General features: G+C 38.1%; 390 protein-coding genes, 1 tRNA gene, 6 pseudogenes and 2 riboswitches (1 of these 399 only partly in view). Of the genes and pseudogenes, 233 read left to right on the top strand and 164 right to left on the bottom strand.

The features are described from left to right. The first annotated feature begins 478 nt into the window (after positions 1-478). The 6 genes from rpmH (at position 479) to DBO93_RS18630 (ending at position 5,095) form a co-directional block, all read left to right on the top strand. The gene (rpmH, locus tag DBO93_RS18655) at positions 479-613 is read left to right on the top strand and encodes a 50S ribosomal protein L34 (protein WP_081150635.1); all 135 of its coding nucleotides are present in this window, start codon (positions 479-481) and stop codon (positions 611-613) included. 41 nt (positions 614-654) lie between these two features. Next, positions 655-1,011, top strand: a complete 357-nt coding sequence (gene rnpA / locus DBO93_RS18650) for a ribonuclease P protein component (protein WP_108457681.1) — start codon at positions 655-657, stop codon at positions 1,009-1,011. After that, positions 978-1,226 carry a membrane protein insertion efficiency factor YidD gene (gene yidD, locus DBO93_RS18645; protein ID WP_108457680.1) on the top strand — a complete coding sequence of 83 codons (249 nt, stop codon included), beginning with the start codon at positions 978-980 and terminating at the stop codon, positions 1,224-1,226. The genes rnpA and yidD overlap by 34 nt, the downstream gene beginning before the upstream one ends. A gap of 6 nt (positions 1,227-1,232) precedes the next feature. Next, entirely contained in the window at positions 1,233-2,879 is a 1,647-nt protein-coding gene (gene yidC, locus DBO93_RS18640; protein ID WP_108457679.1) for a membrane protein insertase YidC, read from the top strand. 204 nt (positions 2,880-3,083) lie between these two features. Then, positions 3,084-4,469 carry a tRNA uridine-5-carboxymethylaminomethyl(34) synthesis GTPase MnmE gene (mnmE, locus tag DBO93_RS18635; protein ID WP_108457678.1) on the top strand — a complete coding sequence of 462 codons (1,386 nt, stop codon included), beginning with the start codon at positions 3,084-3,086 and terminating at the stop codon, positions 4,467-4,469. A gap of 110 nt (positions 4,470-4,579) precedes the next feature. Continuing rightward, entirely contained in the window at positions 4,580-5,095 is a 516-nt protein-coding gene (locus DBO93_RS18630) for a hypothetical protein (RefSeq protein ID WP_108457677.1), read from the top strand. A 62-nt stretch (positions 5,096-5,157) separates the two neighbouring features. On the opposite strand, the gene DBO93_RS18625 is transcribed toward DBO93_RS18630, so the two are convergent. Then, positions 5,158-5,703 carry a sel1 repeat family protein gene (locus tag DBO93_RS18625; RefSeq protein WP_108457676.1) on the bottom strand — a complete coding sequence of 182 codons (546 nt, stop codon included), beginning with the start codon at positions 5,701-5,703 and terminating at the stop codon, positions 5,158-5,160. A gap of 151 nt (positions 5,704-5,854) precedes the next feature. Between DBO93_RS18625 and DBO93_RS18620 the strand changes: the two genes are divergently transcribed. From DBO93_RS18620 to DBO93_RS18535, 18 genes are all read left to right on the top strand, one after another. After that, entirely contained in the window at positions 5,855-6,298 is a 444-nt protein-coding gene (locus tag DBO93_RS18620; RefSeq protein ID WP_108457675.1) for a flavodoxin domain-containing protein, read from the top strand. 409 nt (positions 6,299-6,707) lie between these two features. Further along, complete coding sequence (gene mnmG, locus DBO93_RS18615) at positions 6,708-8,597, top strand: tRNA uridine-5-carboxymethylaminomethyl(34) synthesis enzyme MnmG (protein ID WP_108457674.1); 1,890 nt, start codon at positions 6,708-6,710, stop codon at positions 8,595-8,597. Between the two features lie 30 nt (positions 8,598-8,627). Next, positions 8,628-9,254 (top strand): 16S rRNA (guanine(527)-N(7))-methyltransferase RsmG, encoded by a 627-nt coding sequence (gene rsmG, locus DBO93_RS18610; protein WP_108457673.1) that lies wholly within the window; start codon positions 8,628-8,630, stop codon positions 9,252-9,254. 40 nt (positions 9,255-9,294) lie between these two features. Continuing rightward, complete coding sequence (locus DBO93_RS18605) at positions 9,295-10,095, top strand: ParA family protein (RefSeq protein WP_108457672.1); 801 nt, start codon at positions 9,295-9,297, stop codon at positions 10,093-10,095. A 14-nt stretch (positions 10,096-10,109) separates the two neighbouring features. After that, entirely contained in the window at positions 10,110-11,000 is an 891-nt protein-coding gene (locus DBO93_RS18600) for a ParB/RepB/Spo0J family partition protein (protein ID WP_108457671.1), read from the top strand. Between the two features lie 312 nt (positions 11,001-11,312). Further along, on the top strand, positions 11,313-11,705 hold the full coding sequence (locus tag DBO93_RS18595) for an ATP synthase subunit I (protein WP_239059043.1): 393 nt from the start codon (positions 11,313-11,315) through the stop codon (positions 11,703-11,705). Between the two features lie 17 nt (positions 11,706-11,722). Beyond that, on the top strand, positions 11,723-12,493 hold the full coding sequence (gene atpB / locus DBO93_RS18590; protein ID WP_108457670.1) for a F0F1 ATP synthase subunit A: 771 nt from the start codon (positions 11,723-11,725) through the stop codon (positions 12,491-12,493). A 172-nt stretch (positions 12,494-12,665) separates the two neighbouring features. Next, entirely contained in the window at positions 12,666-12,893 is a 228-nt protein-coding gene (atpE, locus tag DBO93_RS18585) for a F0F1 ATP synthase subunit C (RefSeq protein WP_077284459.1), read from the top strand. Between the two features lie 32 nt (positions 12,894-12,925). Further along, on the top strand, positions 12,926-13,396 hold the full coding sequence (atpF, locus tag DBO93_RS18580; protein WP_108457669.1) for a F0F1 ATP synthase subunit B: 471 nt from the start codon (positions 12,926-12,928) through the stop codon (positions 13,394-13,396). A gap of 14 nt (positions 13,397-13,410) precedes the next feature. After that, positions 13,411-13,944: a F0F1 ATP synthase subunit delta gene (atpH, locus tag DBO93_RS18575; RefSeq protein ID WP_108457668.1), complete on the top strand. Its 534-nt coding sequence runs from the start codon at positions 13,411-13,413 to the stop codon at positions 13,942-13,944. A 13-nt stretch (positions 13,945-13,957) separates the two neighbouring features. Continuing rightward, the gene (gene atpA, locus DBO93_RS18570; protein WP_108457667.1) at positions 13,958-15,499 is read left to right on the top strand and encodes a F0F1 ATP synthase subunit alpha; all 1,542 of its coding nucleotides are present in this window, start codon (positions 13,958-13,960) and stop codon (positions 15,497-15,499) included. A gap of 27 nt (positions 15,500-15,526) precedes the next feature. Next, positions 15,527-16,387, top strand: a complete 861-nt coding sequence (gene atpG, locus DBO93_RS18565; RefSeq protein ID WP_081179537.1) for a F0F1 ATP synthase subunit gamma — start codon at positions 15,527-15,529, stop codon at positions 16,385-16,387. A gap of 57 nt (positions 16,388-16,444) precedes the next feature. Next, complete coding sequence (gene atpD, locus DBO93_RS18560; protein WP_081150663.1) at positions 16,445-17,830, top strand: F0F1 ATP synthase subunit beta; 1,386 nt, start codon at positions 16,445-16,447, stop codon at positions 17,828-17,830. 56 nt (positions 17,831-17,886) lie between these two features. After that, positions 17,887-18,306, top strand: a complete 420-nt coding sequence (locus DBO93_RS18555; protein ID WP_108457666.1) for a F0F1 ATP synthase subunit epsilon — start codon at positions 17,887-17,889, stop codon at positions 18,304-18,306. A 404-nt stretch (positions 18,307-18,710) separates the two neighbouring features. Continuing rightward, positions 18,711-19,271: a cytochrome b gene (locus DBO93_RS18550; RefSeq protein ID WP_108457665.1), complete on the top strand. Its 561-nt coding sequence runs from the start codon at positions 18,711-18,713 to the stop codon at positions 19,269-19,271. Between the two features lie 33 nt (positions 19,272-19,304). Next, positions 19,305-19,865 carry a YceI family protein gene (locus tag DBO93_RS18545; protein ID WP_108457664.1) on the top strand — a complete coding sequence of 187 codons (561 nt, stop codon included), beginning with the start codon at positions 19,305-19,307 and terminating at the stop codon, positions 19,863-19,865. A gap of 183 nt (positions 19,866-20,048) precedes the next feature. Then, positions 20,049-20,558, top strand: coding sequence for a DUF3015 family protein (locus DBO93_RS18540; protein WP_108457663.1), 510 nt, complete (start codon positions 20,049-20,051; stop codon positions 20,556-20,558). Positions 20,559-20,891: 333 nt separating this feature from the next. After that, positions 20,892-22,511: a DUF4105 domain-containing protein gene (locus DBO93_RS18535; RefSeq protein WP_162533836.1), complete on the top strand. Its 1,620-nt coding sequence runs from the start codon at positions 20,892-20,894 to the stop codon at positions 22,509-22,511. Between the two features lie 136 nt (positions 22,512-22,647). On the opposite strand, the gene DBO93_RS18530 is transcribed toward DBO93_RS18535, so the two are convergent. Further along, positions 22,648-24,933, bottom strand: a complete 2,286-nt coding sequence (locus DBO93_RS18530) for a DPP IV N-terminal domain-containing protein (RefSeq protein ID WP_108457661.1) — start codon at positions 24,931-24,933, stop codon at positions 22,648-22,650. A gap of 284 nt (positions 24,934-25,217) precedes the next feature. Between DBO93_RS18530 and DBO93_RS18525 the strand changes: the two genes are divergently transcribed. Beyond that, complete coding sequence (locus DBO93_RS18525) at positions 25,218-25,706, top strand: acyl-CoA synthetase (protein WP_108457660.1); 489 nt, start codon at positions 25,218-25,220, stop codon at positions 25,704-25,706. A gap of 136 nt (positions 25,707-25,842) precedes the next feature. Continuing rightward, positions 25,843-26,877: a DcaP family trimeric outer membrane transporter gene (locus DBO93_RS18520; RefSeq protein ID WP_108457659.1), complete on the top strand. Its 1,035-nt coding sequence runs from the start codon at positions 25,843-25,845 to the stop codon at positions 26,875-26,877. Positions 26,878-27,134: 257 nt separating this feature from the next. Here the strand turns inward: DBO93_RS18520 and DBO93_RS18515 are convergent, their stop codons facing one another. After that, positions 27,135-29,474: a Tex family protein gene (locus DBO93_RS18515; protein ID WP_108457658.1), complete on the bottom strand. Its 2,340-nt coding sequence runs from the start codon at positions 29,472-29,474 to the stop codon at positions 27,135-27,137. A gap of 262 nt (positions 29,475-29,736) precedes the next feature. Here DBO93_RS18515 and glmU point away from each other — a divergent pair, with 262 nt between their 5' ends. From glmU to DBO93_RS18460, 11 genes are all read left to right on the top strand, one after another. After that, positions 29,737-31,098, top strand: coding sequence for a bifunctional UDP-N-acetylglucosamine diphosphorylase/glucosamine-1-phosphate N-acetyltransferase GlmU (glmU, locus tag DBO93_RS18510; protein WP_108457657.1), 1,362 nt, complete (start codon positions 29,737-29,739; stop codon positions 31,096-31,098). A 68-nt stretch (positions 31,099-31,166) separates the two neighbouring features. Then, complete coding sequence (locus tag DBO93_RS18505; protein WP_162533835.1) at positions 31,167-31,877, top strand: transporter substrate-binding domain-containing protein; 711 nt, start codon at positions 31,167-31,169, stop codon at positions 31,875-31,877. 87 nt (positions 31,878-31,964) lie between these two features. Next, the gene (locus tag DBO93_RS18500) at positions 31,965-32,726 is read left to right on the top strand and encodes a DeoR family transcriptional regulator (RefSeq protein WP_108457655.1); all 762 of its coding nucleotides are present in this window, start codon (positions 31,965-31,967) and stop codon (positions 32,724-32,726) included. Between the two features lie 13 nt (positions 32,727-32,739). Continuing rightward, the gene (gene glmS, locus DBO93_RS18495; RefSeq protein WP_108457654.1) at positions 32,740-34,572 is read left to right on the top strand and encodes a glutamine--fructose-6-phosphate transaminase (isomerizing); all 1,833 of its coding nucleotides are present in this window, start codon (positions 32,740-32,742) and stop codon (positions 34,570-34,572) included. An 810-nt stretch (positions 34,573-35,382) separates the two neighbouring features. Continuing rightward, entirely contained in the window at positions 35,383-35,934 is a 552-nt protein-coding gene (locus DBO93_RS18490; protein ID WP_108457653.1) for a DUF11 domain-containing protein, read from the top strand. A gap of 78 nt (positions 35,935-36,012) precedes the next feature. Beyond that, the gene (locus DBO93_RS18485; RefSeq protein WP_108457652.1) at positions 36,013-38,730 is read left to right on the top strand and encodes a DUF11 domain-containing protein; all 2,718 of its coding nucleotides are present in this window, start codon (positions 36,013-36,015) and stop codon (positions 38,728-38,730) included. Positions 38,731-38,865: 135 nt separating this feature from the next. After that, positions 38,866-44,751, top strand: coding sequence for a DUF11 domain-containing protein (locus tag DBO93_RS18480; protein WP_162533834.1), 5,886 nt, complete (start codon positions 38,866-38,868; stop codon positions 44,749-44,751). Positions 44,752-44,771: 20 nt separating this feature from the next. Further along, entirely contained in the window at positions 44,772-45,839 is a 1,068-nt protein-coding gene (locus DBO93_RS18475; protein WP_162533833.1) for an OmpA family protein, read from the top strand. A gap of 8 nt (positions 45,840-45,847) precedes the next feature. Beyond that, positions 45,848-52,888: a lamin tail domain-containing protein gene (locus tag DBO93_RS18470; RefSeq protein ID WP_108457649.1), complete on the top strand. Its 7,041-nt coding sequence runs from the start codon at positions 45,848-45,850 to the stop codon at positions 52,886-52,888. A 1,096-nt stretch (positions 52,889-53,984) separates the two neighbouring features. Next, entirely contained in the window at positions 53,985-54,683 is a 699-nt protein-coding gene (locus DBO93_RS18465; protein WP_108457648.1) for a PEP-CTERM sorting domain-containing protein, read from the top strand. A gap of 165 nt (positions 54,684-54,848) precedes the next feature. Next, positions 54,849-59,918, top strand: coding sequence for an SdrD B-like domain-containing protein (locus DBO93_RS18460; RefSeq protein WP_162533832.1), 5,070 nt, complete (start codon positions 54,849-54,851; stop codon positions 59,916-59,918). A gap of 372 nt (positions 59,919-60,290) precedes the next feature. On the opposite strand, the gene DBO93_RS18455 is transcribed toward DBO93_RS18460, so the two are convergent. Both DBO93_RS18455 and DBO93_RS18450 read right to left on the bottom strand, forming a co-directional pair. Beyond that, positions 60,291-61,343, bottom strand: a complete 1,053-nt coding sequence (locus DBO93_RS18455) for an alcohol dehydrogenase family protein (protein WP_108457646.1) — start codon at positions 61,341-61,343, stop codon at positions 60,291-60,293. After that, positions 61,343-61,861 carry a TetR/AcrR family transcriptional regulator gene (locus DBO93_RS18450; RefSeq protein ID WP_108457645.1) on the bottom strand — a complete coding sequence of 173 codons (519 nt, stop codon included), beginning with the start codon at positions 61,859-61,861 and terminating at the stop codon, positions 61,343-61,345. The genes DBO93_RS18455 and DBO93_RS18450 overlap by 1 nt, the downstream gene beginning before the upstream one ends. A 475-nt stretch (positions 61,862-62,336) precedes the next feature. Between DBO93_RS18450 and DBO93_RS18445 the strand changes: the two genes are divergently transcribed. Next, positions 62,337-63,050: a transporter substrate-binding domain-containing protein gene (locus DBO93_RS18445; protein ID WP_108457644.1), complete on the top strand. Its 714-nt coding sequence runs from the start codon at positions 62,337-62,339 to the stop codon at positions 63,048-63,050. A 268-nt stretch (positions 63,051-63,318) separates the two neighbouring features. Here the strand turns inward: DBO93_RS18445 and DBO93_RS18440 are convergent, their stop codons facing one another. The 3 genes from DBO93_RS18440 to gtfA all read right to left on the bottom strand — a co-directional run bounded on the left by DBO93_RS18440 (position 63,319) and on the right by gtfA (position 66,174). After that, positions 63,319-63,495: a hypothetical protein gene (locus DBO93_RS18440; RefSeq protein ID WP_182256436.1), complete on the bottom strand. Its 177-nt coding sequence runs from the start codon at positions 63,493-63,495 to the stop codon at positions 63,319-63,321. Positions 63,496-63,533: 38 nt separating this feature from the next. Further along, positions 63,534-64,568: a LacI family DNA-binding transcriptional regulator gene (locus tag DBO93_RS18435; RefSeq protein ID WP_108457642.1), complete on the bottom strand. Its 1,035-nt coding sequence runs from the start codon at positions 64,566-64,568 to the stop codon at positions 63,534-63,536. A gap of 130 nt (positions 64,569-64,698) precedes the next feature. Next, positions 64,699-66,174, bottom strand: a complete 1,476-nt coding sequence (gene gtfA / locus DBO93_RS18430) for a sucrose phosphorylase (protein WP_108457928.1) — start codon at positions 66,172-66,174, stop codon at positions 64,699-64,701. A gap of 380 nt (positions 66,175-66,554) precedes the next feature. Between gtfA and DBO93_RS18425 the strand changes: the two genes are divergently transcribed. The 7 genes and pseudogenes from DBO93_RS18425 to DBO93_RS18395 all read left to right on the top strand — a co-directional run bounded on the left by DBO93_RS18425 (position 66,555) and on the right by DBO93_RS18395 (position 75,021). Next, positions 66,555-67,928 (top strand): MFS transporter, encoded by a 1,374-nt coding sequence (locus tag DBO93_RS18425; RefSeq protein WP_108457641.1) that lies wholly within the window; start codon positions 66,555-66,557, stop codon positions 67,926-67,928. 384 nt (positions 67,929-68,312) lie between these two features. After that, the gene (locus DBO93_RS18420) at positions 68,313-70,733 is read left to right on the top strand and encodes a TonB-dependent receptor (protein ID WP_108457640.1); all 2,421 of its coding nucleotides are present in this window, start codon (positions 68,313-68,315) and stop codon (positions 70,731-70,733) included. Between the two features lie 479 nt (positions 70,734-71,212). Next, the gene (locus DBO93_RS18415) at positions 71,213-71,389 is read left to right on the top strand and encodes a DUF1328 domain-containing protein (protein WP_108457639.1); all 177 of its coding nucleotides are present in this window, start codon (positions 71,213-71,215) and stop codon (positions 71,387-71,389) included. 10 nt (positions 71,390-71,399) lie between these two features. After that, positions 71,400-71,648, top strand: coding sequence for a hypothetical protein (locus DBO93_RS18410; RefSeq protein WP_108457638.1), 249 nt, complete (start codon positions 71,400-71,402; stop codon positions 71,646-71,648). A gap of 246 nt (positions 71,649-71,894) precedes the next feature. Next, a pseudogene (locus DBO93_RS18800) lies at positions 71,895-72,050 on the top strand (DUF1328 domain-containing protein); the annotation flags it as partial. A 942-nt stretch (positions 72,051-72,992) separates the two neighbouring features. Beyond that, entirely contained in the window at positions 72,993-74,042 is a 1,050-nt protein-coding gene (locus tag DBO93_RS18400; protein ID WP_108457636.1) for a hypothetical protein, read from the top strand. A gap of 61 nt (positions 74,043-74,103) precedes the next feature. Then, positions 74,104-75,021: a surface lipoprotein assembly modifier gene (locus DBO93_RS18395; RefSeq protein WP_162533831.1), complete on the top strand. Its 918-nt coding sequence runs from the start codon at positions 74,104-74,106 to the stop codon at positions 75,019-75,021. On the opposite strand, the gene DBO93_RS18390 is transcribed toward DBO93_RS18395, so the two are convergent. Beyond that, the gene (locus DBO93_RS18390) at positions 75,018-76,358 is read right to left on the bottom strand and encodes a S8 family serine peptidase (protein WP_108457634.1); all 1,341 of its coding nucleotides are present in this window, start codon (positions 76,356-76,358) and stop codon (positions 75,018-75,020) included. The two genes, DBO93_RS18395 and DBO93_RS18390, sit on opposite strands and share 4 nt — an antisense overlap. A gap of 120 nt (positions 76,359-76,478) precedes the next feature. Between DBO93_RS18390 and DBO93_RS18385 the strand changes: the two genes are divergently transcribed. From DBO93_RS18385 to DBO93_RS18370, 4 genes are read left to right on the top strand one after another with little or no spacing between them, the layout of a single operon-like run. Further along, positions 76,479-76,970 carry an RNA polymerase sigma factor gene (locus DBO93_RS18385; protein ID WP_108457633.1) on the top strand — a complete coding sequence of 164 codons (492 nt, stop codon included), beginning with the start codon at positions 76,479-76,481 and terminating at the stop codon, positions 76,968-76,970. Next, the gene (locus tag DBO93_RS18380; RefSeq protein ID WP_108457632.1) at positions 76,967-77,284 is read left to right on the top strand and encodes a hypothetical protein; all 318 of its coding nucleotides are present in this window, start codon (positions 76,967-76,969) and stop codon (positions 77,282-77,284) included. The genes DBO93_RS18385 and DBO93_RS18380 overlap by 4 nt, the downstream gene beginning before the upstream one ends. Continuing rightward, on the top strand, positions 77,233-77,733 hold the full coding sequence (locus DBO93_RS18375) for a hypothetical protein (RefSeq protein ID WP_162533830.1): 501 nt from the start codon (positions 77,233-77,235) through the stop codon (positions 77,731-77,733). The genes DBO93_RS18380 and DBO93_RS18375 overlap by 52 nt, the downstream gene beginning before the upstream one ends. Then, the gene (locus tag DBO93_RS18370) at positions 77,730-78,254 is read left to right on the top strand and encodes a hypothetical protein (protein ID WP_108457630.1); all 525 of its coding nucleotides are present in this window, start codon (positions 77,730-77,732) and stop codon (positions 78,252-78,254) included. Before DBO93_RS18375 ends, DBO93_RS18370 begins: the two co-directional genes overlap by 4 nt. Before the next feature lie 206 nt (positions 78,255-78,460). Here DBO93_RS18370 and katG read toward each other — a convergent pair whose 3' ends face one another. The 19 genes from katG to DBO93_RS18275 all read right to left on the bottom strand — a co-directional run bounded on the left by katG (position 78,461) and on the right by DBO93_RS18275 (position 98,114). Continuing rightward, positions 78,461-80,632, bottom strand: coding sequence for a catalase/peroxidase HPI (gene katG, locus DBO93_RS18365; protein ID WP_108457629.1), 2,172 nt, complete (start codon positions 80,630-80,632; stop codon positions 78,461-78,463). 235 nt (positions 80,633-80,867) lie between these two features. Then, a complete protein-coding gene (locus tag DBO93_RS18360) occupies positions 80,868-81,017 on the bottom strand; it encodes an entericidin A/B family lipoprotein (RefSeq protein ID WP_108457628.1) in 150 nt (49 codons plus the stop codon). 84 nt (positions 81,018-81,101) lie between these two features. Beyond that, a complete protein-coding gene (locus DBO93_RS18355; RefSeq protein ID WP_108457627.1) occupies positions 81,102-82,079 on the bottom strand; it encodes a mechanosensitive ion channel family protein in 978 nt (325 codons plus the stop codon). A gap of 320 nt (positions 82,080-82,399) precedes the next feature. Further along, the gene (locus DBO93_RS18350) at positions 82,400-84,019 is read right to left on the bottom strand and encodes a diacylglycerol kinase family protein (RefSeq protein ID WP_108457626.1); all 1,620 of its coding nucleotides are present in this window, start codon (positions 84,017-84,019) and stop codon (positions 82,400-82,402) included. 60 nt (positions 84,020-84,079) lie between these two features. Then, entirely contained in the window at positions 84,080-85,018 is a 939-nt protein-coding gene (locus DBO93_RS18345) for a phospholipase A (RefSeq protein ID WP_239059042.1), read from the bottom strand. Next, positions 85,015-85,443: a hemerythrin domain-containing protein gene (locus tag DBO93_RS18340; RefSeq protein WP_108457625.1), complete on the bottom strand. Its 429-nt coding sequence runs from the start codon at positions 85,441-85,443 to the stop codon at positions 85,015-85,017. The genes DBO93_RS18345 and DBO93_RS18340 overlap by 4 nt, the downstream gene beginning before the upstream one ends. 342 nt (positions 85,444-85,785) lie before the next feature. Next, positions 85,786-87,729 carry a response regulator gene (locus DBO93_RS18335; protein WP_108457624.1) on the bottom strand — a complete coding sequence of 648 codons (1,944 nt, stop codon included), beginning with the start codon at positions 87,727-87,729 and terminating at the stop codon, positions 85,786-85,788. 29 nt (positions 87,730-87,758) lie between these two features. Next, on the bottom strand, positions 87,759-88,211 hold the full coding sequence (locus DBO93_RS18330) for a response regulator (RefSeq protein WP_108457623.1): 453 nt from the start codon (positions 88,209-88,211) through the stop codon (positions 87,759-87,761). Beyond that, positions 88,201-89,679 carry a sensor histidine kinase gene (locus tag DBO93_RS18325; protein ID WP_108457622.1) on the bottom strand — a complete coding sequence of 493 codons (1,479 nt, stop codon included), beginning with the start codon at positions 89,677-89,679 and terminating at the stop codon, positions 88,201-88,203. The genes DBO93_RS18330 and DBO93_RS18325 overlap by 11 nt, the downstream gene beginning before the upstream one ends. A gap of 72 nt (positions 89,680-89,751) precedes the next feature. Beyond that, positions 89,752-89,961 (bottom strand): histidine kinase, encoded by a 210-nt coding sequence (locus DBO93_RS18320; protein ID WP_108457621.1) that lies wholly within the window; start codon positions 89,959-89,961, stop codon positions 89,752-89,754. 44 nt (positions 89,962-90,005) lie between these two features. Then, entirely contained in the window at positions 90,006-91,334 is a 1,329-nt protein-coding gene (locus DBO93_RS18315) for a sigma-54 dependent transcriptional regulator (RefSeq protein ID WP_108457620.1), read from the bottom strand. 209 nt (positions 91,335-91,543) lie between these two features. After that, the gene (locus DBO93_RS18310; protein WP_108457619.1) at positions 91,544-92,068 is read right to left on the bottom strand and encodes a PepSY-associated TM helix domain-containing protein; all 525 of its coding nucleotides are present in this window, start codon (positions 92,066-92,068) and stop codon (positions 91,544-91,546) included. A 33-nt stretch (positions 92,069-92,101) separates the two neighbouring features. Next, positions 92,102-94,018, bottom strand: a complete 1,917-nt coding sequence (locus tag DBO93_RS18305; RefSeq protein ID WP_108457618.1) for a TonB-dependent receptor — start codon at positions 94,016-94,018, stop codon at positions 92,102-92,104. 10 nt (positions 94,019-94,028) lie between these two features. Beyond that, positions 94,029-94,427 carry a Rieske 2Fe-2S domain-containing protein gene (locus DBO93_RS18300; protein ID WP_108457617.1) on the bottom strand — a complete coding sequence of 133 codons (399 nt, stop codon included), beginning with the start codon at positions 94,425-94,427 and terminating at the stop codon, positions 94,029-94,031. Next, positions 94,424-94,927 carry a hypothetical protein gene (locus DBO93_RS18295; RefSeq protein WP_108457616.1) on the bottom strand — a complete coding sequence of 168 codons (504 nt, stop codon included), beginning with the start codon at positions 94,925-94,927 and terminating at the stop codon, positions 94,424-94,426. Before DBO93_RS18295 ends, DBO93_RS18300 begins: the two co-directional genes overlap by 4 nt. Before the next feature lie 9 nt (positions 94,928-94,936). After that, the gene (locus DBO93_RS18290; RefSeq protein WP_162533829.1) at positions 94,937-95,806 is read right to left on the bottom strand and encodes an FAD:protein FMN transferase; all 870 of its coding nucleotides are present in this window, start codon (positions 95,804-95,806) and stop codon (positions 94,937-94,939) included. A gap of 12 nt (positions 95,807-95,818) precedes the next feature. After that, entirely contained in the window at positions 95,819-96,370 is a 552-nt protein-coding gene (locus DBO93_RS18285) for an FMN-binding protein (RefSeq protein ID WP_239059041.1), read from the bottom strand. A 91-nt stretch (positions 96,371-96,461) separates the two neighbouring features. Next, positions 96,462-97,448 (bottom strand): DUF6662 family protein, encoded by a 987-nt coding sequence (locus DBO93_RS18280; RefSeq protein ID WP_108457613.1) that lies wholly within the window; start codon positions 97,446-97,448, stop codon positions 96,462-96,464. Between the two features lie 357 nt (positions 97,449-97,805). Next, the gene (locus DBO93_RS18275) at positions 97,806-98,114 is read right to left on the bottom strand and encodes a hypothetical protein (protein WP_108457612.1); all 309 of its coding nucleotides are present in this window, start codon (positions 98,112-98,114) and stop codon (positions 97,806-97,808) included. A gap of 193 nt (positions 98,115-98,307) precedes the next feature. Between DBO93_RS18275 and DBO93_RS18270 the strand changes: the two genes are divergently transcribed. The 5 genes from DBO93_RS18270 to DBO93_RS18250 all read left to right on the top strand — a co-directional run bounded on the left by DBO93_RS18270 (position 98,308) and on the right by DBO93_RS18250 (position 104,698). After that, positions 98,308-99,072: a SapC family protein gene (locus tag DBO93_RS18270; protein WP_108457611.1), complete on the top strand. Its 765-nt coding sequence runs from the start codon at positions 98,308-98,310 to the stop codon at positions 99,070-99,072. Positions 99,073-99,261: 189 nt separating this feature from the next. After that, complete coding sequence (locus DBO93_RS18265) at positions 99,262-101,148, top strand: hypothetical protein (protein WP_108457610.1); 1,887 nt, start codon at positions 99,262-99,264, stop codon at positions 101,146-101,148. A 200-nt stretch (positions 101,149-101,348) separates the two neighbouring features. Further along, positions 101,349-101,966 (top strand): YjaG family protein, encoded by a 618-nt coding sequence (locus tag DBO93_RS18260; RefSeq protein ID WP_108457609.1) that lies wholly within the window; start codon positions 101,349-101,351, stop codon positions 101,964-101,966. Positions 101,967-102,038: 72 nt separating this feature from the next. After that, on the top strand, positions 102,039-103,001 hold the full coding sequence (locus DBO93_RS18255) for an adenosylmethionine decarboxylase (protein WP_162533828.1): 963 nt from the start codon (positions 102,039-102,041) through the stop codon (positions 102,999-103,001). 101 nt (positions 103,002-103,102) lie between these two features. Further along, a complete protein-coding gene (locus tag DBO93_RS18250) occupies positions 103,103-104,698 on the top strand; it encodes a serine hydrolase (RefSeq protein ID WP_108457607.1) in 1,596 nt (531 codons plus the stop codon). 71 nt (positions 104,699-104,769) lie between these two features. On the opposite strand, the gene rsmD is transcribed toward DBO93_RS18250, so the two are convergent. Then, complete coding sequence (gene rsmD / locus DBO93_RS18245) at positions 104,770-105,360, bottom strand: 16S rRNA (guanine(966)-N(2))-methyltransferase RsmD (protein WP_108457606.1); 591 nt, start codon at positions 105,358-105,360, stop codon at positions 104,770-104,772. A gap of 176 nt (positions 105,361-105,536) precedes the next feature. On the opposite strand from rsmD, the gene ftsY reads away from it, so the two are divergent. The 5 genes from ftsY (at position 105,537) to DBO93_RS18220 (ending at position 112,437) form a co-directional block, all read left to right on the top strand. Beyond that, complete coding sequence (gene ftsY, locus DBO93_RS18240; protein ID WP_108457605.1) at positions 105,537-106,739, top strand: signal recognition particle-docking protein FtsY; 1,203 nt, start codon at positions 105,537-105,539, stop codon at positions 106,737-106,739. A 17-nt stretch (positions 106,740-106,756) separates the two neighbouring features. Next, positions 106,757-107,458, top strand: a complete 702-nt coding sequence (gene ftsE, locus DBO93_RS18235) for a cell division ATP-binding protein FtsE (protein ID WP_108457604.1) — start codon at positions 106,757-106,759, stop codon at positions 107,456-107,458. After that, the gene (ftsX, locus tag DBO93_RS18230; protein WP_108457603.1) at positions 107,448-108,422 is read left to right on the top strand and encodes a permease-like cell division protein FtsX; all 975 of its coding nucleotides are present in this window, start codon (positions 107,448-107,450) and stop codon (positions 108,420-108,422) included. Before ftsE ends, ftsX begins: the two co-directional genes overlap by 11 nt. A gap of 270 nt (positions 108,423-108,692) precedes the next feature. Then, on the top strand, positions 108,693-109,556 hold the full coding sequence (rpoH, locus tag DBO93_RS18225) for an RNA polymerase sigma factor RpoH (protein ID WP_108457602.1): 864 nt from the start codon (positions 108,693-108,695) through the stop codon (positions 109,554-109,556). Between the two features lie 262 nt (positions 109,557-109,818). Further along, positions 109,819-112,437: an EAL domain-containing protein gene (locus DBO93_RS18220; RefSeq protein ID WP_108457601.1), complete on the top strand. Its 2,619-nt coding sequence runs from the start codon at positions 109,819-109,821 to the stop codon at positions 112,435-112,437. Between the two features lie 22 nt (positions 112,438-112,459). Here the strand turns inward: DBO93_RS18220 and DBO93_RS18215 are convergent, their stop codons facing one another. Next, positions 112,460-113,380 carry a hypothetical protein gene (locus DBO93_RS18215; RefSeq protein ID WP_108457600.1) on the bottom strand — a complete coding sequence of 307 codons (921 nt, stop codon included), beginning with the start codon at positions 113,378-113,380 and terminating at the stop codon, positions 112,460-112,462. 155 nt (positions 113,381-113,535) lie between these two features. On the opposite strand from DBO93_RS18215, the gene tatA reads away from it, so the two are divergent. The 6 genes from tatA (at position 113,536) to hemB (ending at position 118,394) form a co-directional block, all read left to right on the top strand. Then, positions 113,536-113,784: a Sec-independent protein translocase subunit TatA gene (gene tatA / locus DBO93_RS18210; protein WP_108457599.1), complete on the top strand. Its 249-nt coding sequence runs from the start codon at positions 113,536-113,538 to the stop codon at positions 113,782-113,784. Further along, on the top strand, positions 113,784-114,152 hold the full coding sequence (gene tatB, locus DBO93_RS18205) for a Sec-independent protein translocase protein TatB (RefSeq protein ID WP_108457598.1): 369 nt from the start codon (positions 113,784-113,786) through the stop codon (positions 114,150-114,152). The genes tatA and tatB overlap by 1 nt, the downstream gene beginning before the upstream one ends. Then, positions 114,149-114,898, top strand: coding sequence for a twin-arginine translocase subunit TatC (gene tatC / locus DBO93_RS18200; RefSeq protein WP_108457597.1), 750 nt, complete (start codon positions 114,149-114,151; stop codon positions 114,896-114,898). Before tatB ends, tatC begins: the two co-directional genes overlap by 4 nt. Before the next feature lie 145 nt (positions 114,899-115,043). After that, the gene (locus DBO93_RS18195; protein WP_108457596.1) at positions 115,044-115,838 is read left to right on the top strand and encodes a TatD family hydrolase; all 795 of its coding nucleotides are present in this window, start codon (positions 115,044-115,046) and stop codon (positions 115,836-115,838) included. Then, entirely contained in the window at positions 115,831-117,276 is a 1,446-nt protein-coding gene (locus DBO93_RS19050) for a GGDEF domain-containing protein (RefSeq protein WP_239059040.1), read from the top strand. Before DBO93_RS18195 ends, DBO93_RS19050 begins: the two co-directional genes overlap by 8 nt. A 101-nt stretch (positions 117,277-117,377) precedes the next feature. Next, complete coding sequence (hemB, locus tag DBO93_RS18185; protein ID WP_108457595.1) at positions 117,378-118,394, top strand: porphobilinogen synthase; 1,017 nt, start codon at positions 117,378-117,380, stop codon at positions 118,392-118,394. Positions 118,395-118,583: 189 nt separating this feature from the next. On the opposite strand, the gene DBO93_RS18180 is transcribed toward hemB, so the two are convergent. Beyond that, positions 118,584-120,095 (bottom strand): guanosine-5'-triphosphate,3'-diphosphate pyrophosphatase, encoded by a 1,512-nt coding sequence (locus DBO93_RS18180; RefSeq protein WP_108457594.1) that lies wholly within the window; start codon positions 120,093-120,095, stop codon positions 118,584-118,586. A gap of 3 nt (positions 120,096-120,098) precedes the next feature. Further along, positions 120,099-121,364 carry an ATP-dependent RNA helicase RhlB gene (gene rhlB / locus DBO93_RS18175; protein WP_108457593.1) on the bottom strand — a complete coding sequence of 422 codons (1,266 nt, stop codon included), beginning with the start codon at positions 121,362-121,364 and terminating at the stop codon, positions 120,099-120,101. Positions 121,365-121,585: 221 nt separating this feature from the next. Between rhlB and trxA the strand changes: the two genes are divergently transcribed. The 4 genes and pseudogenes from trxA to fre all read left to right on the top strand — a co-directional run bounded on the left by trxA (position 121,586) and on the right by fre (position 125,796). Next, positions 121,586-121,912: a thioredoxin TrxA gene (gene trxA, locus DBO93_RS18170; protein WP_108457592.1), complete on the top strand. Its 327-nt coding sequence runs from the start codon at positions 121,586-121,588 to the stop codon at positions 121,910-121,912. A gap of 190 nt (positions 121,913-122,102) precedes the next feature. Then, positions 122,103-123,362, top strand: a complete 1,260-nt coding sequence (rho, locus tag DBO93_RS18165) for a transcription termination factor Rho (protein ID WP_108457591.1) — start codon at positions 122,103-122,105, stop codon at positions 123,360-123,362. A 190-nt stretch (positions 123,363-123,552) separates the two neighbouring features. Continuing rightward, positions 123,553-125,055 (top strand): 4-hydroxy-3-polyprenylbenzoate decarboxylase, encoded by a 1,503-nt coding sequence (gene ubiD / locus DBO93_RS18160; protein WP_108457590.1) that lies wholly within the window; start codon positions 123,553-123,555, stop codon positions 125,053-125,055. Between the two features lie 46 nt (positions 125,056-125,101). Next, positions 125,102-125,796: pseudogene (gene fre, locus DBO93_RS18155) on the top strand (NAD(P)H-flavin reductase). Between the two features lie 207 nt (positions 125,797-126,003). Here the strand turns inward: fre and DBO93_RS18150 are convergent. The 3 genes from DBO93_RS18150 to greB all read right to left on the bottom strand — a co-directional run bounded on the left by DBO93_RS18150 (position 126,004) and on the right by greB (position 129,001). After that, positions 126,004-127,248: an EAL domain-containing protein gene (locus tag DBO93_RS18150; RefSeq protein ID WP_108457589.1), complete on the bottom strand. Its 1,245-nt coding sequence runs from the start codon at positions 127,246-127,248 to the stop codon at positions 126,004-126,006. 579 nt (positions 127,249-127,827) lie between these two features. Next, complete coding sequence (locus DBO93_RS18145) at positions 127,828-128,412, bottom strand: VTT domain-containing protein (RefSeq protein WP_108457588.1); 585 nt, start codon at positions 128,410-128,412, stop codon at positions 127,828-127,830. Positions 128,413-128,527: 115 nt separating this feature from the next. Beyond that, the gene (gene greB / locus DBO93_RS18140) at positions 128,528-129,001 is read right to left on the bottom strand and encodes a transcription elongation factor GreB (RefSeq protein ID WP_108457587.1); all 474 of its coding nucleotides are present in this window, start codon (positions 128,999-129,001) and stop codon (positions 128,528-128,530) included. A 97-nt stretch (positions 129,002-129,098) separates the two neighbouring features. Between greB and DBO93_RS19160 the strand changes: the two genes are divergently transcribed. The 3 genes from DBO93_RS19160 (at position 129,099) to DBO93_RS18130 (ending at position 131,137) form a co-directional block, all read left to right on the top strand. Next, positions 129,099-129,230: a hypothetical protein gene (locus DBO93_RS19160; protein WP_275403660.1), complete on the top strand. Its 132-nt coding sequence runs from the start codon at positions 129,099-129,101 to the stop codon at positions 129,228-129,230. A gap of 192 nt (positions 129,231-129,422) precedes the next feature. Next, positions 129,423-129,974: a BON domain-containing protein gene (locus DBO93_RS18135; protein WP_108457586.1), complete on the top strand. Its 552-nt coding sequence runs from the start codon at positions 129,423-129,425 to the stop codon at positions 129,972-129,974. 176 nt (positions 129,975-130,150) lie between these two features. Further along, entirely contained in the window at positions 130,151-131,137 is a 987-nt protein-coding gene (locus tag DBO93_RS18130; RefSeq protein ID WP_108457585.1) for a diguanylate cyclase, read from the top strand. 411 nt (positions 131,138-131,548) lie between these two features. On the opposite strand, the gene DBO93_RS18125 is transcribed toward DBO93_RS18130, so the two are convergent. From DBO93_RS18125 to DBO93_RS18115, 3 genes are all read right to left on the bottom strand, one after another. Further along, positions 131,549-131,992: an MgtC/SapB family protein gene (locus DBO93_RS18125; protein WP_108457584.1), complete on the bottom strand. Its 444-nt coding sequence runs from the start codon at positions 131,990-131,992 to the stop codon at positions 131,549-131,551. Positions 131,993-132,186: 194 nt separating this feature from the next. Further along, positions 132,187-132,816, bottom strand: a complete 630-nt coding sequence (locus DBO93_RS18120; protein ID WP_108457583.1) for an OmpA family protein — start codon at positions 132,814-132,816, stop codon at positions 132,187-132,189. A 317-nt stretch (positions 132,817-133,133) separates the two neighbouring features. Then, positions 133,134-136,022: a pitrilysin family protein gene (locus tag DBO93_RS18115; protein WP_108457582.1), complete on the bottom strand. Its 2,889-nt coding sequence runs from the start codon at positions 136,020-136,022 to the stop codon at positions 133,134-133,136. Positions 136,023-136,176: 154 nt separating this feature from the next. Here DBO93_RS18115 and DBO93_RS18110 point away from each other — a divergent pair, with 154 nt between their 5' ends. Further along, positions 136,177-137,007, top strand: coding sequence for an SDR family NAD(P)-dependent oxidoreductase (locus DBO93_RS18110; RefSeq protein ID WP_108457581.1), 831 nt, complete (start codon positions 136,177-136,179; stop codon positions 137,005-137,007). A 6-nt stretch (positions 137,008-137,013) separates the two neighbouring features. On the opposite strand, the gene DBO93_RS18105 is transcribed toward DBO93_RS18110, so the two are convergent. The 3 genes from DBO93_RS18105 to DBO93_RS18095 form a co-directional block, all read right to left on the bottom strand. Next, positions 137,014-139,224: an adenylate/guanylate cyclase domain-containing protein gene (locus tag DBO93_RS18105; RefSeq protein ID WP_108457580.1), complete on the bottom strand. Its 2,211-nt coding sequence runs from the start codon at positions 139,222-139,224 to the stop codon at positions 137,014-137,016. 76 nt (positions 139,225-139,300) lie between these two features. Then, entirely contained in the window at positions 139,301-140,020 is a 720-nt protein-coding gene (locus tag DBO93_RS18100; protein ID WP_108457579.1) for a FecR domain-containing protein, read from the bottom strand. A 340-nt stretch (positions 140,021-140,360) separates the two neighbouring features. Further along, positions 140,361-141,296 carry a peptidylprolyl isomerase gene (locus DBO93_RS18095; RefSeq protein ID WP_108457578.1) on the bottom strand — a complete coding sequence of 312 codons (936 nt, stop codon included), beginning with the start codon at positions 141,294-141,296 and terminating at the stop codon, positions 140,361-140,363. Positions 141,297-141,476: 180 nt separating this feature from the next. Here DBO93_RS18095 and DBO93_RS18090 point away from each other — a divergent pair, with 180 nt between their 5' ends. The 14 genes from DBO93_RS18090 (at position 141,477) to DBO93_RS18025 (ending at position 156,208) form a co-directional block, all read left to right on the top strand. Next, complete coding sequence (locus DBO93_RS18090; protein ID WP_108457577.1) at positions 141,477-142,187, top strand: DUF445 domain-containing protein; 711 nt, start codon at positions 141,477-141,479, stop codon at positions 142,185-142,187. Between the two features lie 445 nt (positions 142,188-142,632). After that, a complete protein-coding gene (locus DBO93_RS18085) occupies positions 142,633-143,820 on the top strand; it encodes an amino acid aminotransferase (protein WP_108457576.1) in 1,188 nt (395 codons plus the stop codon). Positions 143,821-144,096: 276 nt separating this feature from the next. Next, entirely contained in the window at positions 144,097-144,501 is a 405-nt protein-coding gene (locus DBO93_RS18080; protein WP_108457575.1) for a VOC family protein, read from the top strand. A gap of 259 nt (positions 144,502-144,760) precedes the next feature. Next, complete coding sequence (locus DBO93_RS18075; protein WP_108457574.1) at positions 144,761-145,147, top strand: hypothetical protein; 387 nt, start codon at positions 144,761-144,763, stop codon at positions 145,145-145,147. Positions 145,148-145,670: 523 nt separating this feature from the next. Next, positions 145,671-146,294: a guanylate kinase gene (gmk, locus tag DBO93_RS18070; RefSeq protein ID WP_108457925.1), complete on the top strand. Its 624-nt coding sequence runs from the start codon at positions 145,671-145,673 to the stop codon at positions 146,292-146,294. Between the two features lie 74 nt (positions 146,295-146,368). Next, positions 146,369-146,644 (top strand): DNA-directed RNA polymerase subunit omega, encoded by a 276-nt coding sequence (rpoZ, locus tag DBO93_RS18065; protein WP_108457573.1) that lies wholly within the window; start codon positions 146,369-146,371, stop codon positions 146,642-146,644. A gap of 354 nt (positions 146,645-146,998) precedes the next feature. Continuing rightward, complete coding sequence (gene spoT / locus DBO93_RS18060) at positions 146,999-149,110, top strand: bifunctional GTP diphosphokinase/guanosine-3',5'-bis pyrophosphate 3'-pyrophosphohydrolase (RefSeq protein ID WP_108457572.1); 2,112 nt, start codon at positions 146,999-147,001, stop codon at positions 149,108-149,110. Positions 149,111-149,119: 9 nt separating this feature from the next. Next, positions 149,120-149,512, top strand: a complete 393-nt coding sequence (locus DBO93_RS18055; protein WP_108457571.1) for a RidA family protein — start codon at positions 149,120-149,122, stop codon at positions 149,510-149,512. Between the two features lie 74 nt (positions 149,513-149,586). After that, the gene (gene trmH / locus DBO93_RS18050; protein WP_108457570.1) at positions 149,587-150,297 is read left to right on the top strand and encodes a tRNA (guanosine(18)-2'-O)-methyltransferase TrmH; all 711 of its coding nucleotides are present in this window, start codon (positions 149,587-149,589) and stop codon (positions 150,295-150,297) included. A 21-nt stretch (positions 150,298-150,318) separates the two neighbouring features. Next, positions 150,319-152,418: an ATP-dependent DNA helicase RecG gene (gene recG / locus DBO93_RS18045; protein ID WP_275403659.1), complete on the top strand. Its 2,100-nt coding sequence runs from the start codon at positions 150,319-150,321 to the stop codon at positions 152,416-152,418. Between the two features lie 213 nt (positions 152,419-152,631). Beyond that, positions 152,632-153,420, top strand: coding sequence for a bifunctional demethylmenaquinone methyltransferase/2-methoxy-6-polyprenyl-1,4-benzoquinol methylase UbiE (gene ubiE, locus DBO93_RS18040; RefSeq protein WP_108457923.1), 789 nt, complete (start codon positions 152,632-152,634; stop codon positions 153,418-153,420). 4 nt (positions 153,421-153,424) lie between these two features. Beyond that, positions 153,425-154,066, top strand: coding sequence for an SCP2 sterol-binding domain-containing protein (locus tag DBO93_RS18035; protein ID WP_108457569.1), 642 nt, complete (start codon positions 153,425-153,427; stop codon positions 154,064-154,066). Between the two features lie 9 nt (positions 154,067-154,075). After that, positions 154,076-155,641: a ubiquinone biosynthesis regulatory protein kinase UbiB gene (ubiB, locus tag DBO93_RS18030; RefSeq protein WP_108457568.1), complete on the top strand. Its 1,566-nt coding sequence runs from the start codon at positions 154,076-154,078 to the stop codon at positions 155,639-155,641. 87 nt (positions 155,642-155,728) lie between these two features. Next, complete coding sequence (locus DBO93_RS18025; protein WP_108457567.1) at positions 155,729-156,208, top strand: DUF1456 family protein; 480 nt, start codon at positions 155,729-155,731, stop codon at positions 156,206-156,208. A gap of 42 nt (positions 156,209-156,250) precedes the next feature. Here DBO93_RS18025 and DBO93_RS18020 read toward each other — a convergent pair whose 3' ends face one another. Further along, complete coding sequence (locus DBO93_RS18020) at positions 156,251-157,267, bottom strand: diguanylate cyclase (protein ID WP_108457566.1); 1,017 nt, start codon at positions 157,265-157,267, stop codon at positions 156,251-156,253. A 117-nt stretch (positions 157,268-157,384) separates the two neighbouring features. Continuing rightward, positions 157,385-159,403 carry a DNA helicase Rep gene (gene rep / locus DBO93_RS18015; RefSeq protein WP_108457565.1) on the bottom strand — a complete coding sequence of 673 codons (2,019 nt, stop codon included), beginning with the start codon at positions 159,401-159,403 and terminating at the stop codon, positions 157,385-157,387. A 175-nt stretch (positions 159,404-159,578) separates the two neighbouring features. On the opposite strand from rep, the gene DBO93_RS18010 reads away from it, so the two are divergent. After that, positions 159,579-159,830, top strand: a complete 252-nt coding sequence (locus tag DBO93_RS18010; protein ID WP_108457564.1) for an accessory factor UbiK family protein — start codon at positions 159,579-159,581, stop codon at positions 159,828-159,830. Positions 159,831-159,874: 44 nt separating this feature from the next. On the opposite strand, the gene DBO93_RS19045 is transcribed toward DBO93_RS18010, so the two are convergent. The 6 genes from DBO93_RS19045 to ilvG all read right to left on the bottom strand — a co-directional run bounded on the left by DBO93_RS19045 (position 159,875) and on the right by ilvG (position 168,216). After that, on the bottom strand, positions 159,875-161,470 hold the full coding sequence (locus DBO93_RS19045; protein ID WP_239059039.1) for a DUF418 domain-containing protein: 1,596 nt from the start codon (positions 161,468-161,470) through the stop codon (positions 159,875-159,877). A 115-nt stretch (positions 161,471-161,585) separates the two neighbouring features. Beyond that, a complete protein-coding gene (ilvA, locus tag DBO93_RS18000) occupies positions 161,586-163,163 on the bottom strand; it encodes a threonine ammonia-lyase, biosynthetic (RefSeq protein WP_204100696.1) in 1,578 nt (525 codons plus the stop codon). Then, a complete protein-coding gene (gene ilvD, locus DBO93_RS17995) occupies positions 163,156-165,030 on the bottom strand; it encodes a dihydroxy-acid dehydratase (protein ID WP_108457562.1) in 1,875 nt (624 codons plus the stop codon). The genes ilvA and ilvD overlap by 8 nt, the downstream gene beginning before the upstream one ends. A 248-nt stretch (positions 165,031-165,278) precedes the next feature. Then, positions 165,279-166,202, bottom strand: a complete 924-nt coding sequence (locus DBO93_RS17990; RefSeq protein WP_108457561.1) for a branched-chain amino acid transaminase — start codon at positions 166,200-166,202, stop codon at positions 165,279-165,281. Positions 166,203-166,293: 91 nt separating this feature from the next. Next, complete coding sequence (ilvM, locus tag DBO93_RS17985; RefSeq protein ID WP_108457560.1) at positions 166,294-166,551, bottom strand: acetolactate synthase 2 small subunit; 258 nt, start codon at positions 166,549-166,551, stop codon at positions 166,294-166,296. Beyond that, on the bottom strand, positions 166,552-168,216 hold the full coding sequence (ilvG, locus tag DBO93_RS17980; RefSeq protein WP_108457559.1) for an acetolactate synthase 2 catalytic subunit: 1,665 nt from the start codon (positions 168,214-168,216) through the stop codon (positions 166,552-166,554). Positions 168,217-168,737: 521 nt separating this feature from the next. Between ilvG and DBO93_RS17975 the strand changes: the two are divergent. Beyond that, positions 168,738-170,254: pseudogene (locus DBO93_RS17975) on the top strand (YifB family Mg chelatase-like AAA ATPase). A gap of 39 nt (positions 170,255-170,293) precedes the next feature. Here DBO93_RS17975 and ilvY read toward each other — a convergent pair. After that, entirely contained in the window at positions 170,294-171,187 is an 894-nt protein-coding gene (ilvY, locus tag DBO93_RS17970) for an HTH-type transcriptional activator IlvY (RefSeq protein ID WP_108457558.1), read from the bottom strand. 170 nt (positions 171,188-171,357) lie between these two features. Here ilvY and ilvC point away from each other — a divergent pair, with 170 nt between their 5' ends. From ilvC to DBO93_RS17925, 9 genes are all read left to right on the top strand, one after another. Beyond that, positions 171,358-172,842 (top strand): ketol-acid reductoisomerase, encoded by a 1,485-nt coding sequence (gene ilvC / locus DBO93_RS17965; protein ID WP_108457557.1) that lies wholly within the window; start codon positions 171,358-171,360, stop codon positions 172,840-172,842. Between the two features lie 114 nt (positions 172,843-172,956). Continuing rightward, entirely contained in the window at positions 172,957-173,277 is a 321-nt protein-coding gene (locus DBO93_RS17960; protein WP_108457556.1) for a pyrimidine/purine nucleoside phosphorylase, read from the top strand. Between the two features lie 359 nt (positions 173,278-173,636). Next, positions 173,637-175,070, top strand: coding sequence for an OmpA family protein (locus DBO93_RS17955; protein ID WP_108457555.1), 1,434 nt, complete (start codon positions 173,637-173,639; stop codon positions 175,068-175,070). 59 nt (positions 175,071-175,129) lie between these two features. After that, positions 175,130-175,408 carry a hypothetical protein gene (locus tag DBO93_RS17950; RefSeq protein WP_108457554.1) on the top strand — a complete coding sequence of 93 codons (279 nt, stop codon included), beginning with the start codon at positions 175,130-175,132 and terminating at the stop codon, positions 175,406-175,408. Further along, on the top strand, positions 175,408-176,313 hold the full coding sequence (locus DBO93_RS17945) for a mechanosensitive ion channel domain-containing protein (protein WP_108457553.1): 906 nt from the start codon (positions 175,408-175,410) through the stop codon (positions 176,311-176,313). The genes DBO93_RS17950 and DBO93_RS17945 overlap by 1 nt, the downstream gene beginning before the upstream one ends. Before the next feature lie 7 nt (positions 176,314-176,320). After that, on the top strand, positions 176,321-176,911 hold the full coding sequence (locus tag DBO93_RS17940) for a sigma-70 family RNA polymerase sigma factor (protein ID WP_108457552.1): 591 nt from the start codon (positions 176,321-176,323) through the stop codon (positions 176,909-176,911). Between the two features lie 155 nt (positions 176,912-177,066). Further along, positions 177,067-177,894 carry a glucosaminidase domain-containing protein gene (locus DBO93_RS17935; protein WP_108457551.1) on the top strand — a complete coding sequence of 276 codons (828 nt, stop codon included), beginning with the start codon at positions 177,067-177,069 and terminating at the stop codon, positions 177,892-177,894. A 162-nt stretch (positions 177,895-178,056) separates the two neighbouring features. Continuing rightward, positions 178,057-178,248, top strand: a complete 192-nt coding sequence (locus DBO93_RS17930; RefSeq protein ID WP_108457550.1) for a LapA family protein — start codon at positions 178,057-178,059, stop codon at positions 178,246-178,248. 21 nt (positions 178,249-178,269) lie between these two features. Further along, positions 178,270-178,779 (top strand): hypothetical protein, encoded by a 510-nt coding sequence (locus tag DBO93_RS17925; RefSeq protein ID WP_108457549.1) that lies wholly within the window; start codon positions 178,270-178,272, stop codon positions 178,777-178,779. 61 nt (positions 178,780-178,840) lie between these two features. Here the strand turns inward: DBO93_RS17925 and proB are convergent, their stop codons facing one another. Further along, positions 178,841-179,938: a glutamate 5-kinase gene (gene proB, locus DBO93_RS17920; protein ID WP_108457548.1), complete on the bottom strand. Its 1,098-nt coding sequence runs from the start codon at positions 179,936-179,938 to the stop codon at positions 178,841-178,843. Between the two features lie 444 nt (positions 179,939-180,382). Between proB and DBO93_RS17915 the strand changes: the two genes are divergently transcribed. Together DBO93_RS17915 and DBO93_RS17910 are read left to right on the top strand one after the other, a co-directional pair. Next, positions 180,383-181,288 carry an acyltransferase gene (locus tag DBO93_RS17915; protein ID WP_108457547.1) on the top strand — a complete coding sequence of 302 codons (906 nt, stop codon included), beginning with the start codon at positions 180,383-180,385 and terminating at the stop codon, positions 181,286-181,288. Then, the gene (locus DBO93_RS17910; RefSeq protein WP_108457546.1) at positions 181,288-182,553 is read left to right on the top strand and encodes a mechanosensitive ion channel family protein; all 1,266 of its coding nucleotides are present in this window, start codon (positions 181,288-181,290) and stop codon (positions 182,551-182,553) included. Before DBO93_RS17915 ends, DBO93_RS17910 begins: the two co-directional genes overlap by 1 nt. Here the strand turns inward: DBO93_RS17910 and tesB are convergent. Further along, the gene (gene tesB / locus DBO93_RS17905) at positions 182,537-183,394 is read right to left on the bottom strand and encodes an acyl-CoA thioesterase II (protein WP_108457545.1); all 858 of its coding nucleotides are present in this window, start codon (positions 183,392-183,394) and stop codon (positions 182,537-182,539) included. The genes DBO93_RS17910 and tesB overlap by 17 nt on opposite strands. A gap of 255 nt (positions 183,395-183,649) precedes the next feature. On the opposite strand from tesB, the gene DBO93_RS17900 reads away from it, so the two are divergent. Further along, positions 183,650-183,904 carry a hypothetical protein gene (locus tag DBO93_RS17900; protein WP_108457544.1) on the top strand — a complete coding sequence of 85 codons (255 nt, stop codon included), beginning with the start codon at positions 183,650-183,652 and terminating at the stop codon, positions 183,902-183,904. 112 nt (positions 183,905-184,016) lie between these two features. On the opposite strand, the gene DBO93_RS17895 is transcribed toward DBO93_RS17900, so the two are convergent. Continuing rightward, on the bottom strand, positions 184,017-185,849 hold the full coding sequence (locus tag DBO93_RS17895; protein ID WP_108457543.1) for a hypothetical protein: 1,833 nt from the start codon (positions 185,847-185,849) through the stop codon (positions 184,017-184,019). A gap of 341 nt (positions 185,850-186,190) precedes the next feature. Then, positions 186,191-186,273, top strand: a riboswitch (cyclic di-GMP riboswitch). Between the two features lie 95 nt (positions 186,274-186,368). Continuing rightward, on the bottom strand, positions 186,369-188,153 hold the full coding sequence (locus DBO93_RS17890; protein ID WP_108457542.1) for a DUF885 domain-containing protein: 1,785 nt from the start codon (positions 188,151-188,153) through the stop codon (positions 186,369-186,371). A gap of 222 nt (positions 188,154-188,375) precedes the next feature. Between DBO93_RS17890 and DBO93_RS17885 the strand changes: the two genes are divergently transcribed. Next, positions 188,376-189,389 (top strand): GGDEF domain-containing protein, encoded by a 1,014-nt coding sequence (locus DBO93_RS17885; protein WP_108457541.1) that lies wholly within the window; start codon positions 188,376-188,378, stop codon positions 189,387-189,389. Here the strand turns inward: DBO93_RS17885 and DBO93_RS17880 are convergent. Further along, positions 189,386-189,853, bottom strand: coding sequence for a DUF523 domain-containing protein (locus tag DBO93_RS17880; RefSeq protein WP_108457540.1), 468 nt, complete (start codon positions 189,851-189,853; stop codon positions 189,386-189,388). The two genes, DBO93_RS17885 and DBO93_RS17880, sit on opposite strands and share 4 nt — an antisense overlap. A gap of 69 nt (positions 189,854-189,922) precedes the next feature. Next, the gene (locus DBO93_RS17875) at positions 189,923-190,234 is read right to left on the bottom strand and encodes a DUF3630 family protein (protein WP_108457539.1); all 312 of its coding nucleotides are present in this window, start codon (positions 190,232-190,234) and stop codon (positions 189,923-189,925) included. Between the two features lie 172 nt (positions 190,235-190,406). On the opposite strand from DBO93_RS17875, the gene DBO93_RS17870 reads away from it, so the two are divergent. After that, entirely contained in the window at positions 190,407-190,706 is a 300-nt protein-coding gene (locus DBO93_RS17870) for a cytochrome c (protein WP_108457538.1), read from the top strand. 60 nt (positions 190,707-190,766) lie between these two features. Here DBO93_RS17870 and recQ read toward each other — a convergent pair whose 3' ends face one another. Continuing rightward, positions 190,767-192,566, bottom strand: coding sequence for a DNA helicase RecQ (gene recQ / locus DBO93_RS17865; RefSeq protein ID WP_108457537.1), 1,800 nt, complete (start codon positions 192,564-192,566; stop codon positions 190,767-190,769). 289 nt (positions 192,567-192,855) lie between these two features. Here recQ and rarD point away from each other — a divergent pair, with 289 nt between their 5' ends. After that, positions 192,856-193,767 (top strand): EamA family transporter RarD, encoded by a 912-nt coding sequence (gene rarD / locus DBO93_RS17860; RefSeq protein ID WP_108457536.1) that lies wholly within the window; start codon positions 192,856-192,858, stop codon positions 193,765-193,767. 64 nt (positions 193,768-193,831) lie between these two features. On the opposite strand, the gene uvrD is transcribed toward rarD, so the two are convergent. The 6 genes from uvrD to DBO93_RS17830 all read right to left on the bottom strand — a co-directional run bounded on the left by uvrD (position 193,832) and on the right by DBO93_RS17830 (position 199,865). Beyond that, on the bottom strand, positions 193,832-196,006 hold the full coding sequence (gene uvrD, locus DBO93_RS17855; RefSeq protein ID WP_108457535.1) for a DNA helicase II: 2,175 nt from the start codon (positions 196,004-196,006) through the stop codon (positions 193,832-193,834). 142 nt (positions 196,007-196,148) lie between these two features. Then, positions 196,149-196,874 (bottom strand): HAD-IA family hydrolase, encoded by a 726-nt coding sequence (locus DBO93_RS17850; protein WP_108457534.1) that lies wholly within the window; start codon positions 196,872-196,874, stop codon positions 196,149-196,151. Positions 196,875-196,885: 11 nt separating this feature from the next. Beyond that, a complete protein-coding gene (locus DBO93_RS17845; protein ID WP_239059038.1) occupies positions 196,886-197,572 on the bottom strand; it encodes a DUF484 family protein in 687 nt (228 codons plus the stop codon). A gap of 13 nt (positions 197,573-197,585) precedes the next feature. Continuing rightward, entirely contained in the window at positions 197,586-198,416 is an 831-nt protein-coding gene (dapF, locus tag DBO93_RS17840) for a diaminopimelate epimerase (RefSeq protein ID WP_108457533.1), read from the bottom strand. A gap of 16 nt (positions 198,417-198,432) precedes the next feature. Further along, complete coding sequence (gene lysA / locus DBO93_RS17835) at positions 198,433-199,683, bottom strand: diaminopimelate decarboxylase (RefSeq protein WP_108457532.1); 1,251 nt, start codon at positions 199,681-199,683, stop codon at positions 198,433-198,435. An 11-nt stretch (positions 199,684-199,694) separates the two neighbouring features. Further along, the gene (locus DBO93_RS17830) at positions 199,695-199,865 is read right to left on the bottom strand and encodes a lipoprotein (protein WP_162533827.1); all 171 of its coding nucleotides are present in this window, start codon (positions 199,863-199,865) and stop codon (positions 199,695-199,697) included. Between the two features lie 110 nt (positions 199,866-199,975). Here DBO93_RS17830 and cyaY point away from each other — a divergent pair, with 110 nt between their 5' ends. The 5 genes and pseudogenes from cyaY to DBO93_RS17805 all read left to right on the top strand — a co-directional run bounded on the left by cyaY (position 199,976) and on the right by DBO93_RS17805 (position 204,747). Next, a complete protein-coding gene (gene cyaY / locus DBO93_RS17825) occupies positions 199,976-200,293 on the top strand; it encodes an iron donor protein CyaY (RefSeq protein ID WP_108457530.1) in 318 nt (105 codons plus the stop codon). A gap of 24 nt (positions 200,294-200,317) precedes the next feature. Next, positions 200,318-201,249 (top strand): annotated as a pseudogene (gene hemC, locus DBO93_RS17820) (hydroxymethylbilane synthase). Beyond that, positions 201,236-202,009, top strand: coding sequence for a uroporphyrinogen-III synthase (locus tag DBO93_RS17815; protein WP_108457529.1), 774 nt, complete (start codon positions 201,236-201,238; stop codon positions 202,007-202,009). The pseudogene hemC and the gene DBO93_RS17815 overlap by 14 nt, the downstream one beginning before the upstream one ends. A 51-nt stretch (positions 202,010-202,060) precedes the next feature. Beyond that, positions 202,061-203,551, top strand: coding sequence for a uroporphyrinogen-III C-methyltransferase (locus DBO93_RS17810; protein ID WP_108457528.1), 1,491 nt, complete (start codon positions 202,061-202,063; stop codon positions 203,549-203,551). Beyond that, positions 203,551-204,747, top strand: coding sequence for a heme biosynthesis HemY N-terminal domain-containing protein (locus DBO93_RS17805; RefSeq protein ID WP_108457527.1), 1,197 nt, complete (start codon positions 203,551-203,553; stop codon positions 204,745-204,747). The genes DBO93_RS17810 and DBO93_RS17805 overlap by 1 nt, the downstream gene beginning before the upstream one ends. Before the next feature lie 47 nt (positions 204,748-204,794). Here DBO93_RS17805 and arfA read toward each other — a convergent pair whose 3' ends face one another. Further along, the gene (gene arfA / locus DBO93_RS17800) at positions 204,795-204,998 is read right to left on the bottom strand and encodes an alternative ribosome rescue factor ArfA (RefSeq protein WP_108457526.1); all 204 of its coding nucleotides are present in this window, start codon (positions 204,996-204,998) and stop codon (positions 204,795-204,797) included. A gap of 165 nt (positions 204,999-205,163) precedes the next feature. Here arfA and DBO93_RS17795 point away from each other — a divergent pair, with 165 nt between their 5' ends. After that, the gene (locus DBO93_RS17795) at positions 205,164-205,850 is read left to right on the top strand and encodes a DUF2982 domain-containing protein (RefSeq protein ID WP_108457525.1); all 687 of its coding nucleotides are present in this window, start codon (positions 205,164-205,166) and stop codon (positions 205,848-205,850) included. A gap of 56 nt (positions 205,851-205,906) precedes the next feature. Here the strand turns inward: DBO93_RS17795 and DBO93_RS17790 are convergent, their stop codons facing one another. The 6 genes from DBO93_RS17790 to DBO93_RS17765 all read right to left on the bottom strand — a co-directional run bounded on the left by DBO93_RS17790 (position 205,907) and on the right by DBO93_RS17765 (position 214,247). Continuing rightward, the gene (locus DBO93_RS17790) at positions 205,907-206,539 is read right to left on the bottom strand and encodes a TetR/AcrR family transcriptional regulator (RefSeq protein WP_108457524.1); all 633 of its coding nucleotides are present in this window, start codon (positions 206,537-206,539) and stop codon (positions 205,907-205,909) included. A 90-nt stretch (positions 206,540-206,629) separates the two neighbouring features. Beyond that, entirely contained in the window at positions 206,630-209,749 is a 3,120-nt protein-coding gene (locus DBO93_RS17785; RefSeq protein ID WP_108457523.1) for an efflux RND transporter permease subunit, read from the bottom strand. Between the two features lie 11 nt (positions 209,750-209,760). After that, a complete protein-coding gene (locus DBO93_RS17780) occupies positions 209,761-210,948 on the bottom strand; it encodes an efflux RND transporter periplasmic adaptor subunit (protein ID WP_108457522.1) in 1,188 nt (395 codons plus the stop codon). Between the two features lie 400 nt (positions 210,949-211,348). Continuing rightward, on the bottom strand, positions 211,349-211,585 hold the full coding sequence (locus DBO93_RS17775; protein ID WP_108457521.1) for an RNA-binding protein: 237 nt from the start codon (positions 211,583-211,585) through the stop codon (positions 211,349-211,351). Positions 211,586-211,685: 100 nt separating this feature from the next. Continuing rightward, positions 211,686-212,384 carry an exonuclease domain-containing protein gene (locus DBO93_RS17770; protein WP_108457520.1) on the bottom strand — a complete coding sequence of 233 codons (699 nt, stop codon included), beginning with the start codon at positions 212,382-212,384 and terminating at the stop codon, positions 211,686-211,688. A gap of 15 nt (positions 212,385-212,399) precedes the next feature. After that, the gene (locus tag DBO93_RS17765; RefSeq protein ID WP_108457519.1) at positions 212,400-214,247 is read right to left on the bottom strand and encodes a putative nucleotidyltransferase substrate binding domain-containing protein; all 1,848 of its coding nucleotides are present in this window, start codon (positions 214,245-214,247) and stop codon (positions 212,400-212,402) included. A 316-nt stretch (positions 214,248-214,563) separates the two neighbouring features. Between DBO93_RS17765 and DBO93_RS17760 the strand changes: the two genes are divergently transcribed. The 5 genes from DBO93_RS17760 to DBO93_RS17745 all read left to right on the top strand — a co-directional run bounded on the left by DBO93_RS17760 (position 214,564) and on the right by DBO93_RS17745 (position 220,761). Then, positions 214,564-214,815 carry a DUF4212 domain-containing protein gene (locus DBO93_RS17760; RefSeq protein WP_108457518.1) on the top strand — a complete coding sequence of 84 codons (252 nt, stop codon included), beginning with the start codon at positions 214,564-214,566 and terminating at the stop codon, positions 214,813-214,815. Further along, positions 214,815-216,554, top strand: coding sequence for a sodium:solute symporter family protein (locus DBO93_RS17755; protein ID WP_108457517.1), 1,740 nt, complete (start codon positions 214,815-214,817; stop codon positions 216,552-216,554). The genes DBO93_RS17760 and DBO93_RS17755 overlap by 1 nt, the downstream gene beginning before the upstream one ends. 227 nt (positions 216,555-216,781) lie before the next feature. Then, positions 216,782-217,222: a hypothetical protein gene (locus DBO93_RS17750; protein ID WP_108457516.1), complete on the top strand. Its 441-nt coding sequence runs from the start codon at positions 216,782-216,784 to the stop codon at positions 217,220-217,222. A gap of 99 nt (positions 217,223-217,321) precedes the next feature. Then, positions 217,322-217,876: a hypothetical protein gene (locus tag DBO93_RS19220; RefSeq protein WP_343215936.1), complete on the top strand. Its 555-nt coding sequence runs from the start codon at positions 217,322-217,324 to the stop codon at positions 217,874-217,876. Beyond that, positions 217,876-220,761 carry a PAS-domain containing protein gene (locus DBO93_RS17745; RefSeq protein ID WP_343215954.1) on the top strand — a complete coding sequence of 962 codons (2,886 nt, stop codon included), beginning with the start codon at positions 217,876-217,878 and terminating at the stop codon, positions 220,759-220,761. Before DBO93_RS19220 ends, DBO93_RS17745 begins: the two co-directional genes overlap by 1 nt. Positions 220,762-220,826: 65 nt before the next feature. Here DBO93_RS17745 and DBO93_RS17740 read toward each other — a convergent pair whose 3' ends face one another. From DBO93_RS17740 to coaBC, 4 genes are all read right to left on the bottom strand, one after another. Then, entirely contained in the window at positions 220,827-221,486 is a 660-nt protein-coding gene (locus DBO93_RS17740) for a response regulator transcription factor (protein ID WP_108457515.1), read from the bottom strand. Positions 221,487-221,675: 189 nt separating this feature from the next. Next, the gene (locus tag DBO93_RS17735) at positions 221,676-223,148 is read right to left on the bottom strand and encodes an aminoacyl-histidine dipeptidase (RefSeq protein ID WP_108457514.1); all 1,473 of its coding nucleotides are present in this window, start codon (positions 223,146-223,148) and stop codon (positions 221,676-221,678) included. A 69-nt stretch (positions 223,149-223,217) separates the two neighbouring features. After that, positions 223,218-223,802, bottom strand: coding sequence for a nucleoid occlusion factor SlmA (slmA, locus tag DBO93_RS17730; RefSeq protein ID WP_108457513.1), 585 nt, complete (start codon positions 223,800-223,802; stop codon positions 223,218-223,220). Positions 223,803-223,953: 151 nt separating this feature from the next. Beyond that, complete coding sequence (gene coaBC, locus DBO93_RS17725) at positions 223,954-225,192, bottom strand: bifunctional phosphopantothenoylcysteine decarboxylase/phosphopantothenate--cysteine ligase CoaBC (protein ID WP_108457512.1); 1,239 nt, start codon at positions 225,190-225,192, stop codon at positions 223,954-223,956. Between the two features lie 84 nt (positions 225,193-225,276). Here coaBC and radC point away from each other — a divergent pair, with 84 nt between their 5' ends. The 6 genes from radC to rpmG all read left to right on the top strand — a co-directional run bounded on the left by radC (position 225,277) and on the right by rpmG (position 228,077). After that, entirely contained in the window at positions 225,277-225,957 is a 681-nt protein-coding gene (radC, locus tag DBO93_RS17720) for a DNA repair protein RadC (RefSeq protein WP_204100633.1), read from the top strand. Between the two features lie 42 nt (positions 225,958-225,999). After that, positions 226,000-226,323 (top strand): PilZ domain-containing protein, encoded by a 324-nt coding sequence (locus tag DBO93_RS17715; RefSeq protein ID WP_239059037.1) that lies wholly within the window; start codon positions 226,000-226,002, stop codon positions 226,321-226,323. Between the two features lie 71 nt (positions 226,324-226,394). Further along, positions 226,395-227,063, top strand: coding sequence for an AAA family ATPase (locus DBO93_RS17710; RefSeq protein WP_108457510.1), 669 nt, complete (start codon positions 226,395-226,397; stop codon positions 227,061-227,063). Beyond that, positions 227,050-227,436, top strand: coding sequence for a hypothetical protein (locus DBO93_RS17705; protein WP_108457509.1), 387 nt, complete (start codon positions 227,050-227,052; stop codon positions 227,434-227,436). The genes DBO93_RS17710 and DBO93_RS17705 overlap by 14 nt, the downstream gene beginning before the upstream one ends. Positions 227,437-227,673: 237 nt before the next feature. Beyond that, the gene (gene rpmB / locus DBO93_RS17700) at positions 227,674-227,910 is read left to right on the top strand and encodes a 50S ribosomal protein L28 (RefSeq protein ID WP_077284236.1); all 237 of its coding nucleotides are present in this window, start codon (positions 227,674-227,676) and stop codon (positions 227,908-227,910) included. Positions 227,911-227,921: 11 nt separating this feature from the next. After that, positions 227,922-228,077: a 50S ribosomal protein L33 gene (rpmG, locus tag DBO93_RS17695; RefSeq protein WP_070375415.1), complete on the top strand. Its 156-nt coding sequence runs from the start codon at positions 227,922-227,924 to the stop codon at positions 228,075-228,077. A 286-nt stretch (positions 228,078-228,363) separates the two neighbouring features. Here rpmG and DBO93_RS17690 read toward each other — a convergent pair whose 3' ends face one another. Further along, positions 228,364-230,106, bottom strand: coding sequence for a DUF885 domain-containing protein (locus tag DBO93_RS17690; RefSeq protein WP_204100632.1), 1,743 nt, complete (start codon positions 230,104-230,106; stop codon positions 228,364-228,366). A 125-nt stretch (positions 230,107-230,231) separates the two neighbouring features. On the opposite strand from DBO93_RS17690, the gene DBO93_RS17685 reads away from it, so the two are divergent. From DBO93_RS17685 to DBO93_RS17670, 4 genes are all read left to right on the top strand, one after another. Then, positions 230,232-230,723, top strand: a complete 492-nt coding sequence (locus tag DBO93_RS17685; protein WP_108457508.1) for a hypothetical protein — start codon at positions 230,232-230,234, stop codon at positions 230,721-230,723. Positions 230,724-230,772: 49 nt separating this feature from the next. After that, positions 230,773-231,708: a hypothetical protein gene (locus tag DBO93_RS17680; protein ID WP_108457507.1), complete on the top strand. Its 936-nt coding sequence runs from the start codon at positions 230,773-230,775 to the stop codon at positions 231,706-231,708. A gap of 1 nt (position 231,709) precedes the next feature. Then, positions 231,710-232,582, top strand: coding sequence for a bifunctional DNA-formamidopyrimidine glycosylase/DNA-(apurinic or apyrimidinic site) lyase (gene mutM, locus DBO93_RS17675; RefSeq protein WP_108457506.1), 873 nt, complete (start codon positions 231,710-231,712; stop codon positions 232,580-232,582). A 207-nt stretch (positions 232,583-232,789) separates the two neighbouring features. Beyond that, positions 232,790-233,116, top strand: coding sequence for a hypothetical protein (locus tag DBO93_RS17670; protein WP_108457505.1), 327 nt, complete (start codon positions 232,790-232,792; stop codon positions 233,114-233,116). A 215-nt stretch (positions 233,117-233,331) separates the two neighbouring features. Here the strand turns inward: DBO93_RS17670 and coaD are convergent, their stop codons facing one another. After that, positions 233,332-233,820, bottom strand: coding sequence for a pantetheine-phosphate adenylyltransferase (coaD, locus tag DBO93_RS17665; protein ID WP_108457504.1), 489 nt, complete (start codon positions 233,818-233,820; stop codon positions 233,332-233,334). An 89-nt stretch (positions 233,821-233,909) separates the two neighbouring features. Further along, positions 233,910-234,293 carry a nuclear transport factor 2 family protein gene (locus DBO93_RS17660; protein ID WP_108457503.1) on the bottom strand — a complete coding sequence of 128 codons (384 nt, stop codon included), beginning with the start codon at positions 234,291-234,293 and terminating at the stop codon, positions 233,910-233,912. A gap of 172 nt (positions 234,294-234,465) precedes the next feature. Between DBO93_RS17660 and DBO93_RS17655 the strand changes: the two genes are divergently transcribed. After that, positions 234,466-235,125 carry a TetR/AcrR family transcriptional regulator gene (locus DBO93_RS17655; protein WP_108457502.1) on the top strand — a complete coding sequence of 220 codons (660 nt, stop codon included), beginning with the start codon at positions 234,466-234,468 and terminating at the stop codon, positions 235,123-235,125. A 41-nt stretch (positions 235,126-235,166) separates the two neighbouring features. On the opposite strand, the gene DBO93_RS17650 is transcribed toward DBO93_RS17655, so the two are convergent. Continuing rightward, a complete protein-coding gene (locus tag DBO93_RS17650; protein ID WP_239059036.1) occupies positions 235,167-235,922 on the bottom strand; it encodes a 3-deoxy-D-manno-octulosonic acid kinase in 756 nt (251 codons plus the stop codon). A gap of 48 nt (positions 235,923-235,970) precedes the next feature. Here DBO93_RS17650 and DBO93_RS17645 point away from each other — a divergent pair. From DBO93_RS17645 to DBO93_RS17635, 3 genes and pseudogenes are all read left to right on the top strand, one after another. Next, positions 235,971-237,058, top strand: a pseudogene (locus DBO93_RS17645) (glycosyltransferase family 9 protein). 19 nt (positions 237,059-237,077) lie between these two features. Next, complete coding sequence (locus tag DBO93_RS17640) at positions 237,078-237,521, top strand: NUDIX domain-containing protein (RefSeq protein ID WP_108457501.1); 444 nt, start codon at positions 237,078-237,080, stop codon at positions 237,519-237,521. A gap of 98 nt (positions 237,522-237,619) precedes the next feature. Further along, on the top strand, positions 237,620-238,219 hold the full coding sequence (locus DBO93_RS17635; RefSeq protein ID WP_108457500.1) for a PepSY domain-containing protein: 600 nt from the start codon (positions 237,620-237,622) through the stop codon (positions 238,217-238,219). 22 nt (positions 238,220-238,241) lie between these two features. On the opposite strand, the gene waaA is transcribed toward DBO93_RS17635, so the two are convergent. Beyond that, positions 238,242-239,534, bottom strand: coding sequence for a lipid IV(A) 3-deoxy-D-manno-octulosonic acid transferase (gene waaA, locus DBO93_RS17630; RefSeq protein WP_108457499.1), 1,293 nt, complete (start codon positions 239,532-239,534; stop codon positions 238,242-238,244). A 174-nt stretch (positions 239,535-239,708) separates the two neighbouring features. Here waaA and DBO93_RS17625 point away from each other — a divergent pair, with 174 nt between their 5' ends. Next, positions 239,709-240,536, top strand: a complete 828-nt coding sequence (locus DBO93_RS17625) for a hypothetical protein (protein ID WP_108457498.1) — start codon at positions 239,709-239,711, stop codon at positions 240,534-240,536. Here the strand turns inward: DBO93_RS17625 and DBO93_RS17620 are convergent, their stop codons facing one another. Then, on the bottom strand, positions 240,537-240,965 hold the full coding sequence (locus tag DBO93_RS17620) for an Lrp/AsnC family transcriptional regulator (RefSeq protein WP_108457497.1): 429 nt from the start codon (positions 240,963-240,965) through the stop codon (positions 240,537-240,539). A 178-nt stretch (positions 240,966-241,143) separates the two neighbouring features. Here DBO93_RS17620 and DBO93_RS17615 point away from each other — a divergent pair, with 178 nt between their 5' ends. The 4 genes from DBO93_RS17615 to glpG are packed head-to-tail and all read left to right on the top strand — an operon-like array spanning position 241,144 to position 244,587. Beyond that, a complete protein-coding gene (locus tag DBO93_RS17615) occupies positions 241,144-242,358 on the top strand; it encodes a glycine C-acetyltransferase (RefSeq protein ID WP_108457496.1) in 1,215 nt (404 codons plus the stop codon). 2 nt (positions 242,359-242,360) lie between these two features. Next, the gene (gene tdh, locus DBO93_RS17610; RefSeq protein ID WP_108457495.1) at positions 242,361-243,389 is read left to right on the top strand and encodes an L-threonine 3-dehydrogenase; all 1,029 of its coding nucleotides are present in this window, start codon (positions 242,361-242,363) and stop codon (positions 243,387-243,389) included. Further along, on the top strand, positions 243,389-243,721 hold the full coding sequence (gene glpE, locus DBO93_RS17605; protein WP_108457494.1) for a thiosulfate sulfurtransferase GlpE: 333 nt from the start codon (positions 243,389-243,391) through the stop codon (positions 243,719-243,721). The genes tdh and glpE overlap by 1 nt, the downstream gene beginning before the upstream one ends. Beyond that, positions 243,721-244,587 carry a rhomboid family intramembrane serine protease GlpG gene (glpG, locus tag DBO93_RS17600; RefSeq protein ID WP_108457493.1) on the top strand — a complete coding sequence of 289 codons (867 nt, stop codon included), beginning with the start codon at positions 243,721-243,723 and terminating at the stop codon, positions 244,585-244,587. Before glpE ends, glpG begins: the two co-directional genes overlap by 1 nt. Positions 244,588-244,655: 68 nt before the next feature. On the opposite strand, the gene DBO93_RS17595 is transcribed toward glpG, so the two are convergent. Further along, on the bottom strand, positions 244,656-245,036 hold the full coding sequence (locus tag DBO93_RS17595) for a flagellar basal body-associated protein FliL (protein ID WP_108457492.1): 381 nt from the start codon (positions 245,034-245,036) through the stop codon (positions 244,656-244,658). A 355-nt stretch (positions 245,037-245,391) separates the two neighbouring features. On the opposite strand from DBO93_RS17595, the gene DBO93_RS17590 reads away from it, so the two are divergent. Both DBO93_RS17590 and ubiA read left to right on the top strand, forming a co-directional pair. Further along, positions 245,392-245,955: a chorismate lyase gene (locus tag DBO93_RS17590; RefSeq protein ID WP_239059035.1), complete on the top strand. Its 564-nt coding sequence runs from the start codon at positions 245,392-245,394 to the stop codon at positions 245,953-245,955. A 15-nt stretch (positions 245,956-245,970) separates the two neighbouring features. Further along, a complete protein-coding gene (gene ubiA / locus DBO93_RS17585) occupies positions 245,971-246,831 on the top strand; it encodes a 4-hydroxybenzoate octaprenyltransferase (protein ID WP_108457491.1) in 861 nt (286 codons plus the stop codon). Between the two features lie 223 nt (positions 246,832-247,054). Here the strand turns inward: ubiA and plsB are convergent, their stop codons facing one another. Beyond that, entirely contained in the window at positions 247,055-249,499 is a 2,445-nt protein-coding gene (gene plsB, locus DBO93_RS17580; protein ID WP_239059034.1) for a glycerol-3-phosphate 1-O-acyltransferase PlsB, read from the bottom strand. A gap of 260 nt (positions 249,500-249,759) precedes the next feature. Between plsB and DBO93_RS17575 the strand changes: the two genes are divergently transcribed. Further along, positions 249,760-250,251 carry an NYN domain-containing protein gene (locus tag DBO93_RS17575; protein WP_108457490.1) on the top strand — a complete coding sequence of 164 codons (492 nt, stop codon included), beginning with the start codon at positions 249,760-249,762 and terminating at the stop codon, positions 250,249-250,251. A 187-nt stretch (positions 250,252-250,438) separates the two neighbouring features. Further along, a complete protein-coding gene (locus DBO93_RS17570; protein ID WP_108457489.1) occupies positions 250,439-251,383 on the top strand; it encodes a response regulator in 945 nt (314 codons plus the stop codon). 130 nt (positions 251,384-251,513) lie between these two features. On the opposite strand, the gene putP is transcribed toward DBO93_RS17570, so the two are convergent. Further along, the gene (putP, locus tag DBO93_RS17565; protein WP_108457488.1) at positions 251,514-253,004 is read right to left on the bottom strand and encodes a sodium/proline symporter PutP; all 1,491 of its coding nucleotides are present in this window, start codon (positions 253,002-253,004) and stop codon (positions 251,514-251,516) included. Between the two features lie 353 nt (positions 253,005-253,357). Between putP and DBO93_RS17560 the strand changes: the two genes are divergently transcribed. The 6 genes from DBO93_RS17560 to DBO93_RS17535 all read left to right on the top strand — a co-directional run bounded on the left by DBO93_RS17560 (position 253,358) and on the right by DBO93_RS17535 (position 263,203). After that, positions 253,358-253,933 (top strand): RNA polymerase sigma factor, encoded by a 576-nt coding sequence (locus DBO93_RS17560; protein ID WP_108457487.1) that lies wholly within the window; start codon positions 253,358-253,360, stop codon positions 253,931-253,933. Beyond that, positions 253,930-254,973: a FecR domain-containing protein gene (locus tag DBO93_RS17555; protein WP_108457486.1), complete on the top strand. Its 1,044-nt coding sequence runs from the start codon at positions 253,930-253,932 to the stop codon at positions 254,971-254,973. Before DBO93_RS17560 ends, DBO93_RS17555 begins: the two co-directional genes overlap by 4 nt. A gap of 117 nt (positions 254,974-255,090) precedes the next feature. After that, positions 255,091-257,679, top strand: a complete 2,589-nt coding sequence (locus tag DBO93_RS17550) for a TonB-dependent receptor (protein ID WP_108457485.1) — start codon at positions 255,091-255,093, stop codon at positions 257,677-257,679. 412 nt (positions 257,680-258,091) lie between these two features. Then, entirely contained in the window at positions 258,092-261,061 is a 2,970-nt protein-coding gene (locus tag DBO93_RS17545) for a TonB-dependent receptor (RefSeq protein WP_108457484.1), read from the top strand. 521 nt (positions 261,062-261,582) lie between these two features. Then, positions 261,583-262,674: a hypothetical protein gene (locus DBO93_RS17540; protein ID WP_108457483.1), complete on the top strand. Its 1,092-nt coding sequence runs from the start codon at positions 261,583-261,585 to the stop codon at positions 262,672-262,674. 79 nt (positions 262,675-262,753) lie between these two features. Next, positions 262,754-263,203 (top strand): hypothetical protein, encoded by a 450-nt coding sequence (locus DBO93_RS17535; protein WP_162533826.1) that lies wholly within the window; start codon positions 262,754-262,756, stop codon positions 263,201-263,203. 10 nt (positions 263,204-263,213) lie between these two features. Here the strand turns inward: DBO93_RS17535 and DBO93_RS17530 are convergent, their stop codons facing one another. Next, positions 263,214-263,831 (bottom strand): hypothetical protein, encoded by a 618-nt coding sequence (locus DBO93_RS17530; protein ID WP_108457481.1) that lies wholly within the window; start codon positions 263,829-263,831, stop codon positions 263,214-263,216. Between the two features lie 195 nt (positions 263,832-264,026). Here DBO93_RS17530 and DBO93_RS17525 point away from each other — a divergent pair, with 195 nt between their 5' ends. The 16 genes from DBO93_RS17525 to DBO93_RS17450 are packed head-to-tail and all read left to right on the top strand — an operon-like array spanning position 264,027 to position 286,413. After that, entirely contained in the window at positions 264,027-264,659 is a 633-nt protein-coding gene (locus DBO93_RS17525; RefSeq protein ID WP_162533825.1) for a type II secretion system protein, read from the top strand. 40 nt (positions 264,660-264,699) lie between these two features. Then, complete coding sequence (locus tag DBO93_RS17520; RefSeq protein WP_108457479.1) at positions 264,700-265,410, top strand: type II secretion system protein; 711 nt, start codon at positions 264,700-264,702, stop codon at positions 265,408-265,410. Positions 265,411-265,459: 49 nt separating this feature from the next. Then, a complete protein-coding gene (locus DBO93_RS17515; RefSeq protein ID WP_108457478.1) occupies positions 265,460-265,966 on the top strand; it encodes a hypothetical protein in 507 nt (168 codons plus the stop codon). A gap of 31 nt (positions 265,967-265,997) precedes the next feature. Beyond that, positions 265,998-267,389 carry a hypothetical protein gene (locus DBO93_RS17510; RefSeq protein WP_108457477.1) on the top strand — a complete coding sequence of 464 codons (1,392 nt, stop codon included), beginning with the start codon at positions 265,998-266,000 and terminating at the stop codon, positions 267,387-267,389. Further along, positions 267,382-267,915: a hypothetical protein gene (locus tag DBO93_RS17505; RefSeq protein WP_108457476.1), complete on the top strand. Its 534-nt coding sequence runs from the start codon at positions 267,382-267,384 to the stop codon at positions 267,913-267,915. Before DBO93_RS17510 ends, DBO93_RS17505 begins: the two co-directional genes overlap by 8 nt. Further along, a complete protein-coding gene (locus tag DBO93_RS17500; protein WP_108457475.1) occupies positions 267,915-268,859 on the top strand; it encodes a type II secretion system protein in 945 nt (314 codons plus the stop codon). Before DBO93_RS17505 ends, DBO93_RS17500 begins: the two co-directional genes overlap by 1 nt. Beyond that, positions 268,856-270,217 carry a prepilin-type N-terminal cleavage/methylation domain-containing protein gene (locus DBO93_RS17495; RefSeq protein WP_162533824.1) on the top strand — a complete coding sequence of 454 codons (1,362 nt, stop codon included), beginning with the start codon at positions 268,856-268,858 and terminating at the stop codon, positions 270,215-270,217. Before DBO93_RS17500 ends, DBO93_RS17495 begins: the two co-directional genes overlap by 4 nt. Further along, positions 270,217-271,599: a type II secretion system protein gene (locus DBO93_RS17490; RefSeq protein ID WP_108457473.1), complete on the top strand. Its 1,383-nt coding sequence runs from the start codon at positions 270,217-270,219 to the stop codon at positions 271,597-271,599. Before DBO93_RS17495 ends, DBO93_RS17490 begins: the two co-directional genes overlap by 1 nt. Then, a complete protein-coding gene (locus DBO93_RS17485) occupies positions 271,584-276,470 on the top strand; it encodes a hypothetical protein (protein ID WP_108457472.1) in 4,887 nt (1,628 codons plus the stop codon). Before DBO93_RS17490 ends, DBO93_RS17485 begins: the two co-directional genes overlap by 16 nt. Positions 276,471-276,515: 45 nt before the next feature. Continuing rightward, on the top strand, positions 276,516-278,201 hold the full coding sequence (mshL, locus tag DBO93_RS17480) for a pilus (MSHA type) biogenesis protein MshL (protein WP_162533823.1): 1,686 nt from the start codon (positions 276,516-276,518) through the stop codon (positions 278,199-278,201). A gap of 4 nt (positions 278,202-278,205) precedes the next feature. Further along, on the top strand, positions 278,206-279,144 hold the full coding sequence (locus DBO93_RS17475; RefSeq protein WP_108457470.1) for a hypothetical protein: 939 nt from the start codon (positions 278,206-278,208) through the stop codon (positions 279,142-279,144). Next, the gene (locus DBO93_RS17470; protein WP_108457469.1) at positions 279,144-280,628 is read left to right on the top strand and encodes an ExeA family protein; all 1,485 of its coding nucleotides are present in this window, start codon (positions 279,144-279,146) and stop codon (positions 280,626-280,628) included. Before DBO93_RS17475 ends, DBO93_RS17470 begins: the two co-directional genes overlap by 1 nt. After that, positions 280,621-282,261, top strand: coding sequence for a GspE/PulE family protein (locus DBO93_RS17465; RefSeq protein WP_108457468.1), 1,641 nt, complete (start codon positions 280,621-280,623; stop codon positions 282,259-282,261). The genes DBO93_RS17470 and DBO93_RS17465 overlap by 8 nt, the downstream gene beginning before the upstream one ends. 12 nt (positions 282,262-282,273) lie before the next feature. After that, complete coding sequence (locus DBO93_RS17460) at positions 282,274-283,452, top strand: type II secretion system F family protein (RefSeq protein ID WP_108457467.1); 1,179 nt, start codon at positions 282,274-282,276, stop codon at positions 283,450-283,452. A gap of 54 nt (positions 283,453-283,506) precedes the next feature. Next, positions 283,507-284,286: a hypothetical protein gene (locus DBO93_RS17455; protein ID WP_162533822.1), complete on the top strand. Its 780-nt coding sequence runs from the start codon at positions 283,507-283,509 to the stop codon at positions 284,284-284,286. A 15-nt stretch (positions 284,287-284,301) separates the two neighbouring features. Continuing rightward, positions 284,302-286,413, top strand: a complete 2,112-nt coding sequence (locus tag DBO93_RS17450) for a cache domain-containing protein (protein WP_108457465.1) — start codon at positions 284,302-284,304, stop codon at positions 286,411-286,413. Between the two features lie 294 nt (positions 286,414-286,707). Here DBO93_RS17450 and DBO93_RS17445 read toward each other — a convergent pair whose 3' ends face one another. The 3 genes from DBO93_RS17445 to DBO93_RS17435 all read right to left on the bottom strand — a co-directional run bounded on the left by DBO93_RS17445 (position 286,708) and on the right by DBO93_RS17435 (position 289,788). Continuing rightward, complete coding sequence (locus DBO93_RS17445) at positions 286,708-287,271, bottom strand: lysozyme (protein WP_162533821.1); 564 nt, start codon at positions 287,269-287,271, stop codon at positions 286,708-286,710. Between the two features lie 522 nt (positions 287,272-287,793). Continuing rightward, complete coding sequence (locus DBO93_RS17440; protein WP_108457463.1) at positions 287,794-288,867, bottom strand: polysaccharide lyase family 7 protein; 1,074 nt, start codon at positions 288,865-288,867, stop codon at positions 287,794-287,796. A gap of 845 nt (positions 288,868-289,712) precedes the next feature. Continuing rightward, a tRNA-His gene (locus DBO93_RS17435) sits at positions 289,713-289,788 on the bottom strand. A gap of 214 nt (positions 289,789-290,002) precedes the next feature. On the opposite strand from DBO93_RS17435, the gene DBO93_RS17430 reads away from it, so the two are divergent. After that, entirely contained in the window at positions 290,003-290,545 is a 543-nt protein-coding gene (locus tag DBO93_RS17430) for a DUF1285 domain-containing protein (protein ID WP_108457462.1), read from the top strand. 7 nt (positions 290,546-290,552) lie between these two features. On the opposite strand, the gene hemN is transcribed toward DBO93_RS17430, so the two are convergent. The 8 genes from hemN to DBO93_RS17390 all read right to left on the bottom strand — a co-directional run bounded on the left by hemN (position 290,553) and on the right by DBO93_RS17390 (position 298,560). Further along, positions 290,553-291,923, bottom strand: coding sequence for an oxygen-independent coproporphyrinogen III oxidase (gene hemN / locus DBO93_RS17425; protein ID WP_108457461.1), 1,371 nt, complete (start codon positions 291,921-291,923; stop codon positions 290,553-290,555). A gap of 232 nt (positions 291,924-292,155) precedes the next feature. Further along, on the bottom strand, positions 292,156-292,656 hold the full coding sequence (locus DBO93_RS17420) for a DUF2489 domain-containing protein (protein ID WP_108457460.1): 501 nt from the start codon (positions 292,654-292,656) through the stop codon (positions 292,156-292,158). Positions 292,657-292,665: 9 nt separating this feature from the next. Next, on the bottom strand, positions 292,666-293,238 hold the full coding sequence (gene yihI, locus DBO93_RS17415) for a Der GTPase-activating protein YihI (RefSeq protein WP_108457459.1): 573 nt from the start codon (positions 293,236-293,238) through the stop codon (positions 292,666-292,668). Positions 293,239-293,903: 665 nt separating this feature from the next. Then, entirely contained in the window at positions 293,904-294,437 is a 534-nt protein-coding gene (locus DBO93_RS17410) for a VOC family protein (RefSeq protein WP_108457458.1), read from the bottom strand. 153 nt (positions 294,438-294,590) lie between these two features. Then, entirely contained in the window at positions 294,591-296,405 is a 1,815-nt protein-coding gene (locus DBO93_RS17405) for a PDZ domain-containing protein (RefSeq protein ID WP_108457457.1), read from the bottom strand. Between the two features lie 95 nt (positions 296,406-296,500). Further along, on the bottom strand, positions 296,501-297,361 hold the full coding sequence (gene purU, locus DBO93_RS17400; protein WP_108457456.1) for a formyltetrahydrofolate deformylase: 861 nt from the start codon (positions 297,359-297,361) through the stop codon (positions 296,501-296,503). Positions 297,362-297,449: 88 nt separating this feature from the next. Then, positions 297,450-297,692, bottom strand: coding sequence for a VF530 family protein (locus DBO93_RS17395; protein ID WP_108457455.1), 243 nt, complete (start codon positions 297,690-297,692; stop codon positions 297,450-297,452). 139 nt (positions 297,693-297,831) lie between these two features. Next, on the bottom strand, positions 297,832-298,560 hold the full coding sequence (locus DBO93_RS17390) for a glutathione peroxidase (RefSeq protein WP_108457454.1): 729 nt from the start codon (positions 298,558-298,560) through the stop codon (positions 297,832-297,834). Positions 298,561-298,889: 329 nt separating this feature from the next. On the opposite strand from DBO93_RS17390, the gene hutG reads away from it, so the two are divergent. Together hutG and DBO93_RS17380 are read left to right on the top strand one after the other, a co-directional pair. Then, a complete protein-coding gene (hutG, locus tag DBO93_RS17385) occupies positions 298,890-299,705 on the top strand; it encodes an N-formylglutamate deformylase (protein WP_108457453.1) in 816 nt (271 codons plus the stop codon). A gap of 9 nt (positions 299,706-299,714) precedes the next feature. Further along, positions 299,715-301,079 (top strand): formimidoylglutamate deiminase, encoded by a 1,365-nt coding sequence (locus DBO93_RS17380; RefSeq protein ID WP_108457452.1) that lies wholly within the window; start codon positions 299,715-299,717, stop codon positions 301,077-301,079. A 69-nt stretch (positions 301,080-301,148) separates the two neighbouring features. Here DBO93_RS17380 and DBO93_RS17375 read toward each other — a convergent pair whose 3' ends face one another. Then, on the bottom strand, positions 301,149-301,505 hold the full coding sequence (locus DBO93_RS17375; RefSeq protein ID WP_108457451.1) for a hypothetical protein: 357 nt from the start codon (positions 301,503-301,505) through the stop codon (positions 301,149-301,151). 230 nt (positions 301,506-301,735) lie between these two features. On the opposite strand from DBO93_RS17375, the gene ccoG reads away from it, so the two are divergent. The 3 genes from ccoG to DBO93_RS17360 are packed head-to-tail and all read left to right on the top strand — an operon-like array spanning position 301,736 to position 304,830. Then, positions 301,736-303,169 (top strand): cytochrome c oxidase accessory protein CcoG, encoded by a 1,434-nt coding sequence (gene ccoG / locus DBO93_RS17370; protein ID WP_220466068.1) that lies wholly within the window; start codon positions 301,736-301,738, stop codon positions 303,167-303,169. Next, the gene (locus DBO93_RS17365) at positions 303,169-304,146 is read left to right on the top strand and encodes a serine/threonine protein kinase (protein ID WP_108457450.1); all 978 of its coding nucleotides are present in this window, start codon (positions 303,169-303,171) and stop codon (positions 304,144-304,146) included. Before ccoG ends, DBO93_RS17365 begins: the two co-directional genes overlap by 1 nt. Positions 304,147-304,197: 51 nt before the next feature. Beyond that, positions 304,198-304,830, top strand: a complete 633-nt coding sequence (locus DBO93_RS17360) for a DsbA family protein (RefSeq protein ID WP_108457449.1) — start codon at positions 304,198-304,200, stop codon at positions 304,828-304,830. A gap of 173 nt (positions 304,831-305,003) precedes the next feature. Here DBO93_RS17360 and DBO93_RS17355 read toward each other — a convergent pair whose 3' ends face one another. The 14 genes and pseudogenes from DBO93_RS17355 to DBO93_RS17290 form a co-directional block, all read right to left on the bottom strand. Then, positions 305,004-305,669, bottom strand: coding sequence for a VTT domain-containing protein (locus tag DBO93_RS17355; protein ID WP_108457448.1), 666 nt, complete (start codon positions 305,667-305,669; stop codon positions 305,004-305,006). 153 nt (positions 305,670-305,822) lie between these two features. Next, the gene (locus DBO93_RS17350) at positions 305,823-307,937 is read right to left on the bottom strand and encodes a hypothetical protein (protein ID WP_108457447.1); all 2,115 of its coding nucleotides are present in this window, start codon (positions 307,935-307,937) and stop codon (positions 305,823-305,825) included. Positions 307,938-307,981: 44 nt separating this feature from the next. Then, the gene (locus tag DBO93_RS17345) at positions 307,982-308,635 is read right to left on the bottom strand and encodes a single-stranded DNA-binding protein (protein ID WP_108457446.1); all 654 of its coding nucleotides are present in this window, start codon (positions 308,633-308,635) and stop codon (positions 307,982-307,984) included. Between the two features lie 60 nt (positions 308,636-308,695). Then, positions 308,696-309,064, bottom strand: a complete 369-nt coding sequence (locus tag DBO93_RS17340; RefSeq protein WP_310733241.1) for a DUF3802 family protein — start codon at positions 309,062-309,064, stop codon at positions 308,696-308,698. Between the two features lie 144 nt (positions 309,065-309,208). Then, on the bottom strand, positions 309,209-310,003 hold the full coding sequence (locus DBO93_RS17335; protein WP_108457445.1) for a DUF1338 domain-containing protein: 795 nt from the start codon (positions 310,001-310,003) through the stop codon (positions 309,209-309,211). Positions 310,004-310,238: 235 nt separating this feature from the next. Next, a complete protein-coding gene (gene astD / locus DBO93_RS17330; RefSeq protein ID WP_108457444.1) occupies positions 310,239-311,711 on the bottom strand; it encodes a succinylglutamate-semialdehyde dehydrogenase in 1,473 nt (490 codons plus the stop codon). A 57-nt stretch (positions 311,712-311,768) separates the two neighbouring features. Then, positions 311,769-312,786 (bottom strand): annotated as a pseudogene (gene astA / locus DBO93_RS17325) (arginine N-succinyltransferase). Between the two features lie 71 nt (positions 312,787-312,857). After that, the gene (locus tag DBO93_RS17320; protein WP_108457443.1) at positions 312,858-314,072 is read right to left on the bottom strand and encodes an aspartate aminotransferase family protein; all 1,215 of its coding nucleotides are present in this window, start codon (positions 314,070-314,072) and stop codon (positions 312,858-312,860) included. 461 nt (positions 314,073-314,533) lie between these two features. After that, entirely contained in the window at positions 314,534-315,679 is a 1,146-nt protein-coding gene (locus DBO93_RS17315; RefSeq protein WP_108457442.1) for an HDOD domain-containing protein, read from the bottom strand. Between the two features lie 63 nt (positions 315,680-315,742). Beyond that, positions 315,743-316,363 carry an aminodeoxychorismate/anthranilate synthase component II gene (locus DBO93_RS17310; protein WP_108457441.1) on the bottom strand — a complete coding sequence of 207 codons (621 nt, stop codon included), beginning with the start codon at positions 316,361-316,363 and terminating at the stop codon, positions 315,743-315,745. Positions 316,364-316,494: 131 nt separating this feature from the next. Further along, positions 316,495-317,556, bottom strand: a complete 1,062-nt coding sequence (locus DBO93_RS17305) for a hypothetical protein (protein WP_108457440.1) — start codon at positions 317,554-317,556, stop codon at positions 316,495-316,497. Continuing rightward, on the bottom strand, positions 317,553-318,326 hold the full coding sequence (pxpB, locus tag DBO93_RS17300) for a 5-oxoprolinase subunit PxpB (protein WP_108457439.1): 774 nt from the start codon (positions 318,324-318,326) through the stop codon (positions 317,553-317,555). Before pxpB ends, DBO93_RS17305 begins: the two co-directional genes overlap by 4 nt. A gap of 2 nt (positions 318,327-318,328) precedes the next feature. Beyond that, the gene (locus DBO93_RS17295) at positions 318,329-319,078 is read right to left on the bottom strand and encodes a 5-oxoprolinase subunit PxpA (RefSeq protein ID WP_108457438.1); all 750 of its coding nucleotides are present in this window, start codon (positions 319,076-319,078) and stop codon (positions 318,329-318,331) included. A gap of 14 nt (positions 319,079-319,092) precedes the next feature. Beyond that, positions 319,093-320,301: a YcbX family protein gene (locus tag DBO93_RS17290; RefSeq protein WP_108457437.1), complete on the bottom strand. Its 1,209-nt coding sequence runs from the start codon at positions 320,299-320,301 to the stop codon at positions 319,093-319,095. 218 nt (positions 320,302-320,519) lie between these two features. Between DBO93_RS17290 and mpl the strand changes: the two genes are divergently transcribed. Together mpl and DBO93_RS17280 are read left to right on the top strand one after the other, a co-directional pair. Continuing rightward, positions 320,520-321,887, top strand: a complete 1,368-nt coding sequence (gene mpl, locus DBO93_RS17285) for a UDP-N-acetylmuramate:L-alanyl-gamma-D-glutamyl-meso-diaminopimelate ligase (RefSeq protein WP_108457913.1) — start codon at positions 320,520-320,522, stop codon at positions 321,885-321,887. 90 nt (positions 321,888-321,977) lie between these two features. Next, positions 321,978-322,640 carry a flavin prenyltransferase UbiX gene (locus tag DBO93_RS17280; RefSeq protein WP_239059033.1) on the top strand — a complete coding sequence of 221 codons (663 nt, stop codon included), beginning with the start codon at positions 321,978-321,980 and terminating at the stop codon, positions 322,638-322,640. Positions 322,641-322,849: 209 nt separating this feature from the next. Here the strand turns inward: DBO93_RS17280 and DBO93_RS17275 are convergent, their stop codons facing one another. Continuing rightward, positions 322,850-323,143: a hypothetical protein gene (locus tag DBO93_RS17275; protein WP_108457436.1), complete on the bottom strand. Its 294-nt coding sequence runs from the start codon at positions 323,141-323,143 to the stop codon at positions 322,850-322,852. A 284-nt stretch (positions 323,144-323,427) separates the two neighbouring features. Here DBO93_RS17275 and DBO93_RS17270 point away from each other — a divergent pair, with 284 nt between their 5' ends. The 3 genes from DBO93_RS17270 to DBO93_RS17260 all read left to right on the top strand — a co-directional run bounded on the left by DBO93_RS17270 (position 323,428) and on the right by DBO93_RS17260 (position 328,389). Next, positions 323,428-326,718 carry an amidohydrolase family protein gene (locus DBO93_RS17270; RefSeq protein ID WP_108457435.1) on the top strand — a complete coding sequence of 1,097 codons (3,291 nt, stop codon included), beginning with the start codon at positions 323,428-323,430 and terminating at the stop codon, positions 326,716-326,718. A gap of 259 nt (positions 326,719-326,977) precedes the next feature. Beyond that, positions 326,978-327,922 carry a DUF523 and DUF1722 domain-containing protein gene (locus DBO93_RS17265; RefSeq protein WP_108457434.1) on the top strand — a complete coding sequence of 315 codons (945 nt, stop codon included), beginning with the start codon at positions 326,978-326,980 and terminating at the stop codon, positions 327,920-327,922. Positions 327,923-327,969: 47 nt separating this feature from the next. Then, positions 327,970-328,389, top strand: a complete 420-nt coding sequence (locus tag DBO93_RS17260) for a GNAT family N-acetyltransferase (protein WP_108457433.1) — start codon at positions 327,970-327,972, stop codon at positions 328,387-328,389. 183 nt (positions 328,390-328,572) lie between these two features. Here DBO93_RS17260 and DBO93_RS17255 read toward each other — a convergent pair whose 3' ends face one another. After that, positions 328,573-329,340 (bottom strand): SDR family oxidoreductase, encoded by a 768-nt coding sequence (locus DBO93_RS17255; RefSeq protein WP_108457432.1) that lies wholly within the window; start codon positions 329,338-329,340, stop codon positions 328,573-328,575. Positions 329,341-329,455: 115 nt separating this feature from the next. Between DBO93_RS17255 and DBO93_RS17250 the strand changes: the two genes are divergently transcribed. From DBO93_RS17250 to DBO93_RS18730, 5 genes are all read left to right on the top strand, one after another. Further along, a complete protein-coding gene (locus DBO93_RS17250; protein WP_108457431.1) occupies positions 329,456-329,794 on the top strand; it encodes a winged helix-turn-helix transcriptional regulator in 339 nt (112 codons plus the stop codon). A gap of 317 nt (positions 329,795-330,111) precedes the next feature. Further along, positions 330,112-330,390, top strand: coding sequence for an antibiotic biosynthesis monooxygenase family protein (locus tag DBO93_RS17245; RefSeq protein WP_108457430.1), 279 nt, complete (start codon positions 330,112-330,114; stop codon positions 330,388-330,390). Positions 330,391-330,420: 30 nt separating this feature from the next. Continuing rightward, positions 330,421-330,789 (top strand): hypothetical protein, encoded by a 369-nt coding sequence (locus DBO93_RS17240; protein WP_108457429.1) that lies wholly within the window; start codon positions 330,421-330,423, stop codon positions 330,787-330,789. Positions 330,790-330,838: 49 nt separating this feature from the next. After that, positions 330,839-331,450 (top strand): DUF2238 domain-containing protein, encoded by a 612-nt coding sequence (locus DBO93_RS17235; protein ID WP_108457428.1) that lies wholly within the window; start codon positions 330,839-330,841, stop codon positions 331,448-331,450. A 9-nt stretch (positions 331,451-331,459) separates the two neighbouring features. Further along, positions 331,460-331,621, top strand: a complete 162-nt coding sequence (locus DBO93_RS18730; protein WP_162533820.1) for a hypothetical protein — start codon at positions 331,460-331,462, stop codon at positions 331,619-331,621. A 33-nt stretch (positions 331,622-331,654) separates the two neighbouring features. Here DBO93_RS18730 and DBO93_RS17230 read toward each other — a convergent pair whose 3' ends face one another. Then, positions 331,655-332,194: an NAD(P)H-dependent oxidoreductase gene (locus DBO93_RS17230; protein WP_108457911.1), complete on the bottom strand. Its 540-nt coding sequence runs from the start codon at positions 332,192-332,194 to the stop codon at positions 331,655-331,657. Positions 332,195-332,327: 133 nt separating this feature from the next. Between DBO93_RS17230 and rluF the strand changes: the two genes are divergently transcribed. Together rluF and DBO93_RS17220 are read left to right on the top strand one after the other, a co-directional pair. After that, a complete protein-coding gene (gene rluF / locus DBO93_RS17225) occupies positions 332,328-333,290 on the top strand; it encodes a 23S rRNA pseudouridine(2604) synthase RluF (RefSeq protein WP_108457427.1) in 963 nt (320 codons plus the stop codon). A 39-nt stretch (positions 333,291-333,329) separates the two neighbouring features. After that, complete coding sequence (locus DBO93_RS17220) at positions 333,330-333,950, top strand: FMN-binding negative transcriptional regulator (RefSeq protein ID WP_108457426.1); 621 nt, start codon at positions 333,330-333,332, stop codon at positions 333,948-333,950. 58 nt (positions 333,951-334,008) lie between these two features. Here the strand turns inward: DBO93_RS17220 and DBO93_RS17215 are convergent, their stop codons facing one another. The 3 genes from DBO93_RS17215 to uvrA all read right to left on the bottom strand — a co-directional run bounded on the left by DBO93_RS17215 (position 334,009) and on the right by uvrA (position 338,785). Beyond that, positions 334,009-334,920 (bottom strand): fused MFS/spermidine synthase, encoded by a 912-nt coding sequence (locus tag DBO93_RS17215; protein WP_108457425.1) that lies wholly within the window; start codon positions 334,918-334,920, stop codon positions 334,009-334,011. Beyond that, on the bottom strand, positions 334,913-335,590 hold the full coding sequence (locus tag DBO93_RS17210; protein WP_108457424.1) for a fused MFS/spermidine synthase: 678 nt from the start codon (positions 335,588-335,590) through the stop codon (positions 334,913-334,915). Before DBO93_RS17210 ends, DBO93_RS17215 begins: the two co-directional genes overlap by 8 nt. A gap of 351 nt (positions 335,591-335,941) precedes the next feature. Then, positions 335,942-338,785, bottom strand: a complete 2,844-nt coding sequence (uvrA, locus tag DBO93_RS17205) for an excinuclease ABC subunit UvrA (protein ID WP_108457423.1) — start codon at positions 338,783-338,785, stop codon at positions 335,942-335,944. A gap of 316 nt (positions 338,786-339,101) precedes the next feature. Here uvrA and DBO93_RS17200 point away from each other — a divergent pair, with 316 nt between their 5' ends. Further along, a complete protein-coding gene (locus DBO93_RS17200) occupies positions 339,102-340,466 on the top strand; it encodes an MFS transporter (RefSeq protein ID WP_108457422.1) in 1,365 nt (454 codons plus the stop codon). Between the two features lie 44 nt (positions 340,467-340,510). Here DBO93_RS17200 and DBO93_RS17195 read toward each other — a convergent pair whose 3' ends face one another. Continuing rightward, positions 340,511-340,966 (bottom strand): hypothetical protein, encoded by a 456-nt coding sequence (locus DBO93_RS17195; protein WP_239059032.1) that lies wholly within the window; start codon positions 340,964-340,966, stop codon positions 340,511-340,513. Positions 340,967-341,294: 328 nt separating this feature from the next. Here DBO93_RS17195 and DBO93_RS17185 point away from each other — a divergent pair, with 328 nt between their 5' ends. The 3 genes from DBO93_RS17185 (at position 341,295) to pssA (ending at position 346,847) form a co-directional block, all read left to right on the top strand. Continuing rightward, positions 341,295-343,325, top strand: a complete 2,031-nt coding sequence (locus DBO93_RS17185; RefSeq protein WP_108457419.1) for an NADPH-dependent 2,4-dienoyl-CoA reductase — start codon at positions 341,295-341,297, stop codon at positions 343,323-343,325. Positions 343,326-343,509: 184 nt separating this feature from the next. Then, a complete protein-coding gene (locus DBO93_RS17180; RefSeq protein ID WP_162533819.1) occupies positions 343,510-345,447 on the top strand; it encodes a methyl-accepting chemotaxis protein in 1,938 nt (645 codons plus the stop codon). Positions 345,448-345,515: 68 nt separating this feature from the next. Next, positions 345,516-346,847 (top strand): CDP-diacylglycerol--serine O-phosphatidyltransferase, encoded by a 1,332-nt coding sequence (gene pssA, locus DBO93_RS17175; RefSeq protein WP_108457417.1) that lies wholly within the window; start codon positions 345,516-345,518, stop codon positions 346,845-346,847. Between the two features lie 90 nt (positions 346,848-346,937). Here pssA and DBO93_RS17170 read toward each other — a convergent pair whose 3' ends face one another. Continuing rightward, positions 346,938-347,693: a transporter substrate-binding domain-containing protein gene (locus tag DBO93_RS17170; RefSeq protein ID WP_108457416.1), complete on the bottom strand. Its 756-nt coding sequence runs from the start codon at positions 347,691-347,693 to the stop codon at positions 346,938-346,940. A 111-nt stretch (positions 347,694-347,804) separates the two neighbouring features. Beyond that, positions 347,805-348,503, bottom strand: coding sequence for a 2OG-Fe(II) oxygenase (locus DBO93_RS17165; RefSeq protein WP_108457415.1), 699 nt, complete (start codon positions 348,501-348,503; stop codon positions 347,805-347,807). A gap of 177 nt (positions 348,504-348,680) precedes the next feature. On the opposite strand from DBO93_RS17165, the gene DBO93_RS17160 reads away from it, so the two are divergent. Together DBO93_RS17160 and ssb are read left to right on the top strand one after the other, a co-directional pair. After that, positions 348,681-349,076 (top strand): thioesterase family protein, encoded by a 396-nt coding sequence (locus DBO93_RS17160; protein ID WP_108457414.1) that lies wholly within the window; start codon positions 348,681-348,683, stop codon positions 349,074-349,076. A gap of 260 nt (positions 349,077-349,336) precedes the next feature. Beyond that, entirely contained in the window at positions 349,337-350,029 is a 693-nt protein-coding gene (gene ssb / locus DBO93_RS17155; RefSeq protein WP_108457413.1) for a single-stranded DNA-binding protein, read from the top strand. Between the two features lie 194 nt (positions 350,030-350,223). On the opposite strand, the gene DBO93_RS17150 is transcribed toward ssb, so the two are convergent. From DBO93_RS17150 to DBO93_RS17130, 6 genes are all read right to left on the bottom strand, one after another. Continuing rightward, a complete protein-coding gene (locus tag DBO93_RS17150; RefSeq protein WP_108457412.1) occupies positions 350,224-350,619 on the bottom strand; it encodes a hypothetical protein in 396 nt (131 codons plus the stop codon). A gap of 22 nt (positions 350,620-350,641) precedes the next feature. After that, positions 350,642-351,538 carry a TIGR01777 family oxidoreductase gene (locus DBO93_RS17145; RefSeq protein ID WP_108457411.1) on the bottom strand — a complete coding sequence of 299 codons (897 nt, stop codon included), beginning with the start codon at positions 351,536-351,538 and terminating at the stop codon, positions 350,642-350,644. A 306-nt stretch (positions 351,539-351,844) separates the two neighbouring features. Beyond that, positions 351,845-352,036 (bottom strand): hypothetical protein, encoded by a 192-nt coding sequence (locus tag DBO93_RS17140; protein ID WP_108457410.1) that lies wholly within the window; start codon positions 352,034-352,036, stop codon positions 351,845-351,847. Positions 352,037-352,208: 172 nt separating this feature from the next. Next, positions 352,209-352,727, bottom strand: a complete 519-nt coding sequence (locus DBO93_RS19155; RefSeq protein ID WP_275403658.1) for an anhydro-N-acetylmuramic acid kinase — start codon at positions 352,725-352,727, stop codon at positions 352,209-352,211. 7 nt (positions 352,728-352,734) lie between these two features. Next, on the bottom strand, positions 352,735-353,373 hold the full coding sequence (locus DBO93_RS19150; protein ID WP_275403657.1) for an anhydro-N-acetylmuramic acid kinase: 639 nt from the start codon (positions 353,371-353,373) through the stop codon (positions 352,735-352,737). Positions 353,374-353,389: 16 nt separating this feature from the next. Further along, entirely contained in the window at positions 353,390-354,784 is a 1,395-nt protein-coding gene (locus DBO93_RS17130; RefSeq protein ID WP_239059031.1) for a peptidoglycan DD-metalloendopeptidase family protein, read from the bottom strand. A gap of 167 nt (positions 354,785-354,951) precedes the next feature. On the opposite strand from DBO93_RS17130, the gene tyrS reads away from it, so the two are divergent. The 7 genes from tyrS (at position 354,952) to DBO93_RS17100 (ending at position 359,374) form a co-directional block, all read left to right on the top strand. After that, positions 354,952-356,151, top strand: coding sequence for a tyrosine--tRNA ligase (gene tyrS, locus DBO93_RS17125; RefSeq protein WP_108457408.1), 1,200 nt, complete (start codon positions 354,952-354,954; stop codon positions 356,149-356,151). 220 nt (positions 356,152-356,371) lie between these two features. Further along, positions 356,372-356,935: a DUF4136 domain-containing protein gene (locus DBO93_RS17120; RefSeq protein WP_108457407.1), complete on the top strand. Its 564-nt coding sequence runs from the start codon at positions 356,372-356,374 to the stop codon at positions 356,933-356,935. 64 nt (positions 356,936-356,999) lie between these two features. After that, positions 357,000-357,482 (top strand): hypothetical protein, encoded by a 483-nt coding sequence (locus tag DBO93_RS17115; protein ID WP_108457406.1) that lies wholly within the window; start codon positions 357,000-357,002, stop codon positions 357,480-357,482. Between the two features lie 160 nt (positions 357,483-357,642). After that, positions 357,643-357,966 (top strand): ribonuclease E inhibitor RraB, encoded by a 324-nt coding sequence (locus DBO93_RS17110; RefSeq protein ID WP_108457405.1) that lies wholly within the window; start codon positions 357,643-357,645, stop codon positions 357,964-357,966. A gap of 260 nt (positions 357,967-358,226) precedes the next feature. Then, complete coding sequence (locus tag DBO93_RS17105) at positions 358,227-358,517, top strand: hypothetical protein (protein ID WP_108457404.1); 291 nt, start codon at positions 358,227-358,229, stop codon at positions 358,515-358,517. A 98-nt stretch (positions 358,518-358,615) separates the two neighbouring features. Further along, entirely contained in the window at positions 358,616-358,768 is a 153-nt protein-coding gene (locus DBO93_RS18725; protein WP_162533818.1) for a hypothetical protein, read from the top strand. 264 nt (positions 358,769-359,032) lie between these two features. Next, positions 359,033-359,374, top strand: coding sequence for a hypothetical protein (locus DBO93_RS17100; RefSeq protein ID WP_108457403.1), 342 nt, complete (start codon positions 359,033-359,035; stop codon positions 359,372-359,374). A gap of 41 nt (positions 359,375-359,415) precedes the next feature. Here the strand turns inward: DBO93_RS17100 and DBO93_RS17095 are convergent, their stop codons facing one another. After that, entirely contained in the window at positions 359,416-360,111 is a 696-nt protein-coding gene (locus tag DBO93_RS17095; protein WP_108457402.1) for a tRNA (adenine(22)-N(1))-methyltransferase TrmK, read from the bottom strand. A gap of 151 nt (positions 360,112-360,262) precedes the next feature. Between DBO93_RS17095 and DBO93_RS17090 the strand changes: the two genes are divergently transcribed. After that, on the top strand, positions 360,263-360,646 hold the full coding sequence (locus DBO93_RS17090) for a PAS domain-containing protein (protein ID WP_108457401.1): 384 nt from the start codon (positions 360,263-360,265) through the stop codon (positions 360,644-360,646). Between the two features lie 78 nt (positions 360,647-360,724). Here DBO93_RS17090 and DBO93_RS17085 read toward each other — a convergent pair whose 3' ends face one another. Continuing rightward, positions 360,725-361,381 (bottom strand): TrkA family potassium uptake protein, encoded by a 657-nt coding sequence (locus tag DBO93_RS17085; RefSeq protein ID WP_108457400.1) that lies wholly within the window; start codon positions 361,379-361,381, stop codon positions 360,725-360,727. A gap of 5 nt (positions 361,382-361,386) precedes the next feature. Next, positions 361,387-362,859, bottom strand: coding sequence for a TrkH family potassium uptake protein (locus DBO93_RS17080; RefSeq protein WP_108457399.1), 1,473 nt, complete (start codon positions 362,857-362,859; stop codon positions 361,387-361,389). 207 nt (positions 362,860-363,066) lie between these two features. Between DBO93_RS17080 and DBO93_RS17075 the strand changes: the two genes are divergently transcribed. Further along, on the top strand, positions 363,067-363,234 hold the full coding sequence (locus DBO93_RS17075; protein ID WP_108457398.1) for a PLD nuclease N-terminal domain-containing protein: 168 nt from the start codon (positions 363,067-363,069) through the stop codon (positions 363,232-363,234). Between the two features lie 89 nt (positions 363,235-363,323). Here the strand turns inward: DBO93_RS17075 and DBO93_RS17070 are convergent, their stop codons facing one another. After that, positions 363,324-364,802: a carbon starvation CstA family protein gene (locus DBO93_RS17070; RefSeq protein WP_108457397.1), complete on the bottom strand. Its 1,479-nt coding sequence runs from the start codon at positions 364,800-364,802 to the stop codon at positions 363,324-363,326. A 378-nt stretch (positions 364,803-365,180) separates the two neighbouring features. On the opposite strand from DBO93_RS17070, the gene DBO93_RS17065 reads away from it, so the two are divergent. From DBO93_RS17065 to DBO93_RS17045, 5 genes are all read left to right on the top strand, one after another. Beyond that, positions 365,181-365,441: a hypothetical protein gene (locus DBO93_RS17065; RefSeq protein ID WP_108457396.1), complete on the top strand. Its 261-nt coding sequence runs from the start codon at positions 365,181-365,183 to the stop codon at positions 365,439-365,441. Between the two features lie 450 nt (positions 365,442-365,891). Beyond that, the gene (locus DBO93_RS17060) at positions 365,892-366,701 is read left to right on the top strand and encodes a DUF2306 domain-containing protein (protein ID WP_108457395.1); all 810 of its coding nucleotides are present in this window, start codon (positions 365,892-365,894) and stop codon (positions 366,699-366,701) included. A 276-nt stretch (positions 366,702-366,977) separates the two neighbouring features. Next, on the top strand, positions 366,978-367,727 hold the full coding sequence (locus DBO93_RS17055) for an ABC transporter substrate-binding protein (RefSeq protein WP_108457394.1): 750 nt from the start codon (positions 366,978-366,980) through the stop codon (positions 367,725-367,727). A gap of 635 nt (positions 367,728-368,362) precedes the next feature. Then, positions 368,363-369,112 carry a PRC-barrel domain-containing protein gene (locus tag DBO93_RS17050; protein WP_108457393.1) on the top strand — a complete coding sequence of 250 codons (750 nt, stop codon included), beginning with the start codon at positions 368,363-368,365 and terminating at the stop codon, positions 369,110-369,112. Between the two features lie 109 nt (positions 369,113-369,221). Next, a complete protein-coding gene (locus DBO93_RS17045) occupies positions 369,222-370,592 on the top strand; it encodes a class II fumarate hydratase (protein ID WP_108457392.1) in 1,371 nt (456 codons plus the stop codon). Positions 370,593-370,723: 131 nt separating this feature from the next. Here the strand turns inward: DBO93_RS17045 and DBO93_RS17040 are convergent, their stop codons facing one another. The 6 genes from DBO93_RS17040 to DBO93_RS17015 all read right to left on the bottom strand — a co-directional run bounded on the left by DBO93_RS17040 (position 370,724) and on the right by DBO93_RS17015 (position 375,156). Next, positions 370,724-371,356, bottom strand: a complete 633-nt coding sequence (locus DBO93_RS17040) for a trimeric intracellular cation channel family protein (RefSeq protein ID WP_108457391.1) — start codon at positions 371,354-371,356, stop codon at positions 370,724-370,726. An 11-nt stretch (positions 371,357-371,367) separates the two neighbouring features. Then, the gene (locus DBO93_RS17035; RefSeq protein ID WP_108457390.1) at positions 371,368-371,760 is read right to left on the bottom strand and encodes a rhodanese-like domain-containing protein; all 393 of its coding nucleotides are present in this window, start codon (positions 371,758-371,760) and stop codon (positions 371,368-371,370) included. A gap of 124 nt (positions 371,761-371,884) precedes the next feature. Beyond that, a complete protein-coding gene (locus DBO93_RS17030; RefSeq protein ID WP_108457389.1) occupies positions 371,885-372,862 on the bottom strand; it encodes a cobalamin biosynthesis protein in 978 nt (325 codons plus the stop codon). Then, positions 372,862-373,572 (bottom strand): 5'-methylthioadenosine/S-adenosylhomocysteine nucleosidase, encoded by a 711-nt coding sequence (gene mtnN / locus DBO93_RS17025; protein WP_108457388.1) that lies wholly within the window; start codon positions 373,570-373,572, stop codon positions 372,862-372,864. The genes DBO93_RS17030 and mtnN overlap by 1 nt, the downstream gene beginning before the upstream one ends. A gap of 131 nt (positions 373,573-373,703) precedes the next feature. Further along, entirely contained in the window at positions 373,704-374,363 is a 660-nt protein-coding gene (locus tag DBO93_RS17020) for a DUF2726 domain-containing protein (protein ID WP_108457387.1), read from the bottom strand. Between the two features lie 172 nt (positions 374,364-374,535). Then, entirely contained in the window at positions 374,536-375,156 is a 621-nt protein-coding gene (locus DBO93_RS17015; protein WP_108457910.1) for a dUTP diphosphatase, read from the bottom strand. A 119-nt stretch (positions 375,157-375,275) separates the two neighbouring features. On the opposite strand from DBO93_RS17015, the gene DBO93_RS17010 reads away from it, so the two are divergent. After that, complete coding sequence (locus tag DBO93_RS17010; protein ID WP_275403656.1) at positions 375,276-375,623, top strand: DUF2956 domain-containing protein; 348 nt, start codon at positions 375,276-375,278, stop codon at positions 375,621-375,623. A gap of 122 nt (positions 375,624-375,745) precedes the next feature. Here DBO93_RS17010 and DBO93_RS17005 read toward each other — a convergent pair whose 3' ends face one another. From DBO93_RS17005 to DBO93_RS16995, 3 genes are read right to left on the bottom strand one after another with little or no spacing between them, the layout of a single operon-like run. Further along, on the bottom strand, positions 375,746-377,065 hold the full coding sequence (locus DBO93_RS17005; protein ID WP_162533817.1) for a hypothetical protein: 1,320 nt from the start codon (positions 377,063-377,065) through the stop codon (positions 375,746-375,748). A 23-nt stretch (positions 377,066-377,088) separates the two neighbouring features. Continuing rightward, entirely contained in the window at positions 377,089-377,952 is an 864-nt protein-coding gene (locus DBO93_RS17000; RefSeq protein WP_108457385.1) for an outer membrane lipoprotein-sorting protein, read from the bottom strand. 10 nt (positions 377,953-377,962) lie between these two features. Then, complete coding sequence (locus tag DBO93_RS16995) at positions 377,963-380,560, bottom strand: MMPL family transporter (protein WP_239059030.1); 2,598 nt, start codon at positions 380,558-380,560, stop codon at positions 377,963-377,965. 164 nt (positions 380,561-380,724) lie between these two features. Here DBO93_RS16995 and DBO93_RS16990 point away from each other — a divergent pair, with 164 nt between their 5' ends. Next, positions 380,725-381,042 carry a metalloregulator ArsR/SmtB family transcription factor gene (locus tag DBO93_RS16990; protein WP_108457384.1) on the top strand — a complete coding sequence of 106 codons (318 nt, stop codon included), beginning with the start codon at positions 380,725-380,727 and terminating at the stop codon, positions 381,040-381,042. Positions 381,043-381,066: 24 nt separating this feature from the next. Here the strand turns inward: DBO93_RS16990 and DBO93_RS16985 are convergent, their stop codons facing one another. After that, a complete protein-coding gene (locus tag DBO93_RS16985) occupies positions 381,067-382,086 on the bottom strand; it encodes a helix-turn-helix domain-containing protein (protein WP_108457383.1) in 1,020 nt (339 codons plus the stop codon). Between the two features lie 133 nt (positions 382,087-382,219). On the opposite strand from DBO93_RS16985, the gene DBO93_RS16980 reads away from it, so the two are divergent. Continuing rightward, complete coding sequence (locus DBO93_RS16980; protein ID WP_108457382.1) at positions 382,220-384,115, top strand: beta-ketoacyl synthase; 1,896 nt, start codon at positions 382,220-382,222, stop codon at positions 384,113-384,115. Positions 384,116-384,333: 218 nt separating this feature from the next. Continuing rightward, positions 384,334-386,538 (top strand): diguanylate cyclase, encoded by a 2,205-nt coding sequence (locus DBO93_RS16975; protein ID WP_108457381.1) that lies wholly within the window; start codon positions 384,334-384,336, stop codon positions 386,536-386,538. A 109-nt stretch (positions 386,539-386,647) separates the two neighbouring features. Here the strand turns inward: DBO93_RS16975 and DBO93_RS16970 are convergent, their stop codons facing one another. The 3 genes from DBO93_RS16970 to folE2 form a co-directional block, all read right to left on the bottom strand. Beyond that, a complete protein-coding gene (locus DBO93_RS16970; protein WP_108457380.1) occupies positions 386,648-388,096 on the bottom strand; it encodes an FAD-dependent oxidoreductase in 1,449 nt (482 codons plus the stop codon). A gap of 27 nt (positions 388,097-388,123) precedes the next feature. Next, positions 388,124-392,584, bottom strand: coding sequence for a glutamate synthase large subunit (gene gltB, locus DBO93_RS16965; RefSeq protein WP_108457379.1), 4,461 nt, complete (start codon positions 392,582-392,584; stop codon positions 388,124-388,126). A gap of 671 nt (positions 392,585-393,255) precedes the next feature. Then, the gene (gene folE2 / locus DBO93_RS16960; protein WP_108457378.1) at positions 393,256-394,182 is read right to left on the bottom strand and encodes a GTP cyclohydrolase FolE2; all 927 of its coding nucleotides are present in this window, start codon (positions 394,180-394,182) and stop codon (positions 393,256-393,258) included. A gap of 345 nt (positions 394,183-394,527) precedes the next feature. Between folE2 and DBO93_RS16955 the strand changes: the two genes are divergently transcribed. Further along, positions 394,528-394,887, top strand: coding sequence for an Hpt domain-containing protein (locus tag DBO93_RS16955; RefSeq protein ID WP_108457377.1), 360 nt, complete (start codon positions 394,528-394,530; stop codon positions 394,885-394,887). Positions 394,888-395,070: 183 nt separating this feature from the next. Here DBO93_RS16955 and arcA read toward each other — a convergent pair whose 3' ends face one another. From arcA to DBO93_RS16940, 3 genes are all read right to left on the bottom strand, one after another. Continuing rightward, the gene (gene arcA, locus DBO93_RS16950) at positions 395,071-395,772 is read right to left on the bottom strand and encodes a two-component system response regulator ArcA (protein ID WP_108457376.1); all 702 of its coding nucleotides are present in this window, start codon (positions 395,770-395,772) and stop codon (positions 395,071-395,073) included. A gap of 285 nt (positions 395,773-396,057) precedes the next feature. Beyond that, positions 396,058-397,671, bottom strand: coding sequence for a HAMP domain-containing sensor histidine kinase (locus tag DBO93_RS16945; RefSeq protein ID WP_239059029.1), 1,614 nt, complete (start codon positions 397,669-397,671; stop codon positions 396,058-396,060). Between the two features lie 84 nt (positions 397,672-397,755). Next, positions 397,756-398,805, bottom strand: coding sequence for a methyltransferase (locus DBO93_RS16940; protein WP_108457374.1), 1,050 nt, complete (start codon positions 398,803-398,805; stop codon positions 397,756-397,758). A 238-nt stretch (positions 398,806-399,043) separates the two neighbouring features. Here DBO93_RS16940 and DBO93_RS16935 point away from each other — a divergent pair, with 238 nt between their 5' ends. The 5 genes from DBO93_RS16935 to DBO93_RS16915 all read left to right on the top strand — a co-directional run bounded on the left by DBO93_RS16935 (position 399,044) and on the right by DBO93_RS16915 (position 404,981). Next, the gene (locus tag DBO93_RS16935; RefSeq protein ID WP_162533816.1) at positions 399,044-400,336 is read left to right on the top strand and encodes a DsbA family protein; all 1,293 of its coding nucleotides are present in this window, start codon (positions 399,044-399,046) and stop codon (positions 400,334-400,336) included. A gap of 117 nt (positions 400,337-400,453) precedes the next feature. Continuing rightward, positions 400,454-400,695: riboswitch (Lysine riboswitch) on the top strand. Positions 400,696-400,775: 80 nt separating this feature from the next. Next, the gene (dapA, locus tag DBO93_RS16930) at positions 400,776-401,786 is read left to right on the top strand and encodes a 4-hydroxy-tetrahydrodipicolinate synthase (RefSeq protein ID WP_108457372.1); all 1,011 of its coding nucleotides are present in this window, start codon (positions 400,776-400,778) and stop codon (positions 401,784-401,786) included. Then, on the top strand, positions 401,783-402,532 hold the full coding sequence (locus tag DBO93_RS16925; RefSeq protein ID WP_108457371.1) for a 2,3,4,5-tetrahydropyridine-2,6-dicarboxylate N-succinyltransferase: 750 nt from the start codon (positions 401,783-401,785) through the stop codon (positions 402,530-402,532). The genes dapA and DBO93_RS16925 overlap by 4 nt, the downstream gene beginning before the upstream one ends. Positions 402,533-402,540: 8 nt before the next feature. Next, positions 402,541-403,803 carry a PLP-dependent decarboxylase gene (locus tag DBO93_RS16920; protein WP_239059028.1) on the top strand — a complete coding sequence of 421 codons (1,263 nt, stop codon included), beginning with the start codon at positions 402,541-402,543 and terminating at the stop codon, positions 403,801-403,803. 29 nt (positions 403,804-403,832) lie between these two features. Beyond that, positions 403,833-404,981: a succinylglutamate desuccinylase/aspartoacylase family protein gene (locus DBO93_RS16915; protein ID WP_108457370.1), complete on the top strand. Its 1,149-nt coding sequence runs from the start codon at positions 403,833-403,835 to the stop codon at positions 404,979-404,981. A 79-nt stretch (positions 404,982-405,060) separates the two neighbouring features. Here the strand turns inward: DBO93_RS16915 and yjgA are convergent, their stop codons facing one another. Further along, positions 405,061-405,579: a ribosome biogenesis factor YjgA gene (gene yjgA / locus DBO93_RS16910; RefSeq protein WP_108457369.1), complete on the bottom strand. Its 519-nt coding sequence runs from the start codon at positions 405,577-405,579 to the stop codon at positions 405,061-405,063. Positions 405,580-405,708: 129 nt separating this feature from the next. Here yjgA and pmbA point away from each other — a divergent pair, with 129 nt between their 5' ends. Beyond that, entirely contained in the window at positions 405,709-407,040 is a 1,332-nt protein-coding gene (gene pmbA / locus DBO93_RS16905) for a metalloprotease PmbA (protein WP_239059219.1), read from the top strand. 130 nt (positions 407,041-407,170) lie between these two features. Here the strand turns inward: pmbA and mgtE are convergent, their stop codons facing one another. The 12 genes from mgtE to DBO93_RS16845 all read right to left on the bottom strand — a co-directional run bounded on the left by mgtE (position 407,171) and on the right by DBO93_RS16845 (position 416,869). After that, positions 407,171-408,529, bottom strand: coding sequence for a magnesium transporter (gene mgtE, locus DBO93_RS16900; RefSeq protein ID WP_108457368.1), 1,359 nt, complete (start codon positions 408,527-408,529; stop codon positions 407,171-407,173). A gap of 507 nt (positions 408,530-409,036) precedes the next feature. Continuing rightward, positions 409,037-409,315, bottom strand: a complete 279-nt coding sequence (locus DBO93_RS16895; RefSeq protein WP_108457367.1) for an HPr family phosphocarrier protein — start codon at positions 409,313-409,315, stop codon at positions 409,037-409,039. A gap of 6 nt (positions 409,316-409,321) precedes the next feature. Next, positions 409,322-410,176, bottom strand: coding sequence for an RNase adapter RapZ (gene rapZ, locus DBO93_RS16890; protein ID WP_108457366.1), 855 nt, complete (start codon positions 410,174-410,176; stop codon positions 409,322-409,324). Positions 410,177-410,182: 6 nt separating this feature from the next. Further along, a complete protein-coding gene (gene ptsN, locus DBO93_RS16885) occupies positions 410,183-410,635 on the bottom strand; it encodes a PTS IIA-like nitrogen regulatory protein PtsN (protein ID WP_108457365.1) in 453 nt (150 codons plus the stop codon). A gap of 29 nt (positions 410,636-410,664) precedes the next feature. Continuing rightward, a complete protein-coding gene (hpf, locus tag DBO93_RS16880; protein WP_108457364.1) occupies positions 410,665-410,952 on the bottom strand; it encodes a ribosome hibernation promoting factor in 288 nt (95 codons plus the stop codon). 35 nt (positions 410,953-410,987) lie between these two features. Continuing rightward, entirely contained in the window at positions 410,988-412,493 is a 1,506-nt protein-coding gene (locus tag DBO93_RS16875) for an RNA polymerase factor sigma-54 (RefSeq protein ID WP_108457363.1), read from the bottom strand. Positions 412,494-412,553: 60 nt separating this feature from the next. After that, complete coding sequence (gene lptB, locus DBO93_RS16870) at positions 412,554-413,285, bottom strand: LPS export ABC transporter ATP-binding protein (protein ID WP_108457362.1); 732 nt, start codon at positions 413,283-413,285, stop codon at positions 412,554-412,556. Further along, positions 413,286-413,765 (bottom strand): lipopolysaccharide transport periplasmic protein LptA, encoded by a 480-nt coding sequence (gene lptA, locus DBO93_RS16865; RefSeq protein ID WP_162533815.1) that lies wholly within the window; start codon positions 413,763-413,765, stop codon positions 413,286-413,288. It abuts the gene before it with no gap. A gap of 31 nt (positions 413,766-413,796) precedes the next feature. After that, positions 413,797-414,363, bottom strand: coding sequence for an LPS export ABC transporter periplasmic protein LptC (gene lptC, locus DBO93_RS16860; RefSeq protein ID WP_108457360.1), 567 nt, complete (start codon positions 414,361-414,363; stop codon positions 413,797-413,799). After that, the gene (gene kdsC / locus DBO93_RS16855) at positions 414,360-414,905 is read right to left on the bottom strand and encodes a 3-deoxy-manno-octulosonate-8-phosphatase KdsC (RefSeq protein WP_108457359.1); all 546 of its coding nucleotides are present in this window, start codon (positions 414,903-414,905) and stop codon (positions 414,360-414,362) included. The genes lptC and kdsC overlap by 4 nt, the downstream gene beginning before the upstream one ends. Before the next feature lies 1 nt (position 414,906). Continuing rightward, positions 414,907-415,872 (bottom strand): KpsF/GutQ family sugar-phosphate isomerase, encoded by a 966-nt coding sequence (locus DBO93_RS16850; RefSeq protein WP_108457905.1) that lies wholly within the window; start codon positions 415,870-415,872, stop codon positions 414,907-414,909. Positions 415,873-415,888: 16 nt separating this feature from the next. Next, a complete protein-coding gene (locus DBO93_RS16845; protein WP_108457358.1) occupies positions 415,889-416,869 on the bottom strand; it encodes a calcium/sodium antiporter in 981 nt (326 codons plus the stop codon). A 528-nt stretch (positions 416,870-417,397) separates the two neighbouring features. Here DBO93_RS16845 and mlaF point away from each other — a divergent pair. From mlaF to murA, 7 genes are all read left to right on the top strand, one after another. Continuing rightward, on the top strand, positions 417,398-418,207 hold the full coding sequence (gene mlaF, locus DBO93_RS16840) for a phospholipid ABC transporter ATP-binding protein MlaF (RefSeq protein ID WP_108457357.1): 810 nt from the start codon (positions 417,398-417,400) through the stop codon (positions 418,205-418,207). After that, positions 418,204-418,980: a lipid asymmetry maintenance ABC transporter permease subunit MlaE gene (mlaE, locus tag DBO93_RS16835; protein ID WP_108457356.1), complete on the top strand. Its 777-nt coding sequence runs from the start codon at positions 418,204-418,206 to the stop codon at positions 418,978-418,980. The genes mlaF and mlaE overlap by 4 nt, the downstream gene beginning before the upstream one ends. 51 nt (positions 418,981-419,031) lie before the next feature. Then, positions 419,032-419,502: an outer membrane lipid asymmetry maintenance protein MlaD gene (gene mlaD / locus DBO93_RS16830; protein ID WP_108457355.1), complete on the top strand. Its 471-nt coding sequence runs from the start codon at positions 419,032-419,034 to the stop codon at positions 419,500-419,502. Positions 419,503-419,504: 2 nt separating this feature from the next. Continuing rightward, a complete protein-coding gene (locus DBO93_RS16825; RefSeq protein ID WP_108457354.1) occupies positions 419,505-420,143 on the top strand; it encodes an ABC transporter substrate-binding protein in 639 nt (212 codons plus the stop codon). 63 nt (positions 420,144-420,206) lie between these two features. Next, positions 420,207-420,503, top strand: a complete 297-nt coding sequence (locus tag DBO93_RS16820; RefSeq protein ID WP_239059218.1) for an STAS domain-containing protein — start codon at positions 420,207-420,209, stop codon at positions 420,501-420,503. Between the two features lie 24 nt (positions 420,504-420,527). After that, positions 420,528-420,785 (top strand): hypothetical protein, encoded by a 258-nt coding sequence (locus tag DBO93_RS16815; protein WP_108457352.1) that lies wholly within the window; start codon positions 420,528-420,530, stop codon positions 420,783-420,785. Between the two features lie 27 nt (positions 420,786-420,812). Beyond that, positions 420,813-422,075, top strand: a complete 1,263-nt coding sequence (gene murA, locus DBO93_RS16810) for a UDP-N-acetylglucosamine 1-carboxyvinyltransferase (RefSeq protein WP_108457351.1) — start codon at positions 420,813-420,815, stop codon at positions 422,073-422,075. Between the two features lie 79 nt (positions 422,076-422,154). Here murA and DBO93_RS16805 read toward each other — a convergent pair whose 3' ends face one another. The 4 genes from DBO93_RS16805 to DBO93_RS16790 form a co-directional block, all read right to left on the bottom strand. Next, on the bottom strand, positions 422,155-423,162 hold the full coding sequence (locus DBO93_RS16805; protein WP_182253924.1) for a trypsin-like peptidase domain-containing protein: 1,008 nt from the start codon (positions 423,160-423,162) through the stop codon (positions 422,155-422,157). Between the two features lie 378 nt (positions 423,163-423,540). After that, positions 423,541-424,221: a glucosaminidase domain-containing protein gene (locus DBO93_RS16800; RefSeq protein ID WP_108457350.1), complete on the bottom strand. Its 681-nt coding sequence runs from the start codon at positions 424,219-424,221 to the stop codon at positions 423,541-423,543. 360 nt (positions 424,222-424,581) lie between these two features. Then, positions 424,582-425,943, bottom strand: coding sequence for a Do family serine endopeptidase (locus tag DBO93_RS16795; RefSeq protein WP_108457349.1), 1,362 nt, complete (start codon positions 425,941-425,943; stop codon positions 424,582-424,584). A 119-nt stretch (positions 425,944-426,062) separates the two neighbouring features. Next, complete coding sequence (locus DBO93_RS16790; protein ID WP_108457348.1) at positions 426,063-426,515, bottom strand: DUF1043 family protein; 453 nt, start codon at positions 426,513-426,515, stop codon at positions 426,063-426,065. Between the two features lie 178 nt (positions 426,516-426,693). On the opposite strand from DBO93_RS16790, the gene zapE reads away from it, so the two are divergent. The 4 genes from zapE (at position 426,694) to rpsI (ending at position 429,903) form a co-directional block, all read left to right on the top strand. Then, positions 426,694-427,809, top strand: coding sequence for a cell division protein ZapE (gene zapE, locus DBO93_RS16785; protein WP_108457347.1), 1,116 nt, complete (start codon positions 426,694-426,696; stop codon positions 427,807-427,809). Between the two features lie 65 nt (positions 427,810-427,874). Continuing rightward, positions 427,875-428,846: a hypothetical protein gene (locus DBO93_RS16780; protein ID WP_108457346.1), complete on the top strand. Its 972-nt coding sequence runs from the start codon at positions 427,875-427,877 to the stop codon at positions 428,844-428,846. Positions 428,847-429,078: 232 nt separating this feature from the next. Next, positions 429,079-429,507, top strand: coding sequence for a 50S ribosomal protein L13 (gene rplM / locus DBO93_RS16775; protein ID WP_085330301.1), 429 nt, complete (start codon positions 429,079-429,081; stop codon positions 429,505-429,507). A gap of 3 nt (positions 429,508-429,510) precedes the next feature. Next, entirely contained in the window at positions 429,511-429,903 is a 393-nt protein-coding gene (gene rpsI, locus DBO93_RS16770; protein ID WP_081179230.1) for a 30S ribosomal protein S9, read from the top strand. 529 nt (positions 429,904-430,432) lie between these two features. Here rpsI and DBO93_RS16765 read toward each other — a convergent pair. Together DBO93_RS16765 and fusA are read right to left on the bottom strand one after the other, a co-directional pair. Further along, positions 430,433-432,436 (bottom strand): methyl-accepting chemotaxis protein, encoded by a 2,004-nt coding sequence (locus DBO93_RS16765; protein ID WP_108457345.1) that lies wholly within the window; start codon positions 432,434-432,436, stop codon positions 430,433-430,435. Between the two features lie 242 nt (positions 432,437-432,678). Then, positions 432,679-434,778 (bottom strand): elongation factor G, encoded by a 2,100-nt coding sequence (gene fusA / locus DBO93_RS16760; RefSeq protein ID WP_108457344.1) that lies wholly within the window; start codon positions 434,776-434,778, stop codon positions 432,679-432,681. A gap of 710 nt (positions 434,779-435,488) precedes the next feature. Between fusA and rpsJ the strand changes: the two genes are divergently transcribed. The 13 genes from rpsJ to rplX all read left to right on the top strand — a co-directional run. Next, a complete protein-coding gene (rpsJ, locus tag DBO93_RS16755; protein WP_070375080.1) occupies positions 435,489-435,800 on the top strand; it encodes a 30S ribosomal protein S10 in 312 nt (103 codons plus the stop codon). Between the two features lie 13 nt (positions 435,801-435,813). Then, the gene (gene rplC / locus DBO93_RS16750; protein WP_081151037.1) at positions 435,814-436,452 is read left to right on the top strand and encodes a 50S ribosomal protein L3; all 639 of its coding nucleotides are present in this window, start codon (positions 435,814-435,816) and stop codon (positions 436,450-436,452) included. Positions 436,453-436,467: 15 nt separating this feature from the next. Next, positions 436,468-437,073 carry a 50S ribosomal protein L4 gene (gene rplD / locus DBO93_RS16745; RefSeq protein WP_081151039.1) on the top strand — a complete coding sequence of 202 codons (606 nt, stop codon included), beginning with the start codon at positions 436,468-436,470 and terminating at the stop codon, positions 437,071-437,073. Next, positions 437,070-437,372 (top strand): 50S ribosomal protein L23, encoded by a 303-nt coding sequence (gene rplW, locus DBO93_RS16740; protein ID WP_108457343.1) that lies wholly within the window; start codon positions 437,070-437,072, stop codon positions 437,370-437,372. Before rplD ends, rplW begins: the two co-directional genes overlap by 4 nt. A gap of 12 nt (positions 437,373-437,384) precedes the next feature. Next, positions 437,385-438,209 (top strand): 50S ribosomal protein L2, encoded by an 825-nt coding sequence (gene rplB / locus DBO93_RS16735; RefSeq protein ID WP_081151042.1) that lies wholly within the window; start codon positions 437,385-437,387, stop codon positions 438,207-438,209. A gap of 28 nt (positions 438,210-438,237) precedes the next feature. Then, positions 438,238-438,513, top strand: coding sequence for a 30S ribosomal protein S19 (rpsS, locus tag DBO93_RS16730; RefSeq protein ID WP_081151044.1), 276 nt, complete (start codon positions 438,238-438,240; stop codon positions 438,511-438,513). A 10-nt stretch (positions 438,514-438,523) separates the two neighbouring features. After that, on the top strand, positions 438,524-438,856 hold the full coding sequence (gene rplV, locus DBO93_RS16725) for a 50S ribosomal protein L22 (protein WP_081151045.1): 333 nt from the start codon (positions 438,524-438,526) through the stop codon (positions 438,854-438,856). A gap of 11 nt (positions 438,857-438,867) precedes the next feature. Beyond that, complete coding sequence (rpsC, locus tag DBO93_RS16720; protein ID WP_081151047.1) at positions 438,868-439,566, top strand: 30S ribosomal protein S3; 699 nt, start codon at positions 438,868-438,870, stop codon at positions 439,564-439,566. An 11-nt stretch (positions 439,567-439,577) separates the two neighbouring features. Beyond that, positions 439,578-439,991, top strand: a complete 414-nt coding sequence (gene rplP, locus DBO93_RS16715) for a 50S ribosomal protein L16 (RefSeq protein ID WP_085301057.1) — start codon at positions 439,578-439,580, stop codon at positions 439,989-439,991. Continuing rightward, positions 439,991-440,182 carry a 50S ribosomal protein L29 gene (gene rpmC, locus DBO93_RS16710; protein ID WP_077287489.1) on the top strand — a complete coding sequence of 64 codons (192 nt, stop codon included), beginning with the start codon at positions 439,991-439,993 and terminating at the stop codon, positions 440,180-440,182. Before rplP ends, rpmC begins: the two co-directional genes overlap by 1 nt. Continuing rightward, the gene (gene rpsQ / locus DBO93_RS16705) at positions 440,182-440,433 is read left to right on the top strand and encodes a 30S ribosomal protein S17 (protein ID WP_108457342.1); all 252 of its coding nucleotides are present in this window, start codon (positions 440,182-440,184) and stop codon (positions 440,431-440,433) included. Before rpmC ends, rpsQ begins: the two co-directional genes overlap by 1 nt. A 361-nt stretch (positions 440,434-440,794) precedes the next feature. Beyond that, positions 440,795-441,163 carry a 50S ribosomal protein L14 gene (gene rplN / locus DBO93_RS16700; RefSeq protein ID WP_070375069.1) on the top strand — a complete coding sequence of 123 codons (369 nt, stop codon included), beginning with the start codon at positions 440,795-440,797 and terminating at the stop codon, positions 441,161-441,163. A gap of 12 nt (positions 441,164-441,175) precedes the next feature. After that, positions 441,176-441,455: the 5' portion of a 50S ribosomal protein L24 gene (rplX, locus tag DBO93_RS16695; protein ID WP_108457341.1), read on the top strand. The gene runs 35 nt beyond the window's last position; 280 of the gene's 315 nt are visible here — the first part of the coding sequence; its start codon is at positions 441,176-441,178; its stop codon lies off the right edge, out of view.

Here is a 441,455-nt window from a genome sequence, read left to right as displayed (position 1 = left end):
CAACCGACTCCTGATAAATACACTGCTTTTTGCGATTAATATCGTATAAATTAAAATGATAAAAAGCAGAACAGTAAAAAATTTAGATTTTTTATAATTCCCTATTATCACTATAGTTATCCACAACATCAATATTGACAAATCAATAAATAGCTTTTATTTTCAGTTATTTTTAATAATCTCAATAGAATTAGGCTTCTTGCTAATTTTTAATATCAAAATAGTGCTAAAAAAGTTTCGATATACTATTTAATTATTACCCAATAAACCGCAAAATTTTGATTTGAAAATGCATAATTGTTATAAAACTGTGGATATATTTTAGATCAAGACGATCAACATAAGATCTTTTGAAAAAAGCTAGAGAATAACCATTGACAAAGTCTCTTTCTCTATATAGAATTTCGCCTCATTTTTAGACCCAGTGTGCTCATGAAGGCTGTTTTGCCAGGGCAACAACAACAGACGGATTAGCGTAATGAAAAGAACATTTCAACCTAGTGTATTAAAGCGTAAGCGTAACCATGGCTTCCGTGCTCGTATGGCAACAAAAAACGGACGTGCTGTAATTTCACGTCGTCGTGCTAAAGGCCGTGCAAGCTTAAGTGCTTAATCTTTTAACTTGATATTTAAGTTAAAGGAATAGTAGCCGCTATGGTTACTTATGAATTTAATCGGGAGTCACGCCTGTTGACTCCCGGTCAATTTCAATCTGTTTTTTCCAAACCTCTTCGTTTTGGCTCTAGCCATATTACTATTCTTGTTACTCCAAATTCTGATAATAATAACCGTCTCGGTTTAGCCATTGCTAAAAAACGGGTTAAATTAGCTGTACAACGAAATCGTATTAAACGACAAATTCGCGAGAGCTTCCGTTTAAATCAACATAACCTCCCCCATATAGATATAGTCGTTATGGTGAAATCTGGCACTGACAAGTTAGAAAACAAAGAAATTAATCAGCAATTGGAAAAAATATGGCGCAAAGTAATTCAACGCCACAAAAAATAGCTATTACCCTAGTAAAAGCTTACCAGAGCTGGCTTAGCCCATTGCTCGGACCCCATTGTAGATTTGATCCAACATGCTCTTTTTACGCTATAGAAGCAATTAATCGCTTTGGTGTGATAAAAGGTTGTTGGTTAGCAGGCAAACGTATACTAAAATGCCATCCACTCAATGCGGGAGGACATGATCCCGTGCCACTATCAAAAAAAGAGAAATAAGACATTATGGAATCCCAACGCAGTTTTCTTTTTATTGCGCTTATGGTTGTTACCTATTTGCTATTTACCCAATGGCAAACGGACAATGCTCCAATTATTGAGCAACCAGCAGTATCTCAACAAACAATGCCAAGTAATACTAATGGCGATTTTGTTCCTGAATCATCAGCGACAGCAACGTCAGTAAGTAATGAAACTAAAGTTGTTAATGCAACAGTAATTTCAGTAACCAATGATGTTTTAGCACTTAAAATTGATACCAATGGTGGCGATATTGTTGAAGCTAAATTACTTAAGTTCGATACAGAACAAGGTAATGGCATACCCTTTACTATTTTGCGCAACGACAAAGATCGTTATGTTGCACAAAGTGGGTTAACAGGCGCTCAAGGTTTAGACCGTGTTATTCCAGGACGTCCTATTTATCAAACTTCTGCAACCACATATCAAGCCAATGCCAATGAACCTTTGGTAATTGATTTAAACTATGTTGATAACGCAGGGCTATCGGTAACTAAACGTTTTACACTGAACAATGATAGCTATGCTATTAATGTTGAATATATTATTGCAAACAACACTTCAAATGCTGCAAGTGTTCAAATGTATGCTCAACTAAAACAAACTACGTTAATTGACACGGGTAGTGGCTTAATACCGACTTACAAAGGTACTGCTTACTCGACAACTGAAGACGTATACGAAAAATACGACTTTTCTGATATTGAAGAAGCCGACTTAAATGTATCAACTCAAGGTGGCTGGGTTGCTATGTTGCAGCACTACTTTGTTTCTTCTTGGGTTCCTGAGAAAACAGCTGATAATCAATTATATACAAGATATTCAAGTAACAAAGATGCTGTCATTGGTTTTAAAGCTCCGGCAATAACAATTGAGCCAAATAGTACAGCTACAACTTCAGCTACTTTCTATGTTGGTCCAAAAGACCAAGACGTATTAGAAAAAATCGAAGAAAACTTAGACTTAACCATTGATTACGGTTTTTTGTTTATGATCAGCCAACCGCTATTTTGGTTACTGATTAAAATACAATCTATTGTGACCAACTGGGGTGTAGCAATAATTATCATTACCCTGATCGTTAAAGGCGGTATGTACCCGTTAACGAAAGCGCAATATACCTCAATGGCAAAAATGCGTGCTTTGCAGCCTAAAATGACACAGCTAAAAGAACGCTTTGGTGACGATAAACAAAAAATGTCACAAGCTATGATGGAACTTTACCGTAAAGAGAAAGTAAATCCAGCTGGCGGTTGTTTACCATTAATTGTCCAAATGCCAATTTTCTTAGCATTGTATTGGGTATTTTTGGAAAGTGTTGAATTACGTCATGCACCATTCATGCTTTGGATCCAAGATTTATCAGCACAAGACCCGTTTTACATATTGCCAGTATTAATGGGCGTTAGTATGTTCATTATGCAAAAAATGCAACCAATGACTGTGCAAGATCCAATGCAACAAAAAATAATGCAGTATATGCCAGTGATGTTTACTGTATTCTTTTTCTGGTTCCCGTCAGGCCTAGTACTTTACTGGTTAGTCAGTAATATTATTTCAATTGTTCAAATGAAAATAATATTCTCGGGCATCGAAAAGAAAAAAGAAAAAGAAAAGATCAAAGCGAAATAACATTATTTTTATCTCCTAAAAAGGTGGCTTAAGCTGCCTTTTTTTATGCCTAAAATATCTGGTGCTAATAAGAGTTAACATAGCTTAATACATAAACTTAAGTGAAAAATAAAAAACAAAACCACTGTACGCATTTCAAGCGCGTTGTTAACGGTTTATAATGTCGCCAATTAAGAGTATTCATCGATAACAGAGAACATACCTATGTCAGACCTTGCTTTTTCATCAAGCCAAAAAGAAACAATAGCTGCGCAAGCCACCGCACCTGGCAGAGGTGGTGTTGGCATAATCAGAGTTTCTGGACCTGAAGTTAAAAATGTCGCTCTAGCTATTCTAGGTAAAGTACCTGAATTAAGAAAAGCTGAATATCTCACCTTTAAAGATCGCAAAGGCGAAGCGCTAGACCAAGGGATTGCAATCTACTTTAAAGGCCCTAACTCTTTCACAGGTGAAGATATTTTAGAGTTACAAGGCCATGGCGGACCTATTATCTTAGATATGTTATTAAAAGAGATATTAGCATTACCAAAAGTACGTATGGCTGGTCCTGGCGAGTTTAGTGAACAAGCATTTCTCAATGACAAACTTGACTTAACACAAGCTGAAGCAATAGCCGATTTAATTAACTCAAGCTCTGAACAAGCTGCTAGATGCGCATTACATTCACTTCAAGGTGACTTTTCAAAACTGGTTCATAAAATGGTTAACGATACGATCCATTTACGCATGTACGTTGAAGCTGCCATCGACTTTCCAGAAGAAGAAATTGATTTTCTTGCCGATGAAAAAGTTGTGAACGATTTAAAAGCGATCATTACACAAGTAGCTGAAGTAAAAAGTAAAGCTCAGCAAGGCAGCATAATTAGGGAAGGAATGCGCGTAGTTATTGCTGGTCGACCAAACGCTGGTAAATCAAGCCTACTTAATGCACTAAGTGGTAAAGAGAGTGCAATAGTCACCGATATCGAAGGCACCACTCGCGACGTATTGACAGAACAAATTCATATTGATGGTATGCCCTTACATATTATTGATACAGCAGGTCTTAGAGAGAGCGCTGATAAAGTAGAACAAATTGGAATTGAGCGAGCATGGCAAGAAATAAAACAAGCAGATCGCGTATTGTTAATGATAGATTCAGCACAAGATGAAAAGGATGATCCTAAAGCTGTTTGGCCTGAATTTTTTGAAAAGCTACCAGCAAATATCGGATTAACTATTATTAGAAACAAAGCTGACATAAGCCAAGCAAAAACTGGCTACAGTGAAGCGAACACTACACCTACCATAACACTATCAGCAAAGACGGGTGAAGGGGTTACAGCGCTGACAGAGCACCTTAAACACATCATGGGTTACCAAGGTAGCACTGAGGGTGGATTTATGGCAAGACGACGTCATTTGGTTGCACTTGAACAAGCACACCAACATTTAGAAATAGGACTAGAACAATTAGAATCTTATGTTGCGGGCGAAATACTGGCAGAAGAACTACGGTTTTGCCAAGAAGAACTGAATAAAATTACCGGTGAATTCACAAACGATGATTTATTAAGTCAGATATTCTCATCATTCTGTATTGGAAAGTAATAAAATCAATAATGTGTTAAATTCATAAAAATTAATGATCACTCTATTTAAATAAAGCCATATTAGTGATTAAACTGGCGGTATTTAAAAGGCTTTTAACTAGGAAAAAAATGAAAAACTTACCCAAATTACTGATAGCGTCCTATGTTGTATTTATTAGCAATATGGCTAGTGCAGAAAATTTAAGCGTTGAAATCGTTCAATGTTCTGAAATGAAAAATAATCAACAAAGATTACAATGTTTTGATAGTTACGTTGCAAAAAATTCAACTTTAAATTCAGAAAATAAAATTGATAGCACGAGTAAGTTAGAAGTATCAACTATCAATACTAAAGCAGAAGGAGAAAAAGAATTAGTTTCATCTTTTGGTAAGGCCCATAGGTATTCAGAGAAAGAGCGTGAATTTGACGAATTTAAATCAACCATTAAAGTCGCAAGTAAAAATTTGCACAAAGATTGGGAAATTGAATTAGAAAATGGTCAAATTTGGTTACAAAAAGGTGGAGATAAACGAGCAAAATTCTCAGATGGCGATTCTATTATTATAACAAGAGGCGTTATGAATAGTTTTCAGCTTAAAAAAATAGGTACAAAACGTAGAATCAGAGTACGCAGAATTCTATAAATATAAGAACATGCAACCAGTATTAATGGCTGCATGTTCTAAAATCAAACTTAGTCTACGTATTAATCTATTGATGTAATACTTTGCTGATCATCAACAAAGTAGTAACCATTCTTAACTTCCATTTTTTTACAACGATAAGTTGGCTTTTTAGATCCTAATTCTTTTACATTTTTGCATTTTAAACGCTGACTCTTAGCACCATAAAGCGCTAAATATTCATTGCCTTCTGCTACTAATTTAACTAGATAATCTTTCGGTAACTTTTCTTGTAACATTATTAATGGTCTTTCCCATACCTCACTCTTTTGTTCGTTAGCAACAGTTAGCCAAGCATAACTTTTTAATAAGTCTTGCTGAGTACCTTGTGCATTAAGGTACATGGTACCAACCATATATTGAGACATTTTATCGCCTCTCTTTGCGAAAAGTTCTAGTTGAGGTAATGCTTGTTCAAAATCATTGTCTTTATATAATCTAATAGCCTGTTTAAGCTCTTTATTATAGCTACTTATATCAAGGGTATTACTTGCATAAGAAGCATTACTAAAAGTAACAACAGATAATAAAAGCATTGATATAATAAAATTAAAAGTAATTGTATTCATAGTGTCTTCAGTATTGATTTTTATATTACCTATATAATAGCTAACATGATGTTTCTATGTTTTTCAAATTGTAATATTGTGTGAATGTAGTGCTTAAAACAGACTAATTGGTTTAAATAAACCAGACTAAATAACTTAATAGAGGTAATAAATGAGCTCGTTTCAAATCATTGTTGGTAGCATGTTAGGCGGATCTGAATATGTTGCTGAAGCTTGTGAAGAAGTATTAATTGGTTACGGCCATCAAGTTGAATTGCATTTTCAACCTGATTTAGCTCAAATATCAAACAAAAATCAAACTTGGTTAATTTGTACTTCAACTCATGGCGCTGGTGATTACCCAGACAATATACAAGCATTCGCTACAGATATTGAAAATACCGATCTAGATCTATCCTCAGTTAAATTGCTCACGATCGCTATTGGTGATTCAAACTATGATACTTTTTGTTATGCAGGTAAAAATATAAATAAGTTATTATTATCAAAAGGTTGTATAGAATTATTACCATTAATTACTTTAGATATGAATGAAGATATTGATCCAGAAGAGCGATCACAAGCTTGGTTATCTGAAAACCAAGATCATTTATAATCGACTTACACATAACTTACTAACAATAAGTTACTGTAAATAACCGTATTGTGTATAAGTCTGGGTAAAAGCTATTAATTTTCTATTATTATTCAGTGTATAGAATTTAAGATTAATCACCCTGTGGATAACTAGCTGTTTTGATCATAGCTTATAAATGAGTTGATCAAGGTTTGATCACAACTATTAGTGGTAGTTAGTTAACTGTTTTTAATCAATAAAAAGCACTTATCAACAGAAAACAAGGATCCTAATAAGTAATAATAATAAGATCTTTAAATAGATCTTTATATATTATTTAACGATCAAGCTTAGATCTTTTCGTAAATTAGATCATTCCCCTTAGGCGAAAAAAGCGCTAAAATATCGCTCTTAATTTTTAAATAGAATAATCTAAGGTCATTAATTTATGTGGTATCAAGAGTCTTATGACGTAATTGTTGTTGGTGGAGGTCATGCTGGAACTGAAGCGTCACTTGCAGCTGCACGCATGGGATGTAAAACATTATTGTTAACCCACAACATTGATACGCTTGGCCAAATGTCTTGTAACCCAGCGATTGGCGGCATTGGTAAAGGTCATCTCGTTAAAGAAATTGATGCACTTGGCGGACTAATGGCCACTGCAGCAGATCACGCAGCGATCCAATTTAGAACCTTAAATGCTAGCAAAGGCCCTGCTGTTCGAGCAACTCGCATCCAAGCGGATCGAAATTTATACCGAAATTTTGTTCGTAATTATTTAGAAAACCAAGAAAATTTAACCATATTTCAACAACCTTGTGATGATCTGATTTTAGAAAATAATAAGATCGTAGGTGTATCAACGCAAATGGGCTTGAAATTTAAAGCTAAAAGCGTTGTGCTAACGGTAGGTACTTTCCTTGCAGGACAGATACACATTGGCTTAAACAATTACCAAGGCGGCAGAGCTGGTGACCCAGCAAGTGTTAACCTTGCAGCACGCTTACGTGATATGCCATTTCGAATTGATCGTTTAAAAACTGGAACACCACCACGATTAGACGCTAGATCATTAGATTTTTCAGTAATGGCCGAGCAACCAGGTGATGATCCACGTCCTGTATTTTCATATATGGGATCGGGTAACGATCATCCTGAACAAGTTTCATGTTTTATAACGCATACCAATGCTAAAACCCATGAAATAATAAAATCTGGTTTAGATAGATCACCTATGTACACAGGTGTTATTGAAGGTATAGGTCCACGCTACTGTCCATCAATTGAAGATAAAATACATCGCTTTGCAGAAAAAGATAGCCATCAAATATTTGTTGAACCAGAAGGGTTAAACACTCACGAGATTTATCCTAATGGTATATCAACAAGCTTACCTTTTGACGTACAAATGGATCTTGTTAGATCAATCAAAGGTTTTGAAAATGCTCACATAACCCGACCAGGTTATGCTATCGAGTATGACTTCTTCGATCCACGTGATTTGAAACAGACTTTGGAAAGTAAATTTGTTGAAAACCTATATTTTGCTGGTCAAATTAATGGTACTACAGGATATGAAGAAGCGGGTGCCCAAGGATTAGTAGCAGCCACCAATGCTGCTGCAAGGGTACAAGGTAAAGAAGAGCTGGTATTAACTAGAGATCAAGCTTACATGGGCGTTCTTATTGATGACCTAGCGACCTTAGGTACTAAAGAACCTTATCGTATGTTTACCTCTCGTGCGGAATATCGTTTATTACTCCGCGAAGACAATGCAGACATTCGCTTAACCGAAAAAGGACGATCGTTAGGTCTAGTGGATGATTTACGTTGGCAACGATTTAATGAAAAAATGGAAAATGTTGAACTAGAGCGTCAACGTTTACGTTCAACTTGGTTACAAAAAGATCACCCGGCTGTAGAACAAGTAAATAAATTACTGAAAACACCGTTAAGTCGTGAAAATTCTTTAGAAGATCTTGTACGACGTCCTGAAGTTAGATATGAAGATTTAGTTTCAATTGAAGGTTTAGGACCGGCAATTGCAGATAAACAAGCATCAGAGCAAATCGAAATTCAAATAAAGTATGCGGGTTATATTGATCGACAGCTTGACGAAATAGCAAAAAAGAAACGCCATGAGAATACTTTGATCCCACTAGATTTTGATTTTACCCAAATATCGGGCTTATCAAATGAGGTTGTTGCAAAGCTTTCAGATGCTTGTCCAGAAACTATTGGCAAAGCTTCACGCATTTCTGGTATTACTCCAGCAGCAATTTCGTTATTATTGGTTTATCTTAAAAAACATGGCTTATTACGCAAAAGTGCTTAAATAGTCAGCTTAAAAGAAAGATTTCGCCTTATGACATTGTCTGAACAACTCGTTGCTCTAATTAAAGAAACCTCACTTGAGGTTTCTACAGAGCAAGTTTCTTTACTTATCCAATATGTTGAATTATTAAATAAATGGAATAAGGCTTATAACTTAACCTCAGTGCGTGATCCAAAAGATATGATTATAAAACATATTATGGACAGCTTAATGGTTGGGCCGCTGCTTAAAGGTCAATCTTTCATAGATGTAGGCACAGGTCCTGGTTTACCAGGAATTCCACTCGCTATATTATATCCTGATCGAAAATTCGTATTATTAGATAGTTTAGGGAAAAGAATTACCTTTTTAAGACAAGTTGTTTTTCAATTAAAACTGCAGAATGTAACACCGGTTAAATCAAGAGTTGAAGAATATCATCCAGAACAACCTTTTGATGGTGTACTTAGCCGAGCATTTTCATCTTTAATAGATATGGTAACTTGGTGTGAACATTTAGTGGGTGATAATCATGGGCGATTTTTAGCATTGAAAGGTATTTATCCTCATGAAGAAATATCCGTTTTACCTAGTAATATAAAGCTTGAAAATAGTTATACTATTGTTGTTCCTCAGTTAGAAGGCGAACGCCATTTGATTGAATTGGTTAAATCATAAATAATAATAAACTTTTGATCAGAAAGTAATTGAGGTTCCTGTGGGAAAAATAATCGCGGTTGCAAATCAAAAAGGTGGTGTTGGTAAAACGACAACCTCGGTCAATCTTGCTGCTTCTCTAGCGGCAACTAAACGGAAAGTTTTACTGGTTGATTTAGATCCACAAGGTAACGCTACTATGGGTAGCGGTATAGATAAATATGAAGTACCGGCGACTTGTTATGAATTACTCATTGAGGAACGTCCATTCGATGAAGTCGTTTGTAGAAACACCGCAGGTGTTTATGATCTTATTGCTGCTAACAGTGATGTAACTGCTGCAGAAATAAAGTTGATGGAAGTGTATTCTAGAGAACATCGTTTAAAGAATGCGTTATCAAAAGTAAGAAAAGATTACGACTATATCATCATAGATTGTCCACCCTCTTTAAATATGTTGACGGTTAACGCAATGACCGCAGCAGATTCTGTTTTAGTACCAATGCAATGTGAATATTATGCTTTAGAAGGTCTAACAGCATTAATGGATACTATTTCACAATTAACAACAGTGGTTAATGGTAAGCTTCATATTGAAGGTATATTACGTACAATGTACGACCCACGTAATCGATTAGCTAACGATGTTTCTGAACAATTAAAGCGTCACTTTGGTGATAAAGTCTATCGTACGGTTATTCCACGTAATGTTCGATTGGCAGAAGCTCCAAGTTTTGGCGCGCCCGTTATGTATTACGATAAGTCATCTACTGGTGCAAAAGCTTATCTGGCGTTAGCAGGTGAAATTTTAAGACGTGCTGAACAAAAAAAACAACCTATACCGCAAGCAACTACTGAGTAGAAATAAGGAATATCATGAGTCAAACAAAACGTAGAGGTCTAGGTCGCGGTCTTGATGCATTACTAACTAAACCATCTGAAGATTCATCTGTAAATGCCAATGAAAAAACAGAATCAGCAAATAAAAATGCAGAATTACAAAATCTTCCCATAGAGCAATTGCATCCTGGTAAGTATCAGCCACGTAAAGACATGTCTGCAGAAGCATTAGACGATTTGGCTAACTCAATTAAAGCACAAGGTATTATTCAGCCGATTGTTGTGCGCCCTGTTAGTGAACATAGCTATGAGATTATTGCTGGTGAAAGACGCTGGCGAGCTGCACAGTTAGCAGAATTAGATACTGTACCTTGTTTGATTAAACATGTGCCTGATGAAGCAGCAGTGGCAATAGCGCTTATTGAAAATATTCAACGAGAAGATTTAAATGCAATGGAAGAAGCGATTGCATTAGAGCGTTTATTAATTGAATTTGAGTTAACGCACCAAGAAGTTGCAGACGCTGTTGGAAAATCAAGAACTGCGGTTACGAATTTATTACGTTTAAACAATCTAAACAGTGAAGTAAAAACGTTACTCGAACATGGTGATATTGAAATGGGCCACGCACGAGCACTGTTAGCATTAGATAATGATATTCAAACTAACACTGCACGTATTGTTGTAGCTAAAGAGTTAAACGTTCGTGAAACTGAAGCATTAATTAAGAAAGTGCAACAACCTGCTAAAGAAGTAGAAGAAAAGCCTGTAGATCCTAATACTAAAGCGCTTGAACAAAGTTTATCAGAAAAACTAGGTTCAGCCGTTATGATAAATCATAATAAAAAAGGCAAAGGTAAATTAGTTATTTCATACAGTGACTTATCTGAACTTGATGGGATAGTTTCTCGTTTTAATTCTTTTTAGAAAATATATTATGAATTGGGAAGATTCATAATATATTAATAGCTGTAATGACAAATTAATAATTTAAAAAAGACAATATATTGGCTGTTGTATTAGGAATTAAGCTATTCAAAGCTGAAGTTTCTATATTGTATAATACCTTAGTAGTAATTTATTCATTTAGCAGGACTAAATAGCAGAATATGTGGGCAAAGCATGCCCTATTATGTTGCATTCAATCTGTAATTAAGTATACTTGCACGGCTTTTTAAGGATGTAATATCAACTTTAAAAAACTGAAAGCATTACGAAAAAAATCGTACGGAGTTTCTGGTGAGTTTATTTATTCACAATACGTTAGCTAAACCAGGAAGAAAATTTGCCTTTATGCAAATTTTTGTAACGATAATCATTGTTTTGATTTGCAGTGTAGCAACATATTTTATTTGGGGATTATTCTATGCTCACTCAGTATTAACTGGTGGCGCAATAAGTATAATTCCTAATTTTGTCTTCGCTCATAAAGCATTTAAGTATGCAGGAGCAAGATCGTCAGAAAAGGTCTTAGATTCTTTTTACAGTGGCGAAAAATTGAAAATTGTATTAACGGCCGTTTTGTTTGCGCTAGCCTTCAAATTTTTAGCGATAGAGCCAATAGCTTTTTTCAGCAGTTTTTGTTTAGTAGTGGCTTTGCCGTTATTAACACCATTTTTGTTTAAACTTTAATCATTGGGATAATTAATATGTCTTCAAGTGCGGGAATTACCAGCCAAGAATATATTAAACACCATTTAACCAATTTATCTGTCGGTGAAGGTTTCATGACCGTTCACATAGATACACTTGGTTGGTCGGTGTTTTTAGGTTTGGTATTTATCATGTTGTTTCGTTCAGTTGCAAAAAAAGCAAGTACAGGTGTCCCTGGAAAGTTGCAATGTGCTGTTGAAATGATTGTAGAATTTGTTGATGATAGTGTTAAAAGTACCTTTCATGGTAATAACCCTGTCATCGCACCATTAGCATTAACCATTTTTGTTTGGGTATTGTTGATGAACTCTATGGATTGGGTACCGGTAGATTTAATACCGCGTATTTTTGAAATGTTCGGTGTTCATTACATGAAAGCCGTACCTACAACAGATCCAAACATGACCTTTGCTTTAGCATTGGGTGTATTTGTTCTTATCATTTACTATTCAATTAAAGTAAAAGGTATTGGCGGATTCATTAAAGAACTAACGACTCAGCCTTTCGGTCATTGGTCTCTTTACCCGGTTAACTTTATTTTAGAGATGGTTACTTTACTGGCTCGTCCGTTATCATTAGCACTTCGTTTGTTTGGTAACTTGTACGCTGGTGAATTAATATTCTTGTTAATTGCTACAATTGGTTTATTCCAATTGCCAGTACACTTTTTATGGGCAGCTTTCCATTTATTAGTTATCCCATTACAAGCGTTTATCTTCATGATGCTAACGATTCTATATTTGAGTCTAGCGCACGAAGATCACTAATTTGTAGGAAACAAGTTAGCACGAATTTATTCGGCCCTTTGGGGTGTAAGGCAGGATGCCTGAATTATTAAATTTTTTGCCCTTGTTACTCAAAAGGTAACAAGGACATAAATAACAGTTTCAACCTTAGTTTTTTAACTTTATAACTTTACTTAAATAATCGGAGATAAATATGTTATATATCGCTGTTGCTTTATTAATCGGTCTAGGTGCTCTTGGTACTGCGATTGGTTTTGGTTTACTTGGTGGCAAATTCTTAGAGTCTGCTGCGCGTCAACCTGAATTAGCACCTCAACTTCAAGTTAAAATGTTCATCGTAGCAGGTCTTATCGATGCTATCGCAATGATCGGTGTTGCTATTGGCTTATACCTATTATTCGCAGTTGGTGTTCCAGCTTAATTTAAACGCGAATTTGAATAGGAGATACATAAATGAATCTTAATATAACCTTACTTGGTGAATTAATCGCATTTATCGTATTTGTAATTTTTTGTATGAAGTATGTATGGCCACCAATTATTGGTGCCATAGAAGCTCGTCAAGCAATTATTGCTGATGGTCTTGCTGCTTCTGACCGTGCCGCTAAAGATCTTGAGCTTGCTCAAGAGAAAGCTTCAGCACAATTAAAAGACGCTAAAGCGCAAGCAGCTGGCATTGTAGAAGCTGCTAAAAAGCGTGAAGCTCAAATAATTGAAGAAGCTGCAGTTAAGGCACATGCTGAGAAAGATAAAATCTTAGCTTCTGGTCATGCAGAAATTGATACTGAACGTAACCAAGCAAAAGAAGAACTACGTCAACAAGTAGCTATTCTTGCTGTTGCTGGTGCCGAGAAAATTCTTGAGCGTTCAATTGATGCCGCTGCACATAGCGACATTTTAGATAAACTTGTAGCTGAACTTTAGAGGGAAATGAGCTTATGTCTGAATTGACAACCATCGCTCGTCCCTACGCTAAAGCGGCGTTTGATTTTGCTGTCGAGGCAAATGCAATTGAAAGCTGGTTAGAAATGCTAGTTTTCGCTGCAGAAGTTGCTAACGATGACACCATTAAAGAATATCTTTCTGGTGGCGCGTCAGTAGAACAATCACAAGACATATTTTTGAAAGTCTGTGATGTTCAACTTGATAGCAATGGCCAAAACTTAATTAAAGTTATGGCTGAAAATAAACGTTTATTGGTGCTACCACAGGTTGTTGCTCAGTTTCGCGAATTAAAAGCTGAACATGAGAAAACACTTTCTGTGGATGTAACTTCAGCTGTTGAATTAACAGCTGAACAAGAAACTACATTATGCGCTGCGCTTGAAAAGCGTTTGGCTCGAAAAGTAAAACTTACTTGTAAAATTGATGCAAACGTCGTCTCTGGCTTAGTAATAAAAGCTGGTGACATGGTAATAGATGGTTCAGTACGAGGTAAATTGAGCCGCTTAGCAACAATAATGCAATCCTAACGGGGAACAGAGTATGCAACTGAATTCCACTGAAATCGCTGAACTGATCAAGAGTCGTATTGAACAGTTTGACGTAGTTAGTGAAGCTCGAAATGAAGGTACTATCGTTTCTGTAACTGACGGTATCATTCGTATTCATGGCCTTGCAGATGTAATGCAAGGTGAGATGATTGAACTTCCTGGCAATCGCTTTGCTATCGCGTTAAACCTTGACCGTGATTCGGTCGGTGCGGTAGTTATGGGTCCTTACGCGGATCTAGCTGAAGGCGTTAAAGTAAAATGTACTGGTCGTATTTTAGAAGTACCAGTAGGACGTGGCTTATTAGGCCGCGTTGTTAATACACTTGGTGAACCAATTGACGGTAAAGGACCTATCGATAACGATGGTTTTGCTCCAGTTGAAATGATGGCACCAGGCGTAATCGATCGTAAGTCTGTTGATGAGCCTGTTCAAACAGGTATTAAATCAATCGATGCAATGATTCCAATCGGACGTGGTCAACGTGAGCTTATCATTGGTGACCGTCAAATTGGTAAATCTGCTATCGCATTAGATGCAATCATCAATCAGAAAAACACCGGTATTAAGTGTGTATACGTAGCTATTGGCCAAAAAGCCTCTACCGTTGCTAACTTAGTTCGCTCTCTAGAAGAGCACGGCGCGTTAGCTAATACTATCGTTGTTGTTGCTGGTGCTTCTGAAGCAGCTGCACTACAGTACTTGTCAGCATATTCTGGCTGTACTATGGGTGAATACTTCCGTGATCGTGGTGAAGATGCATTAATCGTATATGATGATTTGTCTAAGCAAGCAGTTGCTTACCGTCAAATTTCATTACTTTTACGTCGTCCGCCAGGTCGTGAAGCATACCCAGGTGACGTTTTCTATCTTCACAGTCGTTTACTTGAACGTGCTGCTCGTGTAAACGAAGCATACGTTGAACGTTTTACAAAAGGTGAAGTAAAAGGTAAAACAGGTTCTTTAACTGCCTTACCTATCATTGAAACGCAAGCGGGTGATGTATCTGCATTCGTACCAACTAACGTAATATCAATTACCGATGGTCAGATTTTCTTAGAATCTAACCTATTTAACTCAGGTATTCGTCCTGCTGTTAACGCTGGTATTTCTGTATCACGTGTTGGTGGTGCTGCTCAAACTAAAATCATCAAGAAGTTAGGTGGTGGTATACGTTTAGCATTAGCACAATATGCCGAGTTAGCTGCGTTTGCTCAGTTTGCCTCAGATTTAGATGACGCTACACGTGCTCAATTAGAGCATGGTCAACGTGTTACTGAATTAATGAAGCAAAAGCAATACAGCCCATTGTCAGTTGCTGAAACAGCTGTATCTTTATTTGCCGCAGAAAAAGGCTTTTTAAATGATATCGCAATCAACAAAGTTGTTGATTTTGAAGACGCACTACGTTCATACGTAAACAATGAACACGCTGAGTTGATGGCTACAATCAATGAAAAAGGCGACTATAACAAAGATATCGAGTCTGGTTTAGCGAAAGCGATTGAAGCTTTCAAAGCTACTCAAACTTGGTAATTTAGTTAACCTTTTCGGAGAATAGTCATGGCCGGTGGTAAAGAGATAAAATCGAAGATCGGAAGTGTAAAAAATACACAGAAGATCACCAGCGCGATGGAAATGGTTGCAGCTAGCAAAATGCGTAAAGCGCAAGATAGCATGGCTGCATCACGTCCATACGCTGAAAATATGCGAAATGTGATCGGTCACATCGCGCTTGGTAATCTAGAATATCGTCATCCATATATGGAAGAACGTGAAGCCAAGCGTGTAGGTTATATCGTAGTCTCAACAGACCGTGGTTTGTGTGGTGGTTTAAACATTAACTTGTTTAAGCAAGTACTTGCTGATGCTGGTAAACAGCAATCAGCAGGCGCCGAAGTTGAATTTGCCGTAGTGGGTTCTAAAGCTACTTCATTTTTCAACAATATGGGCGCTAAAGTCGTTTCACAAATTTCGGGATTAGGTGACAACCCTTCACTTACTGACTTAGTTGGTAGTGTAAAGGTGATGTTAAATGCCTATGACAATGGTGAGATAGATAGATTGTTCATCGTATATAACAAATTTGTTAATACGATGACGCAAAAACCGACAATCGATCAACTTTTACCTTTGCCTAAGTCAGATGATGACGCTATTAAGCATCGCTGGGATTACATTTACGAACCTGATGCTCAAGCAATACTTGAACATTTATTGGTTCGTTATACAGAATCTCAAGTATATCAAGGTGTGGTTGAAAACCTCGCATGTGAACAAGCCGCTCGTATGGTTGCAATGAAATCTGCAACTGATAACGCGGGTGACTTAATTGATGATTTACAATTGGTATACAACAAAGCTCGTCAAGCAAGTATTACTCAAGAATTGGGTGAAATTTGTGCAGGTGCAGCAGCGGTATAAGCAAAGGTTCTTTGTTTATTTTTTAGTAAATAAGAGCACAAGATTAGAGGATTAAACATGAGTACAGGTAAAGTCGTCCAAATCATTGGCGCAGTTGTGGATGTTGAATTTCCACAAGATGCTGTACCTCAGGTATATGACGCGTTAAACATAACTGAAGGTGACCTTTCAGGCTTAGTACTAGAAGTACAACAGCAATTAGGTGGTGGTGTAGTTCGTGCTATCGCTATGGGTTCATCAGACGGTTTGCGTCGTGGTCTGAACGTAGAAAACACAGGTAATAACATCCAAGTACCAGTAGGTACATGTACGTTGGGTCGCATTATGAACGTATTGGGTGAGCCTATCGATGAAGCTGGCCCAATCGGCGAAGAAGAAAAATGGTCAATTCACCGCGCAGCCCCAGCTTATGCTGACCAAGCGATGTCTAATGAACTACTTGAAACTGGTATCAAAGTAATCGATTTAGTATGTCCATTCGCTAAGGGTGGTAAAGTTGGTTTATTCGGTGGTGCTGGTGTTGGTAAAACCGTTAACATGATGGAACTTATTCGTAACATCGCGATCGAGCATAGCGGCTACTCAGTATTTGCTGGTGTAGGTGAGCGTACTCGTGAAGGTAACGATTTCTACCATGAAATGAACGACTCTAATGTACTTGATAAAGTATCGTTAGTTTACGGTCAAATGAACGAGCCTCCAGGAAACCGTTTACGCGTAGCGTTTACTGGTTTGACTATGGCTGAAAAATTCCGTGACGAAGGTCGTGACGTATTATTTTTCGTAGATAACATCTACCGTTATACACTTGCTGGTACTGAAGTATCTGCATTGTTAGGCCGTATGCCATCAGCCGTTGGTTACCAACCAACACTAGCTGAGGAAATGGGTGTTCTTCAAGAACGTATTACGTCAACGAAGAAAGGTTCAATCACTTCAATCCAAGCGGTATACGTACCAGCAGATGATTTGACCGATCCATCTCCAGCAACAACCTTTGCTCACTTAGATGCAACTGTTGTATTGAGTCGTGATATTGCTTCGCAAGGTATATACCCTGCCATTGACCCACTAGATTCTACATCTCGTCAACTTGATCCATTAGTAGTTGGTACAGAGCATTATGAAACTGCCCGTGGTGTTCAATCAACATTACAACGTTACAAAGAACTTAAAGATATCATCGCCATCTTAGGTATGGATGAGTTATCTGAAGAAGATAAATTAGCAGTGAATCGCGCACGTAAGATTCAACGTTTCTTATCTCAACCGTTCTTCGTTGCTGAAGTATTCACCGGTTCTCCTGGTAAGTATGTATCACTTAAAGACACTATCAGTGGCTTTAAAGGTTTACTTGCAGGTGAGTACGATGATTTACCTGAGCAAGCTTTCTACATGGTTGGTTCTATTGAAGAAGCAGCTGAAAAAGCTAAAAACATGTAATGAAGGCTGGTGACTAAAGGCTATTAAAGTTTGCAGTCACCAATTAGGAGGTCAAAATGGCAATACCAACTGTTAATCTGAATGTAGTAAGTGCTGAAGAGGAATTATTCTCTGGTAGCATTTCATCATTACAGATCACAGGTAGTGAAGGTGAGCTAGGCATTATGCCTGGTCATGCACCTTTACTGACCTCACTAAAACCAGGTATGGCAAGAATTGTTAAGGAAGATGGCGTAGAAGAAATTATCTATCTTTCTGGTGGCATGCTTGAAGTTCAACCAAATAACGTTACCGTGTTAGCTGATGTAGCAATACGCGTTGATGACTTGGATGAGCAACAAGCACTTGAAGCTAAAGAACGCGCAGAGAAGCACTTAAATGATCATGGCGGCGACGTCGATTATGCTGAAGCTGCTACTGAATTAGCTCGTGCTGTCGCACAATTACGTGTTATACAAGCTACAAGCAAAAAATAGCTAACACTAAGTTTTAGTGACTCATAAAGCGACTTTTACTTCGGTAAATAGTCGCTTTTTTATTACTTAAAATTTAAATTTATACTACAAATTAACGGCATATTTTTGTTATATATAATGAAAATAGCTGATTTATACGACTAGTCTAAAGTAACTGAGTCACTTATATCTTCTAGCACTTAGTTCAGTATAGATAAATCCCTTCAAAGCATTATTTTTAAACGACTACAATAATTTACAATTAAACTTTATCAATATAGTAAGCTCAGAACTAAGTAAAATATTTACGTCATCTTTAAATGAGCAAAATATGCGATAAAGCGCCATTTTACGCGCCCAAATTAATAGATATATTAAATGTTGATAGCTAAACTAAATAAAACAGATATCCATAAGAAGTAAAAATGAATAGTAATAAATTATTGTGGAGAAATAATTCACAGCAATACGGTGTATTGAGCAAATTATTACACTGGATTTCAGCATTAAGTGTCATTACTTTATTTGCTTCGGGTTATTGGATGGTTGAGTTAGATTACAGTAGTCAATGGTATATACGTGCACCCCATTGGCATGAAAGTGTCGGAATCCTTTTAATCGGATTAACATTATTTAGACTATTTTGGCGACGAATTGCAGGTTCACCTAGTTCAATAGTCAGTCACAGTAAAATTGAAAAGAAAGCTTCAGCTTTAATGATTTTTCTATTATATGCTGCTCTATTTTCTGTATTAATTTCTGGTTTTTTGATTACCAGTGCTAATGATAAAGCGATAGCTGTTTTTGATTGGTTTAACGTATCTCCTTTAGTGTTAGCGATAAAAAATCAAGAAGATATTGCCGGCTTAGTACATTATTACGTAGCATACGGGATAATTGTATTAGCAGTACTGCATGCAGCTGCAGCTTTAAAACATCACTTTTTTGATAAAGATAACACGCTTAAACGAATGACGAAGTCTTAGTACACACACTCATAAACAATTAAAGGAATGAAGATGAAAAAAATTATACTTGCGAGCGCTTTATTAGCCACAAGCACTTTAATGCCAGCTTTTGCAGCTGATTATATTATCGATACTGACGGTGCACATGCCTCAATAAATTTCGAAGCAAGCCATATGGGCTTTAGTGTGCTTGCTGGCCGTTTTAACGATTTTTCAGGCAACTTCTCTTATGATAAAGAAAATATATCAGCGTCAAAAATAACGGTTACTATTGATACATCAAGTTTTGACTCAAATCATGCAAAACGTGATAAGCATGTTCGCTCAGACGACTTTTTAGATGTTAGCAAATATGCAGAAGCTACATTTGTAAGTAACAAAGTGGTAGATAAAGGCGAAGGTAAATTGGCCATTGCAGGCACATTTACAATGCATGGTGTTTCTAAACCATTAGTTATTGACGCAGTAAGAATAGGTGAAGGTAATGATCCATGGGGCGGTTACCGTGCAGGATTTAGCGGTACGGCTACTATTGCAATGGCTGAATTTGGCTTTAAAAAAGATTTTGGTAAAGTTGATTTAATTCTCCATATTGAAGGCATTCGCCAATAGAATTTTGTTCTGATTAACAAAAGGGCTTAACGCCCTTTTTTAATGCGTAAAATTCAAAAAAATATAGTACTGCAAGATATCAATGGTAATAAAAGGATTAATCTATTGATTTATATGGTATTTATTTGTATTATGTTTTGGCTTTTATAAATCGCCTTAATAATAATAAAATATGGATATATCATGAATAAAACTAAAATATTAATAAGTTCTATAGCTATAGCTTTCTGTGCATCTTCTTTAAATGTATTAGCCGCTGATAAAACCCCTGGCTCTGGTCCAAATCCATTCTCAGACTGTGGTATTGGTGCTGCTCTATTTAAAGATACAAAATGGGCTGCGGTTACATCTAATGTAATTTGGGATATTGGTACAACAGCTGTTACTTCTGCTACAGCAAGTCCAGAAACATGTACTGGTGCAAATGTTATTGCTGCAAAATTTATTATTGATAATTATGATAATATCGTAGAAGAAATTGCTGAAGGTTCAGGTGATCATTTAGCATCTATGTATGGTGTTCTTGGCTGTGACGATAGTGTACAAACTGAAGTTACTGCCAATATTCGTAATGGTATGGTTCAAGCCATTAATCAAGCCGATTACCAAGAACAAAACTTGGTTCAAAAATCTTCTGCACTTTACAGCATAGTTAACAACTCAACTGTTGTTGGAAACTGCGCAGTAATTTAATGTAGTTTTTACCTCTAATAAATAGCTGCTTCTTAAGCAGCTATTTTTATGTCTGAATAAAACCTTATGCTACTAAGAATTATAATATTAGTTGTTACGAGTTATTGCTGTATTTTCAAAATATATGCACAAAATAACAGTATACCCGCCTACTCTAACGAACTAATAGAATCTATATCTACATCAGAAAAATGGCAAAAGCTTATTAAATTAACGCCTAGCTCTGACAGTGAAAATAGTAATTTTGTTATTCATTCACAACGTTTTTATTTTAGTGAACTTTCCTCATTAACAGCTAAAAAAGAGTTAATAAATACGCTTAACGCATTTACGTTGGCTGGAAATGAAAAAACGATTGCAGAAAACCCTCAATGTAGATTCCCTGCAAGGTATCATTGGCTGAAAAAGAAATTTGATTTATCTAATGTTAAAGCCGTCGTTTGTGATGACTTTCTTGCTTGGTCAAAGTTATCCTCAACACAATCATTGAGCCTGATTTTTGCTACTGGCTATCTGGGAAACCCAGCTTCTTATTACGGGCATACGTTATTAAAATTAAACACGAATAAAAGCCAAAAACTTAATTTATTAGAAACGAGTGTAAACTTTGGTGCGAAAGTTCCTAAAAACGAAGATCCAATAAGTTATATGTTAAAAGGGGTTGTTGGCGGATACGATGGAAGTTTTTCGCATTCAAATTATTACTTCCATACACAAAATTATCTTGAAAATGAATTGCGTGATCTTTGGGAATATAAATTAAACTTATCTCAAGACGATTATTATTTTTTGGTTGCTCATATTTGGGAGTTAATTGAACAAGACTATGTTTACTATTTCTTTGATGAAAACTGTGTCTATAGAATGTATGAACTTTTTACGTTATTTGACGATATCGAATTACCATCAATAAAAGCACCTTGGGTGATCCCGCAAGAAGTTATAAGAGCAATTAATTCGGCTACTTATAAAGATAAGCCACTTGTTACTAAAATTAAATATATACCGTCCAGACAATCCAGCTTTTATAATAAATATTGGCAATTAACATCAAATGAAAAGCTGTTAATTGCAAAAATAGTAGAAAATACCAAACAATTAAATTTATTAAACTCAGAAAAAATACTCAGAGAAACTAAGTTAAAAGTTTTGAGCACCTTGCTTGATTACTATCAGTATTTAATTTCCGTCGACAAAGAAAATATTAAGCGACATAAAAAATCATACACTCAAATTTTAGCTTACAGATATAACCTCGCTGCAGGAAAAGTAAAATTTGAAGATAAAGCACCTAAGTCTCCTCATTTAGCACGACCATCAAGTTACTTACAATTAGGTTTTATCCATAATCAAAAGCTTGGCAATGGTGTGGCGATAAAACTAAGGCCTGCTTATTATGATCAGTTAGATGCTGAAAGTGGTCACGTTAGAAACGGTGCGCTAAAAATGGGCGAGCTAGATCTTGAGTATATAAACTCTACTCTCGCTATTAGAAGCTTATCAATATTTGAAGTGGTTAGCGTGTCAAACCAGGCAACGGGTTTACCACAAGATGGTTATGACTCATGGAAGCTATATTTAGGCTTAAAAAAACAAGATGATGATTGTACAAACTGTGCAGACTTTACTTTTAAAGCTAATAAAGGTCTATCAATTCCAATACTCGATAATACAACAATAGGTGGATATATCGGAGGGGCTGTTGTTGAAAATTACTTAGATAGAGGTAGAGTGTATATTTCGAGTAATTTAACGTTAAATCAATCAATTAATAACGACTGGAACTTTTTTATTGATCTTGAGGCTAGAAAATATTTGGAAAACGAACAGGTCGCAAAATTTAGCGTTAAAGCTGAAACTCGTTACAGGGTCAAACTAAACAACGAGCACCTTGATTTTAGACTAATTTTAAGTAATCACGAAACTATGTTGAGTTTGGGGTATTACTGGTAAATTCTCTGAATACCGCTGTAATCTTGTGGTGATTATAAGTGGTTTTTATTATATTCAGGGATAGCATTTATATAATTAAAAAACCGATATCATTAACATATCGGTTTTTTAATAAAACGTGCTAGTAACAGATGAGTTATTTGCTAAAACTAAACTCTTTTGGTGGTGTTAACCCCATTAAGTGCTGAACAAAGTAATCCCAGCGCTTTCGCATCATGTAATGCTCTCTAGCAAAGCCATGACCACGATTAGGTAGCATTAGCATATCAAAGTCTTTATTCGCGGCTATTAATGCTTCTGCAACGATTAAGGTGTTATATGGCGGTACATTGGTATCTGTTGTTCCATGAGCAATAAGCAACTTACCTTTAAGGTTATCAACAATTAATTGATTTGCTTGGCTGTCGTAGTTTGTGGTGCCATCTTCATTTTTTACTAAAACGCCATGATATTTTTCACCCCATTCATCGGCATAATTTCTATTGTCATGATTACCTGCTTGAGAAACCGCCACTGAATAAAAGTCTGGATAAGTTAACAGGGCACGAGTTGAAGCAAATCCACCACCGGAATGTCCCCAAATACCAACGCGAGTGCTGTCTATCCAGCTATATTTCTCGGCGAGTTGTTTAATCGCAGCTACTTGGTCAGGTATCCCGCTATCGCCCATATTTTGATAGTAAAATTCATGGAAACTCTTTGAGCGACCAGGGGTACCTAAAGCGTCAATTTCGATAACGATAAATCCCAATTCGGCAATGGCTTGATTATCACCTCTTGCTGATCTGAAGTGGCGACCACGAATACTGCCCACTTGTGGACCTGGGTATAAATAATTTACCACAGGGTATGATTTGTTAGCGTCAAAATCGCTTGGCTTATACATCAAACCATAAATATTTTGTTCGCTATTTCTATCTTTTACGATGAAAGGCGTTGGTGCTTGCCATCCTGTATCAGTTAGCTTGTTAATATTCATTTGTTCAACAATAAAGCCAGATTTACTATGAGTACTGCGAATAAAGCTAGTTTCTGCTTCATTTGGCGTTGAAACACGGTCTAAAAAGTAATCTGCATTCTTACTTAAAGTAATTCGATGATGTTTTTTCTCTGGTGTTAATAAGGTTAAGTCTGAACCGTCTTTATTAATGCTGTATAGATAATGAAAATAGGGATCTCCACCCTCTTTACCCGCACCAGAAAAAATTAGCTTCCCTGTTTCTTGATCAATATTCAATAATGCTAATACGGTCCAATTGCCTTGTGTTATTTGATTTTTAATCTTGCCAGTTTCTGCATCAACTAAGTATAAATGTCCCCAATTTGTACGTTGTGAAAACCAAATAAATTCATTACTTTTATCTAGATATTTCCAGCTAATAGAACTGACACCTGACTCGAAAAAGCTCGTTGCTGTTTCAGTAAAAATTGTACGTACCTTGCCTGTCGTAGCATCAGCTATCTTTAGTGTTGCCGTTTTGTGATCACGCGTTGATGAAATAAAGGCGAAATGACTGCTATCGCTCGACCAATCAATATCTAATAAACTACCATCGCGAGCGGCAACATGGTCAGTTATGGTCGATCTGTGATCATCTGCAGGCATATCAAGCTTAACAACACTGGCTTGCTCAATATCGATTACAACACGATGAATTTTGAAAATATTTTTGTCACCTGGTAAAGGATATTTCCAAACATCGATAGTTGGATGACCTACAGCGGTTGAAACTATGCCCATTTCACCCACGTTGCGACCATCATGTTTAAAGGTGGTTAATTTTTTTGAATCGGGAGACCATTTTACTACCGGCTTTTTACCGCGAACCCACCCGGCATTATTTGTTGCATAACCAAAGTTTTCAATACCATCATTGGTTAGTTGTTTTTCACTATTATCGCTAAGGTTTCGTAGCCACAAATTATGCTCGCGAATAAAAACAGCTTGCTTGCCATTGGGAGCAATAAGTTCATTACTGTTAATAGCTTTTTTATTCAACTTACATAAGTAGTTTTGAATATTACACTGGTAAGAGACGCTATTGATTTTAAGCGAGATAAGTTTATCTGTGATGAAATCAACACGATCAAATGGTAACGCTTTCTGGTTAACTTCTTGTTCGCTGATACGTGCTAGTGCACGAGCAATTTTTTGATGATTAAAGGCTAATTTTTTGGCTTTTGTTTTAGCGTCAATGAGATAAAACTGCTTACCATTTTTTGTTTGGCTCTGGTAAATGAGTTTAGTATTGTCAGTCCAACTGGGGTTCTCAACGGTACCAAAAACTAACTTTTCAGTGTGTTTTGATAATTGGTGTTCAGCTTGTTGGTATTTTTCAATGTTGAGAGATTCGGCGCTAGCATTTAATGCCAAACACGTTATAACCACATTTGAATAGCCTATTTTTATCTTTGAAATCATGAATAACCTTTTATTGAATAGTTATAAAATAAAACTAAAATCATTCTACCACTTCTAATAACTTGGCTTTCAAAATAATCGTTCAGCACAATATTCTTTGCGATAATCAACCATTAAAGTGTTATCCACTCGCCGATTTCATTGCATATAGACTAAAGTCTACCGCATTTATTGCTTATTTTAGACTTAGGTCTAATTTATAAATCACCGCTGATTCTCTAGTGTAATAACATCATATATAGCTTTGATTGAAATTTGATTAAAGATATTAAACAGAGAGTGATATGTCTAACTTACTAAATCAAAGTGTCGAATCCGCACCGTTGTCATGGTTGCAGTCTAATAGTGGTGAATGGCAGTATTTTGTTGATAAAGTTTTAGTTGATGAAAGTTCCTCTTCTGTTTTTACACAAGATTATATTTGGTTAGTTTCTCAAGCTATCACTAGCCATAAAGTCAGTGGTTATCGTATCGCTAACCAGACAATGGAAAATTTTATTGAACAACTAGCTGGCGTTGAACAAGCGATTGTTTTTGGTGTGCCTCATGAGCACAAAGGAAATGCGCTTCATGTCTATATTGAATTGACTCATTCGGGTATTGAAAAAACGACTTTATCGAATGCTATTAATGCCAAGCTTGCTGGTGGTGTAGGTGAATTTGCACGTGCTGATGTTATAACATTCGTAGAAAAGCTTCCTGTTGATCAAAATAAAAGAATTTCTAGAAAAACACTTAAATCACAGTGTATTACAGTGAAATATGCAGCATAAAAAAATATAAAAATAATGATAACGGTTTATTAAAACTACAGATAATAAATACGTTATTGAAAACTTAATCGATAAAAACACCGCCAGAGCTTAGCTGTTGTTGCTCTAAGGTTAATAACACACGGGGAAAGTAAAAATGTTTAATAAGAAAAAGCTTTTATTAGCAACAGGTCTTTTAGCTATGGCTGGCAGCGCAAGCGCTGGTTATGAAATTAAGTTATCTGATAATGACACCATTACCTTTGGTGGCTATATAAAATTAGATACGCGTTATGTTGACGGTAACATTAACAGTATTACTAACGATTATTGGGTTGGTGCTGGTAATGTAGGTGATATTTCTCGCACTAGCTTTCGTGCAACCGAGTCTCGTTTTAACACTAAATATGTTCATGGTGATATCACTGGTTTTATTGAACTTGATTTTCATGGCGGCGGTGGTAACGAAATTGTATCGAACTCGGCTAGTCCAAGATTACGTCATGCATTTATTAAATATAAAAACATTTTAGTTGGTCAAACGTGGTCAACTTTTGTCAATACAAGTGCTTTAGCAGAAGCAGCTGATTTTGCTGGTCCACTAAATGCCGCCGCGTTTATTCGTCAAGGCCAAGTTCGCTATACCCAAGGAAATTTCCAAGTTTCGATAGAAAACCCTGAGTCAGATAAAGGTGATCCAACCCAAGATAAATTGCCAGATGTTATTGCTAAATATACCTTTAAAGGTGATTGGGGTAACGTTTCTGTTGCGGGTTTAGCTCGACAATTAAATACGCTCGGTGGTAATTCTGAGTCAGCATTTGGTTACGGTATTGCGGGTAATGTAAAAACCTTTGGTAAAGATGATATACGTTTCCAATTACATGGCGGTGAAACCGGACGTTATGTAGGCGTGGTAGCTGCTCGTGATTTAGTTGGTGAAGAAGTCGAAGAAACAACCTCATTTATGGTCGCTTACCGCCATTTCTGGAGTGACGACATTCGCAGTACAGCATTCTTCGGTAAAACGACAACAGAAGTTTCAGATGCCGACAGAAGACATTGGGGTGTGAATATCTTTAAAAACTATACTAAAGAATTATCATTTGGTTTTGAAGTAGGTAATTTTGAATCAGCAGATCAAAATGCCGATTCTGACTATGTACAATTTTCAGCTAAGTACGTGCTTTAGTTTACTATCTTGCGTTAGTTAACCTCCCAACCGAGGTTATTTATGGGGAAGCTTTTGCTTCCCCTTTTTTATGTTCAGGATGAACGGTATGTCACGATCACACGGATGTGAAAGAGTGACGATGTTCAGGATGAACGGTATGTCATAGTCACATGGATATGAAAAAGTGACGATGCTCAGGCCGCTCTAAGCCATCTTGATAATGGCTACAGCATTGTTAGGTAAAAGCTAATAATGCTGTAACTTAAATCTCAAAGCTATTTCTTCAACTTAGCAAAAGCGTCGGCAAAAGCATTACCCATGGCAGCATTATTATCTACTTTTGGCTGCTGTGTTCTGACTTTATTTTTGTGATGATTTGGCTTAGTATTTTTGTCATTATGAGGCGCTTTTTGCGACTTCTCAGTCGGCTGACTTTTCACTTGAGGTGTCGCTTCATCTAAACGCATGGTTAAACTAATGCGCTTACGTTGTGGATCAACTTCCATGACTTTAACTTTAACCACTTCACCCGCTTTGACAATTTCATGCGGATCACTAACAAATTTATCGGTCAGCGATGAAATATGTACTAAGCCGTCTTGATGGACACCAATATCGACAAAAGCACCAAAATTAGCCACATTTGAAATAATGCCTTCGAGTATCATGCCAACCTTCAAGTCGTTAATGGTATTAACACCTTCTTGAAACGTTGCCGTTTTAAACTCTGGTCGCGGATCACGCCCCGGTTTTTCTAACTCACTAATAATGTCTTTAACCGTAACTTCACCAAAAGCATCACTTACTAAGCTTTCAACATTAATTTTTTCTAACGTTGCTTTATTGCCTATAACATTATTGATGTCGGTGTTAAGTTGTTTTAATAGTTGCTCAACTAAACTATAGGTTTCAGGGTGAACACCTGAGAAATCTAACGGATTATTACCATTATTTATGCGTAAAAACCCTGCAGCTTGTTCGAAAGCTTTCGGCCCTAAACGTGCGACTTTTTTTAATTCATTACGGTTGTTGAATCGACCGTGCTCATCGCGAAAACTTACTACGTTATTTGCCATGGTTTTGTTTAAACCGGACACACGCATTAATAACGCTGCAGAAGCGCTGTTTAGGTCAACACCCACCGCGTTAACACAGTCTTCAATAACGTTGTCTAAGGTTTGGCTGAGCTGGCTTTGACTAACATCATGTTGATATTGTCCTACACCAATCGCTTTGGGATCTATTTTAACTAACTCTGCTAGAGGGTCTTGCAAGCGTCGAGCAATAGAAACAGCACCACGAATAGACACATCTAAATCTGGAAATTCTTTGGCGGCAAATTCAGATGCTGAATAAACCGAAGCGCCAGCTTCACTGACAATTACTTTGGTTGGTTTGTTGTTTTCTAGTTTAGTTATAACATCAGCAATCAGTTTGTCACTTTCGCGTGAAGCAGTACCGTTACCTATGGCAACTAATTCTACTTTATGTTGCTGACATAAGTTAACTAAAGTACGAACTGACTTATCCCAATGATTTTGCGGGGCATGTGGGAATATGGTGGCGGTTTGCAATAATTTACCGGTAGCATCGACGATAGCTAATTTACAGCCAGTTCGAAGCCCAGGATCTAAGCCTAAAGTTACTTTCGCACCTGCGGGTGCTGCCATCATTAAGTCGTTTAAGTTACGTGAAAAAACCTTAATCGCTTCTACTTCAGCTTGTTCTCGTAATTGTCCTAATAATTCTGTTTCTAAACTTTGGCTAAGTTTTACTTTCCACGTAGTTTGTACCACTTTTGTTAAAAACTCTGCTGCAGCTTGGCCCGTTAAGCGTAGATTGAAATGTTCAGTAATTATTTGTTGTGCGCTTGAAAATGCCCCTTCTTGCCCTGGGTCTGTATCAATATTTAATGATAAAAGTTTTTCATTACGACCACGTAACATGGCTAACATGCGGTGTGACGGTACCGATTTTAATAATTCTGAATGTTCAAAATAATCGCGATACTTTGCTGCTTCTTTTTCTTTGCCCTTTATCAATTTACTACACAAGTGAGCTTGCTTAAGTAAGTGACGGCGTAATTTTTGGATTAAATTGGCATCTTCAGCAAAACGCTCAACCAAGATGAAATGAGCCCCTTCAAGTACAGAAACTTCATCATTAAAGCCTTGCTCTTTATTAATGAAAGCCTTTGCTTCTTGTGTTGGGTCTAGTTGCCAGTTGTTATAAATCTTATTGGCTAAAGGCTCTAAGCCTGCGTTTATGGCAATTTGCCCTTTAGTTTTTCTTTTAGGCTTATAAGGTAAATAAAGGTCTTCTAAACGTGTTTTGTTGTCAGCATTATTAAGCTCATTGGCTAATGCTGGGGTTAACTTACCTTGCTGCTCAATGTTATTGATAATAACTTTTCTGCGATCAGCCAAATCACGTAAATAAACTAAGCGTTGCGCAAGATGGCGCAAATGATTGTCATCAAGTCCTTGGGTAACTTCTTTTCTATAACGAGCAATAAAAGGCACTGTCGCGCCTTCATCTAATAAGTTTATAGCAGCATTTATTTGGCTGGTTTTTACATCAAGTTCTGTGGCAATTTGCTCAGCAATGGGCATCATTTATATGGGATCCTAAATCTATAAAGGTCTTAGTTTTGTTGGCTTCATTATACACTCAATTACTTGTGAGGTGCGATACACCTTAAGAGGTTTTTTCAGGAGGATAAAAAGTCATAACTCCCAACAAGTTGTTAATATTATTTTTAATAGAGAAGCAGGTAATTTAACGTTACAATGTTGCTATACATTATCAAAAACTGATGAGTTTATGCTTACTCATCAACTTGATATAAGTAACTTTATAAATTTAATCGGATTAATTATGGCTCTCTCTGTTGTTATCTTAGCGGCAGGTAAAGGCACTCGCATGCGTTCTGCCTTACCTAAAGTTCTTCATCCCGTAGCTGAAAAGCCTATGGTGTCTCATGTAATTGACGCAGCGCGCCAAGTAGATAGTGAAAATATCTATTTAGTTTATGGCTTTGGTGGCGATGTGCTTAAAGCGAAAGTCACGGGTGATGATTTAACCTTTGTTGAACAAAAAGAGCAATTAGGTACAGGTCATGCTGTTGATATGGCATCACCATTTTTATCTGACGATGAAAATGTGCTGGTACTCTACGGAGACGTACCTTTAACCAAAGTTAGTACGCTGCAACGTTTAATCGCTGCTAAACCTGATCAGGGTATGGCGCTATTGACCGTGCATTTAGCAAACCCAACTGGCTACGGTCGAATTATGCGCGATAGTTCAGGCACTGTAGTGGGTATTGTTGAACAAAAAGATGCAAGCGCTGAGCAACTATTAGTCAATGAAGCGAATACTGGAATATTACTGGCTAATGGTGGCGATTTAAAACGCTGGTTAGCGAATTTATCAAGCGACAATGCACAAGGTGAATATTACTTAACTGACATTATTGCCGCTTGTCATCAAGAAGGTAAGCTTATTGCTACGGCTCATCCTGATAGCGAAATTGAAGTAGAAGGCGCAAATAATCGTGTGCAATTAGCGGGTTTAGAAAGAGCTTATCAACTCAGAAAAGCTGAAGAGTTAATGATTGCCGGCGCAAGTTTACGTGATCCTAATCGCATTGATATTCGAGGCAATGTTACCGTTGGTCAAGAAGTGGTGATTGACGTTAACTGTATTTTCGAAGGTAATGTTGATATTGCTGATAATGCGATTATTGGCGCAAATTGTATATTGAAAGATTGCAGTATCGGACAAGGTGCTGAAATTAAACCTAATTCAATGGTTGATGGAGCTATAATTGGTGATCTAGCTTCAGTAGGTCCATTTGCTCGTATACGTCCAGGCTCTGAATTAATGCGTGACTCTCACATTGGTAACTTTGTTGAGATGAAAAAAACTCGCTTAGGCGAAGGAGCAAAAGCCGGTCATTTAAGCTATTTAGGTGATGCTGAAATTGGCGCTCAGGCTAATATTGGTGCTGGTACTATTACCTGTAATTACGATGGTGTAAATAAAGCTAAAACTATTATTGGTGCTGGTGCATTTATCGGCTCAAATGCTTCGTTAGTAGCCCCTGTTACTATTGGTAAAATGGCAACAACAGCGGCAGGTTCGGTTATTGTTAAAAATGTTGATGATAACGAATTAAGTGTAGCCCGTGGCAAGCAGCGTAATATTGCCGGTTGGAAGCGACCTACTAAGAAATAAAACAAAGCATGAAAGGATCTTTTATAACTCTATTTTTGTTAAAGTTGGTTTTCATAAATCTTTTGTTTATGAATTGTGTTCGAGCTGATTCAGCTTTAATGGCTGTTGCAGCCGAACATCCTATGCTGCAATATCACGAAAATAATGAAGTAAAAGGTCCAAGCGCAGAAATCCTCAAATTACTATTACAACATAGTCAACTGCAAGCCCCGCTTGAACTATTGCCTTGGTCTAGAGCATATCAAACGGTATTAAATCGGGAAAATACTTTAGTTGTTAGTATGGTACGAACACAAGCGCGAGAAGATAAGTTTCATTGGCTGATTAAAGTTAGCGAACTTGAGCGTGGCTTTGTCTCATTGAAAAGTAGACCTGAAAACCGAATTGAAACCTTGAGTGAAGCAAGATCCAAAACCATCATTGTTATACGAGACAGTTATGGTTATCACTCATTAGTGAACTTAGGCTTTAGCGAAAAAACTAATCTTTATGTTGTGTCATCTTTAAAGCATGGGATCGCACTATTCTTATCAGGTAAAGTCGATTTAATTTTTACCGACCCTAATGTTTTAATCGATTTTTTTGCCGAGCAACAACAAAACGCTGAAGCGTTAATTTCTGTTCACGTTTTACCAGAAACACGTCGAGAGAGTTATATTGCTGCGAATATAAATACAGAAAGTGGCATGTTAGAAAAACTTAAATTGGCTGCTGGTAAGTTACTTACAGATCCCGGTTATCAATATTATTTGGCTTATAAAGCTTTGATAGAGGATTAGATCTTAGATAAATATTGTTTTTATTTTCAGCTTTTGTTCTAATAGCTAAGTTTTAAATCGAAACTTTTAAGAGTGTAAACGAAAGCAATGTCAAAACGAAATACCCAACAGCGTCGTCATACCATAATTGCAGAGTTAAGCAATTTAGGTGAAGTAAGTGTTGATAGCCTTGCAAAAATGTTTGATACCTCAGAAGTTACTATTCGTAAAGACTTAGCTGTTTTAGAAAATAGCGGTTTGCTACTACGCCGATACGGCGGAGCTGTGCCTTTACCGCATGAAATTACCGAACCTAAAACTGAAAAGCTTTCGAAACGAAAGATAATAATAGCAAAAACAGCGGCATCGCTTATTCGTGATCATAACCGCATTATTTTAGATAGCGGTAGTACAACATCAGCGCTTGTGCGTGAGTTAAGTGCTAAACAAGGTTTAGTGGTTATGACTAACTCATTGGCTATTGCGTCTGATTTACATGCGCTTGAAAATGAACCAACATTATTGATGACCGGTGGAACTTGGGACCCGCATTCTGAATCATTCCAAGGTCAAGTGGCCGAAAGTGTATTGCGCTCTTATGATTTTGATCAGTTATTTATTGGTGCTGATGGTATCGATTTAGCCCGTGGCACAACAACATTCAATGAGCTTTTAGGCTTAAGTCGCGTGATGGCGGAAGTATCTCGTGAAGTTATTGTTATGTTAGATTCAGAAAAACTTAATCGAAAAATTCCCAATTTAGAATTACCTTGGGAAAAGATTCACACGTTGATTACAGATGCAGATATGCCTGAAGACGTGAGAAGTGAAATAATTAAACAAGGCGTTAACCTCGTTATCGCCAGTTAAAAGGACAAAGAATATGTGTGGAATTGTAGGTGCTGTCGCACAGCGTGATGTAGCAGACATTTTAGTAGAAGGCTTAAAGCGATTAGAATATCGCGGATACGATTCTGCAGGTGTTGCCATAATTGATAACAATAACAACCTTATGCGCGCTCGTCGTTTAGGTAAAGTGCAAGAGCTTGCCGATGCATTACATGCTAATCCAATTGCTGGCGGTACAGGTATTGCGCATACACGTTGGGCAACTCATGGTGCCCCAAGTGAAATTAATGCTCATCCACATGTTTCGTCTGAAACTATTGCTGTTGTGCACAATGGCATTATCGAAAATCATGATAGTTTACGCACGCGCTTACAAGGTTTAGGTTATGTTTTTACTTCAGAAACCGACACTGAAGTTATTGCACATTTAGTTCACCATGAATTAAAAACTGCTGATAGTTTGTTAAGTGCAGTGCAAGTTACGGTAAAACAATTAGAAGGTGCATACGGCACTGTTGTTGTAGACACGCGCGATAAAGACCGTGTTGTAGTGGCGCGTTCAGGTAGCCCATTAGTTATTGGTTACGGTGTCGGTGAAAACTTTATCGCCTCAGATATGTTGGCATTATTACCCGTTACTCGTAAATTTTCGTTTCTAGAAGAAGGTGACGTTGCCGAAGTTACACGTTTTGAAGTTAATATTTTTGATACTGACGGCAAGCCAGTTGAACGTGAAGCGAAAGAGTCTGAAGTCAGTCACGATTCTGGCGATAAAGGCGAATACCGTCACTACATGCTTAAAGAAACCTACGAGCAACCAACAGCGATTCGCAATACTTTAGAAGGTCGCTTAATGGGCAATGTGCTAGATATCCAAACCTTTGGTGAGGGTGCTGATGCTATTTTTCAAGAAATTGAGCACGTACAAATTATTGCCTGTGGTACCAGTTATCATTCAGGTATGGTGGCGCGCTACTGGCTAGAAGCCTTAGCCGGTGTTTCATGTAATATCGAAATTGCCAGCGAATTTAGATATCGCCAATCACATGTACCGAAAAATGCATTATTAGTAACTATTTCACAGTCGGGCGAAACAGCGGACACCTTAGCGGCTCTTCGTTTAGCCAAACAAATAGGTTATCGCGCTAGTTTAACTATATGTAATGTTGCTGGTTCTTCATTAGTGCGTGAATCTGATTTAGCCTTTATGACTAAAGCAGGTGCTGAAATAGGTGTAGCTTCTACCAAAGCTTTCACTACCCAACTTGTGGGTTTATTAATGATGACCCTCGCTATTGGTCAGCACCACGGCATGTCACAAGAGAAGCAAAATGAAATTGCTCAATCATTAATGACATTACCGAATAAGCTTGAAGAAGTATTAGCACTAGCGGGTTCAATTGAAGACTTAGCTGAAGATTTTGCTGATAAGCATCATGCATTATTTTTAGGTCGTGGCGACCAATACCCAATCGCGATGGAAGGTGCACTGAAGTTAAAAGAAATTTCATATATTCATGCTGAAGCTTACGCAGCAGGCGAACTTAAACATGGACCATTAGCGTTAATTGACGCAGAAATGCCGGTTATAGTTGTGGCACCTAAAAACGATTTAATTGAAAAATTAAAATCTAATGTTGAAGAAGTACGTGCTCGCGGTGGTTTAATGTATGTGTTTGCTGATGCCAGTGCTAACTTTAGTAGCGATGACACCATGAAGGTTATTAACGTCCCCGTATGTGATGATTTAATTGCTCCTATCGTATATACATTACCGTTACAGTTATTGTCTTACTACGTTGCCATAATTAAAGGTACCGATGTTGACCAACCACGTAACTTAGCGAAAAGTGTCACGGTTGAGTAACTTGATACATTAATCACATAAAGTTGTGGTTTCTAAATAATATTGGAACTTCTTAAATAAAGTAGAAATTCCTAATTGATAATGAAAGCGACCTACTCTTTTTGAGTGGTCGCTTTTTTTTTAATTATCAGAATGTAAAACCCTGTCACCGTTAAGCACTGGACGTTATGGTTTGGAACACTACGTGCTAAACAATTAGATCTATGTAAAGACAAACGATTAACGCACTTTAGTATGCTGAGTTAGTTCGTATAGCTAAATATTTTTGATTAAGAGCTTCAGATGAAGATCTACATAGTTTAGCAACCTAATCGAGTCAAAAGAAAGAATCACTAAGCCGCCGGGCACCCCAAAATAAAAAAGTAGCTGATGTATTAGATCTGATGTCAGCCAACTTAATGTGTCGACTACTGTCGCCATCAACTTATCTAAAGTGTACTTAAGTCTCCTATCTTATCCTCAGCAAATATATCTGCATTTAATAATACTCGTAACGTCTAAAAATCATTCATTCTCATTATGCATCCGAAATTAATTTTTCAAATTCGCTTTCCATTTTGAATCGCAAAATGCGAATCATAATCTTCAATCAAGCTCCTGTTCAAGTTGGCTGCTATTTTTTCGATCCCTCATAAAAATAATTTAAATCCTTTCTATTCATATAGATAAGCCTGATAAAAAAAGCTCTGATTAACCATTTTTGTTAACTGGCACGGTAGTTGGGTAGTAGTAGGTGTAGATGCAAAAAAGTTACTAAGCATAAATCGAAATACACAACATCAGATCAAAACAAAATTTAGGAGTCTTATTGTGAATATAAATGACAATCAGCAATTTGTAAGAAAAATCAAATATGCCACTTCAGGAAAGTGGGCAAACGCTTTATTAACCGTGGTGTTAATGGCTTGGGTCGGTAACGTTGTAGCGGCACCTAAACTTCAGGGAAACCTCGAAGCCCTTCTAGTGGTTGCAGATGAAAACGGAAAGGAATCTTTTCGTGCTGCCGAGGCAGTTCTCCCAGGACAAGTTATTGAATATCGACTGCTCTATTCAAATGAAGGTGATGAAGTAATCAATAACCTGAAAGTTTTGGGACCTATACCTGAAGAGGTTGAGTATGTAGCTATGAGTGCTTCTTCAGCATCAAATGCAGAACTCGAAGCCTCAATTGATATGGGGATCACTTGGAGTTCTGAACCTTTGTATCGCACCGCATTAGATGCAAATGGTAAAGAGGTTCAGGAAGTTGTTCCTCCTTCTCAGTATCACCAAATTCGTTGGAGTTCTTTTGACGAATTAAAACCCGATGACTCTTTTCAATACACATACCGAGTGCGCGTAAAGGGCAATTTAGATCTTTAAGTGTCATGGAATAAATAATTTAGTAAGTACAAAACCTAGCCAATAAACGAACTGTTAAAAACAGAAAGAGGTAACAAAATGAGAAAATATAATTATCACAATACATTCAAGCGGAGTGCCCTGACAACAGGTATTCTCGCTGCAGGGGCATCGCTTTGCATGTCCACTACTGCTATGGCGGCTGCACCTGCAGCTGGCGCTGTGGTCGGTAACCAAGCAACAGCTACCTATACTGATGGCACTAACGAGACACGCACAGCGACATCTAACCTGGTTGAAACAATCGTTAAGCAAGTTGCCGGTGTTGATATTGAAGCTGACACTAGCAAATTGGTTGCTGTTGGGGGCACGGTATACTTCCCTCATACAATAACCAACACCGGTAATGGTAATGACATTTATGACCTAACAGATCTGGATGCTAATACCGGTACTATCACCTTCAACAGTCTTGAAGTTTATGCGGATGCTGATTTAGATGGTATTCCAGATGACTTTAATCCTATAAGCGTCACCCCAGCAATGCTGGCCGGTGAAAAATATGGGATTGTAGTTGCTGCTCAGGTTCCTTCAACAGTAACTTCAGCCGATGTTGAAACACTCACAATTGAAGCAAAAAGTCAGTTTGAACCAACCATTCTTGATTTCAATACAGATACGATCAGTGTTTCCGACAATGCGGTTATTGAAGTCACTAAATCAATGAGCGTGTCATCAGGTCCATCGCCAAGTTTAGCTGCATTTGATGTGGTGTTGACGTATACCAACAGTGGTAATGCAACAGCAACCAATGTGACGTTAAAAGATATTCTGCCAGAAGGAATGATGTACGCCAACAATAGTGGTAGTTGGAGTGGCGCTACCAATGGTGTTCTAACTGATACTGATGGTGCAAATGATGATCCTTTAGGAATCGACTATTCGTACGAAAGTGTTGCTAATCCAATTGCAGGGGAAGACATTCAAGTAGTTATTGCATCGGTTGCACCAGGCAGCAGTGGTACAGTTACTTTCAGAGTGAGCATAGATAGTGACTTGTCTCCAGGCGATATCAATAACTTAGCATCTTATGAGTATTACGATGGTGCTGCGGTACTTGCTCCAGTAAATACCAATACAGCTACTTATACCGTACTTCAGTCAGCAGCTGTTGTAGCAACTGACTCAGAAGGTACAAACAGTGCTTCAAATTCTGACGATGATGGTTCAGCTAACGATGTAGTTACTGAAATCGATGCGGCAAATCAAGGTGGCACCATTAAATTTTCCAATATCATTATGAACAATGGTAATGGGATAGATACCTTTGAATTGGCCGTTGGAAACAGCACCTTTCCGGTTGGAACTAGCTTTCAGCTTTATCAAGCAGATGGCTTAACGCCATTGACTGATACAAATGGTGACGGTGTTCCTGATACTGGTCCATTGGATTCAGATGTAACTAATGTCTCCACTGACGACGAACTTGAAGTAGTTTTAGTCGCTACATTGCCGATTGGAGCTTCAGGTAACAACAATGGTCTTGGTTATGATGTTGAGCTAACGGCTACTTCAGCTGTAGATCCAACTCAGTCTGATTTTGTCACTGATCATTTAAATGAAATTACTGCTAGCTCAGTCGATTTAACGAATGATGCGGCATTTGGTGATGCGGGTGCATTAGGTGAAGGTGTAGGCCCTGAAACGGCTGCTGTTAGCACTAATACTATTGAGCCAGGTGAGCAAACAAGCTTTACTTTGTTTGTTGCAAATACCAGTGCTGTAGCAGATAGCTATAACCTAGCTTTTGACGAAGCAAATGATTTTACAACTCCTACACTGCCAGAAGGTTGGTCAATTGTTTTTACTGACACTAGCGGGAATGTGATCACCAACACTGGTGTAATCAGAGCCGGTGAAAACCTTGAAATAACAGCAACTGTTTCTACACCTGATGGTCAGGCTCCGGGCACAGTTGATATTTACTTTCGTGCTCAGTCTTCAACATCTGGTGCATTTGACATAAAACATGACGCCGTAACTACCAATACTTTACGTTCTGTTGAGTTGAATATAAATGGTGCTGGTCAGGTTTTCCCTGGTGGTTCTCAAGTTTATCCACACACACTAGTTAACAACGGAAACGTTGCAGAAACTGATGGTTCTTTAGTGGCAACTAACACTGATTCAAACAGCGGTTGGGCATCGATAATCTACTACGATTCGAACAACAATGGCGTCATTGATGCAGGTGTTGACACAGTTGTAGATGATATTAACGACTTCGGTGGTATTGCTGCTGGTGGAAGTGTTCCTCTATTAATTAAAGTCATATCTCCAGCAGGCGCTGATCCTGGTGAAACTAATGTTTCTACTTTGACTGCAACTTTTTCAGGTGGCCCAACCGATAGTGCAGAGGATATTACCACTGTCATTACGGGTGACGTTGTACTGAACAAGCAGCAAGCATTAGACGCAAACTGTGACGGTATTGTTGAAGGCTCTTTTGGCCCTAACGTCTTGGCTGCATCTCCAGGTGAGTGTATTGCATATCAGATTATCGCTTCAAACAGCGGTTCTGAGTCAGTAACAAACTTAAACATCAATGATTCCACACCTAACTTTACGAGTTATGAAGATTGTTCTGACGCTGCTGGTTCTTGTCCTGCATCAGTATCTTCTTCAGGTACTGGAGCATTGAATGTAACTGCGCCAACCAATGGTTCAGCTGGAACGGTAGTCGCTACTATTTCAACGCTAAATCCTACTGAAAATGCTTCGCTGACGTTTACCGTTCAGGTAAATGATAACCCTTAAGGAGCAAGTTTACTCCTAGGTAAATTGGGGGCGGATTTCGCCCCACTGCGAACAACAATGAATAAGCCTCGCTTGGCAGTTAACAAGCTGCAAGCGAGCATTCTCACTCACAAAAAACATTCGAAGGAAAGTAAGATGAATCACTACAACGTAAAAGATGACCATACTAAAGCTTGCAGACAGAAAATTCTGTCGGCTTTAGTATGCTCATTTGTTTTTATTGTTTTGGTAACATTGCTTCCCTCTGCTTTAGTGTCGGCATCTTCTGGAAAAATGTCTAACATGCCAATGGCAGGAAGCACTATAGTTAACCAAGCAACAGCATGGTATTACCACACCAGATTGGGTGGAGTTGAATCAATTTCATCTAACACAACGACAGTTAATGTAATGCCTGTAAGAGGATTCAAATTAGAAAACGATCGACAACAACATAGTACTCAAGGCAATTGGGTAGTAATGAGTCATCGCCTGACCAATACCGGCAATATAGAATCTCTATTTGAGATGTATTGTGAAAATGGCGATAACGATGAATACAATTTGTTAGGTTTAGTCATTTATATCGACACTAATAGTAATGGCGTCATTGATGGCGCAGATATTAAATATGAAGTGGGCGAACAGTACATGTTGTCGCCTAATGCAAGTCTTGATTTATTATTGACTGGTCAAGTGCCAACAACCAGCACAAAAGGTATGTATGCAGAAGCTTATCTGGCGGCATTTATTCCAGAAACTGAGCTGATGTCGAGTATAATGGATACTGTTTGGGTGGAAAATGGTGCTGTGTTACGTTTTTTTAAAAAAAGTAACCAAGAGGAAAGAAAACCTGGCGAGATAATCGAATATCAATTAATCGGTACTAATGTGGGTAATGCGAGCATGGACCCTTTTGAGGTGATTATTGATGACAGTTCTGATCGTCGCGTATTAATTCGCGATAATATCCCACTTAGTACCCAGTTTGAAAGTATTCTAGAAGCTGGCACATCTCAAGTTCTTTATCACCTAGCTGGTACAGGTGAACACGTATATCAAACTAAACAACCTAGTAATAAAGGCATGATTGATGCTGTTGTTTTTGCTTACCAACAAATCCCTGCTGGCTACAGTTTTGATGTCAAATTTAGCGTAAAAGTGAATGAAAATGGTGGTAATGATATCAATAATATTGCTACTTCTTACTTTAATACTTTGGATGAAACGTTTGTTGTAGACAGTAATAAAGTTGTTGTTGAGCAGCCACCAGCGCCTGCTGAAATTGATTTCATGAACTCTGCATTTACCGGAACACAAGAAATTATAAACGCTGGTGATATGTTGTATTTAAAAGTAGAAGCAGCGGCATGTAACCTTGATGCCAGTGTCGCTGAGAGTTACCCCATAGATTTGCGCAGCCAGCTGTCAGGCGACTTGGAAAGAGGCTTTTATATTACCGAAACTGGACCAAACACAGGTACTTTCGTGGTTAAAGAAATACCTACATTAGCCTGGCCTGAAAATGAGCAAGTAGACAACAACTTTAATGTTGAAGTAACTCGTAATGACTTTTTAACCGCTCGTTGGGATACCTGTCCTGGTGTGCTATTGGAGACCCGATTGTTAGTTGACCCAGCTGGCATCGTATTTGATTCTCGTAACAATCAGCCAGTGGCTAACGCTCAGGTAGTTTTGCAAGGAATAAATCCTGATGGCTCCGTTTATGTACCTGAAGTATTTGATAGCGAAATGAATTTAATAAACAACTATTCTATGACCGATGCTAATGGTTATTATGAATTTCCGGTAGTCCCTGAAGGTGAATATCGCTTATTAGTTATTTCACCTGACGGACATCAATTTACGTCTACGTTTATGCCTGAAGATCTTTCTCCTGAACGCAGAATAGATGACTATGCATCTTATTTCGGTATGTTTACAATGAATGGAGTAGCCGGTCCTATCTATTACGATATTCCTCTAGATCCGGCTGGATTGACAGGATTGTTCGTTGAAAAATCTGTTTCACGTAATGTTGCGGCTGTCGGCGAAACTGTGCTTTATACCGTAAAAGTAACCAATAACACGATCTATGATTTATTTGATGTAAATATTGATGACTTTCTCCCTGATGGGTTTATTTATATGCCCGGTACGAGTTTGCAAAACGGCGAGTTGATTGCAGACCCAACGATTACCGATGGTTCACATATGCAATACAATGTGAGTTGGTTTGTGCGTGATACTTCAATCACATTCACTTATCGCACTCAGATAAGAAATAGTGCGCTACGAGGTGACGGCATCAATCGAGTTCGCGCCATTAATGACAACGCTGAATCCAATGTAGGCGTTGCCCAAGTCAAAGTCGAAGATGATGTGTTTAGTGATGAAGCCTTTATTATTGGTAAAGTGTATATGGATTGTAATCGTGACCGTATGCAGGGAATCGAGGAGCTTGGCATCCCCGGCGTTCGGTTATATCTGCAAGATGGTAGTTATGTTGTCTCGGACGTCGAGGGAAAATACAGCTTTGCTGGCTTACAGGCTAAAACTCATGTGCTAAGTATTGATAAAACCACTTTGCCAAATAATGCGGAAATGGTAAATCTGTCTAGCCGCAACGCTGGTGATGCTTACAGCAATTTTGTTGACGTCAAAAGAGGTGAACTCTTCCGCGCGGATTTTGCAGAAGGTTCTTGTACTAAAACTATGCTTGGCGAAGTTAAAGAACGTAGAGCACAGGGCGCTGTTCGTGTTGCTGAAGTTGAAGAAAGACTGAAAATAAACCTAAAGACAGATCCAGAAACTACCATTAGCGACCGTCGTAGTTTACCCAGTAGTGGTATTGTCAGTGGTGAAAGTCAGATGACAGGATTTAAGTCGCTAAACAAAAAAGCAACACTACCAACTAAGTCACTTATTCCTTCAAGTGCACCGGCAAAAGGCGACTCGGTTGACCTTGGAGAGTTAATTAAGGGACTTGATGCAACGCTCGGTTTTATAGATTTGAAAGACAATGATACTTTGGCGAGCAGCCAGCTTAGTATTCGAGTGAAAGGTGTTGCTGGAGCCGCACTACAATTAAGTGTTAACGGCGAAGTTCAAGACGCGAACCGTATTGGCCAGAAAGTGGTGATGAGCAGTACCGGTGTCGAAGCTTGGGAATATATCGCAGTGCGCTTACAGCCCGGTAAAAATGAGCTGAAATTGGCTCAACTTGATCAGTTTGATAATCAACGTGGCGAAAAAATTATTCAGGTTTCCGCTCCTGGTTCACTTGGCCGACTGGTTATTTCTAGTGAAATTGATGGTTCTCCAGCTGATGGGCATACTCCCGTTGTTTTAGCCGTGTCTTTAAAAGATGACAAAGACTTACCCGTATCGGCAAGAACGGCAGTTACACTAGAAAGTACATTGGGAGTTTGGGATGTAGAAGACCTTGACCCTAAAGAATCTGGCATTCAGACCTTCATTGAAGGTGGTACAGCACAGTTTGAATTGTTACCGCCAGATATGCCTGGAGAAAGCCTGATACGGGTTAGTAGTGGTATCACGGAGTCCACATTTGAACTGGATTTTTTACCTGACCTACGCCCATTAATGGTATCGGGCATCCTTGAAGGTGCTGTAGGAATGAGAACATTAGGTAGCGATGAAGTTACTCCTGCTTCTAAAAATGATGGTTTCGAAGAAACTATTGGTAGCTTTAACTTTTCCGGCGGAGATAAACTCGAAAAAGGAGCGCGCGCAGCATTATTTTTGAAAGGAAAAATTCTGGGTGAGCATTTACTTACCTTATCTTATGATTCAGATCGTGACGAGAATACTCGACTTTTCCGAGATATTCGTCCTGATGAGTTCTATCCTGTGTATGGTGACTCTTCAATTAAAGGCTTTGAAGCCCAGTCAACCAGTAAGCTATTTGTTCGCGTTGATAAAGGTCGTTCATACCTCCAGTATGGTGATTTCAGTACCAACACCAATAATGAAGCCAGAAGGTTATCAAATTTCAACCGTACTTTTAATGGCCTTCAGGGACACCTTCAAACCTCTAAAGTTGAAGTTAATGTATTTGCTTCGTATGACTACACTAGCCAGGTTGTTCGCGAATTCCAAGGTAAGGGAATTTCCGGTCCCTACCCTCTGGATAATCGTAATATGGTTCGTCAGAGTGAAATTGTGGAAATACTGGTTCGTGACCGTGAGCAGCCATCGTTAGTTTTATCGACTAAAACCTTGACCCGATTTGTAGACTACAGTTTGGATTTCTTTAGCGGTGATCTAGTTTTCCGTCAGCCAATTGCAAGTATCGACGCGGATTTTAATCCAGTCTATATCCGCGTTAGTTTTGAAGTAGATAGCGATCAAAAAACACATTGGGTTTATGGTGCAGATGGTCAATTCCAAGTAACAGACCAAGTTGAGGTTGGGATTTCTCATATTACCGATGAAAATCCTGAAAATAACTATCAACTAAGTGGTGCAAATACAACGCTAAAAGTAACCGATAACGATACCTTAATTGTAGAGTATGCACATTCTAAAACCGATATAGAAGGCGAAGGTTATGCAGCTAGGTTGGAATGGAAACATAGGAGTAAAAAGTTAGATTCACGTATTTATGCAGTAAGAAGTGAAGAAGATTTTATTAATCCTAATGCATCTGTTCGCTCTGGTCATGATGAAGCCGGTGCCCAACTTAGTTATAGAATCAATAAAAAGAATCGCTTAGAGAGTGAACTGCGTTTTACCGAAGATGTAATTACAGAGGATAAACGTCAGGGCGGCAAACTGTCTTTGCAAAGCCAATTGATAGATTCGGTAAGCCTAGAATTAGGTATGCGCTATGTCGAATCTTCGACGGTAGCAAAGAGCGATAATGAAAAATCGAGTAGTAGAGCATTGACCAGCGGCTTGGCAAAAATAACCTGGCAACCAGAGTCTATGCCTGAGGCGAGTATGTTTACAGAGTACGAGCAGGATCTGGCTGACTCTGATAGCAATCGAGCGCAACTGGGTGGTGAATATCAGGTCAGTAATCGAGGACGAGTTTATGCACGTCACGAATTGATTTCAAGCAGCAGTGGTGAATATGGGTTGGATGCTTCTGCTCGAAATAATAGCACCCAGATTGGACTCGATTTTGATTATCTAGATAATGGCCATGTGTTTAGCGAATATCGGGTGCGAGATGTTATTAGTGGAGGTGAAGCAGAGGCGGCTATAGGCATTAGTAATACATGGAAGCTAACCGAGGGTCTTAGTTTAAATTTGAGTTCTGAGCAGGTTCGTTCGCTTGAGGAAAGTGAAGAAGGTGAGAGTTTAGCCATTACAATGGGGCTTGATTATTCTGGTTCTGAGCGCTGGAAAGGTACTGGTCGTATGGAGGTGAGACGCAGTGAAACTTCTGAGAGCTTATTAAACACCTTCGGCGTGGCAATGAAATTGGATCATAGCTGGTCAGCTTTATTACAGAATACTCTGTCGATTCGTCGCAACTTAAATACCAGTGACAAGCTGACTGAAGACCGTTTACGTACCGGTATTGCTTATCGAAGTACAGATACCAATGAGTTATCTGGTATGGGGCGTTATGAATACAAAATTAGAGATGATGAAACCCAAAACACCATGCGCAAAGCACACATATGGACTACCCATGCTAACTGGCACCCTAGTCGTTCACTGACCTTAAGTGGTCGCTATGCGGGCAAATATGTAACAGAACAAGGCATCGATTATCGCAGTGATCACACAGCACATTTAATGAGTTTACGTGCTATTTACGATGTTACTGAACGTGTAGATGTATCGGTGATGGGAGGAGTGATCACTTCTGACGGTTTTAAAAACCAAAACAAAATGGCTGGTATCGAAGTGGGTTACTTATTAACCACTAACCTTTGGTTGTCGGCAGGTTATAACTTTTTTGCAGTGCAAGACAAAGAGCTACCCGATAGTGATTACAGCAGTTCAGGAGCTTATGTTCGCTTACGATTTAAATTTGATGAAGATGCCTTTGATTGGCTTAAATAAACATGGGCAAGGAGAAATATATGATGACTAGACTTTACCTTATTTGGCAGAAAACTCAGCAGCAACGGGCATTGATACTTATAGCCACAGTAGCTGTGTCTATGCTTAGCAGTTGCTCTAACACTACTAGATTGGTTGATGAATCAGCAAGCATCGCATTTGAAAAAGGCGTAACGATTACTGACAGTGCCTATCAGAACAGTCTAGAAAACTTGCACGCTTTACAAGAGCGTTTGCACAGACTAAGGATTGGAAGTACCACAATCAATAACTATCAACTTTGTAAAGCCAATGCTTGGCTTGATATGGCCTACACTGAATATACTGATAATGACAGGACGGGCGTCGCAATCGAAGCAAGACAGGAAGCTGAGAAAATTATCCAAGGGCTTGAGCAAGGTACAAAAAATCGTCATTACGAAACACCTATTTTAAATGCTAGCCAAAAGGTAAGGAAAGATCTTTGGCAGTTAGTGGATCAATGGCAAGACCGAAAAGACAATCAATGTGTCTCTTGCGATTTAGCGCGTTTAGAGGTCCAATTGGTTTGGGTCGGACATGAATATTTCGAACAGGGCTGGCGACACGCTTTAGCTGCGGAACAACAAGCCGAACGATATGCTCGCACGTTACTTGATAGCCAATCTCAATGTGTTCAAGCCGATATTATTGCAACACCTAACATGCCTAAGTTTGTTCATTTTTCGCTTGATGAACACCGTATTGATGATGTTTCTAAAAGCATTGTTAGAAGAATGGCAGAAAGCTTGCTTCTATATCCAAACCACAATATTCTTTTAATAGGTCATGCCGATTTTAGAGGGGCAGATCGTCATAATCTTCGGCTTTCTCAGCGTCGAGCAGAAAGTGTCGCCAAGGTGTTAACCGAATTTGGTGTCGAAAGGCAGCGAATTAATATCAAAGCCGTAGGTAGTTTGTTCCCTGTTCAAAAAGGAAACAGCCTTGAAGACTTAGCACGTAACCGTAGAGTGGAGTTGATACTTTTACCAAAACAATCAAAGCGTAGCGAAATCTCATCGGTTGATTTGAAAGTAGAGCCGTCAACCAAGTTAAAAAACAACGAGTAGGATGCACTATGAATGGCGTAACAAACCCACTTAATTTGATTAGGCTACTGACTTTTTCGTTATTTGTCTTACTTTCAGTATACTTGCCTAAAGTATTGGCAGCCGATAAAGTTTTTCCTCCGGGCTCAGTGATTATTAACATGGGAGTGCTTCCTCAAACTGCAGCTAATGGTTTGAAACCCTATGGATTGATTTATGAGTTAGCGGTAAATCAGCAAATTCCGGTCGATTGGTCTATTAGCCCTACTAAAGCTCAAGATGGCATTGATTTTACCGTTGATGGTGTCAACTATCGGGGTGGCTCATTTATCATAGCTGCGGACTTTGTTGCTGAGGCTAGCGCCATATTATCAACCTGGCAGGCTAAAGGTGTGGTGATTAGTTCACCGACTAGTAGCAGTTTTACAGCGCCTATTATATCCAGCATTACATCTTTTCCCAATGCAGTACTCGATTTAGACAGGGGATCACTGGTAGTACCTTATTATGAGAGCGCTGAAATTCCATCTAGCTCTTATCGCATGGGCTTACCTTCTGATTTAAATAGCTGTGATGATTTCTATGCCATGCCTCATGCTGATCCTGCCTGGGCGACGCATCAAAACTTGCTGCCGTTTATCGAAAATGGCGGCCATCTGTGGGCAGCTTGTCATGCTGTAAGTGTTCTTGAGAGTCTAGAAAATCCAGTTGATCCAACCGAGAACTTTCATTTTTTGAGTAATGATGGCTTGATTATTTTTGGCGATCACGAAGCAGGAACACTCCCTTATAGCCAAGCCATACCGAATAGCCCAATGGCTCAATATATGGGGAAAATAGATCTGGCTACGGAAAACGGCTCTGAACAAATTTACCTACCAGTGCCTGGAAGCGGCTGGCGTAGTACAACCAATATTGGGGTTTGGGACCCCGATCACCCCGATGTGCCCGCTAATAGCCCAGGCAAAGCAGTAAAGCTTGCTTGGGGAAGAGCATTTGGTGATTCCAATGCAGGTATGGTGATGTATGAAGGCGGCCACAGTCATGCCAAAGGGACAGCGGATGATGTCAACGCGCAAAGAGTGTACTTCAGCTCATTGTTGCATGCAGGTGTTGAGAAACGACCTAATATCGAAATGATTACTGCTGAACTGCCAAGCGACATAGATGAAGGTGACGCTATATCGCTTGGAGTTACGGTCACTGAAGGAAGTGGCCTTTACACTTACCAATGGAAAAGTACTTGTGGAGGCACTTTTTCTAATCCTAACGGTGCCACTACTACGTTTACTGCACCTGAAACGAATGTTGACATGCCATGTACGATTCGCGGTGTCGTTTCTGATGTGTGTGGTCGCACAAGTTACTATGCGAAAGGCGCAATAATTCATCCGGTTTTTTTATCTGACCTACAGATTACTAAAACAGATAATGCTGACCCTGTTGGCACGGGTGAAACGATCAATTATACCCTAACTGTTGTTAATGCTGGTCCGGACACAGCCCCAAATGTTGTGGTTATCGATGATCTTACTGCCACCAATACAACCTTTGTTTCAGCTAGCGGCAGCGGCTGGAGTTGCAATAATAATTCAGGGGTGGTCAGTTGTACCGTAACCTCATTGCCAGTTGGTACGTCGACAATTAATTTAGCGGTTACCGCTCCGGTGTTTGCAACCACAGTAAATAATACGGCCTCAGTCAGTTCTGACGCCACCGAAGTAGACCCTGCCAATAATAGTGCGACTGAAAGTACCGGCGTAAAAGCCAGAGTTGATTTAGCCATCAATAAGTTTATCGGTCCAAAACCGGAAGTGCTCGCTGGTGAAGATTATAGTTATTTTATGAATGTAGATAACGTCAATGGCGCTGAAGCTTCGACAGAAATAATTATGACTGATGTGCTTCCCGTTGGGGCTGAATATGTCAGTGCTAGTGGTATAGGTTGGTCTTGTGGCTATGATATATCGACTCGAACCGTTATTTGTACTCTACCTGGTGGGCTAGCCCCAGGTGGAACGGCAGATATCATTGAATTGGTCGTCACGAGTACAGAGGGTGGAGATTACGTCAACACTGCTTCAGTGGATGCTCCAGAGTCGTTTGATACTAACTCCACCAACAATAGTGATTCAGCAACCCGCACAGTAGCTGCAGTTACTGCATTGGAAATCAATAAGTTAATTAATAATGCTAATCCGGTTGATAATGAAGCCATCGTGTTTACATTGCTCTTGACCAATAATGGTCCAAGCACAGCAACTGACATACGTGTAACCGATCCGGTTCCACTTTATGTAGCCTCAGTACAAAGTGGATTTGATGGTGTCAGCAGTCCCGATAATGGCATCACAACGCCTAATGGTGGTAGTGTCGCATTAACCCAAACTAATAATGTATTGCAGTGGGATATTACCCAGTTAGATGTGGGTGAAACGGTAGCGCTTACTATTGATGCCACTTATCAACGTGCTACATTTCTACTCGGTGGTACAGTAGACGACGGTCTTGTTGAGAATGTCGCCACCATTTTTGAGTTCGGTAGCTATGGTGTACCTCAAGTCGTGGATCCTGACCTGTTTGACAACCTTGATACCGCTTCGGTAGGTAGCCCTGAAGCTGATGTTGGGGTTAGCAAAATAGCCACAAAAGATGCCACAGTGCCATCACCAATTTCGGTCTCAGAATTGGACAGAAATGACAGTTTTTCTTACGTCATTGACGTAGTTAATAACGGCTCTTCTGACTTGTCGATTCGATTGGCAGGTACATTGCAAACTGATTTACAAGTCGTTGATACCTTGCCCGAAGAAGTAACATTTGTCGATTTGACCAATACCGATGCAGCTTGGAGCTGTCTCACCGCAGGAGTACCTGTTACGGTTACATGTGATTACCGACCTTCAGCTGACGAAACTTTCGCAAACGGTAGTAGCTTACCGCCTATTGTGATCAATGCTATTGCCCCTGCCGATACTGGAGATCTGACAAATCAGGTGGCAGTGAAATATACCAATTCAGAAGTGAATGAAAGAGTAGATAATAACTCTGTGAATGACAGCTTTACCTTGGTAACGCCAGTAACGGCTCCACAGGTGGATCTTGCTTTAAGTAAGGTGGTTGATAACGCCACTCCGGCCATCGGTGAAACGGTGACCTACACTATCACTGTCGACAATACGACTGGGCCAGATGATGCTACTGGCTTACAGATCAGCGATACATTACCCGTCGGTGTTACGCAGTTAACGGCGACTGCCAGTGTGGGAAGTTATAACGGTGGCGTTTGGGCTATTGGTGATTTACCGTTTGGCAGTTCTGCAAACTTAATAATTACTGCAAAGGTGGACAATCCAGAGCAAATTACTAATACGGCTGAGATTACTGCATTTAATGAAGTAGACCCCACGCCTGAAAGTCCAAAATCGGCAGTGATTGATGTACCTGACGCGGATTTACAATTGACTAAAGTTGTGAGTGCCGCTCCAGTTGCTCCAAACAGTGCGCCTCTGACAGTCGGTCAATCAGTAGAGTTTACTATAACACTGGAAAACAACGGTTCGGTTGACGGCCTTGGTTCGCAGGTCGCAACCAATGTGGTAGTGACAGATGTGTTGCCTAATGGTTTGACTATTGTCGATGCAGGTACAGATATCACCACTTCCGTTGGCACAGCAACATTAGATGCTAGTGGTAGTGTTATTACTTGGAATATCCCTGCTATAGCGGTTGGTGCAGGTAATAAACAAGAGGTGGTGATTGTAGCCCGCGTTGATAGTAATGCAACGTTGGTTAATAACGCCTCGGTTACCGCTTCAGATCTGCACGATGCGATAACAGCTAATAATAGTGATTCGGCTACGGTGGATGTTATCGAAGCTGATTTGAACGTGACAAAGACTTTTGTCAATGATCGTGTGGTCTATCCGGGTGATACCGCGGAGTTTACCATTGAAGTGACAAACAACGGTCCTGATACAGCCACAGGTGTACAATTGCTAGATACTATGACACCAGGGTTATCAGTGACTGTGCCGGCTACTGATATTAGCGTTACTAGTGGTAGCTTCATTTACAATGCCAGTGCAGGCACCATTGACTGGACAGTTGGTACCGTCGCAATAGGTGTTACGCAAACCATGACAGTTAAGGCAAATGTTAGTCAAACAGGTACCTTGCGTAATAACGCTGAAATTAGTGCTAGCGATCAATCTGATGCCAACCCCAATAATAACTATGACGCTGTAACTGTGCTGAGTGGCGGTAATGCCGACTTGTTTTTAACCAAGCAAATTGATGATCCCTCAGTCACCATCGGTGATACGGTCACCTTCACCTTGGAAATAGTTAATAATGGCCCTGATTCGGCGACAAACATTGTGGTGCAAGATATCATGCCGAGCGATTTGTCAAACATCAGTGGTACGCCATCATCGGGTTTATTCAATTCCACCACCGGAATTTGGGATAGCTTCTCATTACTTAACGGTGAAACAGCCACTCTAGTGATAACCGCTCAGGTAGATGCATCAGGGCAATATAGTAATGTGGGTTTGATTTTGGGTTCTGATCAGGGTGATCCTGATGCCACCAGTGATATTGCCAAATCGTTGTATGAAGTATTCCCAGCGGGAACACTAAACCAGCTCAGCGGCTTTGTATACTACGATGCTAACGACAACGGCAGTCACGATGCTGAGGGGGCGGTCAATCAGAACACCTATGTCAAACTGGTTTCTGATCTCGACCCATATTATGCAGTTGAAATAGCCAGTGTAGACCCAAGTACCGGCGCTTATAGCTTCGATGGAGTGCCTGATGGTAGCTATCAACTGGTAGTAGATGACAATAATTTTTCTTCTGATGTCACTGCCAATGCTCCAAATGCTTGGGCATTTCGAACGCCATCCAATGGCCTTAACACTATTACTGTAACGGGAGCTGATATCAGCAATATTGATTTTGGATTATTGCCAGATATTCAATATGGCGTTCTGGCAGGTCAGGTGATCATCAATGAGGTGTTAACCCGCACAAAAAATGGTAACGATCAGTTTATTGAAATCAGCAATGTATCCGGCGGCCCTATTTCATTGGCGGGTTGGCAATTGGTAGACGGCAACATTTATGTTGATGATATCGATGGAGGCGACTCTTTAACCGGAGATGCAAATAATCCCAGTTATATATTTCCAAGCGGCGCGTCATTGGCTAATGGTGAGTATGCGGTTATTTGGTTAGGGCCTAATTCAGGTGATACTCAGGCACCCGCAGCTGGGTTTCAAGATTGGATGGATGTTAATGATAACTTAAACCGTGATGGTGATGAGTTGTGGTTAATTAACTCTTCATTAGGCCTAATTGATTATATTGCCTGGGGAGCCGGAAATGATTTAAATACCCCTCCACCGGCTTCGTTAAACGCGTGGAACACAGTTACTCAAGCAGAATTGGATGGCGTAGGCAAGGGACAGTCTTTAAGCTTGACCCGTGATTCTCTTGATGGCAATACCAGTGCTTGTTGGGAAATGACCACCAGTGATGATGCCAGTGGCCGCTGTTCAGCTTTTTTACCCACTATAATCGGCGATGATGATGCTGCTGCTGGTAGAACTTCTTCCGCCGGACTTAATAACAATGGCGTTACCTTCGTTCCTGCTACTATAGGCGTGATAGTCAGTGGTTACTTGTATAGCGATGCAAATCATAATGGTCAGTTCAACACTGACGAGATTGGAACTGCAGATAGTACCCTTGTGTTGTTCAACTTAGTCGATAATACCTGTATTTCGGTCATGACGAATAATGAAGGCTATTATGAATTTACATCGGTGGCAAATGGCGATTACCAAATCATATCTGCTGATGGCGAGGCTGTACCGACACCAGCCACCTGCCCGGTTGCTGAGTCAGACCCTAGCGGTACTGTTTCAACTACCACTAATACACGTGAGGTTACCGTTGCCGGTGTTACCATTCCAAATCAAAATTTTGGTGACTACAATGGAAGTATTGTGCGAGGTAATGTTTTTGTCGATAACGGGGCGGGCGCAGGTACTGCATATAACGGTATTTTGGATGGTGATGAGCAGGCAAGTGCTAGTGTGCCCATTGAGCTTCTCGACGGTACTACCGTATTGGAAAGCGTACTGACCGATGCGAGTGGAGGATTTGAGTTATGGGTGCCATCGACCTACAGTAATATCAGTATTCAGGCACAGACACCCAGTGGCTATATATCGGTTACAGAATCCGTTGGAAACAGTGGCGCAACAGTTGATACTGATCGCGATGTAATTAGCTTCACTGCACTAGCAGGCACGACCTATACCGACCTTGCCTTTGGCGATATAGCAACTCCAGCCTTTGCGCCAGATCATAAGCGTAGTGGCATTGCCGGAAGCTTTGTTGTTTTTCCTCATACTTTTACCAGTGAGGCTCCTGGTGATGTTAGTTTTAGTATTATAAATCCGGTAGCTACACCTGATATGAGTGGTTGGTCGGCGATTCTATATTTAGATGAAGACTGTGATGGTCAGTTGGCAGCATCTGATCCGGTGATTAATGGCAGTATTCAAGTTGATCCTGATACAAATAAACAAATTTGCACCATCGCTAAAGTATTAATACCCGCTATGGCAGACCCTAATGCGCAATATCTTATTGAAGTTAAATCTGACATGGCATTTACTGGTGCAGATATCGCTAATAATACCAGTGTGCGCTCAGATCTAACCACGGTAGGTTTAGCGTCAGAGGCGGGTTTAATTATTGTTAAGTCGGTTGATAAGACGAGTGCTTTACCTGGCGAAACCTTGGTATATACAATTATTTATCGCAATACCAGTCGGGAGCCGCTTGATAATATAGTGGTCTATGATTCAACACCCGTGTTTACACACTTTTTGTCCGCGTCTTGTATTACTCCGCTACCTACATCTATTAGTAATTGTGCAGTTACAAAAGCGCCAGCTGTCAATGGCTCTGGCTCAGTAGCGTGGACAATGACAGGAAAACTCGACCCAGATACTGAAGGAACAGTGGTCTATAAGGTAGGGGTAGACAATTAATCATATGGAAAAACAAGCGATAGCGAAAAATTTTTGACGGTTTATTGATTGAGGAGGAAGCCTTCGGCGAATATATGTTAGCGTTATGCAAATTATATATTCGCGTCAAAGCGCTCGATGATTAATATTTTATGTTGATTTATATAATAAGTGGTATTTAAAATATCACATGGCATCGATAACGCTCAAGCTTGTTTGAATAGTGCATAGCAAAACAAAAAGCTTTCAAAAAAGCAGTAAAACCTACAGTTAACTTCGTTTAACAACATATACTTTTTATAATTCACCCTTTTATTCAATAATAGTGAGGGTTGGTATTACCAAAAGCTCCGCAAATTAAAGCTATTTTTTGTTATCATTTTCCCGCGTTATCATATTAGCTTTTATCTAACTTTATTTGTAAAAAATGGCTGAAAGTAGTTGCTTTACATTTCCAATATTATTTATATACCACAACAGAAACTTTAATAGATTCTTAGTTGAAATTTTTGGTGTTTAATGGCGCCATAATTTCTACTAAAATAAACATATAGAAGCAGCCAATATAGGACTGCTTTTTTGTTACTGTATTTACTTTTCATAAACTTCGTTTAAATATTATAGAAGCATAAAATAAGTTGTAAAAAAATATGACACAACACACTTAGAATTGATATTTCATCAAAGAATATAGCGGATCAATTACACTAAAATCTTAATGTAAGGATACGTTATCAAAAGTTATCACTATTACTGATCTTAATATCAGTTATAGCTGTCCAAAACATAACTTAACTGAATGAAAAAAAAGGTTTTAATATAAATTGTCAGCTCTAATGTCATGGTTATAAAGTACTATTAATTTTCAAGGGAGACTGTCGAAAAATTTTACACATTTAAGTGATATATGTATAAAAAAAATTACACATAAAGTTAATTTGTTGATATTAAACGTTTAAATTTAAATAATACAATTGGTATGCTTTGTGCATTATCAGACTTTAGTGAATTAAAAGCTTTTTGAGGAATTAATTAGTTAATACTTAAGGATAACTTGAGTAATTAATGATTTTTAGATTTCGATATTTGTTAAATTTTTTAAATAAGGTAACTGATAATGTATAACAATAAAAACATTGTTCAAAAAGTAAAAAGCAGTATATGGAGCCGTGTCGTTTTAGGTGCAATGCTTATAGGTATGAGTATGTCGAGCCAAGCTAGCTTGGCTGGTTTTGATTTACAAGATAGCCCAGATATATCAGCTTTATCGCTTGAAACCACATACTTTGAAGAAACTGATGAATTTACTGCCAAAGGTTATGCAAGTGAACTTCATTATAATGGCCTTACGTACCAACTTGACGGCGATGGTAAAGATTACGTACTAGAGGCTAAAATTGATAATAATGGTGACTTTGAAAGTGGCAGTATATCAATAGGTGGTTGGCTTACCGGCAAAGACGGCTCAGGCAAAGGTATAGCCTTACCAGATGGCTACATGCGTTCACCTACTAATACTACCTTATTAACTGGCGTTCTTTCTCAATTCGGCTTTGAAAACTCAGGAACATTATACTTCCTATTTGAAATAACAGGCGGTGACGCTGCAGACTTCTTTGGTGGCATTAATAGCATTGGTGCTATTATCCTTGCAAAATCAGGTTTTTCTGGGGACTGGATGAGTAATTTTTCAAGTACCAGCGCACTATCTGATAACGGACTTCGTGTAGCAGTTCCTGAACCAACAAGCATGTGGTTACTTGGCTCGGGCATTCTTGGCCTAGCGGGTTTTTCTCGCCGCAAAAAAACTAAGTAAATTATAATAGTGGAATGCAGTCTTGGGTTTATTTGCACTGTATTCCACCAACACCTTTCTCAATTTAAAATATTGCTCTTCCTTTTCACTAAGTATTAAGGGTGAACTGTGACTAATGTTATTGAAAATATGAAATATTTTTTGAGCCAAATTTTGGAGCCCTACATGATAAATTTACACAAAAATCATCGCCTTTGGATAACCACTAGTGCAGTGTTAATGGCGTTAGCTGTACCAAAGTTATCAACAGCTGCGTTGCTGAACGACACATTAGAACTGACACAGATAAGCTATAATTTGCAGGATCCTACTACAACAAATTACCACGCTGTTGACAATACGTTGGTTGTTAATTCATTACCGGTATCACTTACATTACCAAACCTTCGCCCAATATATATCAATCCTGTTTCTGGTGGCGAAGAACACTTTATTATTAATATTAGCGTTGATGAAACCGGTGCCTTAATTGGTGGCAACCCAGGCCATGATTTATTTGTTTATGGTGAAGTTGATGTACCCAATGTAGGTACAGTATCGGGTGAATTACTTACCGGTGAGGTCAGTGCTTTTGGCTATTTCAATGCATCATCGAATAACGATATAGTAGATTTTAACTTTACGATCACTGGAGGATTACTGCAAAATTTATTTCCTACAGGCGTAGTTTCTGTCTCTCAAATAATGGAAACCTCAACCTTTAACGGTGATTTTACTGTTGATTTTGAAGGTGAATCTAAAGGTAACTTAGGTGGTATTCCTGCAAAAACCGCTATTATTGGTGACCGTGTATGGTCTGACCTTAATGCCGATGGTATTCAAAACTGTACCGATGGTGGCGCAAACGATAACAACTTCCCAGCTGATGGCATAATCGGTAATGCTGGCGATGCTGGCGCAGAATGTGATGCGGGTGTTGCTAATGTTACTGTTAATTTATTAACAGCTGGTTCAGATGGCTATTGTGGTTCAGGCGACGAAGCGTTTGTTGCTACTCAAGCTACCGATGCTAATGGTTTTTACTTATTTAATAGTGTTCAGCCTGGTTCTTATTGTGTATCAATAGTTAAACCGGCTGGCACTGAATGTACTACCGAGAATGTCGGTGGTGACAATTTAGTGGATAGCGATTTTGTTGACCAAGGGGATGGCACTTGTCAAACCGTTGATAACAACCAAAACCCTATTGTAGTTGTAGCCGGTGATAAAGACCTTTCTTTTGATGCGGGCTTAGTGGGTTCAAGTGCTTCACTTGGCGACCGTGTATGGAATGACCTTAATTTAGATGGTATTCAAAATTGTATCGATGGTGGTGCTAACAATTCTAGCTTCCCTGCAGATGGTATTCTAGGTAATTTAGGCGATTCTGGTACAGAATGTAATTCAGGTATTGCTGATGTAACCGTTAACTTATTGTCAACTGGCTCTGATGGCGTATGTGGTACAACTGATGAAATGATTGTTACGTCACAAATTACAGACAGCAATGGTTTTTACTTGTTTGATGATATTGCTCCTGGCAATTATTGTATCGCTGTAGTTAAACCTGCAGGCTATGAATGTACTGTAGACAATATGGGCAATGACGATGTTGCCGATAGCGATGTGGTTGCTCAAGGCGATGGTACCTGTCAGACGGTTTTTGCAAACCAAAACTCAATTGAAGTGATAGCCGGTAGCAATAACATTACTATTGATGCAGGACTTGTAAGTTCAACTGCAGCATTAGGTGACCGTGTATGGCAAGACCTTAACGGCAATGGTATTCAAGAATGTGCTGATACGAACGGTAATGGCATTGTAGGTGATACCGGTGATATGGGTACTGAGTGTGGCGCTGGTATTGCAAGTGTTGGTGTTTCATTACTAGAAAACCTTGATGGTGATGCAAGTTGTACTTCAGGTGATGAAGATGTAATTGCAAATACCACTACTGATGCAAATGGCTTTTACCTTTTCTCAGATCTTATAGCGGGTAACTACTGTGTAGAATATACGCTACCTAACGGTTATGTATATACGTTGCAAAATCAAGGTGATACAAACTTTGATAGTGATGCAGATGCGGTAACAGGCCGTACAGCTAACGTAGATATTTTGACTAATCAAACTAACTTATCTGTTGATGCCGGCGTTATTGCTCCAGCGTCTATAGGTGATACAGTTTGGAATGACCTTGACCGTAATGGTTTGTTTGTTGATGAATTTGGTGTTGCTGGCATAAGCGTAGAATTGTTTAATTGTAGTAATACTCAGGTAACCGACATTTATGGCAACCCTGTGCTTCCAACAGTTACTGACAGTAATGGCTTATACAACTTCGGTAACTTAAAACCGGGTGGATATACGGTTAAGTTTACTACCAGTGCTGGTCTTGAGTTTACTACTGCTGTTGTTGGTCCTGATGTAATGGATAGCGACGCAGAAAACTTCAACCAAGATGGCACTATGGGTACAACACGTTGTATTACTTTAGCCTCAGGTGAAAGCAACACGGATATTGATGCTGGTATACGTACAATTAATGAATCACGTATTGGCGACTTCGTATGGAATGACACCAATGCTAATGGTATTCAAGACCTTAATGAGTTAAGCAATGGTATAGAAGGTGTACCTGTTGAATTGATGATTTGTGGTGCTGATAACTTCTTAATTTCTACGGGTATAACGACTAATACCAACGCGAGTGGCTTGTACTTCTTTGAAGGCCTTTCTGCTGGTAGTTATGCAGTACAGTTTGATTTAGCTTATTTGACTCAAGCAGGATACATAGTTAGTCCACGCTTTACTGGTATGAGTACCGACGTAGATAGTGATGCTAATCCAAATTCTGGCGCGAGTGAATGTATAGAATTAGGCGTTAGAGACCAAAACCTGACATTGGATGCAGGCGCTTATTTACCGGCTAGTTTGGGCGACCAAGTATGGCTTGATAGCGATAACAATGGCGTGCTAAACAATGAAAATGGTTTAGATGGCGTAATGGTTGAGTTATTCGACTGTAGCAACAGCACTGTTATTGATATCTTTGGTAATGAAGTAACGTCTGTGTTTACTAATTCATCAGGTATGTACAATTTCACTGATTTGGTCCCAGGTGACTATAGAGTTAAATTTACGGCTCCATCAGGTTTAAGTTTTACTAATGCTAATGTTGGTATTGATGAGACTATAGATAGTGATGTAGAGAACTTTGACGGCGATATGGGTACAACCAGTTGTATTACGCTAGGTTCTGGTGAGCAAAATGTAGATGTAGATGCAGGTTTTGTTGCTCCAATAGCCCAATGTGCTTTAGATATTAATGCTACTTGTGCAATTATACCTTCACTGCAACCAGTTAACTTTGTTTGTAGTGATGCTAAGCCACTAGATACATTATCAATGATTTGGGATGGTCAAGATAATGTAAACATTGTTGCTTATTACGGTAAAACTGATAATACAGAGTTAACGACTCGTAGTAATGTTAACAATGGCGATGTGGTTACTATCAGCGGTTTTGCTGGTGCAGGTAATGACATTGATTGGGAAGTATTCAACGCTAATGGTGATAGCTTAGGTACATCTCGTTTCCATATGTCATGTTCTGACTCTGGTATGAATGGCCCTGAAGATTGTGGTGCTCCGCAAGGTAATAGTAAAAACAATGAAGCAGGCTTATTAAATAGCTGGTTACTAGACGGTTTAGCGGGTGAAAATGGTGTTGCGTTAGTATGTAACTCACCAACTGATCCAATTGCTACTGCGGAAACTTGTACTTATGAAATGCCTACTAATGCTTCGTGTGATAGCAAGCCTGTTAATGTAAGTTTACGTTATCTTGGTGGCGATTGTGTTATTAGCAACACTCAAGGTGGTAAAGCAGAATGTATCGTTGGTGGTACAGCTGGTGACAATGTTCGTATCAAAGTGAGCAATGGCAAAACAGGTAACAAGGCTAAAGTATTTCTTGATACCGTTCAGGCCAATGTAACTATTGGTGATGTTGTTACTGCAACCTCTGCAGCAGCTAATGAAAACGATTTTGATTCAAATACTATAATTGAAATCTTTAGCGCTACAGGTAACTTGGTACAAAAAGTAGCTATGCATACATCATGTTCATTACCTTTAAGTTTAGGTGACCAATATGGTGCAGTTGATTTAGTTGCTATGGATACCAAAAGTGGTCAATCAATATCTGCGGGTGTTGAAATGCTTTATAACTACACCATTGTAAACAACAGTACTGAACGTTTTGTTGATGAAGCTTCTGATAGTTTTGGACCGCTTGGATCTCTTGATCTAGCAGCTCAAGGTGGCAGTGCTGAATTGACTCGTACTCAGTTTGTTTTACCTGGTGTTGATAATGTCTTTAACAACACGCTAACAGTAACGGGTAACCTTAGACCTTCTGGTATAGCTTGTAGTGCTCAAGATACTGTTCCTCTAACGGTTGTAGTACCTGAAAAACCGCCAACACCAGAGCAAGTGCTGACTTGTAGTGACATTAAACCATTAACTGAATTATCAATGATTTGGAATGGCGCAAATGGTACAACAGTTACAACAGCTGCAGGCCAAGTGTTTGAAAATCTACAGGAAGGTAATTTGATTAACTTCATCGTTGATAGAGATGCTTATGGTAATGATTTTGCTGTTACGCTAAGTGGCGCTACTAGTGGTGAATCGGCATTCCATTTGTCATGTTCTGATGACTTTATGGATGGCTCTGATGACTGTGGTTCTGCACAAGGTAACAATAAAAACGATGATAACAGCCTAGTAAACAGCTTTGCATTAAATGGCATGACAGGTGAAACTGGCTCATTTAGCTGTGACTTAAACAATACAGGTGTTGTTGAAGCTGTTTTAGGTGCGCCAAGCAGTGGTTCAGTTGGTGCAGTTAGAGCAGAGTTTAAGGACTTAAAAAAGAAAGAATATAAGTTCTATATTCATAACGATAGTAATAAAGATGTTTTCATAGAAAGCATCTCTGTTGACTGGCCTACTTCTGTAAACGGTGATTTAGTCGAAATCAAGAATGGTGGAGATAAAATCTACGATACTGAAACACAGGCTTCACCGGTCACTGTGACTAGATGGGAAAAGTCACAAGATAAAAGAAAAATTAAGGCCGATGATAAAAAAGAGATCAAGATAAAGTTTGACGATAAGGTAGATAAAAACATGAATAAGTACTCAGTAGAGATTGAGCTAAGTACTGGTGAAGTAATTACCCTTATGTAAAAATGAATAATTAAATTTTTGATGATTAAAAAGTGCTCACATGAGCGCTTTTTTTTTGTGAAATAATTTATTTTTATATAAAGTTCTCTGCACTCTGCTTTTAGGTAGCATGACTTTATTTGTCCTGACCGATAACTTTGCCAACAAAGGGGGTACTGTTACCTTCAAGTAACAAGTCCGCCCTGTGATAAAGCAGCCATAGGCATCAATAATTGTCATATAACTTTTGCTCGCTATTGACTGACATTTATAACTATTTCGTTAACGTTAAAACTGCAGATAATATCTGTTTATATCAAATCACAGAGACTATCATTATTTATTGCGATACAGACGCCGTTACTAGAAAAACCATCCTTAAAAATATCGTTATTATTGAGATACTTTGAGAACAATTTTACCTGTGTGTTTCTTTTGTAAGAAAACTTCTTGAGCTGCATTTATTTCTTCTAATGGGAAAGTATCCGCAACAATTGGAAGAATTTGACCTTTCTCAATATAGGTAATTAATTTTTGGAATATGTCAGGGTTCAGTACTGTACAGCCGAAAAAACTTAAATCTTTTAAATAAAGTGTTCTGATATCCAAATCGACTAAGGCTCCGCCAATTGCACCAGATACAGCGTATCTACTGCCTGGTTTTAGCAATTGTAAAAATTGAGGCCACTGTTTTCCAGCGACTAGATCAATAACAACATCAATACTATTTTCACCAAAAGCTGCAATTAAGTCAGCATCTCGTGATATTACTCGATCTGCACCTAGCGCTAATAATTGTTTATTTTTACTTGGACTGGTGATAGCAATGACATACGCTCCACGAGCTTTGGCAAGCTGAATTGCAGCCGAACCAACACCACCAGAAGCACCAGATATTAACACGGTATCCTGAGAAGATACGTTAGCTCTGCTAAGCATATTTTCTGCTGTTGAATAAGAACAAGGGAATGACGCTAATTCGACATCGGAGAGTCGGCTATTAACTTTATAGGCATGTTTGGCTGCGACTACTGTATATTCTGCAAAACCGCCATCACATTCAGAGCCAAAGTACCAAGGCGAATTAAGAGCTTGGCTGTTGGCTTCGTTAAGGCAAGGCTCGATTAGAACGCGGTCACCTATTCGACTTGCACAGACATTATCACCTACGGCAACGATAATACCACAGACGTCAGCTCCTTGAATTCGAGGCAATGCTAACGCCGTACCAGACCAGCCAGCATCAGCGCTATTGCTATCACTTTTTGAATACCAAGCTGTACGAGTATTGATATCAGTATTATTTACTCCAGCGGCAGAAACCTGGATCAGTACATCATTTGAAGTAGGTGTTGGTACTGGAATATCACTACAATATCGGAGATTTTCGGCTCCTCCATGGCCAATAAGTTGGATTCCTTTCATTCTCTTAGGAATTATAGTCATTATTTATCCTCCTTTAAAAGTTGTAATAGCGTGTTTTGTGCAGATGTAACAGCTTTTCGTCCTAGCACTGGCCATGCGCTTGATACCCCTTCATGAAGTAAAAAAATAACCATCGCAAGATCGTTTCTTTTACTTTGTTGGCCTAGAAACTGAAGAACATCTTCTTTGTGCTTTTTAACTGCTTTATTTATAAGATCGTTATCTGGAAAGGCAGCAATAGCATTCATTGACAAGCAACCATGTGGTGCAAATTCATTCATCCATAGTTCAAGCTTATTAAAAATATGTAAAACTGACTCAATACCACGAGCAGGTGAGTCGTTAAGTAGAAAAGTAAGGTACCTTTGATGACGATATTCTAACGCACCTACGATCATCGCTTCTTTAGATGGGTAGTGCTTGTATAGCGTTCGTAAGCTGACCTTGCATGCATTTTTCAGTTGAGCAACGCTTGGTTCAGCAAAACCATATTGGCTAAACGAGTTTTCAAGACTGACAGTAATTTGTTCTCTAAGCATTAGGACTCTATAGGTAGAATGTTTATTCTACATTAAAGGTAGAGTAAACGTTCTACCCTGTCAATATTTTGTTTAGATAATAAGGGATTTGAAGTTGCTAAACGTTATTGAAAGTCTGATATCAATAACGTTCAAACAAATATAAAATAGGTAAGGTACTATATTTCAATAGCTTAAGCTTTATTGGTTGCTAGTCCTTTAGCTAAGAAATAGAGGAACTGTACCCGTGAACTTAGTCAGCATAGGCTAAGTCTTGTCGTAAATAAGTCAAAGGGGTACGGCAAAAGAACCGAGAAAGCGAAAAATGACATAAATAGGCAATCTGGGCTTTAAAAGATAGTGGTTGCCGTTTAGTAAGTGAAAGTTACGATTATTTATAATTTAGATTAATAAATTTTAGAAATTCCAGTATTAATCCAAATTTTGGTTATATAATAAAGATATAATTAATTAAGTTTTTTGGCACTATTAGCCTATGTTAAAAAATAATCCTATATTACCTGTGATTTTGCTATACCTTTTAATAGCAGCGACTGATGCTAATGGCACTGAAAAATATATATGTGCTACAACCCATTACCCTCCTTATTCTACTTTCGATAATTCAAAAAAAGTATTTACTGGCTCCGATATAAATATAATTCAGTCGCTATCCAAGAGTCTTAAAATCGACATTGAAATTGTTAATTTACCTTGGGCTAGGTTAAAAACAGAAATACCACAGAATAATTATGATTGTTTTTTTTCATTAGGAAAATTTCCTCATAGGGAGGAATATTTAGACTACACAAGCATACCTACACATGTGACAAAAATTGCAATATTTGCCCCTAAGGGCGATAAAGATATGAATTTAGATTTATCTAACAAAATAGTTGGTGTACATCGAGGTATAAATTTTCATTTGGATATCCCAAGCTTGCATAAACTAGATAAGGCAACTATTCATAAATTCCCGACAAATGACATTTTATTTGAAATGCTAGTGGAAGAAAGAGTCGATGCAATTGTTATGAGTCAAACTGTAGCTGAATACTTATTACAAACTCAACACCCTAATTTTAGGGTAGATGTTCATCATATTAAGAGTTATGAACTCCCTGTGTATTTAGCATTTAGAAAGGGAACGATAAATATTAATAAAGTAAATAAAGAGCTGAATAAAATAAAAAGCGCATCAAACCTCTAAAAGTATCTTTCTTTTTTAGTGCGAATAAGTCATTTAGCCTATAGAACGTATTCGACTTCAGGCTCAAACGACTACATTTATTACTTGCCTAAATAGTTATTTTCACCGACATTACGAAAATTAAACGTTATAACTATAGCCATTGATTTGTTAATGGTTTTTCGATTTAAGTTATGAATGTGAGTTAAAGCATCAATATAGAAAATTTAAATTTAGGCGAGCAATAGTCTTTTAGTCAACTTATTTGCTACACCTAAAACTATTTCAATTAAATAGCCAATTCTTTCTTAAATTCGTCACTTGGTATTTTTAACACATCAATCGCTATGTTTTGCATGGCCTGATAGTGATCTTTCATTGTTTCATCTACATTTACATAATTGAAATTTTGATGACGCCAAAAAGCAGTGGCACCATAAGCGGTAAATGCTTGAAGTGCTTTCACTTCGCTGTTTGCTAATGTGATATGTTTTTGATAGCCGGTTAGCAACTCTTTCCATGTTCTATATGATAAGAAATCACAACTGAGTTAGTCGCTCTATTAATGAAGAGCTCAGCAGCTTTAATGCCTTTTTCTTCACTATTTTGATGCACAGTAGTTATTGGTGGTGTCGAGCGTAAAGCTTCATCAATTCCGTCAAAGCCAACCACTCTAATATCTTCAGGAACCTTAAGACCCATTGCGTGAATTTCTTTAACTGCCGCCAAGGCAATAATATCACTCATGCAAAGTAAAACATCAGGACGAGGGATTGATGTTAGTGCTTCTTTAGCCGCAATTAATGCAAAATGATGATTACTTTTAGGAAGATTCCAAACACGATCTGATCTTAAATTAACATTCGAATCTTTAAGTGCTTGTCTGTAGCCATTTAAACGCTGATGAGAGATAGAACACATAGCATTACTAGATGTGGGTAATTCATATACACGACAAGTTAGATCTGACTCTAGTAGCCTTAAGCCTAATATAGCAACTTCATCATCGGTTGATTTAATAGCCAGTTTTGCAATCTCATAAGCCGCTTTTTCATTGTCTATTCCAACAGAAGCATTTCGGTCTATATCAAAGTCGGCAGTGACGACTTTTTTCGAGGTTACTCTTAGCTGTTCTATTAATTCAGGATTTCTAGGTGAGCCATAACAAATAAAGCCATCAACAAAATCAGCAACAGAATTAATGTTATCTGATATACCTGAAAACAAAAGTAAGTTAACTTTATTCTTTTCTAAAACCGACGACACACCCTTAACAAAGTCACTTGCTACAGGGTCTGTTACCATATATTCAAGGCTATCAGGCAGCACTAAAGCCACAATATTAGACTGACCTTTTCTTAACGATTGGGCTGCTTTATTTGGACCTGAATATCCTAATTTTTTGCACGACTCCAGAATATCAATGCGTTTGTTTTTGGATAGTTGGTCAGGTCTATTGAACGCATTTGAAACGGTGGCATTTGATACACCCAGTTCTTTAGCAACACTTTTAAGCGTCCAAACTTTCTTGTCAATCATGTTTACCTTTTACCGTTATTTTAATAAAAAATCAGCAACTATAGAGTTACTGATTAGTATACTACTGATTTTAAAATATAAAAAACGCTGTATTAATATCTATTTAGCATTATATGTAATACATCATTACTTAAGACAAGTTCAATAGGTTATTTAAGCTGATAGTACGAGAGCTATTATCTTCATTTATTTCAATATGTGCGTTATTTTCTACTAAATCAACCATTAGCGTGATGTTCTGCTGCTCGTATTTCCACGACATTTTCAATGTGGATTTTTCACTGACAATCGAAAACTCACCATTAAAAGCTGCACAATTATTACGTAATTGAATAAGTTCGATCATCGCTATGGTAAACGGTTTCTTTAGCGCTTCTTCAATATCGGTAATATCAAGGTACGGACGATTAATATCCCTACCAACATTCGAATTAGATAATAAGTCCATGGCATTTTTCTCAGCCAACAAACCTGCGTAATATACCTGCGGTGTTCCAGGTGCAAAAAACTGAATAGCTCTGGCAACTAAATAGTCAAAATCACTTTGGCCAAGTGCATCGTAATAAGTACAATTTACTTGATATAAATCGACATTACTCGCGGCGGCTCCTGTTGCTTTTTGGCTCTCACCAGCGCTGTTTAGGTGAATAGTTTCCACGAGATTATCAATTTCATGATTACTGAGTAAGCCTGGTTTACCATTCATAGGTCCCACATCAATGATACCGATGCCATCGTGTGTATCTAAAACGGTAATACAATTTTTGGGTGAAACATTTAACCATTTTGCTAGTGCAGTAAAGTCTTTAGTAAAAATGCTGTGTAACACTAAAGGCGGTAAAGCAAAGTCATATACTCGGTCAACTCGCTGTGCAATTTCAATTTGAGTTTGATAATAAGAATGAATTTCTACTAGAGTTTCAATACCTAAATCATTTGCTGCTTTACTTAGCTCATCAATGAACTCAAAGGTTTCATCTAGCATAAAGCAACTGGTGCCTGCTTTTTTCAGCGCATAACCTGCCGCATCTAAGCGGATCATTTTAATATTATTTTCAGAAAATGTTTTTAAAATACGAATTAAATATTCTTTACCTTTCTCTGATGTAATGTCTATATCTATTTGATTATCAGTAAACGTTGTCCAAAAATCGGCACTTTCATTATTAGGTAGCGCAAAGTTAGTAAAGCAACTGCCAGGCCTAGGGCGGTATATTTTGTCTGCTTCACTTTTACTTAAGCCGTCAGGGAACACTTTATCTTTTGTTAAAAACAGATCCCAATACGGAGATTTTTGACCATGCTGTAATACACTTTTAAATTCTTTAGACTTAGCCGACATGTGATTAACAATAAGGTCGGCCATTAATTCATGTCCTTCACCTAATGCTTTTATATCGTTCCAATTACCTAATCGGCTGTCAACTTGGGTGTGATCTATCGGGTCGAAACCTGCATCACTTCCGTCAATAGGGAAATAAAATGGCAATAAATGAATACCAGAGAATAAATCTGCTAGCTGATCATTTAAAATGTTGTTTAATGTTTTAGTGTCTGAACCGGTTAACCTATCAATGTAGGTGATTAGCTGAACATTATTTTTCATAACTTTACCATTTAATTTCAAGTTGCATCTTAATCGATTAAGGCTTATGTTTATATACTATGCAACTTTAATCAAGAATAATTTTTATTTTTTAAGTTGTTAAGATGATAAGAATAGAATACGCATTGAGTAAGGTGTTAATTTTTAGCTATTATTTTGCTAAAAGCCCTTTATTAAATCAATAGGATATAGCGAGTCTATATGCATTTGCTTCTTTATTTGATAAAGCGTTTTATAATTTTGGCTCAGTTAGCTTAAAAACTATCAACAATAAAAATCAATTGTATTGCATGGTCAAATATACACACTACAAAGCGTTAACTGTGCTGTTAACCTTTGCTTAGTGTGGTGTTAAGAGTGTAGTTTGGGGGATTATAATTATGACAACAAAATTTAATACGGAGCCATTATCTTTTAAAGAAAAGGTAGGTTATGGCATGGGAGATATGGCTTCAAACTTCTATATGGGGTTCTTTGCGCTGTTCCTGCTTTATTATTACACGGATGTGTACGGTATTTCTGCTGCTGCGGCAGCAACCATGTTATTAGTGACAAAAGTAATTGATGCCATTAGTGATCCTGCAATGGGCTTACTTGCTGATCGCACAACCACTAAGTGGGGTAAGTACCGCCCTTACTTGCTTTGGATGGCAATTCCTTATGCATTGCTTGGTTACCTTTTATTCTTAGGGCCTGAATTTGGTGACACCGGTAAATTAATTTTTGCTTACGTATCTTATTCATTGGTGATGTTGGCCTATACCGCGATTAATGTTCCTTATTCAGGGCTCATGGCGGTTATTCATCCTGAATCAGGCGAACGGACTAAAGCGGCACAATTTAGATTTATTTTTGCCTCAATAGGCTCGCTAGTGGTTGGGGCTTCCGCTAAGCCTTTAGTTGAGTTTTTAGGTGGTGGCGATGAGCTACTTGGTTTTCGCTTAACTATCATTTTATTTGCAGTGCTTTCCGTCGCCGTTTTTTGGTATACCTTTGCAGTTACCAGAGAAAGAGTAATGCCTAAAAAGCATGAGGCTAGTATCAAAGATGATATATCAACTTTATTAAAGAACAAGTCTTGGTTGATACTGGTTGGTACTGGGGTTTTTGTTGTTGTTGGCTTGGTTGCACGTTTTGCGTCAATCGCTTATTACACCAAATACTATATGAATGACGACGGAAGTAATGTGTTTTTGTGGATGGATCAAACCACATTTATTATTTCATGTGGTTTACTAGGGCAGCTATTTGGTGCGCTGATTACCCCTATGCTGGTCGCACGCTTTGAGAAACATAAATTAATGTTTGTTACTAATTTTTCCCATGCAATATTATTGTTTTTTGGCTTTACTATCTCCCCAGATAATGTCGCACTTACAACTATAGTTCACACCCTAGGGATTATTACCTTTGGTATTGCAATCACCTTGTTATTCACCATGTATACCGATTGTGTAGAGTACGGAGAGTGGAATACAGGTAACAATAGTGCAGGTTTAACGGTGTCAGCTTCTATGTTCTCATTGAAGTTTGGCTCTGCTGTAGGTGGTGCATTACCGGGTTTTATTCTTGCTGCATTTGGTTTTGTTGCTAATCAAACCCAAACATCTGAATCAATTGAAGGTATTCGTTACATGTTTAATATATTGCCCGCCGTATTCTTTTTGTTGGGAGCCGTGTTGATACTTTTCTATAAAATTGACCGTGCTCAATTAACACAAATTGAATGTGATTTAGCTGAGCGTCGCAGCTAAGCTAGCAAGGTTATATAATATAAAGGGCATAAGTGAAAATTTACTTATGCCCTTTATTCGTTAACAGCTTAAGTAATCAATAAGCTTGTATAGTAAAAGAACTGTATTTGAATAAACTGCCCCAGGCAAATACTGAGTTAAGACGTATAGCTATTCAAAATTGATCTACAATTCATAAACCAACAAAAGCTGCTAGTTGTTCTATCTAAAAATCATCTTAGTTATCAATAAATAATAACAATACAAAAATTAAATTTAAAAAGTGCTTGCAAAGTAATCACATTTTAAATAATAATTAACTTAATCGATTAAGTTAATTGCAGTATCAAACATAACTATTTTAATAATTAAAAACATACTATAAAAGCAACATGGGGTGACCAAATGCAACAGTTCACATATAAAAAATTACTATTGAGCACATTAACTTTAGCTATATGCTCAAGCTTAAGTGCCGCAGAAATAACCGATGAAGCCGCAGTAGAAAAAAAAGGCTTAGATTTTGAACGAATAGTTGTTACGGGTGCTGCAGGTAAAGGCTCTACAGTTATGGCATCAAGTGTCTCAGTAAGTAGCTTATCTGCTGACCAAATAGAAGTAACAACGCCGAGAAGTTCAGCCGAAGCCTTTAGATCAATCCCTGGTATTCGTTCTGAATCGTCTGGTGGTGAAGGTAACGCAAATATTGCTGTACGTGGTCTTCCTGTAGCTGCTGGTGGCGCAAAATTTCTACAATTACAAGAAGATGGATTACCCATTTTACAATTTGGTGATATAGCTTTTGGTAATGCCGATATTTTTCTTAGACTTGATAGTACAATGTCGTCAATCGAATCAATTCGTGGTGGCTCAGCCTCTACTCTCGCCACAAATGCTCCAGGCGGCATCATTAATATCATCAGTAAAACAGGTGAGTCTGATTCTGGCAGCGTAGCGACAACCATTGGTTTAGATTATGATCATACCCGTACCGATTTTGAGTTTGGCGGCGAGCTAAACGACAGCATGTATTTCCATCTTGGTGGTTTCTATCGTCAAGGTGAAGGACCAAGAGAAGCGGGTTATACCGGTAATAAAGGCGGACAAATTAAAGCCAACATTACTAAAGAATTTGATAAAGGTTACGTGAGACTTTATTACAAGTATTTGGATGATAAAACCATTGCTTACTTACCCATGCCAGCCAGTTCAAATGGCAAGTCAGTGGGTAGTTTCGACCCTTCATCTGATACGCCTCATTCGGCATATTTCACCTCAATATTGAGCACTGACGGTAATGGCAACCTTCGCCGTGCAGACATGCGTGATGGTATGAATCCAACGGTTGACTCTGTTGGTTTAGAAGCTGTATTTGACTTAGGTAATGACTGGTCGATTGAAAACAGATTTAGAACGTCAAGTACGAAAGGTAGTTTTACCTCGCCATTTCCTGAAAGCATTCAAGATAGCCAAACACTTGCTGATAGCTTAGCGGGTACAGGCGCGCAATTGACTTATGCTAATGGGCCTCAACAAGGTAGTGCTTATACTGGCGCTAACTTAATGCGTATTCATACCTTTGATGTTGAAATGAGCAACTTAGATTTTATGGTTAATGACTTAAAAATCTTAAAAACTATTGGTGATACCAACATCACTTTTGGTTATTACAAGTCATTACAAAATATCGAGCAATCATGGCTTTGGAATTCTTATTTATCAGAAGTGAAAGGCGACAACGCAGCACTTGTTAATGTTGCAGCGGCTGACGGTACAAGCTTTTCTGATAGTGGTTTAATTGCTTATGGTGTTCCAGCGTGGGGCAACTGTTGTACACGTAACTACGACCTTCAATATGATGTAACAGCACCTTATATTGCCATTAACTCAGTTTTTGGCGATTTTACTATCGATGCAAGTGTTCGTCATGACAGTGGTGAAGCCACAGGTACATATGCTGGTGCAGTGCAATCTGAAATAGACATGAACAGAGACGGCGAGATATCAGTGCCTGAAATGAGCGTATCTTCAGTAAATAATAGTGCGCCTTCTATTGTTAATTATGATTGGAGTTACACATCTTACTCAATTGGTGCTAACTACATTGTAAATGACGATTTAGCTGTTTTTGGCCGACTAAGCCATGGCGGTACCGCTAATGCTGACCGTTTAGCTTTCGGTAAAATTGCAGCTGATGGCTCAGTAGCCGATGAAGATGCTGTTGATGAAGTTGACCAATTCGAAGCCGGCATTAAGTTTCGCCAAGATAAACTATCGGTATTTGCGACGGCTTTCTTTGCTGAAACACAAGAGCAAAATTTTGAAGCAACAAGCCAAAAATTCTTTGACCGTGTATATGAATCATATGGTCTTGAGTTAGAAAGTGCTTACTACATTGGTGATTTTGACATTCGCGGTAATGTTACTTGGACTGATGCAGAAATCACCAAAGACGGTGTTAACTCAGCTTCAGTGGGAAATACTCCAAGAAGACAAGCTGACTTTGTTTATTCACTTACTACTCGCTATAACTTTGAGCAAGGCTCTGCGGGTCTTAGTTTAATAGGTACTTCAGAAGCTTATGCGCAAGATGGTGGTGATCAAAGTGCAGACGATATCCTTAAATTTGATGGCTACACGCAAGTAAATGCCTTCGCTCAATATTACCTTTCAGACACGTTTAGCATTGCTTTAAATGTTAATAATCTGTTTGACACTACAGGTATAACAGAAGCTGAAGAAGGTAACATTCCTGCGAATGATATTATCAGAGCAAGAACGATTAATGGCAGAACAAGTAGTATTACGCTTAAATACGACTTTTAATTTGTCATTAACAACGAAAGACACAATGCAGTAAGAACAAGCCCATTTTATATGGGCTTTTTTTTAGGTTTATTCACTGAATTGATAATAAAATTTTATAATATCAGTGTAAAGTCGCGATGATACTTATAGATTATATAAAGGTTTTATCTATTTAGTTTGTTAATGCCATATTAACTATACCAATACAAATAAATAAAAAAGTCATTATCTACCAGCATAATCATCTTGTTGTAAAAACACATCAACAGCCCTGATCCACTTTAATTAAAACAACCATGATGAGATTCCTACCTCTGCAAGTTATACAAACTTGTCTGTAAAAATTTCAATAGAATAATATAAAGTTATAAAGCTAATAATTTTAAATTATATTAATAATGATTATTAACAGTGACTTAAGTTATTTGTTAGGTTTGGCACGAATAAAGCATTAAGTACTACGTAGTTTGAAACTAAATTAATTCAAGGGGAATACTATGTTGAACTGGGCACTTACATTTTTAGTTGTTGCGATCGTTGCTGCAATATTTGGTTTTGGTGGTATCGCAGGAACAGCAGCAGGTATTGCTAAAATTATATTCTTCATCTTCGTTGTACTATTGGTTATCTCATTAATCGCTAATGCCATCCGTGGTAAATCACCAAAAATTTAAGGAAAAAATTATGACTTTTATAAAAAAATTATCAACAACAATGATCACACTTGTAGCGGTATTAGGTTTAGCCGCATGTACTGGCGACAAAGCGGAAACAGCGGGTGAAAAAGTAGATGAAATGGCACATGACGCTGGAAATGCTATGAAAGATGCAGGTGATAAAATGGGCGATATGGCCACTGATGCAGGCAATGCTATTGAAGATGCCTGTGAAGAAGCAAAAGAAGGTGTAAACGCTAAAGATACAGACTGTTAAGCGTTAATTCGATAATTACATCAAAAGGCCTATATAGGCCTTTTTTATTGCCTATCTGAACATTTATTCAAGTTATGTAGGTAAATATTTCACTTGTTTATATAGTTACTGTTCTATAATGAAATTGAGAAGCTCTCGTTAGTTAATATTTTTCAGTAGGTTATAAATAAAGCATATATTGGTACAAAAAACGCTTATGTATGTGTAGTTTGTAACTTATTAATTTGAGAAATATATTATGTTAAGTTGGGCATTCACTTTTTAGTTGTTGCTATTATTGCAGTAATATTCGATTTTGGTGGTATCGTTGGCGCAGCAGCGGGTATTGCTAAAATTATATTTTTTATTTTCGTTGTATTGTTGGTTATCTCATTAATTATCAATACAATTCGTGGTAAAACAAACCACCAAAAATTTAGGGAAAAACACATGACTTTTATTAAAAAATTATCAACCACACTTATTTTCTTTGTCGCAATGTTTGGCTTAACAGCTTGTAGTGAAAAAGATGCAGAAAAAGCAGGTGACAAAGTTGAAGAAGCCGTTAAAGGTGCTGGCAATATGGCTAAAGATGCTGGTGATAAACTAAATGAAATGAAAAAAGATGCCGGTAACGCACTTGATTCCGCGGGCGAAAAAGCAAGTGAAATGAAAGAAGATGCTGGTGAAGCGATTGAAGGTGCTGGCGAAAAAGTAAGTGAAATGGCAAGCGATGCGGGTCATAAGTTAGATGAAATGAAAACCAGTGTTAGCGATAAATTTGGTGGAATGAAAAAAGACGCAAGTAACGCCATTGAAGATGCTTGTGAAGAAGTTAAAGAAGGCGTAGACGCTGAAGATGACGATTGTTAATTATAGTTTGACCCGTCCTAGTATGGGTTGACAGTAATTGAATTAAAAAAGGCCTATATAGGCCTTTTTTTCGTTCAATAATAAAATAAATTTTACTCGGTTAACTGGTCGTTCCTAACCATTTTGATAACTACTCCTGCGTTACTTTGAAGATTGTTATTCATTTAAGAATATAGCTTCTGATATCAACAAACCCTCAATGTCAGCTAAAAGAGTGACAATTGCTGTTTTCATCGATGAAAACGACCACATCACCCCTTGTTTGGTTAAGTTTTCTAACTAGCAATCAAAGCTTAAAAAGGCTGGTTCAATGTTGAATACTTTCTGGTACTGAGTTCTTAAATCTTATTGGTTTATTTTTTACTTTTAATTATTGAAATATATGAATAAAAAATTAGTTTTAACTATTTTTTAAATTAATTTGGAATAAATATCACACGTTAGCCGTTATCTCAGTGTCATTAACATAAACAGACATTAGAGGAAGCAAACATGACTAAATTAAATAAAATTGCACAAGTATTGGTATTAAGTGGTATGAGTTGTTGGGTAAGTATCGCGCAAGCCGCTGATATTGAAATTAGCCAAAACACCCAAGTTAACCAAGAAACTAAAGTTTCTCAGCAAGTAGATAGTTCTGATAACTCAGCTCAAATGTCGACACAATCTGATACTTCAGTTGAAAGCGATACGCAAGCTAAGGCTAACAGTGAGGAAGCGAATGCTTCAGAGTCTGCGCCGAACGAAAATGAAGATCAGCCTTCGAGTAACGCAACGAATATCAGTACTGCAGGCGTTTTAGATAACAATAGTGAGTTGAACAATAGCCTATCAAATAATGTTGGCGAAAATATCAGTGTTATCTCTGGTGCGACAGCAACGTTAGCTCAGTCACTTAATCAAGTAACAAGCATAGCATTTCCAACGTTACCCGAAAGTGAAGTACCAGAAGAGTCTGACGCAATCACATCAAACGAAGCGTTAGCAACACCTGAACTTGCCGCATTAAATCCAAATATTGATAGCGCTACTTCTTTTGTTAACAGCTCAGCAGTAGCCACTCAACTTTCAGGCAATGTCGTAAACAATACCTTAGTAGATACAGCATCAAGCTTGAGTCAGTCACTTAGCCAAACAACAAGTGCAAATTTGTTAGCCTTACCAGAAAATGGCACAGCAGAAGAAACTGAAGAAGTTGTACCTAGTGAAACGATGATAACACCTGAAAATGTGGCCCTAAACCCTACTATTGATAACGCCAATTCATTTGCTAACACGTCGCAAGTATCTCAGCAAATATCAAGTAATGTGCAAAATATCGTATCGTTAGATGCTGCAGGTCAAACTACGCAAGTCATTGAGCAAACGGTGACCGCTAATGTTGCCGATGCCATCACTTCAAATACTCAAACGGCAATCACTGAAAACGTTAATAGCCAGATCAACAATGTTGTTACTGAGCAAATTAACACCGAGCTAGCTGCAGCAACGGCAGCTGAAGTCACTAATAGCTTGGTAAATAACTTAGATATTGGATTATAAATTTAAAAAATGCTTTAAGCGCGCCAGCAACCCTGGCGCTTTTTTATTTGAGGTGATTGAGATGAAATATATTTTAAGTAGTTTAGCGTGTGCAATAAGTATGCAACTATCGGCGGCAACGTCAGAGCCAGTAAGTGTTAAAGGTGAGGTTTCTTTAGGTATTATCAGTAACTCTGCGCTGAGTGTTGATGAGCTTGATGAGGTTTCTTCACAAGGCGATAGCGGCTTGGAAAAAACCGCAGCGGTTACCGGACTTTGGAAAATCAATGATAAAGCGAAATTAGCGGCTTCATATCGTTATAATGAACAAGATTACCAAGAGTTTGATGCTTTTGACTTAGCCTTACATCAAATTAGTGTTGATGGGAGTTATCAATGGCGTAAAAAAGATCTAGGTTTACGCTATGATGGCGCAAAAGCCAAACTAGATGGAGAGACGTTTTTAAATTTTCAACAAGCCAGCATTTACTTAGGTACTTTTCTTCAACCACAAACGTTTTTGCGTACTAGCGCCAAGGTTAAAAGTAAAAAGTTTGCGGTTATGTCTAACCGTAATGCCGACGGCTATGGTGCTAGTGCTGAATTGTTCCACTTTATTAACGACGGTGACATTATGTTTATGCTCGGCGTTAGTGCAGACAAGGAAACCGCTACTGATGCGCGATTTAATTATAGTGGTTATGGGGTGAACATTAAGCTTTCGCAAAAATTTGAATTATTTGGCTTAGCGCAAAAAGCTGCAATAGGCTGGCGCTTTCAATCGAAAGACTTTCAAGCATATAACAATGATGATATGCCCAGTCAGCTTGAATCGAAAGCAGATGAACATAGAAATATTTTTCAAGCGCAATGGCAATTAGAACTTAACAAACATCTAGCGCTGGTTAGTAAGCTTGAATATGGTGATTACCGCTCGCAACTTGATAGCCAAACCTATAGTCAAACAACCTCTTCATTGTCGATTAAAGTACAATTTTAGCGGCGTAATATCGCGCCTATACCGTAAATAGGGTCCTTGCCTTTAGGGCCCAAATCTACGGCTGATACATTTAGCTTATCTAATATTTTTTTCTTATCTTTACCATACGTTGCGGTTAAACAGGCTATTGCGGCTGTAACCTGTGGCGCGGCGATCGATGTACCAGACTCCCGACCAATACGTTGACCGCTTTTGGCGGTTAATACATTAACACCTAATGCCGAGTAGTCGACATAATCGCCTCGATTTGACCAACGATAAGCTTGTTGATTTTTGTCTATTGCACTAACCGCAATTACATCTTGATAAGCAGCCGGGTACATAGGCGGAGCCGCAGGGCCTTCATTGCCTGCAGCGGCAATGACTATAGCGCCTTTTGCGATAGCGGCGTTGAGTACACTATGTAAAATTTGATTATCAGGCCCAGCCAAACTCATATTAATCACAGTCACGTTTTGCTCTAGCAGCCAATTTATACCAGAGATGATGGCCGATAAAGTCGCGCCCTGGGCGTAATCTGATTGTTGATAAAATACTTGCGCGGAATATACTTTACCTTTCGGCAAAAGTGGTACTAATTGTTTACTTTCCCCGACCAATAAACTGGCGATTACGGTACCGTGTTGCACTGATGCATTTAAGTCATCAGGTAAAAAGGATTTTTCAGTAATATCAGCACTTTTAAAAGCACTATGTTTTGTGTCAATCGCACTATCAACTATGCCAACCTTTACGTCGAAATCACATGCTGGAATAGTGTTGTTTAGTGATTTAATGCTCTTATTGGCTAGGTTTACTTCAGGTAGACTCGCTCGATTTTGTACTTGATAAATATGGTTTCTCGCTAAACTAAGCGCTGTTTGGTCTGAGAGGATATTACTTAACGCTTGTTTAGAATCAAAGGCGGCGGGCACGCTAAAGCGCAGCAATGCCAGGCCTAACCCGGTATATCGATATTCTGAAATAATTTGTGCACCATGTTCAATTAGGTGCTTTTTGCTTATATTGTCAGCTAAAAGTAGCCATTGTCCTTGAACAGCCCGCCAACCATCTTCTACTTCAACATCAAACCAAAGACTTTTACCTGCGGTGGTTGTTATTGCTAATGTGGCTGGCAAAGCATTAAGAGGCTCTGTAATGACTTTATCAATGTCGGGTAAAGCACTTAGCGCAAAAGGTGCTAACACTGGCGGGTTATCTAATCTCCGAGTAATATCGTTTGCTGTGCGCTCTATAACACTAACTTGTCCAATAACATTACCTGTAGACAATTGTTGAGCAGGAATAAATGTACTAAAAGCAGTAAGAAACATGGCGGTAATGGTTAAGGTTTTCATGTTAATCTTGAGCCTCAAAAATAAGTGTGGTGTTAATAAAACGTTTCAACTGAAAATATATTTCCTTTTATGGAATAAAAAACTTTTACACACGTCTTCTTAAGTAAGAGGAGTAAAAACATGCATAAAACCATTGAAAACATACTACCAATGCTAAGACGCTTTGCCTACTCATTAACGGGGAATGCTGCTGATGCAGACGACTTAGTGCAAACTACGTTGGAAAAAATACTAACAAAAGGCGTGCCTGCTGAAGTTGATGTCACTAAATGGGCATTTAAAGTTTGTCGCAATGTATGGATTGATGAATACCGTGCTCGTAAAGTTAGACAAAATGCTGTGCTTAAGCCTGAATTGCAAGAACCAAAAAGCATGGATGAACAGCAAGTATTCGACAGCAAAGAAATGCTAGGCCATGTTAATGTAGCGATGAATACGTTACCTGACGAACAGCGTGCTATTTTATCTTTAGTCGCGGTACAAGGTATGTCATATAAAGAGGTGGCATCATCAATGGAAATCCCGGTTGGTACTGTGATGAGTCGGTTATCGCGAGCGCGTGCCGCATTAGTGGATATGATGAAACCTTATCGATTAGGAGCAGACGCATGAAAATAAGTGATGAAATGTTAAGTGCTTTTTTAGATGCGGAACTTAGCGAAGAAGATATGGAAGCCGTACGTTGTGCGCTGGAAACTGATGACGATTTAGTGATGCGCTTAGCTGAATTAGCACAGGTAGATCATTGGGTGGTAGAAAATTCGGCCATTATGGATACAACACCTGTTGCTGATGATTTGTTGCAACTAGCTAAAAAAATTGATAAAAAAATAGCGCAAGATAAACCTTCAGTGACAGGGGAAATGTTGTTAGTTTGTCACGTTGGAAAAGTATCAATAAAAGCATACAAAAACATTATGCTTTAGCGGCCGGCGTTGCCATGCTATTTGGTGTTGGTACTGTAACTTTGATGCAATCACAGCAACAATCGTCAGTCATTACCGCAGGGGTAGCGCAAGCCTTAGATCAGGTGCCGAGTGGTGAAATGTCAATAACAACACAAGGCGATGCAATAACGGCAAATTTAAGTTTTACCAACCATGCAGGCGATTACTGTCGTCAGTTTCAACACGTAAACGAGCAAAAAACTAGCGTTAATATTGCCTGTAAAGAAAACACGCAATGGCAGCTTAAGCTAACAGAAAAAGTAAATCTGGCAGAAAATTTGGCAGATTATCGTACGGCGTCCAACAATGCTCAACTTGATAGCGCTATTGACGATATGATCAAAGGACCTGCTATGGATAGAGCTCAAGAACAACGAGCTATTACTAATAATTGGCAAACAACTAAAAATAACCGAGGTGAAAAATGAAAACACTTATTACAATTATTTTGATGACTTTACTGGTAACAGCTTGTTCTTCAAAGCCGGATTACCGTCCTGCAAATAAAGGTTCAGTGGGTTATAGTGAGCAAAAAATTACTAACGACAGGTTTCGTGTGCAGTTTAAAAGTGTCTCAACTAGTGTTGCCGACGCCGCAGATTATGCTTTATTAAGATCTGCTGAACTCACTCAAGCACAAGGCTTTGATTGGTTTGTAGTAACCAGTAAAGAAACTTTTGTTGAATCTGAAAAAGTTGAACCTGCTTCAGCTATTGGTTTGTCACGCCAACAACGCATTGAGCGCCGTTGTGGTTTATTAACATGTGAAACATACTCTCGCCCAACTAACGAGATAGGTGTGTCATTTAGTAGTGCTAATAGCCGCAAAGAAGTACACAGTATTTTAGAGATTCGCATGGGCAAAGGCGTTATGACTAACGAGTCAGGCTACAATGCTGCAGATGTAGTCGAGAACTTATCTAAAAAGTTAGAGACAAACGATAAATAACATCGTTTATTCGTCTTTTATATCTATGACATCGGATAACGTTTGAATTAGTCTGCAGAATTTACGGCGTAGAGTTTATGAAGTAGAAATAGAAGAGCTAAAAAGGAATGTTTCTGCCAAACCTTATTTGGATAAAGTCTGGCAGAAAATTAATCCCCTACACTTAGGGTTACATTATTTGTGTAGGGGGCTGTTCTAAAGAAATATTATGCTAAATCGAAGCGATCAGCGTTCATTACTTTTACCCACGCCGCGACAAAGTCATGAACAAATTTTTCTTTATTATCATCCTGCGCATAAACTTCACTGTAAGCACGAAGAATAGAGTTTGAACCAAATATTAGATCAACACGTGTTGCTGTCCATTTAACTTTATCTGATTTACGTTCACGAATTTCATATAAGTTGTCGCCTACAGGCTGCCACTTATAGTTCATATCCGTTAAGTTCACGAAATAATCGTTTGACAATACACCTTCACTTTCTGTGAATACACCATGTTTAGTGCCACCGTGGTTAGTGCCTAACATACGCATGCCGCCAATTAATACGGTCATTTCATGTGCGGTTAATCCCATCAGTTGTGTACGATCAAGCATTAGCTCTTCCGCGCTAACTTTGTAATCACCTTTAAGCCAATTACGATATGCATCATGCAACGGTTCTAATACTTCGAATGAGTCGACATCAGTTAACTCATCTGTAGTATCACCGCGGCCAGGGGCAAAAGGTACAGTAACATCTACACCAGCAGCTTTAGCTGCCTGTTCAATACCAACATTACCGGCTAACACAATAACGTCAGCAATGCTGACACCGCTACTGACAGCAATACCTTCAAGCGTTGTTAATACTTTGCTTAGGCGAGCTGGTTCGTTACCTTGCCAATCTTTTTGTGGCGCAAGGCGAATACGTGCACCATTAGCACCACCACGTTTGTCAGAGTCACGATAGGTTCGTGCGCTATCCCAAGCGGTGGCAACCATGTCACTAATACTTAAGCCGCTGGCTGTTATTTTTTCTTTCACTGATTCAACGTCATAATCAGTCATACCAGCAGGTACAGGGTCTTGCCAAATCAGATCTTCTTGCGGTACTTCTGCTCCTAAATAGCGAACTTTTGGACCCATATCGCGATGGGTTAATTTGAACCATGCACGCGCGAAAACATCAGAAAAATATTCTGCATCATTAGCAAATCGCTCAGTTATCTCACGATAAGCTGGATCCATTTTCATGGCCATATCAGCGTCTGTCATGATTGGCATAGTGCGAACTGTTGGGTCTTCAACATCAACAGGTTTATCTTCTTCTTTAATGTCGACAGGCTGCCATTGCCAAGCACCAGCGGGGCTCTTTTTGAGTTCCCATTCGTGTTTAAGTAACATAGAGAAGTAACCGTTATCCCATTGGGTAGGGTTTGTTGTCCAAGCACCTTCAATACCACTTGTTACTGTGTCGCGGCCAATACCGCGCTCGGCTTTGTTGTTCCAGCCCGTGCCTTGTTCAGAAATGTCGGCGGCCTCTGGTTCTCTGCCAAGTTTTGATGCATCACCATTACCGTGACATTTACCTACCGTATGACCACCCGCAGTTAGTGCAACCGTTTCTTCATCGTTCATTGCCATACGCTCAAAAGTAACGCGTATATCATGGGCTGTTTTTAAAGGATCTGGATTGCCATCTACACCTTCAGGGTTGACGTAGATCAATCCCATCATTACTGAGGCTAGTGGGTTTTCTAAATCACGTTCGCCTGAATAACGGCTATTCTCACTGTCACTTGGCGCAAGCCATTCTTTTTCTGCACCCCAGTAAGTATCTTTTTCTGGATGCCAAATATCTTCACGACCAAATGCGAAACCAAAGGTTTTTAAACCCATAGATTGGTAAGCGATAGTACCGGCATAAGTAATTAAATCTGCCCAGCTAAGTTGGTTACCGTATTTCTTTTTGATCGGCCAAAGTAAGCGACGTGCTTTATCTAAATTTGCATTGTCAGGCCAAGAGTTTATCGGAGTAAATCGTTGATTTCCGGTTGCTGCACCACCTCGGCCATCAGCGATACGATATGTACCTGCAGCATGCCAAGTCATACGAATCATTAAACCACCATAATGTCCCCAGTCAGCAGGCCACCAATCTTGGCTATCAGTCATTAATTCGTGCAAATCTTTGTTTAGAGCCGCTATATCGAGGTTTTTCACTGTTTCGCGATAATTAAAATCTGGGGCCATTGGATTAGTTTTACTATCATGCTGATGAAGAATGTCGAGATTTAACGCTTTTGGCCACCATTGCATATTTGTCATTGAGCTTTCTGTCGCTCCACCGTGCATCACAGGGCATTTTCCACTAGCGGTTTTTTTATCATTCATATTAAATTTCCTTGGGTGAATTACTACAGATATATCAGGTCATCGGATTGTACGGCAGAGTTACTTAACGCGATCACATGGTTAGAAAAACTAGCAGTTAAACAATCGAATAATATAGACCTAAATTTATATCAAAAAGTTTCAGATAAATTGGTTTAAGTTGACTCAAATAATTAAAAGCGCCAGTGGTTAAGTGACGCTTAATATAGTTAATTATTTTCGTGCAAATAAGGTATTAACCATCAGCAGCATCTTGTACTGCTTCACCTGCACTTTCTATATCTTGTCCGGCACCTTCTATTGTGGCACAAGCACCTAAAGCGCTGCTCAGCAACAATACCGTTAAGATAGATTTTATGTGTGCATAGTATGTTTTTGCTTTCATTTTGCTTTCCTTTTAGGTTGTTAGCTTATTGTGATTAAAAATATTAAATTGTGCATTTTTGTTATTTAATTGAGTATGGCTCAATTAAGCATTTTTGCTGTCAATTTCGTTAGTAGTTGAGCTATTACAGCATTTTTTTGAACTCGCTTTATCATCACCATTTTTATCCGCCTTTTGGCTCAACATGGTATTTAATTTTTCACCACCTTTAGCACCAAAATCTAACGTTCTTATTGGGAATGGTATTAATATGTCAGCTTGTTCGAGCGATGATTTTATTTTTACTATCGCTTCATGTCTTGCTTTCATAAACCCGGTTTCGCCTGGATAATCTATCCAAAACCAAACTAATAAATTAATACTACTGTCTGCAAAGCTTTCTGCAAAAACTGCCGTTTCATCTTGTTTGATAATAAAGTCACACTCATTGAGTGCTTCTACAATAACCTCAGCGGCCACTTCAGGATCATCCGCGTAAGATATACCTACAGGTACTTCAATACGTCTTATGCCATTAATGCTGTAATTGGTTAGCACATTTCTAAAGAGTATTTTGTTTGGAATCACTTCCAGCTGTCCGAAAAAGGTTTCAACCAATGTATTGCGTAAATTGATGGTTTTAACGGTACCAAAAATTTCTTCTGTTTTTACAATGTCACCGATTTGAAATGGTTTTCTAATACCCATAGCAATACCAGCAATCAAGTTCTCGGTCATATCTTGAAAGGCAAAACCTATGGCTAAACCAATAATACCCGCACCGGCTAATAATGAGGTAACTGTGCCTTGTAAACCAAGAAAATCTAATGCCACAAATATGCCTGAAAGTAGCACAACAACTTTAATAATCGATGATAGCAAGTCAGCTATTTGTTTGGAGTCGAGGGCCTTTCTTAATACCTTTCGAGTAACATTTCCGACAATTCTGGCGATAATGGAAAATATAATCGCGATGAAAACTGCCACAACCATATTTGGCAGGTGCTGAATACCTGCCTCTAACCATAGTTGAAGCTTTTCGTTGATGAGTGGCCAGAATTTATCTAACTCAATTAATTTCATTGTTTTCCTTAATTTTCTTAGCGTGTGCTTTTAGTATTTTTATGTAAATTCAACTCTTTATTGAATGTCATCATCATCAGAATCAATTGGGATAATTATGCTGTTCATTGTTAGCCTCTTTATATGCCGTGGTTATTAAGATGTCATTAAAGATAATCAAGACTTATGCCAATCCATAAGCTACTGATATTGATATGTTAATTTTTTGTGTTGATCGATTAGGTAAAGAAGCCATGTAACTTTTACAGGGTAAATTGTTAAGCCTGCAATTTTGTGGTTAATTACTTTATAGCCTTATTAAATTAAGAGTAATGCTAACTTTATTCGTCATTACTTAAGATATTTAACGATTTTGGCATAACCTCTATATGTAAACGATTCGTTGAAAATACTTCTCCATCAATAACATATTCAAGTTCATGATCTGCAGTGATAACAATTTTCTTAGCATAGTTATGTTCACTTTGAACGGGCTGTGATTGCTCGGTAAGGCCAGACCAAGCTAATTCAGCTAAACTTAGTACATTATCAGTCATGTCTTGTTGAGGTGATATCCAAGTAACATCGAGTAAACCATCTTTAATATTCGGTGCACCTCTGCCTTGCGCTAATATCGTGGTGAATGGTGCGGCATTGGCGATAACTAAACTCGTTGTATCGACAGATTGTTCAGGGTGATCATCTATTTTTATTTTCAGGGCTAATACTTCATTGCTGTTTACTGCTTGGAAAAATGCTTGTAGGTATGCGAATTGACCACCGTTATTTTTCTCTTCTCGATTAGCACCAGTGATCATCTTGTTTTCAAAACCTAAACCTGCAAGCAGTAGCATTAAGTTTTCGTTGCATTTAGCACTATCAATTTTAGTTTTTTGACCCGCAATAATAACGTCGCATGCTGTGCTAAGCGGAATAAATTTTGAGCTGATGCCAAAAAGTACATGTGCAAGTGCGTTCGCTGTACCCATAGGTAAAATCCCCATGGTTATATCTGTTTCTACTAATTCTGTTGCTACTTCAGTTAATGTGCCATCACCACCGCTGGCAATAATAGTATTGGCCCCGTTTTTAATCGCTTGTTGGGTTAACGTTTTAGCAGAAATTTCTTTGGTTGTTTCTAAAATATTGCAAACAAAATAGGGGGATAATCGTTGAATCACTTCGGCTTTATTTTCCAGCCATTTACCACCGCCAGATACTGGGTTGGCGATTATCCAGATATTATTTTGTTTTGTGAATAAGTTATCTTTATTAAACTGTACTAATGCTCGCAGCTGCGCCTTATTCAACCCTGCAGTCGAGCGTATTCCTGTTATTTTTTCTAATGCTTGAGCAACGTTGAGCGATTTATTTTTACTTAATAAATAAGCTGCCATCACCAAAACTGATCTACCACGACCCAAAGCACAATGTATAACTACGCCATTAGCATTTGAAATATGGTTGTCTACCCAATGAACCGCTTTAAGTAACTCTTCTGACTTAGGACTTTTGTGATCTAATACAGGTAAATTATAATAAGCTAATTCTTCATTCTCGGCTGTCCAATCTAAACCATCGAACTCGGCAGTAACGTCCAGTATTGCACTGACACCTTGTTTTCTTAAATAAGGAATATCTGACGGAAAAAGTCGGCATGCCAAAAACAGGTTTTTCTCAATTTCTTGAATGGCAGGTACTTTGTCATATTTTCTCGCCCATGCGTTATACAGTTGTGTGCCTAATAAAAAAGGAATAAAAATCCAACGAATATAGAAAGGTATGCTGCCATTACTTTTTTTTCTGAAAATCCAAGGTAAATCGAAAATATAAGCTAAGCTAACTAGCGATAAAGACAGGCCAACCCAAGCAAAAATAACTTTAAAGTAGAGTGTGCTCGTTAATAAAAGTGCTAAAAATGCCAAAATGGCGCCAATAAGATAATATTTCACGATAAACATGCAATGACTCCTATTTTCGATCGCTGGTTAAGTTGGGCTAATAAATTAGATTAACTTTGCTTAAATAAACTTTAGTTGAACACCGAAGCCAATGCGTTGTTGATGACGATTATAATCGACTAACGAATCGCCATAGCCATTAAAATATTGCATTAAAAGCTCATACCTTTCACTTATTGGGTAAGAAAGGTTAAGTTCAATACTGCCTTTATTATTACTGGTTTTTAGGTTGTTTCTCATTAACGCCATGACATTGAAGTCGCCAAGCGTAGTGCCGTAACCGAACTCTGTATGGCCCATAAATGTGGTTATATCTGGGTTGTCATCACCAGTTGAGTCGAAGGGATCATCTTTTTCATCTTCCTTAATTCGATACCAAGCTTTTATGTGGTAAAAGGAATCTGCATCACTGAACATTGCTGATGCAAATAATCTATTCCAGCTTCGTGATCGTAAACCACTTTGACCATTAGATTGATGGCTTAATCCAAACCGAATTTGGTTGAATTTAAAACCCGCGAAAGTGAGCTCATTTCTCCACGAATAAAATAATTCGGGTTCATAATTAGTTTCTCTAAAGGGTTTTGAAGCTTCACCATTGTAAACTTGCCAATATGAAACCGCTGTAAAAGCCATGTATAAGCCAGAGGTGCTATTTTCTACTTGGTATAACGGTAACTTAACGCTGATTTGATATTTTGCTTCTATGTTGTCAACGTTTTCAGTACTTAAACCGCTAGCGCTGAGGGTATTTGGATCACTGACATAAGAGAAAGGCAATATATAATTTAGCCTATGTTGTGAAAATGCAAATGGATTATCAATGGCTTCACCTACAGCCTCGGAACGTTGGTCGAAAATTGACGTAAGCTCTAAATCATTAGCTTTGGTTTCAGCACTGATACCAAAGCTAATAAGCAAAGTCGCACTTATTAGTAATATTTTTTTCCAACTCAGCATTAGTGTTGAGTTGAAGTTATAGGTAAATTTTTTAATCAATTTGACATCTCTGCTTGATATTGAACAGCTAACTCTGTTTTTTGGCTAGCGCTTAAGTTTTTACCGGCCTGTTGAAAAAACTCTCTTTCTTCCTCAGCCAAGTGATGGAGCACTTTGTGTTGTAATGCTTTCATGGTTTTCAACCAAACGGGTGAATCCATATCTGTTGTTTCTAACTTTGCAATAAATTCGTCGATATCATGATGTTCAGCAATAGCATGTCGAGCGAGTTCTATTGTGCTATCGAGCTTCATCAATGGCATGTAAAAGTGACGTTCTTCGGCAATAGAGTGCTGTTTGAGTTGATGCTTTAAATCAACAAAAAAGTCGCGTCTACTAGCTGAATCACCGGTAGTGTCAACTAACGCTTTCATTAACAATCTTTGTTTTTCATGATCACTGCTCAGTGCGGCAAAAATATCCATAGAAGTACCTCGTTTTATTCATCGTTTAATCGATTACTAATACTCACAAACTTAATGAATAGATCACTTAGTGAGGTTTTTAAAACCGCCTTACTTAGGCAACTTTAGAGAACAGTAATTCGATATGTAAGAGGGTATTACACCCGCTGAAGTTAATTGATTTTATATAAGCGAGATACGTACCAATATTTTAATAACATTAAAGTGCTGTTTAATAAGACTTTTGTTGTTTTGTGAATTGTACTGAGTTTAGCGTGTTAGAAACATTTACACGTAGGTAGGTAATTATTTTAGGGTTGTTAAGGTCTAGAAGCCCTTAATTACGCAGCTATTTAAGGACTTTTAGATCAGGGCTTTTAAAATATCAAGATTAATGGGTTTTAATATCGCTTTATTAATACCTGCCTGTTTCAATGCCTGTTCAGGTACTGTTGCGCCACTCACTAATATTAGTGTTATATCTGGGTAAGTGTGTTTAATTGATTGAGCTAAATCGAGACCGTTGGCATCTGGTAGATGCAGATCAAGTAATACTGTCGTCCAGTTACTTTCGTTGTGCAGTAGGTCTTGGCATATTTGAGCTGTTTGTGCTTTTACTGCTTCAACACCTAGAGATTCAAGTAATAGTACGGTTACATCAGCGGCGTCTTCATCGTCTTCAACCACTAAAATTCGCTGTGCACTGGCTTGCAATATATTTGAGTTTGGTTGGTTTTCTACCATGAGATAGTTAGCTAAGCTTTGGTATAGCTCGTGTTTGTCTATTGGCTTGGCAACAATATGATTAAAGCCAAGTGCTAGTAACTCTTGTTTTACACCTTTCATGGTGGCAGCAGTAACAGCAACAATAGGGTTGTTAAAATCTAACGCTCTTAATTTTTGAATCGCTCGTTTGCCGTCTAATGTTGGCATGTGAATATCCATTAAAACAAGATCAAAACTATGACCTTTTTCACGAGCTAATTCACATTCTTCTATTGCTTGTAAGCCGTTGGATGCATAACTAACATTGAGGCCAAACGATTGACAAATATGACCAATTAATCGTCTGATATCATCCATATCATCAACGACTAATACCTGCCCTTGTAATGGCGTGAGTGTTAAAAATTCATGGGTTGAATGTTCTTGCTCAAAAGCCAGTAGCACTCGTTCTTGATTAACAATATCGCCAGGATCGATGGAAAATGTAAATTCGCTACCTTGATTTACAACAGATTGAACGTTGATTGAACCGCCCATATGCTGAATTAATTCAGTACAAATTGATAAACCTAAACCTGCACCTTGTTCTTTTCTTGATATAAAATCTTCAACTTGCTCAAAGGGCTTAAATATATTGCCTAACATATTCTCTGGAATACCTTGGCCTGTGTCTACGACTGAAAATTTCAGCATTTCTTTTTCATTGATTAGCTCAGTCCAAACACTTAACGAAACTTGACCTTTTTCGGTAAATTTAATGCCGTTATGAAGTAAGTTAATTATTACTTGGCGAAGGCGTACAGGATCGGAATATATTTCTAAAGGTAATGGGGTGCGCGCGTGCATTACTAATTTAAGGTTTTGATCTGTAGCATGCACTTGCATTAAGCAAAATATATCTGCGATGAAACTGTCTAAGTTAATGGTTGAAAAGTTGTATTCGAGTTTACCAACGGCAATTTTTGATAAATCCAGGACATTGTTTAACAAGCCTAATAAGTGTTTGCCATTATTGAATATAATATTGAGTTCAGTTTCAGCATTTGGTGCTTTATTACTGTTTAATAATATTTCGGTATAGCCGAGTATTGAGGTTAATGGTGTTCGAAGTTCATGACTTAAGTGTGCGAGAAACCTATCTTTTGATTGATTTTGCATTTCGGCGTTTATACGCTCAACCCGTTCATTTTCAATTTCTTGTCGAGCCAGGGCATACCTAATAGCACGAGCAAATCTTGAGGTGGTAATTTCACCCTTAACGAGATAATCAACAGCGCCAGCAGCTAACGCAGACTGATCAAGCGTCTCGTCTGATTGGCCTGTTAACATTATTATAGGTGTAGAACAGCCGGCTTTTGATGCTTTTTCTAATACCGTTAAACCATTGTATGCACCAAGCTGATAATCAAGCAGGCAAATATCATGCTTTCCAAGGTTAAGCTGCTCCAGTGCTTTTGTTGGATTGGTTACCCAGTCTATTTCAAATGTATGTGAGTCTAACTGATTCAGATATTCACTGGTGAGAATGTAATCATCTTCATCATCTTCAACAAGTAGTACACGAGCAACGGGTGTGGGCATATTTTTTATATTCATTGGCTTTTTATAATTTATTCATTGGGTAACTCAACAAATTCTATCCAATATTTACCTAGCGCTTTCATTAGCTCTACTAAACCTTCAAAGTTAACCGGTTTAGTAATATAAGATGCCGCGCCTAAGTTATATCCTTTAACTTTATCTTCTTCTTGTCCTGAAGTGGTCAGAATAACAACCGGTATATTTTGTAATTCTGCATCTGCTTTAATTTCTTTCAGTGCTTCTCTGCCATCTTTTCTTGGCATGTTTAAATCAAGCAGAATTAACCCCGGTCTTGGTGAGGTGGCAGGATCTGCGTATTTACCTTCTCTTCTGAGGTATTCGAGTAGCTCCACGCCGTCTTCTACACAATATAAGTTATTGCGAACTCTACTTTCTTGTAAGGCGTCTTGTGTTAATAAACGATCATCTTCATCGTCATCGGCCATCAAAATAGTGAAAGGTTTACCTTTACTACTTAGCATTAGTATCTTCTCCAGTTAAGTTAATTAAAGTGTTATTAACAGGAATTTCAATCCTGAATTGTGTTCCCTCACCCAATATACTGGTTGCTGAAATTTTACCGCCATGCCTTTCTACAATTCGCCTGCTTATGGCTAAACCAATCCCCGTACCTTTATATTCAGTTCTGGCATGTAGCCGTTGAAAAGGTACAAATATTTTATCGGCAAACTCTTGTTCAAAGCCAATGCCATTATCTTTTACGGTGATGATATGCCATTGCTCTTGAGCAATTTCTTGTTGGCAATATTGTATGATAATTATTGGCTTAACATCTTCTTTTCGAAACTTAATCGCGTTAGAAATTAAGTTTATAAAAAGGTGGTGCATTTGGCTCGCGTCAGCATTAATTTCGGGTAAATCATCCAGTAAAATTTTTGCACCGCTTTCTTCTATACTGATCTCTATGTCGCCAATGGTACTTTCAATAAGATGTTGTAAAGGCACATTGGTAAAAGGTTTTCCGCGAGTGGATATACGCGAAAACTCGAGCAAATCATTGATCAAATTTGACATTCGCTCGGCCGCATTTTTCATTCTGTTGATGTAATCAGCGCCCTTTTCGTCTAATGATTGTGCGTAGTTTGTTTGTAACCGGTCACCAAAAGCACGAATTTTTCTTAGCGGTTCTTGTAAATCATGTGAAGCTACAAAGGCAAAATCTTCTAGTTCACGGTTACTGCGTGATAACTCATCTGAATAAAGCGTGAGTTCTTTGGTTCGAGCAGCAACTTTTTGCGCTAATTCTTCATTTTGTTGTTCAAGTTGAAGACGATATTTTACTTCACTTTTGGTATTTAATCGGGCAAAAAAGGCTAAGCCTAAAAGTAATAAAGCACTGGTAATACCCGAAATAGCGAAAGTAACTTTTGCTTCTCGCTCAACTGTTGAAAGCACGGCAAATAAGGTGTTTCGGTGGTTTATCTCGAGTATTTTTATATATTCTAATTCGGCTCGTAACTCTTTATACAAGTTACGACCCGCACCTGTCATCACAAGTTTTAACGCGCGTTTTTCTTTGTCAGCGAGTGCTAATTCAACGGTCTTTTTTAATTCATTTGTTTTTTGCTCTACCAGTATCAGTAAAGCTGCAATTCGCTCTGTTTGTTCTGGTACTTCGGAGCGAAGTTTTCGGGTATTGGTAAGTTGATCGCTTAAGCTATCTAATGCATCTTCATAGGGGGTTAAATATTCTGGTATTTCAGTCAGTAAATAGCCACGCTGGCCTGTTTCAGCCATCAAAACTAAATTATGTAAGTTATTTATTTCCCCTATAATATCTCCGGTATTATATAAACTGGCCTGAGTATCAGATAAATCTTCAATGGTTTTTATGGCTAAATAACCATTAGTTATTATCACCATAACGATGATACTTGTAATCAGCCCCCAGTTAAATACTGCGTTTTCGAAAAGCTTTTTAATGGGCATGTTTACTCGCTTTCTGGTCAATTATTACCATCTGAAATATTTTTATAAACGTTTGATATACAATAAAAAGCATTACGATTGAGACAGTTCAGCAATATCTTGCAAACGTTTGCTACAATCTTGGCAAGCGACCAGTATTTTATCGATGGCAGCTATTGCTTTTTCCTTTGGCATATCGTTTTCTAACACCATTTTGATTAATTCTGCCTGCATAGAAATTCTATTTAAAGGCGCTCGAGTATCATGTATTAAATGATTAATATCGTTGTTTTCTTGATTCACTGCACTACCTCATCATAGTTTGTTAAAAGCTACTTACTCTGCTATTAATCTGTAAAGTCACCGTAAGCATGTAATCTGTTGTATAAGGTTTTGGTACTTATGCCTAACATTTCAGCTGCTTGTGTTTTGTTGCCATCAACTTTATCTAAGGTGACACGAATAAGCTCTTTTTCAAGCCCTTCAATTGTTTGTCCTGCCGATACGGCAGATGATTGATTTGTTGCAGCAGCAAAGGGCGAGATAAAACTACTTGGTAATTGTATGGTTTTGGTTGCTGGTTCACTCATAATAAAAGCACGGTGTATAGCGTGTCTAAGCTCCCTAACATTACCAGGCCAAGGGGTATTTTTTAATGTCTCTAATTGTGCTGTTGTCCAAACAAATTCTGCATCATTTTCATTGTTCAGCTGTTGTAAAAACACTTCGGCAAGTAAAGGAATGTCTTCTTTTCTTTCGCTCAATGATGGGATGCTAATTGGAAAAACGGCTAAACGATAATACACATCTTCACGAATTACTTTTCCTTCAGCTAATTCAGCCATTGTTCTGTTTGTAGCAGAAACTACACGACAATTAACTTCAATTTCTTGTGTACCACCAACCGGGATAACACGCTTATTTTCTAATGCGCGTAATAAATTTGGTTGCATGTCGAGCGGCATTTCAGTTATTTCATCAAGAAAAAGTGTGCCATTGCCGGCCCTAACAAATACCCCTTCTTTGCGAGCAACCGCGCCTGTAAATGCGCCTTTTTCATGACCAAACAGCTCACTACTAATTAACTCTTTTGATAAAGCCCCGCAGTTGGTAGCAATGATGGGGTCAGTTGCGCCAGTGGATGCATGAATTGCATTCGCAACAACTTCTTTACCTACACCACTTTCTCCCATGAGCATTACGTTAGCTGAGGTTTTAGCTACGCGCTCAATCATAGTATATAGCTCTTGCATAGGTTTTGACTCACCTACAAGGCAACCAAAGTGTAATGTTGGCATTTTACTGTTGATTTTTTTGGGCTTTTTGGTGTTTCTATTCAGTGTCGCTTCAATATCTTCGCGTTGTAATGGTTTTACAATGTAGTTAACTTTTGGACCACACAAGCCTGCAAGCATACCTTTTACCGAAGGGTGACCTGTTATTAAAGTCACATAAGGGCTAAGTTGATTTTTTTTCAAAAAATCTATCAAGTGTAAGCCGCTGCCATCGGGCAACATAAAATCAAGCAAAACATGATCAAATTGTTGATTGGTTAACCATTCTTCTGCTTCTTTTAAGGTAGACGCTACATAAACATCATGACCTAAAAATTCTATTATTTGGCACGCGACTTCTGTAAATTCAGCATCGTCATCAACCAATAGCACCTGTAGCATATTTTATTCCCTTATAAACGTAATCGATATACGTTTTTTCTTTATAAAGAGATCATAACAAATAAGATGAAATGAAACTAACTAACTTGAATAGGTATTTGGTGCTTGGATGTTCTCGCTATTAATCGTCATGGCTTAGTCTCAGGTTTAGGAACACTTATAGCTTCATTGGTCCAAAACATTGATTACTGCTATTATCTTTAAATAAATTAGTGCTTATTTTTCAATAGCTTTTGGTTTTTGTTGCGGCGGTAATAAGGTAAAAAGAATAAAATGATCCCAGTAATTGAGATGACAATCATGATGACGGCAATTGGCAGTGTAAACCAGAGGTTTGCTTTATCTTGCCAGTAACTTGCATCGTGCAACTGCTCAATGATATCTGAACGTCGAAAGGCCGTTTTTAAAACCTCTCCGGTTGTGGCATCAATTTGAATTTCCCAGTGCGACTTCGCGCGTATTTTGATAATGCCTTTATTTGGTCGTACATCTAAGCGATCTATGGCTTGCCAAGAGTCTATTTCTGCAACTTTTACTGTTTTAGCAATGGTGAGTATTTGCGAAAAACTGATACTGGGCTGGTTGAACTGACCTTTTGTGCTCGCTGGCTGAATGTATTCAACTTCTTTTTTTAATAACAGTAAAATCCCTGTCACTAAAATAACCAAAAAGGGTATGGCGATAGCTATACTTGCCCATCGATGGGTGCTGCGGTTGATTCTATTAAAGTTCATCACTACTCGTTTGTTCTTTGATGTTTGTGTGAATTAAAAGCGCCATAAGCCACTTATATTGATAGTACGCTCAGGTTGATAAGCGGCGTCTTCGTCGCTTGAGGCTCGATATTCATTGTCGGTGATATTAAGTATCGACATACTTAAGGTTATATCTTCACTGAGTTGATAGTCCCCTGTTATTTGCCAAATAAGTTCACTAGCTTGTGTGCTTTCTGATGGACCAACATCAGAACGTTCGAGCAATACCGTTAATTGCTGACGGATATTAATTGCATTATGTTGCCAATTTAGTGCCCATTTAAGTGCTTTGGGTAAACCATCATCAACCGTATTGTTATTTATATCACGCGATTGTTGCCACTGTAATCCTAAACTTGTTTGCCATTGTGGGTTAATGCGCCAATCATTAATGAGTTCAAAGCCTCTGATCGTTACGCGCTCGCTGTTACGGTAATAGCGAATGTTATCGAGAGTGTAGCGTTCTATATAGTCATCAATATCATAATGGTAGGCATTAAAACGTGTGGAAAATTCAGGTGTTAACTGGTGGTTTATCGATATTTGCAACCCTAGGCTTTGTTCAGGTTCAAGATCCATATTTCCTTGGGTATTCCCTCTGGGTGTTTCACCAGAAAAAAAGAGTTCACTTACTGTTGGAAAGCGAAACGCATTCGCGATTTGTATGCTGGCGAAAGTTTGTGCTGATAGTGTGTAAGAAATATCAGCAGATAAGGATAAAAAATTATCGCGTTTAGTTTGCTGTTGAGCAGAGACATTAATACTGTCAAATCGTGCACCTGTAGCTAGGGTGAGTTTGTTAACATGCCAATCATGTAAAATATACGCTGCGTAAGTATCTTCATCGGCATCAACCACGGTTTTTGCCCAAGCAAGCTCGCCACCACTAGTAAATTCACGCTCACTAATATCGATATTATGACGCCCGAACCACTCTAGGCCGAGTACGGTATTATCTACAAGCCAAGAGCCATAAGCACCATAGGTGTTTGATTGGTAGTCAGTGATATTACTTCTGGCTGTTGCTTGGTTGTCATCTAGACGAACTATGTGTGTTTGCCATTGTTGTTGATGTTGATAGAGTTTTACTTTCCATTGTCCTAGTGATGAAAATTCAATTTGTGACAACAAGTGATCGTCTTGTGGATAGCTACTGATCCGTTGCTGAGGAAAGGTACTGGAACTTTTTCCAATGTCATCACCTTGGCTGATAATACTCGAAGCAAAAATATCAATATCATGCCACGTGAATGCTGCCGATAAAGTGGCGGCCAGTTGTTGATATTGAGTGTTCAGTTCAGTGCTGGAGGTACCTTCATTACTTGGAGAACGTCCATTGTCGGCTTGACGATGAATTACACTGGCGCTAATTGACTCACCATTAAAGCGTGCCCAAATATGTTGTGCATTATCTTGAGGCTGCATGGTTATGCCCACTGCTGAGCTATTAAATGCGTTAGTGGCAATACTAATAACGCCACCCATGGCGTCAGAACCGTATAAAGTGGATTGAGGTCCTTTTTGAATATAAACCCCAGAAATTAATTCACTTGGAATAAAAGAAACGGCATTGCCTGCACGTCGATCGGTGATAATAGGTATGCCATCGACTTCTGTTTTAATACGTGAGCGACTAAAGCCTCTAATATTGTAACTTTGAAATAATCCTCCTTGGCCATTGAGCGCAACGCCTGCTTGCTGTGTAATTATATTTGCCACCGTATTCGGAGCTTGAACAGTTTGCTCGGGATGCACCATAATATTGTCACTGGTACGACTATCGTCGAGTGATTTTATCGACTTATTATAAGAAATAGTCATGGTTTCAGTGGTACTTGGCTCGGGGACCGTATAGCCATAACTTAGACAAGGTAATACAGCTAAAAATAAATGCGTTATAGACTTCAACGTCGTTGTAAATTTAAACATAATCAATAGCTTAATCGGTTAAGTGGATAATGACAGACTGTGAATTAGTACTGGTGATAAAACGTGTTAAATTTTGTTCTGCAGGGCCTTTTTTTACTTGCCATAAAGCGTCAAATCTAGCGCCATGACAAGGACAAATAAAACCAAGTTCTGTTGGTGTAAGTGCGCAGCCATTGTGTGTGCATGCTAATAACGATGCTGCGAAGTGATCATTATCAATTTTTACCACACCAATAGCATATTTATTATAGGCTACGGTAACGTTACTACGGTGATTAAATAATGTTTTTTCGATGAAAATTTGCTTACCGACTCGCTTTGATTCCACATGAACCATTGTGCTTTTGCATGCCGGTAATAAGCAGTTACTTGCTAAGCATGCCGTTTTTAAAAATGAGCGGCGTTTCATGAAACTTTACCAGCAGATGATCGAGCTTTATCATTGTTTTTGATCGGCTGACGGTTTTTTCCACGTGTCGATTTTCGACCTGTACGAATGTGAAAATAGAGTAAAGCGGGTAAGCATATACCGACAATAGCATGGGCATTGCCAAGTAAAACGTGCCAATCTTCAGTAACTAAATAATAAAGTGAATAGGCTGACAAGAGAGAAAAAACGATAAAACAGAGCATAGTAAGCCCCGATTTTTTTGCTTGATCCTTGTACCAAGTTTTTGGAATATGAGAAGTAAATATAGCACCTAACGCCATTAGCATAAAAAATGCTGCAAAACCGTGAAGTTGCAAAGTTGGATATTGCAAAAAGTGCGATTCAGGCCCAAAGTCACCTTCGACCATGGCAAATTCTCGCAGTAGCCAGAAAGTTGCACCGCTTAATGCACTGACTACTAAATTAAAATAAAAAATATAACGATATTTTTTGGCAATTTTTCGACTGATATTCGACATGTAAATGCTCTAGATTAATTGACGACTAAAGCCAAAACGATTAATGCTGATCGCAGTGGCGTTGTAGTCTGTTAATATCTGTTTTGCTTGTTGGCGCTCGACCAACAAGGCAACTTTCGTTAATGCATCAGCGTGCATGGCTTTTTCAGAAAAAACCGACATACTGCCTTTAATTTTTACATAATGGTTAGCTATTGGATTAAAATATTGTGAGCCACCTTCATTATAATAACTAGCACTTGTGGCTAATGCCGTATTGGCCATTTGTAGCTTTTTTAAGGCGCTGAAGCGTTTGCCATATTTGATCTCTACTTTTTTATTTTGCCAATCAATGACACGCATATCGCCACCTGCATTAATGCTCCCGCAAATGTCTTCGGGTAAAAGTGCAATCGCTTGGTCAACGGCATAACCTTTCGCGACTCCACCTAAATCAATAATAATGGGTCGCTTACTGCTTATTTGGTTGTTACTGATTAAGACATCAGCAAATGTGCCTAATGGTTGATTATGTTCGAACGAATTAGCTAAAAATAAATGCTCAGGCAAGTGCTTATCATTGACTAATTTGGAAGCAACGCTGAGATCGTAATAGCCTTGTGTACTTTTAAATAACGCATGAGCAAAAGCTAAGATAACTGATAGGTCGTCGGTAAGATTGTGTGCAGATTGTGGTGCAGTTAATAGTGCTCTATTCAATACTGATATGTCACTTTCTGGAGCGTGAAAACTCAGCGCATGGTGGATGCGTTCTATTTCATTGAACGCGATATTTGACCAATGCACGAGATCTTTTTCTGGTAGATCACCATACAAATCAACTTCGATAAAGGTACCAAGCAAAGGCTTACAGCGCTTTATTGTGTGATTAGAGGCCACATGTTTTATCCATTAACGCGCTACCTTACTCAACACGGTAGACCAAGTGTGGTTAAGTCGGTTAATACCGTCAGTAACATGTCGGCATGACAGTGTTGCACCAGAAATGTTTCTGATTTGTTTATCTAACTTTAAAAATTCGCTGCTATCTTTACCGTAAAATTGTGCTCGCCATTTTGGATGCATAATTTGATCACCATAGGTTTCACGATAAGTAAGTACTTCAATACCCATCACTTTACCTTCAGCACTAATCGCTACTGCTAAATCGATATTTTCGTGTTTACCTATGACTTGATCAACAATAAACCATCCACCATCTTCAGAGCGCCAGCCATTTATAAAATGATTACGGACGCGAATATCAGCAAGTTCTTCAATTAGATCTGCCTGTGCTTCGCTTAACGTGATTGGTGTTGGTGTAAGGTTTTGGTCTGGCCACAATATTTTTTGGGCCTGTTCAATCGTCAAATAATTTTTTGCAAATGCGAGCTGAATAGGTAGCGCGAAACTTGCCGCTGTAGCGACTAAACCTTTCAAAAATCGTCTGCGTAACATGCTCATGATCTAAGTAATCCGCTGTATATGGTTAATACGAAAAAGACTTACAAATGAATGTAAGCCTTATTGAGGTCAATCAACACAATTGAAAATATTAAAATTCATAGCCGTATGATAAGCCGATGTGCATTTTTTCATGCTCATCCCAGTTACGGCCATTTCGTACATCGGCATATTCAGAGCCGCCGCCACTGATTTGCCATAAAACGCCCGCTGTAGCCCACCATTTTTTTTCTGCAAAATGCAATGTAGGTCCAAAATAGTTACCGTTTTGATGTTGGCTGCCAATACGGAAGTCAGTTAAATCAAAATTAGTTTTATCTAAACCAAGGGTGTAACCTTCTTCATCAAAACCGCCTTCAGTATTGCCTTGTTCTGCTTTATCTTGAGGGTTTAAATAATCAGACTGGTGTCTAAACTCTAGGCCGATAAACCATTGTGGTGCGAAACGGTATGAAATACCTGCTGAGATATCAACGGCAAACTCATCTTCGACAACCGAACCTGATTTTCTGCGTTCAAATTCAGTTTTAATATTAAGTACGGTAATTACAGTGTCATCAAGAAAATCTTTCTGGAAAAATAGCGTTCCAACAAATGAGTTTTGATCAATGTCAGCACCATCTAAACGATACTTGTCACGACGCTCATAACTTAATCCATATGAAAAGCCGAAAGCATCTTTATACGGGCTTAAAACATTATATTTCATGGCCAACTCGTAACCGGCAAATTGTGTATCGCTAAATTTGCCAGTACCATCGCCTGCTTCACACATTGGACATGGCGCGCCATCTGCTTCTGAGCCTACATCGTAATCGTGAATAAAAATAATCGCTTCAGCGGCAATGGTGAGTTTATCCGTTACACCGTATTCAATTTCAGGTCGAATATCGTGAAAGGTGTAATGATCACCCGCATTTTTATCTAAACGAATAGTGTCAGCAATTTTAAATTCATAGCTGTTAGCTGGACGTGTGTCTGTACCTTTAGCATAAACCCATAAATTTTCGCCTGCAGAAGCAATAAAAGTTGTCGTAGATATTGCTGCCGCTATGAGAGTGTTGAAATTGAGTTTCATCTTATTTTGAACCTAGTTTTTATCGAAAAAGCGATTGTTGTTATGCAAAATATTATAAGGTGTTACAAAACGTAACGCAACTGATAATTGTTATCATTAGCGTTTTGTTTTGAGGAGTTTCCAATTTTTTTGGGCTGACACGTGTCTAAGATTGTAAAATGAAAAATTGAGAAATCATTGCAGATTGGAGTGTTGTTTTTATTGTAAATTTAGCTATGCGAAGATTGCTGACTTAAGTGGATATATCAATGTGGTGATTATTGCTCTTACTAATACTATTTTGTATGTGTACTTAGAATTATATTTGCTTAGTGGTGCAGATATGTGGGCGTAACTAAGGTTTATATACCCGAAAAATTAATATATTTGATAGGATTTATACTTAGGATGAATTTCTAAGTAGTCACACCAAGTACTAAAATTTTGGTAGTTGAACTGTTTATCTGTAGCACTTATCCAAGGGGATGAAGACTTAACTTGTAATTGAAATTTTATTCTGTGGCCATCTATAGCGACATAACAAGCTAAAGGCTCGAATGTTTCGTTTTTAATTTTTACTTGTGCAAAACCATTTGAATCGCCAAAACTGACCGTTATTTTGGGTGATGCTAAAATAACTGGGCTGATCAAAATGGCTACGGCACAAAAGTATTTTGTTATATTCATAGGTTAACTTTCTGTTTTTAAATAAATTTAAGGTATAATTTTTCTAAAATAACTCAAGTGTAATTAAAAATATCTGAAGATAATTTGATTATACCATTGAAAGCGACTTCGCGTGTCTCCATAACTATTATCACAACAAAACATGTGTCAAAAATGACAAAGATTAAAGACGCAGTAAAAAGAGACCCTATTCATGGCTAACATTACCCCGATTAAAAAAGAAACTCATCAGAATATTAAAATCGCTGCAAAACGTGATTTATCAAATGTATCTACTCAACATATTGCACCGATCACCGCACCCGAGTTTTCTCAAGCGGCCACGAGTTACCCTGTTGTATTTGTAAAAGATCAAGGTAGCGAACGTTACCGTAGTGTTGTTATGTTGGGCTTAGAGTCCGGCGAAAACTTATATTATAAAGAAGATTCTTGGCAGGCAGTTTATGTTCCGCAAAGTATTTCAATGTCACCTTTTTCTCTAGGTCTAGACCCTGAGAAAGAAAAAACATTAACGGCTTGTATAGATTTAGACAGTAAATTTGTCGGCGAAGATAATGAACATGAGTTGTTTGATGCTGAAGGCAATGACACAGAGTTCTTTAAAGGCGTACAAGATTCACTGGGTCGTTTATACGACAATGAAGTAATGAACGAAAAATTCATTAAAGAATTAGTCGATAATGATTTATTACTAGAACTTGAGCTTAATGTAAATTTTGCTTCAGGTGAAACTAAGAAACTTGTTGGCTTATACAGTGTTGACGAAAAGAAAATTCAAGCATTAAGTGATGAGCAAGTACTTGATTTTCATAAACGTGGTTTGTTTATTCCAATTCACGCAATGTTAGGCTCTGTTGGTCAAGTTAATCGTTTAGCTCAATTGCGTAATCAGAGTGAATCAACAGCTAAAGTAAATGCTATTCGCTTTTCACCAGTAACAGTTGAAGCTGAAAAATAACACTTAAGTAAAGCTAGTAAAAAAAAGACCTGTTGGTCTTTTTTTTTTTGCTTAAAATTTAAGATATTACGAAGCCTTCGTTTAATTTTTAGCCAGAACAGTATTAATTGATGAATCTACATTAAACGTCTGATAGGATGATTTTGGCTGATGGTGTTTAATTGATGTAGGGTTAGGGATTTATACCGTATGACTGTTCAGAAAAAATTACCAAGTGATATTGAAGAAAACATCCAAAACTTGGCGGGTGATATTTATTTACAAATTGAAGATAAAATCACTGCATTACTCACTAATTATAGCGATAATATTGACGTTAGCCCTGAAATTGTTACCACGCACCCACTTTATATGGCGCTTGAAGAACAGTTTCAGTCGCAGCAATTACTGGCTACTAAAAGCCAACAAGAAAATAATAGTGAGCTTGAAATATTAAAAGCAGAACAAAAAGCGCAGCATAACCAATTAGCACAACTTCAAGAAGAACTCTCCAACGCAGAAAATCTTAACAGCGCTAAGCTAACAGACTCAGAACAAATTTTGAAAGATAAACTGGCTGAAAACTCACAGTTAGTTAAACAAGTTGCAACACTTAATCAAGAGAACGAGCAGCAGCAACAGCAATTAAAAACCGTAAGTTTAGCTGCAGAAAATGCGACAACAACGCTAAATGAATTAACCACAGAAAAAGACGCATTAGCCAAAAATGACAAGGCTAAAGCTGCAACGCTTGCGGTTCAAAATCAGCAATACTCTGATTTACAGCTTAAATTTGATCAAGTATCGAGTGAGTTAGAATACTTAAAAGCAGAACAAGAGCATAAATTACTGTCAAGTAGTGAGCAGTTGAATCATGAACAGCAACAAGCAAACTTATTACATGAGCAAATTTCTACTTTACAGAAAGAGCTGAAAAATAAACAAGTAAGTATTGATCAGCAGCAAGCAACGATAACTAAAGTAGAGCACGAAAATAGTGACTTAACTTTAAAAGTGAATAGCCAAGAGCAAACGATAGTCCAAATTGAGCAAGACGCGGTTTCTGCACAACAGCAATATGAAAAAGAAAAACAACAAATTAATGACAAGTGGCTTAATGAGCAAGAAAAAAATTCCCTCGTTTTAAAGCAATTGTCAGTCGATAATGAACAGGTCATTAAACAAATTCACGAAGCGGAGCGCGATACACAAGCACTTGAAAACAAGCTTGCAGAAGCCAATGAAGAACTAGTTGCCGCTAATAAGCAACAATTTCAGGTAGCGGAGACGGTGAATTCACTTGAACAGCAATTGCAAAAAGAGTTGTCAGTATCCGCTAAACTTAATGCCGATAATTTACATTTAAAAACGTCTTTAGAACAAGCCGAACTCAAGCATAACAGCAACAATGAACAACAAACTAAGCAGATAGCTGAGTTAACACAAACCCTAGAACAAAGTGTTACTGAGGCGAAAAATAGCCAACAAACTATTGCCGATTTATCGCAAGAAAATCATACCCAACTAGAAAAAATCAATGATCTGTTAAGTCAAAATGAAAATGAGCAGTTGAAGTTTAAACAAGCCATTGATAAGCAAGATGAAAACCATAAGCAAGTGGTGACCGGGCATCTACAGGTTTTAACCGATAAAAACAAAGCACTTACCGAGTTACAGCGACAGGCTGATACAACAGCGTCTGATTTAACGCAGCAGCTCGAAGCACAAGTGACAAAGACAGAAACAGCAATGTCTAAGTTTTCTGAATTAGAGCTTTCTTATACCCAGGCCTTAGAAAATTTAGAAAAAATAGAGCAAGATTTAAATAAAAAACAAACACAATTAACAACTGTTAAAGCAGAGTTAGACCAAGATAGAGCAAGAACAGCGAAAAATAGACTGCTGCATCAAGAAAATAAAGGCAAGCAAGAAGTAGAATATAATAAAGCCCGTGAAACAATAAAATATCTTCGTGATGAAAACACTGAGTTAAATCGAAAATTAGACCAGCAAATTAATGAGCTCGAAGATAAACTAACTGAATATCGATTGCGCTTTGAGTATGCGCAGAAGCAGATAACAAAATTAAGCAAATAAGCGATAACTACGGGTAATTTTTGTAAACAGTACTTTTATCCGTTCATAAACCCTATTTTTAATGCCACCGTTTTAACGAACTCATTATGGATAAAAACATGCCGGTTAAACTGGGCGCTTGCAACTTGATGTAACTCGCATCTTAATGGTATATCGGTATATAATACCTTCCTTTTTCAATCTAAATAACGAGACTCTACGTGTCGATAAACCTACCTTTTAATAAATTAAGCCAATGGCAACAGGTGGCATTTTGTGCAGCATTACTTGAGCGCATGATACCAAATTATCAAATGTTTTCAGAGCATACCGAGTTTGGTAATTTTAAGATTTTGAGAAATCAGTTAGACCTTATTTGGCAATGGTTAGATAAAGCCAACCGTTGCAAAATTAACTATGATGCCCAAATAGCAAAACTTGAAGAACAAGTGCCTGATCCTGAATTATTTGATTTTTTAGGGGTATTTCCTGCGCTTGATAGTGCAATGGCATTAATGTCGTTATTTCAAGCAATGCAAGACCCTGAAAGCGATGGTTTTATCAACGTGAGTAAGTTGTCAGAAAACAGTGTTAGTTATTATGTTGAGTTGAGCTTAGCTCAGCAAATTGACGAAATAACGCCAGAAGAAGACGAGATAATGATCTCAGAGCAGCAAATTCGTGAACACCCATTAATGCAGTGGGAAATTGCCACACAAAATGAGTTATTTGACTTCTTAACATCAGCCAGTGAAAACAAGGCAAGTTGTGTTAAAGCCAAAGCCTTGGTATTAGAAGAAGGCCTTTCAAATCTAGGTATAGAAATTAACACTGCCTAGTCAAATGCGTTTACTGATTTATAAAACGCTTGGTCGAATTAATTGAAAGCTAGATAACCGAGGATAAATGAATTGTTTTTTGAAGGTTCAGAAAAGAAAGCTGAAATTATCATTGATGCCACGCAAATTTCATTAATCGCTGACCTCGAAGAAAATTTTTGGCAAGCACTTGTACAATGTTGTAATGCAAAAATATTATCAACGATTGAAAATAAAGACTGTAAAGCATTTTTGCTATCGGAATCTAGTTTATTTGTTTGGCATGATCGTCTACTTATTATTACCTGTGGCAATACCCGTTTAGTACATTCTGTTGAATATTTTATTCAACAAGTCGGGATGAGTAAAATTCAGCAGATCACTTATCAAAGAAAAAATGAGTATTTCGCTCATGCCCAGTTAAGTAGTTTTGGTGATGATATTGCTTTGCTTGGACAATACGTAAAAGGTAAATCATTTCGATTTGGCGAATTAGACGGTCATCATAATTATATATTTAATCAAGATACCCATTTTAAGTTGAACCAAGAAGATAAATCATACGAGTTAATCGCTTACCAAATTTGCCAAAAAGCTTCTGATAAACTTACTACCCTTGGTTTAGCTGCTAATGAAATTAGAGAATTTTTACAATTAGATCGACTTCTAGCGGGTTATATATTGGATGACTTTGTTTTTGAACCTTTTGGTTACTCCATTAATGCCATTAAAGGCATGCATTACTTAACTATCCATATTACGCCGCAAGCGAGCAGTAGTTATGTCAGTATTCAAGCTAACATTAACTTGATTGCACTTGCGCCAGACTTTTTACGTATTTTAGCACCTAAGTCGATTGACCTTTTAAGTGTTAACGAAACTGACTTTAGTGAGTTAACGCGTCAGTATCTACCTCAAGAATATATTAGTAAGTCTTTATTTCAACAGCATTTAAGTAATAATGATTTAGTGAGTTTTGCTAATTATATTCTGCCACAAACCGTTTTTAACCAAGCAGAATTACTTGATGTTGACGATGTAAGCCACACACTTTAATCTCTTTATTATAAAATGGACTTAGGTTTTAAAAGCTTATTTAAAGTTATTTTAGGTGTCCGATTTTTATGAATGATCAAATAATCAACCAAGGAAGTTAGATGAAATTAAATTATATCGGGCTATGTGCTGGCTTAATTGCGCTATCGACACTTCAGAACGTAAATGCACAAACGCTTAGTGCTAGTAATAGTAATAAAATTGAGCGTATTGAATCATCTGTTCATAAAATCATGAGCACTTTTCAAGTGCCAGGTATTGCTGTCGCTATCATTAAAGATAACGAGGTGGTGCTAAGTAAGGGCTTTGGCGTGCTTAAACACGGCAGTAAAGCGCCAGTAAATGCAGATACCTTATTTGGTATAGCGTCAAATACCAAAGCGATGACCTCGGCGTTATTGGCAGGCTTAGTGGATGAAGGGAAGTTAACTTGGCAAACAAAAGTTATTGATATTATTCCAGAGTTTCAACTACCCGATGCCTATGTTACGCGTGAGTTTACAATCATCGACTTGCTATCACATAACAGTGGTTTAGGGTTAGGTGCTGGCGATTTAATGATATGGCCTGAAACCACCCTTACCAACCAAGATGTTATTAAAGGTTTAAAGTATTTACCGCAAGTATCGAGCTTTCGTAGCGAATTTGCTTACGATAATTTAATGTATGTTATTGCAGGAGAGATCATTGCAAAACTAACCGGACAGCCTTGGCAAGAAGTAATTCAAACACGTATTTTCGATCGATTAGGAATGAATAATACCCGAGCTAAGTTTTCTTTGATTGCCAAAAACAATAAAAATGTTGCTCGTGCTCATGTACCTCTAGACGGAGAGTTAAACGTTGTTGGTGGTAACTTTTTAGAACAATTTTCTTCTGCGGGCTCTGTGGCATCTAGTGTAAATGATATGTCGTTATGGCTTAAAGCACAGCTTAATCGCGGACAATATGATGTTGATGATACAACGTTAAGACTTTTTAGTGAGCAGCAAAGTCGTGAGATGTGGCAAGCACGTACATTATTACCTGTTTCGCAACAAACAACAGCGCAAGATAAAACGCATTTTTATGCATATGCTTTAGGTTGGTTTGTAAAAGATTATCACGGGGTCAAAGTGGTACGACATACCGGAGGAATATTAGGTATGGTGTCAAAAGTGGTGATGGTGCCAGAAGAAAATTTAGCTATGATAATTTTAACTAATCAGCAGTCAGGATTTGCCCTTAACGCATTATCTCAACAAGTTTTAACCGAATATCTTGAGTTGCCTGCAAAAGATTGGGTTGAACATTATGCGAAATTACAGGGAGAAAAAACCACTAAGAAAAAAACACAGTTAGCAAAAGTAGCCGCAAATATTGATAAGAATTCAACTCCCCCTTTATCACTCGCTCATTATGCTCAAAGCTATGTTGATAATTGGTATGGTGAAATTACCATTAGTTTAACGAACGATGATTTGGTCATGCAGTTTGCTAATACGCCGGCATTGCTTGGTAAGTTAGTGCATTATCAGCACAACACCTTTATTGTTCGCTGGGACGACCGTACTTTAGAAGCGGATGCTTATGTGAATTTCAAGCTAAATTCAGATGGTAGCATTAACTTTGTCACTATGACGGCGGTATCTGAATCGACAGATTTTAGCTTTGATTTTCATGATCTTATGCTAAAGCCTAAAGCTATTACACATTAACTATAAAAATTAATAATATAGCGGCTTATATCGCTATATTATTGCAATAGTTACAGTGCTCTCTTTTGAGTTCAATCCGCACTATTCTGATAAAGTCGATAAACAACTTGCCCGGCAACTTTCTCTTTTAGCAGTTGCCAGTGGCTTGGCATTATTTGCGTATTATGATCAGTTTCCATCTCAACATATATTAAGGCATCATCCGTTAAACCTTTTTCACTTAACAATTGAGCTGTTTGTTGCGCTAAGCCCTTTCTAAAAGGTGGATCAATAAACACTAACGAATAACTCTGTTGGTTATTGTGTAAAAAATCTAAAGCATTTTGCTGAATAACTTGAATATTATCTGCTTTGAGAAGTGCTTTATTGTCTTTTAACTGCTGGGCTGCAAGTTTATTTAATTCGACTAATGTTACAGCACTTGCACCACGTGATATGGCTTCAAAGCCTAATCCGCCAGACCCGGCAAAGCAATCTAAGCAATTAGCGTCTTGAATATAAGGCATTAGCCAATTAAATACGGTTTCTTTCACTCTATCAGTGGTTGGCCGTAAACCATCTGCCATTAATACGGGCAATTTTCGCCCACGAAATTGACCTGCAATGATGCGAATTTGGCCTTTAGGGGCATTTTTATCAGATTGTTTTTTGACTTTGCTCATAACTTAAACAGCTTTTGTTTTTTGTCGGCAGGTTAGGTGATACTATATCGATAATTTTATCCTTGTTTACTCACGAATACCAACTTGATCTTAGGAATTGTTCACCTTTGAACCTATTCTAGTCAAATGATTTTAGTAGTAAACTCATACATCCAACTAATATTGTAAATACATTTATGTCGAAGAAAAAAGGTATGTTTTCCTGGTTAGGTCTGGGTAATAAAGAACAAGAAAAAGCGACTTCAGAAGCTAAAAGCGACGTTGAACAAGGCATTGAAGACGTTGAGCAATCCATCGAGAATGAAGCGCAAGTAACAACCACTGCAGCTGTTGATGAAAAACGACTTGCTGAATTTAGCGTGCCACCATTAGCGGAAGTTGTTGCAATTGATGGGGCTGTTGTTGAAGAATTTCCTGCAGAGCCAGAGCCAGAGCCAGAGCCAGAGCCAGAGCCAAAAGCTGGCTTTTTCACTCGCTTAAAGCAAAGTTTAACAAAAACACGCCAAAACTTGGGCGGCGGACTTGTCAGTTTATTTAGTGGTAAAAAAATAGACGAAGAATTATTCGAAGAACTCGAAACGCATTTATTACTCGCCGATGTGGGGGTAGAAACAACAACTAAAATTATCAATTCATTAACAGAGTCAGCATCTCGTCGTGATTTAAAAGATGCCGAAGCATTATATGAGTTATTAAAGATTGAGCTTAAAAAAATTATTGAACCGGTGACTCAGCCGTTAGAAATTGACTCAACCAATGGCCCTTTTGTCATTTTAATGGTTGGCGTTAATGGTGTGGGTAAAACTACCACCATTGGTAAGCTAGCTAAACAATTTCAAGCAGAAGGCAAATCGGTAATGTTAGCTGCGGGCGATACTTTCCGTGCGGCGGCTGTTGAACAATTACAAGTATGGGGCGAGCGAAACGACATTCCAGTGGTTGCTCAACATACGGGTGCTGATAGTGCCTCGGTTATATTTGATGCTATTAGTGCTGCAAAAGCACGTGGTGTTGATGTGCTTATTGCCGACACTGCAGGGCGTTTGCAAAATAAAAGTCATTTAATGGAAGAACTTAAAAAAGTTGTTCGTGTTATGAAAAAGCTCGATGTTAATGCACCGCATGAAGTGATGTTAACGCTGGATGCTGGTACAGGGCAAAATGCGCTAAGCCAAACTAAACTTTTTAACGAAGCCGTAGGCTTAACAGGTTTAACCTTGACCAAGCTCGATGGTACTGCAAAGGGCGGTGTTGTTTTTGCTGTCGCAGACAAGCATGCTATTCCAATTCGCTATCTAGGTGTTGGAGAAGGTATCGACGATTTAAGACCATTTAATGGCAATGACTTTATCGAAGCATTATTTACTCACGAAGCATAAGAAAGATAAGATTTAATATGATCCGATTTAATGACGTTAGCAAAACTTATCCAGGAGGATTTTTAGCACTTAAAAAAGTGAGCTTTACTATTGCTCCCGGTGAAATGGCGTTTTTAACGGGTCACTCTGGGGCAGGTAAAAGTACTTTATTGAAGCTCATGAGTATGATGGAAAAGCCCAGTACTGGAAGCATTGAAATAAACGGCACTGAATTATCTACTATTAAATACTCACAAATACCTTATGTTCGACGTGGTATTGGCATGATATTTCAAAATCATAATCTATTAGCCGATCGCACCGTATTTGAAAACGTAGCACTCCCCCTGATTATTGAAGGTTACAGCCAAAAAGAAACGCGTAAACGTGTTGAGGCCGCGCTTGATAAAGTTCATTTAACCAGTAAATTAAAGTGTTTTCCGAATATGCTTTCAGGTGGGGAGCAACAGCGTGTAGGTATTGCACGAGCTATTGTTAACAAGCCCCCCATTTTATTAGCCGATGAGCCAACGGGTAATTTAGACCCGAAATTGTCGTTAGATATTATCCGGTTATTTGAAGAGTTCAATGATATGGGCGTTAGTGTGCTCATTGCTACTCATGATCTAGGGCTTATTGCTCGAATGAAATATAGAACACTCACCCTAAAGCAAGGGCATATGATTACCGATGGTATTGTTGATGGGCTACAAGCAATGGGTGAACACAATGGCAGCTAACGACACGCGCCATAAAGGCCAACACTTAAACTGGACTGCACGCTTTACCGATAGGGTACTAAGGCACTTACAACAAGCAATAGGTAGCTTAGGTGACTTGTGGCGGACACCTTTTACCTCGGTGATGACGGTGCTTGTTTTAGGTATTAGCTTAACCTTACCCGCAACTTTACATTTATTTGTTAAAAACACTCAAACGGTTACGGATCAGTGGGACTCTGCCTCCGAAATCACTTTGTTTTTAAAACTATCGACTCCTGATAAAGCAGCACAAAGCCTTGTACAACGTATTCAGCTTTACCCTGAAGTAGCTAATGTTGTTTATATTTCGGCTGAACAGGCATTAACGGAATTTAAGATTAGTTCTGGTTTTGGTCAAGCCTTAGAATATTTAGATGATAACCCCTTACCTGCGACATTATTAGTCACGCCAACACAACGCTTTAGCCAAGCCCAAGCTGCTCGAGAATTGTTACTTAAATTAGAGCAAGAACGTGGTGTTGACCAAGGTAAGCTCGATTTAGAATGGTTAACGCGCTTGCAAGCTATGGCGGAGCTCATTGAAGACGTTGTGCTTGGTATTGCACTATTATTATGTTTGTCAGTGGTTTTAATTATTGGCAATACTATTCGCTTGGCAATACTTCATCAAAAAGATGCGATAGCGGTAATGAAATTAGTGGGCGCGACCGACAGCTTTATACAACGACCCTTCTTATACGCTGGTGTATGGTATGGAGTACTAGGTGGCTTTGTCGCCAGTATTTGTGTGGCTATTTTAGCCAGCTATCTTTCTGGCGCATTACGTCAGTTAACCGATCTATATCAAAGCCAATTTGTACTGGCGGGCTTATCTTTTAATGAATTAATTATTTTGCAGTCGACCGCGATAGGCCTAGGTTTATTGGGTAGCTTTATTTCTGTACGACAACATATACGAGCGATTGAACCAACTGCAGATTAGTTGTTATGGTTTTATAAGTCTTTGCAGGCTTTATATCACCTTGTTATTAATGCTAATTTTTATATTGGTGACAAAGTTTAACAGTTTGTTGACAAAAAAATTGAAAGAGAGTGTTGTTTACCACTGTCTTCTAAGCTAATGTTGACCTATTAAAATCGTGATGATCGGTCATACACCCCTATTATTTACCACTAAATCTGTATCTTGAGGTGGTTTGCGTAAATATGTTATTATCACGAGTAGATTAGATTTAGATAGAGGAGTTATTAAATGAGTGAATCAATGCAATCAATGGCGTTAACTGTTCCTAAAAGTGGCAGCATTGAAGCATACGTGCAATCTTCGTATAGCATTCCAATGCTGACGGCGGAAAAAGAGCATGAGTTAGCAACTCGTTTATATTCTGAAAATGATTTAAAAGCGGCACAAGAATTAATTATGTCGCATCTTCGTTTTGTTATTCATGTTGCTAAGGGCTATGCAGGCTACGGCTTACCACAAGCTGATTTAATTCAGGAAGGTAATATCGGACTGATGAAAGCGGTAAAACGTTTTAATCCTGAAGTTGGTGTTCGCCTAGTATCTTTTGCTGTGCACTGGATTAAAGCTGAAATTCATGAGTTTGTACTAAAAAACTGGCGCATAGTTAAAGTTGCTACAACTAAAGCACAACGAAAATTATTTTTTAACTTACGTAAAAATAAAAAGCGTTTAGGTTGGTTTAGTCATGAAGAAGTTAGTAACGTAGCTGAAACACTTGGTGTTACGACTAAAGATGTTTTGGAAATGGAATCTCGTATGAGTAACCAGGACCAAGCCTTTGAGTTATCAACTGACGATGATGATAACGCTAGTGCAAGCACATATTCTCCAGCGCAATATCTAGAAGATAAGCAATCTGATCTTGCTACAGAAGTAGAAGATTCGAACTGGGAGCAACATGCTAATAAAAGGCTAAGTAATGCCTTAGTTGGTCTTGACGATCGCAGCCAAGATATTATTCGTACTCGTTGGTTACTTGATGATAAGTCAACTTTACAAGAGTTAGCGAATAAATATGAAATATCAGCTGAACGTGTTCGCCAATTAGAGAAAAATGCACTGGCTAAATTAAAAGGTGCAATGGCTACATAGCTCGAAAATCTATTTATTTTAAACCGGCTTCTGCCGGTTTTTTTATGTCTAAAATTAATCTAAACAAGTATAAATAACTTACACTTGAACTAATGGATTAAGCTATTAGTTCAAGTGTTTTTTATCACTAACCTCTTAATAAATTAACTTAATGCGATGGATGACATTGAATAAATTACGCTAAGGTCTAGCTAATCAATTTTATTTTGTTAGACTAGTCGTATAAAAATAATACTAATAATAAAAAAATGGAATTTACACCATGGTATTTCCTGCGACGGAAACTACACAAGCGGTACGTCAACTTCCTAGATTAAAGCGGTTACTTAATAAATATCGACAAATTAAAACCATGCAATCAGGGTTGTTACAACTGTCTGAATTAGCCAGTTCAATAACTGATATGAATGCGTTTTATCACGCCCTTGAATCCGTAATTAAAACCTTGTTGGTTACTGACAGTTTTCATATAGCCCTTTTAAACTCATCTGACGAATTACAATTAACTCATTGTCATAACCCATTAGAAAAAGGTTTGTGCGAACAAGTTGATCTCACTCATTGGCGAAAAAGCCTTTCGGGGTTAGTGTTATTGCGTCAACAGCCAGTTCATTGCTCGGAAAGTATGCGATTAAACCTTGCGAACGCTGATGAAATTGTATTGTATGGCTCCGAATTTAAAGACTGGTTAGGTGTGCCACTTAAAAGAAACGGAAATATTATTGGTGTTATCGCCTTACAAAGTTACGATGAGGCATTAAGTTTTTCTGCAAGAGATTGTCAAATATTAGAAGGTATTGCTGAACATTTAGTTACAGCAATCGATCGTGTTCGCAGTAGAGAGTTATTAACGTCAAGTATTCACCAACGCACAGTTAAATTAACGCAAACGAATCAGCAATTACAGAGTGAAATTGCTGAAAGACAGTTAGCGGTTAGAGCGCATCAAGTCTTACTTAATATTTCTGAGCTAACGGCTAAATCATATGATATAGACGAGTTTTATCAAGCATTGCATCGAGAAGTAAGTAAACTTTTACCAGCCAAAAATTTTTATATTGCACTATTGTCAGATGATAAAAGTCAATTAGCGTTTCCCTATTATTGTGATGAAAAATTAGCACAACCAAAAACACGCAAACTTAGTGACGGTCTTTCCGAAATGCCGATAAAAACGGGCAAACCGATACTGCTGAGTGATGGAATGATATACACATTAGCAGAGCAAGGTGAAGTTACTCAATCTGCGTTTACTCAACCCTATCCTGAAGATAAATTACCTCAGGCTTTTTTGGCCGCACCGTTATCTGACCATGGGGAAGTTTTTGGTGTTATAGCCATTCAACATTATCAAGATAAAGATGCTTATCAGAATAAAGATCTTGAGCTACTTCGCTTTGTTAGTCACCATATTGCGATTGAGATTATACGACAAAAAGTTCAACAACAAGCGCTACAAAGCCATGAAGCACTTGAGAAAATTATTAATAAACGTACAGAGGAACTGCAAGCAACTAACCTAAATTTGCGTATGCAAATTGAAGAAAGACGAAAAGCAGAAGCGCGTTTATATCATGAAGCTCATCACGATGCCTTAACAGAGCTACCCAATCGAGCAATGTTTTCAGATCGATTAACCTATACTATTCGACACTTAAAACGTCATCCAAATCATAGGTTTGCAGTTTTGTTTATTGATTTAGATCGATTTAAGATGATTAATGACACCTTGGGTCATCATGCTGGTGATCAGTTCTTAATTGAAATTTCAAGAAGGTTACGAGATTGTGTTCGTGATAATGATATTTTGGCAAGATTAGGTGGCGATGAGTTTGTCGTGTTACTTGATTCGTTGCAATCACCTGATGATATTGAAGAAATTGCTACTCGTATCATCACATCAATTGCACAACCCTTTGAACTTAATGGCCATACCTTATATTCAAACGCCAGCATAGGTATCGCGCAAAGTCGCGTTAGCTATAAAGATGCTAATGAAATACTACGTGATGCTGATGCGGCTATGTATCAAGCAAAAAGTTTAGGTCGCGGTCGATACGTTTTCTTTGATGATAGTATGCGAGAAAAAATCATTGCGAGCATGACACTTGAACAAGAGCTTAGACAGGCAATAAAAAGCAAAGAGTTTGAATTACATTATCAAAAAATTTCAGATTTAAGCTCAACAAAAACTTTAGGTTTTGAAGTGCTTTTACGTTGGAATCATCCAACTAAAGGCTTATTAACACCTAGTGAGTTTCTTTTTATGGCAGAAGAAACTGGTATGATTTTGGATATAGAAACATGGGTTATTGAAGAAGTTTGTGCGCAACTAAAACTGTGGAAACAATCTGAAGAATATAAACATGCTTATATTGGTATTAACCTCTCAGGACGTCATTTAATACAAGCGAATCAATTAACCAAGCTGATGGGACTGATTAGCAATAATACCATAGAGCCAGAGCGACTTATTTTGGAATTTAACGAGTCTGCTTTTTCTCGACATACCGAATTAGCACTTAAGGGTTTACGAAAACTTAAAGAGTTTGGTGTTAAATTAGCTTTAGATGATTACGGCGCAGGCTTATCCTCTTTTAATTTTTTACATAACTATCCGTTTGAGTTTATTAAACTCGACCGTAGCTTTATCCGTTCGATAAACAAAAGTGATAAAAACCTTTCATTAGTGAAAGCGTTACATGAATTAGGTACAAAATTTGGCTACCGTTTAGTGGCTGAAGGCATTGAGTCTGAAGTTATGTTGAAAAAGCTGCAAAATGTAGGTTGTGAATTTGGTCAGGGTTATCATATTAGCCGACCAGGAAAAATTGAAAAAGCTAAAGTTGAAAACAATGTTGTTGCTATGTATCGAGCATAGCAACCCACTAACATTGAAACTATTAGCCTTTATGGAAATATCCTTCGATGCGTAATGCAATACCAGGGGTTGTGGTATAGTTTTTATCTTCTGGAAACTCTAAAAAAGGCTCTATTTCAAAAAATAGCCATTCTCTTAGGGCATTAAAACGATATCTATAACCTAAAGTATAATTATCAACGACAAATCCTCGTTCGCCGTTACGCTCACCCTCTACTTGTAAGCTAATAACTGAAGCTGTGGTTTCGTTGATTTGATGTAATTTGTAGAATCCATGTTTCCAACGAATACCACTAAACTCTGCCGAACCTCGGATGCTGTAGTTAATGCGAAATTGAGATTTTTGGCTTAACTGGTAATCATACTCGAGTAAAAGCTTAGCGCCGAGACCTTCGTCGAGAAAGTAATAGAGTGACGGTTCAACTAAGAAGCTTTGTGTTGGGCTCAAGTCGAAACGACGCTTATGTTTTGCTCTAACAAATATGTCACCGCCTGAAATACCTAAGCGATAGTTCATCAAGCGATCATCTCTTTTTTCTTGGGTATAGTTTAAGGCTAAAGAGAATTTTTCTTCTTCAACACTCGAATTTGTGTTTGCCGACTCTAAAGGTAAGTTATTGAGTTGATCATCTGCTTCATCAGAGAGTACTAAACTTACTCTATCTTGAAAATGCGGTAACTTAACCCGTATGCGAAAGCGGGTTTTTACCTCGCTCCAGTCACGACTTTTTGGCAACCAGGCAAAACGAATTTTTGCGGTTGTTGTTGGATTTTGTTGTTCTTCACTATCATTTGCGATAAAAAAGCTATCAAACCATTGCGCAGATTGATAAACGGAATCAGAAACCGTTTCATGCAATCCTTGCATCCAGTGATCATCTTTTTGATCAACATGCGCTTTTTCTTCTTGTGAAGTGAAAGCTTGTGCTGAATTTGCAAACACAAAGTAAAAAAATACTAGGCATAAATGCCAATAACATCGATTTTTACAATACATTCTTATCAAATTTTGTTTTACCTAGACATTTAGCATATCAGTTGGTGATTTTATTTCTATAAACTTTATAATGAATTCAATTAAATTATAGGAGTTTTTTTATGGGCGGTATAAGTATTTGGCAATTATTAATTATTGCAGTGATTGTTGTGTTGTTATTTGGCACTAAAAAATTACGTAATTTAGGCACTGATTTAGGTTCAGCAATCAAAGGCTTTAAAGGTGCTGTTTCTGATGAACCCGCTAAAAAAGACCAAGCTTCAGAAGAAGATTCTACTTCAAGTGATAGTTTAGGTGATAAAACAGCAAGTAAGAGCGCTGTGGATGAAAAAGAGAAAGATAAAGTCTAATGTTTGATATTGGCTTTTGGGAATTATCATTAATCGCGATTATTGGCCTTGTGGTTCTCGGCCCAGAGCGATTGCCCGTTGCAATTCGAACCGTTAGGGGTTGGATCGCGAGTATTCGTGGCTTTAGTGAAAGCGTTAAAAACGAACTCACTGAAGAGTTGCGTATTCAGGAATTGCATGCAAATTTAAAGAAAGCTGAACAATCAGGCATGAAGGATCTGTCGCCAGAAATTGAGGCTTCTGTAAAGTCTCTAAAAGAAGCGGCAGAAATGGTAAATAATCCCTATCAAACAGCTGAACAGTCAATAAAGTCTAAAGATGATATTGATAAGCTAAATGATAATAAAGATGAAAAGCAGACTAAATGAGTTCAACTGCTAAGCAAAACCACACATTATTTGATCATCTATTAGAACTAAGAACACGGCTATTACATGCCGTGCTAGGTGTTCTCGTTGTTTTTTGTTCGTTAATCTACTTCGCTCAAGATATTTATCAATATGTTGCACAGCCGCTTTTGGCTGTGATGCCTGAAGGGACACAAATGATCGCTACTGACGTAGCATCACCTTTCTTTACACCGTTTAAACTGACCATAGTCTTATCAATATTTATTACTATGCCTTACATTTTGTATCAGTTGTGGTCATTTATTGCACCTGGTTTGTATAAAAACGAAAAGCGCTTAATTGCGCCTTTAATGTTTGGTAGTACGCTATTGTTTTATGGTGGTATTGCCTTTGCTTACTACGTGGTATTTCCAGTAGCTTTTACATTCTTTTCATCGGTCGCACCCGATGGCGTTACCATAGCCACGGACATCAGTAGCTACTTAGATTTCGTGTTAAAACTTTTTTTTGCTTTTGGCGCGGCATTTGAAATTCCAATTGCCATCATATTATTGTGTTGGACAGGCGTAACAACCCCAGAAAGCTTACGGACTAAACGCCCTTATATTGTTGTTGGTGCCTTTATTGTTGGTATGTTGCTAACTCCCCCTGATATTATTTCTCAAACCATGTTGGCAGTACCTATGTTGTTGCTATTTGAGCTAGGCATAATTATCGCTTCGCTTTATTACAAAGAAACAGCAGAGCCAGAGGATGTAAAATAGTGCAGAGAACTTCGCTTATAATCTTGTTTTTTTTTGACTGCTTAGTTAAGCAAGTCATTAATATTATGGGTGTTATAGTCGAAGCCTTCAATATGCTTAAATCCAAAGAATATGGTGATATGCATTTCAGTAAAGAGTTTGTTTTTTGATTGATATTGGAGTTAACTTAACCAACGCGCGTTTTGATAAGGACCGTGAAGAAGTGCTTATGCGTGCTAAACAGGCAAATGTAAGTGCCATGGTTATTACGGGGACCAATCTTGAAGAAAGTCAGCAGGCTATAAAACTTTGCCAACAACATCCTGATTATTTATATAGTACTGTTGGTATTCACCCGCACGATGCTGATAACGCTGCATTAAACTTTCAAGACAAATTGGGTGTTTTAGCTGCAAACTCCTGTGTTAAAGCCATTGGTGAGTGTGGATTAGATTTTAATCGCAACTTTTCAACTGCAGCAAACCAAAAAAATGTTTTTACTCAGCAAGTGATCTTAGCATCAGAACTCCAATTGCCTTTATTCTTGCATCAAAGAGATGCCTTTGAACCTTGGTTTGAAATATTAAGACCTTATTTTTCTCGAATTCCAGCCATGGTTTCTCATTGTTTTACTGGTAATCAACGAGAATTAGAACAATGTTTATCGGCTAATATGTATATTGGAATTACGGGTTGGCTTTGTGATGAGCGAAGAGGACAGCAGTTACGCGATATTGTTTCTTTAATTCCATTAGATAGACTAATGATAGAAACTGATGCACCTTATTTAACGCCAAGAAATATTCGTCCCAAGCCTAAAAGTAGCCGAAATGAACCCAGTTATTTACCTTATATTGTGACGGTTTTAGCCGAATTAATGAATTACAGTGAGCAGGAAATAATTAAACAAACTAAGCTTAACTCTGACACCTTTTTTAGTTTAAGTACTAACAATGCGTAATGTAATTAACAGCCTAATTTTTTGTCTTATTACTCTATTTACCAGTTTTGGGGTAATGGCTCATGGTACTCATTTAGTGGCAAAAACGAGTGTGCTGTTGCAATTGCATATACAACATATTTTTATTGGTAGTAGTCTAATTTTACTCTTGATGTGTTTTACATGGGCTAAAGCTTCACGCAGTTACAGTGTGGCGACATTAGCGTTATTCTTTACGGTAAAATCATTAAGTATTTTAGTTGCTGGGGGCATTTCATTACTCGCATTATTGACCAATAACCTATATTTCTTCAATGTTGAGAGTATTTTACTCGCCAACTTATCTAACATTATATTTTTTATTTTTACGATTAAGTTATTTGCACTCAAAAAAGATGAGCATAATAGTTATCAATTATTGCTGCGCTTATCAATTATTATCGCACTGATAGTGCCCTTAAGTTTTCTGTTTAGCCCTAACCATACTTGGCTATTAACGCAAATTTCCACCAGTATTAGTTTACTTGCATTACTGTATGTCACCAAATGTGAAAAGACAGTAAACGTTGACCTATTGAAAATATTCTCATTAATCCTCATTGTACAATTAAGCTTTAATGTTTTGGCTTATTTACTCTATTATCTTAGTTTTTCTGCCCATATTATTAACTGTGTAGATATGAGCGCTTTTTGGGTTATGGCCATCATGGTTACGTATTTGATGGGACATACATACTTCTGTCAATTACGTGATGAAAAGTTAGCTCAGCAACAGGTTATGTCGAGCGTAAAAACCTCTGAATTAGCACAGAAAGAGCTACAAATTTTGCAGGATGAAAGCCAAGAGCAATTAGAGAGTCGAGTTCAAGAAAGAACGTTAGAGTTAAATATAGCTTTACAAGAATTAGAAGCGGTTAATCAAGAGCTAAAAGAAAAGAATACTCTTGATGATTTATCAGGACTTTATAATCGTCGTTATTACGATCAAAAAATAGTGGCTGAATTTAGACGTAGCCGCCGTAACTTAACGCCATTAAGTATTCTCTTAGTCGATATTGATCACTTTAAGAATGTAAACGATAGCTTTGGTCATTTAGCCGGTGATAAATGCATTGTAGAAGTAGCTAGCATGATTAAATCACTATTACGGAGAAGCTCTGATGTCGGCTGCCGATATGGTGGCGAAGAGTTTTGCTTAATTCTGCCCGAAACCGATGATAAAGGCGCTTTAGCACTAGCTCAAGAGATATGTGAAAATGTACGACAGCAACAGGTTTATAATAATGAAAACGTTATTAAATTAACCGTAAGTTGTGGTGTTACCACTTATCAGCAAGAGAAAGAAATTACACCAGAAATTATTTTTGAGTATGTCGATAAAGCACTCTATAAAGCAAAAGCCGCTGGTCGAGATCAAGTACAAGTTATGCCAATTGAAAAAATAAACCTGTCGAGTTAGCGCATCTTAAAAAAATCTAGTGTGCCGTATCGCTCTATATTTTGCGCGATTCATTAATTCTGTTGGTATGAATAAAATTTACATTGTTATAGGAAATAAGTATGAATAACGTCTTTGGTCAATATCCTGCCCGTAGAATGCGCCGTATGCGCTCTGATGACTTTTCACGACGTTTAATGTCTGAGCATCAGCTTACGGTTAATGATTTAATCTATCCAGTTTTTGTTTTAGAAGGTGAAAACCAGTGTGAAATTATTGAGTCAATGCCGGGAGTAGAGCGCAAAAGTATTGATTTACTATTAGCAGAGTGTCAAGAATTAACCGACTTAGGCGTACCCGCCATTGCTATTTTTCCTGTCACACCCGCAGATAAAAAGTCACTGTTGGCAGAAGAAGCCTATAATCCTGACGGTTTAGCTCAGCGAACTGTTCGCGCGGTAAAAGAAAAATTTCCAAGTTTAGGGGTGATCACAGACGTTGCCTTAGACCCTTTCACTACTCATGGCCAAGATGGCATTATTGATGAGCACGGCTATGTGCTTAACGATATAACTAAAGATATATTAGTTAAACAAGCGTTATCTCATGCACAAGCAGGTGCGGATATTGTTGCTCCTTCCGATATGATGGATGGCCGTATAAGCGCTATTCGAAAAATGTTAGAAACGCATCATTATGTCAATACTAAAATACTGGCTTATTCAGCTAAATATGCGTCGAGTTATTATGGTCCATTTCGTGATGCGGTGGGTTCTGCGGGTAATATTAAAGGTGGTAATAAGTTTTCTTATCAAATGGATCCAGCGAACAGTAATGAAGCACTTCATGAAGTCGCACAAGATATTCATGAAGGCGCAGATATGGTGATGATTAAGCCAGGTATGCCTTATTTAGACGTGGTTCGCCGAGTAAAAGACACTTTTCAAGTGCCAACTTATGCGTATCAAGTCAGTGGCGAATATGCCATGCACATGGCTGCTATTCAAAATGGTTGGTTGGCAGAAAAGCCCTGTGTAATGGAGGGTTTATTAGCCTTTAAACGTGCTGGTGCTGACGGAATTTTAACTTACTTTGCTAAGCAAGTTGCGCGTTGGTTAAAAGAAGAGCAAAAAACATAAAGTACGACAGTATTTGATGCTTTATGAGTAACTGATATATAAATGCCGTGATAAAAATATTACGGCTTTTTTATCTCAAAATTTTCATAATTATTGCTGCTTGCTTAAAGTCTCTATTACTTGAACAGCGTTTAAAGTAATTGGAAAGAGGTTTTTTTACTTAGCATTCCATAATGCCTAATCTACGACTTACTTATCGCACATTATACTCAAACCATAACCGAGTTTAGCAATATGGTGATTCTCTTGCTTTAATTCGTCATGGATCAGTGTGTGCTCAATCAGCCAAGCTCGCGGTAAATGTAACTGTAATACATGATCGTTTAGCGATACACGATAGTTTGGGCAGTCATCGTCTTTACTGCGATGACACAACTTTATAGCTAAACGCAGAATAATTAATAACTTCTTAGCCGTTTCAAGGTCAATCGCCGATTGTTGCTCAATGATTGCGAGTTTTATGTCCCCTTTATAAAGCGAGACAAAGCTAACCAGTAATTGTCTATCTGATTGACTAAAGCCAGCTAAATCAGCATGATTCAAAATATAAGCACTATGTTGCTGATGATATTTATATGCCAATAACAAGCCTATTTCATGTAAATCAGCGCTGGCCAATAATAGTGCTAATGCATTTTCGTCAGGTAATGACCAAATAGATTTAAGTTGTGAAAATATAGTTTTTATTTGTCGTTTTACATTATTAGCATGTAGCTGATCAATATGAAAACGCTGGCTTAAAGAACTGATAGTGCGTTGGCGAATATTGGTTTTATGGCTGTTAGGTAGCATTTCATATAACAAGCCTTCACGTAATGCTCCGCTAGAAAGTGTTAACTCTTTGATCGACAATTGCTGAAACAAAGCAATTAAAATAGCTAACCCACTAGCAATAACAGGACTTCTTTCTATCGATAGTCCTGCAATGTTAATGTTGTTAATAAGATCAAAATCAAGTATTTGTGTTTTAACTTGATAGAGATATTCTAATGAAATAATACTCGGTTTATGTTGATAAATTAGCATTTCTGCTAATGCTTGCATGGTACCTGAACCACCGAGTACACATTGCCAACCAATGTCGACAAAGTCTTGTTTTATATATGAAATAGCGAGTTCAGCGGCAGATATGGCTTGCTTGAAGTTTTCTTCTGAAAGCGTTCCATTTGGAAAGTATTGTTGATTAAAAGTAACGCAGCCTATATCAAGACTATGGGCTTTTTTAACGGTAAAACCTCGACCAACAATGAGCTCAGTACTGGCACCACCAATATCTAACACTAAACGTTTATTAGCACTTGAACTTGTGTGGGCTACGCCAAGGTATATATGTTCCGCTTCAGCAATACCGCTTAATAGTGTCACAGGAAGGTTTAATATCGCTTCGGCTTTGGTAATAAAATCAGCGCGATTATTCGCGAGTCTTAACGTTGCGGTGGCAACTATGCGGATGTTTTGAACAGGAATATCTTGCAAGCGTTCGGCAAAAAAGCGTAAACATTCTAAGCCTTTTGCCATGGCTTGCTCAGACAATATGTTTTGTTCATTCAAGCCAGCGGCAAGGCGAACTTTACGCTTAACTTTGTCAACAACTTGCACGCTATCGGCAAGTTGTCGCGTAATTAACATATGGAAGCTATTAGAACCTAAATCGACCACAGCATATAGAGGTGATAAAGTCTCCATGGAAGTGGTCGTCATTAACTAACTGTTCCTTTGAGGCCTATTACTTGAACTACGGCTACGATTTTGGCCACCATTGTGAGGTTTATGGCGACGTGGACGTGGCTTAGGTCTAGGTAAGTCGGTTAATAATGCTTCGTGATCATATTTACTGACCGGTAATGCATGGTCGATATAAGTTTCAATCGCTGGCAAATTAAAAACATATTGCTCACAAGCTAAACTAATAGCATGACCAGAAGCACCGGCTCGGCCTGTTCTTCCAATACGATGAACATAATCTTCGCAATCGTCTGGCAAGTCGTAGTTAAATACATGCGTAACGGCAGGAATATGTAAACCACGGGCTGCAACATCGGTAGCAACTAGCACGTCTAATTCACCGGCAGTAAATTGCTCTAAAATTTTCAAACGTTTCTTTTGAATAACATCGCCCGTAAGCATGCCAACGCGAATTTTATCTGCTTCTAGGTGTGCATGAATTTTTTCACAAACATGTTTAGTGTTGGCAAAAATAATAGCTTTGTCAGGCCAGTCTTCTTCAATCAGTGTTTGTAGTAAGCACATTTTATCTTCATTAGAAGGGTAAAATAATTCTTCACTGATACGAATATTAGTTTTTTGATCAGGTTCTACTTCAACACTTTCAGGATCATTCATGTGTTCAAAAGCTAACTCTTTAACACGAAATGATAAGGTTGCAGAATACAGCATGCTCAAACGTTCAGTAGCAGCAGGCATTTTATTGAACATATAGCGAATGTCTTTAATAAAGCCTAGATCGAACATACGATCAGCTTCATCTAATACAACGACTTCAATATTACTAAGGTTATAAATACCTTGTTTCAAGTAATCAAGTAAGCGACCACAAGTGCCGATTAAAATATCTACACCTTGTTCAAGTTCTAAACGCTGACTTTCATAACCTTCACCGCCATAAACACAGCCGAGGCGTAAACCCGTGCTTTTCGCCATTTCGAGCGCATCGCGATGAATTTGAATAGCAAGCTCACGTGTAGGCGCCATAATTAACGCACGTGGTTGATTATGGGTTACATCTTTTTTCTGTAATAAGTGATGAAATGTTGCCGCTAAAAAGGCAATTGTTTTACCTTCGCCAGTTTGTGCTTGACCGGCAATATCTTTGCCTGTCATCAGTATAGGTAAAGACTTTGCTTGAATTGCAGTGCAATATTCAAAGCCCATAGATTCGAGGCCGCTAACAACGGTAGGCTCGAGCTTAAGTTCCGAGAACTTTATTTCTGTTAAGTGTGTTTTTTTCATACCGCTAGCTTAACAGGTTACGCAATTAATAAAAATTAGATTCACATAAAAGCGACAATAAAATGATGGCTCTAGTTGATTTTTTAAATTTAATACACATAACTGTTATATATGATTTAAATTTAATACACATAACTGTTATATACGATAGTTGGTAATTAGTTGTGATGAAGGTATAATCTTAACCAATTGGCTATAGGCCACCTTTAATGGAGATATAAATGAGCGATAAAATTGTTCAGTTAACTGATGATAGTTTTGACACAGATGTAATCAATGCATCAGGTCTAATCCTTGTTGATTTTTGGGCTGAATGGTGTGGACCATGTAAAATGATCGCGCCATTGTTAAACGATGTAGCTGAAGAATATGCTGGTAAATTAACTATCGGTAAATTAAACATTGATCAAAATTCTAACACCCCACCTAAATACGGTATTCGTGGTATTCCTACCTTGTTACTGTTTAAAGATGGTGCTGTAGCCGATACGAAAGTTGGCGCTTTATCAAAAACTCAATTAAAAGAGTTTATTGATAACAATTTATAAAAAAAGGTCCGAATTATCGGACCTTTTTATTATTTATCATAAGATCAATTAAGTGATCCTTTACTGGTTTACTTTTTAATGCTAAATTTAGTTTTCTAAAGAAAGAACATTTCAAAAAAAACCATATTTAAACATCCTAAATTGCCAAACGGCACAGCATAACAACCTAAATAGTTTAAGAACCCCCAATATGAATCTTAACGAACTTAAAGAAAAGTCGATCAGCGAACTGGTTAAACTCGCAGAATCAATGAAATTGGAGCATTTAGCTCGTAACCGCAAACAAGACATTATTTTTGCCATATTAAAAGCCCACGCTAAAAGTGGTGAGGATATTTTTGGTAGCGGTGTTTTAGAAATTCTACAAGACGGCTTTGGATTTTTACGCTCAGCGGATTCTTCCTATTTAGCAGGCCCAGATGATATTTATGTATCACCAAGCCAGATACGTCGATTTAGTATGCGAACAGGCGATACCATTACCGGTAAAATTCGCCCACCAAAAGATGGCGAACGTTACTTCGCTCTTTTAAAAGTTAATGAAGTAAACTTTGACCGTCCAGAAAACTCTCGCAATAAAATCCTTTTTGAAAACTTAACGCCTATTCACCCTACTGACCGTTTAACAATGGAACGTGGAAATGGTTCTACCGAAGATATTACCGCACGTGTTTTAGATTTAGCATCTCCAATTGGTAAAGGGCAACGTGGTTTGATTGTTGCTCCTCCAAAAGCGGGTAAGACCTTATTGTTACAAAACATCGCTCAAAGTATTGCGCATAACCACCCTGATGCGGAGTTAATGGTATTACTGATTGATGAGCGTCCAGAAGAAGTAACTGAAATGCAGCGCTTAGTTAAGGGTGAAGTAATTGCTTCAACTTTTGACGAACCAGCCAATCGTCATGTTCAAGTTGCCGAAATGGTTATCGAAAAAGCAAAGCGCTTAGTTGAGCATAAAAAAGATGTTGTGATTTTATTAGATTCAATCACTCGACTTGCACGTGCATACAACACTGTTATTCCATCGTCAGGTAAAATATTAACCGGTGGTGTTGATGCGAACGCATTACACCGTCCAAAGCGATTTTTCGGTGCTGCTCGTAATATCGAAGAAGGTGGTAGCTTAACTATCATCGCAACAGCGCTTGTTGATACTGGCTCTAAAATGGATGAAGTTATCTACGAAGAGTTTAAAGGTACAGGTAATATGGAATTACACCTTTCACGCAAAATTGCTGAAAAACGTGTTTTCCCTGCTATCCACTTTAACCGCAGTGGCACGCGTCGCGAAGAGCTTTTAACTAAGCCTGATGAACTACAGAAAATGTGGATACTGCGTAAAATCGTTCATGAAATGGGTGAGATTGATGCGATGGAATTCATGATTGATAAATTGGCTATGACGAAAACTAATGACGAATTTTTTGATTCGATGAAACGTCAATAAGCTAGTTATTAACTTTTTAAAAAATGCCAGCAATTAGCTGGCATTTTTTATGGGTAATATAAAATTAATCGGCGATAAATTGAAATGGGATACGATAAAAGCAGAATTATTAACTTGATGCTGCTATCGATTAGGGGTTTTAGGCTTATTACCGTTATAATGTACGACAAATTTTTCATCAAATTCTAATATGAAATACAGTGATTTAAGAGATTTTATCTCTCAACTAGAGAAATTAGGTCAACTCAAGCGGATTAGCCAGCCTATTTCTACTGATTTAACCATGACAGAAATCAGTGATCGTACCTTAAGACAAGGCGGTCCAGCATTGTTATTTGAAAACCCAATCGACGAAAATGGTATGCCACACAAAATGCCAGTATTAACCAATTTATTTGGTACGCCTGATCGCGTTGCTTTGGCTATGGGGCAAGAAAATGTAAAAGCCTTACGTGATGTAGGCACATTGTTGGCAGCATTAAAAGAGCCAGAGCCACCGAAAGGTTTCCGTGATGCTTTAAGTAAAATACCTTTATACAAGCAAGTGCTTAACATGCCGGTTAAGGTGATTAAAAAACCACTATGTCAGCAAGTGGTACTTGAAGGTGATGCAGTTGATTTAACTCAATTGCCAATACAAAAATGTTGGCCTGGTGATGTTGCTCCTTTGATCACATGGGGATTAACCGTAACTAAAGGGCCGCATAAATCACGACAAAATTTAGGTATTTATCGTAATCAATTGTTAGGTCGCAATAAAGTGATTATGCGTTGGTTATCGCATCGCGGTGGTGCATTAGATTTTCAAGAGTTTAAAAAAGCCTTTCCAGGTGAAAAATATCCAGTTGCTGTTGCGCTTGGTGCTGATCCGGCAACCATTTTAGGAGCTGTTACGCCTGTTCCAGATACTTTGTCAGAGTATGCTTTCGCGGGCTTATTGCGTGGTAGTAAAACAGAAGTTGCTAAGTGCATAAGTAGTGACTTAGAGGTTCCTGCGAGTGCTGAAATAGTACTTGAAGGCTATATTGACCCGGATGAAGTAGCACCCGAGGGACCCTATGGCGATCATACTGGCTACTACAATGAAGTTGACGATTTTCCGGTATTTACCGTAACGCATATTACGCATAGAAAAGATCCTATTTATCATAGCACTTACACGGGTCGTCCGCCTGATGAACCGGCGATTTTAGGTGTAGCGCTAAATGAAGTGTTTGTCCCTATTTTGCAAAAACAGTTTCCTGAAATCCAAGACTTTTACTTGCCACCAGAAGGGTGTTCATATCGTCTAGCGGTAGTGACCATTAAAAAGCAATATGCAGGTCATGCTAAGCGTGTGATGATGGGTGTTTGGTCGTTTTTACGTCAATTTATGTACACCAAGTTTGTTATTGTATGTGACGATGATATTAATGCACGAGACTGGCAAGATGTTATTTGGGCAATGACAACGCGCATGGATCCAAGTCGCGATACTGTGTTAATTGAGAACACACCGATAGATTATTTAGATTTTGCGTCACCTGTTTCAGGCTTAGGTTCAAAAATGGGCTTAGATGCGACGAATAAATGGCCTGGCGAAACGAATCGTGAGTGGGGTGAACCCATAGAAATGACGCAAGAAATTAAAGACCAAGTTGACGAGATTTGGGATGAACTTAATATCTCAAACGAGACCAAAAATTCACATTAAAAATGCGGCTAATATAGTCAGCATGCAGTAATAAGGTAAAGAATAAATGAAAGTGATCACATGTCAGGTAGCGTCGTTAACACCATTGACGGAGCATGTTTATAAGGCGCTTCTAAAGCCTAACATGCCTGTTGATTTCTCTGCCGGACAGTATTTAAACTTTGTAATGAGTGACGAAGATAAACGTCCTTTTTCAATTGCCAGTGCCCTGGCGCTGAACTAATAGAATTACAAATTGGTGCTTTTGGTTCGGACAGTTATCCAATGCAAGTGATAGAACACATAAAAGCTAATACTGAAGTTACGGTAGAAATGCCTTTTGGTAATGCACAGTTACGCGAAAGTAGTGAGCGCCCACTACTTCTTATTGCGGGTGGTACCGGGTTTTCTTATGTGAAGTCTATGTTTGAGCATCTAGCTTTGCAGAACTCTCAACGAGAGGTAATTGTTTACTGGGGCTTACGTGACACGAGTGCGTGTTATGAGTTAGAGCAAACAGCCGCTATGATTAATAAACTCGCTAATGGTAAATTTATTCCAGTGATTGAAGCGCCCAGTGCTGATTGGAAAGGTCGTTCAGGCATGGTACATAAAGCGGTAATGGATGATGTTAATAACTTAGTTGATTATGATATCTATTTAGCTGGCCGCTTTGAAATGGTTGCGGTTGTACGTGGCGATTTTGTTGAGCAAGGTGCATTAATAGAGCATATGTATGCTGATGCTTTTGCTTTTATCTAAGCGACAAACAATTACTTATTGGTTAGTTTAAACTTTCGGGTATTAAAGTATTTACATTAATACCCTTTAGTTACATAACAGAGACATTGATAATGTCGAATAATATATATGGCTAAACGAGCTATTATATTATTCCACAAAAATTTAGCTGAAGCGGGTTGTACAATAAGCAGTAGCAAGCAGCAAAATTTATTTAAACGTTGATAATTACTCAGAAAGCTTATTTAAAAGTGTTGTGGTTTGATACTTTACAACGTCTTCAAATGGCGCTGGGCGACCCAGCAGGTAGCCTTGCACTTTATCAACACCTAGCACCCTCAGTGTATCGAGTTCATCTTGTGTTTCAACACCCTCAGCAAGAATAATACAGTTAATCGCCTTAGCAAAACCACATAAAGCCTTAGCCAAAAGGTATTTACTTCTCTCCTTATTTATATTTTGCGTTAGGCTAATATCAAGTTTAATGATATCCGCTTCAAGCTCTAATATATGTTGAAATGATGAAAAGCCAGCACCTGCATCATCAATAGCTAAACGCATACCTTTGATACGTAGTGGTTTCAGAGCCTCGCGCATTGCGGGGTAATCTAATACCTGAGTATGCTCAGTTAATTCTAACACTATTTGATTACAATCTATTTGCTCAAAAACCTTTGCTATGGCACCTGATAATATATGTTCAGGAGCTGTATTAACTGATATATAAGTCGCTTTATCAAACTTGTCTATATAATCGAGTGTATTTTGTATAGCAAGCATTTCCAGTGGTTCACCCAGGCCTAGTTGAGCCGCCTCGTTAAACCAAATGTCAGGTGTGCGATAAGGTATCGAAGTAAAGCGTGAAAGGGCTTCAAAACCTGAAATTTTATTAGTGTTTAAGCTAAATATTGGTTGAAAATAAATATCGATACCCTTGGTTTTAATAACATTTTCAATAGCTAGCTTGGCATCTTTGTTTAACATTTCGAATTGAACATTTTTTTCAATAAGCTCAGCGGCAACTTCGGAGATCAGTGTTAAAAAAGTTAAATCTCTGCCATTTAAACTGTCATCGGGATGCGACTTATAGCAACAAAATGTCCCGTACATCCCTCCATCAGAAAGAACGATAGGAACGCCAATATAACAACCAATGTTCAACTCCTTTGTTATCGGCATTACATTCGTTATTGGGTTAGCTTTAGTATCAGTGATTATGGGGTCTAGTTGATTATCAGCAATTTTTTGGCAATAAGTTTCTTTAATCACGTCTGAATTTCCAACGCAGACTGTTGAGCTTGAAGTTTGCTTATCGACTAATTTGAATACGCGGTCATTACCAACAAACTCTGAAATGAAAGCGACTTCCATATCTAAATGTTTGCGAACAAGTGCCAGTAGGTTTAATAATTTAGCGCCAACGTTAGTTTCTTCATTCGGATCAAAAATGTGGTCGATAAATTGTCTGTCCATATATTTATCCATACAATAAAAATGTGCAGCGTATATTAAATAATACTATTTATAACCGCCAATGGTGTCAAGTTTTGACTTTTTAATGAGAGGTTTAGCTATTGTTTTAAGTGTTACTTTAAAAATAAAAAACCTATTTACTAGCGCAGAAGATATGAAATTATCACCTCTGTTAGGTTGAAATTTTTGTCGCTTGTTTGACTAATAAGTATAGAGTACTGCACGCCATAGCATTAAAGTATTAACCCTGTAATACTACTATTCATTTATAGTACGAATCGACAGTGGCTATAAGTTTTGATTTCTCACTAAACTCCATACACTATATGAATTATTAAGGCTTAAAACAAGATGTTAAGTGTTGTTAATATTTCGATAATATCGTTAGTTTACTGATTAATTTTATTTGTGGCTGATCAGCTAAACGACAATCCTAGTGACCTTTTTATGCAAGCTATTAATAACGCAAGTCTTCAACAATCACTAGTGACTACACAGTCTAATGGTTATCTAATTTATGTGTAAAATGCAGTTTATTACTTCTATTATCAATAAATAGAGCGTGCTATTCATCAATCTTTAAAGCATACGACTTAATGCCCAAGCAGTTAATATTAAAAGCGTTAAAGCGATCATGGTTTTTGTTTTATGTTTACTGATAATACGCTCAGCTTGATTACCGGCGTAATACACGACAATCGCTAGACCAAAATATCGAATAGATCTTGCAATAGCCGAGGCTATTATAAATAAAGTGAGTGAATATTTAGTTGCACCAGCTGCCAGCATGGCTATTTGAAACGGAATTGGCACTATGCCTAAGGTGATAACAAACCAAAAGCCTTGGTCATGCATTTTTTGTTTCACATTTTCAAATTGTTCGGGGTTTGAAAATGTGTTGATAACCCACTCGCCAGCAATATCAAATAGATAATATCCCAGTGTATAACCAAGTAAAGCGCCAGCTATACAGCCTAATGTTGCCATGAATGCAATAAGCCAAAGTTTTTCGCGGCGTGCCTGCATAAGAGGAATTAATACGGCCTCTAAAGGAATGGGGACTATGGTAGATTCTAGAAAAGAAGCAATGGTAATACCTCTAAGCATATGTCTAGAATCTATAAATTCACGCGTTTTTTGTTTAATCTTATTTTGTACGGACATCAAAACTCCTTTTAGTTGTCGGTAATTATCGAGGTAAGTAGATATATCGAGTGTTAAATTTAATATGAAATTTCAAAAAGTATCGATTGTTAGACTATTGCATTATTTTCATTAATTATTTTTCATATTGAATGGCGTTAACGTACCAAATTTTTTCACCCGTAGGCGTTTTAACCACGACTTCGTCATCAACTTCTTTCTTTAAACATGCGCGTGAAATCGGTGAGTCAATTGAAGAGTAGTCGTTGCGACCATAGATTTCTTCTGGACCAACAATGCGAAACTTTAGCGTTTCATTGTCGTCATTTTCTAAACTGACCCAAGCACCGAAAAATACTTTGCCTTCTTGTTGAGGGCCGTAATCGACAACTTTTAACTCTTCGAGTATTTTTCGAAGATAACGCACGCGGCGATCAATCTCTCGCAAACGCTTTTTATTATATTGATAATCAGCGTTCTCACTTCGATCCCCTAAACTTGCCGCCCACGAAACTTTTCGGGTTGTTTCTGGACGGTCTTCTCGCCAGAGTTTATTTAACTCTTGCTGAAGTAATACATAGCCTGGTCGAGTAATTAATTTGGTTTTCATATGTTGTTTGTGAGTTCGATAATTGGAGGAGATAGCAGTGATATTTTACAAATAATAAGAAAAATAAAACCCTCATTAAGCTGTAGGTAATAATATAATGAAATATATTGTTATGCTAGAGAGTATTTGTTCAGGCGTACATCACGTAATTCATTTAAAAGCTAATGTTCAACATGGCGTTACGAACATCAACTTTGACGTAGCTTATAAATATCACACGTTTGTGTAATACACATTGTGATACTTTCACTTTACCCACCTATGTACTTTTTACAATCCAATCGGTAAATAAATCGCGATGATGATTCAATAACACAAAAAATAAATGGACAAAATAAATTATATCGTTATTAATCAGTGCTTTATTTTACTGGCATAGATGTGGCATTAGTATTGTTGTCTTAACTAAAAGGAGAATAATATGAAAAACTCAATTCGTTCAATTATTGCGTTAACATTATTAACAGTTGGCTCGTCAGCAGCATATGCAGAGAACACATGGAAAGATACCTCAAAAGACGCTTGGTTAGATGGTAAAGCCGAAAGCACTTTATTATTTAATACGAATCTGAATTCTTTCGACATCAATACTGATGTGAAAAACGGTGTAGTCATTCTAACGGGTAAAGTTGAAAGCGATGTTGATAAAGCGTTGGCTGAAGAGTTAGTTGCTAGCCTAGAAGGTGTAAATTCAGTCGATAACCGTTTGACAGTAATAGATAATAAATCTACCAAAGACAGTAAAATGCTTATCGCATTAACAGATTCCAAAATTGAAACAGTTGTAAAAACAAAGCTTTTATTTGAATCAGAAGTAAGCGGAACCGCTATCGAAGTAGAAGTCATAAAAGGCGTGGTTACATTATCAGGTCAAGTTGACTCAGATGCAGCAAAACAACTAGCTGTTGCTATTGCCAAAAATACAACCGACGTTAAATCGGTGGTTGATAAATTGGAAATGGTTAAGCATTAGTATTTCGCAATAGTTCAACTAAACGCACGCTCTAGGCGTGCGTTTAACTTTCGCACTTTTCAAAATTTGAACATGTGTTCATCATAATCTATCGTTGATCTGATTTGGTGTTGCTGAGTTTTGATTTTATATTATTTCAACATTGCTTTCTCTCGAAAGCTAATTTGGAGGATTAGATGGCTTCAGCACCAACCTCTCAAGATAATGTGTACGCAATAGCTTCTACTTTACATAATAGTAAGTTAACACCAAAAAGTAACTCCAAGCTAACCCTATTACTGGTTAATGAGTTCGAAAATCAATTGACAGATTGGCGCAATATATTTGGCACTCACTTTCAAATACAAACAGCAAGTGATGGTTTAATGGCGTTAAAAGCTATTTTAAATGGCAACATTGACATAGTACTTTCATCAACACAATTAGCTCAAATGACTAGCGCGGATGTGTGTAAATTTGTGAAACAGCATAAGTCGACAGAGCACATTCAAATGATTTTTATTAGTGATCATTACAGTGAAATAGAAGAGGAGCAAATGCTAGATTTAGGGGCTATTGATTATATTGCCTCAGATACTTTGCCTAAAATCCTATTCAGTCGTGTAAAAAATCATATTAAATTAGTGAAGCACACTAAAGAGCTGGAACTGGTTTCAAAAACCGATGCTTTAACCGGTATTGCTAATCGGTTCTGTTTTGATAACCAGTTAGTTCATGACTGGCAAGCTGTAATACGAGGGGCAGGAGATATATCACTTATTATGGTCGATATTGACCACTTTAAACATTACAACGATGAATTTGGCCATGTGAAAGGCGATGAATGCTTAACCCTAGTCGCTCAGTGTTTAGTGGCAACTAGAAAGCGCACTACAGATCTTGTTGCCAGATTTGGTGGAGAGGAGTTTGTTATTTTACTGCCATTTACCGACTTAGTAGGTGCTACAAAAATAGCCAACGATTTGGTTAAGTCGGTTAATGAGCTAAATATCCCGCATGCTGTCAATGCAAAATACCATAACATTACTATCAGTGCAGGGGTAACGAGCTATTCGCCCACTTTTAAAGATGAAACAAGTATTGGGATTAAAGAGTTTATGAATCAAGCAGACGTCAGTTTGTATAAAGCAAAAACATACGGTCGTAACCAAGTTTGTAGTTAGTTAATGAGCTATTTAAGGGGAAGAATTTTGCAAAATTACTGGAATGCCATTGTTCAGATATTTAAAAAAAGCCTGAAACAGAGACCGAAAAATCCTTATGTGCAGCCTGGTCAATATTATTGCTGGTACAATCAGGAAAACACTCAATATTTTCAATCCAATAGCGGCAAATAGTGCTGTTAGTTTAAACGCTGATATTTTTACGATATACATATTACAGTAGAAAATCAGCGTAACTAACTAAAATTAAAGTAAGTATATTTAGATTGTGTAATTTTTAACAAAAGATGGTGCGATAACACGGCTAGAAACTCATTTTAAAAGCAGCAGTATAAAATGAGTTTAACTAGAGTGAATAAATACATCGTCAGTGAAGATAAAACTCAAACCTTAGCCCTTTAAAGACTTCTATTAATCCTTAGGGACTTCTTTTTTCACTCTACCTATAATTTTAAGCGTTGCAAAAGTCATAATACTTAACGCAATTGCAATTTCTATACGTTCTAAACCCACCGCAATCCCTATAGCTCCTGTAGACCAAATTGCCGCCGCTGTTGATGTTCCGCTAACCTGTGATGAGTCTTTTAAAATTGCACCACCACCGATAAAACCGATGCCGGTGACAATACCCGCAATAACTTTAGATTGAGCGTCTTGGTCGTTAAAAATAGACATGGCAAGAATAGTGAAGGTACAAGCTGCCATTGATACTAAAGGGAAGGTTCTTAAGCCCGCTGACCTACTACTTGTTTCTCTTTCCCATGCGGTCATAATTGGCAATACTAATGCGATAAATAGCTGCATTATATTTTTCACGACTTCATCTAGATTAATATTGAGGCTAAATAAATCCATAAGTCCTTTTGTCCTTTAAGTTGAAGAAACCTTTTACTTTCAGGTTAAGTAACGAGTTTTAGTTTGTATGAGTATTAATAATGTTTGATTTTTATACTTTATATTACTTACTTACTGAAAATAGTCCAAAAAAATACCACTGATGTCAGTGGTATTTATATTGATTTTCGCTGAGTAAACTATTTTAAAGTGCGTTACGCTTGGTTTGGAATAATTTGAATTTCTACTCGACGATTTAATGCACGACCATTGGCAGTAGTGTTATCAGCAACAGCACGTGTCTCACCGTAACCAACTGTTTGTAATCGACTAGCCATAATATCTTGGTTCGTTAAATACTGTTTAACACTACCCGCACGTTGCTCAGATAAGTTTTGATTAAACTCTGCACCACCTTGGCTATCGGTATGACCTTCAATACTTAATAAGGTTTTTTCATATTTATTTAATACACGTGCTATATCGTCCAAGGTACTGTAAAACCCTGACGTAATATAAGCTTGGCCTGTAGCAAAAGTAATGTTGGCTGGCATGATTAAGCGTAAATTATCACCTTCTCTTACTACTTCAATACCTGAGCCTGACAATTCGTCACGAAACTCTTGCTCTTGTTTATCCATGTAATCACCAATAGCAACACCCGCAATAGCACCAATAGCAGCACCCCAAACAGCACGTTTATTTTTATGATTACTGGTCGATTTTCCAATTACTGCGCCAGTAATAGCGCCAATAGCAGCACCTTTTTCTTTATTAGTACTCGCACAACCGGTGAATGCCAACGATACAACAATTAAACTGATAATGGATTTTTTACACTGCATAAATACGACCTTAAAGAAAATTAACAATTTGAATAACTTGTTTTCATTATACCAAAGAAAAATGAATGGTTAATGAACGAGAGTGCCTGATTGTAGCAATTAAATACGAGCAGTTAACCTTTAAAGATCATCAATGTGTATCTTCAGGGTACTTTTGCCTTAACGCCTAAAATTAGAACGCAGTCCCATGCGAAAAAATTAACTTCTTAGTGCTCGTTAGTCAGTCTGCGATATATCGTAAATCCGATATAAAAACACCACGACAAGCGTGGTGTTTTGAAGCAAGTTAATCGTTACGTTATTCTGCTCGGTAAAGGCTATTTAAATACTGCATCAACCGCTAATACTTTGACGTTTTTACTTGGTAGAGCCAGTTTATAGCTTTCAATAATTTTATCAGTCGCTAATAACTCTGCTGGTTTTTCAGAATTGTATTTTAATGGTGAAGTTTGCTCTGACAATAAACGATTTTTCATGTCTTCGCCGTCACCTGAAATAAATACATAATGAATGTTATCGGTTTGCAAGTTTGCTTTAATCACTCGGTTTACATCTGCTAATGAGAGTTTTGCAAATTGCTCGCGCACATATTTAACAAACTCATCAGTTTGATAAAACTCACTATCAAGTGCATACCCTAATTGCTGATCTTGGCTCGCTACCAGCTGCGGGGCATAATTAGTTAAATAATTACGTGTAGCTTGAAAGTCCTTTTCGCTCATACCATTTTTAATTAATTTATCTAATTCATATAAAGCAGCACGCGTAGCGAAGTGTGCGTCATTATTTGAACGTAACGGGCGCAACCATACTTGGAAGATCTGACTTGAACGCCCCAAGTTTGCATCAGGTTTTGTTTGATGCATACCGCGTGGGAAGTACTCAATATAAGCATAATCACCGTAGTTCATGCCACGTTCTTGGCGTATTTGTTGATAAAGGTAGCTGTTCGAGCTTCTGTGCTCTCCAAAATAAGAACGAACAAGCCATAGTGCTGCCCAATCGTTGTCGTTACGAATAGTCTTGATTGGGAAACCAAAAGAAACCGCCGTAGATTGCGCATTCTTTTCTACAATAGTGGCATGATGACCTTTTAGCATTGGCGCTTTTGCAATGTTTAATCGTTTTTCATCACCAACAGGTAAGCGCGCTAAATCACTAAACATTTGCGTTTTTAAAGTATTTGAAAGCGCACCAGTAATACCTAGATGTAATTTAGCTTGAGTTAGTTGCGTTTTATAAAATGCTTTAACATCGTCAAGTGAAATAGTGTCTAAATCAGACAGGTCGCCGCTGTTAAAATGCGCGTAAGTATGGCCTTGATATAACTCGCTGTATAAAACCTCTTTACCTAGTTCTTCATCATTAGAGGCTTTGAGTCCTGATTTAATGCCATCAATTAATTCTTTTTTCAGACGTTTAAAGTCATCTTCGCGCCATCCTGGATTTAATAATTGGTCACTGATGAGTGAGTACCATAAATCAGCATTGTCTTTATGAACACGGCCAGTAAACGACATCATTTCTTTATCAAGTTGCGAGGTAAACTGTCCAGCGATAGGATATAAATTTTGTTGAATTTCCTTGTAACTACGCGTTTGTGAACCCCCTTGAGTTAACATACGTGCCATTAATGCCGCTGTGCCTTTTTTACCTACAGGATCTGCTGCTGCGCCAGTGTAAAACAAAAAGTTAACATCGATTAACGGTGAGTCATTCGTTTTGTCTAATACGGTAAATTGCGCTTTAGTCGGTTGAGACTTTTTCATTTTAAGGTTTGCAACAGCGGTGTTTAACGTGACTTCTTTTTCAAAGCCCGCCACCTTATCTAAAGCAGATAAAGTCACCGTTGTGCGGTTTTCATCAATAAAGTATTTGTTAGCAATGCGTTTAATATCATCAGCAGAAATATTATCGAAGCTATTATAAAGATGATTAATAGTTTCAGGATCGCGGTCAAAATGCATATAGCTTGCTAAAGTTGATGCAATTGACTCTGAAGAGTCTAAGCTATTCACAAAGCTATATTTTAGGTTCGACTTTAAATTATCAAGCTTTTCAGCTGAGACTAATTCGGTGCGCGCTTTTGCGTATGTTTGATTAATAGCATCACGGACAGTGGCTAAATCTTTTTCTTCGTTCACTTTTATAAAGACGTGTCGTAAACCAGCATCTTTAGTCTCTGGATTATAGTTAAACATCTGGCTGGCTAATTGTTTGTCTACCACTAACTCTTGATACAGCGCTGAGTTATTTGAAAAATACAATTCTGATATTAAATCTAATGCTGCGCGATCTTTTTTCTTCGGTTGCCAGTCAGCACCTTTATAAGATACTAATAACCAGTGACCTGGTAAACCGTCGAATTTTTCATGCACGTACTTAGGTGCTAGTTGCTTAGGCTCTGGTGTAATATTGTTAACAAAGTCACCCTTTTGCCAGTTGCCCCAATGCTTTTCAACCATTGCCATGGTTGCATTTGGGTCGACATCACCGACAATAACCAATGAAACATATTCGGGCTTATAAAACTGTTTGAAGAATTTTTCACCATAAGCAGATTGTTCAGGCATTGCTTCTACATCTTCAAAAAATCCCATAGTGGTGTGTTTATAAGTATGAGTATCGAAGGCTTCTTTTCGCACTGCAGCAAGCAATTTTCGGGTAGGGCTGGCATTGTTCTTTAAATATTCGCCCTTAACGGTTAACGCTTCTGTTTTAAATTGTGCTTCAGTGTAGCTGAGGTTTTTAAAATGATCGGCTTGAATTTCTAGTACTTTATCAAGATGATCTTTAGAAAAATCTAAATGATAGTTAGTGTAATCGTTAGTGGTATAGGCACCATTATCTACACCCGCATTTTTGAATAAATCTGCATACACTGTTTGGGGATATTTCTCTGAACCTTTAAACATCATGTGTTCAAAAAAGTGAGCAAATCCTGTTCGTCCTACTTCGTCTTCATCACGAGCGCCTACTGATACAGGAATTTGTACAGAAACTAAATCTGGGTAATCAGTTTTAACAATTAAGACACGTAAGCCATTATCTAGCTCTTTAAAAACATAGTTTTGACTGAATACTTTATGGTTATTACTTTCAACAGCGGCACTTTGCGCTGTTGAGTTTTGGTTAGTTTGTGTTGCTATACAAGCAGAGAGAGTAAAGCTGGCGACAATGACTGCCGCTAAATATTTTGTTTTCATTATCGAGCCCTTTGTTGATATGCTGCTATCTTATGAAATTGTTGGTGTTTTTTCACCACTTTAACAACTTATTTACACAATATACTGTAACAAAATACATACGTTATCCGTTATAACAAACGAATTATCTGCATAAATAAAAGAGAACACTACGATGAATTCTGATTTTAATAACAAAACGGTCATTATTACTGGCGCCTCAGCTGGCGTTGGTGCAGCAACCGCACGAACTTTTGCTAGTTTAGGGGCTAATTTAGTTTTAGTGGCACGTGGACAAGAAGCGTTAGATAAAATCACTGAAGAGCTCGCGTCAATCACATCGGTCATCAATATTGCTATGGATATTAATGATGCATCAGCCAATGAGTCTTTACTGATTAAAGCTGCACAGGCATTTGGGACTGTTGATGTGTTAATCAATAATGCTGGCTTTCATCAGCGTGGTGAGGTGGCATTAAACCAAGCAAATGATCTTGCCAAAATGGTAGATATTAACTTACGCGCGCCGATCCAACTGTCGTGTTTAATGTTACCGTATTTACAAAAAGCCGGAGGCGGCGCAATAGTCAATGTTGGCTCGCTCGCGGGTAGAACCCCTTTACAAGGCGCAGCAACTTACGCGGCAACAAAAGCAGGTTTACGTGCATTTACTTACTCTTTGGCTGATGAACTACAAAATACGGGGATTTATGTTGGGTTGGTTTCGCCGGGGCCTATTGATACCGGCTTTATCATGTCAGAAATTGATAAAGTAGAAGACATTGTCTTTTCACAGCCTATGAGCAGTGCTCAACAAGTTGCCGATGCTATAGTTAGTGTGGCACGTGGTGAAAAAACTGAAATATCGTTACCCAAAGTCAGTGGCTGGCTAACAACCGTATCATATTTATTTCCAAAACTGCGTCGAGCTTTACGCCCTGCACTTTATCGCAAAGGTCGAAAAATGAAAGAGCAATATAAACAACATAATACTAAGTCTTCATAAAGACGCTTATTTAGTTTGATGACTATATACACCATCCCAGTTTTTAACAGGGGGAGATGCCTTATAGTCATCAATGCGTTGCAAATATATTTGATATAAAACAATGTTGCTTTTATCGTTAGGTTGGCTCATTAAGTTATTAAGAATTACAGCTGCTTCATCCCACTTTTGTTGACAATATAATTCATAAGCTAAATGAAACTGATCGATTTCTTGTTTTAATTCATCAGTCACTAAGTCAATAAAATTAACCACTTCATATATGTTAACGGCTTCAACTTTGCCTTTTACTTTTACGCGATCTAATTTTCGGTAAATGAAATTTGGTGCGGCCTGCTTAGTATATTCAGTCACGATCAAAGCAACGCCATATTGCTTGGTTAATCCTTCTACACGAGCACCTAAGTTGACGGCATCGCCTAAAACGGTGTAAGCCATACGGTATTCAGAACCCATATTGCCAACGCTCATCATGCCAGTATTTAAACCAATACCAATATTAACTTCTGGCCAACCACGAGCAGAAAAACTTGATTGCAGATGTTTTACTTTTTCTAGCATTTTTAACGCGGCTGCAACGCCTTGTTCTGCGTGTCTACTATCGGGTAAAGGGGCTCCCCAAAAAGCCATGATGCAATCGCCTATATATTTATCAATAGTGCCTCGTTCGTCGTATATCACTTTGGTTAATGGGGTTAAAAATAAGTTTAATAACTCACTGAGCTCTTGGGGGGATAGGCGTTCAGAAATTGATGTAAAGCCTCGTATATCTGCAAATAATACGGTTAACTCACGTGATTGGCCTTCTTGAGTGATCCATTCTGGCTTATTAACCATTTCATCAACTAACCCAGGGGGAACATACTGGCCAAACAATTTTTTGACTGTATTTTTAGTGTTATTTTCAGCAACAAAGCCCCATGACATATGCACAACAAAGATCATGAGTATCAATAATAATGGTGAGGCGAGGAAAATAACTATGCCTTGTTGCCATAAAAACAAGTTTAAAATAAGGTAAACAGTGATAAGTGTTGAGGTAAAAAGCATGGTCATGATGGGCGATAAGTAATTGCATACCACCATCATCAGTAAGCCCAAAATTATAATAATAGTGAGCTCAACACCCAGAGCATAACTCGGTTGATAAGGAATACGCTGATCCAGTATGCCGGTAATAATATTGGCATGAACTTCAACACCAGGCAGCGCGCTATCTACCGGTGTTGCCCTTATATCTTGTAGTCCTGGCGCTGAAGTGCCTAAAATAACAATACGATCTTTAAGTGCATCTTTAGCGACACGTTTGTTCATAATATCTTTGACAGAAATGTAAGGAAAACTCCCTTCACCGCCCCGATAAGGCACAATAACCGAGCCAGTTTTATCTACTGGAATAATTAAACTACCCAGTTGCACTTGCTCGATTGCAACATACTGACCAGTTTTTTGAATGTTAAAGTAGTAATCTTGGTCACCAATAGCTTTTCGTGTAATCGCTAACGCTAAAGAAGGATGAAAGCCATTTTGATAAAGCTGAAAGAGTGGCACTTTACGATATAAACCGTCTTCAGAAATATTAGGGTTGTCAAAAAAACCAACACTGTCGGTTGCTTGATGTAAAATGTCGATGTTACCCGTGTAGCCAATAGGTTTTGCAACAAAAGTTTTTTCTGCAAGTGCGGCTTCGATTGTGGTGATTGGTTGTTTTAAATCATTAACTTCATCAGAATTGGCTTGGTCGAAAACCATACCTAATACTATGTTACGACCCTTTATAGACGCTGAAAATATTTTGTCATACGCCAGTTGTTGTTTTAATTTTTCGCTTGTAGCAAGATATTGTTCATCGTCAATTTTAAGCGAATCAAGCTGTTTTAAAACCATAAAGCCACTGACATCATCAGGTTCAGAAAACACAACATCAAAGCCAAGTACTTTAATTTGATAATGGTCGAACATAGTGTCAACAAATTCAGCTAAAATGGCTCTATTCCAAGGCCAACGTCCTAATTCTCGAATACTGGCTTCATCGATATCGGCAATAACAACTCTATTATCTACTCCTTCTGGCATCGTCATTTTTAAGCGCACGTCAGAAATGAACATCTCTACAGTGTTTAAAATAGGTACTTCTATTAATGGTGTTGTACTAATAAAAATATATAAAATAATACAAAAATTTAGGATGTTTTTTTTTGAGCGCTGAAATATCATTTTAATGTTTACCAACCATGAGTTGCTGCAATAATTAAAAGCTTTTTCTTGGTTTTAGTGCATTTTGATCCGGCTTTTAAACCGACGAAAATGGTGTGGTACGGCCAACAATAGCCTCAATTAACTGTAATTCTGCATCATTATGGTTTTTCATCGGCGCTGGCTGAATAATATCACCTTGGCTTGCATCAGCATAAATATAGCGTGGACTGTCATGATGAGCGCTTTGAATGTTTTCAGAAATACTTGGGTTAGCGCGAGCACTTATTTTCACATTACCATAACAAGTACAAATATAGCTGCGGTTGAGCGCCGTATCAGATTCTGCGTAAACAGCTGTACCACGAATACCTACTGTGGCAGTCGATGTGTGCATTTTGTATTGTTTTTCGTTTGGCTTACGCGTGGCAAATACTGATAAAACAGATCCAGCAAGTAAACGCATAGCCTCCTCAAAGACCCCTGAACTTTCTAAGGCCAGATGAGAGTTTTCTCTAAGGTGGTGTGCATCTTTTCCAACAGCAAATATTATCCAGCCATCTTCACCAGTAACAACCAATGAATTGGCTCTGATAACCGTTTTTGCCATATTATCTTTTGTAATTATTTTACCATCTACTTTTACGTCGCCAGCAAAGTTATAAATTGACTGACCCAGCGGTAATTCTGTGGGGACATCTGCCATCGCTTTTACTAGTGAACTAAGCAAACCACTGGTTGCTACGGTTGCCCATACACCGGTGTTGAATGCTTTTTCTAAAAAAGCTCGGCGGGTATTTGTTGAATTACTACTCATGATTAGTTCCAATGACTCAATGGTTGATGTTGGTTAAATTTTAGAATTTAAAGCACTAACATTTAGCGACAAATTATTGTAAAAGTTAAACAATCAGCTATTCGAATGGCTACTATAAAAGCAAAACTGAATTAAATTCAAGTAACATCAATCGATATTGTTGAAATACACTGGGTTGCCTAACGCGCAGATATTATAATTTATTTGTTATGTGTAGCGATTGTTTTGACTATAACATTCCCATAAACCTTAAGCCTAATTAATTGAAAATACTACTAATTATGCTTAAGGTTTCTGGGAACTTGAGATAACTCGCCTATGGGGATATTAGTCATTAATACTAGATGTTTTTATTGTTTATTAAGCGAGACAATACAGGGGTTTGGCAGACATCAAGTACAGGTGGTGGTTTCTTAAAGAAGAAAGCGTTTTCACGCTTAACACGATCAGCAAGCTTAGTCGCAAACAAATGACTTTCGGTATTAGTTACTTGAAGGTGTATTTGCTCAGTTTTGGGCACATCAGCCATCATTTGCATTGACAGTATTGGCGTATGAGCAGTAGTGGATACTTCAGTATCACCCTCGATAACAGCCGTGCGCGTTATTGACTGTACATGGTTCATGCCATAAATAACTCGACCAAAGATACTCATTATGCGATCTAAATACCTGGGTGCTTGACCATTAGTTATATAAAAATGGCTTGAACCTGAGTCTGCTTCGTTACCTCGCGCCATGGCAATAATACCTGGGCAATGTGCTAACCAAGCTCTATTTTCACTGGGGTTATGGGCAAGTGCGAAGCCATCTTTAAAACCGGTTTGTTCGGCAAATAAGTCTTTATTTTGCACTAATGTAAACGAAAAAGTGTCATCTGTTGGCCAATCGCCTTCAAGCGATAATAAAGCAACAGAGTTGTCGGCCTTACTGCCATCAACCGGGCCGGCTTGTGCAACAAAACCGTCAATGACTCGATAAAATTTGTTGTCATTGTAATGCCCTGCTTTTGTTAGCTGGGTGAATTGTTCTACATGTTTTGGGGAAAACTGTGGAGCTAACTCGATAACAACTTTGCCATGAGGGAGTGTTAGCAACACCATGTTTTCAACCTTAACGGTTCGCCATTCACTTTGATTGCTGTTTGTATCTTGGGCGGTAATAATTTTGGCTATTGGCTTTTTAATGTTTTGTTCAGCATAGATGTTGGCGCTTAATAACAAGCATAAAGTACTACATATTGTGACTAACGTTGGGAAGGTTGTGCGAATATTCATAAAATCCCTTTTTATTATTTTATTTTACTATTTCAATGATTGTTTAATATTGCAACTAAAATAGCAAATTAGCATGTTGTAATACTGCTAATGTTGGCAACTGATAAATGAATTATTGGCGCAACCGCAAGCAATTGATACCATAACCAGAATCACCACCCTCAAAGTAACGGAGCTTTTGTGAATAAGAGTTTTATCACCAACTTTCTAGCCCTTATAGCCATTATTATTGGCTATGCAGTCGCAAACAATATTATTTTTACTGTCGGTTTATTTGCTTTATCTGGTGCAATAACCAATTGGCTTGCCATACACATGTTATTTGAGCGAGTGCCTTTTTTATATGGTTCTGGTGTTATTCCTGCGCGTTTTGAAGATTTTAAAGTAGCGATTCGAGCGTTAATGATGGAGCAGTTTTTTACCGAAGAAAACATCGACCGTTTTTTAGCTGGCGGCGATAACCCTGCTATGACAATTGATCTTGCTCCCGTTATAAATAAAGTCGATTTATCGCCTGCTTTTGATAACTTAGTGAGTGTGGTTGAGCAATCTTCCTTTGGCGGCATGTTAGCGATGGTTGGAGGCACAGAAGCCTTACAACCTATGCGAGAACCTTTTATTGAAAAAATGCGCGCCTCGGTTATCGAAATAAGCCAAAGTGATGAATTTAATGCCATTTTGCGTGAAGAGTTAGAGCAACCGAACATAATGGCGGGTATGCGCGAAAAAGTAAGCGATATAATTGAAAAGCGACTTAATGAATTAACTCCACAACTGGTTAAAGAAATAGTGCAAAGAATGATCCGTGAGCACTTAGGTTGGCTGGTGGTTTGGGGTGGTGTTTTTGGCGGTATAATCGGCCTTATCGCGGCGCTTACGACTCAGCTTTAACTTTTGTGTATTTATTTGATGATCTCCAGTTAGTCATGCCATTGGCTAACTGGCTTGCTCTACAGCATTAAATACACAATGAGTGATATTTATTTTTAATTAAATCTGGCTTATTTACTTTAATTATCAGCCACGATTGTAAAGAGTTTTCAGGATGTGAAATTTAACCTCATCAACAGCTTACCGATAGAGACTACATCCAATACAGATGATTTACCCGTAATTACCACAGATTCAATATTCTAGCGTTAATTCGCTTGCTATAACTATGCGTTATCAGCTAGTTCTTTTTAGGCTATTTAGCATGAGATTTTTTAATTTTTATGCTTTAATTTTAGCCGGATAGCCGTTATGCTTAGCCTTTAATCACAGGGTTTAATTTAGCGGCTCCAAGCCCGGAGTATAATCGCTCAACACCCTCTCTTCGTAAAAGGTAAACCCAAAAATGTTTGGTAGCTTAACGGCGTTGCCTGCCGATCCTATTTTAGGCTTGTTGGCTAAATATCGTGAAGATTCTAACCCTAAAAAAATCGACTTAGGTGTAGGTGTCTACAAAAATGAAGCAGGTCATACTGCTGTTTTACAATGTGTAAAAGCCGCTGAAAAGCATCGACTCGATACCGAAGATACCAAAGTTTATATTGGCCCAACAGGTTCATCACTTTTTAACGAAGAAATGGCTAAATTAGTCTTTGGTCATCATAAAGTGTTGATTGAAAATCGTGCCCGCACGGTTTCTACTCCTGGCGGCACTGGTGCATTACGCGTGGCTGCTGAGTTTATTAACTCATGTAAAGCGGGTGCTACTATTTGGGTGAGTAACCCAACTTGGGCAAACCATACTGGTGTGTTTCAAGCGGCAGGCTTAAACGTTAAAACTTATCCTTATTATGACTATGAAAACAAAACTCTTGATTTTGATGGTATGTTGGCTGCTTTAAAAGAAGTTAAAGCTGCCGATACTGTCTTGCTTCATGCTTGTTGTCATAATCCAAGTGGTATGGATTTAAACAACGAACAATGGCAACAAATTGCTGAAGTTGCAAAAGACATTGGCTTTTTACCGTTAATTGATATGGCTTATCAAGGTTTTGGTGAAGGTTTAGACGAAGATGCTTACGGTCTTAGATTAATGGCTGATAGCGTAAAAGAAATGATCGTTTGTAGTTCATGTTCTAAAAACTTTGGCTTGTATCGTGAACGTATTGGCGCTTGTTCTATCATTGGCGAAACTTCACACAGTGCTGACATTGCAAACTCTGTTTTACTCAGTGTTGTTCGTTGTATTTATTCAATGCCACCAGCACATGGTGCGGCCCTAGTAGAAACCATCCTGCATTCAGATGAATTACGTGCCCAATGGCATAGTGAACTTGCAGAAATGCGCAATCGCATCAACGGCAACCGTCAGCTATTAGTTGATAAGCTTATTGAGAGTGGCGTAACACGAGATTTTAGCTTTATCCCTCGTCAAAAAGGCATGTTCTCTTTCTTAGGTATAACACCTGAGCAAGTGCAGCAATTGCAAGATGAATACAGTATTTATATGGTAGGTTCAAGCCGAATGAGTATTGCAGGTATTGCTAATAGTAATGTTGATTACTTAGCGCAATCAATTGCTAAAGTGTTATAACGCTTTACTCTATCTCCATGCATTGTTCTTAGTGCATGGAGATACATCCTTCCTAATGTAAATCAACACATGTCTTAAAATTTATACCAATAGAATGTTTATACTAAGGTCACACTGAGCTTATATTTAGAAGTGCTTGTATAACAACCGGTATTATTTTCGCTTACGCTTAATAGTTAACGTATGTCATGTTGATGTTATCTTTGTGTATTCTATACTTTAAAATTGTCTGACACGTTATCCACTTCAAACATACATGTTAACTCGGGAGTTTTTATGATTAAGCCTATTGCAATCGATCATATCGTTTTACGTACAGTACTTTATCAAGAACTGATTAATTTTTACTGCAATGTTTTAGGTTGTGCAGTAGAACGTAAATTACCCGATGATATTGGTTTAACTCAGCTGAGAGCAGGCGCTTCGCTGATCGATATCGTTGATGTTAATTCAGCGTTAGGTAAAGCTGGCGGCGATGCGCCTAAACCTACCGGCAATAACGTTGACCACTTTTGTCTGCAAATAGAAGCCTTTGATGAATCTGCATTGAAAGAATACCTTCAAAGTAAAGGGGTTGCGGTTGGCGACTTTGAAGAAAGATATGGTGCACAAGGAATGGGGCGTTCACTTTATTTAAAAGATATAGCCGGTAATAATATCGAATTGCGAGCCACAATTTAAATCACTAAAAAGCGGAATTAAACTTGGTCAATGCAGGTTTGATTTTCTTCTAAACTTGAAATAATATAAATCTTTGTGCTAATAATTAATAATGATAAAAATTTATTAAAGTGGATAACGCAGGGCAGAAAATTTAAATTTAAGTCATGCGAATTACTTTAAATAATGGTTTTATCGTTTGAAAATATCGTAGATAACTACTGAATAAATGTAAAATACGAAATATTTTTATGAGGTTATTATTATCTGAGAGGTTCATATGAATAGACACGGCAAAGTTACTTTTATCTGGGAGAATGATCTTTTTATCTCTACAGTTGAAGGCCCTTTTAACGAGCTTGGCTTGGCTTATCACTCTTCTGAGATAAAAAAATCTGTCATTTCAAAGGGCTTCAAACAATGGCGAAGAATTGAAGTCTGGGACGAAGAATCAATTGCTTCACCTGACACCTTGGTGATAGGTAAAGAATTATACGAATGGTGTAAAAACCATGGCTGTATTTTAGAAGCCGTTGTTTTAAGTAACAGTATACAAGAACATATAGTTAAAGGTATTTTCAAGAGTAATATTGAAGTGTTTTACAGCCTTACTGAGGCAAAACAATGGATGCTTTTAGAAGTTGAAAAATCACTAGAGCTTAACTAATCATTTGAGTTTTGCTCTGCTGAGTTGATATGTTTCACACGATAAAATGACCTTCTTGGGCTTTAATATGTTCAAAATATTTGAGTAAACTTGCTAACGTTAATGTAAAACGTCTGACTTATCGGCAATTTTTATATCCAAAGTACTTCTTCTTTTAGACATCCTCATGCTTGTTCGATACATTACTTAACAATAAATAATTAAATATTATCGGCGCGATTTACCTGATATACACGTCACATCTATGGTTAATTATTCGCTAATAAAAAACGTTTAAAATGCCTTTTAATTACTATAGTTTTTGCAAAAAAATCAGTAAATAGCGATAAAAAATTTCTAGTTTAGCTAAAAGCCAGCTGTTATTGAGCGGACAAAATAATGGGAAATATACTTAACTTTAGGTATAGTGCGCGGCATTAATACTGACTATACCAATTTATATTGTGTTCAATTCACTATAGTTATTGGTATTACTATCAGCTGTGATTAACTCAGCTACAAAGGATAAATTGTGACAACTATTGTGACAACTAAAGGCAATCTCTTCATTTTATCTGCACCCAGTGGCGCAGGGAAGTCGAGTTTAATTTCCGCCTTACTCAAACAAACTTCAACTCGGCCTATGCAAGTATCTGTTTCTCACACGACACGTAATGCGCGTCCCGGTGAAGTTGATGGCCAACACTATCACTTTGTCAGTAAAGACCAATTCAAGAAATCGATTACTGAAAAGCAATTTTATGAGTACGCAGAAGTCTTTGGTAATTTTTACGGTACCAGTGAAATAGCTATAGATCAGCAGCTAGCACAAGGTATTGACGTATTTCTTGATATTGATTGGCAAGGTGCTCAACAGGTAAGAATGAAAAAGCCAGACGTAACGACTATCTTTATAAGTCCGCCTTCAAAGCAAGAATTAGAAAACCGTTTACGCGGTAGAGGCCAAGACAGTGAAGACGTTATTCAATCGAGAATGGCTGAAGCGCAAGCACAATGTTCACACTATCAAGAATTTGATTATATTATTATTAATGATGATTTCGAACAGGCCTTGGTCGATTTAACTACGGTTGTTAACAACCAACGTTTAAAACGCAGCCAACAAGCCTGCGAGCATCAAGCTTTATTTAGTGAATTATTAGCTTAGAGTGCTTGCTTACATGCCTGTAGATCAAGTAAACTACGCGACTATTTTATGAATTTAATTGTTGGAGTGACCAAATGGCTCGCGTAACTGTTGAAGATGCCGTAGAAAAAGTCGGTAATCGTTTTGACTTGGTGTTAATTGCATCTCGTCGTGCTCGTCAAATTGCTACGGGCGGTAAAGATCCATTGGTTGACGTTGAAAATGACAAACCAACAGTAATTGCTTTACGTGAAATCGAAGCTGGCCTAATTACTACTGAAGTAATGGACCGTTCAGATAAACATGAGCAAGTACAACAAGACGCTGCTGAATTAGATGCTGTTGCAGCAATTGTTGGTGGTAACCAATAATTATTGCTAACGTTTAACGTTAGTCGCAACATTCAAAACGCGTAAATTACATCACTGTGATTTACGCGTTTTTTATTATCTGCTCATGATTCATGAGAAAAACTCAAGTAAGCGTGCTTAATACCAAGTTGATTAATTAGCTGCTCATTTTGAATGGTTAAAATGAATAACTACGGCGTTACAAAATTTATATGTAGAATAACTACGTACTAAATTTTATGCCTTGTATTCGCCATTTTTACTGATTAAAAAGTAGATCACTTAATGAATCAAATTGGTATAAATATTGGCATAACGATAAAATAATCGTATTCTAACTTATCAAAGCGTAAGCAATCATCAGGGAATTATTGGGTGTACCTTTTTGAACCACTAAAAGAACATGTATCAAGTTACTTATCAAAAGTACAAATAGACCTTTTAAAACAGGCCTATATTGTTGCGCGTGAGGCCCATGATGGTCAAATGCGTTCTAGTGGTGAGCCATACATTACCCATCCGGTAGCTGTGGCGCTTAATCTTGCAAAAATGCATTTAGATCACGAAACCTTAATGGCAGCATTACTGCATGACGTGATTGAAGATACTCCTGTAACTAAAGATCAGTTATCTGAGCTCTTTGGTCATACCGTAGCTGAGTTAGTTGAAGGTGTTAGTAAGCTAGACAAGCTAAAGTTTGATAATAAAGAAGAGATGCAGGCGGAGAACTTTCGCAAAATGATCTTAGCCATGGTGCAAGATATACGCGTTATTCTCATTAAATTGGCAGATCGCACGCACAATATGCGTACATTAGGCTCTTTACGACCAGATAAACGTCGTCGAATTGCCCGCGAAACATTAGATATTTATGCACCTATTGCTAATCGTCTTGGTATTCACGATGTTAAAAATGAGCTAGAAGTATTAGGTTTTGAAGCGCTTTACCCTATGCGAGCAAGGGCCTTAAAATCGGCGATTAAGCAAGCACGTGGCAACCGCAAAGAAATTATCAACAATATTCAACAAGAAGTAACTAGCCGTTTAGCTGAAAACGGTATTAAAGCGCAAGTTATTGGCCGTGAAAAACACCTGTATTCAATCTATCGAAAAATGCGCAATAAAGAGTTAATGTTTAATGAAGTCATGGATATCTATGCCTTTAGAATTATTGTTGGCGACAAAATAGATGACTGTTACCGCGCTTTAGGTGCTGCTCACAACTTATTCAAACCTATTGAATCACGATTTAAAGATTATATTGCCATTCCAAAAACCAACGGTTATCAGTCATTGCATACCTCTTTAATTGGTCCGCATGGTATTCCCGTTGAAATACAAATCCGTACCAATGATATGGACCAAATGGCAGACAAAGGTGTTGCCGCTCACTGGTTATATAAACAAGACGGTGAAGATACCGGCACCACGGCGCAGATGAAAGCACGCCGTTGGATGCAAAGCTTATTAGAGCTACAGCAAAGTGCCGGCAGCTCGTTTGAATTTATTGAAAATGTAAAGTCGGATTTATTTCCAGAAGAAATTTATGTTTTCACCCCTGATGGTCGCATTGTTGAATTACCAATGGGCGCAACCGCAGTCGATTTTGCTTATGCTGTGCATACTGATGTAGGTAATTCTTGCGTAGGCGTTAAGGTTGAACGTAAACCTTTCCCACTCAGCAAGCCGTTAGATTCTGGCCAAACGATTGAAGTGGTTACGTCTACTGCTGCTAGACCTAACGCAACTTGGCTTAACTTTGTGGTTACCTCAAAAGCACGTTTGCAAATACGCACCTACTTACGTTCGCAAGAAAAAACTGAATCACTTGCTTTAGGCCGCCGTTTACTTAGTCACGCGTTAGGTGCTACAAAACTAGAAGATATCGCTGTAGAGAAATTGACCCAAGTGGTTAAAGATACCGGTAATACCAATATTGAAGAGTTACTGATTAATATTGGTTTGGGTAATGCACTCAGCATAGGTATAGCTAAACGCTTGAAAGACGAATTTACAGAAGAGTCAGACCTACTCAAACCTACCGTAACTAAAAATAAAATGCCGATTAAAGGCACTGAAGGTATGATGGTTAGCTACGGTAAATGTTGTCGTCCTATTCCTGGCGATTCAATATTAGCCTACTTAAGCCCTGGAAAAGGTTTAATGGTACATCAACATGGCTGTAGAAATAATAAAGGTCATGAGCAAGGCAGTTTATTCCCTGTTAGATGGGATACCGATATTGACCGAGACTTTATCGCCAAACTACGTATTGAAATTCTTAATCATAAAGGTGCATTAGCAGCTTTGACCAATGTGGTTGCTCGTTGTGGCTCAAATGTACACTCGCTAAACTCTGGCGAGAAAGAGTCTGGCTTGTATCTTATTGATATGGAAATTACTTGTCGAAATAGGGTTCACCTTGCCGACATCATCAGAAAAATTAAAGTTATGGGCGACGTTCAACGCGTAGTACGTAATAAATAGCTTAGGAAAATTATGAAAACAATTATTAATACAGACCAAGCACCAAGCGCAATTGGTACATATAGCCAAGCGGTGAAAGTTAATAACACTGTCTATCTTTCAGGCCAAATACCATTAGTTCCAGAAACAATGGAAATTGTATCTGAAGATTTTGCCGAGCAGACACAACAAGTTTTTAAGAATATTGTTGCGGTGTGTGAAGCAGCAGGTGGCAATATTAATGACATGGTAAAAGTGAATATATTTTTACAAGACCTTGCTAATTTCGCGACAGTAAATGAAATTATGAGCCAGTACTTTCAACAACCTTATCCTGCAAGAGCAGCGGTACAAGTTGCTAGATTGCCAAAAGATGTTGCGATCGAAATTGACGGTATTATGGAATTACCTAATTTCAGCTAATACTGACTATTGCACACTTGCGGCAAGTTAGACAAAGCGCTTGCCAAGATATAACACAACTTTAGAACAAGTATATGACACCGGATAGACTACAAAGAATTAACAGCATGTTAGACCAACGCCAGCCAGACTTAACGGTTTGTATGGAAGGGGTTCACAAAACTCATAACTTAGCTGCTGTCGTACGTACAGCCGATGCTATAGGCATTAGTGATGTGCACGCAGTATGGAAAAATGAAACCATGCGTCTTTCGGGCGGTAGTGCTGCAGGTAGTCAAAATTGGATCGACGTGCATGATTACAGTAATACTGAAGATGCAATCATCGAACTAAAAAAGCAAGGTATGCAGGTATTGGTAACAAACTTATCAGATACGGCTGTCGACTTTCGTGAAATTGACTACACCAAACCAACCGCTATTATCTTGGGACAAGAGAAATTCGGCGCATCTGCAAAAGCGCTTGAAATGGCTGACCAAGATATCGTTATTCCTATGGTGGGTATGGTTCAGTCGTTAAATGTCTCGGTTGCTTGTTCTGTTGTCTTGTATGAAGCCCAACGCCAGCGTCAAGCGGCAGGTTTGTATCAACAGCCAAGAATAAGCCATGAGCGCCGTCAGCGAATTTTATTTGAAGGTGGCCATCCTATTTTTGCAACCGCCTGTCAGCGCAAAGGCTTAGCGTATCCAGAAATCGACCAAGATGGACAGATTGTTGCTTCAGAGCAATGGTGGCAGCAAATGCAAATGACCCAAGATGCTTGGAAAAAAATCGACGACGAATAACTTACAGCAAGGGAGTCTGCGGTGTCTCGCCAAATCGAAGCATTATCTAACTTAGCCCAAATTCCAGTCACCAGTTTAAAAGGTGTTGGTCCAGGCATGGCGGCTAAACTAGAAAAAGTCGGGTTAGTGTCGTTACAAGACTTACTATTTCACTTACCACTTCGCTACGAAGATCGCACACGTGTAACTGCTGTGCGTGATCTCATTCCGGGTTTATTTACCAATATTATTGGTGAGGTCACACAGAACGAAATCGTGCAAGGCAAACGTAGAATGATGCTAGTTACCATAAATGATGGTACAGGTAGTATTAATCTGCGTTTTTTTCACTTTTCTGCCAGCCAAAAAAATAGCCTCGCTATTGGACTTAATATTCGCTGTTATGGTGAAGTAAATCGCGGCATGCGTGGCTTTGAAATGGTGCATCCAGAATATAAAGCTCTAGATCAAGATCAGCCCTTAACTCCCGCAGAAGAAACTCTAACACCTGTTTATTCAACCACTGATGGCTTACGGCAAATATCGTTACGAAACTTAACCGAGCAAGCCTTAATCCGCTTAAAACGTGGTCATGTTGAAGAGCTATTGCCAGCAGAAATTAGCCATCAGCAATACACTTTAGAACAAGCCTTAGCTTTAATTCACCGTCCACCACCAGATACTCCCGTGGTGTTAATGGAAGAAGGCAAACATCCAGCACAGCTTAGGTTAATTAAAGAAGAGTTATTAGCGCATAACTTGAGTATGTTAAAGCTAAGGGCTGCTAATGATCACCACCCTGCGGTTGTTTTAGCAATCGACATACCACTAGAAAAAAACTTTTTAGCGTCATTACCTTTTTCACCAACAGGCGCACAGGCGCGTGTAACGGCAGAAATACGTACTGACTTACTAAAGCCTTTGCCCATGATGCGTTTGGTGCAAGGTGACGTTGGCTCAGGCAAAACTTTAGTTGCTGCACTAGCTGCATTAACTGCCATCGGTCAGGGTTTCCAAGTAGCTTTAATGGCACCAACTGAAATACTGGCTGAGCAACATGCGATTAACTTTCAAAAATGGTTTGAACCGCTCAGTATTTCAGTGGGTTGGCTAGCCGGGAAAACCAAAGCAAAAGCGCGGCGTAATGCATTAGAGCATATTGAAAATGGCAATATGCAAATGGTTATTGGTACCCATGCTTTGTTTCAAGAGCAAGTGGTATTTAATAAATTAGCGCTGATTATTATTGATGAACAACATAAGTTTGGTGTGCATCAGCGTTTATCATTGCGTGAAAAAGGCGCGTGGCAAGGCAACTACCCTCACCAGTTAATTATGACCGCAACACCTATTCCTCGAACTTTAGCGATGACAGCTTATGCCGATTTAGACACCTCAGTCATTGATGAATTACCTCCGGGTCGAACGCCAATAACTACGGTAGCGTTGCCAGATAGTCGACGCGATGATGTTATTGAGCGAATACGACAAGGTTGTACAAACGACAATCGTCAAGCCTATTGGGTTTGTACTCTAATTGAAGAGTCTGAGGTGTTGCAATGCCAAGCTGCTGAAGATACTGCGGTACATTTGCAAGCGCAGTTATCAGAATTAAAAATTGGTTTAGTACATGGGCGAATGAAAGCTGACGAAAAACAAGCGGTGATGGAACGTTTTAAGTTGGGTGAACTTGATGTGCTAGTGGCGACCACCGTAATCGAAGTGGGTGTTGATGTGCCAAACTCAAGCTTAATGGTTATTGAAAACCCAGAACGATTGGGGCTGGCGCAACTTCATCAATTACGTGGCCGTGTTGGTCGTGGCTCTGTAGCATCGCACTGTGTATTAATGTACAAAGCACCACTGACTAAAACAGCCACCAAACGTTTAAATGTGTTGAGAGAAAGCAACGACGGCTTTGTTATTGCGCAAAAAGATCTCGAAATTCGTGGACCTGGTGAATTGCTTGGCACTAAACAAACAGGTTTAGCAGATCTAAGAATTGCTGATTTACAACGTGACGCGCACCTAATACCTGAAGTACAACAACAAGCCCACCTCATTTGGCGGCAGTACCCTGAAAAGGCTAACGCACTGATCAACCGTTGGTTAGCAAATCGTGAAAAATATTCAAACGCTTGATATTAATTAGCACAGGAAATTAACATGATATTTTGCTCATAATTGCTGATAAAAATAGTAATAAGTTCGCTTTTATATCGCACGGTTAACAAGTGTTAAAACGGACTAATGTAATACATTTAGTATTAATATCTGCCGCCTTGATCTGAAGTGTTAATTATTCTAATAAAATGCGGTAAACTAAGGGTAATTTTAGTTTATAGCGAAACCATGATGTCTGCACACGATCAAAATCATCCAGTTAATAACGACAATAGTGAAGAAGACACCACTCACTTTGGTTTTCAAACCGTCGAAAAAAATGAAAAAGAGTCGAAAGTGGCCAGCGTATTTCATTCTGTTGCACAGCAATATGATGTCATGAATGACTTGATGTCATTTGGTATTCATCGCTTATGGAAACGCTTTACCATTGACGCTAGTGGCGTTCGCCCAGGTAATAAAGTATTAGATCTCGCCGGTGGTACAGGTGATTTAACCGCAAAGTTTTCTCAACTTGTTGGCCGTGAAGGTAAAGTTATACTGGCTGATATTAATAGCTCAATGCTAAATGTAGGTCGCGACAAACTACGCGATCGCGGTTTAGTACAAAATATTGAATACGTACAAGCCAATGCCCAGTATTTGCCATTTGAAGACAATACCTTTGACGTAATCACTATCGCATTTGGTTTACGTAACGTTACCGACAAAGACATGGCGCTGCGTTCTATGTACCGTGTACTTAAACCAGGTGGTCGATTGTTGGTATTAGAGTTTTCTAAACCTGAGCATGAACTGGTGAATAAAGCTTACGATTTTTATTCTTTTAATATCTTGCCTAAAATGGGTGAGTTAGTAGCAAAAGACGGCGACAGCTATCAATATTTAGCCGAATCTATTCGTATGCACCCGGATCAAGAAACACTGAAGACAATGATGGATTCCGCCGGATTTGAACAAACCAGTTTTAAAAATTTAACTGGTGGTGTTGTGGCACTGCACAAAGGTTATAAATTTTAACCTTATGCCTCAGACTATTAGTCAGCAACTGATGTTTGCTCAGACCTTAAGTGCGTTATTGGAAAAGCTGATCAACCAGTTTTTGCACTACAACTTACACGGTACACGAGCATTAAAACCCTTATCTGAAAAAACACTGACAGTGAAGCTAGCAGAATTACCGTTTCCTTTAAGCTTTACTGTAAATCATGAAAAAGTTCACGTTACCGCTAGCGAATCGCACTATGACTGTTGCATAGTTACTAGTATTAGTACCTTGATTGAGTTACAAAAAGAGCAGCAACTTACGCAGTTAATTAGAAATGAAAAACTCGACATTCAGGGTGATTTAAAAGTTGCCCAACGTTTTGCTGATATTGCTCAAACACTTGATATTGATTGGCAAAGTGAATTAGCTAAGCGTATTGGTGATATTCCAGCTTATAAAATTGGTCAGTTTGGACGTCAATTACGCAACAAGTTAAGTTTCGCATCTCAACAAATTCAAGCCGATGCTAGCGAGTGGCTGGTTCATGAAAAGCGCTTAATAATTACATCCGCAGAATTAAGTTATTTTAGTCGTGATGTGGATGCTGTTGAGCAACAAGTTTCAAATTTAAGCCAACGTATTGACGGCTTAATTAATCACATAGATAAAACTTCATAAGGGCCTGTGGTGAGTAGCAAACGTTTATACAAGATAGTAAAAACATTTCTTGAGTATGGCCTTGATGAGCTTTTACCGGAAAAATATTTGCCGTGGTATATAAAAATAGCACGTAGCTCATTGTTTTGGCTTCGTAACAAACATCGGGATAAGCCTAAAGCTCAGCGTTTTAGATTAGCGATAGAGTCATTAGGGCCGGTATTTGTTAAGTTTGGCCAAATGCTTTCTACTCGTCGTGATTTACTACCGGAAGACTTCGCTAATGAGCTGACTTTACTGCAAGACAAAGTACCCGCTTTCGCTGGCGCAGAAGCTGAAAAAATTATTATTGCTGCCATGGGAGCTGAAATTTTTGAGGCTTATTTTAAAGATTTTGATCTAACCCCGCTCGCGTCAGCTTCGATTGCTCAAGTTCATACGGCTACCATGATAAATGCAGACGATGAACAAGAAGTCGTATTGAAAGTTTTAAGACCCAATATTGCCCAAACAATTTTAGCTGACATTAATGTTATGTCTGTTTTTGCAAAGATTGTTGCTCGCTGGTTACCTGACGGCAAGCGTTTAAGACCCGTTGAAGTGGTCGCAGAATACGAAAAAACAATTTTAGAAGAATTAGATTTAAACCGTGAAGCGGGTAACGCTATCCAATTAAAGCGCAATTTTAGTCAAGGTCGAGACAGCGATAAAGTACTTTACGTACCTGAAGTTTATAGCGAATATTGTTCGAAAAACGTCATGGTTATGGAGCGAATATACGGCATTGGTGTTGGCGAAGTTGACACCTTACAAGCAAATAATGTTGATATGAAATTGCTGGCTGAGCGTGGTGTTGAAGTCTTTTTTACACAAGTGTTTCGTGACAGTTTTTTTCATGCCGACATGCACCCTGGCAATGTTTTTGTTAATGCAACAAACCCAGCGGATCCTACTTGGATTGCCATTGATTATGGCATTGTTGGCACGTTAAATCGTGAAGATAAACGGTATTTGGCCGAAAATTTTGTCGCCTTTTTTAATCGTGACTATCGTAAAGTGGCGCAACTACATGTTGATTCTGGCTGGGTACCTAGTGACACCAGTGTCGATGAGTTTGAGTTTGCTATCCGCACGGTTTGTGAGCCTATATTCAATAAACCGTTATCCGAAATCTCATTTGGTCAGGTGTTAGTTAACCTCTTCAATACCGCACGCCGCTTTAATATGGAAGTACAACCTCAGTTAGTGTTATTACAAAAAACACTGCTTTATATTGAAGGCTTAGGTCGTCAACTCTATCCAGCGCTAGATCTTTGGCAAACAGCTAAACCGTTTTTAGAAAACTGGGTTAAAGAGCAAATGGGCATTAAAGCCGTATATAAAAAGGTAAAAGACAACTTACCATTTTGGAATGAGAAACTGCCGGAAATACCTGATCTAGTCTACGATTACTTAAAAACTAATCGAGAAGCACAACGTCTGCAATTAAGGTCACTTAAACAGATTCAGTCGCAGCAACAAAAACACAGCAAGCAAATGACAAAACTGGTTGTTATAGCCACACTCGCTATTTGCTTGACCATTAGCTTTACTTGATAACGTAAGCATTCGTTATTGCAACGCTGAGTTCAGTATTTAGCGCTGCTGTTAAGTAGAAAATAGAATATCTAAACAGGAATAATTATGACTAACAACGAAGTTTTACACCATATTCGTTATATATTTACTTTAAGTAATGAAAAAATAGCCGCTATTTTTCAACAAGCACAATGTCCAAAAACAGATGAAGAAATCGACAACTTTTTCCGAAAAAATGGTGAAACAGCTTTTGCACGTATCGCAGATAATAATTTAGCCAGTTTTCTTGATGGTTTAATTATTGAGTATCGTGGAGCAAAAGAAGGAACAGTAGCGCAGTTGGATCAGTCGATAAATAATAATATTGTCTTTAATAAAGTGAAAATCGCTCTCGAATTAAAGGCTGAAGATATTATCGCCTTACTCGATGCTGGGGAATTAACTTTAAGTAAACATGAACTAAGTGCATTTTTTAGAAAAGCAGAACATAAGCACTTTAGAACGTGTAATGATGATACGTTGTTGAAATTTTTTAATGGCTTACATTTACAAAATCGACAAGCGATTTTAGTCATAAAAGAATAAGAATAAGAATAAGAATAAACGCATGTAGCTCGGCTATTTACCCTAGCTACGTGTTTTTTCAACAGACTTTGCTGCAATAGCTTCATCTGTCACTTCTGTCTCAGCAACCACACGATTACGTCCACTATCTTTAGCAACATAAAGTGCAGTATCTGCTCTGCTGATCCAAGTTTCTGCTGTTTCACCCGCTCGATATTGGGCAACACCGATTGAAACGGTTGCAGAAATTTTTTCAGCAAAAGTTGATTGTTCAATAATGGCTCTTAGTTTTTCAGCAATTTGTTTTGCCTCTAGTAAATCAACCTTTAACGGAAGAATAATAAACTCTTCTCCGCCATAGCGATATAAGTCATCAAGAGAGCGGGTATGTTTTTGAATTAATTCTACTAATTCAACTAATACTATATCGCCGTTAGCATGGCCGTAGTTATCATTAATTTTTTTAAAGTGGTCTAAGTCTAATAATAATAATGAGACCTTAGAGGATTCCCGTTTTTGATCTTCAAGAATTTTTTCAAGTTTTAAATCTAAGGCTCGTCGATTCCCCGATGATGTTAACGGGTCAATACTGGCCAATAATGCTAACTTTTTGTTTGTTTTGTTGTAATTACTAAAAATGACATAAGAAAATAACGCGGTTAGAAACAAAGTACTAATGATAGTTAAGAACTCTAACGTAGTCGTCATAGGGAATATTATTGCCGCAATAAGTAATATAGCGATAAAGCAAATGATACCGGCAGGTCTCGCGGGTAAAATATAATAGAATGCGATCATACATGGATACAGCCAAAACAGGTGAGACTGCCCTCGAATTGCAACGATTGTTACAATAGAGATAGAAAAAACACTCGATAAAATCAGGTTAGCGGTATTAACTTTTCGTGTTTTGAAAACAAAAACAAAAAAGATAGCCGTGACGACTACCAGTATTGCATCAATCGCGGCCATGACCATATCACCTTCAATCCACCGAAAATATACGAATGGTGAAATGGTGATAAAGGCAAATGCGCTTAATATCAGTAGCATTTTTTCTGCTGTTGAACGCTGTGTCATTAAATATTCCTAATAAGCTGAAACTTTCTAACAAAAATCTGAATTACTATCATGCTTAAATATAGAAAAATCTATTTTATAATTCAAATAGATAATGTAATACGACCATAGTTTATGTTATTTCTTTTGTTTTAGCATCTCGCGTAAATTTGCTACACCCATCTTAGCCGTTTCTTGCTTTTTTTCTATGCTTTGTTTCGTTTGTGTTAGTTCCCAGCTTAAATCATCTTGGGGTAGTTCATGTAAAAATCGACTTGCTTCTGTGCGAGATACTTCACCAAACTGTCTGCGCTCTCTAGCATAAGTAAATATCAACTCGCGCTGAGCACGGGTAATGCCTACATAAGCTAAACGACGTTCTTCCTCAACGTTACCTTCATCCATACTGGTTTGATGCGGTAATAAACCTTCTTCCATGCCAATGAGAAAAACATAAGGAAACTCTAATCCTTTAGAAGCATGTAATGTCATTAATTGTACTTGGTCGGTATCTTCTTCGTCTTCATTTCGTTCCATCATGTCGCGCAAGGTCAGGCGGGTAACAACTTGCGCTAAGGTCATTGGCTCTTCATCGTCTTCACCTTCAAGCATTAGTGTTACCCAGCTAAATAATTGTGTGACGTTTTTCATGCGCATTTCTGCCGCTTTTGCACTAGGTGAGGTATCGTATAGCCAATCTTCGTAATTAATTTCACGCACCATTGAGCGCAATACCGCTGATGTTTCACCACGCTCAGCATGATCCGCTGTTTCCACTAACCAACGGCTAAATCGTTGCACACTGATCAAGCCTCTACCGGTTAAGTGCTGCTCTAAACCTAACTCGAAACTAGCAGCAAACATGCTAATTTGTCGCATATTAGCGTAGCTACCCAATTTTTCTAATGTTGTAGGTCCAATTTCTCGGCGCGGAACATTCACAATACGCAAAAAAGCATTATCGTCATCGGGATTCACTAACACCCTTAAAAAAGCCATCATATCTTTTATTTCAGAACGCGAAAAAAATGAGGTACCACCATTGATTTTATAAGGTATTCTGTTCGTCATTAATGCTTTTTCAAGTAAGCGTGACTGATGATTACCGCGATAAAGAATGGCATAATCTTTAAATTTACTTTTATTTAAAAATCGATGTCCAATTAATTCGCCTACAACACGCTCGACTTCATGGTCTTCATTTTTAGTTTGCAGTACCCGCAGTTCAACACCGTAATTTAGTTCACTAAATAATGCTTTATCATAAACATGAGGATTATTGGCAATCAGTGTGTTCGCACACTTCAAAATACGACCACTAGAGCGGTAGTTTTGTTCAAGTTTTATCAGCTTAAGGTTTGGGTAATCTTCACCTAATAACACTAAATTTTGTGGTTTAGCACCACGCCATGAGTATATTGACTGGTCATCGTCGCCTACCACGGTTAATAAACCTTGCTCGCCTGTTATTTGCTTAACCAATTCATATTGGCTGGCATTGGTATCTTGATATTCATCTACTAGCATGTATTGAATTTTTTTCTGCCAACGTTCACGCACTTCAGGGTAATTACGCATTAATAGTGTTGGAATTAAAATCAAGTCATCAAAATCAAGCGCGTTATAGGCTTTCATGTGTTTTTGATACATGGCATAAAACTCTGCGTATTGCAGAGAGTCTGCATCGCTAGCTTGCTTAATGGCCGCATCAGGTAAGAGCAAATCATTTTTCCAATTTGAAATCATCATTTGGAGTTTACTGATTAAGTCTTTATCGCCATCAAGTTGTTCTTGGGTAAGCTCTTTCAGTAAAGCTAAGCTGTCTTGATCATCGAATAGAGTAAAGCCAGGCTTGTAGCCTAATGTTTTCAATTCTTTGCGAATAATGTCTAAGCCCAAAGAGTGAAACGTACAAACGGTTAACCCCCTTGTTTGCGATTTATCCATCATTTTTACCACACGCTCTTTCATTTCACGTGCGGCTTTATTGGTAAAGGTTACGGCGGCAATATTTTTTGCTTTATAGCCACAATTTTGAATTAGGTATGCAATTTTCTGACAAATAACCCCAGTTTTTCCACTGCCTGCCCCTGCCAATACAAGGCACGGACCATCAACATATTTTTTTGCTTCATTTTGACCAGGGTTTAATTTCATTGCTACGTTGTAACTCAAATAATGGATAAAATAATCGGGCGTAGATTTTACCTGTTTTTATAGCAAGACAACATAAACTTTAAGTTTACTTAGGTAATTTCTTGTCGCTCTAAAGAAGATATTTTTATTAAAACCGCATACAATAGCGCTATAGTTGACCAATACGAAGTGACATATGATAAACGCTAAAAAAATAGAAGAGATAGCAAAGCAGGTAACTGACTCAATTCCTATGGGCTTAAAAGACTTTGCTCATGAAATGGAAGATAAAACTAAAGTTGTTTTACAGCGAAAATTGTCACAACTTGACGTAGTTACTCGTGAAGAGTTCGATGTACAAACACAGGTGTTAATTAAAACCCGTGCAAAGTTAACTGATCTTGAAGCGAAAGTGGCTGAATTAGAAGCTAAGATAAACGCACAATAGCATCAGGAATAAGGCCTTAAATAAAAGGCCTTATTCTACAACCGTTATTTAATACGCATAGGTTGTAGCTTTTTATAGGATAAACAGCGCCATAACCACTCTAATGGCCCAAAAGAGTAGCTACTTAGCCACCAACGTGAAAATAACAGTTGGAAAATAATAATGGCGAGCACTAGCAGCATTTGTGGTGCTCGAGATATCTCTCCAAAATAGCCGCCGGCATAACCATAAAAAATGCTGGTTAAAACGATAGAGTGCATAATGTAATTGGTTAAGGCCATTCTGCCCATTGGGGCAAATACAGCTAAACGTTTCTGCCATTTCTCATGGGTAAGCAAACGCATGACCAAACCAAAATATCCTACTGTCATGACAAATTGGCCAATAAAAAATAAAGCTTCTCCAACTCCTTGTAATAACATTATTTCTATTGCGGCGGGGTGTTGAGCCACTAAAAGCCCTGATACTTCAAGTACCGCCCCTAAGCCAACACCGACATAAGCCATGATTTTGAATGCGTTAGCATGTTGATGATAGTTTTGCATAATGCCACTAGATACTAGCCAATAACCTAAAATAAATATGGGGAGTAGCATGGTAAAAGCAAAGGGCAAAGTAAACATCAACATAAACAACGTAAAGTTTAAACGAAACTCTGTTGCTTGCCAGTAGCTACCAGTTGTAAAAGCAGTAATTTCTTTGTCCACTTCCTGTTGCATGACTAGTTGTTGATCTACGATGGATTGTGCTTGAAGGTCAATTAATTCTTCCGCCGTAAGCTCGGTACTATTGTCTTTATTTATGTCAGAAGTTGTCGCGAGCTCATCATTAATATTTACACTGTCGGTAACAGCAATGTTTTCTTGCATGGTATTCGTGATATTGGTTTCAGGCATGGTTGAAGATTCAACTAGTCGCTCTGTTGCCGTGACCTCAGCGAGTGCTTCAGTCTTTTGCTGTAGTAAGGTCTCATGTTCTAATTTTATGGCATTAACTCGTTCAGTTACTTGAATTTGCTCCTGCCACTGGGTTGTTAAGTCATTATTATCGTTGAATAAGCCAAAGCTTATACCGCCCATTACTGTGAGCAATATGGGAACTGACAACCAAACTATGGATAGTTTAAAGAATGAATTAGGGTTGTCATATTTTTTAAAGCGTGGCTTTTGCAACAAAGTAACCCAGCCTAAAAGTAATAGGCCTGCAACGCCATAATCATGAAGAATGTCACCACCCCATAAAAACACCATATGCAATATACCTAAGGCAATGAGCACCAACATTCGGCGAGAAAACCAAGCACCAAAAGGTCGTTCAGCGGCTTTTGCTCTGATCAGCATTACCGCAAAGCCCATACCAAAGAGTAAAGCAAATAATTTATAAAACTTACCTTCGACAAAGCATCTTATCAACCAACCTATTGCATGATCTAACCCGGTTAAACTAGTGTCTTGAGAGCCTAAATTAGTCAATGCACGGCTGAACCACTCAATATTCATTAATAGAATGCCCACGAGGGCTAAGCCTCGAAGAATGTCCATGGCATCGATACGTTCAGCTACAGTAATGGGTGCGAATTTTTCTGGTAATGATTGTTGAGCAGTATTTGACTCTAACGAATCTGTATGAGCATCTGACATTTAACTTCCTTTTTTATTCTTAGCTGTAACAATATAGGTTTTTTGATATAAAAAAAGCAGTTTTAATCATAAATTAAAACTGCTTAATGTCACAATAAGTAAGTATTTGGGGCGATTAGGTCAGAAACGCCTTATATGCTTCATTGTTGGTTTCTTCCTGGCATTCATAATCTAATGCTTTTAAATGCGTAAAGAAATCAACTTCTTGTGATTTTTTCACTTCAAAACCGGCCAATACTTGCCCAAAAGCTGCGCCATGGTTGCGATAATGGAACAAGGTAATATTGTAATGTTCACCAAGCGTATCTAAAAACTTCTCTAAAGCACCAGGGTATTCTGGAAATTGAAAACGAAAAATACGTTCTTGAGCAGACAATTCGTTTTTGCCGCCAATCATGTATCTAACATGCAGTTTAGCTAGTTCATTTTCTGTAAAATCAGTTAGCTGATAACTTTGTTGAAGGCTTTCGGTGAGTTTTTCTCGGTCATTAGCTTCACCACCAAGACGTACACCGACAAAAATATTAGCATTTTGTGTTTCGTTTGAAGCATCAGCATTATCAGCATAGCGATAATTAAACTCGGTTATCACACGCCCTGCCAGTGCTTTACAAAAGTTTCTAAAGCTGCCTTTTTCTTCCGGAATTTTAACCGCAAACACGGCTTCTTTCTGTTCGCCTAATTCACAACGCTCAGATATATAACGCAAGGTATGAAAGTTCATATTTGCGCCCGAAAGAATAGCTACTAGCGACTCATCACCTGGGCTACTTTGGCAATATTTTTGTAATCCCGCTAAGGATAAAGCACCCGCAGGTTCAGATATAACCCGTGTTTGCTCAAAAATATCTTTAATTGAGGTACATATTTCATCGGTAGTCACTGTGATAACTTCATCACAGTAATGTTTAATTAAGTCAAAGGTATGCTCACCGATACGTTTAACAGCCACACCGTCGGCAAATAAACCGACTTGTGCTAGATCGACTGGCTTACCCGCGGCTAAAGCCGCTTTTAAACAAGCTGAATCTTCCGCTTCAACACCAATCACTTTAATATGAGGTTGTAGTTGTTTTAGATAAACCGCCATACCCGCTAATAAACCGCCGCCGCCTACCGGAATAAACACCACATCTGTATGTGGACGTTGTTGTAATAACTCTTTAGCTACAGTGCCTTGACCTGCGATTACATCGCTATCATCAAATGGGTGGATAACGGTTTTATTTTCAGCCTGCGCATATTCCATCGACGCTTGCTGTGCCTCGTTAAAGCTTTTACCTATTAAGCGCACTTCTGCGCCATAACGCCTAACATTATCAACTTTAATGTCGGGTGTAGTAATGGGCATCACAATAGTCGCTTTTATGCCTAACTTATGTGCTGCTAAGGCTAAGCCTTGAGCATGATTACCCGCAGAAGCGGCTATAACACCATGCAAACATTGTTGTTCAGACAAATTAGCTAATTTGTTGTAAGCACCACGTAACTTAAAAGAGTGTACAGGCTGCTGATCTTCACGTTTAAGAAAAATTTGATTACCTAACCGCGATGACAACTTTGTCATCGGTGTTAATGCGGTTTCAACAGCAACATCATAAACAGGCGCAAGTAATATTCTACGTAAGTAATCTAAAGCTTGCGCTTGAGTAGCCTGTTTTTGTATTAACGCTGCTTGTTCAGCATCAGTCATTGCTGTCACCATTGTAATTACCGTCAAGTAATTCACGATTACGCACAGCGCCTTTATCGGCACTAGTGGCTAGCATGGCGTAGTTTTTCAATGCGTAGCTGATTGGACGAACTCGATTAGTTGGTTTCCAAGCATCTTTACCTTTAGCATTCATCGCATCGCGACGTTGAGTTAGCTCTTCTTCACTTACCTTTAACTCAATAGAACGGTTAGGAATATCAATATGAATAATGTCGCCTTGCTCTACTAATGCAATAGTACCGCCACTGCCAGCTTCTGGAGAAACATGACCAATTGATAAACCTGAAGTACCTCCAGAAAATCGACCGTCAGTTAACAGCGCACAGGCTTTACCTAAGCCCATCGATTTTAAATAAGTGGTTGGATACAACATTTCTTGCATGCCAGGACCACCCTTAGGGCCTTCATAACGAATAACAACCACTTCGCCCGCCACTACTTTTTTATCTAAAATACCGGCTACGGCAGCGTCTTGGCTTTCAAATACGTGTGCAGGGCCAGTAAATACTAAGTTGTCGTCACTCACACCTGCGGTTTTAACCACACAACCATCAACCGCAATATTACCAGAAAGTACGGCTAAGCCACCTTCTAATGAAAAGGCATTTTCAATGCTGCGAATACAACCGTTTTCGCGATCGTCATCTAAGGTATCCCAACGGCAATCTTGACTGAATGCTTTAGTGGTACGAATACCGGCAGGGCCAGCACGGTAAAACTTTTTAACCTCTTCATCGTCAGTGACTTTAATATCATATTTAGCGATAACATCAGCTAAGGTGGTACCTAAAATATTCGGTACATCTGTTTTTAATAAATTAGCGCGTGATAATTCACCTAAAATGGCAATTACGCCGCCAGCACGATGAACATCTTCCATGTGATATTCTGGCGTTGAAGGTGCGACTTTACATAATTGCGGCACAATGCGTGATAACTTATCCATGTCTTCCATGGTGTAATCAATTTCAGCTTCTTGCGCGGTTGCCAATAAATGTAAAATAGTATTGGTTGAACCACCCATAGCAATGTCTAAACACATGGCATTGTGTAAAGCATCTTTACTGGCAATATTGCGCGGTAAGGCTGACTCGTCATTGTCTTGATAGTAACGCTTGGTTAGCTTAACAATTTCTTTACCCGCTCTTAAGAATAACTGCTCACGATCAGCATGAGTCGCTAACATAGAACCGTTACCGGGTAGTGCTAAGCCTAACGCTTCGGCTAAACAGTTCATTGAGTTGGCGGTGAACATACCAGAACATGAACCACATGTAGGACAGGCTGAACGCTCAACTTGATCACTTTGCTCGTCAGACACTTTAGGGTCAGCGCCTTGGATCATGGCGTCAACTAAATCAAGCTTAATAATTTGGTCTGAAAGCTTAGTTTTACCAGCTTCCATTGGGCCACCAGAGACAAAAATTACCGGTATGTTTAGACGCATAGCCGCCATTAACATGCCAGGGGTAATTTTGTCACAGTTTGAAATACACACCATGGCATCAGCACAATGGGCATTGACCATGTATTCAACAGAATCGGCAATTAAATCACGCGACGGTAAGCTATAAAGCATGCCGCTATGACCCATGGCGATGCCATCGTCTACCGCTATGGTGTTAAATTCTTTTGCGACACCACCGGCTTCTTCAATAGCGCCAGCAACCAATTGCCCCATGTCTTTTAAATGTACATGACCTGGCACAAATTGCGTAAATGAGTTTACGACAGCAATAATAGGTTTGCCGAAATCACCATCTGTCATACCCGTTGCACGCCATAGTGCTCGAGCGCCAGCCATATTACGGCCTTGAGTAGAAGTTGCAGATCTTAATTTTGGCATGACTTTAGTCCCTATAAATTGTGTATATTTGGTTCGTGTAAACCGTGATAAGTGTTAAAAACTATTTTAAAAATTTACTCGATAATAAGCTTTTAGAATAACATTTATACTTTTGTGATTAATGAACGCTAAGGTTGAAGAGCATTAGCTAATTCGACTCAATTCAAGGCTAAAAGTAAGAAAAATATTAGATATTCAGTACGTACTTTTAGCGAAAAATTGAGTGAACTAGTAATAAAATAGTGCGATTAAACTTCGTCTAACCAGCCTTCAGGCACTTCAGTAGTACCGTTAAAGATACCAAAAAATGCATCTTGAATCGCTTTAGTAATAGGTCCACGCGAACCATCACCAACAGCAATACCGTCAACTGACTTCACTGGTACCACTTCAGTTGCTGTACCACACATGAAGAATTCATCTGCTAGGTATAAAGATTCGCGAGAAATTGATTCTTCACGTACTTCGTAACCCAATTGCTTAGCAAGGAAAAATACAGTGTCACGCGTTAAACCTTGTAAGATTGAAGCCGTGCCAGGAGGCGTATAAAGCACACCTTTTTTGATAAGAAATAAGTTTTGACCTGCGCCTTCACTTACCATGTTATTTATATCTAAAGCGACACCTTCAGCATAACCATGACGAGCAGCTTCAGTAGATATTAATTGTGATGATAAGTAGTTACCACCAGCTTTTGCTGCGGTTGGCATAGTGTTAGGTGCAAGACGGTTCCAACTTGAAACACCTACTTCTACACCGTTTTCAATAGCATCAGCACCTAAGTAAGCTTCCCAACTAAAGGCAGCAATCATTACATCAGCAACCGCGTCGATAGGTGGACGAAGACCCATACCAATATCACCTAAAAATACTAATGGACGTAAATAGGCTGATTTTAAGTTGTTTTTTGATACCGCATCTTTACAGGCTTGAACCACCTGCTCTTCGGTAAAAGGGATGTTCATGCGGTATATTTTTGCTGAATCGAATAAGCGCTTAATATGTTCTTCTAAACGGAAAATACAGGTGCCTTTATGGGTGTTATAAGCACGAATACCTTCAAATACTGACGACCCGTAGTGTAGGGCATGACTCATTACATGTACCGTAGCATTCTGCCACGGCATGAGTTCACCGTTAAACCAAATTAGTTCTGCGTTCACTTTAGCCATTTTCTATTCCTAAATTTTGTTGCGTATCAACCAGTTTTAAAACATTAACTGATGAAATTGTATTATGTATTGTCGTAAGTGTAACTCAGCATTATGCAATGCATTGCTGCGATGCTCTATTGTCTACTTTGACCTCTTTGATGTCGATCAGTTTATTAATTTGATCAACTAAAAGTTCAATAGGACGTTCACTTCTAACCATTAATTCAATCGTACCTATATTTGTGCCGGTATTTACTTTGGCATTCATACCACTGATTAAAAAACCACGATAACGTGTGACCTGTAAAATGCGCTCAAGTACCACTTGCTTATCATCCACTGATATCGTTAATTGATAATTATTCATTTAGGTACTCTCCATCATTTTATCGTTTGCCGTATTCGGTGGCACTAATGGCCATACGTTGTCTTGTGCATCAATTTTAACTTGTAATAAATAAGGACCATCGTGTTCTAGCATTTCTTCAATAGCAGCACTTACTTCTGACTTTTTCGTGATCATTTGAGCTTTAATATCAAAAGCATTGGCGAGCATAATAAAATCAGGGTTATCAGCTAAATCAGTTTCACTTAATCGGCCATTGAAAAATAGGTCTTGCCATTGGCGAACCATACCGAGTTTGGCGTTATCTATTAGTACTATTTTAACCGGTAATTGAAAACGTTTAATGGTTGATAACTCTTGTACATTCATCATAAACGAGCCATCACCTGAAACCGCAATAATGCAGTCTGTTGGTCGACTGACTTGAGCACCAACGGCGGCAGGTACACCAAAGCCCATAGTACCCATGCCAGCACTCGTTAAGAAATTACTTGGGTCGTCAAATACCATGTGTTGTGCTGCCCACATTTGATGTTGTCCTACATCAGTAGTTACACAACTGTTTTTAGGCATTTTGTCACTAATTTCTTTTAAAACTGCTGGTGCAAAAATCGTGTCGCCTGGGTGATTATAATCCCACGCATAATCTTGGTTCATCTGTAAACAAAACGCTCTCCAAGGCTCAATCGATAATGGAATAGCTAGCGCGGGTAAATTAACTTTTAAATCACCTAATATAGAGGCATCGGCAATGCGACGTTTGTTAATTTCAGCGGTATCAATATCAAAGTGGATTACTTTTGCATGTGGCGCGAATTCGTTAAGTTTACCAGTAACCCGGTCATCAAACCTGGCACCAACGGCGATTAATAAATCACATTCTTGTACGGCTAAATTAGAGGCTTTAGTGCCGTGCATACCTAACATACCCATATAATATTTATCTTCTGGGTCAATCGCGCCTAACCCTTTTAGTGTTGACACACAAGGTAGGCCTGTTATTTTGGCAAAGTCTCGTAATTCATCAATAGCATTGGCCATACCAACACCACCACCAACATATAAAATAGGTTTTTTCGCTTGGTTTAATAATGCAATAGCGTTGCCTACGTTGGCAGGAGGTAATTTAACTTTGTTTTGTAAATTAACTAAATCATCTACACAACCGTTAACGGCTGCAATTTGAATGTCTTTTGGAATATCAACCAACACCGGCCCTTGTCTACCTTCTAATGCAATGGCAAAAGCTTGGTGTAAAACGTCGGCTAAATCATCAATATTGGTTACTTGAAAAGAATGCTTAGTACACGCTAGAGATAAACCAAAAATGTCTATTTCTTGGAAAGCATCTGAACCCATAGCAGCAGTTGCTACTTGGCCGGTTATTGCTACCACTGGAATTGAATCAGCCAACGCATCTGCAAGACCTGTGATCAGGTTTGTAGCGCCAGGACCTGATGTTGCAAGGCAAACACCAACCTTGCCTGAAGCCCTTGCATAGCCTACAGCAGAGAAAGCAGCCCCTTGTTCATGGCGACACAAAAAATGCTCAACGCCACTATCATAAAGTGCATCATAAATCGGCATTATTGCGCCACCTGGGTAGCCAAACACATGTTCAACACCATGCTGTTCTAGCACGTTAAATAATAAGCTCGCGCCGGTTAATTTTTTTTCAGTTGTCATGTGTATATTTAACTTTTTAATAACATTTTATTCATAAACTATTCACTTTAATGAAAAGTATAAAATTTTAGTAATTAATAAGTATTCTCCAAAGGTTAATAATGTTTGTGCGCTGCGCGCTGTTTAATAATTTAATAACGACAAACCCCCCGGTCCTTGCGGAGCGGGGGGTTTGTTATTTTAAGATTTTTTATTTTCTTTAGCTCAACAAATTCCCCCGCGACGATTTAAGAATCACCACGATGAGGACGTTAATAATCACTAAGATAGAATTTTGCATATTTATTAATATTATCTGTAAGTTTATTAGTTTGAGCACTAAGAGTTTTCAGCCTATTTAAATTAGTACCATAGCTCTAATATCAAGCGCAAGTGGTTTGTTAGTGTTTTTTTAGATAAATAAAAATTCCTAGTTATAACCGCTACCTGATCTTATTAAACTTTGCGTGATTATTTTTCGCACAATAAGGTTTACTTAACTACACTTTTGTTTAGATATGTAAAAATAAAAATGGATTTTTATGACCTTAGCCTGTGTTTTTAGTCGAGCTCGCATTGGGCTCGAATCTCCCTTAGTTACCGTAGAAGTACACTTAGCCAATGGATTACCTGCATTCAACATTGTAGGTTTACCTGAAACCTCTGTTCGAGAAGCTAAAGATCGTGTGCGCAGTGCGATTATAAATTGTGGTTATGAGTTCCCTGCCAAACGCATTACTGTAAACCTAGCTCCTGCTGACTTGCCTAAAGAGGGAGGTCGCTTTGATCTGCCAATTGCCATTGGTATTCTTGCCGCCGCTGCCCAATTACCAGATACCGACTTAAATCAATATGAATTTGCTGGCGAGTTAGCCTTGTCGGGGAGTTAAGATCCATTATTGGAGAAATTCCAATGGCAATGGCCTGTAAAGAAAGTGGCCGCACATTAGTGATACCCAGTGAAAACGCAGAACAAGCAAGTTGGGTTCAACAGGTAAAAATATTAAGCCTGTCACATTTAAGCCAGCTATTTCCTCATTTTTTGAAACAACAGAGCTTACCGCTCGTAGCGACAAGAACTTTGCAGGAATATGAAACGAAAAGCGAATATGACATTGCTGATGTTGTAGGGCAGCCGCTAGCCAAGCGTGCATTAGAGCTTGCGGCAAGTGGCCGACATAATTTACTTTTTATTGGTCCACCAGGTACAGGTAAAACCATGCTGGCGAGTCGGTTACCGGGAATTTTACCGCCGATGACTGAGCAAGAAGCGTTATCGAGTGCGGCAATTCAATCTATTTGTCATAAAAACATTAGTCCTGAGTCTTGGTTAACACGCCCTTTTCGGGCTCCGCATCATACGGCCTCGTCAGCGGCGCTAGTGGGTGGCGGTAGTCATCCTCAACCGGGTGAAATTTCACTGGCGCATAACGGTGTGCTTTTTCTTGATGAGTTACCAGAGTTTGAACGCAAAGTTCTCGATGTATTACGCGAACCATTAGAATCGGGAGAAGTGACTATTTCGCGGGCGCTGGTTAAACAAACTTTTCCGGCACAATTTCAGCTAGTGGCTGCGATGAATCCTAGCCCAACTGGATTTTATAATGATAAACGCAGTACACCTGAGCAAGTATTACGTTATCTTAATCGGCTTTCAGGGCCATTTTTAGATCGTATTGACATTCAGATTGAAGTAACCCGATTACCGCGCGGTATGTGGGCTAACGATAATGGCAAAGGTGAGTCGAGTCGCACCATTCAAAAAAGAGTCAGTATTTGTCATCAAAAACAGATATCACGCCAAGGCAAAGCTAATGCGCAACTCAGCAGTGCCGAAGTGAGAAGCTTCTGCCATTTAAACGCTGATGACAGTGAATTTCTAGAGCTTGCCATTGAAAAGCTTAATTTATCAACCAGAGCACATCATAAAATACTTAAAATCGCGCGCACATTGGCTGACATGGAGTCGTTAGAGCACATAGAGCGAAAACATTTAATTGAAGCCCTGTCGTATCGGGCGATGGATAGAATATTGCGTCACTTAACAGACGCAATATGACCACGGCTGTAATGTACTTTACTGACTACTGACTACTGACTACTGATCAGACTGATATGAATGAATTGCTTCAAAAAATGCCTGAATCAAAGGCTTATCTCTACTTTGATTCAAACAGCATACACCAAGATCGAACGGTTCAATTTCACCCACATCCTCTAGAAACTGAACTCGATCTTTAACAGGGCTATTTTCAACCACCACGCGCGGCACAATACCAACTCCGCAACCTAAAGCTACCATGCTGACCAGTGCCTCGTGTCCTGAAACCGTCGCGTAGATATTGGCTTTACCTTGTTGTTTTTTGCGAAACCAATATTCAAAACGTTTTCGCGCGGGACCGTGTTCAGGCAAAATAATGGGTATTTCAGACCAAATAAAGTCTTGCTGAATTTGTTGCTGAACTTGGCACACCATCGTAGGTGCGATCACTGAAACGGGTATTTTTGCCAAATGATGAAAGCTAAAGATTCTAGATAACTGTTCAGGTTTAGCTGCAATGGCAAGATCTACCGCTTGCTTTTCCACTTGCACTAGTCCGTCGGCTGCGTCACCCGTCGTTAACATAATTTCAACCATTGGATGCTGCTGGCGAAAACGTTCTAGCAACGGTGGTAAATGACTATACGCCGCGGTAACAGAACAATAAATATGCAGTTTTCCTTGCAGTTCCGCGTGCTTCTGGTTTAGCGAAAGCTGCAATAACTGCCATTGCTCAAGTTGTTGCTCAGCAAATTGGTAAAACTGTTTTCCTGCTTCGCTTAACACTACGGTACGATTATCGCGATGCAGTAATGGGTTACCTAATTCAGTTTCCAGTCGTTGAATTACTCGACTTAACGTTGAAGGGCTAACATGATGAAGTTCTGCGGTTTTACCAAAATGCAGTGATTTGGCTAAATCGACAAACATCCGCAATGATTTTAATTCCACATTTTTTCCTAAATAGTTAGATTCAATCAAACTGTATTGCAAATTATGCAACACTGCAATGCAAATATATCATTTTAAGCAACGTTAAGTTTTCGCTATGATAGCGTCAAGGTCAACAAACTGACCACCTAACTAATTTCTTGGTCAACCACCAAGCACAGGAGAACAATATGTCTAACTATTTTAATACACTAAGTTTACGCGAAAAATTGGCGCAATTGGGTAAATGTCGCTTCATGCAGCGTGAGGAATTTAGTGACGGTTGTAATTTTATTAAAGGTTGGAATATCGTTATTGTTGGTTGTGGCGCTCAAGGTCTTAACCAAGGTTTAAACATGCGTGATTCTGGTTTAAACATCTCTTATGCTCTTCGTGATGCCGCTATCGCTGAAAAACGTCAATCGTATCAGTGGGCGACAGAAAATGGTTTTACTGTTGGCAACTATCAAGAATTAATTCCACAAGCAGATTTAGTATTAAACTTAACACCTGATAAGCAACATACTTCTGCGGTTAATGCGGTAATGCCATTAATGAAAGAAGGCTCTTCTTTAGCCTACTCACATGGTTTCAACATTGTTGAAGAAGGCATGCAAATTCGTTCTGATATCACAGTGGTTATGGTTGCACCAAAATGTCCAGGTACTGAAGTACGTGAAGAATACAAACGTGGCTTTGGTGTTCCAACACTTATCGCTGTTCACCCTGAAAATGATCCGCAAGGCAATGGCTGGGCTATTGCTAAAGCCTACGCTTCAGCAACCGGTGGTGATCGCGCTGGTGTATTAGCGTCTTCATTCATTGCTGAAGTTAAGTCTGACTTAATGGGCGAGCAAACTATCCTTTGTGGTATGTTGCAAACTGCCGCGATTTTAGGCCACAAGCAATTATTGGCTCAAGGTGTTGACGCTGGCTATGCACGTAAATTATTACAATACGGCATCGAAGGTGTTACTGAAGGTTTAAAATACGGTGGCATTACCAACATGATGGACCGTTTATCAAACCCAGCTAAAATTAAAGCGTTTGATATGTCTCTTGAATTAAAAGAAATTTTACGTCCTTTATTTCAAAAGCACATGGATGACATCATCGAAGGTCGTTTCTCAGCTGGTATGATGGCTGATTGGAATAACAACGATGCTAACTTATTAAAATGGCGTGAAGAGACGGCTGAAACGTCTTTTGAAAAAGCACCTACTTGCGATACTGAAATTTCAGAGCAAGAATATTACGATAAAGGCATTTTCGTTGTTGCTATGGTTAAAGCCGGTGTTGAATTGGCCTTTGATGCAATGGTTGACTCTGGCATTATCAATGCTTCAGCTTACTATGAGTCGCTTCACGAAACGCCATTAATTGCTAACACCATTGCACGTAATATGCTTTACGAAATGAACGTGGTTATTTCAGACACAGCAGAATACGGTAACTACTTATTCTCACATGCAGCAGTTCCATTGTTAGAAGAATTTGCTAGCAAGTTAACTTTAGAAGAATTAGGCGAAGGCTTAAAGTCAACATCAAATGGTGTTGATAACGCGCGTTTAATTGAAGTAAACGAAGCAATTCGCAGCCATGGCGTTGAGTCAATTGGTAAAGAACTACGTGGCTACATGACAGATATGAAGCGTATCGTAGAAGCGAATGCTTAATAGCTAAAACTAGACAGTTTATTACAAGCGGTGTTGGCACATTTAGCTAGTACCGCTTTTTTTATATCTCATTTTTTATCGCGCAAGAATTGATTAAGTAAAAAAGGAAAACTCATGACAGAATTTAATAACGTCACTATCTCAACCGTAGCAAGTATATATTTTGATGGTAAAGTCACTAGCAGAAAAGTTACTTTTGCAGATGGTTCGTTCAAAACCTTAGGTATTATGATGCCGGGTGAATATACCTTTAAAACGGCTGAAAAAGAGTTGATGGAATTTCAACAAGGTATTGTTAGCGTGTTATTACCCGGTAGTGATACTTGGCAAACCATAACGGCCAACCAATCTTTTTATGTTCCAGCCAACGCTTCTTTTGATATTAAAGTAAGTGAATTAGCTGATTACTGCTGTACTTATATTGCTGATAAATAGTTAGAAATTACTAGTACGTTAAAATAATAAGTTACTCTTCCAGTAAACTTATTTTCATAGGCGCTATATATAATATATAGCGCCTATGAAGTTTTTAAAAGTTAACTGTATAACAACTAAAACATAGCTTCATGTCTGCATACCCTCACATATAGAACACCTACGATCGTTCAACGAATCTTATTTTTTAATTCTCCTTTATATAAAACTAATACCTCAAATTTATAAAAATTACAGATTAATACATTAATTTGTGACTTTTTATCTCAACCTCTCGTCTATAGCTACAAACGTCATAATTGCCTTTCTTGAAAGGGTATTTTAATCAGTTATGTATTAGCTATATAAAGGACACCAAAATGAAAAAAACACTAATTGCCAGCGCACTGACTCTAGTATTAATAACAGGTTGTGCTTCTAACGTTACATTATCTGAAAATGAGATGATGAAAAAATTTCCAACCTTGAATCAAGCCGAGCAGCTTTTAGAAAAAGCGGATCAGGAAAATTTAGCATTTTATGCGCCAGAACAAATTAAGGCTGCACAACGTGCTTTTGACGATGCATTGAAGCAAGCTAAATCAGATAAAGATTCAACTGATATTACCGCGAAAGAAACCGTTGATAGAGTTAATGCTGCAATAGCACAATCAAACAAAGCAAAATACACTTTTGAAGAAGCGTTTGATGCTCGCCAAAAAGCACTGAGTGCTAATGCCGATAAGCTTGTACCTGAGCGCTTTAACGACGCTGAGAAACAGTTTAAGAAAATGCTTGCTTGGTTTGAGCTAGGTGAAGATGAGCGAGCTAAACGTGATATCAATGAATTAAAAAACCAATACCTTGCTATTGAGCTTACGGCATTGAAAGCCAACATGTTAAGTGTTGCTAAAAATACGATCAATACAGCAGTAAAACAGGATTTAGATGATGTTGCGCCTATTTTATTTGCTCAAGCACAAGATGAGTATCAGCTAGCATTAAATACGTTAGAAGCTGATAGGTCTAATACCCAAAAAGCAAACGTGCATTCAAATCGTGCTATTTGGTTAATTCAGCGCGCTCAGGGTATTGCTGAAATGAATAAGTATTTTAAAGACGCTAATTTTACTGAAGAGCAAAAGCTTATTTGGTATCAAGAGCAGCTTGAGTATGCCTTATCGCCGATTACCACCAATTTACCTTTTAACGAGTTAAACAAAGAAGTTGTAGCTTTTGCTCATAAAACGTTAACGCAAACTAGTCAACGTACTGATAATCTCAGTAGCGAACTAATATCTTTAGAAGCGCGTGAATCTCGCTTAGCTCGAGATAAAGATGAAGCTATTTTGTCTGCGAAAATGGCGCTTGAAAAAGAGCAAAAAGAAAAACGTGAAGACAATGCAAGATTTGCTGGCGTACAGTCACTATTTAACGAAGAAGAGGCGGCCGTTTACAGACAATTAGATAATGTCTTAATTCGTGCTCAAGGTTTTTCTTTTAAACCTGGTAGTAGCGAAATTGAATCATCTAACTTTACTTTATTAAATAAAATTAATGATGCTATAAGTCGCTTTCCTCATTCTAAAATTTTGGTGTCAGGTCACACTGACTCAACCGGTAGCGCAGAGCTAAACCTTGCACTGTCTAAAAACAGAGCAAAAACTGTGGCTGATTTTATGAGTCAAGTGGGTAACATTGATGTTAATCGCATACAGTCAAATGGCTTTGGTAAAGAGAAACCTGTTGCCTCTAATGAAACTGTTGAAGGCCGTGCGCAAAATAGACGTGTAGAGATTTTAATTATTAACTAGTAAGTAACTGAGATGCTGTTTTCATTAACCGCATCTCTTTTTATTTCTGGAGAGCAAAAATGAGTTTTGACGAAGACAAATTGAGAACTATGTGGCAAGAGAATACGCCTCAATCTGACGAAGATAAAGCATTGAAAAAAGTATTATCAACATCGGCAAATATAACAGCGGTTAAAGATGTATCTGGACTTTTTGTCGGTTGGATTTGGGTATTATTTCTTGGCTTTGGAGCTTCTATGTACTCTGCAAAACGAAAACTTGAACTACACAATCAACAAAAACAAATATTATTAAATCAAAAATCATTAAAAAACAATAATAACACCGGAGAATTATAATGAACTTAGATGTGTGGACACAATCATTCAGTAATGCACTGTCTGGCTTTTGGACTGAAATAGCAGGTTTTTTACCGAACCTAATTGCCACCATAATTGTTATCTATATTGGTTTATTTATATCTAAAATAATTACAAAGTGGGTGGCTAAAATTTTAGAAAAACTTGGTTTTGATAAACTATGTCAAAAACTAAGTGTCGACAAAGCAATTAAAACCTTGGGTGTAAAGTTAACCCCATCTGAAATGATTGGCAAACTACTCTATGTGTTTTTTGTACTGATTATACTTGTGGCTGGCGCAGACACTTTAGGTTTAGATAGATTCTCGGCAATTCTTGATGAATTTGTACTCTACTTACCTAAACTTTTAGGTGCTGTGGTTATTACACTTATAGGTTTATTTATTGCGAACCTAGTGAAAACTCAAGTTGAAAGTTCGCTTGATAGTTTAGGCGTTGAATATGGTGCAGCAGCAGGGCGTGTTCTGCAATTATTGGTGCTGTTTATTACTTTTTCACTAGTTACAGGTCAACTTGAATTAGAAATGGCATTGCTTAATACCATTTTCACTGTCCTTATTGCTAGCTTAGGTATCGCACTCGCTTTAGCTTTAGGCTTAGGTACTAAAACTATCGCCAACAGTATTGTTTCTGGTATTTATGCAAGAGAGCAGTTATCTCCAGGTGATGAAGTTGAATTTGATGGTTTTGTCGGTAATGTTGTCTCAGTATCAACGGTCAATACGTTAATTGAAAATAAAGCGGGTAAGCGTTTAAGTATTCCAAATCAAGATCTGCTAACAGAAAAGTATCTTACTACAAAAATGAGTGAGTTAGCTAAGCCGAGTAAAGCGGCTAAAGCCAGTAAAACAGCTAAGATAAGTAAAACAACCAAAGAAAAGTGAGAACATAATGACCATATCAGAGGGCGAGAATAATCGTGTCTCTGATCGCTTGTCTCAAGAAGATGATGCTGAGCTTGTGCGGATTGCACGACTGCAACTTCCTTATGTGACAACGGCCTACGAAGTGCTTTTTCATCGGTATCATAAAAAACTCATACAAGTTTGTTATCGATATTTAGGCTCAACACAAGAAGCAGAAGAGGCGGTAAATGACACTATGCTAAATGTGTTTAACAGCCTCGCTAAATTTGAAGACCGTGCCAGTTTTAAAACATGGATTTATCGAATTGCACACAACCAAGCTTTAACTCGGCTTAGGAAGAAGCAACTTGATTTAGTTGACCTTGATGAAGCTGAACATGTAGCAGTTGATGACACACAAAATAGCTTAACAGCCGGTGAAGAAGGTATTGATCACCTGTTAGCGCAATTGAGTCTAGAAGAACGCTCAATTGTTGTGTTTCGCATTGCAGGTGATCTTGATTTTGGCGATATAGCTTTGGTAGTTGAGGAGAAATTAAGCACCGTAAAAATGCGCTATAAACGTGCATTAGAAAAAATGGCTGTCAGTGCTCGTTCTGAGGATCAAGACAAGTAAATCACACAAAGTATTTTGAAGTGTTAAGTGCTTACATCAAGGTTATTTTGCATTTTTTACTGTAAAATTTAGCGTTGTAATCTTTTAAATAAAAAAAATTACAACGCTAATCAAATGATATAATACTCAATGTTAAATCAACCTTAGGGCTCGGCATGCAAAGTAAGATCAAATTGAAAATCCCCGTTTTATTTTTATGTGCACTTTTTATTTTTGTGCTCTTAGGCAGTATTATTTCGGGTGATCATTCAGCGCTATTACCTAAAGCTCAAGCAAAGGTTAACGCAAGCATGAAAAGCTTGCCGGATTTTTCTAAAATTAAGGATGTAAAAGAAAAAAAGGAAGCTTTTTTTGCAACCTTATATCCTATTATTCAAGCCGAAAACAATCACGTATTACAGTTAAGAAAACTCATTAATATGCTCAAAAGTGTTCCTATAGCCAAGCTAAATGCTAAACAGCAAGCTTGGTTACTTAACATTTCAAAAAACTATAAATTAGAAAATGAGTACATTGATAACGACACCTTCGAAGAACTGCTTAAAAGAGTTGACTACGTTCCGCCATCATTAGCCTTAACTCAAGCAGCTATAGAGTCTGGTTGGGGAACGTCACGGTTTGCAAAACAAGGTAATAATTTATTTGGTCAATGGTGCTTTTCGCAAGGGTGCGGCATGGTGCCTTCGTTAAGAGAATCAGGCAAAGGGCATGAAGTTGCCAAATTTGATTCTATTAACATGGCTGTTCGTAGTTATATTTTAAACTTAAACACTCATGAGTCTTATAAAGCATTAAGGGAAAATCGCGCACTTTTACGTAAAAAAGAAGCGTCGTTTACAGGGGCTACCTTAGCAGAAACGTTGACTGAATATTCTGAAGAAGGTCATCATTATGTCTCAAAACTCACTGAATTTATTCAACAAAACAAACTTCAACGATTCACTACCGCATTTGAAAATACCTTTGATGATATTACAGACTAATCTAGTTTACATTTAAGCAGTGTGGAATTAGTGTAAGTTTTTTAATTTAGATGTGACTTTTGTTTGTTTCACTGCATCTAAAGAGAGTAATAATACCTCAAAACCTTTTAGCCATACTTTGCTCTAAAAGGTACATTTAAAAACTAATATTAGGAGTCAGTAATGAGTAAGTTACATAGATATTTTATTTTAATATTATCAATTCTCTGCTTGGTTATTGTGTTACAGAATATGGCGACCGTGAGTATTTCATTCCTGTTTTGGGATTTTGCCATGCCGCGAGCTATTTTAATTGCTTTGATGTTAGTAATAGGGCTACTTATTGGTCTTATTTTAAAGAGTAATCGCGAGTAAATTTTAAATAGGGTAGTAGTAATGACTAGAAAAATATTCGTACTAATTTTTGCCGGTATAGTCTTTAGCCAGCAAGCCTTTGCTTTAGGTTTAACGATGTCAGAGCGTCAACTTAATAGTATTTTGAGCTTAAGGTTCCCAATAGTTGAAACATACATGGAATATAGGCTAGAAGCTTCAAAGCCTTATTTAGCGCTTTATGCCGCCACTCAATCAGTTGCTATTACCGCGCGTATAAATGTTATTAATAATGGCCATAAACTTACTGCTGATGCGACATTTAAGGGGCAAATTATTTTTGATAAAGCAACAAACGCTTTGAAAGTGAGTAATCCATTAATTACCCAATTTGAAGTGATAGATAATACCTTTCCAAAATCTGAGAAATCTATTAATACAATCAAAAATACGATTGGACAACATTTACCTATCTCAGTATTGATTGATTTTGATCACATTAGTAATGATTTATTTCAATTTACACCCTCCAGCTTATCGATAGTAGAAGATGGTTTAAGAGTGGAATTTTAGTTAAGAGTTTTAATGCGGTTATTTGTTTAACGATAAACCCATAATCGCATTAACTCAGCTATTATAACATCACCATATCGTCACGATGCATAACCACTTTACTTGGACAACAGCCAAGTAAAGCTGAAATTTCATCACTTTTACAGCCCTTAATCCGTTTAAGATCACGGGTGTTATATTGGCTAATACCTTTGGCAATATGTTCACCGTTTTTAGCGTCATAAATATCAATACAATCGCCTACTTTAAAATCTCCGGATACATCAGTGACTCCTGAGGGAAGTAAAGAAGCACCTTTATTTTTTAAGGCACTCACGGCGCCAATATCTAATAACACGCGACCATTGCTTTTTAAGGTATGTTTTAGCCAATGTTTGCGTGCTCGAGTTGCACTTTCTTTAGCAACAAAGTGAGTTCCTGGATTTTCGCCTTGCAAAATATTCTCAAAAACTTCACCACGACTACCATTTAAAATATAGGTTTCGATACCATTTTCTACTGCTTTTTCTGCTGCTTGAATTTTTGTTTTCATACCACCAGTCGCAATATGATTATTCGTAGCCCCTGCCATGGCATAAACAGATTCATCTATTTTGTCTATTACTGGTATTAACTTAGCTTGTGGATTTTTACGTGGATCTTCTTCAAAAACACCGTCTACATCACTTAAAATGAATAAGCTATCGGCTTCGCTGACTACCGCAACTAATGCTGCTAAATTATCATTGTCACCTACTTTTAATTCTTCAGTTGCTACCGTATCATTTTCGTTAACAATAGGAATAACGCCATTTTCTAGTAATATTCTTAAGGTGTTTTTAATACTAATGTAACGTTGGCGGTCTTTTAAATCACCATGGGTGATTAGCAGTTGGCTGCAAGGCACATCAAAAAATCGTTGCCAATTAGCCATCATCTTCATTTGCCCAACCGACGCCATTGCTTGTTTTGTTGGAATTGAAGGGTTGGATGATCCGTGAGCAATTAAGCCCCTACCAGCAGCAACACTACCAGAAGAGACCAAAATAACTTCCTTGCCTGCTTGTTGGCATTGAGTAATAAAACGCGCAATGGCTAGTATATACTTACCGCTGCAGCCTTGAGCATCAGGTGAAACTAATGCACTGCCAACTTTTATTACCACACGATTAAAATTCATGACAACCCCTCTATTTTCTATTAGTTAAGATTGCCTCGAAACACAGGTGTTTTGCAATAAAATTTTGCAATTACATTAGACTTGTTTACTATTTTCTAATGGTTTATGGAATTAGTGCACTTAAGCTAATATTTAACTATGTTAATAATGTATTTTAATCAAATTATACGCAGGGCAATAAATTTATGGTGCGTTTTTATCCATATTACTTTTGCCTTGCAGTAACTTATATCGTTGAATTCTCAATTTATACTGCTACGTAAAATGCATCATAAATTATGCTTTCATGACTTTCGTTGCAGTTTATCGCTGCACTTCAAATAAATGCTTTTAGTTCTAACCATTATTAGCTTGGTAATTTTTTAACGATTTTTACTGAAAATATGTGCGAAACCCATTAATATTATAACCAGTAATTTAGTTCCTAAATTTTTGGTTATTTATATGCTACATTTTTTACCTGGCCCTATTATTGGCTGCTTTTCAGTTATTTTGTATATTGTTAATACTATACTTTGGCTAGTGCCAATACTGATATTTTCATTATTAAAAGCCATTGGCCCTATTCCTTTATGGCAAAAATTCTTTAGCTATTTACTCGATCAAATGGCCAGCAACTGGGTGCTTTTTAATACTTTTATTCAAAAGTTATTCACCAAAACAAAAATTAATGCGTCAGGCCTTGAAAAACTTAAGATGAAAGACTGGTATTTGGTGATTAGTAATCATCAAAGCTGGACCGATATTTTAGTTTTGCAACGCGTTTTTCACGGTAAAATTCCATTCTTGAAATTCTTTCTCAAAAGAGAATTAATATATGTGCCTTTACTTGGCTTGGCTTGGTGGGCGCTCGACTTTCCTTTCATGAAGCGTTATAGCCAACACTTTTTAAAGAAAAACCCACATTTAAAAGGTAAAGACATCGAAACAACCAAAAAAGCCTGTGAAAAATTTAAACATAAGCCTGTTAGTGTCATGAACTTTATTGAAGGTACTCGCTTTACAGAAGAAAAACATAATAAGCAAAACTCGCCCTTCCAAAGGTTGCTCAAGCCTAAAGCGGGTGGAATTGGTTTTGTGCTACAAGCAATGAAAGGTAATTTAAGTAAAGTGGTTAATGTCACGATTTACTACCCTGATGGTGAACCCAATTTTTTAGACTTTCTGTCAGGAAAAATAAAACGAGTAAACATTGCGATTGAAACACAAGACATTGGCGACTCGCTAAAAGGCGACTATGTTAATGACCGTGCTTATAAAATACAGTTTCAAAAGTGGGTTAATCAACTTTGGTTAGATAAAGATAAAAAAATGCTTCAGCTTGAAGAGCAAGCAAATAAGGATAATTAATGCAGGAAATAATCAATTCTTGGTTAACCGCGCAAGGCGTACATGAATCATATTTAACCTTAAGTTCGGTGTTAATTGCTTGTTTATTTATTTTTATGTTGTGCAGCATTAGTTTTTATATCGCGAAAAACTATGTACTGGTGTTGATTCATAAATTAACCAAAGCCTCAAAAAACACCTGGGATGATGTGCTTTTTGATCATCAAGTTTTTTCACGTATTTCGCTGTTAATTCCTTTTATATTATTGTTATTACTGACGCCACTTTTGTTAGATGAAAGCTCATTACTCGCTACGGTATTGATAGTTTTCGCTAAAATAGGCCTATGTTTTCAGATAGCACGTACGATTAGCTCAGTACTAAATGTTATTAATAAGCTATATAGGCAAACTGCCAGTGAACGTTATTTACCACTGAATTCGACATTACAGGTGATTAAGCTTGTGGTTTATTTAGTGGCAACGATATTGGCTGTTTCGCAAATTTTAGATCGCTCACCACTTTATTTACTGAGTGGCTTAGGAGCTTTAACAGCCGTACTTATTTTAGTGTTTCAAGATACTATTAAAGGCTTGGTTGCTAGTATTCAAATATCGGCTAATAAAATGGTTGCGCCTGGTGATTGGATTGAATTACCCAAATATGGTGCTGATGGCGATGTTATCGAAATAGGGCTAAATACCGTAAAAGTTAAAAACTTTGATAATACCATCACAACTGTGCCTACTTATGCCTTAACTAGTGGTTCATTTAAAAATTGGCGTGGCATGCTGAGCTCAGGTGGCCGAAGAATTAAACGTGCAATTGTCATTGATGTCGGCAGTATTCGATTTTATAACCAAGCGCAATTGGACAAACTGACATCAGTAACCTTGATCACTGATTACCTTGTGGCCAAGAAAGCCGAAATTTTAAAGCAAACGGGTGAATTAGTTATCGATAGTGCTATTACAGCTTCAACTATCAATACAAGGCAGTTAACCAATATTGGGACCTTCAGGGCTTATATAACCGCTTATTTAAAGCAACACCCTAAAGTGCATCATGATATGACCTGCATGGTAAGACAATTACCAGCAAATGAGGTTGGTTTGCCATTAGAGTTATACTTTTTCAGTAGTGATCAAAATTGGGTGAATTATGAAACCATACAAGCAGATATTTTTGATCATTTATATGCCGCAGCGCCACTTTTTGGCTTAAGAGTATTTCAGCACCCAAGTGGCTATGACTGGCAAAAGGCGACAACTAACGCTGACGCATAACACCTTCTTGCATCGTAGAGGCGACCAATAAACCTTCTTGGTTAAATATTTGTCCTTTTACTAAACCTCGACCGCTGCTAGCTGACGGGCTTTCAATACAGTAAAGCAGCCATTCGTCTATACGAAATGGTCGATGAAACCACATTGAATGGTCTATTGTCGCCAGTTGAAAGTTTGGTTGCCAATAACTAACCCCATGCGGAAATAAAGCCGTAGGCAAAAAAGAAAAATCAGAAGTATAGGCTAATAAATAAGTATGAATACGAAGGTCATCAGGTAACGTGCCATTTGCCTTTATCCACATTTGACATTTAGCTTCAGTTTTTTCAGGTTTTAACCAGTTGTACTGAACTACAGGGCGAGTTTCTATTGGTTTTTCAGATAAAAACTTTCCACGAATCTCTTCTGGTATCGCTTCTTGATTATCAAAAATGAAATCTGTGTATGACTTTAACTCTTCTGGACCAGGGACTAAGGGCATAACATCTTGGTGATCAAACCCTTGCTCGTGTTGTTGAAACGAAGCGGTCATGTAAAAAATCGCCTGACCATTTTGAATCGCGTTTACCCGACGAGTATTGAAGCTTTTGCCATCTCGAATGTTTTCAACCTGATAAACCACAGGCTTGCTGGCATCTCCAGGTCTTAAAAAATACGAATGTAAAGAATGTACATTATGAGTTTCAGCAACGGTTTCTTGGGCAGCCGACAATGCCTGGCCCATTACTTGGCCACCAAACAATGCTCTAAAGCCTAAATCTTGACTTTCACCTCGGTAAATACCTTGCTCTATTATTTCTAATTTTAAAAGTGCTGAAAGATCATCCAATACTTGACTCATAAAAACTTTACCCTCTTTAACTATGACAAATCTTATTTATTATAACCTGCTATTACACTTAGAATAACGAAATAAGCTTTTAAATATCCTGATTATAAAAATATGCACAATAGCAAACTGGCTAACCAGCAGAATTTATTTATAAAAATTTGAATCTTAATAGTTGATCTTAGCAATGATCTACGATATGTTTCAACAATAAAACGTATACTATGGATATGTAATACGTATTACTAACGTGATAAAGAGGCCATCGTGCACGCAGTTCTTGAACGAGAAGTATTACTAGAAAGACGACAATATACCGCAGAACAATCTAATTTGTGGGACAAACTGTCGCTTGCGCAAAAATTTGCGACTAGCAGTTTGACACAGTTTGGTTATGATCTTTGTTTTATTCGCAACAGCAAAGCAGGTAATATTGCAATTTTGTTGTGTGACAGTAATGCAGCTACAATCTCTGATGACGGCGAAATTAATACATCACCAAACCTCACTGTTAGACTTTAATTCCAATTTCGATATAAAAAAGCCGCTTCATAAGCGGCTTTTTTATTGCTATTTTTTTTACTGAATACCAAGCGACGATAAATAATTTCACTAAGATAAACCCCCTCCTCTATTATTCACTATCAGCGCATTCACTCAGGCGAGAAAGAAATACGTAGGGATCAATATCCTGAATACTGGGTGAGTCAACCGCGAAAACAACCTTGACTGAGAAGTCTCCTAAATTAGCAAAAAAACGGGTATTTATTGCCTGTTTTATTCGATCAAACTTTATTAGTGCTTGCTCAATATTTTGATGTGGACATAAGAATAAATATTCGCCAGTACTTATGATGCCGGCATAGTCTTCTTCATCAATATTTTCATTAATGATAATGGCCAAAACTTTACTGACATCAGCTAGAATCTTGCGATTAAAGCGAAAGCTTAGCTCTTGCCAATTTTCTATCTTTAAGTAAATGATAGATATGTCATATTGATATTTTCTGGCAATTTTATACTGTTGTTGATACCAACGTTTAGTTTGTACTGGCTGTGCTAATTGGTTTTGCGGTAACTCTATTTCATCGTAACTGAGGTTAAGTTTTAGCCGGTGAGCTTGAAAGCGACAAAAAATTATAAAAATAGCACTACAGCTTAAAAGTGAAGCAAGGAGAATAATGAGCATTTTTTGTTGGGCATATTTTTCGTTGAACTCTAAACTTAGCTGGCTTTGTTCAGCCAAATTTAAAGCAAGTTTCTTAGCTTTATCGCTTGTTGATATTGCGGCAGTAGCAAATGAATCTTTTACACTGACGTTGGGGTACAACCCTTGATATAAGGATAAATAATGGCTCTGATTTTTGATAGCCTGTGGCAAGTTGTTTTTTGCTTTATAGTAGTCGGTTAATAGTAAATACAATTCTATTTGTTGTGGTGAAAGCACAATGTTTTTAGCTAGTGATTGTGCTGAAATTAACATTGCTTCGGCTTCTATTTGTTCTCCTAAAGCAAACATCACTTTTACTAAGCTAATTTTAGTCGACAGCTTAACACGTACTAAATTGTATTGATTAAATACTACCTGTGCGTTCATTAATCGTGCTTTTGCTGGTTTAAGTTGTTGTTGTTCATATAATACTTGTCCTAAGCCAAGTTCGGCATAGGCTGCGTGAATTACGAGTTTATATTGTTTGGCAAACTGTAATGACTGCCAAAAAGCATTGTAAGCATCATCATATTGTTGCAGTTGGAAGTAAGCATTCGCTACTAAATGGTAACTGTGGGCAATGCCTTCGGTTCTCGCCATATCGATGCGTAGTTTTATTACATTGTTGAGCAGTTCAACAGCATTGTCATATTCTGATAAATAAAAATGTGCTTGGGCAATAGTTTCTAGCAATGTTATTTGATCAACATTTGTTTGGTTTTGACTGAGTAAAGTTTCAACCTTGTTGAGCGTTTTTACCGCCAGATCGTATTCAGCGCTTAAGGCATAAGCTACGACAGAATAGGCAAGTGCTTGTAAATGATAGTTCATATCATTTGCTTGTTCAGCCAACCATGCCGCGCTTTGAGAGGTATCTTTTAGCTGAATATAGTTACCTTGTGCATAATAACCTCGTGCAATTTTTAACATTAAGTCCAGTTGTAATTCGACATCTATTTTGTCAATTTCACTACCGTATTGTGCAAATTGGAATGCCACGAGTAAGTTGCCTTGATTAAAAGCCACATCCGATAAAAGAGAGAAGGCCTTCGCGACAATATTTGAACTGAACTGATCTCTATTGTTGACTACGGCTTGTGCGGTATCGACAACATCTTGTGCAAGCAATAACTCTTTCCTCAGAAGATAATAATCGTTTATTGCTTCGCGTGTGTTAACGCCACTATTAGTGTCGTTCGCTTGAGCACAAAGTGATATGAACAAACTTATTAAAACAACTAGCAGTATTCGATTCATTGAGCGTTAACTTCCATTGGTAGATTGGGGACGCTTACTATTTTTACTTTAGGCGTATTGTATCGAAAAGTGTTCAGTTCACTACGAGATTTTTACATTTTTCAGGAAGTATTTTATTAATTTACCTTATTAACTCGACTACTCGTTATCACTCTAAGTAGTCATTTAGCCGATATGGAGAGATTTAACGTTAATCTAAACATAATTCGTATTAAAGTATAATGGTATAAATGACTAATAAATTGTTAATATTCATTAATTTAAATTATCTTTTTATGGCTAAGATTAATAATGGTTTACAAATAGAATACATTACTTATAATCGTAGATGAGCTTTTTAAGCTCAACAAGGGCAAATCCAGTGAAAATTGGAGACGCAAAGTTACCGATCTAAGGGGCAACCTACGATAGCGGAACTGCAAAATTTAGATATAGTGGGGGCTTATCTTAATTTACCGGTTCTCCATCGTAATCTCTGGTAACTTTGCGTGCCTTCCTTTGTTTTCACGTTAATCCCTATTATTTCGTTTCTGCTTTCAGTGCTTTATCTTGAGCTTTTTTCTTTTCAACATAGTCAAAAATAACCGCTTCTAACATTGATAATGGCATAGAGCCATTTTTTAGAATTTGATCATGAAACTCTCGTAAATCAAACGATGTTCCTAAGTTTTTCTCAGCATGAAGACGTAACTTTTTGATGGTTAGTTCACCCATTTTATAAGATAAGGCTTGTCCTGGCCAAGAGATGTAACGATCAATTTCAGTTTTTACATTATGCAGTGACAGTGCCGTATTATTGGCTAAATAGTCCATAGCACGTTCTCGGTTCCAACCTTTAGCGTGCATGCCAGTATCAACAACTAATCGGCAGGCTCGCCACATTTCATAGGTTAAGCGGCCAAAGTCGCTGTAAGGACTTTGATAAAAACCAGCTTCTTTACCTAAATATTCTGAGTAGAGTCCCCAACCTTCGCCAAAAGCAGAAATATAAGTGCTAGTTCTAAACTTAGGTACATTCTCCATTTCTCGGGCAATAGAGCTTTGTAAGTGATGACCGGGTACCGCTTCGTGCAACGTTAATGCTTCTAAAACATATAACGGTCGACGGTCTAGTCGATACGTATTAACCCAATAATTACCCGGTTGGTCATCTCGCGAGGGACCAGAGTATCGCCCTGTTGTATATTTAGGCGCAATATTTGCGGGTACTTCTATCACGCCGTACGGGGTACGTGGCAAGGTTTTGAATAGTTTTGGTAATTGGGCATCCATTTTTTTGGCGATGAAGGACGCTTCTTTTAATAAACCTTCAGGGCTTGTGGCATAGAATTGTTTATCAGTACGTAAAAAATGAACAAAATCTGCAAAGTTTCCAGTAAAGTTAAGTTGTTCAATAATGGTGTCCATTTCAAGCCTAATGCGTTTTACTTCAGCCAAGCCCGTGTTATGCACTTCATCAACAGAAATCGGTAAGGTTGTATAGTGTTGTAACCGGTTAACATAATAGCTGTCGCCGTTTGGTAAAGAATTAGCCGCTATGTTGGCTCTGGCATTGGGTTGATATCGATTGACCATGAAATCATAATATTGCTGGTAACTCGGCATCACAACTTCAGCAATAGTTTTCATGGCTTGTTCTTTAAGTTGAGCTTTCAGCTGTGGAGTAAAGTATGCCGGCAACGTTAAAAATGGCTGATAATAGGTACTTGAGCTAGCGTCAGTTTTTATAAATGCTTTAATTGACTCTTCAAAGCCTTCTAAGACAATTTTTGGTTGGGTAATGCCTGAAGCTATTCCTTGTTCCATCCAATACATTTGTTGAGAAAAGTATCGTGGCAACGCATTCAATCGTGCAATATAATCGAGGTAATCTTGTTCGGTTTTAAAGCTAACTTGGCTTTTAATTCTGCTAATCCAGACATGAAATCCTGATTCAGCAGTTAATGGCATGTAGTGTTCTTTGTTAGTATAACTATCTAGTTCATTTTTTATGCTATAGGACAAAACTGAATGATTAATAGCTTCTGTCTGATTGAGCTTGTTACTATTTATTGCTAATAATCTTTGGTAAATAACGGCCAATATTTTATGTTGTTTTTGTAAGTTTTGTGGAGATAAGTCAGGTAATCGGCTATTAGTATCGCCGGAAATATCTTGATTAAAAGGACTTTGATGGTCTTTAAAGTGTTGATAATCTGTAATGATTTGTTCGAGATTATGGCTGATTAAAGCGGTAGGAGTTTTGGTCGACTGACAAGCCATAACCAATAGAACAACAAACATAGTGATTGAAAGAACTTTCATTACAAATCTCAAAAATTAATTTTATAAAAATACCCACTTATTTAATCACCATAACAAATCGAAACTATTTATAAAGCAAAGTTTTCAGTTAAAGATTAATTTTGTTATTAAATCGGCATTGTTGTCGTTGTTTATACATTTTAGCATGGTACTTTTACTAAAATTACTGGACAATAACCCATCCGCTGATTGTCGTAAGAACATAAATGAAAAGTTGGCATAGTGCAGTATCATGATTCAATAGCACAAGCTGAACAAAAAATGCACGCCGCCATAAAACAATTGCAGTTATGGCATATAGCCGCGACTCCAATTAATTATGCGGTAAGCTACGGTTACCTTAATAAGCATTCAAAAAGTCTTAACTCTGAACTTGAAAAGCAATTAGCGTCAAAAAAGAAACTAGATAACTTTTTCTTAGAAGAAATGTATCGTCAATATATTTTAGGACAAAGTTCTTTTAGAGGGGAGTTAATTGACGATCTCGATGAAGTATTGGTTGATTTGCAAACTAATAACGAACAGTCATCACTGAATACAAAACGTTTAGTGACTGAATTAGACGAGAATATTGCCAACTTAAAGTCTACTGACAGAAGTGAAATATTTAACGCCATTAAACAGATACGTATCACGACTCAGCGATTTAAACTTGAACAAGAGAAGCTTGCTAAACAGCTTCAATCTTCACAAAAATCTACTGAGACATTGCGCTCTGAGTTAGACGATGTGAAAAAAGAAATTTACTTAGATCCACTCACCGGTCTATTTAACCTTAAAGCGATGAATCAACATTTAGAGCTTTGGCTTTCTGATGATCCCGCCAAGCAAGTTTCTGCAATCGTAATTAATATTGATCAGTTTGCTAAGATGAATGAAAGTTTAGGCCCATTGATCAGCGATGTATTACTGACAAAAATTGCTACTAAAGTGAGCAGTTATGTCGGTGAAAGTGGCTTGCCTGTTAGATCTGCTGGAGATGAATTTTTGATTTTGCTGCCAGATGTAAAGCGTATTGTTGCCGGAGAAGTAGCTGAGAAAATACGGCAGAGTGTTGAAAAATTAAGGTTTATTACCAGTAAATCAGGCACTAGATTACCGCAAATGACATTAAGTATTGGTGTGAGTGATTATAATGTTGCAACCAGTGCTAATAATATCATTAGCCAAACACGGGCATTAATAAACAATAACGCTAATATTCGAACTAATTACGTGAGTATTGCTAATAATTAATTTGCGCCTATTTCAGATATTAATAGCGCTAAGTTTTTTTCTGAAAATACCTTCACCCCGTTTGATCTCAATAATGCACTGGTAATACCTTGCCCTGCAATTTTCTGTTGGCTAAATTGACCATTATAAATACTCGTGCTGCCACAGGATGGACTTGATTCTTTCATCAGCGCATATTGAATATTATATTTTTGACAAAGTAATAATGCTTTATTTGCTCCTTTTTCAAATTCATCTGTAACATCATCACCCGTAATTGTTTTAACTTGAATGCTATCACCAACCATTTTTAGTTCTGCAGGAGGCCTTGGCGTACTTAATCCTCCTGCTAATTCAGGGCAGATAACCACTAAGCGATTTTCTGCTTGCCAGCGTAACAATGTAGTATTAACTAATAAGTTATCCCCACCGTCGTACCTCACTTTATTACCTAAAAAGCAGCTACTAATAAGTATCTTTTCCATCAACTTTACCTGTTTAAACTATAAAATTTTTAATATGACTTTAATGATCAGTAGTAAGTTAACGTTATTTTATTTGATTAATAAAAGCTGTTTAACACCTTCTAAATCGTCTTTATCTTGTTCAGTAGCGCACTCGATCCAGCAAGCATGACTATACTCTTCAAAGTTTAGTAAAAACACACTGTTAGCAATTTTGATTCTCAAACAATAAAGATCAGCGCCCTCTAATACCTCTAGCGTTTGTGCCGATGTTACCTGTAGCACATAATCAATAACCGCCGTTTTATCATCCATTGTCCATTCAACATTAAAAAAGATCTGAAGTGTAGTTAAACTAATTTCTTCAAGGTTAATGATTTCTATATTATTTTCTTTGAGCATACCGTTTCTTCTTCATGATAATTAATGGTTGAAAACATATACTGATGCAGTAATGCGATAGATTAATTTTTATCCTAGCGCGAAGCTAAAAAAAGCAACGACAACAGTAATTTTTTTACATATAATCAAGTGAGGATCCCTTAAAATTATTTACCAAAGAGAGATATTATCTATGAAAAAACTTACTTTAGCCGTTGCTGCTACTGTTATGATGGCTTCACCAGCATTCGCTGGCGACGCAGCTGCCGGTAAAGCAAAATCTGCTATGTGTGCAGCTTGTCACGGTGCTGCTGGTATTTCTGCTGTTCCTATGTACCCAAATCTTGCTGGTCAAAAAGAAGCTTACCTTGCAAAGCAATTAAAAGATTTTAAATCGGGTAACCGTAAAGATCCAGTAATGGCACCTATGGCAATGGCATTATCTGATGAAGACGTTGCGAACATCGCGGCATACTACGCAAGCCTTAAGTAACCTTACCGTTATGTTAAAAAAAGCGCTATTAAGCGCTTTTTTTGTCTTTAAAATTAACACTTAACTCTGATGTTGTTTAATCAAAGATAAAAAAGGCTCGCCATAGCGGGCAAGTTTGGTGTCGCCAATACCACTAACATTGAGCATTTGTCTGGAAGTCGTTGGTTTTACCCTTGCCAATTCAGAGAGAGTGGCATCGTTAAAAACAATAAACGGCGCAATATCTTCAAGTTTAGCAATTTCTTTGCGTAACAATCTTAACTTAGCAAATAAAACTCTATCATAGGCTTTTTCACGTTTATTACTTTGCCAGTAACTCGCTTTTTGCAAACGAGGTGCGGCTAACATTAAGGGGTGTTTACCTTTTAATATATCTCCAGCGGCTTGGGTTAGACACAAGTTTGACTGGGCAGCAATATCTTGTTGTAGATAGCCTAAATGAATTAACTGTCGTACGATTGAAAACCAATAGCTCGGTGTTTTGTCTCTGCCAATGCCAAAAGTTGATACTTTATCATGACCAAGTTGGGTCATTTTAGTATTGAGCTCTGCGCGTAAAACCGCAATAACATACTCAACATCACCACTTTCTTCAATTCGATATACACACGAAAGTACTTTTTGTGCAGCTTGTGTCGCATCAAACTGGCTTGGAGGATCTAAGCAAATATCACAATTACCACAGCTTTTTTCAGTAAACTCAGCAAAGTAATTTAAAACAACTCTGCGACGACATGTTTGTGCATCAATAAAACCACGCATCGCCTGAAAACGCTGAAGCTCTACATTAACTCGTTGTTCGTTTTCACCTTCACTAATGCGTTTGTTAATGCGTTCAGCGTCTTTTTCGTCATAAAGGAAAAGTGCTTCTGCTGGCAAGCCATCACGGCCTGCACGGCCTATTTCTTGATAATAAGATTCGACTGTTTTTGGTGGTTCATAATGAATAACAAAACGCACATTAGATTTGTTAATACCGAGACCAAAAGCAATTGTAGCTACTACAATTTGCAGATCATCTTTGGCGAATTTATCTTGAATAATATTACGAATTTCAGACTCTAAACCGGCATGATACGCTGAGCAATTGATACCCGTTTCAGCTAAACGTTTTGCTAGTTTTTCTACTTGCCAGCGGCTATTGCAATAAATAATGCCGCATTCATCTTTACGTTTTTTTATATAACCAATAACTTGCTGCTCACCCTGATACTTTTCTGCCAAGGTAAAACGAATATTGGGTCGATCAAAACTATCAAGATGAATATAAGGATCGTTTAATGCCAATTGTTGCAGGATATCGCGTCGAGTGGTGACATCTGCCGTTGCGGTTAATGCCATCACAGGTACGTGCGGAAAGTTTTGTTTAAGTAAATGTAATTGCGTGTATGCAGGGCGAAAGTCATGACCCCATTGTGATATACAATGCGCTTCATCAATTGCAAAAAGGCTAATATTGAGCTGAGATAAGCCCTGGATAAAGTAATAATTTTTCAGTCGCTCTGGGGCAACATAGAGTAATTTAATTTTACCTTGACCTAAACGACTAAAAATATCGTTGATGGTCTCGGTATCAAGTGACGAATTAACAAACGCAGCAGAAATACCTTGTCGAACTAAACCGTCAACTTGATCTTTCATTAAGGCTATCAGGGGGGAAACTACAATTGTAACACCGGGCATAATGGTTGCTGGTAATTGAAAGCACATCGACTTTCCGCCACCCGTCGGCATTAACACTAAGCTATCTCGTCCCTGAAGAGCATGATTGATGATTTCTTCTTGGCCAGGGCGAAACGCCTGATAACCAAAGTGATGTTTCAGAGATTCAGTTAATGTTGTAGGAGAAATGGCTTGCAACAGGAAGTCTTATTTAATTAAATCAGCCGACATTTTACAGTAGTAAAGGCGTTGTGCGGAGGTTTATTTTTATTTTTACAGTGAATTTCTTATTATGAATAAAACTCAGTCTGATTATTAAGGTAAACACAGGTATTTTACGTAAAATGAAAGAGTAGCTTTGCCCTGTAAAAGTGCATGGTTAATGAATCTTATATTGCTTAATACTTTTAACTTGTCGATAGGTTGTTCAATTGAATAATGATATTATATCGATACTTTAGCTCACCTTAGCCAGCAAGTTTATTCCATGCCAACAATTGAAAAAGACGCACTTCGTGGCGGTATTATTTTCGCGATTAGTGCTTATACAATGTGGGGGATTGCCCCATTATATTTTAGACTCATTGACCATATCAATGCCGATGAAATTCTTGTACACCGCGTCGTTTGGTCGACAATTTTATTGACGTTAATTGTTTTACTGACCAAACGATGGGGCAATTTTATTGCCACTATTACACAACCCAAGATAGTCATGCAGTTAACCATATCGGCAACTTTTTTAGCGGTAAATTGGTTTATGTTTATTTGGGCTGTTAACAATGATCATTTGCTCGATGCTAGCTTAGGATATTACATAAACCCACTATTTAGTGTTGCATTAGGCGTAGTGTTTTTAGGCGAACGTTTAAGATTTTGGCAGTTATTTGCAGTTGGCTTGGCATTCATTGGCGTGCTCATTCAACTTATAATGATTGGCTCGTTGCCGATAATATCATTAGCGTTAGCCGCTACTTTTGGTACCTATGGTTTATTGCGTAAAAAAATGCCTTTAGATTCATTCGTAGGACTTTTAATAGAGTCACTTATGATGCTACCTATCGCCTTAATTTATTGGTTGTTTTTTCTACAAACCACTACAACTAATATGTTTGAAAATACGATGTCATTAAATACATTATTAATTTGTACCGGCATTGTTACTACCGCACCTTTATTATGTTTTAGTGCTGCGACCAAACGTATGACGCTGACAGCGCTGGGTTTTTTCCAATATATAGGCCCAAGTATTATGTTTGTTTTAGCAACTTTTTATTATGAAGAGCCGCTTTATTTTGCTAAATTAATTACATTTGCATGTATCTGGACCGCATTAGCAATATTTAGTTTTGATTCAGTAAAAGCTAGGCGTAAAGCAGCTAAAATAGCGGTAATATAGCGAGGTAAGTTAACAAAGCGAGTTAGGTTAACTCGCTTTGTTATTCGTATGAAGAGTCTAATTCCTAAAGCTTCTCTAAATTAGCATAAGCAACAACTAGCCATTTACAGCCTACATCTGCAAAGTTCACTTGAATACGACTTTGAGGACCGCTGCCTTCGTAATTTAATACCACGCCGTCACCAAATTTAGTATGACGAACATTTTCACCCAATTTAAAACCTGAGTTGCCAAAGGTTTCAAGGGTTAGCGCAGAAGAAAATTTACCTGTGGTTCTTGGCTTGCTAACTTGGCTTTGCATACGAATTTCTTCGGTACAAGTGTCAGGTAGCTCTCTTAAAAAACGACTCGCTTTATGATGTTTTTCTTGGCCATACAATCGACGACTTTCTGCATGACATAAATAGAGCTTTTGCATTGCTCGTGTCATGCCAACATAACATAAACGCCTTTCTTCTTCTAAGCGGCTAAGGTCTTCAACTGACTGCTGAGAAGGGAACATGCCCTCTTCTAATCCAGCAATAAAGACTAATGGAAACTCAAGCCCTTTAGCTGAATGCATGGTCATAAGCTGCACAGCAGATTCATAATCATCGGCTTGTGATTCACCAGACTCCAAGGCAGCATGGGTTAAAAATGACGTCAGTGGGCTTTGCTCTTCTGCCAGTTCAGGGTCAACTTCAAAGGTTTGACAAGCAGTAACTAACTCATTTAAGTTTTCAATACGGGCTTCAGCACGTTCGCCTTTTTCCGCTTGATACATAGCTTTTAAGCCAGAATGTTGAATAACATAGTTAGCTTGTTGGTCGAGGTTGAGGTGACTTGAGTCGTCTTCTAACTGATCAATAACATTAATGAACTGCTGAATAACTTTCGCACTGCGACCTTTTAGCTCTTCATTTTTTACCATGTGCTGACAAGCTTGCCACAAGGTACTTTCCAAACTTCTTGCAGCGTCACGCACTAAACTTAGGGTTTGATTGCCAATGCCACGTGTTGGGGTATTAATAACACGTTCAAATGCCGCATCATCGTCTCTGTTATTGAGTAAACGTAAATAAGCGAGTGCGTCTTTAATTTCTTGACGTTCAAAAAATCGTAAACCGCCATAAATACGGTAAGGCAATTTCGCTTGAATTAAGGCTTCTTCCATTAAACGAGATTGGGCATTACTTCGGTATAAAATAGCGACATCATCTAATGAGCCTTTTTTATTTTTCCAGTCTGTAATACGTCCGGCAACAAAGCGCGCTTCATCTATTTCGTTAAATGCGGTGTAGATAGATATTTTTTCGCCTGCATCGTCTTCGGTCCATAGGTCTTTACCAAGACGATTATTATTGTTGCCAATTAACTGATTAGCAGCATTGAGAATATTGGCGGTAGAACGGTAGTTTTGCTCGAGCTTAATGGTTTTAGCACCATCAAAGTCTTGTAAAAAACGTTGAATATTTTCAATTTTAGCCCCACGCCAGCCATAGATAGATTGGTCATCATCACCTACGATCATGACATTACCACTTTTCTTGCCTAACAGGTTCAACCAAGCATACTGAATCGCATTGGTATCTTGAAATTCATCTACGAGTACATGCGAAAAACGTTGCTGGTAATGAGCTAATAACTCTGGATTATTTAACCAAAGCTCATGAGCACGCAATAATAGTTCAGCAAAATCGACTAAGCCTGCACGATCACAAGTATCTTGATAAACACGATAAACTTTAACAAATGTTTCTTCTGTTACGTCATGTTGAGCATCAATATGGTGAGGGCGCAAACCTTCATCTTTTTTACCATTGATATACCAAAGAAATTGTTTTGGCGGCCAACGCTTTTCGTCTAATTCTAATGAACGAACAATACGCTTAACCATACGAAGTTGATCGTCAGAATCAAGTACTTGGAAGGCTTGAGGTAGCTTTGCTTCTTGAAAGTGCATACGTAATAAACGATGTGCTAAACCATGGAAAGTACCTACCCACATTCCGTGCACATTGCCATCAACGGTTTGTTCAACTCGGGCACGCATTTCTGCCGCGGCTTTATTGGTAAAAGTAACCGCTAAAATGCTATGAGGAGATGCATGCTCAACTTTCATCAGCCAAGCAATACGTTGTACTAAAACACGTGTTTTACCACTGCCAGCACCAGCAAGTACCAACATATTTTGTAGGGGTGCGGCGACTACATCGCGTTGTTTATCGTTTAACGATTCAAGTAATTCAGAAACATCCATAGCAAGGTAAAATCAAAAGCAAAATTATGCCGCTATCATAACAAGTTCAGCACTATTTTGATAACGCTATCCGTTGCCTAAGCTAATGAATACATTCAGATGCAGATAAATGTTTAATCGTTAAATAAGTAAATACAATTATTTACGTAAAAATATGGGTAAGTTGCTCTAGGTGATCAAGGGCAAGTGTAGGAAGAACTTTCAGAGGTTTACCTACTTGATATGGGTTTAGCCAGACGGTTTGGCAGCCAGCATTAATTGCGCCAAAAACATCATTTTTTCCACAATCGCCGACATGGAGTAATTGCTTAGGACTAATTTTTAGTACCTTGCACGCTTTATCAAACATATCACGATCAGGTTTTAATTTATTATCAGTTGAGGCATTAAAGTGTGCACTAAAGTATTTAGCGATCCCTATCTTATCGGTATCTACATTGCCATTAGTTATCGCGACTAAAGGCACTTTGCTTTTGAGAAAGCTAAGAAAATCATGGGTATGTTGTGGCAAAGAGAAGTTACTGCGTTGCTCAACAAAATAACCTAATGCTGAATCAGCGACTGACTGTGCTTCGGCGCTAGTCAAACCTAATGAAAGCGCGCCAAGGTAGTAGCTTTTTTCTCTTAATAAGCTGATGTCGTGCTTTAAGGCGGGTGAATGCGCAATAACTTGTTGGCGAAAAGGCCACCAAAAGCTGATATCAAAGCCGTATAAATTACTATCAAGACCATAATCGCTGAAAATGCTTTTAAAATAGGCGATCATCTTAGTATCGGTAGCCAACATAATTGGGTGGTTACTGTACAAGGTATCATCTAAATCAAAGCTAATGGCATGAAAAGGATGTAGACGGCGATAAAATCTCACGGTGTTTTAGCCTAAAATAGTTGCTGATGTAAAAGTTTAGCGATCAATTTTTTAAATTGGCTCAATAACAAAGTATCCATACGAGGATCAAAATGTTCAGCATCTTGGCTACTAATCGCCAGAAAACCAATATCTTCTTGGTTGTGGGTAAGTCTTACCAAAACCACTGAACCTGCGTTAGCTTCACCAAAAATTAAGGCTTGTTCACTTTGCTGTAAACGGCCAAAATAGTAGTCATCTTTACTTAATCTATTTTCAATTATTTCAGCACAATCATTGTCAATTAAAGTACTGTGGCTAACTTTAGTTGGCTGAATTAACCATAATTTCAATGCATCTAACGACAACAATTGTGTAGTTGCTTGGTGTAAGCAATCAAGTAATTCAACGGCGGTAGTACAATCAAGTAAACGTAAATAGAGATCACTGTATAAAGCAAACAGTTGTTCGTTTTGATTAGCAATAACCATTAACTGGGTAATTTCTTCTTCTAAATTGTGAATTTTTTGTCGCTGTTGAGATAATTGACGCTCCACCAAAGAAATAGTGCCACGTTGATGATCGGGCAGTCTTAAACTTGTAACTAAGTCAGCTTGACGATTAAAAAACTCAGGATTTTCTTGTAGATAGCTTACGATTAACTCGTCAGTTAACTTTATTTCGTCATCAGACATTAGGTTTTGATCATTTATTTGCATAGGTTTATCTTGTTTATAGGTTTATTTGCCCGTCGAATACGTGCACGGCGGGACCTGTCATTTTTACTGAGTTACCGGGGCCTTTCCAAAATATTTTTAATTGTCCGCCGGGTAAATCAACCAATACTTGTCTATTAAGCTTCTTTTGCATGTGACCAACCACCACAGCAGCACAAGCGCCACTGCCGCAAGCTAGTGTTTCAGCAGCACCACGTTCGTATACGCGTAATTTAATGTATTCGGGTGAAACTACTTCCATAAAGCTGATATTCGCTTGTTGAGGAAAACGCTCATGAAATGATAATGCTTTACCTAAAGTTTCTACTGGTGCTTCTTTGACGTTATCTACCGTTAATACACAATGTGGATTACCCAAAGATACAACACCACAAAGCACGGTTTCTTCTTCGCTTCGCAGAATATAAGTACCTTCTGCTTTTTGCGCGGTAAATGGAATTTTCGGCGGTTCAAATTGCGGTACCGGCATATTGACCGAAACATTACCGTCACGCTCAACAAACAAGGTCATTTTACCTGATTGTGTTGAAACTTTAATTTTATGCTTATTGGTTAAGCCTTTTAAACGGACAAATTTTGCAAAACAACGCGCGCCATTGCCACACTGCCCAACTTCACTGCCGTCAGCATTAAATATGCGATAGTGAAAATCTAAATCAGGATCATACGGAGGCTCAACGACCAGAACTTGGTCAAAGCCAACGCCAAAATTTCGGTCGGCAAGTTGTTTAATTTGCTCACTCGACAAGTAAACATTTTGCGTTACATTGTCGAGCACGAGAAAATCATTACCTAAACCGTGCATTTTAGAAAAATTTACTAACATTTACGCTAATCTTCCACTATGAAGGTAATATGCTTTCACCTTGCCATAACTGGCTTAAGGTTTCGCGTTTTCTGATTAAATAACTCTCACTACCGTCAACCATTACTTCAGCAGCTCGTGGTCGACTATTGTAATTTGAGCTCATGGTAAAACCGTAAGCTCCAGCACTGCGAATAGCTAGCAGGTCACCGGCACGTATGGCTAAACTTCTATCTTTACCTAGAAAGTCACCGGTTTCACAGATTGGCCCAACAACATCATATTGAGCGCTAGCAACATCATCGCGTTGCTCAACAGGAATAATAGCTTGCCATGCTTGGTATAACGCAGGTCTGATCAAATCATTCATTGCGGCATCTACAATAGCGAAATTACGTTCTTCACTCTCTTTTAGGTATTCTACTTCAGTGACCAAAATACCGGCATTTGCCATTACTGCTCGACCCGGCTCATAAATGAGTTTGATATCACGACCCAGCAATTTTTGTGCAATAGCCTCAGCATATTCTTTTGGGTGAGGCGGCGTTTCATTGTCGTAACAAACGCCCAAGCCACCACCAACATCAATATGTGATAGCGCAATACCATGTTCGGTTAACTCATCAACTAACTTTAATACTCGATCAAGTGCGTCTAAAAAGGGGGCAACCTCAGTGAGTTGTGACCCTATATGACAATCAACACCTTGAATATTAATGTGTGATAACGTTGCAGCATATTGATAAAGCGCAGGGGCGTGCTCAATGCTGATACCAAATTTATTTTCTTTTAAGCCAGTTGAAATATAAGGATGAGTGCCTGCATCAACGTCTGGATTAACCCTTAACGATATTGGTGCTACTTTATTCAAGCTTTGGGCTACGGTTTGTATACGATCTAATTCGGCCGATGACTCAACATTAAAACAATAAATATCTAAATTAAGTGCATAAGCTATTTCTTCTGAGGTTTTTCCTACACCAGAAAAAACCACTTTTTTGGGATCGCCGCCTGCTTCAAGCACGCGCATTAACTCACCCTTAGAAACAATATCAAAACCTGAACCTAATCTCGCCATAACATTTAATACCGCAATATTGCTATTAGCTTTTACGGCATAACAAACAAGATGTGGTCGCTCTCCAGCCGCTTGATCAAAGGCATGCCAATGGCGCTCAATGGTAGCTCGAGAATAAATATAGAGTGGTGTGCCATACTGCTTAGCTAACTCAGTGACCTGACATTGCTCGGCGTATAATGAATGTTGTTTACGATTGAAAAAGTCCAATGCCGTTATTCCTAAAGTTCTAAATTAGATTTATCACTGTTTTTATCAATTTCTTCACTTGTTTTAGGCAAGTTCTCTTGCTGTTGCTCAGGAGTTTGGTATAAAGGACCTTTAATGCCACAGCCTGTTAAGATTACTAAACTAATCAAACTGAAGAAAATAATTACAATTTGTTTACGCATAATTGATTTATTCGATTTTTTTCCCATGATAGACGTTTTATAATCCCTTGACCAACAATTACCAAGCAAAGAGTAAACAATCTTAATGCGCAGGTAGAAAGGAATAGTTAATGAATGATAGTCAATACAATATAGCCGCTGAAAATATTTTACTTGCGGTAGAAGAAGCCATTGAAGATTGCGGTTGCGATATCGATTATGAGGGTGTTGGCGGAATGTTAACCCTGACCTTTAAAAATGCCAGTAAAATTATCATTAACAAACAAGCACCCTTACATGAAATTTGGGTCGCAACAAAATTTAATGGCCATCATTTTCATTTCGAAAATGACCAATGGTTTGATAAGCGCGGTGGCGGAGAGCTATGGCAATTTTTATCTAACGCGGTCAGTAAACAAGCAGAAGAAGCCATCGTGCTAACTGCGTAATAAATATTAATTAAGGTAATTGAAATGACCCCACAAACTGTACGTATTGCAACCCGAAAAAGCGCGTTAGCGTTGTGGCAAGCAGAATATGTTAAGGCGCAACTTGAGCACTTTCATCCAGGTATCAATGTGGAATTAGTGCCAATGACGACCAAAGGAGACATTATTCTCGATACACCACTAGCAAAAGTGGGTGGTAAAGGCCTGTTTGTTAAAGAACTTGAAGTCGCGATGTTAGAAAATCGAGCGGATATTGCCGTACATTCAATGAAAGATGTGCCGGTCGAGTTTCCTGAAGGTTTAGGGCTAGAAATTATCTGTCCACGTGAAGATCCGCGTGATGCGTTTGTGTCTAATTCTATCAATAGCCTAGCCGATTTACCGCAAGGTGCGATTGTCGGTACTTCAAGCTTACGTCGTCAATGTCAAATTAAAGCGATGCGTCCAGATCTAGATATTCGCGACCTGCGTGGTAACGTTAATACACGCCTTAAAAAACTCGATAATGGTGAGTACGACGCTATTATTTTAGCCGCCGCTGGGTTAATACGATTAGAAATGCCAGAGCGCATTCGAGAATATATTGCCCAGAAGTTATGTTACCAGCTAATGGTCAAGGGGCTGTTGGTATTGAGTGTCGAAATGAAGATACAACAATAAAAACATTATTGGCACCACTTGCCTGTGAAGAAACCCGTATTCGCGTTATTGCAGAACGAGCAATGAACCGCGCGCTTGAAGGCGGTTGTCAGGTGCCTATTGGTAGTTATGCTGTGCTTGAAGGCCAAGAAATATATTTACGCGGCTTAGTGGGCGCTATTGATGGCAGCGAAATATTAACCAGCGAAGTTCGCGGCAGCATTAACGACGCAGAACAATTAGGTTACCAGTTAGCCCAAAACCTTTTGGCGAAAGGTGCTGATAAAATTCTTCGTCACGTGTATGAACAATCATAAGCTCAATGTATTAATAACGCGCCCCGAAAAAGCAGGGCGCGAACTACAAACTTGCCTTGAAAAACAAGGCTACCGTAGTTACTGTCAGCCATTTTTTGACTATCAAAATGCGGCAAGTCTTGAACAATTACATATACTGCAAAAGCAGCTAATACGCCCTATCATTATTTTTATTAGCGTAGCTGCTGTTGAGTTTGCGCATAAATTAATGCCAATACCTTCATGGTCTGCACAGGCTGTAATTGCTGTGGGTAGTGCAACCCAGCAGGCATTAACAAGGTTAGGTATAAAAGCTATGGTGCCTGATAAACACGATAGTGATGGTGTACTCGCACTATTACCGCTGCTTAGTGTAAAAGATAAAAGTGTGATTATTGTACGTGGTGACGGTGGCCGAGAACTTATCGCTGATGCTTTGCGTCTTCGTGGTGCGGCTGTTCATTATTTAGAAAGTTATCGACGTGTTTGGCGAAATTACCCACAAAAATTCATCAAAACATGGCATCAGCAAGAGATAAATTGTATCTTAATCACTAGTAACGCTTTGCTAGAATTCATAGTAAACTTAATTAACGATGAAGATCGTTATTGGCAAGAGCAATGTTTATGGATAGTCGCTAGCCAAAGAATTGCTGATAACGCAAAAAAAATGGGCATTGTGCGAGTAATAAATGCTAATGGCGCCAATACTACAGCCATTATAAGTGCCCTCGATTGTGGAGTTAACTTAGCTACAACAAGTGAGATAAACCGTATTTAAGTCAAAAAAATTCAGTGTGCGCATTACCAACATGTAAGATAGGATCAGTTCATGAGCGATAAAAAACAACCCAAGCAATCGAAATCTGGTGATAAAACTTCAGCTGCTAGCAGTAATGTTGAGAAGCAAGCAGGTTTATCTGCTTCTATTAAAATCAGTACACCGAATGACGTGTCATCAGAAAAACCTGATACTGTCGATACTAACGAAAAATCGTTAAATAAAGAAACGACTGCACAAAGTAAAAGTCAGACTGAACCATCTTCGAACAAAAATAATGAAAAGAGCGCTACTCCTTTGAAAAATTCTGCCTCCACTACATCAAGCAAACCGGTATCTGCGGGTACTAAAACACCCACTGATAAAAGTACGGTTGTAAAATCTAAGAAAAATAAAATTTCTAAAGTTGCTGTATTCGCATTAATCATTGCACTGCTCGCTATTTTGGCCAGCGCGGGACACTTTTATTGGAATGAACAACAAAAGGCTCAATACAGTCAGCAACTTAGTGATCTTGTAGAACGAAAGCTCATTGAAAATCAACAAAAAATAGCACAACAGCTTACAACCAATGCACAAAGTGTTAACCAGAAAATTATTCAGCAATTTTCCCAAAATAAACGCAACAGTGCTAACGAAATTAGTGCATTAGTTAGTAAAGTTGAACAAATAAGCCGTATCGAAAGTAGTAACCAAAATGCTATTGCTCAAGTACAACAGAAGCTTGCTAGCTTGGGACAACAACAACCGAGCGATTGGCTGCTACAAGAAGCAGAATATCTGATTAGAGTCGCATCAAGAAGTTTATGGTTAGAAAAAACACCTCGTACTGCCGTGAGTTTACTCCAAGATGCTGAGTTGCGTATTCAAGAGTTAAACGATCCGCAATTTTTATCGCTTCGCCAAACTATTCAGCAAGATATTGCCCAATTAAAATTGCTGCCAACGCTAGCAACCGACGAGGTTATTTTAAAGCTGATGGTACTTGATCAACAAATTAAACAATTACCAATGGCACTATTTGAAATACCAGAGATGTATCAAACTGAAAGCTCGCTTGAACTAACCGATAATGCTACAGATTGGCGTGAAAATTTAGCGAAAACATGGCATAAATTTACCAATGAATTTTTCACAGTAACGCGCAGAACAGGCAATATTGAACCGCTAATGTCACCTCAATTTCAGCAAAATTTGCGTGAAAATTTAAGCCTTAAAGTACAAACAGCTATTTGGGCTGCAAGTAAATCAAATAGCAAAATTTACCTGCAATCGCTCAGCGCCACTGAACGCTGGATTAATGAATATTTTGATTTAACAAAAATTGAAAACCAACATTTCCTTGATACAATTAACACGTTAAAAACAGCGACTATTAATGTCGACTATCCAAATAAACTTGCCTCACTGCAAGCTATTCGACAAGTATTGTCAGATAAAGAGTCTTCAGCATTACGTACTTTAGAGAGCAGTAGTAACGTTGAAATACCGACAGTATCTGAAGATCAGCCACCAAGCGCTGAGCAAAGTGAGGACTTATAATGAAACGGCTTTTATTATTGTTGATTTTATTTCTTACGGTTGTTGTTGTAACACCTATTTTAATTGGTGAAAAAGGCTATATTCTAATTTCTATTGGCGATTCAGCGATTGAAACTACAGTCATTACTGCGATTATAACGCTAGCATTGTGCTTTTTCGCCTTGGCACTTACCTTTAAATTTTTTCGTGGTGGAGTTAACTTTAGCTTTAAAGCTTGGAACAAAATTGCATTTGCCAGTCGCCGAAAAGCACTAAAAGACTTTAACAAAGGTATATCCGCTTATGTATTAGGTGATTATAAACAAGCCGAGCATTTATTAGCTAAGTCTGCGGAAGGTTCAACGTTTGAGCTTATTGCTTATCTTGTTGCGGCTGATGCAGCACAAAAACAAGCGTTGAAACCAAACACAGACCATTATTTAGGCCTGCTCGACAAAACGGCTAATACTTTTAAAGATGCTGGATTAGAAGCGGTTTTGATAAAAGTTAAATTACTTATGGGGCAGAAAAATTATCCACTAGCTCGTACAGTTATTGATGAGCATCACAAGCATATTGGACATGACGCCAGGTTACTTAAGTTAGAAATAGAGTTAAGTATCGTTGAGAAGCGATTTGATTATGTGATCAAGCAGCTTAATACGGCTCAAAAACAAAAATCTATCAGCTCAGACACTATCACGTTATGGCAACAGCAAGCTTTTTACGGGGCTTTTAATGACCAGATAAAGCAACATGATAGTACTGCATTGATAGAATATTGGCAGCAACTGCCGAAGAAAACCAGGCAATCTGAAACCGTGGTTATTACCTATTGCCAAGTGTTGGCCGAAAATCAAATTAATGAACCTTTAGCCAAAATATTATTACCTATTATCAAAAAAGGTAATGCGGTAAGTCTGTTAAAGGCGATAAGAACATTGCCAATTACGCACGACAATAACCTTATGGCTGCGGCGCAAAAGCACCTACATAGTGAGCCTAGTAATGCACTATGGTTATCATTAGTTGCACATTTTGCTGCCGCTTCTCAGCAATGGCAATTAGCAGAAAAAGCCTTTAATAGCTTGGTTAGCCTTGAAGAAAAGTCATACGACAAAATTGATTTACTGATTTTTTCACAAGTACTTGAGCAACAAGGTCAACTAGACAAAGCCAATCAAGCACTGCGAAAAATTCACACGTTAGCTTGCTAATAAATAAAGCCTAAAGCCCTATTTAATAACGATTACATCCCTATGGATTAAACCGCTATTAAATAGGACTCTTGTCCTTTATGCTTTTGAGTTCTTTGATAAGCTCCTTTACCTTTTTTGGCGATAATAACTTGTTGCTTAAACAGCTTAGATGTTACCACTGCAGCTAAGAAGTTATCTTTAATTACCCCTCTACCTAACTCACAACCACCTTGATTTTTTTGGTGCTTATCTACTTTATGCTTTGTCATTTTTTTACCTTTTTTGTTGTTTATTGAATACTATTAACGATAAATTTATTGCTTCGTATCGAAAACGCGCAGAGTATATACTAAACAAAAAAATATGCACAAATATTAAATTCAGTTATTAATATAGTTTTAAATACCTGTCGAATTAACTATCGTGAAACCAAAATGACAAATAGTAATACCACAATAAAAATTAAAGCTATAGCCCGTCATCATGGATTATTTATTACCTTATCGGGGGTTGTTGCGTTAATTATTTTAGTGGGATTTGGTCATTATTATTGGCACCAAGCCCGCTTTGTGCTGATGTTTATGGTGCTCACTTGTTTAGTGACTATTTTTATTGGGTTACTAAAACAAGCTGAACCAAACCACAGCTTAATATTGGCACCTGAAACACTAACCTTTCATCATCGCCATGGGCTTTGGCAACTTTGCTGGCAGCAAATTAGAAGTATACATAGTGTAACCAATACCGTGGGTATCGAGCGGCAAGAACTGAATTATGTCGGTATCAAACTGATGTCATTAGACGTTATTGCAAGCAGCATATCGTTACGGTTAGCTAATCGCATGATCCACGAACAAAAGCCACTTATTCAATATTGCATTCACCAGCAATTAATAACCATTGAGCAAGGGGTTTTAAATTTTGAACCGTATATGTTAACTAGTGGTGAAGTCATAAAAGGTCCTTTGGCAGGCTTTCTACATCATTGTGACATATTGCATCAAGCCCTTGGCGCGCATTTATTTATTTCCGCCAGTAATCTCAACGGCTCAATTGATGACTTTGTATTTTTAGCAAGAAATTACTTAACAAATGCTAAACAGTCACCTGTATCAAGTTAGTTTGCATTCGTTAAAATGGACTTTAGGCGTTATCGGTTTGTAAACGTTTTACTAGATTACAAGTCTGATGAACCTTGATGTTCAAATGGCATAAGTAAAGTTTTCATCGCTGGGCGAAGTGCTATTAATACATTTTCTTCAGTAAGCTCTGGGTATAATACTTTTCTCAGTAATAACCCTGTCATCATTGAGAAAATTACATTAATTCTGCTTTCAAGTTCTTGCTCTGAATGATTTTTTAATGCGCTTTTTTCGCTGATCAGTAGCTTTCTCATACGCTCTCTTGCCTGTGTATCTGCGTCTCGTAAGAGCATTTCTACTTTACTGTTTCTGCTTGCTTCGGCCATCATATCTAATCTGACCACACATGAGCCGGTATCCATGTGACGCTTTACACCCATATTTAAACCATCAATAAGCGCAGTAAGTACGTCGCTAGGATGATCCTCAAACTGTTGAAAGATAGAGAACATTTCTGCCATATCTTTTTCGATAATACTTTCAATGATGGCTTCTTTACTGTCGAAGTAATTATAAATATGACCAGCACTCATACCCGCAGTTCGAGATATTTCTGCCATGCCAGCACCGTGATAACCTTTACGACGAAAACAATCAGCCGCAGCGCTCAATACTTGCTCCCTTCGCGCATGAGCGAGGGCCGGATCTGAGTGTTTTTTGATTTTCATATAAATTTCCATTATCGAGCCTGTTGGCTCGATAAAATATGCCTTTTAGTGCTATTTAAGCTGACTTTTTAAATATTGTGTTCATCACGTTTATTTAGCTGCTTTAGTTTTTCCAGGAAAAACTCGTCGCACTAACACGAAAAAAACAGGTACAAAAATAACCACTAATATTGATGATGCAAGCGTACCGCCAATAATTGAAATACCGAGCGCATTTTGTGCACCCGAGCCAGCACTCGAGGCAATAGCTAAGGGTAAAACACCACAAATAAAGGCCATCGAAGTCATCAAAATAGGACGTAAGCGAAGACGAACAGCGGCAATTGCCGACTCAACAAGGCCGAGCCCTTCATCCATTTTATGAATGGCAAATTCAACAATTAATATCGCATTTTTAGACGCGAGCCCTATGGTGGTCAACAAACCTACTTGCAAGTAGATGTCGTTTGATAATCCACCACCAAAAGCTGCCATAATTGCACCAAATATACCTAAAGGTACAATCAACATAACGGCAAAAGGCACCGACCAACTTTCATATAACGCTGCTAAACACAAAAATACAAACAATAATGAAAGGCCGTATAAAAGTGGTGCTTGTCCGCCGCTAGAGCGTTCTTGGAATGAAATTCCTGTCCACTCAGAAGCAAAGCCTTGTGGTAATTGATCAACTAATCTCTCCATTTCGTCCATTGCTTGTCCGGTACTGTAACCGGGCGCTGCACTGCCTTGAATTTCCATTGAAGAAAAGCCATTGTATCGTTCTAAGCGTGGAGAGCCATATGACCAAAATGAGCTGGCAAATGCAGAGAAGGGTACCATGTCGCCATTATTGTTTCGTACATACCATTTGTTGAGATCTTCAGGCACCATACGAGACTCAGCAATACCTTGTAGATAGACTTTTTTAACACGACCACGGTCAATAAAGTCATTGACATAACTACTGCCCCAAGCGGTTGAAAGGGTACTGTTAATATCACTTTGTGATACGCCAAAGGCTTCTGCTTTTGCTAGGTCAATATCTAATTGTAGCTCTGGCATGTCTTCTTGTCCGTTCGGACGTACACCCGCTAAAACTTTACTTTGACTTGCTAAACCTAACAATTGATTTCGTGCACTTAATAACGCATCGTGGCCAAGACCCACACGGTCCTGTAAAAACATATTAAAACCGTTCGCAGTACCTAACTCAACGATAGCTGGCGGTGGAAAAGCAAAGACAAAGGCTTCTTTAATAGTTGAGAAAAACTGCATACCTTTACCGGCTACAGCTCCAACGGATAGATCATCACGTTGTCGTTCATCCCAATGTCTTAAGCTAACAAAGCCAATAGCTGAGTTTTGCCCTGAGCCCGCAAAACTAAAGCCTGTTACGGTGAATATACCTTTAACGGCTTCTGATTGGTCGTTCAAGTAATGATTTTCGACTTTTTTAACCACTTCTAAAGTTTCTTGGGTGGTAGAGCCAGCCGGCAACATAACTTGGTTAAATAAAATACCTTGATCTTCATCAGGCAGAAATGCCGTAGGTAAGCTTGAGAAAACATACACCATGCCGCCAACGATAACGGCATAAATAAGTAAGTAGCGTTTAGAGTGGCGGATCATTCTACTTACAAAGCTTTGCGCACCTTTATTGGTTTTTTCAAACCCGCGGTTAAAACCAGAAAAAAACTTACCGATTAAAGTACTGTTATCATGAACATGGCTTGGTTTTAATAAAGTAGCACAAAGTGCGGGTGTTAATATCAGGGCAACTAATACCGACAGCCCCATCGCAGAGACTAGCGTAATAGAGAATTGTCGATAAATAACCCCGGTAGAGCCACTAAAAAATGCCATCGGAATAAATACGGCTGACAGCACCATAGCAATACCGACCAAAGCGCCCTTAATTTCATCCATTGATTTTCGTGTAGCTTCAAGCGCTGATAGCTTTTCTTCACTCATGAGTCGTTCAACATTTTCAACGACAACAATAGCGTCATCAACCAGTAAGCCTATAGCTAACACCATCGCAAACATAGTTAGCGTATTAATTGAGTAACCAAAAACGTATAAAATACCAACGGTACCAAGTAATACCACAGGCACTGCAATAGTAGGGATGAGTGTCGCACGAAAGTTTTGTAGAAATAGATACATAACTACAAACACTAAAACAACCGCTTCAATTAGAGTATGAACTACTTTTTCGATCGATAAAGATACAAACGGAGTGGTGTCGTACGGGACGACAGATACTAAGCCTTGTGGGAAAAACGGTTGCAGTTCTGCGAGCGCATCTTTTACGCCTTGCGCGGTATCAAGTGCATTGGCACCACTGGCCAATTTAACACCTAAACCCGATGCAGGGTTGCCATTAAAACGTGCAACAACACCGTAGTTTTCGCCGCCAAGCTCAACTTTTGCCACATCTTCTAAACGAACAACAGAGCCATCGCTATTTGTTTTGACAAAAATATTTTTAAATTGTTCAGGGGTTTGCAAACGACTTTGTGCGGTAACAGTGGCATTGAGTTGTTGCCCTGCAATGGCTGGCATTCCGCCTAGCTGTCCGGCAGAAACTTGTGCATTTTGTGCTCTTATTGCGGCACTAATGTCAGCAGGCGTTAATTTAAAATTTTGTAATTTAGCCGGGTCTAACCAAATACGCATCGCATATTGTGAGCCAAACAGTTGCACTTCACCGACACCATCAACACGAGAGACAATATCTTGTACATTTGATGACACATAATCACCAATATCAATATTGTTCATGCTGCCGTCTTGCGATACAAAACCAACAACCAATAAAAAGTTACGAGCAGATTTCGCCACTACAACACCTTGGCGTTGTACTTCTTCTGGTAGTAATGGTGTTGCCGTTGCTAATTTATTTTGTACTTGAACTTGTGCAATATCAGGGTTGGTATCCGCACTAAAGGTCAACGTAAGGGTTGCTGAACCACTTGATTCAGACGTTGACGACATATAAAGCAAACCATCAAGGCCTTTCATTTTTTGTTCAATAACTTGGGTAACAGAGTCTTCCAGTGTTTGTGCAGACGCTCCTGGGTAATTAGCTGAAATACTAATGGCAGGTGGTGCAATTGATGGATACTGCGCAATAGGTAAATTTTTAATCGCTAAAATTCCCGCGAGCATAACTACAATAGCAAGTACCCAAGCGAATATAGGTCGATCGATAAAAAATCGTGACATTGAATGCTCCGTTATTGCGCTTTGTTGATAGAAGAGGGTTCAGACGGTTTTACTTGGGTTGGAGTAACTAAAGCACCCGGACGAATTTTTTGTAAGCCTTCAATAATTAATTTATCGCCAGCTGCTACGCCATGAGTAACCAACCAGTTTGAACCCACGGCTCTATCAACTTGTAAAACACGGCTTTCCACTTTGTTATCTTTATTCACGATCATAGCTGTTGGCTCGCCTTTTGTATTACGACTAACACCTCGATGTGGCACTAAAATGGCGTCACTTTTAACCCCTTCAATGATGGAAGCGCGAGCATACATACCGGGCAATAATAGTTTTTCTGGATTAGGGAATTGGGCGCGTAATGTTACTGAACCTGTGCTTGGGTCAACGGTAACTTCAGAGAATTGCAATACACCTTTATGAGGGTAAATAGAACCATCTTCCATGGTTAACTCAACATCGGTTTGGTTTGTAGGATCAACTGTTAACGCACCAGAAGCTAATGCTTTTTTAAGTTTTGTGAGCTCATTACTCGATTGTGTTAAATCAACATAAATAGGGTCGAGCTGGGTAACCGTTGCCAGTGCTGTCGTTTGATTGACACTCACTAAGGCACCTACAGTGACATTTGATTTACTGATTTGGCCGCTGATAGGAGATGAAACGTGGCTATAATCAAGATTGATCTGTGCTGTTTGAAGTTGCGCTTCAGCCGTAAGTAATGCGGCTGTCGCTTGTTTGTATGCTGCATCTGCTTCATCAAAGTCTAATTGACTTACCGCTTTAATTTTTAGCAGTTCACTATAACGAGTAGCTTTGGATTTACTGCTAGCAATACTTGCTTTAGCACTGGCTACTGCCGCTTCGCTAGCGGCTAACTCGGCTTTAAAAGTAGCGGGATTAATTTGATAAAGTGATTGCCCTTGCTCGACTCGCTTACCTTCAATAAATAAACGCGATTGAACAATGCCACTAACTTGAGGACGAATTTCAGCAATTTGAAAAGCATTAATACGCCCAGGTAATTCTTTTTTGAGCGTTAGCGCTTGGCTTTGTAATGTAATAACACCAACGGTAACCGCTTGAGGTCCAGTAGCTCCTGACTTATCAGCCGCTTGAACAGTTACTTGTTCACAACCCGATAAAGCAACAATACTAATGAGGGTCGAAATTACAAATAATGCGATGCGAGAACGCTGCATGTTAAATACCTTTAATGTTAAATATATACTGTAGAGTGAACGATCATTCTAAGTGAAAAGTTTTTATTTATATATTGAATTAGTTGTTTTTTACAAAACATTACACTTATGAAACAAAGGTAACATTACTGACAATAAAATTAGCTTTCACAGTTTGTAATAACGCGATTTAACCCGTTTTCGATATTAGAAAAAATTGAATTTTAATGAGAATGAACTGGAAGTTTTTTTGGTCATCAATGAAGTTTATTACTCCTTTGAGACAAGGGTTTTAGGGAGGATGGTTTATAAATTCAAATAACGCTAATTATTGAAATAACATACGTTGTTAACACTGTTTATTTAATTAAAACAAAAAAACCAGCCTAATGCTGGTTTTAATTTTTATCAAAGCGATAAACTATTGCGCGAGTTTAACGCGAATTTTGTTGTTGGCAATTTTGGTTTCATGCAGGTTTGATAAAGCGACTTTAGCTTCTTTTTCATTTGGCATTTCAACAAAACCAAAACCTTTTGATTTAGCCGTTTCTTGGTCTAAAACTAAAGTGCATTCAGTCACAGTGCCGTGAGCAGAAAATAAAATACGGAGTTCTTGTTCGGTTGTTGAACGAGAAAGATTGCGAACTAAAAGTTTCATAATGGACCATTAATGTGTGATTACGAGCGCAATTATCTCACATTTTGGCAACAGATTAACTTATTTTCTGCATTTGGCTAAAATAAATATATTGATATGGTTATAAAATTAATTGCTGTAGTGACATATCTTCATTTCGTTCGCTAATTTGTGCCAACAGTAATTCAGCTGTGGCAATAGCATCGTTTAGCGCATTATGAGCATAGTGATTAGGCAGTTGGTAGCTGGCGCGTAAAGCTGAAAGTCTCAATTGCGATGGATCGTAAGCGACATCACGCTTATCTAGCCTTTTTTTCGCCACCACTAACGTGTCTATCATCGGAAATGGCGGCGCCATACCATAAAGCTCTATGCAAGCTTGTTGTAAAAACTGACGCTCAATACGAGCAAAGTGAACGAGCATAACTTTGCCTGCGAGTCGTTTCAGTAATTGTTCTACTACCTCTGCAAGCGGTTGGCCTTGATCTTTTTGGTCATCAGTTATTTGATGTATGGTGACATTATCTGCTTTTAAACTGCCTTGAGTTTGAATAATTTGATGATAACTCGTGCCAAGTTTAATTTGTCTATGATTTAACTCCACACAACCCACACTGAGCAGTTTATCTTGTATCGCGTCTAACCCTGTTGTTTCAAAATCGACCGCTAATATGGGGGTTTGATCAAAGGGAGTATGCAGTAGAGGGAAAGGGACACTGAGAAACTCATGCAATGGTCCTTTGGGTGCACGCGCTAGCATACGTTTTCGTTGTGCTTCGTAGCCGATTAGCCAACGCGTTAGTGGGTGATGATTCAACATGATAAATGGTTATCGCTAATAAGTGGATTGACGGCTGTCTTGCAAGGTTTTTATCACTTTAAAGGCATCTTTTAAGTGTTCCCTTTCGAGTTTCGAAATATCTTTTGGTGATAAGTAATTATTGGGTTGTTGGCCTAATTGCAATTTTTTCGCTTGGTGCATCATACGTAGCATACTTAAAAATTCATAAGCATCGATGAGATTTGCTGCAGATGATTTCGATAATGAAGGCGTTCCAGCGGCCTGCTTTAAGCGCTCTATGGTATTAACCGTTGCAATGCCTTCAGATAACGCATAAATACGCGCGAGATCAACAATTGGAGCAATACCGTTATGCTTTAAATCTAGCGTAGCTTTATTTTCGCCATTTTGTATGAGCACAAAATCTCGAAAAAAACCTAAAGGTGGCCTTAAGTTGAGGGCATTACGTGATAAATGTGCGATAAATAAAGTGCTACGTTTTGTTGTTTGTAACATTTTTGTTTTTACTTGCTCCAGTAATCGGCTGTCACCATAAACGGTGGTTAAGTCGAAAAAAGTGCTGCAATGCATTAATGCTTTTGGCTCTGGTGTATTAATCCATTGAGCAAAATATTGTGACCATTGTTTTTGCGTTTGGCACCATTGTGGATTTGTTGCCATGACATTGCCAGGGCAATAAATAAAACCACAAGCGGCTAAGCCATCAGACACAAAAGTAGCAAGATCTTTAAACCAAAGATTATGTTCTGGTTTTAAATCGTTAGAAATGATCAAGGCATTGTCTTGATCTGAATGGGCAAATTGTTCTTGTCGTGCTTGTGAGCCTGCAGCTAACCAAGCGTAAGGTACAGGAGGTGGACCTAATAATTTTTCGGCCATTTCTATTAAGCGAATGGTAAATGCCATGGTAATGGCGCTGATACTTTTACCAACATGATCAGCGGTAGTGCCTAATTTTGCCATGCGAATTTGTAGTTTAGGGATCATGCTACTGATTTCGGTGAGCTCGCCAACCGATGTTGCTTTATGAATAACGCTGGTAATGTTAACGGCATTCTGCCCTTCATTATTCATTAAGTCAGTTACGGTCACCATGCCTTTAAGCTGATTACTTTCGGTCACGGGTAAGTGATGAATATGCTTTTGTGTCATTTTCATTAATGCATCGTAAGCGGTGCTATTAATATCTATAGTGGTCATGTCATCAGTCATAATTGCACTGACGGGTTGCTCAATACTAAGTCCTTGTGCCACACATCGACGACGAATGTCTTTATCGGTCACTATTCCTAATGGTTGATCATTATGACTGATGACTAGGCAAGAAAAATTTTGTTCGGTCATCAATATAGCGGCTTGCTGAATGCTGGCGTCAGGGTTAATTATAACTACAGGACTGTGATAAAAATTGGCAATCGAGCTATTAAGTAAAGACGAGTTTAATATAGCGTCTTCATTTACTTGCAACATTTTTTTATTAAGTCGCTGCTCTGATGTTTGCTGAAAATAGGCGGTTACGTCAGGATACTCATTAACTAACTGTAGAAAGTTATGATAATTAATGCTGTAGAGTAAAGTATCCTCATCTGAGATGACATGTTGGGTATTAGGGCCATTGTGACTAAAGCAAAAAACCGAACAAATATCCCCTTCACTAAATTTAGCCAATAGTTTGTTATCTGCACTGAAGTAACTTAAGGCACCTTTTCGCAGTATGTAAATGTTTTCTTCTACAATGCCTTGTGGTGGCAGTGTTTGACCACGACGAACATAACTAATACTGATCTCTTTTACTATTTGCTCAATGATGTCACTCGGCAATAAGTCCATAGGAGGAATCGCTTGAATAAATTCGCTGATTTCGCTTAATGCTGAGTCCATAACAATATCTCTAGTGAGTACACTCACTACATTTAGGGGAATTATGCGACTTAAGTCAACAGTTTCAACTATGTTCTAGACTAAAGTTTAATATGAGCGCCGAAATAATATTGCTAGTGTGTAACTTAGAGTAGGTTAAGTATTCATTTATCCAATGTTGGTTTTACCAGCGGGTCGAATTAATAGTCAACCTCTCTTAAACAACAGGTGATACCAATTGAAAGATAATCAATTTGGTATATAGCGTATAAAAATCATAAAACGCTGTCCTTTTAAACTATTTAGGTTTAATAGGAATAATTGCTAGGAGAGAATGATGGAAGGTAAAGCAACATATTGGTCAGAGAATCTGCGCCTAATATTTATATGTCTTGCTATCTGGTTCGTGGTTTCATTTGGTTTTGGTTTGCTTCTTGTCGAGCCATTAAATGCAATACGTCTAGGTGGGTACAAACTAGGTTTCTGGTTTGCACAACAGGGTTCAATTTACACATTTGTCGGTTTAGTTTTTTGGTATACCAAAAAAATGAACGACCTTGATAAAAAATATAACGTGGAGGAATCATAATGGAAGAGTTAAAACTCTATACATACATAGCTGTATTCGGTTCTTTTGCCGTTTATTTCGGTATAGCTTGGTGGGCTCGTGCGGGCTCAACTAGTGACTTTTATGTTGCTGGTGGTGGTGTAACGCCAATGCAAAATGGTATGGCGATTGGTGCCGATTGGATGAGTGCTGCGTCATTTATTTCCATGGCGGGTATGATCTCATTCTTAGGTTACGGGGGCTCTGTATTCCTAATGGGTTGGACCGGTGGTTATGTATTATTAGCCATGCTACTTGCACCTTACATGCGTAAGCACGGTAAATTCACCGTACCTGAATTTATTTTTGACCGTTATTATTCAAAAACAGCACGTGTTGTTGCGGTAGTTTGTTTAATCATCGCGTCATTAACTTACATCATCGGTCAAATGAAAGGTGTAGGTGTTGCTTTCTCTCGCTTCTTAGAAGTTGATTATGATTTAGGTCTTTACATCGGTATGTTCGTTGTTTGGGTTTATGCTGTATTAGGTGGTATGAAAGGTATTACTTACACGCAAATCGCTCAGTACGTAGTATTGATTTTTGCTTACACCATTCCAGCGGTATTTATTTCATTACAGTTAACAGGTAACCCAATTCCACAACTAGGTTTAGGTTCTACGTTAGCCGACGGTAGTGGTGTTTACTTACTTGATAAATTAGACTTAGTTGTTACTGAGTTAGGCTTTAAAGAGTACACCACTGACAACATGGGTGGTTCAGTAAACATGTTCGCTTACACCTTGTCTCTGATGATTGGTACTGCAGGTTTACCTCACGTTATTATGCGCTTCTTCACTGTTCCTTCAGTTAAAGCAGCACGTCAATCAGCAGGTTACGCTTTAGTATTCATTGCATTGTTATACACAGTTGCTCCAGCAGTTGGTGCTATGGCTCGTCTTAACTTAATGAACACTATTGAACCAGCAGCTGGTCAAAACCTTGAATACGCTGAGCGTCCTCAATGGTTTAAAGATTGGGAAAATACGGGGCTATTGCAATACGAAGAAAAAAATGGCGATGGTAAAATTCAATACACTGCTGATCCTGCAACTAATGAAATGATTAAAGTTGACCGTGACATCATGGTATTGGCTAACCCTGCAATCGCTAATTTACCAAACTGGGTAATTGCTTTAGTTGCTGCTGGTGGTTTAGCTGCTGCATTATCTACTGCAGCCGGTTTATTATTAGCGATATCATCCTCAATTTCTCATGATTTAATGAAAGGTATATTAACGCCTGACTTAACTGAGAAAAATGAGTTATTAGCCGGTCGAATTGTCATGACTATATCGGTGATGGTGGCTGGTTGGCTTGGTTTAAATCCGCCTGGTTTTGCCGCTGGTACGGTTGCACTAGCCTTTGGTTTAGCTGCATCGTCAATATTCCCAGCGCTAATGATGGGTATATTCGCTAAGAAAATGAGCGGTACTGCAGCAGTTTCAGGTATGATCGCAGGTATCGGTGTAACTATGCTGTATGTATTCCAGCATAAAGGCATCATGTTTATTCCTGGTACTTCATTCCTAGGTGACATGGGTCCTAACTGGTTCTTCGGAATTTCACCAAATGCCTTTGGTTCAGTAGGTGCTCTTGTTAACTTTGCAGTAGCTTTCGCTATGTTGAAAGTAACAGGTCCAGCACCAGCTCATATCCAACAAATGGTTGATAATATGCGTACGCCTGCTGGTGGCGTATCGGCAGCACATGATCACTAAATAGTTTTAACTACTTATTGATTAATAAGCTAAAAGCCCTATTTAATTTCTATAAATAGGGCTTTTTATTTTGTCATTAAGATATAATGATTAAATACAGATTGCCTCAGCAGAATGACGAAGTTAAGCCATTCCACAAAAATAAGTACTCAATGATTGCGCAGGAAAAACTAGTAAGTTCAAAAATTCTTATGCGGATTGGTACAATATAAATTGCAGGATACTTTATGAATAAACACACTAAAACAGCTATTATAGTAGCCCCTATCCTTACTATTTTAGGTTTTGCATTAGCTGACTTATGGGAAGAAAATAGCGCTAATCAAATGCGCGCATTTAAATTGGTTCCCTATGGTCATTGTGATGTTATCAATCAAAAATGTATTTTGAAATCAGGTGAATTTGAAGTCAATATATATGATGAAGCAGGCATGACAACCTTAAATTCTACTTTTCCGCTTGATAGCGCAACATTCTTTGTAGTAGATAAAGACAATAAAGCGAGTGCTTATCCACTAGGCATGATTGACAGCCCTTATTATTGGATGAGTCCAACGCCATTACGTAATACCATTAGCCGCAAGGGCGATAAGCAAAAATTAAGGGTTATTGCTAATATTAAAGGCGGGCAATATATTGCCGAATTTTACACTCAAACGGTAAATTAGCATTACAGTTTACGTTATGAGTTTAAGTTTAATGACATATGTGAATAAATTCATATAATCATATAATCAAACACTTAATATAAGTTATAGAGAAATTAGATGTTTCCAAATTGGCAATTAGCGGGCTTAAGTTTTGCTTATATAGGTTTGCTGTTTTTTATTGCCTATGTTGGAGATAAGTATCGACATAAATTACTGCGTAAAAGCCAAGCGATAATTTATGCATTAACCCTTGGCGTTTATTGTACGTCTTGGAGTTTTTTAGGCACACCAGGACAGGCTTCAAATAACTTTATTTCACATTTGCCGATATATTTAGGGCCGATACTGCTCTTCATTTTTGCATGGCCATTTATACAACGCATTATTCGTGTGAGTTTAAAGTTAAACCTCACCTCAATTGCTGATTTATTAGCTGCACGTTTTGGTAAGTCGCATAATTTAGCTATTTTAGTCACCATTGTGGCGCTAATTGGCACTATGCCTTACATCGCGCTGCAATTAAAAGCAATTGTCTACACGTTTCAACAGTTACAGGCAGAGCAAAGCTTAGCGAACTGGCACTTTGGCCTTGTGGTAAGTTTGGTTTTAGCAGGTTTTACCATCGTATTTGGTGTTCGAAATATCGATGTAACTGAGCGACACCCCGGGTGATGTTAGCGATAGCTTTTGAATCTTTAGTTAAGTTGTTCGCCTTTATCGCCGTTGGTATTTTTGTTACCTATGTATTATTTGACTCGCCAATGGAGATTTGGCGTCGTTCATCTGCAAGCCTGCAGTTGGATCAACAGTTGAATTTTCCAAATGTTATGTCAATGTTTGCCATGCTCGTGATCACTATGGCGGCATTTTTATCTTTACCTCGCCAATTTCAAGTGATGGTGGTTGAACTAAAAGATGAAAAAGATACTTGGCTTAGTCGACGCATTTTTCCTCTTTATTTATTAATTTTTGCGATTTTTGCTGTACCGCTTGGTTTAGCTGGACATTTATTGCTAGGAGATACGGTGCCGTCTGATGCTTATGTATTATTTTTACCTTGGTATCAACAGCAGCCTTGGTTGACCTTATTTACTTTTTTGGGCGCGATATCGGCTGCCAGCTCTATGGTGATTATTTCTTCTATTGCGTTGAGCACCATGCTCAGTAATGAAATCGTTTTTCCTTGGTTATATCGGGCAAATAAAAATCATGATACGGATTATGACAAATTCCGTTTACGGTTATTAACCATTCGTAAAATTTTAGTCTTATTTGTTATTTTATTAGGTTATGGCGTATTTTTAATGGCATCGCCAGATACCTTAAGTTCTTTAGGTGAAATAGCATTTGGCGCATTTGCCCAATTAACACCGGCATTAGTGGCGGCTTTTTATTGGCGCCGAGCAACATTAACGGCCGTTTATGGTGGTATTGTTATTGGCTTTTCTGCTTGGCTTATACTGAATTTTATTCCCCAATTTGGCATTTATCCACACCCGTTTGAAGGGGGATTTTTACCCGCTAATTCAATGGCGAGCTTGTTATCACTTTCTGCCAATATTATTGCTATGTGGTTACTATCTCATGTGAGTCGCCAAAGCGTACAAGAGCGTATGCAAGCCTCTTTATTTATGGAGTACCAAGCACCAAAAGCGTTAAAATTACAACGTAATAAACAAATTAACTATCAAGAGTTGGAGCTCTTGGTTTCACGATTTGTTGGTGAGAAAAAAACCATCATTAGCTTTAAACAATTCCAACGCTCAATAGACAAAGCACAAATGAGTAATGTTGCTTATAACCAGAAGTTGTTGCAACACACTGAAAATACTTTGGCGAGTGTTATGGGGGCGTCGTCAGCGCGTTTAGTATTGTCTTCGGCATTAGAAGGGCGTGATATTGCCTTAGATGAAATAGCCGTGCTAGTGGAAGAAGCTTCAAGCCAACGCCAGCAATATAGTCAAGATTTATTACAAAGTGCCATTGAAAATGCCAGTGAAGGCATCTCTATTGTTGATAGCGATCTCAATCTTGTTGCTTGGAATAAAAAATACGTTGATTTATTTTCCTACCCGAGCGAGCTTATTTATCAAGGCAGCGCGATTAGTGACTTAATTCGCTTTAACGTGGTGCGTGGTTTATGTGGTATTGGAAAAGTTGAAGAACAAGTCAATAAACGCTTAGAACATTTACGTAATGGCAGCCCGCATAGTTCTGAACGTGAGCATAGTGATGGTCGCGTTATTCGTATTGAAGGTAATCCTTTGCCTGGTGGCGGGTTTGTTATGCTGTTTTCAGATATCACGACTTACCGACAAGCTGAAAGAGGGCTCAAAGAAGCCAATGTTGATTTGGAAACTCGGGTACTCGAGCGAACACAAAAATTAGAGCAAACCAATGATGCACTAGCGTTAGCCCGCGAAAAAGCCGAACAAGCTCATGTTAAAAAAAGCTTGTATTTAAAAGCCTGCAGCCATGATTTAATGCAGCCTTTAGAAGCAGCACGATTGTTTACATCCGCTTTAGCCAGCCAAGGTAATTTAACGGTTACGCAGCAACGACAAGTCGATAATATTGATCACTCGTTAAAAGTTGCGAATGATTTGGTTGCCGATTTAGCTGAAATTGCCCGTATTGAGAGTGGAAATATTAAGCCGAATATCAGTAGTTTTTCGGTTAAATCATTATTTGATGATTTAGCCAAAGAATTTTCTGCTAGCGCTGTTGATCTAGAAATAGAATTTCGTGTGCATTGTAGCAATGCTATGTGGCTCAGATCAGATAGGAACCTATTGCGCCGAATATTACAAAATTTGATTGGGAATGCCTTCCGTTATGCAGGCCCCGGAAAGGTTTTATTAGGAGCTCGCGGGAAAGGCGATAGCATTGATATTCAAGTACTCGATAACGGTCCTGGTATTCCTGTTGATAAACAAACCCTAGTTTTTGAACAATTTACCCAGTTAGATAACCAGCAAAGCTCATCTGCTGGAGGGCTTGGTTTAGGCTTGAATATCACCCAAAGTTTAGCGCAATTGTTAAGTCATCCTTTAGCTCTGAACTCTAAAGAAGGGCAGGGTTGTAAGTTTTCTGTGGAAGTTGAAAGAACGCTAGCACAAAAAGAAGTGTTAACCGTAAAGCCTGTGATTAATATCGGATTAAGAGATGTTACGGTCATGTGTATTGATAACGACCCAGATGTTCTTAATGGTATGGTTGAGTTATTAACCGCTTGGGATTGTAATGTATTAGCGGCTGAGTCATACCAGCAAGCGCTTTCAGTTTATGAGACTCATAAGAATGATATTGAAATACTACTGGTAGATTATCAACTTGACGGAAACTTTAACGGCATTGCGTTGACTGCCAAGCTGAGAAAAATGAGCAGACACTACGTGCCTGCGATTTTAATTACCGCTACAACAGATAGTGATTTAGAAGAGAAAACGTTAGCTGCAGATATTGGCTTCATGCGAAAATTAATTAAACCTGCAGCGCTTAGGGCAATGATGAGTGCTATGTTAACCAAGAAACTACAAGCTAAGTATTTACAATAACAACAGTTACACAGCTAATTCAGTTTTTACTATTTGAATATTAATATGACTGTTGAGGTGAATACTTAACAGCCCTGTAGTTGTACGTCGGCAATATCGAGTTGAGCAATGGCGATAACGGCTTGTGTACGATTACGAACATCGAGTTTACGAAAAATGGCCGTCGCATGAGCTTTAATCGTTGCTTCAGAAACATGTAAATCATAAGCAATTTGCTTATTCAACATACCTTGAGCAAACATCATTAAAATTCGATATTGTTGCTGAGTTAAGCTCGCAACGCGCTCAGCAATATCGTTATTGTCTTGCATTGGTGATGATTCATTATACGCTGCAGGCGTCCAAATATTACCTAATAATACTTGCTGAATCGCATTGTATATATCATCAACCGGCGTGGACTTAGGAATGAAACCTGAAGCACCATAACCCATAGATTTATGTATGGTTTCGTGATCTTCGTGTGCAGAAACTATAACAACGGGTATTTGTGGGAAATGATTACGCACGTGGATTAAGGTGTTAAAACCATGTGCGCCGGGGATATGTAAATCTAGTAGTAACAAATCACTGTCATTATGTTTGCTTAGTTGCAGCTCCAATTCGGCAATTGTCTGTGCTTCAAACCAATGAGTTTGTGTTAGCTTTAACTTAAGCGTGCCTAGCAGCGCTTGCCTAAATAATGGGTGATCGTCAGCTATTATAATTTTTTCTGGCTGAATCATGTCATTGTTTCCTTAAAAGTTCCCCGAGCCAATTCTAAACTAACTCAAGTCATTTTTTTATTAGACTTTAGCCTAGTAAAAATAATACCAGTTAGAAATAAAGTATTCAAACTGGTATTAATCATAGTCTATTTTAGTAGAAAGAAGCGGGATGCATAAACCGCTACATAAAATTGTCAATATTGGGCATTATTTTTTGTCTGGAATATTAGCCAATACAGCTAACAATAATTGCCAGTATTGCTCTACGGCTGCAATGTTCACTTTTTCATCAGGAGAATGCGGAAATTTAATAGTAGGTCCAAATGACACCATATCCCAATTCGGATAAGCTGTTTTGAATAAACCACACTCAAGGCCTGCATGAATCACCATTATCTCAGGCACTTTATTAAACAACGACTGATAAGTATCACGCACTGTTTGCATTAACGCTGAGCTAGTATCGGGTTTCCAGCCAGGGTATGCACCTGAAAAACCCATGTTAGCGCCTGCTAAATCAAATACAGATTGCACCATGGTTTGCGCTTCTAAGCGGCCATCATCATGTAAGCTGCGTATCAGCGACATGGCAACAAACTTATTACCTTTACTGCGCATAACACCTAAGTTTAATGATGTTTCAACAATACCTTCGATGTCATCGCTCATGCGTAAAACACCATTAGGGCATGCATTAAGAGCACGTAAAATATTGTTTTGAGTGGCTTGAGTCCAACATTCGTCAAACGTTTCAGGCGATATTAATAACATCTCTATAGACGTTTCGACAGCACCGAGTGACTGATTAATTGTTGCTAAATACTCAGCTAATTTTGTGTTTAGCGCGGTAATTTTTGAGCGACTAATGACAAAGCTGGCATCGGCTTCACGTGGAATCGCGTTGCGTAAACTCCCACCATTAAGCTCTGTTAAACGCAGCCCTAATTCAAGGCTAGCGTCGAGTAAAAAACGCACAAGAAGTTTATTAGCATTGGCACGACCGGTATGAATATCAACACCAGAATGGCCACCTTTTAAACCTGAAATCGACAGGTTAAATGATTCAACATCATCTGCAACATCTTCATAGCTGATAGCAAATGTGGCTTCTGCGTCAATGCCGCCAGCACAACCCATGTAAATTTCGCCTTCCTGCTCAGAGTCAGTATTGATCAGTAGCTCACCGTCGAGCCAACCAGATTCTAAGCCAAAAGCACCCGTCATACCCGCTTCTTCATCAATGGTCACTAAAACTTCTAATGGGCCATGCGCAATATCATCACTAGCTAACACCGCTAGCGCAGAAGAAAGACCAATACCGTTATCTGCACCCAGTGTGGTGCCTTCTGCCGTAACCCAGTCGCCATCAGCTTCGGTGATAATATAAGGTTTGATAGGGTCGGTGAGAAAATCATGTGTTTTATCAGCATTTTTTTGCGGCACCATGTCCATGTGAGCCTGTAAAATAACACCTTTTTTATTTTCTAACCCTGCAGTAGCTGGCTTCTTAATAATTAAGTTACCTACAGCATCTTCTTTAACACTAAGCCCAAGTTCGGTTGCCCAAGACTGGATCCAAAGCGATATTTTTTGTTCGTGTTTTGAAGGGTGTGGAATGCTACAAATTTTATCAAATATTTGCCATAATTTGTTCGGCTGTAATCTTGCTAACGTGCTCAATGAAATTCCTTTACTGTTTGATTTTAAGCTTATTTTTAACTTGTTAATGTTTTATCGTAGACTGCTACTTTATTTATCAGCCATTAAAAATTGCCATTGTTCATTAAAGTCATTGCTGGGCTTTTTGGTAAAGTCAGAACGAACATATTGATTGATTTTACCTTCAGCATAGGCCATTAAAATATTAGCTAAAGCCAGTTCAGAAATAGTGAAACCTTTGCCCTCTCTTAACTTGCGCTCACGTAGTACTTGCTTGAATTGAGATTCAAGCTTTTCAAAAAATTGATTAACACGTGCACGTAAACGCTCGTTTTCACCCATTAAAGCGTCACCCGCTAGAATTCGACACATGCCGGGATTACGTTCTGCAAAAATGAGCAGAACATGCAAAATATGGTGGCAGCGAATAAGCGCTTCTTTGTGATCGGTTAATATCAAATTGACACGAGAAAAAATTGATTCTTCAATAAACTCTATTAAGCCTTCAAACATACGAGCTTTTGAAGGGAAGTGACGATAAAGCGCCGCTTCAGAAACACCGACTTCAGCAGCAAGCTTAGCTGTGGTGATTCGCTGTCCTGCACTGGTTTGTAACATATGAGCAAGGCATTCTAAAATTTGTTGCTTACGATTAGGTTTTTGAGTCGCCGGCATAAAACTGATTCTCTATTTTTTATTATTTTTTCAGCAGTCATATCCATTGTATTAATAAATTAACTCAAGGGATATGGCGTCTAAAAGTATAGCGTGATTGTATAGCGTTACTTAGTTGATGTTCAACAATGAAATGTGCAGCTTGGCTAAATTAATTATCTAACCGAGAACGCTGCCATGTTTGTTGAATATATTGAACTAATTGCTGTGCAAGCTCATTTTTACTCATTAAAGGTAACTCTTTTTCATCATGTTGAGTAAAAACCGTTAACGCGTTGTTGTCGCTATTAAAACCTTGCCCTGCACTGGCTACATTGTTGGCAGCTATCATATCAAGGTTTTTACGGGTTAATTTATCTCGAGCATAATGTTTTACATTTTGAGTTTCAGCTGCAAAACCAACGGTAAAGGGTTTGTTTTCAAGTGCAGCAACATCAGCAACAATATCAGGGTTTTTGATCAAGTTAAGTTGCATAGAATCTTGCGATTTTTTGATTTTTTCACTAGCAATATTATCAATGCGATAATCAGCAACTGCAGCACAAGCAACGAAAACATCAGCGGTTGGTGCGTTGGTTAAGGCTTGTTGATGCATTTCAATCGCGCTGATTACCGATATTTTTTTACATTGTGGCGGCGTTTCTAAGCTAACTGGCCCAGAGATTATAGTCACATCAGCGCCAAGACGTTGTGCAGCACTGGCAATGGCATAACCCATTTTGCCTGAACTGTGGTTAGAGATATAACGCACGGGGTCAATGGCTTCACGTGTTGGCCCTGCCGTAATTAACCATTTTTGACCCGTTAGAGGCTGCTGTTCAGCGTTTTTACCTTCATTTACAGGTGCTAACGCTTGGCAAGTTAGCTCAACTAATTCAGGTACGTCTAACATTCGCCCTAGCCCAACATCACCACATGCTTGTTCACCTGCTCCTGGGCCAAATAAGGTGAAGTGCCATGATGTTAAGGTGTTAATGTTTTTTTGTGTAGCTTGGTTATGCCACATTTGTTGGTTCATTGCTGGCGCTATGGCAATAGGGGCCGCTGTTGCCAAACAAAGCGTGGTTAATAAGTCATTAGCCATTCCTGCCGCTATTTTAGCAATGACATCAGCGGTTGCAGGGGCAATTAAAATGAAGTCAGCCCATTTAGCTAGCTCAATATGCCCCATCGCTAATTCTGCTTGAGTATCTAATAAGCTATCGGAAACCGCATTAGCAGAAACCGCTTGTAAGGTTAAAGGAGTGATAAAAGCTTTAGCGCCTTCGGTCATTACTACACGAACATCAGCACCTTTTTCTTTTAATCGGCGCACGAGTTCTGGTGTTTTGTAAGCCGCAATACCGCCACTTATCCCTAATAGAATTTTTTTACCCTGAAGAATCTGCATAAACTGCTAATCTTAATAACCACAATGAGCGATAAGATAGCACTATTCGCACTTTTTTTAAAATCACTTTGCAAGGATGCACTTATGTTAAAAGACTGGCCAGATTGTGAAAAACCCAGAGAAAAGCTACTACAGCATGGCGCGAAAAGCCTCAGTGATGCTGAACTACTGGCAATATTTCTACGCACTGGTGTTAAAGGTTGCCATGTGGTTGACTTAGCGAGGAATTTATTAAAAAGCTTTGGTAGTATTGCTAAAATATATCAAGCTGATCTAACTGATTTTTGTCAGCAACATGGCTTAGGTGTTGCAAAATATGTGCAGTTACAAGCGTGTTTAGAAATGTCGACTCGCTATTTAGCTGAACAAATGCAAATGGGCCAAGGATTAACGTCTTCTTTGAGTACGCAAAACTTTTTAAAAGCCGAGCTACGACATGAAACACGAGAAGTATTTGCGGTATTGTTTTTAAATACTCAGCATCAAGTCATAAAATTTGAACGGTTATTTCACGGCACCATTAATGCCGCTGCGGTGTATCCGCGTATTGTTGTGGAGTCAGCGCTAAAACATCAAGCGGGCGCGGTTATTCTTGCACACAACCATCCTTCTGGGATTGCTGAACCCAGTATTGCCGATAATCAAATCACCAGTAGATTAGAGCAAGCCCTTGCTTTAATTGATATAAAAGTACTTGATCATATAATAGTTGCGGGTTGCCATTGTTATTCGTATGCTGAACACGGACGAATGATTGAACAATAAATTAAGATCCATCAATTTAAGTTTGGCAAATAAGGAGTCTCTATGAGCGATATTGACAAAATGCAAGATAGCGAAGAAAGTGAACGTCGGCGATCTTTCCGTCTAGACATGGAAAAAGAGTTAATAGATATCGTTTGGACTGACGCCAATGGCGATGAAAAACGTAAAAAAATAGTGTGTGTAGATTTTTCTCGTGGGGGCTTGAAAGTTGATTGTGATTGCGAAATAGCGGCAAATTCCCAAGTAACCGTTATATTTAAAGCAGCGAACCCAAATAGCCAAAAATTGTTTGGGAAAGTAATACGTTGTGTAAAACAAGACAATGGCTGGTTCGAAGTTGCATTGCAGCTAACAGATCTTGCTTAAGTTAGCCCTTAATTATTGAACTATAATGAAGTGGTTGTTGTATTTTAAGTAGTAAACAAGGAATTACCAAAATGATGATTTTAGTAGGCGGGGAAAAAGGTGGTAGCGGTAAAAGTTGCCTAGCACAGAATTTAGCTGTGTATTTTGCCCGTGAGAAAAAAGCTATTGTATTGATGGTTGATTGTGATCCACAGCGAACGACGTCTGACTGGATACAAGCAAGAAATTCTGATCCGTCACTGCCAGCCATCAATTGTATTCAGTTGTACGGTAAAATTCGTAACGATCTATTAAGTCTTAACCAACATTATGATTATGTTGTTGTAGATTGTGGTGGCCAAGATAATCTAGCACTGCGGGCAGCAATGTCGGTAGCAGACCATGTCGTTATTCCATTAAGACCTAAACGTCGAGATTTAAAAACAGTACCGCACATGGAAGACATGCTAAGCACATGTAAAATGGTTAATCCTAAAATGTTAGCGTCGTTTGTGATAACGCAGTGTCCTTCTTTGCCAAACCAAGCGGGTCGTATTTTAGAAGCAAAAGAAGTCTGTAGCTCATTTGGTATCAATGTATTAAATGCCGTGACTTTTAACCGTAATGTTTATGATGACAGTGAAGAACTGGGTTCATCAGTGCTGGAAATTGAACCTGATAGCAAAGCGGCGATAGAAATGATCGCAATAGCGGAGGAGCTATTAGCGATGAAACCGGACAATTCTCATGAGTTTAATTGATTTAAAAAAATCCAAGGACGGTCCAAAGAAAAAGAAAAAATTCACGGTTGATGAATTTATTGCTGATGCTGAAGATTACGCACAAGGCCAACCGAAAATAGTTAGCCGAGAACATGACGAGTTGTCTTTACAGCAGGCTATTTTAGTTGCTAAAGAACATGCAACTCGTAAAACACAAAGTGGCAATGAAGTAGGGCGGCGTTTTCGTCCTGCAACATTTACGTTAAGTGAAGCTGCAATAGAACAACTGCAAGAATTGGCAATTGATACTCAGTTAGCTAAGTCGCATATTATTCGAATTTTAATTGATGAACTGTGTAATAAAGATCAAAAAGAAAAATTACGCAAATTATTAGACTCTAAAATAGGCTGAAATTGCTCCATTATTAATCGACTAGAATGATAATACTGCAATAATGGTCATGTTTACGTGGTTTTTTGCAGTTAAGTGATTGAATTATAACTATTTACAAAACTATTCACTTTTAAGGCGATTAATACTGGAATTCATTTTTCAGTTTCACTATAATATGCCACCTTTTTCAGGATCCCGAGGCGACGGTCTTGGGGAAATACAGCATGACCTGAAATTAATTTTGGAGTACTCAATATGTCTAAAGTTTGCCAAGTAACAGGCAAAAAGCCAATGGTTGGTAACAACCGTTCGCACGCAAGAAACGCGACTCGTCGTCGTTTTTTACCTAACCTTCAAACTCACCGTTTTTGGGTTGAGAGTGAAAATAGTTTCGTTAAATTACGTTTAACTCCGAAAGGAATGCGTATTATCGATAAGAAAGGTATTGATGCAGTTTTAACTGATATCCGTGCCCGTGGCGAAAAAGTTTAAGGAATTGCACAATGCGCGATAAAATTCGTTTAGTTTCTAGTGCTGGCACTGGCCATTTTTACACTACAGACAAGAACAAAAAAACAATGCCTGAAAAAATGGAGATCAAAAAGTTTGATCCTCGCATTCGTCAGCATGTTATGTACAAAGAAGCTAAAATCAAGTAATTGATTACGGCTTATTTAAAAACCCGGTTTATACCGGGTTTTTTATTGCCTAAAGAAAAGTACCCAGCTAAATTCACTAACAGCCTACAGCTAGCTTCTGTCCTTATTTATTCTGACATGTTGATTAGCATATTACCGACCAAGATAAACGCACACACCTAGCTGTTTGAGGCGTTGATATGATTAATTTCACTCAGTCTAAAAAGCATTGGTTACAAAAAAGGAGAAACCCCTTAACGCGGTTTCTCCTTTTTACTTTAAGGCTCTTGTGCAAATAAGCTTTTTATTATATTTGCTGCTGTTTAATCCAATCCATGGTTAACTCTTCAAGCAATGCCATAGGTAAACTACCATTTTTAAGCATTTGGTCATGAAAGGCCCGAACATTGAACTTACGACCCAGCATTTTTTCGGCTGTAGTGCGTAATTGGCGAATTTTAATTTCGCCAATTTTGTATGATAACGCTTGGGCTGGCCAGCTAATGTATCGATCTATTTGACCAATAACGTCAGGCATGCTTAATGCGGTATTTTCGGCTAAATAGTCGATTGCTTGTTGACGAGTCCACCCCATAGAATGAATGCCTGTATCGACCACTAAGCGACAAGCACGCCATGCTTCGTAAGTTAAGCGACCAAAGTCACTATAAGGAGATTGATAAAAGCCCATTTCTTTACCTAAGCGTTCAGAATATAAACCCCAACCTTCACCATACGCTGCGTGATATAGCGTTTTACGAAACTCTGCCATATCAACTTCCTGCGCAATAGCACTTTGAAAGTGATGACCGGGTTCAGCCTCATGAAATGTTAATGCCTCTAAGGTATACAAGGGTTGACTGTCTAAATTTTTAGTTTCGAGAAAGTAAGTGCCTGATGTTGTACCACTGCCATCTGAGGCTACATAATAAGCCCCGCCATTTGGGCTTGATTTAATATCAAAGGTAGAGCGCGGTAATACCGAAAACCATTTAGGTAATTGGGCAGCCATTTTACGTGAGATGTAACTAGCTTTTTCTAGCATATCCATCGCACTGTCGGTGTAAAACTGTTTGTCGGTGCGCAAGAACTTAATAAAGTCTTTGAATTCACCTTTAAAGCCCACCTCTTTGATAATTTCCTGCATTTGTTGTCGAATACGACTAACTTCTTCCAGACCTGTTTGGTGAATTTCATCAGCGGTTAGGTTGGTAGTGGTGTAGTACTCGATTAAGTATTGATAATAATCTGCGCCACCTTCAACACTATTAATGCCGGCAGTTGTTCGACAGTTAGTCATATACTCTTTAGTAAAAAAATCATAAAAGGCTTGGTATTCAGGTAACACGGTATTTTTGATCAGCGTTTTTACCTGTTGGCGATATTTGGTTTGTTGTACTGAATCGATAACGGTTGGCATGTTTAACATAGGCGCGTAAAAAACACTGTCTTCAACACGGTTAACTAAATGCTTACTGATCGATTTCTCGTACCCTTTAAAGCTTTCACAATAATGAGTATGACCCAAAGCCACCGCCTGTTTTAAATCAACAATATGCTCTTGATTGTATCGAGGGTAATCAGCAAGGCTGATCAAATAATTGCGGTAGTCTTGCTCGGTTAAAAACGACATATTCGCTGGTGCGCCCGCAAAATAACTATGAAAGCCCGAATAATAGGTCAACGGATAAAGGTGGTCTTGAAATTGGTAGCTTTTTGCTTCTGCTTGGCGTTCATATTTGAATAAGCGATAACTTACCTGATCAGCCGCTGTTAGCAGATTAACGTCAATTTTATCAATGCGGACTAATAATTCGTCGTTATATTTTGAGCGGCGTTCACGCCCTTTTGACGACATTTCAGGTAGTTTACCTTTCATACGAAAGGCATCAGGATCTTTTCTGAAAAATATTTGTTCTTTATTAGCGTTTTGCCAATGGTCATCAAGTAACTGTTGAAATTGCTCACTTGATTGGTTTGCAAACGCACTAGCGGTGCCGAATAAGCCACTGAACATGATAATGGCAATACTGAGTTTTTTTATTTTCATAGGAAAACCTTGATTTTTGAAAGCAGTAAGTGAATGCTTTATTATTTGTTTATAGTGTAAAGCTATGTACTAATAAGCTCAATTTTTTCGTATCATGCAGTGCGTGGCAATGTAAGGAATGTATTATGGTGAAATTATCGAAGACGGGTTGGAATAATGTCATCATTTTTGCGGTTATGGGCTTTATTCTGGTCATTAATCTAACCAATAAAAAAATTTTCTCTGCGGATGAAAATCTTAATAACGAACATGAAATTGCTTTAATTGGCCCGCAAAACATTATTTTAACGTTAAGTATTAATGATATTGTCGCTATAGAGCGAATAGGTCGCACATGGCGGGCAACACCGGCTAATATCTCAGGACAAGCTTTAGCTCAAATGATGATGTCTTGGCAGCAAAGCATGGGCGAAGCAATGGCTCAAGCCCCAGAGGTTGACCGACAGTTTTCGTTAGAGGTAAAGCTTGATATTGCTGGCCAAGAACAGCCTCTAGCATTAAATTTTTATGCCACAGAACAACAACTTTTAATCTTTAATCAAACATCAAAACAATGGCTTGTAATGCCAATTGCTATGTATGGGCAACTATTTCCACAAGAAATATTTGCCGGATAACTTAAATCGTTATAATTTCCATTGGCTCGAATTAGAAGGTAATAACTGAATGAAAAAATGTGCAATTTTATCCATGGACAGCTTAGAAGAATTTGAAGCCTATGATTGCTTGATTGAACAACCGTTGTTGGCGTTAGGATGGCAAACAGAAGTGGTTTCATGGCGCTGCACTAAGGTAAATTGGGCTGATTTTGACGCGGTTATTATTCGAAGTCCATGGGATTATCAAGATGACATGGAAAGCTTTCTTAATGTTTTATCACGTATTGAACAATCTACGGCGCGGTTAGAAAATAGTTTGAATGTGGTTCAGTGGAATATTAATAAAAGCTACTTAAAAAGCCTAGAAGCTGACAATGTTACTATCGTGCCTACACTTTGGCCTGATACTTTTGACGCGGACAATTTAGCAGAATACTTTACGCATTTTGATACTGAGCAAATCGTATTAAAACCCAGAGTCAGCGCCAATGCCGACAATACATTTTGGCTAAAAAAATCGCACTATCAAGATAAAGTTACTGAGTTAAATCAAGCATTTGCTAGCCGAGAGTTAATGGTGCAACCTTTTATGGCCGATATATGCCAAGAAGGTGAATTTTCATTGTTTTATTTTAATGGCGAGTACAGTCATACAATTTTAAAAACGCCAGCTAAGGGTGATTTTCGAGTACAAGAAGAGCATGGCGGTGGGTTGTTAACGGTAACGCCTGAAGCAGCATTGATTAAGGCGGCTAATAAAACGATGCTCGCTATCAGCAAGCTTCATGGTGATTTACTTTATGCCCGTATTGATTTTGTTCGTCATCAAGACAGCTTTGCTCTAATGGAAGCTGAGCTAATTGAACCATCACTTTATTTTAATATGGATGATGCCTCACCGCAGCGTTTTGCTGATGCTTTTGTTGCTCGAATGGCTAACAGTAAACCAGATTTTGCAAACGCTAAAGCTGACGATAAAAATACGTCATTAGGGAAAGCTTAATATGCCTGAATTACCAGAGGTAGAAGTCTGCCGATTAGGAATAACCCCCCATATTGCTAATCAAAAAGTTACCCAAGTGATAATACGTAATCCTAAACTTCGCTGGCCTATACCTGATGAAGTGCATAGTGTTGTTGGCCAAACTTTAGAAAAAATAGAGCGGCGTTCAAAATATTTATTATTAAGGTTTTCTTCGGGTACTTTATTATTGCATTTAGGCATGTCGGGTTCGTTGCGAATTTTAGAAGAGCATGTTCCTGCCGCTAAACATGACCATTTTGAAATGCTATTTGATAACGACAAAATGCTGAGGCTGAATGATCCTCGTCGTTTTGGCGCGGTATTATGGTTTCCTGAACATCACGATCTGCAAGGGTTGCTCACTAAGTTAGGACCCGAACCGTTAACGGAAGATTTTACTTACGGGCACTTATTTAACAAGGCCGGTAATCGCAAAGTACCGGTTAAAACCTTTTTGATGGATAATCATGTGGTGGTCGGCGTAGGTAACATTTATGCGAACGAAGCTTTATTCATCGCCAGTATTCATCCTGCCACTTTGGTTAATAGTATTAGTGAAGAAAAATTTAATGAACTAACCGACATTATTAAGCAAGTATTAGCCGCTGCTATCGAGCAAGGAGGAACAACTTTAAAAGATTTTACGCAGGCGGATGGTAAGCCTGGCTACTTTGCTCAAAAACTTTTTGTTTACGGACGAGCAGGTGAAAAATGTGATGGGTGCCAAACGATATTAGAAGAAATTCGACAATCGAACCGTAGTTCTGTTTTTTGTCCTTCTTGCCAAGTACAAGTAATACCAAAAAAAGTAGTGAATAAAAAGCCGAAAAAAACAACTAAATCAGCTAAGTAGTCATGCAGTATATTGCTTTATGTTGTGTTGAAGGTTTTTGACTGCTAACGTTTTTTAGCCTTTGAAAAGTAGTTAACGCTAAAGCTACTTCCTAACTTTTATTCACGTTATAATAATGTTCAAACGAAACGGTTATGCGCAATGCTAACATTGGTAAAATGAGCGCAATTAACCTGGTCATACACCCAACAAGAGTTAAATAGTTGAATGAAACCTTACGAAAATATTGCTGAGTTAATCGCTAATCTAGAGTCAGAAATTGAAGCAATTAATGCCGAAATAACGACCCTAAAAACAGAGCCGCAAAGTTTTAATGAACAAGTTGTGTTTAAATATATTGAAACGGGCAGCACAGGAAAAACAAAAGATTTTGTTCGTTCTCTAGGCGTTAAGTCTGAACGTGGTTCACTATTTTCTTCGGGTGATGTTAGTAAATTAATTAAAGCTGGAAGCGAAGATATTTCACCTGATCTGCTCGATATTGCGCGTAAGATAACTAATATGAAAAATAAAAATGGTAAGCAACGCCAGTAAGTAAAGTCGACTTTAGCTTTAGATCGGTGAAGGTTTTAGCATTTTTTAATACAACGGCAAACATGTATTTGTAAACCAATCATAATGTCGTTAGAGAATAAAATTGTTGATTAAGCGTAAGCTGATAAAAGTAAGAGTAATTATATAAATTAGCTTACTTATATCAACAATAGGCCTAAACTTTCAAGCAAGATAGCTAGGGTTTTCTTTTCTACTTATTTATTTTTAAGCATAATGTTATCAAGCGCCTGTTTAACAGCAGGATGAACAAACTGGCTAACATCTCCATTGTGTAGCGCAACTTCTTTTACTAAAGTTGATGATATAAAAGAATTTTTTTCAGCTGGTGTCAAAAATACCGACTCTAAGTCAGGGGCTAAGCGTCGGTTCATGTTGGCTAATTGAAATTCATATTCGAAATCAGAAACGGCGCGTAGACCACGAATAAGTACCTTCGCTTGATAGCTTTCGGCAAAGTCTATTAATAAACCGCTAAAACCGACTACCGTCACATTGGGTAAATGTTGTGTAACTGCTTGAAGTAAAGCCACGCGTTGGTCTAAATCAAAGAGTGGTTGCTTGCTAGGACTCGCAGCAATACCAACAATAACTTCACTGAATAAACGACTTGCCCGTTCTATTAAATCGGCATGTCCGTTGGTTACAGGGTCAAACGTACCTGGATAAATTGCTTTAATGGCCATAATTTTCGATGATGTTATCTGAATAAAAATCTATTGTAAGTGTTGATGCTGCTAATTTCAAAAAAATCAGTACGCTATAAAATACACGCTTAACTATTTTTTAGCTGATCTAACATCGCAGTCATCTGATCATTTATCATATTTAGCGCCTTGTATGGGCGGATCATAACCTTAAACTCAGTAATTTTACCTTGCTCATTCCATGTGATCATATCGATACCGTTAATATCTATATCTTGTATCTTTAAAGAAAACTCTAGTACGGCGGCGTTATTGCTTAAAAATTCTCGGTCGTAATTAAAGCTACCATTTAAAAAAGTATGAAAGGCTGCCGTTAGATACATGCTAACCATTTCTTTACCTTTTATTGGTGTATGAATAACGGGTGAATATAAAGTTACGTCGTCAGCCAGTAAGGTAGAAACCTGAGAAACTGCCTTGTTTTTTATCAGTGTATGCCAATTACTAAGCATTGCTTATGTCCTTTTTGATTAGTTTGTATTCTATATTACATAAGGTGCAATCAAATTTGACAACTGTCAAGATTAAATTTACTTAAAGTATTTACTCGAAATACTTTAAGTTTGATGATTTTTGATAGTATGATAGAAAAATAATTGACCACAAATACAAGAAGTAGTATCCATGAAAACTCGGGATAAAATAATTCAAGCTAGCATTGTATTATTTAATGAACAGGGTGAGCGTAATGTTACCACCAACCACATTGCCGCTGATCTTGGTATTAGCCCTGGTAATCTCTACTACCACTTCCGAAATAAAGAAGACATTATACTGTCAATTTATGAGGAGTATGCTCGTAATCTGTTAATAGAAACGATGCCGGAAGTGAGCCCTGACGTAAAGCCTTTAGACGCTATTCTTTTGTATATGGATGTGGTATTTCAGGCAATGATGAAGTTTCGCTTTTTCTACAGTAACTTACCGGTATTGTTAGCAAAAAATCCTTTATTACACGATAAATATGTTGAAGTACAAGGTTTTATTGCTCAGCGTGTAAGTGAGTTGTTACTCTCGCTTCGTGATGCGAAAATGATGGATTTCTCAGATGAAGACTTACCTGACATCGTAAGTATTTTACGCTTAGTAAATACTTTTTGGTTAAGCTTTTATCAAACACAAAATAATGACAATGAAATTAATGATGCTGTTTTCTATCAAGGCGTTTTGAAAATATTAGTTATTATTCATCCATACATTAGTACCGAGGCTAAAAGTGAATTCTTAGAAGCCCGTGCTATGTACCGACAACGTTGCCAAGATAGTTTATTAAATACAGCGTAACGATTAAATATTAACCCTGCTAAGCAGAGCAGCAATCTAATTTAAGACTGGTAACCGTTTAATAGCGCTTGCCAGTTTTTTTCGCGCCATTGAAAATTCGTTATTTTATGACTTTCTTTGCGAAATGACCGAAGTAATCTTGCCATATTCTCTTCTGGCCACTTAATTTGATTATTTCTTGTTTGCCCTTGATCAAAATCAATAAGCCAAACTTTGTCTTTATCATCAATTAAAATGTTATGTGCATTTAGGTCATGATGATAAATGCCTTGCTGATGAAAAGCCTTTATTACTTTGCCAATATTTTGCCAAAGGTTGTCGTTAACTTCATTTTTACTGAGGATAGCGACCAAATCGCTGGCATTTTCAATGCGTGACGACAATAAATCTGCACGATAAAACAAACCATGCCTACTTACTCGAAAAGCGATAGGTTTAGGCGCAGGTAGGCCTAATGCCCGCATTGTTATTAATAAATCAAATTCGCGAGTCGCACGAGTATTTTTTATACCGGTAAAAATGTATAGGTCGTTAATTACCTTGCCAATAAGGCCGCCTCGATAATAATGCCTTAAAACCCAGTTTTGCATGATACCAGTGCTGTTCGGTGTCGCTATAAACCAAGTAGTACCGCGACCTTGTGCACTGCCAACAATGGCATTTTTTTCTTGCCAATAATCACCATCAAGCATTTCAGGCACAAAAGCACTAATTTCATCGTTGTTATATCGACAATAAATATTGCCTTGTTGTAAAGTTTTTTCATTACAGGGTTTTACAATTGCGGGCTTGTTCAAGATAATAGACCTATATTATATTTCTGCTCCTATTGTGGTGAATCCTTTATGCTGGGTCAAATATCTGCTCCGAAAAATTTATGTTTATTACGATTATCAGCCATTGGTGATGTGTGTCATGCGGTTGCTATGGTACAAAATATTCAGCGACAGTGGCCAAATACTAAAATTACCTGGGTAATTGGTAAGATTGAAGCGAGCTTATTGCAGGATCTATCTGGTGTTGAGTTTATTATTTTTGATAAACGTGCAGGTTTAAAAGGCTTTCGTGATTTAAGGCAAACCCTTAAAGGCCGTAAATTTGATGTTTTACTGCATATGCAAGTGGCTTTGCGAGCCAGTATCGCGAGTTTATGTATTTCGGCGAAAGTAAAAATTGGTTTTGACACTCAACGTGCAAAAGAAGGGCAGTGGTTATTCAGTAATAAAAAAATTGCCAAGCAAAAAAAACCGCATGTATTAGATGGCTTTATGGGCTTTGCAAAAGCCTTAGGCTTAGAAGTTTCACCGCCATTATGGAATATGCCATTAGCAGATAGCGATCAGTTATGGGCCAGTGAAAAGCTAAGCGCTGGCAATGCTGCAGGTAAACCGATTGCGGTGATATGCCCGCAGCAAGTAAAGCTGAACGTAATTGGCATGCTGAAGGTTATTCTCAAACGGCTGAACATTTGAGTGCGCGTGGTTTTAAAGTGGTTATCTGTGGCGGACCAACCACCATGGAAAAACTGCTTGCTGAAGCTATCATTAGTCGCAGTGAATTTAGTCAAGGTGATAATGAAATACAAAATTTAGTCGGCAAAACCAGTTTAAAACAATTATTAGCCGTCTTAAAACTCGCTCATATAGTTATTGCTCCTGACACTGGGCCTGCTCATATGGCGGTTACAGTAGAAACACCCGTTGTTGGTTTATATGCTCACAGTAATCCTCAGCGCACAGGCCCGTATTTGTATCCTCAATATGTGGTTAGTGCCTACGCTGCCGCAATACAGCTGCAATATAAGCAAAGTATTGAGCAATTACCTTGGGGCACTCGTGCTAAAGGTAAAGACTTAATGATGCAAATTAGCATTGCAGATGTTAAAAAAACCATTGAGCGGGTAATTCACGACAACTATCCAGAAATGCGTTAACTCACACATAAGGATGTGTATGAAAAAGTATGTTACCGGCTTTTTGTTTTCAAAAGATGCTAGTCATGTCGTGTTAATTAAAAAAATTAATCCGCAATGGCAAAAAGGATTGTTTAATGGTGTAGGTGGAAAAATAGAAACCAACGAGGCCTCAATAGCAGCCATGGTTCGCGAGTTTTTTGAAGAAACGGGTGTTACTACCCAACCAGCCGATTGGACACACTATGCGAAAATATATCGGCCTAATGGCTATGATGTAGACATGTATTTTGCATACTCTGATCTTGCCTTTAGCGCTAAAACCATTGAACAAGAGCAAGTGCATATTATTGATTTGACTCAGTTACCGCGTAATATCATCCCAAATTTACAGTGGTTAATTCCGCTAGCCCTAGATAAGCAGGCCGACTTTTCAAGCCCAGTATTATTACAAGAAATTGCTGATGAGCGCCTTAAAGCATAACGATTAAACGCACTAATGTACTTTGCATGGTACGGATTAATTAATCAGTAACTAATCAAAATATTAATGAAGAAATATATCAATGAAAAAGCATAGTAATGAAAAGTAGAAAATTACATAAATTGATCGGTCTTATTTTAGTGTTACCAATGTTAGGCTGGACATTCACTGGCTTAGTGTTTTTTATTAAACCTGGTTACCAAGGTGCTTATGAGCAATTATCAGTTAAAACCTACCCGCTGAGTGGGCCTATAACGATCATTCCTCAAGATAATTGGCAAGAAGTTAGGGTAGTGAAAACAGTGTTAGGTGAGCACCTTATTGTTAAAGCCAACAACAAAAGTCAGCACCTTGATCCCACCACTTTACTGGCGATGCCTGAACCGACAACCTTACAGCTTGAAACACTTATCAATGATGCCTTTACTGATAATCAGGCACGCTATGGCGATATAATCAGTACTGATGGCTTAACGGCGAAAACTAATACAGGTGTTGAGGTAGTGCTTAATTGGAGTAGTCTAAGGTTAAGTCAGCAAGGCCAAGATACTCAACTAATTAACTTACTTTACCAAGTGCACTATTTGCAATGGACCCCATTCAAAGAACTCAATCAAGTGGTAGGTATATTCGGACTGATATTGCTAATTTCGTTAACTGTTTTAGGTGTGAGAATTTATCTTAAGCAACGTGTTTAGCCTTTAATTACATATTAAAGGCTTATGATTTAATTAATGTGTGTAATGCCGTTAAAGACTGGGCAGTTGCTCCTTGGTTTGCGAGTACAACCTTGTAACTATTGTTTCCTAATACCTTGGCACTGGTTTCATCAGTAAACAAACGCAATACTTCACTGGCTAAAGTACTGGCCATATCGTCATTTTCAAGTAGTTGAATTATGCCTTGTGCAGAAAGTAGCTGCGCTAAAATTTCTTTAAAATTACTCATGTTTGGGCCAGTGATGACTGGCTTTTGGAATAAAGCAGGTTCTAATGGGTTATGGCCACCAATATCGCTAAAACTTCCCCCCATAGTAACCACATCAGCTAAAGCGCAAGCAGCGAGTAATTCGCCTAAAGTATCAATAATCCAAACATGGGTATTAAGAGATACCGGAGTATTTTGGCTACGTTTTAGTACTTTATTTCCGGCATCATGCGCCAGCTTAGCAACTTGCTCAAAACGCTCGGGGTGTCGGGGCACAATAATCAGTAAGGCCTGGCTATTTTGTTTTTTAACTTGTTCAAATGCTTTTAATGCGAGTGCCTCATCGCCAGGGTGTGTACTGGCGATTAGCCAAACTTTGCGATTTGCTGTTAATAAGCTTTTTAGTTCTTGTTGTTTAATCTTAATATCAATATTTAACGAGACATCAAATTTTAAATTCCCTGATAATTTACAAGTTTCAGGGGTTGCGCCCATCGCTAAATAATTATCTTGGTTGACTTGGCTCTGAGTTAATATTTTGTCAAATTTTTGTATTGTAGGGGTGATCAGCCAAGCGAGTTTTTTATAGCTGCGCATTGATTTATCAGATAATCGCCCATTGACTAACAGCAGCTTAATATGGTTATTTTTACATTGTGCAATTAAGTTAGGCCATAACTCTGTTTCCATAAAAACCATAGCTTTAGGTTTTAAACGATTTAAAAACAGCGTAGTTGAACAAATATTGTCTAGTGGTAGGTAACAATGCTGCACTTTATCGGCAAATAATTTTTGTACTTGAGCTGAGCCGGTTGGCGTAAATGTGGTTACGGTAATGGGTGTGTCAGGGTTTATAGTCAGTAGCTGCGAAATAAACGGTTTTAAAGCAATGATTTCACCAACACTGGCCGCATGCACAACTATGCCATGGGGCTTTAAGTTTTTCGCAATAAAGCCAAAACGCTCAAGAAGTCGCTTTCTATAGGCTTGTTGACTAATTGAACGGAGCAATAACACGACTAACAGTAGTGGTGTTAGCAGCAAAAATAATAATCGGTATAAAACTAAAGCAAGAGTAAAGCGCACTTAACGAGCTCAAATATCAATATTGTATAATCAATAGTATACCTAAAATCTTGCTTAAAAAAATCAAGCAAGTTATAAAAGAGCTAGGCTTAGTGTTTGTTAGCATAACTGTCTTACCTCGCTAACTAGGTCTGTAAAGGTTGTTCCGTTGTACATGGAGTTTTAGTTTAACTTATGAAAATTTATCTATTTAATCGATATAGAAACACTAGATACTCAGCATTGAAATTTATTTTCTGTTTACTAGCGTTTTGTGCTGCTCAGCAATCTGCCGCTCAATCACTGGTTGTAAATCATGAAGCTAAATTAAGCAAAACCGTTACATTAACAGCCATTGATAATTTCACCTTGTCTGGGCAATTAAATGTTGGTTTAGCAACGTCTGGTGGTGTATTGCTACTGCATGATTGTCAACATATAGCCAAAGATTTTCAGCCTTTACACTCCGCACTTGTTAAGCAAGGTTTATTCGTTTTATCTCTCGATTTAAGGGGGTTTGGTGCAAGTCAAAACGAGGATTATTCCCATAAAAGCATTCGATTAAAAGCTGACGATATCGTGAGTTATCAAGGGAAGTTAGCGGCATTAATGCTGCATTGGGAAAGTGATGTTTTGTCGGCTTATCAGTATTTACAACGTACAATGAATAATAACCAGAGCATTAGCATAGTAACCAGTGGCTGCAGTAGTAACCAAGCGATTTATTTAGCGCAAAAAACTGCTTTAAAGAGTGTGGTTATGCTGTCACCAGAGTTAAGCGTTGATGACAAAGAGCAATTTAAACACTTACCCGACATGCCCATTTACTTGCTCAGTGCCAAATACCTCACCGAAGCAATGCTTAACGCACAAGAGTTGTTCGATTGGAGTGGTGATAGGCATTCGGTGTTACAAACATTTAAAGGTAACGGATCCAGTTACTATTTGCTAAAGCAACAGACTTACTTAAATGAAAATATTGCGATTTGGTTAAATAGTACGCTATCCACACTACCTGAATGATCAGCGTTTAAAAATAGTATCAAGAATAATTGAAGAGTTAGTTCTAGCTACACCTTCAAGCGAACACACCATATTAAGTACCTCGCTTAACTTTTCTAATGTGCTTGCTTGTATTGTTACCAATAAGTCATATTCTCCACTAATAGAATAAATATGGCTAATTTGATGTACTTTTCTTAAGGCTAAGCAGATAGTTTGTCTCAAGTTAGGATTTACTTTTAAAGAAACATTAGAAGAGATTAACCCACTCGTGTATTCGCTACCTAACACCACGCTGTATGCTTCAATCACATTATTGTTTTCAAGCTTATTCAGTCGATTTTGTATCGCCGTTCGTGAAACGCCTGTTGCTCTTGCCATGTCAGAAACACTGGCGCGGGCATTGAGTCGCAGTATTGATAATAACTCTTCATCTTTTTCAGTTAACAATGACGACCCTTAAACTATATAAATGCAAAATATAGCCTAAGATATTACACTTTGACATATAGATATGTCAATTTGACTATAAAAAAGGTCAAATTATCACGTAATGTCACTTTGCATATCACCTTGTGTGGGCGGATAATACGACAATTGAAAGACAATAACTTTTTAAGGAATTACCGTGACCAATTCTGCCAATACAAATAACTTTTATGCTCATTTAACTTCGCAAATAAACCAAGTAAAAGAAGATGGTTTATATAAGGCTGAACGTGTAATAACCACTGCGCAACAGCCTCAAATGGCGGTTAACACTGGCGAAAACGTAGTGAACTTTTGTGCCAACAACTATTTAGGCCTAGCTAATCACCCGTCGTTAATTGCGGCGGCAAAGCAAGGTTTAGATGAGCATGGTTTCGGTATGGCATCAGTACGCTTTATTTGTGGTACGCAAGACATTCATAAAACCTTAGAGCAAAAGTTAAGTACCTTTTTAGGTATGGAAGATACTATTTTGTATTCTTCGTGTTTTGACGCTAATGCCGGTTTGTTTGAAACGTTATTAGGCCCAGAAGACGCTATTATTAGTGACTCACTTAATCATGCATCAATTATTGATGGTGTACGTTTATGTAAAGCGAAACGTTTTCGTTATGCTAACAATGATGCGGCTGAGCTTGAAGCACGTTTGATCGAAGCTGATGAAGCTGGCGCGCGCTTTAAATTAATTGCTACTGACGGTGTGTTTTCGATGGATGGTGTTATTGCCAATTTGAAAGCAGTTTGTGATTTAGCTGACAAATATAATGCAATGGTGATGGTTGATGATTCGCACGCGGTAGGCTTTGTAGGCGAACAAGGTCGTGGCAGCCATGAGTACTGTGATGTAATGGGTCGTGTTGACATCATTACCGGTACTCTTGGTAAAGCAATGGGTGGTGCCTCAGGTGGTTACACTGCAGCGAAAAAAGAAGTCGTTGAATGGTTACGTCAACGTTCGCGTCCGTACTTATTTTCTAATTCATTAGCGCCAGCGATTGTTAATGCTTCAATTAAGGTCATTGATTTATTAGCTGATGGTGGCGAATTACGCAAAACTTTAAAAGACAATGCAGCATATTTTAGAACGCAAATGGAAGCGGCAGGCTTTACTTGTGCCGGTGCTGACCATGCTATTATTCCGGTCATGTTAGGTGATGCAAAAGTGGCTAGTGCGATGGCAGATCGCCTATTAGCTGAAGGCATTTATGTGATTGGTTTTTCATTCCCTGTCGTACCTAAAGGGCAAGCGCGTATTCGTACACAAATATCAGCTGCACATACCAAAGCGGAATTAGACAAAGCCATTGAAGCCTTTATTCGTATAGGCAAAGAAATGAACGTGATTGAGGGCTAAACATGAAATCATTAGCAAAATTAAAATCTGAACCAGGTATTTGGATGACAGATTCGCCGAAGCCAGAAATTGGCCATAACGATCTGTTAATCAAAATTAAGAAAACCGCTATTTGTGGAACGGATATTCATATTTACAACTGGGATGAGTGGTCACAAAAAACTATTCCTGTTCCTATGGTTGTGGGTCATGAATATGCCGGTGAAGTGGTTGGTATTGGTCAAGAAGTTAAAGGTTTTGCACTAGGCGATCGTGTTTCAGGTGAAGGCCATATTACCTGTGGTCATTGTCGTAATTGTCGTGGTGGTCGTACGCATTTATGTCGTAATACCGTCGGTGTTGGGGTAAATCGCGCTGGCTCTTTTGCTGAATACTTAGTTATACCGGCATTTAACGCATTTAAATTACCGGATGAAATTTCAGATGATTTAGCCGCTATTTTTGACCCATTTGGCAATGCTGTGCATACGGCGTTATCGTTTGATTTAGTCGGCGAAGATGTATTAATTACTGGCGCTGGCCCGATTGGTATTATGGCCGCGGCGGTAGCAAAGCATGTTGGTGCTCGCCATGTTGTGGTAACCGACGTTAATGAATACCGTTTAGACTTGGCTCGAAAAATGGGCGCTACACGAGCTGTTGACGTGACTAAAGAAAAGCTATCAGATGTTATGGCTGACTTAGGTATGACCGAAGGTTTTGATGTTGGCATGGAAATGTCAGGTGTTCCGATGGCATTTACCGATATGTTAGCCAACATGAATAATGGCGGAAAAATTGCCATGCTCGGTATTCCAGGTGAAGATATGGCGATAGACTGGAGCAAAATTATTTTTAAAGGGTTAACCATTAAAGGTATTTACGGTCGCGAAATGTTTGAAACTTGGTATAAAATGGCTAGTTTGATTCAATCAGGCTTAGATTTAACGCCAATTATTACTCATCACTTTAATATTGATGATTTTCAGCAAGGTTTTGATATCATGCGTTCAGGACAATCGGGTAAAGTAATTTTAAACTGGGAAAAATAATGTCAAATAGCGAAGAAAATTTTAAACATATGCAAATCAGTGAACTGCATAAAGTACTAACTGATAAAACACATGTGGTGGTTGATATTCGCGATCCAGCCTCGTTTCAGGCGGGGCATATTCCCAACGCCATACATTTAAGTAATGACAGCTTACCTGATTTTTTGCGTACCGCTGATTTAGACGAACCTGTAGTGGTGTGTTGTTATCACGGTATTTCAAGTCAGCAAGCGGCGCAGTTTTTGATCAGTCAAGACTTTACCGAAGTGTATTCCTTGGATGGTGGCTATACTGATTGGCAATTACAACACCCGGACGTTGTTGAAAGCTGATGATAGAGCAAAACCTGCAGCCTTTAGTGAAAGTAACGCAACACAATATTGCCTTACTTTTTTGTAACTACCTCAAAACAATGCAGGTTCAAGCACAGGTTAAAAGTGAAGATGCAGGCTTTGTGATTTATTGTCAATCTGACCAAGTTGATTTTGCTCAACAAGAGTTTGAGCAATTCATCGCTCAACCTTATCAGGCTAAATACCAGCAAGCAGCATGGCAAAGCGGTGATGTTACTGAGGTTAGCTCTAATTCTCCTGCGTTATTAAGTAGCTTTAAGAGCCAGTTTTTTTCTCATGCTGGCATTGTTACCTTAGTCGTATTCACCCTATGTTGGTTGGTTTTTATTGGCAGTAGTTTAGGCTGGGGAAATACTTTATTTCATCACTTACAATTTTATCCTCAACTTAGTTTTGACGCCGTTATACAAGCCCCTCACCGATTATTAGGGCCTGCTTTCTTTCATTTTTCATGGTTACATATTGTTTTTAATACCATGTGGTGGTGGCAGTTAGGTGGTTCGATTGAAAGTACCATGGGTAAATTCAGTTTAATTAACTTACTGATTATTTCTGCCTTGTTTTCTAATGTTGGGCAGTTTTATGTTGGTGGAGCAAATTTTGGTGGTTTATCCGGAGTAGTCTATGCGTTGGTAGGCTATGTGTGGTTTATTGGCTGGCTAATGCCGGAAAAAGGTCTGTCGTTGTCTAAACCCATTATCGGCTTTATGTTGTTTTGGCTACTGTTAGGTTACACGAGTTTAATGCCGATTAATGTTGCAAACACTGCCCATTTATTAGGCTTGCTTAGTGGTTGTATGGTGGCTTATATTCAAGTTTTAAAAGAAAAAAAACACACGTCATAACAATCAGTGTGTTTTAATTTTTCAGCAATTAAAAAGTTTATTTTAATTGCTGTTTAGCTGAACAGAGTTTAATTATCTAACCACTGGGTAAACAAAAGTTTTTTTATTAACGGCTTACCTGTCTCTTTTTCCAGTAATTCTTTTACTTTATCTTCGCACAAACGCTGTATTTCATGGCGACCATTAATTGATTTTATGTTTGACTCAGGCTGTTGACCAATAATATTAATAATGGCATCTCTCAAAAGTGGCGCATGATGCTCAACAATTTCATAATTGTTGGCATCTTCTATCATCAACTCAACTGTTAGGCGAACATAGCCCATTTTTTTCTTAACAGCGACGTAATTAGTCACAATAGAAGGTTCGAAACCAAAGTAGGCATAATCTGCAGCTTTAGCAAAAGTCGAACTTAACAGGACTAGTATTAAAATAAGGGATGTTTTCATACACTAAAACTCAAATTAAAAATAAGTTATCTATTTATGTTAAGCAGTTAAATAGGCTGATTACTATTAAATGATAACTCGAATTTTGATCATGCGCTGATTTATTTACCTATTTTTATTAGGTTCAACCGGTGAGCCAAATTTTATTGGCTATAAATTGCTGTTTTGAAAGCAGGGAGTAAGCTGTATTTTTGTCTTACTAAACGCTATCATACCTCGCTTTTCGTTAAATAACGCTGCTGTTGCTTGATACAACGTGATGCATGTGCTGTTAATAATAAACGTATCGAAAAAGCGTTTAGCGTTGTTTAATCAATATTTATTTACCCGTCTTAAGGTGAAATAGTTTTCAGGTATGACAATAGAACATTCATTATTCCCTGTGCATATGGTGGCCAATTGGCAACCGCCCCAAAGTGTCTCTATTGCTAATAACTTACGCGATTGGTTACTTGACCCTAGTTCACTAACGGCTCGCTTGAAGTCTCATAGCCAGCATTTTCGTGTCGAACTACTCGGACAAAAAATCGAAGCTTGTAGTGCTGCAGAGGCCAATAGTGACATTGTTGCTGGTGAGCAAGTGTTGGTCAGAGAAGTTTTATTGTACTGTGATGAAATAGCACAAGTATTTGCTCGCAGTTTATTACCTTTGCGCTCGTTAACGGGTGCTCAACAACAGCTAGCCCACTTGGGCACACAGTCTTTAGGGCAAGTATTGTTTAATCATCCTGATTTACAACGTAAAAAGATTGAAATAGCCAAATTTGATCAAGATTCTAGTGTCGCTAAACTTGCAGATTATTTATCACTGCAAAAAAGTCAGCTCATACTTTGGGGAAGACGTTCGGTATTTGTGCTTGATGAAAAACCATTAATGGTGGCAGAGGTTTTTTTACCTAACGCCATTGCATATAAATAATAAAAAGGTATTACAGTGAGTGAGTTCACCCAAAAACTAACTGCGATTAAACAAATTACCCGTATGGATAAGCCTATTGGTACATACTTGTTGTTGTGGCCGACTTATTGGGCGTTATGGATTGCCTCAGATGGTTGGCCGTCATTGCATATGCTGATTATTTTTAGTTTAGGTGTTTTTTTCATGCGCAGTGCAGGCTGCATTATAAATGACTATGCCGACCGCAAAGTGGATGGCCAAGTTAAGCGAACACAAAACCGACCGTTGGTAACGGGTGCTCTATCAGGCAGCGAAGCTTTACAATTATTCGCTACCTTTATTTTATTGGCTTTTTCTTTAGTCCTTACTTTAAGCGATTATACCATCATGCTGTCTGTTGTTGCCGTTTTTTTGGCAGCCAGTTACCCTTTTATGAAACGCATTACCCACTTTCCACAGGTAGTATTAGGCGCCGCGTTTAGCTGGGGTATGATCATGGCCTTTGCGCAGGAGCAAGGCCAAATACCTGCGGTAGCTTGGTTATTATTTACGGCTAACGTTATTTGGACTGTTGCTTACGACACCATGTACGCTATGGTTGATCGTGATGACGATTTAAGAATAGGTGTTAAATCTACCGCGGTTATTTTTGGTGAAAATGATAAGCGCATTATTTTATTTTTGCAGTTAATGACCTTAGCGTTATTATTTACAGTCGGTGATATTTTAGCCTTTGGTTGGCCTTATCAGTTGTCGTTAGTTATTGCGGCAGGATTTTTTTGTTATCAGCAAATTTTAATTTCAGGGCGTGATCGTGATCGCTGTTTTCAAGCCTTTTTGAATAATCACTATGTAGGTTTAATTATATTTGTTGGTGTAACAATAGAATACCTTTAGCTTAAAGTACTCTAAATTACCATACTTGCTAAGCGACAAAACGCTAAACGCACAACATAAATGTGTAGTTAATATGTGGCTTTGTGGAGAGTAATAGCTAAAGCTTTAGCTCTTACTTTTAGACAATAGCACTGTTCGAGGTAGCGTATTATAGATATCCATGACCAACCCAGTGGATTGGTCATAGAATAAGTTACAAGGTGTCTGTTTAGCTTTTATATCCTTAACGCACAATACTTTGTAAAACTTCTATATCGACTAAGTTACTGACTGAACTTTTTAATAAACCTAATGTGCTGCTATCTATTAACTTATCATCGTCATTTAGCTCAATATAGCCTTGGTCTTTCATCGCACTAATTAAGGTCGATTGAGCCTTTTTATCAATAAATTCTGGTGCGCTAATATCATTTAATACCGATAAGCGTTGAGCAATAGCAACAACCTTTTCAATTAACTCAGATTTTTTAATCGGCGCTAATTGCCCCAGTAATGAGGTTATAATGGCGAATCGTTGCATGGTTTCGTTAACACATTCAGCAATTAAACGAATTTTAGCTCTATTCTCATCATCACTACATAATGACCAAGCGCCGGATTTACTTTGTTTTACGATGCCCTTATCAGCTAAGAACTGACAAACAGCTTGGACTTGCTGCGCTATGTCATCAGCTGCTTGCCATAAAAATAAATCTGTTTTTAGTAACTCTATAAGGCGCTGAATTTGACTGAGTAAGCTCTCTTGGCTAATTTTTGCATTACGCTCTAATAAACGACAAACCAGTGATGGCAGTATGAATGTGTGAATAATATTGTTGCGGTAATAGCGCAGCTCCAAGATTGCACTTTCTGTTAACGAGATAATGTCACCAAAACTGTCTTGGTTGATGGTGACTTTATTTAATAATATGACATGCTCTAAAAGCTCAGCTCCGGTTTCATCTGGAATGGTTAATTCTGTATGATACGGCGCAGCACGTTGTAATTCGATAAAGAAATCAAGCTGGCTTATTAACTCGGCTTTGGTCAATGCTTTGTTTTCTGTGGCATGTAAAATCAAAGAGACTAAGGCAACCCCATTCAATGCCGCACATTGATTAATTGAAGTCATAACTTGCTGAGCTAGTACATTAACGCAAGGGTTCAACCACTTAGGCTTTTGTGGGTCTATAGGGTCAATAGCTTGTTTCCAGTCAGGCACCTGATTATTTAAAAACTGATTAATATTAATCGGCTCGCCAAAGTTAACATAGCCTTTACCATAATTTCGTAAGTTTCGAATTGCTTTAATCACACCAAAAATTGACTCGCCTTTCTTTTGGCTACCACTCAACTCTTTGTGATAAGTACCCACTTCCATCACGTGTTCATAACCTAGGTATACCGGCACTAAGGTCAGTGGTCGGTCAATCCCACGCAACATACTTTGAATGGTCATTGCTAGCATGCCAGTTTTTGGTGAAAGTAAACGTCCGGTCCGGCTGCGCCCACCTTCTGAATAGTATTTTACCGAATAACCACGTTCAAAAAGTAAACTTAAATATTCACGAAAAATAGTAGAATAAAGACGATTACCTTTAAAGCTACGACGAATAAAAAAGGCTCCTGCTTTTCTGAAAATTGGACCAGCTGGCCAAAAGTTTAAATTGATACCTGCCGCAATACGCGGTGTAACTAAGCCTTGTTGAAATATGACGTAAGTAAGGAGTAAGTAATCCATATGGCTACGATGACAAGGTACGTAGATAATTTCATGCCCCTCTTGTGCTAAGTTTCTTAACCGCTCAGCTTTATTCACTTCAATACCGTTATAAAGTCGATTCCATAGCCAGCCTAAAATACGCTCACCAAATCGAACCGTTACATCTCGATAATCACCTGCAATTTCGTCCATAATGGCTAATGCCTGCTTTTTAGCTTCTGCTTCAGTAATATTTTTACTTTGAGCTTCTTCACTAATTACGCGTTTTATTGCGGGGTTTACTATTAAATTAGCAAACATCTGCTGGCGATGCATCAGTCTAGGGCCTGTAGCCGCTATAATTTGTCGGTGAAAATGAATGCGGGTAATGCGCATTAATTTGCGTGCGCTGGCCTCAGTGCTGCCATGTTTATCAGCCATATGTCGAAATGAAATGGCTTCACTAAAACGCACCATGGTATGGCGACCTAAAAATAATACGATAAAGAACTTTCTTAACCAGGTAGGTGATTCTTGATCAGCTAATAACGCACCGACATTAGTGTTGTTTTTTTCTTTGGTTGGCGTTCGACCCCAAATAACATTAGCAGGAATAAGTTGTGCGTCTAAGGCTTCGTTATTAGCGTGAGCGTTAAGGAGTTCAAATCCTTGCGCGATTGCCGTCGTTTTTTGTGGTTTGCGCCAATTAAATAACGCCTTAGATTTTTCTAAAAATAGTAACCGAGATAAGGTTTCGCCATCAATATTAACCGGTGTTAAAGGGTCAGGTAAATTCGCTTTTTTACAAGCAGTGCGCAGTGATAATACGTCACTGGCTGATTGGTGCCTTAAGACATAAAATATCGGTTGCTCAGGAGTTAGTTGATCTGAATTAATTATTTCGTCGGCAACAACTTTGCAACGCACCAATAATTTTATCGGTAAACGTAATAATAAATAAAAGAACTTACGAATGGCTAACATCATGTTTTACTCGGCTTTATTTGACTGGTTATGATAACACTTAGCATCAAGTTAACTCTGATTCCCTGTAAAGTTTTTCTGGCTAAGCGCTCAACTCAATTTTATAACGGTTATTATACCCGTACTTCTTTCTGATTAGCGATGAGTAGTTTTATTCGTTAATAATTAACTGCTAAAAATACTTATTCCAAGTACTATAATGAAATATAAAGAAATAAACGAAGTATTGGCAAGCCATACTTCATTAAGCCGATAGGAAACTTATGCAAAATAGCCCTAAACCATTAAAAATTGCTATATTTGTAGATGTACAAAATATTTATTACACCACGCGTGACACTTTTAAACAGCAATTTAACTATCGTGCTTTTTGGCAGCAAATTAGCCAACAAGGGGATATTGTTCTGGCCAATGCTTATGCAATACAACGCAGCGACGACCAACAACATAAATTCCAAAAAGCGTTAAAACATATCGGCTTTGATGTGAAGCTTAAACCGTTTATTCAACGAAGAGATGGCTCAGCTAAAGGTGATTGGGATGTGGGTATAGCGATTGATGTTATGGAAGCGGCTCCCGATGTTGACATGGTTATACTGCTTTCTGGTGACGGTGACTTTGATTTATTACTGAAAAAAGTTATGTCACGTGATGGTATAAAAACGCATGTTTATGGTGTCACAGCTTTAACGGCGCAGTCTTTAATTAATGCCGCGAGTGAGTTTTTCCCTATCGATAGGAATCTCTTGTTATAAGAGGTTAAAAGCGTTTAACCTGCTCTCAACTTTACAGGCTCAGCATTTGTTACTTAGCATATTCTGCAAAATATTTTGTAATACAAGATGCTTTTCATCAAAAGTCAGCTAAATTTGTATTTATTGTTTGGGCTTAGTATTGTACCCATAAAATTGTCATAGAAATAATTATAAACAAGGAAATATCATGTCAGTAGAAGCGCTATATAAAGTTATTTTATACCCATTTATCAATGAGTCACTTGCCAGTTTAAAAGCAATGACGAACTTGGTTGGTGAAGCTGGGGAAGCTTTTGTCGATAATGTTGATGACTTTCGCTTTAAAGGCTATGCAGTATGCTCTGAAGTTACAGGTGGTTTAGATGGCGTAATTATGATGCATCATTACCCAGAAACAGCTATCGCCATTGGTAACTCTGTTTGTGAGCACATGTTTGAAGAAAAATATCAGTTCACTGAAATTAATGAAGAGCTAAGTCATGCGCTAGCGGAATGGGGCAACACCATCGTAGGCCGCTCAACTGATCTACATGGCCGTTATAGTTTAGATTATAAATTTTCAAGCCCGTACTTTGTTCATGATGTTAATGACATGGATAAATATTTAGCCGGTGTTACCGAAGTTATTACCGTGCCTATTACTATTGAAGGCGTAGGGCGTTATTACTTTAATTTACTGATCCGTAAAGTTGAATATCAATCAATAGGTATCAAACGCGAAGCCAGTACAGGTATTAGCAACCCACATACCAATGTATTACCACTCGAAAGTAAAATATTACTAGTAGATGATAGCGGCATGATACGCAAAGCACTTAAACGCTATTTAGCACAATTAGGTTATAACAATGTGATTGAAGCTGACGATGGTTCGGTAGCCGTTACTATGGTGCAAGAGCAACAACCTGACTTTATGTTTATGGATGTGGTGATGAGTGACATGAATGGCGATGAAGCCTTAGCTAATATCCGCGCTAATGGCAGTAATGTGCCTGTGGTTATGTTGTCATCAGTTACTGATCAAGCGCTGATACAAAGCTGTGCAAGTAAAGGCATTTCAGGCTTTATATTTAAGCCTATTCAAGCTGATACTGGTGCTGAAATTATTAAAGATTATTTAAAGATAGCTTAATATGAGCTGCAAAACAGTGATGGTTATTTACATTTAATAATTATTAATCATCACGCTCTAACTCATTTATAAAATTGAGCAATGCAGGGATAATATAAGTATAAATACTACTTATATTATCCCTTTTTATTTATTGAGAGTGAATAACTTCAACTTTATCAAACAATTTTTCAATTGAAGGGGAAACATTTCCGGTAATTTTACTGACTACCACAATAGCGATTGTCGATAAAATAAACCCAGGGACTATTTCATAAATACTGGCACTTAACGACTGACCATTGATTGTGATGGGCGCATAAATCCAGATTAATACCGTGACAGCACCAACTACCATACCCGCAAGCGCGCCGTTACGATTCATTTTTTTCCAGTAAAGACTCAAAATGACCACAGGCCCAAATGCTGAACCAAAGCCAGCCCAAGCATTACTGACTAAGTCTAATACTGAGCTATTGCGATCATACGCTAAATAAACCGCAACTAAGGCGACAATCAGTACCGATATTCTTCCTACTAATACTAATCGTTGATCACTGGCTTTTTTATCCAAAAAGGTATGATAAAAATCGCCCGTTAATGAGCTTGAGGTCACTAGTAGTTGCGATGATATGGTACTCATAATTGCGGCAAGAATGGCGGCAAGTAAAAATCCAGATATTAAAGGGCTAAATAAAACTTGTGACAACAAAATGAAAATAGTTTCAGGGTCTTCTAATGCAACGCCGGTATTTTTAACATAAACAATACCCGCAAACCCAGTGGCCATTGCACCGCATATCGCGACAATCATCCAGCTCATGCCAATACGTCGAGCAGTGGGGATGTCTTTGACCGAACGAATAGCCATAAATCTGACAATAATGTGGGGTTGCCCGAAATACCCTAAACCCCAAGACATGGCAGAAATTACCCCAACGATACCAATACCACTAAACATATTGAGTAATTCGGGATTCATTTCTTGAATACTGCTATGTACTGTTGCTAATCCACCGACATCATTAATAACAACAACCGGCACTAAAACTAAGGCGATGAACATAATACAGCCTTGCACGAAGTCGGTTAAACTTACCGCAAGAAAGCCACCAAATAAAGTATAGGAAACCACCACGCCTGCAGTTACATATAAGCCTAATTCATAGTTTAAACCGAATGAACTTTCGAATAGCTTACCGCCTGCGACTATGCCGGATGAGGTATAGAGGGTGAAAAAAACAATGATAACAATGGAAGAAATTAACCTGAGTGCGCGAGATTTATCTTCAAAGCGATGCTCAAAAAAATCAGGCAATGTAATCGAGTCGTTAGCAAGCTCAGTATATGTGCGTAAACGAGGAGCAACCACGAGATAATTCAAAAATGAACCAATCACCAAGCCTATCGCAATCCACAAGCTGCTGATCCCTACGATATACATAGCACCAGGCAAGCCCATCAGCATCCAGCCACTCATATCTGATGCACCGGCTGATAATGCTGTTACGGAAGGGCTTAAACTACGTCCTCCCAACATATAGCCAGAAACATCGTTGGTTGTCTTTCTATATGCATATATGCCGATGCCGATCATGGCACAAAAATAAAGCCCTAAAGAGAAAAGTGTTTCAAATTCCAAAGTAATACCCACCGTTATATTTTTTAATAGTGTTAATAAGCCAATGTATCGATAAAGAGTTTACTGGCGGAATAATCCATAAACATTTATTAAGAAACTTAAATTTAAAATTAAAACTTCCTTAAAGTCTGATTTTTAAGGTAAAAATTAAAGCATTTATGACAAAGGCTACTATGTGCATTAACGCTAAACTTAATGTTAATAAGATTGGCAATATTAAGCGTAGATTTGTTGTTGAATATTTTATGCAGACAAGGATAAAAAGGTTATTATCGAATATTAAATTAAAATTTTTTATGGATTAGGCCGTAAACACACTCTTTAATAGTAGCCTAGGTAATTGGACATATTGAATGCCAACAAAGACACCGCCAAACAACAGAATTTTTGAAGCTTTTCAATCATGTAGAGATGGGTTGGTGCGCTCAATTATGAAAATGAGCGTAAAACAGCAAGATGTTGATGATATTTTACAAGAAACCTTTATTCGAGTTTTACAATCTGATGCTCAACAAGAAATAAAATCTCCTAAAGGCTATTTATTTGTTGTATCACGAAATTTGGTGCTGAAGAAGTTAACGCAGCAATCAAAAGAAATAGATAATGAAATTGATGAAGCCTTACTTGAGAGTGATGTTGATAATACGGTTGAGAAAGAATTATACCAAAAACTTAAGTTTGAACGTTTCTTGGAAGTATTAAACGCATTACCTGAAAAAAATCGCCGAGCGATACTCTTAAGAAAATTATATTGTTTAAGTCATAAAGAAATAGCTAAAAAAATGAATATATCCGTCAGTTCAGTTGAAAAAAATATAGCCAAAGGCTTAAAGCAATGTAAGCAGTCTCTTTATGCTCAAGGATACGATGTAAACGAGTCCAAACAAGCCATTCCGCTTAATAAGTTGAACGAGGAAAGTAGAAAATGAATTCAAGTAATAAAGTAGTTCCTCTTCATACCTCAAATAGTATTGACGACGAAGCATCGCTTTGGTTGGTACGACTAGATAATGGGAGTTTATCTCGACAAGCTAAAAAAGACTTTAAAGCATGGTTAGCAGTAGATAAACGCCACTTAGTTGCATTAAAAGCAATGGCTGATGTGTGGAATGATATGGACGAAGTCTTAAGTATGATTACCGATGAAGGTAGTTCAGAAAATATATCGTTATGGCCAATATTAACCCCTGTTTTTAAACCGTTGATGTTAGCGGCAAGTGTGAGTTTTTTAGCTGTTTTACTTTGGTTGACTGTGCCTGAAGGTGTGCAGAAAAATTCATATGCGACTGTAATTGGCCAGCAACTCGATACCACGTTTGCTGACGGTTCAATTATTCACTTAAATACGAATACGGTGATTGAAACTGAGTTTTCTAAAGACAAGCGCATAATAAAGCTTATTCAAGGTGAAGCGCTTTTTGACGTCGCTCACGATCCTAATCGTCCTTTTATTGTTTATGCCGGTGATCGCTTAGTTCAGGCTATTGGAACAAAATTTGTTGTGCATATAAAGTCTGAGAACATCCAAGTAACCGTAACGGATGGTAAAGTTAAAATGTCAAAAGTGGCTACTGATACCCCACTGTCTGATATTAAAGAGCTGAATAATACAGTAGTTCAAGCAGATGATGTCTTTATTGTAAAAGGTGAAAAAGTTGTTGCTAACAATAACCAAACGCCAATTTTAACGCATATTAAAACAGAAAATTTACAACGTGAACTTTCGTGGCTTGATGGCAAGTTAATTTTTGATAATGAAACACTATTTGATGTTATCGAAGAAATTAATCGCTATCTCGACATCACTATTGTATTAAAAGATCCTTCGCTACACGCACTAAGAATGAGTGGGCGTTTTGACTTAGGCGATAGCGAAGCGTTAATTGAAGCGATAGAGTTATCATTTAATATTCAGTCCCAACGCATTGATTCAAATAAAATATTATTGACTAAAAAAATAAAAACCTAAATTAATTAAAAAAACTTTACGGATTTTTATACCTTCGAGCTCTTTAAGTTAAGTTGCAAAATTTTTACAAAAAAAGTAACTAAACAAAATAATTATAAAACTCGGGAAGGAAATAACATGTCTAATAAATTCCGTACAGGAACGTTAGCAATTGCTGTAAGTTTAGCTTTAGGAACTACATCTACTTATGCTGCTGAAGATAATAGTGCAAAAATTAAAGCAGAAAAAGATGTAGAAAAAATTGTTGTCGTAGGCTCGCGTGGTGCTCCTCGCTCAGTAAACGACTCTCCTGTACCAATTGACTTAATTGGTGGAGAAGAACTAGCGCGTGGCGGTAATACCGACATGCTTGAATTAATAAAAGGCAGTGTTCCTTCCTTTAACGTCCACTCAAACCCTATTTCAGATGCGGCAAGTTTAGTTAAACCTGCCAATCTACGTGGTTTATCATCTGACAGTACTTTGATTTTAGTTAACGGCAAACGTCGTCATCGTGCTTCTGTCATTGCATTATTAGGTGGCGGTATTAATGATGGTGCCCAAGGTCCTGATATTTCAGTTATCCCTAGCGTTGCATTAAAACAAGTTGAAGTACTTCGTGATGGCGCCGCTGCACAATATGGCTCTGATGCTATTGCTGGTGTAATGAACTTTGTTTTAAAAGATGACGCTGATGGTGGCTCTTTAACTGCTCGTTATGGCTCTTATTATGAAGGCGACGGCGATACCATGGAAGTATCTGGTAACGTTGGTATGCCATTAACGAAAGACGGCTTTTTGAATTTAAGTTTTCAATATAAAAATGCTGATGCAACTAGTCGAAGTGTACAACGCCCTGACGCAGCAGCTTTTATCGCTGCAGGTAACACGGCTGTATCAGACTTAGCTCAAATTTGGGGCTCTCCTGAAGTAAATGATGACTACACTATTTTTGTAAACTCAGGTTTAGACTTAGGTAACGATAGCGAAGCCTACATGTTTGGTAACTTCTCTGAGCGTGATGTTCGCGGTGGTTTCTACTATCGTAATCCGCATACTCGTGGTGGTGTTTATAGTAATGGTGATACCGATGGTGATGGCGTATCAAATCTCCTTATCGCAGATTTAGACGGTTTGGGTGTTGGAGGCAGTTGTTCTCCTGTCAACGTGACTAGCGCTAATGTATTAACGCAAGACGATTACATTAACAATGTTGCTAATAATGACAATTGTTTTAGTTTCAACGAAATGTTACCAGGTGGTTTTACACCAAACTTCGGTGGCAATATTATTGATACCTCAATCACTTTAGGTACACGTGGTGAACTAGATAACGGTGTAATGTATGACGTTAGTGGTTCTGTTGGCTTTAACGAATCTACTTATGTAATTTATGATACCTTAAACGCCTCTTTAGGTCCTGCAACTCCGCGTGACTTTAGTCCAGGTAAACATACTCAGTTAGAAAAAACTTTTAACGTTGATTTCAGCAAAGATATTGATGTTGATATGTTTGAATCATTAATGGTTGCTGGTGGTTATGAATGGCATTCAGAATCATTTGAAGTAACCGCTGGTGATGTTGCATCATATACTGCAGGTCCATACACTGAACAAGGTTTTGGTATCGGCTCTAATGGCTTCCCAGGATTTAAGCCTCAAGCTGCTGGTGTTTATTCTCGCCAAAATTTCGCGTTCTATGTTGATACTGAAGCACAAATAACAGAAGACTTTTTACTAGGTGCAGCACTTCGTTATGAAGACTACAGCTCATTTGGTAGTGACTCTAACTACAAGCTTACAGCACAATATAATGTAACCGATGACTTTTCTTTACGTAGTTCAATCAGTACAGGTTTCCGTGCTCCTACAGTAGGTCAAGCTAATTACTCGAACGTGCAAACCGCATTGGAAAATGGTGCCTTAGTTGATTCTGCATTATTACCAGCGAGTAACCCGATTGCGATACAGTTAGGTGCAACAGAGTTAACACCAGAAACATCTCAAAGTTATACTTTAGGTGCAGTTTGGAATATTGGCGAGCTATTCATTACGCTTGATTACTACAATATTTCAGTTGAAGACCGCGTGTCTCAATCAACTAAATATGAACTAACAGATGATGATAAAACAGCTTTAACCAATGCTGGTGTAGCCAATGTTGAATCAATACAGTTAGTAAGTTTCTTCACAAATGATTTTGATACAACAACATCAGGTGTTGATTTAATCGCTAACTACGGTATGGAATTACTTGATGGTGATGCCAAGTTTAGTTTAGCGTACAACTACAATAAAACTGAAGTTGATAGCTTCACAGCGATTACTGGCGACTTTAAAGTTTCTCGTTTAGAAAATGATTTACCTAATCACCGTGCAACGTTGACTTGGTCACAATCATGGGATGAAGTGAGCTTCTTGATTCGTGGTAATTACTATGGCGAATATCAAGGTGTTCATGTTGACTACGTTGACACAGTTAATACTGGCGATGCTGCAGTAACAATTGATGCCGAGTTTAGTTACTTTGCTTCAGATGACATCGTGTTGTCTGTTGGCGCGCAAAACTTGTTCGACCAAGAAGCAACTGAAATAAACTTCACCGATGCCGGTGCAGCTAGTTGTGGTGGTTGTGTTAATAATCAATGGGGTGGTAAATATTATGAAACATCTCCGTTTGGTTTTAATGGTGGTTTCTACTACGTAAAAGCAACATATAACTTCTAATATCAGCTAGCATATTGTTGATATAAAAAACCCAGCTTTGGCTGGGTTTTTTTATGTCTAATGCTTGATAACTATTCATAGCTTTATCTGCATTAGAAACAGCGACTTTGACCGCTATTACACTCAGTGAGTAGACAATATGAATTACTATTCGTCATTGGCGGTATTTATTAAGCTGACTTGCAAAAAAATATAGCATGAAATTAGAAGCGGAACTTGGCCTTTGCTCGCAGGTTAATGTCATATTGTCAGATTATCGAGAGAGCTAATGATTAGCTTATGATTTAGATTGTTAACGAAATAAATAAATTAGGAAAAATAACTAGTAACTCCAGTCAAACTGCGTTCATAATATAACCATCAAGATAGAGCACTTTTGAGTGAAGAATAAAAAACGTGAGATATTTGTTAAGTGCGTAGTTGGTCACTAAAACAACAAAAAATAAAATACCGTCAATTTATTATTGCATTCTCTTTGCTATTTTTCGGTAATGCTTTGGCGTGTAAAGCCGCTGAGCGCTACCAATTTGAACTCCCTGCCATGTCTGCTGCTCAGGCTTTAGATAAATTAGCCACAATATCGGGTTATTCACTCATATATCCATTTGATGATTCTATCATTGTTGTTAGTAATCCACTTTTTGGTACTTACTCACTTGAAGATGCTTTAGGGCAGTTACTTTTAAACACGCCTCTTAGTGCTTTTGCTACTGAAAAACGTGTTATCGCGGTGTCTTCGGAGCTAAGCAATTATGATTATAATGGTAAAAATTTTGCTATTGATGTGTTCTTAAAAAACCATCTCAAACATCAAATGGATAATATTCTCTTTGGACCTGATTTTCTTACTGCTAATTTACCTGATATAGATTTTTCTTTTCAAGCAATAACTGAAGAAAAAAAATTAACTAACGAAGTCGAAGCTGAGCGTATTCAAATAATTGGCTCTCGTCGAATCAATAGATCGCCAAGCAGTGCTTTAGCGCCATTAGATATCATCAATAAACGTGATTTAAGCTCGCAAGGCAATAACGACCTAATATTCAGTTTGTCGAGTGTTATTCCTTCTTATAATACCAGTCAAGAAGCCATTAGTGATGCAGGTACTATGGTAAGACCTGCTAACCTTAGAGGATTGCCAACCGATAGCACGCTAATATTAGTGAATGGTAAACGGCGTCATCGCAGTGGCGTGATCTATGAATTTATCTCAGGGTTGAATATTGGCGCTCATGGTGTTGATCTTGAACCTATTCCGAGTATTGCTTTAAAAAGTGTTGAAGTTTTACGTGATGGTGCGGCCGCGCAATATGGTTCTGATGCCATCGCGGGGGTTATTAATTTTCGTTTAGAAAACAGTGCAGATATCAGCCGAATTGAAGTAAGTACAGGCCAATACTACGCTGGAGATGGTTCGACGCTCGAATTGTCTGGTATTCTAGGTAGCCAAATTGGTAGTAGTGGCAGTGCTAATTTTTCATTCCAACTTTCAGAAAGTGACAGCACTTCTCGTGGAATTCAAGATCCTGCAGTACAGTCGTTGATTGATAGCGGTATCAGTGCGGACGATATACAAGATCCTGTTGTTATTTGGGGTGCTCCAAAAATTAGCAACAATATCAAGCTATTCGGTCATTTGGAGATGGATATTGGCGCTAAAAATCAATACCAACAACTTTATATGTTTGGAAATTGGGCGCAGCGCGATATTGATGGCAGCTTTTATTATCGCAATCCTAATACCCGAGCAAGTGTATTTACGAATCCAAATGATGGCACACGACTATTTTTTGATATGACGAGTAATAACACCGGTAATTGTCCAGTACCCACTCTTCCTGGTAGTCCGGGTGATGCTGAAGCTTTAGCGGCTGTTTCAGCTAATCCCAATTGCTTTGCTTTTAATGAGCGTTTTCCTGGTGGCTTTACTCCACGATTTGGCGGCAGAGTAACCGATGAAAGTCTCGCGGTAGGCCTACGAGGCTCGCTAATTAAAAATAATGCCGATCTAACGTATGATATTAGTATGGTCGTTGGGAGAAATCGCAATGATTACAAACTACGCAATAGTGTTAATGCCTCATTAGGTGAAAATTCACCCAGTGACTTTGAGCTTGGTTCTCAAATACAAACCGAAGGTGTATTTAACGCTGATTTTACTTACCCAATTAACGTTGATTTTGAGTCAGACTTGAATGTTGCCTTTGGCTACCAAACTCATTTCGAAAAATTTGAGATTGTTACGGGCGAAACGGCATCTTATCAGGCAGGACCTTTTGATAATAATAGTGAGGCGGTCGGAGCAAATGGCTTTCCTGGTTTCTCACCCGAGACCGCTAGTATTAATGATCGCATATCTAATGCCGTATATTTAGATATAGAAAGCGACATTACAGAAGCGCTCTCTATGTCGCTGGCGATCAGGTATGAAGATATCGCCAAAATAGGCAATACTTTTGACGGGAAAGTGTCATCCCGATTACAGCTCAGCGATGAAATAGCCATACGCTCAACACTGAGTACGGCATTTCGGGCTCCGACTGTGGGTCAATCTACTTTGCAACGCATATCTACCTCAAATTCAATCGTTAATGGTGTTGTAGTGCAACAACGATCACAGCTAGTAAGTGCGTTAAGTCCGATTGCTGTCGCACGATCTGGTGGTGGCCTTGAACCAGAAACTGCAACTAGCTTTAGTATTGGTTTATTATCGGATATAGGACCAGCAAATATTACCTTGGATTATTTTCTTATTGATGTTGATGACAGGCTATCTTTATTTTCGAGTGATGTAACTGCTGTAGATACAAGATTATTAGCCACCTCAGGGGTTAAATCAAACGTCACCAGTATTCAATATTATGCTAATGATTTCGACTCAATAACACAGGGATTTGACTTAGTTGCCAGTTTGCCATTGGAGTTTATTAGCCATAACAGCTTAGTATCACTCGCCTATAACTATACAGAAACAAAGTTAGGTGGTTTTGACAGTAAGAGCCCTATTGCGAATGTTAATGCTCGCAAAGAGCGTGAAGAAGGCATTCCAAATAACCGAGCCGTATTAACCTATTCTCAAAAGCAAGGCCATTTAAGTAGCATGTTACGTGTTAACTACTATGGCAGTTTTTACAATGCACAGTTTAATGACGTATCGCTTATTGAGAAAGTGAATGCAATTGTCATAACAGATGTTGAGTTTTCTTATGAAATTAATGAGAGTTTAACGGTAGCTTTAGGTGCTAATAATATTTTTGACGTCTTTCCTGATGAATACAGTAAAGGGCGAACATCGGGATTTTTAGGGGCTATTTACCCACTTAATTCGCCGATGGGATTTAACGGCGGTTATTATTACCTGCGTATGTCATGGGACTTGTAAGTCTTCCTATCTAAAATCAAAATCAAAATCAAAATCTTGAGCAAGGTACAGCAACAAAATAATTTATGACTTTACGCTTAAGGTTGAGCTAAACACTAAGCTAATTGTTGAATATATTAGAAATAAAAAAAGAATTAAATAGTTAAAGCGGAAGAGCCCTCGAAAATCGGAATCAGCTGTTTCGATCGAATTAACGATCTAGCTAATAAATTAATATGTGTAAAATTCAATGCTACACCAGATTAACTTGAAGTTGGTGCACTTAAATAGCGTATTACTCGTATTGAGGATGGAAGTTCAACAACTAGCTGTATTATTAGGTGTTTTGGCAAAGTTAGGTTGCACAGTAAGTACTCAGGTTTACCGATGATTCAGCCTGAAAAAAAGATATTGGATTGAATACAAATTTGTGGTTATTTTTACTTGACCACTACACATTATATATTGTCGTAATATGGAGCTTTATATAACGACTGTGGTATTATCGAAAATTATTAGAATATAATCAGGCTGTATTTTGGATGTTAGGCATATTTAAATATAGTTATAAAAAACTATTAGCATTAGTTTTATTAGCTATTCCATTTACTGGGGTTACAGAACAATATTTCGATAACTACCAATACCCAACGATTAAGGTTATTGGCTTTTCTGACATTAAATACGATACAGAGAATAAAAAATTTAAATTAGGCCAAGTGGTCGCACAAGTTATCAGTAGTATTGATCAAAACTCCACAATTTTTGGGGAAATAGCTGTAACGGAGACTGATAGTGGGTTTGAAAGCACAGTTGAAAGGCTGATTTTTCGCTATGATTTTAATGACTTATTTAAACTTTCTGTTGGTAAATTCCATACACCGGTAGGTTATTGGAACGCGACTTTTCACCACGGTGCTTGGTTACAAACCTCAATTAATAGACCATCCTCATTTAAATTTGGCAGTGCAATTGTCCCTATTCATTTTAAAGGATTATTGTTAGAAGGTGATTTTATTAATACAGATTTAGGTCTTGGATATCGAATAGGTTACGGTCAAGGATTACATCAAAACTTTGCACGTGCCCAAGTTAATGAACATGCTCATCAAGATGCGTCAGTTGGTGAAAATGCAACTACGTTGCAAATATATAGTAGACCTAGAGCTTTTCCTGGTTTAAATATCGGTTTAAGTTATTTTACAGATACAATACCAGTAGAAAATGCCGCAGCACAAACGGCAACTACTATCACTGATGAAATAATAGGGTTATATGTAGCACTTGAACGTAGAAACCCTGAAATTATTGCTGAAGCTATCCAATTTAAACATAAAGAGAAAGATGGAGATAAAGCTGAAACTCATGGAAATGCCTATTATGTGCAAATTGCATATAGGTTAGCGAAAAGTTGGCAAGATTTTCAACCTTATGCGCGCCTCGACAAGGTAAAAATCGATCGAGAAGATGTGTTAATCAAACAAGATCAGAACTATGAAAGTATAACAGGTGGTATTAGGTATGATTTTTCTAACTATGCCTCTTTAAAGCTTGAATACCGAACTGAAAAGTTAGGCATTCACAAGAATAAAAACGACATAGCTGAGCTACAGTTGAGTTTTGTTTTAGATTAAATACCAACCCAAAAAACTGTTAAGTTTGTAAGGAATGAAAGTGTTATTTACCCGTAAATTTTTATCCATATGTTTATTTATGGCTCCGTTTTTGGTTGTAACAACATCTAAAGCACAAGAGTCGAAAAAGCATGATCCCTTAGCCATAGTTGTTAATGCTAGTTCAACATTAGATGGTTTAAGTAAGAGTGAAGTATCACGTATTTTTCGCTCAGAACAACAGTTTTGGCCTGATAATAAACGAATTATTTTACTTATTCGAGCGCCTATCTCTACAACACGTAGTTTGGTGTTAGAACAGATTTACTCAATGAATGAACAACAATTTCGAAAATACTGGATCCAAAAAATGTTTAAGGCTGAAGTCGCTTCAGGCCCTAAAGTAGTTTATACGTCTGACATGGCAATTGATTTAATCAATGTGATTCCTGGCGCTATCGCATTTGTACCGTTTTCTGAAATAAAGCCAGGCGTAAAAGTGTTGATGATTGATGGGAAGCTTCCTAGCGAAGATGGCTACCCTTGGTAGTTTTTAATCATTATTCTAGTAGCTTTTTTTGATGCTGACTCAGTAACTCTATTACTTGAGAGTTTACCGTCAGCATTTCTTCTTCTGCTTCTGTAATTTCTTTAAAAAATCTAATTGTAATGTAAAGCAGTACACCAGAATTTCCGTTCAAATCAAACGTTTCTTTAATTAATTCACGTAAGCCTTCGTTATAAAGTTTCTCGAAGCGCTTCTGGATATTTTGAGTTAATGATAATGCAGAAACTAAGTCTAAATCCATATATTGTAAAACACCAGTATCAACCATAGTATCCCATGAGCTCGCTCTAAGCATATATGGGTTTAATCCATCAAGTAATTGTCTTATTTCCTCGCCTGTAACTGAGCGATTTTCCATACTCATTTTCACAATTAGCTGATATAAACCCTTATGGTAGGGTGATGAATCATCTAGCCAATTTAAGCTTTGATGAGCCTCTTGCTTAAAGGCGCTAATAGATCGTAAAACCATGTTTTCTTTAGCTTTTGTGTCACTCCATTCTTGGATAGCAAGTGCGGCTAAAATACTGATCATAATCAAAAATGACTCGAAAAATACTTTACCAAACCAAATTCTAATTTTAATAGTTTTTATGTTTTTATTTTTCATGCCTCGATTCGAACATCCAGTTAGTTGCTATCTTCAATCGTCAATATTAATTAAATGAGGTGTGAAAGTATAGCGTTGTAATTCTTAACACTACCTTAAACTGTTAATAGATGTAATTAATTGAAAGTAACTTGTAACAATTTGTGTTATGAAATAGACTGATAAATATAACAAAAATAATAATAGAATATGGATATGACATTTAGAAAAAATTCAGGATTTACATTAATAGAAATGTCATTAGTCCTTGTCATTATTGGACTTATTCTAGGTGCTGTCAGCATCTCAGGAAACCTTCAAAAATCTGCTGCTACCAAAGCCGCTTACACCGATTTTATTTATCCTTGGGCCGGTGTTTATCGCTCATACCATCAATTAACGGGTCGTGTACTCGGAGATTCTGCTGTCTCGCCTTCAGGTCGAGTTAATGGGAGTTTAGATGATCCCATTTGTTTAGATAGTGTTGTAGATGATGAAGACACCGATGATACATTAAGAGTACAGCTACTCAATTTGAAAATGGACTTACCTACCGGGCGTGGCGAATTCAAAGAAACTAATTATGTAGTCACAGATAAAGACAGCAACCCACGTCAAATAGAATTGTGCTTTGCATATACCGATAGTTGGATAGTTGGTTACAAAGACAAGGCAAAAAACAACCCTGTTATTAAAAACAGTAATGTCATGATTATTAAGAATTTACCAATAGAACTTGCAGAAGAAATTGATGTACTTGTCGATAAAACGGTTAATGGTACAACAGGGTTGCTTAGATGGGAATCTGGAACCCTTGTTGTCGATGCACTTTATAAACTTTCAAACTAATAAACTCAAAATATAATTATTGCACAAAAGAGGAAATACAATGAATAGAAGAAAATCACAAGGTTTTACCTTAATAGAAATGGCGTTAGTTTTAGTAGTTATAGGTATCATTTTAGGTGCTGTTTCTGTCGGCATGGATATGCAACGAGATGCCGAAATTAAAAAAATAAAGCAGAAATTTGTCGATGGTTGGGCCTCAGCTTACAACCAAATCTATAGTCGTTCAGGCACCGTAGTGGGAGATAATCCTGCGATGCCATCTAAAATTGTCGGTGCAAAAAAACTAGATGAATCCGCATTAGATACGATTCTAGATACGGGTGACTACGAAGAAATTATAAGTGTTTGTGCAGACGAAGACGAAGTCAATATACAAGATGAATTTAAAGCCGCAGGTATTGAAATGCCTCAAGGTCGTGGTGTTGGCAACGAAGACAACTATGCCTATGCAGACAATAATGGTAATCCCGGTCAATTAACTGTTTGTTTTGAATATATGCCACCAAGTAAAGCTAACGAAGGAAGTTTTGCTAGTGGTAATGTTATGCGTATAACGGGTATGAGTGCTGATTTAGCCGTAGCTCTAGATACACTAATTGACGGCGTACCAGACTCAACAAAAGGTATGTTTCGCATGGACAATTCAGCTGACAAATCTATAGACACTTGGCCTTCAATTATCGGTGAAGATAACGAAAGTGGCAATGCGGCGATCGCACGAGTTGAAGTTATTTTCAAAATGAACCAGTAGAAAAACATTGCCCTTATAGCAAAAGTAAGGGCAAGTTAAGGAGCAAATTATGCAATTGGATAAAAAGCTGAGTCCTGTTCAAATCAAAAGAATATCGATGGGCTTAATAGTAATTTGCTCGTTAATTTTACCTACATTAGCCTATTTTAAGTCAATGCTTAATAGTGAGTTGTATGTCGTAAAAGATGACTTAATGCAGGTTATGGAGCTACAAAACAAAAGAAAAGCTTACGAGCGCGAAATAAGTAAACGTAAAAAGTTTGAAACACTTAAAGGTGAGTTTGCTAACTACGTTACTGAAAAACGTTATATTACGACAGAGCGACATAAGTACAATGTTAATTTAGATAAAGTTGTTCAATTACAGGCACTTCCCGTAAAACTAGCGTCACTGAGATCCATCGCTGGTAAATATTATGTCCCTTCTACTTTCTTTCTTGCGTATCAAGGGTTGCAGCCCACATCTAACCTAGAAGAACGTATAAAATCAGCGATTAAGTCTACAGGTGAAGGCCTGCAAATGAAATTTAACTCAAGTGTTATTTCATACCGCTAAAAATAAAAATTCTAAGTTAGGAGCGCTTTAAATGAAAAAATATTTGATTGAAATTTGTGGCAAAAAATATATTGGATTTGATCAACAATGGCAGCAAATTGAAACAGATGTATTTTCTGCGGCTAACAGTAATTATTTAAATAATGAAGATTTTTATTTAGTCACTGATTTTAATTATCCTATTAATAGTCGTGAAATACAGGGAGACATTAAATATAGTGACGTGCTCCTTGCTAAACAGCTAAGAGATGAGGGGGAAGTCGTTGGTAGCGTGCAAATTGTTACCTCTGAAAAATATCGACTCAACACACAAACAAATTTTTTGTTTTATCAATCAGTACCTTTAGCCGATTATAATAAATATATTAATATTGCCAATAATACGCTTAGTCACCGTTTACTTGTTCCTTACGCCAAAATTTTCCCTTCTTTGATAAGAAATCATGGCGATAAAGTTGGCTGTGGGGTTGTGCTAATAAATAAAGGCGAAGAGTTTGATTTAGTTATTTACAACAATGGAAAAATTATTGCGAGTAAAAATATTCGTGTTTATGAAAATGAACTAGACGATGAAGCACTCATACATAATTTATCCGACGCTATATCGAGAGTGGCGGCCAGTACTCAAGCTAAAATAACAAGTTTTTTAGCATTTGATTGGATACGTGAAACCGCAGAGTCTCCCAAGTGGCAACAAGCGCTTGCTGAAAAGCTTAATCTAAAAGTGCTTCCTGTAAACACTAAAGAAATATATATCGATGGTGTTAAACAATATAGTACGTTAATTGATTATATAGATGATATGACGGTTTCAAGCAGTATATCGTCGTCTGAAGAACGTTATAACTACATGTTAGAACAAGCATTACCTGTGGTTGCTATGATTATGTTAGTTGTTAACCTGTGGTTCGGATATGACTACTGGCAAACACAAAAATCTATTTCATATAATCGTTTTGAAGTCGCCAATGTTGTGCAGGAACTTGAAGATGCGCGTCGACGTGATAAAGCTAGGCCCGACATTATTGCCAACGAAGAGCTCATTAAAGAATATCAGTTAATACGTGGCGATATTAATATTGTAAGTTTTGAACAAGTGCTTGAAAAATTGGCATTAGCGAACCCCAGTTCAGGGGATGTTTATATCGAATCAATACTGGTTACTTACCCAAATAAATCTCCTATATCCGCTGGAAATTCTACTAGAAATAGCCGAAACAATAAAAACACACAAAAACTATCAGATAGAATTGTAATTCAAGTAGCCGGTGAAATAGTTGCATCAGAAATTGATCACGAAATTGTATTCAATGACTATATTCAAAATTTAAACAATCAAAATTTAGCGGTAACCGATAGCTTACTTGGTGGTGATTCAGCCAACTTTTTTGCTATGGATATAGAGGTGCTTTCTAATGAATAAAAATAAAACAGGCTTTGTTTTTACTGGGATAGCAATTAGCTCAATTTTAGTTTCAGCATACATTACAACATTAAAACACATGAATGTATCGCCTACAGATTTATCGGCTTTTAGTAGTTTACGTATCAAAAAAGTAAGCACTAAAGAAATATCGACCGTAAAAAAGTATATCAAAGAAATAGAAGCGTTAAGTTTCGCAAGTAACAAAGATAATAGTGGGCATTATATATCTTTGTTTAAAGATAAAAGCTTAGCTAAACAGCAAGCGGAACAAAAATTAACGCAATATCATGTCGGTATGATCTATCAAACAAATCAAGGAAGCATTGTCAGTATTGATAATAAATTATATCGACCCAACGATCGTTTAGTTAATGGCGGCACTCTGGTCGCAATAAAAGACGACCACGTGGTAATTGACCACAATAACGCCAAAAGAAAAATTGCTATTCATCGTGCCAACGCCGATATTAAAAGTGCAAGTTTTGATGAGTTTTCAGTAGCAGATGAGCCACCAGAAAATTAATGAAAAGTATTATCATTATAAAAGGTAATCAACGAGGAATGACATTGATAGAGCTCAGTGTCGTGCTTGTTATTATCGGTGTTTTACTTGGCTCTGGCATGAGCTTACTTGAAAATGTAAGTTCATCAGTTAAACGTGAACAAACACATAAAAATTTAATGCTAATACAGCAACTATTGACTTCCATGTTAGCCGACAAAAGTACGCTCCCATGTCCTGATTTAAAAGGTAATGGCTTAGAAAGTGTCTATACTCCCACGAGTGAAAATCGCGCGAGTGACATCAAGGTTAGAAATATTATTGATGTAACTTTTGAAACTGTTGGTGGTGTTAAAGGTCAACGAGTGCAGGTAGTAAAATCATCAGAGCAAAATCAGGATGCAATTCAAGGCACAAAATATTGCACTTTATTATCTGGTAATGGATCTGAAAAATTTATCAGTAAAATACCTTGGAAAAGTATTTCCCTTGATAACGACCACAAATTTTCAGCAGCATTCACTAGAGAAAAAACTGCCCAGCTAACTTATGTATTGCAACCTCAATTAATATATAACTTGCAAGTAGACTCGCCAAATAACGCAATTCTAGTAAACAACGCTAATGGCATCTTCACCTCTCATAAACAATGGTTATGTAGCGTACTTAAAAAAACAATAGTTGATATAGAAACGGACAATATAGGTAATTTGCCGATCCTAAAGTATGCACAGACAGGTAATAAAGGAATAGACCAAAATAAATATGCAATTCCTGCATTTGTGTTGATTGATGCAATGGACGACTACAACCAAGATGGCGACCCGCTTGACGGCGCAAATGTAAATGTAAATGATGCATCTATAGAAATTGAATCGCCACTAAAAATGCCTGGTGAAGAATATGACGATGTTGTGGTAAGTTCTTCTATAGCTGAAATAGTTGCTAAGTTATGTGTAGCTTGAGTAAGTCAATAATCGCTAAGCAAGGGGTATTGACTCACAAAGTGAATAATCGTGGTTTCGCCATTATTGAATTGGTCGTCGCTATGTTGATATTGGGTGTGATGATTGGCGGAATATCATCATTAATTCGTCAACAAGACACCGGAATATTACAACAAGACGTTCACCCGATCATTCCAAAAGTGACTAAAGCAATAGCGAGTTATGTTATTAAAAATGGCCAATTCCCACCATGTGACAAAAATACAGAGTGTACATTAAAACCTATTCTCATTGGCTTGAATGAAAATCGGCACACTATAAGCTATCAATTAGATAAATCATTACCTGATGTCTTTCCAGATGACTTACCAGATGAACCCGATTTATCATCGGTAGATTTAGATATAACTGAGCCGAAATTTACGGCAATAGTGACACGTCAATCAAAGCTGTATTCCCCTATTACCCAATATTGCTGGCAATTATTGAGTTCTGTTCCTGATACTGATACCAATAGCACTAATGCGTATGAAATAAAGGTCAGCGATACCGAAGACCTTAATCGAATATTTACCGCCAGTGTTGCTAAATCGACGTTTGCTGAACAACTTTCATGTACGCAACGTTTGCAAGCACTTAATGGCGGTGAATATCAGCTTGCAGCCCTAATGATTGCAAAGGCACATAATAAACAACTAATAGACATATTAGCCTTGCGTAAAGAAACGGCAAAAGCAGCGACTGTTTTAGTGGTGACCGATTTAAAAACAAACGTAATGGATATGGCAAATGCAGCTAAAGCTATCAAAGATATTAAAGGACCTAAAACTGACATGTACAGTGGCCCTGCAAAGGTCATTGCTTATGGTGCGGGTATTGCAGAAACTGTGCAAAAACTAACGCAATTAGGCGTTACATTAGCGAACATTATTTTACTATTAGATGGCGGTCCAGGACTAATGGAACTTAAAGGTCAGTATTGTTACGACCACTTCATGAAAGACCAAAACAGCATAGATGCGATCATACAAAGCACCAACACAATTTTAGAAACAGTCGTTACAACAATCAGCGACGCTACCGGTGGCTGTTTACCTAAAAGTGGAAGTCTTGAAGGCGTTACTTTGTCTAAAGAGTGCCTTACTGCCTTAGTAGATGGCGCTACAGGTACAGTTAAAAGTAACCTCCCAACACAGGAAATGATTGAAGATTTACTCGCGTGTGACACATATGACTGGCTAATTGATGGTGACAGCACACCGGCAGAGCTATATAAAATTGCCCAGCCGGCGCATGAAATGCAAGCGAATCAAACAATATATTTGGAGTTTCTAAAAGCTCATTTAGAAACGATTTTATCACCGGAGAGCAAGTAATGTTAAGGCTATCATCTCAAAAAGGTTTTTCGTTAATCGAGGTAGCCGTTGCCATTACATTACTTGGCATTATCATTGGTTCGTTAAGTTCAATTGCAAGCATGTATTTACCTTATAAACGTATTGCTGATACTAAAACGCAGTTATCTATAGCCAAACAGGCATTAACAAGCTACATCAAGCTAAACGGGCGTATACCATGCCCATTAGACGAAAGTGGGACTGAAATTAGTTGTCGTAACGGTGCTTTTACGGGTAATTTACCTGCTAAAATACTTGGCTTGAATACGCCGTTTCTAGACGGCTGGGGCCGGCCATTTTTTTATGCCATTAACCCTAGAGTAAGTACAAACTACAAGACTTTCTCTGATTTTATTGGTGATCAAAATAACGAAATAAAAGGTAATCAATATTTATTCTGTCGTGACATGGCGATTAACGCCCAATTTGTTCATCAATACAGCAATTCAATTGGTGCTTTTAATAAAGTGCTCGATGATCCCGATTTTATTTACAGCCACGAACTTGCCTATACACTAATCAGTGGTGGCCCAAACAATATAAGTGAGCAGTCAACCGCCGGAGTAGTCAGTCTTTCGAAAGAAGTTGAAGGTTACGGAAATATAGATGTTTATGCTGACGACTCGGATAGTGAATCATGGAATAACTCCAGCCAGTCGGTATTTAAGGTGAATTTACATCGCCAAACACGGCAATCAAAATCAAGCTCTATCCACAACTTATCGCAGCAATGTTTAGCACAAGGTAATAGTGACAATGAATTATCATCTGATAATAATGAACCCTTGCCTGTTGCAAAAAGCGCTATCGTCAATGCTGACGATATTTATTACTCCCAAAGTTTAATTGGTTTAATCAGTAAATTAAATTGTCCGGCAATAATAACAGGTATTAATGCGATGGAAACGCAAACACAAATCTCAGCAAAAATTAGAGACGTAACCGCATGGCAAGATGACTATTATGACCTATTTACTAAATTTTTAACGGCGAAAAATTTAAACATAACAGCTGCGGAAAAAAAACTTTGGGAAATGCGAACAAAAGCCCTTGCCGACTTATTGAGTGCTACAGCAGGTATAGCAGAGGCAAATTCTGCCGTAGTGAAGGCGGCATTAGAAGTAATTAAAACGATTAAAAATTTAAAAACTGAAATGAAAAAAGCGTCAGATGAATATAAAGCTGCGAGTAAAAAACTAGCGGAGGCTCAAGCAGGGATAGATGAAAAATTTATCATGATTAAAAATGTTAATTATCAACAACGTAACTTTTGTAATTATTCAAAGAATGAAGTAAAAAAATATTCAGAAGCAGAGCAAGAAAGTGGCACAAATGAGGTAGATTTATGCGCATCATGGTAAACACCTCAAAAGGGTTATCTTCAATTCCGGTATTAATTGTTTTAACAATAATGTCATTAAGTGCAATATACCTTGTTCATAATAAAATATCGCAACTTAACATTGTTCTTAATGAAACAGAACAAGAAGAATTGTCTGAAGTAGAACATGCTATTATCGGTATGAGCTTTGTTTCCGGTTCGTTACCCTGCGAGATCACGGCCAGTAATACAGGGAGTAATGCCAACGGTAAAGGCGATTGTAACTCTGTTAATACTTCAGCTGGACAGTTGCCTTATCGGCCATTAGGTCTTAGCAAATTAACCACTGCGCAATACGACTATCAACCATTTAAAGTTGCTAAAACTTCAGCCAATGCAACCACTACAAAAGCAATTGAAAGCTCAATGGTGGGTGATAAGTTACGCTCACACGGGTTAATTGTTTCTAAAAATGCCAAAGTTGCCCTTGCTGAATTTCAAAACCTAAATCCATTAGCGCAACTAGCCTCAGCCAGTGCTTCAAACCCTGCGATAGATCACGTTTTAGAGCAACTTGCCGACTATTGGCTGAACATTATTAAGAAAACCCCTGGTGCTGCGCCTAGACGTAGTGATGACTTTCCAAGTGGGATTACAGAACAAGACATACTTTATACTGTCCCATATACAACAGTAGCATCGGGTGCGCCTGAGGCCAAAACGATAGATTCAGAGATATCAGAGAAAAAAGTTACCTTTCATAAAAGCTTATCAGGTATTAACGGAGACAACTTTTACATTGATAGTTTGAAAGCTCTGGTTGAGCACGTAAGTACGCTTTCGAGCATACTCAAAAATAACTCTTTATATACAGACTTAACACGTTCAGACTTTCCACCGGTTACTTTATCAACAGGAATGTATTCGCCGCTATTATTTAACCCGTCTGAAAACGATAAATCTATTAACGACTCAGCTAATAGTACAGTCAAATGGCGAAAGACAATGATGAATCGTTATCCAAATGGTTACATTGGCGAAGACGCTGTTGCAGGGCCAATTGGCCGCATAAAAAACTTAGCCGGTGCTTTAGCAACATTTAAAGTTTCTTATAGCAGTTGGCGAGAGAGCAAAGCGCCAATTGTAGACTTGCAGGAAATAAAAACAGAGCTTGAAACGATTATAATAAGCGGTGGTGCAATGTGCCTAGTTAATGAAGACGGCGCAGATGAAGTTACAACAGATGAAGAAGCTGGTGGTGAAGAAAGCCTTAACTTTGACGAAATTAAACAATCGGTTAACAACGCAACCGAGAAAATTAATACACAGCTTAACGCTTGGGGAAATAGAAATAATACCATCAGTTGGCCAACTCAAGAGTACTGGCCATACATGCAAAGTATTACGATAGAACCTTATACTGCTGCCGTTCCTGAAAATGAAAAGCCAAATGTCGGCTATTTATATAACATTAACGAAGGCTATATTGAGCCTGAATCTGCTGACCTTGCTTATAAATTGAGTCGACTTACGCGGTATTCCTCTGAAGAAAAACGTGTTTTGCAAAACGGTAACTTGCAAGTAAATTATCGAAACGCTCTTAAGAATAAAAATGATTTAGAAAATTTAGATGATTTTGGTCGTGTCATTGAGGCTGTAATGGGGAATCATTCTGAAATTGATCCCGACACTACACTAGGCATATATTACCAACAAGTGAGTAAACAACTTGATGACGCAAAAAATCGTACGAAACAATTAGAAAGGCAATGGAAATTAGCACTTAAACAAGTGAATAAAAATGGCAGCTTTATCCAACAAATACTACAACAAGACAGTGGCGACACTAGCGGAATTATCAAACAAGAATTTTATAGTCGGGACAAATATACCAAAGGTCAATATCAGCACGCCAATGTAACGACTCACGCCGCTAAAAAGGCTTGGCCTTTTATTCCAATGCTGGAAAAAAATGTTGATGACCATATTGATCAACGCAATAAGCTTCGCGATGCTGCAAGCTATAAACTTAACCTAAAGAAACCATCTGAATTTGAAGCTCCTAAAGCGTTAGATGATGCTCATGCGGGTCGTTATTTTACTAATGATAGTAATAAGGGGCATTGCGAAATTAGCCCGTATTACTGGGATGAACCAAATGAAATTACTATCTATTTCCCAAGAAAAATAATAAGTAGGCAAAGGGAGCTAAAATTCAAAGGAGAATTACTTCCTGACTATTTACAATACCTCTACGGGAAAGACAAGTTAGGGACTAAAGGAATAGAAACAATTATTAGACAAAAGCTACCAATAAACTGGCTTAGCCAATCAATGGCCAGAGGAGACGACGAAAGACAACTCATTTTGCCAATTAATGTGAAAGGACCAGAAGGACAGCTGTTTGAATTTTACAATGATAACTCATTATATCACTTTAGAAGTAATGTAACTAAGGTGTGCAAAGGCATCACGACAATTATTAATCATGCCAAAGTACGCTTTGATGGCACAGAATATTCTGAAGATTACCCAAGCTTGAAGTCTAATAAAGCAGGCGCTTTATTCTCAAAAGACAGTGAATTACCTTATCATTGGGGAGAAATCGGTGACCAAGGAGATACTTATTGTGACAATACTAACTACGGTGAAATATTTACACCAAAAGACAGATATATTGAAATGTCCGGCGAAGATCCCGATGAAAAATTTTCCTCATATGCAGAGCACTACTTGACGAGAAGTGGAGAATTTGACAAAGGAAAAGTAGCAGATAATCAACAATACACTGTTGATATATGTGTAGGTCATGCCACGAATATATACAAAAACTATTCAGACAATTTATCTAAAAATCCATTAAAGTCAGAGACAGAAATTAATGCCGAGTGTGAACAATATAAAGATGAAAAAGATGTTGAACAATGTAAGAGCCAAGCAAAAGAAACCAATGAAAGAGATGCTTTTACAAAAGCCAATAGCGAATATAATGCAGAGCTAGAGACACCCTTAACGTATGCATTTACCTTAGATAAATATAAAGCATTAAGTGGTGATGATGATTCAGAAACAGCATTGGCAGTATGCGAAGAAAAACTTGCGTCTGAGGATGATGCAAGTCTTGGCGCTTTAACCATCAGTAGTACGAGCGATATTTTTCTTCAACCGGAAGACGTTGAAGAATACAACACGGCTATGAAATGGAGCATTGATAACATTACGGCTATTCCATTTACTAATAAAGGTAAAGGGAAATGGGATAAAGCTATTACCTCATGTGAGGAAGATGTAAACAAATATGGCTGGATAGTTTGGCAGGGCCGTAAAACGCAATATTTGGCCTATTTATGGCGTACCATTTTTGCACCCGACTTTCAAACCATTGCGCCTGAAGAGGTAGAGAAGAACAAAAATATTCCATCTGATATTGCACGTTTTGAATCGCCAAAAGTTGATGATAGCGAGGCAGTAAAAAAAGAAAAAGCTGCCCCGATAGATTTTTATAAAAACTTAGAAGGCCGCTATTTTTATCATTCATTTCCTGTCAATAAAACACTAACAGCTTATCGCCATCTTTTATGGCAATTAGGTGATGCAGAAGGTGCAGCTTCTAATCTCGAGACTGTATGTACTAGCTTTAATGAAGCAAAAGGTAATGCCAATGCTGTCTTACCTTTTGAATTAAAAGATAGAGCGGCACTAGCAAACTTTGACAAAGATTTTTGTAAGAATAGTGCGCAAGCCGCACAGACAGACGTTATTACAAAGGTTAAAGGATTTTGCTCTGGTAATAAAGAGGGATGTAACCAAGATAATGTTGTTTCAGTGGTTATAGGAAAAGGACCTAAAGCAGAGGAAGAAAAATACGTAAAAGCCTCTGTTATTATACCGTCACAATGTAACTCAATAGTACATAAAAACGTAGATAATAAAAAACCAGATAATAAAAAACCAGATAATAATATTTGCAAGACAAATAGTGAAACGGATTGTATACCCGCTAGCTGTACGGTAGAAGCCGAAATGTTAGCCATTGATCACTACGTTAACACTAAGCTGATGGAATATAGAACGATAGATGACGAATTAGCCATCGAACTTCCTGATACTGATAGTTTTGTTGGGCTAAGCGATCTTTGTTATCAACTTGATGAATATGGTAAGAATAATAGCAGTGCAATTACACAAGCAGGCGGCTTTACTAAAACCGCATTACCCATGCTTAGTCAGCATAACTTGAATTTACCTTTACCTTATTTGCTTGTTAATCGTGGTGAAAATAAAAAAAATGATACCTTTAAAAGCGATTCGGTTATTAAGGAGTTAAACGCTAAAGGTGACGATAAATTTCTCCCTATGTTGCCTCAATCTCTTTATATTAAATTAGGTTGCCCGGCTTTATTGTCAAATTATACCGATTACAGTCAGCTGATTGATTTAGCCAATACCCACTACGCTAGAATGCAAACTTTAATAGAGTTGACTACCTTGTACACGGCAACTTCAAAGTCCGCGTTAGCGTCAAAAACGGCAACTGCGGTTGCAGAAACTCTAAGAGCAACAGCAGATGTTACGCAAGCGATAACAAATTTTGTGTCCGCGTTTTCAACATTTCCAGCGGTGCAAGTGAATATGCTCGTTGCAGGGGGGCTTCGAACTGCAGCAGCGAGTTTACGCTTTATCAATATAAGTATTGCGTGGAAACAAATTATAGAAGGTTTTATTGCTTTAGAAGGTGTTAAGCAAATGGAAAAAGACGCTAAAGCGTTAGCTAATAAAAGTAACGTAGAAAATGTGCCGCAAGGTACTAAGTTTTCTCAAGCTTATTCGGTAACACAGCAGGCAGTGACCATGGATAGAAGAACAGGTGTTATTTCAACGAAACAGTTGGCATCTGAAGGGTATTTTTAAGTGAACTATTACGAGCAGAATAAAATTAATAATAAGGGTAATATTATGAAGAATTATAAAATTTCAGCATTGGCTGCTATTAGCATACTGGTGTCTGCTTGTGCGTCATCACCTAATCAAGATCTAAATGAGAGTTTTACTGATAAGAGTAAAAACTTAGAAGATAAGATCCTAGCTAAATCAAAACGATCTCATGACAGAAATAAACTTCTGCGTGAGAAATTAGAAACAATACAAAAACAACAATTTGAAGCGCAACCCGTTGCGCCTATTTATGATCCCCTTGATGATATTAATGTCAACCTTGTCGTTGAAAACGAAGACCTGCATGTAATTCTTAAAGCGATAGCCGCACAAACAGAAATGAACTTACTTATTCATCCAACAATTGCGGCAGGTGCTTATAAAGTTACCGTTGATTTTAGAAACATGCCAGCATCGTCTGTGCTTAAACATTTATTTAATTTAACTGACTTAAACGGTGAAGTTAAAGATAATTTCATTAGTTTAAAGCCGATGCAAGAAGAAATATTTTACATGAGCTTTATGGAGTCTGAAATTCAAAGTTCATTTTCTGCCGGTGGCGATGTGCTTGGTGGTGCAGGGGCTGAAGGGGGTTCTTCTGGCGGGCAAGTTAAGGGCGAGTTTACTGTAAGTGGCACAGAAATCCCAAATAATAACCCTTATGAAGTACTTGACGAAATGCTATCTTCAATTGTCGGCGCAAGTGCTGGTGGTGGGTATGGCGACAATGTTTCTGGCGCGTCAGACTTTTCAGAAGTTGGTGAGCTATCTGTTTTAGGTGCAGCAATTCGAGGTGACTCTCAAAGTTATACGCTTAATAGATTAACCGGTAGCTTATTTGTGCGAGCACGCCCATCAGTAATGCGTACCGTGAGAAAAATGGTAACAGATTACGAGCAAGCCTTGAGTAAACAAGTATTAATAGAAGCACAAATTATTGAAGTTGAATTAAGTGATGACTATCAATACGGTATAGAGTGGCAAACGCTGCGCAGCAATATAGCTTATACTTTTAATTCTGGTGTTGAATCAGTGACGGGTGTTAGCAGAGCTTTTGGTTCTTTAGATCAAGGATCGCCAGCCACAGTAACAATTCCTGAGTACTCTTCTTCGCCATCGAATGCTGCGAGTATTTACTGGGGCGATGATAATGCTTCAGCTGCATTGACGATGATCCAAGAATTCGGTGACGTATCTGTTCTATCAAACCCAACTATTCGCAGTAAGCATGGTTTACCTTCAATGATTAGTATAGGTACAAGTTCTACTTATATATCAGACACTAAGGTGACAAATAATAACTCGTCAGGTGCAACTGTTACTACGCAAGAAGTGCAAACTAAGAATGTATTTGATGGTTTAATGTTAGGTGTTGTACCTTTTGTTAGTCGCAATAATGATATCACTTTGTCTGTTCACCCTGTGCAATCTAAAGTCAATCCATTAAGTCTACAATTGCAAAAGGTAGGCCAGGATACCGAAATATCATTACCTGTAGTGCAACTTAAGTCTATCGTGTCTCAATTAAAGCTTAGAGATGGTGATGTAGTGATTATAGGTGGATTAATAGATCAGCAAGATTTTGTTCAAGAAGAAGAGGTTCCATGGTTTGGTCGTTTGCCTGTACTAGGCAATTTATTTAAGAAAAAAACAGACTCTGAAGCGGTTAAAGAATTGGTTATTATTATTAAAGTGACGCTCGTTTAATAATATGAGTTTAGTTTATCGCTCGCTGAGTGAAATGAGAAAAACACCTAACCCAGAGGTTGAAGCTATAGTCGCTTCAGCCTCAGCTGCTGCGCCTGCATTTAGGTGGAAGTCGCTTTTAAAATTAGGATTAGCGTGCGGTATTATCTATGGTGCTTTTTATATTGCAATGCCAGCAGTAAATGTTGCTCATTCACCAGAACTTGTACAGCAAAAAGTTGAACCAGCGGAGGCATTAACTCTTAAAAACGCACCAGTTGCTTTACCGGTAAAGGCTCCGGTGATAGTAAAGCGTGAAACTGATGATTATCAGTTGGAACTTAGTCAAGACAAAGCAGTAGAAATAATTGCGTTTAAAAACGAAATTACCCCAACAAAAGAAAAGTCAGCAGCAAAGCAAATTAACACTTTGACTATGAATGAAAATATAGCGGTAGAGCAGAAAAAAATAACGCATAAAGCCATTGAAGAAAATTTTCAGCTAAATACCAAACCTTTATTACCAGCATTGATATCTACAGCAGACAAAGTTGAAAAGTTTAATGCCAAACGGCTTAAAGTGACAAAGCTTAAAAAACTAGAAAGTAGCTTTTATCAAGCGTTATCGCTTAATAATAATGAAGGCGCGAGCCAATTGTTGGATGATTTTGGCGTGATATCGACTTATGAAAGTTTGCATTATAAGAAGCTGCAATCATTTTTATTGATGCATGAAAAGCGTTGGGCTGAAGCTGCAATAATATTAGGGCAACTAACTGCGATAAATAAAAATGATAATGACAGTTTATTTAACTTAACAGTATGTTTGTTTAATCAGCATTTATATAAGCAGGCACGTATTGGGTTAGATGAATTAAGTATGCGAGGCGTTTATCAAGAAGTAGTCAGTAAAATGCTTAATGATATTGCGAAACGAACTAGCCAACAAGCGCGAGGTTTTTAATGTTTGAACCTTGCCCATATCACTACTTAGGATTTAATCGTTCACCATTTCCATCGACCCCAGATGCAGAACATTATTTACTTACGGAAAAAACGTCGACTATTTTGATTGAGCTTTTAAATGTCGTGCAACATAACAAAGGTATTGCGCTAATTATTGGTGATGTGGGATTAGGCAAAACAACCTTTATTCGGTATTTTTTATCTCATTTAAGTGAGACCCAATACGTTACGTCACTTATTTTAAATTCTTACCTGCAAGATGAAGCTCTTCTGGATGGAATTTTAAAAGATTTTGAGGTTGATGTTTCAGGTTGTAGTGCCAAAAATTTAACAAATTTTGAAGAAAAACTAACTTTTTTTAATCAATGGTTATTAGCATGTTTTAGAGAAAAAAAACGCTGTGTTTTAATTATTGATGATGCTCAGAACCTGAGTGACTCATCATTGGAAATGCTAAGGTTACTAACTAATCTTGAAACGAATACAGAAAAATTGCTGCAAATAATCTTAATTGGTCAGCAAGAATTATTTGTGACTTTAAAGCAACCCAAGTTACGCCAATTATATTCTCGCATAGTTTATCAAGCGACGTTCAATCGAATTAGTTACGTTGAAGCACGTGCATATGTAGATAATAAATTGCTTATGCAGGCAAGAGACCCTAAGGCACAATTGTTAACAATAACACCAGCAGGGTTGTGGTGGCTTTTAAGGTCATCTAACTTTAACCCAAGAACTTTTAATATGTTATTAGATCGGGGTTTACATGCCTGTATTGTAAACAAAACTAACGTATTGGGAGTGCGCTGTGCTTATTTGATACTCAAGGATATGGCGTGGAAAAAAAGTAAGGTTAAAAAAACTTCATTCATTTGGATTACAATGTTTTTGGCATTGCTTAGTTATTTTATTTTAACAGATTTTTTCAGCCAAAATGTAAGCAGAAAATCACCTTCTCATCAATTGATGGAACATCAACCACTTGCCGTTGTTCAAGATATCCCAACACCTGTAATAGCACCTGTAAGGTTTAGCAATATTCAAAATTGGCTGAGCGAATACGGATACTTGGAAAATTTTACAGGGTTTGAGTCAGCGCTAATTAATTATGATGTTGAAACGATGGAAGCATTATTATCAGCATACGAAATTAAGATTAAAATCAGTAAGGAAAAGCCTAACCCATTACATGTTTTGAAAACATTCGACTTAAAAAATGACCAGTTTTTAATCTTATGGAAACCTGAATTATGGTTAGAGAAATACCACTATTTAGCGGAGTCTCAAAGCGTAAAATCGCTACAGATAGCACTAACGATAGTCGGTGTGTATAGCGATGCGATTGACGGAATCGTTGGTCGTCAAACCATGCAAGCACTGATGGCTTTTCAACTTAAACACAACTTACCCTCTACTGGCTTTCCAGATAGAAATACTTTATTCGCATTGCACATGACATTAAGAGGCCTGCAGCATGCTTGAACAATTAAATGAAATATTATTAAGTCGTCACTATGTGAGCCAAAAGCAATTAAATTTTGCTCAACATGAAAGTCATGTTACCAATAAGCCTATTGGCGAAGTTCTTGAAAAGCTAGGTATGTTAACCCGAAAGCAAGTTGCGGAATTGACCGCTGAGCTGGTCGGACTCGAGTACATTGACAGTGATAAAATACTGCCTTCTTTAGCGGCGCTAAAGCTTTTTAATTTTAACTTTTGTTCACGAAATAATTTTATTCCGATCGCCATAGATGGAAATGAAATTGTGTTAGCCAGCTCTGAAAAGAATGAAAATATTGTACGTGAAGCGGTCTCAAAGCAATCACACTTAAAAGTAAAACAATTTTATTCTGATGCTAAAGGGATTCAAAAAACTTTATACCATTACTACTTTTCGTTAGACAACCCCATAGAAGACGTTATCAGTCGTGAGGTTAATAATGTTTTGCAGGACGAAAATGCGGTAAGAACATTGGATGATTTACTTAGCCATATTATTCACCTTGCTGTTAAAAAACGTTGTACTGATATTCATGTGCGTCCAATGGATACTTCAATTAACGTAGCATTTCGAATAGATGGCGTTATGCATTCTATGTTCTCGTTAGATAAGCGATTACATCGATTGACAGCGACCATTAAATTACGCTCTTCTATGGATATTGCCGAATTTCGTTTACCACAAGATGGCGCTTTTGATGTAAAGCTTAATGAAGATGTTTTTGATATTCGTGTGTCGACAATTATTTGTTCTGAAGGTGAAAATGTTGTTATGCGTTTATTACCTCGTAACCATGAAGCAAAAGTGTTGCGAGATTTAGGTTATGAAGAAGAACATTTATCCATTATCAATCGCATATTTAAACATCCAGCCGGTATATTCTTAATTACAGGGCCTACTGGCTCAGGTAAAACAACCACGTTACACGCTGGATTGAGAAACGTCGATTTACTTGATAAAAACGTTTTAACGGTTGAGGACCCTATTGAATATCGTATACCTCTGGTTAGGCAGACACAGGTGAATAATGCCGCTGGTTATACGTTTTCAAGCGCTATAAGACATTTCTTACGTCATGATCCTGATGTGATTTTAGTTGGTGAAATTCGAGACGCTGAAACAGCGAAAACAGCTATTACAGCGGCAGAAACAGGTCACTTAGTGCTTTCTACTCTGCATACCAATAATGTCATGGGTATTGTTCCTCGCTTACTGTCTTTAGGTGTGCCTTTGCACATGATTACTGATTCATTGGTTGGGTGTATATCGCAAAGACTGATTAGAAGAGTGTGCGGTAGTTGTGCTGAGATGGTTAAACCCACAGCGGAAGATATGGAATATCTGGACATTGATGAAAATCGTTTGTTGAGAAAAGGTAAAGGCTGTGAACATTGCTCTGACACTGGGTTTATTGGTCGCGATACTTTATATGAAATATTACCTGTAAGCCCTGACTTTTTGGCTGCATATGAAACCAACTCAACAGTAGTTGAAATTCAAGAGAAAGCTTTGGCTGCTGGCATGGTAACGGCTTATGAAGTAGCTAAAAAGAAAGTGCTAGCCGGCAATACCAGTGTGTCAGAAGTTATTTATTTAGCGCCAAAACCGGAATAAAAAGGAAATATCATGGCATTGTTTAGATATAAAATATTAACAACAGCTGGTCAGGCAGAAGAAAATGTAACGGATATTCCTGTAGATACCCCCATTGCAGCACACGAATATTTAGAGCGTAATGGTTCAATGGTGATATCGGTTTCTTTGATTCCAGCGCTCTTAAAGCCGATATATTTGGTTAGAAATAGTTATTATAAAAGACAAATTAAACGTGGCGATATAGCAGAGTTTCTTCGAAACTTGGCCATTATGCTTAAATCAGGTGTTCCTATATTAGAGGCATTAACTGAGTCATCTGAAAACGGCTCAAATCCTTATTTATCTTTTGTAATTTTAGATATTAAAAGTGCGGTAGAGTCAGGGGTAAGTCTATCTGTTAGTATTGAGCGCCACATGGATATATTTCCTAAGACTGTGTTTTATATGGCTAAAGTTGGAGAGGAAACTGGTCGGTTAGATACTACGTTGATGGATGCTGCACAGCATTTAATTAAAATTGATAGAATATTTGTCGATATTAATAAAGCCTTAATGTATCCGTTATTTGTGTTAGTTTTCGCGCTGGGTGCTTGTTTTTTCTGGCTCCACTATACGGTGCCGAATATGATGGAGTTGTTTGTGGCTATGCAGGTTGAATTACCGGCAATTACAGTAGCTGTTTTAGATGCGTCTGAGATAATTACAACGCAGGGACCAACATATCTTGCCGGCTTTATTGTTGTTATATTGTGTATTGTACAAATGTATAAAAGAAGTGTTTTGTTTCAATATAAATGGGCTGCATTCGTTCTTAAAACCCCTGTTTTCGCTAATTTAATTATCCAATCTAACTTATCTTATATATTTGAGTATTTTGCTTTGTTGTCAAAGTCAGGTATTGATATTCGAAATTCGTTAGGTATTATTTCTGATGCGGTAAGTAATCCTATTTACAGTGAAAAAATGGGTAAAATTAAAGTTGGAATTGAGGCTGGTAATCGGCTTTCGACCCAATTTAAATCCGTTGGTGGTTTCCCTCCTGTTTTAATTAGAATGATTGCAACCGGTGAAAATAGTGGACGCTTGTCAGAGCAAATGGAATTTATTGCGAGTGATTATGCGACTAAATTACAAGATGCGATTGATAAATTTAAATTGATGATTGAACCGATGTCTGTAGTTTTTGTTGGGGCTTTATGTTGTTTATGATTGTGGCGTTGTTTTTACCTGTTTACGATTTAATTGGGAGTGTGACGGGTTAATATGAAAAAATCGATAGCGTTGTTTTTATTATTGTGGTCATTTTCAAGCTTTGGTGCAGTACTGATGCAGTTTGATAGCTCCCAAAAATCAGGAGATATAAAACAGAATGTTATAGTTAACCAACATGGCGTGAGAATGGAGTTAGGATTAGGCACCTATTATTTATATTTAGCGAAGGTGGATAAACTGTATATAGTCATGGGGCAAGCAGAACGTTATCGAGAAATAAACCAGACAATGATCTCAAGTTTGTCGTATGAAATGAAATCAGTAAAAACAATGATCCAGCGTTTTAGTAACTCTCCAGAATTTGCGCAACACTTAACTAAAGAAGATAGAAAAAAAATGGATAAGGCGCTGGCAGACCTAAATCAAGCAAATAAAAAATTCGATGCGGTTAACCAGCAATTTACACAACAGAAAAAGTTGAATGAAAATATTAAAGTAAAACCAACATCTGCGCTTAAACGAGTTGCTGGAAAACGATGCAAAGTGCATCATGCTTTTATAGACGCTACCCCAATACTTACACTATGTTTGTCAGATCAGAAGGCGCTAGGTATTCCCGTGGAATTTATTCAAAACTATAATAAATTTCGACAAAGAATGTTAAGCATGTCTGGTGTCAAAGCTAAATTATTACATGATAAATCGGAACTAGCTTTATTGATGACGTCACCAGATAAAAAATCAGTTTATAACCAAAAGCTAGTGGATATTAAAAATGTTAGTACTTCATCAACTTTTTTTACAGTACCAAATAATTACATTAAATTTTAAAAAAAGTTGGTTGAAATGGCTGAAAAACACTCGAAAAATAAGCGTTACTTTTTTCTCTTAATATTAAGTTTGTTAACTGTGGTTACGGTAGGCATAACCATTTCTAGTTATATTGCATTAAAAAATGACTCTGTCGCATTTCATCTGTCGATGAAAAACACTGTAGTTAAACAAACAAGCGAGTCTGCAGCGCAAATTAGTCAAAAACTGTTAAAAATTCAACAGCACGTCATTAGGTTTTCAGAAATAGTGACGGCGAGTAAAAATAAACAAAATATTGAAAGTATATTAAAAGCAGAGTTTGAGAAAAACAAAGAGTTATTCACTTTAAATGTTACCTTTAAGCCCTTTTATTTCTCGCCAGAGCGACAATATTTTAGCCCCTATTACCAGCGTATTAGCGAAACAAATACTTACTCTAATTTAACGTATTACGATAAAGATTTAGAGCAATATGAATGGTATCACGCGCCAATGCAAGGAAGGTCATTATGGACAGAGCCATACTTTGAAAATAATGGCGTACATATGACAACATTCTCAGTGCCTTTTTATGAATCTGCGTCAGCAAAAATTAACGGTGAAAAACCCATAGGTGTGATCCCTTCAGACGTATCATTAAGTTTTTTGACTACTGAACTTAAAAAATTTCCCTTTGAAATTGATGGTTATGCAATGCTATTTTCTAATAAAGGAAAATTGATCTCTCACCCTATTTCTTCAGTTGTGCGAGGCGATAATGATGTGAGTACTTTAGTAAAAGTGCCAGAATTCAATTTTTTAACCACCGCTGACCAATGTATAGGGAGCGACTACAACGGGGTGCGTATTCACAGTGTCGAACAAGAGTCATCCCAGACATACCTTATTGCTTGTACTAAAGTGGCAAATACTGACTGGACACTTATTACTAAAGTTTCTGCCGATGCCTTTAAAGCGAACGCTGATACTATTAGAAGATCCAACATTGAACTTATTGTTTGGGGAGTGTTGAGTATACTGCTTGCTAGCTTTTTGTATATTGTGTTTGTTAACAACTTTGAAGTGCTATGGAGCATTTCAGTGTTTGTGGCTTCTTTGTTTATGCTGGCGACAATTTTGGTTTGGGTATTAGCTAGAGTATACCCAGTAGAGGGAGGTGTAAGCTCTATCACTGTTTCAAGTATTGCTCAAAGAGAGGCTTTTGAACAAGGTTTAACACAAAGGTTGCATGACATGCGCCTACCGAACTCCATATTTTTACCTACGGGTATAGCGGTAGAATCACTAGAATTTATCACCGCGAATAATGTAAAAATTACTGGTTTTGTTTGGCATAAATTTCCCCCTCAAATAGCACCGCATGAGCGTAAGCCATTTTTACTCCCTGAAGCCGTAAGCTCTGAAGTCGTTGAAGTGTATCGTGAAAGTTCGACTAGTGGCGAAGAGTTAATTGGCTGGAGATTTAACGCACAACTTCGTCAATCTTTTGATTACTTTAAGTATCCTTTTGATCAAAAAAATGTGTGGATTAGACTATGGCCTGGACAGTTTGGCAAGGGGGTTGTTTTAGTACCTGATTTTGAGTCTTATAGTCAGATTGGGCCTGGTGCTAATATGGCGATAATAGATGACATTGTACTTAATGGCTGGTCGTTAAAAGCAAGTAACTTTAATTATATATACCACCAATATAATAGTAACTTTGGACTGTCGGGTTTTAATACCCAAGGTAAAACACCTGAGTTATATTACAGCATTATGATCGAAAGAAACTTTATAAGCCCATTTGTTACCTCGCTACTACCTTTCATGATTATAGCGAGCATTTTGTTTATTACTCTTCAAACCATTCCGTATTCTTCCTATGGCGAAATCAGAGATAATATTATCGCTATAGCTTTCACTATACTACTTGCACATTATAGTATGCGTGAACGTCTTTCAATTTCAGAAGTTGTTTATTTTGAATATTTTTATTTTCTTTTGTACTTAATTATATTCAGTGTCATGGTCATAGGGCATCAATATTTTAAAAATGAGCGAAGTAGTCATAAGAACCACCGGTGGTTTAAGTTGTTATCATTCGGCTATTGGCCGGTATTATCTTCGACAATATTATTACTAACGCTCAGTACGTATTATTAGAGATTTAAACCAGAAGAATACTTGAGGAAATCTAAATTTGATCCAGCTACATAATAATGAAGTGGCTGTATACTCAAGTTTTTGAGGTTTTAATTTAAAAATAAAAAGAATGGGGTGGCGGGACTTAAAGCCTCGTGCACTTGAAATATCGGAATCACAACTAGGTCGTCGAGGGTTTAGTAGGATTAATGTGTATCAAGCTAGATATTACGGGTTTTGTTCATGTAATAGCTTGGATTTAAGGGTAATTTGTGGTGATGTACAACTTACCCTTTATTTATTATGTATGGCTATTTAAGGCTTAATAAATAAAGCTCTTTCCATTTTTCTACGTTTAACTTGATGAAGGTTTACCTTTTTATTAACTTTATTCCACATTAAAATGGCATCAGCTGCTTCTATCGGTAAATTGTTGTTAATTTTTTTCAGTACTGTCGACTTATAAAAATTACCACTACCAATATTATACGAGAGGCAAACCATTGCACTAAACTGATTTTCTGTTATCGGCACTTTAACATGTCGGGCAACGTCTTTTTCAAATCGATTTAAATCTTCTTTTAGCAACTTCTCCGCTTGCTTTTGCGATATCTTCATTCCTTTGTGAACATCAGCCATATGACCGTAACCTATGAGGAAAGCACCTGAGAGACCTCTATAAGCATTGAGGCGAACTCCTTCAAATTCTTTAATAATATTAATGCAGGCGCGGTTTGTTTTAAACATGCTCGGGTCATTTTTTGTTATCGATGACGATTGATTAGATGGGGTAGACTGATCCGACACTCTAGGCGTTTGGCTACAAGCGCCAAGCAAAGTAATTAAGCCATATAGAGCAAAATATTTTAATTTCATCATTTTCCTTGAATCTAGATTGTATAAATTAAACTTACCACAACACATGCACGGCGCTGACATGAACAAGAGTATTCTCGCTTCGACTTGCAAACGAATGGTATGGCTCCTCACCTGTGTGTTATCAATAAAGGTTAAATTAGGAGAGTAAATCTACCTTTAATTAAAGCCGCTGATACCGATTTAGCCAAACTTATTTTTAGACTTCGTGGAGTTGATAAGCATGACTAATGAGCTAAAACATAAAAAATACATTTTAAATAATGGCTTGTATTAATCAGCCCATGTAAGTGCAGTAAGGAAAGTATGTAAGCATAAATAAAGTCAAATACACTAGCCAAATAAGAAGGTTTTTTGATCAATACACGGCGAAGTACGGGTCAGTTAAATGGTATTAGTTGTCGTTACCATCACATGAATCATTTTATTCTCGTTATAATAAAAAGCCCCGATTAACGAGGCAATTTATTAAATCAGCTAAAATACGATTACATTTTATTTAGCCGAATTATTGTTAAGTTTACATTATTGCAGCTTTTTACTCATGCCAGTAACTAAACGTGTAAAGGTCACTTGCGCATAATCACCATTTTTCTTATCAGTTTTCCAGTCACCTGTACCTAAACATTTAGGGTACCAAAAGCCAGGGTCGTCTTTAATGCTACATTGATTATATGCACCAGCTTTAAAAAACAATGCATCACCTTTGTAGCCATGAGGATGGTCGAATTTATCAACTTTACCGTTAGCATCAATGTTGTTTGCTAAGTTAATTTGAAAGGTAACTGGCTTGTGCCGTGCGGTTGTAAAAGTTAAGTGCATAATATCTTCAACGACATTTATTTCATAGCTGAACGCTTCGTTTAACGCTATGCCATTTTCACCAGGTTCATTGCTTTCACTCCACAATTCACCCCAAACTGGGTAGGCAATATCTACACGGTTAGGATCTGCTTTTGGTAAGTTGCGTTCATAATTCCAGAATACTGAACCATATTGATGATTTGGCCATTTTTTAAAATATATTTTTATCGGCTCATTACCATAGCCAAAGCCATTTCCTTCAGCGACGATAGTTTTATCTTTAGTGGCGTGAATTTGCCCTACAACAACGGAATAAGCAGGATTTTTTTCTGGGTAAGTAGCGCGTTTTGCGACATGGTTAACTTTAACTGTAGCCTGTAAGTTACCGCCTATTTGTGCATAACTTTGAGCGTTTTTGTGTGATTTTAAAGAGAAATTATTGCCTGGCGCATAGTTTGTTAACTGAGGTCCGCCTAATAACTGATGCAGTTCACTCCGTGTGTTGCTTGAATTGGCTGTGGTAAAGGCTTTATTGGGCGTAGCAAAGACCATATTATTTTCGTCATCAAGGTAAAAATAATCAGGATGGCTATAATTTTGAATATCAATTTTGCTTACCTGATCAACTTTGCCATTATTATCATTATCTGTCGGAATGGTAATTTTCCATGTTGATAAATCAAATTTAGCTGCAGGAATTGGCTTGCTCGATGTTTCGTTTATTGTGTTTTTAGCACAACCTGCAATCACTATAGTTCCTATTATTGCTGAACTTAATACTTGGATAAATTTCATCTTGATATGCCTTTAATAAAAATTGATAAATTGTGCTTAATACCCGACGACTATTTATTTGCTATAACGCTTTACAGGATGCTCTTATGGTTAAAGTAGATAACAGCATAGCTCGATGCGAGGGTTGAACAGCATTGTTAATAATATGGATATATATCTAATAAAGTAAGCTTTTTCCTCACATATCTATAGAATTTTCAAAGGAGTGATAATACATAGATATTTATAGTATTAAAATGCTAAAAGGTTTTGAGTTTTGAAAAGGCAAGAAAAAATGGGGTGGTTAAAGGGACTTGAACCTTCGCGAACTTGAAATGCGGAATCACAGCTAATTACGATCGAGTTGGTGATTTTTTAAATAATTGAATATAAAGAGAAATATAAATAAATGGGGTGGCTAAAGGGACTTGAATCCTCGCGCACTTGAAATGCGGAATCACAGGTGGTTACTATCGAGTTGACGATTTTTTAAATAATTGAATATACAGAAAAATATAAAGAAATGGGGTGGCTAAAGGGACTTGAACCCTCGCGCACTTGAAATACGGGATCACAGGTGATTACGATCGAGTTAACGAATTTCTTAAGTAATTGAAAACACATGATATATAAAAGAATGGGGTGGCTAAAGGGACTTGAACCTTCGCGAACTTGAAATGCGGAATCACAGGTGATTACGATCGAGTTAGCGAATTTCTTAAGTAATTGAAAACACATGATATATAAAAGAATGGGGTGGCTAAAGGGACTTGAACCCTCGCGCACTTGAAATGCGGAATCACAGGTGATTACTATCGAGTTGACGATTTTTTAAATAATTGAATATAAAGAGACATATGAAGAAATGGGGTGGCTAAAGGGACTTGAACCCTCGACAACCGGAATCACAATCCGGGGCTCTACCAACTGAGCTATAGCCACCACTGATATTACTTGAAGCGCCCAGTGATAAGGCGCGAGGATTGTATTGCATTTTATAGTGATATGACAAGTGAAATATTGCATTTCGACAGGTTTTTTTTGAATTTTTTAGAGTGATGAATGATTTTTTGCTTGGCGGTCAGCTATTCGGTTATTTCAACTTTTACCATTAACTTGCTAATATGAAGTAAAGCTATCTAATAAGTTAACCATTATGTCATTAGAAAAAATATCAGCGCAAATTTCTGACTCTCAGCAGGGTAATGCTAAAAAAATGCCGCCGGTTGAATTATGGGATCCACCTTTTTGTGGTGATATAGATTTAGAAATAAAGTCGGATGGTAGCTGGTTTTATAATGGTACTGTTTTTAAACGTTTGTCTTTGGTGAAATTATTTGCCTCGGTTTTGAAAAAAGAAGCTGATAAATACTTTCTAGTAACGCCGGTTGAAAAAGTTGGAATAATGGTGGCTGATGCACCTTTTATTTTAACGCAATGGCAATGGTTAGATGAGCAAAAAACCAGTATGCAAGTTACGACTAATTTAGATGACAGCTTTATTTTAAATGCTGATCACCCCTTAGAAGCTAGTGAAGATGGTGCTTTATACGTTAGGGTTAGACGTAACTTACAAGCTAAGGTACATCGTAATGTTTATTATCAATGGGTTGATTTAGCTCGTGAAGATGACAAGGGTAATGTCGCTGAATTGGTGTTTTTCAGCGCTGATTGTCGATTTAGTTTAGGGCAATTATAAAGCTAATTTATATTACCCGAGAAAAGCGTTGTGTGTTTATATGTTGTTTTAAGTATGCATCAAAGCTCATGCAAATATTGCGGATTAACAGCCTAGCCTTTTGATCGACACGAAGGTGATCTCTAGTATTACTGATTAACCCATCTTGAATGAAGGTTTGCAGCAAAGGTAAGTCGTCAGCAAAGTAGTCATCAAAACTAATAGCAAATTTTTCATTAATTTTATTTTTATCGAGGTAAAGGTTACACATAAGTTCGCGAATAACCTCACCTCGAATAATGTCATCGCGAGATAAATTTACCCCTTTTTCATGAGCATGTGCCTTTGTAGCAATCGCTTTATAATAGCCTTGTAGCTCTTTGGTGTTTTGGCTGAAACTATTACCAATGGCACTAATTGACGAAACACCTAAACCGAGTAAATCACAACCACCTTTGGTTGTGTAGCCTTGAAAATTTCGGTGCAAGTCTCCGGCATTTTGAGCGATAGCTAATTCATCTTCAGGTTTTGCAAAGTGATCCATACCAATGAATTCGTATCCAAAGTCACAGAGCATCTCTATGGCAAGTTTCATCAATGCAAATTTCTCCTCTATGCTCGGTAGCCATTCATCCTTGAGTTTACGCTGTGCGGCAAAGCGTGTTGGCATATGTGCGTAACTAAATAGCGAAATGCGGTCAACAGCCATTTCATTGGCTTTGCTTAGTGTACGAGTAAAGGTTGCTATATTTTGATGCGGTAAGCCGTAGATTAAATCAATATTAATGGATTTAAAGCCGACTTGTTTGGCATGAGCAATAAAGCTGGCAATAAACTCGGTCGACTGTACTCGGTTAATTGCTTGCTGAACTTTTTTATCAATGTCTTGCACGCCAATGCTTAAACGATTAAATCCTAGACTGTAAAGGTGCTCAGCTAGGTTCATTTCTATTTCACGCGGGTCTATTTCAATACTCATTTCTACTTGCTCTGCAAAGGTAAAATTTTCTTTTAGCAGTGCTACTAGTTTTACCATTTGTTCGTGCCGCAAAAAGCTTGGAGTACCACCACCCCAATGTAACTGCTTGATGGTATAGTTTTTGAATAATACCGCTTTTTCGGTAATTTCTTGTGCGAGAAACTCTAGATAAGTGTCAGCTTTATCTCGGTGACGTGTGACGACCTTATTACAACCACAGTAATAGCAAAGGCTATGACAAAATGGGATATGCACATACAAGGACAACTCATTATTGGGTGACTCTTTTATCGCAGAGACTAAGTTGGTGTAACTAAATTGTTCATTAAATTCTAGTGCGGTTGGATATGAAGTATAGCGTGGGCCACTGGTGTTATATTTTTTTAATAGTGCCTGATCAAAAAACTGTGTTGCTCGCATAAGAATACCGATTTATTCATTTTTCGATATTATAGGTAAACTAGCAACTCAAACATTGATCGAGCTCAATACTATGGGCATCTTTGAAGTAAATTAGTTATTTATGGTTTAATTATCGTGAAAAATTTGTCGCGTATATTTAATTTTGGATACAGGGCTTTTTATGAGGTTTTTGTGGGGAAAGTATTGAGCCGCAGTATTCACTAACGGCATCAATAAAATTGTTAATGCTTTAAGTCGTGGATTCACTCAGCATACTATTTCGTTCATTAGCGTACTGGTGTAGTAACTCGATATCTTTACGAATATCGTCAGCCATTTCAGCTTCAAGCTTCATACGCTCAAAATCGAGTTTCATCCGTGATTTTTTATCCAGCTTTTTACGTGCTGATAAAATAGGCATGTGCTTTATAGCTTCATAAAACTTGAATACTGAAGGAAACTGAACATTTAAATTTTGGCTTAATTTTAATGAATCAAGCAGTACGCTTAATCGCCAGCAACCTTCTGCAATATCACATTGCTCTTCTTTCATTGCACGCACAATAATAATAACACTGGAGATTATTTTTTTATCATGCTGTTGCAATGCTAGCTGCTGAGCTATTTCTTTTTGCTCTTGTGCTTGCGTTTGAAGCTTCAATTGGCGCAATAGCTTGACGGCTATTGCTGCTAAAACACCAATAATTACAAAGGCTAATAAAGCTAGATATACCCAAGGATTTGATAGCATTTAAGTTACCTATTCAAATTTTGATAAATCACTATTATTAAACTTGTCCCATAGATCATCTTCTGAATCTGACTTCTGAGTTTGTTCAACAACTTCATCTTCATCATCTAGGCCTAATTCTTGACTGATTTTTTCGTGCTGTTCCATCAGCGTATTGAAATAGTTAACCTCTTCTGACGTTAAGGTTATTTCATTATCTTGTTTTTCAAGTATTTCAAGCAATCTAGGGTCTTGCTCAATACGGCTTAATTGATCAGCTAATGATTCACCTGTTTCAACCACACGGATAGCCGCGATAGGTGAATTATCTTGCACTTTTTTAGCTGGCTTAGTTTTTATCGGCGCATTAACTGGCTTACCTAAATCGATAGGTGTTTTATTACCAATGCGAGGATCTTTATTCTTTGCAGAGTTTTGATTTTGGTTAATTTTTGGTGTGGCTTCTTTTTGACGGTTACCCGCTTCGTTACCATTTGATTTTTTTGCTCTACGCGGCTTTGGCTCTACCAATTTCTTTTTGTCATCTTTTAGGATGCCAATAGAACCGGTGCCTGGCTTGCGTGATTTTTTCGTACGAGACATAGTAATAACTTAAAATAATGAACAATTGTGCTTATTTTACGACATTCCACAGTAAACCGCGATAGAAAGAAAAAAAGCGACGTTATTAACGTCGCTTTTTGAGAAAATGTGGCAATTGCCAACATATATAATCCCGATTCTTAAGTGGCTATCCTAGCCTTTTGTTACGGTCCCTGTTGGGTTTTTAATTTCCAATATTATTTTTATTATTATTTCCGTGCTTAATTTTATTTTTATCGGTCATCCTGACACTTTTTTGAGCTATCCCTAATGCCTTTTTAGGCGAAATATTCAGTGCTTATCCCAAGCTTTATTAAACCATCCGTATTTTAAATTTTCTTCTGCGTTAGTTAACGCTTATTGCTGTCCGTGCAATTATTATCCGTTTTGTTTAGTGCTATCTATGTAGCTGACCCATACTTTACGTGAGTTTCGTCAAGCATCAAGCGGTTTTTTTGTTTGTTTATTACGCAAAAAAACTAAAATTCAGCAAGTCTTTGTTTTTAAGTGTAATAAATTTGTTAATAAGTGTAATTTAATTTTTATTTATTCAATTTTAGTGGGCAATGTCTTACAAAAACGGGCAAATATTTGAATGATTTTTGCCAAACCTTAATTACGAAGCTCTTCGTTAATAAGGCTTGTAGCGTTATTTTTGTTAAATATTAGTCATCTAGTTGGTGTAACCAAGCTGCATGAGATGGCGCTTTTTTAGTTTTTGACCATTCTTCAACCATGAGTGGTGCAACCCTTTTAAGCTCGGCATATTGCTCAATTGTGCCTGTATTTGCCGCTAACTCTAGGCGATGACCATTTGGATCGAAGAAATAAATAGATCTAAACACACCATGATTTACTGGGCCTAATACATCTAAACCGTGTGACTGCAGATCATTTTTGGCTGACACTAACGCGTCTAAATCTTCAACTTCCAAAGCGATATGTTGAACCCATGTTGGCGTGTTTTCATCGCGGCCCATATCAGGAGAGTTTGGAATTTCAAAAAAGGCTAAAACATTGCCCATGCCTGCATCTAAAAATATATGCATATAGGGATCTGGCGCTTTGGTTGAAGGTACTTCATTTTCTGCAATGGCAACGGTGAGTTCCATATTTAAATGTTTTTGATACCACTCGACAGTCTCTTTTGCGTCTTTACAGCGATAAGCCACGTGGTGGAAGCGTTTTAAATTAATCATAAGGTTAGTACTTAAATTATAAATAGAGCGATTATCGAATAGGTAATTTTTACCATAACTCGATAATTCACCCTAATTTTCTGCTGAGTTTTACGACGTAAAGTTGTCAGTAATTACGTACGCTTTAGTTTACAAAGGTTTTATAAAGCGACCTTAACCATTGGGAATAATATCTTGCCAGTGCTTCACTAAAATATCGTCAACGACCTTGAATGCTATACCTGCTAACGGTGAGTCGATAACGGTTATTGTTGAGCTTAACAGTTGGTCATCCCTAAAAAAGTGGCATGTTAGCTCGCTGTTTTCAGGTTGATGTTCAACGATAGCTTGTATCGATTGCTCTGTAACTTTTACTTCGTCAAGCGCAATGAGTACATCGTTAACGGCTAACCCTGCCTTGGCCGCAGGTGATTTTTCTAATACTTGTGTGATCATTAACCCAAAAGGCTGCGCTTTGTAATTTGCACCTATATAAGCGTGAAAATTTGTCTCAGAGGTTGTTTCTAAACTGTTTAACTTTTTGAATTTATGCTGTTGCAATTCAATACCATAATTAGCCAGTTCAACCGTTAAATCTATGCGTTTATTACTGTATAAGTGTTGTTTAAATATTGACGAAATATCTTCACCGCAAAGCATGCTGGCAATATTAATGAAGTCTTCTTCACTGGTGCCGATATTGGTGCGACCAAAATGTATCCATAACTCTCGCATTAAAGTGTCTAAACTATACTGGCCATTTGATTTACTGCGAATAGTTAAATCTAGCCATAACGCAATAATTGCGCCCTTAGCGTAGTAGCTAACAATATTATTAACCGCATCAGGGCCTTGTTGATAAAACTTGGTCCAAGCGTCAAAGCTTGAAGCGGTTATGCTTTGCTTTAACTCACCTACACCGCGATTAACTCGTGTAGAATTTTTCGCTATTATTGCCAAATACTCATCGAAGTTAATGATGCCTGTGCGGAAAAGTGAAAAGTCATCGTAATAAGAGGTAATTCCTTCGAAAGCCCATAACTGCTTGGTGTAGCTTTCTTGTTTTAAATTGTAAGGAACAAATTCTTTTGGCTTTATACGACAAACATTCCAGGCGTGAAAATATTCATGTGAACATAAACTTAAGAAGGTTCTATAATCTTCAGAACGCTGTGATGACGACTGTTGCGGGTTGGGTAAATCGAAACGACCTGCTTGTAAAATAGTAGAGTTTTTGTGTTCTAAACCACCGAAGCCGTTGGCGAGTAAATGGGTAATAAACCAATACTCTTTAAATGGAGCTTCACCAAATAAGCTGATGTGATGTTGACATAACTTGCTAACATCTTCCGCTAGTTGTTGGGTATCACCATAATGCTTGCTGGTAAATACTAAGTGATGAACAACACCTTCTACGGTAAATTCGGTGCTATCAAACTCACCTATGGCTACTGGGCAATCAATTAAGTGTTGGTAATTATCAGCAGTATATTGGCCAAATTGATATTTTTCTGTGCCATTTGCTCGGGTTAATCCTGTTGCTACACGCCACTGGCTATGTTCGGATAAAGTTGATGGCAAAATACTAAGCTGACAGGGTTGCTCACTTAATTCCTCTACTTGTAAAAATGTTGAGCTGCCATTGAAAAAGCCACGTTGACTGTCTAAATAGGCGGTACGTACTGAGAGGTCAAAAGCGAACACTTGATAACGAACCTGAACCTGTTCATCACTTGCCTCTATTAACCAAGTTTGTTTATCAGTTTTGGTTAATTCAATCACTTCATCTTTGCTGTTAACTGCGCATATTTCGGTAATATTTTTTGCAAAATCTCGGATCATATAGCTGCCGGGCAACCAAGCGGGTAACGTTAACGTATAGCTTTGGCTCGGAGTACTTTTAAAAGATAGCAATACCTCAAATAAATGACTATTTGGGTTAAGGGGGAAATTTGATATTGGATCATATTGGCGCACAAATGTTGACAAGATATTTGTGCTCCAATGTAGCAGAGTTATTTGAATATAACAGCTTGGAAATGCGCCTTAGCGGCAGACTGTTTTATATTTGTACTCATTTAAAGCTAATTCAAAATGACGGTTTTATCTTTATTAATACAAATGCGTTGCTCGGCATGCATTTTCACCGCGTGGCATAGCGCTGTGGCTTCAAGGTCATGGCCTAAATGTACCATTTGCTCAATAGTAAAAGCATGATTAATCGGTTTTACTTCTTGAACAATAATCGGTCCTTCGTCAAGGTCAGCAGTAACATAATGTGCTGTAGCACCAATGATCTTAACACCGCGTTTATGAGCTTGATGATAAGGCTTTGCGCCTTTAAAACTTGGTAAAAAAGAGTGATGAATATTAATAGCTTGGCCACGTAAACTGTTACAAAGCTCGTCTGATAATATTTGCATGTAGCGGGCAAGTATTAGCAAGTCGCCGTTATATTGTTGATAAATATCTAATAAGGCTTGTTCTTGCTGTGCCTTATTTTCTTTATTAACCGGTAAGTGATGAAACGGCACATTGTGCCATTGTGCTAGTGCCTGACAATCTTGGTGGTTTGATGTGATTGCAACAATATTAACCGGTAATACACCCGCTTTCCATTTTGTTAGCAATGAGACTAAGCAATGGTCATCTTTTGAAACTGCAATGACCACATTAGGAAAATTGGCCTTTTCTCGCAATTGATAATTCATGTTCAAAGGCTTGGCTAGCAGTTCAATCGCTTGGCTGAACTCTTCAAAACTTACTGTTAGCTCACGATCATCAAATGCAATACGTGAAAAAAATGTATCGGTATAAGGATCACTGTATTGGCTAGTTTCAGTAATAAATGCGCCATGCTGGAATAAACTTTGGCTGACTTTTGCAAGCACACCTGAAGTATCTGGGCATTGCCAAGTTAAAATGTAGTGATGAGTGTTTGTCATATTGATGAATTTCTATGGTTATATGTGAGCAGTTTCACACTTTACGGCCAAATTGATAAATACTTTTGCGCTATATGTTAAGACTAATTTAAGCGGATGGGTTTTCATCGCTGAGTTTACTTTTATGTTGAATATAAAGTGCTTCAACTTTTTCTCTTGCCCAAGGGGTTTTTCTGAGAAATTTTAAGCTTGAGTTAATACTAGGATCATCGGTAAAACAACGGATTTTTATTTCTTTGCCAAGGTAAGTAAAACCAAAGTGTTCAACGAGTTGTGTGACGATAATTTTTAACGTTAGCCCATGTAGAGGGTTGTAAGGTTGATGATCCATATTGTTTGGCCTTAGCTATTTTGTGCACTATTCTACCATGGCGTGAGTTAATAGTTAAAAGGCAAAAAACAAAAAACGACGCAATGCGCCGTTTTTATTATATTTAGACTAAACAATGTTTAACCTAGTTAATAATGAATTAACTAAAGTGAGCTGCTAATGCTTCGCTGCCACCAATGTTTTTTCCATCGATAAATACTTGTGGAACAGTGTCAGCGTTAGTAATTGCTTTAAACATAGTTAAGTTAACATCTTTGCCAACTTCTAATTCTTCAAATGTTAAACCTTTTTCAGTTAACAATGCCTTTGCTTTTTTACAGTATGGACAAGTTGGCTTGCTAAATACTGTGATGGCAGACGTTTGACATGCTGAAGGATTGATGTGCTTTAACATAGTGTCAGCGTCTGATACTTCAAACGGGTCGCCTGGTAAATCAGGTTCGATAAACATTTTTTCAATAATGCCATTTTTAACTAGCATTGCATAACGCCAGCTGCGTTTACCAAAACCAATGTCAGCTTTGTCTACAAGCATGCCCATAGCATCAGTAAATTGACCGTTGCCGTCAGGAATAAAGCTAATGTTGTCGGCATCTTGGTGCTCTGCCCATGCGTTCATTACGAATGTGTCGTTAACTGACATACAAATAATTTCATCTACGCCATTTTTAAATAACGTTGGTGCTAATTCGTTGTAGCGTGGTAAATGTGAAGATGAACACGTTGGTGTAAAAGCACCAGGTAATGAGAAAACCACAACAGTTTTATCATTAAAAATTTCATCACTAGTACGCGTTGTCCACTCGTCGTTTGCTCTTAATGTAAAAGTAACATTAGGGACTTTTTGTTGCTCTTTATTTTCTAACATAATGGCTCCGTTTATAGTTTATAAAATAGTAGTGTTGCTCGATATGCGGTTATTATCAAATATGATCGGTAATCAGTAAAGTGATTAATATTGTGCTTTGTGATTCATAAAAGCGATTAACTTAAGGTTTTAAGCATTTATTTTAAGGTAAAACTGCACGCTACGCTTATTGTGCTGGTTTATGCTTTATTAGCAAACTCAGTATTAATGGATTTGATTAACATTACCTACGTGAATTTACGGTTGCAGAACGAAATGGTTTCCTGTTTTATCAATGAAGTGGTAAATTATGGTTAATTAAGTTGTATATACAATTACGAGAGGATTAAATGTCTAATAGTTACACGTTAATTAAAGGCTCTGTACCTTTGCTTATTAGCATGCCGCATAACGGTGAAGCGATACCCAAAGATATTGCTGAGGTGATGACAGAAAAAGGACATGAAGTAGCCGATACTGACTGGTACATGGATCGTTTGTACGCTTTTGCTCAAAAACTGGGGGCTTATATATTAGTTCCTAAATTTAATCGCTATGTTATTGACTTAAACCGTGATCCTGACGGAGTTGATTTATATCCAGGTGCTAACAATACAGAACTTTGTCCGACCACCGCATTTGATTTATCACCTTTATATAAGAACGATTGTCAGCCTACTCCTGAGCAAATATCCGAACGTGTTGAACTTTATTGGCAACCGTATCATCAAGCTTTAGCGTCAACAATGCAGGAAATTAAATCTCAATTTGGTCAAGCTGTATTACTTGAAGCCCATTCTATTCGTTCACAAGTGCCGAGGTTTTTTCAAGGCCAATTACCCGATTTTAATTTTGGCAATGCTGACGGTAAAAGTTGTTCACCTGAGTTGATTTCTACCATAGCAGGTTTAGATTATGCCCCTTACACTATGGTTTGTAATGGTAGATTTAAAGGGGGCTATATTACACGGGCCTTCGGTAAACCTGAGATTAATTATCACGCTATTCAATTAGAACTGTCACAATTTACCTATATGAATGAGCAAGCTATGACCTACAACGAAACACTGGCAGTGCAGGTACAACCTAAACTTGAAACGCTGGTTAAAACCCTGATAGCTTTTGCGACGACTGAAAATGCTAATAAAAGTGTAACGAACTCATAAGGTGTAATAATGAAACTTTTTGCTAAAAAAATATTGTTAGCCGATGGCTGGGCAAATGAAAAAACGTTGACCATTGAGCAGGGCGTTATTACTGATATTGCCTCTGGCTATGTAGCTGGCGCTGAAAAAGCAAAAGGTGTTGTTATTCCTGGAATGGTGAACTGTCACTCGCATGCTTTTCAACGCGCTTTTGCTGGCTTTAGTGAGCAAGGTAGTGAAGGTAACGACAGCTTTTGGACTTGGCGAAATATTATGTATAAATTTTTGGGGCAATTAACCTCAAAAGATGTACAAGTTATTGCAAACCAGCTCTATATTGAAATGTTAAAAATGGGCTATACCCGTGTGGCAGAGTTTCATTATCTTCATCACGAAATTGATGGACAAAACCATGACGATTTAGCGTCAATGTCACAAGCTATATTTGATGCGGCTAAAGTGTCTGGTATTGGGTTAACTATTCTCCCAGTATTGTATCGTTTTAGTGGCTTTGGACCACAAGCGGCGACTGATGGACAAAAACGTTTTATTAATAGCGTTGAGCAATTTAACGAGTTAGTGAGTGATTGTTTTAAACTTGCTCAAGCACAACCTAATTGTAACGTGGGTATTGCGCCGCATTCTTTACGGGCGGTTGATAAAAGCTCATTACTAGCGGCGGTTAAGCATGTTCGCTCGCTCGATGCACAAGCACCTATCCATATACATATTGCTGAGCAGAAAAAAGAAGTGGAAGATTGTTTGGCGCACTATGGTCAACGACCAGTGCAATGGTTACTCAACAATGCTGACCTAGATCAATATTGGTGTTTAATTCACGCAACACATATCGATGAGCAAGAACGAAAAGGAATAATAGCCTCGAAAGCTATTGCAGGTATTTGTCCGACCACAGAGGCAAACTTAGGTGATGGGATATTCCCCACCGATGAATTTTTAAGAGAAAATGGCACTTTTGCTATTGGCTCAGATAGCCATATTTCTGTGAACCCAATTGAAGAACTACGTTGGCTTGAGTATGCACAACGTTTAAGTAAGCAACAGCGCGCTATGTTGGCAACGAGCGAACAAAAGTCGGTTGGACAAAATTTATGGCAAAAAGCCGCTATGGGTGGCGCGCAAAGTACCAATAGCAATACCGGAGCATTAGCGGTTGGTAAACAGGCTGACTTGTTGGTATTAGATGATAGCCAATTACGTTTATTTGCTCACGACGATGTTCATCTACTCGACAGTATTATATTTGCTAGCCAACAAAATCCTGTGCAAGACGTGATGGTAAACGGGCAATTTGTTATTCGAGATACAGAGCATGTGCAGGGGCAAGCAAGTGGTGACAGTTTTGCGCGTTTATTAGCGAAGCTTTCAGCTTAGATTAGTTTAATGCGTTTTTAGTTAATAAGACGATCAGCGTATGGTCTGATCGTCTAAAACTATTGGTTATTATAATAAATTACTGTACTTGCTGATGGTATAACAAACTTTAGCTAAATTATCGCGATGTAATTTTGGTGTTTGTTTCTTGGTTTTACAGTATTGCTCGTTAAATGTTTTTACTTTTTCACGACTGCTGGTCATTTCAGCAACAAATGCTTTTTCTTGGCTATTAAATTGGCCAAAATCTTTTGCTAAGTCTTGATATATTTTATCTGATTTTAAACGCACTTTAGTATCTGTTGCGTCTGAAAAGTAACCTAGTACTGTTTGTTTTTGTTCGAATAACCAGCTATTAAGTTTTTCATTGGGATAATAATGAAAATATAATGCGCCAGCGACGATCAAGATCAATAATTTTTTCATACCTTGCCTTATAATTATATGTGCGTACAAATAACAAACTATTTTGTTGTTATTGAAGCAACCACACATAGCATTATCGATTTCTTAGACGAAATGTCATAATAATAGTTATAGAGTAATCAATTTTGTGCCTACAAAGCAATTTATTACAATTTATTGCTAATTTTTTGATAAGTATCGCTAGCTGATCCGTTATAATTAAATAGCCTTAACGTCATAAAGGAACCGCATTGAAAGCAAAAGATAAAAACATTCACGTTAGTCAGCAAATTCCGATTAAAAATGTTCAAATTCATCAGCCCGCTAAGCACGAGAACTATGCACCTCGTGATCAAATTTATGTTCGTAAAGTAAAAGGTGTATTTCAGCAACTGCGTAAAAAGATGAATTTTTTCTTTTTAGCATTATTTGCTGTTTTACCATGGTTGCAATATGACGGACACCAAGCCATTTTATTCGATATCAGTGAACAGCGTTTTACTTTGTGGAGTGTCACATTGTGGCCTCAAGATTTAACCTTACTCGCATGGCTTTTCATTCTCAGTGCATTCCTTTTGTTTTTTGTGACGACCTTTTTAGGGCGAGTGTGGTGTGGTTACCTTTGCCCTCAAACCGTATGGACTTTTATTTTTATTTGGTTTGAAGAAAAAATTGAAGGTACCGCTAATCAGCGTAAAAAGCTTGATAGCCAAGCAATGAACGTAAATAAGTTTTGGCGTAAAGCATTTAAACACTTTTGTTGGGGCTTCTTCTCTATTTTAACGGCGCTTACCTTTGCCGGCTATTTTGCGCCAATGCGTGAAGTGTTTGTGGACTTTTTTACCTTTAATGCCTCATTTGCTTTGGCAGCAACGGTATGGTTTTTTGCATTTTGTACATACGGTAATGCGGGCTGGATGCGTGAAATTATGTGTTTGCATATGTGTCCTTATGCTCGCTTTCAGTCAGCGATGTTTGATAAAGACACGTTAACCGTTTCTTACGATGCTAAACGTGGCGAAAATCGCGGGCCACGTACCCGCAAAGATGTACCAAAAGATGTTGGTTTAGGAGATTGCATAGATTGTAATTTATGTGTTCAGGTTTGTCCTACCGGTATTGATATTCGCAACGGCTTGCAATATGAGTGTATTAACTGTGGTGCCTGCGTTGATGCCTGTGATGATGTTATGGAGCGAATGCGTTATGACAAAGGTCTAATTCGCTACACTACAGAGCATGAGCTCGAAGGGAAAAAGGTCCACCTTATTCGAGGGAAATTGATTGGTTACGCACTTGTATTGATTGTAATGACCAGCTTATTAGTGATAGAAATGGTGAACCGAGTGCCGGTATCACTCGATATTATTCGCGATAGAAACGAATTAGCTAAAGAGAACTTTAATGGTGACATTGAGAATGTTTATACTTTAAAAATTCTTAATAAATCTCAAAAAGATAATCGTTATCGCCTGTCAGTAAAAGGCATTAACAACACTAAATGGCACGGTGAACAAGAGGTGATAGTAAAGGCAGCAAAAGTGTATACGCTGCCGATTAGCCTTTCAGTAGACCCTTATGAACTTGAAGGTTATATGACAGATATAAGTTTTGTTATTGAATTAGTATCAGACACGGATGAGGTCAAGCTTGAACATGAAAGCCGCTTCTTTAATAAACGCTAATGTCAGTATTTGATTTCACGTCGCTATCACCTGATTTAATTCTTGATGGCCTAGAAAGTACTGGCTTAATTGTCGATAGCGGATTGCTGGCATTAAACAGTTATGAAAACCGTGTTTATCAATTTCATGATATTGATAAAACTAAATATGTGACTAAGTTCTACAGGCCGCAGCGGTGGAGTGAGGCTGAAATTAGAGAGGAGCATGAGTTTTCTTTTGAGTTAGATGAAAATGAATTACCTTTAGTGGCGCCAATGAAAATTGATGGTGAGTCTTTGTTTTCATATGAGGGTTATCATTTTGCTATCTTTCCATGTCGTGGAGGGCGTATTTTTGAGGTCGATAATTTAGACCAATTAGAATGGATGGGCCGATTTTTAGGACGCATTCATGCGGTTGCCGCTAAAAAGCCCTTTACTAAAAGACCAACATTTAACAGTGAAGAAATGTTGCAGCAAGCACAGTTGCTGATAGAGAAATCTAACTTTGTTCCTTCAGGATTAACATTACCGTTCTTTACGATTTTAGAACAAGTGATCAAAGTTGCAAGTGAACAATACCAACCTAAATCACAGATTCGCCTGCACGGTGATTGTCATGCCGGTAATATATTATGGACAGATAAAGGCCCGCACTTTGTCGACTTAGATGATTGTCGTATGGGGCCTGCAGTACAAGATATTTGGATGATGCTCAGTGGTGATCGACAACAGCAGTTATTGCAGTTAGATACTATATTGTCTGGCTACGATGAATTTCATAGCTTTGAGACCAATCAATTGCCTTTAATTGAATCATTGCGTACTATGCGAGTAGTTAATTATATGGCATGGCTATGTAAACGCTGGCAAGACCCTGCTTTTCCTCATAATTTTCCGTGGTTTAATACTGAGAAATATTGGGAACAACAAATTTTGATGCTTAAAGAGCAAATGTCAGCACTGCAACAGCCTCCGTTAAGCTTACTCCCTTATTAGGTTGGCTTAGCACTATTATTTTATTTTTTAATGATTAGGAATTGTATTTTTATGAAAAAGTTAGTGAGCTTATTCGCTTTAATGTTATTACCAGTATTCGCATTCGCAGCAAACTATACTGAAGGCGAGCATTACACTAAGGTTAATGAAGAAGTTACCGCGAAGTCAGAAGTACGAGAGTTTTTCTCATTTTATTGTCCTCATTGTTTTCAATTTGAACCGTTTATGGCTAAGTTAAAAACAGCTATACCTGCAGATACTAAGTTCGAAATGAACCATGTTGACTTCTTACGTGCTGCTTCACCTAAAGTGCAACAAATGTTGACTAAAGCGGTTGTTGTTGCTCATCAAATGGGTGTAGAGAAAAAAGTTATTGGTGCAATGTTCAACTATATTCATGTGCAAAAAGCCGTATTTACTTCAGAAAAAGATATTCGCAATGTTTTCGTACTTAATGGTGCAGACGGCGAAAAATTCGATAAGTTAATGAAGAGCTTTGGTGTAGTAAGTAAAGCCAAAGCAATGAAAAAGCAGCAAGACTATTTTGCTAGTAAGGGTGCTTTGAAAGGTGTACCAGCAGTTATTGTTAACGGTAAGTACCGTGTTGATGCTCAAGGCCTTGACCGAAATAACTTTGAGCAAGATTACATCAATCTTGTAAATCACTTATTAACGTTAAAGTAAAATTTATAATGTGATGCAATAAAGAGGCTACGGCCTCTTTTTTATTGTCCGCTCACTTATTAATAGGACGATATTAATAGGTCGACATTTATGGCGTAGATCAAATGAACTACTTGGCGACATAATGATACCAAGCTATTGCCAGACATAGAGTAAACAGCTAACTGGTGTTGTTATATCAAAGGTAGACGCTTGATATTTTTTCTATAAAGATAGCCGCTGAGTAATAATGCCATAACGAGTAATACCAAGCTGAGCATCATTTGCTGCTGACCATTAACCTGCAAGCCTGCGCCCATTAATGAAAATATTGTCATTTGTGGAATAAATCCTACTGCTGAACCGAAAATGAAAGGTGATATAGGTGTTCTTGCCGTTCCTGCCAACACATTCGTTAAGAAGTTTGACCCTGCTGGTACCAATCGAATAATCAGCGCTTTAATAAAGGTGTGATGACTAAAAAAATAACTGACTTTTGCTAAAGGCTCTGGGTACTGTTGCTCAACCAAATTACTTAATAATTTACGCGCTAATAGCAATGTTATTAAGCAACCGACTATGGCAGAAATTGTCGCTAGCAATACGCCAAAGCCAGCACCAAATAAAAAGCCTGCACTTAATGCGGCAATTTGACGTGGCAAACCAATAGCTAAAGCAGGTGTCAGTAATAAGATAAAAGTTAACGCGCCTGTTAAGGTTTTTGGTATTAGCGCATTTAAATACAGCTGAATAGAAACACCATAATCACCGAAAAATATTGTTGCTAAGGTAATGGCTAGCAATAAAGAAGCAACCGTTGTTAGTAAGGCTAACTTGAAGGTAGATTTATTTTTAATCACGCTTAATTATTCAATTTAAGTTATTTTAATGACCAGAAATTAGTGCCCTATTGTCGCACACAATATTTCGATAATAATTAAATGTTAATTTTTCTGTCAATGTTTTAAAAAATAAACAGCTAAACTACCTTGTGCTGAAATGATCATGTCGACTTAATCGTTAGCTAGATGCTTTAAAACTTTTGCTTTCGCAGCATTGAATTCAGTTTCAGATAAATAACCTTGTTTTTTCATCATCACGAGTTTGTCTAAGTCTGCAACAAGTGTATTTTCTTCAGTAGCGTCGATTGAGCTTTTAGTTGTACTAGGTGCCTCATGAGTACTATCAATAAGACTGTTTATCGATAAATCAATATCTTGGGTCGCTTCTGTTGAGTTATCTTCAAAAACTTCACGTTCTATAGCTTTTACGGAAACTGACTTGTTTTCACTAGGCGAAACAACCTTTTCAGGTATCGGCTTAACTTTTATTTTGCGTTTAGTGGTTAGTGTTGGGTTGATATGCTGAGCCAATAGCCATTGCCAATCGATAGCTTTATCAATTACTTGTTGATATTTTAGCTTGGTATGGCGAATATTTCCTACGCGATAATAAAGACATATCATATAGTGCTGTTTTTGATCGTCGGTTAAACACAATTGAATTTTTCTGTGTTTGTCATTAATCATTTTTATACGGTGTTCACTACCAAATGCCGCTAAGACTAAGCTTTCTAATTCGTTTGAGAAAGCTTGTGTTGTATCGGCACTGATGGTTGAAATAACCTCATCGTTTAATAATATTTCACTGCATATCAATGACGATATTGTTAAGTTCTTTTCAGGGCTCTTGTTATGTCGTTTATAAAGCGATATTGATTTAGTTTCCATATCGATTTCAAAGTTAGCCCATTGTTGTTGGAAAAAACCTTGTTTCTTAGTGTTTGTGCTTCTGACATACCAATATGTGCCTGTTAAAATGAACACAAAGCAGAATAGTATCAGCAAGATACTTTGGCTATTTGAACTACTCGGTAAATCTTGCTTTTTACCTACGTTATTAACAACTGCAGTAGGCTTTTTAATGCTATATAAACGTTGTTGACTATGCTCAAGCAGTAGTAGTTCGCCATTATGTTTTTGGTGTAAACTGAATTTGGATTGTTTATTGGTATTATAGTTGATGAGCTTATGCGAAATCTTAGGCGTGTTTCCCGCATCATCAGTCGAATTTATGGTTAATGCTTGCAACTGCCAGTCATTTTCTTTCTCTTGCAAATGCAGGACTTTCCCCCACAACTTTTTTAAATCTCTGCCTTGATAAAGTAACGTTTTGTGCTTTGTATCCAATATAGGCAAGTGCTTTTTTATCTTTTCTTGTGGAATAGCTTCACGCCAGTCTTCACCTATTTTAGCTTCAATAAGCAAACTTGAGTCAGGTTGGTTAAACTGTACAAGCAACCTATACGCACTTTGCTTTATCCAGTCAAAATGCTCAGTTTTCTGTCCTGCAATGAATATAATTTCATTTTGAATGTCAGCTGTTTTTGAGAAAGGGTTATTAGTTGGAACCGTATATTTTTGTAAACCGTATTTTTCAGGTTTTATCCGCAATATAGACCCTGCGTAAAGCGCTTCGTTTTTCAACGTTTCATTACGGGCAAGCGCAATAAAAAGTAAACCAAAATCATCATGCCAAGGTTCAATATAAGGATTGAAACTAAGTTGTTTAATGGGTTCATCAACTTCCATAATGGCAATTCGCATAACTTCATATTGTTGACGTACCAGAGGTTTTGTTCGAAAGTTGTCTACTTTCCAGCGAACTAAAACAGTATCGTAAAGCGAATTAACTTCAGCGTTAATAGGGGCTAACTTCGCGGTTGATGGTTTACTTGCCTCAGTATGAGCGGTGTAAAAAGTGTGGTAGCCATCTCGATCGCGATAATGGAAGTTGGGGTCTAAGGTAATTGCGGTTAAAGCTACAATATTAGGGTTTTTAAGCGCTAACTTTAGATCGAAAAATGCAGAGGAAGATACTTGGTTATTATGTATTTGATAAATTTTTCCCGCTTGTGTTGCGATGAAATAATGATCCTCATCACCTAGAACGGGTAGTACGGTTTGCCATTGGTCATTATTTAATGCCGCCTTATCAAGATTTGCTATTGTTGATAATTCCAATTCATTTATTGTTTGTACTTCAGCATTGGCGGTGAGATTAACAATAGCCAGTATTATGAAAAGAAAGCCTAATGTACCCTGCTTAAACCCGCTGCCTTTTTGCATAAATATAGTACATCCCTTGATGATTTATCATAGGCAGCTATTGTTTAATCTTTAGCAATTAAAACAGCTTGTTGGGCATCTATGAATTGATTTTTATTCTTATTATTAAGATAGCTTAATTTCCCGTCAACTACTATTTGATCATTTATTTTTCCATGCTCGGCCAAGTAAAGTGCTTGTTTGCCCCAAACATGTATTGGTCGCTGTATTGTCACCGTATGATATTTGTGAGTTATCGCTGAAAATATTTGTTGCTCAGACTCTACAATTACTTCTGTTAGCTCTTTATTGTGCTCAGTAGTGAGTACGTTAATATCAGATATTATATTACCACTATAATGAATTTGGTTTATGGATTGAGCATAACCTTTTGGAAATGTTTGGGCATAGGTTGCGTGAATAATTTCACGATTATTTTTTTTACTATTAATTAAGTAACCTTGCACTAAAATAATATCACCCTTATCGGCGTGAATAAGTGCACGTTCAACAATGTCACCGATGACTTTTACCGTATGGTAACTCGTCCACTCTTTAAATTTATTATTGGCTTTATCAAACCACCGACTATGGGTAGCTAAGGTAAATTCTGCAAAAGCTACAACGGGATTGGCTTGATAACGAATGTCAGGCTTGTTTACTAAATTACCTAATAAGGTAACGGTACATAAATGATTTTGAGGTAATTCAGCTAACATAAGGCTACTTGTGATAATAGGAATAAGGTCGTCGACAGTTTATTCAGTGCAAAAGAATGACTATAGTATAAGCTGCTTGTTAATTTCAGTATCAAATAAATTTTTAATGAGAATAGCAAATTCTTTTATAAATACAGACTGCTCATTAGTTACTGGTTTGTTGATCACACCAGATAAAATTTCTTGTAAGTCATAAACTATAACATCAATTTCTCGAATGATGGTATTTCGTTGCTCAAAGGTTAAGTCTGGGTTTTGACTGCATAAAGCAATAATTTGCGCACCCATTTCAAGTTCAATAACTTCTAACACTGAGCTAGTGTTATTATTAATATTTGTGCTGTTTTCGAATAAGCTTAAATGAGCGGTTAAATATTCAATAATATGAATATAGCCCTCAGTGTCAGTAATCATTTTCGTTTCTATCATATTTTATTCTTACTATACTTTAAGGTAAATCATTAATACAAAACTGAAATATAAGTGAATGTTTTAAACATAGTATCTCATATAGGTAAGTGAAAATTGACACCTAATCTTAGCAAAGTATAGGTGTCCTGAAAAATTAAACCATTATGCAGCGTTGGTGCTCTCAAAAATTTTGTCAGCAGAAGCTGCAACAAAACCTGTGTATAGTTCACCGCTTGCCATTGGGTAGCGTTTGGCAAATTCATAAAAGCAGCTTGGAATAGCTACTGTTTTATCTGAAAATTCAACCATTACGTGGTCAGCCATCGTTGAAGATTGCTCAAGTTTAACTGCTTCATCACCTTTGATCTCACCACCTGTAGTGTTGAGCTTAAAACCACCGACTTTAACGGCGTCATTAACCGCTTCAATAGAGTCGTAATTGGCTAAATGATTTATGCTAACCGTAAAGTGGTTTGCGCGGTAGCCCCATGCAGCAACCCAAGCGGCATATTCACTTTCGCTGAGTAAATCTAAATACTCTTGATGACTAACTTTCCAGTGTGTACCTGAGTATAAAAAACTATCAACATTGATATCTGCTTGGTCTATACCAGCAACCATTTTTTTGATGATTTCTTGAACACGTGGAGAAAATTCTTCTACTAATAGCTCACTAATAAATACTTTAGGTAAACTTGTATCGGCATGCTCAAAGTGCTTAGCATATAACTTTTTAGCTTCGAAGTGGTATTCGCCACCTTCTGTGTAGCCTAAGTTAAGTAAATGTGCTGAAATTTTTTCGATATTAACTTTCGCAATATTAAAGGTGCGGTAAGCAACGTGATCGTTGATCAGGTCGTCCCCGTTGCTTAAAAGTTGATGTACTTTACCTGCCGACGGAGTAACTTCTAAATAGTTTTGCCAAATGTTGTTAAATAAATCTTTAACCGGTGTCATGTCAATTTCCTAAATACTTAAATAAAATGAGTGTCAATATCCCATGCAGGCTGAGTGATATGTAAGGCTATTTAGTCAATCTTTCAATGATGCATTGAAGATATATTTGGGACAGCAAGTTGAACAACCACTCAGAACTGGTGGCTATATTTGATCGATATTTTTGAAAAAGCTGGGACGGATCCCAGCTTTTTTTAATGGGCAGTAATGTTTCATTTCGATGCGTTTTTACTGGTTATTTAATGGTTAAACCAGGGCTTAACGCAGCGGGTAATGATACTTTTTCCGCTTCAACTGATGCTACAGGGTAAGCACAGTAATCAGCGGCATAAAATGCACTTGCTCTGTGGTTACCACTCGCGCCAATACCACCAAACGGTGCAGCACTACTAGCGCCAGTAATCGGCTTGTTCCAGTTTACAATGCCAGCACGAATACGACGGAAGAAGTGATTGTATAAGTCTTCGCTATCACTTAATAAGCCAGCCGATAAGCCGAATGAAGTATTATTTGCTTCATCGATCGCCGCGTCAAAATCAGTATAACGGTAAACTTTTAATAATGGACCAAAGTGTTCATCATCAGGCATTTCAGTAATATTTGTTACATCAATAATACCCGGAGAGATAAAACCTGTACCTTCTTCAAGGTGTTTCATCATAACAATTGATTCAGCGCCAAGGTCGAGTAGTTGTTGTTGTGCTGCAACTAAACCTAATGCGGCTTTTTCAGAAATCATTGAACCAATAAATGGTTGGTCTTCATCGTCAAAGTAGCCAATTTTGATGGCTTGTGTACTAGCAACAAGTTTAGCTAATATAGCATCGCCTTGTGGGCCTACTTCAATGAACAAGCGGCGAGCACAAGTACAACGTTGACCTGTCGTAATAAATGCCGATTGTAAAATGTCGTGTACTACGGCATCTATATCACTGACATCTTTGATCACTAATGGGTTATTACCGCCCATTTCAAGTGCTAAAATTTTACCCGGTTGACCACCAAATTGTTCGTGTAAAAAGTGACCTGTTGTTGAGCTGCCCGTAAAGAACAAACCGTCAATTTGTGGATGGTTTGCCAATGCTTTACCCGTTTCAACTTCACCTTGAACCATATTGATAACGCCAGCAGGTAAGCCAGCTTTTAACCAGAGTTTTAAGGTTTCTTCAGCAACCATAGGCGTTAATTCGCTTGGCTTGAATACCACGGTATTGCCAGCAATAAGTGCAGGAACAATATGACCGTTTGGTAAATGACCAGGGAAATTATAAGGGCCGTAAACGGCAACAACACCATGAGGCTTATGACGAATAAATGCTTTAGCACCTGGCATCGGGTTTTCAACAGTGCCAGTACGCTCTTCGTTTGCGCGAACAGATATTGCTATTTTACCGACCATAGCGCCCACTTCTGTACGAGTTTCCCAAAGTGGTTTGCCGGTTTCAAGTGCAATAGTGGTAGCAAATGCTTCTTTGTGTTCAGTTAATAGCTCAGCAAATTTAACCGCAATCGCAATACGATCTTCAATCGGCGTGTTAGACCATGTTTCAAAGGCTGCGCGCGCTGCCATAACTGCTTCGCCAACTTGTGCTGGAGAGGCTGTTTTACCTTGCCAAATTACTTGATTTTTAGCTGGGTTTTTTGAAAAAATTTCATGGCCTAAACCTGCTGTCCATTGACCATTAATAAGTTGTATATTGTGTGACATGTTTATTTCCTCTGTGCGTATAGCGCTCATGAGTGTAATTATGAGTAATGTTTATGGTTAGTTTGAAACTAGGCGCACCCAGTCTCCTTCGTTAACCATTAATGCCTCGGCAACTGCTTGTGTTATCACCACTTGATTAGCGGTATCACGCAGTAATATCGGGGCTTGAGTTGCTCTAAAATCTGCAACCTTGTCATTACAAATGATATATTTATTGTCTTTTGCAACTTCGCCAATGATAACTTGACACTTTTTGCTCTCACGTACTGTTTTAACTGATGCTGTTTGTGTTTCTACCGTTGGGGCCGGCATCAAAAATATCAACATAGCCACGACGTGAGAAACCTTCAGCTTCGAGTAATCTTAACGCCGGTACAGTTTTTGGATGTACCTTGTTAATAACTCGTTGTGCTTCTGGGCTTAACAAGTTGACGTAAATTGGGTATTTAGGCATTAATTCAGCGATAAATTCTTTTTTACCAATACCTGTTAGATAGTCAGCCGTAGGGAAGTCGAGCGAGAAAAAGTGCTCTTCTAGCCATTTCCAAAATGGTGAAGCACCATCTTCGTCTGAAACCCCACGCATTTCTGCGATAACTGTTTCTGAAAAACGTTCGGTATGCTCTGCCATAAATAGAAAGCGAAAACGTGATAAAAAACGCCCGTTACGATTCTTACGATGACTTTCACTCAAAAATAAAGTGCAAATTTCAGAGGCACCTGTGTAGTCATTACATAACGATAATGTTTCAACAGTATTGTATATATTAAGCTCACGAGAGCTATGCACAACTTTACCTAAGTGGTAATGATAAAATGCATCATCCAAACCAACAGCCGCTTCAATACCACTGGTGCCGACAACAGCACCTGTTTTGGTATCTTCCATCACAAACAGGTAACCTTCATTACCGGGTTCAGTAACTGTGCTTTTGAAAGAAACCTCAGCGTGAGCAATACGTTTTTTCAGTAGATTTTCGTTGACCGGCAGTGATGTAAAACCGTGTCCTGACTCCACAGCAATACGATGCAGTGCATCATAATCACTACTTTGAATAGGGCGTATTATAATCATAGAAAACTCTCAATGAGACGCTCAAATACTATTGTTGATCATAATATTTGAGCGCTATAATAATGGGTAACTTACTTAGTTAATTTAGCTACTGCTTTTTCAAAACGTACTAAACCTTCAGCAATATCTTCATCAGGAATAACTAATGAAGGTGCAAAGCGTATAATGTTAGCACCGGCAACAAGTGTCATTACGCCTTCGTCCATCGCGGCATTTAAAAACTCTTTTGCTCTGCCTTGGTATGCGTCAGTTAAGACAGCACCAATTAATAAACCTTTACCACGAATTTCACTAAAGACATTATATTTTGCGTTAATGGCATTTAAACCTGCAACATAAAGCTTAGCTTTGGCTTTAACACCGTTTAATACTTCTGGAGTATTTACGGTATCAAATGCGGCTTCTGCAACAGCACAAGCTAATGGGTTACCACCGTATGTACTACCGTGTGTGCCAACTTTAAGGTGTTTGGCGATATCTGTTGTTGTGATCATCGCGCCGATTGGAAATCCGCCGCCTAGTGCTTTAGCCGTGGTTAAAATATCAGGTGTAACACCTAAGCCCATGTAAGCATATAATTCGCCTAAACGACCTACGCCTGTTTGAACTTCATCAAATACTAGTAGTGCGTTATGTTGGTTACAAAGTTCACGAACACCTTTGGCAAATTCATCCGTAGGTGAAACGATACCGCCTTCGCCTTGAAGTGGCTCCATTACAACGGCACAAGTTTTGTCAGACATAAGCGCTTTTAAGCTGTCTAGGTTGTTGTATTCAGCGTGATCTATATCACCAGGCTTAGGACCAAAACCATCAGAATAAGCCGCTTGACCACCTACAGTAACGGTGAAGAATGTACGACCGTGGAAACCTTGTTTAAATGCAATGATTTGAGATTTTTCAACGCCATAGTTTTCAAGTGCCCAACGACGCGCTAGCTTTAAAGCGCCTTCGTTTGCTTCAGCGCCTGAGTTAGCAAAGTAAACTTTATCAGCAAAAGTATTATCCGTTAATTTTTTTGCTAAACGTAATGCCGGCTCGTTGGTCATCACGTTTGATAAATGCCAAATTTTATTAGCTTGTTCTGTTAATGCGCCAACTAAAGCTGGGTGACAATGTCCTAAACAGTTAACGGCAATACCACCGGCAAAATCGATAAACTCACGATCTTGTTGATCCCAAACACGCGAACCTAGACCGCGAACAGGTATAACAGCAGATGGTGAATAGTTTGGCACCATAACATCATCAAATAACTCACGATTTACTGGGAAGTGGTTAGACATTGTAAATTCCTTATATATTTAGGATATGTAATCAATAATTGTGTAATAGCTTTGTAATAGCCAATGCTAGCAAAACTAAATGCATTAACGAGTGATGCATTATTTAAATGCACAACAAATTAAAATAGGCACGGATTATGACAGAAAAAACAGACAGTGTCTTGTCAAAGTGCGCTGAAGCCCTTGTAAAATAAAGGATGCTCCGTTTTTATTCATTTTTACTGCATAACTATATTTGCTGTGTTTTTACACTCTGTGGCTAGTTATTAGCGTTATATGTCACCTAAGCTGATCTGTAATTACTTATCGTGTTTCATAATTAATCAAAAATAATTTTTCGATTTGAGCATTTTTGGTAACTTTAATCGCTGATATTTGATAAACAGCGGCAGAATAAAGGAGATAGCGCCTTATATTAACAATAAATAGTTATTAATAATGAGCTGATAGTGAAACAAATATTAATTAAAAATGAGTTTGATGTGATCGATATCACTTTTCTTTAATAAGGCAATATCAGTTTTTGTCAGTCGACCAGCCATTAATAAAGTTTTGGCTTCTTCAGCACTAATAAGGTCTTCTTTTGCCAAGCTTCTAAACGCAACATAGGCTTTGGCTTTGGTAACTAATTTTGCAATTGGACACATGTTCTTAGTTTCTGTCGCGTAAGCAAGATCAAATAAAGGCTCAGTAATTTGTAAGCGATCAAAGCGCATAAGCTCGACCATATCAGCCGCTACTTTACTGCTGCGCTCGAGTAATTGTTCAAGCAATAAATCTGGTGCGGTATCAAGTGTTTGCAATATATCATGTAGCTTTTTATCTTTATTCTCGTATGAAGCACGTAAATCTTTATTGTAAAGCTCGCTGTAAGTATCTAAAAATCCGCGTGTTACGGCTAATAAACCTAAATTGCTAAGCATGCCTGCGGTAAACGCGGTGAATTCATCTAAGCCTTCTTCTTTCGCTAATCGCTGAGAAGCAAGCGCAATAGATAGGCTATCGTTCCATAATTTGCGTTTCATTAATGGGTAAGGAGATGTGCTTGTTGGCAACCAATGCTTTAGCATAAATGTAGGCATAACCAATTTTAGGTTGTCTAACCCGACATAGCTTAAGGCTAAGCTCGGCTCAGTAACCTGTATGTCTGAGCGTTTTCGATATTGAGGTTTGTTGACTAAATTAATTAAGTCGTTACAAAGCCAAGGGAGTGATTTAGCTAATGGCGTGATGCGATTAATACTGGCTGCTTTTACCGCTAATATTTCCATGATTGAAGGGGCGGCATCTTCAATTTTTAGCACGTTCGTGTAGAGATTTTCTTTGTTATCGAACACTTTGTTGACTTGAGTATTAACACGCTTAAAAAATTTATTTTTAACTTGTGCTTTAAAGTGTTCTGCACCGTGTGCTTGAATAATTTTGTTTTTGTTGGTTTCTTCTTCTACTGCTAGCAACTCACGTCGGCGATTAAATTGCTCACTGTTTTGATGCTTAGTCATATTAATTTTACCGTTTTTTTGATTGGCAAAATCTTTACTTATCGCAAGGCTTAGTACGCGACTGTAGATAGGGAGAACTAATTTGTTATTTTCAAATATTTGCATCAGAACTTCATTGTTAGTTTTTGTGAATAATCTAAAAATTCGAAGGTTAGTTAAGTTATCGACCTATTGGTGTATATCATTAGGCGAAATTTTATCATCTATTTGATCCGCGTATTGGTCAATAAAATTTTGCAATAATTGATGACCTTGCTCTGTTAACACCGATTCTGGATGAAATTGCACACTCGCAATAGCTAATGTTTTGTGTCGCAAAGCCATTATTTCTTGTTGATTGTTTTCAGTTACCCAAGCGGTTATTTCTAGCACATCAGGTAAAGAATGTTTATCAACAATTAAGGAATGATATCGAGTAACTGTTAATGGCTGTTTTAGCGCGCTAAATAACCCTTGTTCATTATGACTGATGAGACTAGTTTTTCCATGCATTACTTTATTTGCTTTAATAACTTTAGCACCAAAGTGCTGGGCAATACATTGATGACCTAAGCAAACACCTAGTATGGCAATGCGGCCTTTAAATTTTTCGATGATTGCCAGTGACAAACCCGCCGCATTTGGATCACAAGGGCCAGGTGAAATCACAATATATTGTGGTGCCAATGACTCAATTTCAGCTAAGCTGATTTCATCATTTCGACAAACTTTGACATCTTGCCCTAGTGCCTGAAAATAATGTACTAAGTTAAACGTAAAAGAGTCGTAATTGTCGATCATTAATAACAAAAAAATACCTGCGTAAAACTGAATCGTAAACGGGCGTTATTCTAATCTTTTATTGGAAGCCATTCTACCTTTAGCTTAGTTTTGCCCGTAACCGCTCTATTTAAGGTCTTGATTTAGGTATTCATAAGAAATTAAAGGCAGAACTTTTGGTAAAATGCTTTTAATTGTTGCTGAGCTTGTTGGTTGCTAATAACAGTGAAAGATACTTTTTCGCCCGGACGCATTTGGCTTAATCGAAATAAATCTGTTTGCATTACGGTGCCAAGTACTGGATAGCCGCCCATGGTTTGTCGCTCTTTCATTAATATGATGGGTTGTTCGTTGTCAGGAAACTGCACCATGCCAAAAGTTACAGGCATTGATAATAAACAACGGTTACGTAACGGCTCTGAAAGAATTTTTTCGTTAGCTGAGTTAGCGGGTGATGTTGGTGAATGCGCTACACTAAGCCGATACCCCATGCGGTTACTATCAGGTGAAATATGATATTTAGTGTTTAAAAATTGTTGTTGTTGCTTATGGCTCATTTGAGAAAATAACTTACTGGGCATAATGCGTAAAGTGAGATTTTTATGTGCGTAAAATTGAGTCGGCGCTTTAGTTGGCTTGTTTGCGGCTAAGGCTTTAGTTGTTTTTACTGCAGACTGAGTTAATAACTTACTTTGTGCTGGAAAGAACAACTTACTGCTCATTGTTAACTTTTTAGCGGTAAAACCTAAGGCCATTTCATTGATGGTTTGAGAAAAGCTCCCTAACCAAGGTTGTTGTGCTTCTTGGCAGGTAAAACCACCGAATACCGCTATATAAGTATACAAACCGGTTTTGGGCATAGCCAAATCAAGAATGTCGCCAGCTTGCAATAGATAGCATTGCCAGTGAGTAATTTGTACATTATTTATTTTAGCTTGGCAGTCCGCACCGGTTATCGCCAATGTACAGGCTGATTTGGCTTCAAAGCTTACTTGTCCAAGAGTAATTTCTATTGCGGCACAGTGGCTTTGTTTATTTTCGTTTTTTACTTTAATGCCATTGGCTGATAATGCTTCGGCAATGATTTTATTCGCACTTAAAAATGCGAATTCATCGGCGGCACCGCTAGCACTAAACCCTAAGTGCTGTGCATTAAGTCGACCAAGATCTTGAATGCTTGCCTGACCATTAATACTGATTATTTCAAGGTGATTTTGGCTCATGCTTTTACACCTTTTTGTAGCGCTATAAATTCAGCTTTAGTGATGGCATAAAATTTTACATTTTGTCCAACGTTTATGGTGGCATTAAATTGGCCATTTTTACTTTCATACATAGGCAGCGGCGTTTGGCCAATAATGTGCCAGCCGCCAGGGCTCTCTATCGGATAAATTGCACTTTGCTGTTCAGCAATAGCAACCGCACCTTGTGGTACTTTCAAACGAGGAGAGGATTTTCGCGGTAAATGTAAAGTTTGAGGTAAGCTCGCTAAATAACAAAAACCGGGGGTAAAACCCAGAGCAAACCCATGGTAGATATTAGCGCTATGTTGTTTAATAACGTCATCCATCGACATATTGCAACGTTGCGCTACCTCAGCTAAATCCCACTGTTGGTCAATGTCATAGTAAACCGGAATGTTGATGCAGTTTGTATTGTTATCTTTTAGCTCACCACTATTATCATGGTCTTCACTAATGAGATGATCTTTAATAATGGTTTGAATTTTGTTAATAAGTTGCGAGCTGTCAGTTAATAGTGGGTTGAAATAAACCATTAAACAATGATAACTCGCCACGGTTTCTATGATCAACGCGTCTAATTTCTGCACAAGAACTTTTTGCAATGCGATAATTTGGTTGTGTTGTGTTAGTGATATTTTGGCTTGCCAACTCAGTAATAAAGCGTTTTCGGCGACTATTTCAAAGGCAATAGCCTTGTTATCGCTGTCGTATTCGCTGTGGCTATTTTGTAGGTGATTCACTTTAGTCATACTTAGCCTTTGGCGACTGTTTGTGTATCAATGGTTGATCGCAAAGCTTTAATCATAGCCAAAGCATTGGGCGTATCACCATGAACACATAAAGCATCAATGTGAAATTGTAGAGGTTTTTGGCTAACACTGAGTAAAGGCTGATGATTAAGTAGTGCTTGGCAGCGTTTAACAACTGCGTGATTATCACTTAAAACCGCGCCAGTTTCAGTGCGAGGCACTAACAAACCGTTATCTAAATAGGCGCGATCAGCAAAGGCTTCATAATAGAGCGCAATATGATGTTTTTTTGCTATGTGATCAAATTTCTCGCTGTCACTTACCGCTTGTATCATCAGTGATAAGGGTTTATTTCGGCTTTGATTTAACTGTGATATAGCGAAACAAATATCTTCAAATAAAACGGTGTTTTTCATCATGTCGTTATAGAGTGCGCCATGTGGTTTAACATAATCAAGCTGGGCATTTTCGACCGAGCAAAGTGCTTGCAAAGCCCCTATTTGATATTGCACATTAGCGATTAATTCACTATTCGATAATTGCATGGTCTTTCGGCCAAAGTTTTCTATATCGGGATAACTGGGGTGAGCGCCAATGATTACGTTATATTGCTTGGCAAGTTTAATGGTTTTTTTAATCGTCAGTGGATTAGAACCATGAAAACCACAAGCGATATTTGCCATATCAATCAATGGCATAATATCGGCATCGTTGTTCTCTTTAAACTCACCTAAATCACAGTTTAACTTCATTGCTTATGCCTTCTTTAATCTTCACTTATGTGACGACGTTGTCGTTGTGGATGACTAATAACAACATCGGTAAGTGGTGTACAACTGCAACTTAATACATAACCTTGCTGTTGCTCTTCGTCGGACAAACCATCTTGACATATTTGATCTACTTCACCTTGTTCTAGTTTTACTTTACAACTACCGCACATACCGGCCCGACATGAATACGGTAGTATTAAGCCAGCGTCTTCACCTTGTTCAAGCAATGTTTGAATGTTATTGCCCGTAATAGTTTTATTAAAACTACTAAATGTTAGTACCGGTTTGCTTGTTTTTACGCTCAAGTTAGTCTCCTGGTTGGCTGAGGTCGTCGCCTCTTTATCTGAGGAATTGTTCGTTAGTTTGTTTTTAATGTTGAATATCGGGCTTGCTTGAGTGTTTAACACTTCAACTTTATCACTACATTTAATCTGACCCTGATTAAGCGCAACTAAGTTTTGCCCAAATAAAATATCGCCATTAGCCAACTGACGGTAGTGTTTTAGCGTTTTTAAAGGCTCTTGCTGGGCATGCTTTTCAGCAGTTTCAGGATTAATGGTGGTAAAAATACAACGGGTGCAAGGTTTAGTTATTTCAAACTCTACTTCGCCAATACGAATATGTTGCCACGTATCTTCAGCAAATGCGTCACAGTTATTCACCACGATATTAGGTCTAAATTGTGCCATGGAAATAGGGTTGGTGTTGCGCTTATATTGACCATTTAAGCTATCAAGCGATGCTTGTGAAATCAGCAATAAAGGGTAGCCGTCTGCAAAGCCTACTTGACTGCTTTTATTTTTAACAAAACGCTGAGAGTCAGCGCCAAAAAAAAGTAACTGGCAAGGTTGATTGAGGTAGCGACTAAACCATTGATTAATATTATCACGACATTGTTGAGCATTAATGGTGTCTTGCCAAATATTCACGGCAACATAATGTTGGCTAAGCTGGCGATAGTCAATCAACAAGGTTGGCATGTCAGGCGCAGTAATAATAATACCCGTTGAGGTTAAATTCGCCTGAATTAAACACAAACTTGGCTGCGTGCGTGCGGTGAAAAATTCACCTTGCTCGCTTGCAACCACAAAACGACGGTCAAAGGCTAAACCGTGCTCTTCAACCCAGCTGTTTGATAACTCAATACCCGCGCTAGACTTAATAGGATAAACATAGATATTTTGCAGAATAGCTTGGCTCATTAATTCTCTCTACAACTAATTAGGGTGATACCAATGAACTTAATAATGACAAGTAAGCCCTTCATATTTCGGTAAGTAATAATCCTCTTGATAGTGGGCAAAATGCATTGATTTTGCAATATGTATTTTTGCTAGATTAAGGTATATTGAGCCCATTGTGATTTAAACCTTAGCTCGAACTAGCATACGTTGTGTTAGAGCTAACAAAATGGGCTTTTATGCATCTTCATATATTAGGCATTTGCGGTACTTTTATGGGCGGTATTGCCGCCATTGCTAAACAAATGGGTTTTCGCGTTTCAGGCTGCGACGCCAATGTTTATCCGCCAATGAGCACTCAACTTGAACAACTGGGTATTGAATTAAAATCAGGGTATTTAGTTGAACACCTAGCGGATGAACCCGACTTAGTGATTGTGGGTAACGCTATGTCGCGCGGTAATCCTATGGTTGAATATGTACTCGATCGAAAAATTGCATATACCTCTGGACCACAATGGTTATTAGATAATGTGTTGAAAGATCGTTGGGTACTGGCTGTTTCAGGTACGCACGGCAAAACTACAACTAGTTCGATGCTCACTTGGATACTGCAATATGCAGGTATGGAGCCGGGTTTTTTGATTGGTGGTGTGCCGCAAAACTTTGATTGTTCTGCTCGCTTAGGTAATGCGCCTTTTTTTGTTATTGAAGCTGATGAATACGACACGGCATTTTTTGATAAGCGTTCTAAGTTTGTGCATTACCGCCCCAATACTTTAGTAATTAATAACATGGAATTTGACCATGCCGATATTTTTAATGATATCAGCGATATTCAGCGTCAATTTCATCATCTTATTCGTATGGTGCCGAGTAATGGTTTAGTGTTGTCACCTAAAAATGAGTTAGCTATTACTGAAACATTAGCCATGGGGTGTTGGACACCTACTGAATTTAGTGTTGACGAAGCACATAAATCCTCTGGTTGGCATGCTGAAAAATGTATCGCTGATGGCAGTGAGTTTATTGTGAGCTTTGAAGGTGTAAAGCAAGGGCAAGTTAAGTGGGCACTTATTGGCGACTTTAATATCGACAATGGTTTAATGGCTATTGCAGCGGCGCGTCATGCGGGCGTGACAACCGCTGTAGCTATTGAAGCACTCGCTAGTTTTGTTAACACCAAGCGCCGATTGGAGCTTAAAGGTGAAGTGAATCAGGTAAGAGTGTTTGACGATTTTGCTCATCATCCTACGGCTATTTCTAAAACGCTGGCAGGTTTACGGGCAAATGTTGGTCATAAGCGTGTCATCGCGATTTTAGAGCCAAGATCAAATACCATGAAATCAGGTGTGCATAAAGACACGCTAGCAAACTCACTGGCTGATGCGGATATGGTCTTTGTTTATCAAGGCGAGCAAGTACAATGGTCGGTTGAGGCATTAATTGCTGATTGTAAGCAACCTTGTTTTATTGGTGAAAATATTGATCAAATGGTGAGCGATATTGTGGCAAAAACCACAAAAGGTGATACGTTAGTCGTGATGAGCAATGGCGGTTTTGGCGGTATTCATGAAAAACTGTTATCCGCGCTTTCTCAGTTATAATAACCAATAAAATAAAGATTCATGAGTGATCAATTCATTCATGTATTGAGTATAGATACAGTTAATTAACGTTACCCTTAAGGTGCATGTGTGCAAAATAAAGCAACCACAATTAATAATAGTAGTGAATTTAATCAGAAAATAACCTTAGCGATCACTGGGGCTTCAGGCTCGGCTTATGCGTTGCGATTATTAGAATGTTTAGTCGCGGCAAACTATCAAGTGTATTTACTGTGCTCAAGTGCTGCTCGTGTGGTTTTTGATACTGAAGTTGGTTTAAAACTACCAAGTTCGCCCGATGCTGCTAGTCAGTTTTTTACTGAAAGATTTAATGCGAAGCCTGAGCAAATTATTGTTTTTGGTAAAGAACAGTGGTTTTCTCCGGTAGCCTCAGGCTCTGCTGCGCCAAAAACTATGGTGGTTTGTCCTTGTTCTACCGGCACACTTGCTGCCATTAGCCAAGGTATGAGTGACAACCTGATTGAGCGCGCTGCTGATGTCGTGATTAAAGAACGCGGGCAATTAATTTTAGTGCCGCGTGAAACGCCTTTTTCAACCATACATTTACAAAACATGTTGTCGTTATCACAAATGGGCGTAACCATTATGCCTGCCTGTCCTGGTTTTTATCATCAGCCTGAGTCGATAAATGACCTGATTGATTTTATGGTGGGCCGAATGCTCGACCATTTAAATATTGAGCAGTCAATTATGCCGCGCTGGGGTTATCAGTCAGCCAAACAGAGTAAATAAAGTAAGTAAATAAAGCGCATACCAGATTTGCCTGGCAGGCTTACTAAGCTGTTATGAATTTTATTGAAATGAGTATTACAGACCTATTGTATTCAATTGATATTAATAGGCCTGCGTAGTTAGCTTTAGCTATATTGTTATAAATTTATAATGCTAAATTAAGTCTTTAAAGTAACGAGCTTTACGTAAAGGTTTAACTTAGCAGGGCATTATTCAGCGTTTGCTGTAGCTTTGCCTTTTGCTTTTAGAATTTTAATATCTACTCCATCAAGCAATAACATCACATCAGCCAATAACCTTTTAAGTTCAGTCACTTCAGTGGGGATGCTTTTCTTTATTTTTTGCACATAGGCTATAGCTTCACGATTTTGAATAACTTCTAATAAAATTTTGAGTGTTTCTGTATCGTTTGGGTCAATTTTGGGCAACTTTTTTTCACTAGCAGCATTGTAGAGGGCGTAGGTGGTAATTAAGTTTGCTTGTGCTTCTTCTAGTCTTTTCATAAAAATCAGTCCTTGTTTTTATTGTTATATAACCGCTACTTTTTAACATGCAAATAGCAGGAAGTTGAGAACAGTTATAGCGTTTATCTACCATACTGAAAAATATAAAAATTGTCTATTTTTTCTGCATAACATCGACATAGTAATAGCGATTAACTTAGGTCTATGTAACGGGTGTTGAACGGTAAATAGCGACTATTTGTCGCATTCGACTTAAGTTTTTAAGAATGATGTGTTGTAGTAAGGTTATAACAATAATTTATATAGCTGATTAGGTTAAATATATGTCTAGATTTACTACTCGTATTACTTCACTTGCACTTAGCATTGCCCTGGTAACAGGTGTAACTCATCAAGCTTTTGCTGAAGAAAATACAGCAAAAACACCCGAAAAGGCCAAAGCTGAAAAATGGTTAGTTAATAGTCCGCAAGGCAAATTTACCACCGCCAATATTGATGTTCGCCAAGGTACTTGGATGAATGTTGATATTAGCCCTGACGGAAAAACGTTAGCATTTGATTTACTTGGCGACATTTACACCTTACCCATTGAAGGTGGTGAAGCTACAGCGTTAATGACCGATATTGCTTGGCAAATGCAACCGCGCTTTAGTCCAGATGGTCAACACATTGCTTTTACTTCTGATGAAGATGGTGGTGATAATTTATGGATTATGAAAGCAGATGGTAGTGCTGGTAAAGCAGTTAGCTCGGAAACTTTCCGCTTATTAAATAGTCCTGCTTGGTCACCTGACGGCAATTATATTGTTGGTCGTAAACATTTTACAGGATCGCGTTCTTTAGGGGCTGGCGAAGTTTGGATGTACCACAAAACTGGTGGTAACGGCGTTATGTTAACAAAACGTCCGAATGAGCAGAAAGATTTAGGTGAACCTGCATTTTCTCATGACGGTAAATACGTGTACTTCTCACAAGATGCGACACCGGGGAAAACCTTTCATTACAGTAAAGATTCTGAGAAAGGCATTTATAAAATTAAGCGCTTAGATCTTGAATCAGGCGAGATTAAAGTGGTTATTTCAGGCAAAGGTGGAGCAATACGCCCTGTACCTTCACCTGATGGTAAATACTTAGCCTATATTAGCCGCGATGATTTCCAATCTAACTTGTACCTATACGACTTAAAAAGCGGTAAAGAAAGTCTTATTTTTGAAAACCTAGACCGTGATATGCAAGAAACGTGGGCGATACACGGTGTTTATCCAAATATGGCTTGGTTGCCAAATAGTGCGGGTATGGTGTTTTGGTCAGGTGGAGAAATTAACAAACTCGACCTTAAAAGTAAGAAAACAACCGTTATTCCTTTTCACGTAAAAACCGAGAAAAAAATCCAAACGGCATTACGCTTTCAACAAGATATTGATCAAGACAATTTTGACGTGAAAATGTTACGTGATGTTGAAATATCACCTGATGGCAGCAAGGTGGTTTATGAATCAATGGGACATGTTTATGTTCGTGGCATTGCTGATGGAAAAGTCAAAGGAAAAGCTAAACGCTTAACAAAACAAAAATCGCATTTTGAATTAAACCCTAGTTTTTCACGTGATGGCAGATCAATTGTTTACAGCACGTGGAACGATAAAAAACTTGGCGACATTCGCATCGTTTCATCACGTGGCGGTAAAGGTCGTGTGTTAACCGAGGAGCCTGGTAAGTATGTAGAGCCTAGCTTTTCGCCTGATGGAAAAAACGTGGTATTTCGCAAAGTTTCTGGCGGATATATTACTGACCCAACATGGGGCTTAAATCCAGGTGTATACACAGTTAATATTAAAAAAGGTACGCCTAAATTAATTACTGAATCAGGCGTGTTGCCACATTTTGGCGCTAAAAACGATCGTATTTATGTTTTACGCAACGGTGAAACACCTCAGTTGTTCAAAGTAAGTTTAGATTCGACTTTAGGTGCTGAGAAGGAACAGGCTATCTATCAAGGTAAGTTTGCCACCGAATATAAAGTTTCACCAGATGGTAAGTACTTAGCTTTTGCTGAACGCTTTAAAGTGTTTGTAACGCCATTTGTTGAACGTGGCCAAGTGATTGATATTGGTCCAAAAGCGCAAAACTTACCGGTTGAGCAATTGTCTGTACGTGCTGGCGAAGGCATAAACTGGAATGGTACATCTAATCAATTGTATTGGAGTTTAGGTCCTGACCTATACCAAGCAAATGTTGGTGGTTTATTTGATATAAAAAACAAAACAGAGCTTGCGAGTAGCGATGCTGAAAACACTGATGAACAGGCAAAAACGTCGTCAACACCTGCACCGGTTAAAACTTATTTAGGCTTTAAAGAAAAGGCGGATAAACCTTCGGGACGTGTTGCTTTTGTTGGTGGTAAAGTCATCACAATGGAAGGTGAGCAAATTATCGAAAATGGCGTTGTGGTTGTCGAAGGTAATAAAATTATTGCTGTCGGTAAAAATGGCGAAGTAGATATTCCTTCAAATGCGAAAGTGATTGATGTTACAGGCAAATCGATTATGCCAGGCTTAATTGATGCACATGCACATGGTCCACAAGGTAGCGATGAAATTATTCCTCAACAAAACTGGAAAAACTATGCGGGTTTAGCCTTAGGTGTAACAACGGTTCACGATCCGTCGAACGACACCACTGAGTTTTTTGCTGCTAGTGAAATGCAAAAAGCAGGCGATATTGTAGGCCCACGCTTATTTTCTACTGGTAGTATTTTATACGGTGCAACCGCTGCTGGATATACTTCACATGTTGATAGTTTGGATGATGCTAAATTTCATATTGAACGTTTGAAAAAAGCCGGTGTGTTTAGTGTTAAAAGTTATAATCAACCTCGTCGTAATCAACGTCAACAAATGATCCAAGCAGCACGTGAGGCTGAAATTCTAGTTGTACCTGAAGGTGGTTCATTACTGCAGCATAACTTATCGATGATTATTGATGGTCATACAACCTTAGAACACTCTATTTCTACTGCGAAAATTTATGACGATATTAAGCAATTATGGTCGCAATCTGAAATGGCCTACACGCCAACTATGGGTGTAGCATACGGTGGTATTTCAGGAGAACATTTCTGGTATGACACTACTGATGTCTGGAAACACCCACGTTTGAGTAAGTATGTACCTAGTGAGTTTTTAGATCCGCGCTCAATGCGTCGTACTAAAGCGCCTCATCATCATTACAATCACATTAATGTGGCAAAAGTTGCCAAAGAGCTACAAGATTTAGGTGTTGTGGTTAACGCTGGCGGCCATGGTCAACGTGAAGGTTTAGCAATGCACTGGGAAATGTGGATGATGGCACAAGGTGGTATGACACCATTAAATGCTATTCGAACTGCAACCATTGCACCAGCACATACCTTAGGTTTAGATAGCCAATTAGGTTCGCTTAAAGTGGGTAAACTTGCCGATATTTTAGTGGTAGATGGCGATGTCAGCAAAGATATTCGTTTATCTGACCGTGTTGTTTATACGATGGTTAACGGCCGTTTGTATAATGCTGAAACCATGAATGAAGTGGGTAACTACGATAATAAGCGTGCTAAGTTTTACTTTGAAAAATAACCTTTCAACGTTGTTTTATTAAAGTATCTAGATAAAGCCCAGTATTTATTGGGCTTTATCTATTCTAGTTACATGTAAACCCCATTCCTTGAGCGTCATTAGTGTCTTTGGATTGCTGTTCCAGCATTGTCTTTATTAGCTATTTCATTGTTGAGTAAATTTTTGTGAGTAGCAATATCATTTAAATGATTAACTTAATTAGGCTTTTAGTTATACTGAAATTATATAAAAAATAAAAACTTAGTTAAAGGGAACGAATATGGATAACAAAATATCAATTGGCATCAGTAGTTGCTTATTGGGCCATAAAGTACGATTTGACTCGGGTCATAAAAATAACTCTTATATAAATAATACCTTAAGTGAATATTTCGATTTTATTCCGTTTTGTCCAGAAGTGGAAATAGGCTTAGGTATTCCTCGTGAAACCATCCGTTTGGTTTTGCTAGATGATAAGGTACATTGCGTTGGCTCAAAAAATCCTGATTTAGATGTAACGGATCGACTTAAAGATTGTGCTGAAGAACAAAAAACATGGCAGCAAAACCTGAGCGGTTATATCTTGAAAAAAGATTCACCCAGTTGTGGTATGGAGCGCGTGCGCCTATACAAAGGTGATATGCCTGATCGAATTGGCGTTGGCATCTACGCTCAAAAGCTAATGGAAAACTATCCAAATTTACCAGTTGAAGAAGAAGGCCGGTTAGGTGATGCGATATTACGTGAAAACTTTATTCAACGAGTGTTTATTTATGCGCGTTGGCAAAAGCTAGCTTTAGAAGGACTTTCATTACAAACACTGAACCGCTTTCATGCCCAGCATAAGTATATTTTTATGAGCCATAACCAAGCTATGGCTAAAGAATTGGGGCATTGGCTAGCGCAAGCTCATGCTGAAGATCCGAGCGAAGTATTGCCGCAATACTTAACCAAAATGATGACATTACTCAAATTAAGAGCGAGCCGGAAGGGTCACGTAAATACCTTACATCACCTACAAGGCTATTTGAAAAACTTTATTAGTGCTGATGACAAAACTGAATTGGTTGATATTATTGACCAATACCGCAATGGTTTGTTGCCACTTATTGTGCCGATAACATTATTACGCCATCATTTTAGACGCTTTCCAAACGACTATATTACCGACTCTTATTATATGAAGCCTCACCCTAAAGAGTTGATGTTATTAAATAGTTTATAAAAAACCCACATAACAATGTAAGTATTAAACCTGCTCAGGAAGAAGCGTTGAAAATAGAAGTTATTGAAAATCCAGCAACAGAGTTAATTGCATTTTTAGACGATAAAATTGCTGAATTTAACTGGGCGAATTGGGAAGTAAGTGAACGTAAAGCGATTGCTGTAAAGTTAACCGATGAAGATGGTGAGGTTATTGCTGGCGCGGCAGGGCGAACATTTGGTGATTGGTTAATGATCAATACTTTATGGGTGTCAGAAACTCTGCGAGGCCAGCAAGTCGGCAGTAAAATATTACATGAAATTGAACAAGCAGCACAGGCGCGAGGTTGTAATAAAGCTTTACTGGATACGTTGAATTTTCAAGCGATGCCATTTTATGAAAAACATGGCTACCAAGTTCAATGGACACAGCAAGGTTACCCAAAAACTGGCTGCAGATATTACATGATGAAACAGCTTAGCTTATAAACATTGTGAAAAAGCGCTAGTTGATATTTACATTCGTTTATCGCACTTTTATCACACTTTTATCACAACAGGGTTAGATATCAGGGGCAGATAACAGGGCTGTACAAAAAGGAGAAGAGATTAACTCGACTCCTTTTTATCTATCAATATTAAGCGTTATTTAGTGACTGAAAGTTTTATATTTTAGTTTCTACCAGCCATGACACCACCGTCATGATCCCAAATAGCACCGGTCACCCAATCTGCTTTATTACTCAGTAAGAAACTAACACTGTTGGCGATGTCGTCAGCTTGACCAATTCTTCCAATTGGGTGAAAGGCATCTAAACCAGCTAGTGCAGTGTCAATATCTTTTGGCTCAATAAAAGAATGATATATAGGTGTTTTTACAACAGCAGGAGCCACGGCATTAACCCGAATATTAAATTCGGCTAATTCCATAGCCATATTCTGAGTTAATGAATGTAAACCTGCCTTCGCCATAGAGTAAGCTGAAGATGGGGTTGCCTTTATCGCTTGTTTAGCCCACATAGAACCAATATTTACAATTGCGCCAGACTGATACTTGATCATATTCTTGGCAACGGCTTGTGAGATGAAAAATGTTGCACGATTTAACTCCATATATTGATCGTATACCTCGTTATTATGTTCAAGAAAGCTAGTCGGTTTAAAATAACCAGCAGCGTTTACTAAGTAATTTATATGTCGAGGTAATGTGTTGATATATTTATTAAAATCATCTACTTGGATTTGGTTATATAAATCTACTGAATATGTTTCAATGCGGGTTAACGCAGAAAGTTCTTGTTTAACTGCATTAAGCTTGTCGCTGTCACGACCAACAATAATAAGCTCAATTCCTTGCGCGGCTAGCTGTTTTGCTGTTGCTAATCCCATTCCACTTGAACCACCGATAATAACGGCTAATGTGTTTTTCGAAATACTCATATTTTACTCCAAATTATTGTCTACAATTGCTAAAGTAAGAGCAGTTTAGCGAGCAATTTTACTTGTTGAAAAGTAGGCACAAATTAGTGGGGTAGGTACTTTTGGGTACATCTTTATGAATAATAATGAAAAAATAATTTCAAGAAAAACACCTCCTTTGGACAGCGCACGTATGGTTGAAACCATATATGGGTGTAAATGGTCTTTAACGGTTTATCAATTATTGTCTAATGGAATTAATCGCCCAGGTGAAATGGTGCGTAATGTTGAAGGATTAACGACAAAAGTGTTAAATGTTTGTTTGAAGAAAAATATTGAATTTGGCATTTTAGAACGTTTGAGTTTTAATGAATTGCCGCCACGTGTGGAATACCATGTGACTACATTCGGAAAGAAATTTTTAACTATTACTGAGGCTTTAGAACAATTACAACGAGAAATTGATAATAACTAATGTATGGTAAGGTCGAGTTGAGCCTCTGTCTCTCTTAATATCATTACATTAAAAGTGGCTTGTTAGGTTTTAAAGCACATGATTGTTTATTTTAATCAACGTTTGTTTAACTAGGTTGTTCGGGGTTCGGACAACACGTGTGCTAATGGCGCTCATGTTTTGCATTTCCCTAGTCTAAATACTAAATACTAAATACTAAGGAATATGGATTGTAAAAAGAAGAAAGCATTCAATTTTAATAACCTGAAATAATACATGAGCTAGCAAATAAATACGTTAGCTGTTTATGATGAAATAATGAGCTTTAAGAGGATACTATGAACATAACCCGCATTAACGAATTTACTGCAGCAGCTGAAAAATCAGCCGAACTTTTTTCATTTTTACAAACCCTTGTGCCTTATATTTCAAGTGCTGAAGGCTGCATTTCATGTCAGCTTTTAAAGCATAATGAACACAGCGATCAGTTTATGATGATAGAGCGTTGGGTTGATATAGAAAGCCACCAACTTGCCATCACCAACTATCCACAAGATGAAATGCAAGCAGCGATGAGCTTGTTTGGTGCCGCGCCTAAGGGAAATTATTACAAGTAAGATAAAGCAGAAAAGTAGACGGTACTTTTTATGATATTGATCACGGGTTTTGGTCTAATGATGATGGCGTTAAGTTTGTTGATGATCATCAGTCCTCATGCTTTTTCAAAAGGTATTATTCGCTTTAGCCAGCTAACATACTTTCATATTTTCGAAATGATGAGTCGGCTATTTTTTGGTGTGGTTTTTGTTTATTACTCACCACTAACATTGGCGCCTACTATCAATGTAGTGTTGGGATACTTGATGTTAATTGCTGCCGCCACTTTATATGTTGTGGGCGCAAAAAAACATCGAACATTTGCGCTGTGGTCGGCGACAAAGTTTAGATCTACATTTAGATTTTTTGGTCTATTCTCTTTAATTTTCGGTGGTTATATAGTTTACACATCGATATAAGTATTACTTAATTCGTTAGTGTTTTTTTATTTATTCAATGGTATTTAACATGTTAAAAGTTCTTTGGTTAACGCTTTATTTTATTGTTTTGATTTGGTCGGGTATAGGACCGAAAGATCAATTTACGTGGTTTTTAGAAGTATTACCGGCCATTATTGGCTTGGTGTTAATGGTCATAAGTTTCAAAAACTTTGCGTTAACACGTTTACTTTATAATTTTATCTTACTGCATTGTATCGTCTTAATGGTGGGCGGACACTACACCTATGCGGAAGTGCCGTTATTCGATACCATTGCTAATTGGATGGGATCTGAGCGTAATAATTACGATAAAGTTGGTCATTTCTTCCAAGGTTTTGTACCTGCTTTACTGGCCCGTGAAATTCTTATCCGCAAAGGCGTTGTTAATGGTAGGGCTTGGTTAAATGTGATTATTGTTGCTATTTGTTTAGCTTTTAGCGCATTTTATGAATTAATAGAGTGGTGGGTGGCCGTTGCTTCAGGCGAAAATGCGGAAGCATTTCTGGGTACACAAGGTTATATTTGGGATACACAATCAGATATGGCATTAGCATTAGTTGGCGCGATTATGTCACTTATCTTACTCGCTAAATATCATGATCGACAACTCGCTAAATTAGTCGTCAACAGTCAACATTAAAGGGTAAATATGAAATTTAAATTATTATTTCTTATCATCATTGTGTTTACTCTTGCTGCTTGTAGTTCTTTTTCTGTCTGTAACCAAGGTGCAAAAGTAACGGTGGGTAACAAAGCTAAGCAACCCGATGTTATTGTAAACGGACAAATTAACGCCACTGATAAATCCTAAAGCTTATAATAAGCTTTAGGATCTTATTGGCTGCTATGCAAGTAAGCTTTGCACTGCGGCTTTCAATTTTAAATCTAACTCAGTATTGGTTAATGAAGCCTTATCAGTATCAAAGTTGTCGAAAAAGCTAGGCACAGATAACGAAGCTTTTACTTCCCCAGAAAAATAAGGTGCTGAGCCTGTAGCTGCGGCTAACACCGTTACTGCGCCGCCTGCGCCCGGTGAAGTGGCCAGTAATAACATTGGCTTACTTTGGAAAAGTTTTTGATTGATGCGTGAAGTCCAGTCAAATAAGTTTTTATAGGCTGCACTGTAACTACCATTATGTTCAGCAAAAGAAATAATAATGGCATCACTCTCCCCAAGTTTGTTAAAAAAGGCTTTTGCCGCTTCAGGTTGGCCCAATTCAGCTTCTTTATCTTGACTAAAAAGAGGGAGTTCATAATCATTTAAATCGAGTACTTCTACTTCAATACTTGGGTTGATTTCAGTCGCTAAGCGCCCGGCATACATGGCAAGTTGCTTATTGATTGATTTACTACTGGTACTGGCACCAAATGCGACTATTTTCATATTTACACCTTTGTTTGTTGTATTTTTTACTGCTTTTAATAACATTACTCTACAGTGTGACAAAAGTTAGGTAAAATAGCTTTAATCAAATGTAGAACACACCATTATTTACCGATCTTATTTAGGATAGCCAGTGTCAAGTTACGAAAAACGTCTCAACAAATATATTAGCGACTCGGGTTATTGTTCGCGCCGATTTGCCGATAAGTTAATCGAAAATAATCGTGTGACCATTAATGGCAAGATTCCAGAGCTAGGCACTAAAGTTGTGTCGGGCGATAAAGTTTGTGTTGACGGTAATGAGATTAAAGCCAGTGCTAGTAACCATACTGACCGTGTTTATATTGCTTATAACAAGCCGGTAGGCATTACCTGTACTACTGAACGTCATGTTAAAGGTAATATTATTGATGCGATTGGTCACACTAAACGTATATTTCCTATTGGCCGCTTAGATAAACCTTCAGAAGGGTTAATATTCCTCACCAGTGACGGCGATATTGTTAATAAAATATTGCGTGCTGAAAACGCTCACGACAAAGAATATATCGTAAAAGTAGATAAGCCAATCAGCGAACGGTTTATTGAACGTATGTCCAAAGGTGTGCCAATTTTAGGTACCATTACCAAACCTTGTAAGGTTAAACCAGAGAGTAAATTTGTTTTTCGTATCATTTTGACGCAAGGACTAAATCGACAAATTCGTCGCATGTGTGAATATCTTGATTATGAAGTGATTGAGTTAAAGCGTTCACGCATTATGAAAGTTGAACTTGGTCAATTGCGTCCAGGAGAATGGCGAGATTTAACCGTAAGTGAAATGGCTGAAATCAATACTGCGGTAGCTGGATCTCGTAAAACTGCGCTTGATGATGATTTTATTGAAAAAGAAATTAATGCGGATGATTTTAACGAAGCAGAAACAGAAGTGAATGATACAGCAGTAAAGGTAGATATTGCCGACATTAAACACGACAGTAAAAGCATCGTGTCTAAATCACCTGCTTCTTCACGTACCTTAACGCGTATTGATGTCAAAAAACCAGCAGCAACATCAACGGGAAAAAAACGCTTAAGCTTAAAAAATAAAAATTAACTTTGTGGTTAGTAAAAACGAGAAACGGTAACTAAATCTATGCATGTTCCTGAAAAATGGCAGTTAGAGAAGCAAGCTGATATTTTTGCTTTTATTGAAAAGCATAGCTTTGCCACAATCGTTTCACCGTCATTGCAGTCGACCCATGTCCCGTTAATGTTAGATCTAGAAAACCATTGCTTAATTGGCCACTTTGCACGTATTAATCCACATTGGCGCGAACTAAGTGAAGATGTATCTCAGCAACATCTAGTGATATTTCATGGTCCACATGGGTACATTTCTCCAACTTGGTATAACAATAAACCTGCGGTACCTACTTGGAACTATGCGGCCATACATATTAAAGGCTGCGCTGAAATATTAACGGCAGACGCGACAACACAGGCACTTGAATTACTTATGCAAAAGTTCGAACCTGAACTGTTAGTTGACCGAGATGTGGTGAGTGCCGAGTATCAAGAAAAATTATCTCGAGGTATTGTTGGTTTTAAAATTTCAATTGAAGTTGTTGAGGCTAAAGCTAAGCTAGGTCAGCATCGGTCGATAGAAGATCAACAAGGCGTAACTGCCGCATTGAGTAAATCCCCATCCGCTGAGCATCAAGCGCTAGTGAATTACATGCATGAATTAAAGCTGGGTATAGGCAACAAGGTATAGGCTAAGTTGTTGCCTATACCTTGGTAATTTGACATGTATTACATCACTGTTTTAACGCTTACTTTAAATTCAATAAGTTTGCAGGTGAATACTGGTCGGTTAATATGGGTGAATTTTTTGGCCAGTCTTGTGTGGTTGCCGTTGAAGTCATTTGGCGGCTAATTTCTGTAATATCGACATTAAAGGGTAATAACTTATCGTTAAGCGCTAATGCTCGCGCTGCTATCACTTCATTACTCGGCAAGGGTTTCGCACTCGCTAATATAATGCGATTACTGTTGTTATTATTTCTCACATTGAAAAAATCACCAAAAACAGATTTATAAGTCGCCGACTCATAATTATATAAGTCACTTACCGAGAATGTGTTTGCTGCTAATACCCCGTTGGCACTGAGTAAATTCTTAGCTTCTTGTAAAAACTCTTGCGTCATTAAATGTTCAGGTATGTAGTCACCGTTAAACGCGTCGAGAATTATCCAATCATATTGTTGTTTTTTTATTGATTCACGCTTTACAAAAATACGCCCGTCTTGTGCTATCGCGGTAATGTGGTCGTTTTCGAAAAATGTAAAGTAGTTACGCGCAACTTTAATCACGGCGGGATCTATTTCTACATTAGTAATCGTGGCCTTAGGGTATATTTGGTGTAAAGCGTTCGACATTGTGCCGCCACCTAAACCAATAATTAATATACGCTCAGGGTTAGGGTTTAGTAATAAGCTTGAAAATAGCATTTTGGTATAATTAAAAACTAAGCGTTGTGGGTCATCAACCAACATGCAGCTTTGTTGAGTTTTCGAGCTTTTCACATTAAATTTTAAGCAGCGTAAGCCCTTGCTTTCTTCCACCAATATGTTCCGGTATAACGAGCGTTCACTGTGGATAGTTTTGGCTATTGCTTGCGTACTTAATATTGAGCCAATGAGTAAACCACTGATAATAATAAGTGTAAAAACAAATTTATTCATGTGCTGTCCCTTGCTGATGAAGCGCGTTGTTATTGTGACTTTGTTTTTGTTGATTAATACGATTAAATATCATGGCACTTACACCAAGAAATATCAGTACGGCACTACATACCATAATAATATCGTTAACCTCGAACAGTAAAACCAAATAGAAAGAAGTAATTATAGTCCCTAATGCGCTGCCCAGTGTTGATACAAAGTAGAGAAACCCCGCCACTTGACCACTTTTATCTTTATCAGTAACTAGCAAACGCACTGAGTAAGGTGAAATCATACCGAGTATCACTGTAGGGATAAAAAATAAGGCCATTGACGCTAATAACGAACCATATCGCGTATCTTCAATAGCTAGAAATATAGCTTCCATTAGCCATTGCGAAGAAAAAGCGACGGGTAAAATGGTGATACCAGCACAAATAAAAATTAACCCATAGCGATTTAAAGATGCGTTTTTTGTCGATAGCTTCCCACCGGCTAAGTAACCAAAAGATAAACTCAGCATAAATACAGTAATGATACTGCCCCAAATATGAACACTACTGCCAAAAAATGGCGCTAAAATCCTACCACCTAATAGCTCAATGCTCATGATGCAAAAGCCACTACTAAAGGCCAATAAATAAATTAAAGGGTTTTGCCAAGGCGTATTATTGTTATTTATTATATTCATTTACTTACTGCTTAAGTTTCCGTTTTAATTCGATGAGTTATCTTATACCAATTGAATTAAGAAAGTGAGCAATTATAAGTGATAAAAACTATTCAATTGCATGGTGTTCTGTTGATGCTTAATTGCAGAAAAGTCAGTTCATCAATCTAAGTAATAGGCGTTAAAGCTACTTTAGATTTTTCGCTTAATTACTAGGATTATTTACCGTGACAGTTTACTGAGACTATCAATTATCAGCAGCACTAAACTTAACTTATGTAAAAATGAACACAATAAAAAGGCTTGTTAAAAAACAAGCCTTTAGGGAAGCATCAAGGAGAAATTTGATGGGATTATTACACTATCAACAGCTTACTTAGATGACTTGTTTTTAGCTAGTAATGGCTTTAAGAATCTCGCGGTATGCGAGCCTTTATGTTTAGCCACTTGCTCTGGTGTACCTGTAACTAATATTTCACCACCACCGCCACCACCTTCTGGACCTAAATCTACAATCCAGTCAGCTGTTTTTATCACGTCTAAATTATGCTCAATGACCACTATGGTATTACCATGGTCACGCAAGCGATGGATAACTTGTAGTAATTGTTTAATATCGTGAAAATGTAAACCAGTGGTTGGCTCATCCAAAATATATAAAGTTTTACCGGTATCTCGTTTTGATAACTCTTTAGCCAATTTAATACGTTGTGCTTCACCACCTGACAAGGTGGTTGCTGATTGTCCAAGCTTGATATAACTTAAACCAACATCCATTAAAGTTTGCAGCTTACGTTTTACCGCTGGAATAGGGGCGAAAAATTCAAAGGCATCTTCAATGGTCATATCTAGCACTTCATGAATGCTTTTACCTTTGTATTTTACTTCTAAAGTTTCACGGTTATAGCGTTTACTTTTACAAACGTCACAAGGTACATAAACATCAGGTAAAAAGTGCATTTCAACTTTAATTAATCCGTCGCCTTGGCAAGCCTCACAGCGCCCGCCTTTAACGTTAAAACTAAAACGCCCAGGTTTATAACCACGTGAACGAGACTCTTGTGTGGCAGCAAAAATGTCACGAATAGCCGTAAAAATCCCAGTATAAGTTGCAGGATTAGAACGCGGTGTTCTGCCAATAGGACTTTGATCAATATCGATAACTTTGTCGAGTAAATCTAAGCCAATAATTTCTTTGTGAGGAGCAGGCTCTTGCGTTGTAGCGCCATTTAACTCAATGTGCGCCAACTTATACAAGGTGTCGTTAATCAGGGTTGATTTACCTGAACCAGAAACGCCAGTAACACAGGTCATTAAGCCATTAGGAATAATTAAATCAACATTTTTTAAGTTATTGCCTGTTGCGCCTTTTAATTCAACGACATTGTTTTTGTCAAAAGGAACTCTGTTTTTAGGTATGGCAATGCTTTCTCTACCTGACAAGTACTGGCCAGTAAGTGATTCTTCACACGCTAAAATGTCATCTACTTTACCTTCAGCAATAATATGACCGCCATGTACACCGGCGCCAGGGCCAATATCAATAACGTAATCTGCGGCGCGAATGGCATCTTCATCATGTTCAACCACGATAACCGTGTTGCCTAAATCACGTAAATGAATCAAGGTTTCTAACAAGCGTTCATTGTCACGTTGATGTAAGCCAATTGACGGCTCATCTAAAACGTACATGACGCCCACTAGCCCAGCGCCAATTTGGCTAGCCAAACGAATACGTTGTGCTTCACCACCTGACAAGGTCCCTGCAGCGCGTGACAAGTTAAGATAATTTAAACCTACGTTAACCAAGAAGCCTAGTCGGTCACATACTTCTTTAAGAATTTTTTCGGCGATTTGCCCTTTTTGACCAGTGAGTTCTAGCCCTTGGAAAAAAGCTAAGGCATCAGAAATAGCGTATTCAGCCACTTCAGGTAAGGGCGTATCACCAACAAAAACATTACGTGCTTCTAGACGTAAACGACTACCGTTACAGTCAGGACAATGTTGGCTATTAAGATATTTAGATAATTCTTCACGAACCGCATTTGACTCTGTTTCGCGATAACGGCGATCCATGTTATTTAAAATACCTTCAAACGGGTGCTTGCGAATAACTATGTCACCTCGATCGTTCATGTATTTAAATTCTATTTCTTGCTTACCACTGCCTTTTAAAATCAGCTGCTGAATTTTTTTGTCTAACTCACTAAAGGCTAAATCTAAGGAGAAATGGTAGTGATCAGCCAAGGCTTGCAACATTTGAAAATAATAGAAATTACGTTTATCCCAACCACGAATAGCACCACCGGCTAAGCTTAATTCTGGGCTAGTAATTATTCGACTTTCATCAAAAAACTGCTGATTACCTAAACCATCACAAGTTTGACATGCACCTGCTGGGTTGTTGAATGAAAATAAACGCGGCTCTAATTCCTGCATGCTATAGCCACATTTAGAACAAGCAAAGTTAGCGGAGAAAACTAATTCTTCTTTCTTTGGCTCATCCATAAATGCGACTTTCACTGTGCCAGAGGTTAGTGAAAGGGCCGTTTCAAAAGATTCAGAAAGGCGTAATTGAATGTCTTCACGCACTTTAAGGCGGTCAACTACAACTTCAATGGTGTGCTTTTTGTGTAACTCTAAAGTGGGTGGATCTGAAAGGTCGCACACTTCACCGTCGATGCGTGCACGGATATAGCCTTGTGCGGCTAGGTTATCTAATAATTTAACATGCTCACCTTTGCGATCTTGTAAAACGGGAGCAAGCACCATGACTTTGGTGCCTTCTTCTAGCGCTAAAACGCGATCAACCATTTGAGAAATGGTTTGTGCAGCCAAGGGTAAATGATGATCTGGACATCGCGGTTCACCAACACGTGCATAAAGTAAGCGTAAATAATCATATATTTCGGTGATAGTACCCACAGTTGAACGTGGGTTATGCGACGTTGATTTTTGCTCAATTGAAATAGCAGGAGATAAACCTTCTATGTGATCAACATCGGGTTTTTCCATTAAAGATAAAAACTGGCGAGCATATGCAGAAAGTGATTCTACGTAGCGTCTTTGCCCTTCGGCGTATAAAGTATCAAAGGCTAATGAAGATTTACCTGAGCCAGAAAGACCCGTGATAACAACTAGTTTATCTCGAGGAATATCTACATTAATATTTTTCAAGTTATGAGTGCGAGCACCCCTGACTTCAATTTTCTTCATAGTGACTGTTTGACCAATTTAGCGCCCGGGGTTTGTCATACGAAATTACCGTATACAAAGATCAGACTGGATATACATTATCTTATGCTTCAGTAACATTTTACATAATGATTAACGATAAAATACGCGCTAAACTAAGTTGTTTTTATCTTTAATTATACGAAACGCAGCTTTGTTCTGAACATAAAGTTGGAACCAAATATTATCGCACAATTTTTAGTCCAAATTCATCTTAAATCTCTGTTTTTGTTCATTCGATTGCCGTGTTAATATGTGCGCGTTTATATCCTCCCTACAAAATTAGAGTTTAAGTTTCATGAGCGTATCCGGTTTAAATAGTATCGAGAAGAAAGCCGCTTTATCGTTGGCGTCAGTGTTTGGCTTAAGGATGCTGGGCTTGTTTATGATCTTGCCAATTTTTGCCATTTACGGTGAGCAACTTATTGGCTATAGCCCTATTTGGCTTGGATTAGCGATTGGTGCTTATGGCCTAACTCAGGCCTTGTTGCAAATACCGATGGGGATTTTATCAGACAAATTTGGTCGTAAGCCGGTTATTTTAGGTGGTTTAGTTGTTTTCTTACTGGGTAGTGTGGTGGCTGCCATGTCAGACACTATTTATGGGGTAGTATTGGGCCGTGCTTTACAAGGCACGGGTGCAATAGCGAGTGCAATACTTGCTTTAGCTGCGGATTTAAGTCGTGAAGAACAGCGCCCCAAAGTAATGGCCACTATCGGTATGTTTATTGGTCTTTCTTTTACTATCGCGATGATAATTGGCCCGATAGTCGCACAAGCGTTTGGATTGAGTGGCTTGTTTTGGTTTATCGCGATACTAACGATATTTGCCATGCTAACTATTCAATTTATTGTCCCTAACTCTGTTAACACAGCGCCTAAAGGCGATAATGTTGCACTGCCATCAAAGTTGGGCAGTTTAATTCGTGACGGACAACTGTCTCGCTTAAACTGGGGAGTCTTCATTTTACATATGGCGCTAACGGCGTGTTTTGTTACTTTACCTAAGCAATTTGTTGCCAATGGTCTAGCGCTAGAGCAGCATTGGCAGCTTTATTTACCCACATTAATTGGCTCATTTTTCTTGATGGTGCCATTTATGATCATCGGATTGAAAAAGCAAAAAGAAACGCAAATGTTCAGTGCTGCAGTGGCTTTGTTAACACTCGCTTTATTGTTACTTTGGTACCTACCCACTAACATAACCACTTTGATTATACTGGTGATGATGTTTTTTACCGCCTTCAATTATTTAGAAGCAACTATGCCGTCAATATTATCGCGCATTGCGCCTGCAGGTGTTAAAGGCAGTGTGATGGGTATTTACTCAAGCAGCCAATTCTTAGGCGCTTTTGCCGGTGGTATTTTAGGTGGCTTTATTGCTGGCGAATTTGGCGAGCAAACAATTTTTCTGGTCACGGGTTTATTTGCCTTAGTTTGGTTGTTTTTAACCTTGGGCATGAAACCATTGAAAAAATCTAAAGCTTATAGCTTTTCAACCAACATTAATAACGATGAACAAGCGCATGAAGTGGCGCAAAAATTGAGTGAAATGCCTGGCGTAATTGAAGTGACAATCATGCATGACGAAGCAGTTGCTTATTTAAAAGTGGATGATAAAACAGTCGATATTCTTAGTATAAAAGCCTTACTTAATGAATAACTAAACACTTAATCACTGCCTTACTAAGAAGGGCTTTAGTTTGCTTAAATAACCGATGTGATGAAATCTACAATACGCTTTTCGGTTATTTTTATATTTATTTCATCATCAAGCTGTTTATTCATCATCGCTTTACCCAAAGGAGACTCTGGGGTAATAACAACCATGTTAATCGTGTTGTCTTGTACGGTTAATTTACAGCGATACCCACCCGCCACAGGCGCAAGAAAAAACCACTGCTGTTTATCAATATCTTTTTCTAACTGTACAACAGAGCCAATGTTTATTTTCAACTTGGTTGTTAATGCTTCAGGAGGAATACTTTGTAAGCGCTTAATGGCGTATTTTATTTCATCCACACGTCTTGACTGACCTTCCGCCAAATAACTTTGCTCTATGGCTAACGTGTCATATTGCGTTTCAGCGACTGACTGATCATCAGTAGCCGCTTTGTGGGCATTATTTGCAGCAATTAAGGTTAGCGACAATTCTTTTTGCAACTGTGCTGTGATTTGCTCAATGATGATTGTTTTGTCGATATTAATATTGCTTCCCCTGTTAAAGCCGCTAATGACTCAAGCGCAGCATACGGAGATTATAAAGAAAGTAAACCCGTGCTTTTGAGCACCCGTAACTTTGGTCATTATTTTCCTCATCACTTTGCTTATAACTTTACTTAGAATAACGCTAATCTGACAGGTGTCAAAATAAAGCTTGAATTTTACCTGAGGAGCAGATATTTTATACACTCATAAGTGTAAGCAAAAATATAGACTAGCTTTATATACCTTGGCTATAAATTAATATAACAACCAAAAGTGACTTAATATGAATGATAATGCTGCCTTCCCACATTTATTAGCGCCATTAGATTTAGGCTTTACCTCTTTAGCCAATCGAACGTTGATGGGCTCTATGCATACCGGTCTTGAAGAAGAAAAGGGTGGTTTTGATAAACTCGCCGCATTTTATCGAGCGCGAGCAAAAGGTGGCGTAGGTCTTATTGTTACTGGTGGTATTAGTCCTAATATGCGAGGTCGTTTAGCGCCTATGGGATGCGAGCTGAGTAAATTTTGGCACGTAGCTAAGCATAAAAAAATTACCGCGGCCGTACATGAATTTCCAACCAAAATTTGTTTGCAGCTATTACATGCTGGTAGATATTCTTATCACCCTTTTAGTGTCTCAGCGAGTAAAGTTAAATCACCAATCAACCCATTTACTCCAAAAGCTATGTCTGTGCGCGAAATTAAAGGCACGATTAAAGATTTTGCTCATTCAGCAAAATTGGCAAAAAGAGCGGGTTATGACGGTGTTGAAATTATGGGCTCTGAAGGTTATCTCATTAATCAATTTAGCTGTGTAAAAGTTAATAAGCGTACTGATGAGTGGGGCGGTAGCATTGAAAATAGAATGCGCTTAGCCATTGAAACTATTCGTGCTGTGCGCGCTAGTGCAGGTGATGATTTCATTATTATTTTCCGTTTATCAATGTTGGACTTAGTTGACGGCGGAAACAGTTGGCAAGACGTTGTAACCATGGCTAAAGCTGTTGAAGCCGCGGGTGCAACTTTAATTAATACCGGAATTGGTTGGCATGAAGCCCGTGTTCCAACTATTTCAACTTCAGTACCTCGCGCTGCATTTACTTGGATCACCGAGCGAATGAAAAAAGAAGTGTCAGTGCCTTTAATTACCACCAATCGCATTAATACACCTGAAGTGGCAGAAAAAATATTGTCTTCAGGCCAGGCTGATATGGTATCGATGGCCCGTCCCTTTTTAGCGGATGAAAATTTTGTTGTCAAAGCCGCGGCAAATAAGAGTGATGAAATCAATACTTGTATTGGTTGTAACCAAGCGTGTTTAGATCATGTGTTTAGCCAGAAACGCGCATCTTGTTTAGTTAACCCCGCAGCTTGTTATGAAACTGAACTGACTTTTGAAACCACTAATGCCAAGAAAAAAATTGCGGTTGTTGGTGCAGGACCTGCAGGATTAGCATTTAGCGTTTATGCCGCACAGCGTGGCCACAAGGTTGAAATATTCGACCGTGGCAGTGAAATCGGCGGACAATTTAATTACGCTAAGCAAATACCGGGCAAAGAAGAGTTTTATGAGACGTTACGTTATTTCAATAAACAAATTGAATTACTAGATATTAAACTGCACTTAAATCAGCAACAAAGTGCCGAGCAACTTGCTTCTGCTGGCTTTGACGAAATTGTCTTGGCAACAGGTATTGTGCCTAGAGCATTAGATATTAAAGGTATCGATCACGAAAAAGTTAAATCTTACATCCAAGTATTGCGTGATAAAGAACCTGTAGGTAAACGCGTAGCCATTATTGGTGCCGGCGGTATTGGTTTTGATGTTGCTGAATTTTTGGTAGAAGAAGAGTCACTAACAGTCAATGCTGATAAATGGCTAGAAAGTTGGGGTGTAAACAAGTCGTATCAAGAAAATGGTGGTTTAACGGGCAAAGCAGCACATGAGGCGCCAAGTCGTGAAGTTTACTTACTCCAACGTAAAACCACTAAAGTAGGAGCAGGGCTAGGTAAAACTACTGGCTGGATCCACAGAGCCACTTTACAAAAAAATGGTGTACAAATGCTAGCGGGCGTTACTTATGACGAGATTAATGATGAAGGTATAGTCATTTCTATCGATGGTAAGCAACAAACACTGCAAGTTGATCATGTTATTATTTGTGCCGGACAAGAGTCTGAACGTACTTTGTATAAGCAGTTGCAAGCACAAAACGTTAATGCACATTTGATTGGCGGAGCAAATGTTGCCGCTGAACTTGATGCAAAGCGTGCTATTAGACAAGCAGCAGAACTGGCCGCGAAAATTTAGAACGATCGAACGACAAATACAATTGATGTGCCATGAGTATTATATAATTAATGCTCATGGCTATTTTTTTGGAATTAGGTAAATAAACCGGCCATAATTTAAATTGAAATAATCATTAACTTATCTGGGTCAAGTGATATGCTTATAAAAAGCATTTTGTAGATAATCAATGATAAGAGTGACTATGACGCTAATATTCAAACCCGCAATTGCTATTTCGAACTCACTAAGATTTAAAGCTAAATTCTCGCTTTTAGCCTTCATGTTTTACCTACCACTGATTGCCAGTTTCATCTGGATTGTAAAACAACAATTTCACGATCTAAGTCAATATCAACAAGAATTATTGGGCAACACTCAGATAACAGCCATCATTGAGCTCGAGCAAGCGGTTGGGGATAATCGTTTAACGCTATCTGGTAGTAATGCTATTACCAGTCAAATCGAGCAACTGACCCTAGCCGAAAACAATAAACAAACACTGCTTGATGGTTGGCAAAACTTACAAAAAAGCGAGAGAAGTTTTAATGATTTTTCAATGTTTTACGATAAAACGTTTGCCGAAAGAGAAAACTTAGCTGCAGTAAGTGGTTTGTCGAGAGAACCGGATCCACAAGCTTTTTATCTTGCTGAAGCCGCGTTGATAAGAATGCCCGCTTTAGTTGAATACATTGGTAGGATTAAAGATTTAACGCGCAGCATTATAAATAGTGGCGGTTTCAGTGCTGAAACATATACGCGGCTAGTAGCTTTAGATAATCGTCTAGACGAATTACAGCTGCAGTACGCAAAAACCATTGAGCAACTCAAACGTGTTGCTCCTGATATGTTTAATGACTATTTAGCGCGATATGATGAAGTAAACCAGTCGGTAGACAATTTTCAAACATCACTGCGCAGAGACGTTATTAATCCCGACAGCATTCAATGGCGTGCCGCTCAAGCAGAAAGTTTAGGTGATGCGCAATACAAAAATCAGCAAAATTTAATGGTTTTGTCAGATCAACTGTTAGTTGAGCGAATTCAAAACTTAAAAGATAGTAGCATGCAGGCACTGTGGTTATTGTCGAGCATACTTGTGATAATTATGTTGGCGATCAGTTATTTATTGGTGGGTATTTATCAATCATTAAGTGAAAATGTTAACAAAATAAATTTAGCGGCAGAACGATTAGGTAATGGTGATTTTTCATTTGATATTGTCAGTAGTGCTAAAGATGAGCTTGGTGATATTGCTCGTCGTTTTAGCCAAATGCAGCATAAAATTCATACGCTATTATCGCGTGTCGCTAATGATGTATCAGTACTAAAATCGGCAGCAGCTAATATCAATAGCCTAACCGATGCGATGGAGAAAAATATCGCTCAACAGCAACAAGATACTCATCAAGTTGCCAGTTCTATCAATCAAGTTAATGATTCTGTGCAAATAATTTCATCAAATACCGCTGATGCCAAAACCCTGACCGAACATGCGTACACCAGTGTTAATCACGGTGAACAAGTTATTAGTGATACTGCAAGTGTGATCACCGCTATCTCTTCTCAAGTACATTCTTCCGCTGAAATTATTAATGAACTTGCGGAACATAGTACAGATATTGGTAAGTTTGTTAATGTGATCAGAGAGATAGCAGATCAAACTAACTTACTGGCCTTAAATGCCGCAATAGAAGCTGCACGAGCAGGTGAGCAAGGTCGAGGTTTTGCCGTAGTTGCTGATGAAGTTCGAACGTTAGCAAGTAGAACGCAAGACTCTACGAGCGAAATTCAACGAATTATTGAGCAATTGCAATTAGGTACCAGTCGGTCAGTTGAAGCGATGAAAAACGGTGTTGAACAAGCTGAACAAGGTGTTGAAAAAACAGCGCAAGTCGCTGATACCTTTCAACAGGTAAGTCAAAGCGTTACCGAAATAGTTGCCGCGACAACTGAAATATCAAATGCGGTAGAACAACAACGTAATATGGTGGTTGGTATCACAGGAAATACCCATGATATTGCTGAAAGTACTGATAGTTTGTTACAGTCTGCTGAAGACGCTGCCAATGCGGGAGCTAATATTTCTCAACTTGCAGAGGATCTTGCGGTACAATTAGCGCAGTTTACTCTGAAAAAATAATTACCTAGACTGAATGAATAATAATAAAACATATAAATTTTCTATCTCGCACGCGGGCAACCGTTAATATGGTTGCCGTTAATTCTATGGTTGGCATAGCTGCCACAGATATCGATATTGCTAATACTGCTGCTGATTTTAAGCAATTGCTATTGGCAGAAATTGCCCAAGCGACTTCTCGTATCTATATTTCTGCGCTTTATATTCAAGACGATACTGCAGGCAGAGAAATATTGGCTGCCTTATACCAAGCTAAACAACAAACCCCTGCGTTAGATATTTGCTTGTTTGTAGATTTCCATCGAGCGCAACGTGGTTTGATTGGAGATAAAGAATCTGGCGGAAATCGAGATCTTTATTTAGCGCTTGAACAGCAACATCAAGTCTCTATTAAAATTTATGGCGTGCCAGTTAAACGGAAAGAATTGCTTGGCGTTTTACATTTGAAAGGAATGGTAATCGACAATGTTTTACTTTACACCGGAGCCAGTATTAATGATGTTTATTTACAGCAAACTGAGCGTTATCGTCTTGATCGCTATTATCGCCTAAACAGTCAGGCATTAGCGGATAATTTTTGTGAATACCTCAACCGCTGCTTTATTGATTCAGCATTGGCACCTCTGTTAAATCAGGGTGAAGTGCCCAGTGCAAAAAAAATAAAACGAAAAATCATTCGTTTAACTAAGCTATTAAAAGTTGCAAAATATAAACTGTTAAGCACAAATAAACGTGTCAGTAACTCTGCTGAAATACAAGCGTCTATGTTTGTTGGTTGTGGCCGAAGAGGTAATCAACTGAATCGTGTGATCAGAGACTTAGTTCGTAATAGCCAAGAATCATTAATTATTTTCACACCTTATTTTAACCTACCCAAACCTTTGCTAAGAGACTTAGATGCCGCACTAAAACGAGGTGTTAAAGTGACTTTAACAGTGGGAGATAAAAAAGCTAACGACTTTTATAATGCGGATGAAACAACCTTTTCAACGGTTGAAATTGTGCCTTATATTTATGAGCGCTTGCTGGTGAGTTTCTTATCTCGACGTCAAAAGCACCTCGACAATGGTAACTTGTCACTAAGGTTGTGGCAGGACGGTTCAAACAGCTTTCATTTGAAAGGTATAGTCGCAGATAATCGCTATCACCTATTAACAGGAAGTAACTTAAATCCGCGTGCGTGGTCGCTTGATTTAGAAAATGGTATTTTGCTCGACGACGAAAAAGGCCAGTTAGCGGATAAATTCAATGCCGAATTTAAACGCATTACCGAACACACAAAAGTTATTCATAATATAGCTGACATTGAAAGCGTGCATAATTATCCAGATAAGCCTCGTAAATTATTAAAACGTTTACGTATGACACAAATAGACAGGTTATTGAAACGCTTTCTATAGCTACACGATCGTCAATATAATATAGATTAATTTTAAAGACTTAAAGTAAAAGCATAATGACACCATTATGCTTTTTTATTGTTGATATGTTTATTTTAACGCTAGAATTTTTTTCGGTTTAGACAACAAAGTGTCGTATTGAGCATGTTGATATTCTGCTTCACTGATAAAGTACTGCTGTAATTTATTATCTTTCACTAATTTGATAATTTTTTTATCATAAGTTTTTTGCAGCTTTTTACCTTTTTTTGAATCCGTAAAGGCTAAATATAAATGTTCTTCTTTCCCTATTATTTGATGACTAAAACGGTTTTCAGGATCTGCTAAAGATAAATTAGTAAGATAAGTAACGGCGACATCAACACGCTTTTTATCAATAAGTCTTGTAATATTATCGATGTACTCGACACCATAAAAACGACTAGTACTTGGTAAAAACCGCTCCAAAGCATAATCTTTTTTTCCCGCAACAATGAGCCCAGCTAGGTCATCTGCTTTGTTAATACTTTGTATGTTCTCATCGAAAATTGCATATAGAGGGTATTCAATGTCTAAATGATGCTGTGGGAAAATAAGCTGTCGACTGGTATCTTTATAAGTGCCGACAAGAACATCAGCACGTCCAGTTTCGACCAGGTTAATGGCGCGACTCCAACTAGTAGATATAAACTCTAATTGATAATGTTCGCCATACACTTCACGAATAATATCCCAGTATGTGCCAGTACCATCAATATTGGTATATTCTTGCCACTCTTCACTGGCGACAGTTAATACAGGTAAGGGATGTGAAGCAAAGCTTTGGCTACTAAAAAAGACAGCAATAACTATAAGTATTTTATCCATAAAATATTAATTTAGTCCCATTATTGTATATTTAGCTGCTTATTTTTTCTGAAAGCTGTTTTTTGTAAAACGTTAACTATAGCCAAGTATAAAAGCAGTTCAATTATTATATTAACTCGCCGTGTATATTTGTTGTGCTGGGTTATAACTCATCCAAGACGTTAGCACGTATTTATTCGATGAGACAGGTATATTGCCTCGATGTGTATGAGTGAAACCACAAGGAGCAATAATCATGCTGCCAGCTTTGGGCTTAATAATTTTATTTTGATAGTAAAACTCTGTTTCACCGCCTTCTTCTACATCATTTAAGTAAATAATAAAAAGAAGTACTCTATGCAGTGCCTTATTATCACCTAATTGTGGGTATATTTCTGAGTGCCAATAACCATAATTACCCTTGCCTTGCTCATAACTTTGCGCGTTAACAGGGGCTAAATTAAATAAATATTTTATTAAATTAAATAAATTTGGCTTGCCTACTTCTTCGAAATTATCGACTGTGAGTACTACGGGTTGCTTAGTTTTAGGGTGCTGTACCGTTAATGAAATGCCACCAATTAAACTAAAAAAATATTTGCTAATATAGTCAGTGATCTGGTCGCCACAAGCACGTAAAATGGTTTGCAAGGCAGGCTGAAATTCTGCATGTTGGTTCAGATATATATCTTGGCTGAGCTTTTTAGTGGTGTCGACACCACCACCCGTTCTCCCTGCTACTTTATGCTTGCTTTTATCGAAATCTTTAATAAATTTTGAGCAAAACTCTGGGCTGAGTGCGTTAGGGTATACTTCTATAAAGTCGGTCATGGTCACATTCTTATTATTAATCTGAGCTAAGCATACAACAAACCGCTACTAATTTAATTACCTTGTTGAAAAATCTCTGTAGAATGTTGAAATAAAAATTATTTTAACGTGTTTTTATATCGGCGAAAACCACCGTATATCAAGACATATATTGCAAAAATGATATAGAGAATCAGAATGATAAATGAAAGTATAAAACCAAGGTTTTGCGAAACTGACGGTTTAGGACATATTAATAACACGGTAGTTGCACAGTGGTTTGAGGGTGCAAGAGACCCTGTTTTTGAATGGTTTACACCAGATTTAAGCTTAAGTAACTGGAAGTTAATTTTGGCTAAAACCACCGTTGAGTTTCATGCTGAATTGCAATACGGTGCTAAAGTAGAATTAAAAACTTTTATTAGTCGTATAGGCAATAGCTCGTTTGATGTTTATCAAGAAGCGTGGCAAGCCGATAAAAAGTGTGCGTCGGGCACTGCTGTTATGGTGCACTTTGATCACCAAGCTAAAAAATCTCAAAAAATTTCTGCAACAACAATCGAATGTATGAAAGCCCATTTTATTGAATTATAAAGGCTAATATTGGTCTTAATTCTCACATGTCGATAACTGGGGAATAGACCCAAGTTTCTGCTTAAACATAGAGATAATGATAAGCAGTAATTCAGACCCTAGTGATAAAATATTTCAGAAAAAATCGTGTAAATCTAGCGTAATTTTTTACCCGTAGTGATAGAATCTGGATATTGTTATTAAAAATAAATATTCTAAGCGAGCTGACGCTTAGGTAGTGTTAAATAAGTAAAGTATGACTTTACTGTAAATATAGGATTTTGTTCATGGCTGGTGTCAATAAAGTAATTATTTTAGGTAACTTAGGGAAAGACCCTGAAGTGCGTTTTATGCCTAACGGTGGTGGGGTTGCTAACCTTACTATTGCAACTTCTGAAAGTTGGAAAGACAAGCAAACGGGTGAACAAAAAGAAAAAACTGAATGGCACCGTGTAGTTATGTTCGGTAAATTAGCCGAAATCGCTGGCGAATATTTAAAGAAAGGCTCTAAAGTTTATATTGAAGGTGCTTTGCAAACACGTAAGTGGCAAAACCAACAAGGCCAAGATCAATATACAACTGAGATAGTCGTTCAAGGTTTTAACGGCACAATGCAAATGTTAGATTCTCGTGGTGGTAGCGGTGCAGGTGCAGGCGGATTCAATCAACAAGCACCTCAACAATCAGGTGGTTTCCAGCAGCAAGCCCCAGCTCCACAACAAAGTAGTGGATTTAATCAGCAAGCAGCGCCTCAACAAGCTTATAACAAACCTGCGCAACAGTCTGGAGGTTATCAACAACCAGCACCGCAGCAATCAAACTCAAACTCTCAACAATCTGGTGGATATCAGCAGCAGTCAGCGCCTTCGCAGTCTGGTGGATTTGGGCAGCAATCAGGTGGTTTTCAACAGAATGCACCAAAAGTAAACCCACAAGAACCAACGATTGATTTTGATGACGATATACCATTTTAATTTCTAGTTAATTAATAGCTGTAAAGTTAAATATAGAATGTAAAAAAGGTGAGCTTGTGCTCACCTTTTTTGATTTTATAAGTTCATTATTCTCTTTGGTTTATGTTTATTAACCGTAAATAATAAGTTAGCAAAAACCCTTTAGTGTTAAAGAGGAAAAAGCAACATAGTGGTAAGTTAGTCTATTCATAAAACTAAGTTAATTGGCTTGTTAACCATTTTTTTGCTGCATCAGGAGAATCAAAGCTTTTGCTTTTTAGTCCTGCTTGATAATAAGCTTTTTGAAAAATATTTTCGGCTATAGCTGGCGATTCACTCAAGCTAGAATAGATTGCCAATGCTTTTGTTTGTCCAGTACTAACAAATTTTACATGATAGTCTAAAGCGTTTTTTGTTGCTAATGGCAGGCCTCTCAATATAAGTAAAACTGCAAAATTTTGGGAATCAACATCGTTTATAATAATGCTTGTTAGATCGGCGTGCATTTTTTTAAAGAACTCTAAATTCCATGGGCCCGTGGCATCTATGGAAATAATGTTATCTTCTACAGCAAAACTGCATTTTCCGTGAGGAAGAAACTCTGCTTTCAAGTGATTACCTAAGGTTTAGTATCTATGGCTTAATTAATAGCTGTTTTAAGGCTGACTGTAAAGTTGGATATTGAAATTTAAACTGATGATTAAGCAATTTCGCGGGCAAAACATTTTGGCCATATAACACTAAATCTGCTGACTCTCCCATTAATATTTTTAATATAAAAGCAGGAACTCTAAATATACAAGGTCGGTTAAGCACTTTGCTTAAGGTTTTTGAAAATTCTTGATTAGTAACTGGCATAGGGGCTGTCGCGTTAATCGGTCCAGAAATATCAGTTTGGTAGATAGCGGCTAATAGAACCGCCACCATGTCATCAATATGTATCCATGACATAAACTGCTCGCCGCTAGCAATGGGACCACCTAGACCGAGTGCAAATGGCGGTAACATTTTTTGTAAAGCACCGCCGTTGTTGGCTAAAACTATCCCGGTTCGTATTAAGCAAACACGTGTTGTCTCTGATTGAGCCTGCTGTGCTATAGCTTCCCACTTCTGACATACATAATGACTAAACTCCTCATGTATATCTTGATAGCTCTCATCGATTGATAAAGCCCCTTGTCGACCATAAAAACCAATCGCGCTGCCTGAAATAAAGCTGTGAGGTGGCTTAATCGCTTGTTGAACTTTATCAACCAAGCTTTGAGTTATTTGCCAACGGCTCTGGCAAATAATATCCTTTTGTTTGCTTGTCCATCTTTTATCAACAATAGCTTCACCAGCTAAATTTACCACTACATCAAGATCATTAAAGTTTACATCGTCAAGCGTTGTGACTAATTCAATATTATCAGGCAATAATTTTGCTGTTCTATCAGTACTTCGCGTTAGCACAATAATGCGTTCAGTATTTAAATGTTGGATCAGTGCTTGCCCAATCAGGCCACTACCACCCGTAATTAAAATGTTCATTATTGCTCCTTATTTGTATAAGATCTAATTTGTCACTCGTCATACTTCCTTTACCCAGAGATAAATATTGGTGCGTGTTTAGTTGGAGCTTTGCCGAGATATTAAACGACTATCCAAAGGTATTAGCCAATAACGATATTAGTAAGTGAGGATATTAGTTATACCGACAATGTTAATTTATAGATCACATACAGTGTTGTACGTTATTAATAAACTATAGCAGGCGAATATTGAAATGAATAAAAAGTTGGCAATAAAAAAGCTCCCTTAGGAGCTTTTCATTACTATCTAAGCCGAATAGAAAACTTAGTAGTAAGTATCTTCTTTGTTGTGCGCTTGAGGATCTTCAAGAATCTCTTCAAAGTCGACTTCAAAACTGTTGTTACTATCAGTATTTGCCATGTAAATAGTGCGAGTTGAACCATCGATCCAAGTGACCGTGCCGCTACCTTTTTTACTGCCGCATTTCATACCAATATGTATATCGTTAAATTCCATCGTTTCCTCCTCGTTTATTGTCGAAAATCGAACCGTGCTTTCGATTAAGCAAACTCTGTTATTACTTGGAATATCTATTCTGAAAATAGTTCAAATATTCTACAGCTAACGTGCTTCTTTTTCGACGGGAACGTTTTATTATAAAGAGAAAAATATTCAGATCTAGTTATTTTTAAGGCTTGGTACTGATCCCTAAAACAGTCGACTTGCTAGCCCCTGTTACTGCTGGAATGTTGCCGAAAATATTTTTATCAAATGCTAAGGCCAACCAGGCAAATGCCATTGCCTCAAGTGAATCACTATTAATGTTTTTTGTATGAGTATTCACTATTGAATGGTTGGTAAGCTTATGATTTAAAAGTGAAACCAAGTAGTGATTCTCAATGCCACCACCACAAATGTATACGTCAGATTTCGTACTTAGTTTAGTGATTTCTTGTGCAATACTGTCAGCGGTTAATGCCGTTAATGTTGCTTGAATATCAGCAGGTGTTAGTGTGCTTTTATCGGTAAATTCGGCTAACCATTGTGCATTAAAATACTCTCGACCAGTACTTTTAGGTGCCGGTTGAGTGAAGTAACTATCGCTTAACATTGCTTGTAATAAATCAGGACAAATCGTACCTGAATTAGCCCATTGGCCTTTAGTGTCAAATCGACCTGATTGATGTTGAGAAAACCAATAATCCATTAACGCATTACCAGGGCCCGGTGTCAAAACCTGTGGTTTTATGCGGCGCGTTTGCAGGAAGAAAAGTAATATTAGCAATACCGCCAATGTTAACCACAAACACATCTTTTTCAGCAGAACCAAATATGGCTTGATGAAAGGCGGGAACTAATGGTGCACCTTGGCCGCCTAAGGCAATATCCTTGGTTCTAAAGTCGCCCACCACACGAATACCTGTTAATAACGCTAAGGTTTGTAAACAACCTATTTGCAAAGTAAAAGGCGTTGTTATCTGCTCGTTTTTAACTGGGCGATGGCGAATAGTTTGCCCATGACAACCTATGGCGGTGATGTCTGAAGCCGTTAAATTTTCTTGTTGTAAAAACTTTAAAATAGCGTGTGAAAACTGTTGTGCTAACTCAATGTTGAGACTGCCAGCATGGTCAATTTCATTAGCGCTGGCGTTATATAAACGCATTATATTTTGCTGAGTATTATGATCATAAGCTTGATAATAACTGGCGAGTAAGTTGGCACCATTGGCGTATTGAGACTGGTTATTGTCAAACTCAACTAACGCTAGATCAATACCATCGGCACTGGTGCCTGACATTAGGCCGATGTAGCGTACTTTATTACTTGTGTTATGACTCACGTTATTACTCATATTAATCCGCGCTTTTCTAATTAGATTGAGTACTCAGCATCACTTGTCGTGAACTTGAAAGTTCGGCAAGGCGTTGAGCCGCTACCGCATCAAACTTTTGCTTAAATTTACTACTAATAGGTTTAGCATCTGGTAGCTTTACTGTTCTAGGGTTACGGTGCACGCCATTCAGTAAAAATTCATAATGTAAATGTGGTGCTTCTGACATACCTGTTGAGCCAACATAACCAATGACTTGGCCTTGTTTTACCCGCTCACCGGCTTTAACTGCACGTTTAGAAAAGTGCAAATACTTAGTCACAATACCATTTCCGTGCTGAATAAATACGTAATTACCATTGTATTTATTGTAGGTTGAATGGGTAACTCTACCATTACCAGCCGCAACAACAGGCGTACCCTTTTTAGCCGAATAATCGGTGCCGTTATGTGATTTCCAGCGTTTTTGAATAGGGTGGAAACGTTTACGTTTAAAGTTTGAGCTAATATAGCGAAAACTGACTGGCGCACGTAAAAATGCTTTACGCATGCTATTACCTTTAGGTGAATAGTATTCGTCGTCGGTAAAGCGAATGGCAGTAAAAGATTCACCTTGGTTAATAAACTCAGCGGCTACTATTTTTCCAGTACCGATAAAATCACCTTCAACATATTGATTTTCGTAAATTACATTGAAGCTATCACCTTCACGAATATCCATTGCGAAATCTATATCCCAGCCAAATACATTTGCCAAACTGATAATCTGACCATCATTTAACCCTGCAGTTGAAGCAGCATTCCAAAAGTTTGATGTAATGGTGCCGTGTGCAATAGCTTCACGTATTTCTACCGTTTTGCTTTCTTTGTAGGCGTGATACTGCTGGTTTTGCAAATTAACAAATAAAGTTTCATTTTTTGACAACGGATATTCAAGTGACACCAAGTTACCATCAGTGTCTTTACCGATGCGTATAATGTCGCCAACGTTGAGCTTTTTCAGTAAATCGCTTTCTTCACCTTTTGCCGTGATAACGTTATGCGTTGTAGTCGCGTTTAAGCCATTACGTTTGAATATTTTTGCTAATGAATCACCACTTCTAACTTTAACCGATTGCCACGATAATTGAGCTGCATCTTCTTCAATATTACTCGGTAAATCAGGAGCAGGCCCTTGATTGATTTTTAATACCTCAATCGGCGGAACGGGCAGTTGAATATTACTAGTAGCTTCTACATCGTTGCTTTGCTCAGGCATTGCAACTTGATAACGTTCACCTACTTTAAATTCGCCATTACTATTTGTTGGCGATACTTGCTTACTACTTTCTAACGGTACCATGAATAAAATCAGCACTATCGCAGCACATGACGTAATAATTATTTGGTGCTGTTTTGGTAAGGCAAAATATAAATTTTTTATATTTTTCAAAAAGCTAAGACCTATAAAAGAAATTTTAATACGAAAACTATCGTCTACTATAACAAAATAATATCATCCTAAACAATGATAGGGTTTTCACCACAGTTAAAATTACAGTAGAATTCGGCAATAATTATTTTTATTTTAAAAAAAACACCTTTGTTGGAGCCTAGTAAATGTCAGATGTAAGCCAAGCGTTTGAAGAAATAAAACGCGGTGCGGAAGAAATTCTGTTAGAAGATGAACTGTTGGAAAAGCTTAAAAAAGGTAAGCCACTTAAAATCAAAGCGGGCTTTGATCCTACAGCACCAGACTTGCATTTTGGTCACACTGTTTTAATCAACAAATTACGCCAATTTCAGCAACAAGGCCATGAGGTTATTTTCTTAATTGGTGACTTTACCGGCATGATTGGCGACCCAAGCGGTAAAAACGTTACGCGTAAACCGCTGACGAGAGAAGATGTGTTAGCAAACGCTGAAACCTATAAAGAGCAAGTGTTTAAAATTTTAGACCCAGCAAAAACCACTGTTGCTTTTAATTCGACGTGGATGGAAAAACTAGGTGCTGCCGGCATGCTAAAACTTGCGTCACGCCAAACCGTTGCACGTATGATGGAGCGAGACGATTTTAAAAAGCGCTACAACGGCGGCCAAGCCATTGCCATTCATGAATTTATGTATCCGTTAGTTCAAGGTTGGGATTCTGTTGCACTAGAAGCCGATGTTGAATTAGGTGGAACTGACCAGAAATTTAATTTATTAATGGGTCGTGAGCTGCAAAAGTCTGAAGGACAACGTCCGCAAACTGTCTTAATGATGCCGTTACTTGAAGGCTTAGACGGTGTGCAAAAAATGTCGAAGTCACTCAATAACTATATCGGTATTACTGATGCGCCAAACGATATGTTTGGTAAAATCATGTCTATTTCAGATGATTTAATGTGGCGTTACTACGAGCTATTAAGCTTTAAACCGCTTGACGTAATTAACGGTTATAAAGAAAGCATTGCTGCTGGTTCAAACCCTCGAGATGTAAAAATTGACTTAGCTAAAGAGTTAATTGAGCGCTTTCATGACCAAACCGCGGCAGAAGCTGCCCATCAAGAGTTTATTAACCGTTTTCAAAAAGGTGCCGTGCCTGACGATATAGCCGAAGTTGAAGTTATAAGTGACAATGGTGAAATTGCTATCGCTAACTTATTAAAAGATGCCGGTTTAGTTGCTAGTACCTCAGAAGCTATGCGAATGATAAAGCAAGGCGCTGCTAAAATTGAAGGCGAAAAAGTTGTGGATAATAAGCTAGTTATAAGCGCTGGCACATCGGCAATTTACCAAGTAGGTAAACGTAAATTTGCTAAAGTTAGTGTTAAATAAAAGCTATTAAACGCGGTACTTGTTAAGAGCCAGTAAAGTTACTGGCTTTTTTGTGCGCTGAATTCACCTTTTTGAAACTATGTAGCATATAAATGGTTGTCAATTTGCTGATAAAAAAGCTCTCAGCTTTCATCACTAATAAAGCGCTGTTAAATCACATATAGTTGTAATTTATCAATAGCTAGGTAACCTAGCGTTATTGATTTTTGTTTGAGCCATTATGATAAATTGTAGATTACTTAGCTGTTTAGCATTACTTATCACCCTGATATCTTGTTCTGTTTCGCAAGTTGCTACCACGTCTTATCGTGATAGTTTTGATTTTTCTACGGTTGAAAGTTACAGCACTTATGGTCGCAACTCTGCCTTTGGTGACTTACAAAATATTAAAGGTACTATTCGAAATAACATTGAACTGGCGATTGAACAGGGTTTCGATGAAAATGGCTTTCGTTATAAAGCCACAAAAGATGCTGATATTGTTATTGCTTATCATCTGTTAAATAATGATTTGGGCGAATTTAAACGTTACAACCAGCAAGTAAAATATTGCGGCTATTGTTTAAATGCAGGGGGAAATTCGCGCAAAGAAATAGAGAAAACACTCAGCGCTGGTAGTTTAGTGCTCGATATAATTGATCCCATAAGTCAACGCTCGGTCTGGCGCAGTGTTCACGTTTTAGGTTTTAAAGCACAAGACAATAGCCAAGAAATACAAAACAAAATAACTAATGCGGTTAAAACCATGTTGCTCGATTATCCTCATGGTAATAATATTAGCTAAATACTAAATACTAAATACTAAATACTAAATACTAAATACTAAATACTAAAAGAGAGGTTGTCTAATGGCAAAATGGTTAGCTATTACACTTTTTGCGTTAATTTGCTTTATGGTCATTTTACTTGGCTTAGGCTATTTATTATCTGAAAACGAAAAATCTACCAAGGTGCTTAAAGTTGAATTAGCACAACAGACTCAACTAAAGCAGAAAAAAACACATCAACGTAACAACCTTGATACCTATACTGGCGAAACTAGCGAAGTAAATGCCAATATTGTAGCCAAGCAAACTGATGCCGAAATAATGCAAGCGTTTGAAAGTTCGCTAATAAACAACTTAACATGTGTAACCGTAGCGCAATGCCAAGTGGTAACCGTTAAATTTAAAAATATTAGCTGCAAACTCGCCAGTAATGTTATTGGTGCATCACAACTTAACAAAATAGCCACACATACGATTACAATGGATAACTGCCCAAGCGTAAGTTCGCCAAATGAATTGGCTTGTCAGCAAAATGTTTGCAGTTTAGTAAGCATAGTAAAATAAGGTTTTTTTTTGCCATCAAGCAAGAAAATAAACACGTATAAAGAGATATCATTGCCTAAAGGTGAGTGAACATCGTCTAAAAATCTTAGCAGTATGGTTATCGTGTTTATAATAGTTTGGGTATATAATAACGCATTGATTTTTTAAAATTGTAAGTAATATGACCTTTCCCGACGACGAAACAGGCCAAGTTTTAGCTGAAATGCAAACTGCAGGTATTAACTTAAGCGAAATGCACAAGGTAGTGTTTTTTCAGTTATTTGAACAAGAACTACAAGCTAAAGCTATGGTTGAGCATTTAGCTGCACAGGCACCTGATATGCAGGTAGCGATTGAGCCTGACGAACTGCCAAATGTTTGGGATGTAAACTGCACCGTAAATATGATCCCAAGTTACGAAGCTATAATCGCACAAGAAGCTGAATTTGAATTACTAGCAAATAAGTTCAATGGCTATAACGATGGTTGGGGTATTGAGGCTTAACAGTCTCGTTTTATTCAATTTACTCGTTCTAATTACTCAACTAACACAAACCTCGAGAATATATTGAGTTTACTGATTTGGTATTGAAGTATTTTACAGCTTTTAAATAGTATGGATTAAATTACACCATTAAAATATTTATAATTACCTGATAGTTATGGTATTAATAGCAAGCAAAAAAAATTGTGTGGCTAAATTTACGCGAGTCTAATTATAATTAATAAAGTGATACAGTGCCTTAGGCACAAGGAGTTTCAACCATGTTCAATAAATGTATATCTCTTTTCTTACTGGCTTTACTCACTGCTTGTGGCGCCACGCAGCCACCACCATATCAAAAAGAACGACCACCTGAAGCACGCGACCAATACAGCGGCGCAGAAGGTTTAAAGCAACAACAGCAAGATCAAACCTACCTAATGAATAAAGAATTAGCCGATAAGTGTACTGCCGCCAAAATAGACTTAGCCATGGCAGAGCAAGAAAAAAACACTAGCGAAATTCATCAGCAAATCGAATTAATAAACAGTAACTGTCTATCAGAAGATTAAACTTATTATGATTTAATTAAGTGTTTCTTCTCAAGTCAGAGAATGGAGAAACTGCCTGATTTTTCTGAGCATGATCAAGAAAAATCTTGGGTGGTAATTTGTTTACAAATATTTTTGTCGACTTGGTTAACGTAACATTGCAAAGTGTTCATAGCAGCACTTATCCTGAAACATATACTTCATGTGCTAAACCTAAACCTAAACCAGATGGTACTATTTCTATAGATTCAGATGGTAATATCAAAGAATAATTAAACTAACGAAATAACGACCTGTGGAGGCAAGAACATTAGTGAATAGTAGGGTCAGGTTCGCTGATATATTGGCTTTGTGAGAGCGATTTTAGTTGTTTAACACCGCCATTAAGGCTCTTGTCTACTAAGCCACAAATGGAAACAAGTACTTTGTCGGGAGTCATTATATTTATACGACTTAGGAAACATTATTTTTCAGCATAATCTTAACAATAAAAATGAGTAACTTTAAAAGCTCGATAACGCTCAAGGAGAGCATGAATGAAAGTACAAGTTAAACGTTTTTCTAGCCACCAAACCGCCAAGGTATTTGCTATATTAATGGCGGCATCTTCATTGATTTTTGTTATTCCATTCAGTTTAATTGCATTGTTTTCGCCTGCCGCTGTAGATACTAGTGGTAACGAAGTAAGCTTTAGTGGCTTTAGTATGATGTTTTTAATTATGCCAATATTTCAGGGTGTTATGGGTTATATAATGGTGAGGTTTGGTATGTGGGTTTACAACAAACTAACACCGCATATTGGCGGCATTGAGTTTGAATTTGAGCCAGTTGACGTTGAACATGTAGAAGTCACAGAAGATGAGGTTAAAGGCAATTGAGCTAAATAAGAGGCTATGTAATTAGCTGACTGCTTTAGCTGTTACATTAATCGGCTATAAGCACTTATGATGTGATCAACATTCTCGGTACCGCCTTGTTTAATTCGCTTATAGTGATTAAGTGTTTTTTCTAAATACTTTTTAACGACAAGTGCTTGTTGAGGATTTTCTGCTTGCCAAATATACTTTCCTACAGGGGTTATAGGGTGAGTTATTTCGCTGTTAATTCCCTTGTTTTTATCGGTTTCTGTCGAGGCTAATATCACTTCATAGTAGCGATGATTGTCTGCCACTAACGCTTCGCTTTTTAAACTGCATTTAAGTGCTATAAGTTTTTTACGCAGGGCAAATTGCTGATTAACAGGACACAGTAAAAAATCGATTTCTAGCTTAGGATTGTTTTGACAAATGTCATTAATGAATTGATTCATTAGATCACCACCCACACCGGCAATAATCACTAAGTGCTTTCCCTGGTATGAATGTAACGGCAGTTTTGCAACATCAATACAGTGTGTTTGCCACTGTGAAGTCGCATTTTTGTAAAACTGTTGAAGTTTATTTTCTACGCTGGTGATTAGCTGAGGTACTATGTCAACAAAGTGTATATTTGGTGCCGCTTGTCGTGACAAAAGACTTGCCCCTAAAAAGCCGTGATCACAGCAACAATCCCATATATGGGTGTAATTTCCGCTTACCATTTGTTCAATCTGCTTTAATCTTTTACTGAGTTTCAATCCATGACCTTTATTGCGATGTTAACTTATCGCATTGTAATGGTTTTATTCCATTTTGCTAAGTGTCTGATCTTCAGAAGTAATGCCCCTATGGTAATCATAAAATTTAATAGTAAAATAAACGCGTAATTTTTAGGTTCTTAAGGGCATTATGTTTACTGAAAATCCAGAAGATTTTATCTATAACTCATCAATTGGGATTCATGTGGTGTCTCCTGCCGGCATTATTATATATGCAAATGAATGTGAGCTTGATGTTTTAGGATATAAGGAAGGTGAATATATAGGTCACCATGTTTCTGAATTTCAAATAGATAGTGTCTGTTTGGCTGATATGATGACGCGATTAAACCGCTTTGAAACATTAAAAAATTATCCTGCACAGGTACAAGGAAAATCTGAAATTAAATACATTATTTATAACTCGAGCGTTTACGAAGAAAATAACGAATTTATGCATACGCGCTGTTATGGTACTGAGGTAGATAAAGTGATTTATGATGTATTTTTGAAGCATTGTGATTTTATAAAGTAGTACAATAAATAAAGCTAATTACTTGGGAAATACCGAGGGCTCTTACCTTTAATTAGCTTTATTTTACTACCTAATACATTAGGAGTCTGACGATAATCCTAAGCTCTTTCGTAATTCAGCCAAATCTTCGTGGTGGCTTACAAACAATAATTTATCACAGGTGTTTAATGATTTAACATCTGCGGGTATGTAGCACTTCTCGCCAGTATTGACGGTTACTAAGTGGCATTGTTGGGGGAGCTCAACCTCGTCGAGCGTTTTAGGGCAGTTTTCATCTAATGTTAACTCGACAAACTGCAACTCTCCTTCTAAGTATGCTGATCTGAGCATGCCATCATGCAACTCGCTCATGTTGACAATTTCCCTTGTTAGTTGCTTGTTAGTGAAAATAACGCCTTCCATCTTTAGGTTGTGACAAACAGGTTCGAGTTCGTCGTCTTCAACCCTAACAATCACTCTTTTAAAACCCATAGTTTTCGCAACTTGTGCAGCGAGTAGGTTATCAGTGTCGCTGTCAGATAAGCATATTAAGGCATCGGTATTTTTTGCACAGGCTTCTTCTAAAAATTTGGGCTTAGCACCGTCACCTAAAATAAAACCACAATCGATATATTGGCTTAATACATCAATTTTATCCTGATCTTTTTCTATGATAACCACTTCATGGTCACGTTTAGTCAAGGCTGCAGCGCAGTGAGAAGCAAGAGAACCGCCTCCTATAATTACCATTCGCATAGTGTCTAACTCCTTCTTTTACCAATCCATGTTGCTGGAAGTAGCAGCACAATAATGGCTACAGTTTCTACTCTTCCGAGCAGCATATTGAAAATTAATACCAGTTTTAATGTGGTGGGTAGCTCAGCTGATGTTAACCCACTAGAAACGCCTGCTGTTCCAAGCGCTGATGTTACTTCATAAAGTGATGCTATTGGTGGCATGTCGTAAGCTAGAAAGATAAGCCAACTGCTAACGAGAAAAAATAAGTAACCACAAATAATCGCTAAAACGTTCTCGATTGTTAGATAGTCTACCCGTTTACCGTCTAGGCGCAAATGTAACTGCGAATGAACTCCACTGCTTGCACGGCGCAAAAACATTTGCATGGCTTTAAACAACACCAGTAAACGATAAATTTTTATACCACCTGCTGTGCTACCAATACCGCCACCAACAAACATACAGGCACAAATTAACAACATGGCAGCACTGCCAAATGGCAATATATCAGATGATGCAAAACCTGCAGTTGTAATCGCCGATACCGTATTAAAGTATGCTTGACCTATGGTTGCTTCGCCACCAGACAACTTAACCAAAGCGAATACTGCTAATGGCACAAAAGCTACGAGGAAGAGTAGACATCGAAGTTGGGGATCTCTAAAACTATCGCGCAGTGAGGATATAGTAGGTCGGTAATAAAGATGTAATGAAATAGCACCAAGTACGGAGATTATAGACACTATCCATTGCTCACTCATGCCATATGAAGCAAAGCTATCGTCACGATTAGCAAAACCGCCTGTAGAGACTGCAGCCATGGCGTGTACTATGGCATCTATTAGCGAACTACCTGCGCCGAGTAAGGCGAAAATGCCTATCAGCGTTAGCACAGCGTAGACCACTAAAATACGTTTAGCATGCCCACGAGTACCACCAATATGCGAGTCTACATCGGCGGCATCGGCACCAAACATCTTTGTTTCTATGCCGGGTTGAGTGTGAATCGCTAATGCGAGCACTATGACACCTAAACCACCAACCCATTGCATCCAACCACGAGCAAACAAAAATGCAATGGGCTTGTCTTCTACCGAGGGCAGAGTTGAAAGTCCTGTGGTTGTTACCCCTGAAACTGTTTCAAACCAAGCATCGATAAATGACATGTCGTACTGCAACATGGGTAATGTAAATAACAAAGAAGATGATATAAAAACTAAGGCGGCAACAGCGAGTGTTTCATTACGTTGGAGTTGTTTTACACGGCTAATACGGCGACTAATTGCGTAACATATGGCACAGATCATCGCGATAGCTAAATAGGCTAATGTCACTGGGTACTGACCACTAGCGAGTGAAACACTCATGGGAACTAATACTAGTAACCCCATTAAACCTAGCAGTTCAAAGAGATGTTTACATATCGCCTTGGGGCGTGCGGCGAATAATAAGCTAGTTTGTCCTTTAGTGCTGACAGGAGCAGAGCTTTTTGACAAGTTTCTTCCTTATTACTTAGTATTGAATTAAGCACTCACAACAACAAACACCTTGTAAGCGGTATACTTTAAATCCAATTATTTGCTTTATCAATTACTTCTACTTAGTCTAAAGTAAGTTTATGTATTATGCTTTAATATAACTGATGAATTACACGAATATATTCGTGGTTGAGATAAAATTAATAATCCTTAAGGATAGAATTTATGTTTACAGGTATTTTAGGACTTATACATTTAATTATCGCAATTTGGGCGATTCTTAGTATTTTAAAATCAAGTGCGTCAACGGCTGAAAAAATTGTTTGGGCATTAGTGGTGTTATTATTCCCCGTTGTCGGTTTGATAATCTGGTTTTTAGCTGGGCCCAGATAGCAATTACAGCAGCTATAGATATGAAAAACCCCAGTAATTAATGGTTAAATTGCTGGGGTTTTTAATTATTTAAAAGTGTATTTTCTACATTAAGTATCGACTGCTAATTTAGTTTTTTTACCCTTAGCAAGGTGAACAATAACCAGTAAAATCAAGCCCAATATCGCTACAGTAATACCAATAGGTTTACCGTATTCGCTTGATAAGTTAAAGCCTATTCCAGCGGTCATAATATAGGAGAGTGTTACGGCTGTTGCGATTACAGCAGGTATACTGGTTATCCAATGGAAAGTACCACGATCAAATAAATATTTTGTTGCGAGCCATAACACGCTGGTAGAGAGCAACATATTTGAAAACGCAAAATAACGCCAAATTACTGTAAAATCGAGTTTTGTCATAAAGTAAGCAATAGTCAATATTGGTACCGCAAGCAATAATCGATTTCTCATGCTTTGTGGAATATTAAAAGCATCAACAACCGTTAAGCGCAATGAGCGAAACGCAGTATCACCAGATGTTATAGGGAAAACAGCAACTGCAATAATCGCCATAACTCCGCCAAATACGCCAAGATAACTATTTGCGACATGATTAACTACTAATCCAGGACCACCTGCATCGAGCAGTGCTTTTAATCCAGCATAACCCTCAGGGAATGCTGCAATACCAGCAAGTGCCCAAACACAACCCACAACACCTTCACTGATCATGGCACCGTAATATACCGGGCGTACATATTTTTCATTAGTTAGGCAGCGAGCAATAATAGGTGCTTGAGTTGAATGAAAACCACTAATTGCACCACAGGTAATGGTAATAAATAACAGTGGCCAGGCTGGTAAGCCGTCAGGGTTTGGTGTTAAAAAGTCGTGTGCGTGATCGGCTTCAAAGTACGCTAAAAAATCGCCTGTTATAGGTAAGTGTGGTGCATTAAATAAAAGTGCTATGGCAATTGAAACTGTCATCACGATCATTAATAAACCAAAAAATGGATAAAATTTAGTGATTATTTTATCAATCGGCAATAAGGTTGCTAAAAAGTAATAAGCTAAAATAGCTAATACCCAAAAGGTATTATTAGCTAAAATAGTACCTTCGAAAAAATCTAAATTACTGAGTAATCCCGCAGGACTCATGATAAATACTACACCGACGAAAAACAGTAACATAGCCGTAAATATCAACATAAAGCCTTTAAAAACAACGTTGTAATATTTTCCTGCTATTTCAGGTAAGCTTTTTCCGTCTTCTTTAATACTCATAACTCCTGAGAAGAAGTCGTGAACAGCACCACCTAAAACGTTACCTAATACTATCCAAACTAAGGCTATTGGACCATATAATGCACCCAGTATTGGGCCAAATATTGGGCCTACACCGGCAATATTTAAAAATTGAATTAAAAACGCGCGTACTGGATGAATAGGCACATAATCAACACCTTCACTAAAGCGCTTCTGAGGTGTATCAATAGTAGAGTCTAAACCTGCTTGTTTTGCTACAAAGGGGCTATAAAATTTGTAACCCAGTATTAGAATGGTGAGACAGATAAAAAAGATGATCATAAAGCACGTTTCTCTTATGTGTTTGTATAATAAAGTGGATAAATTATCGCTTGTTTTTGCAATTTTTTAAATAAGCGGCGAACCTTAACAAATGCCAAAGACCTTAACAATAAGACGTTTGGCTAATATGTTGATTAATATATGTCATTATTTACATAGTTTACATATTAAATGCACTAACATTTATTGTAGTTGTAACGTCATCACTTCACCTATGATTTAATTTTTTAACGAGTTGCTGCCTAACTATCTAAAAATAGTGATGATAAATATGTTGCTTGCTACTGTGTAAATTACTTAAGATAACTTTAATGTGGACTTAATTTATCGTGTTTTTAAATTGCCTCGATCATGAGGTACTGATTAAAGGAGTTGGTAATGCCGACAAATAAGCACAAAAGAAAAGCTTCAGCGCATAATAAATCTAAAACATTAAAAAACGCCCAAACACCCGGACTAATATCATCTCATCCCAAAGTGTTTATTTATCTTGGCTTACTCTTTGTTGCTTTAGGAATATACTTCATGGCTTTTGAAGCCCAAAGTGAAGCTATGTTTGGTATTGCGATGCTATTGCTTGTGAGCGGAGCAGCAACAACTATTTATGCTAATTTTGCTGTACCTAAATCAAGTAAATAAAAAAGGTATTAATTTACCGATAGTCGCTAAAAAAATAGCGCTATCGGTATATCTTTAACATATTAGAGTACCTTCGCTTAAAAACCACCAGCAATAATATACGCTACTGTAGCGGTTTGAACTTATTATTCCCAAAAGATATTGCTTCCCTCTCTCGTATTTTCTGTTTTTATATATTCTAAGGTTAAAGAGTTACGTATTTCACTGCTTTTAAATGTCTACTTTCTAACCATGTTATGCCAAGGTGTTGGCAGTAAAATTTTAGTATTGGTGAGATTCCCAATATCGCCTCTTTATTAAATATTGGTCAAAAAAGCCTTTTAATAGTGAAAACTTTCCTTTAGATATAAATTAAATTTATAACCATCTGAAATTAATATAAATATAATGTGGAATACCCTTTGCAACATCACTTCTGATAATAAAAAAATAAAGTTAAAGGGATAAGGTATGAACGAAAGTGAAATCGTTAAGGTTGATAATATTGCAACACGAGCAGATGTAATATTAAGCAATATCGCAAAGTTTTGGTTTGTTGTGGCAGTTATCGGCCAATGGATCATGGTGTACTACGTCATTGCCCATTATGGTGGTGCATTGCTTGCAGGTAATACTGGGGTTTTGGAGTCTCCAAATGGTAATCAGTCTGGATTAATCGCCCTGATTATTCATGTTTTAATCGCTGTAGTTATTATGGGACTTGGGCCCTTGCAACTTATTCTTCTAATTCGAGAAAAATTTCCTAAATTTCACAGAATAAATGGTCGTATATACCTACTGACTATTTTTATCGGCAGTATTTTGGGGCTATATCTTATTTGGGGCTATGAAAAAATGCCCGGCGGTCAGGCAATGTTTTTTGCTATGAATATTATGGTGTTGCTCATTATCACCTTTGCCATTCTCGCTTTACGCAATGCAATAGCACGTAAGATTAAACAACATCGTCAATGGGCATTGCGCTTATTTATGGTTGTAAATGGAGGCTGGTTTTTTCGTGTTGGCTTAATGGCTTGGATTTTAATACACCAAGCACCTGTTGGCTTTGACCCTGAAACCTTCGAAGGGCCTTTTATTATAGCCTTAGCATTTGCTCAGTACCTTATTCCGTTAGCCCTAGTAGAATTATATTTTTGGGCACAGAATAAAGCTGATGCAACTGGAAAATATATTGTTTCATTAGTGCTTGCTGTTGCAACGCTAGTGATGGGTGTTGGTATATTTGGTGCGGCTGCTACTATGTGGTTACCACAAGTGTAAAATTAGAAAAAACTAAGTGATAAATGTGGCTTTTATGAACTATCGCTTATACTTTATTCATATTGAATTATTTAAAAGTAGTAAAGGGATCTCTACATTAATATAAAATGGATAAAAAGTAGGATCTGACAAATGATAAAGCATGATTTAAATTACCTGCTTAGATTGAGCACTCATTGTTTTTTCAGCTAACCTTAGCGTTCAGGTTTATTGTTATCTCGAATATTGAGAAGATTTAAGTGTCAGCATTAAAATTTCTTTGTCATTTGGAGTGGTATGCATCAAGTTTTTTATAGGTTTTCGATTATAGGCATGTTGGTGGCATTTATTGCTTTGACTAATAGTAGTTTGGTATTCGCAACCGAACTTAATGAGCTTACTTATATTACTGAAAGTAGTGCTTCATTTAATTATATTCGAGATGGAAAATTGCAAGGACCTGCGGTAGATTTACTTTTGGCTGCTTCGTTGAGTGCTGGTAGTCCAGTAAAACGCGAGAATATATTAGTGCAACCTTGGGCAAGAGGTTTTAGTAATGCTCAAAAGGGACCTAACACGGTTTTGTTTAGCACCATTAGAACGCCCGAACGAGAGAATGACTTTCAATGGGTCGGGCCTATTGCTTCTGAAAGTGATGTTTTGATAGCGTTGAAAATACGTAAACTTACGATCAGCAAACCAGAAGATATGATGGGATATATTACCGGTGCTGTAAGAGATGATGTCGGCGAGGAGATACTTCAAGAGGTAGGCGTTCCGCTGGACAGAATTACCTTGCTTTCTCACTCAACAAACTTGGGTCTGATGTTAAGTGCTGGACGGATAGATTTATGGATATTTGGTGAAGATGGCTGGCGTGAGACCTTAACTTCATCGGATCTTGATCCCGCTGATTTTGAAATTATTTACCGCTTTCCATCAAAACATTATTATTTTGCGCTTAGCTCTGATATCGAGCAGCAGTTGGTTGAGAAGTTTCAGCAAGCGATAGATAAAGTATTCGTGTCAAGCGAGCTTGCTCGCTAACTTTCACTTATAAAGCATCGGCCTTGAAAGCTAATTTCCTATCCCCTCGATGCTTCCTCCCACTTTTTTTGCTCTTGATGAAATACATGAAAATCGAATACGGTTAAACGTCAATGATTAGTCGCTAAACACTACGCCATATATCAACAATAATCAGAAGAGTCAGTGAAAAAGGTAAATAAAGCTATTTTCGTTATAGCCTGGTTATTCATAACGAACACATTGGCGTGCTAAGTTTAGAAAATGACAAATAACAGTGCTACTGAGTAATTAGTAACTGCCGATATGGCCTTTAACACATACATTTGTCAGATAAAACTCAATCATAAGCCATTAAATTTTTGTGCCGAGCATTAATTATAGTTAGTGTACTAACTATAATTAATGCTCGGTGGTTGTTATTGTGATGCTACATTGTTGTTTTTAATTGTTATTGTGTTTTTATATTAAAATAAATAAAATTTGAACTATAATTATACTACGTACACTAAGTAATGTGATAGGTGATTGCGTAGATATTAAATAGGGCGCTTGTACGAAATCATCTTAAATTATTATCGACGTATGAGAGCGAAAATTCTGATGTTTTGATGAAAATCAATTGTTAAATATAACGAACAAATATGGAGAAAGTGATGTTAGTCAATTTGGAAGAGCTAAACGGAAGCACTATTCATGCAGTAGATGGTGAAATTGGGCAGGTAACAGATGTGTATTTTGATGATAGACACTGGACCATCAGGTTTATGGTTGTTGATATCAGCCCTTGGGTACCCTTAAGTGAAAAAACCTTGATAAGCCCTATATCACTGCTTGAATACGATACTAAAGAGCAGCAACTTAACGTGTCTATAACAAAAGATAAGGTTAAGAACAGTCCACAAATAGATGAACACGAAACCGTTTCCCGTGAGTTTGAAAAGAACTATTTTGATTATTATGCCTATGGTTACTATTGGGGAGGGGCTGGAGCATGGGGTGAATACGCGTATCCAATGGCTTTGGTTAACCCAAAAACATTGCCAAAAGATAGCAAAGAAAGTGAAAATGCTAAAACTACCAACCATCTTCGCTCAACCAATGAGATTACACATTACGGTATAGATGCTTTAGATGGTAAAAAAGGCTATATCAAAGACTTTATTTGTGACACCCATAGTTGGTCTTTGCTTTACATTGTGGTTGATACCCGTGATTGGCTACCTGGCGGCAAAAAAGTACTGATTTCTCCAAAGCATTTAGATAAGTTAAATTGGGAAGAAAAAACGGTCACCTGTAATCTTAGTTTTGAGCAGATAAAAGCGTGTCCAGAATACAATGAAGACAAATTGAATGATGTTGAGTATCTAGCAGAAGTTAAAAATAAACTCATATTCAATAAGTAGTCAAATTAAATATATTCTCACAGTAATATGCCCATTATTGCCATGGGCGTAAAGTTAGTTGGCGAAAAATTTTCAAGCTACTATTATCGCGTAATTAAAGGATAACTAAATGCAAAAAAATGACGACAATAAACCATCAAAGAGTAGTGAGATAACCGATATATTATATGGTACTGAAACGGCCAAAGCCCTGACCAATTTTACCATTAGCGAGCTAAAAATGCCGCGAGCATTTCTATGGGCACTAGCGACACTAAAAAGCGCCTGCGCTCAAGCTAATCAAGAATTAGGGCTGCTTGATACTGATAAATCTGCTGCTATTCAACTGGCTGCCAAAGAAGTTGCTGACGGTTTTCACGTTAATCAGTTCCCAGTTGATGTATTTCAAACTGGCTCGGGCACCAGCACTAATATGAACGTTAATGAAGTTATTGTCTCGTTAGTTAAACGACATAGTCAGCAAAAAATTATTCTTCACCCAAACGATGACGTGAACATGGGGCAAAGCTCTAATGACGTTATCCCGTCATGTATCCACTTAAGTGCAGCAAAGCTTATCTCTGATGAATTGTTACCCGCACTTCAGCATTTGAGCGATACCTTGGATGCAAAAGCGAGTGAACACCACAACACCATTAAAACTGGCAGAACGCATTTAATGGATGCTATGCCGTTAAGTTTCGCTCAGGAAATAAGTGGCTGGAGTAGTCAAATTCGTTATGCACATCAACAGTTGGAAAATAGCTTACCGAGTTTATTGAAATTGGCTATTGGCGGAACCGCAATCGGTACAGGTGTTAACACACATCCAGAATTTTCAGGCATTGTTACTCGGGTATTAACGCAAAGAACAGGATTATCATTTACCCCTGCTGATAATTATTTTCGCGCCATAAGTGCTCAAGATACAGCCGTGCAGATCAGTGGTGTGCTAAAAACTACAGCGGTTAGTCTGAGTAAAGTAAGTAATGACATTCGTTGGCTGAGCAGTGGGCCTTTAAATGGCTTAAATGAATTACAGCTACCCGAACTACAAAAAGGCAGCAGTATTATGCCAGGCAAAGTTAACCCTGTGATCCCAGAAGCGGTTTTAATGGCTTGTACTCAGGTTATTGGCAACGACACCACTGTTACAATAGCTGGGCAATCGGGTAACTTTCAACTCAACACCATGCTACCTTTGATTGGTCATACGTTGGTGCAAAGTATTCAACTTTTAACGTCAAGCAGCATGGCACTTGCCGATAAAGTAATTAAAGATATGAAAGTAAATCATTCGATGATTAATCATAACTTGGCAAAAAATCCTATTTTAGCAACGGCGTTAAACCAGTTAATTGGTTATGACAAAAGCGCCGAGATTGCTAAAAAAGCGTATGAAGAAAAAAGAACGGTGTTAGATGTGGCAAGAGAACTCACGGATATCAGTGAAGCCGAACTTATTAAACTACTCGACCCTAAACGACTTACCCGTGAATAAAATATAATCATATAAACAGCTGACAAATTTCATATATCAGCGAATAGATATGCTTTACAAGGATGTAGTGAGTAAATGATTTTAATGTGGACTAAGCTGACACCCACTTAGTTCACAATCGATATATATGGCTATTTATTACTTTCATCATGATCAATTAATTCAAAAGCTGGCAAGGTTACTCGCCAATAAATAGCAGCTAAACGTAACGCTAATGCACCTAATATTGAGCCAATAATGGCAACATGGGCAGGAAGGTCTAGATAGGTGAGTGAGGTAAATAATACGCCACCTAAAATAGCCGCAGTGGCGTAAATTTCTTGTCGTAATATCATCGGAATAACATTACAAAGTACGTCGCGGATCATACCGCCAGCAACACCTGTCACCATGCCCAATAAAATAGCAACGGGAACAGCTGCACCTAAGGTTAAGGCTTTTTCAGTGCCTAATACAGCAAACAAAGCTAAACCAAAGGCATCGGAAACCAAAAGAAATCGTTTGGGAATACGTTTAGGGCATCGAATAAAAATAATAGTGAGTACGGCAGTCGCTAGAATGACATACAGATATATTGGATTTTTGACCCAAAATACTGGCGTTTGTAAAATTACATCGCGAATAGTGCCGCCGCCAATTGCGGTAACCGCAGATAATACGGCAACACCAAATGGGTCGAGTTGATAGCGACCGGCCATTAACGCCCCTGAAAAGGCAAAAACAATAACGCCGAAAAGGTCAAGCCAATAAAGTAATTCTAGCATTGCAAAGGTACTTATTTAGTTAAAGGTAAGTCAGCGGCTTGCCAACTATTCATATCGCCTTCAAGGTGGCGAAGGTCGCTAAATCCAGCGGCGCGTAAATCATTTTCTGCACTTACAGCGCGACGACCTGAACGACAATGCACGACAACGGTTTGATCTTTAAAACCCATAATTTTACTGAGATTAGCATTAATTTGTTCATGGCTAATATTAATAGCACCGACAATATGCCCTTCAGCGAATTCTTCGGCGGTGCGCACATCTAAAACAATAGTTTTATTTGCAGGGGTCGCCATTAAGGTTAAAAGAGCTTGTTGTGAAATGGGTGTTGTTGTTTCTTCGGCAAAAGAGGTTAAAGCAAACAGGCTTAATAAAACAATCAAGATTGACTGGATAAATTTCATAAAAAATCCTTAAATACGGTTAAACTCAGTTTTACGTTATTACTTACAGTTTACCTTAATCGTTATGATAGCAAAGGCTTTTCATTACCGGTAAATAAGTTAGTTATGTAAACCATAAATATTATCAAGTAAGACCTGAAATAGAATAGGACGTTACGCCAATCAGCAGTAGTAATAAAACCAAAATATAAAGTGCGTAATTTATTCGTTTGCTAGCATGAATAATGTCGGTAGTTTGCGGTTGTCTTGCGTGATCATTAAAGCTAGCTTTACGTACTTTATTACCACTATACATGGCTACGCCACTGAGCTTTATTTCTAAACCTAAAGATAATATGTGCAATAAAATATTGTTGTTAGTTTGAAAAAACTTACCTCGTATTAAACGCCAGTAAAGCAAAGTGTTTTGCCCAACAGTGCCAAGTAAAAGGAGTAATGCAAAAATTCGTGACGGCAACCATTGAAGTAATTTAATGATATGGTTTACCGCAGCGCCAAAATGGACAAAACGGTATATTTTAATATTCCATGCGTAATGCATTTCTAGTAATAAACGAAATGACAACGCCACTAAAGGGCCAAAAAAGAGAAAGTAAAACCCAACACAAACTAGCAATTGCGAACTACGTAATACTTGCATCTCAATGCAAGCTTTACTGATACCTAGTGGCGATAGCTGTTCGGTGTCGCGCAATAATAACGGAGCCACCTTTTGCTTAGCTTGGTAGGTATTATTAGCAACTAATTCACGTGCAATAACTTTATTCGCTTTAGTTAAGCCAAAATTACCTAAGGCAAAATAAAGTAAAAACGCATGCCAAAGCCATTGCACTTCAATGAATATTTCAAATAACCATAAAATGGCAATTATAGGGATTAACGTAACAAGTACGGCAATTAAGCCTGAAATGTTTTGTTGGCGTGCACTATTACTGGATTTATTCACCTTGTCAGCGAGGCGCTGACAATAGAAACTGAAAAAAGCTAATGGTTGCTGAGTAATAAAATGACCAATAATTGCTTTTAATGCGAGCAACAATAACAACGTGAGCGCAGAAGAATACAAATATGGACTGGTTAATATATCACTCAGATATTGCATTAGTTTAACGATTTTCCTTTCAGAGCTTCGAGCATACTCGTGACTAAGGTAGACGAGTTAACTGAAGCTGTTTCTAAATAAGCTTCAAATGAAGTTGGTGATTCTTTACCTGCAATATCTGACATTGAACGAATAACCACAAAAGGTGTGTTGAACTGATGACAAGTGTGAGCAATGGCAGCACCTTCCATTTCAACTGCTGCCATAGTGGGAAAGTTGGCTCTGGCTTTTGCAATGTCGTCGTCTTTGGTCATAAAGGTATCGCCAGTGGTAATTAGGCCGACTAACGTTTGTACATTTTCAAGCGAGCTTATGCCAATTTTTGCTGCGGCTACAAGTTCTGGGTGAGGAATATAGGCTGGCGGGTTAGCCGGTAATTGACCTATTTCATAACCAAAGGCTGTTACGTCAACATCGTGATAACGCACTTCTGAGCTAATAACAATATCGCCTACTTTAAGCGACTGTTCAAAACCACCTGCCGAACCAGTATTAACCACATAATCAGGTTGAAACTTATCAATAAGAATCGCTGTAGCTAGTGCCGCGGCTACTTTACCAATGCCCGATTGAACAATAACTACATCAGAGCCATTTAATAATCCCTGATAAAATGTATAACCAGCGTGTGTAGATGTTTGGCAATTTTCTAATTTTGCTTTTAAAATGGCAACTTCAGGTTCCATTGCGCCAATAATACCTGCTTTCATTAACTTTAATCCTATCTATATTTTGACGACCACATTGCGCCATAGTTTATGGGCGGATTATAGCGCGACTTTTGCATATCAACAAAAAAAGCAGACTTAGATGTCTGCTTTTTGTTTTATATTTTAATTTTTTAGTGTGGCAGCGCTGCTACTTGATTAGCTGAAAGCTGCCTTGGCATAGCTGGTGTATCTTTTGATAACATGGCATGAGCCGCCGTTGATGATAATGCACCTGTTGCTCTAGGTCGTGCTTTAACCAATGGTGCTGGAATAATTCTACCTTTTACTTGTGGAGCAGCAGTTTTATTTCCTAACATACGGCTGTTAATACAAGCACGAATTTCATCAATGGTGTAATTAGCTTTTACTTTAATGCGAATATGAGGAATAGCGGCGGCTTCAAGCGCGCCACTTACAAACCAATCTTTCTTAACTTTGTAGCCTTTTCCTTGGGTGTCGACTAAATCTATTACGCCAAGCATTTTCATGCTTTCACGCTCACAAATAACAAAGTCTAAGTACTTACTATGCGCATTATTCGAGGCGGTTTGGCCGGCTCGCTTTGATACGCCATTGCGAATACTAACAATATCAGCAAGTTTAACGCGGTTAATAATTCGATACTTTGAGCCCATAGCTTGCTCAACAAGGTTTTGAAAGTTTTTTTCTGCGGGAGTAAATAATGCAGTTTTACGATCGAAAGGAAAGGGAAAACTATTATCGTTTAAGCGGCTCGCAAGCATACCAACAATAACAATTAGGCTGATCATGGCAAATAGAATAAGTTCCATATACATCTCCGGCAGTTCAATTTCTTGACGTTTATCTTAGTTAACTTGATAAAGCAAAAAATGAGCCATAGATGATGTTATGAACACGTTAGTGAGTTAATAATATTAATTTTCGATGAAATATTTATTAACTCACTGATTTTAATGGTTTAGATGCGAAGTTTATTGTTGATTATTTCGGGTACTTAGCTTTTAATTCGCTATAAAGTTGCTGTTGAAAGTCGTCAGCAGTGGTGTCGAGTGTCTTCACCAAGTTTGCTAGCACTTCGTTGTCTTCTTCGCCGTGCCAAATTTTAATATAGCTACCTTCTTTATAACCGTGATCTTGACGGAAGAAATTTAACGTGTTTTTTCCAACATATTGACGGAAAAGTTCATCTAAATCCATTGCCATTAAACGCATACAATCGGCTAGTGCCAATGCGTCAAATGCTTTGTTAGTCACGGCTGCAGAGGCCAGGCTTTCTAAAGCAATTTTAAAGTCTTGCTGACCACTATTTTGGGTTAATTCAGTGGCTAAAGTTTGAGTAATATTTTCTATTGAGTCACCAGACATTAAACGTAAACTTAAGCCAAAGTGAAAAATATCGACTAATTCTAACTGCACTTGTGCAACGTCAATTTCTTGGTGTTTCCACCATTTCCAACCATGATGATCTAGCATTTCGGCACACTCAACCCAAATGGCACGATACCATTCGTAATTGTTATCTCGCCAAGTTTCGCTAACGCGTGAGTTCATGGCATCTTGCATTGATAACATTTGGGTAATTTGGTTTTTTGCGGTGCTCAGTAAATCGCTCATGCTGTTCTCTATGTTATGGAAATTGGGTGGTAATAAAAACTATTGCTGATAGTTTAGCAAGATTAATGGCATTATATAATCATTAAAATTGATTAAGAGGTTCAGCTTTGACAGCTCAAGTTTCAAGTAAAGTTTCCAGTGAAGTACAAAGTGAAGCAATGCGTATTGCCAAAGGCACACAAAAAAAATCACAAACTAAAGAGCAAACTAAATTAATTGCTCAAGGTATTGAAAAAGGTATTAGTGAGTATAAGAAGCAACAAAAGGTAAAGTCTCGCGAACGTGACAAACAGCGTAAAAAAACAGTTGCCGTGAAGGCTAACGCGCAAGCAAGTGAATCAACATCGGTAAATAACCATGGACAAGAAAATTTAAGTAACAATCAAAAAGTAGCAATGGCTTTACCTTGGTTGCTGTTAATGGTGAGTTGGGGCTACTTTTTACTGACGACTTAATGACAAAAGTTGCCGGGCATGTTGGTTTATTTGAGTTTTAGATTTACAAACTCACCATGTAAGTCAGTTTTATCGTTTACGCGTAATAATTACGGGGCTTTTAGTTAGGCTAGATAATGCGATTAATATTGGTAGCGTGCTCGTAACCATGCATTGGTGTTTTTTTCGAGTTGGCCAAAAAATGAAAACTCATCTTCGCCAAAGAATATATTGGCGCCAGCACTCAATAGCCACTGATCATTGTATTGATAATTTATTGAAGGCTTAAGATAAACATCTTTATCGCTAGGCGAGTAAAAGGCAAACATTGAGTAAGTAAGCGTTTGCCTAAGTGCGCGGTAGCTTAAGCGTAAGGTGACTAAGTGACGATTTTCAGCAACAAGTTGTTCAGGTAATTGGCTATTGTTAACTAGTGCTTGATAATGCTTAGTGCGCTCTAGGTAATATTGCATATTAGCGGTTAGGTTTTTTGCTAGTTCGTGTTCATAGCCTATTAAGAATTTGTGCTGACCATTAGCGATCATATTGTTAGTGCCTTGGTTATCATCAATGCTGTTGTAACTGGCATATTCAACATTCAAAATACCGCCCTTAAAGGGGGTTATTGCACTGACGCCCCAAGTATTAAGAGCAGGAAAATAGGCTTGGTTTTGCATAACATTATTTGCAGATTGCTTTGTTCCTTCAGGTGTTGGCCAAAAACCTTGATAGCCATAAAGTGAAACTTCAATATCGTTAATACGAGTATTTAAGCGAGCTGCCCACTGTGCTTTATGGGTATTGTCAACGGAGAAACCGTTAGCCGGTGCCACTATTTGTTGTGCTTGCGGCGAATAAAACGAGAAACGTTCGCCGTTAAGATAGTTGTCGGGAGTAAACTCGGGTGTCCATACTAAGGTAAAGTTTACGGCGTTATAAAACCAGTTAGTTCTAATACTATTTGATGGCGCTTTTAAGTATTCATCTGCGCGACCAGCAAAAAATGACTGCCAATCTTTAGCAAATAAATCATTGAGAAATAGATAGTCACCTGTGCCCCAAGTTAATACTTGTCGACCCGCTTTTATATCCAGAAAACTAAATGGACTAGCACTCAAACTCAGCTCTCGGGTTTGAAAAATAGTCTTCGCTAATACGCTATCGTAGTAGCTATCTAACTTGACACTGGCATCGAACAGTTCATGGCTATAATCCACATTTATTCTTGCTTTAAGTTCATTCAGCGAAGCGTTATTTTCAGTAACATTAGTTTGTAGAAACTGTCCGTAAGCTGCTTCAATAAAACCTGTGACTTGCCATGGCGAAGCAGGTGCCTCTTCAACCCAAGCGTCTGCCCAGTCATCATTACTCTCATTATTTGCAATCGCGTTTGTGCTACCCGCTAAGAGAACAATATTAAGCAGCAGGGCTTTAATGATCGCTAAATTATTAATGACTTTCACCTTTTTTAATAAAACGTTAACGATTAGTCTAACCAAGATTTTGGTGGTGTACGCATACTGCGTTCACTGAAAATGTTATCGGGTAAGCCAAGGTTATATTTCACATTTCTAAATTGCATTTCGGTATAGCTACTATTACTTAGATTAGTAATACGTGATTTCATCACGGTGGCAATACCGTCAATATCTTGTACTTGTAGTACGGTCATCTTACGTATAGCTTGATTATTTTTATCAAAATAAATTGTTTCTATGGGGAGAGAATTTTGTTTATCAATTTTTACGGTATAACTGCTAAATTCAACACTTTGTTGATCTTTGGGTAGGGCGGAAATGGTGTAAGTGTTTTTGTCTTCACTCACTAAAGTAAAGCTATCTTCATTAGGGTTACGGCCTGAAACATCTTCATAGTAAAAGTGTGAACCGACAAAAGAGGTACGTTTATCACCCGCAGAAATACGTTTTACTAGATCCAGAGCAGGTAAATATAACCAGCGGTTGTCGTCACTTTTAAGTTGTTTTTCTACTCGAAATACCGTGTCTTTGACATTGCTGGGTTGCGAAAAAAACACCAATATATTTTGATCACCCAGATCTTGTAAATCTTTACGTAAAATAATGAATTGTCGCATTTGGCGGTTGCCGTTTTCATCAACAATAATCATGCGCGCTTCAGCGCTACCATCTTCGCCAGCGTAATAAGACGCTAAGTTTGCTTGGTCGATTATGTTGTTAACCTTGATTGTTGTAGCATTTTCATTAGATAACGTAGCGTCTTCTTCAGCATGAAGAAAAGCATTACTGGTTAAAAACAAGCTAAGTGTCAGCACAACTTTGCCACTGTGTTTGAAAATTTTTATTATTTGCCTAGTAAATGTAATGGTCATTATGTTGTCCTTATGAATGCTGTATTTTTTTATCGGCTTTAAGGGCACTGCGCTTGGCAAGCAGTGTTAGCAGTGCGGGTAGCAATACCAAGGTCACTAATGCCGATAAAATCATGATGCTCGCTAAGAAAAATCCTACTGTGATATAGGGCATAAGCGGTGATAATAAAAGTGGGGTAAAACCAATCGCAATGACGATGGCATTGCGAGCAATCGCGCGGCTCGGTTCTTGAAACATGTCTGACAATGCGGCGCTTAGGCTTTGTTTTTCGGTTTCAAGTTCGCGCACACGTTGAATAAAGTGTATTGCAAAATCAATTGATAAACCTAAGGTTAATGCCGATAACACCGCAATAGGCATGTCATACGCTTTGCCAAGCCAGCCCACCAGTCCGTAGATCATGGTAATGGTGAAGGTAAGTGGTAACATCGCAAATATGCCATATTTAATCGATCTAAATAGCAGCATCATCATGATAAATACGATAACAAATGACGACAGTAGGCTGTCGATCATGCCGCTGACCATCGCGTCTTGCCAAACAACGTTAAGATAAGATTTACCCGCCCATTGATGCTGAACGTTGCTAGGTGGTGGGTTTTCACTGATGTAATTGTCTACCCAACTGACGACGTTTGCCATGTGCTGATTGTCACCGCTAGTCATTTGCAGCCATAAAAGTGTTCTTTGAAAATCAGGGCTAACAAAGTGCCATAAATCTTGCGGACGATGTGAAGACTGAAATTGCAACAAGGTTTGTGCAACACCATTACTGCTATTTGGAATTTTGAAGTCTTTAGTCTCGCCTGAATTAAGCTCACGATTTACTGTGCTAATAATATCGGTCAAGCTGTTTACTTTACCGACATCGCCGTTATTCACGAGAGCAGTTTGTAACTTAGCCAACCAATTAAGCATGGCAGAGTCAGTAAATATTTTTTGCGCGTTATTGGCTTGCTCGCTAATACTATAGAGCTGTTCGAGCCAAGGTTGCTCTTGGGCGTTGGCATTAAAACTAAAGTCATCAAGTTGGATTAATAAATCTTGCGTGAAAAAACTATTTCTTTCATTCGCATCGCTAGTTAGCCATTGATTGTAGGTTTGTGAAATAGCTGCTTTTGTTACGCCGTTATTTGCCGCATTAAGTATGTTATTAAAATGCTTCAGTGCGTCTTTTTGTTGCGGGTTGTTATTGCTAAACACTAACCATGCGTCATAAGTACCTGCAAAATGTTCATTAAGCACTTTATCAGCAATGCGAATTTCATGATCAGCTTTGAACCAATTCACCGGATTATCGTTAATAATAATACGGTTAACTCCAACTACACTAAGCGCAAATAAGGCAATAAAAGTGATTAAAATAAGCTTGGTTCGTTGTACCGAAAACGCACCCAGTTTTTCTAAGCTGTTAGCTAACCGACCTTTTTGTTCCATTAATAGAATAGCCTTTTGTAACTTAGCTAAAGTTTCAGGCTTCATGCGGGCAATATAAGCAGGGATATAAGTAATGGTTAACACAAAAGCCAATAGTATGCCGCTACCGATAAAGGCGCCAAATACTTTAACGGGTGGAATAGGCGTTAACATTAACGAATAAAAGCCAACGGCAGAGGTAATCGAGGTAAACAGCATGGGCTTATATAAATGCCCCATGACCTTTTTAATGGTTTTAGATGCATCGTCACCGTCTTTAAAGCGATCAGCAAATTCTGATAAAATATGTACGGAATCGACCACCGCTATTGGCATTAAAAATATAGCGATCATCGACGACATAATATGTACGGTAAAACCAAAGCCAATTAAGCTGCCCATAATGATCAACACTGTTGCCATGGCAACCACCATCGGCGCAATAATCAGTGTGATATTTCGAAAGAAAAACCAAAGTAATAAGAAAATAGCTAAACCAGCGAGTGGCGCGGCAACGCCCATTTGTACAAACATTTCGTAGCCAAATTGGTCTTCGGCAACCGGTAAGCCTGTAATATGAAAAGCTAGGTCACTTTGTGATACGGCTGAAATTTTCGCCGCTAAAGCTCGAATTTTTTCAGCAATAACATAGCTTTGGTCTTTGGCAATAATCGGTACATAAATTGCGATAGCTTTATCGTCGCCCGAAACTAAGGTGTTATTTAACATAGGTAAGCGTTTTACTGCTTGTTGAATAACTTGGCTGGCTTTTTCGGTAGTGGGGGCTTGTTTCATCAGGTATTCAAATTGAATACCTTGATTAACACCCTGATCATTTGTTAGTTGGCGTATATTGTCTACAACGGTTAACGACAGTAAATCTTGGGTGATAACTCCTTCTATTTGCAGAATTTCGTCAGTTAACTGTTCTACAACACTTAAGGTGTTCGGATTAAAAATGTTCTTATCGCTGACTAAGCCAACGACGATCATATCGCGCATTAAAAAGTCAGTTTTTATCTGATTGTGGAATATGCGCGCAGGAGCTTCTTGGCTGAGCATATTTTCAGGGTCAGTATCGATAGCTATTTTTGGTAACATCGCCAAACTCAGCATTGTTACAAGTAACATTAGGCTATAAATTACTTTGGGCTTTGCGATAGCAAAGTTTAATACGCGTTGATAATTCAAAATACTTCCTAGCCTTTTAAGTATAAATACAAATAAAGGTATATTAGATAAATGTAATATACTTTTATATTAGCAGTGTCTAATGTAAGATCCAACTAGAAATAAATATTCGTTTGTTTTATGCACGAAGATTAATTTTTACTATCAATAATAGTGAGTAATAAATGACCGAGTTAGCAGCAGTTGATATAACCGAAATGCGAGAGAGTGCAGCACAGGCAGCCGACTTGTTAAAGGCGATGAGTAATAAAAATAGGCTTTTATTATTATGCCATTTAGGTGAAAAAGAAATGTCGGTTAATGAACTGAATAACTTTGTTGATCTGAGCCAATCAAGTTTATCTCAGCATTTAGCGAGATTACGCCAAGATAACTTAGTGAAAACACGTCGTGAATCACAAACTATTTATTATAGTATCGCAAATCCATCAGTGGTAAAACTCATCAGCTTTTTACACAGTGAGTTTTGTGCAAAACCTTGAAAACAAACTTGTATAAATTAATCATTAATCATGACTAAATAATTTTTTTCTCACCATAGCACGGTAAGCTTTTGGCGTTATGCTTAACATTTGTTTAAAAAGCCGTGTGAAGTTTGCTTGGTCTTGATACCCCACTTGAAATGCCACTTCTTGAATCGATAAATTACTCGCCGCTAATAGCTCTTTCGCTGTTTGTATTTTTAGTTTTTGCCAATATTGCGTAGCATTAATACCGGTAGCAAGTTTGAATCTGCGGGTAAATGAGCGCTGACTAATGCCAAATTGTTGAGCAATATCATTTAACGTTAATTCAGAGTTTAAATTGGTTTTGAGCCAAAATTGAATTTGACTGATTAATTCGTCGGGGTGGCGATCAACCTCTCCTTCTAAATATCGTTGTTCTTCGTAAGGTTTTCTAATTTCATGGGAAAAATTGCGCTCTACTTGTTGTGCAGCATTCTGGCCATATATTTGAAAAATAATATGTACAACAATATCAGCTAAGGCATTAACACTGGCAGCACAATAGGTTCGTTCAGACTGGGTGATAAAAAAGTCAGGCTTTAAATCTACTTTTGGATAGTCACGTTTAAATTGCTCAACATAATGCCAATGAGTTGTTGCTGGATGATAATCTAAAATACCGGCTTCAGCCATGAGGCAAACACCTGTGCCACCGCCTATTAATGTAGAGCCTTCGGCCCAAATTGAACTTAACCATTTCAGCATTTTTGGCTGTTTAGCGATTGTGGGTCGAGGGTTACGCCATAAGCTAGGAATAAAGGCAAAGTCAGGTCGCTGAGCATGCGCAATGTCAGTATCTGGCATTAATTTAATTAAAGCGCGTGTAGATATCGGCTTTATCGACTCAGCCACCATTTGAATTGATAACCGAGGAGCATGACGATTTTCTTGTAAAGCTACGGCTTCACCAGCCCGTAACATTTCTACAGGCAGGCTGACGCTGGTTGTTAGCATATGGTCATACACTAATAATGCAATGTTAATCGTTTTTTGTTTGTTGCGTTTTACGTTTACTTTCATTGCTTAAATTACCAATTCAGTCTTATTTGGCTATTTTGACATATTTTGTGGCTGTTTGTGCGCATTATTATTTTGAGTTACCTCTTACAATAGCGACATATATATTGAGTGTTAATTTTAAAGAGATTTTTTCATGACTGCGTTACCGATTATAGTTGGCATGGGTGGCATTAATGCTGCTGGTCGTACATCATTTCATCAAGGCTTTCGCCGTATAGTAATTGATAAATTAAATGCTGAAGCACGCCAAGAAACATTTGTTGGCTTGGCTACTTTAATGAACTTATTAACTAGCCAAGATGGCAGTTTAGTTGACGCCGAAGGTAATGTTGTTGATAAGTCTGACGTTGAACAACGTTTTGGCGAAGAAATTTTAGCTGGCACGTTAATCCGTAAGATTGAAAATGAGCACTTTAATCCTGATGCGACACCATGGCAGCAAAAGCTGACTATGGATACTGGCGAAAATGGTATTAGTTTTGAGACTCGCGCTCGTGACTTACCGAGCCCATTGCCGCGTTCATGGAAAATAACTGAATTAGAAGATAAACGTGTTCGTGTAGAAATAGCCGGTGAAATTGAAGTTAAACATGATTCAACCCGCGATAACCCAATAAAAGCTGCGGGACAGTTTCCTACTGGTTTTAAACCCGCAAGTTTATATAACAGTCGATATCAGCCACGCGGTTTACAAGCCACTATTTTTGGCGCCGCTGATGCAATTCATTCAACAGGTTACAGTTGGAATGAGATTGTAGACAGAATTAGCCCTGATGAAATTGGCACCTACTCTGCCTCAGTATTTGGACAAACCCAAGCAGAAGGTTTTGGTGGCATGATGCAAAGCCGTCAACAAGGTGAGCGTGTATCAACAAAAAACTTAGCACTTGGCTTGAATACGATGTCGACAGATTTTATTAATGCCTATGTAACAGGCAGTGTCGGCACCACATTCACCTCTACCGGGGCATGTGCAACTTTTCTCTATAACTTAAAAGCGGCAGTACAAGATATTCAAGCTGGTCGTATTCGCTTAGCCATTGTTGGCAGTAATGATTGTGCTGTAACTCCTGAAGTTGTTGAAGGTTTCGGCAACATGAGTGCGCTTGCAAATGAAGAAGGCTTGAAAAAAATTGATGGTAATGGTGTTGCTGATCATCGCCGTACCAGTCGTCCATTCGGCAATAACTGTGGTTTTACTATCGGTGAAGCAGCACAGTTTATTGTGCTGATGGATGATGCGTTAGCACTTGAACTTGGCGCCAATGTTTTAGGTTCAGTAGCTGATGTGTTCACTAATGCTGATGGCATTAAAAAGTCAATTACAGCACCTGGACCTGGTAATTATATTACTATGGCGAAGTCAGTAGCGTTGGCTAAGTCTATTTTGGGTGCTGAGTCAGTGCAACAGCGTAGTTTTATATTGGCTCACGGTTCAAGTACACCTCAAAACCGCGTTACTGAGTCATTAATCTATGATCGTGTCGCAAAAAGTTTCGATATTAGCAATTGGCCTGTAGCCGCTCCGAAAGCGTTTGTTGGTCATACTATTGGGCCCGCTAGTGGCGATCAAGTCGCGATGGCTTTAGGTGTATTTGCACATAACATTATGCCAGGTATTACTACTATTGATAAAGTAGCCGATGATGTTTATAACGAGCGTTTAAATATTGCTACCGAGCATTGGTACTGTGACAATATGGATATAGCTTTTATTAACTCTAAAGGTTTTGGAGGAAATAATGCAACTGCAACTTTGTTTTCGCCAGCAGTTACTTTAGCAATGATGGAAAAGCGCCATGGCAGTGAAGCAATAGCAAGTTACCTAGCTAAAGCCGAAATTGTAGAGCAAGCCAGAATTAAATATCAAACACTGGCAGATAATGGTGACTTTCAAATTATTTACCGTTTTGGTGATGGCACGTTAATGGATGATGACGTTAACATTACCGATGAAGACATTAGTGTTAGCGGTTTTGCAAATAAGATAGTGTTGCCTGCAACAAACCCCTTTGCCGATATGACTTAATTATTTAATATAGTTAGGTTAATTTTCTTCCAAGCCCTGCAATAATATTGACAGGGCTTTTGTATTTAATGCACTATAAACAATCGATATAATAAATTTCAGCCTAACAGTAATCTTTGATACTTACTTATAAAGGACTTTACTGTATGGATAGCCTGCCTGAATTACGCATGTTAATACTTTAGTAAGTTAATAATGATTGAAGTGGTACATTACCTATGACGATTGCGCCAATTAAGGTTGCATTAAAGCTCGAAGAAGAAGTTGTTGAAGCAAAGTCTCCACAATTTCGCTCGATTCTATTAGCCTTGGGTTTAGGTTTATTCGGCGCACTACTAAACAGTTACCCGGTAGAGCTTGCTTACAGTGTTTCTCTAGTGATTGGTAATTTAGCGTTTATTTTTGCCGCGGCCTACCTTCGACCTGCTTTAACTTTGCTCTGTGCACTAATTTGTGTCGCACCACTATTAATTATTTGGGGTCACCCTTTTGGCTTTTTAACCTTCGGATTTGAAGCGCTTTTTGTTTCCTATATGCGAGGAAGAGGTTGGTATTTACCAACAGCTGATTTTTTGTATTGGTTGATTATTGGTATGCCGCTGACTGCTGCATTGATCTTGTTTAATACAACTGAGTCCCAAGAGTACTTATTTTTTTCTCTATTTAAACAAAGTATTAATGCCGTTTTTTATACTACTTTAGGTGTTATCTTAATTTTTGTATTCAGTGATAAATTGAATTGCTGGGTAAAATCACAACAGCCACAATTAAAGAAAAATCTGAAGCAATATCTGCATTATATTTTATGGGTTATGTCTGCGTTTTTTGTTATTGGTGTGTGTTTATTTTTAAGCCGTAACTTAAATGATATTCAACAGCAGCAAATTGAAGATAAGCTTGATATTAGTAGTCAATATTTGGGGCGCATTGTAGAAAATTACGTCGATGAACATAAAAATGCAGTTAAGATAGTTGCTAATGAACTGTCTGCAATAGAGCCAAATTTATTTAATGATAATTTAGTGAAGATGCATCAATTGTACCCTGGCTTTATTACTATGTTGGTTACCAATCGAGAAGCCAATATAGTGGCTACTTCACCTTTAAGTTTACTGGATGCTTTACCTAAAGGTGGTGCCAGTGTTGCAGATCGCTCTTACTTTACTGAAGCATTTTTTAATCAATCTGTTTATATTTCGCCTGCGTTTCTCGGTAGGTCGTTTGGCTCTGATCCTATCGTTGCGATTAGCGCGCCCATTTATGCTAACGGTGTAGATCAGCCAATAGGGATTGTGGAAGGCTCTTTAAACCTTAACTTGTTCGAAAATATTAACAGTTACTCAGCCAATGATCGTGAAATCGATGTGGTGTTAACTGATGAAAACGATAACGTTATATACGCCGAAAACAATTTAGCGAAAACTAAGTTAGCAAAGTTTAATTTTTCTTTTGATGAGGCTGACATTGCACACAACTTAATCATCATTGAATCGAACAACTTCACTAAAAAACGCTATTTATATCGCCAAATAACATTGAAAAATGGTTGGAAAATATTCGTCCTCATAGAGCATAGACAAATATTAAAATTAATAGAGCAACAGTATTTGACCATTTTTTTATCATTATTTTTTATTTTTATTTTAGTCATTTTATTAGCCAATCAATTTGCGAATACCTTAAATAAGCCATTAGCCTTCGTTTTAAAAGAGCTTGCCCATGGCGACGGTAAACAAGGCTATAAAACTATTCCATATGCTGCACCGAGTGAGTTTTTAACTTTATATACGGAATTGCAAAAATCGAAAGAGCATTTACTTAAACAACAATTTATTTTAGAGGAAAAAGTAAACCAACGGACCACCGCACTAAATAAAGCCAATATGGCTCTGAAAGAATTAGCGAACAAAGATAGCTTAACGGGTTTGTACAATCGTCGTTATCTCGAAAATAAATTTAGTGAGCTACAGGCGATACTGTCGCGAAATAATGCTTGTATGATGGTCGCCATGCTAGATCTTGACCATTTTAAAAACTTAAATGATGAATATGGACATTTAATCGGTGATAACTGCTTAACGTACATTAGTGATGTTATGCAACGTAAATTCGATCGTCGCAGTGATATTGTTGCTCGTTTTGGCGGAGAAGAATTTATTATTGTTGCACAATCGGATGATAATAAAAGTGTCTTACAAATGCTCGAAGAATTTCGAGAAGAGATAGCACAACATAACTTTCCACATAACTCTCACCATTTTGTAAATATGACCATCTCAATTGGTAGTTTAACGGCTAAAGCTAAGTTTTCTTCGGATATTGATGATTGGATCCGCTTAGCTGATAAGCAGTTGTATCAGGCGAAGAAGGCTGGTCGAAATAAATTATGTAATAGTGATTTAACCGATGCTAGTTTAAATTAAACAAGGTTTTGTTGAGTAAATGTTAGGGTGAACTTGTAGAGGTATTTTAAGAAAAGTCACTTTAAAATGTAGTATGAACCACACTTTAAAGTGAACTATAACAAAGGTTTTATGCTTCTTTTTCTTGTGGTGTCATCACGAAGTCTAGTATGCCGATAGCGGCTTTGCGGCCTTGATCAATCGCCGTAACGACTAAGTCTGAACCGAGTACCATATCACCGCCAGCAAAGATATTTTCTTTACTGGTTTGTAAAGCAAAGTTAGTGTTGTCGGCAGCAATTACACGGCCTCTAGCGTCAACTTCAACTCCGGCATCTTTCATCCACTGTGGTGGGCTTGGCATAAAGCCAAAAGCAATAACCACGGCATCAGCAGGCATAATGAACTCAGAGCCTTCAATCGCTTCAGGGTTACGTCGACCTTTAGCATCTGGCGCACCTAATTGTGTTTTAATAAATTTAACACCACATGCATTACCATTGTCATCTACCGCAATATCAATAGGTTGAATGTTAAATTGAAAATCTACACCTTCTTCTTTAGCATTTTGCACTTCACGTGGTGAACCCGGCATGTTGGCTTGATCACGTCGGTATGCACAAGTTACTTCAGTAGCACCTTGGCGAATAGAGCTTCGTACACAATCCATTGCGGTGTCACCACCACCAAGTACTACCACTTTTTTACCTGAAAAATTCACGTAAGGTTTGGCATTTGCATTGCCATCTTCTTGAGAAAGTTTCATCAGTTTTTGAGTATTGGCAATTAGAAAGTCTAAAGCGTTATAAACACCAGGTGCAGATTCATTTTCGAAACCGCCTGTCATGTCAGTGTAAGTACCCAAGGCTAAAAATACAGCGTCGAATTCATTACTGATATCGGCAAAGCTGATATCGACACCTACATTAGTATTGAGGCGAAATTCAATGCCCATACCTTCAAGTATTTCTCTGCGGGTTTGAATTACGTCTTTTTCTAATTTAAAAGATGGGATACCAAAAGTAAGCAAACCACCAATTTGAGCGTGTTTATCAAATACTACGGCTTCTACACCATTTCTTGTTAATACGTCAGCACAGGCGATACCAGCGGGTCCTGCGCCTATAATAGCCACACGTTTACCAGTGGCAATAACTTGAGATAAATCAGGTTTCCAGCCTTGAGCGATAGCGGTATCGGTGATGTACTTTTCAATATTACCGATAGTTACAGCACCAAAATCGTCATTGAGAGTACAAGCTGATTCACAAAGCCTGTCTTGTGGACAAACACGTCCACACATTTCAGGTAAGCTGTTGGTTTCATGGCACAGATCAGCCGCTTCCATTATTTTACCGTCAGTGACTAGCTCTAACCATTGTGGAATATAGTTATGTACAGGACATTTCCATTCACAATACGGGTTACCACAATCTAAACAGCGGTCGGCTTGCCCAGCGCTTTGATCTTCACTCAAAGGTTGGTAGATTTCGACAAAATTAATCTTACGCTGTTCTATCGCTTTTTTAGGCGGGTCGATGCGTTTGACGTCGATAAATTGATAAATATTTTTACTCATTAAAAAGCTTCTCCAATCGTGTTCTTATTATTGTGCTTGAACACGAAGTTCTGCAGATGAACGGCTACGATGACCCAATAGGGTTTTAACATCAACGGCCTTAGGCTTAATCAACTTAAACTGTGGTGCATACGAGTCAAAATTTGCTAAAATTTCTTCTGCTCTTAAGCTACCTGTTTCATCGAAGTGTTGGTTGATAATGCCACGTAAATGTTCTTGATGGATATTGAGTTCATCTATCTCTAACATTTCAATTGATTCGTTGTTAAGGCGCGTAGCTAAATCGTTTTGTTCGTCTAGAACATAAGCGAATCCGCCAGTCATACCTGCACCAAAGTTAACCCCAACTTGGCCTAAAATAGCCACTATACCACCGGTCATGTATTCACAAGCATGATCGCCAGTACCTTCTATAACCGCATGACAACCCGAGTTTCTTACTGCAAAACGTTCACCTGCACGACCACAGCCGAATAATTTACCGCCGGTTGCGCCGTATAAACAGGTATTGCCCATAATCATGGTTTTGTGACTTAAATATTCTACGCCTTTTGGTGGCTTAATCGTTAGTTTACCACCAGCCATGCCTTTACCTACGTAGTCGTTGGCATCGCCTGTTAGTGTCATTTCTAAACCACCTGCATTCCATACGCCAAAGCTTTGACCTGCAGTACCATTTAAAAATATTTTAATTGGGTTTGCTGCCATACCTTGGTCGCCATGTTGGCGGGCAATTTCACCAGATAATGAAGCACCAACAGAACGGTCAGTATTTTGTATCGTTAATCGATATTCACCGCCATTACTGTGTGCAATTGCGTCAGAAGCTAGTGAAAGTAAACGTTGGTTTAACTCACCTTTATCGAACGGTTCATTGGTACTTGTTTGGTGTAATGCCGTATCTTCACCAGCAACAACTGGCGCGATAATAGGGCGTAAATCTAGTTTTTGTTGCTTGGCGGTGATCCCGGCTAAAGGCACAAGTAAATCTGTGCGGCCAATGATCGCTGTTAGGCTTTCTACACCTAAACTTGCCAAAATTTCACGTACATCTTGAGCAATAAATTTAAAATAATTCATTACTTGGTCAGGTAAACCTTTAAAGAATTGCTCTCTTAGCACTTCATCTTGAGTTGCCACACCTGTAGCGCAGTTATTTAAATGACAAATACGAAGGAACTTACAACCTAGTGTCACCATAGGTGCTGTACCAAAGCCGAAGCTTTCGGCGCCTAAAATAGCGGCTTTTACAATATCGATACCGGTTTTTAATCCGCCATCAACTTGCAAACGCACTTTGTGACGTAAACCATTAGTGACCAGTGACTGGTGTGCTTCAGCTAAACCAAGTTCCCATGGGCAACCGGCATATTTTACTGAGGTTAATGGACTCGCACCTGTACCGCCGTCGTAACCTGAAATTGTAATAAAGTCAGCGTAAGCTTTCGCTACACCTGAGGCAATAGTGCCAACACCAGGACCAGAGACAAGTTTGACCGAAATAACGGCTCTTGGATTAACTTGTTTTAAATCAAAAATTAGCTGAGCTAAATCTTCAATCGAATATATATCGTGATGTGGTGGTGGAGATATTAAGGTTACCCCCGGCACTGAAAAACGTAATTTTGCAATTAACGGTGTTACTTTATCACCTGGTAATTGACCACCTTCACCCGGCTTAGCTCCCTGTGCAACTTTGATTTGTAAAACGTCAGCATTAACTAAGTAATGCGGCGTAACACCAAAGCGGCCAGAAGCTATTTGCTTGATACGTGAGTTTTTAACGGTACCAAAGCGACGCTCGTCTTCTCCACCTTCACCAGAGTTTGAATAACCGCCAAGACGGTTCATTGCAATAGCTAGGGCTTCATGTGCTTCAGGGCTTAATGCGCCAATTGACATTGCGGCACTATCGAAACGTTTAAATAATTCGGTATCTGCTTCAACTGCTGAAATATCAATAGGTGTTTGGTCATCTTTTAAAGCTAATAAATCTCGTAAGGCAGCCGCAGGACGATTATTTACATGATCAGCAAAAATTCTGTAATCACTATAATCTCCACTGCGAACAGCAGCCTGTAGCGTACTAACTACATCAGGGTTGTAAGCATGGTACTCACCGCCATGAACATATTTAAGTAGACCACCATGGCTCATTTTTTGATGAGGCATAAAGGCTTTTCGAGCAAGGTTAATGCTGTCTTGTTCTATATCTGAAAAATCAGCACCTTGAATACGACTTGGTAAATCAGGGAAACAAAGTTCCATGATATTGCTATTTAGGCCGATAACTTCAAATAAACCCGCACAACGGTAACTGGCTATCGTGGAAATACCCATTTTAGATAATATTTTCAATAGACCTTTATTAATACCTTCACGGTAATTAACCACAGCTTCACGAGCCGTTAGGTCAATTTGTTTGTCTTCAACCAGTTGCTCAATAGTTTCAAAAGCTAAGTATGGATAAACGGCTGTCGCACCTAAACCGAATAGTACGGCAAACTGATGCGAGTCACGAACCGAAGCTGTTTCAACAATAATGTTAGAGTCACAACGCAATTGCTTTTCAACTAAACGTTTTTGTACAGCGCCAACAGCCATAGCAGCAGGCATAGGTAACATGCCTTTTTGTATATGACGATCTGACAACACTAAGATAACTGTGTTTTTGTCTCTAACTAATACTTCTGCTTCATCACATAAACGAATAACAGCTGCTTCTAAACCTTCGGATTGATCATAATTTAAGGCTAAGGTATCTGAACGGTAATGCTCAGGGTCTAGCTCACGTAATTGCTTTAAGCCGGTGTACATTAATACTGGCGTAGCAAATAAAATACGGTCTGCATGACCCGTTGTTTCATTAAAAACATTATGTTCACGGCCGATACAAGTACCAAGCGACATAACGTAGCGTTCGCGCAATGGATCAATCGGTGGATTGGTTACTTGGGCAAACTGCTGACGGAAATAGTCATAAAGTGAACGCGGTTGGCTTGATAGGACCGCCATTGGCGTGTCATCACCCATTGAACCCGTAGCTTCTTGACCATTTTCGGCTAATGTTTTTACTACTTGATGAATCTCTTCATAACTGTAGTTGAACATTTTGTGGTATTGAGCAATTTCTTGGTCACTAAAGATTCGTTGACCAATTAAGCGCGCGTCTAGTTTGTCAAAAGGGACTAAACGACGAATATTATTATCTAACCATTCTCGGTATGGATGGCGAACTTTAAGTTCATTGTCGATAGCGTTAGAATTGAAAATTTTGCCAGTGTAAGTATCAATAGCGAGCATTTCACCTGGACCTACGCGGCCTTTCTCGACAACTTCATCTTCGCCGTAATCCCAAATACCCACTTCAGAGGCTAATGTGATAAAACCATCGCGGGTAATTACATAGCGTGCTGGTCTTAGGCCATTTCGATCTAGGTTACAGGCAACATGGCGACCATTGGTTACAACAACACCAGCGGGTCCATCCCATGGCTCCATATGCATAGAGTTAAATTCATAAAAAGCTTTTAAATCGTCATCCATTAATGGATTACTTTGCCAAGCGGGTGGCATTAATAGTCGCATGCCACGATAAAGGTCCATGCCGCCTGCCATGAATAGCTCAAGCATATTATCTAATGATGAAGAGTCTGAGCCACTTTCATTAACGAATGGAGCAGCATCTTGTAAATCAGGCAGTAAAGGTGATTTAAAACCGTGGGTTCTTGCTCTACTCCACTGGCGATTACCTTTAATGGTATTAATTTCACCATTGTGAGCTAAATAGCGGAAAGGTTGTGCTAAGTGCCACTCTGGAGAGGTATTGGTTGAAAAGCGCTGATGAAATAAGCAGATTGCTGTTTGCATACGAATATCAGCAAGGTCTAAATAAAAATTCGGTAAATCTACCGGCATCATTAAACCTTTATATATAGTAACTAAGCACGATAAGCTTGCAACGTAAAAACGTTCATCACTGATGCGTTTTTCGGCACGTCGTCTTGCCATATATAGTCGACGCTCAAGATCGCGATTACGCCAACCTGACGGCGCATTAACAAAAATTTGTTCTATAGCCGGTAAATTGCCTTTAGCGATTTCACCTAAAGTGGTGGTATCGGTAGGGACTTCTCTCCAACCTATTAATGAAAGAGTTTCATTTTCTAACTCTTCTTCTAGAATTTTTTTACTGGCATTAGCTAAAATCGGATCGGGATTAAGGAAAATCATGCCGACGGCGTATTTTTTACCTAATTGCCAATTATTTTCTTCTGCAACAGCGCGAAAAAAGCTGTCAGGCTTTTGCATTAACAAACCACAACCGTCACCAGTTTTACCATCAGCAGCGATACCGCCACGATGTTGCATACGGTCTAGGGCTTGAATGGCCGTCTTTACGAGCTTATGACTTGTTTCGCCATGTTGATGGGCAATAAGACCAAAGCCACAATTGTCTTTTTGATATGTATGATCGTAAAGTTGCATTATATTTATCTTCTCCTAAAAGGCCTCGGCAGTTTGGTTTAATTAGAATGGAATAAAATTATACTTAAAGTGCATAAATAGTCCCGAATTCGTACCGAGGAACCCCTTACATTAAACATTTAATACCCCAACGTCAATCTGAATAGAGTAAATGCTCGTAATTATTTTACATTTTTATTTACATTGAGCAAAAATATAAGACTTTATTAGTACTTTGTTGGCTGTAAAAGTTGTTTTCTCCCGTATTAAAAACTGAATGTGTAATTTTATTACATAAAAAGATTGTAAAAGTCAGAATACTTATAATATTTTATATTCACTATTTATTCACCGTTATAAGTCGCTATGGATGGCTTTAATGTCTTTATTTTGGCTGTATAGTTACTTTTTCTTTGGCTGATTGAACAGTAAATCGTTAAAAAAACCTAGAAACATGTCAAAATTTTTGTTTGGCATACCAAGTAAAGTTGAAAACGTGCCTTTTGTAAAATAACAATGGCTAGTTTACATAAGGTTTAGGGTGTTTGATTCGCTGTATTTATTTACGAGGAGTCTGTAGTGGTGGGGAAACAAGATAATTAATGATTTAAGGCTAATTGTTATTTATGTTGGGGATAAAAAAACCAGCTATTTTGAAGTAGCTGGTTTTTTATATGCAATGAATGGTTTAACTAAGGTTGGTAGCCGTTTGCTACGCCTTTAGTAGTAACACTAACGGCATCGTGTGCATGCAATGACTCTAAATGATTAATACGTAGCCAAAAGTCGTCAAACTGATCAGTTGCATTCATGGTGTATTGCAAACGACGGGCTGCATCTTCACAAAACATCAAGTTTTGACCATTTAAGCGAGCAAACTCTTGCTCATCTTCACGCTTTACTGCTGCTTGTACTGGCGTTTTAAGTGAGTTTTCAATTAAATCGACAATATCAGTAATTGGGAATTCTGTTGTTGAACTGTTAAGTTTAACTTTAACTTCAGCAACCGATCGTTGGCTATGTGGTGTAGCCACAATACCTTCAGTGGTACCGAGCCACTCGTGAACCGCGGCTAAATCAACATCAGGTTGGTCAACAAATTTTTCTTTAAAGGCTTGTTGAATCAACTGGCGAGCTAGTGCTGCAGAACAAGGACAAGTTGAAGAATATGGAACATCAACTGAAAGCTCAATATCAAGATTACCTTTATTTAAAAGGCCCGTGATAGTTACAGGGTAGGCTTTCCAGCCTTGTTTGCCACTGATTAAAGATTTACGGCGCAGATGATAATCAAAATTAAATTTAACTTTAGCATTATCGCTAAGCTCTTCATGACTACTGATAAAGCCATCTAATAAAGTTACTAAACTTTGATGGTTTAAAACACCTGAAGTTGATAACTCATCAATAAGTAAATACAAGCGCGACATATGAATGCCTTTGGCTTTCGGCTCTTTAAGGTTTACAAACGCATCTACATGGGCTGAAACCATACGTTCTGATTGGCCTTTAGAGGCAACCATGATGGGCATTTCGATATTACTCATGCCGACCCAATCCAAAGTCCCCTCAGTTTGTGCTGTGGTGTGATTTGCTATATCAGGCATTAATGTTGGCATTTTGACTCCGCTGTTCGCTGTGCACTAAGTAAAGGGCTATCTATGGTAACTTCAGTACTCAGTAAAATTATAATCGGCATTAGTATCGTAAGAAGAGCGATAGTTTCCACAAATATTTTGAAAAAGTGGAATATAATGCAGTGACCCTGAAAGGGCGGCTATTTTGAACGATATACCTATTAAAAGCAATGTTTGTAATGGCTAGGTTGATATCGTTCTAGAATATGGTAGTTGTATTTGATATCTGCTATAAAGTGGGGCCTAATTTAAGCTAGGACTACTGAAATTTTTGTTTTCAGTAAAAATTAAAAACGACATAAAAAGTACTGTCGTAAAGGAGATTGCATGTCAGCAACGCATCACTTAGATCTAACATTAATTGATGGTTACTTAGAAGCTTTAGATATTAGCGTTATTCAGCAAATGTTGGATTTATATATTGGGCAATCTAAAGTGTACTTATTGGCGATTAAAGATGCTGGTGCTAATGGCGACCAAAAGGCTTGGCAATCCCACTGTCATAAAATGAAAGGTTCAGCTGCCAGTGCAGGGTTAAGTCAGGTGCATCAGAAGCTTATCGAGCTAGAAAAATCATGCGAAGATAGGGAAACTAAAACTAAACAGGTACAAACATTAACAGAGCTGAACCAAGAAGCTATCGCTGTATTTCAACAATGGTTAATAGAAAGAGTTCGAGTTGAATGAATACGTAATGTAGGTACAGAAATAAAATATGGAATATAAGGCGTTTAATACAACGTCAATTATAACGTCAATTATAACGTCAATTATAACATTGCAAAGCTATATACTGGGTCTTTAGAAGTCTTTAGCGTTAAATGAGCTTTAGCTGAAGCAGAGTATATAAATACTCTGCTTAAAAGCAGGTTAGTCAACCTGGCCAATAAAGCGATATCCTTCGCCGTGGATTGTGTTGATTAATTCAGGTGAACTCTCAACTGATTCAAAATGTTTACGAAGACGACGAATGGTAACATCAACAGTTCGGTCATTTTCACGTAAATCTCTACCGGTCATTTCTTTAATTAATTGCTGACGAGTAACAATTTTTCCTGCATTAGCTATTAGCAAGCTAAGGGCTCTATATTCGCCGCGTGGAATCGAGATTACTCTATTATCTGGAGTGGTCATTTTTCGTGAGTTGCCATCAAGAGACCATTGATTAAAACTTACAATGACCCCTGTATTTTCAGCATTGCTTGACGATATTCTATTTAATATATTTCGTGCTCTAATCGTTAGCTCACGTGGATTAAAGGGCTTAGTTAAATAATCATCAGCACCTATTTCTAGGCCTAAAACTTTATCAATATCACTGTCGCGACCCGTCAGAAAAATTAAACCTAAGTCTTTATTACGCGTTAATTCTCGAGCGAGTAAAAGGCCGTTCTTTCCTGGCAAATTAATATCTAATATCACTAAATTGATAACGTTGTTTTGCAGTTCGCGCTCCATGCTATCACCGTCTATTGCTTCAGCCACTTTATAGCCTTCAGCTTCAAATAGATTTCGTAGATTAAAGCGTGTAACGTCTTCGTCTTCTACGATTAATATGTGAGGTTTTTGCATGTTCATTGTCCAGTTTTGTCAGATTAAACGAGTATTCTGATTAGTTTTAGAGTGCTTTATATTCCAACCTTGCACACCGCAAAGCAACAAAATATCGGCTAATGTTGTAGAAGCTAATGTTATAGAAGCTAATGTTAAAAAACAATCAATGCATAACAATTAACAGTTTTTTATCAATAAATATGTTTAGTGTACTCAACAGTCATAATGTTAGATATAAATAAAGCTAACTTAATAGCCCTTTGTAATATTAATAATTAGCACCTAGTACAATAGTATTTAGCACTAGTTAATGGGGAAGTTAATTTCGATGCTAACACCTTCACCTAATTCACTATTTAATACGATGGAACCACCCAGTGCTTGGGTTACTAAGTTATAAACTAAGTGCATACCTAAACCACTGCCTCCTTCTCCGCGTTTTGTAGTCGTAAAGGGTTCGAAAACTTTATGCTTGATAGATTCATCCACACCAATGCCATCATCCTTAAAAAGAATATTTAGCTGATTACTCAACGACATTACAGTGATAGAAATACGTCCATGATCTTGTCCTTCAAAACCATGAATAACAGAGTTCATGATCAAATTAATCAATATTTGATTAATAGGTCCAGGTTTACTATTTATCGATAAGTTGTCAGGGCAATCAATATCAATTGTGTAAGGTAAACTATGTAATTGAGGTCTTAACGTTAGTATAACCTCTCTTAAAAGTTCTTTAACATCGAAAGTACGTATGTCTTCACTTGACTGGTCTACCGCCACTTTTTTAAAGCTAGAAATAAGATCTGCAGCACGATTAAGGTTTCGGTAAATAATGGCAATATTTTCGCAACCATCATGTAAAAATTTCTTTAGCTGGCTAGATTTTAACGTTTTGTTTTCAAAAGCGGCTTTAATATCATCTAACCTATCCGCGAGAAGGGTTGAAGCGGTTACTCCTAAACCGATAGGTGTGTTTACCTCATGTGCAACACCTGCAACCATATCACCAAGTGAGGCCATTTTTTCACTTTCAACCAGCTGACTTTGAAATTGATGCAGCTTTTCTAAAGTAGACAGTAATTCTTGGTTAGATTCTTTTAATGCTTCGGTACGTTTATTTATTTTATTTTCTAGCTCTTGTGAGTGTTCTAAACTTTGCTGTTCTGCTGAGTCTAATTGCGCTATACGTTTTTCCATTCGAGCAAAAAGAATATTAATATTACGTGCCAAAATATCTGCTTCTCGGTATGGCATAGTTTGGCATTGTTGAGAAAAATTTCTTTGTCGAGCCGCTGTTTGAACTGTATTCGCTAAAGTATAGAAAGGAGTACTAATATAATTTTCAAGCTTAAGAGCGATAAAGATGGCGATCAAGCAAACAATAAATAACACAATAAAACTAATGATTAATAATTGATCTGTGATCTGGGTGATACTCTCGTTGCTACTTTGCAAATAGATATAACCAATAATTTTTCCTTCTACTTTAATCGGCTGCATATATTCTAAATATGCTTCAGAAAACTTAGGTATTTGTAAACTGTTTATGCTGTTAGATTTTTCTGAAATAGCTGTACGCTGTTGGTTTCGCTTGTAGCTATAAAAAAGCGTTGGTTTTTCATCATTCTTCCCCGTTCGATATATATGAACATAATTTAAATTAGGGATGTGTGAAGGCAATGAAAAATTATCGAGTAAAGCTTGTCGTTCAACGTTAATAACATAAATTAAACTTTCTTCGGCTAAAACATCAGCCCAATGTTTAATTTGCGAAACGGAATTGGCGTTGTAACTTTTATTAAATTGCAACGTTATTACTGAAATACTCAAAATAGATAACAATGAGATAGCGCCGATCATTGATATTAGGCAAATCCGACGAATAGACCAAACAGGTTGGGTTATTGGCATGCAATACTGTACTCATTAATTATGACTATAAGATGATTGTAGAAAACCTTATTGCTTTCAACAATCATTTTGTCTTAGTTATTTTTATTTTCGGGTGTTTAAGTAGCATTGATAAATAGCAAAACCTTTTTTAATGACGATAGTTTTTGTGTTACCAATGGCCTTCTCCATGATCGGTAAGTATTTTAAAAAACTATTCGCGACAATAGTAATGCTGCCTTTACTGGATAAATTTTGTTTTATCTCGGATAAAAACTGCTCTGTTGCAGCATAATGCGTTTTTACCCCTTGATGAAATGGCGGATTCGATATCACAAAGTCATAGCTATCTTGAACATCAGACAAGCTGTTTGATGCAATATATTTTCCACTTAATTGGTTTAAAGCTAATGTTGTTTGCGCTGAGTGTAATGCCAAAGCGCTAACATCAACCAAGGTTAATTGAGTTGTTGGGTAAACAGTACCTATATAAGCTGCAATAACACCGGCACCACAGCCAAAATCTAACACCTTTCCTGTCATCTTCTCTGGTAAATGTGCTAATAGAACTTCTGTACCGGTATCTAAAGCATTTTGACTAAATACACCGGGTAATGCGGCAATTTTTAACGTTTTATCTTGTACTTCAATTGGATAATACTTATAAAAGCTTTGTAGATCAAAACTAGGAAGTAGCGGTTTAAATTTAGCGATAAGCATTAAGCAATGACGAGCGGTATCAACTTTATTGCAATACTCAAGGTAATCTGTTCCAAGTTTCTCAGCAGATTTTACACCACTTTTATTTTCGCCAACAATAACGATAGTGGCATCTTCAGTCATAGATTCAGCGAGCATCGCTAGAGTAAATCCGAATTCGGCCTTACTTTTTGGGAAATGAATAATCGCCATGTCATGCTTATTTTTAGCGACATATTCAACACAAAAATGAGCGTTTACTTTCGCATTGTTAAGTTGCTGACAGGTTTTATACTGGGCATAATTTGTATGGTAACTATCTATGCTGGCATGACTATGCTGGCTGAGGTATTGGGTAATAAAACCATCGTCTGCAATATTGACCAAGAGAGGTTTTGTTGCTGATAAAGCGTCTATATTGCGTATCAATAATTGGTTAATGTTACTTGTAGCCATTTAATTGCCCGTGTGCATAAATATATTGTTAATTTACAAAAGCCTATTGTTTGAAATCTGATTGCAACAAGCCTTGTAATGATTTTAAATGAAATTAGTCTAAAGGAATTACCCTATTTGAGTATATTTCATTTATCCCGTTAAAATTAATATGTCATAATGCGGCGCATTCTACGCGAATTTATTTATCTCGCCATCATTAGTCCTAAGGGAATTAACTATTTTTAATAAAATGTTATTGCGACTAAAAATAAAATGGCTTCAAAGTCATTGTCGAGCAAAAGCACTGGTTTTTCGTTATTTTTTAATTGGGCGATTTTTAGGCCAAAAAGCACAAGCTGAAGTTTACCTTTCACTAAATGACCCGCATAGCTTTATGTTAGTGCAAATGCTATCTCGATTAGCGGTAAATTATCACCTTACTTTTAAAGTACTTTTTATCTGGGGAACGTTACCCGGTATTACCATTTGCCCAAAACTTTATCGACAATGGGCGATTAAAGACGCTAATTTAATAGCCGAAAAATATCAACTTGTTGACATCAAAGATGAGCCTACTTCTGCTTCTTTAACAACAGGTCAACAGATTTGGCAGTTCAAAGTAAATAATATTGCCAATGCTGAACAAATTTTTATAAATACCTGGGGAAATCAATTTAGCGAGCATTTTCAAACCTCAACACCCACGATAAATCACCAAGTTAAAAACCAAACGCGTTTAAAAGCCAAAGGGCATTATGCGCCAGCAAGTATTTTGTTTGCTGGCAGTTGGTATGTTGGCGTTGAAAGGTTATATCATTTTGAAAACATGCTAAAAAAACTTGCCTTAGTAGATGATTTAACTGAAGCGTTAATGAGAAAAAACCAATTGAACCAAACTGTTAATCAACAAAATTTTCCACATAAAATAGTTGATATTAATGCTGCTCAACCAGCCAATGCAGTGTCTGAGCCTTTGGTGATATATTTGTCTTTACGTAGTCCTTATTCTTATTTGGGTTTTGTGCAAGCCATTAATTTAGCAGGACAATATAAAATAGAATTAGTAATAAAACCTGTTTTACCGCTTTTAATGCGAGGGGCGGCTATGCCGCTCGTTAAGCAGAAATATATTTATCTTGATGCTTTGCGCGAAGCTAAAAAATTAGGTATTGAATTTAATGGCTTTACCGATCCTCTCGGGGTTGGAGTTATGAATGCATATCGTTTATTTGCATGGGCTCAGCAGCAAGGCAAAGCGCTTGAGTATATGCTCGCGTGTTTCAAGGCTATTTATGTTAATGGTATTGATTTAGCTAATCCTGAGCATATTGAGACTATTTATAAAGACTTATCTTTAAATGTTGAGGATGGGTATGGATACCAAGAGCAACACGATTGGCAGCAATGGGCAGACTTAAACCAAGTTGAATTGACTAACTTAAACCTTTGGGGCGTACCCAGTTTTAGTTATGGCAAGAGTAGTTATTGGGGCCAAGATAGAATTTTAGTATTAGAAAAAGAAATAAACTTAGTAAAAATAAATAGTTAGTAGTAATTGTCAATATACGTTTAGACGTCTATTGACTGCCCTTATATTTAAATGTTTTAATATTGCAGTCCCTTATTCCTGTGCTATTGATATGTAAGTATTAATAGCAACGATGAAAGGGCCAGAAGAGGCGCGTTAATCAGGTAGTTATTGTGAAGAGATCAAACTCTATTGAGTAATAATGAGGGGGTATAACGCCGAGATAATTATATTTTTGATGATGTAATTGTCGGTTGTAAAAGCTTAATTGTTTTTAGATAGCAATTAAATTTTTTATTTTACGGGCTATAAATTAGTTCGTTTAATATGAGGTTGAATCCTTGCAACTGTCACCTTATAGGTGGAGAGCTTCTGGCCTTTGTAAAGGCCAAGTTTCATCCTTGAAATTTTGTCTATACAAGCGCCTAAAAGTTCTCCGAACGACAAGAGTTCGAGAGAAATGAATCAAAATAATTCTATAGAAAATCAGTTATTAACTGACCGGCCTTTGGTTTGGACAGCCCTAGTAACCCCTCTTTTTGACAATGATGACATTGACTTTGACAGTTTGCGTAAACTTGTTTTACAGCAAAACGCTGCTAAAAATGGCATTTTACTTCTAGGCAGTACAGGTGAAGGCCTTGCCCTAACGGCTAAAGAACATTTAAGTATTGTTGAATACGTTTGTGCTATGCCCTTGCAAGTGCCAATTATGGTTGCTGTTGGAGGTTATAACCTTAACGAGCAACTTGCCTGGATAGAACAATGCAATACCTTACCGATAGATGCATATTTACTCGGTAGTCCAATATATGCAAAACCAGGTCCTGTCGGGCAAACGTTATGGTTTAAAAGCCTACTGGATGCCGCTAATTTCCCTTGTATGCTTTATAACGTGCCTTCGCGCAGCAGTGTTGAAGTCGCGATATCTACCATACAACAACTTCAAAACCATAAAAATTGCTGGGCGTTAAAAGAAGCCAGTGGCGATCTTAATAAGTTACTTGCCTACAAAGAACATTGTCCACACATTGAAATATATAGTGGCGAAGATGCCATGATGCCTTATCTTGCCGGCGTTAATGTTAAAGGCTTGATATCAGTTTGTGCAAACGTATGGCCAGTGGCTACTCGACAGTACGTAGCAATGGCGTTAGCTTATCAAAATGAAGGGCTGTTTCCGCTTTGGCATAAAGCGATTGCAGCATTATTTCAGGTCGCAAGTCCAATACCGGTAAAAGTTTTAATGGCTGATTTGAACATAATCAGTACTGCAAAACTGCGCTTACCCTTATGCCATGAAGAAATTTCTGAGCAACATGGCCTACAAGATATTCATCAAAAAATTCAGCAATGGTTAGAGGCTAACAGTAGTAACCCTTTAGCGCATGCTCACACGATTAAAAGCACTGAAAGTGCTGATCAACATCATTATTTAACATCAACTAACCTTCGAGAAGTAAATTCATGACTTGGCAACAAACATTAACAGATTTAGAAACAGGCAAAACACGTGCAGCACAACAAAATAGCGATGGTACTTGGCAAGTTAATACCAACGTCAAAGAAGCAATACTAGCGGCATTTAAAGCCGGAGAAAATATTGAATTTGACGGTGCTTATCGCGGTTTTGTTGATAAGCATAACCTACCCGCACGTGAATTTGTTGTTGCTGATAAAGTGAGAATGGTACCGGGTGGATCATCGGTTCGTCGAGGTGCTTATGTAGCGCCGGGCGTTATTATTATGCCGCCTGCCTATATTAATGTTGGTGCCTTTGTTGATACTGGTACTATGGTTGATAGCCACGCATTAATTGGTTCATGTGCACAAATAGGTAAAAATGTGCATGTGTCTGCCGCTGTGCAAATTGGTGGTGTACTTGAGCCTATTGGTGCTAGCCCAGTGATTATTGAAGATAATGCCTTTTTAAGTGCTGGCGTGATTATTGTTGAAGGTATTGTTGTGAAAAAAGGTGCGGTATTAGCGCCAGGTGTTTCTTTGTCTGCATCGGTGCCAGTTTATGACTGTGTTAATAACATCATGCTAGAGAAAGGCGCTGACATTCCTGAAAATGCGGTTGTGGTTCCGGGTACGCGACCTGTTAAAGGTGCTTGGGCGGAAGAGCAAGGATTGAATATGGCCTGTGCGATAATTATTAAATATCGTGATGAAAAAAGTAATGCCGCTTTAGAACTTGAATCTGTGCTGCGCTAGGAAAAAAAATGACTGCAATGTTAAACACAGCAACTCGGCCAAATTGGCTAAGACCGTCTGTAATTCAACCCCTGAACGAACATCGTAACGCACTGAAAAATGGCGCTGAGGTTGATCAAGATGAAGTGGGATTTTTTCTTTACGATTTAGATTATCTAGCACAGCATTTGTCAACGTTGATGCAACAAGATGTGATTAAACTGTGGTTTGCAGTGAAAGCAAACCCATTGTCACGTGTGATCACGACGTTAGCTCAGCAAGGTTTTAATTTTGACGTTGCCAGTCAAGGAGAACTCACACAAGTGCTTGCGCAAAATGTGCAGGCTGAGCGTATTCTTAATACCGGACCAGCAAAGTCGAAACAGCAAATGAAAGCGTTTTTAACACAAGGGGTTCGTACCTTTGTTGTTGAGAGCTTGAACCAATTGCAATGGCTAAATGAAGCTGCGACTGAGTTGTCTTGTCGACCGCAAGTATTATTAAGAGTTCAGCTCCAGTGGGATGAAGGTGAGAAAAATCCATTAGGCGGTAATGAAGTAACCGCCTTTGGTTTATCGTGCCAAGAATGGCAAACCATCAAAGTAAGTGATTTTTTAGCCTTAAACATTAACGGCTTACATATATTCCAATGGGGGAATATGCTAAGTAATGAACGCATGTTCGAGCTTTGGTCACAAATGGTTACGCCGTTGTTATCATTAGCAGAACAATTAGAAATGACGCTAGAGGTTTTAGATTTAGGTGGTGGTTTAGGTGTAGATTATCTGCAAACAGGCCAAAGCTTGCATTGGGATAATATTGTTGCTGATTTAGCCAAAATAAAAGCCCGAGCTGGCGTTAGTGAACTTTGGTTGGAGCTAGGTCGCTTTGCGGTTGCCGAAATGGGCTATTATGTTACCTCTGTTGTTGATCGGAAAGAAAACTTCGACCAACAGCAATTGGTACTTTCGGGTGGTATTAATCATTTAATTCGCCCTGCGATTACCGAACAGCCTTTTCCTGTAGCTATGCTTAGAGAGTCTCAAGCAAGCGAGAGTTATTTCGATTTACATGGCCCACTTTGTACTAGTTTAGATAAACTCGGTACCTTGGCAATAGCCAATGATGTTGGCATTGATGACCAATTAATTTTTGGTTTGGCAGGGGCTTATGGTTTTACTGAAAGTATGCCATTTTTTCTTTGTCACCCAATAGCTGCTGAATATGTTCTTCAGCAAGGTAAAATAGAGCAAGTGCGTGCAGCTCAACCTGCTACTTGGTATTTACGTTAGTATGGTCAAGGCCTAACTTAAGGTTAACTATGAATTTAATTAGTAAAGAAGTTATGCATGTTGGTGAAATGGCCAGTGGAGCAACACTTACTGTGCCAGTTTATCGTATTAAAGGTAATGGTCAGGGGCCTAATGTGTATATTCAAGCAAATATGCATGGCGCAGAAGTGCAGGGTAACGCGGTTATTTTTCAATTGTTGGAACAATTAAAACATATTGAATTAAATGGCAGTATCACCTTAGTACCTTATGCGAATCCTGTAGGCTGTAATCATAAAAATGGTGAATATACCTTAGGTCGATTTGATCCTATTACCGGTGAGAACTGGAATCGTATGTATCATTTCGATGAAAGTATTATCGAACCGTTTGCTAAGGCACATTTAAACCAGTCTAATGCCGAAATAGCACAGGCATTTCAAGCATTAATGGTTAAGCAATTATCGCAAAAACTCAATCACAATGTTTATGGTATTACTACAGGTCAACGAATTGCCTATCAGTTGCAATTGCTCGCACTGGAGGCCGACCTTGTGTTAGATCTGCATACGGGGCCAATTTCGAGTAAACATTTGTATTGTCCAGACTATGCTCGACCAAGTGCTGAATATTTTGATATTCCACACGTGTTATTTATTCCTAATGGCTTTGATGGCGCACTTGATGAAGCGACTTTTTGTCCTTGGTGGTATTTACAGCTAAAATTTGCAGAATTAGGCCGAGACTTTCCAATAACCAAAACCGATGAAAATCAAGGTGAGAATGCGGTTATCAAAGAAAGCTTTACTGTAGAGTTGGGTTCACAAGAGCAAATTGATTTAGATGTTGCCCATGAAGACGCTTTAGGTATTTTAAGTTATTTACAATACCAAGGGGCGATTAATAGTCAGCAGTATCAGCCAAAAACGATGACAAGATATAGTTGCTTATTAAAAGATTACAAAGCACTTTATTCGCCCATGGGTGGCATGGTGGATTACCTTGCTGAGTTCGGGCAACCGCTTCCTGCAGGCGAACCTTTAGCGCGTATTCTTCGAATGGACAATTATGGTGACGGCGATCCATTGCATTATATCAATTTTGATCACAGTGTTATTCCTATTCTGCATTTTGCATCAGCGAGTGTGAATCAAGGTACTGAACTTTATAAAGTATTTAGTAAGTATACGATTTTATAATGTCAGGATCTGAAAAACAAAAACGCCTTAATTCATGATAAATTAAGGCGTCTTTTTTTAGCAGATTTTCAATATTTATTTAAAAAACTACATGCGCTTTCAGGTAAGCAAATAAATCACGATTATGTTTACCTACTTTTTCTGCGCTGTGCTCTTTTTTCGCCTGACGTACGAGTTGTCTAAGCTTTTGTCTTTCCATATTGTCATATTCTGCTAATAAAGCCTCAATGGGCTCATTGCCTTCGGCTATTAGATCATCACGCATTTTTTCGAGTTTTTCAAACTTCACAGACTCTTGCTGATGTTTATTAGCCATAACATCCATCGCCTGCTTAATGGGCTCAAGATCCGTCTCAGCTAATATTTTAGCTATATGACGCACATGACGACGTAAGGCTTCATGTTTATTGGTTATTTTATCGGCCAATAACATTGCGGCTTTTAAATCATCCGTTAACGGTAATTTACTGCGTTGATGTTTCGACATTTTGACGATGACAAGGCCAAAATCTTGCAGTCGATGCATTTCGCGTTTTATTTCCGATTTACTCAGTAATTCTTCTTCTAATTCATCGATATCGTTGGCAGAGTGGGGCATAATGTTAAGTATTAAAGTGATAATTACCTATAGTATACAACAAAGCAGTAGCAGCAAAAAACATTCCTGTAAATTGTATCAAAAAATATGAGAAATAATTTAACTATGAGCGATTCTGATAGTATCCAAATGCAAATAGAGCATGTTAAAAAACGTGTAAATGATGCCATGTCTATGGCTAAATCACTTGGAGCCGATGGTGCTGAAGTCGCAATGAGCCGCCAGCAAGGGCTAAGTGTTAGTACTCGTTTAGGAGAAGTTGAAAACGTTGAGTTCACTAATGATGGTGGACTGGGTATTACAGTTTACAAAGCAGGGCGTAAAGGTAGTGCATCAACAGCCGATTTGTCTGAACAAGCTTTAAAACAAGCGATTGAAGCTGCTGTGAATATTGCTAAGTATACCTCTGTTGATGAATGCTCAGGTATGGCTGATAAAGAGCTACTTGCAATGGATCCGCAAGATTTAGACTTATATCATCCTCATAAATTAACCACAGAGCAGGCGATTAGCTTAGCGAAAGAGTGTGAAGATACAGCGCTGGCTTATGATAAACGCATTACTAATTCAGATGGCGCGACATTAGCAAGTTTTGAAGGTTTTAAAGTTTACGGTAATAGCCATGGGCAGATCGTAGGTTATCCAAGTACCCGTCACAGTTTAAGTTGTGTGATGATCGCCAATGAAGGTGATGACATGCAGCGCGATTACGCTTATACCGTGAGTCGTGAATTTAATGCGATGGAAAGTGCCGCTAAAATCGGTCAACAAGCTTCTATTGAAGCGTTATCAAGATTAGGTGCACGTAAATTAGCCACGGCTAAAGTCCCTGTTATGTTTCGTGCTGATATCGCCAATACGCTGTTTGGACATTTTATTGCTGCTATTAGTGGTGGTAACTTGTATCGAAAATCTTCATTTTTGATGGATTCCATTGGTAAGCAAGTATTTCCTGAATTTTTAAGTATTAGTGAACGTCCGCATTTGAAAAAAGCCTTAGCAAGTGGAGCGTTTGATGCCGAAGGCGTAGCTACTGTTGATCGTGAAATAATTACTGATGGCAACTTAGCTACCTACCTTTTAACCAGTTATTCGGCACGTAAAATGGGGCTGACAACGACTGGGCATGCAGGTGGTATTCATAACTGGAATCTCGGCATGCAAGGTGAAGGTAAAGGCGGTGATTTTGATGCGATGTTAAAAACGCTAGGCACAGGCTTGTTAGTAACTGAACTGATGGGGCAAGGTGTTAATGTGGTTACTGGCGATTATTCGCGAGGTGCAGCAGGCTTTTGGGTTGAAAATGGTGAAATCGCTTATCCAGTTGATGAAATTACCATTGCCGGAAAATTACAGGATATGTTCTCTGGTATTGTCGCTATAGGTAACGATACCGATATGCGTGGTAGTATTCGCACAGGTTCTATTATTATTAATGAAATGCAAGTGGCAGGAAGTTAAACGGACGAGTTTCAAGTTATTAGCTGTCAGTAAAAAGAGAGTTTATCTCGCCTATCGCTTACAGCTTTAAACTTACAACTATCTTTTGTATTTACTGAAAGCTGACAGCTTAAAACTGTCAGCTTTTTTGTTACCCTAACATTAATGTTGCTGTGCCTAAAAAGGCAAAGATACCAACAACGTCGGTAACTGTAGTTAAAATAACACTACCGGCTAATGCGGGATCAATATTCATCTTTTTCAGCATTAATGGCACAGTAACACCAGCAATACCGGCTGCGGTCATATTCATTAACATCGCAAAAGCGATAATGGCACCTAACATGAGGTTTTGTTGCCATATAGCGACCACAGAGGCAATTAACACCGCCCAAATTAAACCATTAAAAAAACCGATGGCTAGTTCTTTGTATAATAAAATGCGTGAGTTACTTTCACCAACATGCCCTAACGCCATACCACGAATAACAAGTGTTAACGTTTGATTACCCGCAACACCCCCCATACTAGGCACAAGCGAGTTAAGCACAGCTAAAATGGCTAATTGGTTTAAAATACCTTCAAACATACTCGAAACGGCAACAGCCATAAGCGCAGTAATTAAATTTACGCCTAACCAAATAGAGCGACGTTGCGTACTTTTTAGTACCGGGGCGAAAGTATCAGCTTCGTCATCTAGACCCGCCATACTCATCATGGAATGTTCGGCTTCTTCACGAATAATATCAACAACATCATCAACGGTAATACGACCGAGTAGTCGACCTTCTTGGTCGATAACTGGAGCAGAAAACCAATCGTAACGCTCAAAGAGTTTCGCGACATCTTTTTCATTCATATCAGCAGTAATTGCCTGAATATCTTTATCTATGAGGCTAGAAATAATGGTTTCTGCTTTCGCTGTTACTATGGATGATAATGAAACAGCGCCGATGAAATGATCTTCACGGTCAACAACATAGAAAGAGTCAGTCGCTTCGGGTAACTCACCCCGTAAGCGTAAGTAACGTAACACCACATCCACTGTCACATCAGGACGAATGGATATAGTATCGGTATTCATAATACCGCCGGCTGTGTCTTCCTCGAATGAAAGTGCTGCTTCTACACGACTGCGATCTTGCCAGTCCATCGCGTTAAGCACTTCTTGGTAAACACTGTCAGGTAATGTTCGAAAAACTTCGGCTAAATCATCAACATCCATCCCTTCTGCAACAGCAGCTAGTTTTTCTGGATTTATGTTTTTTAGAATACCTTTTCGAACTTCTTCGTTTAGCTCTTCAAGAACATCACCATGATGATCGGCATCAATTAACTGCCAAAGAGCCATACGGCTTTTGGTCGGAGATGACTCTAAAAGTAAGGCAAGGTCGTAAGCTGGCATGTCTTGCAATAACTTGCGGACATAGACAAACATACCGCTATCGAGGGCATCGTTAACCTGCTGGAGGCGTTGGTGACTATATTCTTGTTCGGAAACTTCCGGCATACTTTTACCTTTTGCCGCTACAAAACGAAAACTGTTAAGGATGTTGAACTTACTGTCAGGTGTTTAATATGGTATTTAGCACCTGAATATTATGCATTACAATCAAATTAACGTGTGAGTACGCCATATATAATTGAAAACTACATTATTTTGAGGTTAATTAAGGTTACTTTAGTCTCGTAAACTTGAACCAAAAAAATTAACCAAAAAAGTTAAACAGCCCGATGATAAATGACAATTATTAACTTTCTATTAAATTATACCAAATGAGTGAAAATTCGACTAAATGAATATGTAATGCATTTCGACTTTACAGGCAAAGCCGAGAATGAATATGCTTGAGGTAATTCGATTGTGCTAAATTCCCAACTTTAACGATAAGTTAGCTAATTCATTATTTTATATGGTATCGAATGTTAATATTTAACGCGTTGAGTTTACCGTAATTTTCGATATTTCGCAGCTTTTTTATTGACTTAACGGTGCCGACAATAAATATGAGTTTTGCTACTCGGCTTCATCAAATTTGTTGCTGAAAAGTTGGCAAATTTCTTCGAGTGCTAATTCAGCGTCTTCACCCGTAGCAATTACCTTAACGGTTTTACCTTGTGCACCTGCAAGCAGCATTATGCCCATAATACTGTTGGCGTCGGCATGATTTTCGTCTAATTCAATGGTGACTTTTGCGGTAAACTTTTGACTTAATTGTGCGAGTTTAGAAGCCGCTCGGGCATGAAGCCCAAGCTTGTTGATGATGAGAACATAACGGCTGGCTTGTGTGCTCATAGCAAGTTACGTTGTGGCAACAGGTAAATCGCGATGACGAGACTGCACGTCTTTACGTTCTTTACGCATATTATTTGCGAGTAATTCGGTGATATATACAGAGCGATGCATACCGCCGGTACAACCAACCGCTATAGTAATATAACTGCGATTATTTCGTTCTAGATGCGGTAACCAGGTCATCATGAAGCTATTTATTTGCCAAATAAACTTTGTCACAATAGGTTGGCTAGCAAGGAAATCTTGCACAGGTTTATCTAATCCGGTGAAGCCCTTAAGTTCTTTATCCCAAAATGGGTTAGGTAAAAATCGCGCATCAAATACATAGTCTGCATCTTGTGGTACGCCATGTTTAAAGCCAAAAGATTCAAAAACAACCACCATAGAACCCGATTTTTTACCTAGTATACGCTCTCTAACTAAGTCGGCTAGCTGATGTGGTGATAGCTGGCTAGTGTTAATATATAAATGTGCACGACTTGCGATAGGTTCAAGAAGCTTTTTTTCTAAGGCTATGGCTTGGTCTAAGGCTATATTTTGTCTAATTAGCGGATGTAAGCGTCGTGTCTCGCTGAAACGACGGATTAGGTCACTATCGTCGGCATCTAAATAAAGTAAACTTAGCTCTACGGCATTAGGTAAGTATTCTATAATTTCGGGTACATCGTTAGGGTCAGCAGGTAGGTTTCGAACATCTAGGCTGACGGCAACATTTTCATAATCATTAATGACGGTATGAATTAAAGCGGGTAACAAATTAACCGGTATATTATCTACACAATAGTAGCCCAGATCTTCTAATACGCGTAATGCAACACTTTTACCTGATCCTGAACGACCACTGACTATAATTAACTTCATGGGGACTTAACTCGCCTGTTGGATTAGCTGAAACAGCTCTTGGTTACTTTGGCATTTACGCACTTGTTTGCAAAATTGTTTTTCACGAAAAATTTTTGCGATACTTTGTAATGTACACAGGTGATTTTGGCATTCATTTTCGGGCACAAATAAAGCAATAAAAATGTCCACAGGACGATTATCTATCGCATCAAAATCTATCGGCTCTTCTGTGGTAATAACCACCGCAATGGGTTGGGTAGAATTATCTAAACGTCCATGCGGTATCGCTATGCCATTTCCTATGCCGGTAGAACCCATTCTTTCGCGCTTAACTAGGCTTTCTAGTAGCTGAAAAGTATCGTGTTCAACCAATTTTTCAGCGGCCAGACTACTTAAGTATTCTAGAATACGTTTTTTACTGGAACCCGGTGCTGCACAAATAGTGCATTCCGGGGTTAGGATATCTTGCAACTTCATAAACTTATAAAACCTAAAGCGACTTGGCGCTAATGCTTGTTGATTTTGCCTTTGTATTTCAAAATTTGGCGATCTAATTTATCAATTAATGCATCAATTGATGCATACATATCGTTATGTTCAGCCTTAGCGTGAACCTCCGAGCCCGTTAAATGCACAGTAGATTCAGCGATCTGGTTCAATTTTTCAACCGTTAGTACCACATGTACATTATTAATGTGTTCAAAGTGGCGCTCTATTTTTTCAAATTTAGCATTAACATAATCACGTAATGAGTCGGTAACATCGACATGGTGTCCAGTAAGATTAATTTGCATAAGCTTCATTCCTCTTTTTTGGTGATTAAGGTTGCCTACAATAGGCTTTTACGTTGATTTGACGGCGGTATAGAGAGTGACTCTCGATACTTGGCAATAGTGCGTCTTGCTACTTTAATGCCTTGTTCGGCCAAGATATCGGCGATTTTACTGTCGCTTAATGGCTTTGCGGGTATTTCGGCGGCAACAAGTTTTTTAATTAACTCACGAATAGCGGTTGATGAGCATTCACCACCATTTTCAGTACTTACATGGCTAGAGAAGAAGTATTTAAGCTCAAAAATGCCTCTGGGTGTATGCATATACTTTTGTGTAGTAACACGAGAAATAGTCGATTCGTGCATATCTACCGCTTCGGCAATATCATTTAAAACCATAGGTCGCATAGCTTCAGGGCCATGTTCAAAGAAACCCTGCTGGCGCTGTACAATACAATTGGACACTTTTAACAAGGTATCGTTCCTGCTTTCAAGGCTTTTGATAAACCATTTAGCTTCTTGCAAGTTCGAGCGAATAAATTGACTGTCTGCTGATGATTTCATCGAGCGAGACATGGCAGCATATTGTTGATTTACCGATAACTTAGGTGCTGTGTCTGGGTTTAGCTCTACAGTCCAGCGACCATTTTTCTTTTCAACCGACACGTCAGGAATAACATACTGTTCTTCACTCTTGATAACACTATCGCCCGGGCGAGGGTCTAATGATTGTATTAAGCGAATAACTTCACGTAATTGGTCTTCTTTAATGCGTAACTTTCGCATCAATTGGCGATAATCGCGATTACCCAATAATTCGATATGCTCGGTTACCGCTAACTTACTTTCAGCGAGCCAAGGCGTATCTTTTGAAAATTGGTTGAGCTGAATAAGTAAACACTCTGGAATTGAACGAGCCGCTACGCCCACCGGATCAAAAACGTTAATCCGTTTAAGCACTACTTCAATTTCATCAAGTTCAACACCATCAATGCCTACGCTTTCTAATATCTCGTCTGCAGAAACTGTTAGGTAGCCGGCATCATCTATAGCTTCAATAATAGCGATAGCAATTGTTCTATCGGTATCGCTAAATGGTGTTAGTTCCATTTGCCAAATAAGATGGTCTTGTAAGGAGTCTTTTGTTTCACCCTGATAGGTATAATCTTCTGATGCATGACCAACACCGCCACTGCTCGCACTGGCACTAAAGTTGTCATCCCAGGTTGTATCACTATTTAATTCTTCGGGTATGTCAGTTTTTGCTAGGCCTTCTGATGAGCTTATTTCATCAATAGTCGGTACAGAATCTTCGCTGCCATCTGAGGATATTTCTACGCTATCGCCAATACCAGCGGAGTATGCTTCTTCTAAATTGTCAGGGGTGTTTTCTGAATTGTTGTCGGGAGATTCATCAACTTCAAGTAAAGGGTTACTTTCAAGAGCTTCTTGAATTTCTTGTTGTAAATCCAAGGTCGATAATTGCAACAGCTTGATAGCCTGCTGCAATTGCGGGGTCATCGTTAATTGTTGTCCGATACGGAGTTGCAGAGTAGGACGCATTTACGTTTTCTTTTCCCTGTTCAAGTACATTAGTATGTTACCGAGTAAGTCTGTTATTCACTATAGCGTGAATTGTTCACCAAGGTATACATCTCTTACGTGTTGATTTGCAAGTATTTCAGTAGAGTTACCTTCGGCAATAAGCTCGCCGTGACTAACAATATAGGCATGCTCACAGACATCGAGGGTTTCACGTACATTATGGTCGGTAATTAAGATACCTATGCCACGTTCTTTTAAGTGTAGGATAATTTTTTTTATATCACCTACCGAAATTGGATCAACACCAGCAAAAGGTTCATCAAGGAGAATAAATTTAGGATCTGCAGCTAAAGCTCGCGCTATTTCAACTCGTCGACGTTCACCACCAGAAAGGCTCATGCCGAGGTTGTCTTTGATATGACCAATGTTAAATTCTTCTAATAAATGCTCAAGTTTTTCTTCTCTTTCAACGTCGGTTAGCGTTTTACGGGTTTGTAAAATAGCCATTATGTTGTCATAAACCGTTAGTTTACGAAAAATTGAAGCTTCTTGAGGTAGATAACCAATACCTTTGCGGGCACGTTCATGCATAGGCAATAAGGTTAAATCTTCGTCATTTAAAATAATTGAGCCACTGTCGTTATTAACTAAGCCAACGATCATGTAAAACGAAGTGGTTTTACCTGCGCCATTTGGTCCTAATAAGCCAACAATTTGTCCAGCAGAAACCTTCATGCTAACGTTTTTAACGACTTTTCTGCCTTTGTAGGCTTTTGCAAGGCCAATGGCTGATAATGTTGAAGTAGACATTTACTCTTGCTTGTCCTTAGATTTTTTTGGCAATTCAGTTTTATTTTTTGGCTGCAATACTGTTTCAACCTTAGCATTTTCTAAGCTTTCGGCATTGACATATTCAGTCTCGAAGTTATAGGTAATTTTACTGCCACTTACTTCACTACCTTCTTGGCGTAGCAAAGCATTACCTGAAATAACAACCGTATTCAAATCAGGTTCATAACGAATTTCATTGGCTTGTAAATTGATAGGGCTACCATCTTGCAGCGTTTGCTCAAATGTCGCAGGAGAACCTTTTGCAATATAAATTTTATTATTGCTTTTATCTTGAGTTATCACCTGTACGAGTTCTGCATTAATTGTCAGTGAACCTTGAGAGATAATGACATTATCAATATAACTGAATATTTTATTTTTCAGATCAGCTGCTTGGCGTGAAGAAGAAATTTTAATTTCTTGGTCAACATCGAATTTTTCAGCATTTACTGTCGGCATTAATAATGCAAATGCAGAAAAATAAATAAGGTTATTTTTTAATTTTTTTATAAATGGTTTGTACATGTTCAGTCAATGTCATCTGTGTTGTGTTTAAGTCTACAATTAATCCTGAGCCATACATAGTAAATCCTTTACCTAATATTAAGATTGTTTGCTCTGAGCTGATAATATTTGTTTTTAAGTCCATTTCTAGATTTTTTCCGTGTACTTCCTGTATTAAACTTTCTTCATCAGTGGCGATTAAACGTACGCGATTTTTTAATTTTACACGATTATTATTATATAGCGTGCCTTCATTGGCGGTTATTTGCCAAGTCGGTTTATTGTTTTTTGGGTACAAGGTGTAACGTGGGTATTCAAAGTGTGTGACCTCTAATTGAGCATAATGTTCCATTCGTTGGGCTTCAACATTATAGGATAATGGGCCTGTTGATTTGTAAACATCACTGTTGAGGTTTTCAGCAATAAATTCTGGCTGATTGGCACTTTCGAGAATATTGCTGGTTTGTTTTTCTGCACCAAACCATTCGAGTATGCCATAGGTTGTTAAGGCGAGTAAAAAAAGTGCTATTGTCGCAATAGTTATGCGATTCATATACTTGCACCTGACGCATTAGCTAAAGTCTGTTGACTTTGCATAATAAGATCGCAGGTTTCTCGTACCGCACCAAAACCACCGCGGGTATAAGTTATGTAGTCACACAAGTTTAAAATGGCGGGATGTGCATCATTTACTGCAATGCTAAAACCAACATAGTTTAGACAATCGAAGTCAGGCATATCATCGCCGATGTAAGCCACTTGTTCTGGCTTTAACTTTAATGAAGCGAGCATTGCTTTCAACGCTGGCAGTTTGTTTTCTTCGCCTTGCACTATATGTTTTACGTTTAATGCGGTCATACGAGTTTGTACGATATTGGATTTTCTGCCTGTAATTACACCAACATCAACACCACTAGCTCCTAGCGCTTTGATGCCATATCCATCTTTGGTATGAAAGGCTTTTAATTCTTCACCATTGTTACCTAAATAAATACGGCCATCAGAAAAAACGCCGTCAATATCACAAACAAAGAGTTTGATCTTTTGTGCTTTTTGCCAAACACTTGGCGAAACTTTTCCGTATAAACTGTCCAATTTATAGCACTCCTGATTTCAATAAGTCATGCATATTCATCGCGCCAATAGGCTGATTATCATCGTTGACGATAATTAAGCCATTAATTTTTTTGTCTTCCATAATTTTTAATGCTTCTGCCGCTAACATGTCTTGTTTAGCTACCAGTGGATTTTTTGTCATTACACTGGTGATGCTATCTTGATGAATATTAATTTCAGCATCTAAAATACGACGTAAATCACCATCAGTAAAAAGACCGACAAGTATGTTGTCACTGTCAACCACAGCCGTCATGCCTAAGCCTTTTAACGACATCTCAACTAAGGCATCTTTTATTTTAGCACTTTGTGTCACCGTTGGGAGTCGTTCATCTTTGTGCATTATGTCGGCTAAGCGTAATAATAATCTTTTACCAAGGCTACCACCGGGATGCGATAAAGCAAAGTCGTCGGCGGTAAAACCACGCGCGTTAAGTAAAGCAACGGCTAAAGCGTCACCCATAACTAAAGTGGCTGTTGTGCTTGATGTTGGTGCTAGCCCTAACGGACAAGCTTCTTGTGATACTTTTACACAGACATGGGTATCGGCAAGTTTAGCAAGTGTAGAGTCGGGCTTGCCGGTCATGGCAATTATTTTGGCGCCAATACGCTTAAGAACAGGAATAATGGCCAATACTTCACCCGTTTCACCTGAGTTAGAAATGGTTAATACGACATCATCAATGGTGACCATGCCAAGATCACCATGACTTGCTTCACCGGGATGAACAAAAAATGAAGGTGTACCTGTACTGGCTAAAGTAGCCGCAATTTTACCACCAATGTGACCAGATTTTCCCATGCCAATGACGATAACACGACCTCGACAATTAAACATTAGCTCACAAGCCTGTGCAAAGTCGTCGTCGATAAATTGCGTTAACTCAGCAATAGCTTGTTGCTCAATATGAATTACATTCAGTGCTAATTGTTTAAAGTTTTTCATGACTAAAGACCAATTTTTAAGCGTTGATTTGACTAAAAAGTAACACTTGATAACCAATAAAGACGGCTAATAATAGTAACCCTTTCGCGCGCGTGATGCGAAACTTTCCACCACGACTAAAACAAAGTATAAATAATAAGAAGGTGGTTGCTAGCATAAATGGAGCGTCGCGCACGGCAGCGGCGTTATCAATATTGCCTGGAGAAATTAATCCCGCAAGCGACAACACAGCTAATATATTAAATATATTTGAGCCAATAATATTACCAAGGGCTAGATCATCTTCTTTTTTAATAATACTCATAATACTGGCTGCTAGTTCAGGTAGGCTGGTACCAATGGCTATTACTGTTAAGCCAATAACAAGGTCGCTAATACCAAAGGCTTTCGCTATAAAAATAGAAGAGTCTACTAAGAAGCTGGCACTTAACGGCAGTAAAATCATACCCACAATAAGCCATATAACCGAGTGCTTGGTACTCACACCATCAGGTACTTCTTGCTCTGCTTCTATTACCATTTTGTCGTCAATAGGGTTTTCTTTTGAGCGCTTTAATGTCACGAAGAGTAAGGTCGCAATGTAGAGTACAAAGCCAATAATTAGAATTAAACCTTCATTAAAACTAAAGTTACTATTAGCTAGCATGTATGTTGCTATAGCCGTAATAATTAAAATGAGAGGTATTTCACGTTTGATCGTGGACGATGAGACAGTCAATGGGTTAAACAGTGCAGTTAAGCCAAGAACTAAAGCAATATTGGTAATATTTGAACCTATCGCGTTACCAATGGCGGTATCAGGATTTCCTTGCAAAGAGGCCGTTGCAGCGATCATCATTTCAGGAGCTGAAGAGCCCATAGCAACGATAGTTAAACCAATAATCATTGGAGAAATACCAAGGTTGCGTGCTAATGCCGAAGCACCAAATACAAATTTGTCTGCACTCCACACTAAAATGATTAGTGAAAGTAATAAGATCAAAATTTGAATTAACATTCAAAACTCCTGTTTGGGTAAAAATAATTTTTGATGATGAAATAATATCAATTAAAATAATGAATCAAATCTCTACGGCGGCTTAGCTATTATCACTTCGCGTCGGTATTGCTTAATGTCTAATATGCTGTAAAAAACCAGCTAACTCATTTTTTGCATGTATGCTTTACGCTTGAATAATAAACCATTGATGATAACTGATGACAGCCAATTAATACTGATTTGGCGTCATTATATTGCGCAGCGGGCATTATAAACGTTTTCTGATATTATTGGCACGCTGATTGAACATAAATTTGTGAAAATACATTGGTTGATTTTGAATTGCAGATTTAGCTCAAATTACTCACGGTAGTTTGTCATATAAAGTAATGCACACAAGCACATTTACTCGGCTTGGTTACATTTACATACTTTTACTTACTCTTTTCCTACTAAATATTTACTAATTTGTAATGACTGACGTGTTGCGCTGCGTTAGAATTCCATTATATAAGCAATCATTAACCTGGTGTTATCTCAACTAATATGTCTGAAATTTTAGTTAATATCAAAAACATGACTTTTAAGCGTAACGAACGTGTCATTTATGATGGCATTAGTTTGTCTATTCCTAAAGGGAAGGTTACAGCAATAATGGGTCCTAGTGGTATTGGGAAAACAACCCTGCTGCGACTTATTGGTGGGCAAATCAAACCAGAATCCGGACAAATATTATTTGACGGTCACGATATTCCTAAGCTTTCGCGTAATGCATTATATGAAATACGTAAGCGCATGAGTATGCTTTTTCAAAGTGGTGCATTGTTTTCAGATATGAGTGTTTATGACAATATCGCTTTTCCTATTCGTGAGCACACTGAATTATCCGAAGATGTTATTGAAAAAATGGTGCTAATGAAACTAGAGGCCGTTGGTTTACGTGGTGCAAGAAATTTACGCCCAAGTGAGCTTTCCGGTGGTATGGCTAGGCGTGCAGCACTTGCTCGCTCAATTGCGCTTGATCCAGAATTGATTCTGTATGATGAGCCATTTGCTGGTCAAGACCCTATTTCTATGGGTGTAATTGTGCGTTTAATACGTGAATTAGGTCAAGCATTAGGCTTAACTTCAGTTGTGGTTTCTCATGATGTCCCCGAAGTGATGAGCATTGCCGATTATATCTATATTATTGCGGAACAAAAAATTATTGGTCAAGGTACGCCGGAAGAGATTTACGCTCAAACGTCACCTTTAGTGCAGCAGTTTGTTAAAGGTGAAGCTGATGGTCCTGTACCATTTCACTACCCTGCAGCTTCATATAGCGAAGAATTAATTGGCCAAGGGGTTGATAAGTGAACCAACTACAACTTTTCGGTCGTACTATAATTGACCAAATTTCTGGTTTAGGTAGAGCTTTATTAATGCTGGCATCTGCATTGATGCATATTCCTAACCCACGTAAGGGTTTTCCGTTATTGATGAAACAACTGTATTCTGTTGGTGTTTTATCGTTAATCATTGTTTTAGTGTCAGGCTTATTTATTGGCATGGTACTCGCCTTACAGGGTTATACTATTTTAGTAGGCTATGGCGCTGAAGCTAGCTTAGGGCCAATGGTGGCATTGTCTTTATTACGTGAGCTGGGGCCTGTTGTTGCCGCATTATTGTTTGCAGGTAGAGCGGGTTCAGCATTGACGGCCGAAATAGGTTTGATGAAAGCAACCGAACAATTGTCTAGTCTTGAAATGATGGCGGTAGATCCTTTGCGTCGTGTAGTAGCCCCTCGGTTTTGGGCGGGCTTTATCAGCTTACCGTTATTAGCGGCAATATTTTCAGCCGTTGGTATTCTAGGCGCACACATTGTTGGTGTAGATTGGTTAGGTGTTGATAGTGGCACATTCTGGTCTGTTATGCAGTCACAAGTGTCGTTCGAGAAAGACATTTTAAATGGCATTATTAAAAGTGTGGTGTTTGCTTTTGTGGTTACTTGGATCGCGGTTTACAAAGGTTATTCTTGTGAGCCAACATCTGAAGGTATCAGTAGAGCAACAACCTCTACGGTAGTGCAATCATCACTACTAGTTTTAGGCTTAGATTTTGTATTAACCGCATTAATGTTTGCAAATTAAAATTAGCAAAGCGGTTATTTAGTTAAATAATATTTGAACTTGGTGGAAGACATGGCGTCGAAAAAAATAGAGTTATTGGTTGGTTTATTTGCTGCAATTGGTATTGCTGCATTGTTAATGCTTGCGTTAAAAGTTGCTGATAGCGGTATATCAGGCAGTGGTAGCACTTATCAGCTGTATGCTAAATTTGATAATATTGGTGGTTTAAAAGTCCGTTCACCGATAAAAGTTGGTGGGGTTGTCGTTGGTCGTGTAAGTAATATTGCATTAGATCGAGAAGACTATACGCCAGTGGTCACTTTAGACATTTTTGCAGAATATGACAATTTTTCAGAAGCAACTTCAGTGTCAATTTTAACGGCTGGTTTGTTGGGTGAACAATATGTTGGCTTGTTGCCGGGATTTATTCATTCGTCAGTTGAGATCTTGCAACCCGGTGACTATATCGAAGATACAAAACCGGCGTTAGTGTTAGAAGAACTGATTGGGCAATTTTTATTTGGTCAAGGTAGTGGTAATTAATAATGAATAGTTTGATTAAGCATTTAATTTTATGTATTACTTTTTTAGCCGTCTCAACTGGAGTTAGTGCTGAGGAAGTTAATAAAAAAGATCCCTACCAAATGATTAAAACGGTTGCGGATATTACCTTCAAACGTTTTGCTAATGAACAAGCGGCGATACAAGTAGAACCTAATTTATTGAAGACTATTGTTCGTGAAGAACTTATGCCTTACATAAATTATCAATATGCGGCTTATAAAGTTATTGGCAGTAACTTTAAGAAAACAAATAAAACCGAGCGTGCTGAGTTTGTGCCAGCATTTCGTGAATACCTTATTACTTCTTATGCACAGGTTTTTACTTTATACAATAACCAAAAAGTAGAGTTTGCACCGCCAAAAGATTTTACTGATGAGCGCGTAGTTTCTGTAGCAACTAGCGTTATAGAGCCGGGACGTCCACCTATTGATATCTCTTTTCGTGTGCGTAAGCATAAAAAAACAGGCGATTGGAAAGCATACGACATGGTTGCAGAAGGTATTAGCTTACTAGACAGCAAGCAGGCTGAGTTAAGTAGCTTAATTCGACAAAAAGGTTTATCGCATGTGACCGAAATGTTGAAAGAAAAAAGTCAAAAAAATATTGAGTTCAAACAATAAATTGAATGAGTTATTTTATGCGAACAAATGAAATAACGTATTAAGGGTTGTTAATTGATTAAAATGATAGATGTCGAACAAGTAGATAAAAAAGCAATTTTTAGTGGTGCATTAACGCGTGCTACAATAACCCGTGCATTTGATAAAAAATACCGTCAATTGGTCAACCAAGAATGTATTGTTATTGACTTGGCTAAGGTAAGCCAGATTGATACAGCAGGCTTAGCCTGGATTCTATTATTGATAGAATTAGCAACAAGTAAATCTTGTAAAATTAGCTTGGTTAATTTGCCTGATGACTTATTAAAGTTAGCAAAATTAAGTGCAGTTGATACATTATTACCGATAGAAAATAACTAATCTAGACGCTATTTGGAGCAGAAAGTGGAAGTAAAAGACATAGAAAAACTCATAACCGATGCGATTGAATTAGACGAAATTCATGTGGCATTTGATGGCTCACAATGTAAAATTATTGCTGTGGCAGATTTTTTAGGTGACTTAAGTCGTGTGAAAAAACAGCAAACTATTTACGCCCCTTTAACACAAGTTATTAATGACGGCCTCATCCACGCGGTTTCTATTAAAACTTTCACAACGTCTGTTTGGCAACGTGAAAAAATGTTTAACTTACCTCTTTAATTCACCCAAACAAAAAAGAACATACTCTTGGACGCATTTAAAATTATTGGTGGAAAACCACTACACGGCGAAGTGACTATCTCTGGCGCAAAAAATGCGGCATTACCTATTCTAATGGCCTCACTATTATCAGAAACGCCGGTTACTTTTTCCAATGTACCAAAGCTTAACGATATAGAAACTACAATTAAATTATTGTCTCAATTTGGTGCTAAATGCCAATGGGTAAATGAGAGTAGTTTGATGATTGATGCTAGTAACATTGACCATTGTCGCGCGTCTTATGAATTAGTGAAAACTATGCGGGCATCTATTCTGGTTTTAGGTCCTTTACTTGCCCGTTTTGGTCATGCTGAAGTGTCATTGCCAGGAGGTTGTGCTATCGGTGCTCGACCAGTTAACTTACATATTCATGGTTTGAAGTTAATGGGAGCTGACATAGAAGTTGAAAATGGTTATATCATTGCCCGCAATGCTGGTCGACTTAAAGGTGCGACCATTTTTATGGACACCGTTAGTGTTACAGGCACTGAAAACTTAATGATGGCAGCTGCACTAGCTGATGGTGTTACTATCATCGAAAATGCGGCGCGTGAACCTGAAATTGTCGATTTAGCCAACTGCTTAAATTGTATGGGTGCCATCGTTTTAGGTGCAGGTACTGACACTTTAACCATTACGGGTGTAGAAAAACTGCAAGGTGAAAGCTATTCAGTTATGCCTGATCGCATAGAAACGGGTACGTTTTTAGTTGCTGCAGCTGTAACACAAGGTAAAGTAAGGTGTTTAAATACTGATCCTAAAGCTTTAGATGCTGTACTGAGTAAGTTACAAGAAGCGGGTGCGTCAATTACCACAGGTGATGACTGGATTGAGCTTGAAATGACCTCTAGACCCAAAGCGGTTAACATTCGCACTGCACCTCACCCAGCATTTCCAACCGATATGCAGGCACAATTTGTTGCGCTAAATGCGATAGCTGAAGGCACGGCAACTACCACCGAAACAATATTCGAAAACCGTTTTATGCATGTGCCTGAGTTACAGCGCATGGGGGCAAAAATTACTCTTGAAGGTAACACCGCTATTAGTACGGGTGTAGAGCAATTAAATGGTGCTCAGGTTATGGCAACAGATTTACGTGCATCTGCAAGTCTAGTTATTGCTGGGTTGGTCGCAAATACTGAAACACAAGTCGATCGAATTTATCATATTGATCGTGGTTATCAAAAAATTGAAGACAAACTGCAAGCGCTTGGTGCAAATATAACGCGTATTAAAGCCAACTAAACTTCAAAAAAACATTCGAAATAGACCATAAAAAATCCCAGCTACTTGCTGGGATTTTTATTTATCAAGCACAATAAAGTTACTGTTTTGGAACTTCAGCTATGGTGACAGGTAAAGTTAATAGTTGATTATTGCGAGAGATCATAAAGCTTAAAATGCTTCCTGGAGCGGCCTCTGCGACAACATCTAAACCTTGCTTGGCGTTCAATAACCGAATGTCGTCAATTTGATAAACCACATCACCTGACTGCAATCCAGCTTCGAACGCTGGGCTGTTTGGTGTTATCGCGCCGATAATAAAGCCTTTAAGGTTAGTAACAGAGTCATTTGCATCTACACCTAGCCACCCACGTACAACTCGTCCATGCTCAATAATTTTCAGCATAACAGTGCGAGCTAATTGATAAGGCACAGCAAAAAAGATCCCTTGAATATTTAAGTTAGGATTGGCTTGAGTAAACTTTCTTGAATTAATACCCACTAACTCACCGTTAGAGTTGATAAGCGCACCACCAGAATTACCTTCATTTATGGCAGCATCCATTTGAAGAAACTGCAAATAGCTAGTGCTTAGACCGCTTTGTCCTGTTGCACTTACAATACCTTGTGTAACCGTCTGGCCAAGATTTAATGGGTTGCCTATGGCTAATACCACATCACCGACTTGTGAAGTTAAAGTGCTAATTTGTGGTATTACGGGTAAGTTATTGTCGTGCACTTTCAATACAGCAAGGTCAGTTAGCACATCGTAGCCAATAAGCTCGGCATGAAGCTCTTGACCACGCTGTAATACCACTACAATTAGATCTGCACTTTGCACAACATGATAATTAGTTAAAATATAGCCCTGCTCATGCATGATAACGCCACTGCCTAAACGTGTGACTTTACGTGATTGACGACCATAAGTAGGGTTAACTTGAATATCTTCGGTATATATATTAACCACTGCTGGACCGGCTAAGCGAACCGCCTTGGCATAAGATAGCGGTTGTTGGCTCGTCTCTGAAGTAGAGAACACCTTCCAAGGAACTATGTTTTGTTCACGTAGCTCAGGGACTAGTAACAAAAGAACTACAGCAAACATTACACCATAACTGGCAGAACGAAGGACAAATTTAAGGCTATTGATTATTTTCAACGGAATAATTTTTATTGGTCTATTTTTTGTAGATTAACATAAACTCTTTGTCGTAATACAGTTTTCTATTAAGAATATAGGGTGATGTATTTGTAGGTTTTCTTTGTCCTAGTCTGTTTTTTTAAATCATGGTGAATGGGTAAATGAACGAGGAATCGTTAATGTATCATCAACAAATACAGGGCAAACAAGTGCAATTAATTATTATTTAAATGCCAATAGCAATATATTCACGGCTGGGAGTAGGGGGTGAATGTGAAAGGTAAGCGTAGCTTAAACTAAAATGTTATGTGCTTAGGTTAAGCTACGCGATGGTTATTTATATTAATTAAGCTGATTGAATTTATTAAACTTAATTATTGACGTTAATTCATGGCCATATTCAGCACCCTTTTCAGAGTAACGATCTAATTTTTTAACTAAAGCAAATGGGTCATCTGTTTTCATTTTTAATATTCTAAACTCTTTGAACGCATCTCCTCGGGCTATAGTGCGATAGTAATCGCTAACTGATGCTTTTACTGAAGAATATTCTTTAACCCAAATGGTTTTATCCCCACGTTTTTGTAAGGCAGCGATTCTCGGTTCGTCTTCATCAAACGACCATACACCGAAAATATTATAAGCTTCTCTAAAAAAGCGAGATGTCGCCCAAGAACTTTCCATGGCAGCTTGTGCAATGGCAATACTTTTAGGGTGAGGCTTAAGCGCTCTTAAAAGTTCTGCATCACTAGTTGCTTTATATTCCACTTTTAGGTCAGCTATATCATCGGCGTTATCACCTGATTTTAGTGAAGCTGCAACGTCTTTATACTGCACCATAAGTTCATCGTAGACTTCGTCTACCGCGGGTATAATAAGCGCTTTAAAACGGGCCTTTTTTTCTTGTACTGTCATTTTTGGCAGTGTGGTGTCTTTTGCAGTGTAAAAGTAAATGACTGCTGATACTAAAAATATAGAAATAAGTACAACTAAAATTTTTGATTGAAAAGAGGTTAATTTCATATATAGCCTTTCATTAAATTGTAGGTAACAAGATAGCCTATGATAACACATAAGTTAATCTGCTCGATTATTGACAGTTTATGCTTATATGCATACATATCGCTAAAGACTTTAAAGGTAAAATAAGCTTCATTAAATAAGGTTTTTAAATGAGCTTACTGATCTTAAAATATTAGATTTAGTTAGCCGATATCCTGCATGATTTTTTGAACAGACTCGTATCAATAAACTAGTCCAATTGGCAAAGTGCAAACCTTATTTAGGACGAGTCAAACAACTAACATAAAAAAGCCTGTCGATTGACAGGCTTTATCTTGAACTTAACAGTGATGAATAGTCATCAAGTGAACTCAGGTAATATTAACGTATCATTAAAAATAAAGATGAATTGTTCCGTTGAATATTAAGTGCAAAAACACCTTTGTGATCATTTAAGTAGCTGCGTAACTCGCCTATATTGTTAATACGTTGACGGTTAATACCATTGATAATGTCGCCTTTTCGAAGACCCAATGAGGCAGCGGGGCTATTATCAGCTATTTCAGAAACGAGTATGCCATTACTCTTATCATCATTTTCTAGTTCAGCGCCATCAAGCATGCGATGTAAACTTACCGCTTCTATTTTAGCCATTTCAGATTTTTTTAGTGTGACGTTATAGGTTTTCTCTTTGCCATCTTTTCTTATCACGGTAATTTTTATGGTTTTTCCAGCACCAATTGAACCAATTTTACCTCTAAGCTCATTAAAGGTTTTAATCATTTTTCCATTAATTTTAGTAATAACATCACCGGCACGTATACCAGCATCATCAGCCGCTGAGTCTTTTGTTACTTGCTCAACAAATGCACCTTGACTAACATCAAGTTCCATTGCTTTTGCAATTTCACTCGTAACGCTGCGACCAGCAACACCTAAAACACCACGTCTAACTTCGCCAAATTCAATAATTTGATTAACTAGGTTTTGTACCATGTTACTTGGAATGGCAAACCCAATACCTACGTTTCCGCCATTAGGACCTAAGATAGCAGTATTAATGCCAATAAGTTCGCCGCGTAAGTTGATTAAGGCACCACCGGAATTACCGCTATTAATAGCCGCATCGGTTTGAATGAAATCTTCGTAATTCTCAATATTTAGACCACTACGACCTAGTGCACTGACTATTCCTGAAGTTACCGTTTGACCTAAGCCAAAAGGGCTACCAATAGCGACAGCGAAGTCACCAACACGTATCCGATCTGAGTCAGCTATTTTAACCGCAACTAAGTCATCTGCTACTATTTGAAGTAAAGCAATATCGCTTGCTTCGTCTCCACCTATTTTTTTGGCTTCAAGTTGACGGCCATCTTTTAAGGTTATTTGAATTTCGTCGGCATCATTTATTACATGGCTGTTAGTCACTATGTAACCTTTATCAGCATCGAGAATAACTCCCGATCCTAAACCACGAAATTGACGTTCTTTTTGTTGGCCTTGATTTTGGCGAGGGTTGCCGAAGAAAAATTTAAAGGCTTCTGGTACACGTTGCTCAACTTCATGAGTGCCACGTACAGAAATAAGTACAACGCCAGGTGTTACCTGTTCCAACATTGGAGCGAGGCTTGGCATTGTTTGACCATTTACAGATTGAGGCATTGCTGCTTGTAAGGGCAAGCTTGCCATGGCAAGGGTAGTGGAAAGTAAAACAGTATTAATTAAAACTGATAAATTTTTCATATAACAGAAAACTCCTAATTAAATTATTTATAAGCAACAGGATTAATACTTGGCTTTATTCGTAGTATTAATCCTGTTGCTTTCACTCAATAGAAGACATGAAATTAAAACATTGGTTCCTAGCTATTTGTAACACTTTGTTTCTTGTCATCAAACAATCCGCTTGGTGCACCTGAATAATCTAACGGAGCCTCCGATGCGGTTTCATCATTTTTACGCAAGTTTTTGTTATGTCGTAAGTTTACAGTTTGCGCTAATTGCTCTTGAGTTTCTTTAGAGAAAAAAGGCATATTTTCAATATTCTCAGGAGTAACCTGTTGCAACAATTGCGTGCTTTGCGACATTTGAGCCATTGCGACTTGGCAAGTGCTATTCATTTGCTCAAGTAAATTTGTTGAATTTTCAAGATGCTCTGCGACATCTAATTTATATTGTGCTAATTCTGATTCACTTTGACTAGCTTTGGCAGCGAGTTTTTGTGTTTCCTGTGCCGATGAGAAAAGCGTTCTGTTAACAAAAAAACCGACAATTGCGCCAACGATAAATAGTCCAAGACCTAAAACAACATTCATATTTCTTTACCTTCATTGTATTCATGGAAAAAATTAGAGAAAATAACCTTCAATCCAATGTAATATAACGTGCTTCACGCTACTTTCCTAATGAATATATTTACAAACAAATATTTTTCAAGTCTAGTATGTGTAAAGGTTATAAAAATAAAGTTAGTACTTATAAAGTGGCTGTTAAATGATTAAATTATCTCCAATAGGAAAGTATACTCAAGATCTAACTCGCGATGATTTTCATTTTGATGCAGCTCAGGAAAATGCGGTCAAAAATTTACAACGCTTGTATGACGATTTAATTAGTCAGCCATTACCGGTAACTGGCTTTAAAAAAGTCTTAAATAGTTGGAAGCGTGTTGTTGCTAAACCAGAAGTAAAAATCGTAAAAGGTATTTATTTTTGGGGTGGTGTTGGTCGTGGAAAAACCTATCTAGTTGATACATTCTACGACTGCTTACCTTTTAAAAATAAAATGAGAGTTCACTTTCATCGCTTTATGCATCGTGTTCATGAAGAGTTAAAATCATTACAAGGGCAGTCTGATCCATTAAAACTTATAGCTAAACGTTTTGCTGATGAAACATGCATTATTTGTTTTGATGAATTCTTTGTTTCAGATATTACCGATGCGATGATTTTAGGCACTCTGTTTGAAGAATTATTTGCCCACAATGTTACCTTAGTTGCCACGTCAAATATTATTCCCGATGAATTGTATCGCAATGGCTTGCAGCGCGAACGTTTCTTGCCGGCAATAAAACTAATCAATAAATGCTGTGATGTGATCAACGTCGATAGTGGTGTTGATTATCGACTTCGTACTTTAGAGCAAGCTGAATTATTTCATTTTCCTTTAGACCAAAAAGCGGATGATAATTTAATACATTATTTTCAGCAGCTATCGCTTGATGCGGGTCAAAAAAATAAAATCATTACGATTAACAACCGTCCACTGACCACAGTACAGGAATCAGATGGCGTTGTGCATTTTGAATTTTCTACATTATGTGAGTCTGCTCGAAGCCAACGTGATTACATGGAACTAAGTCGCTTGTATCATACGGTTTTATTAGCCAATGTTACTCAGATGGGGGTTGATAATGATGATAGTACGCGCCGATTTATTGCTTTAGTTGATGAGTTTTATGAGCGCCATGTTAAATTAATTATTTCCGCAGAGGTTGCACTAGAGTGCTTATATCTAGAGGGTCGTTTAACCTTCGAGTTCAAGCGCTGCTTAAGCCGACTACAAGAGATGCAGTCACATAGTTATTTAGCTAGCGAGCATTTACCTTAATATTTTTTATGATGGTAAATCTCCGTATGAGTAAACAACAAACAACAATAAAATGAAATTTAAAAATGATTAATAATAAAACAATACTTTTATCCACCGTATTTATTGTGTTTGTATCGATAAGTTTGCCAAATGAGGCTACAGATAATCCATTCAGAAAAGCTTCTGTTATAACAAAAAAATATTTACCTCAAGCTTTTAAAGCTATGTGGCAGAGTGAGTATTTAGTTTGGCGAGCTCAGCTATTCAACTCAGCTTGTAGTCAAAAGCAATTAGGGGTTTCAAACGCGATTAACTCAAGCTTTCCATTATTTAATCAATATATTATTGATCAAGCGATAATGAATGAAGAGCTTTCAGACGACAATGACAAGCTATTATTACAAAACACTAATAAGCTGCATTATCTCACTTTTAGTAAAATTTATGCCTTTGCATACAAAAGACGTTTAGAAGTAATTCAACATTACCACCCAGATATCACCAGCAAATTATGCCAACACGCTGCCACAACATCAAAACAATACCCTGCTGATGAACAGCCAATGTTACCTTGGAAAACTAACCATTTAACTCAACAAAATGTTTGGCGAGCAGATTTATTTTCTATGCGTGTGGTCAATAAGTATTTCACCAGTGCTTTTATTGAGAGACAAGCACCATTTGCTAATATAATTGACGCAGAAATATATGCCAGAATTGCACAAGATGAACAAGAAATAATAGCTTTAACAGAAATTAGTGAGGGCTATCAATATGGCACTTTACTGATGAAAAACATAAATAAGGCGTATAAAAAGGCAACCAATAAACCTTTGACTGACAAATATTGGCGACTCATTTATGCTCAAGATGCAAGCATGTTGGCTAGCCAAGCTTATAAATTAGCAACCACATCAGCTTTGATGCAAATTAAAGCGCTTTATCCTGAGCTGACTTCACGAATTGAAACTCATATGTCTAGTTATATTAAGCTACAGTTGAGCACGTTAGATGAGAATAAAATGCGTTTGAGTACCGCGTATAATGCACCTTAGCGTAATATTAACTCTTATTTAGCGTGGAATGGAAAAAGATTAAAAAATAGGCGTGATCTTTTCAACGTTGTTCTGTATAATCCTGCCTCCCTACGTTACAAAGCTTGTTCTTTTTCCAGAGGACCGGCAACGGACTCGATGCTCGAAGGGGCAATAGCGTAGTCTTTTAACGGATAACTTGAGGTTTTCTTAAGTTATTATTTAAGTAACATTTATATAATTGGGTTTTTTAATGAAAACTTTTGTAGCTAAACCAGAAAGCGTACAACGCGAATGGTTCTTAGTGGACGCCGAAGATAAAACTTTAGGTCGTATCGCTACTGAAATTGCAAGCCGTTTACGCGGTAAGCATAAAGCAGAATATACTCCTCATGTAGATACTGGCGATTACATCGTTGTTATCAATGCTGAGAAAGTAAGAGTAACTGGTAATAAAGCGAAGGGTAAAATTTACTACTCGCATACAGAATTTGTTGGTGGTCTTAAGCAAATTAGCTTTGAAAAGCTAATCGAAAAAGCTCCAGAGCGCGTGATTGAATTCGCAGTTAAGGGTATGTTACCTAAAGGTCCTTTAGGTCGTGAAATGTTCCGTAAACTTAAAGTTTACGCGGGTACTGAACATAAACATACAGCACAACAACCACAACTTTTGGAGCTTTAAGCAATGGCTGATAATCAATATTACGGTACTGGTCGTCGCAAGAGCTCAACGGCTCGTGTGTTCATGAAAGCTGGTAGCGGTGCAATCACAATTAACAAACGTGACATTTCTGTATACTTTGGTCGTGAAACGGCTCGTATGGTTGTTCGTCAACCATTAGACTTAGTTGAAATGTTAGAAAAGTTTGACTTTAACATCACTGTAACTGGTGGTGGTATTTCTGGTCAAGCTGGCGCAATTCGTCACGGTATTACTCGTGCATTAATGGAGTTTGACGAAACTTTACGTAGTGCTCTACGTAATGCTGGTTTCGTTACTCGTGATGCTCGTAAAGTTGAACGTAAGAAAGTTGGTTTACACAAGGCTCGTAAAAAGCCACAATTTTCAAAACGTTAATATTTACGTTATGTATTTCAAAAAACCGGCTTCTGCCGGTTTTTTTATGTTTAAAATTTAGTGAGCGAACCACTTCAGCTACATCATCGACTTTATTCATGTTTATCATCCATTACAATTTAAGTGCTAATAACTGCAGTTTTTGTATTTTAAATTAGACTAATAATTTTATGTAGCTAGTCACAGGTACTAACAATACTTTATTTTAAATAACGAATGGTGTACGTAAATAGAAATAGAACTGTGCAAAATAAATCAGATTAGCAGGCAGGGAACTAGCATGAATTAAGCGGTTCATCTTGGATGAATATACTTAGGTCTAGTTTAGAAAGTACTATTGAGTAGTACTGCTGAGTAGTATTATTAAATAGTTACGTTCATTAAGTATGATTAACGAATGTAATTCAATGAGCTAAAATATAATACAAACAGTTTAACCTTCATAGAAGAGCAGTTTGTCATTTTGGTAAATAAAGGAAGGTTTGCTCAACTAGCTATATTCAATAACTAATTGAGCAGGATAGTTAGGCTAAACGTTAAATTGATTAACTACTTTTGACAGTGAATTTGATTGATCTGATAGATTAGCTAAACTCGTTTGCATGGTTGCAGATACATCGACCGTATCGTCAGTTAAGGCCCTAACATTTTCAATATTTTTGGACACCTCTTCGGCTACGTTTGCTTGTTGTTCTACAGCCTGAGCTATTTCAAAAGTTTGACTTTGGAACTTGCCAATGACCTCTGCAATATCTGCAAGTACCTGCTGTACTTGATGTGTTAGTTGTACGCTGTTTTCTGCTTCTAAACAACTAGACTCCATAACACTTACCGCATTGACCGCAGTGGCTTGTAGTTCTTCAATAATGCGTTCTATATTGGTTGTAGAGTCTTGTGTTCTAGAGGCAAGGGTTCGAACTTCGTCGGCAACTACAGCAAAGCCTCTTCCTTGTTCTCCGGCTCTTGCGGCTTCAATTGCTGCATTCAAGGCGAGTAAGTTTGTTTGTTCAGCAATACTTCTTATAACGGTGACAAAATCCCCGATAGTCTGGGTGCCTGATTTTAATTGTTGCACTACTTGCGATGCGTTATCGACATTATTAGAAAGTTTTTGCATACCAAAGGTTGCCTGATTAACAACATCGGATCCTAAGGCAACTTTTTCTTCAGCGTTTATAACTAACTTTTTCGAATAATTTGTGTTGTTTGCAATATCGATACTGGTTTGAGCGAGTTCAGTTGCCGCTGTAGCTACCAAATCGATTTCGCGCTTTTGTGCCTCGACAATCGTGGTGGTTTCTCTGCCGATTATTTCAGCTGCCTCACTTGATGAAGAAACATCTTTAGTTATAGAAATAGTTTGCCTTACGAGCTGTTGGATTGAATCAACGAAGAGGTTGAACTCATCGACTAGTTGACCTATTTCATCACCTTTCAAAGGTGATATTCTTTGTGTTAAGTCACCATCGCCATCGGCAATGTCTTTCATGGCACTTTTAAGCCTGGTTATACGCTTTACAAAGGGTAAAACGGTTAACCACACTACGATAGCAATCATAATAATAATGGCGATAACTATCATGACAGAAGACCAAAAAGCGGCTTCAACTGGCTGCGATATCAATTGCTCAGGGACTAAAAATCCGAGCTTCCAGTTCATTGAAGGGTAATCACTTTTCACTTGTTTAAAGATAACTTTGTAGCTAGTACCTCGCCAAGTTACTTGTGCAATACCATTTGGGTTATTAGCGAGGGTCGATTCTAGTTTTGAGAAACCTAAGGTATCTTTGAACTGACTATCAACAGTCGACATTGAGGCGCCAGGTTTAAAATCTTCATTAAAGCCAGGGAAGAAAACTAACTTGCCAGTATCGGTAATTAAGAAGGCTTCACCTTCGTTTTTATATTTTATTGGAGCGAGTAAGTCTTGGCCTATGGTGGTAATGAGAATATCCATACCACCAATACCTAATAACTTGCCATTAGGTAAGTAATAAGGGGAAGTAATCGTAGCGGAGACTGAGCCATCGTTATTGTCTACAGCAGGATCCGTTACGTGCATTTTTCCAACTTTTAATCCGTCTGACCACCATGGCCTGCGGTCTGTGAAGTACTTTTCATCATTGTATCTTCCATTTAAATCAAAATATTCATGAGTATTTTCATTACCAAAAAAAACACTCTTAATTGCGCTGTCTTGTTCTGAGAAGTACTTAAAGTACCGTGTAACATCTTGGTACTGTTGATTATCGGTAATATCGGAAAGTCGATCATCGTATGTTGTAAACCAGTCTACGACTAGTGGGTTGGCAAAAATGCTATGGTTTATTTGCCCTTTAGCAACGAAGAAGTCTTTTACTTTTGTAGATTGTAAAGTAACGATATTTTCAATATCAGCGATAAGTTGATTTCTTGTGTTATCGCTGATATTCGATAATAAAAAAAAGGATGTAATGACCAATAAAACAGTAACTGCGCTAGATATAGTAATCACTAATTGGCGCATAATAGAGCGGCTTAAAAAATTGAACATACTAATTAATACCTAATGATTTATTCTTATTATTAAGGGTGTAAAGTGCGATATTGTTGTAACACTAAACTGATTATTAATAGTATCGGTAAAGTTCAGAAAAACATAAGCACTGGCAGAAAACAATATCATGTGTTTTACATAATGGCTATACCATGATAATTGCTAGTTTATTAATTATTAGACAATAAAAAAGGATGCCGAAGCATCCTTTTTATGTAAGCGGTTAAGAAAAAATATTACTATTTCTTTTTAGCAGCCGCTTCACGTTCTTTAACTTCAGCAATTACTGCTTCAGATACGTTATTCGGACAAGGTGAGTAGTGAGAGAATTCCATAGAGAATTGACCACGACCTGATGTCATTGTACGTAAAGATCCGATATAACCAAACATTTCTGAAAGTGGAACGTCAGCCTTAATACGAACACCAGAAACACCAGCGTCTTGACCACCAATCATGCCACGACGACGGTTTAAATCACCAATAACATCACCAACGTGATCATCAGGCGTAAACACATCTACTTTCATGATAGGTTCGATTAACTGAGCACCAGCTTTTGGAATTGACTGACGGAAAGCACCACGAGCAGCAAGTTCAAATGCTACAGCAGATGAATCGACAGCATGGAAACCACCATCGTATAATTCAACTTCAACGTCAAGTACAGGGAAACCAGCAAGAACACCAGTATCCATCATTCCTTTGAAGCCTTTCTCAATCGCTGGGAAGAATTCTTTTGGTACATTACCACCAACAACTTTTGATGAGAATGTAAAACCAGAATTTGGTTCACCTGGACGGATGATATAATCAATTTTACCAAATTGACCAGAACCACCAGACTGTTTCTTATGTGTATAGCTATCATCAATTTCTTGAGTAATAGTTTCACGGTAAGCAACTTGTGGTTTACCAACAGCTAATTCAACACCGTAGGTACGTTTTAGAATATCTACTTTGATATCTAGGTGAAGTTCACCCATACCAGATAAAATTGTTTCACCTGAATCTATATCTGTTTCAACTTGGAATGTTGGATCTTCAGCAACCATTTTACCGATAGCAATACCCATTTTCTCAGTTGAACCTTTATCTTTAGGTGTTACAGAGATAGAGATTACTGGCTTAGGGAACACCATAGCTTCTAGGATGATTGGGTGCTTAGGATCACATAATGTGTGACCTGTCTGAACGTTACTTTTCATACCAACAATAGCGATGATATCACCAGCTTGTGCTGAAGTAAGTTCGTTACGGTCATCGGCTTGCATTTCACACATACGGCCAACACGTTCAGTTTTACCTGTTGCAGCGTTAAGTATGGTATCGCCTTTCTTCAATGTACCTGAATAGATACGTACGAAAGTTAAGGTACCAAAACGGTCATCAGTGATTTTGAATGCTAACGCTTTGAATGTTTCATCTGCAGAAACGATTGCGTACTCACCATTTGGATTACCTTCTTCATCAGTAAGAGGTTGTGGATTAACATCTGTAGGAGACGGTAAGTAATCAACAACGGCATCAAGCAATAATTGCATACCTTTGTTTTTGAATGCAGAACCACAGTACGTTGGGAAGAACATGATTTCACGAGTACCTTTACGGATACAAGCTTTAATTTGCTCATCAGTCGGTGTTAATTCACCTTCTAAGTAATCCATTAGTAAATCTTCATCTGCTTCTAAAGCAGTTTCGATCATTTGCTCACGATACATTGCTGCGTCATCAACCATGTCCGCAGGGATATCTTCGATTGTGTAGTTTTCAGGAAGACCAGTTTCGTCCCAGATGTATGCTTTTTGTGTAAGTACGTCAACAACACCAACGAAATCATCTTCTTCACCGATAGGTAACGTCATAATAAGTGGGTGAGCACCTAGTACTTTTTTAACTTGATCTGTTACACGGTAAAAGTTAGCACCTAAACGGTCTAATTTATTTACGAAGATTAAACGAGATACTTTCGAGTCATTCGCATAACGCCAGTTAGTTTCTGATTGTGGCTCAACACCACCAGAACCACAGAATACACCAACACCGCCATCAAGTACTTTAAGTGAACGATATACTTCAACTGTGAAATCAACGTGACCAGGAGTATCGATAACGTTGAAACGGTGATCTTTCCAGAAACAGCTTACTGCAGCAGACTGTATGGTAATACCGCGCTCAGCTTCTTGTTCCATGAAGTCAGTTGTTGACTCGCCGTCATGAACTTCACCTGTTTTATGGATCTGACCGGTTAATTTAAGGATACGTTCAGTTGTTGTGGTTTTACCAGCATCAACGTGAGCGAAGATACCAATGTTTCTGTATTTAGATAAATCTGCCATTACGTTACTCTATTTATGAAAATGAATTGTTGAAAATTTGCGCGCGAGTATAACATTACTTAACTAAAATCGACATAAAAAATTATTGAAGTTTACTAATTTTTGAAAACAGAAGGTAAAGTTACTATATAAAGCCACTATTATATTGCTATTAAAAAAGGGAACAAAAGGTAAAAGCTATTTGTTCTGCTTATATATAGGCAATTAAATAAGTAATTTAATAATTAATTGATATTAACAATTAATACAGGCACTCACCCCCTTTATTTAAATAGCAAAGTTATTTGGTAGGTAAAGTTAGTAGATAAAAGTTGGGTTAACGCAAGTTAAGCATTGCACTATAAATATACAAGATCTATTAAGGAATAACGCAGGTCAAATTTAAAAGAATGAGCACAAAATTCCATTAGGAGTATTTAAGAACCATAACTTTTTAATACTGTATTTAATACTGTATTTAATACATTTATTAAACAATAACAAATGTATTAAATAAACAGTTGAATTTATCATCAGGCTCTGTATAATTCGCCTCCACGTTGAGCTCGTCTCAATGTGTTTTTTAGCTAACTTATTAACTTTTTAATTTAATAAGTAGCACACAGCAACTCCGATAGGGAGTTGAATGGTAAATATAGCGATACTCCCCCTTTTATATAAAAAGGTGATGGGCAGTATTTTGTTGTTCTTTAAAATGGGGATTTGTCTTAATGTCAAATCAAAGAATTCGCATTCGTTTGAAAGCGTTCGATCATCGTTTGATTGATCAATCAACAGCTGAAATCGTTGATACTGCTAAACGTACTGGCGCACAGGTTCGTGGTCCAATTCCACTTCCTACACGCAAAGAACGTTTCACTATCTTGACTTCACCACACGTTAACAAAGATGCACGTGATCAGTACGAAATTCGTACTCACAAACGCATGATTGATATCGTAGAACCAACTGAAAAGACTGTAGACGCATTAATGCGTTTAGATCTTGCAGCTGGTGTTGACGTTCAAATCAGCTTGGGTTAATAGGAGTTTTAACATGACTATAGGTCTAGTTGGACGTAAAGTGGGTATGACTCGCATCTTCTCTGAAGATGGCGTATCTACTCCTGTAACCGTCCTAGAAGTTGAAGCGAACCGTGTTGCTCAGGTTAAAACTGTTGACAACGATGGTTATTCAGCGCTTCAAGTTACTACGGGAAGCAAAAAAGCTAACCGTGTTAACAAACCAACAGCTGGTCATTTTGCAAAAGCTGGTATCGAAGCAGGTCGTGGCCTGTGGGAATTCCGCTTAAATGCAAATGAAGGCGAAGGTCTTGTAACTGGCAGTGAAATCACTGTTGAGTTATTTAACGACACGAAATTAGTAGATGTAACTGGCACCTCAAAAGGTAAAGGTTTCCAAGGTGGTATTAAGCGTTGGAATTTTTCAATGCAAGATGCAACTCATGGTAACTCACTATCTCACCGTTCAAACGGTTCGATAGGTATGTGTCAAACACCAGGTCGTGTTTTCAAAGGCAAAAAAATGTCTGGTCACATGGGTGCTGCGAAAGTAACTACGCAAAACCTTGAATTGGTTCGTGTTGATGCAGAACGTAACTTGCTCCTTATTAAAGGTGCGGTTCCGGGTGCAATCAACGGTAGCGTAATCATCAAACCAGCTGTTAAAGCCTAGTCCAGGAGATTTGTGATGGAATTAGCATTAAAAGACGCTTCAGGCGCTCTTGAAGTTTCTGAAACAACTTTTGGACTTGAGTTTAATGAAGCTCTTGTACACCAAGTAGTAGTTGCTTACGCAGCTGGTGCTCGTGCTGGTACTCGTGCTCAAAAGACTCGTTCAGAAGTTAGTGGCGGTGGCGCAAAACCATGGCGTCAAAAAGGTACTGGCCGTGCACGTGCTGGTACTAGTCGTGGTCCAATCTGGCGTACAGGTGGCGTAACATTCGCTGCTAAGCCACAGGATCACAGCCAAAAAGTTAACCGTAAAATGTACCGTGGTGCGATTAAAAGCATCCTTTCTGAGTTAGTTCGTCAAGAACGCTTAGTTGTGGTAGAAAATTTTGCAGTTGAAACACCAAAAACTAAAGAATTAGTAGCTAAACTAAACGCTTTGGAGTTAAAAGACGTATTAATCGTTACTCCAGAAGTTGATGAGAACTTGTTCTTATCTGCACGCAACTTATATAAAGTTGACGTTCGTGATGTAGACGGTATTGACCCAGTTAGTTTAGTTGGTTTCGAAAAAGTTTTGATGACTGCATCTGCAGTTAAGCAACTTGAGGAGATGTTAGGATGATAAACGAAGAACGTTTACTGAAAGTGCTTTTAGCACCAAACATTTCTGAGAAAAGCACAATGGCCGCTGAAGCAAACAACACTGTTGTTTTCAAAGTTGTTACTACTGCTACTAAAGCTGAAATCAAAGCTGCTGTTGAGAAACTTTTCGAAGTTTCAGTTGATGGTGTTCGCACATTAAATGTTAAAGGTAAAGTTAAACGTACTGGTGCTCGTACTGGTCGCAGAAGCGATTGGAAAAAAGCATACGTTACACTTGCTGAAGGCAGCGACATCGACTTCGTCGGCGCGGAATCATAGGAGTTTACGAAAATGGCTATAGTTAAATGTAAACCTACTTCTCCGGGTCGTCGCCACGTTGTTAAAGTGGTAAACACGGAGTTGCATAAAGGTAAGCCTTACGCACCATTATTAGACACTAAGTCTAAGTCTGGTGGTCGTAACAATAATGGTCGTATTACTGTTCGTCACATTGGTGGTGGACATAAGCAACATTACCGTATTGTCGACTTTAAGCGTAATAAAGATGGTATCCCTGCAAAAGTAGAACGTTTGGAATATGATCCAAACCGTAGTGCTAACATTGCACTAGTACTTTACGCAGATGGTGAACGTCGTTACATCTTAGCCCCTAAAGGCTTAAAAGCTGGAGATTCAATCCAGTCTGGTGTAGATGCTCCTATTAAAGCGGGTAACACTTTACCACTACGCAACACACCATTAGGTAGTGTTGTTCACGCAATCGAACTTAAACCAGGTAAAGGTGCACAAATTGCACGTGCTGCTGGTACTTATGCTCAGTTAGTAGCGAAAGACGGTGCTTATGTCACTTTACGTCTTCGTTCTGGCGAAATGCGTAAAATTGAGTCAGATTGTCGTGCTACTTTAGGTGAAATCGGCAACGCTGAACACATGCTTCGCTCTCTGGGTAAAGCTGGTGCTTCACGCTGGCGTGGTGTTCGCCCAACTGTTCGTGGTGTTGCCATGAACCCAGTTGATCACCCACACGGTGGTGGTGAAGGTAAAACATCAGGCGGTCGTCATCCGGTATCACCTTGGGGTGTACCAACTAAGGGTTACAAGACTCGTTCTAACAAGCGTACCGATAAATTTATCGTACGTCGTCGTACTAAATAATAGTACTTATAAATAAAGAGGAATCACCATGCCACGTTCTCTCAAGAAAGGTCCATTTATAGACCTACACTTGTTGACGAAGGTAGAGACAGCGGTGGAAAGCGGGAATAAAAAGCCAATTAAGACTTGGTCCCGTCGTTCAATGATCATCCCTACGATGATCGGATTGACCATTGCCGTCCATAATGGCCGTCAACACGTACCTGTATTTGTAACTGATGAAATGATCGGTCATAAATTAGGTGAATTTGCACCAACTCGTACTTACCGTGGCCATGTCGCGGATAAGAAAGCGAAGAGATAGGGGAAATAAGATGGAAGCTATTGCTACACATAAATTTGCCCGTGGCTCTGCACAAAAAGCACGTTTAGTTGTGGATCAAATCCGCGGCTTGCATGTTGAAAAAGCACTTGAAATCTTAACATTTAGCAATAAATCTGCTGCTGTTTTGGTTAAAAAAGTACTTGATTCAGCTATTGCTAATGCAGAACACAATGAAGGTGCAGACATTGATGAGCTTATCGTTAAAACTATTATGGTTGACGATGGCCCAACAATGAAACGTATTAAGCCTCGTGCGAAAGGTCGCGCGGATAGAATCCTTAAGCGTACAAGTCACATCACTGTGATTGTATCTGATAACTAGGAGATATTAGAATGGGTCAAAAAGTCCATCCAAATGGTATTCGCTTAGGTATCACGAAACCTTTCGCGTCTACTTGGTTTGCAAGTAACAAAGATTTCGCAGCTAATTTACACGGTGACCATTTGGTTCGTGAATATTTAACTGAAAAGCTTAAGCGTGCTTCATTATCAAAAATTGTAATTGAACGTCCAGCTAAATCTATCCGCGTTACTATTCACACGGCTCGTCCGGGTGTTGTAATCGGTAAGAAAGGCGAAGATGTTGAGAAATTACGTTTAGCAGTTTCTAAAATTGCTGGTGTTCCTGCTCAAATCAACATAGCTGAAGTACGTAAGCCAGAAATGGATTCGCAGCTTGTTGCAGACAGTATTGCTAGTCAATTAGAACGTCGCGTAATGTTCCGTCGTGCGATGAAACGTGCTGTACAAAATGCTATGCGTCTAGGCGCAAAAGGCATTAAAGTACAAGTAAGTGGTCGTTTAGGCGGTGCAGATATTGCACGTGCTGAATGGTATCGTGAAGGTCGTGTTCCATTACACACTTTACGTGCTGACATTGATTACTCAATTGCCCGCGCTGATACCACTTATGGTGTTATCGGTATCAAAGTTTGGATCTTTAAAGGTGAAGTAATTGGCAACATGCCATTACAAGCTGAGCAACCAGCAGCTAAGCCTAAAAGAAAACCTAACCGTAAGACCAGTAAGTAGAGGAATAAGTAATGTTACAACCAAAACGTACTAAATTCCGTAAGCAATTTAAACTGCGTAACCGTGGTCTTGCACACACTGGTAGCTCAGTTAGCTTCGGTACTTTCGGGTTAAAATCAATGGAACGTGGTCGTATGACTGCGCGTCAAATTGAAGCGGCTCGTCGAGCAATGACTCGTCACGTGAAGCGTCAAGGTAAAATCTGGATCCGTGTGTTCCCTGATAAGCCAATTACCAAAAAACCTCTTGAGGTTCGTATGGGTAAAGGTAAAGGTTCAGTGGAATATTGGGTATGCCAAATTCTACCTGGTCGTGTTCTTTATGAAATGGAAGGTGTTTCGGAAGAGTTAGCGCGTGAAGCATTTGCTTTAGCCGCAGCTAAACTTCCTTTCAAAACAACTTTCGTAACTAGAACGGTGATGTAATGAAAGCAAGCGAATTGAAAGAAAAAAGCATTGAAGAGCTAAACGCTGAATTGCTTGAATTGCTACGCGAACAGTTTAACTATCGCATGCAAGCAAGCACAGGCCAATTAGCACAAACTCATTTGCTAAGAACTGTACGCCGTAATATCGCGCGTGTTAAGACTATCATAACTGAGAAGGCTGGTAAGTAATGAGCGAAGCAAAAATTCGTACACTACAAGGTCGTGTCGTCAGTGACAAAATGGATAAGTCTATCACTGTCCTGATCGAACGACGTGTTAAACACCCAATGTACGGTAAGTACATGACGCGTTCAACTAAGTTGAAAGCGCATGATGAAACTAACCAATGTGCAGCTGGTGATTTAGTATCTATTCGTGAATGTGCTCCAATTTCTAAGTCAAAAGCTTGGACATTGGTAAGCGTATTAGAAAAAGCTTAATCGCTTGATCTAATTCACAATTAGAACTTATAAAAAGGCTCTGCTTCGGCAGGGCCTTTTTTATTTGTACAAAACTAAAATATTATTTGATTAGAAATAAGGCAGTTCTGCCTGTAAATATTTAACGAGGTAACGTTGATGAGAATAAAGTTTATTCCAACAACAACAGTATTAGCCTTGTTTGTATCGCGGTTGGATAGCAAAGTGGTTATTTTTTAGCTAAATAATGTATCACTTTTAAATAACTGGTGTTATAATCTCGCGCCCGCTCGTTGTGAGTGGGATTTAGAAGGCAGTGACGGGTCAAATTTCTGGCCTTGAATTTAATCTTTTATAAGATAATTTAGCGGAGACATATTAAATGATCCAAATGCAATCACAATTGAACGTAGCTGATAACAGCGGCGCTCGACGTGTACAATGTATAAAGGTTCTTGGTGGTTCGCACCGTCGCTACGCACGCATTGGTGACATCATTAAAATTGCAGTGAAGGAATCAAATCCTCGCGGCAAAGTTAAAAAAGGTGATGTTCTTACTGCAGTAGTGGTGCGCACTAAGAAAGGTGTTCGTCGTTCAGATGGTTCAACCATCCGTTTTGACGAAAATGCGGCTGTAATGTTAAATGCTAACTTACAACCAATTGGTACTCGTATTTTCGGTCCTGTGACTCGTGAACTTCGTAATGAAAAATTCATGAAAATTGTTTCACTTGCACCAGAAGTACTATAAGGAGTCACGATAATGGCATCTAAGATTCGTCGTGATGATGAAGTAATCGTACTTGCAGGAAAAGACAAGGGCAAAACTGGTAAAGTGACCAAAGTTCTTGTTGAAGAAAGCAAAGTATTTGTTGAAGGTATCAACTTAATCAAGAAACACACCAAGCCTGTACCTCAGTTACAGCAGCCTGGTGGGATTGTTGAAAAAGAAGCACCTTTAAATGTATCCAACGTTGCGATTGTTAACCCAGCTACTGGCAAAGCAGATCGTGTTGGTTTTAGAGATGAAGACGGCAAAAAAG

The sequence above is a fragment of the Colwellia sp. Arc7-D genome (assembly GCF_003061515.1).
Classification (GTDB): domain Bacteria; phylum Pseudomonadota; class Gammaproteobacteria; order Enterobacterales; family Alteromonadaceae; genus Cognaticolwellia.
This window is presented reverse-complemented; position numbering and strand designations above follow the sequence as displayed.

Coding starts and splice junctions, on each gene's coding strand:
- DBO93_RS18380 (WP_108457632.1), top strand. CDS start 76,967: ATGAAAATAAGTGATGAAATGTTAAGTGCTTTTTTAGATGCGGAACTT.
- DBO93_RS18300 (WP_108457617.1), bottom strand. CDS start 94,427: ATGAAACGCCGCTCATTTTTAAAAACGGCATGCTTAGCAAGTAACTGC.
- DBO93_RS18150 (WP_108457589.1), bottom strand. CDS start 127,248: ATGGACAGACAATTTATCGACCACATTTTTGATCCGAATGAAGAAACT.
- DBO93_RS17765 (WP_108457519.1), bottom strand. CDS start 214,247: ATGGACTCAGCATTAAGCGAAATCAGCGAATTTATTCAAGCGATTCCT.
- ilvM (WP_108457560.1), bottom strand. CDS start 166,551: ATGAATAATTATCAATTAACGATATCAGTGGATGATAAGCAAGTGGTA.
- DBO93_RS17520 (WP_108457479.1), top strand. CDS start 264,700: ATGAATAGAAGAAAATCACAAGGTTTTACCTTAATAGAAATGGCGTTA.
- astD (WP_108457444.1), bottom strand. CDS start 311,711: ATGTCACACAATATACAACTTATTAATGGTCAATGGACAGCAGGTTTA.
- mutM (WP_108457506.1), top strand. CDS start 231,710: ATGCCTGAATTACCAGAGGTAGAAGTCTGCCGATTAGGAATAACCCCC.
- DBO93_RS17220 (WP_108457426.1), top strand. CDS start 333,330: ATGCATGTTCCTGAAAAATGGCAGTTAGAGAAGCAAGCTGATATTTTT.
- rplP (WP_085301057.1), top strand. CDS start 439,578: ATGTTACAACCAAAACGTACTAAATTCCGTAAGCAATTTAAACTGCGT.
- DBO93_RS17340 (WP_310733241.1), bottom strand. CDS start 309,064: ATGATAGAAACGAAAATGATTACTGACACTGAGGGCTATATTCATATT.
- tatC (WP_108457597.1), top strand. CDS start 114,149: ATGAGTTCAACTGCTAAGCAAAACCACACATTATTTGATCATCTATTA.
- atpA (WP_108457667.1), top strand. CDS start 13,958: ATGCAACTGAATTCCACTGAAATCGCTGAACTGATCAAGAGTCGTATT.
- DBO93_RS18625 (WP_108457676.1), bottom strand. CDS start 5,703: ATGAATACAATTACTTTTAATTTTATTATATCAATGCTTTTATTATCT.
- DBO93_RS17315 (WP_108457442.1), bottom strand. CDS start 315,679: ATGCAAATATTTGAAAATAACAAATTAGTTCTCCCTATCTACAGTCGC.
- DBO93_RS19160 (WP_275403660.1), top strand. CDS start 129,099: ATGAAATATATTGTTATGCTAGAGAGTATTTGTTCAGGCGTACATCAC.
- DBO93_RS17115 (WP_108457406.1), top strand. CDS start 357,000: ATGGCAAAATGGTTAGCTATTACACTTTTTGCGTTAATTTGCTTTATG.
- DBO93_RS17245 (WP_108457430.1), top strand. CDS start 330,112: ATGAACATAACCCGCATTAACGAATTTACTGCAGCAGCTGAAAAATCA.
- glpE (WP_108457494.1), top strand. CDS start 243,389: ATGTCAAATAGCGAAGAAAATTTTAAACATATGCAAATCAGTGAACTG.
- DBO93_RS19045 (WP_239059039.1), bottom strand. CDS start 161,470: ATGTCAGATGCTCATACAGATTCGTTAGAGTCAAATACTGCTCAACAA.
- rpsS (WP_081151044.1), top strand. CDS start 438,238: ATGCCACGTTCTCTCAAGAAAGGTCCATTTATAGACCTACACTTGTTG.
- tesB (WP_108457545.1), bottom strand. CDS start 183,394: ATGAGTCAAGTATTGGATGATCTTTCAGCACTTTTAAAATTAGAAATA.
- DBO93_RS17305 (WP_108457440.1), bottom strand. CDS start 317,556: ATGAGCCAAAATCACCTTGAAATAATCAGTATTAATGGTCAGGCAAGC.
- rplB (WP_081151042.1), top strand. CDS start 437,385: ATGGCTATAGTTAAATGTAAACCTACTTCTCCGGGTCGTCGCCACGTT.
- DBO93_RS18305 (WP_108457618.1), bottom strand. CDS start 94,018: ATGTTTAAATTTACAACGACGTTGAAGTCTATAACGCATTTATTTTTA.
- tatA (WP_108457599.1), top strand. CDS start 113,536: ATGGGCGGTATAAGTATTTGGCAATTATTAATTATTGCAGTGATTGTT.
- DBO93_RS19150 (WP_275403657.1), bottom strand. CDS start 353,373: ATGAGTAATAACGTGAGTCATAACACAAGTAATAAAGTACGCTACATC.
- yidD (WP_108457680.1), top strand. CDS start 978: ATGGCGCAAAGTAATTCAACGCCACAAAAAATAGCTATTACCCTAGTA.
- DBO93_RS17805 (WP_108457527.1), top strand. CDS start 203,551: ATGAAACGGCTTTTATTATTGTTGATTTTATTTCTTACGGTTGTTGTT.
- DBO93_RS17000 (WP_108457385.1), bottom strand. CDS start 377,952: ATGACCATTACATTTACTAGGCAAATAATAAAAATTTTCAAACACAGT.
- DBO93_RS17030 (WP_108457389.1), bottom strand. CDS start 372,862: ATGCAATATCTGAGTGATATATTAACCAGTCCATATTTGTATTCTTCT.
- DBO93_RS16825 (WP_108457354.1), top strand. CDS start 419,505: ATGAATAGTTTGATTAAGCATTTAATTTTATGTATTACTTTTTTAGCC.
- DBO93_RS18385 (WP_108457633.1), top strand. CDS start 76,479: ATGCATAAAACCATTGAAAACATACTACCAATGCTAAGACGCTTTGCC.
- radC (WP_204100633.1), top strand. CDS start 225,277: ATGTTAAAAGACTGGCCAGATTGTGAAAAACCCAGAGAAAAGCTACTA.
- DBO93_RS18520 (WP_108457659.1), top strand. CDS start 25,843: ATGTTTAATAAGAAAAAGCTTTTATTAGCAACAGGTCTTTTAGCTATG.
- rplD (WP_081151039.1), top strand. CDS start 436,468: ATGGAATTAGCATTAAAAGACGCTTCAGGCGCTCTTGAAGTTTCTGAA.
- rplW (WP_108457343.1), top strand. CDS start 437,070: ATGATAAACGAAGAACGTTTACTGAAAGTGCTTTTAGCACCAAACATT.
- DBO93_RS16940 (WP_108457374.1), bottom strand. CDS start 398,805: ATGGCTACAAGTAACATTAACCAATTATTGATACGCAATATAGACGCT.
- DBO93_RS17180 (WP_162533819.1), top strand. CDS start 343,510: ATGACGCTAATATTCAAACCCGCAATTGCTATTTCGAACTCACTAAGA.
- DBO93_RS18075 (WP_108457574.1), top strand. CDS start 144,761: ATGAATAGACACGGCAAAGTTACTTTTATCTGGGAGAATGATCTTTTT.
- rplM (WP_085330301.1), top strand. CDS start 429,079: ATGAAAACTTTTGTAGCTAAACCAGAAAGCGTACAACGCGAATGGTTC.
- DBO93_RS17345 (WP_108457446.1), bottom strand. CDS start 308,635: ATGTTAGCTGAATTACCTCAAAATCATTTATGTACCGTTACCTTATTA.
- DBO93_RS18095 (WP_108457578.1), bottom strand. CDS start 141,296: ATGAATATTCGCACAACCTTCCCAACGTTAGTCACAATATGTAGTACT.
- DBO93_RS16800 (WP_108457350.1), bottom strand. CDS start 424,221: ATGAAATTAACCTCTTTTCAATCAAAAATTTTAGTTGTACTTATTTCT.
- DBO93_RS18080 (WP_108457575.1), top strand. CDS start 144,097: ATGATTAAGCCTATTGCAATCGATCATATCGTTTTACGTACAGTACTT.
- DBO93_RS17925 (WP_108457549.1), top strand. CDS start 178,270: ATGACTAGAAAAATATTCGTACTAATTTTTGCCGGTATAGTCTTTAGC.
- DBO93_RS17470 (WP_108457469.1), top strand. CDS start 279,144: ATGTTTGAACCTTGCCCATATCACTACTTAGGATTTAATCGTTCACCA.
- DBO93_RS17670 (WP_108457505.1), top strand. CDS start 232,790: ATGAAACCTTACGAAAATATTGCTGAGTTAATCGCTAATCTAGAGTCA.
- DBO93_RS18480 (WP_162533834.1), top strand. CDS start 38,866: ATGAATCACTACAACGTAAAAGATGACCATACTAAAGCTTGCAGACAG.
- DBO93_RS19155 (WP_275403658.1), bottom strand. CDS start 352,727: ATGGATTATTGGTTTTCTCAACATCAATCAGGTCGATTTGACACTAAA.
- rho (WP_108457591.1), top strand. CDS start 122,103: ATGAATCTTAACGAACTTAAAGAAAAGTCGATCAGCGAACTGGTTAAA.
- DBO93_RS17235 (WP_108457428.1), top strand. CDS start 330,839: ATGTTAAAAGTTCTTTGGTTAACGCTTTATTTTATTGTTTTGATTTGG.
- dapF (WP_108457533.1), bottom strand. CDS start 198,416: ATGTTAGTAAATTTTTCTAAAATGCACGGTTTAGGTAATGATTTTCTC.
- DBO93_RS17020 (WP_108457387.1), bottom strand. CDS start 374,363: ATGGAACTTATTCTATTTGCCATGATCAGCCTAATTGTTATTGTTGGT.
- DBO93_RS18450 (WP_108457645.1), bottom strand. CDS start 61,861: ATGCTTAGAGAACAAATTACTGTCAGTCTTGAAAACTCGTTTAGCCAA.
- ilvA (WP_204100696.1), bottom strand. CDS start 163,163: ATGACTGATGCTGAACAAGCAGCGTTAATACAAAAACAGGCTACTCAA.
- DBO93_RS17290 (WP_108457437.1), bottom strand. CDS start 320,301: ATGAGCCAAGCTATTCTGCAAAATATCTATGTTTATCCTATTAAGTCT.
- DBO93_RS17040 (WP_108457391.1), bottom strand. CDS start 371,356: ATGCTAGAATTACTTTATTGGCTTGACCTTTTCGGCGTTATTGTTTTT.
- hemN (WP_108457461.1), bottom strand. CDS start 291,923: ATGCGAGCAACACAGTTTTTTGATCAGGCACTATTAAAAAAATATAAC.
- DBO93_RS17870 (WP_108457538.1), top strand. CDS start 190,407: ATGAAAAAACTTACTTTAGCCGTTGCTGCTACTGTTATGATGGCTTCA.
- DBO93_RS17320 (WP_108457443.1), bottom strand. CDS start 314,072: ATGTCTAACCACTTCCCAGTAAATCGTGAGTTATTTGATGATGTTATG.
- DBO93_RS16925 (WP_108457371.1), top strand. CDS start 401,783: ATGACTTGGCAACAAACATTAACAGATTTAGAAACAGGCAAAACACGT.
- tyrS (WP_108457408.1), top strand. CDS start 354,952: ATGTCAGATGTAAGCCAAGCGTTTGAAGAAATAAAACGCGGTGCGGAA.
- DBO93_RS17535 (WP_162533826.1), top strand. CDS start 262,754: ATGGCTCCGTTTTTGGTTGTAACAACATCTAAAGCACAAGAGTCGAAA.
- zapE (WP_108457347.1), top strand. CDS start 426,694: ATGATTAAATTATCTCCAATAGGAAAGTATACTCAAGATCTAACTCGC.
- DBO93_RS17635 (WP_108457500.1), top strand. CDS start 237,620: ATGAAAAGTAGAAAATTACATAAATTGATCGGTCTTATTTTAGTGTTA.
- DBO93_RS17490 (WP_108457473.1), top strand. CDS start 270,217: ATGTTAAGGCTATCATCTCAAAAAGGTTTTTCGTTAATCGAGGTAGCC.
- DBO93_RS17785 (WP_108457523.1), bottom strand. CDS start 209,749: ATGTCACGATTTTTTATCGATCGACCTATATTCGCTTGGGTACTTGCT.
- mnmG (WP_108457674.1), top strand. CDS start 6,708: ATGTGGTATCAAGAGTCTTATGACGTAATTGTTGTTGGTGGAGGTCAT.
- DBO93_RS17740 (WP_108457515.1), bottom strand. CDS start 221,486: ATGATTCAGCCAGAAAAAATTATAATAGCTGACGATCACCCATTATTT.
- DBO93_RS17085 (WP_108457400.1), bottom strand. CDS start 361,381: ATGCGAATGGTAATTATAGGAGGCGGTTCTCTTGCTTCTCACTGCGCT.
- DBO93_RS17250 (WP_108457431.1), top strand. CDS start 329,456: ATGAATAATAATGAAAAAATAATTTCAAGAAAAACACCTCCTTTGGAC.
- DBO93_RS17100 (WP_108457403.1), top strand. CDS start 359,033: ATGAAAGTACAAGTTAAACGTTTTTCTAGCCACCAAACCGCCAAGGTA.
- DBO93_RS18505 (WP_162533835.1), top strand. CDS start 31,167: ATGAATTGTGTTCGAGCTGATTCAGCTTTAATGGCTGTTGCAGCCGAA.
- DBO93_RS18325 (WP_108457622.1), bottom strand. CDS start 89,679: ATGCCCATTAAAAAGCTTTTCGAAAACGCAGTATTTAACTGGGGGCTG.
- DBO93_RS18350 (WP_108457626.1), bottom strand. CDS start 84,019: ATGTTTATCGTGAAATATTATCTTATTGGCGCCATTTTGGCATTTTTA.
- DBO93_RS17395 (WP_108457455.1), bottom strand. CDS start 297,692: ATGGATCATCAACCTTACAACCCTCTACATGGGCTAACGTTAAAAATT.
- DBO93_RS18630 (WP_108457677.1), top strand. CDS start 4,580: ATGAAAAACTTACCCAAATTACTGATAGCGTCCTATGTTGTATTTATT.
- DBO93_RS18540 (WP_108457663.1), top strand. CDS start 20,049: ATGAATAAAACTAAAATATTAATAAGTTCTATAGCTATAGCTTTCTGT.
- rapZ (WP_108457366.1), bottom strand. CDS start 410,176: ATGAAGTTAATTATAGTCAGTGGTCGTTCAGGATCAGGTAAAAGTGTT.
- DBO93_RS18330 (WP_108457623.1), bottom strand. CDS start 88,211: ATGCTAAGTAGTAAAGGTAAACCTTTCACTATTTTGATGGCCGATGAC.
- DBO93_RS18420 (WP_108457640.1), top strand. CDS start 68,313: ATGCAACAGTTCACATATAAAAAATTACTATTGAGCACATTAACTTTA.
- DBO93_RS18020 (WP_108457566.1), bottom strand. CDS start 157,267: ATGACACAGCGTTCAACAGCAGAAAAAATGCTACTGATATTAAGCGCA.
- uvrA (WP_108457423.1), bottom strand. CDS start 338,785: ATGAAGAAAATTGAAGTCAGGGGTGCTCGCACTCATAACTTGAAAAAT.
- DBO93_RS18515 (WP_108457658.1), bottom strand. CDS start 29,474: ATGATGCCCATTGCTGAGCAAATTGCCACAGAACTTGATGTAAAAACC.
- DBO93_RS16805 (WP_182253924.1), bottom strand. CDS start 423,162: ATGTTTGCTGTAGTTCTTTTGTTACTAGTCCCTGAGCTACGTGAACAA.
- DBO93_RS18425 (WP_108457641.1), top strand. CDS start 66,555: ATGACAACAAAATTTAATACGGAGCCATTATCTTTTAAAGAAAAGGTA.
- DBO93_RS17200 (WP_108457422.1), top strand. CDS start 339,102: ATGAGCGTATCCGGTTTAAATAGTATCGAGAAGAAAGCCGCTTTATCG.
- DBO93_RS17990 (WP_108457561.1), bottom strand. CDS start 166,202: ATGGCTAAAGTGAACGCAGAACTAATTTGGTTTAACGGTGAACTCATG.
- DBO93_RS17065 (WP_108457396.1), top strand. CDS start 365,181: ATGCCGACAAATAAGCACAAAAGAAAAGCTTCAGCGCATAATAAATCT.
- DBO93_RS16955 (WP_108457377.1), top strand. CDS start 394,528: ATGTCAGCAACGCATCACTTAGATCTAACATTAATTGATGGTTACTTA.
- DBO93_RS18120 (WP_108457583.1), bottom strand. CDS start 132,816: ATGCAGTGTAAAAAATCCATTATCAGTTTAATTGTTGTATCGTTGGCA.
- DBO93_RS18400 (WP_108457636.1), top strand. CDS start 72,993: ATGACTAAATTAAATAAAATTGCACAAGTATTGGTATTAAGTGGTATG.
- DBO93_RS17465 (WP_108457468.1), top strand. CDS start 280,621: ATGCTTGAACAATTAAATGAAATATTATTAAGTCGTCACTATGTGAGC.
- DBO93_RS17420 (WP_108457460.1), bottom strand. CDS start 292,656: ATGCTATCAAATCCTTGGGTATATCTAGCTTTATTAGCCTTTGTAATT.
- ilvG (WP_108457559.1), bottom strand. CDS start 168,216: ATGACAACTGAAAAAAAATTAACCGGCGCGAGCTTATTATTTAACGTG.
- DBO93_RS17440 (WP_108457463.1), bottom strand. CDS start 288,867: ATGAAATTTATCCAAGTATTAAGTTCAGCAATAATAGGAACTATAGTG.
- DBO93_RS16895 (WP_108457367.1), bottom strand. CDS start 409,315: ATGAGCACACAAGCCAGCCGTTATGTTCTCATCATCAACAAGCTTGGG.
- rpsQ (WP_108457342.1), top strand. CDS start 440,182: ATGAGCGAAGCAAAAATTCGTACACTACAAGGTCGTGTCGTCAGTGAC.
- ubiE (WP_108457923.1), top strand. CDS start 152,632: ATGTCTGCACACGATCAAAATCATCCAGTTAATAACGACAATAGTGAA.
- DBO93_RS17365 (WP_108457450.1), top strand. CDS start 303,169: ATGTCAGTATTTGATTTCACGTCGCTATCACCTGATTTAATTCTTGAT.
- DBO93_RS18600 (WP_108457671.1), top strand. CDS start 10,110: ATGAGTCAAACAAAACGTAGAGGTCTAGGTCGCGGTCTTGATGCATTA.
- DBO93_RS18470 (WP_108457649.1), top strand. CDS start 45,848: ATGAATGGCGTAACAAACCCACTTAATTTGATTAGGCTACTGACTTTT.
- rpmH (WP_081150635.1), top strand. CDS start 479: ATGAAAAGAACATTTCAACCTAGTGTATTAAAGCGTAAGCGTAACCAT.
- tdh (WP_108457495.1), top strand. CDS start 242,361: ATGAAATCATTAGCAAAATTAAAATCTGAACCAGGTATTTGGATGACA.
- DBO93_RS17380 (WP_108457452.1), top strand. CDS start 299,715: ATGAAACTTTTTGCTAAAAAAATATTGTTAGCCGATGGCTGGGCAAAT.
- DBO93_RS16920 (WP_239059028.1), top strand. CDS start 402,541: ATGACTGCAATGTTAAACACAGCAACTCGGCCAAATTGGCTAAGACCG.
- DBO93_RS17780 (WP_108457522.1), bottom strand. CDS start 210,948: ATGCAGCGTTCTCGCATCGCATTATTTGTAATTTCGACCCTCATTAGT.
- DBO93_RS18455 (WP_108457646.1), bottom strand. CDS start 61,343: ATGACTATAATTCCTAAGAGAATGAAAGGAATCCAACTTATTGGCCAT.
- DBO93_RS18130 (WP_108457585.1), top strand. CDS start 130,151: ATGGCTTCAGCACCAACCTCTCAAGATAATGTGTACGCAATAGCTTCT.
- DBO93_RS17625 (WP_108457498.1), top strand. CDS start 239,709: ATGAAAATTTATCTATTTAATCGATATAGAAACACTAGATACTCAGCA.
- DBO93_RS18525 (WP_108457660.1), top strand. CDS start 25,218: ATGTCTAACTTACTAAATCAAAGTGTCGAATCCGCACCGTTGTCATGG.
- DBO93_RS17690 (WP_204100632.1), bottom strand. CDS start 230,106: ATGAAAATAAAAAAACTCAGTATTGCCATTATCATGTTCAGTGGCTTA.
- DBO93_RS17775 (WP_108457521.1), bottom strand. CDS start 211,585: ATGAAACTTTTAGTTCGCAATCTTTCTCGTTCAACAACCGAACAAGAA.
- DBO93_RS18730 (WP_162533820.1), top strand. CDS start 331,460: ATGAAATTTAAATTATTATTTCTTATCATCATTGTGTTTACTCTTGCT.
- DBO93_RS16850 (WP_108457905.1), bottom strand. CDS start 415,872: ATGAAAAACTTTAAACAATTAGCACTGAATGTAATTCATATTGAGCAA.
- rpmG (WP_070375415.1), top strand. CDS start 227,922: ATGCGCGATAAAATTCGTTTAGTTTCTAGTGCTGGCACTGGCCATTTT.
- DBO93_RS18010 (WP_108457564.1), top strand. CDS start 159,579: ATGATAAACGCTAAAAAAATAGAAGAGATAGCAAAGCAGGTAACTGAC.
- slmA (WP_108457513.1), bottom strand. CDS start 223,802: ATGCCGGCGACTCAAAAACCTAATCGTAAGCAACAAATTTTAGAATGC.
- glmS (WP_108457654.1), top strand. CDS start 32,740: ATGTGTGGAATTGTAGGTGCTGTCGCACAGCGTGATGTAGCAGACATT.
- hemB (WP_108457595.1), top strand. CDS start 117,378: ATGAATAACGTCTTTGGTCAATATCCTGCCCGTAGAATGCGCCGTATG.
- DBO93_RS17230 (WP_108457911.1), bottom strand. CDS start 332,194: ATGAAAATAGTCGCATTTGGTGCCAGTACCAGTAGTAAATCAATCAAT.
- pmbA (WP_239059219.1), top strand. CDS start 405,709: ATGCAAATAGAGCATGTTAAAAAACGTGTAAATGATGCCATGTCTATG.
- DBO93_RS18220 (WP_108457601.1), top strand. CDS start 109,819: ATGGTATTTCCTGCGACGGAAACTACACAAGCGGTACGTCAACTTCCT.
- DBO93_RS18125 (WP_108457584.1), bottom strand. CDS start 131,992: ATGGATTTATTTAGCCTCAATATTAATCTAGATGAAGTCGTGAAAAAT.
- DBO93_RS17210 (WP_108457424.1), bottom strand. CDS start 335,590: ATGAATATAATAAATAACAATAATACGCCTTGGCAAAACCCTTTAATT.
- DBO93_RS17335 (WP_108457445.1), bottom strand. CDS start 310,003: ATGACACCGGTTAAAGATTTATTTAACAACATTTGGCAAAACTATTTA.
- mlaD (WP_108457355.1), top strand. CDS start 419,032: ATGGCGTCGAAAAAAATAGAGTTATTGGTTGGTTTATTTGCTGCAATT.
- DBO93_RS17410 (WP_108457458.1), bottom strand. CDS start 294,437: ATGATTAATTTAAAACGCTTCCACCACGTGGCTTATCGCTGTAAAGAC.
- mshL (WP_162533823.1), top strand. CDS start 276,516: ATGAAGAATTATAAAATTTCAGCATTGGCTGCTATTAGCATACTGGTG.
- glpG (WP_108457493.1), top strand. CDS start 243,721: ATGATAGAGCAAAACCTGCAGCCTTTAGTGAAAGTAACGCAACACAAT.
- DBO93_RS17955 (WP_108457555.1), top strand. CDS start 173,637: ATGAAAAAAACACTAATTGCCAGCGCACTGACTCTAGTATTAATAACA.
- rpsC (WP_081151047.1), top strand. CDS start 438,868: ATGGGTCAAAAAGTCCATCCAAATGGTATTCGCTTAGGTATCACGAAA.
- greB (WP_108457587.1), bottom strand. CDS start 129,001: ATGAAAACCAAATTAATTACTCGACCAGGCTATGTATTACTTCAGCAA.
- DBO93_RS17045 (WP_108457392.1), top strand. CDS start 369,222: ATGCAAAAAAATGACGACAATAAACCATCAAAGAGTAGTGAGATAACC.
- atpB (WP_108457670.1), top strand. CDS start 11,723: ATGTCTTCAAGTGCGGGAATTACCAGCCAAGAATATATTAAACACCAT.
- DBO93_RS18135 (WP_108457586.1), top strand. CDS start 129,423: ATGAAAAACTCAATTCGTTCAATTATTGCGTTAACATTATTAACAGTT.
- DBO93_RS17460 (WP_108457467.1), top strand. CDS start 282,274: ATGGCATTGTTTAGATATAAAATATTAACAACAGCTGGTCAGGCAGAA.
- DBO93_RS18415 (WP_108457639.1), top strand. CDS start 71,213: ATGTTGAACTGGGCACTTACATTTTTAGTTGTTGCGATCGTTGCTGCA.
- mpl (WP_108457913.1), top strand. CDS start 320,520: ATGCATCTTCATATATTAGGCATTTGCGGTACTTTTATGGGCGGTATT.
- rarD (WP_108457536.1), top strand. CDS start 192,856: ATGCCAACAATTGAAAAAGACGCACTTCGTGGCGGTATTATTTTCGCG.
- DBO93_RS17745 (WP_343215954.1), top strand. CDS start 217,876: ATGTTAGCGATAGCTTTTGAATCTTTAGTTAAGTTGTTCGCCTTTATC.
- DBO93_RS17640 (WP_108457501.1), top strand. CDS start 237,078: ATGAAAAAGTATGTTACCGGCTTTTTGTTTTCAAAAGATGCTAGTCAT.
- yihI (WP_108457459.1), bottom strand. CDS start 293,238: ATGTCTCGTACGAAAAAATCACGCAAGCCAGGCACCGGTTCTATTGGC.
- DBO93_RS17450 (WP_108457465.1), top strand. CDS start 284,302: ATGGCTGAAAAACACTCGAAAAATAAGCGTTACTTTTTTCTCTTAATA.
- glmU (WP_108457657.1), top strand. CDS start 29,737: ATGGCTCTCTCTGTTGTTATCTTAGCGGCAGGTAAAGGCACTCGCATG.
- DBO93_RS17035 (WP_108457390.1), bottom strand. CDS start 371,760: ATGAAATTTATCCAGTCAATCTTGATTGTTTTATTAAGCCTGTTTGCT.
- DBO93_RS17240 (WP_108457429.1), top strand. CDS start 330,421: ATGATATTGATCACGGGTTTTGGTCTAATGATGATGGCGTTAAGTTTG.
- DBO93_RS17445 (WP_162533821.1), bottom strand. CDS start 287,271: ATGATGAAATTAAAATATTTTGCTCTATATGGCTTAATTACTTTGCTT.
- DBO93_RS17360 (WP_108457449.1), top strand. CDS start 304,198: ATGAAAAAGTTAGTGAGCTTATTCGCTTTAATGTTATTACCAGTATTC.
- DBO93_RS16990 (WP_108457384.1), top strand. CDS start 380,725: ATGACCGAGTTAGCAGCAGTTGATATAACCGAAATGCGAGAGAGTGCA.
- DBO93_RS16945 (WP_239059029.1), bottom strand. CDS start 397,671: ATGCCAATAACCCAACCTGTTTGGTCTATTCGTCGGATTTGCCTAATA.
- DBO93_RS17295 (WP_108457438.1), bottom strand. CDS start 319,078: ATGAAGTTAAACTGTGATTTAGGTGAGTTTAAAGAGAACAACGATGCC.
- DBO93_RS17555 (WP_108457486.1), top strand. CDS start 253,930: ATGAATTCAAGTAATAAAGTAGTTCCTCTTCATACCTCAAATAGTATT.
- DBO93_RS17940 (WP_108457552.1), top strand. CDS start 176,321: ATGACCATATCAGAGGGCGAGAATAATCGTGTCTCTGATCGCTTGTCT.
- DBO93_RS17880 (WP_108457540.1), bottom strand. CDS start 189,853: ATGGAAAAGATACTTATTAGTAGCTGCTTTTTAGGTAATAAAGTGAGG.
- DBO93_RS17350 (WP_108457447.1), bottom strand. CDS start 307,937: ATGCAAAAAGGCAGCGGGTTTAAGCAGGGTACATTAGGCTTTCTTTTC.
- DBO93_RS17810 (WP_108457528.1), top strand. CDS start 202,061: ATGAGCGATAAAAAACAACCCAAGCAATCGAAATCTGGTGATAAAACT.
- DBO93_RS18180 (WP_108457594.1), bottom strand. CDS start 120,095: ATGACGACCACTTCCATGGAGACTTTATCACCTCTATATGCTGTGGTC.
- rhlB (WP_108457593.1), bottom strand. CDS start 121,364: ATGAAAAAAACACACTTAACAGAAATAAAGTTCTCGGAACTTAAGCTC.
- DBO93_RS18265 (WP_108457610.1), top strand. CDS start 99,262: ATGACTGTTCAGAAAAAATTACCAAGTGATATTGAAGAAAACATCCAA.
- rplV (WP_081151045.1), top strand. CDS start 438,524: ATGGAAGCTATTGCTACACATAAATTTGCCCGTGGCTCTGCACAAAAA.
- coaBC (WP_108457512.1), bottom strand. CDS start 225,192: ATGCAGATTCTTCAGGGTAAAAAAATTCTATTAGGGATAAGTGGCGGT.
- DBO93_RS18620 (WP_108457675.1), top strand. CDS start 5,855: ATGAGCTCGTTTCAAATCATTGTTGGTAGCATGTTAGGCGGATCTGAA.
- DBO93_RS17595 (WP_108457492.1), bottom strand. CDS start 245,036: ATGAAAACATCCCTTATTTTAATACTAGTCCTGTTAAGTTCGACTTTT.
- rpmB (WP_077284236.1), top strand. CDS start 227,674: ATGTCTAAAGTTTGCCAAGTAACAGGCAAAAAGCCAATGGTTGGTAAC.
- atpG (WP_081179537.1), top strand. CDS start 15,527: ATGGCCGGTGGTAAAGAGATAAAATCGAAGATCGGAAGTGTAAAAAAT.
- DBO93_RS18275 (WP_108457612.1), bottom strand. CDS start 98,114: ATGAATATAACAAAATACTTTTGTGCCGTAGCCATTTTGATCAGCCCA.
- DBO93_RS17165 (WP_108457415.1), bottom strand. CDS start 348,503: ATGACCGACTTTATAGAAGTATACCCTAACGCACTCAGCCCAGAGTTT.
- DBO93_RS17505 (WP_108457476.1), top strand. CDS start 267,382: ATGAATAAAAATAAAACAGGCTTTGTTTTTACTGGGATAGCAATTAGC.
- rpsI (WP_081179230.1), top strand. CDS start 429,511: ATGGCTGATAATCAATATTACGGTACTGGTCGTCGCAAGAGCTCAACG.
- DBO93_RS17090 (WP_108457401.1), top strand. CDS start 360,263: ATGTTTACTGAAAATCCAGAAGATTTTATCTATAACTCATCAATTGGG.
- DBO93_RS18555 (WP_108457666.1), top strand. CDS start 17,887: ATGGCAATACCAACTGTTAATCTGAATGTAGTAAGTGCTGAAGAGGAA.
- fusA (WP_108457344.1), bottom strand. CDS start 434,778: ATGGCAGATTTATCTAAATACAGAAACATTGGTATCTTCGCTCACGTT.
- mtnN (WP_108457388.1), bottom strand. CDS start 373,572: ATGAAAGCAGGTATTATTGGCGCAATGGAACCTGAAGTTGCCATTTTA.
- DBO93_RS17265 (WP_108457434.1), top strand. CDS start 326,978: ATGGATAACAAAATATCAATTGGCATCAGTAGTTGCTTATTGGGCCAT.
- DBO93_RS17145 (WP_108457411.1), bottom strand. CDS start 351,538: ATGAACATTTTAATTACGGGTGGTAGTGGCCTGATTGGGCAAGCACTG.
- DBO93_RS17680 (WP_108457507.1), top strand. CDS start 230,773: ATGAAAAAATGTGCAATTTTATCCATGGACAGCTTAGAAGAATTTGAA.
- DBO93_RS17945 (WP_108457553.1), top strand. CDS start 175,408: ATGAACTTAGATGTGTGGACACAATCATTCAGTAATGCACTGTCTGGC.
- dapA (WP_108457372.1), top strand. CDS start 400,776: ATGAATCAAAATAATTCTATAGAAAATCAGTTATTAACTGACCGGCCT.
- DBO93_RS17895 (WP_108457543.1), bottom strand. CDS start 185,849: ATGAATCGAATACTGCTAGTTGTTTTAATAAGTTTGTTCATATCACTT.
- DBO93_RS18530 (WP_108457661.1), bottom strand. CDS start 24,933: ATGATTTCAAAGATAAAAATAGGCTATTCAAATGTGGTTATAACGTGT.
- DBO93_RS17110 (WP_108457405.1), top strand. CDS start 357,643: ATGACCTTTCCCGACGACGAAACAGGCCAAGTTTTAGCTGAAATGCAA.
- rsmG (WP_108457673.1), top strand. CDS start 8,628: ATGACATTGTCTGAACAACTCGTTGCTCTAATTAAAGAAACCTCACTT.
- DBO93_RS18100 (WP_108457579.1), bottom strand. CDS start 140,020: ATGAGTAGTAATTCAACAAATACCCGCCGAGCTTTTTTAGAAAAAGCA.
- DBO93_RS16875 (WP_108457363.1), bottom strand. CDS start 412,493: ATGCGTCCTACTCTGCAACTCCGTATCGGACAACAATTAACGATGACC.
- mlaF (WP_108457357.1), top strand. CDS start 417,398: ATGTCTGAAATTTTAGTTAATATCAAAAACATGACTTTTAAGCGTAAC.
- DBO93_RS17510 (WP_108457477.1), top strand. CDS start 265,998: ATGAAAAAATATTTGATTGAAATTTGTGGCAAAAAATATATTGGATTT.
- pssA (WP_108457417.1), top strand. CDS start 345,516: ATGGTTGCCGTTAATTCTATGGTTGGCATAGCTGCCACAGATATCGAT.
- coaD (WP_108457504.1), bottom strand. CDS start 233,820: ATGGCCATTAAAGCAATTTATCCAGGTACGTTTGACCCTGTAACCAAC.
- DBO93_RS18315 (WP_108457620.1), bottom strand. CDS start 91,334: ATGCTACAGGTGCTATTGGTTGATGACGATGCTGAATTTACAGAAGTC.
- DBO93_RS17485 (WP_108457472.1), top strand. CDS start 271,584: ATGCGCATCATGGTAAACACCTCAAAAGGGTTATCTTCAATTCCGGTA.
- DBO93_RS19050 (WP_239059040.1), top strand. CDS start 115,831: ATGCGTAATGTAATTAACAGCCTAATTTTTTGTCTTATTACTCTATTT.
- yidC (WP_108457679.1), top strand. CDS start 1,233: ATGGAATCCCAACGCAGTTTTCTTTTTATTGCGCTTATGGTTGTTACC.
- ilvC (WP_108457557.1), top strand. CDS start 171,358: ATGTCTAACTATTTTAATACACTAAGTTTACGCGAAAAATTGGCGCAA.
- DBO93_RS17575 (WP_108457490.1), top strand. CDS start 249,760: ATGCAAAATAGCCCTAAACCATTAAAAATTGCTATATTTGTAGATGTA.
- DBO93_RS17845 (WP_239059038.1), bottom strand. CDS start 197,572: ATGCAAATAAATGATCAAAACCTAATGTCTGATGACGAAATAAAGTTA.
- purU (WP_108457456.1), bottom strand. CDS start 297,361: ATGACAAACACTCATCACTACATTTTAACTTGGCAATGCCCAGATACT.
- rplC (WP_081151037.1), top strand. CDS start 435,814: ATGACTATAGGTCTAGTTGGACGTAAAGTGGGTATGACTCGCATCTTC.
- proB (WP_108457548.1), bottom strand. CDS start 179,938: ATGAATTTTAATCGTGTGGTAATAAAAGTTGGCAGTGCATTAGTTTCA.
- rpoH (WP_108457602.1), top strand. CDS start 108,693: ATGAGTGAATCAATGCAATCAATGGCGTTAACTGTTCCTAAAAGTGGC.
- DBO93_RS18335 (WP_108457624.1), bottom strand. CDS start 87,729: ATGCCCACACCCGTTGCTCGTGTACTACTTGTTGAAGATGATGAAGAT.
- DBO93_RS17960 (WP_108457556.1), top strand. CDS start 172,957: ATGACAGAATTTAATAACGTCACTATCTCAACCGTAGCAAGTATATAT.
- hpf (WP_108457364.1), bottom strand. CDS start 410,952: ATGCAAATTAATCTTACTGGACACCATGTCGATGTTACCGACTCATTA.
- DBO93_RS18475 (WP_162533833.1), top strand. CDS start 44,772: ATGATGACTAGACTTTACCTTATTTGGCAGAAAACTCAGCAGCAACGG.
- yjgA (WP_108457369.1), bottom strand. CDS start 405,579: ATGCCCCACTCTGCCAACGATATCGATGAATTAGAAGAAGAATTACTG.
- DBO93_RS17760 (WP_108457518.1), top strand. CDS start 214,564: ATGGAAGGTAAAGCAACATATTGGTCAGAGAATCTGCGCCTAATATTT.
- DBO93_RS16915 (WP_108457370.1), top strand. CDS start 403,833: ATGAATTTAATTAGTAAAGAAGTTATGCATGTTGGTGAAATGGCCAGT.
- DBO93_RS17795 (WP_108457525.1), top strand. CDS start 205,164: ATGACAAATAGTAATACCACAATAAAAATTAAAGCTATAGCCCGTCAT.
- DBO93_RS17830 (WP_162533827.1), bottom strand. CDS start 199,865: ATGCGTAAACAAATTGTAATTATTTTCTTCAGTTTGATTAGTTTAGTA.
- folE2 (WP_108457378.1), bottom strand. CDS start 394,182: ATGCCAACATTAATGCCTGATATAGCAAATCACACCACAGCACAAACT.
- DBO93_RS17255 (WP_108457432.1), bottom strand. CDS start 329,340: ATGAGTATTTCGAAAAACACATTAGCCGTTATTATCGGTGGTTCAAGT.
- DBO93_RS18085 (WP_108457576.1), top strand. CDS start 142,633: ATGTTTGGTAGCTTAACGGCGTTGCCTGCCGATCCTATTTTAGGCTTG.
- DBO93_RS16780 (WP_108457346.1), top strand. CDS start 427,875: ATGATTAATAATAAAACAATACTTTTATCCACCGTATTTATTGTGTTT.
- uvrD (WP_108457535.1), bottom strand. CDS start 196,006: ATGGATGTTTCTGAATTACTTGAATCGTTAAACGATAAACAACGCGAT.
- DBO93_RS18270 (WP_108457611.1), top strand. CDS start 98,308: ATGGCTAACATTACCCCGATTAAAAAAGAAACTCATCAGAATATTAAA.
- DBO93_RS18390 (WP_108457634.1), bottom strand. CDS start 76,358: ATGAAAACCTTAACCATTACCGCCATGTTTCTTACTGCTTTTAGTACA.
- DBO93_RS18115 (WP_108457582.1), bottom strand. CDS start 136,022: ATGAAAACAAAATATTTAGCGGCAGTCATTGTCGCCAGCTTTACTCTC.
- arcA (WP_108457376.1), bottom strand. CDS start 395,772: ATGCAAAAACCTCACATATTAATCGTAGAAGACGAAGACGTTACACGC.
- DBO93_RS18025 (WP_108457567.1), top strand. CDS start 155,729: ATGACTAACAACGAAGTTTTACACCATATTCGTTATATATTTACTTTA.
- DBO93_RS18355 (WP_108457627.1), bottom strand. CDS start 82,079: ATGAAATTAATTGAGTTAGATAAATTCTGGCCACTCATCAACGAAAAG.
- DBO93_RS17705 (WP_108457509.1), top strand. CDS start 227,050: ATGAGTTTAATTGATTTAAAAAAATCCAAGGACGGTCCAAAGAAAAAG.
- ftsX (WP_108457603.1), top strand. CDS start 107,448: ATGGCAGCTAACGACACGCGCCATAAAGGCCAACACTTAAACTGGACT.
- DBO93_RS18370 (WP_108457630.1), top strand. CDS start 77,730: ATGAAAACACTTATTACAATTATTTTGATGACTTTACTGGTAACAGCT.
- DBO93_RS16975 (WP_108457381.1), top strand. CDS start 384,334: ATGACGATTGCGCCAATTAAGGTTGCATTAAAGCTCGAAGAAGAAGTT.
- gtfA (WP_108457928.1), bottom strand. CDS start 66,174: ATGAAAAATAATGTTCAGCTAATCACCTACATTGATAGGTTAACCGGT.
- DBO93_RS17815 (WP_108457529.1), top strand. CDS start 201,236: ATGAACAATCATAAGCTCAATGTATTAATAACGCGCCCCGAAAAAGCA.
- DBO93_RS17655 (WP_108457502.1), top strand. CDS start 234,466: ATGAAAACTCGGGATAAAATAATTCAAGCTAGCATTGTATTATTTAAT.
- DBO93_RS17160 (WP_108457414.1), top strand. CDS start 348,681: ATGATAAATGAAAGTATAAAACCAAGGTTTTGCGAAACTGACGGTTTA.
- DBO93_RS17935 (WP_108457551.1), top strand. CDS start 177,067: ATGCAAAGTAAGATCAAATTGAAAATCCCCGTTTTATTTTTATGTGCA.
- rnpA (WP_108457681.1), top strand. CDS start 655: ATGGTTACTTATGAATTTAATCGGGAGTCACGCCTGTTGACTCCCGGT.
- DBO93_RS18310 (WP_108457619.1), bottom strand. CDS start 92,068: ATGAACTTTAATAGAATCAACCGCAGCACCCATCGATGGGCAAGTATA.
- DBO93_RS18105 (WP_108457580.1), bottom strand. CDS start 139,224: ATGATATTTCAGCGCTCAAAAAAAAACATCCTAAATTTTTGTATTATT.
- DBO93_RS18460 (WP_162533832.1), top strand. CDS start 54,849: ATGATAAATTTACACAAAAATCATCGCCTTTGGATAACCACTAGTGCA.
- DBO93_RS18340 (WP_108457625.1), bottom strand. CDS start 85,443: ATGGATATTTTTGCCGCACTGAGCAGTGATCATGAAAAACAAAGATTG.
- DBO93_RS17660 (WP_108457503.1), bottom strand. CDS start 234,293: ATGCTTAGTAATTGGCATACACTGATAAAAAACAAGGCAGTTTCTCAG.
- DBO93_RS17715 (WP_239059037.1), top strand. CDS start 226,000: ATGAGCGATATTGACAAAATGCAAGATAGCGAAGAAAGTGAACGTCGG.
- DBO93_RS18145 (WP_108457588.1), bottom strand. CDS start 128,412: ATGTCCGTACAAAATAAGATTAAACAAAAAACGCGTGAATTTATAGAT.
- DBO93_RS17275 (WP_108457436.1), bottom strand. CDS start 323,143: ATGAAAAGACTAGAAGAAGCACAAGCAAACTTAATTACCACCTACGCC.
- DBO93_RS18395 (WP_162533831.1), top strand. CDS start 74,104: ATGAAATATATTTTAAGTAGTTTAGCGTGTGCAATAAGTATGCAACTA.
- DBO93_RS17540 (WP_108457483.1), top strand. CDS start 261,583: ATGTTAGGCATATTTAAATATAGTTATAAAAAACTATTAGCATTAGTT.
- DBO93_RS17530 (WP_108457481.1), bottom strand. CDS start 263,831: ATGAAAAATAAAAACATAAAAACTATTAAAATTAGAATTTGGTTTGGT.
- pxpB (WP_108457439.1), bottom strand. CDS start 318,326: ATGACTAAAGTGAATCACCTACAAAATAGCCACAGCGAATACGACAGC.
- DBO93_RS17055 (WP_108457394.1), top strand. CDS start 366,978: ATGCATCAAGTTTTTTATAGGTTTTCGATTATAGGCATGTTGGTGGCA.
- DBO93_RS16790 (WP_108457348.1), bottom strand. CDS start 426,515: ATGAATGTTGTTTTAGGTCTTGGACTATTTATCGTTGGCGCAATTGTC.
- DBO93_RS17550 (WP_108457485.1), top strand. CDS start 255,091: ATGTCTAATAAATTCCGTACAGGAACGTTAGCAATTGCTGTAAGTTTA.
- atpD (WP_081150663.1), top strand. CDS start 16,445: ATGAGTACAGGTAAAGTCGTCCAAATCATTGGCGCAGTTGTGGATGTT.
- DBO93_RS17140 (WP_108457410.1), bottom strand. CDS start 352,036: ATGGAATTTAACGATATACATATTGGTATGAAATGCGGCAGTAAAAAA.
- DBO93_RS17875 (WP_108457539.1), bottom strand. CDS start 190,234: ATGCTCAAAGAAAATAATATAGAAATCATTAACCTTGAAGAAATTAGT.
- ptsN (WP_108457365.1), bottom strand. CDS start 410,635: ATGAAGTTGCAAGATATCCTAACCCCGGAATGCACTATTTGTGCAGCA.
- DBO93_RS17170 (WP_108457416.1), bottom strand. CDS start 347,693: ATGGATAAAATACTTATAGTTATTGCTGTCTTTTTTAGTAGCCAAAGC.
- DBO93_RS17525 (WP_162533825.1), top strand. CDS start 264,027: ATGACATTTAGAAAAAATTCAGGATTTACATTAATAGAAATGTCATTA.
- DBO93_RS18500 (WP_108457655.1), top strand. CDS start 31,965: ATGTCAAAACGAAATACCCAACAGCGTCGTCATACCATAATTGCAGAG.
- atpF (WP_108457669.1), top strand. CDS start 12,926: ATGAATCTTAATATAACCTTACTTGGTGAATTAATCGCATTTATCGTA.
- DBO93_RS17050 (WP_108457393.1), top strand. CDS start 368,363: ATGTTAGTCAATTTGGAAGAGCTAAACGGAAGCACTATTCATGCAGTA.
- cyaY (WP_108457530.1), top strand. CDS start 199,976: ATGAATGATAGTCAATACAATATAGCCGCTGAAAATATTTTACTTGCG.
- DBO93_RS17185 (WP_108457419.1), top strand. CDS start 341,295: ATGAATGATAATGCTGCCTTCCCACATTTATTAGCGCCATTAGATTTA.
- DBO93_RS18360 (WP_108457628.1), bottom strand. CDS start 81,017: ATGAAAGCAAAAACATACTATGCACACATAAAATCTATCTTAACGGTA.
- hutG (WP_108457453.1), top strand. CDS start 298,890: ATGTCTAATAGTTACACGTTAATTAAAGGCTCTGTACCTTTGCTTATT.
- DBO93_RS17685 (WP_108457508.1), top strand. CDS start 230,232: ATGGTGAAATTATCGAAGACGGGTTGGAATAATGTCATCATTTTTGCG.
- DBO93_RS17075 (WP_108457398.1), top strand. CDS start 363,067: ATGTTTACAGGTATTTTAGGACTTATACATTTAATTATCGCAATTTGG.
- DBO93_RS18465 (WP_108457648.1), top strand. CDS start 53,985: ATGTATAACAATAAAAACATTGTTCAAAAAGTAAAAAGCAGTATATGG.
- DBO93_RS17500 (WP_108457475.1), top strand. CDS start 267,915: ATGAAAAGTATTATCATTATAAAAGGTAATCAACGAGGAATGACATTG.
- DBO93_RS17930 (WP_108457550.1), top strand. CDS start 178,057: ATGAGTAAGTTACATAGATATTTTATTTTAATATTATCAATTCTCTGC.
- ubiD (WP_108457590.1), top strand. CDS start 123,553: ATGAAATACAGTGATTTAAGAGATTTTATCTCTCAACTAGAGAAATTA.
- DBO93_RS18250 (WP_108457607.1), top strand. CDS start 103,103: ATGAAATTAAATTATATCGGGCTATGTGCTGGCTTAATTGCGCTATCG.
- DBO93_RS18110 (WP_108457581.1), top strand. CDS start 136,177: ATGAATTCTGATTTTAATAACAAAACGGTCATTATTACTGGCGCCTCA.
- DBO93_RS18445 (WP_108457644.1), top strand. CDS start 62,337: ATGTTAAAAAATAATCCTATATTACCTGTGATTTTGCTATACCTTTTA.
- DBO93_RS17070 (WP_108457397.1), bottom strand. CDS start 364,802: ATGATCATCTTTTTTATCTGTCTCACCATTCTAATACTGGGTTACAAA.
- DBO93_RS17475 (WP_108457470.1), top strand. CDS start 278,206: ATGAGTTTAGTTTATCGCTCGCTGAGTGAAATGAGAAAAACACCTAAC.
- DBO93_RS17590 (WP_239059035.1), top strand. CDS start 245,392: ATGACAATAGAACATTCATTATTCCCTGTGCATATGGTGGCCAATTGG.
- rpsJ (WP_070375080.1), top strand. CDS start 435,489: ATGTCAAATCAAAGAATTCGCATTCGTTTGAAAGCGTTCGATCATCGT.
- plsB (WP_239059034.1), bottom strand. CDS start 249,499: ATGATGTTAGCCATTCGTAAGTTCTTTTATTTATTATTACGTTTACCG.
- DBO93_RS18485 (WP_108457652.1), top strand. CDS start 36,013: ATGAGAAAATATAATTATCACAATACATTCAAGCGGAGTGCCCTGACA.
- gltB (WP_108457379.1), bottom strand. CDS start 392,584: ATGCAACTTTACGATCATACATATCAAAAAGACAATTGTGGCTTTGGT.
- DBO93_RS17570 (WP_108457489.1), top strand. CDS start 250,439: ATGTCAGTAGAAGCGCTATATAAAGTTATTTTATACCCATTTATCAAT.
- DBO93_RS19220 (WP_343215936.1), top strand. CDS start 217,322: ATGTTTCCAAATTGGCAATTAGCGGGCTTAAGTTTTGCTTATATAGGT.
- ftsY (WP_108457605.1), top strand. CDS start 105,537: ATGTCGAAGAAAAAAGGTATGTTTTCCTGGTTAGGTCTGGGTAATAAA.
- atpH (WP_108457668.1), top strand. CDS start 13,411: ATGTCTGAATTGACAACCATCGCTCGTCCCTACGCTAAAGCGGCGTTT.
- DBO93_RS16980 (WP_108457382.1), top strand. CDS start 382,220: ATGACTGCGTTACCGATTATAGTTGGCATGGGTGGCATTAATGCTGCT.
- DBO93_RS18545 (WP_108457664.1), top strand. CDS start 19,305: ATGAAAAAAATTATACTTGCGAGCGCTTTATTAGCCACAAGCACTTTA.
- rplN (WP_070375069.1), top strand. CDS start 440,795: ATGATCCAAATGCAATCACAATTGAACGTAGCTGATAACAGCGGCGCT.
- ftsE (WP_108457604.1), top strand. CDS start 106,757: ATGATCCGATTTAATGACGTTAGCAAAACTTATCCAGGAGGATTTTTA.
- tatB (WP_108457598.1), top strand. CDS start 113,784: ATGTTTGATATTGGCTTTTGGGAATTATCATTAATCGCGATTATTGGC.
- DBO93_RS17515 (WP_108457478.1), top strand. CDS start 265,460: ATGCAATTGGATAAAAAGCTGAGTCCTGTTCAAATCAAAAGAATATCG.
- DBO93_RS17120 (WP_108457407.1), top strand. CDS start 356,372: ATGATAAATTGTAGATTACTTAGCTGTTTAGCATTACTTATCACCCTG.
- mnmE (WP_108457678.1), top strand. CDS start 3,084: ATGTCAGACCTTGCTTTTTCATCAAGCCAAAAAGAAACAATAGCTGCG.
- DBO93_RS17455 (WP_162533822.1), top strand. CDS start 283,507: ATGAAAAAATCGATAGCGTTGTTTTTATTATTGTGGTCATTTTCAAGC.
- DBO93_RS18410 (WP_108457638.1), top strand. CDS start 71,400: ATGACTTTTATAAAAAAATTATCAACAACAATGATCACACTTGTAGCG.
- trmH (WP_108457570.1), top strand. CDS start 149,587: ATGACACCGGATAGACTACAAAGAATTAACAGCATGTTAGACCAACGC.
- DBO93_RS17105 (WP_108457404.1), top strand. CDS start 358,227: ATGTTCAATAAATGTATATCTCTTTTCTTACTGGCTTTACTCACTGCT.
- atpE (WP_077284459.1), top strand. CDS start 12,666: ATGTTATATATCGCTGTTGCTTTATTAATCGGTCTAGGTGCTCTTGGT.
- katG (WP_108457629.1), bottom strand. CDS start 80,632: ATGAATGATAAAAAAACCGCTAGTGGAAAATGCCCTGTGATGCACGGT.
- lptB (WP_108457362.1), bottom strand. CDS start 413,285: ATGTCTACTTCAACATTATCAGCCATTGGCCTTGCAAAAGCCTACAAA.
- DBO93_RS17755 (WP_108457517.1), top strand. CDS start 214,815: ATGGAAGAGTTAAAACTCTATACATACATAGCTGTATTCGGTTCTTTT.
- DBO93_RS17750 (WP_108457516.1), top strand. CDS start 216,782: ATGAATAAACACACTAAAACAGCTATTATAGTAGCCCCTATCCTTACT.
- DBO93_RS17375 (WP_108457451.1), bottom strand. CDS start 301,505: ATGAAAAAATTATTGATCTTGATCGTCGCTGGCGCATTATATTTTCAT.
- DBO93_RS16985 (WP_108457383.1), bottom strand. CDS start 382,086: ATGAAAGTAAACGTAAAACGCAACAAACAAAAAACGATTAACATTGCA.
- DBO93_RS18035 (WP_108457569.1), top strand. CDS start 153,425: ATGCCTCAGACTATTAGTCAGCAACTGATGTTTGCTCAGACCTTAAGT.
- rpoZ (WP_108457573.1), top strand. CDS start 146,369: ATGGCTCGCGTAACTGTTGAAGATGCCGTAGAAAAAGTCGGTAATCGT.
- arfA (WP_108457526.1), bottom strand. CDS start 204,998: ATGACAAAGCATAAAGTAGATAAGCACCAAAAAAATCAAGGTGGTTGT.
- DBO93_RS17910 (WP_108457546.1), top strand. CDS start 181,288: ATGCAGGAAATAATCAATTCTTGGTTAACCGCGCAAGGCGTACATGAA.
- DBO93_RS16820 (WP_239059218.1), top strand. CDS start 420,207: ATGATAGATGTCGAACAAGTAGATAAAAAAGCAATTTTTAGTGGTGCA.
- lptC (WP_108457360.1), bottom strand. CDS start 414,363: ATGAATCGCATAACTATTGCGACAATAGCACTTTTTTTACTCGCCTTA.
- DBO93_RS18285 (WP_239059041.1), bottom strand. CDS start 96,370: ATGAGCATGTTACGCAGACGATTTTTGAAAGGTTTAGTCGCTACAGCG.
- rep (WP_108457565.1), bottom strand. CDS start 159,403: ATGAAATTAAACCCTGGTCAAAATGAAGCAAAAAAATATGTTGATGGT.
- DBO93_RS17430 (WP_108457462.1), top strand. CDS start 290,003: ATGTCATTAGAAAAAATATCAGCGCAAATTTCTGACTCTCAGCAGGGT.
- DBO93_RS17390 (WP_108457454.1), bottom strand. CDS start 298,560: ATGTTAGAAAATAAAGAGCAACAAAAAGTCCCTAATGTTACTTTTACA.
- lptA (WP_162533815.1), bottom strand. CDS start 413,765: ATGCCGACAGTAAATGCTGAAAAATTCGATGTTGACCAAGAAATTAAA.
- trxA (WP_108457592.1), top strand. CDS start 121,586: ATGAGCGATAAAATTGTTCAGTTAACTGATGATAGTTTTGACACAGAT.
- DBO93_RS17950 (WP_108457554.1), top strand. CDS start 175,130: ATGAGTTTTGACGAAGACAAATTGAGAACTATGTGGCAAGAGAATACG.
- DBO93_RS18295 (WP_108457616.1), bottom strand. CDS start 94,927: ATGTCGAATATCAGTCGAAAAATTGCCAAAAAATATCGTTATATTTTT.
- DBO93_RS17060 (WP_108457395.1), top strand. CDS start 365,892: ATGAACGAAAGTGAAATCGTTAAGGTTGATAATATTGCAACACGAGCA.
- mgtE (WP_108457368.1), bottom strand. CDS start 408,529: ATGCCGGAAGTTTCCGAACAAGAATATAGTCACCAACGCCTCCAGCAG.
- DBO93_RS18280 (WP_108457613.1), bottom strand. CDS start 97,448: ATGAAACTCAATTTCAACACTCTCATAGCGGCAGCAATATCTACGACA.
- DBO93_RS17915 (WP_108457547.1), top strand. CDS start 180,383: ATGCTACATTTTTTACCTGGCCCTATTATTGGCTGCTTTTCAGTTATT.
- DBO93_RS17790 (WP_108457524.1), bottom strand. CDS start 206,539: ATGAAAATCAAAAAACACTCAGATCCGGCCCTCGCTCATGCGCGAAGG.
- DBO93_RS17770 (WP_108457520.1), bottom strand. CDS start 212,384: ATGTTGAATCATCACCCACTAACGCGTTGGCTAATCGGCTACGAAGCA.
- DBO93_RS18435 (WP_108457642.1), bottom strand. CDS start 64,568: ATGATTGACAAGAAAGTTTGGACGCTTAAAAGTGTTGCTAAAGAACTG.
- DBO93_RS17270 (WP_108457435.1), top strand. CDS start 323,428: ATGTCTAGATTTACTACTCGTATTACTTCACTTGCACTTAGCATTGCC.
- DBO93_RS18550 (WP_108457665.1), top strand. CDS start 18,711: ATGAATAGTAATAAATTATTGTGGAGAAATAATTCACAGCAATACGGT.
- DBO93_RS17710 (WP_108457510.1), top strand. CDS start 226,395: ATGATGATTTTAGTAGGCGGGGAAAAAGGTGGTAGCGGTAAAAGTTGC.
- DBO93_RS16765 (WP_108457345.1), bottom strand. CDS start 432,436: ATGTTCAATTTTTTAAGCCGCTCTATTATGCGCCAATTAGTGATTACT.
- DBO93_RS17890 (WP_108457542.1), bottom strand. CDS start 188,153: ATGAAAGTTCTTTCAATCACTATGTTTGTTGTTCTATTGGTTATGGCT.
- ilvD (WP_108457562.1), bottom strand. CDS start 165,030: ATGCCAAAATTAAGATCTGCAACTTCTACTCAAGGCCGTAATATGGCT.
- DBO93_RS16845 (WP_108457358.1), bottom strand. CDS start 416,869: ATGTTAATTCAAATTTTGATCTTATTACTTTCACTAATCATTTTAGTG.
- rsmD (WP_108457606.1), bottom strand. CDS start 105,360: ATGAGCAAAGTCAAAAAACAATCTGATAAAAATGCCCCTAAAGGCCAA.
- rpmC (WP_077287489.1), top strand. CDS start 439,991: ATGAAAGCAAGCGAATTGAAAGAAAAAAGCATTGAAGAGCTAAACGCT.
- DBO93_RS16795 (WP_108457349.1), bottom strand. CDS start 425,943: ATGAAAAATTTATCAGTTTTAATTAATACTGTTTTACTTTCCACTACC.
- DBO93_RS16970 (WP_108457380.1), bottom strand. CDS start 388,096: ATGAGTAAAAATATTTATCAATTTATCGACGTCAAACGCATCGACCCG.
- DBO93_RS17215 (WP_108457425.1), bottom strand. CDS start 334,920: ATGAATAAATTTGTTTTTACACTTATTATTATCAGTGGTTTACTCATT.
- DBO93_RS17560 (WP_108457487.1), top strand. CDS start 253,358: ATGCCAACAAAGACACCGCCAAACAACAGAATTTTTGAAGCTTTTCAA.